Source organism: Pseudomonas coleopterorum (assembly GCF_900105555.1).
GTDB classification, from domain to species: Bacteria; Pseudomonadota; Gammaproteobacteria; order Pseudomonadales; family Pseudomonadaceae; genus Aquipseudomonas; species Aquipseudomonas coleopterorum.
Genome location: NZ_FNTZ01000001.1, coordinates 1,882,650 through 2,344,022 on the forward strand (window position 1 = coordinate 1,882,650; position 461,373 = coordinate 2,344,022).

Consider the following 461,373-nt stretch of genomic DNA (forward strand, 5'->3'; position numbering starts at 1 on the left):
CGATGCCGAGTCACTTCGCGGGCAGAGACCCGCTCCCACAAATTCACTCCCACAAAACTCACTCCCACACTGTGGGAGCGGGCTCTGCCCGCGAAGGCTTCACCGCACACTACCTGAAACACTGCGGTGTTCTTGACGCAAGCAGCCCGCGACCATACGTGGACGCCGATCCAATGTGGCAGCATGGAACCCACCCCTGTGCAAGGCAGTCCAGATCTGCACCACGCACACAGGGAACCACGCCGTGAAAGTAGGCATCATTTCCGACACCCATGGCCTGCTGCGGCCCGAGGCCGTGGCAGCGCTGCAGGGTTGTGAACGGATCATTCATGCCGGCGACATCGGCAAGGGTGACATCGTCCAGCACCTGGCTGCCATCGCGCCGGTGCAGGTCGTTTCGGGCAACAACGATGTCGGCATGCCATGGGCCGATTCGGTGGCGGACGTGCTGCATTTCGACCTCGAAGGCTGGCCCACCTTGCTCATCCACGACATGGCCGACGTACCCGCCGCATTGCGCAGCGACACCCGCCTGGTCATTACTGGCCATTCGCACAAGCCGCTGATCCAATGGCGCGGCGAGTGCCTGTACATCAACCCCGGCAGCGCCGGCCGCCGCCGCTTCAAACTGCCGGTCACCCTGGTCGTGCTCGACGTGCAGCCCCACGCCCTGAAACCGCAACTGATCGACCTGCTGCCCTGAACCGAACGCTCAACGCACCAGCGAATCCGAGCCGATCTCGGCAATGGATTTGGCCCCGGTCAACACCATGGCCACGCGCATTTCCTTTTCGATCAGATTCAGCAGATTGCTCACGCCCGCACCGCCAGCTACCGCCAGGGCATAAATGAAGGCGCGGCCCAACAGCACCGTATCGGCACCCAGCGCGATCATGCGCACCACATCCAGCCCGCTGCGGATACCCGAGTCGGCCAGTATCGCCAGATCGCCCTTCACCGCATCGGCGATCGCCGGCAAGGCTCGGGCGCTGGACAGCACGCCGTCGAGCTGGCGTCCGCCGTGGTTGGAGACGACGATGCCATCGGCACCGAAACTCACGGCATCGCGGGCGTCCTCGGGGTCGAGAATGCCCTTGATGATCATCGGCCCATCCCAGAATTCGCGGATCCACTCCAGGTCCTTCCAGGAAATCGACGGATCGAAATTGCTGCCCAGCCAGCCGATGTAGTCGGCGAGCCCGGTGGGGTTGCCACGGTAGGTAGAGATGTTGCCCAAATCATGCGGACGGCCATGCAGGCCCACATCCCAGGCCCAGGCCGGGTGCGTCACCGCTTGCCACATGCGCCGCATCGGCCCGTTGGCGCCGCTCATGCCCGAATGCGCGTCCCGGTAGCGTGCCCCGGGCACCGGCATGTCGACGGTGAAAACCAGCGTCTTCACCCCGGCGGCGCGGGCGCGCTCCAGGGCGTTCTTCATGAAACCGCGATCCTTGAGCACGTACAGCTGAAACCACATCGGCCGGGAAATGGCTGGGGCGACTTCCTCGATCGGGCAGACCGACACCGTTGACAGCGTGAACGGAATACCCTTGGCATCCGCTGCCTTGGCCGCCTGCACTTCGCCACGACGGGCAAACATGCCACACAGACCGATCGGCGCGAGCGCCACCGGCATGGCCAGGGTTTCACCGAACAACTGCGTTTCCAGACTCAACTCGGACATGTTGCGCAGCACGCGCTGACGCAGGGCGATATCGGCCAGGTCGCTGACGTTGCGCCTGAGCGTGTGTTCAGCGTAAGCGCCCCCGTCGATGTAGTGGAACAGGAAGGGCGGCAGGCGACGTTGCGCGGCGGCGCGGTAGTCGGTGGAAGCGGAAATGATCATGGGCGCGTCATCTCCCGCACAAGAAGGGCAGGCTGGGCCAAAGGTGTCATTGGCATGGTTCGGGTTCCCCGATTGTTGTTGGAGGTCTGCCAGCAGTGAATTTGAATTGGTATGACCAATTTACAATCCGTTGGCTACAGATTAAGAGCGGCGCAGGGCGTCTGTCAATTTGGCCGCCTGCGGGGACGTTCGGCGAGAGGAATAGACACCGCAGTGGTCTATCGGCTACCTACCTGAACACCAGGCCTTCACACCCATGAACACCCCTCGCATCGGCTTCGCCTGCCAATACCGACATTCGATTCGCGCCCTGACCCTGGCCGAACTGAAGCTCATCGAAGGCGCCTACAACCCACGCACCACCACCCTGCGCTGGATGAACAGCGTCGCCACCCAAGTGGCCCACGAGAAACTTCAGGAAGTGATCACCCACAACCTGCAAGCGCAGTTGCAATTGCTCGATTACGTGGCGCAGCTGCCCGAAGCCCTGCGCATGCTGCGCCTGAGCAGCGACCTGCTGCCGTTCTACAGCCATCCGCAGGTGGCAGCGTTCTACCAAAAGCCCGAACGTCAGGCCTGGCTGGCAGAGCGTTTTGCGCAGATGGGCGATCGCGCGCGCAGTGCCGGCATCCGCCTGTCTTTCCACCCTGGTCAGTTCTGCGTGCTGGGCTCGGACAAACCCCCGGTGGTGGAAAACAGCCTGGCGGAATTCGAGTACCACGCCGACATGATCCGCATGATGGGCTACGGCCTGCAGTTCCAGGATTTCAAGTGCAACGTGCACATCGCCGGTCGCCTCGGTGCAGAAGGCATCCGCGCCATCTGGCCGCGTTTGTCGGAGGTGGCGCGCCGCTGCATCACCTTCGAGAACGAGGAGAAAACCTACGGCGTCGACGACTGCCTGCAACTGGCCGACCTGGCACCGGTGGTGCTGGATATCCACCACTGCTGGATCAACGAGAACGACTACATCGCCGTGGACGATCCCCGCGTGGATCGCATCATCGACAGCTGGCGCGGCGTGCGGCCGGTCATGCATTACTCCCAGCCCCAGGAGCGTCTTCAGGAGCTGGGCTTCACCGCCGAGCAGAAGCTGGAGATGGAGGCGCTGCTGCAGGTGGTCTCCAAGCGTGACCTCTATGGCCACAGCGAACTGATGTGGAACCACTGGACCAACCGCTACGCCCTGCAGTTTCACGAGCACTTCGACATCATGTTCGAAGCCAAGCACAAGAATCAGGCGACGCTGGCGTTCTACCAGAGTTACATGCTGTAACCACTGCGCACCCCCCAGGAGGCCGAACCCAGAGCGGTGGCATGGGTCTGCATTGATGACTATCGACGCCTGCACACTCGAGGAATCCTTGCATGACGCCCACGCCGGTTACCGCTGTTTCCCTGCTGCACGCCCGTGGACCACGCCGATGACGGATCGAGCGACCCACTCACTGGCCTTCGACCATTTCGAACTCGACGACGAGCAGCGCCGCGAAGCGCTGTTCACCTTGGCCAACGGAGTGATCTCGTGGCGCGCATGTTCGCCCGAAGCCTGCGCCGTGCCGCGTCCAGAGGGGCATTACCCCGGCCTCTACCGTGCAGGCTGGTACGACGATGCCGCGCGCCAGGTCAACGGCACCACCACCCATATTGCGGCCTTGGTCAATCTGCCCGACCCCTTTGGCCTGACCTTTTCGCTGAACGAGCAGCCATGGTTCGAGCTTGCCGAAGACACCTTGCGCAGCTATTACCAGCACGTCGACATGCAGCGCGGTGTACTGACCCGTCGGCTGTCGTTCCTGCTGGGCGGAACACCGGTCGAGCTGGTAGAGACCCGCTTCGTCAGCCTGGCCAATGCGCAACTGGCGGTGCTGCGCTGGGAGCTGCACGCGCAGAAACCGCTGACCGGCCTGCGCGTACGTGCGACGCTGGACAACAGCCGCGGCAACTACCTGATCGAGCGCGACCGCGACTACGAAGGCCGACGCCTGCGCAGCCATCGCTGGGAGCACCTGCCCGACGGCCGGGCAGGGGTGGTGGCGACCCTTGAGGACCCTTCGCGTAAGGTAGCGGTGGCCGTGCAGACCGTAGCACCGTGCCAGTGGCAGGGTCAGGTGGTGGACGATCGCCTGGTGCAGGAGGGTACGGTGGAGTGGCCCGAGCAAGGCCCGCTGGTGCTGGAAAAGCGCGTGATCGTGCAGGTCGATGACGAATTCCATGGCCTGTCCAGCAGCATGGCGGCATTGCCCGATGCCCCCTATGCAGCGTTACTGACCGCCCACGAACAGGCATGGCAAGACACCTGGGAATACGGACGCATCCGCGTGGCCGATCCGGCTGTGGATCATCCGCTGCAGTTCGCCGGATGGCATATCCAGCAAACGGTTTCGCCTTTGAGCATCGGCCGTGACCTGGGCTTTCCAGCGCGCGGCTGGCAGGAAGGCTATTTCGGCCAGGTGTTCTGGGACGAATTGTTCGCCTTTCCACTGTTCGCCACGCACCGTCCGGAACTGGCCAGTTCACTGCTCGACTACCGCCACACACGCCTGCCGGCCGCGCGGCGTCGGGCGGCCCGATTGGGCTACGGCGGTGCCATGTTTCCCTGGCGCAGCGCCCACGACGGCGAAGAGCAGACCCAGCCGTTCCAGTACTACCCGCTTTCCGGCCACTGGGTGCCCGACCCCACGCACTTGCAGCGCCACATCGGCTCAGCCGTGGCCTACGACGCCTGGACGCTCTACCTGGCGACCGGCGACGAGCAGCAACTGGCCGGCAAGATCGGCGATCTGATCATCGAAGTCGCGCGTTACTGGGCCAGCGTGGCTCGCTATGACGAGTCTCGGCAACGCTATGTCATCGAAGGTGTGATCGGTCCCGACGAGTACCACAACGCCTATCCCCATGCCGAACAACCGGGCCTGGACAACAACGCCTACACCAACCTGATGGCCGTCTGGACCCTGTGCCGCGCGCTGGACGTGCTACAGCGGTTGCCCACCATCCTGCGCGAGGACCTCGTCGAGCGCCTGGCGCTGCGCCCTGACGAGGCATCGCACTGGGAGCATGTCAGCCGCAACATGTTCCTGCCGTTCACCGCCGATGGCGTGCTCGACCAGTTCGAAGGCTTCGACAGGCTGCAGCCCGCGCCGGACGAGTGGAAGCGCGAAGACAATCCGCGCCTGGACTGGATGCTCGAAGCCCGGGGCGATCACTGCGACCACTATCAGGTGAGCAAGCAGGCCGACACCCTGATGCTGTTCTACCTGCTGTCACAGGATCAGTTGCAGGCGCTATTCGACCGTTTGCGTTACCCATTCGACAGCGACATCGCGCGGCGGACCATGGACTATCACCTGGGCCACGTCTTCCACGAATCCAGCCTGTCGAAAACCGTCTGCGCCGGTGCGCTGGCCCACACCGACAGCGACGCTTCGTGGACGTACTACCAGCATTGCCTGCGCACCGACCTGGACGCCAAGTCCGACAGCGGAGTCCGCGAGGGCGTGCACCTGGCGGCAATGTCCGGCGCGCTGGACGTGGTGCAGCGGCATTACCTGGGCGTGTGTCCGGCGGTGGAAGGGTTGCGGGTGTTTCCGGCGCCACCGCCTGGCTTGGGCGACGTCAGTCTCGCCGTGCAGTTTCATGGGCAATGGGTAGACGTGACGCGGGTCGATGAAGTGATCACCGTGCACCTGCGTGCGCTGTCGACCCAGGCGATCACCTTGATTCACGCGCTGGGCACGGAACAGCTCGAACCCGGTTCGTCGGTCAACGTCATCGGCTGAGTTCAGTGCGCGGCGAGTACGGCTTCAGGACGCCTCATCGATCGGCGCAATCAGCTCGGCACCCTGATTGCGCACATTGCCAACCGCCTTGCCCACCGCGTGCCATCGAAAGTCGGCCACCGGCCGGCCTTCGTGCTGGGCGATCTCGATACTGCGCTCGCCACTCAGGTCGGCTTCCAGCCACTCCTGTGCCTGCTCCGGCGCCAGCACCACCGGGCGGCGGTCGTGGATGTCGACCATGCCTTCATTGCTGGCATCGGTGATGATCACGAAACCATCGCCTTCACCGGGCTCAAGCCCCGGCGTGACCTGAGCGAGGGCGGCGAAGAACATCGGCTTGTCGTCCGCAAGATGAATGAACCAGGGTTGTTTCTTCTTCGGGTCACCGGCGTCCTTGACCCACTCATACCAACCATTGGCCGGTATCAGCACGCGCCCGTTGGGCCACAGCTGCTTGAAGAACTTTCCGGTCGCGACCGTCTCGACCCGCGCGTTGATTGGGGCAGGGCGCTTGCCCTGGGCCCAGAACGGCGCCCAGCCCCACTTCACCGAATCGATCGACAGGCCCTGCTCGGTGCCCTGCAACACCATGGCCCGCTGCGTTGGCGCGATGTTGTAGCGCGCCTGCGGCTGCGGGTCGACATAACTGATGACCTGCTGACGCGGAGCCAATTCGCGCAGATAGACGTCCATCGCTTCATACATCGAGTAGCGACCACACATGGTGTTCTCCGTCAGATTGTCGCTGTCTCTTGTTGACCTCCAAGGTCGTACAAAGTTAACTGTATATTCGTACAGTATCAATACCAGGCAATCCCATGATCACTATTCTTGGCCCGCTCGCTCCGGGCAGCACCGCGCATCCGCTGTATTCATTCAAGGTCCCGGCCGGTTTTCCTTCGCCCGCCGCCGACCATATGGAGCAGCGCATTTCGCTGGATGAACTGCTGGAGATCCGCGCACCGCACATCTACCTGGTGCGCATCCAGGGCGACAGTATGCAGGGTGCGGGGATCTTCTGCGGCGACCTGGTGATCGTGGACCGCTCGATCGAGGCCGAACATGGCCATGTCGTTATCGCCGCGGTGAACAGCGAACCCATGTGCAAGCGCCTGCACAAGCGCGGTCGCGAGGTGATCCTCAAGTCGGCCAATCGCGAGTACCCGCCGCGCTACATCATGGAAGGCGACGAGCTGTTGATCTGGGGCGTGGTGACCTTCAGCGTACGTGCCCATGAAAAGGAATGAACCGGTCTTCGCGCTAATCGACTGCAACAGCTTCTACGCCAGTTGCGAACGGGTGTTTCGCCCGGATCTGGCCAGGACGCCGATCGTGGTGCTGTCCAACAACGATGGCTGCGTGATTGCCCGATCGGCCGAGGCCAAGGCGCTGGTGAAGATGGCGTCGCCGTATTTCCAGATCAAGGACTTGCTGCGCCAGCACGGCATCGTGGCCTTTTCCTCCAACTACGCGCTGTACGGCGACATCAGCGAACGGGTGATGTGCATCATCGAGTCCATGGTGCCCGCGCTGGAGGTCTACAGCATCGACGAAGCGTTCGCCGACCTCACCGGCATGCACCAGGACCTGGATGCACTGGGCCGCGACATTCGCGAACAGGTCTACCGGCGCACCGGCATACCGGTAGGGGTTGGGATTGCCGGCACCAAGACCTTGGCCAAACTGGCCAACCATGCCGCGAAGAAATGGCACAAACAGCTGGGCGGGGTGCTGGACCTGCGCGAAGCCGGTCGCCGTGATCGCCTGTTGAAGGTCACCCCGGTGAGCGACGTCTGGGGCATCGGCCGCAAGATGAGCGCACACCTGCAGGGCATGAACATCGCCACCGCCTGGGACCTGAGCTGCGCTGATCCTGCGCTATTGCGCAGCCGATTCAGCGTGGTGATCGAAAAGACCGCCCGCGAACTGGGCGGCACACCGTGCTTGGCGCTCGAAGACCCCGATCCACCCAAGCAGGAAATCTGCTGCAGCCGAATGTTCGGCAAGCGCCTGACCGAGATCGCCCCGATCCGCGAGGCGGTGGCCAGCTATGTGATGCGGGCCTCGGAGAAGCTGCGCGCGCAACGTTCGTTGTGTCGGCAACTGCGTGTGAGCATCCGCACCGGCATGCTCAACCCATTGGAAGCCAAGTACGCCAATGGCGTGGTGGTGCAACTGCCGTACCCCACCGACGATGTACGCCTGTTGACCAAGGCAGCGGTGCAGGGCCTGGAATTCATCTTTCGCAGCGGCTTCACCTACAGCAAGGCCGAAATACTCCTGCTGGGCCTGTGCCAGCGCGGCGAGTTCACCGACGACTTGTTCGCCAGCGCCCAACCGGCCACCGCCGAACGCCTGATGCAGGTGCTCGACGCGGTCAACGGTCGCTGGGGCAGGGGGACTTTGCGTCCGGCGGCAGTGCCGACCAACCCGGACTGGGGCATGCCACGGGAGATGATGAGCCAGAGCTATACGACGCAGATCGAGCAGTTGTGGACGGTCAGGGGGTGAGTGTTCCGCCGTCGGGGCTGAGCATGGGCACATCCTCATCGGCACGATGAACAGCGAACCCATGTGCAGGCAACAACACCAACGTTGACCCACAACCAGGGACGAAAGGTGACGTGTCATGCCGGGATTAGACAACGACCGGTTGTGGCTATTTATTCCTGCGATCCACACAGCTCCAGATCAAGTGCTCTCGATGTGGAGTGCTGAATCATGTAAGGGCCTTGAGCTCCGAGCTATCGCCTTTGAGCGACATTCAAGCGAAATCATATCTGACGGTGGATGGCAATTTGACGGGTATTGCACGTTGAAGCCAGATGCATATGATGCAGACCATAGCAACCGAACGTACATGCAGGAAAAGCTCACCGATTTCCTTAGGTTTTGGGGCGATAGATTTGGGTGCAATAACTATCTGATCGTCATAGAAGGCAGTCAGAAAATCAGCTTCAGTGGTCGAAAATAAGGAGTCCTATGCGCCAAGGTATCTTCATCGGTGCTGCATTGCTAGCAGCATTAGCTGGCTGTGATGATAGCGGCGATATGTTTTGCCCTGACAAAGGTCAGGATTTTTTTGATCAGTCCGTCAAGGCTTACTTCACAAAACACCCACCTGTAGAAGGCATTGAGAACGTCAAAGTTCTGTCAGGTGCCACTTACGACACTGCGACCAATTGGTGGGTGGTCCCTGTAGACGTAGGCGAGGATAAGTGGAACGCGCTATTGAGCTGTGACGGGCATTTGGAGCTGTCTGGTCGATAGTCATTCTAAACCATGGTGTTTGATGGTACCCGCCTGAGAGTGCCTGTACTTGGATTTTAGTGCGGTATCTGCTGTGGCCAGCTTCTAGCCTTTATGGGTGGAGTCTCCTTGGAAACCCATGCAGGCCGCACTATATTCACGATCAACGCGCTGGCAAGAATGAGGGCAAAGCCAATGATTGTGCTGGCTGAAGGTTTTTCACCAAAATAGGTCATGGCCAACACGACAGAAATGACAGGTGAAAATAAAGTCACGTAGCTTGCGTATTCGGCGCCCTGAAGTTTTATCAGGTAGAACCAGATATAAAAAACGATCGCGCCCCCAACGATGCCCATAAACAAAATCGCCGCAGCAGCAGATAACGATAAGCTTCCAGGAAACGCCATGATTTCGGTGGGCCAATCTAGAAATAGCGGGGACACCAGGAAGGTGCAAAAGCAACCGAAGGCGACCTGCCAGAATACCTTCACCCGAAAATCTATATCAGTCTTCAATCGCTGGGCGATGAGGGAGCCGATCGACCAGGAGAGGGCGCTTGACAGGACGATCAAGTGGCTTGAAGAAAATTCAAGTTTTCCGATAATCAACCAGATGCCTATTGAGCAGAACGTCAGTGAAGCAATGGAAAAACCATCGAGTTTACGATTGAGTATCATCGCAAAAAAAGAGGTAAAGCAAGGCATTGTATAGATTAGGGAAGTGGAGTCGAAAATGCTTAGGTGCTCCAATGCTATGTTGTTTAAAACCGGAACGAGAAAAACGTTTGGAATTGCGATAATGAAAAGCTTTAGATAAAGCATGGCGTCTAAGGTGGTGCTGAGGGCATTCACAGGTTTCCAAAATACGGCGTAGAGGAAAAGAACACTGATAAAAGCGCATGCCAATCGGAATGGCCAAGCGCCCAAGGCCTGAACACCAATCTTTGAAACCGGCAAGCCAGCGCCCCAGATCAGCGCCATGACAGCTATAAGGAACACGCTTTTTTGAAAGGGCGACATTATCTGATTAACCACAACGAGCAATGAGGGCGATCCGGTTTTGAGCCGGGGGCGCCGTTACCATTGAAGAAAGCTGCTGAATTTTCTGCTGCGTTGGTGTTTATAGGGTACGGGCCAGCGGTTCGTTTTTTTGTTTTGCATCGAGTTGTTTCTCCAGGCTCCAGAGTCGGTTCTCGATTTTTACTAAATCTTTGATTTGACGAGGAAGTCCTGTCAAGTTCAGTCATTGCACAGCAGTAGCATGAGTTCGCGATAGCTCGCTCGATGCTCAGCAATGAGCATGGGTTGAAGCTTGTGCTACACACGCTGAACGCTGACACCCAGCCGTGCCGCAAGCCTTGCCAGATTGGCTCGGTCCAGGCCAAGGCTTCTGGCGGCCGCAGTGACATTGCCTCGATGCTGGATCAATGCGCCTTCCAGAAGCTCTCTCTTGTAATCATCCACGGCGGCCTTGTAGTCGACAGGCGCAGACCGAGTGGGGTCAGGCGACTCAGGGAGTTCTGCTTTGAGTGTTGTCGTCGCAGCCGGCAGGTCGAAGTCGTCTGCCATCAGGACGAGCATGTCTTTACGGGCTGAACCTGAAACTCGCTTTTTCGCCTTCAGCACGGCCCTGGCGATCTGGTGTTCCAACTCGCGAACATTGCCGGGCCACACGTAGTGACCGAGCGCCTGTTTGGCGGGGGCAGCGAACCTGACCGGAGGCAGTGCCATGCGGTACCGGTTTTCCTCGGCGAACGCGCCGGCCAATAGAAGAATATCCTCCTTGCGCTCTCGCAGCGGCGGCACGCGCAGCGGATACACCGTCAGGCGATGATAGAGGTCGGCGCGAAAGCGGCCGGTTCGAACCTCTTCAGCCAGGTCTCGGTTGCTCGCGGCCAGCAGCCGGATATCGACCACATGGGAGCGGTCGGACCCTACGCGCTGTATATCACCGCCTTGCAGCACCCGAAGCAGCTTGGCCTGCACCGACAGCGGCAGTTCGCCGATCTCGTCGAGGAACAGCGTGCCCCCACTGGCCATCTCGAATTTGCCCAGGCGATTCTCGACGGCGCCTGAGAACGCGCCTTTGACATGCCCGAACAGTTCGCTTTCGACAAGGTGTTCCGGCAAGGCGGCGCAGTTGACGCTGATCATCGGCTTGTCGGCGCGGTGAGAGTGGCTGTGGAGCCGACGCGCCACCAGTTCTTTGCCGACGCCTGTTTCACCGGTGATGAGAACGGTCAGTTCACTGGGCGCCACCAGGTCGATTTCCCCCAGCAACTGTTTGAATGCCTCGCTGGTGCCGATCATCCGCTGAGGCCCGCCCTGGTGGGCCAGTCGGTAGGCATCGGCGCGCTTGCGTTCACCCTCGAGAGCGCGCATCAGTTGGTCGAAATGCCCGGCGGCGACCACTGTCGCGGCGGCCAAACGCGCGAACGTTTCCACCGTCTGCAGATCGTCTGCGGAGAATTGACCCACCTTCAACGCGTCCAGGGTCAGGACACCCCAAATCTTTTCGTTGATGCGCAGGGCGCAACCCATGCAGTCGTGCACCGGCAACGTGCTGGCGCCGATAAGGCCGTCGTAGGGGTCTGGATAAGGGCAGTCGGGCGGAAAAAGTATCGCGCCCGGTGCCTCGATGATGGCTTTCAAGCGCGGGTGGCTGTCCACCGGGTACCGTCGGGCCATGGCATCGACCGCAAGTCCATGGGCGGCCTCGGGGATCAGCACGTGATCTTCAAGACGCAGGATAGCGACGGCATCGGTCGGCACCAGCTCCCGTAGCGCATCGAGTACACGCTGGTAACGATGTTCTGCGCTGATCTCGGCCGTGAGGTCACCCAGCAGGGGTAGAAGCGCCCGGAGCGCGCGTGATGACTGAGTCGAAATGACCTTATCTTTCATGGTTGAGTCTTTTTAACCGAGTCGAAACGACTCTTGAAAACCAGTGGTAGCCTGATTTCATTGGGTTTTTTTGATGGCATGACGGTTGCTTTGACGATATCACTAATCGGCATCCGGAGTTCACATGCTCACTCAAGCTCAGCGCGACATCATCAAGGCAACCATCCCGCTCCTGGAAACGGGGGGTGAGGCATTGGCGACCCATTTCTACACCATCATGCTGGACGGTCATCCAGAGGTTAGACCGTTGTTCAACCAGGCGCATCAGGCGAGCGGATCGCAACCTCGGGCGCTGGCCAACGGCGTGCTGATGTATGCCCGCAATATCGACCGCCTGGAAAACCTGGGACCGTTGGCAAGCCAGATCGTCAACAAGCACGTCGCGCTGCAAATCCTTCCGGAGCACTACCCGATCGTGGGTGCCTGCCTGTTGCGCGCGATTCGTGAAGTGCTGGGTGAAGACATCGCCACCGATGAAGTGATAGCCGCGTGGGGGGCAGCCTATCAACAGCTCGCCGACCTGCTGATCGGTGCCGAAGAACAGGTGTACGAAAGCGTTGCCGCAGCACCGGGCGGGTGGCGCGGTGGGCGCTTGTTCCGGGTCGCCTGCAAAGTGCCTGAAAGCAGTGAGATCACGTCGTTCTACCTGGAGCCGGTCGATGGCAAACCGGTCATCGCGCACAAACCGGGGCAATACATCAGCCTGCGTCTGAACATCGAGGGGACCGAGTACCGTCGCAGTTACTCGCTGTCGGCGCCATCCTCAGGGGTGGGACTGCGCATCAGTGTGAAGCGCGAGCCCACTGGCGTGGCCTCCAATTATCTGCACGATCAGGTCATCGCCGGATCGGTGCTCGAGCTGTTTCCACCCTCGGGCAACTTCACGCTGGCTGAAGGTACCAAGCCATTGGTGCTGATCAGCGGCGGGGTGGGTATCACGCCGACGATCGCCATGGCCGAGACCGCGCTGCAGGCAGGTGAGCGTCCAGTCGTCTTCATCCACTACGCAAGAAATGCCCAGGCTCAAGCGTTCAAGGACTTGCTTTGCGAGTGGTCGCAACGCTTTCCGCAATTCAAGGCCTACATCGTATATAACCAAGCCAGTGCCGACTCAGGAGCACAGCCCGATGCTGTCGGCATGCCTTCGATAGAGCAGCTGCAACAATGGATGCCCGCAGACCGAGACGTCGAAGCCTATTTTCTGGGCCCCAAGCCGTTCATGGCGTTCATGAAGCGCAGCCTGCATGAAATGGGCGTGCCGGACGGCCAGGCGCATTATGAGTTTTTCGGACCAGCAGAAAAGCTGGCCTAGTACTGGTCAGGTCAGGTTGGATCGCGAACCCGCACGACCAATCGAGAGGAGGGATAAGAAATGCCAAAACCCGACAGGCTGTCCGAGTGGGGAATAACGCACCCTATCATTCAAGCGCCCATGGTAGGTGTCTCGACGCCGCAATTGGCAGCGGCCGTTTCCAACGCTGGCGCGTTGGGCTCCATCGGTCTGGGCGCCAGTACGCCAGAGCAGGGGCGGGAGCTCATTCGGCAGACCAGGGCGCTGACCGGCAACCCCTTTAACGTCAATATGTTTTGCCATCGCCCTGCGGTGTTCGATCACGCCAGAAACGAGGCGTGGCTGAAGCATCTTGTGAGTTTTTTTGCCGAGTTCGAGAGTGTGCCGCCAACGGTCCTGAAGGAAATCTACAAAAGCTTTGTCGACGACCGCGCGATGCTTGAAATGCTCGTCGAAGAGAAGCCCGCTGTCGTCAGCTTTCATTTTGGCGCGCCGCCTGCGCAGTGGATCGAAGAACTCAAGTCGGCGGGCATCTACACCATGGGTTGTGCAACCACGTTGTCCGAAGCCCGGCAGCTTGAGCAGGCCGGGGCTCAGGTGATCGTTGCGCAGGGCTATGAAGCCGGCGGGCATCGCGGCGTGTTCGATGATGCGTTCGGTAAAGACCAGCAGATGGGGCTGTTTGCGTTGTTGCGCATTATCGTCGCAGCGGTGGATCTGCCAGTCATCGCTGCAGGCGGGATCATGGAAGGGGCTGGAATCAATGCAGCGATGATGCTTGGCGCCAGCGCCTGTCAGTTGGGAACGGCGTTCATCCTGTGCCCGGAGTCCTGTGCAACGCCAGCGCATCGAGAAGCGTTGAAAGGTCCTAAGGCCCATCAGACCCGGGTGACCAGCTACCTGTCCGGCCGCCCGGCCCGGGGCATTGAGAATCGCCTGTACCTGGAGTCCGGGGCCGACAGGATTCCTCTGCCAGCCGAGTATCCGCTGGCCTACGACGCTGCCAAAGCCTTGCATGGGGCGGCCAGCGCCAAGGGCTGCCACGACTTTGCTGCACAGTGGGCGGGGCAGGGTGCACCGCTGGCCAGGGAGCTACCTGCACAGAGGCTTGTGCAGGTGCTTGTCGAAGAAATGCAGGCCGCCTCTCGCTTTAGTCACTCATGAAAAAACCGGGCAAGTGCCCGGTGCTTTCATTGACGCTTCAAGGCTATCGGAACGCCGGCACCACCTCATTGATGAACAGCTCCAGCGATTTCTTCTTTTCGGCATGGGGCAGGCTGTTGTCGCACCAGAAGCTGAACTCGTCGACGCCCAACTCCTGGTAATGCTTGATGCGCGCGATAACCTGCTCGGGTGTGCCGATCATGGTGTTCTTGCGGATGTTCTCCAGTTCGAACTCCGGGCGCTCGGCGAACTTGGATTCCGGGCTGGGTTCCAGGAAACCGTTGACCGGAGTGGTCTTGTTGCCGAACCAGGCATCGAAGGTGCGGTAGAACCGCGAGATCGCCGTAGCGCCGACCTTCCAGCCTTCGGGGTCGTCGTTACCGTGAACATGGGTGTGACGCAGCACCATCAATTGCGGGCGCGGTACGGTCGGGTTGTTGGCCAGGGCCGCTTCGAACTTGTTCTTCAGATCGACCACTTCCTCGTCGCCCTTCATCAGCGGCGTGACCATGACGTTGCAACCATTGGCGACCGCGAAGTTGTGCGAGTCGGGGTCGCGCGCAGCGATCCACATCGGTGGCGTCCTGACCGGCTTCGGCACGCTGGTGGAGGTGGGAAATTTCCAGATATCGCCGTCATGGGCGTAGTCGCCTTCCCACAACTTGCGCACCACCGGCACCATCTCGCGCAGTGCGTTACCGCCGCTGCTGGCGGGCATGCCACCGGCCATGCGATCGAACTCTACCTGGTAGGCGCCGCGAGCCAGACCGACTTCCATGCGTCCGTTGCTGATCACGTCCAGCAGGGCGCATTCACCAGCAACTCGCAGCGGGTGCCAGAACGGCGCGATGATGGTGCCGGCGCCCAGGTGAATGGTCGTGGTCTTGCCGGCCAGGTAGGCCAGCAGCGGCATGGGGCTGGGGGAAATGGTGTACTCCATGGCGTGGTGTTCGCCGATCCACACCGTGCTGAACCCGCCTTCTTCGGCCATCAGGGTCAGCTCGGTCAGGTCTTCGAAAAGCTGGCGGTGGCTGGTCTTCTCGTCCCAGCGCTCCATGTGCACGAACAGCGAAAATTTCATCTTGCCTACCTCGGATCTGTTGGCGGTGGTTCGTCCCGGCCAGGGGCGTGCCGTGGCCCGGACAGTCAATGGCGTGGGATATGTCAGGCGAACGTGGGCAGGGCACCCATTTTTCCGCGGCAATAGACCAACGGGGTTTGCGGGGCGCTGGGCACCAGCAGATTCTTGACCGCGCCGACCATGATCGCGTGATCGCCGCCTTCGTATTCCCGCCACAGTTCGCACTCGATGACCGCGATGGCGTTGTCGAGGACCGGATTGCCCAGCGCGCTCAGGCTCCATGCGATGCCATCGGCCTTGTTCTTGCCCTTGCTGGCGAAGGCGTAGGCTTCGGCTTGCTGGTCGCTGGAGAGCAGATGGATGGCGAAGCGCTTGCTGCGAATCAGATGAGGATAGGAGTCGGCCTTGTAGTTGGGGCAGAACAACACGAGGGCCGGATCGATGGACAGCGAACTGAAGGCGCTGGCGGTCATGCCCACGAGCTGGCCTTGATCGTCCAGCGTGGTGATCACGGTCACGCCAGAGGGGAACGAGCCCATGACTTGTTTGTAGATTTCGGCATCGATCATCAAAGGTACCTCGGGTTTGTTCGAATATTTATTGGTCTGATGGTATACCAAAGAATTGTTTGTGCAACCCTCAATTTCAGAGCTTCGCCGCGGTCCGGGTGGTCTTTTGAAACAGGTTAGGGTCAGACGCTCGCTTGCGTTTTCTTGGTATACCGTAATATGGTTTGTCTATCAGAAACGGGTTGCGCCTGATGACCCGGATTCCTACAAGAACAACAACAGACTCGAGTGAAAACCTATGTCCGAGCGTTCATCGCAAGACCCATTGATCGAGAGCCATACCGTCGAGCAGGTCCCCCACGCCGAGCGCCATGGGCGGGCTCGGGACCTCTTCACGCTGTGGTTCAGCACCAACATCGCGCCGTTGCCGATCGTCACCGGCGCCATGGTGGTCCAGGTCTTCCACCTCAATCTCGTCTGGGGGTTGCTGGCCATCGTGTTGGGGCATTGCCTGGGGGGTGTGGTCATTGCCCTGTCCTCGGCGCAGGGGCCAAGGCTGGGTATACCGCAGATGGTCCAGAGTCGAGGGCAATTCGGTCGGTTCGGCGCGCTGTTGATCGTGTTCTTCGCTGCGTTGATCTACGTTGGTTTCTTCATCTCCAACATCGTGCTGGCCGGGAAATCGATCCACGCCATGGTCGAGCCGATTTCATTGCCTCTGGGCAGCCTCATCGGCGCCCTGGCCGCGACCGCCATCGGCGTGCTCGGCTACCGCTTCATTCACACCTTGAACCGGATCGGCACCTGGGTCATGGGCGGCGCGCTGCTCGCCGGCTTCGCCTTCGTGTTCAGTCAGCCGCTGCCGGTCGATTTCCTGACCCGAGGCGGATTCACCCTGGCAGGATTCATCGCCACGGTGTCGCTGGGGGTGATCTGGCAGGTCAGTTTTTCGCCTTATGTATCGGACTACTCCCGCTACCTGCCCAGCGATATCGGCATCGCCAAGCCGTTCTGGGCCACCTACGCCGGTGCCACGCTGGGCACCATCCTGTCGTTCAGCTTCGGCGCCGTAGTGGTGCTGGCAACCCCGCCAGGCACCGAAGCGATGACTGCGGTTGAGCAGGCGACCGGCGTGCTGGGCCCCGTGCTGATGTTGCTGTTCCTGCTCAACATCATCAGCCACAACGCGCTGAACCTGTACGGTGCGGTACTGGCCATCGTCACCGCCGTGCAGACGTTCATCGCCCACTGGACGCCGAGTGTGAAGGTGCGCATCGTGCTGTCGGCGCTGGTGTTGAGCGGGTGCTGTGTGGTGGCGGTGGGCGCGTCGGGCGACTTCATCCAAGACTTCATCGGCTTGATCCTGGCGCTGCTGCTGGTACTGGTGCCGTGGGCCTGCATCAACCTGATCGACTTCTACCTGATCAAGTACGGCGACTACGACATCGAGTCGATCTTTGCAGCCGATGGCGGCCAGTACGGCCGCTTCAATTGGCACGCGATCATCGCCTACGCCTGTGGCATCGCTGTGCAGTTGCCATTCGCCAACACCGCGTTGTATGTCGGTCCCTATGCCCATCTGGTCGAAGGCGCGGACCTGTCCTGGCTGGTGGGCATCGTGGTCACCGGTCCGCTGTTCTACTGCCTGGCGACCCGTAAGCAGCAACGTGCCGAACGACTGCGGGCCGGATACGCCAAGTAGCGCTGGCTACCCGGCGATCAGTTGCAAAAAGGCCCCGATCGTTCGGGGCCTTTTGCGTTGCGGCGATTGCTGGGTGTGTCGACAGATCAGTGTGCGCCGGCCGCCTTGTTCAGATCGCCTTCTTCCCAGTGCGTGTACACGCAAGCGTCTGCCGCTGCCCAGCGCACCTGGACCTGCTCACCGGCCTGCAGGGGCATACCGGCCGCTGACAAGGCTTTGACCGTCATCGCCGTACCGCCGCGGGTGACAACGCTGCAGGTCTGGCTTTCACCCAGGAACAGGGTCTCGGTGACGGTGGCCGGAATCTGGTTCCAGCCTGGCAATAGCGGTTGCTCTGCCGCCTGGGCAACGCTCAAGGCCTGGGCCTTCTCCGGACGTACCATCAGCAGCACCTGCTGCCCGACATTGGCGCCGGGGGTCAGGCGCATGCCCAGGCTGGCGCCTTCGAAGGTGGCGGAACCGTTGCTGGTGGTGGTCAGCTTGAGAAAGTTGGAATTGCCCAGGAACGACGCGACGAAGGCATTGGGCGGGTTCTGGTAGAGGTCGTAGCCGCTGCCCAGTCCGACGATCTTGCCGTGGCTGAAGATGGCGATGCGTTGCGACAGGCGCATAGCTTCTTCCTGGTCATGGGTCACGTAGACGATGGTGATGCCCAGGCGTCGGTGCAACTGCCGCAGTTCGTCCTGCAGGTCTTCGCGCAGCTTCTTGTCCAAGGCGCCCAGCGGCTCATCCATCAGGAGGATGCGCGGCTCGTAGACCAGCGCACGGGCGATGGCCACCCGTTGCTGCTGGCCACCGGACAGCTGCGCCGGGCGGCGGTGGGCGAAGGCCTCCAGTTGCACCAGCTTGAGCATCGCATCGACCTTGCGGTCGCGTTCGGCGCGGCTCAGTTTGCGGATGTCCAATGGGAAAGCAATATTGTCGCGCACCGACAGGTGCGGAAACAGCGAGTAGCGCTGGAACACCATGCCGATCCCGCGCTTGTGCGGCGGCACGTTCACCAGTGACTGGCCGCCGACCAGAATTTCTCCGGAGCTGGGCGTCTCGAACCCGGCCAGCATCGACAGCGTGGTGCTCTTGCCCGAGCCGCTGGAGCCGAGGAAGGTCAGAAACTCACCGTCCTTGATGTCCAGGTCGATATTGTCGACGGCGGCGAAGTCGCCATAGTGACGGTTCAAGCCGCGCAGGCTGACCAGGGTGTCGCCGGCCTGCACGGCCTGTTGTTGTTTGATCACTGCACTCATGTCCAGCTCCTAGGCGTTGACGGGGTTACGGCGACGAATGATTTCGGCGACCACCATGACCAGCACCGACAGGGCGATCAGCAGCGTCGAGGCGACGGCGATCACCGGCGTCAGGTCCTGGCGCAGGGTGGTCCACATTTTCACGGGCAGGGTCTGCAGGGTCGGGCTGGCCATCATCACGCTGAGCACCACCTCGTCCCACGAGACCAGGAACGCGAACAGGCCACCGGCCACCATGCCCGGCCGAATCGCCGGGAAGGTGACCTTGAAGATCGCCTGCAGGCGCGACGCGCCGCAGATCACCGCGGCATCCTCGATGGACTGGTCGAACAGTTTCAGCGAGTTGATGATCGAGATGATGGTGAAGGGCAGGGCGACGATCACGTGGCTGACCACGAAGGAGAACAGCGTGCCGGTGTAGCCCAGCTTGAGGAACAGCGCGTACACGGCCACGGCGATGATCACCAGCGGCACGATCATCGGCAGGGTGAACAACGCATACAGCAGCTCGCGCCCCGGAAATTTGCCGCGCACCAGTGCAAAGGCCGTGGGCAGGCCCAGCAGCACGGCGAAGACAGTGGTGAGCGCTGCGACTTTCAGACTCGACCAGGCCGCCGCCATCCACTCCGGGTTGGCGAAGAACTGCAGGTACCATTTGGTAGTCCAGCCCGGAGGTGGAAACACCAGCCATTGGGACGAGCCGAACGACAGCAGCACGATGAAGACGATCGGCAGCAGCAGGAACAGGCCGATCGCAGCTGTGGTGAGGTACAGGCCGACGCGCAGGCGCCGGCTCATGGCATTGGGGGTAAGAAGCATGATGACTTACCTCGAATTGCTGGCGCCAACCGGGGATTCCGGTTGCAGCTTCAGGTAGAAATAGAACAGCACCAGGGTGATCAGCACCAATAGCGCCGCAGCGGCACTGGCCAGGCCCCAATTGAGGAACGATTGCACCTGTTGCACGATGAACTCGGGCAGCATCATGTTCTGTGCCCCCCCAGCAGGGCCGGGGTGACGTAGTAACCCAGCGACATGACGAACACCATCAAGGCGCCGGAGAACAGCCCCGAGCGGCACAGCGGCAGGAACACCCGAAAGAAGTTAGTCCAGGGGCTGGCGCCGCAGATGGCACCGGCCTGCAGCACCATGGGGTCGATCGCTTGCATGGTCGCCTGCAGCGGCAGCACGATGAACGGGATCATGATGTAGCTCATGCCGATCACCACGCCGGTGAGGTTGTGCACCATCTCCAGCGGCTGGTCGATGATGCCCAGCGCCATGAGCAGCTTGTTGACCACCCCCGACGCCTGGAGCAATACCAGCCAGGAATAGGTGCGCGCCAGCAGGCTGGTCCACATCGACAGCAGCACGATGCTGAAGATCCAGCGGCCCCAGCCGCGCGGAACCAGGGTGATCACCCACGCAAGGGGAAAGCCCAGCAACACGCTGAACAGGGTCACCAGCCCGGCCACCGAGAAGGTGTTGAACAACACCCTGGCGTAGGCCGAGTTGGCGAACAGCTCACGGTAGTTGTCCAGCCCCGGCGTCGGTTCCAGCACGCCGCGCACCAGCAGGCCGATGAGTGGAGCGAAGAAGAACAGGCCAAGGAACAACAGCGCCGGCAGCAGGTTGCCCGAACCCCGCCAGCGCTGAATCAGGCTCGCTCGTGGCTGGACCGCATGCAGTGCACCGGGGCCGCCGGCGGCGCCCCCGGTGCTGCCCAGAGCGGAGGGCGAGGACAGCTTCACTTGACCAGCCATTCGTTCCACCGTGTCGCGATAGAGGGACCATTCTTGGCCCAGTAGGCGAAGTCCAGAGTGATCTGGTCGTCGACGTGCGCGGTCGACAGGTTGGGTGCCAGGACGGAGTCGAGGCGCTGCACGCTTTCGGTGTTGACCGGCGCGTAGGCCGTCAGGTTGGAAAAGTCGGCCTGGCCCTTGGCGCTGGTGGCGTTGGCCACGAAGCGCATGGCAGCCTCCTTGTTCTTCGAACCCTTGGGCACGACGAGGAAGTCGGCCATGGCCAGGTTCTGCTTCCAGCTCACACCCACGGGGGCGCCGTCTTGTTGCAGGGCGTAAACACGACCGTTCCAGAACTGACCCATGGCGACTTCACCGGACGCCAGCAATTGCTGGGACTGCGCGCCGCCGCCCCACCAGACGATGTCCTTCTTGATCGAGTCGAGCTTCTTGAAGGCCCGGTCCAGGTCCAGCGGATAGAGCTTGTCGGCAGCGACGCCGTCGGCCAGCAGGGCGATCTCCAGCACGCCTGGGCTGGGCCACTTGTACAGCGCGCGTTTGCCGGGGTAGGTCTTGGTGTCGAACAGCGCGGTCCAGTCCTGCGGCTTGCCGGCGGCGACCTTGCCTTCGTTGAAGCCCAGTACGAAGGAGAAGTAGAACGAGCCCACGCCGTAGTCCGAGACGAAGCGCGGGTCGAGCTTGCTGCGGTCGATGACCTTGAAGTCCATGGGTTCGAGCAGACCCTCGCTGGCCGCGCGCAGCGCGAAGTCGGCTTCCACGTCGACCACGTCCCACTGCACGTTGCCGCTCTCGACCATGGCCTTGAGTTTGCCGTAGTCGGTCGGGCCGTCCATGACCACCGCCGTGCCGCTGCTCTTGCTGAACGGATCGGCCCACGACGACTTCTGCGCGTCCTGGGTAGTGCCGCCCCAACTGACGAAACTCAGTGTCCCGGCCGCCACGGCAGTGCCTGCCGTGAATGCCAGGGTCGCCGCAGCCAACGCCGCTATCGCACGTTTCTTGAATACCATCGTGTACGCCCTCTTTTGTCATTGTTTGAGCGGGCTGTTTCCACACCCGCGTATCGGGAGCAGTCAGGTCGTGAAGACCTGGTGGATCGATTGCCTCAGGGGCCGTTGCCGTTCAAGGCTCAGCCCTCAGTGGTTGTCGCGTGAAACGGTATGCTTTCGACCACTTCCAGGTCGTAGCCGGTCAGGCCTGCGTACTTGAGCGGCGGGCCCAGGTGGCGCAGTTTGCCGACGCCCAGGTCCTGCAGGATCTGCGCGCCGGTGCCGACTTCCGAATAGATGCGGGTCTGGGTGCGTGAATAGGGGCGCACCGGCTGGGTCAGGTGCGGGACGCGCTCCAGCAGGGCCTGGGACGATTCATGATTGGCCAGCACTACCACCACACCCGCGCCATGCTCGGCGACTTTTTCCAGCGCGGCCCACAGCGTCCAGTTGGCCGGGCCGGTGTACTCGGCGCCGACCAGGTCGCGCAGCGGATCGATGACGTGCACGCGCACCAGCGTCGGTTCATCGCGGCGGATGTCGCCCATGACCATGGCCATGTGCACGCCGCCCTGAATGCGGTCTTCGTAGCTGACCAGGCGGAACGTACCGTGCACCGTAGGCAGTTCGCGTTCGCCCATGCGGGTGACCGTGTGTTCGTTGCTCAGGCGGTAGTGGATGAGGTCGGCGATGGTGCCGATCTTGATGCCATGGCGAGCGGCGAACAGTTCCAGGTCCGGACGGCGGGCCATGGTGCCGTCATCCTTCATGACTTCGACGATCACCGAGGCGGGCGTGAAACCGGCCAGGCGGGCCAGGTCGCAGCCGGCCTCGGTATGCCCCGCGCGGGTCAGCACACCGCCTTCACGGGCGCGCAGGGGGAAGATGTGGCCTGGCTGCACCAGGTCGGCGGCGCCGGCCCGTGGCGCTACCGCAGCGGCGACCGTACGGGCGCGATCGGCGGCGGAAATGCCGGTGGTGACGCCACTGGCCGCTTCGATGGACACCGTGAACGCCGTGCCGAAACCGCTGCCGTTGCTGGGGACCATCTGCTCCAGGCCCAGCCGCTGGCAGCGTTCGTCGGTGAGGGTGAGGCAGATCAGGCCCCGGGCTTCGCGGGCCATGAAGCTGATCGCTTCGGCCGTGCAGCAGTCGGCGGCAAGCAGCAGGTCGCCTTCGTTTTCGCGGTCCTCGTCGTCCACCAGCAACACCATCTTGCCTTGGCGAAAGTCCTCGATGATTTCTTCGATGCTGTTGAACGCCATGCCTGCACTCTCTTTTACGGGCTCTTTCTTTACGGGCTCTTTGATACGCACTTGGATACGGATCCGGGCTGACCGATCGTGGCTGACTGGTTGGGATAATCAGCTGAATCGTGGTATACCATAATACGCAAACAATCCCCCTGTCGAGGTGAAAATGAAGGCTTATTGGATTGCTCATGTGGACGTCACCGATCCGGCGCAATACGGGCTCTACACCCAGCGCGCACCCGCGGTTTTCGCCCAGTACGGCGGCCGCCTGCTGGCTAGAGGCGGCCGTTCGCAGGCCATGGAAGGCCGGGCCACGCCGCAGCGCAGCGTGGTCATCGAGTTCGATTCGTACGCCCAGGCGCAGGCCTGCTACCAGTCCAGCGAATACCAGGCCGCAGCCAGCCTGCGCGCAGGTGCTGCCAGGGCCGAGGTGATCATCGTGGAGGGGTGCGAGGCGATCGTCGGCTAGCGCATGAAGTGAATGCGACCGGTGTCGTCATTGCCCATGTAGATGCCGTAGGTACCGGTCGCGCGTTCCTGAATGTAGCGTTCCAGGATCTGCCGGATGGCGGGGTAGTAGATGCTGTCCCAGGGAATGTCCGCCGGCGCGAAGAACTGCCGCGCGGCGGTTTCCGGACCGAAGTCGTCCGTCACCTCCAGGGCCATGGCGCGGAAGATGATGTACACCTCGCTGATGCGCGGCACGCTGAAGATCGAATACGGGGAGATGATCTCGGCGCGCACGCCGGCTTCTTCCCACAGCTCGCGCAGGGCACCTTCCTCGGTGGTCTCGCCGCTTTCCATGAAGCCGGCGGGCAGGGTCCAGGTGCCGGGTCGCGGCGGAATGGCACGCTGACACAACAGGTACTTGCCATCGGCTTCGACGATGCAGCCGGTGATGACTTTCGGGTTGACGTAATGCACGTGCCCGCAACCGGCGCAGAAGGTCCGCTCATGGGTATCGCCCGCCGGAATGCCCAGGCTCAGGCCGCCGGCACCGCAATGTGGGCAGAACCGGGGAGTGGCCATGTCAGCGTCCGATACGGGGTTCGTCGAGGGCGATGGGCGCAGCGATGTCGCGGACCTTGTGGTCGTCGTTGCGTTGCTGGCGCAACGACTCCAAAGCCACCTTGGCCGCAGCGCGCACGTGATCGACCGAGGCCTGGTGCGCCGCCATCGGGTCGCCACTCTTGATCGCGGCAACGATGCGCTCCATCTCGTCGCTGCTGACGCCGCGGCGGTTTTCCTGCGACACCGAGGTGGCCCGCAGGTAGCTGATGCGCGCCTGCAACTGACGCAGCTGGGTCGCGGCGACCTGATTGCCGGAGCCTTCGAGCAGCACGTCGTAGAAGCCCTGGACGGAGTTGAGCACGTCCGACAGCGCGCGTTCCTCAAGGGCCTTGCGGTTGACCGCCAGCGCCTTTTCCAGGGCGCGGATGTCCTTGGCCTTGGCATTGAGGGTGAACAGCTGGACGATCAGGCCCTCGAGCACGCAGCGCAGTTCATAGATGTCGCGGGCGTCTTCCAGGGTGATGATCGCCACGCGCGGGCCCTTGGCGTCGGCGAACTCCACCAGGCCTTCGGATTCGAGATGGCGCAGGGCTTCACGCACCGAGGTGCGGCTCACGCCCAGGCGCTCGCACAGGTCGCGTTCCACCAGGCGGTCGCCGGGCAGAAGCTGGAAATTCATGATGGCGCTGCGCAACTTGTCGAGCACGATTTCGCGCAGGGTGACGGGGTTGCGATTGACCTTGAAGCTGTCGTCGAGGGGCAGGCGTTTCATCGGGTCCGCTCTGTTGAAAAGGCAAAAAAACAGCGGCGAGTCTAACACGCCACCCGGCGCTGCCGACCCGCGACCGGTGATTTGCCCAGGTCCGGTCGACAGGAGCGCTCAGCGCAGGGTCGGTCAGCCCAGGCTCGGCATCGCACCCAGTTTGCCGCGATGGTAGAGCATGGGGGCCAACGGCTCGCTGGGCAGGATCAGGTTCTTCACCGCGCCGACGATGATGGCGTGGTCGCCACCGTCGTATTCACGCCACAGTTCGCACTCGATGATCGCCGTGGCGTTTTCCAGCAGCGGGTTGCCCAGTTCGCTGAGATGCCAGGCGATGGCGCGGGCCTTTTCCTTGCCCTTGCTGGCGAACGCGTAGGCCTCCGCCTGCTGGTCGGCAGACAGCAGGTGAATGGCGAAGCGCTTGCTGTCGCGCAGGATCGGGTAGGTGTCCGACTGGTAGTTGGGGCAGAACAATACCAGCGCCGGGTCGATCGACAGCGCGCTGAAGGCGCTGGCGGTGATGCCGGCGATGCCACCTTCCGGGTCCAGCGTGGTGACCACCGTCACCCCGGAGGGGAAGGAGGCCATCACTTCTTTGTAGATGCCGGGCTCTATCATTTCAAATTACCTCAACGCATCACGAATGGGTCGGGCATGGGGGCCTGGGACAGGTTGATCCATACCGTTTTGAGTTCTGTGTAGGCCAGCACCGAATCGATCCCGCTTTCACGGCCATAGCCGCTGTTCTTGAAGCCACCGATCGGTGCCATGGCCGATACCGCGCGGTAGGTGTTGACCCAGATGATGCCGGAGCGCACGTCGCGGGCCAGGCGATGGGCACGGCCCAGGTCACGGGTCCAGATGCCGGCCGCGAGGCCGAATTGCGAGTCGTTGGCCATGGCCAGCGCCTGGGCTTCAGTGGAGAATCGAATCACCGACGCCACCGGACCGAACACTTCTTCCTGCATGATTTTCATCGAATGGCTGTCGCACTCGAACAGCGTCGGTTGGTAGTACCAGCCGTCGCTGTCGGTCTGCGCACGCTGGCCGCCCATGCGCAGGGTAGCGCCTTCTTGCACGGCTTGCGCGACCAGATTTTCCACCACGGCCAATTGCTGAGCGGTGGCCATCGGGCCCATCTCGCTCGCTTCGTCTTGCGGGTTGCCGATCTTGATGCGTCGGGCGCGTTCTACCAGGCGCTCGACGAACTCGTCGTAGATCTCGTCCTGCACCAGCAGGCGCGAGCCGGCCACGCAGCTTTGCCCGGAGGCAGCGTAGATGCCGGCCACCACGCCATTGATGGCACTGTCCAGGTCGGCATCGGCGAAAATGATGTTCGGCGACTTGCCGCCCAGTTCCAGCGACAGCTTGGCGAAGTTCTCGGCGCTGCTGCGCACCACATGCCGCGCGGTGGCGGCACCGCCGGTGAAGGCGATCTTGCGCACCAGTGGGTGGCGGGTGAGGGCGGCGCCGGTGCTCGGCCCATAGCCGGTGACGACGTTGACCACGCCCGGCGGAATGCCGGCTTCGAGGGCCAGGCGGGCCAGTTCGAGCAAGGTCGCGCTGGCGTGTTCGGATGGCTTGAGGACGATGGTATTGCCGGCGGCCAGCGCCGGCGCTAGCTTGATCGCCGTCAGGTACAGCGGGCTGTTCCAGGGAATGATCCCGGCGACCACGCCGATGGGTTCGTGCACGGTGTAGGCGAACAGGTCGGGCTTGTCGAGCGGCAGCGTACCGCCTTCCAGCTTGTCGGCCAGGCCTGCGGTGTAGTGGAAAAATTCAGGCAGGTAGCCCACCTGACCGCGGGTTTCGCGAATCAGCTTGCCGTTGTCACGGCTCTCCAGCTGGGCCAGCGCCTCTTTGTTGTCGGCAATCAGGTCGCCCAGCCGGCGCAGCAGCTTGCCCCGCGCCGTGGCGGTCAGCCCGCGCCAGGCCGGCGATTCGAATGCCCGCTGTGCGGCCTGCACGGCGCGGTCGACGTCGGCCTCGTCGGCGTCGGGCAGCAGCGCCCAGGGTTGCGCGAGCGCCGGGTTGTGACTTTCGAAGGTCTTGCCGGACAGCGCATCGACCCACTGGCCGCCGATGCACATCTGAAAGCGTGAAAGGGTCATGCGACGATCCCCTGTGCCTGATTGTCCAGGCGCTGGGCCCGGGTAAGAAATTTCAACAACGTCTGGTTGACCAGCCGAGGCGATTCCACGGGCATCATGTGCCGTTGTTCGGAGAGTATCGCCACTTCGGCGTGGGGGATGCGCTCGGCCATTTCACGGGCCATCTGCGGCGTGGAGCCCGGATCGAGTTCGCCCGTTGCAATCAGCGCCGGCGCCTGGATGCGACCCAGTTCCTCGGCTCCGTACATGTCCTGGGTAGCGAAAAGCTCGTAGGTGGTCAGGTAGCCCTGGGGATCGTTGCCGGCCAGCGTCTCGCGCAGCGCCGCGATCTGCGCCGGGTTGGCCGCCTGATACTCGCGGCTGAACCAGCGCGACAGCGCGGCCTCGGCGTTGGCATCGGGGCCGTGCTCGGCGGCTTGCCCGGTGCGCGCTATCACACCGGCGCGTTGTTCGGCGCTGCGGTTGAACACGCTGTTGAGCACTACCAGGGCCTGTAGCCGCTCGGGATAGTGCAAGGCAAACGCCCGTGCCACCAGCCCACCCATCGAGAACCCGATGACCGTTGCCGCTGGCAACTGCAAGTGATCCAGCAATTCGAGCAACTGGTCGGCATAACCCAGCAGCGCCGTGCCAGGCGCGGGCTGCGCGCTGGCGCCATGCCCCAGCATGTCGTAGACGATGACCCGATAGTGCGGCATCAGCCCGACGAACTGGCCTCCCCACATTTCCTTGTTCAAGCCCACGCCATGGATGAACACCACGGGCGGGCCGTCACCGGCGGCAAGGTAACTGGTACCGGCCGCAGTGCGTTCAGCGGTAAGCCGAATCATGGAGCGCTCCTGAGTCAGGTGGATCACTGGGCCTTTTCGGCGGCCAGTTCTTCCAGGTCGATGTAGCGGTTGCCGATGCGCGGATGCAGGCGCCCGCCGTTGGCGCAGCCCAGGACCACGACGATTTCGTCGGCGCGCGGCGCGTCCTCGATCTGCATTTCCAACGTGACGTAATGGGAACGCAGGCCCTCGTCGTCCTTGTGCATCATCGGGATCTGGATCGAGGTGCCGGGCCCGCCACGCTTGTTGGTGAAGCTCAGGTAGCTCTTGGCTTGCACCGCCTCGCGGTAGTGGTTGCCGAAACGCAGGGTATGGATCACGGCCGAAGCGTGCTCGATCTCGCCATCGGCACCGACCACCGCAGCCTTGCCGTAAGCCTCGATCTTGTCGGCACCACCGATGCTGGCCACCAGACGCTCGACCATCAAAGCCCCGAGGTCCGAGCAGTTGGCCTTGATCTCCGGCTTCAAGTCATCCACGAAGCCGCGGCCCAACCAGGGGTTCTTGATGACGACCGCGAGGCCGACCATGGTCACCGGAGTGTCGGTGGCCTTGCCGCCTTCGATGCGGGTCTCTTCGGAGTAGGTGACGATTTTGCGGATCTCGAAGCTCATGCCTGTTTCCTTCTTGGAGAGTGTGTATCTGGTATTATGGTATACCAAGAACAGGCTTCGGCAAGTGTTTTTTATCGACGGGCGCTATCGCCCTGTAGCAGCGGCGCAAGCCGCGTCCAGCTTTACCGCGATCCTGCAAGTACACCGCATATACCGCCGACGCGGCTCGCGCCGCTGCTACAGGGGGCGAAATGTTGCCGATATGAATGCAGGGTTTGCATGGACCCAGGGGTATCATGGCCTCTCACTGACGAGGGTATCCATGTTCGATTGGGAAGATCTGAGGCACTTTGCGGCCTTCGTGCGAGCCGGCTCGCTGGCGTCGGCGGCCAAGGCGCTGGCGGTGGACCATGCCACTGTGGCCCGGCGCATTGCTTCACTGGAAACAGCGCTCAACCTCAAGCTGGTCGACCGTCGCTCTCGCGCCTACGTACTGACGCACCAGGGGCTGCGGATTGCCGAGTTCGCCGAGCAGATGAGCGCTTCTTCGTTCGCTCTGGAGCATTACGCCGGTGCCGACCAGCCGGACGTGCAGGGCGAAGTGGTGCTGTCGGCGCCGCCGGTGTTGCTGGGCAGCCTGATCGCGCCCCATGCCGGTGCCTTGCTGGCGCAGCACCCGGCGCTGTCACTGCGCCTGGTGGGCACCAAGTCGCGAACCTCGCTGGCGCGCCGGGAGGCGGACGTGGCGGTCAGCCTGGCGCGGCCGCTGGAGTCGACTCTGGTGGCCAGTCTGCTCGGGCACCTGGACTATGCGCTGTATGCCAGCCCTGCTTACCTGGCTCAGGCAGCGAAGCCGCGCTTCATCGGCTACGACGCTTCGCAAGCCAAATCCCTCCAGCATCGCTGGCTGGTGGAGCAGGCCAAGGGAGGCGAGTTCGTGTTGTGCAGCAATGACCTGCGCGTGCAGGCACTGGCGGCCGCCGGCGCAGCGGGTATCGTCTGCCTGCCGGCGTTCATCGCTGCCGAACATGCCCTGCAACGGGTCGATCCGGAGGCGAACACCTTGAACATCGAAGTCTGGATGGCGTTCCACGAAGACGTGCGCGCCACGCCACGCATCCAGGCGGTCGGCGAATTCGTGCGCACCTGCATGGCCGTGCTGCCGCGCTTGTGAATTTCTGCATAGCTCAGGTGCGACGCCTGGGGGTTATGTCGGTGGGCGGTGGGCGCTAAGGTAACGGGCATCGGATCGGCATGTCGCGCGGTCCACCGCAGGAGCCACTCCATGAAATACGTCAAGCTGGGCAACACCGGCCTGGATATCTCCCGCCTGTGCCTGGGCTGCATGACCTTCGGCGAACCCGATGCCGGTACCCACCCCTGGACCCTGGGCGAAGACGCCAGCCGCCCGATCATCAAGCATGCGGTGGAGCAGGGCATCAACTTCTTCGACACGGCCAACAGCTATTCGGCCGGCACGTCCGAAGTCATCGTCGGCAAGCTGCTCAAGGAATTCACCCGTCGCGAAGAAACCGTGATCGCCACCAAGGTGTTCTTCCCGGCCAACATGTGGGAGGGCTCGAACGAGCCCAACGAGCAGGGCCTGTCGCGCAAGGCGATCATGGCCAGCATCGATGCCAGCCTGCAGCGGCTGGGCACCGACTACGTCGACCTGTACCAGATCCACCGCTGGGACTACCACACGCCGATCGAAGAGACGATGGAAGCGCTGCATGACGTGGTCAAGGCCGGCAAGGCGCGCTACATAGGTGCTTCGTCGATGTACGCCTGGCAGTTCGGCAAGGCCCAGCAGGTCGCGGCCAGTCATGGCTGGAGCCGCTTCGTCTCGATGCAGAACTACCTCAACCTGATCTACCGCGAAGAAGAGCGCGAGATGATTCCGCTGTGCCTGGACCAGGGCGTAGGCCTCATGCCCTGGAGCCCGATGGCCCGTGGCAGGCTGACCCGCCCGCACGGCGTGCAGACCGAACGCACCCGTACCGATATTTCCGGGCAGTCGTTCTATGCCGCCACCGAGGCCGAGGATGGCAGGGTCATCGATGTGGTCGAGCAGATCGCCCAGGAACGTGGCGTGCCCATGGCCCAGGTAGCACTGGCCTGGGTGTTGAACAAGCCCGGTGTGTCGGCGCCGATCGTCGGTGCCTCCAAGGCTGCGCAGTTGGACGATGCCCTGGCCGCACTGCAGCTGTCGTTGACCGAAGAAGAAACGGCGCGCCTGGAAAAGCCCTATGTACCGCACGCGGTGACCGGTTTTTCCTGAGCCGCAGAGGCACAGGTGGGTCGCCGCAGACCCGTGCGGATGCTATGGTTGCTGCGCGATCCACTGCCTGAGTTGAACATGACCGAGCCATTTCCCTTTTCCCGAGAGGGCATGAGCGAGCAAGTACGCTGCCACGACTGGGCAGCGACCTCACTGGGACCGATCCACAGTTGGCCTGCAGCCCTGCGCATCGCCGTCGACATGTTGCTGGCGTCGCGCTTTCCCGGCTGTCTGGCCTGGGGTCCCGAACGCATCATGCTGTACAACGATGCGTTCGCGCCCTTGCTGACGGGCAAGCCGCCAGCGCTCGGGGTACCGATACATATCGTCTGGAGCGAGGTGTGGGACGAGATCAAGCCGATCATGGACCGCGCCTTTGAAGGCGAAGCGACCTTCATCGAAAACTTTCCCCTGGTCATCCATCGCAACGGTCGGGCCGAGCAGGCGTACTTCACGTTCTGCTACAGCCCGGTGCGCGACGAGCACGGCACCATCGTCGGCATGCTCGATACGGTCATCGAAACCACGGCGACCCTGCAGGCCAGGGAAAAGGCCGAGCAGGCCGCCGAGGATTTCGAACGCGAAGCCATGGCGCGCACGGCCGAGCGCAACCGATTCTGGGACCTGTCTTCCGACATCATGCTGGTGACCAGCCGCAAGCTGGAGGTCAGGGCCATCAACCCTGCCTGGTCGCGGGTACTGGGCTGGAAGGCTGAAGAGCTGCTGGGCCGGCATGCGGTCGACCTGATCCACCCCGACGATCACGATGCCGTGGCCGTTGCGATGGTGCCGCTGTACCGCGGCGAACGCCTGCATGACATGACCTGCCGAGTGCGGCACCGCGATGGCAGCTATCGCTGGATCGCCTGGGCCGCCGTGCCCACGGACAACGCGTTCCACTCCGTGGGCCGCGATGTGACCGAGGAGCGCGAGCGCGCCGTGATGCTGCAGCAGGTCGAAGAGCAACTGCGCCACAGCCTCAAGATGGAAGCGGTCGGCCAGTTGACCGGCGGCCTGGCCCACGATTTCAACAACCTGCTGACCGGCATCAGTGCCAGCCTGGAGCTGCTTCGCCAGCGTGTCGAACAAGGCCGCACCACCGAGCTCAAGCGGTACATCGACGCCGCGCTGGGTGCATCGGCTCGGGCCGCGACGTTGACCCACCGACTGCTGGCCTTCTCCCGGCGTCAGACCCTGGCACCGCGTGCGGTCGAGCCGCCGGTGCTGATCGCCGACCTCGAAGACCTGATCCGCCAGACCCTAGGCCCGAGCATCGAATTCAGCGCCCAGAGCGATGACGACGTGTGGTGGGTGCGCGTGGACGCCAACCAGTTGGAAAGCGCACTGCTCAACCTGTGCATCAACGCGCGCGATGCGATGCCCGAAGGCGGCAGTCTGTGGCTGCGCGCTCGCAATCACCATCAGTTCGCTCGGGCGCGCACCGAGAACGACCTGCAACCCGGGCAGTACGTGTGCCTGAGCGTGACCGACAGCGGCACTGGCATGGACCCGCAGACGGTTACGCGAGTGTTCGATCCGTTCTTCACCACCAAGCCGCTGGGGCAAGGCACGGGGCTGGGCCTGTCGATGGTCTACGGCTTCGTGCGCCAGTCCGGCGGGCAGATCCGCATCGATTCCACGCCCGGACAGGGCACGGCCATGCACCTGTTCCTGCCGCGGCATGAGGGCGAAGTGGTCGCGCCATTGCCGCTGCCCAGCGGCTCGCCGATGGACACCGATGCCACCGGTGAAACCATTGTGCTGATCGACGACGAGGGCACATTGCGGCAGATGGTTGGCGAAGCGTTGCGGGAAAAAGGTTATCGCGTACTGGAAGCGGCGAATGGCGTGGAAGGTTTGTCGCTGGTGCAGGGCGGGGTCAAGGCGGACCTGCTGATCACCGACATCGGCCTGCCCGGTGGGCTCGACGGCCGCCAGGTGGCGGACGCCGCCTGGTCGCTCGAACCCTATCTGAAAGTGCTGTTCATCACCGGTTACGCGGATCAGAAGGTGGATGCCGAAAGCTTGTCCACCGCCGCTTCCCAGGTGCTGACCAAGCCCTTCACCCTGGATCACCTGACCTCCACCGTGCGCTCGATGTTGGCCAGGCGCATCTAGACAGGACTAGCTGGCGCCGGTGCCTGCATCCGCTTCACGGTGCTTTTCGATGGTCCGCGTGCGCTTTTCCAGCACCAGGTACACCACGCAGGCAATCGCCAGGGGCAATAGGAAATACAGCGCGCGGTAGGCGATCAACGCCGCCAGCAGCGCACCCTTGGAGTACTGACCCTGCAACAAGGTGATGAAGATGGTTTCCAGCACACCCAAGCCCGCTGGAATGTGCGTGATGACCCCGGCGATGCTGCTGATCAGCAGGATCGCCAGAATGGTCGGGTAGCCCACTTTATCCGGCAGCAACGACCACACCAGCAGACCCATCAAGCTCCAGTTCAACGCACCCAGGCAGGCCTGGGTCAGCGCCATTTTGAACGAGGGCAGGAGGATCTCCTGCTTGCGAATGGTCCAGGTGCGCTTTTTCGAGAAGCGGCAGGCCGCCAGGTACGCGAGCCCCAGCAGGATGATCACCACACCAATGATCTGCAGCCCGGTGCTGCCGATCTTGAAGCCCTCGGGGAGTGCCGGCAGGCCCATGGCGAACAGCGTACCGGCGACGAACAGGTAGCCCAGCCAGTTGGTGATCAGGCACAGGCTCACGATCTTGGTAATGGCCGTGGCGTCCAGGCCCAGCTTGGAGTACAGCCGGTAACGCAAGGCGATCCCACCCACCCATGAGCCCAGGTTGAGGTTGAACGCGTAGCAGACGAATGCCAGTGGCAGTACCTGCCGATTGGGCACGTCGTGGCCGATGTATCGCTTGGCCAGCACGTCGTAGCTGGCAAACGTCAGGTAGCTTGCCGCGACGATACCGGCGCCGATCAGCAAGGTGCTCAACTTGTAGGAGCTCAGCGCATGCTTGACCTCCTGCCAGTCGAGGTTCTTGACCAGCATGAACACCAGTACCGGGACCAGGATGAAGCACAACACGGTCATGCCGCGCTTGGCCCACACCCACTTGCTGGATTTCGGCGAAGCCTTCGGCGCGCTCGGCGATGAGGTCGTCATACCGTCTCCTTGCGATCCAGCGCCGGGGCCTGGCAATGCTGCGGTTCGACATCGATCAGCGGCACCAGCTTGGGCGAGTGCGCCGGGATGAACCCGACCATCGCCGGGAAATGACGCAGGAAGTGGAAGGTGAGGAAGATGATCGGCGCCCGCCACCAGTAGCCGCGCAGTACGCGTTGCAGGCTGATCGACTTGCAGGTGCTGCGCGCCAGCTCCTCCAGGTGATCGTGCAAGCGCTCGTTGAAGCGGCGGTCCTTGATGATCAGGTTACCCTCAAGGTTCAGCGACAGGCTCAGCGGATCGAGGTTGCTGGAGCCCACGGTCGACCATTCACGGTCGATCACAGCGACCTTGCCATGCAATGGCCGCTGGCAGTATTCACGGATGACCACGCCATCACGCAGCAGGTAGTTGTAGAGCAGCCGCGAGCACAGGCGCACCAGCGGCATGTCCGGCATGCCCTGCAGAATCAGCGTCACGTCCACGCCGCGGCGGGCCGCGTTGCGCAGTTCGCGCAGGAAGCGGTAGCCGGGGAAGAAATAGGCGTTGGCGATGATGATCCGTTCGCGTGCGCCCCGAATGGCCTTGAGGTACTGCTCTTCGATATCGGTGGTGTGCTGGTCGTTGTCGCGGATACTCAGCATCAGCCGCGCACTGGCGCTGTCGGCGTCCGGCGAAGGGCTGCGCGAGCGCCACGGCGCGCGGCTGCGCACGACCTTGCTGGTTCGATCGAGCAGGGCGAGCGTGGCACGGTGCAGATCCGCCACGATGGGGCCACGCACGCGCACCGCGTAATCCTGCTTGGCCATCGGCTCGCCGGAGTCGGCCAGGTGGTCGGAGCTGTAGTTGATGCCGCCGACGAAGCCGATTTCGCCGTCGATCACGGCGATCTTGCGGTGCAGGCGACGGAACAGATTGGTCCGCACGCCCATCACCCGCGGCTGCGGATCGAAGGCCAGCAGCTGCACACCGGCGTCGGCCAGTTCGCGTAGGAACTGGGTGCTCAGCTCGGCCGTGCCATAGCCGTCCACCAGCACTTCCACGCGCACGCCGCGTTGCGCCGCTTCGATCAGCACCCGTTGCAGATTCTTGCCCACTTCGTCCTCGTAGAGAATGAAGGTTTCGATCAACACTTCTTCACGGGCCTGGCCAATCGCCTCGAAGACCGCCGGAAAGAACTCCTCGCCATTGATCAGCAGCTGGATTTCGTTGTTGTCACGCCATTGCTCGCTCATAGGCGAACCTCCACTGCGAGGGGCACATGATCGGAAAGATGGGACCAGGGTTTGCGCGACAGGACCTTGGGCATGTGGGCCGTCGCATTGCGAATGTAGATACGGTCGAGCCTGAGCAGCGGCAGCCGCGCCGGGAACGTCTTGGCCGCGCTGCCGAAGGCTTCGACGAACACTTCGGTCATGTGGCAGCCGGCCAGGGCTTCGTCGGCGCGCACGCGCCAGTCGTTGAAATCGCCGGCAACGATGACGGCCGCAGCGGGGTCGAGGCTGTCGAGCAACCGGCACAACAATGTCAGCTGCTGCTGGCGCTGGCTCTCACGCAGCCCCAGGTGCACGCAGATGGTGTGCACTTCGCCGTGCCCGGGCACGTCGAGCACCGAATGCAGCAGACCACGTTCCTCGGTTCCGGTGACGCTGACGTCGAGGTTCTCGTGGCGCACGATGGGGAATTTCGACAGCAGCGCATTGCCGTGGTCACCATCGGGGTACACCGCATTGCGGCCGTAGGCGTACACCGGCCACATGCTGTCGGCGAGGAACTCGTATTGGGGAACGTCCGACCAGTTGTCGTAGCGCTGGCCATGGGAGCGATGCATCCCGAGCACTTCCTGCAAGAACACGACATCGGCGCCCAGCGTCCGCACGGCCTCGCGCAACTCGGGCAGCACGAAGCGCCGGTTCAGCGGGCTGAAGCCCTTGTGGGTATTCACCGTCAGAATATGCAGGGAGGTTACCGCCACAGCGTCCTGGGGTAACGGCTGAGGATTGGGGGTGGTCATTCTGAAGCTCCTGAGGGGACGACAGGGGCACTTTGGCCCATATGGTCCGACTCGGAAGCGATTGTGAAGGTTCAACGGTGCCCTTATCGTCGCTGGCGATAAAGGCACACGAGATGTTTCCCGATAAATCGGTTATCTAAGAAGGTTACCCTTGGACGTTTCCCGCAAGGTCAGGATGGCCAGCAGCGCACACACCGCCGCGCCCGCCATGAAGTACCCCGGTACCAGCAGATTGCCGGTCCGGGTGATGATCGAGGTGACCACATAGGGTGTGATCCCGCCTCCCAGGATCGCACCCAGGTTGATGCTGATCGCCATCGCTGTGTAGCGCACGCGAGTTGGAAATTGCTCGGCGTAGGTCGGGTAGCCTACCGATTGCACGATCGGCATGGGCAGGGTGGCGACAAACATCGCCAGCGCCGCGATCCACAGGCTGCCACTGTCCATCAGCATCATCATCGGCACCACCAGCACGGCATAGCCGACGAAGCCGATGGCCAAGGCTTTGCGCCGACCGATACGGTCCGACAGTCCGCCCCAGAACGGCATCATCGCCGCCATGCACAGGCTGATCACCGCAATCACCCAGTAGACCTTGGACTTGTCGAAATGCAGGTAGGTGGTCAGGTAGATGTTCATGAACACCATGCCGATGAAATAGCCGGCATTCTGTGCAGAGGCGAACACGATGACCCGCAACAGCGCCGGCAAATTCTTGCCGAACACTTCCTTGACCGGCGCAACCGGTGGCTTGTCCTTGGCCAGGAACGCCTTGAACTCCGGGGTCTCCTCGACGTTGTGGCGCATGTGGAACGAAAAGATCACCAGCGGGATGGACAGAAAGAACGGAATCCGCCAGCCCCAGGCTTGCAACTGCTCGGCGCTGAGCAGCCCGGTGGTGATACCGCAGACGATCGCCCCCAACGCCCCACCGACGGCCACCCCCAGCGGGGTGAACGCGCCGAAGAAACCACGCCGGCCATTGGGCGAAGACTCCGCCACGAACGCCGCAGCGCCCACCACTTCGCCGCCAGCGAAGAAACCTTGGGACAAGCGCAACAGCACCAGCAACACAGGGGCGGCGAGGCCGATCTGCGCGGTGGTGGGCAGCACGCCAATCAGCGCCGTAGCGGTGCCCATGCCGATCACGGTACTGAGCAGCACCCGACGTCGTCCGATACGGTCGGCCAGACGGCCCAGCAGGACGCCACCGATCGGGCGTATGACGAAAGCGATGCCGAACACCGCCAGGGTGGCGAGCAGGGCCGCCGCCGGATTGTCACCAGGAAAGAACAAGGGCGCGATGATGGTCGCCATGTAGCCGTAGATGCTGAACTCGTAATATTCCACCGCAGTGCCAGTCGCCGAAGCCATGGCTGCACGCCTGGCAACCAGGGCTGAGTGCCCTGAGCCCTGGGTGACGCTTGCGTCGACGTCAGTGCGCTGCATTGGGGTACTTTCAGAAAGAACACCGGACATGAATACCTCCCGCTTTGGCTCGAGGCCAGGAAATTGGATGGCAGAAAGTGCTGCCTGAAAAGGCGTAACAAAAATCGGCAGTGCACCGTCCATCCGCGCACTGCATGCGGATGCCCTGATGCCTTTGTTCGAAGCGCAACGTCCGTACTGCGAAGCCACTGCGGCGGCTGCAAGGGGAGGTTGGCAATTGAATCGGGGAAGAGGAGGAGGCCTGAGTGCGCCGTCGCTCTGCTGGCGACGGTCGCTGCGTAACGGATTACTTGGCGAACAGCTGACTCATGTCCTTGAACGCCTTGAACTCCAGTGCGTTGCCGCACGGGTCGAAGAGGAACATGGTGGCCTGTTCACCCACCTGGCCCTGGAAACGAATATAGGGTTCGATGACGAACTGGGTACCGCGCGCCTTCAGCCGTTCGGCCAATGCCTCCCACTGCGCCCACTCCAGAATGATGCCGAAGTGCGGGACCGGTACATCGTGACCGTCCACGGGGTTGCTGTGCACGCTTTCCTGGGAAGCCGTCTTGGGGTGCTCGTGAATAACCAGTTGATGGCCGTAGAAATCGAAGTCGACCCACTGCGCACTCGAGCGGCCTTCGGAGAGCCCGAACACTTCACCGTAGAAATGACGTGTGGCCGCCAGGTCGTAGACAGGTATTGCGAGATGAAAAGGAGAAAGGCTCACGGTAATTTCCTATGGCTTTGTTTTGATCTGAAGCCATTCTTGTCCGCGAATGCGTGAGATAAAAGCGTAAATCCTGTGTTCTGAGCACGAAATATTTTGATTGATTCTGCATTCGGTCAGGGATTTGCACCTTGATTGTTCATGCTGCCCCACAACGGTTCAATTCTCGGCTGGAAACCCTGCATCGTCACCCCACATCGCCGGCCTCCAGAACGCAGCTTCTGAAGATGTTGAAAAGTGCCGAGTGCTTTTGCCGGTATTTCGACACCAATACGATCTCCCGGAAAAACGTCAGCTCGTGCAGCTCCAGCACCCTCACGTCCGCCGAATGCTCCAGCCATAGACCCGCCCTGGGAACCAACGCGACGCCAAGGCCACTGCCGACCATTTTGACAATGGCGTCCAGCTCGTCCAGCTCCAGTGCCTGCCGTACATGGAGCTTCTGCTCCTTGAGAAACTGGGTGACCAGGCGCCCCCCGAACGAGCCGCGGTCATACCGCACAAAAGGCTGTTGCGCCAGGATCGCCAGGGGGTCGTCGCCTGAGACGTTCTTCGCGGCGATCAGTACGAAGGCCTCGCGCGCGATGACTTCGGCATGCAGGTCCTTGGGCAGCGCAAACGGCGGCTTGATCATGATGGCCAGGTCCAACTCGCCCGCGTCCACCTGGCTGAGCAGGTTCAACGACACACCCGGCACCAGGTGGGTCTCGATGAAAGGCGCCTGCTTTCTCAACGCCACCAACGCCTGCGGCAGGATCCCGGTCTGCACCGTGCCGATGGCGCCAATGCGCAGCGAGCCGTGGAAATCATTGCCACTGTCCGCCGCGCCCATACGCTCGAAAAGCCGCAGAATTTCTTCAGCCAGCGGAATGGCCCGCTGCCCGGCAGCATTGATGGTCGCCGCGCGCCCGGTCCGATCGAACAGCCTGACACCCAGGGTCTGCTCAAGACTCTTGATCTGCGCGCTGACCGCCGACTGCGTCAGCCCCACCTGCTGTCCGGCGGCCGCGAAGGTGCCCCGTTGCGCAACGCAGATGAATGTCTTGAGTTCTCGGATCATGGGATGCCTTGGAGAGTTGTGGGTAGTGCAAAGCTTCTGTCACAGACTGAACAACCGAAGCATCATTCTCAAAACTCAAGCCTCATTAAATCTGTTATGTTGTGTCTAAAAGGTCAATATAGAAAATAAGCCACAAAATATTGGATTTAGCACTGGCTAGTCCTGATTGTTAACGTGGCGATTGCGTCTGTACAGCACAGGCTAGGTACAAACGATGTTGGAATTGAGCTTCAGCAAACCCGATGAGATCGTCAAGCGTCTCTGCGATCGATTGCGCACTGAGCGCTTGGCGTTGAACATGACCCAAGCCGAGTTGGCGGGGCGTGCCGGTATCGGCGCCAATACCGTGTCCAACCTTGAAGCAGGGCGCAATGTCGGCTTCGAGAACGTGGTAAGGGTAGCGATGGCCCTTGGCAGAACCCGAGAGCTCGAGGGCCTATTCCTTCCCAAACTGGACAGTATCGAAGACATTCGCCGCTATGAAAACAGCGCCAAACGTATTCGTTCAACGAGGAAGGCCGGCAATGCCTGAGCAGGTAGATGTGCTCTACGAAGGCTGGGGCGAGCGCTGGAAGTGGGGCACACTGGTGTCCACGACTGCCCTGACGGGGCGTCCGCTGATCGTATTCGAGTACAGCAACGAAGCCAGACAAAGAGGTTTGGAGCTGTCGTCCTACACACTGCCGTTACAGGGCGCTCTGTTGCGCCAGGACTTTCCGGAGCACCAGTTGCACCTGCCAGGTCCCGTCTATGACGCGTTGCCGGACGGGTGGGGCATGTTGCTGATGGACCGCATGTTCAGGCGTCGAGGGCTCAGCACGGCGCGTATTGGCCCGTTGCAGCGGCTTGCCTACATCGGCAATAACGCCATGGGCGCGATGACGTTCGAACCGAGGGTCCCGGAAGGACAAGCGTCTGACGTTCACATTCCATTGGAACAGCTCGCTGCAGGCGTCCAGGAAGTGCTTCAAGGAGACGGTGGCGAATTCCTGCAGACGTTGCTGCTGGTTGGTGGCTCGCCGCAAGGCGCCAGGCCAAAGGCGCTGGTGTATCGCAACCCTGCAACAGGCGGATTTACCACAGCGGCCACACCGGGTTTCGAAGCTTGGTTGATCAAGTTCCCTGCCAAGGAAGAGCATGCTGAAGTCTGCGCGGTCGAAATGATCTACGCCGAATGCTTGCGCATGTGTGGCATCCAGACCCCAGCTACACAATACTTCAGCCTGCCCAATGGCCTCGCAGCCTTCGCCAGCAAGCGATTTGACCGCCATGAGGGCTTGCGTATCCCCATGCAGAGCCTTGCGGCTTTCACCGGGGCCGATTATCGATCGCCGGGAGTGTTGGACTATGTCAATTTCTTGCGGGCCACCCGGATGTGTACCAACGACGTGCGAGCAATGGCAACGGCCTTCGAGCGTGCGGTCTTCAATGTCGCGTTCAACAACCGGGACGATCATCCCAAGAACTTTGCCTACATCATGACGCAAGAGGGTCAGTGGGAACTGTCGCCAGCCTATGACGTGACATTCTGCGAGGGACCAGGCGGTTATCACCAGATGGATGTGATGGGTGAAGCGCTGTCGATCTCTCGCGCGCAAATGCTGCGGCTCGCTCAAGAGGCTGAAATATCTCCCGACGATGCAGGCAGAATGATCGACCGTATCTGTGGTGTGGCCAGTAGGTTTGCAACCCTTGCCGAGGATTTGTATCCAGGCGTTATCACTCGAGACACTTTGCGGATGATTCAGCATCGCATCGATGAGAACGTTGGTCGGTTACAGGATGGTCCTACGCATCCCTGAAAGCGTGATGTCGCAGGGGCGCTCGCCTGCGTGATCGCCGGCGGCACCCCCATTATCGGCTGACACAGCCAACGGCTCAGGAGCTAAGTCCAATGGTCAACGTCTCGCAGGCACCGCTGATTCTCATCACAGGAGGCAGTCGTGGGGTGGGTGCGGCAACCGCCCGGCTGGCCGCGGCCAGAGGTTATGACGTGGCTATCAGCTACGTGGCCAACGAGTCCGCAGCGCTGGCCGTGGCGGCGGATGTGGAAGCATTGGGGCGCAAGGCGCTGGCAATGCGGGCCGACAGTGCGGACCCCCAAGAGGTGGCCGAGTTGTTCGCCGCCATCGATCGCACATTCGGACGCATCGACGTACTGGTCAATAACGCCGGCGTGCTGGCGCCTCAGTCGCGCCTGGAGGACCTGGGTTACGAGCGGATGCAGCGCATCTTTGCGGTCAATGCCATTGGGCCAATACTCTGTGCCCAGCAGGCAGTGAAGCGCATGTCCACCCGCCACAACGGTCCGGGTGGCGTGGTGATCAACGTCTCTTCGGCCTCGGCTCGCCTTGGCAGCCCGAACGAGTACGTCGACTACGCAGCGTCGAAGGGTGCCCTGGAGACCTTCACCATCGGCTTTGCAAAGGAGGTGGCTCGGGAAGGCATACGCGTCAACTGCATTCGCCCCGGACATATCTACACCGAAATGCACGCCAGTGGCGGTGAGCCGGGACGGGTCGATCGTGTCAAGGATTCGATCCCCATGGGGCGGGGCGGTCAACCGGAGGAAGTGGCACGCGCGATTCTGTGGCTGGCCAGCGAAGAGGCATCGTTCGTTACCGGTACATTCCTCGATGTAACGGGCGGCAAGTGAGTCAGGGTTATGGATTCTGGGGAACGGCAGGCTGTCTCGCCTTGCGGCTCAAACCCGGTGTCTTGCCCGTGATGCGCTTGAATGCACGGCTGAAGGCGGCCTGTGAGGTATAGCCCAGACGCTGCGCCACTTCTTCGATCGGCAGCCGTTCCAGTGTCAGCCACTGGGTCGCGAGCCGCATTCGCAGTTCGGTGACATAGCGCAGCGGGGACATGCCGATCGTCACTTGAAAGCGGTCTGCGAACACTGAACGTGAGGTATGGCAGTGCTCTGCCAGTTGCGCAACCGTCCAGTCGCGGCCCGGTTGTTGATGCAGCGCAAGCAGTGCGCCAGCCAGGCGTGGATCGCGCAAGGCGGCGACGAGGCCCGAAGCGTTCCCGCAGGCGCACTCCACCCAGCCGCGAACGATCATGGCCGCCACCACATCGGCCAGCCGCGCAAGAATACCGGCGAAGCCAACACGTGCAGCGCTGACCTCGCGCTCCATGGTCGTCAGGATAGGCACCAGCCCGGGATAGCGCTGGCCACCGGCATCGATCAGCATCAGACCCGGCATCAGCTGGCCGAGGCCATGGATACTGCCCAGCTCGAACTCCATACAACCACTGAACAGAAGGGTACTGGGCGTGGGGCTGGCATCGGCTCCGATATCCACGGCGCTGACGGTATCGCCGAGGGCGGCTCCATTTAAACGGTCAATGTCCTGAACCGGCACGTCGGGGTGGGAGAGCAGTTCATGGGCCGCGCCATGGGAGATGAACACAGCGTTGCCAGCTGACAGCTCATAGGTGGTGCCGTCCTCCATGTGCAACATCGCATTGCCAGCGGCCACGAAGTGAAACCAGGCGTGCCCCGGTTTTGCCGCGAAACCCAGCCCGAAGCGTGGACCTGCGTTGATACGCCGGTAGTCGACGCCCCGCAGACGCATGCCCTGCAACAACTCGTTGATGAGATCCGAGGACTGAGCGAACTGTTCTAACGACATGGTTCAGGTGCTTTGGTCAAAAATGAGGGTTTTTGGATCATAGATCATCCAGCTTTCGGCGCCTAGACTGCGGCTCGCAATGAAAATTGGGAGATCCGAGTAATGACCGACTGTGTATGCAATGCCCCATCCGACTCTCATGCTGGCGACAGCGCGAACGAGGCACCTGCGACCCCCGCGTGGATGGCCGTCTTCTCACTGGCGATGGGCGTCTTCGGATTACTGACCGCGGAGTACCTGCCGGCCAGTCTGCTCACGCTGATGGCGACCGACCTGGGCGTTTCCGAAGCCCTGGCTGGCCAAGCGGTGACCGTGACCGCCGTGGTGGCGCTGTTCGCCGGTTTACTGGTGCCTGGCCTGACCCGCAGCATCGACCGACGTTGGGTGTTGCTGGGTTTCTCCACGCTGATGGTCGCCTCCAATCTGCTGGTCGCCGTTTCCTCCAGCTTCGCCGTGCTGCTGCTGATGCGCATCCTGCTGGGTATCGCCCTTGGCGGATTCTGGAGCATGGCGGCGGCGGTCGCGATGCGCCTGGTGCCGAGCGCGTTGTTGCCCCGGGCGCTGTCGATCATTTTCAGCGGCATTGCCATCGGTACGGTCGTTGCCGTGCCGATGGGCAGCTATCTGGGTGGCTTGTATGGCTGGCGCAGCGCGTTCTTTGCCGCGGCAGCGGTTGGCATGGTGACCCTGGCGTTCCAGTCGTTCACTTTGCCCCGGCTTGCGCCACGCCGACCGGCACGCCTGCGTACCGTACTCGAGGTGCTGCTGCGTCCGGGCATCGCCATTGGAATGTTCGGTTGCGTGCTGGTGCACAGCGGCCATTTCGCCATGTTCACCTATGTCCGGCCCTTCCTTGAAGGGACCACCGGCATCGGCGCGCGAGGGTTGTCGCTGATGCTGCTGGGGTTCGGTGTAGCGAACTTCGCCGGCACGCTGTTGGCCGGGAAGCTGCTGGAGCGTCACCCTTTGGCCACGCTCGTACTGATGCCCGCGCTGGTTGGTGTTGCGGCACTAGGATTGGTGCTGTTGCCTGCCTCGGTGCCGGGGCAGGCACTACTGGTGGCGATCTGGGGCCTGGCCTTCGGCGGCGTACCGGTGGCATGGTCGAACTGGGTGGCCAACGCAGTGCCAGACCAGGCGGAAAGTGCTGGGGGTATGGTGGTGGCATCGGTGCAGTCCGCCATTGCCACCGGGGCGGCTGCTGGTGGTGCGATGTTCAGCCTTGGTGGCAGCGCGGGTGTGTTCGTCGCGGCGGCTGTGCTGATGCTGCTGGCGGCGTTGTTGATTGCGGCGAGGGTGCGGGTTTCTTCTGCCTTTCTTTCCTGACGATCCCGAGGAGTCCAGGAGTAATCTTGTTGGCGTGTAAGCATTCAGCAGAATTGTATAGGGTATGAGCAGAACTCATACCCTCATGACTTTTAATGGTTACAGCCCCGCCAACCGCCAGTGTTAAAAAATCGCAAACACAGCTCATCAATAACAAAAAGAGCGTTTGCAATCATGACCAAGCCCTTCTGTCGCGTCCTCTCCCGCCTCGTATTTCACTCTCCACACCCTGCAGCTGCCACGCAATCTTCAAGATCCGCGTGCGCCTCCCATCAACCAGAATAAATCCAAAAAGAGTAATGACTTGTGAAAGAACTCGACCTGTACATCGGTGAAGGTTTCGAAGGCCCGGGCGTGAACGCCGCCCACATCAATATTCTGATTGGCCCGCGTAACGGCCCGGCGGGGCAGGCGTTTGCCAACAGCCTTGCGTCACCGAGCCAAGGGCATTGCCCGTTCATGGTAATCGCGCAACCAAACATTCCGGTCAAGCCAATGACCCTCTACGTCAATAAGGCCGCGATCAGCAGCGACTTGCACGGCAACGCCACATGGGGCGCGTCACAAGCGGGGATCGCGAAGGCTGTTCTGGAAGCTTTGCTGGACGGCACCTTGCCGCCGGAAGCCGAAAACGAGTGGGCAATTGTGACCGCCAACTGGGTCAACCCAGCCTGTGACGACCTCGATGCGGTTTACCTGAACAACTACAACGCCTGCCGCACTGCGATCCGCGCCGCCCTGACCGGTAAGCCGGAAACCGCGCAACTGGCGGATGTGGTCGCTCACATCAGCAACCCTTTCTACACCCCAAAAGCCTGAGGTCTGCGCCATGCAATACATTCGTTTGGGCAACTCCGGCCTGCAAGTCTCCCGCCTGTGCCTGGGCACCATGAACATGGGCACCCCAGACTGGAAACCGTGGATCTTCGATGAAAAGCAGAGTGAGCCGATCGTCGCCCACGCCCTCGACAACGGGGTCAACTTCATTGACCTCGCGGACTTCTATTCCGCCGGCGTCGGCGAGGAAGTGGTGGGGCGCATCGTCAGGCGCCTGGCTCGCCGCGAAGACCTGGTGATCACTACCAAGGTCGGCTACGGCACCCGCAACGGCATCAATGCCAGCGGCCATTCACGCAAGCACATCATGGACAGCATCGACGCTTCGCTGAAGCGCCTGAACATGGATTACGTCGATGTGTTCATGCTGCATTACTTCGACCTGAATACCCCGGTTGAAGAAACCATGAGCGCGATGAACGATATCGTGCGCGCTGGCAAGGCCCGCTACATTGGGGTCTCCACCATGCTCGCCGGGCAGTTGGCGAAGATCCTCATGGTTTGCGAGCGCCATGGCTGGGTCAAGCCCATCAACATGCAGTTGCAGCTGAACTGCGCCTACCGCGAAGAAGAGCGCGAGATGATCCCGTTTTGCCGCGATCAGGGCCTGGGCGTTTCGGTGTTCAGCCCGCTGGCGCGCGGCTTGCTGACCGGCGACGTGCAGTCGACCCGCAACCAGACCGACTTTTTCACGCAGCAAATGTACAGCGACGAAGCCTCGTTCGAGATCGCCCATTCGGTACAACGTGTGGCTCGCGCCCGTGGCTTATCAAACGCACAGATCGCCCAAGCTTGGGTGGCGAACCATCCGGGCGTTGATTGCATGCTGGTAGGCGCCGACACCACTGCGCAGTTTGACAGTGCGTTGGCAGCGTTGGAAACCAGGCTCGACGCCGAAGAACTGCACGAACTGGAACGTAACTACACCCCGTGCGACGTGATCAACGATTACACCGCCGGCAAACGCATCCTGCGCTCGGCCCGCTTGGGCCTGGAACGCTTTACTCTGACCGAGGCTGTGGCATGAGCTCGCTGATTCGTAACGGCAATTTCATCGACGGCCAATGGTCGAGCGGTGCTGCGACCTATCCGGTGTCGAATCCGGCCAATGGCGAAGTGATCGCCAACGTGCACAAGGCCGGCGCCGAGGATACCGAACGCGCCGTTGCGGCCGCCCATCGGGCCCTGCCGGCCTGGCGAAAGTTGACCGCCAAGGATCGCAGCCAGCGCCTCAAGCGTTGGAGCGAACTCATGCTGGGTAACCAGAAGGATCTGGCTACATTGCTCAGCCGCGAGCAGGGCAAACCGCTCGCTGAGGCAATGGGCGAAGTGGTCTACGCCGCAAGTTTTCTGGAGTGGTTCGCTGAAGAGGCCAAGCGTGCCTACGGCGATGTGATACCGAGCCACAAGGCAGATGCGCGGATCATCGTAGTCAAGGAAGCTATAGGCGTGGTCGCGGCGATCACGCCGTGGAATTTCCCGCTGGCGATGGTCACGCGCAAGGTCGGTCCAGCGCTGGCGGCGGGTTGCACCATGATCCTCAAACCCTCGGAAGAGACCCCGTTATCAGCTTTCGCCCTGGCAGTGCTGGCCGAGCAGGCGGGGATTCCAGCCGGGGTGTTCAACGTGGTTTCCGGTGACGCCGTGGCGATTGGCGGTGCGCTGCAAGCTTCCGGCATCGTGCGCAAACTGTCGTTCACCGGCTCGACACGCACCGGCAAACTGCTGATGCGCCAAGCGGCGGATACGCTAAAAAAAGTCTCGCTGGAACTGGGCGGCAACGCCCCGTTCATTGTGTTTGACGATGCTGATCTGGACGCCGCCGTCAAAGGTGCGATGGCCTCGAAATTCCGCAACACCGGCCAGACCTGCGTCTGCGTGAACCGCTTCTTCATCCAGGACGGCGTTTACGAAGCCTTCACCGGCAAACTCGCTGAAGCGGTGGCTGCGATGCGCGTCGGCAGTGCGCTGGAAGGCGAAACCGAGCAGGGTCCGCTGATCAACGCTGCGGCCCTGGCCAAAGTTGAATTGCACGTGAGTGACGCCTTAAAGAAGGGCGCCACACTGTTGTGCGGCGGTCGTCGTCATGCGCTGGGCGGCACCTTCTACGAACCGACCATCCTGTGCGACGCCAACAGCGACATGCTGATCGCTCAGGATGAAACCTTCGGCCCGGTAGCCGCGTGCTTCCGCTTCAAGGACGAAGCCGAAGTATTGCAACGGGCGAATGACACACCCTACGGATTGTCGGCGTACTTCTACAGCCGCGATATAGGCCGCGTATGGCGCATGGCCGAAGGCCTAGAGGCCGGCATGGTCGGGATCAACGAAGGCATCATTTCCACGGAAGTCGCGCCGTTTGGTGGCATCAAGGAATCGGGCCTGGGGCGCGAAGGCTCCAAATACGGTCTGGAAGACTATCTGGAAATCAAATACCTGCTGATGGGCGGCCTCTGACCCCCAACCGTAATCCCTATGGGAGCGAGCGAACTCACTCCCATAGGTTCAAGCGCTGTCGGTTTTATTTCTCCGTCAATAACAACAACTGGAGACGAACATGTCCGCTCAATCGATAAAGATCGACGACCTGCCCATCGGGCGTTTTCATATCAAAATTGCCGGTCTCACGTTCGGCGCGCATTTCACCGATGGCTACATCCTCGGCCTGATCGGTATTGCCTTCACATTGCTCAGCCCGCAGATGCAACTCGATGCTTTTTGGCAAGGCTTGATCGGTGCTTCGGCACTGATTGGCTTGTTTCTCGGCAGCCTGTTCTTCGGCTGGATTTCCGACAAGGTCGGTCGGCAGAAAATCTTCCTGGTCAGTTTTGTCCTGATCACCATTGCTTCGGTCATGCAGTTCTATGCCCAAACTGCGATGCAGCTATTCCTTTGTAGGGTAATAATCGGCATCGGCCTGGGCGGCGACTTCAGCGTGGGCCACGCTATACTTGCCGAGTTCTCACCGAAAAAACATCGCGGCGTATTGCTCGGTTCGTTTAGTGTCATCTGGACCTTCGGCTACGTCGCCGCGACCTTTGTCGGCACGGCGATGCTCAGTCTGGAGGATGACGCCTGGCGCTGGATGCTGGCTTCGTCGGCGATCCCGGCGGCGCTGATCCTGGTTGCTCGAATCGGCACACCCGAGTCACCACGCTGGCTGGTCAATCAGGGGCGGATCGCCGAAGCACGGGCGATTGTCAAAAAACACCTGGGCGACAATGTCGAACTCGATGAAACCCGCTCCACCGACACCCGTTCCGGGTATGCGGTGCTGGTCAGTCGTGAATACCGGAAGCGTACTGCGTTCAACTGCCTGTTCTTTGTCTGTATCGTCATGCCGTACTTTGCGATCTACACTTTCCTGCCATCGATATTGCAGAAGATGGGCCTAGCGGAGGGCTTCGGCACCGAATTGATGCTCAATATGCTGCTGATCCTCGGCGCATTGATCGGCATCTGGTGCACAGTGAAGTTCTCGCGCCGAGGCTTCCTGATCAATTCGTTCATCATCCTCGCGGTAGCCTTGTTCCTACTGGCGGCCTTGCCGGGCAGTGCGGCGTTCCTGATGGTGCTGGTGTTCGGCGTGTTCACGCTGGTGTTGTCGGCGGTGAGCAATTTGGTGGGCGTGTTCCCGGCCGAGAGCTTTCCGACCGAAGTGCGGGCCAGCGGGATTGGCTTGGCGACGGCGGTGAGTCGCTTGGGCTCGGCAGTCAGCACTTTCCTGTTGCCGGTGAGTGTGGCGGGTATCGGCTTGAGCCCAACGATGGGCATCCTGGCGTCGATTCTCGCACTGGGCGCGATCATTTCCTGGGCTTGGGCACCGGAAACCAAATCCCTGGCACTGAGCCAGGCGTGCAAGGCGCAGGGGCCAATGGAGAGCGCGGCACCCGCTGCCACAAAGGTCGCAGCCCCAATCTAAAACCCATCACACACCCAGCGTGGGAGCAAGCCCGCTCCCATGTTCGACTCTAGGTGTTTCAGGGATTGCTGACCAATCCCAACCAATCAGTAAACAACTGCACTTTTGACAGCCCCCGTTTCTCATTCGCCACATCCAGCCAGTAGCCGTAAGGCCCGATCACTTCCGCCGCAGTGATCGGCAACAGGCTGCCATTCGCCAGTTCCTTTTCGATCATCTGTCGATCAATAACCGCCAACCCGCCCCCCGCCAGCGCAGTGTGGATGACTTGATCCAGCGTGCTGAATTCGAGCCCTTGCGCAGGGTCGATATCCTCGCGACCCATCGCTGCCAACCAGTTCTCCCACACCTTCAAGCGTTTGCCGTCATGCAGTATGTGCAATAGCGGAAACTGCCGCAGATCCGGCGGCTGGCCATTGACGAACAACTCCGGGCTGGCGACTGCCATGTGCCGCTCCATCACCAGCAACTGACTGCTGCAATGGTTGACCCCTTCGAGGCCGAAGCGGATGTGGCAGTCGATTTCCGCAAGGCTGTCGTTGCCGTTCTGGTGGGTCACGCTGAGGCTGATGTCGGGGTAGCGCTGGCAGAACGCGCGCAAATGCGCTGATAACCAGCGCGTGGCCCAGGTAGGTGGCGCGGCGATGCGCAGGCGTTGGCGCAGGTTGGGCACACGTACCGCTTGCAGGGCACGTTCGACTTGGTCGAAGGCATCGCCTAATTGAGGGGAGAGGGCACGGCCGCTTTGGGTCAGCGACAGGCCTTGGGGCGTGCGTGTAAATAGAGCCACGCCCAGGTACTCTTCGAGCTGCTTGATCTGACGGCTGACAGCGCCTTGGGTAACGTTAAGATCCAAAGCCGCCTGGCTGAAGCTGCGATGCCGTGCGACTTCTTCAAAGACGCGCAGCATGTTGAGCGAGGGCAGTTGACGCATGAAAGGGTGGCTCCGTACCGGCCTTCGACGCAGCAGCGCGCGGGCAGGTTTATTGTTTTTGATGACGATTGTCTAGGGTGTAACTGAACCCTTTGGCAGGGGTTGATGCAAGTGCTGTTTGGGCCGCCGCCGCCACAGATGTACGATGAACCTGTGGCTGCGGGCTTGCTTGCGAAGTGCTTCAAAAACGCCGGATCGTCTGGATCAGAAGTAATACCCAATGTTCATGTACAGCTGATTCTCCCACTGGTTACTCCCCCCCGCCGCCAGACTTTGGGTGTAGCTGCTGCCACCAATGTAAGGATCATTTTTGCCATACAACCACTCCGTGGCGATCCACAGTTTGCTCAGGGAAAACGAGGTACCCAGGATCAGCCGTTGCGAGGTCTTGAACGCGTCGGCGGATTTGTCGAAGGCGCTGTAGTTGGCGTACAGCTTCACACCGTCTATCTGATCGAACAGGTATTTGCCAGCAACGTCGTAGCTCAGGTCGGCGACGTACAAATTGCCGCGACTGGCAACGTTGTAGGTACCGTCGTACCCGCCCAGTGTGACCACCTCATCGCTGTCAGGATTACGTGGCGACATCTGCTGCCGCGCCGCTTGCAGCTGCACGCCCCAGGGGCCGTTTTTGCCCAGATAGTGCACGGCCACGGCGTTGCGACGGCCATCGTTGTTGGTATCCTGGTTTTCCAAGGTCGAGGTCAGGCCTGAAACCCCGACTTCAGACGTCCAGCTCCCCAGGTCAAACGCCTTGGCCACCCGCAGTACGACGGTGTTGCGTTCCTGGTTGTTGCTGCCATCGCCCACGTAGCTGTCGGCCTCGGAAATCACGCTGGAGTAAGTCACCCCTTTGCTGGTGCCTTTACCTTGCCACGCCGGGCGCAGGTAATAACCAGCCTGGATGTTCCAGTCGCCGCTTTGCTGGACGTACTTGGCGCCGATTTGTTGCAGATCTTCCAGGCCGATGACGTTGCCCAGGGTTTCGTAAAAAGTACTGCCGAAGTACGGCTGCAACCCGAACGGTACGGTATTCAAGCCTACCTGTACTTGTTGATCGGGATTGAATTTGTAGCCGATCCAGGCGAACTTGGCGAACTGGATATCCCCGTAGTTCTTGGTGTACCGATAGGGATAGGAGCGTCCGTAGAAACGGTACTGCGCATCGCCGATCCAGGTGTCAGAGTTGTATTTGGCGCTGAGAAACACGGTGTCCAGACCGAACTTCTGGGTGTCGCGGTCCGGGTCATAGTCCCAACGCGCCCGTACCGCGCCGCCAAGGTCTAGGTTGTCAGTGACCTGCACCGCCATGGCCGGCGGCGCAAGGGCGCCGAGCAGCGCGATGAGAGCAATGTACCGTACTGCAATCCGGGTAGTTGTGTGCACAGCGATACTCCTGTTTTTTAGTTATGGTCGGCAACAGCAGCCCGCGCCGCAACAAACGCTGCAGCTTGGGAAAAGGGTTTTCGAGTCAGTGGGTATGAGGTCGGATCAGCCTCAGCGCGGGTTCGTCGACAGGCACCAGTAGGACTGCCGAAGCGCCTGGGGCAGCCGCCAGCAAAGTCTGTGTGTAGGTGTTTTGCGGACGCAGCAACACCTGTTCAGCCGTGCCGTGCTCTACCACTTCGCCTTGGCGCATCACCGCTATGTAGTCACTGATCTGCGCTGCCACGCGCAGGTCATGGGTGATGAACAAAATGCTCAGGTTGAGGCGCTGTTGCAGCTCGGCGAGCAGCTCCAAGACCTGCTGTTGGACTGAGACATCCAGGGCAGAGACGCTTTCATCGGCGATCAACACCTCCGGGCGCATCGCCAGGGCACGGGCGATGCCAATGCGCTGGCGCTGACCACCGGAGAACTGCCGGGGCTTGCGTTTGAGGGCGTCACGCTTGAGCCCGACCTGTTCCAACAAGTCCCCGGCTTCGGTCCACGCATCCTTGGCCGACAACCCGCGCAGTTGCGCCGCGCGGGCGATGATGTCGCCGACCCGGTGCCGTGGGTTGAGCGAGCCGTACGGGTCCTGAAAAATCATCTGAATCCGCCGGCGATTGGCCGCCAGCGCAGAACCGCGCAACGCCAGGAAGTCCGTGTCACCGACCCAGACATGGCCCCTGTCGCTTTCCACCAACCGAATCGCCGCTTTAACCAGAGTACTTTTGCCCGAGCCAGACTCGCCGACAATTGCCAGCGTCTTGCCCCGTGGCAGTTGCAGCGAGACATTCTTGAGCGCCGCGACTACACGGCCACCGACGTTGTACGTCTTGGTCAGGTGCTCGATGCGCAGCGCCAACTCACCGTCCGCACAGGGTACGTGTAGCTCTGGGTGCAGGGCCGGAACAGCGGCGATCAACTTGCGGGTGTACGGGTGTCTCGGCGAGTTGAGTACTTGATCGCGCTCACCGATTTCCACCAGCACGCCGCCCTCCATCACCGCGATGCGGTCAGCGATTTCCGCCACTACGCCGAAGTCGTGGGTGATGAACAGGATGCCGTGTTGACCACGACCGCGCAGGTCGCGAACCAATTTCAGTACTTGGGCCTGTGTGGTCACATCCAGCGCCGTCGTCGGTTCGTCGGCAATCAGCAAATCCGGGTTCATCGCCAGCGCCATGGCAATCACCACCCGTTGGCATTGGCCGCCCGAGAGTTGATGCGCAAAGCTGTTGGCAATCCGTGGCGGATCGGGCAATTGTGTTGAATCCAGGAGGGCGAGCATGCGTTCGCGTCGCTCCGTGGCGGGCATTTGCGGCGCGTGTATGTCGAAGATTTCCGCGACCTGCTGACCAATGCGAATCGCCGGGTTCAGCGCCGCCATGGGCTCCTGGAAAATCATCGCAATGCGGTTGCCTCGCAGCTTGCGCAGAGCGTTTTCGTCCATGCGGCAAATATCGTCGCCGAGGAAATCAATCACGCCTCCAGTGTGGCGCAGGCCTTTGGCGTAATCGCCCATGATTGCGGCGGAGAGCACCGATTTGCCGGAGCCGGATTCGCCGATCACGCAGAGAATTTCGCCCTTGCGTACATCCAGACTGATGTCCTTGACGGCGTGGCTACGATCGGCGCCGGCGGGCAGTTCGATGGAGAGGTTTTCCACTCTTAATACTTGTTGATGACTCATGCTCAACTCCTTGCGCCTTTTTGGGCGTGTTCGTCCAGACCGTCCGCCAACAGGCTCAGGCCCAGCATCAGGGTGGAGATGGCAATGCACGGGAAGATCACCAGATGCGGGAAAGCGATGGCCATGCTGCGCCCCTCGTTAATCATGCCGCCCCAGTCCGGGGTGGGCGGCGGCAGGCCAAGACCGAGGAAACCGAGGGCGCCGATCATGATCGCGGTGTAGCCGATGCGCAGGCAGAAATCGACGATCAACGGGCCGCCGCAATTGGGCAGGATTTCCACTAGCATGATCCGCAGCGATCCTTCGCCCTGGGTGATGGCGCTGAGCACGTAATCGCGCGAGCGTATGTCGATGGTCAGTGCGCGCATGATCCTGAAGATCGCCGGGGCGCTGGTGAAGGTCACCGCAATCAGAATGTTCAGTGCCGAAGCACCGAGGGCGATGATGATCACGATGTACAACACCAGCACTGGAAAGGACAGCACGGTGTCAGCGACATAGGACAGCAACCCATCGACCCAGCCATTGAAGTAACCGGCGCACAAGCCCATGGCGATGCCGACGGCGAATGCGGTCAGCGTCGCCAGGATCGACCAGAACAACACGGTGCGCGTGCCCCAGATCAGCCGCGAGAGAATGTCCCGGCCAATCATGTCGGTGCCCAGCAGAAAGCGCAGGCCGTCGCCATCCGGCGTCATAGGCGTCAGCAGCGGGGTAAAACTCTCCAGTGGATCGTGGGGCACCAGCCACGGTGCGAACAGCGCCATCAGCACCCAGCCGCCAACCAATAGCAGACCGAGTAACGCCAAAGGGTGTTTGAACGAATGGAAGACGTTCATTGGCCACCTCCACCAAGACTGCGCAACGTTATGCGTGGGTTGAGCCAGGTGTAGGCCAGGTCTGAGAATATCTTGGTCGCGCCAACCACGATGCCGCTGATCATCGCGCAGGCTTCGATCAGATAAACATCATGATTCAGCGACGCGGTATACAGCAGGGAACCGAAGCCCTTGTAGGCGAAGAACACCTCGACCACGATCACATTCGATAGCAACCAAGGGATGTACAGCATGATCACAGTGATGGGCGCGATCAGGACGTTACGCAGCGCATGGCGCAATACGATGCGTGAGGTCGACGCACCTTTGAGACGGGCGGTGCGAATGTACGGTGCTTGCATCACTTCGACCATCGAGGCCCGCGTGATCCGCGCCAGATACCCGATGCCGAACAGGCACAGCACCATCAGTGGCAGCGCCAGTTCCACTGGGTTGAAGCCGTCGCTCATGCTGCTCACGCCCGGCAGCCAGTTAAGCCAGAACACGAAGATCGCCGAGACAAACACCGCACTGGCGAAGTCTGGAATCGAGGTGGTGACAATCGACAGGAATGACACCAGGCGATCTACCGCCGAGCCCTGGCGAATCCCGGCAAGGATGCCGAGGGTCAACGCCACCGGCACCATTACTGCCAACGCCAACCCAGAGAGGATCAATGTTTGCCCCAGGTTTGGCAGCAGCAGGTCAATCACCGGCTCACGAAAATGCACCGAGGTGCCCCAGTCGCCGCTGAGAAAATCCTTTAACCACACCAGGTAGCGCCAGATGAAGGTTTGGTTGTAACCGTGTTCCGCCAGCCATGCCGCGCGCTGGTCGGCAGCGGAGTAGGGACCGAGGACGTTGATCGCAACGTCCTCAATGTTCAGTTCCAGCGCCAGGAACACAATCACCGACACCGACAACAAGGTTGCCGCAAGCGCTAATAACTTGCGCAATAGAAATTCAGCCATGCTCGCACGCTCCGGCTAGTCAATAGATGGCGGCCGACGCACGAAGCGGGCGACCGCGTTCGGGGCGCTTGAATCAGGCGCTCAGCCAGACTTGATCCATGGGGTAGAAGTCCGATGGGTGAACCTCAAAGCCTTGGACTTTCTTGCTGGCCGCGGTGAACTTGTCGCCCCAGAACGGCTGGACCATGACGCAGGCATCCTGCAGGATCTGCTCGGCGCTTTGCATGGCCACGGCTCGTTGTTTGGGATCGATGATGCCCATGGCGGTGTCCAGCGCGGCATCGAACGCCGGGTCGCTGTAGTGGCTTTCGTTCCAGGACGCGCCGCTGCGGTAGGCCAGTTCCAGCGACATCACGCCGAGCGGGCGGTGCGCCCAGTAGGTGAGGCTGAACGCGGCCTTGTCCCAGATCGGCCAGTATTGCGTGGCCGGGATCACTTTGAGGTTGATGCGAATGCCGGCCTCGGCGCAGTTTTGCTGCAGGATCTGCGCGCAATCCTGTTCGTAGCGACCCTGGGTGTTGCCGACGATCAAGTCGATGTCGATGCCGTTTGGGTGGCCGGCTTCGGTGAGCAGTTTCTTCGCAGCCGCCACGTCCCGCGCACGTTTGGGCAGTGGGAAGTATTCCGGGTGCGACGGCGCGACGTGGTGGTCTTCACCCAGTGTGCCCATGCCGCGATAGGCGATTTTCAGCATCTGCGCGTTGTCGGCGCAGAGCACCACGGCTTTGCGAATGCGCACGTCGTCGAACGGTTTCTGGTCGCAGGCCATACGCATCACCACGGTTTGCGCCGACTTGCAGGTGAGTAACTGCGCGCCGGGCAAACGTTTCGCCAGATCCAGTTCGGCCACTGTCACCCGGTACAGCACATCGACTTGCCCAGCCTGCAATGCCGCAAGCTGGGTGGAGATGTCGGTGCCCATGTCGACGTAGCGCAACTCGTCGAGGTTGGCCGGTTTGCGCCAGTAGTCGGCGCGCTTGGCGAAGGTCGCCTGTTTGTTCACGGCAAAGGAGACAAGTTTGAACGGCCCGGTGCCCAGCGGGTTTTTCGCCCAGTCGCTACCCGCCTTGAAGCGGCGGTGGACGATGGCACAGGTGAAGGCGTTGAGCATTTCCGGAATGGCCAGCATCGGTCGCTTGAGCACCAGGCGGAATTGGAAGTCGGTGACTTTCTCAAAGGCCTCAATGTCCTGGAACGCGGTGCGGTTGACCGACTTGGAATCGGCGGCAATCCAGCGCTCGATGTTGTGCTGCACGTCCTCGACGGTGAAGGTGTCGCCGTTGCTCCACTTCACGTCCTGGCGCAGGTTGAAGGTCCAGGTTTTCAGGTCATCGGAAGGGCTCCAGCTCTCGGCCAGGTAGGGGTGTGTGATGTTGTCCGCATCGACCCAGGTCAGGAATTCCAGGGAGTTGCGCAGCAGGTTCGAGGCTTCGATCCAGGTGATCAGCATCGGGTCCTGGATTTCTTGGATGGCACAGGCAAAGCGCAGGCTGCCGCCCTGGCGCGGCGTTACCGCGTCAGCGGCGTAGGTCGAATTACCGAACAGTGCGGAACCGAGGAAACTGCTGGCGCTGGCGGCGGTGATGCCCAGCAGCGCGGCAGTACGCAAGAATTGGCGACGATTGATCTCGCCATTTTTGACTTGGGTGCACAGGTTATTCACTGCTGGATGCGGCAGGCTGCCGTCCAGTGTCGTTAAGTCTTTCATATGCCTCTCCGATAGCGTGCAAAAGTGCGTTTTTCGACTAGCCGCAAGTGGGGCGAGCGGCAGACACGGTCGGTTCCATGAACCGAGACTGTCAGTGGCCGGAAGCGCGAAGGCGCAGGCGTGACAGGTGTGAAGCCGGCAGTAGAGCAAGGCACAACGAGATCAGAAGGACGGAGGCTGGGTATGACATAGGGCTGCTCTCATGTTGTTTTTATTAGAGATGCCCGCAGTTTTGTCATCTGCGCAACGATCGACAAACGATAAATTCAACGCTGAAACGTTCGCTAAATGCATGTTACTGACCGTAAGAAAGGCTGCCGCTTGAGCTAGACAGGCCGGACGGGGAAAGCGCGGGTAGGAAACACTGCGCGGTGATATCGAGCGCCCCTTGTTCCGGGTGGGAGTAAGGGGGAAAACGGACGGTGTCGAAGGCAGTGAAGACGCCGTCCGGGCAACTCAGAGCGGCATCAGGCGCGAGTCGAATGGGTAGTCCGAGAGCAGTTCGATGCCGTTTTCGTGGATGTAGATCTGCTCTTCGAGCTTGACCCCTTCACCGCCTGCATCGTGGCCGATATAGCTTTCCACGCAGATGGTCATGCCGGCTTCGAACACCCCGTCGTAACCCAGCGCGTCAATGTCTTCGCGGTGCACCACGTAGGGGTATTCACCGGTCATGCCAACGCCGTGGGCCAGTGCGAAATAACGGTTGGCCTTGTAGTTGTCGGGAATTCGCCAGGCCAGCTCGGCGTATTCCTTGAAGCTGCGACCAGCCTTGAGCATTTCCATGTTGGTCTGCACTTGTTCGTAGGCTAGTTTGTACAGCTCCTGTTGCTTGGCGGTGGCGGCCTGTTCGCCACAAAGGAACGTTCGCGAGAAGTCGGCGTAGTAGCCGAAACGCCCGACTACATCGGTGTCCAGCGCGACCAGGTCACCGGCTTCGATAGGCCGTGTGCTGCATTCCTGGAACCACGGATTGGTGCGCGGGCCGGAGGACAACAGGCGGGTTTCGACGTAGTCGCCGTCGGTGGCGATCACGTGCTGGTGCAGGTGCGACCACAGTTCGTTTTCGCTGATGCCAGGCACCAGCTTGCTTTCCATCAAGCGCACACCGGCCTCGGTGGCACGCAGACTGGCGCGGATCATCTTCAGCTCGTTAGGCACTTTGATGCAGCGTGCTCGCTCCAGCGGTTCCTGGGCGTCGAAGATCTGGTAGCCGAGTTTTTGCAGTTCGAACGCAGCGGCTGAAGTCGCGCTTTCGATGGCGACGCGGTTGTTGCCGCCGCCGTGCTGGCGCACCAGCTCACCGATTTCTGCTGCCCATTCGGCGGTGACGTTATTGAGGAAGCTGTCGCAGAAGTAATAGGAGATGGCTTTGGCCGGGCGCACTTCGTCGACGGTGTTGAGCTGTTCTGCCAGGTGCAGACAACCGCCGAATTCGAAGACCACGACCGGGCCTTCTGCCGGGATGAAGGCGTAACGTGCCGGATTTCGCGCTGAGTACACTTGCATGTTGCGCGAACCGGTGGCGTAGCGCATATGGGTCGGGTCGAACAGAACGCACGCGGCGTAGTCACGCTTTTTCAGTTCGTTGCGCACCCGTTGCAAACGGTCGAGCTGGATCTGCTGGATCTCGTCGTACGTCGGTTCGCAGTCGGTGGGGTTTCGGTTAGGGCCGGACAGACTCATGGGGTGTTCCTCGCAGGGCAAATACGGTTGGTGTTTTCCAAGTTTTTTTTGGCATGAATCAGTCGAGCAACTGGTCGCTGCGCACCAGGTTGCGTTCGGCTTGCAGGTGGGCTTCGGACAGGCGTCCGTAAAGCTGCTTGGTGCGCTGGGCACGACCGATGATTCCGGGCTTTTCGGAGTAGGCGAAGATGGCAGTATTGCGCTCGGTGGCGCCCTCGACCCGGGTTACCCGGTGCACTGAAAAGCGACCCTTGAAGATCTGCAAGTCGCCGGGGTTGAGTTCCAGTTCCTGCACGCGGCTGCGGTCGTCGCCGCGTACTACGTTGCCGACGGCGCCGAGGTTTTCCTGGGTGCGCGTGCGGATCATCGGCGCGTACTCGAACAGGCCGCCAGCCTCGGGCTTCTGGGTCATCATGCTGACGATGAATTCGTTGGTATCGAAGTGCCAGGGCTGCTCGGTGCCTTCGGGCATCACGTTGATCACCAGCCCAGCGAACGGGTCGGCGTATTCGAAAATCTCCGGCTCGTTGAGGCAGGCACCGATAAAGCGCTTCATCATCGGCGAAACGTACAGGCGATGAATGATTGCGTCCGGGGCAATCATGTCCCGCGTGACAAAACCGCTGGTGCGCTCCATGAATGTGCGGCGCGGGTCATCCTGGGGCAGGGCGGGGTCGTCTTCGGTGAAGTAGGCGTTGACCTTGCGCACCGAATAAAAGGTCTTGCCCGACAGCGCCTGACCCTCGGTACGCGCCTGTTCCAGCGCCTCGGGCCGCAGGAAATTCTTCAGCAGGCAGCAACCGTCCTCTGCCAGTTCGGCACGGGCGTGTTCGATCAGCGCCTGCAAGCGGACATGGCCCGAATCATGTATGGGGTACAACTCGGTATTAATAATGTCGCTGATATCGCCCACTTCGGCGTCGGCAAGTTGAAGGCTCATGCAAGTCTCCTGAAACTATCAATTAACAGTGTTTGGCGTTGAATCGATAGTTACTTAAAGAGGTGCGAAGTGGAAATTACAAGTTGTGATCGAATCCATCGGCAGGGGCGATAGTTATGTCAGGCGAACTGGATGGAAGCTTACTGAAGGTGTTTGTCGCGATTATCGAGTGCCACGGATTTTCTGCGGCGGCCGAGCGCCTGCACAAAACCCAATCGACCATCAGCCAGAATTTGCAGCGCCTGGAAGAGATCGTCGGCGCGCCGTTGGTTCAGCGCACTAGTCGCTCGGTGAGCCTGACACCCGGCGGCGAGACATTTCTCATCTATGCGCGGCAGATTCTCAAGCTGCACGCCGATGCGATCAATGCCGTGCAACTGACCGATGAGCAACCGCTCATTCGCGTCGGCATGCCCGAGGACTACGCTCAGTTTTGTCTGGCTGGACTGTTGCGCGACTTTCAGGCGCAGTTCCCGCAGATTCGGCCGGACATTTGTTGCGAGATGTCGACGGCGCTGGTCAGCCGATTGCAGCGCGGTGAACTGGACCTGGTACTGGGTGTGCAACACGCCAATCTGCAATCGGGTGAATATCTGTGCGACGAGCCCCTGGTGTGGGTGGCGGCTGAGGGCTGGCGCGCAGGTCCGGATGCATCAGTGCCATTGGCCGTTTATGCCGAGGGCTGCGCCTTTCGAGCCAACGTCGTGCGGGCGCTGGCCGAGGCCGGGCGGGCGTGGCATGTGGTTTACACCAGCCAGAGCCCACGTGGTATTGGGATTGCCATCGAACAGGGCCAGTCGGTCGGTGTCACGGCGCGGCGTCTGGTGCCGGCGGGTTGGCAGGTGCTGGACGCGGCTCAGGGCTTTCCGCCGATTGAGCCGGCGCGGTTGATGTTCTGGCGTTCGACTCAGTGTGAGACGCGGGCGGTGGAGGCTCTGGTGGACATTCTTTCGAGCCGGTTGGGCCGTTCAGAGTGGTTGGCCGAGCGTCGGCTCACAGCGTTGACGGCGGGCCATCAGCCGCAGCAATAACAGGCTGGCGGTGACCCAGCATACGATCCAGCCGTGCACCAGGCCAAACTGCCCGGTGGCCTGCAGCAGCCAGCCGCACAGCCAGTTCGCGGTGGCGCTGCCCAAGCCATAACCGACCATGCTCAGGCTCACCACTTGCAGGCTTTGTACGGGGCTCAAGCGTGCGCTAAGGTAGGCGGCCATCAGGCCCCAGACCGGGAAATAGAACAGCGCGAACAGCCCGGCCGCCAGCCAGGTCAAGTTCAGGCTCGGTTGCCAGAGTAGTGCGAGCATTGCCAGGCCGAAGGCGCTGATGCTCAATGCCATCACCCTCAATGCCCCCCAGCGATCCGCCAACGCGCCCAGCAACAAACCGCCAACGACCCCGCCGATTCCGATCAGTGTCCACAGTGACCCGGTGATCTGCGCGTTGGCGCCCAGCCGTTCGCTGGCAAACGCCGAGAGGAAATTAAGGAAGGGACCGCTGATCCCGCCTATGAAAGCGCTGAGCAATAGTATGTGCGACGCCACCGGGTATTCCAGGCACAGGTTCACCCATCGTGTGAGTACCCGGCGTAGCGACGGCGCGCTGCTTTGCTTGATGTGTTGGCCTGTTGCCAACGGCGCCAAGGCCCAAAAGGTCAGCAGCGTGACAGCCAAGGTCAGCCCGGCGCACATCAGCCAGAAGTACCGCAACGAGATGCCCTGCAACAGGGCGATCAGCAGACCGTTAAGACAGATCGCGAACGCCGCCCCAGACGACGCCAGGCCCAGCACGCGGCTGCGATGAGAAGCGGGGATCACTTCGCCGACCAGTGCGGCGATGGCGTTCCAGTTCGACACGGCGCAGGCCGAGACCAGTGCCAGGCATAGCGCGAACGGCAGCACCCACGGGGTGGCGACCGCCAAGGCAAGCAGCGCCGGGCTCAAGGCCATCGTCAGCTTTACCATGTTGCGCGGGCTGATCCACGCCGCGGCGATGCCGCTGACAATGGACGCCCCCATGTAGAACAGTTGCAGCAGCGCCGCGATGAACGCGGCCTGGCTGTAGCTCAGCCCGAACACCTGGCGGATCTGGGGTAATAAGGCCGAATAAAGGAAGATACTGAAGCCGTGGGTGGTGGCGTTACACGCGGTAAAGATAAGCGCCAATAAAACAATACTTCTTGTGGGTGAGTGTGTGTTGTTTGGCATGGGGTTGGCTCGGTCAGTTTAATTGCTATGAAATGGGGCGTAGGTGCAAGAGCTGCCCTATGTGAGTGCGTTAACTTAGGCGGGTATCTAATTGAGTAAGACTAGCGCCTATATAAATAAAACAGCCAGTGCTTAATAGTCGTGAGTGTGCTGTGGAATACTCATGCTATTTATACGTCAGCGACAGTGGCGGGGCTGAAAGCGACGTCATTGAGTATTGCCAATTACTTGTGGCGAGGGAGCTCTCTCCCGTTCGGCTGCGAAGCAGCCGCCATCCAGTCGATGGTGGTATGTCTGGTTCACTGAAGTCGCAGGTTTTGGGGCCGCTTCGCAGCCCAGCGGGAGCGAGCTCCCTCGCCACAGGCGATTGATGCCCGACCAGAGCGATTGTCCTGCACAAAACAAAAATGCATGTTACTCAGGAAATTTTCCGCAAGCCGTGGGATGCTTGTGGCTCGTTAGCCCCAGCGCGAGTACTGTTCATGAAACGCAAAATGCCCGCGCTCAATGCGCTCAAGGCCTTCGAAGTGGCCGGTAGTACCGGCAGTTTTACCCGGGCGGCAGAGCTGCTCAACGTCACGCAAAGTGCCGTCAGCCGCCAGGTGCGCCAGCTCGAAGAACAGCTCGGCGAGAATCTGCTGGAGCGCCGGCATCACCACCTTGAACTGACCAGCGCCGGCCGGGTGTTGCTGCGGGCGTTGCATCAATCCTTCGACAAAATCGAGCTGACGGTGCGTAGCATCCAGCAGAAATCCCACGCCAATCGCCTGCACATCAACGCACCGCCAACCTTCACCAGCCGCTGGTTGATGCCGCGCCTAGGACGGCTGCGTGAGAAGCACCCCGAATTGGAGCTGAGCATCACCACGCGTTTGCAGGACAGCCTGGCGGAAACCAGCACCCTGGACTGCGCGATCCGCTTTGGTGATGGCGAATGGGATGGGCTGGATAGCTCGCTGCTGCTCCAGGAACGGCACATTGCGGTGTGCGCGTCGTCCTTGTATACGCGGGAGGCGAGCGAGGGCGGAATCGACCTCAATCGCCTGACCTTGCTGCATGTGTTGGCCAGGGAAGATCAGCGTTACCTAACATGGAAACACTGGCTCGACGCAGCGAAAATCAGCGGCGTGGATACCCAGGGAGGCTATGAATTCGACCTGCTGGACCTGGCGATTCGTGCGGCCACTGACGGCTTGGGCATCACCATTGCCGACTGGCACATGGTTGCCCCGGAGCTGGCCAGCGGGCAGTTGACCCAGGTACTGAACGTGCATGTGGAAGGGCATCAATCCTACTGGTTGGTGACTCGGCCGGAGCAGACGTTGATGCCGCAATTGCAGGTGTTCAGCCAGTGGTTGCAGGAGGAAATCTGGTTGGCGCAGAGGCAGCTCGAACCCTCCACCGCCGCCAGCTGACCCCTAACCCTCACGGGAAATTTGATTCTTTCCCGCGTAACCTGCATTTTTTGAATGTTACGCCGCTCTATAAATCGTTTGTTCAACCCCCTCAGGATGCCAAGACTGCGGGGACTGGATAAAAACAACGATGGGCGATGCACATGCGACTTGAGCGAAACTTTGTAAACGGTCACTTCATTGAGCCTGCCAGCGATGCGCTGATTGCAGTCTATAACCCAGCGAGCGAAGCCTTGGTCGGTCAGGTTTCTGCCGCCACCGGTACCGAAGCTACGGCAGCTGTCGAGGCTGCCGCCGTGGCCCAGAAACGCTGGGGCAAGCTCACCAGCATCGAACGCGCCGAGCATCTGCGTTCATTCGCCGACGCCTTGGAAGCGTGCGCCGAGAGCATTGGTGCCGCACTGGCCGCCGAGTCCGGCAAAAGTGTCAGCGACGCCAGCAACGAAGCCCGTTATGCCGCCCAAATCACCCGTTACCATGCCGAGTGGGCGCGACGCATCGAAGGCGAAATCATTCCCAGCGACACACCGAACGAGAACCTTTTCCTGCACCGCGAGCCGATTGGTGTGGTCGCCTGCCTGATTCCGTTCAACTATCCGGTCTACACCTTGTTGCGCAAAATCGCCCCAGCACTGATTGCCGGCAACACCGTGGTGGTGCGCCCGAGCAATAACACCCCGATCTCGGCGTTTGAAATCGCCAAGGCGGCGCAGCAATCCGGTCTACCCGCCGGCGTGATCAATATCCTGACCATGGACCATGCCACCGCCGCAACCGTATGTACCCACAAGGTCGTCGGTTTGATCACCTTGACCGGCAGCGTCAACGCCGGGCGTATCGTGCTCGATTATTGCAAAGCCAATATCGCCAAGCCTTCCCTGGAGCTGGGTGGTAAAACACCAGCGATCATCGAAGCCGACGCCGACCTTGAAGCCGCCGCCAGCGCAATCGTCGCGTCCAAGACTACCCACTGTGGCCAGTTGTGCACGGCGGTGGAGCGCGTCTATGTGCAGGAACGTGTCTACGAACACTTCCTTGCGTTACTTAAAAGCAAAATCAGCATGGTGAAGTTTGGCGACCGTGCCATCGACGCCAGCCTGATGGGGCCGCTGGTCAACGCAAGCTCGCAGCAAAACATCCATGCCATGGTCGAGCGCGCTGTCGCCGATGGGGCCGTACTGGAAACCGGCGGTTTCATTCCAGAGGGCAACGGCCATTTTTACCCGCCGACGCTGTTGAGCAACTGTCGCCAGGACATGGAAATTATCCAGGAAGAAATCTTCGGCCCGGTTCTGCCCGTGCTCAAGTACCGCGACATCGACGAAGCGCTGGCCATGGCCAACGACCATCAGTTCGGCCTGTCGTCGGTACTGTACACCGAGAACTACCGGACCACCCTGAAAGTCGCCAATGCTATCGAAGCCGGCGAGTTGTACATCAACCGGACCCCGGCCGACCCCTACCAGGGTTTCCACGCCGGATGGAAACGTTCCGGCCTGGGCGGTGATGACGGCAAGCACGGCATGCTCGAATTTACCCAGACCCGACTTGTGGTGATGAAGTACTAATCCACCCAGACACGCCTCTCGCCATACCTATAAAAACAATTATTGGGGCGCCTGGACTACCGGGCTGCCCGAGGTCTCACAGATGTCCAAGTCTGCAACCACTGTTGCCGCTGTTCAGGGTCCGAGCACGGATGCAAAAAGCCATAGTGACACGGGAAGTCGCTACGTCCAGTTGATGCTGCTGGTACTGGCCGCCGGGGCTATCTACCCGATCCTGTACCTGCGCCAGGTCTACCAGACCACCATGCTCGAAGTGTTCCAGATCAACCATAGCCAGCTCGGTTATCTGTACTCGATGCTTGGCACGATTTTCTTGCTTAGCTACTTACCGAGTGGGTGGCTCGCGGACCGGATTGCGCCACGTTTCCTGATCTTCTTTTCACTGGTGGCCACCGGAGTATTGGGGCTTTGGTACTCCACGGCACCATCGATGAGCAGTTTGATGATCATCTTCGGTTGCTGGGGTTTGACCACCGGCCTGACGTTCTGGGCCTCGGTGCTCAAGCGGGTGAAGATGATTGCACATCACACTGAACAGGGGCGGTTTTTCGGCATTCTCGACGGCGGTCGCGGCCTGGTCGAAGCTTTGCTCGCGACTGTCGCCCTAGGGCTGTTCGCGTTCGCCACTGAAACGCGTGGCGAGTCCGCCGCAGAAGGTTTCAAACACGTGGTTTACCTGTACGCCTTCACCTGTATCGCGATCGGCTGTGTGCTGGTGCTGATCGAGGACCCGAAGTCGATGCAAGACACCGCGCCAGTGGAGAAGGGCAAGTACAACCTCCTTAGCGATCTGACCATGCTGGTGAAAATCCCGGAGCTGTGGTTGGTGACGACCATCGTGTTCTGCGGTTATCACATCTTCTGGGCCACCTACAGCTTTTCCGATTATTTGCAGGGCGGCGGCATGACGGCGGTCATGGCCGGCACCATCACCACCATCAAATTGTGGATGCGCCCGATTGGCGGTATCGGCGGTGGCTGGCTCGGTGACAGGTTCTCGAACATTTCGGTGCTGATCGTGGCGCTGTTTCTCGCGACGTTGGCGATGCTCGGCTTGATCGTGTTCCCGGCGCTCAACAGCATGGGTCTGCTGATAGGTACGGTGATTTTCATTGGTCTGATGACTTATGCGATTCGCGGTTTGTACTGGGCCATCCTCGACACCTGCAACATTCCGCTGCGCATCACTGGCCTGGCCATCGGCATTGTCTCGGTGGTGGGTTACCTGCCGGACGCCTTCATTCCCTTGATCAACGGCTACCTTACCGAGCACTTCCCCGGCGCCGTTGGTTACAAGCTGTATTTCGGCTACATCGCCTCCGTCGGCCTGATCGGGACCCTCGCGGCCCTGACCTTGCGCGCGCGTATCAATCGTCAATCTTTAGATGAAACAGGTGCCTGAGATGAAAATCGTCGCTCTTGAAACCCACATTGTTGCCGTCCCGCCACCGCACATCGGCGGCATGTACTGGCTGTTCGTCAAGCTCAAGACCGATTGCGGCATTGAAGGTGTCGGCGAAATCTACGCCGCCACCTTCGGCCCTAAAGCCATGCTGCCGATCATCGAAGACGTGTTTGAACGCTACTTGCTCAACCACGACCCGCACCACATCGAACGCTTTTTTCGCCAGGCCTATTCGAGCGGTTTCACCCAGCGCCCGGACCTGACCATGATGGGTGTGGTCAGCGGCCTGGAGATGGCCTGCTGGGACATCATCGGCAAAGCGGCGAACAAACCGGTCTACGAATTGCTCGGTGGCAAGGTCAACGAGCGCCTGCGTTCCTACACCTATTTGTACCCGGTCAACAGCCTGGGCGAGTACGACTATGACGATCCGGACCTGGCCGCCGAATGCGCTTTAGAGAACATGAGCAAAGGCTTCACTGCCGTGAAGTTCGATCCCGCCGGCCCCTATACCGCCTATTCCGGGCACCAGATTTCACTGGAGGTGCTGGAGCGCTGCGAAACCTTCTGCCGCAAGATCCGCGAAGCGGTGGGCGACAAGTGCGACCTGTTGTTCGGCACCCACGGGCAAATGGTCCCGTCCTCAGCGATTCGCCTTGCCAAGCGTTTGGAGAAGTACGACCCGTTGTGGTTTGAAGAACCGGTGCCGCCGGGGCAGGAGGAGGCGATGGCGCAAGTCGCGGCCAAGACCACCATTCCGATTGCTACGGGCGAGCGGCTGACCACCAAGTACGAATTCTTCAAGCTGTTGCAGGCCGGCGGAGCGTCGATTCTACAAATGAACGTCGCCCGCTGCGGCGGGCTATTGGAGGCAAAAAAGATCGCGAGCATGGCCGAGGCCTATTACGCGCAGATCGCACCGCATCTTTATAACGGGCCGATTGGCGCGGCAGCGAGTTTCCAGTTGGCAACCTGCACCCCGAATTTCCTCATCCAGGAAAGCATCATGACCTGGGGCGGTTTCCACGCCGAAGTCCTGACCAAGCCGCTGCAATGGGAGGACGGCTACATCGTACCTTCCACCGAGCCGGGCCTTGGGGTGGAGCTGAACATGGACGTGGTGCGCAGGCATTCGCCCTATACCGGTGAGCGTTTGCACCTGCAAATGGCGCCGGCCCCGGCAGACGTCAAAGACACATCGCCGGCCAGAGGCTGACGAAAGTGGTTCCGCGCCCTTGTGGGAGCGCCTGACGGTTTATTTGGACAACGACTTACATGACATACGACTACATCATCGCTGGCGCCGGCGCAGCCGGCTGCATCCTCGCCAACCGGCTATCGGCCTGCGGCAACTACACGGTGTTGCTGCTGGAAGCGGGCGGCAAGGACAGTTCCCTGTGGTTCAAGATACCGGTCGGCTTTGCCAAGATGTATTACAACCCGACCTTCAACTGGATGTACTATAGCCAGCCGCAAAAGCAGCTCGACAACCGCGAAATCTATGCCCCGCGCGGCAAGGTCCAGGGCGGTTCGGGCTCCATCAATGCAATGATTTACGTCCGTGGCCAGCCTCATGACTTCGACGACTGGGCGAGCAACGGCAATGATGGCTGGGGTTTCAAGGACGTCCTGCCGTATTTCCGCAAACTGGAAAACCACCCATTGGGCGACACCGAATACCACGGTGCAAGCGGCCCGATCAGCATCACCCCGATGAAAGGCCAGACCCATCCGATCTGCGATGTGTTCCTCCAGGGCTGCGATGAACTTGGCTATCCGCATAGTGACGATTTCAATGGCCCTAAATTCGAAGGCTCGGGCATCTATGACGTTAACACCAAGGATGGCCAGCGCAGCTCCAGCAGCTTTGCGCATTTGCACCCAGCACTCAGCCGACCGAACCTGACGGTTGAGCATTACGCGTTGGTGGATCGCGTGCTGTTTGATGGCAAGCGGGCGACCGGGATTTCAGTGACCCAGCACGGCGTAGTCCGCACCTTCACGGCCTGCAAGGAAGTGATCTTATGCGCCGGTGCCGTCGACACGCCGAAGATTCTGCAATTGTCCGGTGTCGCCGATCAGGCGCTTATGGCCAAATATCAGATTCCGCTGGTCAAACACCTGCCAGCGGTAGGGCAGAACCTGCAGGATCACCTGTGCGCCAGCTATTACTACAAGGCCAACATCCCGACGTTGAATGATCAGCTCGGCTCGCTGTTCGGTCAGTTCAAACTCGGTTTCAAATACCTGCTGACCCGCAAGGGCGCACTGGCGATGAGCGTCAATCAGGCGGGTGGTTTTTTCCGCGGCAACGCAGCGCAGGACCATCCGAACCTGCAACTGTATTTCAATCCTCTGTCTTATCAGATTCCAAAAAACAACAAGGCTAGTCTCAAGCCCGAGCCGTATTCAGGCTTTCTGCTGTGCTTCAATCCGTGCCGGCCGACCAGCCGTGGGCACATCGAAATCAAATCCAACAACCCACGCGATGCTGCGCTGATCGACCCGAATTATCTCAGTACGCAAAAGGACATTGATGAGGTTATCCAGGGCAGCCGGCTCATGCGCAAAATCATGCAGGCGCCGGCACTCAAAGGCATCACCATCGCAGAGGTGCTGCCAGGGCCTGCGGTCGAAAGCGACGAGCAGATGTTGCAGTACTTTCGCGAGAACAGCGGTTCGATCTACCATCTGTGCGGCTCGTGCGCGATGGGCCCGGATGAACAAAAAACCGTGGTGGACAAGCGGCTAAAAGTTCATGGTTTGGACGGTTTGCGTATCGTTGACGCGTCGATTTTTCCCAACGTGACCAGCGGCAATACGCATGCAGCAGTGCTGATGGTGGCGGAGAAGGGCGCCGACTTGATTCTTCAGGACGCCTGATTCACCTGCAATGATTTGCGCGACTCTAATCACTGTGACTAAAGACTATCCGGATCCCCAAAAAACATCTGAATCCGCGACCTCAACCACCGCTCCCCCGGATCATTATCCTGCGACCCCCGCCAAGCCAGATGCAGCTCGAACGAAGGCGTGTCCAGCGGCAGCGGCTCTGCGCGCACGCCGCCGGCGGCGGTGAGGGAGTCGGCGGTGTAGTCAGGCACGGTGGCGACGATGTCGGTGCCGGCGAGCAGGGTGCTCAGGCCATTGAATTGCGGGACGGCGAGCACCACGTGACGGGTGCGGCCGTGTTTCTTCAGTTCTTCGTCGATGAAGCCGCTCAGGTCGCCGGCGAACGACACCAGCGCGTGGGGGCGGGCGCAGAACTCGTCGAGGGTCAGGTTGCCCGGCTTGGTGTCGGCGCGCAGCAGCATGGGGCGGTTGCGTCGCAGCACCTTGCGTTTGGCGTTGGCCGGCAAGTCGTCGGTGTAGCTGACGCCGATGGAGATTTCCCCGGAGGCGAGCAGGGCCGGCATGAGGATGTAGTTGGCGCGGCGGATCACCAGCACGATGCCCGGCGCTTCGGCCCGGATGCGCTTGAGCAGCATGGGCAGCAGGGCGAACTCGACGTCGTCGGACAGGCCGATGCGGAACACCGCGGTGCTGGTGGCCGGGTCGAACTCGGCGGCGCGGCTGACGGCCGTGGAGATGGAGTCCAGCGCCGGCGAGAGCAGGGCAAAGATCTCCATGGCCCGCGCCGAGGGTTCCATGCTGCGTCCGGTGCGCACGAACAGGGGGTCGTCGAACAATCCGCGCAGGCGTGACAGCGCGGCGCTGATGGCCGGCTGGCCGAGAAAGAGCTTTTCGGCAGCGCGGGTGACACTGCGTTCATGCATCAGGGTTTCGAACACGATCAACAGGTTCAGGTCGACGCGACGCAGGTCGTTACGGTTCATCTATAGGCCCGCTGGAACATGAAGAAGAGGTGCAGGCGTGAATATTAAGGGCAAAGGCTGCTACCCTGCACCGGAAAATTTCGGTTTGGGCCATCCTCATGCCCGCGCCGCAGAGCGGTCGCTGGGTCGAATCGATGGCGAGCATGTCGACTATTAACAGGCGCTGATAGCTTATGCGCGAATGCCCAGATAAAGTTCAGGGCATTAGAGGTTTACAAGGCGAGGTTTGCGATGTCCCGCACGATCCGTTTTCATAAATTTGGCCCGGCGCAAGTCTTGACGTGCGAAGAGCACGCAGTGGCATCGCCCGCTCCGGGCGAAGTTCAGGTCCGTGTCGAGGCGATCGGTATCAGCTGGTATGACGTGCTCTGGCGGCAGAATTTGGCGCCGTCGCAAGCACGCTTGCCGGCGGGCCTCGGGCAGGAGATGGCGGGCGTGGTGACCGCGGTGGGCGAGGGTGTCGAAGGTTTCGCGGTCGGCGACAAGGTTGCCAGCTTTCCGGCGCAGAGCCCCAACGAATACCCGGTCTATGGCGAGGCGATCCTGCTGCCGGCCACGGCCCTGACGCGCTACCCGGACATCCTTTCGCCAATCGAGGCGGCGGTGCATTACACGCCGTTGCTGATCGCGTATTTCGCGTACGCCGAACTCGCCCGTGCCAAGCCAGGGCAGACCGCTTTGGTGACCGATGCCAGCCACTGTGCCGGACCTTCGTTCGTGCAGTTGGGCAAGGCGCTGGGCCTGAAGGTGGTGGCGGCCACGCGCAATCCCGCCGAGCGCGACTACCTGCTGTCGCTGGGCGCCGAGAAGGTGGTGGTGACCGAGGAGCAGGATCTGCTCATGCAGATCGATAAGTTCACCGGCAACCGCGGTGTGGACATGGTGCTCGATGGCCTGGGCGGGCCGCAGATGTCGGTCTTGGGAGACGTGTTGGCACCCCGTGGCAGCCTGATCCTGTATGGCCTGCAGGGGGGCAACCAGACACCGTTCCCGGCCTGTGCCGCGTTCCAGAAGAACATCCAGTTCCATGTGCATTGCCTGGGCAACTTCCTCGGCAAGCCGGAACTGGGCATCATCCAGGATGCCGAGGCGTTGCAGCGCGCGTTGCGTGATATCAACCAGATGACGGCTGATCGGGTACTGGTACCGCAGGTTGCCAAGGTGTATCCGTTCGATGAGTTCGTCGAGGCGCACAAGGCCATGGACGAATGCCCTTGCGGCGGGCGCATCGCGTTGCAGCTGTAACCTGTCGAAGCGGCGTCCTGCCTGGGGCGCCGTGTTTTCCTGGTGTTTTTCCTCTGATTCACGCTGGTTTGTAAGACCTTTCGCTTCCTTTTTTCAGATCCATCCGATTGCGCTCGACGCCGGTACAAGCGCCTCATGAGGCTTGTGCGGCCTTGCCGTGCCCTGCTGATCTGCACTGCCTTTTGCCGACTTTCTGTATCTTTTAATCGAAAGGCGGCTCTTCATAATGCGCGCTCTATGCCCGTCTCCGGGGCTTGGCAAGCGCGGTTCGAAGCGTGGCAGTCTTCCGGCGGGTTCCTGGCCAGAACTCGGAAACCACCCATGAGCGCAATGCACCAGCAAGCCATGAATCATGTTTACCAGCAGGTGCTGTCACGTTTGCTGGGGTCCTTTTCGCCCGCCCGGCGCATGGCGGTTCAGCCATTGATCCAGCGGCTGATGACGGCCGCCGGAGGGGCGCAGCGTCTGGGCAGCTATCGAATCGTCTACAGGCTCTGCGGCAGTACCGCTGGCAACTGCAACCTGGCGTTGTTGCGAGCCGCGCAACTGACCTTGGCTGCCCGCAACCAACCGACCTTTTTCATCCGCGCCGCGGTCGGCAGTCAGGCCCTGCTCGACGATGCCCGCAACAGCAATGTGCAGAGGGTCTGCAACGCGTTGTTTCTGCACGATGATCCGCGCTTCGAACTGCTGGCCTTCGATGACGAAACACTGCAGCCCTATGAATACCGTCATGCCAGCGTCAACCAACGGCGCCTGAACCTGCGCACGGAAATGCTGGGCGTTGCCCATGAACTCGACACCTTGGTGCCAGCAGCATTTCAGCAGCATGGGTATCGCGCGATGGCTAGGATGTACCAGCGCTTGCTGGGCTATCGGGCGTCGGCCGACGCCATCGTGCTCGATCAACCCCTGTTGCAACGCCAGCGCTTCGTCGCGTGGGCTCTGCGCGAAAGGCGCCGCGCGGGCGGGGCGCGAGTCTCGCGTCATCATTGGCAAGCGAGCGATTGCCTGCAGCTCGTCGATGCTGGCGTTGAGGCCATGACCCGCGGACAACGGATAGATCTGCCCGCCGGTGTGCATTTGCTGGGTGCACATGACCTGCTCGGCGACCTGGTGGCTGGAGACGAAGCGCTGTGTCACTTTCTGGGCTGCCAGCCAGTGCAGGCGCTGTTCGATCAACGGGAAACCCGCTACCCGCTAATGGTGTGGTTGGCTTACCTGGGGGGCCTGCGCAACCAACAGTTGCACGTTGGCAGCTTCGAGCAGGGGCTGGATGCGTTTCGCGATTCCATCGCACGTGTGGTGCCGGGTCCGGCAGAGTCGGTGCACCTTTCATCCCGAGCGCTGCCACGCGATGCTGCAGAACAGATGCAAGCTCGTCTGTGCACCTGGTATGGAATGGACTCGGCCCAGGTGAGCTGCGCCGTATACGCTCCGTTCAATGACCGCGGGGCACGTCTGGAGGCATTCCTGGCGGCATGCCATCCCGGCATGCAAGTGACTGCGCCTTACCTGCATCAGGGGTTGCGTGGGTCCAAGGTGCCTGCGCAGGTCGTGCAGTGGCTGGAGTCGGTCAGCGGCCTGCCACTGGCGACGCTGCAGCGCCTCTACCAGAGGCCCAGGTTGTCATGAACGGCGCTGCCAAGGACAAGGCCGGCGCGTTCGCTTACCAAGGTGTCTACCGCTATCTGTTGCGCCTGATCGACGGGATCGAGCCTGGGGCGCGCATCAAGTTGCCGTCCTTGCGGGTATTGGGGCGTACGCTGGATGTTTCCGTTTCTACAGTGCAGGCCGCCTATGGGCTGCTCGAGGCCGAAGGGCGCATCGAGCCGGTGGCCAAATCCGGCTATTACGCCCGTGGCTCAACGGCGTTCGGACCGGCGCTGGCCAGTCCCGATCTACTCCAGCGCGTCCTTGCCGGTGCCTGCCAGTCCAACATGGAGGTGTTCAGTCGAGCCGCACCTGCGCCCAGAGCCGACGCGTTGAAAACGGTGCTGCGCTTCGAGGTCGAGTTGGCCAGGCGTTATCCCGCTGGGCTGGGCAGTACCGTGCAGCCCTGTGGCGAGCTGGAGCTGCGCCACGCCCTGGCGGCCCGCTATACCCGTTGCCTTGAGCACCACTGGTGCGCCGACGATGTCTACATCGGCAGCGATCTGCTGAGCGTGTTGCACATGACCTGGACGGCGATGCAACTACAAGGTGCAGTCGTCGTTGTGCTGGTGCCGTGCGCCTGGCGCATTCTGCGGACCTTGCAGCAGGCGGGTGCGCGAGTGGTGGAGCTGGCGCTCGATGCGCAGGGCAGGGTGCCGATGCAGCGGTTGCAGGAGGTGCTTGTGGGCCGGCAAGTCCGCCTGATGGTGCTCGGCGCGTCTTTTCATGCGCCTCACGGTACCGCCATCGATGACCCCGACAAGCGCGCCATTGCCAGCTTGTTGGAACGGCATGGAGTATGGGTGGCCGAGGACGATACCGAGGGCGACCTGTGTTTCGAGGCAGCGTTGCGCTTTCGCGAACTGGTGGCACCGCAACGTCTGCTGATCTTCGGGTCGCTACAGCATCTTTTAGGCGCCGAGGCACCTTTCGCCTACCTGCTGTCGCGCCAATGGCAGGGCCGCTTGCAACAGTACTGCCTGCAACGCGCGACGGTAGCGCCGCCGCTGCGACAGAAAGTGCTGGCGCGATTCATCAGCGGCGGCGGCTACGATGACTGTCTGAGCCCGCAGCGCGAATCGCTACGCGACCAGGTCGTGGCCTTCACCGCAATCCTGCGCAAGCATCTGGACGAGCGGTTGCAGTTGGCAAAGACCGAAGGCGGGGCGTGCATATGGGCGCGCTCGCGCTACCCGGTCGATATGCGCAACGTCTTCGAAGACCTGCGCAGACAGCGGTTGCTGATCGCCCCCGGGGATGTTTTCAGCCTGCAGGGCCATTGCCATCAGCACTTGCGCCTCAATGGTTGCGGACACTCGATGGCTCAGTGGGAGCGCTGCGCCAAGGCGCTTGCACTGGCGCTGGAGGCTCACGCAGTGTAGGGCGCCATCGGTCCATTTCCGATTGCCTTGGCTTTTTTCTGTATGTATAACCAGTGGCTTTTACGACTCTGGTTTGGCGACAACGTGGCATTTGCACCGCTTGAAGACCCTTTCTACTACCTGGCCAATTTCCGTCGCGTGCTGGCGTGGCTCGAACAACGCTACCTGGACGTGCTGGACGCCGAGGAGCTGGGTTTCATCCAGTGTTTCGAGACGCTGCCGCAGCCGTCACAGGCGCTGTTGGTGCGCATGATCATGCGCAAGGGCGAAATGTTTCGCGCCAGTCGCCTCGACTACGCCGAGATCGGTTGCCCGAAGCAGGCCGCCGAGCCGTTGCTGGCCAGTGGTTATCTGATGGATCAGGCACCCTTGACCCTGGAGCAGGTGGGCGAGGTGCTGCTCAAGCCGGAAATCGTCGCCTGTTTTTCGGCCCATCTTGCCAAGCCGTCGTTGCCCAAGCCGCAACTGCTGCTGGCCCTCGCCGAGCAGGAGTGGCCGGCGCAGCCTTTCGCCGCCTGGTGCCCGACGTTGGCCGATACCTTGTACTGCCTGACCGTGCAGGCGCTCTGCGATCGCCTGCGGTTGCTGTTCTTCGGTAACCTGCATCAGGGCTGGACCGAGTTCGTGCTGGCGGACCTGGGCGTCTATCGTTACGAGTCGGTGCAACTGGCGCCCGCATCTCGGGGCCTGACCCATCGTGACGACGTGGCGGCGGGGTTGGCCCTGCATGCCTGCAGCGAAGCCATCGAAGCCGGTTTGCCGTGTGAAGAGATTCACCGGCAGTTGCTGGCGGTGACCACCGACAAATCATGGCTGCAGAGCCGTCGCCAGAAGCTGTTGTTCCGGCTGGGATATGCCTGCGAGCGCCAGCAGGACCTGCAGCAGGCCCTGGTGGTATACCGCAGCTGCGAGTTCGCCCAGGCCCGGGCGCGGATCATTCGCGTGCTCGAACTGTGCGGCGACTTCGCCGAAGCGCTGGCGCTGGCCGAGCAGGCCACCCTGGCGCCGCTGAATCCCGCCGAGGCGCAGCAATTGCCACGGATGTTGCCGCGCCTGCGTCGACACCTGGGGTTGCCTGCCGAACCCAAGCGTCAGGCCGCCAAGGTCGCGCGTCTGGACATGACGTTGGTGCTGTGCGAGCAGCGCCTGAGCGTCGAGCGCCGTGTGGCGGCCTCGCTGCACAGCGAAGACGCTCCCGTGCATTACGTCGAGAACACCCTGTTCAATGCCCTGTTCGGCCTGCTGTGCTGGAAGGCGATTTTCGCGCCGTTGCCCGGCGCGTTTTTCCACCCGTTCCAGAACGGCCCGGCCGACCTTCACCAGCCCGACTTCCGTCAGCGCCGCAGCGCGCTGTTCGACGCGTGCCTGGGTGAGCTGGACGACGGCCGCTACAAGCACACCATCCGCCAGACCTGGCAGGAGAAGCGGGGCCTGCAGTCACCCTTCGTACACTGGGGCATGCTCGACGAAACCTTGCTGGAGCTGGCGCTGGGCTGCATTCCGGCGCAGCACCTCAAGCATTGTTTCGACCGCGTCCTGGAAGACGTCAAGGCCAACCGCACCGGCATGCCGGATCTCATCCAGTTCTGGCCGGCCGAGGGTCGCTACCTGATGATCGAGGTCAAAGGGCCGGGCGATCGCTTGCAGGACAACCAGCTGCGCTGGCTGGAGTTCTGCGCTCGCCATGGATTGCCGGTGCAGGTCTGCTACGTGGAGTGGGCAGGACAGCCCGCGTGAGCTATACCGTGGCCGTCCGGGCCTTATGCGAGTTCACGGCCAAGGTCGGCGACCTGGACTTGCGCTTCACGCCGTCGCCGTCGGCTCAGGAAGGCATGCTTGGCCACCGCCGGGTTACCCAGGGCCGCGATGCCGGCTACCAGAGCGAAGTCACCCTCAGCGGTCAGTACCACGAATTGCTGGTGCGCGGCCGTGCCGACGGCTACGACCCGGCGCTCAACCGCCTGGAAGAGATCAAGACCCACCGCGGCGACCTCGATCTGCAGCCCGACAACCATCGCCAACTGCATTGGGCCCAAGCCAAGGTCTATGCCTGGCTGATGTGCCAGCAATTGCAGCTGACGCGCATGGATGTGGCCCTGGTGTATTTCGATGTCGACTACGACAAGCAGACGGTATTCAGCCAACATTGTCAGGCGCAGGACCTGGAAGCGCATTTCGAACGTCTGTGCTCGCGCTTCCTGAACTGGGCGCGTCAGGAACTGGCCCGCAGCGCCGAGCGGGACGCGGCCTTGCGCGCCTTGACCTTCCCCCATGCCGACTTTCGCGTCGGCCAGCGCGAGTTGGCGGAGACCGTGTACAAGGCGGTCAGCACCGGGCGCTGCCTCATGGCTCAGGCCACCACTGGTATCGGCAAGACGCTGGCGACCCTGTTTCCGTTACTCAAGGCGATGGTCCCGCAGCAACTGGACAAGATCTTCTTCCTCAGCGCCAAGAGCCCCGGCCGCGCCTTGGCCCTGGAGGCCGTGGCGCAGCTGCATCGCCAGCCGGGCCTGCCGCTGCGCACGCTGGAAATGGTCTCGCGGGACAAGGCCTGCGAGCACCCGGACAAAGCCTGTCACGGCGAATCCTGCCCGCTGGCCAAGGGTTTCTATGACCGTCTGCCCGCGGCACGCGAAGACGCGGTACGCCTGCAGATTCTCGATCAGGCCCAAGTGCGTCAGACGGCCCTGGCGCATCAGATCTGTCCGTATTACCTGAGCCAGGAACTGGCGCGCTGGGCCGACATCGTCATTGGCGACTACAACTATTACTTCGACCTCAATGCCTTGCTGTTCGGCCTGGCGCAGGAGCGTCAATGGCGCCTGGCGGTGCTGGTCGATGAATCCCACAATCTGGTCGACCGGGCGCGCGGCATGTACAGCGCCACCCTCGACCAGCGCACGCTGCAAGCCGTGCGCGTGTCGCCGCCCGCCAAACTCAAGAGTCCGCTGCAGCGCCTGAACCGCGAATGGAATGCGCTGCACGCTGATCAAGTCGCGCCGTATCAGGCGCACACGCGCTTGCCGGACAAACTGATCCTCACGCTGCTGCGCTGCATCAGCCTGATTGGCGACGAGATGAACGCCCAGCCCCAGGGCATCGATCCGCAGTTGCTGGACTTCTATTTTCAGGCGCTGCAGTTCACCCGTGTCGCCGAGCTTTTCGACGAGCACTATGTGTTCGACGTTAGTCGCCGCGATGCGCCCGGCAAGCGTGTGCAGTCGCAGTTGTGCCTGCGCAACATCGTTCCGGCGCCCTTGCTCGGACCGCGGATCGCTGCGGCCCGCAGCACCGTCCTGTTTTCGGCCACGCTCAGCCCGCGGCGCTATTACGCCGACCTGCTCGGCCTGCCCAAGGACCACGCCTGGATCGATGTGCAGTCACCGTTCAGTGCCGATCAGTTGGAGGTGCGCATCGTCGACGACATTTCCACGCGCTTCAACCATCGCCAGGCGTCGCTGGGCCCTATCGTGGAGTTGATCGCCAGGCAGTATCAGGCGCAACCGGGCAACTACCTGGCGTTTTTCAGCAGCTTCGACTATCTGCAACAGGTCGAGGCCTTGCTGGCCGAGCGTTATCCCGACATCGAGCAATGGGCTCAGGCACGCAAGATGGATGAAAGCGCACGGCGGGCGTTTCTCGCCCGTTTCACCGCCACCAGCCAGGGCGTGGGCTTTGCGGTGCTGGGTGGGGCGTTCGGAGAGGGCATCGATTTGCCGGGCGATCGCTTGATCGGGGCCTTTATCGCGACCTTGGGGTTGGCCCAGTTCAATCCGGTGAACGAGCAGATCAAAGGGCGCATGAACGCGCTGTTCGGTGCGGGGTATGACTACACCTATCTTTATCCTGGGCTGTGCAAGGTGGTGCAGGCGGCGGGCAGGGTGATTCGTGGTCAGGAAGATCGGGGGGTGGTGGTGCTGATCGATGACCGCTTTGCCGAGGCGCGGGTCAAGAGTCTGTTTCCGCGGTGGTGGGCGGTTTAGTGTTTGGCTTGGGGGCCTCTTCGCGGGCAGAGAGCTCGCCAAGAGGCCCCCACTGACACCCAGAAAAAAACCCGCCGAAGCGGGTTTTTTCATGCAGCCAGTTTTCAGCCTTTCACCACCACCGAACCCAACTGGAAACCGGCATGTTGCACCAGCTCCAGCAGCGGTTGCGGGTACACACCTAGGAGGAATGCCAGCACCGCGATCGCCAGCAGCATCACGCCACCGGTGCGCTGTTCCCACTTCAGCGGGGCATCGGTGCGGCGCAGGTTTTTCTCCATCAGGTACAGAGTCACCATCACCCGCAGGTAGTAGAAGACACCGATGGCGCTACCGATCACCAGCGCACCGGTGAGCCACCACAGCTGCGATTCGACGCCCGTGGCGATGATGTAGAACTTGCCGATGAAACCGGCCGTCAGCGGAATACCGGCCAGCGACAGCATCATCACGGTCAGCACGGCGGTGAGGTACGGACGGCGCCAAAACAGGCCGCGGTATTCGTACAGCGCGTCGGCGTCGCGCCCGTTGTAGGGCGACGACATCAGGGTGATCACGCCGAACGCACCCAGGCTGGTGATCACGTAGGTCACCAGATAGACGCCAATGGCTTCCAGGGCCAGGCCCTTGCTGGCAACCAGCGCGATCAACAGGTAACCGAAGTGGGCGATGGAGGAGTAACCCAGCAGGCGCTTGAGGTTGCTCTGGGTCACCGCCAGCAGGTTGCCGATCAGGATCGACGCCACTGCAATCACCGCCAGCACATCGCTGAGCACACCACTGCTGGCGGCTGGCGAGAGCTGGAACAGGCGCACCACCACGGCGAACACCGCGACCTTGCTGGCCGTGGCCAGAAAAGCGGCGACAGGCGCAGGGGCGCCTTCGTACACGTCCGGCGTCCACAGGTGGAAGGGCACCAGCGACAGTTTGAACGCCAGGCCAACCAGCATCATGGCCAGGCCCAACTGCGCCAGCGCACTCGGCACGCCGGTGGCGGCCAGCGCCAGGCCGATGCCCGAGAAGCTCAAGCTACCGGCATCGGCGTACAGCAGCGCCATGCCGAACAGCAGGAACGCCGAACCTGCGGCCGACAGCACCATGTACTTGATGCCGCCTTCCAGCGAGCGCTTGTTGAAGAAGGCGTAGGCGATCAACCCGTAGGTCGGCACCGACAGCAGCTCCAGGCCGATGAACAGACCGGCAAGGTGCTGCGCGCAGACCAGTACCAAGCCACCCAGGGCTGCCATCAGGATCAGCAGGTAAAGCTCTTCGCGGTTGCCCGGGTAGCCCGAGGAACCATCGCCCAGGTAGGCGTGGGCCAGGGTCACGCAGGCCAGCGTGGCCACCAGGATCAGCGCCATGTACAGCGCGGCGAAATTGTCCACCTGCAGCAGCGGCGTGACGGTGATGGGCGTGAGCTTGAGCACCGGCAGGATGGATAGCAGCGCCAGGTTCAGCCCCGCGCACGAGAGCAGGAAGGTTTGCGAATGGTTGCGCCGCCAAGCGATCGCCAGCATCACCGCAACGACGGTGACCGTGGTGATCAGCAGCGGCGCAAGCGCAATAAAGTGTTGAATCGTCAGGTCCATAGCGCTCTTACCGGGCCGAAGCGAGTTGAGTGAAGGCGGTGCCGAACCACTGCTGCACACCGGTCATGGTGGCGGCGGAAGTGTCGAGGAAGGGCTGCGGGTAGACGCCAAGCAGAATCAGCAGGCCCGCAAGGCCCAGCACCATGATCAGTTCGCGGTTGTCCATGCCGGCCAGTACCGCGTCCGACTTGGAAGGGCCGAAGTAGGCACGGTGGATCATGATCAGCGAGTACACCGAGCCGAACACCAGGCCGGAGGTGGCCACGGCGGTGATCCACGGTGCCACGGTGAAGCTGCCCAGCAGGATCAGGAACTCGCCGACGAAGTTGCCGGTGCCCGGCAGGCCCAGCGAAGCGGCCGCGAAGAACAGGCTGATCGCCGGCAGGTAGGCGATGCGCGACCACAGACCGCCCATCTCACGCATGTCACGGGTGTGCAGGCGCTCGTACAGTTGACCGCTGAGGATGAACAGCGCGGCCGCCGACAGACCGTGGGCCAGCATCTGCACCACGGCGCCCTGCAAGGCCTGCTGGGTACCGGAGTAGATACCGATCAGCACGAAGCCCATGTGCGAGACGCTGGAGAAGGCGATCAGGCGCTTGATGTCGGTCTGCGCGAACGCCAGGAAGGCGCCGTAGAAAATACCGATCAGGCCCAGGGTCATGGCGATGGGGGCGAATTCCGCCGAGGCATTGGGGAACAGCGGCAAGGCGAAGCGCAGGATGCCGTAGGCCGCGGTTTTCAGCAGAATACCGGCCAGGTCCACGGAACCGGCGGTCGGCGCCTGGGCGTGGGCGTCAGGCAGCCAGGAGTGGAACGGCACCACCGGCAGCTTCACTGCGAAGGCGATGAAGAAACCCAGCATCAGCAGGTATTCGACATGTTCCGGCAACTGAGCCTTGAGCAGGTCGCTGTAGTTGAAGGTCATCACGCCGGTGTTGCTGTAGTTGAACAGCACCAGGCCCAGGATCGCCACCAGCATGATAAGGCCGCTGGCCTGAGTGAAGATGAAGAACTTGGTCGCGGCGTAGATCCGGGTCTTCTTGCCGTCCGAGGAGCTGTGACCCCAGAGCGCGATGAGGAAATACATCGGCACCAGCATCATTTCCCAGAAGAAGAAGAACAGGAACAGGTCCAGTGCCAGGAACACACCGACCACGCCGCCCAGGATCCACATCAGGTTGAGGTGGAAGAAGCCGACGTGGCGCTGGATCTCTTTCCACGAACACAGCACCGACAGCATGCCCAGCAGGCCGGTGAGCAGAATCATCAGCAGCGACAGGCCGTCCAGTGCCAGGTGCACGCTGATGCCGAAGCGCTGGATCCAGTTGAGCTTGAACTCGTAGGCCCAGGCCGGTTCGCCACCGGGTGCAGGGGCCAGGGTGTAGTCGCCATGGGCCCACAGCCAGAGGCCGAGAGCGAGTTCCAGGGACATGGTCAGCAAGGCGATCCAGCGGGGCAGGGTAGCGCTGCTGCGCTCCGCTACCCAGCACAGAAGGCCGCCGATGAAGGGGATCAGGATCAGCCAGGGCAAAATCATGACGGGCTCGTTTCCTTTCGCAAAGTCACAGGATTCATATCAGACCGCCGCCAGCACGACAGCGCCGAGCACCAGTACGGCGCCCGCGGCGATCGAAGCGGCATACCAGCGCAACTGACCGGTCTCGGTACGGCTCATGGCGTTGTTGCCGCCCTTGGCCGTACGCGGGATCAAGCCAATCACCTGGTCGACCGGGTCCTTGCGCAACAGGTGGCTGATCAGCAGATAAGGTTTGACGAACAGCTTGTCGTAGATCCAATCGAAGCCCCAGGCGGCGAACCACCAGGCCGACAGCATGCGGCCGATACCGCTGTTGGCCACGGCCGTGGCGAAGCTGCGCTTGCCCAGGAACAGCATGGCTGCCAGCAGGATGCCGGCCAGGGCGATGGCGCCCGACGCGATCTCCAGGCTGTGCTTGGCTTCGCCACCGGCATGGCCGACGCTCTGCGGCAGCACACCGGCCAATGGCGGATGGATCCAGGCACCGATGAAGGTCGACAGCACGATCAGCACCCCCAGCGGCAGCCAGTGGGCAACCCCGTGGCCGGCATGGGCCTCGGTCTTGGCTTCGCCGTGGAAGGTGATGAAGATCAGGCGGAAGGTGTACAGCGAGGTCATGAACGCACCCACCAGACCGGCGTACAGCAAGCCGTTGTTGCCGCTGGCGAAGGCCTCCCAGAGGATCTCATCCTTGGAATAGAAGCCGGCCGTCAGCAACGGCAGGGCCGCCAACGCCGAACCGCCGACGATGAAACTGGCGTAGGCCAGCGGCAGCTTCTTCCACAGGCCGCCCATCTTGAAGATGTTCTGCTCGTGGTGGCAGGCGACGATTACGGCACCGGAGGCGAGGAACAGCAGCGCCTTGAAGAAGGCGTGGGTCATCAGGTGGAAGATCGCGCCGTCCCAGGCGCCAACGCCCAAGGCCAGGAACATGTAGCCGATCTGGCTCATGGTCGAATAGGCCAGGATGCGCTTGATGTCGGTCTGCACCAGCGCGGCGAAGCCGGCCAGTACCAGGGTGACACCACCGACCACGCCCACCAGATGCAGAATGTCCGGGGCCAGGGCGAACAGGCCGTGGGTCCGGGCGATCAGGTAGACGCCTGCGGTGACCATGGTCGCGGCGTGGATCAGTGCCGACACCGGAGTAGGACCGGCCATGGCGTCTGCCAGCCAGGTCTGCAGGGGCAGTTGTGCGGATTTACCCACGGCGCCACCGAGCAGCATCAGCGTGGCCAGGACGATCCAGAAATCGCCGACCTTGAAGTGCTCGGGCGCACGCACCAGCAGTTCCTGAATGTTCAGCGTGCCCAGTTGCTGGAACAGGATGAACAGGCCGATGGCCATGAACACGTCGCCGATGCGGGTGACGATGAACGCCTTGAGCGCTGCATTGCCGTTGTTGCGGTTGCCATAGTAGAAACCGATCAACAGGTACGAGCACAGGCCCACGCCTTCCCAACCGAAGTAGATGAACAGCAGGTTGTCGCCCAGGATCAGGAACAGCATGCTGGCAATGAACAGGTTGGTGTAGGCGAAGAAGCGCGAGTAGCCCTCTTCACCGCGCATGTACCAGGAGGCGAACAGGTGGATCAGGAAACCCACGCCCACCACCACGCCGAGCATGGTGATCGACAGGCCGTCCAGGTACAGGGTGAAGTTGGGCTCGAACCCGTCCACCGACATCCAGCGCCACAGCAGTTGGGTGTATACGCCACCTTCCGGCGGAGCAACGTTGAACTGCCAGATGACGTAGGCGGCGACGATCGCCGACAGGCCGATGGAGCCGACGCCGATCAGCGCCGAGAGGTTTTCCGAGAAGCGCCCGCGGGAGAACGACAGCAGCAAGAAGCCGATCAGCGGGAATACGAAGGTCAGAAAGATCAGGTTCATCCGCGCATCTCACTGGCAGCGTCGATGTCGAGCGTGTGGAAGCGGCGATACAGCTGCATCAGGATCGCCAGGCCAATCGAGGCCTCGGCCGCTGCCAGAGTGATCACCAGGATGAACATGATCTGTCCATCGGGCTGACCCCAGCGCGCACCGGCCACGATGAACGCCAGGGCAGAGGCGTTCATCATGATTTCCAGACTCATCAACACGAAAAGAATGTTACGGCGGACCATCAGGCCGACCAGACCGAGGGTGAACAGGATGCCGGCGACTGCCAGGCCATGCTCTAGAGGGATAGCGGGCATCTGTTTACTCCTTTTCCGTGCGGCCGAGGTGGAACGCCGTCACGGCTGCGGCAAGCAGCAGCATCGACGCCAGTTCAACCACCAGCAGGTAAGGCCCGAACAGGCTGATGCCGACGGCCTTGGCGTCGACCGTGGTCTGACCGATACCGGCAGCGCTGGGATTGGCGAACAGCACGTACAGCAGTTCGAGCAGCAGCAGTGCACCGAGGAAGACCGGACCTGCCCAGATACCGGGCTTGAGCCACACCCGTTCCTGCTGCACCGAGGCCGGGCCCAGGTTGAGCATCATCACCACGAAGACGAACAGCACCATGATGGCGCCGGCGTAGGCGATCACTTCGAGCACACCGGCGAACGGTGCACCCAGGGCGAAGAAGGTCATGGCCACGGCGATCAACGAGATGATCAGATAGAGCAGGGCGTGCACGGGGTTGGTATTGGTGATCACCCTGAGGGTGGACACCACCGCGATACCCGACGCGAAATAGAAAGCGAATTCCATCTTTCTTCCTTAAGGGAGCAAGCTCTTCACGTTGATCGGCTGGGCTTCGTTCTGCGCGGCGCCCTTAGGCTTGCCGGCGACGGCCATGCCGGCCACGCGATAGAAGTTGTAGTCGGGGTTCTTGCCGGGTCCGGAGATCAGCAGGTCTTCCTTCTCATACACCAGATCCTGGCGCTTGAACTCGGCCATCTCGAAGTCCGGCGTGAGCTGGATCGCGGTGGTCGGGCAGGCTTCTTCGCACAGGCCGCAGAAGATGCAGCGCGAGAAGTTGATCCGGAAGAAGTCCGGGTACCAGCGACCGTCCTCGGTTTCTGCTTTCTGCAGCGAGATGCAGCCTACCGGACAGGCCACCGCGCACAGGTTGCAGGCCACGCAGCGCTCTTCGCCGTCAGGGTCGCGGGTCAGGACGATGCGGCCGCGGTAGCGCGGCGGCAGGTACACGGCTTGCTCGGGGTATTGCAGGGTGTCGCGCTTACGGAAGCCATGGCCGAAGACCATGATCAGGCTGCGCAGCTGCGTGCCCGTTCCTTTTACGATGTCACCGATATATTTGAACATGGGTCAATTCCTCACTGAACCGTGCCGGCGGGCGTGTTCAACAACACGATCGCGGCGGTCACCAGCATGTTGATCAGGGTCAGTGGCAGGCAGAACTTCCAGCTGAAATCCATTACCTGGTCGTACCGGGGGCGCGGGATGGAAGCGCGCAGCAGGACGAACAGCATGATGAAGAACGCGGTTTTCAGTGCGAACCAGACGAACGACAGTTGCGGCAGGATCCCGAACGGACCGTGCCAGCCGCCGAAGAACAGCGTCACCAGCAGGGCCGAGATGAGAATGATGCCGATGTATTCACCCACGAAGAACATGCCCCATTTCATGCCGGCGTATTCGATGTGATAACCGTCGGCCAATTCCTGCTCGGCCTCGGGCTGGTCGAACGGGTGACGGTGCGTCACGGCCACGCCTGCGACGAAGAAGGTACAGAAGCCGAAGAACTGCGGAATGATGAACCACAGGTTCTGCGCCTGGTACTCGACGATGTCGCGCATGTTGAAGGAACCGGCCTGGATCACGATGCCCATCAGCGACAGGCCCATGAACACTTCGTACGACACGGTCTGCGCGGAAGCCCGCAAGCTGCCCAGCAGGGCGTACTTGTTGTTGCTCGCCCAACCGGCGAACAAGACGGCATACACCGACAGGCCGGCCATGGCGAAGAAGAACAGCAGCCCGATGTTCAGGTCGGCCACGCCCCAGGTGGGGGTGATCGGGATGATCGCGAAGGCGATCAGCAGGGCGCTCATGGCCACCACCGGCGCCAGGGTGAAGATCACCTTGTCGACGAAGGGTGGGTTCCAGTCTTCCTTGAAGAACATCTTCAGCATGTCGGCCGCGATCTGGAACATGCCGAACGGACCGACCCGGTTCGGGCCGTAGCGATCCTGCCACCAGCCCAGCAGGCGACGCTCGACGAAGCTGAGCAGTGCGCCGCAGATAACTACCGCCAGCATGATGACCAGGGCCTTGACCACACCGATGATGATGTCGATCACTTCAGGGGTGAACCAGGTCATTGTGCTGCCTCCTGCAGGCCGTCGACGGACGCGCCGGCGAACGCCGGTGGGATCCCGGCCAGGCCGGCGGGCAAGCCCACCAGGCCGGCGCCCAGTTCCTCGCTGATGCGCAGCGGCAGGCGCAGGGCCTGGCCAGCCACGGTCAGGCTGAGCAGGGCACCGTCGTTGACGCCCAGGCGGTCGGCTTCGGACTTGGCCAGGGCCACGTAGGCCTGGGGAATGCGCTCCTGTACCGGCGCGGCCCGCGAGGAATTCTCCTCGCTGCCGAACAGGTGGTAGAACGGCACGGCTTGCCAAGTGCCGCGCGCCGGGGAAAACGCGCCGGGAACGCTGGCGAACCAGCCGAGGCCGTCGCCCTGGCTTTCGATCAGGCGCGTACCGGGGTCACCGGCACGCAGGTGACCACCCACTTCGTCCTGGAACTTGTTCCAGGCCTGCGGCGAGTTCCAGCCCGGCGACCAGGCGAACGGCACCTGCTGACGCGGTTCGACGGAGCCCGAGTAGCCTTCCATGGAGAACGAGAACGCCGTGTCGGTATCTTGCGGTGTCCTTGGCTCGTGCACGCTGATGTTGGCGCGCATGGCGGTACGGCCGCTGTAGCGCAGCGGTTCGCGCGCCAGCTTCAGGCCCTTGATGCGGAACGAGGCCGACGGCGCGGCGTCGACGATGCGCGCCAGTTGCGGTGCGCTGTTGGCCACCGCGGCGGTCACGTGATCGAGCTGAGTCCAGTCCACCGGCTTGTTCAGCAAGGTGCTGCGCAGCGCGTGCAACCAGCGCCAGCCTTCGTGGATCAGGATGCTGGAATCCAGGTAGACCGGGTCGAACACCTGGAAGAATCGCTGAGCGCGGCCTTCCTGGCTGACCAGGGTGCCATCGCCTTCGGCGAAGCTGGCGGCCGGCAGGACCAGATGGGCGCGCTCGACGGTGCGGGTGTGCTGGTGGTCGGCAACGATGACCACCTTGGCGGCGTTCAGCGCAGCGTCGACCTTGGCAGCGTCGACACGGGTGTAGAGGTCGTTTTCCAGGATCACCAGCGCGTCGGCATGGCCATCGATCACGGCCTGCAGTGCGTCGTCGACCGAGTCGCCGCCGAGCATCGCCAGGCCCATGCTGTTGGCTTCCGGGACGATCAGGCTCAGCGAACCGGCCTTGTCACGGCCTTTCAAGGCCTTGGCGATGTTGCCTGCGGCTTCGATCAGGGCGTTGCAACCCAGGGACGTACCACTGACGATCAGCGGACGCTTGGCCGCCACCAGGGCATCGGCAATGCGCTGGGCCAGTTCCAGGGCTTCGCTGTCCAGCCCGGCCACCGCCGGTGCGCTCGGGTCGATCGCGTGGGCAACGGCAAACCCGATGCGCGCCAGATCTTCCGGCGCGGCGTGGACGCACTCTTCGGCGACGTCGTCGAGTTTGGTGTCGGTCAGGCTGGCGATGAACAGCGGGTTCAGCTCGTGCTGACCGATGTTCTTCACCGCAGCGTCGAGCCATGGCTGCACGCGCATGGCTTCGGCCATCGCCTCGGCCTTGCCTTTCACCGATTGCCGCAACGCCAGTGCCATGCGCGCCGCAGTCTGGGTCAGGTCTTCACCGAGCACGAACACCGCGTCGTGGTCTTCCACCTCGCGCAGGCTCGGGATCGGCAGCGGGCTGCTGCGCAGCACCTGCAAGGCCAGGCGGATGCGCGAAAGCTCGCCGGCTTCGATGCCGCTGTAGAAGTGCTGGGCACCGACCAGTTCGAGCAGGGCGTAGTTGCTTTCCAGGCTGGCACGCGGCGAGCCGATGCCGACGATGTTGCGGCCACGCAGCAGGTCGGCGGCCTTGTCCAGCGCCTCGTCCAGACTCAGCTTGCGGTTGCCTTCGGCCAGCAGCGGCTGGCGTGGGCGATCCTTGCGGTTGACGTAGCCATAACCGAAGCGGCCGCGGTCGCACAGGAAATAGTGGTTCACCGAACCGTTGTAGCGGTTCTCGATACGGCGCAGCTCACCGTAGCGCTCGCCCGGGCTGATGTTGCAGCCACTGGAGCAGCCGTGGCAGATGCTTGGGGCGAACTGCATGTCCCACTTGCGGTTGTAGCGCTCGGAGTGGGTCTTGTCGGTGAACACACCGGTCGGGCAGACCTCGGTCAGGTTGCCGGAAAACTCGCTTTCCAGGGTGCCGTCTTCGACCCGTCCGAAATAGACGTTGTCGTGGGCGCCGAACACGCCCAGGTCGGTGCCGCCGGCGTAGTCCTTGTAGAAACGCACGCAGCGATAGCAGGCGATGCAGCGGTTCATCTCGTGCGCGATGAACGGGCCCAGCTCCTGGTTCTGGTGGGTACGCTTGCTGAAGCGATAGCGGCGTTCGTTGTGACCGGTCATCACGGTCATGTCCTGCAGGTGGCAGTGACCGCCTTCCTCGCACACCGGGCAGTCGTGCGGGTGGTTGGTCATCAGCCATTCGACGACACTGGCGCGGAACGCCTTGGATTCTTCGTCTTCGATGGAGATCCAGGTGTTGTCGGTGGCAGGGGTCATGCACGACATGACGATGCGACCACGGGTGTCGTTCTTGTCGGTGTACTGCTTGACTGCGCACTGGCGGCAGGCGCCGACGCTGCCCAGCGCCGGGTGCCAGCAGAAATACGGGATGTCGAGGCCCAGCGACAGACAGGCCTGTAACAGGTTGTCTGCGCCATCGACCTCGAGCGCTTTGCCGTCTACGTGGATAGTGGCCATGGTTCAAGTTCTTCGTTGGCCCGTTGTCAGCGGGCGTGGCTAATGGAAATCTTGTTATTCGCCCGGCGCAGCCAGCGATGGCGCGTCAACGGGCGATACCGGCGGCACGGGCCGCCGGGCGTGCATCGAGTCAGGCGCCGGCCATGGTGGGGGTGGCCACCTGGGTCAGGCTGCCCGGCGTGACGGGCTTGATGCCCGCCTCGAACTCGGCACGGAAATATTTGATCGCGCTGCCCAAGGGCTCCACGGCACCGGGCGCGTGGGCACAGAAAGTCTTGCCGGGGCCGAGGAAACCGACCAGGCCCAGCAGGGTTTCGATGTCCCCCGGCTGGCCGTTGCCGGTCTCGATGGCGCGCAGCAGCTTGACGCTCCACGGCAAGCCGTCGCGGCAAGGGGTGCAGAAGCCACAGGACTCGCGGGCGAAGAACTCTTCCATGTTGCGCAGCAGCGAGACCATGTTGACGCTGTCGTCCACGGCCATGGCCAGGCCCGTACCCATCCGAGTGCCAACCTTGCCGATGCCGCCGGCGTACATCTGCGCATCCAGGTGTTCGGGCAACAGGAAACCGGTACCGGCGCCGCCGGGCTGCCAGCACTTGAGGGTGAAGCCGTCGCGCATGCCACCGGCGTAGTCTTCGAACAACTCGCGCGCGGTGATGCCGAACGGCAGCTCCCACAGGCCAGGGTTCTTGACCTTGCCGGAGAAGCCCATCAGCTTGGTGCCGTGGTCTTCACTGCCTTCACGGGCCAGCGACTTGTACCAGTCGATGCCGTTGCCGACGATGGCCGGCACGTTGCACAGGGTTTCGACGTTGTTGACACAGGTCGGCTTGCCCCACACGCCGACGGCGGCAGGGAAGGGCGGCTTGGAGCGCGGGTTGGCGCGACGGCCTTCCAGGGAGTTGATCAGGGCGGTTTCTTCACCGCAGATGTAACGCCCGGCGCCGGTGTGCACGAACAGCTCGAAGTCGAAACCCGACCCCAGGATGTTCTTGCCCAGCAGGCCGGCGGCCTTGGCTTCCTGCACCGCGCGGTTCAGGTGCTTGGCGGCGGTCGTGTACTCGCCCCGCAGGAAGATGTAGCCGCGATAGGCTTTCAGCGCACGGGCGGAGATCAGCATGCCTTCAATCAGCAGATGAGGCTGCTGCTCCATGAGCATGCGGTCTTTCCAGGTGTTGGGTTCCATCTCATCCGCGTTGCACAGCAGGTAGCGGATGTTCATGGATTCGTCTTTGGGCATCAGGCCCCATTTGACGCCGGTGGGGAAGCCCGCACCGCCGCGGCCCTTGAGGCCCGAATCCTTCACCGTCTGCACGATGTCGTCCTGCGACATGTCGGCGAACGCCTTGCGCGCGGCGGCGTAGCCGTCCTTGGCCTGGTACTCGTCGAGCCAGATCGGCTCGCCGTCGTCGCGCAGGCGCCAGGTCAGCGGATGGGTTTCAGCGGCGCGGGCAATGGTATTGGCCGGGCCGAACGAGGTGAGCTTCATACGTAGCCCTCCAGCAGTTGGGCCACGCCAGCGGGCTGGACATCGCCAAAGGTATCGTCGTCGATCATCAGCGCCGGGGCCTTGTCGCAGTTGCCCAGGCAGCACACCGGCAGCAGGGTGAAGCGGCCGTCGGCGGTGGTCTGGCCCAGGCCGATGCCCAGCTTGCTCTGGATTTCGCTGACCACCGACTCGTGGCCACCGATGTAGCAGACCATCGAGTCGCACACGCGAATGATGTGGCGGCCCACAGGCTGGCGGAAAATCTGGCTATAGAAGGTGGCCACGCCTTCGACGTCACTGGCCGGAATGCCCAGGATCTCGCCGATGGCGTACAACGCGCCGTCGGGGACCCAGCCACGTTCCTTCTGGACGATCTTGAGGGCTTCGATGGACGCCGCGCGCGGGTCTTCGTAGTGGTGCAGCTCGTGCTCGATGGCCGAGCGCTCGGTTTCGCTCAAGGCGAAACGGTCTGTCTGGATGAGCGTGCTGTTCATGCTTAGCGGTCCACGTCGGCCATAACGAAGTCGATACTACCCAGGTACGCGATCAAGTCCGCGACCATGCTGCCTTTGATCACCGAAGGGATCTGCTGCAGGTGCGGGTAGCTTGGGGTGCGTATGCGGGTACGGTAGCTCATGGTGCCGCCGTCGCTCGTCAGGTAATAGCTGTTGATGCCCTTGGTCGCTTCGATCATCTGGAAGGATTCGTTGGCCGGCATCACCGGGCCCCACGAAACCTGCAGGAAGTGCGTGATCAAGGTTTCGATGTGCTGCAGCGTGCGCTCCTTGGGCGGCGGCGTGGTCAGCGGGTGATCCGCCTTGTACGGGCCTTCGGGCATGTTGCGCATGCACTGTTCGATGATGCGGATGCTCTGGCGCATTTCTTCCACGCGCACCATGCAGCGGTCATAGGCGTCGCCGTTGTGGGCCAGCGGCACTTCGAACTCGAAGTTCTCGTAGCCCGAATACGGACGCGCCTTGCGCAGGTCGAAATCGCACCCGGTGGAACGCAGGCCGGCACCGGTGACGCCCCATTCCAGGGCTTCCTTGGTGTTGTAGGCGGCGACGCCGATGGTGCGGCCCTTGAGGATGCTGTTCTGCAGCGCGGCCTTGGTGTATTCGTCGAGGCGCTTGGGCATCCACTCGATGAAGTCCTTGACCAGCTTTTCCCAACCGCGTGGCAGGTCGTGGGCGACGCCGCCGATGCGGTACCAGGCCGGGTGCAGGCGGAAACCGGTGATGGCTTCGATCACCGTGTAGGCCTTCTGCCGGTCGGTGAAGGTGAAGAACACCGGGGTCATGGCGCCGACGTCCTGGATGTAGGTGCCCAGGAACAGCAGGTGGCTGGTGATGCGGAAGAATTCGGCCATCATGATGCGGATGGTGTCGACCTTCTGCGGCACCTTGATGCCGGCCAGCTTCTCGACGGCCAGCACGTAGGGCAGGTTGTTCATCACCCCGCCCAGGTAGTCGATGCGGTCGGTGTAGGGGATGAAGCTGTGCCACGACTGGCGCTCGGCCATTTTCTCGGCACCACGGTGGTGGTAGCCGATGTCGGGCACACAGTCGACGATCTCTTCACCGTCCAGCTGCAGGATGATGCGGAAGGCACCGTGCGCCGAAGGGTGGTTCGGGCCCAGGTTGAGGAACATGTAGTCCTCGTTGGTGCCCGAACGCTTCATGCCCCAGTCTTCGGGCTTGAAGCGCGCGGCTTCCTCTTCGAGCTGCTGCTTGGCCAGGGTCAGGCTGTAGGGGTCGAATTCGGTCGCGCGCGCCGGGTAGTCCTTGCGCAGCGGATGGCCTTCCCAGGTCGGCGGCATCATGATGCGCGACAGGTGCGGGTGGCCGGCGAAGTCGATGCCGAACATGTCCCAGACTTCACGCTCGTACCAGTTGGCGTTGGGCCAGATACCGGTGATCGTCGGCAGGTTCAGATCGCCTTCGTTCAAGGCCACCTTGAGCATGACGTCGCTGTTACGCTCGACCGACAGCAGGTGGTAGAACACGGTGAAATCGCCGGCGCTGGGGATCGCGCGGCGATGGGTGCGCAGGCGCTCGTCCACACCGTGCAGGTCGTACAGCATGCTGTAGGGCTTGGGCACGTTGCGCAGGAACGTGAGGATCTCGACCAGCTTGGCGCGGGCCACCCACAGTACCGGCATGCCGGTGCGGGTTTCCTGGGCGAGGAAGGCCTCGGGGCCAAAGCGCTGGTTCAGTTCGACGACCACGTCTTGGTCGTCAGCCTTGTAAGGCGGGATATACAGAGCGGTGTCCGCTGTTGTCATGGTCTCGGTCGCTATCGGTCAACTACGGTGTGAAGCCAGGGTTCTCGCCTGCCGCTGCAGGCGTGGAAGGCGCTGGATCAGACTTCGTCGGGGCTGCGCAGGTTTGTTACCGCGATGCGCTGTTCGCGGCGCTGTTCCTTCTGCGACGGCATCTCGGCGCGGTACACGCCTTGATCACCGACGACCCAAGACAGCGGGCGACGCTCTTGGCCAATCGACTCCTGCAACAGCATCAGGCCTTGCAGGAAAGCTTCAGGGCGCGGCGGGCAGCCAGGCACGTAGACGTCCACGGGGAGGAACTTGTCGACCCCCTGAACCACCGAGTAGATGTCGTACATGCCACCGGAGTTGGCGCACGAACCCATGGAAATGACCCACTTGGGTTCGAGCATCTGCTCGTAGAGACGCTGGATGATCGGCGCCATCTTGATGAAGCAGGTGCCGGCGATGACCATGAAGTCGGCCTGACGCGGCGAGGCCCGGATGACTTCGGCGCCGAAGCGGGCGATGTCGTGGGGCGCCGTGAAGGCCGTGGTCATTTCCACGTAGCAGCACGAGAGACCGAAGTTGTACGGCCACAGGGAGTTCTTGCGACCCCAGTTGACCGCGCCGCTGAGGACGTCTTCGAGTTTGCCCATGAAGATGTTCTTGTGAACCTGATCTTCTAGGGGGTCGGAAACAGTTTCCCTGGTGCCGATGGGATACTGCTCGTTGGGAGCATCGGGGTCGATCCGGGTGAGATTGTATTGCATTGCCAAAGCCTCATTGTTTCAGCTTCGCCTGCCGCTTGCGACGAGCTTCCGGAGCCCAGTCAAGGGCGCCCACTCGGAACAGGTAGACAAGACCTGCCAACAGAATTGCTATGAAAACGAGAGCTTCGACGAATCCGGTCCAGCCGCTTTCGCGGACGGACACAGACCAGGCAAAGAGAAAGAGGGCTTCGATATCGAAGATCACGAACAGCATCGCGACCAGATAGAATTTGGCGGAAAGGCGCAGACGGGCGCTACCGACCGGCAGCATGCCGGATTCGAAAGGTTCGTTCTTGCTGCGTCCGAAGGCTTTGCTGCCCAGCAGGCTGGAGAGCCCGAGCATGAACGCGCACAGACCGGCAACACCGAGAAGGAAGATGGCAAAGCCCCAGTTGTGGGCGATGAGTCCTGTCGAATCGGGCATGCTGGTTTCCTTGGCAGGGGCCTGGGCCGCTGAATTGAATGAAGTGTCGCAGTGACGATATGTCGCAGCAGAATCGATCGCGGTGATTTTATGGGTAAAAGCCAGGCAAGTAAATTTCGGATCGCAAATTAATTCGTATCATTACGCACATAGGCTTATTCAATGTAGCTCATGCTGGGGTTTAGGCTGGGTTTATGAAGAATATTCAACACTGACAGGCTTTTACTATCACTGAGCTTATATCTTAATGATAATTAATATCATTTTCAGGCTGGTGCTGTTGTTCAAGCTCGGATAATTAACTGCGCCGAGTGTTTTACTGGGATATTCGATTGTGGGCATTGCGCCAGATCAATCGAACATGCAAAAAAAACCGCCAGGCATTCGCCACGGCGGCTGCAAACCCTACTCCCTCCCTTGTGGGAGCGGGTTCTACCCGCGAAAGCCGCGCTGCGGTCTGCCAGATACACCGCGCCGAACCCTTCGCAGGCAGAGCCGGCTCCCACAGTGATCGATGGCAGCGCCTTGTGGGAGCGGGTTCTTCCCGTGAAGGCTACACCGCGGTCCACCAGATACAACGCGCCAAACCCTTCGCGGGCAGAGCCCGCTCCCACAAGGATCGGTGGCAGCCCCTGTGGGAGTGGGTTCTACCCGCGAAGGCCACACCGCGGTCTACCAGCTACACCGCGACGAATTCTTCGAGGGCAGAGCCCGCTCCCACAAGAATCGATGGCAGCCCCTTGTGGGAGCGGGTTCTACCCGCGAAAGCCACACCGCGGTCCAGCAGATACACCGCACCAATCCTTTCGCGGGCAGAGCCCACTCCCACAGAGATCGATGGCAGCCCCTTGTGGGAGCGGGTTCTACCCGCGAAAGCCACACCGCGGTCCAGCAGATACACCGCGCCAAACCCTTCGCAGGCAGAGCCCACTCCCACAAGGATCGATGGCAGCCCCTTGTGGGAGCGGGTTCTACCCGCGAAAGCCGCGCTGCGGTCTGCCAGATACACCGCGCCGAACCCTTCGCAGGCAGAGCCCGCTCCCACAGGGATCGATGGCAGCCCCTTGTGGGAGCGGGTTCTACCCGCGAAAGCCACACCGCGGTTCTGCAGGTACACCGCGCCAAACCCTTCGCGGGCAGAGCCCGCTCCCACAGGAATCGATGGCAGCCCCTTGTGGGAGCGGGTTCTACCCGCGAAGATCACACCGCGGTCCAGCAGATGCAACGCGCCAAATCCTTCGCGGGCAGAGCCCGCTCCCACAGGGATCGATGGCAGCCCCTGTGGGAGCGGGTTCTACCCGCGAAGGCCGCGCTGCGGTTTGGCAGGTACAGCGCGGTGAATCCTTCGCGGGCAGAGCCCGCTCCCACAGGGATATCTGCTACCCAGGGAGGCAGCTGCTCCGCCGAGGGAGCAGCTTGACTGGGAGATCAGTGGAACTGGTCTTCCTCGGTGGAGCCGGTGAGTGCGGTGACCGACGAGGCGCCGCCCTGGATCACGGTGGTCATGTCGTCGAAGTAGCCGGTGCCCACTTCCTGCTGGTGCGCCACGAAGGTGTAGCCCTTTTCGGCATCGGCGAACTCCTGCTCCTGCAGCTTCACGTAGGCCGTCATGTCGTTGCGCGCGTAGTCGTGGGCCAAGCTGAACATGCCGTGCCACATGTTGTGGATCCCGGCCAGGGTGATGAACTGGTGCTTGTAGCCCATCGCCGACAGCTCGCGCTGGAATTTGGCGATGGTTGCGTCATCCAGGTTCTTCTTCCAGTTGAAGGATGGCGAGCAGTTGTACGAGAGCAACTGGTCCGGGTACTCGCGCTTGATGGCCTCGGCGAAGCGACGTGCCTCGTCCAGATCCGGCTTGGCGGTTTCGCACCAAATGAGATCGGCATAGGGCGCGTAGGCCAAACCGCGGGCGATCGCCTGATCCAGACCGGCACGCACTTTGTAGAAGCCCTCGGGCGTACGGGTGCCCGTCACGAACGGCTGGTCGTAAGGGTCGCAGTCCGAGGTCAGCAGGTCGGCCGCGTTGGCATCGGTCCGCGCCAGGATAATAGTGGGCACGCCGGCAACGTCGGCAGCCAGGCGAGCGGCGGTGAGCTTCTGTACGGCCTCCTGGGTCGGCACCAGCACCTTGCCGCCCATGTGCCCGCATTTTTTCACCGAAGCCAGCTGATCTTCGAAGTGCACGCCGGCGGCGCCTGCTTCGATCATGCTCTTCATCAGTTCATAGGCATTGAGCACGCCACCGAACCCGGCTTCGGCATCGGCCACGATCGGTGCGAAGTAGTCGATGTAGCCCTGGTCGCCTGGGTTCTTGCCGGCTTTCCACTGAATCTGGTCGGCCCGTCGAAACGAGTTGTTGATGCGCTTGACCACGGTCGGCACCGAGTCGACCGGGTACAGCGACTGGTCGGGGTACATGGATTCGGCGGAGTTATTGTCGGCCGCCACCTGCCAGCCCGACAGGTAGATGGCCTGAATGCCGGCCTTGACCTGCTGCACCGCCTGGCCGCCGGTGAGCGCGCCCATGCAGTTGACGAAGTCCTTGTCGGGGCGGAATGACGGCTTGGCGCCCTGGGTCACCAGGTTCCAGAGCTTCTCCGCGCCAAGGCGGGCCAACGTGTGCTCGGGTTGAACCGAGCCGCGCAGGCGGACCACGTCGGCGGGCGAGTAGTTGCGCGTTACACCTTTCCAGCGCGGGTTTTCAGCCCAGTCTTTTGCAAGGGCCGCTTCTTGTTGTTCGCGTGTCAGTGCCATGGAGATAAACCTCGTGCATAGGTTCGATGATGGGGTGCTGCGCCAGGCGCTGCGTGTGCCGAACACTTGATCGGCGCTCGCCGAACCTGCGCCTGCCGGTGGGCAGGGGCACGGTTCGGTGAGGGCGAGGCCATCATGCCCCACGGATTTTCTGCACGTCAAACGTTTTGTAGTGAAAAATACAAAGCACTACATTTCTTTCGATTCAGCGACTGGGCGGTCAGTTTTCGGGGCCTTGGTCGTCCGCATGTCTTTGGAGCAGGCGGCGGGCCATCGGCTCAATCCAGCGCGTCGACTTTCACGCGCACGGTGGTGTCGTTTCGGCCTTGAGTGCTGTACTGGCGGGCGATGCCTTGCTGATTGATGCTCGAATGTTCGTTCATCCCAGCCACGGTGATCCATTCGCCGAGCCGACCGCTGAGAGTGGATTGAGTGCTTTGCACGTTGACCACGTCGGCCCGTTCCTGGCTCATGCGGTCGTTGTTTGTAGCGATGTTGAGATGCACTACATCGCCGGTCAGGCTGGCCGTGACGTAGAAGCCTTGAGTCACCTCGCGGTATTCGGTCTGCGCTTGCAGGCGACCATAGGCGTCGGTGCCGGCTGTGGTGAGCGGGACGCTTTGGCCGATCTGGATCAGGGCGGGGCTGCCTTCGCTGGCCTGTACCTGCTGCACGCCACCGCTGCGGTTGTCGGTGCCGTACTGGATGATGCGCGTGGTGCCGCCGCCGTTGACCCGATAGCCGCGCTGGTTGGCAGTATTGCTGTCGCTGGTGTCGACGCTGATCAGCAGCCTTCGCGCCGGCTTGTCCAGCTGTTCGAGCAGAGCGGTAAGTTCGTCCAGCTTGTCTGGCTCGGCGTTGACCACCAACTGGTTGCCATAGGCCGCGACGGTGCCGTCACGTCCCACCAGCTGTTGGGCAATGGGGAGGATGTCGGCACTGGTGCGATAGTGGAGGGGCATGACCTGTGTGGCGGCATTGGCCCCGGTGGCGAGGCACAACAGCAGGCTGGCGAACAGAAGGTGCAGCGGCATGTCCATGATCTCCGCATTGAGTGTGCGGACCAGTATGGCATGCTGGAGCGGCCGGTCGTGGTGCATCAGACAGCCCGCAGCGTAGGTTCGCGGCCAATGACCGCTCCTACAAGTCCCACGCATTCTTGCTTGTAGGAGCGGTCCGTGGCCGCGAACCGTGCTCTGGGGTCTGTCGAGCAGACCCCAGCGCGATCAATCCGGCGTGCGGACCATGTCCACATGGGGCAGGCCGGCTTCGAGGAACTCGCCGCTGACGACGCGGAAGCCATGGTGTTCGTAGAACGCCGTGGCGTGCACCTGAGCGCTGAGTTTCTGTTCGTGCAGACCCAGCGTATTGGCATGGGCGATGACCGCTTGCAGCAGTTTGTCGCCCACCCGAAGCCCACGCCAATCCTTGAGCACCGAGACTCGGCCGATTTCACCGTCGGCGAGCAAGCGGGCGGTACCTACCGCGTAGTCGCCTTCGACGGCCAGGAAATGCACCGCGCTCAGATCGTCTTCATCCCACTCGAGTTCGGCCGGAATCGACTGCTCGGCGATGAACACCGCCTCGCGAATGCGCCGGATGTCTCGGTTGTCCTTGTGCCAGTCGGCCACGCGTACTTCGACGCTATTCATCGATGGCGAACCCCAGGCTCCCTTGCTTCACCAGTTCACACAGCAACGCGCGACCCTGCTCGTCATTCATCCAGGGCCCCAGGTTGTCGATATGCAAGGCATCGGCCGCGCAGATCAATTTCAACAGATCGCGCAGTTCACCTGGCAACAGACGGCTCTGGCCGCTGGCGAACAACAGCAGGTCCTCGTCGACTTCCGACCAGGCCAGGCGCGCGCTCGGGTTGCGCACCAGCAAGGCGCCCTGTTCCAGCTCCGCCAGCAGATCGGCTTCGGCCACTTCTTCACCTGCCACCAGTTCCGGGTAGCGCGGTTCGGTCATGAACTGGCCGAACCAGGTCAGCAGCAGGCGCTCGTCGCTCATGTGCTCGGCCAGCAGGCGCTTGAGGCGGTCCAGCGCGTCGTGCTGAATCTGGTGTGGGTCGACCGCAGGCACGGCATCGGCGTCGCTGTAGCGTTCTTCGTCCGGCAGGAACTGGCTGAGGAAGTCGGTAAAGTGGGTCAGCACTTCGGCTGCGCTCGGGGCGCGGAAACCTACCGAATAAGTCATGCAGTCGTCCACGGCCACACCGCAGTGGGCCAGGCGCGGCGGCAGGTACAGCATGTCGCCCGGCTCCAGGGTCCACTCTTCGCTCTGCTGGAAGTCAGCCAGGATGCGCAGATCCGGATGATCGAGCAGCGGGCTCTGGGAGTCGCACATCTGCCCGACTTTCCAGTTGCGCTTGCCCAGGCCTTGCAGCAAGAACACGTCGTAGTTGTCGAAGTGCGGGCCTACACCACCGCCAGGCGCTGCGAAGCTAATCATTACATCGTCGATGCGCCAGCTCGGCAGAAAGCGGAAGTGCTCGAGCAGTTCGGCCACTTCCGGCACGAACTGGTCGACGGCCTGAACGAGCAGGGTCCATTCGGTTTCCGGCAGCTTGCTGAACTCGTCTTCGGCGAAGGGACCACGACGCATTTCCCATGGCTGGGCGCCGTGCTCGATGACGATCCGCGACTCGACTTCTTCTTCCAGCGCGAGGCCGGCCAGTTCGTCGGCGCTCAACGGGTTTTCGAAATCGGTGAAGGCCTGGCGCACCAGCAGGGGTTTTTTCTGCCAGTAGTCGCGGAGGAATTCAGCGGCAGTCAGACCGCCCAGTATTTGAAGTGGAGTGTTAGATTTCATGTGTAACCTGCTGAATAATATTGCTTTTATAGCCGGAATAAAAACGCCCGGCGAAGCCGGGCGTCGAAGCGTCGGTGGCGAGTGTCAGACGCGTTTGGCCTGAGCGGCCGCATTGCCGATGTAATTGGCTGGCGTCAACTGCTTGAGCTCGGCCTTGGCCTGGTCGGGCATGTCCAAGCCGTCGATGAAGGTCTGCAGGGCTTCAGGGCTGATGCCCTTGCCGCGAGTCAGCTCCTTGAGCTTCTCGTAGGGGTTCTCGATGTCGTAGCGGCGCATGACCGTCTGAATCGGCTCGGCCAACACTTCCCAGCACGCGTCCAGATCTTCAGCAATGCGTTGAGTATTGATCTCCAACTTGCTGATTCCCTTGAGACTTGCCTCGTACGCGATGACGCTGTGGGCGAAGCCTACACCCAGGTTGCGCAGTACGGTGGAGTCAGTCAGGTCGCGCTGCCAGCGCGAGATCGGCAGCTTGCTCGCCAGGTGCTGGAACAACGCGTTGGCGATGCCCAGGTTGCCTTCCGAGTTCTCGAAGTCGATCGGGTTGACCTTGTGCGGCATGGTCGAGGAACCGATTTCGCCAGCGATGGTGCGCTGCTTGAAATAGCCCAGGGAGATGTAGCCCCAGATGTCCCGATCGAAGTCGATGAGGATGGTGTTGAAACGGGCGATCGCATCGAACAGCTCGGCGATGTAGTCGTGCGGCTCGATCTGCGTGGTGTAGGGGTTGAAGCCCAGGCCCAGCTCGTCTTCGATGAAGGCGCGGGCGTTGGCTTCCCAATCGATCTGTGGGTAGGCCGAAAGGTGTGCGTTGTAGTTGCCTACCGCACCGTTGATCTTGCCCAGCAGCGGCACCGCTGCCACCTGGGCGATCTGGCGCTCGAGGCGGTACACCACGTTCGCCAGCTCCTTGCCCAGGGTCGTTGGCGAAGCGGGCTGGCCGTGGGTGCGCGACAGCATCGGCACATCGGCGAAGCGGTGGGCCAGTTCCCGGATCGACTCGGCGATCTGGCGCATCAGCGGCAGCATGACGTCGTCGCGGCCTTCGCGCAGCATCAGGGCGTGGGACAGGTTGTTGATGTCCTCGCTGGTGCAGGCGAAGTGGATGAACTCGCTGACCTTGGCCAGCTCCGGCAGCTTGGCGGCCTGCTCCTTGAGCAGGTACTCGATGGCTTTGACGTCGTGGTTGGTGGTGCGCTCGATTTCCTTGACGCGCTCGGCGTGCTCCAGGGCGAAATCACTGGCCAGCACGTCCAGCACGGCGTTGGCCTCTGCCGAGAAAGCCGGTACTTCGGCGATTTGCGGATGCGCGGCGAGGCGCTGCAACCAGCGCACCTCGACCAGGGCGCGGAAGCGAATCAGGCCGTACTCGCTGAAGATGGTACGAAGGGCCTGGGTTTTGCCGGCGTAGCGGCCGTCTACAGGGGAAACCGCAGTGAGCGAAGAAAGCTGCATGGGTATTCTCGGACAGTCGGGCTTTGAAAAGGGCGCGAATTATACATGAAAAAAGCCGGTTGGGCGGCGCGGGCCGACCGTTCGGCCGTTCATCCGCGCATCAGGGGGTACAGCTCTCGCAGCAGTTTGCGGCGGCTGATCACCAGCTGCCAGCGATGTCCGCCCAGTTGCCGCCACAGCCGCGCCGAGCGAATGCCGGCCAGCAGCAGCGCGCGAATCTTCGAGGCGTTGTTGGGTTGCTGCAGGTGGCGCGTATCGCCATGCACCTGAATGCGTTGGCGCAGTGTGCTCAGGGTGTCCTGGTAGAGCGCACCGGTGGCCGCGATGACGTTCTCATGGCCCTGGCCGAAATGCTCCACCTGATTCTGGATCTGCGGGATGCGCTTGCCGATGATGTCCAGCATCTCGCCGCGTTTGGCCAGCTGCCGCTCCAGACCCAGCATCGACAGGGCATAGCGCAGCGGCTCGCGCTGCAGGCTGCCAGGGTCACGCTCCAGTGCACTGGACAGCGCGCCGTAGCCTTCGCGCAGGTGGCTGTCGTCACCACCGTAGACCTGCAGCGTATTCTGCGGATCGACCACCAGCAGGCTGCCCAGCAGACAGGCAACCTCGGCCTCGGCGGCGGAACCGGTCTTGGCGATCCGGTCGACCAGTACGGCCGCCTGGAACACCGCACCCAGCGCTACCAGTTGTTCCTGCAGATTGTTCATGACTGGCTCCAGGGCTCGGCGACTTCGATGACGCCGCCGCCCAGGCAGATTTCGCCGTCGTAGAACACCACCGACTGACCCGGAGTGACCGCCCGTTGCGGCTCGTCGAACACGGCGCGATAGCCTTCGGCGGTCTGTTCCAGGGTGCAGGTCTGGTCGCTCTGCCGGTAGCGGACCTTGGCGGTCAGGCGCCGCGGCTCGGTCAGGTCCACCGGGTTCACCCAATAGATTTCCGAGGCGAGCAGGGCGCGGGAGAACAGCAGCGGGTGTTCGTTGCCCTGGCCGACGATCAGTTCGTTGTTGGCCAGGTCCTTGATCAGCACATACCAGGGATCGTCGCCAGCGTCCTTCAGACCGCCGATGCCCAGGCCCTGGCGCTGGCCGATGGTGTGGTACATCAAGCCATGGTGGCGGCCGATGACGTCGCCGTCGGTGGTCTTGATCTCGCCTGGCTGGGCTGGCAGGTACTGCTTGAGGAAATCGCTGAAGCGTCGTTCGCCGATGAAGCAGATGCCGGTGGAATCCTTTTTCTTGGCGGTCGCCAGGCCGTGCATCTCGGCAATCGCGCGCACTTCCGGCTTTTCCAGCTCGCCCACGGGGAACAGCGTACGGGCGATCTGCTCGCCACCCACGGCATGCAGGAAATAGCTCTGGTCCTTGTTCGGATCCAGGCCTTTGAGCAGTTGGGTCTGCCCGTCGATGTCGCGGCGACGCACGTAGTGACCAGTGGCGATCAGGTCGGCACCCAGCATCAGTGCGTAGTCCAGGAACGCCTTGAACTTGATCTCGCGGTTGCACAGGATGTCCGGGTTCGGCGTGCGGCCGGCCTTGTATTCTTCCAGGAAATGCTCGAAGACGTTGTCCCAGTATTCGGCGGCGAAGTTGGCCGTGTGCAGCTTGATGCCCAGCTTGTCGCAGACGGCCTGGGCGTCCGCCAGGTCCTCGCGCGCCGTACAGTATTCGGTTCCGTCGTCTTCTTCCCAGTTCTTCATGAACAGGCCTTCCACGTGGTAGCCCTGCTCCATCAGCAGAAGGGCGGACACGGACGAGTCGACGCCGCCGGACATGCCGACGATGACGCGCTGCTTTGCACAGTGGCGGGGAGCTGGCTCACGCATAGGGATTCGATGGGGTCTCTGAAAAGGACGCGATTCTAACAGGGTAAGCTGCAAAACGCTCAGGTGCGAATCAGCTCCAGGCTGTGCAGCGGTCCGTTCAGGTAGTCGTCCAGGCATTGCATGACCAGCTCGCTGCGCAGTCGATGGCCCTGTGCGGCCAGCTCGTCGCGGGTCAGCCAGGTGGTGCCGCTGATGTCCGGATCCAGTTCGAGCTCGGGGTTCAGGTGCAAGGGGCGTGCACTGAAGCAGATGCGCTGGTAGGTCACGCCGTTGCTGGGCGCGGTGTACAGGTACACGCCTACCACACCGGTCAGTTCGACGTCCCAGGCGGTTTCTTCCAGCGTCTCGCGCAGCGCTGCCTGCAGCAGATTTTCGTTGGGTTCCAGATGGCCGGCAGGCTGGTTGAGCACCAGGCGTCCGCCTTTCATTTCCTCGACGAACAGAAAACGCCCGTCGTCCTCGATGATGGTGGCGACGGTGATGTGGGGTTGCCAGGTCATGGTGATATCTCCCTGTGACGCAGCCGCTCCCCACGAGGGTCGCGGGAGCCAGAAAAAGTCAGCCCCGGCACAAGGCCGGGGCTGAGGGTGTTACCGAGGCAAACCTTACACCAGCGAAGCGATCGCGGCGTTCAGGGTTTCACTCGGGCGCATGGCCTTGCGGGTCAGCTCGGCATCGGCGTAGTAGTAGCCACCGATGTCCACTGGCTTGCCCTGAACGGCGTTGAGCTCGGCGACGATCTTCGCCTCGTTCTCGGCCAGGGTCTTGGCCAGCGGGGCGAACTGCGCCTTGAGGGCAGCGTCGTCGTTCTGCTCGGCCAGGGCCTGGGCCCAGTACAGCGCCAGGTAGAAGTGGCTGCCGCGGTTGTCGATGTTGCCGACCTTGCGCGATGGCGACTTGTTGTTGTCGAGGAACTGGCCGGTGGCCTTGTCCAGCGTTGCGGCCAGTACCAGCGCCTTGGGGTTGTCGTAGGTGCTGCCCAGGTGCTCCAGCGAAGCGGCCAGGGCCAGGAACTCACCCAGCGAATCCCAGCGCAGGAAGTTTTCTTCCACCAACTGCTGGACATGCTTGGGGGCCGAGCCGCCAGCGCCGGTTTCGAACAGGCCACCGCCGTTCATCAGCGGCACGATCGACAGCATCTTGGCGCTGGTGCCCAGTTCCATGATCGGGAACAGGTCGGTCAGGTAGTCGCGCAGCACGTTGCCGGTGACGGAGATGGTGTCCTGCCCTGCGCGAATGCGCTTGAGCGAGAACGCCATGGCATCGACCGGCGACATGATCTGGATGTCCAGGCCATTGGTGTCGTGGTCCTTGAGGTACTTCTGCACCTTTTCGATCATCACGGCGTCGTGGGCGCGCGCCGGGTCGAGCCAGAACACGGCGGGGGTGCTGCTGGCGCGGGCACGGTTGACGGCAAGCTTGACCCAGTCCTGGATCGGCGCGTCCTTGGTCTGGCACATGCGGAACACGTCACCAGCCTCGACCTTCTGCTCCATGAGCACGCGGCCATTGCTGTCGCTGACGCGAACCACGCCATCGGCGGCGATCTGGAAGGTCTTGTCGTGGGAGCCGTACTCTTCGGCTTTCTGCGCCATCAGGCCAACGTTGGGCACGCTGCCCATGGTGGTCGGATCGAAGGCGCCGTGCTTCTTGCAGTCTTCGATGGCGGCCTGGTAGATGCTGGCGTAGCAGCGATCCGGGATCACGGCCTTGGTGTCCTGCAGCACGCCTTCGGCGTTCCACATCTTGCCCGAGTCACGGATCATGGCCGGCATCGAGGCGTCGACGATCACGTCGCTGGGTACGTGCAGGTTGGTAATGCCTTTGTCGGAGTTGACCATGGCCAGGGCGGGACGGGTGGCATAGACGGCCTGGACGTCGGCTTCGATCTGCGCCTGCTGTTCCGCCGGCAGCGATTTGATGCGTGCGTACAGATCGCCAATGCCGTTGTTCAGGTTGAAACCGACCTGCTCCAGCGCGTCGGCGTGCTTGTCCAGCGCCTGCTGGTAGAACTCGGCGACGATCTGGCCGAACATGATCGGGTCGGAGACCTTCATCATGGTGGCCTTGAGGTGCACGGAGAACAACACGCCTTGCTTCTTGGCGTCTTCGATCTCGGCGGCGACGAAGGCGCGCAGGGCCTTCTTGCTCAGTGCGGCGCAGTCGATGATCTCGCCGGCCAGGACCTTGGTCTTTTCTTTCAGTACGGTGGTGCTGCCGTCATTGCCGACCAGCTCGATCTTGACGCTGCCGTCGGCTTCGATCAGGGCGCTTTTTTCGCTGCCGTAGAAGTCGCCGCTGCTCATGTGGGCCACATGGGACTTGGAGTCGGCCGCCCAGGCACCCATCTTGTGTGGGTGCTTGCGTGCGTAGTTCTTGACCGACAGCGGGGCGCGGCGGTCGGAGTTGCCTTCGCGCAGGACCGGGTTCACGGCGCTGCCCTTGACCTTGTCGTAGCGGGCGCGGGTGTCCTTGTCGGCCTCGGATTCGGCGCTGTCCGGGTAGTCGGGCAGGTCGAAGCCCTGATCCTGCAGCTCCTTGATGGCGGCCTTGAGCTGCGGTACCGAAGCGCTAATGTTCGGCAGCTTGATGATGTTCGCTTCAGGCGTGGTGGCCAGGGTGCCCAGCTCGGCGAGATCGTCCGGGACGGGTTTGCCGGCCTGCAGACGCTCGGGGAAGCTTGAAAGGATGCGCGCTGCCAGGGAGATGTCGCGCGTCTCGACGGCGATGTCCGAGGAAGCGGTGAAGGCTTCGATGATCGGCAGCAGCGAATAGGTGGCCAAGGCTGGCGCTTCGTCGGTGAAGGTGTAGATGATCTTTGAGCGGGTGGGCATAATCGAATTAACTCTCTTCTTTGCTGAGCGTGCACAGAATCTCGAGATGCGCAGGATAGGCGCTTTCGCTCGTTGTCATCAATGAGGCGAAAAGTCGAGCATTCGTCGCGGTGATGTGGGATGCATCAGTAGAGCGTCAAGCGGTCGACCGGCAACAAACGGCCCCAAGAATGGCCCCAAGACAACTCGCACGAGCGGACCGGTCCGACCAGGGTGACCCTGTGGTCACTGCGGCAGTATACCACTGGTCGTGGCGATGAATACTGTGTAGGGGCACAAAGCTGCGGCGCCGGGTTCACTGGAAACGCATGCGCCTGAAACGAGACAGGCCATCCGTCTGGATGGCCTGTCCGTGTGTGCATCGAACCAGAAGGTGGTGCAATGACGGCGAGTAAACGCTCCGGTTGCAGGGCATGGGCCCACGGAACGCTTGCTCGCGATCACTGTGCCAGCTTGAGCATCACGCGTCCGCGGACTCCTTGGTCTGGTTGTCGGACGTGACAGTGGCGGCTTCGGACGTCGCTGTCTGCGCCGCCTGGATTTTCACCGCGTGCAGACCCTTGGGGCCCTGGATAATGTCGAAGACCACGGCCTGACCTGCCTTCAGCGTCTTGTAGCCTTCCATACCGATGGCGGAGAAATGAGCGAAAAGATCCTCGTCCTTGCCGTCCTCGATGATGAAGCCGTAGCCCTTGGCATTGTTGAACCACTTGACTTTACCACTGTGCATACCCATATCCCTCTGCAAAGGACTCCAGCTCTGGAGTATCATCCACTTCATGCGCAACCAATCGATTGAAAAAATTTGGTTGACTGCGCGGACCTTTCTTCCCCAATGTGGGTTCTACTGTTTGTAACACCGTTTTGCCGATAGTCAAGGTCATGCGGCGGCCGAGTCAAAATTCGGTCACAAGGTCCAACCCACTACTTCTATTCGCTCAACGATGAATCTTCTTTCCATGCATGCATTCAGTCAGATTCGACTAACCTTCAATCAAGACCGCCCGCAGTCGCACGAGGACGATTCGGCAGGCATTGCCGTTCAGGAATCCAAGCCGGCATTACAGGCCCCACCGATGTACAAGGTGGTTCTATTCAACGACGACTACACCCCGATGGATTTCGTCGTCGAAATCCTCGAGGTTTTTTTCAATCTGAATCGTGAGCTGGCGACCAAGGTCATGCTGGCCGTCCATACCGAAGGACGGGCAGTATGCGGATTGTTTACCCGAGACATCGCCGAAACAAAGGCCATGCAGGTCAACCAGTACGCCAGGGAAAGCCAGCATCCGCTACTCTGTGAAATCGAGAAGGACGGTTAACGCCGACCACTTGGGTATGAGGTGAAGCTATGTTAAACCGCGAGCTCGAAGTCACGCTCAATCTTGCCTTCAAGGAAGCGCGCTCCAAGCGTCATGAATTCATGACCGTGGAACACCTTCTGCTGGCGCTATTGGACAACGAGGCAGCCGCCACCGTTTTGCGGGCGTGCGGCGCCAATCTCGACAAACTCAAACACGACCTGCAGGAGTTCATCGACTCCACCACGCCGTTGATCCCTGTGCATGACGAGGATCGCGAGACCCAGCCGACCCTGGGCTTCCAGCGTGTGCTGCAGCGTGCCGTGTTCCACGTACAAAGTTCGGGCAAGCGAGAAGTCACCGGCGCCAACGTGCTGGTGGCGATCTTCAGCGAACAGGAAAGCCAGGCCGTGTTCCTGCTCAAGCAGCAGAGTGTGGCGCGGATCGATGTGGTCAACTACATCGCCCACGGCATTTCCAAGGTCCCCGGCCACGGCGACAGCTCCGAAGGCGAGCAGGAGATGCAGGACGAGGAAGGTGGCGACACCTCCACGTCGAGCAACCCGCTGGACGCCTATGCCAGCAACCTCAACGAGCTGGCGCGCCAGGGTCGCATCGATCCGCTGGTGGGGCGCGAGAGCGAAGTCGAGCGCGTTGCGCAGATCCTCGCCCGTCGCCGCAAGAACAACCCGTTGCTGGTGGGCGAGGCAGGCGTGGGCAAGACGGCCATCGCCGAGGGCCTGGCCAAGCGCATCGTCGACAGTCAGGTGCCCGACCTGCTCGCCAACAGCGTCGTGTATTCCCTCGACCTGGGTGCGCTGCTGGCCGGCACCAAGTACCGCGGTGATTTCGAGAAGCGCTTCAAGGCGTTGCTCGGTGAGCTGAAGAAGCGTCCGCAAGCCATCCTGTTCATCGACGAGATCCACACCATCATCGGTGCGGGCGCGGCGTCGGGCGGGGTGATGGACGCCTCCAACCTGCTTAAGCCACTGCTGTCCTCCGGGGATATCCGTTGCATCGGTTCGACCACGTTCCAGGAATTCCGCGGCATCTTCGAGAAGGACCGTGCCCTGGCACGACGCTTCCAGAAAGTCGATGTGTCCGAGCCGTCGGTGGAAGACACCATCGGTATCCTGCGCGGCCTCAAGGGGCGTTTCGAGCAGCACCACAACATCGAGTACAGTGACGAAGCACTGCGTGCCGCCGCGGAGTTGGCCTCGCGCTACATCAATGACCGGCACATGCCCGACAAGGCCATCGACGTCATCGACGAAGCCGGTGCCTATCAGCGTCTGCAACCAGAGGCCAATCGGGTCAAGCGCATCGAAGTGCCTCAGGTCGAGGACATCGTGGCCAAGATCGCGCGGATTCCGCCAAAGCACGTGACCAGCTCCGACAAGGAACTGCTGCGTAATCTGGAGCGTGACCTCAAGCTCACCGTATTCGGCCAGGACGCTGCCATCGATTCGCTGGCCACCGCCATCAAGCTTTCGCGTGCGGGCCTCAAGGCGCCGGACAAGCCGGTCGGCTCGTTCCTGTTCGCAGGTCCCACCGGTGTGGGCAAGACCGAGGCTGCGCGGCAGTTGGCCAAGGCGCTGGGCGTGGAGTTGGTGCGCTTCGACATGTCCGAGTACATGGAGCGTCATACCGTTTCGCGTCTGATCGGTGCGCCGCCCGGCTACGTTGGTTTCGACCAGGGCGGGTTGCTGACCGAGGCCATCACCAAGCAGCCGCATTGCGTGCTGTTGCTCGATGAAATCGAGAAGGCTCACCCTGAAGTCTTCAACTTGCTGCTGCAGGTGATGGACCACGGGACCCTGACCGACAACAACGGTCGCAAGGCGGACTTCCGTAACGTGATTCTCATCATGACCACCAACGCCGGTGCCGAAACCGCTGCACGTGCCTCGATCGGGTTTACCCATCAGGACCATTCTTCGGACGCCATGGAAGTGATCAAGAAGAGCTTCACGCCCGAGTTCCGCAACCGTCTGGACACCATCATCCAGTTCGGTCGCCTGAGCCACGAAGTCATCAAGAGCGTGGTCGACAAGTTCCTCACCGAGCTTCAGGCGCAGCTGGAAGACAAGCGTGTGCAACTGGAGGTCACCGACGCCGCTCGCGGGTGGTTGGCGGCCGGTGGCTACGACGTGCAGATGGGTGCGCGGCCGATGGCGCGCTTGATCCAGGACAAGATCAAGCGGCCGTTGGCGGAAGAAATCCTATTCGGCGAGTTGGCCGAGCATGGCGGCGTGGTGCACATCGACATCAAGGACGGCGAGCTGACCTTTGATTTCGAGACCACGGCGGAGATGGCATGACGGCCTGACGCGGCTCGCGCCGCTGCTACAGGGGTGTGTGCAATCCCTGTAGCAGCGGCGCAAGCCGCTTAGCTTTCAATGTCCAAACCCTGCGCACACAAAAACGCCCGGCAATGCCGGGCGTTTTCATGTGTCTCGGTTCAGCGAGCGCGGTAGGTGATGCGCCCTTTGCTCAAATCATAGGGCGTCAGTTCAACACGCACCTTGTCACCGGTCAGAATACGAATGTAGTTCTTGCGCATCTTGCCGGAGATATGCGCGGTTACGACGTGCCCGTTTTCCAACTCCACGCGAAACATGGTGTTGGGCAGGGTGTCGACGACAGTGCCTTCCATTTCGAAGCTGTCTTCTTTCGACATGCAGTAAAACCCTCGGTATCCAGTTGATGGCCCGGTGCAACTGCGCCAGGCAAAAGCGGCGTGCATTGTGCCCGAAAAAGGGGGCTCAAGCCAAGGGGTTCAGTTAAGAGTCACCCATCTCTGGTTGATAAGCAGCTCGATCGGGCGATATTGGGTCTTGTAATTCATCTTCTGACAGTTCTTGATCCAGTACCCCAGATAGACCGCATCCAGATTCAAGCGACGGGCTTCCTCGATCTGCCAGAGAATCGCCAGGCGGCCCAGGCTACGGCGTTCCTCGGTCGGTTCGTAGAAGGTGTACACGGCGGACAGGCCGTTGGGCAGTACGTCGGTCACAGCGACTGCCACCAGCTTCCCCTGCAGGCGAAATTCGTAAAAGCGGGAAAAGGGCAGGTCGCGCACCAGGAAGGTCGAGAATTGATCCCGGCTGGGCGGAAACATGTCGCCATCGGCGTGACGCTGCTCGATGTAACGCTGGTACAGATCGAAGTACTCTTCGGTGAAGCGCGGGGTGGCGCAGGTCACCTGCACGTCGGGGTTGCGCTTGAGGATGCGTTTCTGCTGGCGTGAAGGGGTGAAACCCGCTGTCGGGATGCGCGCCGGCACGCAGGCGCTGCAGCGCTGGCAGTGCGGCCGGTAGAGATGGTCGCCGCTGCGGCGGAAACCCATTTCCGAGAGGTCGGCATAGACATTGACGTCCATCGGCTGGCTCGGATCGAGAAACAAGGTCGTGGCTTGCTCGTCGGGCAGGTAGCTGCACGAATGGGGTTGAGTGGCATAGAACTTCAAACGCGCCAACTCAGTCATGATGAACCCTCGGAATGAAACCAGTACGTTCAGTGTATGCCAGTGCTGGATAACTCGCCTAGCGCCGCCACGTCGCGCTGTTGGGCTGGTCCAGGTATTGGCTCAGGTAGCCGGCAAATACGTCGCGGGGAATGCTTCGCGCACCCAGGCTGTGCAGATGGTCGGTCGGCATCTGGCAATCGATCAGCACGAACCCGGCTTGCTGCAGGTGTTCGATCAGGGTCACGAAACCAACCTTCGAGGCATTGTCGGCACGGCTGAACATCGACTCGCCGAAGAACAGCCGGCCCATGGCCAGGCCGTAGAGTCCGCCCACCAGCGCATCGTCGTCCCACACTTCGACCGAGTGGGCGTGACCCTGCTCGTGCAGGGCAAGGTAGGCACGTTGCATGTCGTCGGTGATCCAGGTCCCGTCCGTGTAGTTCCGTGGCCCGGCGCACTCGGCAATCACTGCTGCGAAGTCACGGTCGAACGTGACCCTGAAACGGCCTTGGCGCAGGACTTTGCGCAGGCTGCGGGAAACGTGCACTTCGGCGGGCAGCAGCACGGTGCGCGGATCGGGTGACCACCACAGAATCGGTTGGCCTTCCTCGAACCAGGGGAAGCAGCCGTGTCGGTAGGCCTGGATCAGGCGCTCGGGACTGAGGTCGCCGCCAGCGGCGAGCAGGCCGTTGGGCTCGCGCATGGCTTTGCTCAGGGGTGGAAAGACCAATTCGTTTCGTTTGAGCCAAGTCAGCATGGTTGTTCGCTACGGCAGGGGAGGGTGGTACGGGTGGGCGATGGGTTCATCCTGCCATGATCCGGCTGGTCCGCCAACGTGCACCGCCGATGCAGCGTGGTCTGCCTGCACGGTACCGGGCACGATTGGGGTGGCAGCTTTCATGTAACTTTTCTGTGCTTTTGCAGTCCCACGTGACTGTTCTTCAAGATCCGCGCGTAAGGTCTTGTCGGTAAAGGTAATGTGTCGTTGAATCCATCTGTGATTCGGCGCAATGGCGGTGTATGAGAGCGCACCGCGGCAGATGCTCATATTGCGGATGCGCGAATTGCCGACAAACCCGTACAATGCGATCTTTGCAGGGCCCGTTCCCAACCGATACTGGCCATTTGCTGTGTTTTTAGTCATTCATCAGTTGCGCGCTCCAACAGGCGCAGGAAATCAAGCGTTTTGAAGAAATCCACTGCCTCATCCGCTCCCGCATCGGTGCCTGTCTGGCGTCAGCAGATGCACTACCGCCTCAAGGAAGGCGCCCTGATCGCCATGGGCGCGCTGTGCCTGTATCTGTGGATGGCATTGTTGACCTACGACCAGACCGATCCGGGCTGGAGCCATACCAGCAGCAACATGGACCAGGTGCAGAACGCTGCAGGCCGCGCCGGTGCGTTCGCCGCCGATATCCTGTTCATGGTGCTGGGCTATTTCGCCTACATCTTCCCGCTGTTGCTGGCGGTGAAGACCTGGCAGATCTTCCGTCAGCGCCATGAGCCCTGGCAGTGGAGCGGCTGGCTGTTCTCGTGGCGCCTGATCGGCCTGGTGTTCCTGATTCTTTCCGGCGCGGCGCTGGCGCATATTCATTTCCATTCCGCCGGCAGCCTGCCGGCGTCAGCTGGGGGTGCGCTGGGCGAAAGCCTGGGCAACCTGGCGCTCAATGCCCTGAACATCCAGGGCAGTACCTTGCTGTTCATCGCGTTGTTCCTGTTCGGTCTGACGGTGTTCACCGACCTGTCCTGGTTCAAGGTCATGGACATGACCGGCAAGATCACCCTCGATCTGCTCGAACTCATGCAGGGCTCCGTCACCCGCTGGTGGGCGGCGCGCGCCGAACGCAAGCAGCTGGTGGCCCAGCTGCGCGAAGTGGACGAGCCAGCCTACGTTGCGCCGCGGATGAGTGAACCGCGGGATCTGGCCAAGCCCAAGCCCGCTCGGCCTTTGCCGGTGGAACCGACGCTGTCGAGCCAACCGAGTCCGCCGCCTCGCCCCGTGGCGCCGATCATGCCGGCCGCCTCGGTCGCAACCAATCCTGCACCGGCTCAGATCGCGCCGAGCCAGCCTGCGCGAGCTGCGGTGCCGATCAAGCCGTTGAGCGAAGAAAGCAGCCTCGGCGCATCCAGTGCCAAGCCTGCCGAGCAGAGCGCGCGGGTGCAGAAGGAGAAACAGGCGTCGTTGTTCGTCGACAGCGCCGTGCAGGGTACGCTGCCGCCGATTTCCATCCTCGACCCGGCCGAACAGAAGAAGGTCAACTACTCCCCTGAGTCGCTGGCGGCCGTCGGGCAGTTGCTGGAGGTCAAGCTCAAGGAATTCGGCGTGGAAGTGACCGTCGATTCCATCCACCCCGGCCCAGTCATCACCCGCTACGAGATTCAGCCTGCGGCCGGCGTCAAGGTCAGCCGGATTTCCAATCTGGCCAAGGACCTGGCGCGATCGCTGGCCGTGTTGAGCGTGCGGGTGGTCGAAGTCATTCCCGGCAAGACCACCGTGGGTATCGAAATCCCCAATGAAGACCGGCAGATCGTGCGCTTCTCCGAAGTGCTGTCCTCGCCCCAGTACGATCAGGCCACATCGCCCGTCACCATGGCGCTGGGTCACGACATCGGCGGCAAGCCGGTCATCACCGACCTGGCGAAGATGCCGCACCTGCTGGTGGCCGGTACCACCGGTTCCGGTAAGTCGGTGGGCGTGAACGCGATGATCCTGTCGATTCTGTTCAAGTCGGGTCCTGAAGACGCCAAGCTGATCATGATCGACCCCAAGATGCTCGAGCTGTCGATCTACGAAGGCATTCCGCATTTGCTGTGCCCGGTGGTCACCGACATGAAGGACGCGGCCAACGCGCTGCGCTGGAGCGTGGCCGAGATGGAGCGGCGCTACAAGCTCATGGCCGCCATGGGCGTGCGCAACCTGGCGGGCTTCAACCGCAAGATCAAGGATGCCGAAGAGGCTGGCGAACCGCTGAGTGACCCGTTGTACAAGCGTGAAAGCATTCACGACGAGGCGCCGCTGCTCAAGACCCTGCCGACCATCGTGGTGGTGGTGGACGAATTCGCCGACATGATGATGATCGTCGGCAAGAAGGTCGAAGAGTTGATCGCCCGTATCGCCCAGAAGGCCCGTGCTGCCGGTATCCACCTGATCCTGGCCACCCAGCGACCGTCGGTGGATGTCATCACCGGCCTGATCAAGGCCAACATTCCGACCCGTATGGCGTTCCAGGTGTCGAGCAAGATCGACTCGCGGACCATCATCGACCAGGGGGGCGCCGAACAACTGCTGGGTCACGGTGACATGCTCTACATGCCGCCAGGCACCAGTCTGCCGATTCGCGTCCACGGCGCCTTCGTTTCCGACGAAGAAGTGCACCGCGTGGTCGAAGCCTGGAAGCAGCGTGGCGTGCCGGATTACAACGAAGACATCCTGGCTGGCGTCGAGGAGGCCGGCAGTGGCTTCGAAAACAGCGGCGGCGGTGACGGTGACGACAGCGAGAGCGATGCGCTCTATGACGAAGCGGTGAACTTCGTCCTCGAGAGCCGTCGCGCGTCCATTTCGGCGGTGCAGCGCAAGCTCAAGATCGGCTACAACCGCGCGGCGCGGATGATCGAGTCCATGGAAATGGCCGGTGTGGTTACGCCGATGAATACCAATGGCTCGCGCGAAGTGATCGCGCCGGGCCCGATGCGCGACTGATGCAACGCTCGCGCCTTACCCTAGAACGAGGATTCCCATGCGCCTGATTCGCATGCTGTTGGTTTCTGCTTTGGCTCTGTCCAGCCTGTCGGTGCATGCCGACCAGAAGGACGTCGCGCGCTTGACGCAACTGCTGGAAAAGTCCCAGACGTTGACCGCCCGCTTTTCCCAGCTGACCCTGGATGGCAGCGGTACCCAATTGCAGGAAACCGCTGGTGAGATGGCCCTGCAGCGCCCTGGCCTGTTCAACTGGCACACCGATGCGCCCCAGGAACAGTTGATGGTTTCCGACGGCAAGAAAGTCTCGCTGTGGGACCCGGACCTGGAGCAGGTCACCATCAAGAATCTCGACCAGCGCCTGACCCAGACCCCGGCACTGCTGTTGTCTGGTGACGTGTCCAAGATCAGCCAGAGCTTCGACATCAGCGCGAAGGAAGCCGGTGACGTGATCGATTTCGTGCTCAAGCCCAAGACGCGTGACACCTTGTTCGACTCGCTGCGTCTGTCGTTCCGCAAGGGCATGATCAACGACATGCAGCTGATCGACAGCGTTGGCCAACGCACCAATATCCTGTTCATGAACGTCAAGGCCAACGAGCCGATCGCTGCCAGCAAGTTCAAGTTCGACATCCCCAAAGGGGCGGACGTGATCCAGGAATAATTCGAGGTCGATTGCCAGCCCATGGACCTGTTTCGCAGCGATCCCATCGCCCAGCCGCTGGCTGCCCGCCTGCGCGCAAGCAACCTGGACGAATATGTCGGCCAGGAGCATTTGCTCGCCCGTGGCAAGCCGTTGCGCGAAGCGTTGGAGCAGGGCGCCCTGCACTCGATGATCTTCTGGGGGCCGCCGGGCGTGGGCAAGACCACCCTGGCGCGGCTCCTGGCGAAAGTCTCGGACGCGCACTTCGAAACCGTCTCGGCGGTGCTCGCCGGGGTCAAGGAGATTCGTCAGGCGGTCGAGTTGGCCAAGCAGCAGGCCGGCCAGTACGGCCGTCGCACGATTCTGTTCGTCGACGAAGTGCATCGCTTCAACAAGTCCCAGCAGGATGCCTTTTTGCCCTATGTGGAAGACGGCACGCTGATCTTCATCGGTGCCACCACCGAGAACCCTTCCTTCGAGCTCAATAACGCCTTGCTCTCGCGGGCTCGTGTCTACGTGCTCAAGAGCCTGGACGAGGCGGCCCTGCGGCGTCTGGTCGATCGCGCGCTGAATGAGGAGCGGGGTTTGGGCAAGCGTCGACTGCGCTTGGGTGACGAAGCCTTCGCCATGCTCATGGCGGCCGCCGACGGCGATGGGCGCCGCGTGCTCAACCTGTTGGAGAATGCGTCGGACCTTGCCGAAGACGGCGAGGAAATCGGCACCGACCTGTTGCAGAGCCTGCTGGGCGACACCCGTCGCCGTTTCGACAAGGGCGGCGAGGCGTTCTACGACCAGATTTCGGCCCTGCACAAGTCAGTGCGCGGTTCCAATCCGGATGCGTCGCTGTACTGGTTCGCGCGCATGCTCGACGGTGGGTGCGATCCGCTGTATCTGGCGCGCCGTGTGGTGCGTATGGCCAGCGAGGACATCGGCAATGCCGATCCGCGCGCGTTGCCCCTGTGCCTGTCGGCGTGGGACGTGCAGGAGCGCCTGGGCAGTCCGGAAGGCGAGTTGGCCGTGGCCCAGGCGATCGTCTACCTGGCGTGCGCGCCCAAGAGCAATGCTGTGTACATGGGCTTCAAGGCGGCCATGCGCGAAGCCGCCGAGCACGGTTCCCTGGAAGTGCCGCTGCACCTGCGCAACGCTCCGACCAAGCTGATGAAGCAGTTGGGCTATGGCGACGAGTACCGCTACGCCCACGACGAGCCCGACGCCTACGCGGCCGGCGAAGACTATTTCCCCGAACAACTGAGCCCGCGCCACTACTACCGACCCGTGCCTCGCGGCCTGGAATTGAAGATCGGCGAGAAGCTCAAACATCTGTCCAGCCTGGACGACAACAGCCCCCGACGGCGGAGAACCGAGTGATCCCGACCATCATCGCGGTCTCCCTCGGTGGGGTGGTCGGCACCTTGCTGCGGCTGTTTACCGCCACCTACATCAATGCGAACTGGCCACGCCTGTTCTATACCGGTACGCTGGCCGTCAATATCGTCGGCTGCCTGATCATCGGCTACCTGTACGGCCTGTTCATGATTCGCCCGGACATTCCGGTCGAAATCCGTTCGGGACTGATGGTGGGGTTCGTGGGCGGCCTGACCACCTTTTCCTCATTTTCGCTGGACACCGTGCGCTTGCTCGAAAGCGGCCAGGGACTGGTTGCCATGGGCTACTGCGCAGTGAGCGTATTCGGCGGCCTGCTGGCCACCTGGGCCGGCCTGGCACTGACTAAAATCTGACCAATACTGATAAACGAGAGACCGACATGCTCGATTCCAAACTGTTACGTAGCCAGCTTCAGGACGTAGCGGATCGCCTTGCCAGCCGTGGCTATGTCCTGGATGTGGCACGCATCGAGGCGCTGGAAGCCCAGCGCAAGACCGTGCAGACCCGTACCGAGCAACTGCAGGCCGAACGCAATGCGCTGTCCAAGTCCATTGGCCAGGTCATGAAGAGCGGCGGTGACGTCGACGCGTTGAAGGCGCAGGTCGAGTCCATCGCCGAGGAATTGGGCCGCGGCAAGGTCGAGCTGGAGCAATTGCAGGGTGAGCTGGACGGTATCGCCCTGGGCATTCCCAACCTGCCCCACGAATCGGTCCCGGTCGGCGAAGGCGAAGACGGCAACGTCGAAGTCCGTCGCTGGGGTACGCCTGCCACGTTCGACTTCCCGGTTCAGGACCACGTCGCGCTGGGTGGCAAGACCGGCGGCCTGGATTTCGAAACGGCGGCCAAGCTGTCCGGTGCGCGCTTTGCCATCATGCGTGGCCCTATCGCTCGCCTGCACCGTGCCCTGGCGCAGTTCATGATCAACCTGCACGTCAGCGAGCATGGCTACGAAGAAGCGTACACCCCGTACCTGGTCCAGGCACCGGCCTTGCAGGGCACCGGCCAGTTGCCCAAGTTCGAGGAAGACCTGTTCAAGATCAGCCGTGACGGCGAGGCCGATCTGTATCTGATTCCAACGGCCGAAGTGTCGCTGACAAACATCGTGGCCGGCGAGATCCTCGACGTCAAACAGCTGCCCCTCAAGTTCGTTGCCCATACACCGTGCTTCCGCAGCGAAGCCGGTGCGTCGGGGCGCGACACCCGTGGCATGATCCGCCAGCACCAGTTCGACAAGGTCGAGATGGTCCAGGTGGTCGAGCCGTCCAAGTCCATGGAAGCGCTGGAAAGCCTGACTGCCAACGCCGAGCGGGTGTTGCAGGCCCTGGAGCTGCCGTACCGCGTCCTGGCGCTGTGCACCGGCGACATGGGTTTCAGCGCCGTGAAGACCTACGATCTGGAAGTCTGGGTGCCGAGCCAGGACAAGTACCGCGAGATTTCCTCGTGTTCCAACACCGGTGATTTCCAGGCGCGCCGCATGCAGGCCCGCTTCCGTAACCCGGAAACCGGCAAGCCTGAACTGGTGCACACCTTGAACGGCTCGGGCCTGGCGGTCGGTCGTACCCTGGTGGCGGTGCTGGAAAACTATCAGCAGGCCGACGGCAGCATCCGCGTACCCGAGGTTCTCAAGCCTTACATGGGCGGCCTCGAGGTCATCGGCTAAATGGAGTTCCTACCGCTTTTCCACAAGCTGCGCGACAGCCAGGTCCTGGTGGTGGGCGGGGGCGAGATCGCCCTGCGCAAGTCGCGCCTGCTGGCCGAAGCGGGCGCGGTGCTGCGCGTGGTTGCGCCGAGCATCGATCCGCAACTGGCCGAGCTGGTGCGCGGCAGTGGCGGACAGATGCTCGACCGAGGCTACCTGAGCCACGACCTGGACGGCTGTCAGCTGGTAATTGCCGCCACCGACGACGAACCACTCAACGCCCAGGTGTCGGCCGACGCCCGCGCGCGCTGCGTGCCGGTCAACGTGGTCGATGCCCCGGCGTTGTGCACGGTGATCTTTCCAGCCATCGTCGATCGCTCGCCGTTGGTGGTGGCGGTCTCCAGTGGGGGTGACGCGCCCGTGCTGGCCCGTCTGATCCGCGCCAAGCTGGAAACCTGGATTCCCTCGACCTATGGCGAGCTGGCCGGCCTGGCGGCGCGCTTTCGGCAGAAGGTCAAGGCGTTGTACCCGGACGTCACCCAGCGCCGTGCGTTCTGGGAGGAGGTGTTCCAGGGCCCGATCGCCGACCGCCAACTGGCCGGGCAGGGCGCCGAGGCCGAGCGCATGCTGCAGGCCAAGGTCGACGGCGCGCCACCCCATGCACCCGGTGAGGTCTACCTGGTGGGCGCGGGACCGGGCGATCCGGACCTGCTGACCTTTCGCGCCCTGCGCTTGATGCAGCAGGCCGATGTGGTGCTGTACGACCGCCTGGTCGCGCCGGCGATTCTCGATTTGTGCCGCCGCGACGCCGAGCGTGTGTACGTCGGCAAGCGTCGCGCCGAGCACGCCCTGCCGCAGGAACAGATCAACCAGCAGTTGGTGGCGCTGGCCCAGCAGGGCAAGCGTGTGCTGCGCCTCAAAGGCGGCGACCCGTTCATCTTCGGTCGTGGCGGTGAAGAGATCGAAGAGCTCGCCGCTCACGGTATTCCCTTCCAGGTGGTGCCCGGCATCACTGCGGCCAGTGGCTGTGCGGCCTATGCCGGGATTCCGCTGACCCACCGCGACTACGCGCAATCGGTGCGCTTCGTCACCGGGCACCTCAAGAACAACACCAGCGACCTGCCCTGGCACGATCTGGTGTCACCGGGGCAGACGCTGGTGTTCTACATGGGCCTGATCGGTTTGCCGATCATCTGTGAAGAGTTGATTCGCCACGGGCGTGGCGCGGATACACCGGCGGCGTTGATCCAGCAGGGCACCACGGTGAACCAGCGGGTGTTCACCGGTACTCTGGCGGATCTGCCGCGCATGGTTGCCGAGCACGAGGTGCACGCTCCGACCTTGGTGATCGTGGGTGAGGTGGTGGTTCTGCGGGAAAAACTCGCCTGGTTCGACGGCGCGCAATACCGCTGAGCAGGGGCTGCCGATCAACGCCTGCGCACGGCGGCGATGATCGGTGTGCCGCTGTGCGGATCACGCAACAGCTCGCACTTCACGCCGTATAGCCGTTCGATCAATGCCGAGGTCACCACCTCTGCCGGTGGGCCTTCGGCAACGATCCGCCCATCGTGCATGGCCACCAGATGATCGGCGTAGCGGCAGGCGCTGGAAATGTCGTGCACCACCATGACCACGGTCTTGCCGGCGGCGGCGAGGTCGTGGATCAGTTCGAATACTTCAATCTGATGGCCCAGGTCCAGGGCAGACGTCGGCTCGTCCAGCAGGAGCAGGGGTGTGGCCTGGGCGATCGCCATGGCGATCCAGGCGCGTTGCCGCTGGCCGCCGGACATCGACTCCAAAGGGCGGTCGGCCAGCGCTTGGAGGTCGGCGGCCGCCAGCGCGGCCTCGACGATACGCTGGTCGTGCTCGGACCACTGGCGCAGCGGGCCCTGATGGGGTTGGCGACCGAAGCGAATCAGCTCCCGGACCGTCAAACCATCGGGCGCCGAAGCGTCCTGAGGCAACAGGGCCAGGCGCTGAGCGACCTGCCGCGTCGGCAGGCGGGCGATGTCCCGGCCGTCGAGCACCACCGCGCCGTGGCTGGCCTTGTGCAGCCGACAGAGCCCGGCGAGCAGGGTCGACTTGCCGCACCCGTTGGGGCCGACGATGGCGGTGACCCGTCGCATGGGCACGTCCAGGGACAGGCGCTCGATCACGGATGTGCGGCCATAGCCCAGGCTCAGGTCCTGCGCGTTCAGGCGGGCAGGTTCAGCGTTGGCATCCAGCAGGGCCGGGTCCAGACTCATGGGGTGCTCCGTACGGGTTGGCGGATCAGGATCCACAGCAGATAGGGGCCGCCGACGACGGCGGTGACGATGCCCACTGGAATTTCCACCGGCGCCAGGACGGTACGGCCACTCCAGTCGGCGCAGACCATGAGCAGGGCGCCGGCCAGCCCGGCATTGACGACGGCGACGCCGCGGTGTCCGGACAGGTAGCGCGCCATCTCCGGCGCAGCCAGTGCGATCAGTCCGACCGGCCCGACCACGGCCACGGCCAGCCCGGTCAGCAGGACTGTCAGGGCCAGGGTCAGCAGGCGCACCCGTGCTACGTCGATGCCCAGGCCGCGGGCCACGCTGTCGTTGAAGCGCAGGGTGGCCAGTGCCCGGTTCAGTCCTTTCGCGCAGGGAATTGCCAACAGCAACGCAATGCCCAGCACCTGCACCGCCAGCCATGGCCGGGCACTGAGGCTGCCGACGGTCCAGGGGTAGGCCTGGTTGGCGCTGTCGAGGTCGGTGCGCGCGAGCATCAGGTTGGTCAGCGCGCCAAACACCGCCCCGACGCCAATGCCCACCACGATGAACCGATACCCCCGTGCGCCGCTGCCACCGGCCAGACCGAAGGCCAGCGCGGCGGCGGTCATGGCGCCGATCAGTGCCAGGGCGGGCGGTGCGAGGCTGGTGGGCACGGCCACGATCGAGGCGACGGCGAACGCCGTGGCACCGTCGTCGATGCCAATCACGCCGGGGGTGGCCAGGCGATTGCGCGCCAGCGTCTGCAACAGGCAGCCGGCGATGCCCAGCGCGGCGCCGGTAAACAGCCCGGCCAGCAGTCGCTCCAGCCGCAGTTCGCGGACCAGGAAAACCTGCATCGGCTCACCGACCCCGAACAGGGCACGCACTGCGGTGATGGCGTTGATGTCGGCTGAACCGCTGGCCAGACTCAGCGCGCCGGTCAGCACCAAGGCCAGGCTCAGGGTCAGGCCTGCCAGACAGGCACGCCGGTCTACCAGCACCGACCAGTTGCCGCTGCTCAGCAGCCAGTGGCCTGGAGGGATCGAGCGCTTCACAGGCGCGGCATCCGCTGTCCGCGAACCACGGCGATCAGAATCGGCGCGCCGATGAACGCGGTGATGACCCCGATGGGCAGTTCATAGGGGCGCACGGTCAGGCGCGAAATGATGTCGGCGCTGATCAGTACGCAGGGGCCGAGCAACAAGGCCGGTAACAAGGTGCGGCGGATGTCCGGTCCGACCAGGCGGCGTGCCATGAACGGCACGATCAGGCCGACGAAGCCGATTGGCCCCGCCGCCGCAGTGGCCGTACCCACCAGTATCGCCACGGCAACCAGGGCCCACATACGGGTCAGTTGCGGATGGTGGCCTAGCCCGGCGGCCACGCGCTCGCCCAAGGCCAGGCTGGCCAGTGGCCGAATAGCCGGAAGCAACAGCAGCAATCCGCCGATCACACCGGGCAGGCTCCAGAGCAGGGTATCGCCGGAGCGACCGGCGAGGGCGCCGATCACCCAGAAGCGGATCTCGTCGGCACTGCGCTGATCGTGCAGCAGGATGAGCGAAGTCAAGGCCGCCAGTAGGCTGCTGAACGCTGCACCCGCCAGCACCAGCCGCACCGGGTCGTCGCCGAGGGTGCCGACGCGGCTGACCAGCAGCACCAGCGCACAGCCCACCAGCGCGCCGGCGACGGCAACGCCGAGGTTGACCGTCGCCGAGCTCGCGCCCAGGGCGACGGCGATCACCACGGCCAGCGAAGCACCGGCACTGACGCCGAGCATGCCGGGCTCAGCCAGGGGGTTGCGCGTGGTCGCCTGCAGCACGAGGCCCGCCGCACCCAGCGCGGCACCGACCAGCAGGCCGAGCAGGGTTCGCGGCCAACGCAGCTGGAACAGCACGAAGCGCTCCTCGCTGCTGCCCTGGCCCGACAAGGTGGACAGCGCACGCCAGGGTCCGGTGTCGCCCGCCCCCAACAGCAGGCTCGCCAGCATGACGAGCGCCAGCAGGCCGGCACACCGATACACCCTCCAGCGGTAGCGGTTGACCAGGGTTGGCGCGGGCAGGGTGTGGGTCATGAACAGAACCGGGCCTAGGGGGCGAGGATGCGCTGCAGGTCGTCCAGCACCTGGTGCGCGGCCAATGGCCCCGAGCCGCTGGCCCAGACCTGACCGTCGACGGTCGCCACATGGTTCTGCCGCACGGCGTGCAGACGCGTGAACGCCGGTTGCTGGCGTGCCGCTTCCAGGGCGCTGGCACCGTCGGCGTTCAGGCTGGCGACGAACAGCCAGTCGGCGTCGATCCGGCTCAGGTTTTCCAGGCTGAGGACATCGCTGTGCGGCCCTTTCAGGCCGTCGGCCAGTTCGGTGGTCCGCAATCCGACCTTGTGCAGCATCTGCCCGACGAAGATCCTGCCGGACATGGCGATCGGGCCTTGCGGGTTCCAGCGCACCACGGAGATTCGCTGTTCGGCGGGTAGACGCGCCTTGAGCTCGGCGGCGCGCTGGTCGATGGCGGCGAGCACTTGCTCCCCTTGCGCCTGACGATCCAGGGCCAGCGCATAGAACGCGGTGGTGGCCTGCCAGTCGTTCATGCTCGAGTTCTTCGACGCCACGGTCGGTGCGATGCGGCTATAGGTGGCGAACAATTCCTGACTGACGCCGGCGGGCGCCAGGATCAGGTCGGGCGCCAGTTTGAGGATCGCCTCCAGATTCGGCGCTCGCGCCGTACCGACGATCTGTGGCTGGCCGGCGCGTTCCTGCAGGTAGGCCGAGACCTGATCGCTGCCGCGGGTCGAAACGGTACCCACCGGTTGCACGCCAACCGCCAGCGCGGCGTCCAGGCTGCTCTCGTCGAGGGTGATCACCCGAGTGGGCGAGCCTTGCAGGGTGACGGGCCCATAGGGCGTGTCGAGGGTGCGTGGTGCGGCCAGCGCCCAGGTGCTGGCGAGCAGAGTGCAGAGCGCGAGGCAAAGGGGCTTGAGCATGGTTCAGACTCCTCTTAGAACGAGGTGGTGACGGACGCGAAGTAGGCGCGTCCGGGTTCGTTGTAGGTCTGGGCGCCGGCCGAACTGGCGCCGCCTTCACGGTACTGGCGCTTGTCGAACAGGTTGTTCACACCGACCCGCACACTCAGATGTTCGTTGAACGCATAGCCGCTGCTCAGCCCGGCAATCGCGTAGGGAGCGACGTCTTTCTGGGCCAGGTCGTCGTAAACCGCGCCGGTACGGGTATTGAGCGAAGGCGCTTCCTGCTTGCCGAACCAGGTGGCGTTGGCCTGGAACGACAGTTTTTCGCTGGCCTGCCAGTCCAGGGTGGTGTTGAGGGTGTACTTGGGGATCACGCTGAGCGGTTCCCCGGTATCACGGTTCTCGGACTCGATCATGTAGGTCAGGTTGGTGTTCCAGTCCAGCTCGGGGGTGAGGGTGATGAACAGGTTGCCTTCCACGCCCTCGACCACCGCCTTGCCCGAGTTCTCCCATTGCAGCACGCGGGCGCCACTGTTCAGGCGGTAGAGCGGGTCGATCCCGCCGACGATCTTGTTCTTGTAGTCATTGCGGAAGTACGTCGCGCTGGTGCGCCAGGTCCCCTTGTCGTAAGCCAGCCCCAGCTCCTTGTTGACGCTGATTTCGGGCACCAGGTTTTCATTGCCTACCAGGTAGCAGCCGCCGTTGTTGGTCTGGGCGATGCTGCAACCCTGGCCACGGCTGTACAGCAGGTAGTTGGGGTTGGACTGGTAGAGGTTGGGCGCCTTGTAGGCACGCGCGATGCCGCCCTTGAGGGTCAGATCGTCGGTCAGCTTGTGCGAGGCGTTCAGGCTGGGGCTGAAGTTGTCGCCGAAGGTCTCGTGGTGGTCGTAGCGCAGGCCCGGGGTGACGATGGTATCGGGCGTCGCCTCGATGTTGTCTTCCACGAACACGGCGAAACTGCGCGCGGTGATCTTGTCGGTGCTGCGGTCCACGCCCAGGGCGCCTGCGGCACCGCCATTGCCGTCGAACGATTGCGAACTGAGGGCGCCAGGGTCGCTCATCGACTCGTACAGGTACTCACCGCCCAGGGTGAGGACCTGCTCTGCGCCCCAGCTCAGGGGCAGGTTGACCTCGCTCGCCGCGCGGGTGTTGCGCAACCGTGATTCGAAGCGTCCGGAGCCGTTGGGCGCGCCCTCCGGGCCACCGGCGAGGCCTTCGCGCAGGCGGTTGTTGCGCGTGAAGTCATAGGTCAGGGAGGACTGGCTGCTGCCCCACTCATAGTCGCCGTGGTGAGTGATGCCGAAGCTCGAGCGATGCAGTACGTTGCTCTCCTTGCCCAGCTGGCTGTTGACGAAGTCGCTGCCGACGTTGTTCATCGTGTCACCGGTGTAGATGTTGCCCTGGCGGCTGTAGCTGGCTTCCAGGTCCACGGTGTTCTCGGGGTCGAGCTTCCAGCTCAGCAGGCCGTTGACGTCCTTGTTGCGGACGCCTTCGCGACCGGCGACCAGGGAGCCGGGATCGGCCTGGTAGCTGCTGTTGATGTCGGCGTCGTCGGCATCGGTCTTGTTCGCGCTGCCATACACACGGAAGATCAGATCATCGGTCAGCGGTCCGCTGAGGTTGAAGTTGGCCCGCTTGCCGGCGCCCTCGGCGCTGTCTTCGGGTTGCAGGGCGTAGACGGTCATCGACCCGTGCAATTCGTCGGTCGGCCGTTTGGTAATGATGTTGACCACACCGCCCATGGCCCCGGAGCCATAGCGCGCTGCGGCCGGACCCCGGAGGATCTCGACGCGTTCGACTTCCTCGGCCGGTACCCAGTTGGTTTCGCCACGGGTGTCGCGGTCGCCGTTCCAGCCGTAGCGCACGGCGTTGCGCGACGAGGACGGCTTGCCGTCGATGAGGATCAGGGTGTTCTCAGGGCCCATGCCGCGCAGGTCGATCTGGCGGTTGTTGCCGCGGTTGCCGCTGGCGCTGTTGCCGGTCAGGTTGACACCCGGCTCGCGACGAATGATTTCCGACAGGTCGTTGGTGGGCGGGCGCTTCTTGATGTCCTCAGCGGTGATGATCGACACCCCGGGTGCCTGCTTGAGCTCCTGCGCGGCGGTTCCCAGAATCCGGGTTTCCTCGAGCTGCAAGGTCTGCTCACTGCCATCCACGGGCATGTCGGTGGGTTGAACCGGGATACGCTGGGAATTCGTGGATGCCGATTCGGCAAAGGTCGGGGGTGCAAGCGCGGCCAGCAAGGCGACGGACAGGTGGCTCAGGTTCAAGCGCATCGGGGCTCTCCAGCAATTCAGTGGCGTGACGAGAGCGACCGGGAAGGGAAAGAGCTATGGAACAGCCATGGTCCGGAGCGCTCGACACGGGGTGAGAGCGCAGATGATAGTTTTTCGCATTTGAGAGTAAAGCGCATTTACAATCTATACAGTTTGTCTGTAACTAGATGTAAATGACGCTGCAAAGCGCTTGATCGAGGCTTCGACGATGTGGTTGCCGACACACCGATTGCACCGATAATCGCTGCCGCGTCTATTTTGGAATGGGTTGAACGTCCTGAATAACGGCATTGCCACGCCTGACCAGCACGAAGCTGTCACCCATCTGCACCCATTGGCTGTCGATGTCCGGTTGCTTGAGGCCGGCAGCCTTCCAGCCCGTGAAGGCCGATTCTGGGAGGGCATAGTTGGGCGGAACACGGTCGCCTTTGCCCAGCGAAACCATCTGCGCACCGGTGCCGGGCGTCTGCAGGACTTCGATGGCAAAGGCGGCCGTCGACGCAGCCGACAACAATACGCCCGTGATGCACAGCGAAGCGAATAGGGTGCGGCCCATCGGCAGAACTCCTGAATAAGTGGGGGTGAACCATTGTCGCCCCATTCGCCACGCACGGCCAGTGCGCGGCGAGGGAGCACGGATCAGTTTCGGGCCAGGGCCAGGGCAACGCCCTGGCCACCACCGATGCACAGGGTTGCCAGACCCTTGCTGGCGTCGCGGCGCAGCATCTCGTGCAGCAAGGTCACCAGGACCCGGCAACCCGAAGCCCCGATCGGGTGACCCAGGGCTATGGCACCGCCATTGACGTTGACCTTGCTCGCGTCCCACCCCAGGACCTGGCCTACCGACAGTGCCTGGGCGGCAAAGGCTTCGTTGGCCTCGATCAGGTCCAGTTGATCCAGGCTCCAGCCGGCCTTTTCCAGGCAGCGGCGTGTCGCCGACACCGGGGCGATGCCCATCACCGCCGGATCCACGCCGGCATTGGCGTAGGCGGCGATGCGTGCCAGTACCGGGAGGCCCAGCGCTTGCGCCTTGGCCGCACTCATCAACAGGACCGCGGCAGCGCCGTCGTTGAGCGACGACGCATTGCCAGCCGTCACGCTGCCATCGGGCTTGAAGGCGGGCTTGAGCTTGCCCAAGGTTTGCGCGGTGGTACCGGCGCGGGGCTGCTCGTCGATCGCGAAGGGCAGGGGGTCGCCCTTGCGCTGCGGGACGTCGATGGGCGTGATCTCGGCGGTAAAGCGACCTGCCTCGATGGCCGCCACGGCCTTTTGCTGGGACTGCGCCGCGAAGGCATCCTGCGCTTCTCGGCTGATGCCGTATTGTTCGGCGAGGTTTTCCGCAGTGATGCCCATGTGGTAGTCGTTGAAGGCGTCCCACAGGCCGTCCTTGATCATGCTGTCGACCAGGGGCGCGTTGCCCATGCGCAGCCCGGTGCGGGCGGTTGGCAATACGTAGGGCGCCAGGCTCATGTTTTCCATGCCACCGGCAATCACCACCTCGGCATCGCCGCAACGGATGGCCTGGGTCGCCAGGTGCACGGCCTTGAGCCCCGAACCGCAGACCTTGTTCAGGGTCATGGCCGGTACCGCGCTGGGCAGCCCGGCAAACAGGGCCGCCTGACGCGCCGGGTTCTGCCCGGCACCGGCCGTGAGCACCTGCCCCAGAATCACTTCGTCGACCTGCGCCGGGTCCAGGCCGGTCTGTGCAAGCAGCCGGCGGATCACCGCGGCGCCCAGCTCGACGGCGGGCACGCTTGCTAGTGAACCCTGAAAACTGCCTACGGCCGTGCGTGTGGCGGCTACGATAACGACGTCTTGCATGGAGGAGTCCTCGGTAGGTGGGCCGGTGGCCTTGTTCTTGTGGGGCGCGGACAGCGCAGGACGTACCGGAAATACAGCGACGGCACAGGGCGATTGTCGGCCCTGTGCACTGATTTGATAAGTTGCATTTTCAAACGGGTTGATAAGCAAAGCAGAACAATGGCGAAGACAGCCGCCGCGATCAACCGCCGGTCATGTTCATGAAACGCACCACCTGCACATCGTCGTCCAGGCGGAAGTTGTGGCTCCATGGCTTGAGCTGCATGGCCTTGATGATTGCCTGTTCGAGCACTTCCGGCTGGCCGGGATGCTCGCGCAGCACCTGCTTGAGGTCTGCCGAGTGCTCGTTCCCCAGGCACAGCAGCAGCCGGCCTTCGACGGTCAGGCGCACTCGGTTGCAGGTCGCGCAGAAATTGTGGCTGTGCGGGGAGATGAAGCCGATGCGAGTGCCCGGCGCCTGGGGAACGCGCCAGTAACGTGACGGGCCCTGGGTGGAATCCGTGGACGGCAGTAATTCGTAGCGTTCGGCGAGCCGTGCGCGAACCTGCTCGCTGGAGTAGAAGGCCTCGGCGCGGCTGTGCTCGCTGATCGCACCCAGGGGCATTTCCTCGATGAAGGAAATGTCCAGGCCGCGCTCGATGGCAAAGGCCACCAGATCGACGACTTCGTCATCGTTGCGGCCCTGCATGACCACGCAGTTGAGCTTGGTATGGCGGAAACCGGCAGCATTGGCCGCGTCGATGCCAGCGATCACCTTGTTCAGGTCGCCGGTACGGGTGAGTTCGCGGAAACGTGCCGGATCGAGGCTGTCCAGGCTAATGTTCAAGCGCTTGAGGCCGGCGTCGAACAACGGCTGGGCCAAGGTCGCCAGCTGCGAGCCGTTGGTGGTCATGCACAGTTCCTGAAGGCCGGGCAGGGCGGCGATGCGTCGGCACAGATCGACGATGCCCGAACGCACCAGGGGTTCGCCCCCGGTCAGGCGGATCTTGCGCGTGCCCAGGGCGACGAAGCTGGCTGCCACCTGTTCGAGCTCTTCGAGGCTGAGAATCTGTTTGCGCGGCAGAAACGTCATGTCTTCAGCCATGCAATACACGCAGCGGAAATCACAGCGGTCAGTAACCGACAGTCTCAGGTAATCGACTTTGCGGGCGAAGCCATCGTGCAGGGTGCGCTCAGGGGTGTGCATCAGGGGTACCAGTAAAGGGCATGACCATTTCGACTGCCAACGCCGTACAGGCGTTGCAAAAAAATGCAGACCTTGAAGGTACGCGCCACACCGGGGTCAAGCCAATCGCTTTTTTCAATGCGCCCATCGACAAGGTCGATGAGCGCCCCCGGTGCGGATACCGATCAGGGCATCTGCGGCAGCTCGTTCGGGCGCAAGTCGAACACCAGCACCTCGGCATTGACCCCATTGGCCAAGTGCAGCACGGTTTCCTGCCGCAGGCGCACGCCATCCCCTTCGTTCAGGCGCTGGCCGTTGAGTTCGACACTGCCGGTGGCCACGTGCACATAAGCGTAGCGGTTGGCCGCAAGTGTCAGCGTGGCCTGTTCCTCGCCATCGAACAACCCGGCATACACCCGCGCATCCTGGCGGACATGCAACGAGCCTTCGGCGCCATCGGGCGAGATGATCAGCTGCAGGCGACCGCGTTTCTGCTCGGCGGAAAAGTGCTCCTGCTGATAGCGCGGCTTGGCGCCTGCCACTTCGGGCACGATCCAGATCTGCAGGAAATGCACGGGATCGACGTCGCTATGGTTGAACTCGCTGTGGGCGACGCCGTGGCCGGCGCTCATCAGCTGCACATCGCCGGGGCGAATCACCGAGCCGGTGCCCAGGGTGTCCTTGTGCGCCAGGGCGCCTTCCAGCACGTAGGAGAAGATCTCCATGTCGCGGTGCGGGTGCTGACCGAAGCCCTTGCCGGCGCTGACGCGGTCGTCGTTGATCACCAGCAGGTCGGAGAAGCCCTGTTCCTGAGGGTTGCGGTAATGGCCGAAGGAAAAGGTATGGAAGGATTGCAGCCAGCCATGGTTGGCGATACCGCGATCCGAGGCTTTGCGAAGTGCGAGCATGACGTTCTCCCGAGTGAAGGTGCCCAGCGGTGGAAATGCTGTGCGATGGATCAAGAGTATGCGTTCTTCGCAGAAGGATAAATCCGTCGAAGCGGCCAGGACTGTCGCGCTGAAGTTGACAGTGAACGGTGGTGCACTTCCTGACGACTGTGGGAGGCCGGTTATAAGCTAATGCTGCATAGTTATAAATGGCTATAACAGAAGTTGTTATCCTGCCGCCCGGCTACCGCTCCCGCGATGCTGAATCTGATGTGTAGGACGTAAGAATGGAAGTAGGTACCTGGGGTTTCACCATTGCCGGATTGGTCGTGGGCTTCATCGTCGGCATGACCGGCGTCGGCGGCGGCTCATTGATGACGCCGATTTTGCTCTGGTTTGGCATCAATCCAGCCACGGCGGTCGGTACCGATCTGTTGTACGCGGCCATCACCAAAGCCAGTGGCGTGTGGGTTCATGGACGCAACAAGAACATCGACTGGAAGATCACCGGCTGGCTGGCGCTGGGCAGCGTGCCAGCGGCAGCGTTCGTGCTCTGGTACCTGAAAAGCCTGAATGCCGAACCGCAGGCCATGGGCGTGGTGATCAAGCAGGCGCTGGCGGTCGTGCTGTTCCTGACGGCGTTGGCGATCCTGTTCAAGAAACGCCTGCAAGCCTTGGCCAGCCGCCATGCCGGAGATCGCTACAACCTCAGCCCGAACACCCTCAACGCGCTCACCGTAGTGACTGGCGTGGTGCTAGGGGTGATGGTTTCGCTGACCTCGATCGGCGCCGGTGCCTTGGGGACGGTGGCGTTGTTCATGCTGTATCCGTTCCTGGCGACCCGGCGCCTGGTGGGCACCGAAATCGCCCATGCTGTGCCATTGACTCTGGTCGCGGGCATGGGGCATGCCAGCATGGGTAACATGGACTGGTCATTGCTCGGGCATTTGCTGCTCGGCTCGCTGCCGGGGATCTACCTGGGCAGCCATCTGTCCGGGCGGGTTTCGGACGATATCCTGCGGCCCTGCCTGGCGGTGATGCTGCTGTTGATCGGTTACAAGCTTGCGTTCTGAGCCCACTGACAGGAGGACAGACACAGTGAACGCCATCGACATCCGTCCGGCAGCGCCGGACCAGATACCCGCGATCCTTGACTACGTCATGGCCGCCCGGGCCTCGATCTTCCCGCAGCTGGACGCCACCCAGGTGCCGGACGATCTGGCCCGCTTCGACGAGGTGTACCTGGCTTCGAACCAGGGCTGTTTCCTGCTCGCCTGGCAGGCGGGTCGCATCGTCGGCGCCATCGGCTACCTGCCCTATGACCAGCGCTTCAGCCAGCTGCAACTGACGGCCAGGGACACGGTCGAGGTGGTCAGGCTGTTCGTCTCGCCGAGCTGCCGGGGCGCCGGGGTTGCCAGGGCGCTGTACGCAGCGCTGCTGGCGCAGGCGCGCCAGGCTGGTGTGGCCACGTTGTACCTGCATACCCATCCGTTCCTGCCCGGAGCGATCGCGTTCTGGCAGAAACAGGGCTTCGAGGTAATCGACGTCGAGTCCGATCCCGTCTGGCAGACGACGCACATGCGCCTCGACCTCGGGGCAGCGTCGAGCAGGTCCACGCGCGCTTCAAGCTGAACCAACGGCCATGGGCGCCGGTCGGTGATAGACACACCGACAGCCAAGGAGCTCCCATGAAGCCCTATGTAATCTGCCACATGATGTCCTCCGTCGACGGTCATGCACTAACCGACGGCTGGGCCCGGCCGTTCAAGAATGCCGCCGGCGATCTGTACGAACGCTTGGCCAAACAGTTCGACTTCGACGCCTGGGCCTGCGGGCGCGTAACGATGCAGGAAATCGCTCACGACGAGGGGTATCCGTCCGGCCTGGCCAAGGGGCCGATCGAGCGGACGCATCATTTTGCCGATCGCTCGGCCAGTGCCTACGCCATTTCCATCGACCCCCAGGGCAAGGTCGGCTGGAAGTCCAACACGGCGTTGGATTCACACATCGTCGAAGTGCTCACCGAAGCAGTCAGCGACGACTATCTGGCCTATCTGCAATCGATCCAGGTGTCTTACATCTTCGCCGGCAAGGAGTCCCTCGACCTGCATCAGGTGGTGGATATCCTTGGCCGGGAATTGGGCATCAAGCGCTTGGTCGTCGAAGGCGGCCCCCACGTCAGTGGCTCGTTCGTCAATGCCGGGCTGGTCGACGAAATCAGCGTCCTGCTGTTGCCATTGGTGGATGGCCGAGGCGAGCACCCGGCGTCGTTCGAGATCGATGCCAAGCAATGGCAGCAGCCGACCTACCTGACACTCGACAGTGCCGAGGTGCAAGAGGGCGGCGCGGTGTGGCTGCGTTACCGGCAGCAGGAGCAGCCCACCGCCTGAGTTCCTGACCCAGGTTCAAGCGAGGGGCTGCGCGGGCACCCTGACCCAGCCTTCCATCAGGACCCGCGCGCTGCGGCTCATGATCGCCTTGGTGACTTGCCATTGGTCACCCAGCTGGGCGGCTTCGGCGCCTACGCGCAGGGTGCCGGAGGGATGACCGAAGCACACCGTACTGCGCACGCCGCCACCGGCTGCGCGGTTGACCACGGTCCCGGGAATCGCGGCAGCCGTGCCGATGGCGACCGCGGCGGTGCCCATCATGGCGTGGTGCAGCTTGCCCATCGACAGGGCCCGCACCGTCAGGTCGATATCGGCCGCAGCCACCGGCTTGCCGCTGGAAGCGACGTAATCGGCTGGGGGTGCGACGAAGGCGACCTTGGGCGTGTGCTGGCGGGTTTGCGCCTCTTCCAGATGCTGGATCAACCCCATGCGCAATGCCCCGTGGGCGCGGATCGTCTCGAAGCGCGCGAGCGCCTGAGGGTCGCCGTTGATCGCGTCCTGCAATTCGCAGCCGCTGTACCCCAATGCGGCAGCATCGATGAAGATCGTCGGGATGCCGGCATTGATCATCGTCGCCTCGAACCGACCCACGCCGGGTACGTCCAGCTCGTCGATGAGCTGCCCGGTGGGAAACATGGCTCCGGCCGCGCCGTCGGCCTCGGCCGCCGGATCGAGAAACTCCAGTTGCACTTCAGCGGCCGGGAAGGTCACGCCGTCCAGTTCGAAATCTCCGGTCTCCTGAACCTCGCCGCCGCTCATGGGCACATGGGCAATGATGGTCTTGCCGATGTTGGCCTGCCATACGCGCACCGTGGCGATGCCGTCGTGGGGCACGCGGGTGGGATCGATCAGGCCCTGAGCGATGGCGAACGGGCCAACCGCTGCCGACAGGTTGCCGCAGTTACCGCTCCAGTCGACGAAGGCGCTGTCGATGGAGACCTGACCGAACAGGTAGTCGATGTCGTGCCCCGGCTGGCTGCTGGGGCTGACGATCACCGTCTTGCTGGTGCTCGACGTGGCGCCGCCCATGCCGTCGATCTGCTTGCCGTAGGGGTCGGGGCTGCCGATCACCCGCAACAGCAGGGCGTCGCGCGCGGGACCGGGCAGACGCGCCGCTTCGGGCAGGTCGGCGAGCTTGAAGAACACGCCTTTGCTGGTGCCACCGCGCAGGTAGGTGGCGGGAATGCGAAGCTGAGTCATGGGGCAGTCCTCAATGGGCGTCGGCGGCAGCGTGAGTGGGTGCGGTCGCCTGCAGGAAATCCTGGGCGAAGCGTTGCAGCACGCCACCGGCTTCGTAGATCGAGACTTCTTCGGCGGTGTCCAGGCGGCAGGTGACCGGCACCTGCACGCGCTCGCCGTTGCGCCGTTCGATGATCAGGGTCAGCCGCGCCTGGGGCGTCAACCGGCCGACCACGTCGAACACCTCGGTGCCATCGATGCCCAGGGTCTTGCGGTCCGTGCCCGCGTCGAACTGCAGCGGCAGCACGCCCATGCCCACCAGGTTGGTGCGGTGGATACGCTCGAAGCCCTCGGCGGCGATCGCTTCCACCCCGGCCAGACGAACACCCTTGGCCGCCCAGTCCCGTGAGGAACCCTGGCCATAGTCTGCCCCGGCGATGATGATCAGCGGCTGCTTGCGCTGCATGTAGGTCTCGATGGCTTCCCACATGCGCATGACCTGGCCTTCGGGTTCCAGGCGAGCGAGCGAGCCCTGGCGGACCTTGCCGTTCTCCACCACCATTTCGTTGAACAGCTTGGGATTGGCGAACGTCGCCCGTTGCGCGGTCAGGTGATCGCCGCGGTGGGTGGCGTAGGAGTTGAAGTCTTCTTCGGGCAGGCCCATTTTCGCCAGGTATTCACCGGCGGCGCTGTCGAGCATGATCGCGTTGGATGGCGACAGGTGATCGGTGGTGATGTTGTCCGGCAGCACTGCCAGCGGGCGCATGCCCTTGAGCGTGCGCTCGCCGGCCAGTGCGCCTTCCCAGTACGGCGGCCGACGGATGTAGGTGCTCGCCGGGCGCCAGTCATACAGTGGCGCGACCTTCGGCCCGTGGTCCTCGTGCACGGCGAACATGGGGATGTACACCTGACGGAACTGCTCGGGTTTCACCGACGATTTGACCACTGCGTTGACTTCCTCGTCGCTGGGCCAGATGTCCTTGAGGCGGATGGGCTGACCTTGCGGATCGAGGCCGAGCACGTCTTTTTCGATGTCGAAACGAATGGTGCCGGCAATCGCATAGGCCACCACCAGCGGCGGCGAGGCCAGGAAGGCCTGACGGGCATAGGGGTGGATACGTCCGTCGAAATTGCGATTGCCCGAGAGCACCGCAGTGGCATACAGGTCGCGCTCGATGATCTCCTGCTGGATCACCGGGTCGAGCGCGCCGGACATGCCGTTGCAGGTGGTGCAGGCGAAGGCGACGATGCCGAAGCCCAGGGTTTCCAGTTCCTCGGTCAGGCCAGCTTCGTCCAGGTACAGGGCCACGGTTTTCGAGCCCGGTGCCAGGGACGATTTGACCCAGGGCTTGCGGGTCAGGCCCAGGCGGTTGGCATTGCGCGCCAGCAAACCGGCAGCGATGACGTTGCGGGGGTTGCTGGTGTTGGTGCAACTGGTGATGGCGGCGATGATCACTGCGCCGTCCGGCATCTGCCCGGGCACTTCGCTCCAGGGGCCGGCGATGCCCTGGGCCGTCAGGTCGCTGGTCGCGATGCGCGCGTGCGGGTTGCTCGGCCCGGCCATGTTGCGTACGACGCCGGACAGATCGAAGCTCAGGTCACGCTCATAGACAGCGTCGTCCAGGCTGTCGGCCCACAGGCCGGTCAGGCGCGCATAGTCTTCGACCAGTTGCACCTGCTGCTCTTCGCGGCCAGTGAGGCGCAGGTAGTCGATGGTCTGCTGGTCGATCGCGAACATCGCCGCAGTCGCGCCGTATTCCGGGGCCATGTTGGAGAGCGTGGCGCGGTCGCCCAGGGTCAGGGCGCGTGCGCCTTCACCGAAGAACTCCAGGTACGCACCCACCACTTTCTGCTGACGCAGGTACTGGGTCAGGGACAGCACCATGTCGGTGGCGGTGATGCCCGGCTGCAATTGGCCAGTCAGCTTGACCCCGACAATTTCGGGCAGGCGCATCCACGACGCGCGACCGAGCATGACGCTTTCGGCTTCGAGGCCGCCCACGCCGATGGCCACCACGCCGAGCGCGTCGACATGGGGGGTATGGCTGTCGGTGCCGACGCAGGTGTCGGGGAAGGCCACGCCTTCGCGGACCTGGATCACCGGCGACATTTTCTCCAGGTTGATCTGGTGCATGATGCCGTTGCCCGGCGGAATGACGTCGACGTTCTTGAACGCCTTGCGCGTCCAGTCGATGAAGTGGAAGCGGTCTTCGTTGCGACGGTCTTCGATGGCGCGGTTTTTCTCGAACGCCTGCGGATCGAAGCCGGCGCTTTCCACCGCCAGGGAGTGGTCGACGATCAGTTGCGTCGGGACCACCGGATTGACCAGCGCCGGGTCACCGCCCTGTGAGGCGATGGCGTCACGTAGGCCGGCCAGGTCGACCAGAGCGGTCTGGCCGAGGATGTCGTGGCACACCACTCGCGCCGGGTACCAGGGGAAGTCCAGGTCACGCTTGCGCTCGATCAGCTGGCGCAGGGAGGCGTCCAGGGTGGCGGGGTCGCAACGGCGCACCAGGTTTTCCGCCAATACGCGGGAGGTGTACGGCAGGGTGGCGTAGGCGCCGGGCTGGAGGGCTTCGACGGCTTCTCGGGCGTCGTAATAGTCCAGCGGCGAGTTGGGTAATGACTTGCGGTGTTGTGTGTTCATCAGGTCGGCTCACGGTGCACGGCATGGCAGAAGTTCGGCGGGGCGGCCTTCGCGGGCAGAGCCCGCTCCCACATGGACCCGTACGTCTTGAGCACTATGGGAATGTGGGAGCGGGGCGGGCGGCGAGCCATCTGCCCGCGAAGGCGGCCGCTAGGTCAGCGGCGATCCAGAGGCACGAATGCGCGCTGCTCTACGCCCACGTATTCGGCGCTGGGGCGAATGATCCGATTATTGGCCCGCTGTTCGAACACATGGGCTGCCCAGCCGGTCACCCGTGAGCAGACGAAGATCGGCGTAAACAGCTCGGTCGCGATGCCCATGAAGTGGTACGCCGAGGCGTGGTAGAAGTCGGCGTTGGGAAACAGCTTCTTTTGCTCCCACATGGTCTTGTCGATGGCTTCGGAGACGGGGTAGAGGACCTTGTCACCGGCTTCGTCGGCCAGCTTCTTCGCCCAGCCCTTGATCACTTCGTTGCGTGGGTCGTTGTCTTTGTACACGGCATGGCCGAAGCCCATGATCTTGTCCTTGCGCTCGAGCATGGCCAAGGTGCCGCGTACCGCTTCTTCGGGCGACGCGAACTTCTGGATCATGGCCATGGCCGCTTCGTTGGCTCCGCCGTGCAGGGGGCCGCGCAACGAGCCGATGGCTGCGGTCACGCACGAATACATGTCCGACAGGGTCGAGGCGCACACGCGGGCGGTGAAAGTCGAAGCGTTGAATTCGTGCTCGGCGTAGAGGATCAGCGAGACGTCCATCACCTTGCTGTGCAGTTCACTCGGTGACTTGCCATGCAGCAGGTACAGGAAGTGCCCGGCGAAGGTGTCTTCATCGCTGGTGCAACTGATGCGCACGCCGTGGTGGCTGTAGCGATACCAGTAGCACATGATCGCCGGAAAGGCTGCCAGCAGGCGGTCGGTGACGTGTTCCTGCTGACTGAAGTTACGCTCCGGCTCGAGCGTGCCGAGAAACGAACAGCCAGTGCGCATCACGTCCATCGGATGGGTGCTGGACGGGATGCGTTCGAGCACTTCCTTGAGCGGCTGCGGCAAGTCGCGCAGGCTGCGCAGTTTGCCCTGGTAGGCAGCCAGCTCGTCGTGGGTGGGCAGCTCGCCGTGCAGCAGCAGGTAGGCGACTTCTTCGAACAGCGCGTGCTCGGCCAGTTCGCGCACGTCATAGCCGCGATAGGTCAGCCCTGCGCCGGGCATGCCGACGGTCGACAGCGCGGTTTGTCCGGCCACCTGGCCACGCAGGCCAGCGCCACTGAGTACTTTTGCTTCGGCCATGGTTTTCTCCGATCTTGGATTTGTTATTGGAATACAGCGATCATTTTTTCTGCGCGAACAGCGCGTCGAGTTTGCGCTCGAAGTCGTGGTACTCGATGGCGTCGTACAGTTCCATGCGCGTCTGCATGGTGTCGACCACGTTCTGCTGGGTGCCATCGCGGCGAATCGCGGTGTAGACGTTCTCGGCGGCCTTGTTCATGGCGCGGAACGCGGACAGCGGGTAGAGCACCAGGCCGACGCCCACACCGCCGAGCTGCTCGGTGGTGAACAGCGGCGTGGCGCCGAACTCGGTGATGTTGGCCAGAATCGGCGCTTTCACCCGGCTGGCGAACAGCTGGTACATCTGCAGTTCGGTGATGGCTTCGGGGAAGATCATGTCCGCACCCGCTTCGATGCAGGCTGCCGCGCGGTCCAGGGCTGACTCCAGACCTTCCACCGCCAACGCATCGGTGCGCGCCATGATCACGAAGCTGTCGTCGGTGCGCGCATCCACTGCCGCCTTGATGCGGTCGACCATTTCCTGCTGGGAAACGATTTCCTTGTTCGGCCTGTGGCCACAGCGCTTGGCGCCCACCTGGTCTTCGATGTGCATGGCCGCGGCGCCGAACTTGATCATCGACTTCACGGTGCGGGCGACATTGAAGGCCGACGAGCCGAAACCGGTGTCGACGTCGACCAGCAGCGGCAGATCGCACACATCGGTGATGCGGCGCACGTCGGTCAGCACATCGTCCAGGCCGGTGATGCCCAGATCGGGAAGGCCCAGGGAGCCGGCCGCGACGCCGCCACCGGACAGGTAGATGGCCTTGAAACCGGCGCGCTGGGCGAGCAGGGCGTGGTTGGCGTTGATGGCGCCGACCACCTGCAAGGGCGACTCTTCGGCGAGGGCCTGACGGAAGCGTTGGCCGGGGCGGGAGGGCTGACTCATGATGGGGCTCCTGGGGTGTTGTTCTGGTTGGGTTCCAGGTAATGGCGTTCGACATTGCGCTTGGACGCGGCGATGTGCCGACGCATGAGCAACTCGGCCAGTTCGCCGTCGCGCTCGGCGATGGCGTCGAGGATACGGTGATGCTCGGCGAAAGCCTGGTGCGGACGGTTGGGCGTGGCAGAGAACTGGATGCGGTACATGCGCACCAGTTGGTACAGGTCATCGCAGAGCATCTGCACCAGCGTGCTGTTGCCGCTACCCTGAATGATGCGGTAGTGGAAGTCGAAATCGCCTTCCTGCTGGTAGTAGCCGACGCCGGCCTGGAACGCGGCGTCGCGTTCATGGGTGGCGAGCACCTCGCGCAACTCGTCGATCTGAGCCTGGCTCATGCGCTCGGCAGCCAGTCGACAGGCCATGCCTTCGAGGGACTCGCGGATTTCGTAGAGTTCGATGAGTTCGGCGTGGTTGAGCGACACCACCCGGGCACCGACGTGGGGAATGCGCACCAGCAGGCGCTGGCCTTCCAGACGGTGGATGGCTTCACGCAGCGGTCCGCGGCTGATGCCGTAGGTGCGTGCCAGTTCGGGTTCGGAGATCTTGCTGCCTGGGGCTATTTCGCCATTGATGATGGCCGCCTGGATGCGGCGGAACACGTTCTCCGACAGCGTCTCGGCTTCCAGTGGAGCGGCGCTGGGCGGGGTCGTGAATTCCGGATCGGGAACGGGCAAGGGCGAAACAGAGGTAACGGACATATTGTCGACACCTGGGCAGGTAGTGACGAAAAAATAGTCCTGTTAAAGCTTGCAGTCAAGGCGCTCGAAGGTAAGTGTCGACAATGTCCAAAAAACACCGGGGGCCGAAGCCCCCGTGTCCGCTTTACTGCTCGTCGGCCGTGGGGTAATCCACATAGCCTTCCGGACCCTGGCTGTACCAGGTTTCCATGACGTCCTTGTTCAGCGGCAGCCCCTTGGCGAACCGATGGGGCAAGTCCGGGTTGGCCAGGAACGGCCGACCGAAGGCGATCGCATCGGCTTCACCGGCGTCCAGCGCAGCCTGCGCTTTTTCGTGGGTGTAGTCGGAATTGAGCACCAGGGTACGGCTGAAGGCCTTGCGGATCACCGGGTGCACCGGCGGGCGATCGGCTTTGCCGAAGGTGCCATCGAATGGCGGTTCGCGCAGCTCCAGATAGGCGATGCCGATCTTGTCCAGCGCAGCGGCAGCGGCGGAGAACAGGGTTTCCGGATCGCTGTCGTTGACGCCTTGCGAATCGCCGTTGGGCGACAGGCGCACGCCGGTGCGTTCGGCACCGATGGTGTCGACAACCCGCTGGGTGACTTCGGTCAACAGGCGAATCCGGTTTTCTACCGAACCACCATAGGCGTCGTCGCGGAAGTTGCTGTTGTCGCGCAGGAACTGGTCGATCAGGTAGCCGTTGGCGGCATGGATCTGTACACCATCGAAGCCGGCGCGCATGGCGTTCTTCGCGGCGTGCTCGTAGTCGTCCAGCAACCGCGGGATCTCATGGATGCCCAACGGCCGGGCTTCCACGTAGGGTTGCTTGCCGTCATAGGTATGGGTGTGTCCTGGCGCAGTCGTCGCCGAAGACGAAACCGGCTGTGCACCGCCAAGGAAGCTGGGGTGGACGATGCGGCCCATGTGCCACAGCTGCAGGTCGATACGCCCGTCGGCTTCATGCACGGCGGCGGTGATCTTCTTCCAGCCTTCGACCTGCTCGTCGCTCCAGATGCCTGGCGCGTAGGGCCAGCCCAGGCCTTCCTGGGTGATGCCGGTCGCTTCGGTGATGATCAACCCGGCGCTGGCGCGCTGGGTGTAGTACTCGATCATCAGGTCGGTGGGTACGTGATTGCGGGTGGCGCGGCCGCGTGTCAGCGGGGCCATGAGGATCCGATTGGGCAACTGCTGCTCGCCAACCTGGATCGAATCGAATAGAGAAGGCATCTAGGCTCCCTGATCTGTGAGTGGAAGGGCGGCTCAGGCTGCGCCGAGGGCCTTGATGATGGCGTCATTGAACGCAGGGATATCGTCAGGAGTGCGCGAGGTGATCAGGGTCCAGCCGTTGGCACCACACTGCATGACTTCCTGGTCGACCCAGCCTGCGGCCTTGGCGTTGGTCAGGTCGAGGCTGACGCTGGGGTAGGAGGTCAGGGTCTTGCCGGGAATCACGCCGGCGTTGATCAGCAGCCATGGGCCGTGGCAGATGGCAGCGACCACTTTGCCTGCATCGGCGAAAGCCTTGACCAGGTGCTGGGCATCGGTGTCCTGACGCAGGGTGTCGGCGTTGACGGTGCCGCCTGGAATGACCAGGGCGTCGAAGTCGCTGGCGCTCAGGCCCTGGATCTTGCTGTCGGACTCAACAGTGCGATCTTTCTCGGTGTCCTGCTGGAAGGTCTGTACGGTGCCGCCTTCGCTGGAAGCGTGGGTCACGGTGGCGCCGGCTGCACGCAGCGCTTCGACGGGCTTGAGCAGTTCGTCACGCTCGATGCCGGTGTTGGCGGTGATGAACAGGACTTTCTTGCCTTGCAGTTGGGTAGCCATGTGGATCTTCCTCGGGTCAGTTAAGGCCTGGCGTACCAGGCGATCAAAAAATCTGAGCGCGGAGGAAAATGGAAAGTTCAGGTGGATCGTTAACCGGTGGTGCACGCAGTCAGGCCCATGCACGGGCCCGACCGCGTGTTCATTGGCTCAATAGCCTTCGGCGAGGCCGGTGTTGCGGCGCGGGTCGTTGGCACCGTAGAAGCGGTTGTTGGCGACGGGCTTGCCACCCAGTGAAGGCGCCCCGACCAGGATCGCTGCCAGGTGGTTGGCGTCCTGTGGCTCGCCGAACTTGTGCCCCCAGCTCTCGAGGATCTTGCGCGTGTCCGGGCTGATGGCGAAGTGTTCCAGGTTGGTCACGTCGGGCATCCACTGTTGGTGGAAGCGTGGCGCATTGACCGCCTGCTGGATGTCCATGCCGTAGTCGATGACGTTGAGCATGGTCAGCAAGGTCGCGGTGATGATTCGACTGCCGCCGGGCGTACCGACCACCATCACCGGCTTGCCGTCCTTGGTGACGATGGTCGGGCTCATGGACGACAGCGGCGTCTTGTAGGGCGCGATCGCGTTGGCTTCGCCCTGCACCAGGCCGTACATGTTGGCGACGCCGACCTTGGAGGTGAAGTCGTCCATCTCGTCGTTGAGCAGGATGCCGGTGCCGCTGGCCATGACCCGTGCGCCGAACCAGCCATTGAGGGTGTAGGTGACCGAAACCGCATTGCCCCACTGATCGACGATGGAGTAGTGGGTGGTATTGCTCCCTTCATGGGGCGCAACGCCCGGTTTGATCTCGGCCGAGACACCCGCCTTGTTCGGCAAGATGCTGTTGCGGATCTTCGTCGCGTAGTTGGCGTCGAGCAAGTGAGCGATGGGGTTCTTGACGAAGTCCGGGTCGCCCAGGTAGCTGTTACGGTCCACATAGGCGTGGCGCATGGCCTCGATCTGGTAGTGCATGCCCTGCGCCGAGCCATAGCCCAGTTCGGCCATGGGGTAGCCCTGCAGAATGTTCATGATCTGGCAGATGACCACGCCGCCCGAGCTGGGCGGTGGCGCGGAGATCACGTGGTAGCCGCGGTAGTCGCACTCGATGGGGTCCAGCTCGCGGGTCTTGTACTTGTCGAGGTCGGCCTGGGTAATGATGCCCTTGCCGGCCTGGCTCGAATCCACGATGGCCTTGGCCACCCAGCCTTGATAGAAACCGGCGTTGCCCTTGTCGGCAATCTCCCGCAGGGTGCGTGCCAGATCCTTCTGCACCAGCTTGTCACCGGCCTTGAACGGCTGACCCTGATTGAGGAAGATCTTCGCCGAATCCTGGCTGTCCTTGCGGAAATCCTCGGTGGCGGTTTCCAGCAGGTCGACGTCGCCCTGACCGAGAGTGAAGCCCTCGTCGGCCAGCTTGATGGCTGGCGCGAGCAGGTCGGCGCGCTTGAAGGTGCCGTATTTCTGCAGGGCCAGTTCCATCCCCGAAACGGTGCCAGGAATGCCCACCGACAGGTGGCCGTCGGTGCTCAGGCCTTCGATGACGTTGCCGGCCTTGTCCAGGTACATGTCCGGGGTGGCGGCCAGTGGGGCCTTCTCGCGAAAGTCCAGAAAGGTCTTGCGCCCATCGGCCATCTGCAGGGTCATGAAGCCACCGCCGCCGATGTTGCCGGCGGCCGGGTAGACCACAGCCAGGGCGTAGGCCACGGCGACGGCAGCGTCGACGGCATTGCCGCCGTCCTTGAGCACGTCCACGCCAACGTGGGTGGCCAGCTGCTGCGCGGTGACGACCATGCCGTTCTGCGCGGCGGCGGGGGCGGGGGAGGCGGCGAACAAACAGGTGGGGGCCAGCGCGAACGCAACGGCGATCAGCGACTTTGGCAAGGGTTCGAGTTTCAAGCGTCGGCTCTCTTTTTTGTGAATGAGGAGCTGCAGGTGGTGAGCAACAAGGCGATTCATTTCGCCAGTCGCAAGGATAGCCGGGTTTCTCAATCCTGCTGGCGACAGGCGGTCAATGCGGTCAATTGTTGGCCCGACCCGTCGAAGTTCTCCGTCGCCAGCCAGCGTTCGAATGCCGCGCGCCGCGCTGGCCATTCGCTGTCGATGATCGAGAACCACGCGGTGTCGCGGTTGCGGCCCTTGTACACCAGTGCCTGGCGAAAGATGCCTTCGAAGCTGAAGCCCAAGCGTTCGGCGGCCTTTCGCGAGGGCGCGTTCAAGGCATCGCATTTCCATTCGTAGCGCCGGTAGCCCAACTCATCGAACACCAGGCGCATCAGCAAGTACTGCGCTTCGGTCGACACCGGGGTGCGTTTCATCAACGGCGAGAAGGTCACATGGCCCACTTCGATGACGCCATTGGCCGGGTCCATGCGCATCAAGGCCAGCGTGCCCACGGCCCGTTGGCTGCGCAGATCGATCACCGCCCAGTGTTGCGGATCCTGGCTGGCTGCCGCGGTTTGCAGGTGAGTGCAATAGCTGTCGAGGTCGGCGAACGGTCCGACGGGCAGGTAAGTCCAGTCGCTGCCGTCGCTCTGTTGGCAATAGCCCTGGAACAGATCCTCGGCGTGGGCCGCGACGTTCAAGGGCTCAAGGCGGCAATAGCGGCCTTCGATCACCGCATGGGCCGGGCGGGGGCGCGCGGTCCAGTCGGGCAGCGGGTGGCCGATGGGCTGCTGATGTGCGTTATGGTGCAGAGGCTGGTTGGGCATGGCGACTCCTGATCAGATCAGCGGGGGAGAAGGTGTGTCGACGCAATCAGCGCGGGTCCGGAACGATACCGAATCCGCTCTTGGCTTCGCTGACGATACGCAGGTGCTGGCGCTCGCCTGGGTTGGCCTGCAGGCGCAGTTCGCGGTTCAGACGGCCCTTGCTGCAGAGCATGCCACCTTGCTTGTCAGTGGTGATGCCGACGATGTGTTCGCCAGGCGGCAGGTGAAAGGTGGCCACCTCGCCGACGGCCATCAACGCCGCCGGCTCGCGGTCGATCAGCAGCGCGACGTAGCAGCCGCCGCCCATGATGCCGATGTCGCGGTCCACCACCAGTTCGCTCGACGGCGTCAAGGGCTGTTGCCAGGCTGACAAACGATCTGCCGGGACAGCCTTGAGATGCTCCGAATCGGCGCGGAACGAGGTACAACCCGACAAGCCCACTGCAATCAGCATTACCCAGAACACGCGCATCGACGGACCCCCTGAAATGGCATTGTGATTGCACTCTAGCTCAAGCTGGGGCTCGCACGGAACGCTACCCAGGCCGAGCCTATTCAGAAAAGTTTTGAAACAGGTTCCCGTCAGGGGCTGCGATGGGCAAGAATGATCCGGCTGACCCGTGCAGTCGCCACCCCGTGGGGGATCGGCTGCCCCGAGCGGACTGACCTGAACCTGTGGAGGTACCGTGGCACCTAGAGACCTGATGTTGGCCTTGATCGTGATCGTCGTCTGGGGCTTGAATTTCGTGGTGATCCGTTACGGCCTCGACGGCCTGCCACCCATGCTGCTGGGCGGCCTGCGCTTCACCCTGGTGGCGATTCCCGCGGTGTTCTTCATTCGCCGTCCGAACCTGCCGCTGCGCTGGCTGATCGCCTACGGCGCGACCATTTCACTGGGGCAGTTCGCCTTTCTGTTCGAGGCCATGGCCAACGGCATGCCTGCGGGCCTGGCCTCGCTGGTGTTGCAATCCCAAGCGTTCTTCACGCTGTTCTTCGCCGCGCTGTTCATCGGCGAACGCCTGCGTGCAGCCAGCGTGGTGGGGCTATTGGTCGCGGCAGGCGGGCTGGCGATGATCGGCCTGGAAAGCGATCAGGCCACGCCACTGGTGGCCGTACTGCTGACCCTGTGCGCAGCCTCGATGTGGGCCATGGGCAACATCATTACCCGCCGTTTCGGCAATATCGACCTGGTCGCGCTGGTGATCTGGGGCGCGCTGATTCCGCCGCTGCCCTTCTTCGCGCTGTCGCTGTGGCTGGAAGGGCCGGCGCTGATCGAACGGTCGCTGCTGGGCATCGGCTGGAAGTCCATCGGCAGCCTCGTGTACCTGGCCGCGATCGCTACGGTGCTGGGTTATGGCCTGTGGAGCAAGCTGCTGTCGCGTTATCCGGCGGGCAAGGTGGCACCGTTTTCGTTGCTGGTACCGGTGGTGGGCTTGAGCTCCTCGGCCTGGATTCTCGGCGAGCGGCTGAGCGCCTTGCAGTGGTGGGGTGGTGCGCTGGTGATGGTGGGGCTGGTGATCAACGTGTTCGGCGGCAGCCTGATCGCGCGCCTGGCCCCGGCTCGCACGGGGGCGAAATCTCTGTAATGATGGGCCATCGATACGTCAAGGAGATGGAGCATGATGATCCGGTCGCTGACCCTCGCCTCACTGTTCGCCTTCGCCGCGCCGCTGCTGGCCGCCGACGGTGATAGCCCCCTGGCCCAGGACCGTGGACGGGCCCGGCCGTTGGTGGTGATCGCCCCGAGTTCGGTGGATCCCAACCTGCTGAAACTGCGCAAGGCGCTGGAAGAGCCCGCCAACCGCGACGGCTTCAAGCAGCGCGGGATGGTGCTCTACACCGTGATCAATACCATCGGCCAGCGTGACGGCAAGGACCTCGACCCGCAGGCGACCATGTCCTTGATCCGTGATTTGAAGCTGGGCGCCGGTTCCAGTCAGAAGTTCGTGCTGCTGGGCAAGGATGGCGAGAAAAAGCTCGAACAATCCGGCTACGTCGAGCCTGCGCAGTTGTTCAGTACCATCGATCAATTGCCCGCAGCCGAGAAGGAGGCCAATGCGCCAGCCCCGGTCGCAGCCGCCGCGCAGGAACCGACGAACAAGCCCGCCAAGGCCGCGAAACCGAGCAAGGCGCCGCAACCGCTGGACGATTGACGGCGCCTCGGTCGGCGGCACGCGGCGGCTTCAGACCATGTTGAGCCGCTGCTTGCGTTGCGGTGCCGGGTAGGCTCGATCCAGCGCGGCGAAGTCTTCGGCATCGAGTTTGACGTGCAGGGCGGCGGCGTTCAGGCGCACATGTTCGGCTGTGGAGGCTTTGGGGATGGCGATCACCCCTTTACGGCGAATGACCCAGGCCAGGCAGGCTTGCGCCGGCGTCACCCCGTGGCGCTGCGCAACCTGGCGCAATGCCGGTTGGTCGAGCAAGCGGCCGCCCTGGGCAATCGGACAGTAAGCCATCACCGGCATTGCCCGCTCGGCACACCAGGGCAGCAGGTCGAACTCGATGCCGCGCTCTTCCAGGTTGTACAGCACCTGGTTGGTCGCACAGCGTTCATCGTTCAGCTCGATCATGTCATCGACATCGAAGTTCGACACGCCCCAGGCGCCGATCTTGCCCTGCTCACGCAGACGCTCGAAGGCGTCCACCGTTTCGCTCAGCGGGTACTGACCACGCCAGTGCAGCAGGTACAGGTCGATGTGCTCCACCTGCATGCGCTGCAGGCTGCGCTCGCAGGCTTGCGCCATGCCCTTGAGGCTGGCGTTGTGCGGGTAGACCTTGCTAACCAGCATGACCTGGTCCCGGCGACCCTGGATGGCCTGGCCGACGATTTTTTCAGAGCCGCCTTCACCGTACATTTCGGCGGTGTCGAGCAAGGTCAGGCCCAGGTCGATGCCTTCCTGCAACGCGGCAATTTCCTGCCGGGCACGGGCCGGGTCTTCGCCCATGCGCCAGGTGCCCTGGCCAATGCGTGGAACCGGCCTGCCGGCCAGATCGATGCTGTTCATCACAATGCTCCTCGATGGAAAAGGAATTGAGCGCCCTGTAGCAGCGGCGCAAGCCGCGTCCGGCCTCGACGCGGTGGGTCACAATACCGCGGAGACCGCCGACGCGGCTCGCGCCGCTGCTACACAGAGCCTGTGGGTTGGGCAGTGTCATCGGGCTGCGGTTCAAACCGTCGGGTGACAGGGTCATTGGCGACGGTGGACCGTGTGCTCCAGCAGCACCTCCATGAGCGCGTGTGCGGCGGCCGAAAGCTTATGGTCCGGCAAGCGCATCAGACCGATTCGGCGCTCGACGCTGGGCGACTCCAGCGGCACACAGCGCGCCCCCAGCTCGTGCATCTGCTCGATGCACAGGGCCGGTACCGCGCTGACGCCCAGGCCATGGGCGACCATGCGCCCGATGGTGCTCAACTGGTGACTTTCGAACGCCACCGCCAACTTGCCGTGCTCCTCGCTGACGGCGCTTTCCAGCAGCAGGCGGACCGCGGAAGGTCGCTGCAGCGCGATGAAATCATGGGCCAGCAGGGTTGCCCACGTCAGTACCGGTTGCTCGGCTAGCGACGAATCGGCCGGCACCACGGCCACGAAGCGGTCGGTGTAGAAGGGCGTGAACACCAGGGACGAGGTGCTTTCCGGCTCGAAGCCGATGCCCAGCTCCACGCGGCGGTGACGAACCATCTCCACCACCTGTTCGTTGATCACGTCATGTACGGCGACATTGACCCGTGGATGGCGGTCGCGAAAGATCCGCAGGGCCCCAGGCAACAGGTTGCCGGCGAACGACGGCATGGCCGCGATGGACACCTTGCCCAATTGCAGGGTGAAGTGCTGGCGCAGCAACTCCTCGGTGTTGTCCCAATCCGCCAGCAGGCGTCGGGCCAGCGGCAGCAGGGCTTCGCCTTCGGGCGTCAGGCTGACGCTGCGCGTGGTACGGATCAGCAGCGCGCCGCCCAGGTCTTCTTCCAGACCCTTTATGGTCAGGCTCAGCGCAGGCTGGGACAGGTGCAACTTTTCGCCCGCCTGGGCAAAGCTCAGGGCCTGGGCCACGGCGAGAAAGGCGCGGAGCTGTTTGACGTTCATCTATTTGGAAAACCAATCAATACCGAAGAAAAACAAAATTAACAAATTAGCCGTGTGGGGAGAAGATACCTGCACCCACGCCGTCGCGGCACGGACGGCGCCATGACAAACAATAAAAGGCGAACGATCATGGCTGGACTCGATAAGCGAGTGGCAACCTACGCACAGGCGCTCGATGGCCTGCGCGATGGCATGACGGTATTGGCCGGCGGCTTCGGCCTGTGCGGCATTCCAGAGAACCTGATCGCCGAGATCAAGCGGCTGGGCGTGCGCGATCTCACGGTCGTGTCCAACAACTGCGGCGTCGACGGTTTCGGTCTGGGCGTACTGCTCGAAGACCGGCAGATCCGCAAGATGATCGCCTCCTACGTGGGCGAAAACGCGCTGTTCGAGCGGCAGTTGCTCGATGGCGAACTGGAAGTCGAGTTGACCCCTCAAGGCACCCTGGCCGAGAAGATGCGCGCTGGAGGCGCTGGCATCCCCGCATTTTTCACTGCTACCGGCTACGGCACACCGATTGCCGAAGGCAAGGAAGTGCGCGAATTCAATGGCCGCCAGTACATTCTGGAACAAGCCATCACCGGCGACTTCGCCATCGTCAAAGGCTGGAAGGCCGACCACTTCGGCAACGTGGTCTATCGTCATACCGCACAGAACTTCAATCCGCTGGCCGCGAGTGCCGGGCGCATCACCGTGGTCGAGGTCGAAGAGATCGTCGAGCCGGGCGTGCTGTTGCCCGAGCATATCCACACGCCAGGCATCTATGTCGACCGGGTGATTCAAGGCACCTTCGAGAAGCGCATCGAGAAGCGCACGCTCAAGGCCTGATCGTTTCCTTTCTGCGCTGTTTCCCACGAGGTTTTTTCCATGGCACTTACCCGCGAACAGATGGCCCAGCGCGTGGCGCGCGAACTGCAGGACGGTTACTACGTGAACCTGGGCATCGGCATCCCGACCCTGGTGGCCAACTACGTGCCACCTGGCATCGACGTGATGCTGCAATCGGAAAATGGCCTGCTCGGCATGGGCGAATTCCCTACCGAGGCTACCGTCGACGCCGACATGATCAATGCCGGCAAACAGACCGTGACCGCGCGCCTGGGCGCCTCCATCTTCGACTCGGCGCAGTCGTTCGCGATGATTCGCGGCGGCCATGTCGACCTCACCGTGCTCGGCGCCTTCGAGGTGGACGTGCAGGGCAACATCGCCTCCTGGATGATCCCCGGCAAGCTGGTCAAGGGCATGGGTGGGGCCATGGACCTGGTGGCCGGTGCGGAGAACATCATCGTCACCATGACCCACGCGTCCAAGGACGGCGAGTCGAAACTGCTGCCCGTCTGCACGCTGCCGCTGACCGGCGCTGGTTGCATTCGCAAGGTGCTGACCGACTTGGCTTATCTCGAGATCGAAGACGGTGCGTTCATCCTCAAGGAGCGCGCGCCTGGCGTCAGCATCGATGAAATCAAGGCGAAAACGGCCGGCAAGCTGATCATTGTCGACGATGTAATCGAAATGAGTTTCTGAAAACTTCCTGCCAACACCTGCAGCTCTCCAACTATAAAAACAAGGAAACACCACCATGTCCGCACACCTGGAAGAGAGCCGCTACGCTCGCTTCGCCCTGCGCTGTTCGAGCTGGGCCGAGCGCTGGTTCCCCGACTCCTACGTATTCGCCGCCGTGGCGGTGCTGCTGGTCGCATTGGGCGCGCTGGCCATCGGCGGCACGCCGACGGCCACGGCCACTGCGTTCGGCGACGGGTTCTGGAGCCTGATTCCTTTTACCATGCAGATGGCTTTCGTGGTGATCGGCGGTTACGTCGTCGCCAGCTCGCCGCCCGCCGTGAAACTCATCGACCGGCTGGCGCGCATCCCGCGCAATGGACGCTCGGCAGTGGCCTGGGTGGCGTTGATCTCCATGGTGGCGTCGCTGCTCAACTGGGGGCTGTCCCTGGTGTTCGGCGGCCTGTTGGTGCGCGCGCTGGCGCGCCGCACCGATCTGCGCATGGACTATCGCGCCGCCGGCGCTGCAGCGTACCTGGGTCTGGGCGCGGTCTGGGCCCTGGGCCTGTCATCGTCGGCGGCGCAGTTGCAGGCCAATCCGGCCAGCCTGCCGCCATCCATCTTGTCCATCACCGGTGTCATCCCGTTCACCCAAACCATTTTCCTCTGGCAATCAGGCGTACTGCTGCTGGCGCTGGTAGTGGTCTCGCTGGTGGTCGCCTATGCCACCGCGCCCGGCCCGAACTCGGCCCGTGATGCCCAGGCCTGCGGCGTCGACCCGGCTTTCAGCCTCCCGCCGCTGAGCAAGCGCAGCCGACCGGGCGAATGGCTGGAATACAGTCCGCTGATCACTATCTTCCTGGTGTTGCTCGCCGCAGGATGGCTGTTCCACGAGTTCTCCACCAAGCCGGCGATTACGGCCATCTCGGGGCTCAATACCTATAACTTCCTGTTCATCATGCTCGGCCTGCTGCTGCACTGGCGCCCGCGCAGCTTTCTCGATGCCGTGGCGCGTGCCGTGCCGACGACCACCGGTGTGCTGATTCAATTTCCCCTGTACGGCTCCATCGCCGCGATCATGACCACGGTCAAGGGCGGCGACGCGCAGACCCTGGCTCACCACATCTCGACCTTCTTCGTGCAGATCGCCTCCCACGATACCTATGCGATGCTCATGGGCGTGTATTCGGCGGTGTTGGGATTCTTCATCCCGTCGGGTGGGGGCAAATGGATCATCGAGGCGCCCTACGTCATGCAGGTGGCCAACGAGTTGCAGTACCACCTGGGCTGGGCGGTGCAGATCTACAACGCCGCCGAAGCCTTGCCGAACCTGATCAACCCGTTCTACATGCTGCCGTTGCTGGGTGTGTTGGGCCTGAAGGCACGCGACCTGATCGGCTTCTCGTTCGTGCAACTGCTGGTACACGCGCCGCTGGTGCTGTTCCTGCTCTGGGCGCTGGGGACAACGTTGACCTACATCCCACCCATGGCACCTTGACGCACCTCTGATCGGCCCTACGTTGATCGGGAATATCCTTCCGCCGGGCAATTGATTCCATGGCGGCCCTTGCACACCCAAGGCTGCTCGGGGTACACATCTAGGTTGAATGGGGGACAGGCTGGACGCCCCCCCATCGTGAACCGATGCAGGGAGATGTGGAAATGCTTGATAACGGCGCGGGCGGGGATACCGAGCAGAATGAACCCGTGGATCAGATCATCTTTCGAGAGATTCGCAATCTGCACACCGCCGCTTCCAGAGACCTGGATCAGGCTGCAGTGCAGATCATAGGCAAGGTCGAGAGGTTCAGGGAGCAGGGTTTGATCAGCTCGGAGGCCGCACGGCAGCTGATTTTCGACGTACGCAACGAGCGCAGCCGCATCAGCCGCTGAGCGGCCTTCGAAGGGGAGCGGCGATCAGCCGCCGGTGGTGTCGATATCGGCGTCCGTTTCCTTATCGTCCGCACTGGTCGAAGGATCGACTTCCGGCTCGGACTTGAAGCCCGGGCTGAAGCGATTGCCTTCGGCTGTGGTTGGATCGTTGGAATCAGTACGGATAGCGGGGTCAAGCGCCGGGTCGTTGGGCGTGGCGTTGGCCGCACTGCCGGTGTCACGGTCGACATCGTTTGGCGCAGGTGTCTTGTGTTCGCTCATATCATTCTCCCTAGGCTCAAGCGTGCAGGGTCAATCAGAGCTTGCCGCCTTCAGAGCCAGTCCCGTCACCCATGTCATGACTGCCGGATTCTGGCTTGGTCACCGCGCCGCCCATGGAGCTGCCTTCCGGGTTGCCGGTGTTCTGTGGCTTGATCTGAGTGCTGGTGCCGTCACGCGGCGCGCTGGAACCATCGGTGTTGCCATTGGGCATGTTGGTGCCAGTGCCGGACGGTACGCCTACGGCCGAGGGCACGGTGCCTTTGGCGGCGGGGTTGGTCGGACCGGTGCTGTTGTCGGCCATGGCCGGTACGGCAGCGGCGGCCAGCAGACCTGCCAACAGGGCTGCGTTGATGCGTTTCAGGCTTTTCATGGAGCTCTCCTTGTTCGTGTGAATGCGTCATGTATTGGGCTGCGGGCACACGTCAGTGGTGCCCGCGTGCCGACGAACGGCATGCCCGATAAATAAGCGTCGGCCGGGAAAGGCGCACTGCGGACACAGTCCGCAGTGGCAGGGTCAGGCGAGCAGTTGCGAGCCCAGCTGGAAGGCGACCCATACGGCGAGGATGGTGGCGAAGCCCAGGGCGATGTTCTCGAACCAGTTGTTGCGGTAGTTGCCAAGCAACTTCTTCTGGTTGGACATGATCAGCAGGCCGAGGGAGATCACCGGCAGGCCGATGATGTTCAGCGCATTCACGCCGATGGTCAGGGTGACGAAGTCAGGCATGCCCGGCAGCGACCACACCAGCGGCGTGACGAGGATGAACAGCAGGAACCACTTGTGCATCGGGTCGTGATGGAACTCCTTGCCATACTTCTCGCGACGCTCGGGACGGATGTGCTGGAAGGCATCGGTGATCAGCATGGGGAAGGCGGTCGTCTTGCCGGCGATGCTGGCGAACAGGGTGGCGAACACGCCGACGAAAAAGATCAACCAGCCGCCGGTGCCAAAGAACATCTGCAGCGCCGCGCCCAGGTCGTCCAGGGTTTTCACTTCGATCCCGTTGGGACGCAGGATTTCCGCGCCGACCACCCAGATGGCCAGGTTGATGATGATCCCGACGAACACCGCGAACAGCAGGTCGTTGCGCTGGATGCGCTTGTGTTCCGGGCCGACCCAGCCTTTCTGGCGCATCACGTAGGGGTGCACGAAGTTGGCGATCGAACCGGCCACCGCACCGATCACCGAAACGGCTACCAGTAGGGCACCGTGCACGCCTTCATCCGGCGGAATGCTGAAACCGATGGTTCCGGCCAGGATGCCGCCCACATCGGGTTTGGACATGATCGCCAGCGCCATGAACGCCAGGGTCATCAGGGCCAGCAAGCCTTTCATGACGCCTTCGATCAGCGAGTAGATGTTGCGACCCACCAGCAGCCACACGCCCAGTACCACGGCCAAGGAAGCGAGCAACGGCTGATTGATGTGCAGAAGGGTAGCCAGTGCTTCACCAGCGCCCTTGATCATGTACGCATTGGTCAGGTGACCCATGATCAGGGCGTACCCCAGCATGAACCAGGCGAAGAAGGGGTGCAGTTGCGCGTAGCCCTGCAGGATGGTCATGCCCTGGTTGTTGCACAGCTGGAAGCGGGCAATGATGTTGACGATGAGAAATCTGAGCAGCAGCGACACCGCCAGCACCCACATCATCGCGTAGCCATAGTTGGCGCCGGCCACGGAGGAGGTGATCAGGTCGCCTGCGCCGAGCCAGGACAGGACGGCAATGATGCCCGGTCCGACGATCTTGGCGAGCCTGCCCAGGCGAGTCGTGGGGGCGGCCGCCTTCTTTTCGAGCGAGTGGGTACTCGTCATGGGTGAATTCCCTTTGTTGTTTTTGTGGATGGAACAGTGGGTTATTCAAGCATGAGTTAGGATGTCATATGACCTGACGAGTTGCAAAAGGTGTAAGTGGATGTTTCCCTGCGTTCGCAGATGTTTCTGCGTGTGCCGGTGGCCCTCGCGAACTCCTGTAGCAGCGGCGCAAGCCGCGTCGGCGGTGCATGCGGTGTGCCTGAAGGAACGCGGTGATGCCGGACGCGGCTCGCGCCGCTGCTACAGGGGTTCGCGATCTGGACGGGGTCAACGGTGTTCTCGAGCCGCGTCGGGGGCGCATGCGGTGGACCTGAAGGACCGCGGTCCTATCGGAAGCGGCTGAACCAACAGGACGAATGGCCTTCTTATGAGCCTTAGCGCAAGAGGAATGCACCCATGTCGAAGATCATCGTCGATGACGCAACGCCCCCGGCCGATGCCAAGGCCGATGTGTTGATGTTCGGTACCCCCAAGGACCGTCTGGACTTTTACCGCAAGGAAATCCAGTACGAAACCTCCATCCTTTCCAACCGCACCGACGCCTACCTCTCCGCGCAGTCGTTCCTGGTCATCGCCTACGCGTCGTCCATGGCCAACCTGAACCCGGAGTGGGGCAAGCTTTTTACCCTGGTCGTGCCGCCATTGTTGGCGCTGTTCGGTCTGGTCAGTTCGCTGCATGCCTGGCCAGGCATTCGTTCGGCCTACGACATCATCGATCACTGGCACTTCAAGCAGAGCCAACTGCTCGACAGCGAGCCGGCCATGGGCGCGGCCTATGACGAATCACCGCTGTTCAGCGAGCGCGAGTCGAACGAGAAACGCTGGCGCGGGGCATTGATGTTCTCGATGAGGTCGCCGTTTCTGTTCAGCGTGCTGTGGGCGATACTCGGGGTTTTCGCCGTATATGCCCAGTACACCAATCCAGGTGGCTGAATGCAGAAGGCCCCTGCGATTGCAGGGGCCTTCGGGTGTAGCGGGTCAGCGGATCAACGCACCGAGCTTATCGCCTGCTGACGACTGCGCTCGTATTCCTGGGAATCCACCGCCGCAGCATCGGGTTTGCCCAGATCAGCCATGGGGATGCGGTAGGTCTCCTTGGCGGTGAACGCTGCCAGCGCTGCGATGCAGCACACACCCAGGGCCAGCGAGCCGACCACCATGGGAATGTTGGTGGAGCCGGGCGGTGCCATCGCCGCGAACAGGGCGGGCAACAGGGCGGTAATCAGGGTGCCGACGTTCTGCGAGATGGCCATGGCCGACACGCGATAGCGGGTCTGGAACAGCTCGGGGTAGAAGCTTGGGAACACCGCGTTGTAGCCCTGATAAAACACGCCCCACATCAGGATCGACATGCCGAACGCCAAGGGCACGTTGTGGATGCTGATCGCATACAGGTAGAAGAACGACAGAATGCCCGAGCTCAGCGCGCCACCGATGATCATCGGACGACGGCCGATGCGGTCGGAGAGGTTGCCCACGAAGGGAATCACGCACACCGCGACGATGTTGCCGACCACCGGAATCCACAGGTACACACTCTTGGCGAAACCGATGCCGTAGGCCGGTTGCACGGCGTAAGCCGCGCCGAAGATGGTGGCCACTACCGGAATGACGTTCATCAGCGCCATGCACATCACCAGGCCCATGTTGCGCCAGCTGTGCTTGAACGCCTCGACGACCGGGGATTTGGGGATGGCAGCGCGCGCTTCCACAGTTTCGAAAGCCGGGGTTTCATTGACTTCGCGACGGATGATATAGCCGGCGATCAGCACCACGGCACTGAGCAGGAACGGAATCCGCCAGCCCCACGAGTTGAACGCTTCATCCGGCATGAAGTAGGCCAGGGGGAGGAAGATCGCCGCAGCGAAGATCTGCCCGGCCTGTACGCCCTGCAAGGTGAAACTGGCGTAGTAGCCTCGTCTGCCGAAGGGCGCATGTTCGAGAATCATCGAACTGGCCCCGGAGATTTCCCCCGCCACTGCGAAGCCTTGGATCAAACGCAGCACCACCAGCATGGCCGGTGCCCAGAGGCCGACCTGGCTGTAGGTCGGCAGCAGGCCCACGGCCATGGTGGCGAACCCCATCAGGAACATGCACAGCAGCAAGACGTTCTTGCGGCCGCGCGTATCGCCCCAGTGGCCCAGGAAGAACGCACCGATGGGGCGGGCAACATAGCCCACGCCGTAGGTGGCCAGCGAGGCAACGATGGCGACCTTGGGGTCGGTGTTGGGGAAAAAGATCTGCGGGAAGATCAGCGCCGCGGCTTGGGCATAGATGAAGAAGTCGTAGTATTCCAGGGCGGAACCGACCCATCCGCTGGCGGTGGCCTTCTTGGTTTGCTGCGAGCCGTGCGATTCTGACTGAGCATGCGCCATGCTGTGTCTCCGTTGTTTTTATTATGAAGCATTGGAACCGTTGGCTTCGTTTCTACCCCTGGCAGGCAAGCTTGCGAGCGCGGGGAAGAGGCAAAACTAACTGGGTAGTTAATGTTTAGCAGTGGCGTCGAATGAGTGTCAATACGGCGGCACACGCGGGTTGCAGAGAGGATCCGTTCATTCTGCGAGCAAGACTGCCCCAAGTGACTCCGTGTTTCAATCGAAAGTGCCGGTCTAGAGCGGTTCGCCCATGGCTGAGCGGCGCCCCGGCGGTCGCTCTCATTGCCTAGCTTGCTTGGTATTGTAGCCGCTGATCGCACACATTTGTCGGCGGTCCACAAGCGGTGCAAGCCGCGTCGGCGGACGCCGCCGTGGGTCAGGCCAACTCCCGGACCAGGTTGCCCAGGGTCTGCATGGCCGCCAATTGCACCTTGTCCATCGGCGTGCCGTAATTCAGCCGAATGCAGTTGCCGAAACGGCCACTGGCCGAAAAGATCGGCCCCGGTGCGATGCTGATGCCTTGCGCCAGTGCGAGCCGGAACAACTGCAAAGAGTCGACCCGCGGCGGCAGCTCGAGCCAGAGAAAATAACCGCCGTCGGGGCGGCTCACTCGCGTCTCTTCGGGAAAATACCGCGCGATCGCCGCCATCATCGCGTGTTGCTGGCTTTGCAGCGCATCGCGCAACCGATGCAGATGGCGGTCGTAACCACCGTGCTGCAGATAATCGGCGATCGCCGCCTGACCCGGTACCGATGCGCAGATCGAGGTCATGATCTTCAACCGCTCGACCTTCTGCGCAAAGCGTCCGGCGGCCACCCAACCGATGCGATAGCCCGGTGCCAGGCTCTTGGCGAACGAACCGCAATGCAGCACCCAGCCGTCGCGGTCGTACGCCTTGGCCGGGCGTGGCGCGTGCTGGCCGAAGTAAAGCTCGGCGTACACGTCGTCCTCGATCAACGGCACCTGGTGCTGGTGCAACAGCTCCACCAATTGACGCTTGCGTGCGTCGGGCATGCTCGCGCCGACCGGGTTCTGGAAGGTCGGCATGCACCAGCAGGCCTTGATCGGCAGGCGTTGCAGGGCATTGGCCAGGGCATCCACATCGAGCCCCTCGCGCGGATGAGTGGGGATCTCCACGGCCTTGAGCTTGAGGCGCTCCAGCACTTGCAGGCAGGCATAGAAGGCCGGTGCTTCGATGGCTACCATGTCACCCGGCTCGGTCACCGCCTGCAGGCACAGGTTCAATGCTTCCAGCGCGCCGTTGGTGATCAGCAACTCTTCGACCGGCAGGGTCATCCCGGCGATGTTGTAGCGCAAGGCGATCTGCCGCCGCAGCTCCGGACTGCCGGGCGACAGATCCGTCACCGTTTCGCGCGGATGCATGGCGCGGCTGGTGCTGGCCAGAGAGCGGGCCAGACGCGGCAGGGGAAACAGCTCGGGGCTGGGGAATGCCGAACCCAGGGCGACCGTGTCCGGGTCTTTGATCGAATCGAGAATGGAGAACACCAGTTCGCTGACGTCGACATCGGTCGACTCCGCCAGTGTCTGCGTTTCCACCTGGGGTTCTTGCAGAGCACGCTCGGCCAGCGCATTGACGAAGTAACCCGAGCGGGGCCGGGCGCGAATCAGGCCTCGGCGCTCGAGCAGGTAGTACGCCTGGAACACCGTCGAAGGACTTATGCCCTGGGTCTGGCTGGCATGACGCACTGAAGGTACGCGCTCATCGGGCTTGAGCACGCCGGTGCGGATCAGCTCGGCAATGTGGGCGGCAAATGTCTCGTAGCGTTTCATTACCGGCCTGGCGGTCTTGGGCAGGTCTGTACTATGCCACCTGGACGGCCCCGCGCACAGCCGACAGACGTGACGGGCACCGTCTGCCTGCTGTCGGCGATGTTTCAGCCTTGCAGAGGCACAGGGTCGGTCGGTGGGTCGCCAACCGGTGTGGGTGGTACCGTGGGTAGCACGGGCACGCCCTCGGGTTCATCACTGGGCGATGACGGTGGCAGGTTGGGCTGGTCGATGTTGGGATCGGGGGTTCCGGGGGGAAGTGGAAGGCTCATGGCGCTACCTCTGCAAAGTGAAGGACAAGGAGGAAGAGTAGTGCCTGCGGTGGACACCACGGCGCATCATTTGGCTCCCTGGCGAGGACGCTGAAGCTGCAAAAGCATATGAACTTTCCCACCCGGCCCGGCTCCGAACCTAAGCGATTGAAAAACCCGATTCACTTCACCGCTTGCACAAGCACAACAGCGTCCAGGCGACGCACAGGAGCAAGGCTCGATGACGGCTGATCAGACTATCCCGACGGACCAGAACGCGACCGATGTACAGACGCCAGACCACGTGCTGAGCCTGTCCCAGGCGCTGCTGCTGCCACGGATCGTGATCGAAGACACTCAGCCTGCCATCGACGGTGGACAGTTCGCCGTCAAGGCCATCGTTGGCCAGACCGTCACGGTCAGCACCAAGGTCTATGCCGATGGCCACGACAAGTTGGCCGTGGTACTGCGTTGGCACGAGGCCGGCTCCGATACCTGGCACAGCACGACCATGCGCGAGCTGGGCAACGACAGCTGGGAAGCGGAGTTGCTCATCGACAGCGTCGGCACCTATGCCTACTGCATCGATGCCTGGATCGACCAGTTCGCCAGCTACCGTTACGAGCTGGAAAAGAAATTCGCCGCCGGCGTCACCATCGAGCTCGAACTGGAAGAAGGTCGCCTGCACCTCGAACAGGCCGCTGCGCGCAGCCAGGACACCCTGGCGCGCCAGCTGCGTCAGCTTCACGATGAACTGCAGGGGCTGGATCTGGACGCCAAGGTTGCGCTGCTGTTGCAGCGTGATACCCAGGCGCTGATGTCCCTGGCCGACCATCGAGCCTTCCTGTGCACCAGCATCGAATTCCCTCTGGACGTGGAACGGGAACTGGCGCAGTTTGCCAGCTGGTACGAGCTGTTCCCGCGTTCGATCACCGACGACAAGGCGCGCCATGGCACCTTCAATGACGTGCACAGCCGTCTGCCGATGATTCGCGACATGAACTTCGACGTGCTGTATTTCCCGCCGATCCATCCGATCGGCCGTGCGCACCGCAAGGGCCCGAACAACTCCCTGACTGCAGGCCCGGACGATCCCGGCAGCCCGTATGCCATCGGCAGCGCCGAAGGCGGACACGAGGCCATTCACCCGCAATTGGGTACCCGCGAAGACTTCCGCGCACTGGTGGCCGCTGCTGCCGAGCACGGTCTGGAAATCGCCCTGGATTTCGCCATCCAGTGTTCGCAGGATCACCTGTGGCTCAAGGAACATCCGGGCTGGTTCAGCTGGCGCCCGGACGGCACCATCCGCTACGCGGAAAACCCGCCGAAGAAATACCAAGACATCGTCAACGTTGATTTTTACGCAGCCGATGCCGTGCCGGGTCTGTGGACCGAGCTGCGCGATGTGGTCTGGGGTTGGGTCGAGGAGGGCGTGAAGATCTTCCGCGTCGACAATCCGCACACCAAGCCGCTGCCGTTCTGGCAATGGCTGATTGCCGACATCCGCAGCAAGGACCCCAGCGTGATGTTCCTGGCCGAGGCGTTCACCAAGCCTGCGATGATGGCGCGCCTGGGCAAGGTCGGGTATTCCCAGAGCTACACCTACTTCACCTGGCGCAACAGCAAGCCTGAGCTGACCACCTATTTCACTCAGTTGAACCAGGCACCCTGGGCCCACTGCTACCGGCCGAACTTCTTCGTCAATACGCCGGACATCAACCCGTTTTTCCTGCATGACAGCGGCCGCGCCGGGTTCCTCATCCGCGCCGCGCTGGCGACCATGGGCTCGGGCCTGTGGGGCATGTACTCGGGTTTCGAACTGTGTGAATCGGCGCCGATCCCCGGCAAGGAAGAGTACCTGGACTCGGAGAAATACGAGATCCGACCACGGGATTACACCGCGCCGGGCAACATCATTGCCGAGATTGCCCAGCTCAACCGTATCCGTCGTCAGAACCCGGCGCTGCAAACACATCTGGGCGTCGAGTTCTTTCAATGCTACAACGACAACATCCTGTATTTCGGCAAGCGCACGGCTGACCGCAGCAACTATGTACTGGTCGCGGTCAGCCTCGATCCGCACAACGTTCAGGAAGCCCATTTCGAGCTGCCATTGTGGGAGCTGGGGCTGGACGACAATGCATCCACCAATGGCGAAGACCTGATGACCGGGCACCGTTGGACGTGGCATGGCAAGACCCAGTTCATGCGGATCGACCCCGGCTACCAGCCGTTCGGTATCTGGAGGCTCACGCGCGTCGAGGTGTGAATACTCGTCTCGCGCTGCACCCTCGCTGTACGTTGCACTCCCGGCCACACGTTGCACTCAATGTGGCCTAGCCGCTCAAGACAGGGAAACACCAATGGCGAAAAAGCCTCGGTCGCAAGCGTTCATCGATGACCCGCTCTGGTACAAGGATGCGGTTATCTATCAGGTCCACGTCAAGTCGTTCTTCGACTCCGACAACGATGGCATCGGTGACTTTCCGGGGTTGATCGCCAAACTCGATTACATTGCCGATCTGGGCGTCAACACCATCTGGCTGTTGCCATTCTACCCCTCGCCGCGTCGCGACGATGGCTATGACATTGCCGAGTACAAGGCCGTGCACCCGGACTACGGCACCCTGGCCGACGCCCGTCGCTTCATCAACGAGGCGCACAAGCGTGGCTTGCGAGTAATCACCGAACTGGTGATCAACCACACTTCCGACCAGCACCCGTGGTTCCAGCGTGCGCGCAAGGCCAAGAAAGGCTCCAAGGCCCGCGATTTCTATGTGTGGTCCGACAGCGACGAGAAATACGACGGCACGCGGATCATCTTTCTGGACACCGAAAAGTCCAACTGGACCTGGGATCCTGTAGCCGGTCAGTATTTCTGGCACCGGTTCTATTCCCATCAGCCCGACCTGAATTTCGACAATCCGCAGGTGATGAAAGCGGTCATCGATGTGATGCGCTACTGGTTGGACATGGGCATCGACGGCCTGCGCCTGGATGCCATTCCGTACCTGATCGAGCGTGACGGCACCAACAACGAGAACCTGGTCGAGACCCATCAGGTGCTCAAGCAGATCCGTGCCGAGATCGATGCCAACTACCCCGATCGCATGCTGTTGGCCGAAGCCAATCAGTGGCCGGAAGATACCCAGCTGTATTTCGGCGAGGCGAAGGGCGACGACGGCGACGAATGCCACATGGCCTTCCACTTTCCGCTGATGCCGCGCATGTACATGGCGCTGGCCCAGGAAGACCGGTTTCCGGTCACCGACATCCTGCGTCAGACTCCGGCGATCCCGGCCAACTGCCAATGGGCGATCTTTCTGCGCAACCACGATGAACTGACCCTGGAAATGGTCACCGATCGTGAACGCGACTACCTGTGGAACTACTACGCCGCCGACAGCCGCGCGCGGATCAATCTCGGCATTCGTCGTCGCCTGGCGCCGCTGCTGGAACGGGACCGCCGCCGCGTCGAGCTGCTCAACAGCCTGCTGTTGTCCATGCCCGGTACACCGACCCTGTATTACGGTGACGAAATCGGCATGGGCGACAACATCTACCTGGGCGATCGGGACGGCGTGCGCACGCCGATGCAGTGGTCGATCGACCGTAACGGCGGCTTCTCCCGCGCCGACCCGGCCAGCCTGGTATTGCCGCCGATCATGGATCCGCTGTATGGCTACCAGTCGGTCAACGTCGAGACCCAGGCCAACGATCCGCACTCGCTGCTCAACTGGACCCGGCGCATGCTCGCCGTGCGCCGCCAGCAGAAAGCGTTCGGCCGGGGCAGTCTGACCATGCTCACGCCGACCAACCGACGCATTCTTGCCTACGTGCGCGAATACACCGGTAGCGATGGCAAGACCGAGATCGTGTTGTGTGTCGCCAACGTCTCGCGTGCCGCCCAAGCGGCTGAATTGGATCTGTCCCAGTACGCCGGCATGGTGCCGGTGGAAATGCTCGGTGGCAGCGCCTTCCCACCCATCGGTCAGCTGAATTTTCTGCTGACCTTGCCACCCTACGGCTTCTATTGGTTCCTGCTGGCCAGCGAAACCCAGATGCCGAGTTGGCACGTCGAACCGGCCCAAAGCATGCCTGACTTCCAGACCCTGGTGTTGAAACAACGGATGGAGGAGTTGCTCGACGAGCCGTCGCGCAGCACTCTGGAACACACGTCATTGATGCAGTACCTGCCCAAGCGCCGCTGGTTCGGTGGCAAGGACGTTGCCATCGACAACCTGCGCATCGCCTATGGCGTGCGCTTCGGCACCGCGCAGAATCCGGTGCTGTTCAGCGAGCTGGAAGTCACAGCCGGTGGGCAGACCAGCCGCTACCAGTTCCCTTTCGGCTTCATCCCCGAAGACCACAGCGGTTCGCCGCTGCCGTTGCAACTGGCGCTGTCGCGGGTTCGACGCGGCCGTGAAGTCGGCTTGATCACCGATGCCTTTGTGCTGGAAAGCTTCATCCATTCGGTGATCGAAGGGCTGCAGGTGCAGAAGACGTTGTCCAGCGCCGAAGGCGAGATCCGCTTTCAGGCCACCGATCACCTGGCAGCGTTGAAGCTGGACCAGAGCTCGGTCATCCGCTACCTGTCGGCCGAGCAGTCCAACAGTTCGGTGGTGGTCGGCGGTAGCCTGGTGTTGAAGATGATCCGTCGCGTGAGTGGCGGCATTCACCCCGAGCTTGAGATGGGCGCCTACCTGACCGCTGCCGGCTACGCCAATATTTCGCCTCTGATGGGCTCGGTCAGCCGTGTAGATGCCAGCGGCACCCCGCACCTGTTGATGATTGCCCAGGGCTACCTGAACAATCAGGGAGATGCTTGGGAGTGGACCCAGAACAACCTCGAACGCGCCATTCGCGATGAAATGGCCTTCGCCCATGCCGAGCAGGGCCAGCGCTACGACGCCTTGGGCGAACTGGCCGACTTTGCCGCCATGTTGGGCCAACGCCTGGGCGAGATGCATGTGGCCCTGGCCGCACCCGGTGCGCAGGCTGATTTCCTGGCCCGCGTGAGCACCGAGAAAGACGCTCAGAGCTGGACCGCGAGTATCTCCAGCCAGGTCGAACGGGCGCTGAACCTGCTCGAACAGCGTCGCGCCGATTTCGCCGAGCAGGATCAGGCTCTGGTGGCCGAACTGTTGAGCGAGCGCGAGACGCTGCTGGCCCATGTGCAGCAACTCAGCCAGCAGGCCATCGGTGGCTTGATCATGCGTGTGCACGGCGACCTGCACCTGGGTCAGATGCTGGTGGTGCAGGGCGATGCCTACCTGATCGACTTCGAAGGCGAGCCGGCTCGGCCCCTCGAAGAGCGTCGAGCCAAATACAGCCCTTACAAAGACGTCGGCGGCGTGCTGCGCTCCTTTGACTACGCGGCGGCCATGGCCGTGCGCAATGTCCAGAGCACGGACGCCTCCGATGAAGCGGCGCTGGCGCGTCAGCGCGTGGCCAAGCGTTACCTGGCAGAAGCCCGTCAAGCCTTCATCGGCGCCTATGACCTGGCGACCCAGGCCGTGCCCCATCAGTGGCAGAACCCTGAGGGTGCCCGCGCTGCACTGGATTTGTTCAGCCTTGAAAAGGCTGCCTACGAGATCGCTTATGAAGCGGAGAATCGCCCGAGCTGGTTGGCCGTGCCCTTGCACGGACTGTTCGGGCTCTTGAGTACGAGGGAGAATAAGCAATGAGTGCGCACAGCGAACAGGGCAAGCGTGATGTTGGCGCGTTGCCGGCAAAAGCCGATATCGAGGCGCTGATCCGTGCCGATCATTCCGATCCGTTCTCGGTTCTGGGTGCCCACAGCGACGGTGGCACGGGCAGCTACATCCGTGCCTATTTGCCGACCGCATTGAGCGTACAGGTACTGGCCAAGGACGGTGGTCATCCGTTGACCACGCTCGACCAGGGCGATGTCCCTGGCCTGTTCACCGGCCACATCGAGCAAAGCCAGCCGTACCTGCTGCGCGTGCAGTGGGCCGGTGGTGTGCAGGTCAGTGAAGATCCGTACAGCTACGGCAACTTGCTGGGCGACATGGACATCTATCTGTTTGCCGAGGGCAAGCACCGCAACCTGGGCAGCGTATTCGGTGCGCAGTTCATCGAGATCGACGGTGTCCAGGGCACCCGCTTTGCCGTTTGGGCACCCAACGCCAAGCGCGTTTCGGTGGTTGGCGACTTCAACGTCTGGGACGGCCGTCGCCATCCGATGCGTCAGCGCTTTCCATCTGGGGTCTGGGAACTGTTCATCCCGGCGCTGCAACCGGGGGAGCCGTACAAGTACGAAATTCTCGGGCAGCACGGCATCTTGCCGTTGAAGGCCGACCCCATCGCGCTGTGCACCGAGCTGCCGCCGTCGACCGCGTCGCGAGTGGCCAAGCCGATGCAGTTTGCCTGGGACGATGACGCCTGGCTCGACGTTCGTGCCGAACGTCACGCCATCGGTGCGCCGCAGTCTATCTATGAGCTGCATGCCGGTTCGTGGATGTGCGAACTCGATGAAGCGGGTGAAGTGGTTCGTCCGTACAACTGGCACGAATTGGCGGAGCGCCTGATCCCCTACGTGCAGAAGATGGGGTTCACCCACATCGAACTGCTGCCGATCATGGAGCATCCGTTCGGTGGGTCGTGGGGCTACCAGCCGCTGTCCCAATTCGCACCGTCGGCTCGCTATGGCACACCGGAAGACTTCGCGGCATTCGTCAATGCCTGCCACAAAGCCGAAATCGGCGTGATACTCGACTGGGTACCTGCGCATTTCCCGACCGACGAACACGGTCTGGCGCGCTTCGATGGCACGGCGCTGTACGAGTACGACAACCCGCTGGAAGGCTTTCACCAGGATTGGAATACGCTGATCTATAACCTGGGCCGCACTGAAGTCCACGGTTTCATGATCGCGTCCGCTGTGCATTGGCTCAAGCACTTCCATATCGACGGGCTGCGTGTGGATGCCGTGGCGTCGATGCTGTACCGCGACTATTCGCGCAAGGCCGGCGAATGGATTCCCAATCAATACGGCGGTCGAGAAAACCTGGAAACCATCGCGTTCCTGCGTCACCTCAACGATGTGGTGAAACAGGAGGCACCGGGTGCCATGGTGATTGCCGAAGAATCCACGGCATGGCCGGGTGTCACCCAGCCGACCCAAGAGGGTGGCCTGGGCTTCGACTACAAGTGGAACATGGGCTGGATGCACGATACGCTCAACTACATCCAGAACGACCCGATCCACCGGCCGCATCACCACAGCCAACTGAGCTTTGGTCTGGTGTATGCCTACTCCGAGCACTTCGTGTTGCCGATCTCCCATGACGAAGTGGTGCACGGCAAGCATTCGCTGATCGACAAGATGCCGGGCGACCGTTGGCAGCAATTCGCCAATCTGCGGGCCTACCTGACGTTCATGTGGACCCACCCGGGCAAGAAGCTGCTGTTCATGGGCTGCGAATTCGGCCAGTGGCGCGAGTGGAACCACGACCATCAGTTGGACTGGTACCTCACGCAGTATTCGGAGCACTCGGGTGTGCAGCAGCTGGTCGCCGACTTGAATCGGTTGTACCGCGACGTCCCGGCCCTGCACCAGCAGGACTGCCAGCCTGAAGGCTTCCAGTGGATCATCGGTGATGACGCCACCAACAGCGTCTTTGCCTGGCTGCGCTGGAGCGCTAGCGGCGAGCCGGTACTGGTGGTCGCCAACTTCACCCCGGTGCCACGCGAGAGCTACACCGTGGGCATACCGTTTGGCGGTGAGTGGGAAGAGCTCCTCAACAGCGATGCGGAGCAATACGCCGGTTCCAACTACGGCAATGGCGGCAAGGTGTTTGCCAGCGAGGAGGGCAGCCATGGTCAGCCGCACTCGATCACCCTCAATCTGCCACCGCTGGGCGTGCTGATCCTGCGTCCTACTCGAGCCGATATCCAGGGCTGATGCCAACGAAAAGGGGCTTCTTCAAGAAGCCCCTTTTTTATCGGCCGTTCACACTGCCTGCTGCGCTACCAATCCTGCACTTTCAAGTCTGCGCTTCTTAGCGCAACCCCTCGTGCTGTGCCACGGTGGTCGGTTCAAGACCCCACAGCTCCAGCAGAAAGTCGCCTTCCTTGTGCTCTATCAGCCGATGCATACCGAGTTCGGCCTGCAGCTGGGTATGTACCTGCTCGGCCGTCTGCGGCGCGCCTTCGATGGTTGCCAGCCAGTGGCAGGCCACCAGTTGGCCGCCGGGCTTGAGAGAGTGCCGAACCTGTTCGATGACTCGGCTGAAGTCGGTGCGATTCAGGTAGTAACCCAATTCGTTGAGCACGATCAGGTCGAAGCGTTCGCTTGGCCAGTCGGCGGGCAGGGCTGCTTGCCTGGCGTGGGCATGATCCAGCTCGTGCAAGCGCGCCTGGGTCAGGCCGACCGCACGGGCGTTCATGTCGCAGCTAAGCAGGTAGTCGCAGCGGGTCGACAGGGCTAGGCTGGTTTCTCCATTGGCGCAGCCTGGCTCGAAGATCGCGCCATAGTGCTCCTGCGGCAGGCAGGCCAGCAGCAGGGCACGCTTGCGTCGTTCGTACCAGCGATGACGCATCGCCCAGGGGTCGTCATTGCCATCGTAGAGCTTGTCGAAATACTGGTTGTCGACGCTGTCTGCGCTCATAGAAAGACGACCTCGAACGGCTGCAGCAGCCGCTCCAATACATAGGGTGGAAGAACCGGTGCCAGACCGATCTGCGGGTCGCCTTCCAGTTGGCTGGCAAAGGCGTGGGCGGCGTGGCTCTTGCGCGCCACCATGTTATTGTCCAGCGGCAGCTTGCGCGCGCGTTCCCAAGGAATTCGATCGTCTTCGGGCGCGGCCCAATGCCAGGTCCAGATCGGCAGTTCATGGTGAACCGCTCCTACCGCTGCAGCGGCCGTCGCGCCCGCGCGGCCACTGGCCTCGTGGTCGGTGTGGCCATCGTTGCACCAGGTGCTGAACACGACATCGTTGGGCTTGAGGTAGCGCTGGATGAAGTCCGTGAGCCGTTGTTCGTCACGGGCCACACCGCTGTCGGCAAAACCGCCGCGGATCCACTGCAGGCTGTACAGGGGCAAGCCCAGTCTGCGCAGCGCCTCGTTGCTCTCCTGCGGGCGTACGGCGCTCAGGCGTTCGGCCGTCCAGGTCTGCGATCCGGGGTGACTAGCACTGCCGTCGGTAACGGAGATGATCAGGATCGGCCGTTCCAGCTGCGCCAGCAATTGCAGGAGCCCGCCGCAGCCGAGCACTTCGTCGTCGGGGTGCGGGGCGATGATCACCGCTCGTGAACCGGCAGGGACCAGGGTCTGGGCATCGATCAGCGGCAGTTCGGCCAGATGCCTGGAGCTGCGCCAGGCCTGCAGGGGCGTACCCTGGCCTACGATAGGGTTCTCTTTCATAGACTCCAGGTCCGCGTCGTGGGGGCGCCGAGCAATTGCCCAAGCGCGGCCAGGTCGCGTTCGGCATGGCTCTGTCGCAGGTACACCGGCAGATCGGCGATCAACCGGGCGAAATGAGGATCCTTGCAGTACGGACCGGCACCCATGGCACGGCCGACGTGACTGATGACGGTTTCTGCGGTCTCTTCGGCCACCGCACGGCACAGCCGCGCCGAATGCTCGAAAGGGCCGTCGGGCTGTTGATCAGCTGCATTGGCCGCTTGGCGCAACACGGCGATGCAAGCGCTCAGCGCCCGATCCACCGCGCCCAGGTGAGCCAAGGCGTGGGGCTCGGGACGGGCGTGACAATGCTGGGCCAGGTGGCGTGCCAGTTCGCGGGCAGCGCCGAACCAGCACGCGGCGATACCGATCCCGCCCAGCCAGAACCCCGGTCGGCTCAAGTAGCCCCCAGCCAGTCCGACATACCAGCCCTCGGCATTTTCCAGCAGGATTTCGACGCTACCGGTGTTGGCCATGCCCACCGCGTGCCAGCCGTCGTCGGTGACGCACAGGTTGGGCTGATCCATCGGCACGGCGACCAACTGCTGCTGGCCATCGTCATCCCAGGCGGTCAGCAGGCCATGAGTGACGACGCCGGCGCCCGAGCACCAGGCCTTGCGGCCGCTGAGCACCGCACGATCGCCCTCGCGCCTGACCATCACCCGGGCCTGAGGCGGCTCCGATGCCCAGGTGCCCCAGATCGAGCCTTCCGGCACAGGCTGTGCGCGCAGCTCCTGCATGATTGCCAAAGCGTCGGTATGCCCCTCATACAGCTTGCACAAGCCCAGGTCATGCCCAGCCACGGCGGCCAGGCACTGCCAGCGTTGCAGCGTGTCGCCGCCGGCCGGCAGCGGCAGGCTGTCCAGGCCCAGACTGCACAAGCGCCGCATTTCCTTGCCCAGGGCTGCGGTGTCGGCGTAGCCCTGTGGTGGGCGGGTCAGCGCTTCGATCAGGGTTGGCTTCATTCTTCGAGGTCCCGGTGCAGTTCGAACATCAGCATCGAGCGACCGGTTACCAGGAATTCGCTGCCGAACTCCAGACGCTCATGCTCGCCCAGCTCCGGGCGGTTGGTGTCGATGCGACAGTTCCAGTACTCGCCTTCCGGCACTTGAGGCAGGATGAAATTGACCACGTCGTGGTGAGCGTTGACGATCAGCAGCAAGGTGGCATCGGCCCCCGGCTTGCGAATGCCGCTGGGCTGCGCACGGCCATCGAGCATCATGCCCAGGCAGCGGCCGTTGGGGTCTTCCCATTGCTCGGCGGTCATTTCGTTGCCCAATGGATCCAGCCAGGTGACGTCCTTGACGCCGATCGCTTCGTTGTATTCACCCACCAGGAAACGGTTGCGACGCAGGATCGGATAGCTGTTGCGCAGCTTCACCAGGCGCTTGACGAAGCGCAGCAGGCCTTTGCCTTCCTCGTCCAGTTCCCAGTTGATCCAGCCGATCTCGCTGTCCTGGCAATAAGCATTGTTGTTGCCGCCCTGGGTCCGCGAGAACTCGTCGCCGGCGACGATCATCGGTGTGCCCTGGGAGAACAGCAGAGTGGTGAAGAAGTTGCGCATCTGCCGCAGGCGCAGCTCGACGATTTCCGGGTCATCGCTGGGGCCTTCGACACCGTGGTTCCAAGAGACGTTGTTGCTGGTGCCGTCCTGGTTGTCTTCCTCGTTCTCTTCGTTGTGCTTGTCGTTGTACGACACCAGATCGCGCAGGGTGAAGCCGTCGTGGGCGGTGATGAAATTCACCGAGGAATACGGGCGGCGGCCACGCTGGTTGAACATGTCGCCGGAGCCGGTCATTCGTGCGGCGAAGTCGGCGAGCTGACCGTCGTCGCCTTTCCAGAACGCCCGCACGGTGTCGCGGAACCGATCGTTCCATTCGGCCCAGCCGGGGGCGAAACCGCCCACATGGTAGCCGCCGGGGCCGCAGTCCCACGGTTCGGCGATGAGCTTGACCGTGCGCAGCACCGGGTCCTGACGACAGGCAACGAGGAAGCTGTGGCGTTCGGAGAAACCGTCGTGGTAGCGCCCCAGAATGGTCGCCAGGTCGAAGCGGAAGCCGTCGACGTGCATCTCCGACGCCCAGTAGCGCAGCGAGTCGGTGACCATCTGCAGCACGCAGGGGTGGCTCAGGTCCAGGGTGTTGCCGGTGCCCGAGTCATTGATGTAATAGCGCTTGTTCTCCGGCATCAGGCGGTAGTAGGAGGCGTTGTCGATACCGCGCATCGACAGGGTCGGGCCTTGCTCGTTGCCTTCGGCGGTGTGGTTGTAGACCACGTCGAGAATCACTTCCAGGCCGGCGTCGTGCAGGTGCGCGATCATCTCCTTGAACTCGGCGATCTTGCCGCTGGCGATATAGCGCGAATGCGGAGCAAAAAAGGCAATGCTGTTGTAGCCCCAATAGTTGTTGAGGCCTTTCTGCAACAGATGCTGGTCGTTGACGAAGCCGTGGATCGGCAGCAGCTCGATAGAGGTGACGCCCAGCTTTTTAAGGTGGTCGACCACTTCCGGCACGGCCAGGCCGGCGAAGGTACCGCGCAACGCTTCCGGCACGGCCGGGTGCTGCATGGTCAGGCCTCGCACATGGGCCTCGTAGAAGATCGTCTTGTCCCACGGGACGCTGACGCGGTGGTCGCGGCCCCAGGTGTAGGCCGGGTCGATGACCTTGCTTTTGGGCACGAAGGGCGCACTGTCGCGCTCGTCGAAACTGAGGTCACCATCGGGATGCCCGATGGTGTAGCCGAACAGGGCTTCGGACCACTTCAACTCACCGACCAGTTGCTTCGCATACGGGTCGATCAGCAGTTTATTGGGGTTGAAGCGGTGGCCGTTTTCCGGATCGTAGGGACCATGCACACGGTAGCCGTAGATCAGCCCCGGGTGGGCGTCGGGCAGGTAGCCGTGGTAGATCTCGTCGGTGTACTCGGGCAACTCGATGCGCTCGATCTCTTCTTCGCCGCTGGCGTCGAAGATGCACAGCTCGACCTTGGTGGCATTGGCCGAAAACAGCGCGAAGTTGACGCCCAGGCCATCCCAGGTCGCGCCGAGCGGGAAGGGCAGGCCTTCACGGATACGCGAGGGTTCGGCGGGTTCTGGCGCTGGTGCAGCTTTTTTTTGCGGACTCATGGTCGATCCTTGCTCTTGGTTTGCACGCGTACGGCGCAGGCAGATGTCACGGCATCTTCGGTGTCTTCAGAGTCGGGTGTACGAGGGTGTGCAACGGGTTGGAAGACGCGCCGTGCGAATGACGGACGGTTGAGGTCGTGAAACCGCGACCATCCAGCCCTGAGGCTGGATCGGCGAAAAATGGGCCCGCGTGCCCGGGGAAGGTGGTACGCGGGCGGGTATCACTTTGCAGCAGGCTTCTTCGGCGCCCGCGGCTTTTTCGGGGCGGCTGGCTTGGTGTCGTCCTCGGCTTTTGCAGTCGAGTCGGCGGTCGCCTGCTCGGCGGCCTTGGCCGGTGGCTTGGGCTTGGCGGCAGGGGCTTCACCGGCAGCTTTCGGCTTTGGCTTGGGCTTTGGCTGAGCCGCTGCCTTGGGCTTGGCCGGTGCCTTGCCCTTGCTTGGCTTGGACGGTGCCAGCGCTTCGGCTTCGGCCAGTTTTCGCGCCATTTCCCAATGACGCTCTTCCTGACCTTCGGGCTGGCCTTCGGATTCCCAGATCTGATAGGCGAATTCGCGGACTCGTTTGTCGTCGGCACTCATTTCAACGCTCCTTAATTACAGCTCACTTTGTAGGAAGAGATTGACAGGAAACTCTTTCAGCGCAGTGCCTACCAACAATTCCTTCTCTGCTGTGACTGCCTGCTCGGAAAAAAGTCCCTTCAATGTAGCCCCGGATTTTGCCGATGGCAAAACGACACGGGTGTCGCCCCAAGCGCTGGCATCGATCAGAGGCGTCTTGCTATCAGCAAGAAGGCCACTGGCCAGGCGAGGCACGATCACCACTGCAGCGGTGCCGTCAAGTACCCGCGCAAAAGCGTGGATACGATCGGCATGAGCGCCCAATACGTCCAGCTTCTGGTAGCTGCCCTCGCGGAACAACGCTGGATGCGCGGCGCGGACCTCGAGGGTACGCTGAATCATGGCCTGTTTGATGCGACCATCGTGCCAGCTTTCCAACAGCTCGCCGACGGCAGGACGGGCATCGAGCGAACGTTCCCGCGCGGCGTAGTCGACCGGGCGACGGTTGTCCGGATCGACCAAGCTGAAATCCCAGTACTCGGCGCCCTGATACAGATCGGGAATACCCGGTACGGTCATGCGCAGCAGCGTCTGCACCAGACTGTCCAGCGCGCCGCTGGGCGCGATGGTGCGGCTGGCCGCAGCGATGGCGTCGCGCAGAGGGCGACCCTTGTCGCTGAGCAGCAACTGTTCGAGGAACTCGCGGCAAGCCTTTTCGTAGGCTTCGTTCGGTGCGCTCCAGCTGCTGATCAGCTTGGCCTCGCGCAACGCTTTCTGCTGCCACTGGTAGAGGCGTTCGGCGTAGGCGGTCAGGCCATCTACGTCGTCGCTGCGCAGGTCCAGCGGCCAGCTGCCCAGCAATGCCTGATACAGCATCAGTTCGTCGCCACCGGTCGGTGCATGGCCATCGCCGAAGGCACTGCGCAGGGGCGCGGCCAGTTCGAGCCATTGTTCGACTTGCTCGACGTACCAGGGAGCACGCTCGCTGAGCACGGCCAGACGGGTGCGAGTGTCTTCGCCGCGCTTGTGGTCGTGGGTCGCAGTGGCCAGGAGGTTGTCGGGGAAGTGCTGCAGACGCTGCTGACAGGCCTCGTCGAACGCTTCGGGAGTACCGGCGAACAGTTCGGTCTCGAACCCTACGTCGTTGCGCGAAAGCAGTACGGCAGAGCGATAGAACGCAGTGTCTTCAACGGCCTTCGCCGCCGACGGCGAAGTCAGCTGCTGGAAGCGCACGCAGGCATGACGGATCAGCTTGCGCGGGCGGCCCAGAGGCAGGACACGCCACGATTGGCCGCCCAACCAGCGCTCCAGGTAGTCGAGCACCGGCCAATCGGCTTCACCCAAGGTACTGCGAGCACCTTCCATGGCTTTCTGGAAGAAGGCCTCATCTTCGGCAGGACGCCCACACGGGTTGATGTAGGTGCGGTATACCGGGAAATGCACGATCAGCTCCTGCAGTGCCCGGCGAATGGCGCCCAGGGTCAGGTCGCGGCTCATCAGATCGCCTCGGGCCACCTGCAACAGGGCCTGGGCCACGGACTCGAAGTCACCGGCCAGCGAGCCATTGAGCACCAGATTGCGCGCTATGTGCGCTTCTTCGATGAACTCGCTGGGGCGTCCGCTGATGCGGTTCCAGAGTTCGCCCAGCGGCTGTTCCCCGGCTGGATCGTGCTGAAGCAGGGACACCTGATTCATGAATTCATAACCGGTGGTGCCGTCGACCTGCCAGTCACGGTGCAGCGTTTCGCCTGCGCCGAGGATCTTCTCGACATAGATCGGCACATGATCGATGCGCGCCGATTCGGGACGTTGCTGCAACAGGCCTTCGACCCGACGCCGCAGTTTGCGCGAGTAACCGCGCGGATCGGCCAGGCCGTCGATGTGGTCGATACGCAGACCATCCACCAGGCCCGCTGCGATCAACTCGAAGATCTTCGCATGGGTGGCTTCGAACACGGCAGGGCGTTCGACACGCAGCCCGCCGAGCTCGTTGACGTCGAAGAAACGCCGCCAGTTGATGTCGTCGCCCGCCGTGCGCCAGCTGGCGAGGCGATAGGATTGGCGTTCCAGCAGTTCGTGCAGACGCTTGAAGCCTTCTTCGCTGGTCGAGTCGAAGCGGGCCAGCGAAGCCTCGATGGCTTCGCTCAAACCCGCACCAGCGGCCTGTTTGGCCAGCTCGGCCTGCAACGCACGGGCCTGAGCATAGGCGTCGTCGCTGCCATGCAGATTGGCGAAGCGCGCACCCAGCTCGCTGACCGGCGCGTTGCCGGACGCAGCCAGAATGTGCGGGTAGTCGATGGGGCAGATGGGGAAGCGATGTTCATAGTGCTCGACGAAGAAACTGCCCTGTTCGGCATCGAACTTGAGCACCAGCTCGCCCTTCTGCAGGGCCACACCGTAATCACTGCCCAGAAACGGCAACAGCAACTGGCCTTCGAGCAGCGGATCGGGCGAATGCCACTGGATGTCGAAGAATTCCGAATACGGGCTGCGACGGCCCCATTCGAGCAGATCAAGCCACCACGGATTATGTGAGCCACCGACCGCCATGTGGTTGGATACGATGTCGAGGATGAAGCCCATATCGTGCTCGCGCAGCGCCGCAATCAACCGCTCCAGCGCACGCTGACCGCCCAGCTCGGGATTGACCTGGGTCGGGTCGACCACGTCATAACCGTGCATGGAGCCGGGGCGTGCCTTGAGAATGGGTGACGCGTACACGTGGCTGATGCCGAGCCGGGAAAAATAAGGTATGAGGCGAGCGGCATCATCCAGGGTGAAGTCTTTGTGCAATTGCAGCCGAACGCTGGCCGTCATTTTTTTCATCGGTAACGCTCACTGGCTTGTTGGCGGGCGCAGGCCAGCAGCTCTAGGCGTCTGGCAGCGTCTTCATCGTCGAGAAGATTCTGGGCATGGGCGCTGTAGCGGCGGCGCCAATTGGGGTGACTGTCTATGGTGCCCGGCAGGTTGGCCTGTTCTTCGATACCCAAGGCATCGTCGATCGGCAGCAGCACCAGCGGGGCAGGGGTCAGGCCGAGAAAGCGCGTGCTTGCGTCGATGATGGCGTCGATGTCCTCGATGCCTTCACTTTCGCTGTGCTGCAGCTCAGGGGCGAGCACCTGGTGCAGGGCGCGACGCTCGTGATCACGGGTCACGCGCCATTGCTTCTCGGTCGGCTCGTCGATCAGTTCCAGATCGCGGTTCCAATCGATGTCGCGGCCGTGCCACCAGCCGTTGAGAGTGGGCAAGTCATGGGTGGTCGACGTCGCCAAAGCGTTGTCTGGCCACGCTTGATGTTCGGTGAACTCCCCATCGTTTTGCTCGAAGAGCAGCACGCGCATGCCGAGCATCTGCCTGGCCGCCAGTTTCTCGCGCAGCCCATCCGGCACGGTGCCGAGGTCTTCGCCGAGCACTACCGCCTGGTGACGATGAGATTCGAGGGCAAGCAGCCGCAGCATGTCGTCGATGGGGAACTGCAGGTACGCACCCTCTCCGGGCTTGGCGTCGGCCGGGATCAGCCACAGGCGTTGCAGGCCCATGATATGGTCGATGCGCAGGCCGCCCGCATGGGCAAAATTGGCCCGCAGCATTTCGATGAAAGCCCGGAAGCCATTGCGCTTGAGGCCTTCGGGAGAAAAGGCGGAAATGCCCCAGCTCTGTCCAGAGCGATTGAGAATGTCCGGTGGGGCGCCGACGGTGAGGTCGGCGAGCAATTCGTCCTGGCGACTCCAGGCCTGGCTCCCGGCACCATCGGCACCAACGGCGAGGTCGGCGATCAGGCCGATCTTCATGCCGCTGTCGCGGGCGGCTTTCTGCACCTTGGCCAGGCAGCGATCGATCAGCCACTGGCAGAAGGCGTGAAAGGCGATCTCGTCGGCATGGGCGGCAGCGAACTCGGCCACCGCGGTGCCGCGCGGGTCGTGCCACTCTTGTGGCCATTGGCGCCAATCCAGGCTTTCGCCACGGGCCTTGAAATCGGCCTGCAGCGCTTCATAGCGGCAGTGGTTCTCCAACGCCTCGCCACCGGCGTGGCGAAAAGCGCTGAAATCCGCGTTCAACGCGTGTTCGGTGTCGCCAAAGCCCTTGTACAGGGCCCTGAACAGGCGCTGCTTGGCGCCGGCGGCGGCTGGCCAATCGACCAGCGGCAGTGCTTCGAGCGATTGCAGGGTGTCGCACAGCCCGGCAGCCTCGATGGCCGTGCGCACCGCGTCTTCACCCAGCACCGCGGCAGGGGCCGCGTACAGGCTGTTGAGGAACAGTCGGCTGGACGGCGAGTAGGGGCTGTAGCGCGTGTTGTCGCTGCTGCTCATGGCGTGCATGGGGCTGATGGCCAAGGTGTCGGCACCGCGCTCGCCGGCGCTGCGCACCAGGGCTTCCAGCGCCTGAGTATCGCCAAAGCCGCCATCGCCGGTGCGGCGCACGGCGTAGAGTTGCACGCCCAGCCCCCAAGCGTGGGCGGTGTCCTGCCCGTAGGCGTCAGCGACGCTGTAGCAGCGTGCCGGTGCCACAGCCAAGGTGAAGCGCTGCTGCTCGATCTGTACATCCTGATAGCCAACGGGCAGCAGACCGGGCAGGGCGGCATGCTTGTCCAGGCTGATCGACAGCGTGCTGCCGTTTTCCAGATGCACCTCACACGCCGTACCGGGCGCGAAGAACTTCGCCAGATCCAGCGGCTGACCATGCTCGACGGTCAGCAGCGGTGGCAGACGATGCGACTGCGCCGCCTTGCTCGACGCCGCCAGACTTTCTTTGAGTTCATCGTCGCTGTCGGCCGGATGGCCGAGGCCTCGCAGCACCTTGCGCAGGACACTGTCAGGAACGGTTTGCGGCTTGCCGTTGGCATCGGTCCAGTCGACGGCGATACCCGCCTGTTCGGCGAGGTCATGCAGTTGCTGTTGCTCGCTCATGCGGCGGTCTCCGCAGCGCCCGCCGGAACCAGGCTGACCAGCGCCGTGTGGGCAGGCAAGCCTTGAGTGTTCCCCGTATCGTCCGATTGCAGGCGGCTGTCGAACAGCCGGTGTTCGGTGGGCAGTTGAACGGGCACTGCACTCTCGCTCAGATTGACGTCGATGCGCAGCACGCTGCCGTCACCCATGCGCCATTTGGCGCTCACCGCCTTGTCGGCCAGCACCTGGGCTCCCAGCGACTGGGCACCGTCAAGCCGCGGTACGATCTCGTCGCGGCGCAGGGCCAACAGCTGACGGTACAGCTGCACCCAGGGACCGTTCTGGCGGAACTGGAGCTCGGCAAAGTCCGGGCGCGAAGCTTCGAAGGTGCTTGCCGCGTTCGGGTCGGGGATCTTGGCGCGGGTTTCTTCGTTGGCGAACGAGTCGAACGCAGCGAACTCGGCACGGCGACCTTCGCGCACGGCTTCCGCCAGTTCGCCGTGGTGATCGGTGAAAAACAGGAAGGGTTCGTCTGCGGCCCATTCATCGCCCATGAACAGCATGGGGATCATCGGCGAGAGCAGCAGCAGTGCAGTGGCTGCCCGAAGCGCAGGCTCGGTGCACAGCAGGCTCAGCCGCTCGCCCATGGCACGGTTGCCGATCTGGTCATGGTTCTGCAGGAACAGCACGAATGCGCTCGGTGGCAGATGACCGCTCGGCTCGCCACGCGCTTCACCTTTCTGATTGGTTTCACCTTGGTAGATGAAGCCCTGGCTCAGGCAGCGAGCCAGCTTCTCGGTGGAGTCTTCGCTGAAGTCGGCGTAGTACGCCTCGCTTTCGCCGGTCAACATCGCGTGCAGCACGTTATGGCCGTCGTCGTTCCACTGGGCGTCATAGCCCTGTTCGAGCAGGTGGGCCTGGTTGTGCTCGTTTTCCAGCATCAGCCAGACATGCCGGTCCGGCCCGACCTGCTCACGCAGGGTGCCGGCCATTTCCTGCAGGAACGTAGGATCCTGAATCGCGTGCACAGCGTCGAAACGCAGACCGTCGAAGCGGTATTCGAGCAGCCACATCGCGGCGTTGTCGATGAAGAAGCTGCGCACCTCATCGCGACGGAAGTCGATGGCGTCGCCCCATGGGGTTTTCTTGTCGTGACGGAAGAAACCCTTGGCATAGCGGCCCAGGTAATTGCCGTCCGGCCCGAAGTGATTGTAGACCACATCGAGGATCACCATCAGACCATGGCCGTGGGCGCAGTCGATCAGGTGCTTGAGTTGTTCAGGAGTGCCGTAGGAGGCTTCGGGTGCATAGGGCAGCACGCCGTCGTAGCCCCAGTTGCGCGTGCCGGGGAATTCGGCAATCGGCATCAGTTCGATGGCAGTGACACCCAGCGCGGCGAGGCGGGCCAGATGAGCCTCGACACCGGCGTAGCCACCCAAGGCACCGACGTGCAGCTCGTAAATGACTGCCTGAGACCAGGGACGACCCAGCCAGTTGGTGTTCTGCCACTCATAGGCCAATGGGTCGACCACAACACTGGGGGAGTGCACATCGACCTGCTGGGCGCGGGACGCGGGATCCGGAACTGCAACCTCGCCATCGATATCGAAGCGGTAGGCCGTACCCGCCGGGCACTTGTGCTCCAGGGTGAACCACCCGTCGCTGCGCGCGACCATGGGCAAGGATTCATCATCAGCGATCTGCAATCCAACCGAGAAAGCATCCGGAGCCCACAGTGCAAAGTGAGTGAGTCCGGAGTCCTGCATTACCGCACCGTGGGACCAGGCTTCAGTTTTCCGTGAAGGCATCGATGAAACCTCTTCCGTCATTGATCAGTTGCCGTTATTGATGAGTTGCCGTGATTGAGTGACTGCCTTTACCGATGAGCAGCGGAACGCTTGCTGCCTTGCACCAGGGTCTTGTACAGGTCGGCGTAGGGTTCGACCGCTTCGCTCCAGTTGAACGGCTGGGTCATGGCGCGGCAGCGCATGGCATTCAGCAGTTCAGGCTTGTCGAACACATAGAAGGCGCGGGCCAATGCGGCCTGGTAGCTTTCGATGGTCGATTCGCCGAACAGGAAGCCCGTCACGCCGTCTTCGATGGTGTCGGCCAGACCGCCCGTGTTGCGCGCCACCGGCAGGGAACCGAAGCGCTGGGCATACATCTGGCTCAGCCCGCAGGGTTCATAGCGCGAAGGCATCAGCAGGAAATCGCTGCCGGCGAACATGCGGCGAGCATCGGTTTCGTTGAAGCCGATGCGTACACCGACGCGACCCGGGAAACGCAGGGCCAGTTCACGCATGGCTTGCTCTTCTTCAGGCTCGCCGCGGCCGATGATGACCACCTGGCCGCCGTTCTCGACGATGAACTGAGTAACGCCTTCAGTCAGGTCCAGGCCCTTCTGGTAAACCAGGCGGGACACCACGGCGAACAATGGGCCGTCCGAATCGTCGATCTCGAACAGCTCGCGCACGTGGGCGGCATTGACGGCTTTGCCTTCCCAGTCGTTCAAGCTGAACGGGCACACCAGGTGCGGGTCGGTCGCCGACTCCCAACTGGCGTCGATGCCATTGGGAATGCCACTGAGCTTGCCCTGCTGAGCCTTGCTGCTGAGGAAACCTTCAAGGCCACAGCCGAATTCAGGGGTGGTGATCTCTTCGGCGTAGGTCGCACTCACCGTGGTGATGTGGTTCGAATAGGCCATGCCGGCCTTGAGAAACGACAGCTTGCCGAAGAACTCCATGCCGTCCTGCTGCATCGCATGGCTGGGCACACCCAGTTCAGGGCAGCAGGCACGACTGAACACGCCTTGGTAGGCCAGGTTGTGGATGGTGAACAACGTCGGTGTGCTCAGTCCACGCCAATGCATGTAGGCAGGCGCCAGGCCGGCCGGCCAGTCATGGGCATGAACCAGGTCGGGCTTCCAGTGGACCATGCCCTGACCGGCTGCGATGTCGGCAGCAGCCAGGCCCAGGCGGGCGAAGCGAATATGGTTGTCCGGCCAGTCGCGACCGTTGTTGGCGCCATAAGGCGTGCCGTCACGCTCGTACAACTCGGGGCAGAGCAGCACGTAGATGACGAGCCCGTCGGGCATGTCCATACGACCGATCTTGCAGGGCGGCAGGGCGGCGTGGCCGCTCAATTCGCCAACCACATGAATCGGATTGTCACTGTTGAGCACTTGCGGGTAGCCGGGAATCAGCACACGAACGTCGTGAACCTGGCTCATGGCACGTGGCAGCGCAGCCGACACGTCACCCAGGCCGCCGGTCTTGACCAGGTCGGCGATCTCCGATGTCACGAAAAGAACTTTTTGCTTGTGGACGCTGGACGGCGTCTGCAGTGCTTTGCTGATAGGCGTGGGAACCTGCAAGTGGGCGGGTTCCGCCGCTTGCCTGTTGAAACGCTCTCCGTGGTTTTCGACAGCGGCACTGATCATTGTTCTCTCCCGTGCATTACGTACTTGTATGGCAGATCCTGACTCTGAAAAAGCGCTGATCGATTAGCGCTTCCCGCTGACACACGCACAGGCGCTGCAGACAACGGCGTTCCTGCCGCAGGCTGCAATGATTCACGGGATAGCAGGTTTGGCGGACAAGAAACATCGAATAACCTGCTTCCTATCCTGACCTGTCTGATTTGCAAAAAGTTTCGAGTTTTTTGCATCGGATTTCCAAGCGATAGATCGCCTGTGACCTGAGTGTAGGAGATCCGCCATTTTTTTGGGCCGGGCGCGCGACTGACGGGCGATTATTATTGGCACACTCGTACTACAGGCCTTGTCCGGTGGGCGTTTTGGCGGCTTCGCGGCCCTTGCTCAAGCCTGTTGGCGAACCCTCATGGCTCCTGGAACAAAACCATTGCGATTTGTGTACCGCTCCAGAAGCGCGTCTTGATGAAATCGACAAAAATTCAAGTTTTTTGGCCAGCCCCGCAACCGACCAAAGGTATACTCGGAAACTTCCCGGTATCGTCCGGGACTAACTTGGAGGCTCGTTCGGGTAATACCCTGACCCGCTTCCAGGACATCACCGTTCAAGAAATATCTTTTTCAAGCAACATAGAGTGGAGCTCTCGCATGCAACTGGGAATCATTGGGCTGGGCCGCATGGGCGGAAACATCGCCAGAAGGCTGATGCGCGCTGGTCATCAAACGGTGGTCTTCGATCGCAATCAGGATTCGGTGCATGGCCTGGCCGGTGAGGGCGCTACCGGTGCCGCCGATCTCGCCGATCTGGTGAGCAAGATGGACACGCCGCGCGCGGTCTGGGTCATGCTGCCCGCCGGGGCTCCGACCGAGGCCACCATCGCCCAGCTCGCTGACCTGCTGGAGCCAAATGACGTGATCATCGACGGGGGCAACACCTTCTACAAGGACGACATCCGCCGTGCACGCGACCTCAAGGCGCGCCAGTTGCACTACGTCGACGTCGGCACCTCCGGCGGCGTCTGGGGCCTGGACCGCGGCTACTGCATGATGATCGGTGGCGAGTCGGAAATCTTCGAACGCCTCGACCCGTTGTTCGACTGCCTGGCACCCGGCATGGGCGACATTCCCCGCACCCGCGACCGCAACAGCCCGGATGACCGTGCCGAGCGTGGTTACATCCATGCAGGCCCCGCCGGTTCGGGTCACTTCGTCAAGATGATCCACAACGGCATCGAGTACGGCATGATGCAGGCCTTCGCCGAAGGCTTCGACATCCTCAAGACCAAATCCAGCAGCGAGCTGCCCGAAGACCAGCGCTTCGACCTGAACCTGGCCGACATTGCCGAAGTCTGGCGTCGTGGCAGCGTGGTTTCGTCCTGGCTGCTGGACCTGACTGCCGATGCTCTGGCCAGCGACCAGCAGCTGACCCAGTACTCCGGCGTGGTATCCGACAGTGGCGAAGGTCGCTGGACCATCGACGCTGCGGTCGAGCAGGCGGTACCGGTACCGGTGCTCTCCAGCGCCTTGTTCGCCCGTTTCCGCTCGCGTCAGGACGCCACCTACGGTGACAAGATCCTCTCGGCGATGCGTTTCGGCTTCGGCGGCCATGTCGAGGTTCCCAAATGAGTAGAGCGACCTCGAAAGTAGATGCCGCTCCACCGTCAACCCTGTTTCTGTTCGGCGCCCATGGCGACCTTGTCAAACGCTTGCTGATGCCGGCCTTGTACAATTTGAGCCGGGATGGACTGCTGGACAACGGCCTGCACATCGTCGGGGTCGACCATAACGAGGTGAGCGACGCGGATTTCGCCGCGAAGCTCGAAGCTTTCATCATCGAACAGGCGCGGGCCAAGGGCGTCGACGAGCCGGACAAGGTGCTCGATCCGGCGCTCTGGGCCAAGCTGCGCAAGCGCATCAGCTACATTTCCGGCGACTTCCTCGACGAGGCCACCTATCAGGCCATTGCCGAGCGTATCGAAGTCAATGGCACCGGCAATGCCATGTTCTACCTGGCCACCTCGCCGCGCTTTTTCAGTGAAGTGGCGCAGCGACTGGGCAGCAGCGGGTTGCTCAAGGAGCAGCCCGACGCCTTTCGCCGGGTGGTGATCGAAAAACCCTTCGGTCACGACCTGGCTTCCGCCGAAGCGCTCAACGCGTGTCTGTTGAGCGTCATGAGCGAGAAGCAGATCTACCGCATCGATCATTACCTGGGTAAGGAAACCGTCCAGAACATTCTGGTCAGTCGCTTTTCCAACGGTATCTTCGAAGCGTTCTGGAACAACCACTACATCGACCACGTGCAGATCACCGCAGCCGAAACGGTCGGGGTCGAGACCCGTGGCAACTTCTACGACCAGACCGGTGCCCTGCGTGACATGGTGCCCAACCATCTGTTCCAGCTACTGGCCATGATCGCCATGGAACCGCCAGCGGCCTTCGGCGCCGATGCGGTTCGCGGCGAGAAGGCCAAGGTCATCGGTGCCATCCGGCCCTGGTCCAAGGCTGATGCCCTGAAGAACTCGGTGCGCGGCCAGTACACGGCGGGACAGGGCGACAAACCCGGTTACCGCGAAGAACCCAAGGTCGATCCCCAGAGCACCACTGAAACCTACGTGGCGCTTAAGGTCATGGTCGACAACTGGCGCTGGGTGGGTGTGCCGTTCTACCTGCGCACCGGCAAACGCATGAGCGTGCGCGATACCGAGATCGCCATCTGTTTCAAACCAGCGCCCTACGCGCAGTTCCGTGACACCGAAGTGGACCGGCTCAAGTCCAACTACCTGAAGATCCAGATCCAGCCCGACGAGGGCATGTGGTTCGACCTGCAGGCCAAGCGTCCGGGACCGGCCATGGAACTGGAGAACGTCAAGCTGGGCTTCGCCTACAAGGACTTCTTCCAGATGCAGCCGTCCACCGGCTATGAAACCTTGATCTACGACTGCCTGATCGGCGACCAGACCCTGTTCCAGCGGGCCGACAATATCGAGAACGGTTGGCGCGCAGTGCAGCCGTTCCTCGATGCCTGGCGCGAGGGTGGCAGCATTGCCACCTACGCAGCGGGCGAGGACGGTCCGGAGGCGGCCGACGAGCTGCTGGCCCGCGACGGCCACCACTGGCATCGTCTGGGATGAGTGCTCCGTCGAATCACCTCATCCAGTTGGTCCTCAGCGACATGGACGGCACCCTGCTGATGCCCGATCACAGCCTCAGCCACGCAGTGATCGAGGCCGTGGCGCAATTGCGCGCGGCCGGGGTGAAGTTCACCTTGGCCAGCAGCCGTCCACCGCGGGCCATGCGCCAGCAGATCGAGGCCTTGGGCATCGACTTGCCGACCGCTGCATTCAACGGCGGCGTGCTGATCAATGCCGATGGCAGCGAACTGCAGTCCCACTGGGTCGACCGCGAGGCTGTCGACATCTGCCTGGCTTTGTTCGCCGAACACGACCTTGATGTCTGGGTGTTCGCTGACGACCAGTGGCTGGCGCGGGATCGCAAGGCCGAGTATTTCCCCAAGGAGCTGCACGCGCTGGGCTACGAGCCGCTGATCGTCGAAGACTTCACGCCGTATCTGGACCGCGTGCACAAGATGGTCGCCACCTCCGGCAACTTCCAGCTGTTGATCGACCTTGAACAGCAGTTGCAGGCGCCGTTGCACGGCAAGGCCATCGCGGCGCGCTCGCAGCGCTACTACCTGGACATTACGGCGGTGCTGGCCAACAAGGGCGAAGCCTTGGCCACATTGGCCGAGCGTCTGGGCATCGAACTGGCCAACACGGCCGTGCTGGGCGACGGCGGCAACGACGTGGCCATGTTCAAACGTGCTGGATTTTCCGTGGCAATGGGCCAGGGCGAGGAGGTCGTGCGCGAGCAGGCCGATGCGGTCACTGCCAGCAATGCCGAGGATGGCGTGGCGCAGGCCATTCACCAACTGATCCTGCCGCGCGCGCAACGTTGATATAGATTCCAGGCGCGGCACCGTTCCTGGTCCGCGCCATTGGTCATGAGGGTCCCATGCCGGCGCTGATCGAAGACTACGCCCTGTTGGGCAATTGCCGTACCGCTGCCTTGGTCGACCACTGCGGGTCGCTTGACTGGCTGTGCTTTCCCCGATTCGATTCCCCCGCCTGTTTCTCCGCCTTGCTGGGCAGCAGCGACAACGGCCGCTGGCGTATCTGTCCCAGTCAGCCGTTGACCGGCACCGAGCGACGCTACCGTGACAGCACGATGATTCTGGAGACGGTGTTTCATACCGAGCAGGGCAGCGCCATGCTCGTCGACTGGATGCCGGTCGGCGAGCAGGACTGCGTGGTGCGCACGGTGGTCGGTCTGAGCGGACAGGTCGAGTTCGACATGGAGCTGGTCATGCGTTTCGACTATGGCAGCAGTGTGCCGTGGGTCGAACAGGCTCAGCCCCGGACGCTCACGGCAGTGGCCGGCCCCGACATGCTGGTGTTGCGCAGCGCCTCCGATCTGCACGCCGTGGACCACCGCACCGGTAGCCGCTTCAAGGTCGAAGCCGGCGAGCAATTGTGCTATCGCTTGAGTTTTCAACCCTCGCATCTGCCCGTGCAACCGGCGGTGGAGGCTGAACTGTCTCTGGTTGAAACGGAACGCTATTGGCGCGAGTTCGCCCAGCGTTGCCCGGACGTCGGCGGCTGGACGCCCTTGGTGAAACGCTCGCTGCTGACCCTCAAGGCCATGACCTATGCCCCCACCGGCGGCATCGTTGCTGCCGTGACCACGTCGCTGCCCGAACAACTGGGCGGGGAGCGCAACTGGGACTACCGCTACTGCTGGCTGCGCGATGCGACCATGACCCTGCTGGCATTCATGAACCTGGGCTACTACGAAGAGGCGGCCGCGTGGCGCAAGTGGCTGATGCGCTCGGTCGCCGGCAACCCCGAGCAGATGCAGATCATGTACGGCCTGGCCGGTGAGCGCCGATTGCCCGAGCAGACCTTGCCGTGGCTGACCGGCTATGAGGGTTCGGCGCCGGTTCGCATCGGCAACGGCGCGGCGACCCAGCGCCAGCTGGATGTGTACGGCGAAGTCGCCGACGCCATGAGCCAGGCCATTCGCGCCGGGCTGCCCCGTCATCCCCGCGGTGCCGCGATCTTTCGGGTCATCCTGCCGTACCTGGAAAGCATCTGGGATCAGCCCGACGAAGGCATCTGGGAGATCCGCGGCGAACCCCAGCACTTCACCCATTCCAAGGTCATGGCCTGGGTGGCGTTCGACCGCGCAGCGACCCTTGCCGAGCCGACCGAAGAGGGCCGCGCGCAAGCCCAGCACTACCGCGCCGTCGCCGACCGGATCCATGCTCAGGTGTGCAGTCGGGGCATCGATACCGAACACGGCCATTTCGTCCAGGCCTATGGCTCGACCCATACCGACGCCAGCCTGCTGCAGATCGCCTTGACCGGGTTCCTGCCGCCGGACGACCCACGTGTCGTGGCGACCGTGGCGCGCATCGAGAGCACGTTGATGCGCGACGGTCTGCTGCTGCGTTACGACACCGCCCATGGCGTCGATGGGCTGGACCCTGGCGAGGGGACTTTTCTGGTGTGCTCTTTCTGGCTCGCCGATGTCTATGTGCTGCAAGGCCGTATGACCGACGCCCAACGTCTGTTCGAGCGTCTGGCCGGCCTGTGCAATGACGTCGGCCTGTTGGCCGAGCAGTACGACCCCAAGGCGGGGCGCATGCTGGGCAATTTTCCGCAGGCGTTCAGCCAGCTGGGCATCATTAACACCGCGCTCAACCTGTACCGCGCGCAGAACCCGGCCCAGGCTCGCGCAGCGGCGACAGCCGGCGTGTGTGTGGAATGATCGGGCGACAGTGGCAAACGAGGATTGGATTCGATGAGTGAACGCTGGACCACGGCGGTACTCGATACCGCGCTACCTGGCGGCCTGGCGGTCGCCCGCAGCAGCCAGGGGTTTCTCTGCGCTGCCCAAGGCGTGCTGTTCGAGCGCCAATGGCTGAAGCAGCAACCCCTGGAAATACTGGCCGAACATGGGATCGGCCATTTCGATGGCCAGCCGGTCTACCTGCTCGAACTGCGCAGCCCGGACACGCCGGATGACTGCCATTGGCAAGGCTTGCGTCAGTTCATGCTCGAAGGTGATTTTCAGGTTTATCGCATGCTCGGCTACGCCGCGCAGATCGGCACCTGGGCGCGTGAGCATCGGTTCTGTGGCAGTTGCGGCGGGCCCATGCAGCAGGTCCAGGGCGAGCGGGCGATGCATTGTGCACGTTGCGAGCTGCGCAGCTACCCACGGATCTCGCCGAGCATGATCGTGCTGGTCACCCGTGGCGACGAGGTGCTGCTGGCGCGTTCGCCGCGATTCGTCCCTGGTGTCTATAGCACACTGGCAGGCTTTGCCGAGCCGGGCGAATCTGCCGAGGACTGCCTGCGCCGCGAGGTGATGGAGGAAGTGCAAGTCACGGTTCGCAACATTCAGTACATCGGCAGCCAGTGCTGGCCGTTTCCCCATTCGATGATGCTGGGCTTTCACGCCGAATATGCGGCCGGCGAGATCGTTCCGCAGTTGGACGAGATCGAGGACGCGCAGTGGTTTCACATCGACGCGTTGCCGGCCCTGCCGGCCGGGCGATCGATTGCCCGGCACCTCATCGACCTCTATGTGGCGCGCCGCTCAGGCCTGCCCGAACCAGTGCTGCCAAGCTAGGCGTACGGTCAGCGCCAGGACGATGGTGATGAACACCGGGCGAATGAATTTGGCCCCGCCGCCAATCGCGGTGCGCGCGCCGAAGAAGGCGCCCACCATGACCGCCAGGCCCATGCTCAAACCGATCAGCCAGTCGACCTGGCCACTGGCGATGAACACCGTGAGTGCCGCGATGTTGCTGACGAAGTTCATGCTGCGCGCCACGCCGCTGGCGCGAACCAGATCCAGCGGGTAGAGCAGCAGCGTGCTGACGGTCCAGAAAGCTCCGGTCCCGGGGCCTGCCACACCATCATAGAAGCCCAGGGTCAGGCCTTGGGGCAGTTGCCATTTGCGCTTGATCGGCGCGTCGCTGTCCAGTGGGGCTTTGGGTGTACCCCCGAACAGCAGGTACAGGCCGCAGGCGAAGACGATCACCGGCAGCATCTTGTTCAGCCATTCGGCGGGCATGTAGTGCGCGGCCCCCGCGCCCAGGAAGGCACCCAGCAAGGTGCCCAGCAGGGCGTTCTTCCATTGACCGGGATGAAACAACTTGCGGCGATAGAACGTATAGCCGGCCGTGGCCGAGCCGAAGGTCGAGCTCAGTTTGTTGGTGCCCAGCACCAGATGAGGCGGCAGGCCGGCGGTGAGCAGGGCAGGGGTGGTGAGCAGGCCACCGCCGCCGGCGATGGCGTCGATGAAACCGGCGATGAACGCCACCAACACGAGAATGAGCAGAACGCTCGGCGTAACGCTGAGGCTGGAAAGAAGGTCGAAGGGCATGTCATCGGCTTCACGGCAGGGTGCATGCGAAAGGCGCATGCGAAAGCCGCCATTTTAGCCATCGCCTGCGCCATCGCAAACCGTATTCGTGTGTAACGCCTGCGACGTCGCCATGTTCATCCAGACACACCGCATCCACCGCCGACGCGGCTCGCGCCGCTGCTACAGACACCGCGCACTCCTGTAGCAGCGGCGCAAGCCGCGTCCGGCCACACCGCGTTCATCCAGACACACCGCGCACCCCTGTAACGGCGGCACAAGCCGCGTCCGGCCTCACCGCATACCCCTATGACATCCGCGCAATCAACCAATCTGCTCTTTGGCCAACTTCACCACGTTGTCTACGGTAAACCCGAACTTGGCCTGCAACTTGTCGATCGGTGCAGAGGCGCCGAAGCTGTTCATGACCACTTTCCCGCCTGTCGCGCCGACATACCGATCCCAGCCCAGCGGCCCAGCCTGTTCGATGGCCACGCGTGCTGTGACTGCCGCTGGCAGCACCTGCTCGCGATAACCCGCGTCCTGCTCCTCGAACAACTCCCAGGACGGCAGGCTCACGACTCGCGCCGCAATGCCCTGTGCCTGCAACTGTTCATAAGCTTCAACCGCCAAGCCCACCTCGCTGCCGGTGGCAATCAGGATCACCTGCGGGTTGTCGCTGTCGGCCAGGACATAGCCGCCCCGAGCAACGCCTTCGGCACTGGCGAAGCGCTCACGATCCAACGTCGCCATGGGCTGGCGTGACAGCACGATGCACGAAGGCCGGTCGGTCTGTGCCAAGGCAATCTTCCAGGCCTGGGTCGTTTCGTTGGCATCACCCGGACGCAACGTCAACAGTCCCGGCGTGGCCCGCAGTTGGGTCAGATGCTCGATAGGCTGGTGGGTCGGACCATCCTCGCCCACGCCGATCGAGTCGTGGGTAAACACGAACACCACCGGCAACTCCATGATCGCCGCCAGGCGAATCGGCGGTTTCATGTAATCGCTGAATACCAGGAAGGTCGAGGTGTAGGGTCGGATGTAGCAAAGCGCCAGGCCGTTGGCGATGGCGCCCATGGCGTGCTCACGGATGCCGAAGTGCAGATTGCGACCACCGGGCTCCGTGGCCGAGAAACTGCCGGCTCCGTCAAAGGTCAGGTTGGTCTTGGTCGAAGGCGACAGGTCGGCCGATCCACCCAGCAACCAGGGGATCTTCTTGGCAAACGCGTTCAGCACTTTCCCCCCGGCAGCGCGTGTCGCGAGGCCTTTGGCGTCGGTGTCGAAGGCTTCCAATTCCGCTTCCCAGCCTTCTGGCATTTCGCCGGCCCGCATGCGTCGCAGTTGCTCGGCCAGCTCCGGTTCCCGCTCGCTCAGGGTCTGCAGCTGCTGCTCCCATTGCTCATAGCGTTCGCCATGATTGTTCAGCAGCGTGTCGCGCAGGTGGTGAGCAGCCTGCTCAGGCACCGAGAAACTGCTGTTCTCATCCCAACCGTAGGCTTTCTTGGCCAGCTTGATCTCATCGTCGTCCAAGGCTTCACCGTGGGCGGCCGCCGTGTTCTGTTTGTTCGGCGCGCCGTAGCCAATGACGCTGTCGACCATGATCAGGGTCGGTGCATCGTGCGTCTGGCTGAACTGCTCGAATGCCTTGGCCAGCGCCTCTGTATCGTTGGCATCGGTCACGTGCAGCATGTTCCAGCCGTAGCCCTTGAAACGGGTCATCACATCTTCGCTGAAGGCCAGCTCGGTATGGCCTTCGATGCTGATCGTGTTGTTGTCGTAGATCCAGCACAGGTTCGACAGCTTCAGGTGGCCGGCCATCGACGCGGCTTCGCTGCTGACGCCTTCCATCATGTCGCCGTCGCCGCAGATCACGTAGACGTTGTAATCGAAGAGCTTCAGATCGTCCCGATTGAAGCGCGAGCCGAGCCAGCGCTGAGCCATGGCCATGCCCACGCTGTTGGCGCACCCTTGCCCGAGCGGACCCGTTGTGGTCTCCACGCCGGTGGTGTAACGGTATTCCGGGTGACCTGGGGTTTTCGAGTCCATCTGGCGGAATTGCTGGATATCGTCGAGGCTGATGGCCGGTTGGCCGGTTTTGGTGCCGTCTGCGTCGATTTCCTCGACACCGGCCAGATGCAGCAGGCCATACAGCAGCATGGAGGCATGGCCGGCGGAGAGCACGAAGCGGTCGCGGTTGGGCCAGTCGGGATGCTCGGGGTGGTAGCGCAGGAAGCGGCTCCACAGGGTATAGCCCACAGGGGCCAATGCCATGGGGGTGCCGGGGTGACCGGAATTGGCTTTCTGTACCGCGTCCATCGCCAGGGTGCGCAGGGTGTTGATGCACAGTTGATCGTTGGCGGCGGAGGAGGCTGAAGTTGGAGCTTGATTAGGCATGTCGATTCGATCCCACATTGAGTTCGCGAGGAAATCGCGGTGAAGATGTCGTCAGGGTTGACCCTCTGGCGGCCGGGTAAGTTGCGTTGCAAGCACCCGGTGCCGTCTCGGCGTCCTCGAGCCAGCCGTTTCACGCAAATTGTTACGGGGCATGCAACGCAGCTTTATCGAAATCCGGTTTGCCCCATGCCTGCGTCCCGGCCTAAGCTTGGTCGTTCGATGCCGTATGCCCTTACCAGTGGAATCCATGATGCCCAGCCAGTTTCCTTCCGCCAGGCCCCGTCGCCTGCGCCGCAACGCTTCTTTTCGCGATCTGTTCCAGGAAGCCGAATTCAACCTAGGCGACCTGGTGCTGCCGATTTTCGTCGAAGAAGAAATCGATGACTTCGTCCCTATCAGCAGCATGCCGGGAGTCATGCGCATTCCCGAATCCAAGCTTGCCGGCGAGATCGAGCGCTACGCGCGTGCCGGTATCAAGTCGGTGATGACCTTTGGCGTGTCCCACCATCTGGACGCCGACGGCAGTGACACCTGGAACGAAAACGGCCTGGTGTCGCGTATCGCGCGCATCTGCAAGGACACCGTTCCGGAAATGGTGGTGATGGCCGACACCTGTTTCTGCGAGTACACCTCCCATGGGCACTGCGGTGTCCTGCACGGTGATCAGGTCGACAACGATGCCACCTTGATCAATCTCGGCAAGCAGGCCGTGGTCGCCGCACGGGCAGGTGCCGACTTCATCTCGCCATCGGCGGCCATGGACGGTCAGGTGCAGGCGATTCGCAGTGCGCTGGACGAAGCCGGCTTCTTCGATACGTCGATCATGGCCTACTCGACCAAGTTCGCGTCGTCGTTCTACGGGCCGTTCCGCGAAGCCGGTGGTACTGCGCTGAAGGGTGACCGCAAGACCTACCAGATGAACCCGATGAATCGCCGCGAAGCGGTGCGTGAGTCGTTGCTTGATGAGCAGGAAGGCGCCGATGCGCTGATGGTCAAGCCGGCCGGGGCCTACCTGGACATCATTCGCGACATCCGCGAAGCCTCGCGACTCCCCTTGGCGGCCTACCAGGTCAGCGGCGAATACGCCATGATCAAGTTCGCCGGCCAGGCCGGGGCAGTGGACGAGCAGCGTATCGTGCGCGAGAGCCTGGGCGCCATCAAGCGCGCGGGCGCGGACCTGATCTTCACCTACTTCGCCATGGACATCGCCCGCGAAGGCATCTGAGGCTCGGTTCACTGCCCTTGGCGCATCGGCATGCGATCGATGGTAGTGAACAGCGACTCGGGATCGACCGGCCCTGGCCGGTCGACCTTGATGCCACCGTCCTTGCCCACCAATATCACCCGTGCCCCGGCATCGCCTCGATGCCCGACCGCCTGTAGCAGTGCTGCACTGGCTGAACCGCTCAGCGGCTGGCCATTGCGGCTGGCGGCACCCGCGACGATCTCGTACAGCACCATCTCCCGTTCGACGAACCCTTCACGGGCGTCTGGCCTGCCCAAGGCTTCCCGCAGCTCCAACAGGGTCGCGTCCTGGGCGTTGGGGACGATCACGATCAAAGGGCGGCTCTGCCAACGTTCGGCTACCAGCGGATTGGCGTCGCTGGCTTCGGCCGAAGCCAGTGCAAAGCCCAGTCCAACGCCCAGTGCAAGCGCTGCAATCGTCGCTTTCATGTTCGATCTCCCGATGGGTTCAAGCCTGTACACAATAGTGTCACTCCCGGTAGAACTTGGCGATGCGCCCGGGGTTCAAAGCCCTACCGCTCCTTCGCAATGGGTCTTCACAATGACACTCCGAATTCAGCAACAAGACATCGAACGAGCCAATCTGCGCACCGTCAGCGAAATCTGGCTGGCAGGGCCGAAGTGCACCTATGACGTGGAAAGCGAGGTCGATAGCAAATGCTTCTGGCGCGGGCAACCTACCGTCAGCCACGACATGCTCAGTGAAGGGACTCACGAACAGAATCTGCAGCGTCTATGGCTGGTGGTCGCCAACGTTGACGATGATGCCGAGGTGGGTGCAGCCGAAGCCTTGCTCCGTGCGTCTCTGGAAAAACAGAACATGGAAGGGGAGTTCTATCCGGCGGAGCAGAAGAACACCACTGCGCCGTGAGCTTTGCAGTCTAACAGTCAATCTATTTTACGTTTCTAAATAATGCAAAAAGCCCGGTCGATCCGCCTCGATTCGGGCATTCTGCCTGAACTTACTTCTAGCTTTGTCTTATAACCAGTTGATTTACATACGTATCTATTAATAGTCGGCTGGCATGGTGTGTGCACCGGTATCCCTGGCAAACCGTACGTGAGCGATCACACAGGTTCAACCTGCTAGGAGCACGACAGTAATGATGAGCCCTGCCGAACACCTTCCTTCTGCCGCGCTATCCGCCTCCGCGGACAGCTCCAATCACTCGGGAGTCTCCTGGGCCGCGATCTTCGCCGGCGCCGCTGCTGCCTCCGCACTTTCCATGATTCTCGTCGTACTGGGCTTCGGCCTGGGGTTCTCGGCTGTATCGCCGTGGGCTGACAAAGGCGTGAGTGCCACGACCCTCGGTGTCTCGACCGTCCTGTGGCTGACCTTCACGCAAATCGCCGCATCGGGCATGGGCGGCTATCTGGCCGGCCGGTTGCGGGTCAAGTGGGCAAATATGCATGGCGATGAAGTGTACTTCCGCGACACCGCCCATGGCTTCTTGGCCTGGGCCGTTGCTTCGCTGGTCACCGCCATGCTGGTGTTGGGTTCGGTGGGCGGTGCGATCGGCAGCGGTATGCAGGCCACTGCCAGCGTCGCCGGTGGGGCATCCGTCGCAGCTGCGAGCTCCAACAGTGATAGCGCGAGTGACCCCTATGGTTATTTCGTCGACATGCTGTTTCGCGACAACCGTCCCGTCGCGGTCAGCGATGACGCGGCACACGCCGTGATGACCCGCATCTTCGCCCGTACCGTGAGCAACGATGGACAACTCGTTGTCGAAGACCGTGCTTACCTGGCGCAGCTGGTCAGCCAGCGCACCAACCTGACTCAAGCCCAAGCCGAACAGCGTGTCGATCAGGTCTATGGTCAGGCGCTGAAATCGGTGCAAGTCGCTGAACTGGCTGCCCGCCAGGCCGCCGACACCGCCAAGAAAGTCGCTGCCGCCACTGCACTGTGGACTTTCGTTGCCTTGCTCTGCGGTGCGTTTTTCGCCAGTTTCGCAGCAACCTTCGGTGGCCGCAGCCGCGATGCCGTGGTCTGGCATGAACGCGACCGCACCCGCACTCACACACCCACTTCGATTCGCTGATCAAGGAGTATTACCATGCGCTCGATTCTCTTGTTCTTCCTCGGTGTGCCTATCCCGATCATTATTCTGATCGCGCTGTTCATGCATTGAGTCCCGCCGTATCGGCTGCTTGAACGGGTCGATTTTTCGCACGACGCCCCTGGCGCAATTTCATTGCCTGGGGGCTTTGTGTTTGTGCCAGGCGAAATGCGGTGAGTGGCTAATTTTTATCTTCATGTTTCATCAGCAGACATCGGCGCCCCTTGTGATCGGTACTTCGCCATACTCAGTTCCACCCCTTTGTAGGAAGTCTCCCCACATTTCGCGTGATAGAGCTCAAGGAGCAGCACCATGCCGACTCGCCGCCAGTTCGTTCAATACACCGCCGCGCTCGGCGCCCTGGCCGGTTGTGGCCCACTGATGTCGCGCCTGGCGTTTGCAGCGCAGCCGCTGCTGCAGCGCAAGATCCCGGCGACCGGTGAGTCACTCCCGGTAATCGGACTGGGTACGTCCCAGACGTTCAATGTGGAGCCGGAGTCGGCGGACATGGTCCCTCTGCGCGAGGTGCTGGCGGCGTTCGTCGCGGGTGGCGCCAAGGTCATCGATACGGCGCCCAGCTACGGTCGGGCGGAAGGAGTCAGCGGCGAGCTGGTGGCTCAAGCCGCCGCACGCGACAAGGTGTTTCTGGCGACCAAGGTCTCGTCCACTGGCCGCGAGGCCGGTATGCGCCAGATCGAGGCCAGCTTCAAGGCGCTGCGCACCGACACGATCGATCTGATTCAGGTTCACAACCTGCAGGACACCCACACGCAATTAGCGCTGCTGCGCGAACTCAAGGCTCAGGGCCGCATCCGCTACATTGGCGTTACGCACTACGTGGAGTCGGCCCACGATGAGCTGTTGGCCGTGCTGAAGCAGGAGCCCGTCGACTTCGTGCAGATCAACTACTCGATCGGCGCGCGCAATGCCGAGCGCAAGCTGCTGCCGTATTGCGCCGACAAGGGTATCGCCACCCTGATCAATCGGACGTTCGAAGCCGGCCGCCTGTTCGCCAAGGTCAAGGGTCGTGCCGTACCTGAATGGGCCAGCGCCGAGCTGGATGCCAGTTCCTGGGCGCAGTTGATGCTCAAGTTCGTCCTGGCCAATCCGGCGGTGACCGCCGTCATTCCCGCCACGTCGCAGCCGCGTTATGTGCTTGACAACCTGCTCGCCGGCCAGGGTCGTTTGCCCAATGCCGAGCAACTCAAGCGCATTGCCGCCGAGTTTGCCTGAGGTGCGTCTTCCATGACCCCCGTCGCTGCGCGCTTCACGCAGGTGATCAATGCCCGTCCTGGCGAGGGGCAGGCCGCGTTGGCCGGGTTCGCGTTGTTCTTCTGCCTGTTCTGCGGCTATTTCATGCTGCGACCGATCCGCGAGTCGATGGGCATTCAGGGCGGTGTGGAAAACCTGCAATGGCTGTTCACGGCCACCTTCATCGCCATGTTGGTCGCCGTGCCGCTGTTTGGCTGGCTCAACTCCAAGGTGGCCAGGCTTCACTATATCGATTGGGTCTACGGCTTTTTCTGCGGCAATCTGTTGCTCTTCGCCGTTGCGTTCTGCGCTGCCGAACAGGGCATCTGGCTGGCGCGGGTGTTCTATGTGTGGATCTCGGTCTATAACCTGTTCGTCATCTCGGTGGCCTGGAGCCTGATGGCCGACGTCTTCGATGGCGCACAGGCCAAGCGCCTGTTCGCGTTCATTGCCGCGGGCGCGAGCGTCGGCGGTCTCGTCGGCCCGGCCCTGAGTGCCTTGCTGGTGGGTGTCATGGGGCCCAGTGGGCTGTCGGTACTGGCCGCAGTGTTGCTTGCCATCGCCGTCGCCCTCAAGCACCTGTTGATGAGCTGGCGCGCCGTGCACGGGGCAGGACGGCCCGGCGCCGCCCAGGCCGAAAACCCACGCCGCCCGGTGGCTGGCAATCCGTTCAGCGGGCTGACCCGTGTGCTGCAATCGCGCTATCTGCTAGGCGTCTGCGCCTTCGTGGTGCTGTTGGCCACGGTCAGCACTTTTCTGTATTTCGAGCAGGCGCGCCTGGTGGCCGAGTTGTTCCCCAGCCGCGAGGAGCAGGTCCGGGTATTCGGCATCATCGATTTCGTCGTTCAGGCCGGCGCACTCACCGCGCAGCTGTTCATCACCGGCCGGCTGGCGCAGCGACTGGGGGTCAGGACCTTGCTGGCCTTGGTGCCGGCGCTGGTGTGCCTGGGTTTCATCGGCCTGGCGCTGGCGCCGAGCTTCGCCATGCTGGCGGGGCTGATGATTGCCCGGCGCATCGGTGAATACGCGTTCGTGCGACCCGGGCGCGAGATGCTGTTTGCGCCGCTGGACGCAGAAACCAAGTACAAGGCGAAGAACTTCATCGACACCGTGGTTTACCGCGGTGGCGACGCCTTCAGCGGCTGGGTCAAGAGCCTGCTCGACCTGCTCGGTCAGGGCGTGGTGCTGATCGCGCTGGTGGGCGCCGCCTGCGCCGCGCTGTGGGGCGTGGTGGGCTGGTACCTGGGCGGTAAAGCCGACGCCGCCAGCGCCCAGCCTGTCGGGCCACACAAATAAACCGCCTCGATCGCGTCCGGTTGGCTACAGTAAAGCTGAGTTCGGCCGACACCCTCTGATTACAGCCATACATTCGGACATGATGTCTACGACCAGACGCTTTTCCTGCACCGGCCTGTTCGCTCTGATCAAACGGCTGTGCAGCGTACCTCAAGGCAACTCGCGTCTGCTCGCGGCCCAGTACAAGGCCCTGGCCAGGCAGATTCCTCTGATGTACTTCATCCTGCTGATCAACAGCTGGGCACTGGCCTTTACCCACATGCCCAGTTCGCCGGTGTGGATGACCGTGCACATCCCTCTGGTGTTGACCATCATCAGCCTGGTGCGGGCGGTCGCTTGGCGTCGAGGCTGGCAGCAGCAACCCGACGACCTCGAGGTCGCCCAGGCGCTCGCGCGGACCAACCGTATCTGCTGCGTGGTGGCCGTCGGTTTCACGGTATGGGCGCTGGCGCTATTTCCCTATGGCGACAGTTACGCCAAGGCGCACGTGGCCTTCTACATGGCCATTACGGTGATCGGCTGCATTTTCTGCCTGATGCACCTGCGTTCCGCCGCGCTGATGACGGCGGTGGTGGTCAACGTCGCCTTCGTCGCATTCTTTGCCTCTACCGACAACCCCACCTTCATCGCCACCAGCGTCAACGTGTTGCTGGTCACCGGCATCATGCTGGTGGTGCTGCAGAACAACTATCGCAACTTCACCGGACTGGTGAACGCCCAGGCGCACAGCGAAGCCCTGAGCGACGAGAACTTTTTGCTGGCCAACAAGGACAGCCTGACCGGATTGCCCAACCGGCGCTGGTTCTTCAACTGCCTGGACGGCTGCCTGGCCAAAGCGGGCGAGGAGAGGCAACGCCTGGGCGTGGGCATCCTCGACCTCGATGGCTTCAAGCCGGTCAACGACCTGTACGGTCACAGCGTCGGCGACCGCCTGCTGGCCGAGGTCGGTACACGCCTGGCTGCGCTGCTGCCCGATAACGTCCAGGTCGCGCGCCTGGGAGGCGACGAATTCGCGCTGATCCTGCCCGACTGTGGCGACAACCTGGAGATTTCCCTGTTTGCCGAACGCATCTGTGTGGAACTGAGCAAACCGTACCTGCTGGTCGATGTGCCGATCCAGGTGGGCGCATCCATGGGCCTGGCGACCTTTCCCGATCTGGCCGGCAATGCCCATGAATTGTTCGAGTACGCCGATTACGCGCTGTACCAGAGCAAGCACCATTTCGTCGGCCATATGTCGCTGTTCTCGGCTGCACACCGCAAGCAGCTGCAAAGCGCGATCATCACCGAACAGGCCTTGCGACGTGCGGATCTCGAGCGTGAGTTCCATGTCGCCTTCCAGCCCATCGTCGACCTGCAGAACGGTGCTACCGTCGCCTTCGAGGCCTTGGCGCGCTGGCAGAGCGTAGAGCTGGGGCCGGTTCCGCCCGGCCAGTTCATTCCGGTCGCCGAACGCAGCGGCATGATCAATCGCCTGACCCTGCCGCTGCTGGCCAAGGCCTTGCGGGGTGCCGCCGCCTGGCCGGCGCCGATTCGTCTTTCTTTCAACCTGTCGGCCCATGACTGCGGTTCGCCCGACGCGGTCCAGGCCATCGTCCAACTGCTCACCAGTGGGCTGTTCGATCCGAGTCGGGTCGACCTGGAGATCACCGAGACGGCGACCCTCAAGGATCTGGATCTGGTCCAGGAAGCGATCGCCACCCTGCGCTCGTTGGGGTGCGGCATTTCCCTGGACGATTTCGGCACCGGCTATTCCAGCCTCAGTCACCTGCATGCGCTGGCGTTGACCAAACTCAAGGTCGATCGCAGTTTCGTCGCCCGCCTGCATGAGAAGCCGGCCAGTTACAAAATCGTCAAATCCTTGCTCGCACTGACCCAGGACATGGACCTGGATTGCATTTTCGAGGGCGTGGAAACCCGAGAGGAGGTTCAGGCGCTGGTCGCATTGGGCTGCCGCTATGTGCAGGGCTATTACTTCGCCCGGCCCATGTCCGCGCTGGATACCGCGGGCTGGATTGCCCTGGACCATGCTCCGGTTCAGCGCTGACGACGCTTGGCCTTTGCCGTGATCAGGATTTCGAGCCGGGCCGGCCGGGTATGTGGTTGAGGATGGACTTGGAGAAGCCACCGTCGACGCAGATATCTTGCCCCGTCACGTATCCTGACAATGGGCTGACCAGAAACTCGATCACGTTTGCGATATCGATCGGTCGGCCAATCCTGCCCAACGGGATGATTGCCTCTCTGGCTTTCTTGAGTTGTGGGTCAGCGTAGATCTTTTCGGACATCGGTGTGTGTGTCATGCCCGGAGAGACCACGTTGACGCGGATACCTTCGGGCGCCCATTCCAGGGCCAGTGTCTGGGCAAGCATCGTCAATGCCGCTTTGGTCGGGCTGTAGGCGCCCGAGCCGGCATGTGGAATCTGGCCAGACATCGACGAGGTAAAACAGGCCGCACCACCGCTCTCGCGCAAATGCGGGTAACTGGCTTTGGCGAGGAGCCAGGCGCCGCGTAGATTGACCGAAAACATATCGTCCCAATCTGCAAGCGTGAGGTCGCAAATCTTGCCAGGACTGGCGATGCCGGCATTGGCCACCAGGGCGTCTAGCCCGCCGAACTCCGCGACCGCTGTCGCCACTAGTTGACTCGGTACTTCATCCTTGCCGAGATCGCCGCACAGTGAAATGGCGACGCCTCCCATGGCCTTGATGGACCTGACGACTTCTTTCTGTGTGTCATTCGGGGCATGTCCACAGACTGCAATTCTAGGCTGGACTCCCCGCGCCAGCGCCGCCTCCGCGATTCTCATGCAGGCCGACGCGCCGATACCACTGCTACCACCACTGACCAGAGCTCTCATTGATGCAGTCCTTCTTATTAGATTTATTGGATGTCGTTGTTTGAACCGGGACATTCGAAACAATGCCAACATACGAAAACAGCGTGTGCTTTGCAATCGAATTGACAACGTAACTCGATTCCACTATGTTTATTCTGGTGTTTTTTTATCCTGTCCTGACGGCTACTGCGGCGAACTACCGGCCAAGTAAGATCGAGGCGTTATATGGCCTTGGCCAATCACCGGACCCACAGTCCGTGGCGCTTTCCATTTCGTCGAAACAATAACAAGAAGGGAGTTTGAGTATGATCATCAGCACGTTTTCCTACCTGTGGGCGTCCACGGCCATCGATGCCATCGCCGAACTTTCCGAGCACGGGCATCGCGTGTTCGAAGTGCCTGTCAGTTCGCCCCATTGCTGGCCCGTGGAACTCTCGACTGCCCAGCAGTCCGAAGCCTACGTGCGGCTGCTGGATTACGGTGCGAAAGTCAGGTCCCTCAATGCTGGCGGCTATGACATCAATCTGGCCAGCCCCGCCGCGAACATGCGTCGGAAAAGTATCGATCACATCAAGGCAGTGATCGATCTGGCCGCCGCCTGGGGTACGCAAGAGGTGGTGATATCCCCTGGCACTCGTCGACCGATGATTTCCCCGCCACTGGAAAAGACCTATGAATGGATGTACGAAAGCCTTGCGGTGCTGACACCGATGGCGAAGCAGGCCGGTGTCCGGCTGCTTCTCGAAAACACGCCGTACTGCTTCACCCCCACGATGCCGCAACTGGCAGAAGTGGTCGAAACCCTAAACGATGATACGGTCAGGGTTGTCTACGACATCGCCAATGCCGCGTACATCGCTGAAGATCCGGTCGCGAGCTTGCTGGCGTACCATGCTGCTATCGAGTTTGTGCACGTGTCAGACACCGGTATGGATGTCTGGGGGCATGATCCGGTTGGGACCGGTGTAGTCGACTTCGTAGGGCTGGGTGAGGCCGTTCAGGCCACCTGCGGTATCGAAAACTGCGTGCTGGAAATTATCCGCGAGGAAAACGCGTTGCACGAACTGAACAAGGGTGTGGCGGACCTGCGCGCCAAGGGATGGATAATCCCATAGGCAGCCCACGGGTTTGCAGGCCCTCAGGGCCTGCAATGCGATCCGATGCAGGCGCCGGGATCAGAAGGGGCCAGGCACATGGGACGTTACTTGGCATATCGCAGCGCATGCGCGCGCGATGGGGCAACGAATCACTCTTCGCTTACCGAATTCCACAGCGCCCAGTGTTCGCCTACCTTGATGGCTGAACGCTTGAGGCTTGCCAGGTGTGCATCAAGCGTTTCTTCGCGCATGCGTGCTATGGGGCCGGCAATGCTCAGAGTCCCCACAGGCGCAGTGTTGGCTGGGCGCGAGGCGTCGAAGACGGCCACTGCCACTACGCAGACGCCCACTTCGCCTTCCTCGCGCACGACCGCATGTCCTTCGCCACGAATCAAGGCTATGTCATCGAAAATGTCGCGAATCGAAACACGCGCGTTGGGGCCTGCGTAGTCTCGGGTGTTTTCTATGTCCCAGGCTGACAGGATCCGCATGGCGCGCTCGTCGCGCATGGTCGACAGCCACACTTTTCCTGCCGCGGTCGTGTGCGGGATGATCTTTTCATCCAAGGCCCGGCGGTATTGCAGGCCCCGAGTGTTCTTGGTGGCCTGAAGTACCCAGGTCAGATGATCTTCCGCGACCTCTGCCAGCCGGACGTGCTCGCCGGTTTCAATGGCCAGGTCATCCAGCAATGGCTGCATGATTCTGGCGAATCCCGTTTCATTGATGAAACTCATGCCCATGCTGGGAATCTTCAGCGTCAGGCGGTAGTGATCTTGTTCGTCCTGACAAACATATCCCCTTTCTCGAAGCGCGCTCAATATGCGGTGAGCCGTTGCCATCGCAACTTGGGTCTGCTCGCTGATCTCAGACAGAGAAAGACCACCCGGATGAGCAAGCAGCAGTTCCAGGGTGTTGAAGTAACGTCCAATATGCGACAAGTTTCCAATCCTCTACGCTGCCGGCCGACGCCAGGCAACTTTGTTTCACGATGCTAGAGCCGAACGGGAAGGCCACCCAGGCGATCCGATTCATAAGCAGCCTCGATGATACTCAGGACCGTATGCATTGTCGCAAGTCTTGCACCCTCATAGGCAGTGTCACGATCGGCAGCGAGAACATCGGTCACGAAGTTGTCGTAGTACACGTCCGAGTTCAGGCTCATCTGCAGGTCGCTGGCCTGGCCGTTGGAATCAATCAGACGCATGCCTTCTGCGGTCGAACGGGCGTAGAACCGATCGCTCGACAATGAAAATGAATACTCACGCTGTTCCGGGGTGTTGGCCGGATAGTTGTATCCCGTTTCGATGGTGCAGATGCAGCCGCTCTCGGTTACCAAGGTCATCATGGAGCCAATTTCCACGGCCGCCAGTTGCGGGTCACGATACATCACCGCAGAAACGCTGCGTATGCGTTCGGCGCAAATCTGCTCGACCAGATCAACGAAGTGAACGGCCAGGTTGATCGTGCAGCCGCCTCCCGAGCGTCTTGGGTCGAGCATCCAGGCGCAGCTGTTGGTCAGGTAGCGATCGGGTGGGCCGGCATTGAATCGAAATGACTGGGTCCTCCATTTGGCGCCGGTGTGCAGCGCCGCACTTTTGAGCCGGCTCAACAGTTCGCTGTGCCGCCAGATCAGAGGTACGGCCACGAACAGGTCAGCCGCGTCGGCCAGTCGTTGCAACTCCAGCACTTCCTGGCGAGTGAGCCCGCAGGGCTTTTCCATGGCGAACGGGATGCGCCGCTCGATCAGTGTCTTGCCCATGGCATGGAGTTCATCGTGCGGGCCGAAGGCGAAGGCGAAGTCAGCTGGCTGGTCCTGCAACAGGGTCTGCCAATCATCAAAGAGCCTTGCGCCGAAGCGTTCGGCCAGGGCGGCGCCGCGCGTTCCTGTGGCGTCGGATACTGCCGTGACGGTGACATCGGCCAGCCGCTCCAGGGCATCCAGGTATAGCGGCGTGTGCCAATGGCTTACTTCCAGAAGAACAACGTTCACACATTCATTCCTTATTGATAGTGATGGCTTGTCAGGCCCGGCGGTTGCCACAGGGCCGTCCGGCGCAAGCAGAGGGCGTCGTCACCTTCTGCCTGCATCGTGCAGGTGCGTGTGGCGCTGCGCAGAGCACTGAGCAGTACGTCTACAGTCCGCCTGCTGCGCGTCAGGAACGTGTTACCGACACCGATTGCGGTACGTTCATTGCCGGCTTGCGGCTGGACAGTTCCTGCACCCGTTCATATTCCTCCTTCGACATCGGGACGGCATTGGGGTCGCCCAGGTCCTTGAGGCGTATGCGGTAGGTTTCACGGGTAGTGAACGCGGCGATTGCAGAGATGGCGCAGATGCCGAACGTCAATGCGCCGATTTTCAGGGGGATGTTTTCGGTTCCGGGAGGCGCAATGGTGACGAACAGGGCAGGGAGGAACGCCGTGCAGGCCACGCCGATGTTCTGACCGATTGCCATACCCGTGACACGAACCCGGGTACGGAACAGTTCGGGGAACAAGCTTGGAAACACACCGTTGAACCCTTGGTACGCCACGCCCCACATGAGCAGCGACAGAATCAGCGACAGCCACAGGTTGTGAATGCTGATCGCGTAGAGATAGGCGAATGACAGCAGCCCGCCGCACAGGACTCCCACGATGACTGGAGGTCGGCGGCCGATCCTGTCAGACAGCTTTCCAACGAAGGGGATGAGAATGACTGCACACAAATTCCCCAGGACAGGGATCCACATGAATACACCGGATGGGAAGCCAATACCGTAGGCAGGCTGGACTGCATAGGTTGCGCCGAAGACCGAGGCGACGATGGCAAGCACCGCGGAGAGCGCCATGCAGATCACCCGCAGTACATCTCGCCAGCTTTGCGTGATCACTTCGACCACAGGCAATTTCTCGGGTTGAGCGTGAGTCTTCGCTTCGGTGAACACCGGAGCTTCATGAACTTCACGGCGGATGATCCAACCGGCCACCAGTACCACGGCGCTCAGCAGGAACGGAATCCGCCAGCCCCAGGCAGCGAACTGATCGGCAGGCATGAATTGGGCGAGCGGGAGGAATACTGCAGCGGCCAGGAGTTGCCCGGCCTGTACGCCTTGCAGCGTGAAGCTGGCGAAGTATCCGCGACGCCCGTCGGGTGCATGCTCCAGGGTCATTGAACTGGCGCAGGATACTTCGCCTGCGACGGCGAAGCCTTGCACCAGGCGCAGGAAAATCAATATCGCCGGCGCCCATATACCGATCTGCTGGTAGGTGGGAAGCAGCCCGATGCTCAGCGTGGAGAAACCCATCAGGAACATGCAATAGACCAGCACGGTCTTGCGTCCATGTCGGTCGCCCAGATGTCCCAGCACCACGGCACCGATCGGTCGGGCGACGTAGCCGACACCGAAACTGGCCAGCGAGACGATGATGCCGACAGTGGGGTTGTCTGTCGGAAAGAACAGTTGCGGGAAAAGCAGCGCCGCAGCAGTGGCGTAGATGAAAAAGTCGTAGTACTCCAGCGCCGATCCTATCCACCCGCTGGCGGCGGCTTTCCTCGACTGGCGCTTGGAATTCGGGTCGGGTTGCAAGGTATCGCTCATGGGATTGCTCCAGGATTTTATTATTGTAACGGCGTTCCACTTGTAATGTTGTTCTTGAAAGGTTGTTTCGTCAAGCGGTCTGCACGCCGGTACGCGCGCTGTGGTCGCAATCCAGCGCCTGGGCGAGGGGTCGCAATGGCTTTGGCGCACCGTTGCTCGAGTAACCCTTTGCTTTCCTTGCACAATCTTGGACAATCACGCCCCTTTTCAAGGCCGGGGCGCTGCCAGCTGCACGTTTTTCCGCTTCCGGCCATCGATTGAACACCGGCAAGCGGAGATTCGAACGGATGAACGAGCAAGCCAACAGCCTTGACCCCCGATACGCGCAGGCGCCCGCCGCGCTGACGCCCTGGAACCGCCACGACACCACATGGATGCTGGGCCTGTTCGGCACCGCGATCGGCGCCGGCACGCTGTTTCTGCCGATCAACGCCGGCCTCGGCGGCTTCTGGCCACTGATGATTCTGGCAGTGCTCGCCTTTCCGATGACCTACTATGCGCACCAGGGCCTGACTCGCTTCGTGCTGTCCGGACGTGCCGGGACCGACATCACCGACGTCGTGGAAGAGCATTTCGGCATCAAGGCCGGGGCGTTGATCACGCTGCTCTATTTCTTCGCCATCTTTCCGATCCTGCTGATCTACAGCGTCGGCCTGACCAATACCGTCGGCAGCTTCATGGAGCACCAGCTGGGCATGCAGACCCCGCCGCGGGCGGTGTTGGCGCTGGTATTGATCCTGGGCCTGTTGATCGTGGTGCGTTGTGGCGAGCAATTCATCGTCAAGGCGATGAGCCTCATGGTCTATCCGTTCATCGTTGCACTGTTGCTGCTGGCCTCGTACCTGATCCCCCATTGGAACGGCGGCATTCTCGCCACCGCAGGTGAGATGCCCGCGCCGGGCGCGTTCATTCATACCCTGTGGCTGGCGATTCCAGTCATGGTGTTCTCGTTCAACCACTCGCCGATCATCTCGGCCTTCGCGGTGGACCAGAAACGCCGCTACGGGGAGTACGCCGACCAACGCAGCAGCCAGATCCTGGCCCGCGCCCATGGCTTGATGGTGGTGCTGGTGCTGTTCTTCGTGTTCAGCTGCGTGCTGACCCTGTCGCCTGCGCAGTTGGCCGAGGCCAAGGCGCAGAACCTGTCGATCCTGTCCTACCTGGCCAATCACTTCAGCAACCCGGTGATTGCCTTCGCCGCGCCATTGATCGCGATCGTGGCGATCGCCAAGTCGTTCCTGGGCCACTACATCGGCGCCAGCGAAGGCATCAAGGGCCTGGTGCTGAAGTCCGGCCGCCGTCCCAACCCCAAGGCCCTTGATCGTTTCACTGCATTGTTCATGTTGCTGGTCTGCTGGCTGGTCGCCACGCTCAACCCGAACATCGTGCGCATGATCGAGAGCTTCGGCGGACCGGTCATTGCCGCCTTGTTGTTTCTCATGCCGATGTACGCGATCCGTCGCGTGCCGGCCATGCGCAAGTACGCTGGGCACATGTCCAACGTATTCGTGACGCTGGTCGGCCTGGTGGCTATCTCGGCGCTGGTCTATTCCCTGAGCGTGTGACCAAGCCTGTTACACTGACCACCGATGCCCGACCTGCGGCGGCCGATTTGCGGTCAGTCCAGGGCGGGCGCGCACCGAGGTGGTAGCGATGGACGAAGTACAGCAACTGGCTGACATGCTCCAGCAACATGCCGCAACCCAGCAACGCCAGCAACAGGCGTTCAAGGACCAATGCCAGCACTGGCGGGACAGTATCCAAGCCCTGTTCGCTCAGATCGAAACCTGGCTGGCGCCACTCACCGAGCGGCAGCTGCTGGTGATCGAGCGCACGCCCTGGGTGGCCACCAGCAGCACCTACCCCAGCGATCATTCGCCCTTCATCAGCGAGTCCCTGGCGATCATTCTGGCGCAGCGTCGGGTCGAGCTGGTGCCGCAGGTCATGGGGCAGGGCGGGGCGATGGTCATTGCCGTGGCAGGCCTGACCTCGGATCGTCACGGAAGTATTTCCATCGTCAAGGACTCGGCCGACGGCGCCTGGTTCTGGCGCAAGGATCGCGGTACCAAGGAGGCAGAATCCAGTCAGCTGGATGCGCATTTTTTCGCTCAGCAGTTGCAGGGGCTGATTCCCAAGTCTCGCGACTGATCAGGGCTGCGCTGTCGACGACGGGTGTACAGGTCTTGAAGTGCTGAAACGCTTCTTCGAATGATCAGTACGATAATTTTATATCCTTATGTTTCAGCAGCTTATCGGAATCTTCGAGTAGGCCGAAAACTCCCGTTGCGCCTGCGTGAAAGCAGGTATATACCTTGAGAAACACGAAACGTTCTGCAGTCCCGAGACCGAATGCGTCACGGGTGGGACGCCAATCACCGGCTCCAAAGGAGATTGACCATGCTGCCCCCCGGACTCAGCGCGCTGGAACTGCGCAGGCTCGTCGAACTGGCGTTTCTGCCCCAGAAATGCGTGTGTACAGTCACTGGCGACCAGTCAGTGTGCGTGAAGTTGATGAATCCGCAGACCGATGAACTCGAGATGGTCAGGACGGACATTCCTCTTGACCGCGTCACCAATGCTCGAGAGCGCGCAAGGCTGGTGCACGAACTGCGGGCGCGGCCTCGGCCAGCAGTCGCGGAAGCCCATGCCAGAGCCGGTTGATGTGTTTCCCCGAGCAGCCTGGGTGCAGCGGTGTGCAGAACTTTTATTTTCACTTTGCGCATAGGCCGTACGGCTGTTTTCATGCTTAACTTTGCCCTTTCTCAATCCGAAAAGGACAAGGCTCATGGCTCAAGTGACGCACAAAGGCAACGCCATCAAAGTGGACGGCGAGCTTCCTCAGATCGGCGCTCAGGGCCCGGCGTTCACCCTGGTCGGCGGCGGGCTGGCTGACGTTTCGCTGCAAAGCCTGGCCGGCAAGCGCAAGGTGCTGAACATTTTCCCAAGCATCGATACCCCGACCTGCGCTACCTCGGTACGCAAGTTCAATGCTCAGGCCAACGACGTGGCCAATACCGCCATCCTGTGCATCTCGGCTGACCTGCCGTTCGCCCAGGCCCGTTTCTGCGGTGCCGAAGGCCTGGAGAACGTGCAGAACCTGTCGACCTTCCGCGCCCATGACTTTCACCGCGCCTATGGCGTCGACATCGCCGAAGGCGCCCTCAAGGGCCTGACCGCCCGCGCCGTCGTCGTTCTCGATGAGAACGACAAGGTGCTGTACAGCGAACTGGTCCCGGAAATCGGCCAGGAACCCGACTACGCGGCGGCCCTCGCTGTCTTGAAGTAACGTATTCCCTGTAGCAGAAGCGCAAGCCGCGTCCGGTGGCACCGCGTGGGGTCAGATGCTCCGCGTAGCCCGTGACGCGGCTCGCGCCGCTGCTACAGGGGTGCGATGTCGCTGTAGCAGCGGCGCAAGCCGCGTCCGGTGGCACCGCGCAGGGTCAGATGCTCCGCGTAGCCCGTGACGCGGCTTGCGCCGCTGCTGCAGGTTGATCGCCTGTAACCCCCGCTGCATTTCCGGCCAAGGTAAATTGCCCGTAAAGGCGCTTTGCTTATGCCCGCCGACTCCTTATCGTTCAGCCTCCTCAAAGTAGAAGTCCTCCCGCACAATGGTCGATCATTCAAAGCAGTCCCCAGGTCCCCGTAAATCGCGTCGCTGGCTGTTCGGCCTGTTGATGGTGCTGGTTGTCGCCGTATTGTGCTGGTGGTTCTGGCCGGCCAAGAAAAGCCCGGAGAGCGGCGCCGCCGCGCCCGCCAGCGCAGGGCGCAATGCAGGTTCCGCGCGCCCCGGTTTCGGCGGTTCGGCCGAGCCCACCCCGGTGCGGGTAGCCGATGTGGTCACCGGTGACTTCCCGGTGTACTACAAGGCGCTGGGCACGGTGACCGCGATCAATACTGTCAATGTGCGCAGCCGTGTGGCCGGGGAGCTGGTCAAGGTCAACTTCCAGGAGGGGCAGCGAGTCAAGGCTGGCGACCTGCTGGCGGAAATCGACCCGCGCAGCTATGAAATCGCCTTGCAGCAAGCCCAGGGGACGCTGGCGCAGAACCAGGCACAACTCAAAAACGCGCAGATCGACCTGCAGCGTTACAAAGGCCTGTTCGCCGAAGACAGCATCGCTCGCCAGACCCTGGATACCCAGCAGGCGCTGGTGGGGCAGTACCAGGGCACCATCCAGACCAACCAGGCAGCGGTCAACGACGCCAAACTCAACCTGGACTTCACCCGCATTCGCGCACCCATCGCCGGTCGGCTGGGACTGCGCCAACTCGACATCGGCAACCTGGTGGCTGCCAACGACACCAGCGTGCTGGTGGTGATCACCCAGGTACAACCGATCACCGTGGCTTTCACCCTGCCTGAAAGCGAACTCACACCAGTGCTGGCGCGTTACCGCAGCGGCGCCAAACTTACCGTGGAAGCCTGGGACCGGGGCGATACGCGCAAGCAGGCCACCGGCGTGTTGGGCAGTCTGGACAACCAGATCGACACCACCACCGGTACCCTGAAGTTCAAGGCTCTCTTCGATAACCAGGACGAAGCCCTGTTCCCCAACCAGTTCGTCAACGTGCGTCTGCTCTCCGACATCCTCAAAGGGGTGGTGCTGGTGCCTTCGGCAGCCGTTCAGTACGGCGTCGACGGCACTTTCGTCTACGCCATGGACGGTAACGACAAGGTCAAGATCCGTCAGCTCAAGGTGGGCCCCACCGACGGCGCCAATACTGTGGTCGAACAAGGTCTGGCCCAAGGTGATCGGGTCGTGCTCGAAGGCACCGATCGGTTGCGCGATGGCAGCCGGGTCGAAGTGGTCGATGACAGCGCCAAGGTGCCTACCACGCCGGGGCAGCATCTGCAGGGCCAGGATGGCGCCGGTGTGCCGGGCGAGAAGGGCAAGACCGGGGCATGAATATCTCGCGGCTGTTCATCCTGCGCCCTGTCGCCACGACCTTGACCATGCTCGCCATCGTACTGGCGGGCGTGCTCGCCTATCGATTGCTGCCGGTGTCGGCGCTGCCGCAGGTCGACTACCCGACGATTCGCGTCATGACGCTGTACCCCGGCGCCAGCCCGCAGGTGATGACCAGCGCGGTCACCGCGCCGCTTGAACGCCAGTTCGGGCAGATGCCCGGCCTGACCCAGATGGCCTCGACCAGCTCGGGCGGCGCGTCGGTGCTGACCTTGCGCTTCAGCCTCGAGATCAACATGGACGTCGCCGAGCAGCAGGTGCAGGCCGCGATCAACGCCGCCAGCAACCTGCTGCCCTCGGACCTGCCCGCGCCGCCGGTGTACAACAAGGTCAACCCGGCCGACACCCCGGTGCTGACCATCGCCATCAGTTCCAAGACCATGCCGCTGCCCAAGCTCAACGACCTGGTCGACACCCGCATGGCGCAGAAGATCGCGCAGATCAGCGGCGTGGGCATGGTCAGCATCGCCGGTGGTCAGCGTCAGGCGGTCCGTATCAAGGTCAATCCTGAAGCGCTCGCGGCCAATGGTTTGAACCTGTCCGACGTGCGCACCTTGATCGGCGCGTCCAACGTCAACCAGCCCAAGGGCAACTTCGATGGCCCCACGCGGGTGTCGATGCTCGACGCCAACGACCAACTGCGTTCGCCCGAGGAATACGCCAACCTGATCCTGGCGTACAACAACGGCGGCCCGCTGCGGCTGCGTGACGTTGCGCAGATCGTCGACGGCGCCGAAAACGAACGGCTGGCTGCCTGGGCCAACCAGAATCAGGCGGTGTTGCTCAACATCCAGCGTCAACCGGGCGCCAACGTCATCGACGTGGTCGATCGGATCAAGGCGCTGCTGCCCACGATCACCGACACCATGCCGGCCGGGCTCGACGTTACGGTGCTGACCGACCGCACCCAGACCATCCGCGCGTCGGTGACCGACGTCCAGCACGAATTGCTGATCGCCATTGCCCTCGTGGTCATGGTCACGTTCCTGTTCCTGCGCCGCTTCAGCGCGACCCTGATTCCTTCCATCGCCGTACCGCTGTCGCTGGTAGGCACCTTCGGGGTGATGTACCTGGCCGGGTTTTCGATCAACAACCTGACCCTCATGGCCCTGACCGTGGCCACGGGCTTCGTGGTCGACGATGCCATCGTGATGCTGGAAAACATCTCGCGCCACATCGAGGAAGGCGAGACACCGATGCAGGCTGCGCTCAAGGGGGCGCGGCAGATCAGCTTCACCCTGCTGTCGCTGACGTTTTCGCTGATTGCGGTGCTGATCCCGCTGCTGTTCATGGCTGATGTGGTTGGCCGCCTGTTCCGTGAATTCGCCATCACCCTGGCCGTGGCCATCCTCATTTCCCTGGTGGTCTCACTGACGCTGACCCCGATGATGTGCGCGCGCCTGCTCAAGCGCGAGCCCAAGGAAGAGGAACAGAGCCGCTTCTACAAGGCCAGTGGCGCCTGGATCGACTGGCTGATCGCCCGTTACGGTGGCGGCCTGCGCTGGGTGTTGCGGCACCAGCCGCTGACCCTGCTGGTCGCCGTCGCCACCCTGGGCCTGACCGTGCTCCTGTACCTGGTGGTGCCCAAGGGCTTCTTCCCCGTGCAGGACACCGGCGTCATCCAGGGTATCTCCGAGGCGCCGCAGTCGATTTCCTTCAAGGCCATGGGCGAGCGACAGCAGGACCTGGCCAGGATCATCCTGCAGGACCCGGCCGTCTCCAGCCTGTCTTCGTACATCGGCGTGGACGGTGACAACGCCACGCTCAACAGTGGACGCTTGCTGATCAACCTCAAGCCCCACAGCGAACGCGACCTCACGGCCAGCCAGGTCATCGCGCGCCTGCAGCCCGAGGTCGACAAGCTGCTCGGCGTGCGCCTGTTCATGCAGCCGGTGCAGGACCTGACCATCGAGGATCGGGTCAGCCGCACTCAGTACCAGTTCAGCCTGTCCTCCCCGGACGCCGACCTGCTCGCCACCTGGAGCGCCCGTCTGGTGGACGCGCTGAAGCAGCGCCCTGAACTCACCGATGTGGCCAGCGACCTGCAGGACAAGGGCCTGCAGGTGTACCTGGTGATCGACCGCGATGCGGCCAAGCGGGTCGGGGTGGATGTCGCCGATATCACCGACGCGCTGTACGACGCCTTCGGTCAGCGACAGATTTCGACCATCTACACCCAGTCCAGCCAGTACCGAGTGGTGCTGCAGGCTACCGACGCCAGCACCCTCGGGCCGCAGGCGCTGGAGCGGATCTACGTCAAGGCCAGCGTCAACGGCACGGGCACGACCAATCAGACGGCCGACAGCGACACCACTGCCACCAGCGGCACCCAGGTGCGCCTGTCGAGCCTGGCCCACATCGAACAGCGCCAGGCCCAGTTGGCCATCGCGCACATCGGTCAGTTCCCGGCGGTGATGATGTCGTTCAACCTCGCCGATGGTGTGGCGCTGGGCAAGGCGGTCGACGTCATCGAACAGGTGCAGCGCGACATTGGCATGCCGCTGGGCGTGCAGACCCAGTTCCAGGGCGCTGCCGAAGCCTTCCAGGCGTCGTTGCAGAGCACCCTGCTGCTGGTGCTGGCGGCCATCGTCACCATGTACATCGTGCTGGGCGTGCTCTACGAGAGCTACATCCATCCGATCACCATTCTCTCGACCTTGCCCTCGGCGGCGGTGGGCGCCTTGCTCGCGCTGCTGATCAGCGGCAACGACCTGGGCATGATCGCGATCATCGGCATCATCCTGTTGATCGGTATCGTCAAGAAGAACGCGATCATGATGATCGACTTCGCCCTGGAGGCCGAACGCAATCAGGGGCTGGATCCCGAGACCGCGATTTACCAGGCTGCGCTCCTGCGTTTCCGGCCGATCCTCATGACCACCATGGCCGCGCTGTTCGGCGCGGTGCCGCTGATGCTCGCCAGCGGCTCGGGTGCCGAGTTGCGCCAGCCACTGGGCCTGGTGATGGTCGGCGGGCTGCTGGTGAGCCAGGTGCTGACGCTGTTCACCACGCCTGTCATCTACCTGTACTTCGACCGCCTGGGTCGACGCTGGGGGCGCCGACCAGCCGCCGTGGAACAGGCTGAATCATGAACCTGTCCGGACCTTTCATCCGTCGCCCGGTGGCGACCTTCCTGATGAGCGTGGCGATCATGCTGCTGGGCGGGGTCAGTTTCAGCCTGTTGCCGGTCTCGCCGCTGCCCAGCATGGATTTCCCGGTGATCGTGGTGTCGGCCAACCTGTCCGGCGCCAGCCCCGAGGTCATGGCCTCGACCGTGGCCACGCCGCTGGAGCGATCGTTCGGCGCCATTCCGGGCGTGACCACCATGAGCAGCCGTTCCAGCCAGGGCTCGACCCGGGTCATTCTGCAGTTCGACCTGGACCGCGACATCAATGGCGCGGCGCGGGAAGTGCAGGCGGCGATCAACGCGTCGCGCAACCTGCTGCCCAGTGGCATGCGCAGCATGCCGACCTACAAGAAGATCAACCCCTCCCAGGCACCGGTCATGGTCCTGTCGCTGACCTCCGACGTGCTGGCTAAGGGTCAGCTTTACGACCTGGCGTCGACCATCCTGTCCCAGAGCCTGTCCCAGGTGCCGGGAGTGGGCGAGGTGCAGATCGGCGGCAGCTCGCTGCCGGCGGTGCGTATCGAGCTCGAGCCGCAACTGCTCAACCAGTACAACGTCTCGCTCGATGACGTGCGCACCACCATCGACGGTACCAACGTGAGGCGCCCCATCGGCTTCGTCGAGGACGGTGAACGCCAGTGGCAGGTGCAGGCCAACGACCAGTTGGACAAGGCCGACGACTACAAGCCGCTGATCATCCGCTATCAGGACGGGTCGGTACTGCGCCTGAGCGACGTCGCCAAGGTCACCGACGGTGTCGAGGACCGCTACAACAGCGGGTTCTACAATGACAATTCGGCCGTGCTGCTGGTGATCAACCGCCAGGCCGGGGCCAACATCATCCAGACCGTCAGCCAGATCAAGGAACAGCTACCGGCCCTGGAAGCGTTGTTGCCGGCCAGTGTCGAGCTGAACATCGCCATGGATCGCTCGCCGGTGATCACCGCCACCCTGCACGAGGCCGAGATGACCCTGCTCATCGCCGTGGTCCTGGTGGTGCTGGTGGTGTTCCTGTTTCTCGGCAATTTCCGCGCCTCGCTGATTCCCACCCTGGCCGTGCCGGTGTCGCTGGTGGGGACGTTCGCGATCATGTACCTGTGGGGGTTCTCCCTCAATAACCTGTCGTTGATGGCGCTTATCCTGGCAACCGGGCTGGTGGTGGACGACGCCATCGTGGTGCTGGAGAACATTTCCCGGCACATCGATAACGGTGTGCCGCCATTGCGCGCGGCCTACCTGGGCACCCAGGAAGTCGGTTTCACCCTGCTGTCGATGAACGTCTCGCTGGTGGCGGTGTTCCTGTCGATCCTGTTCATCGGCGGGATCATCGAGAGCCTGTTCCGCGAATTCTCGATCACCCTCGCGGTAGCCATCGTCGTTTCCCTGTTCGTCTCGCTGACCCTGACGCCGATGCTCTGTGCGCGCTGGCTGACGCCGCATGAGCCCGAGAAGGACAACCGCCTGCAGCGCTTCAGTCACCGCGTCAACCAGCGCATGGTCGCTGCCTACGACCGCAGCCTGGGCTGGGTTCTGCGTCACCGCAGGCTGACCCTGCTCAGCTTGCTGCTGACCATCATCGGCAACGTGGCTCTCTACGTGGTGGTGCCCAAGACCTTCATGCCGCAGCAGGACACTGGCCAGTTGATCGGCTTCGTGCGCGGCGACGACGGTCTGTCGTTCTCGGTCATGCAGCCGAAGATGGAAACCTATCGCCGCGCATTGCTCGCCGACCCGGCGGTCGACAGCGTGGCCGGCTTCATCGGTGGCAACAACGGCAGCAACAACGCGACCATTCTGGTTCGCCTCAAACCCATCGAAGAACGCAAGATCAACGCGCAGCAGGTGATCGAGCGACTGCGCAAGGAAATGCCCAAGGTGCCCGGCGGCCGCCTGATGCTGATGGCCGACCAGGACCTGCAGTTCGGCGGTGCCCGTGAGCAGAGCACCTCGCAGTATTCGTACATCATCCAGAGCGGCGATCTGTCCGCGCTGCGCACCTGGTACCCGAAAATCGTCGCGGCCTTCCGCGCGCTGCCGGAACTGACCGCCATCGATGCCCGCGAAGGCCGCGGGGCCGCCCAGGTGACGCTGATCGTCGACCGCGACAAGGCCAAGCGCCTGGGCATCGACATGAGCACCGTGACCTCGGTGCTCAACAACGCCTACAGCCAACGGCAGATTTCCACCATCTACGACAGCCTCAACCAGTACAAGGTGGTGATGGAGATCAACCCCAGGTATGCGCAGGATCCGATCACCCTGGAGCAGGTCCAGGTGATCACCACGGACAACAAGCGCGTACCGCTGTCGAGCATCGCTCACTACGAAAACAGCCTGGCCGACGACAGCGTCAGCCATGAAGGGCAGTTCGCCTCGGAGAGCATCTCCTTCGACCTGGTCAGCGGGGTGACCCTGGACGTTGCCACGCCACTGATCGAGCGCGCGCTGGTGCGTGTCGGCCTGCCCGAGGACATCATCGTCAAGGTCGCCGGCACCGGCGATGCCTTCGCGGCCGCGCAGAAAAGCCAGCCTTTCATGATCCTCGGCGCGCTGGTGGCGGTGTATCTGGTGCTGGGCATTCTCTATGAAAGCTACATTCACCCGCTGACCATTCTCTCGACCTTGCCATCGGCGGGGGTAGGGGCCTTGCTGAGCATCTACCTGACCGGTGGCCAGTTCAGCCTGATCTCGCTGCTGGGCCTGTTTCTCTTGATTGGCGTGGTGAAAAAGAACGCGATCATGATGATCGACCTGGCGCTGCAGCTCGAACGCAATGAAGGGCTGGGCCCGGCCGAATCCATTCGTCAGGCCTGCCTGTTGCGCCTGCGGCCGATCCTGATGACCACCATGGCGGCCATTCTCGGCGCGCTGCCGTTGATGTTCAGCACCGCCGCAGGTGCCGAGATGCGCCGTCCGCTGGGCCTGACCATCATCGGTGGCCTGGTGTTCAGCCAGATCCTCACGCTCTATACCACTCCGGTGGTCTACCTCTATCTTGACCGCCTGCGCCACCGCTTCAACAAGTGGCGCGGCGTGCGTACCGATGCCGCTCTGGACACTTCGCTATGACCGATTCCATTTTTCCGCGCGTCTCGCGCCTGGCCAGTGTGGCACTGTGCAGCCTGATGCTGGGCGCCTGCACCCTGGGTCCGGACTACCAGCGCCCGACGATCGCCACGCCGGTGCAATTCAAGCAGGCCGATGGCTGGCGTCAGGCCAACCCCAGCGATGCCATGGCACGCGGCGCCTGGTGGGAGCTGTACGGCGACCGCCAGCTCGATGCCCTGGTGCTCAGGCTCAACCGCTCCAACCAGACGGTCGCCCAATACGAGGCGCAATATCGGCAGGCCCAGGCGCTGGTCCGCAGTACTCGTGGCGCGCTGTTTCCGACCGTCGACCTGAGCGCGGGCAAGACCCGCTCCAGCCAGGGGACCGGCAGCAGCGGTTCGAGCCTGAGCCAATCGAGCAGCGGCATCCGCGATACCTACAACACGCAGCTGGGTGTGAGCTGGGAAGCCGACATCTGGGGCAAACTGCGCCGCGGGCTGGAGGCTGATCGGGCCAGTGCCCAGGCCAGCCTTGCGGATCTGGCCGCGATGCGCCTGAGCCTGCAGTCGGAGCTGGTGCAGAACTACCTGCAATTGCGGGTCATCGACGAGCAGAAGCGCCTGCTCGAAGCCACGGTACAAGCCTATCAGCGTTCGCTCGACCTGACTCAGAACCAGTACCGGGCGGGGATTTCCGGCAAGGATGCGGTGTTCCTGGCGCAGACTCAGCTCAAGAGTACCCAGGCCGACCTGATCGATCTGGCCTGGCAGCGAGCCCAGCTGGAAAATGCCATCGCCGTGCTCATCGGCATGGCACCGGCCGAGTTCAGTCTGGCCGCGAGCACTGAGATCCCGGCGTTGCCGGCGATCCCTCTGGCCGTCCCGTCGCAGCTGCTCGAGCGACGTCCCGACATTGCCGCCGCCGAGCGCTCGGTGATGGCGGCCAATGCCGAAATCGGCGTGGCCAAGACCGCCTACTTTCCCGACCTGACCTTGAGCCTCTCCGGCGGTTACAGCAGCAGCAGCTTCAGCAACTGGATCTCGCTGCCCAACCGTTTCTGGTCGGTCGGCCCGCAACTGGCGATGACCCTGTTCGACGGCGGCCAGCGTGCGGCGGAAGTGGACCGCAGCGAAGCGGCCTACGACCAGACCGTCGCGCAGTATCGTCAGACCGTGCTCGACGGGTTCCGTGAAGTCGAAGACTACATGAGCCAGTTGAAGGTGTTCGACGAAGAAGCGTCGGTGCGCAACGAAGCCTTGCAGGCGGCCCGCGAGTCGTTGCGCCTCACATCAAACCAATACAAGGCCGGGCTCATTGGCTATCTTGACGTGGTCAACGTGCAGGCAACGGCGTTGAGCAACGAGCGCAGCGTGTTGACCCTGATGCAGAGTCGGCTGGTCGCCAGCGTGCAGTTGATCGCGGCGCTGGGCGGCGGCTGGCAGGAACCGGCACAATAGGCCAGCCGCGTCGGCAACCGCGTTTCGTACCACCTCTGAAACCCCGCACGCCCTGGTCAAGATATTGATGCTGATTGGTACCTATTCCTCCGCCCTCGTGGCCGTATCGCTGTGTGTCGCCATCCTGGCGTCCTATACCGCACTCGATCTGGTCGGGCGCATCGCCACGGCGCAGGGTCGGGCGATCTATCTGTGGATGAGCGGCGGTGCGCTGGCCTTGGGTATCGGCGTGTGGTCGATGCACTTCATCGGCATGCTCGCCTTCGAATTACCTATCCAACTGGGCTACGACCTCGGCCTGACCGCCGCGTCGCTGCTCATCGCTGTCCTGAGCTCAGGGTTTGCCCTGTGGCTTGTCAGCCAGCCGCTGCTGCCCTGGCCACAATTGGCCGGCGGCGCGCTGATCATGGGCGCAGGCATCGGCAGCATGCACTACACCGGCATGGCGGCGTTGGAGATGCAGCCAGGCATCGTCTACGACCCGGTGCTGTTCGTTGCCTCCCTGGCCATTGCCGCGGGCGCTTCCGGCGCAGCGCTGTGGATCGCCTTCCGCCTGCGGCGCAACCGGCCGAACGTGCGACTGGCCCGGGCTGGCGCGTCGGTGGTAATGGGTATCGCCATCGTCGGCATGCACTACACCGGCATGGCCGCGGCCAAATTTCCCGAGGGCAGCGTGTGCGGTGGCGCCCTCGATGGCCTTACCGGGGATGGCCTCGATTACCTGGTGCTGGTCACGACCCTGGCGGTGCTGGGCATGACCTTGCTGACGTCGGTGCTCGATGCGCGCCTGGAGTCGCGCACTGCGGCGCTGGCCAACTCCTTGACCCTGGCCAACCAGGAACTGACCCAATTGGCCCTGCACGACAACCTGACCGGCTTGCCCAACCGTATTCTCCTGGCCGACCGCATCGGCCAGGCGATCAGCCAGATCGATGCGGTGGGCGGTTGTCTGGCGGTGATGTTCATCGATCTGGATGGTTTCAAGCCGGTCAACGACGCCTTTGGCCATCACATGGGCGACCAGCTGCTGCGCGCCGTCGCCTCGCGCCTGCGCACCAGCCTGCACGGCCAGGACACCCTGGCCCGAATCGGTGGCGACGAGTTCGTTCTGCTGGTAAGCCTTGAAGCAGCGGCCTACGCCAAGGGTATCGCCGCGCGCCAGGTTCACCTGATCGGCCAGACGTTCGAAGTCGCCGGACACAGCCTGCATATTTCCGCCAGCATCGGTATCGCCCTGTACCCTGGCAACGGCATCGATCAGAACGAGCTGCTGATGAATGCCGATGCGGCCATGTACCATGCCAAGAGCATTGGCAAGAACGGCTACAGCTTCTTCGAAAGCTCGATGAACACCAATGCCCGCAAGCGCTTGCAGCTTCTGCAGGAATTGCGTCTGGCGGTGGCCGAGCGCCAGTTGCGTCTGTTCTACCAGCCCAAGTTCGATGCCCGCAGCGGTAAACCGGTCGGCGCCGAGGCGCTGTTGCGCTGGGAGCACCCACGCATGGGCCTGCTGGCGCCTGCGGCGTTCATCGACCTGGCGGAGACGACCGGGTTGATCATCGACATCGGCCACTGGGTGCTTGACGAGGCCTGTCGGCAGATGCGCGAGTGGGTCGAGCTGGGCTTCCATGACTGGCGTGTCGCGGTCAACCTGTCGGCCCTGCAGTTCGGCCACGCCGCACTGGTGCGCAGCGTTGCACTCACCCTGGCGAGGCACGGGCTGGCGGCTGCCAATCTGACCCTGGAAATCACCGAGACCACCGCCATGAGCGACGCCGATGCCAGCATGACGGTGCTGCAGCAGCTGTCGGACATGGGCGTCGATCTGTCCATCGACGATTTCGGTACAGGCTATTCCAGCCTCATGTACCTCAAGCGCCTGCCTGCCAACGAGCTGAAGATCGATCGCGGCTTCGTTCGCGACCTGGAGCAGGACGGTGACGACGCGGCGATCGTCTCGGCAATCGTGGCGCTGGGCCAGGCGCTGGGCCTGCGTATCGTCGCCGAGGGCGTGGAGACCAGTAACCAGCAATCGTTCCTGACCCAGCTGGGGTGTGATTCCCTTCAAGGCTACCTGCTCGGACACCCGCTGCCGGCGGAGCGATTCATGCATGACATCCAGGCCGCCAGGCACATCGAAAGCGTCACTCGGGCCTAGGGCCGCTCGCGGGGCTTGCCATTAGATAGCCATAGGCTCGAAGATGTAGACCGTTGGTTTTCAGGCATGGAGCGTCTATGAGTTCCGATCCCCCGACCTTTGCCAAGTTCGGCAAAGGCTCCACGTCCATGCTCGATGCCGCTTCGCTTGAAGCGATTCTGCAGCAGGCCCGTGACTGGTCCCACAGCACCGCGTGGGCCTGGTACCGGGCCGGTGAACAGTTGCACCTGGAAGGTCAGGGTGACCTGCAGCGCCATTGGCCGCTGGTCCTGGCCAACCACGAGCTGCAGCGTTTCTGCGACAGCTGCGGGCTACAGCTATGGCCAACCGGGCAGGGCGAGGCGGTGCTCGGCTGGCTGATGGCGCCGTTGCATATTCCTCATGACGGCGCGTTGGCTGACTTGGCCGCCGCCATTGGCCGGCAGGTCCAGACCGATGCCTTGGCCAGGGCGCAGATCACCCAGCGCGTGTTGTACGAAATCACCTACCTGGCTAGCTCCACCCGTGACCGTGGGATCTTCCTGGTGGGCGTGCACAAGCTGCTGGCCACCCTGATCGATGCGGAAAACTTCTACCTGGCGCTCTACGATGAGCAAAGCGGCAAGATCACCTACCCTTATTACGTCGACGTGATCGATGTCGAGGCACTCGAAGCAGAGAATTACGAGTACCTCATTCCCGACCACCTGTCGTTGACCGGCCAGGTGTTGACCAGCGGCCAGCCACTGTTGATCGACGCCAAGGGCATTGCCCTGGCCGGGCGTCAGGGACGGTTCCACTGTGTCGGGCATATTCCCGAATTCTGGATGGGATCGCCGCTCAAGAATGCCCGTGACGAAGTGTTCGGCATGATCGCCATGCAGGTCTACGACGTCGAGCGTGCATACAGTGCCGAAGACCGCGCCTTGTTTCTGGTCGTGGCCCGGCATGTGGCCATGGCGCTTGACCGTATCCTGCACCGCGCCGACCTGGAAGAAACGGTGTCGCGCCGTACCCAGGAGCTGTCCCAACTCAACGCGGCGCTGCGCCTGGAAGTCTCCGAGCGCAAACGTGCCGAGCATTTGCAGGTAGCGCTGTTCCAGATCGCCGAGTTGTCGAGCAAGCCCGGCGAACTCGATGGCCTCTATCACAGCCTCCACGTAATCGTCGGCGACCTGCTGTATGCACGTAATTTCTACATCGCCATCTTCGATGGCGATAGTGGCGAAGTCAGCTTTCCCTACTACGTCGACGAGCACCTGACGGGTCGTCCGCAGCCGCGTCGTGGCCGGCGTGGCCTGACCGAGTATGTGATTCGACAGCGCTGCGCTTGCCTGATCGACTTCGACGCGGCTACCCGCTTGATGATCCAGGGCGAAGTCGATGACACCCGCGAGCCGATCCGCTCGCAATCCTGGCTGGGCGTTCCGCTGTTCGACGACGACCGTGTGCGCGGCGTGCTGGTGGTGCAGAGCTACGCCAGCGACGTGCACTACACCTTGCGCGATCAAGACCTGCTGACGTTCGTCTCGCGCCACATCGATACCGCGCTGTCCCGGCGCAGCGCGGCCGAAGCCATCTATGAGGCCAACCTGCGCCTGGAAGCTCGCGTCCAGAGTCGAACCCGCGAGCTCGACCACGCCAACGCCAAGTTGCAGTACGAAAACGCCCACGACGCCCTGACTGCGCTGCCCAACCGCATCCATCTGCAACAACGTCTGGCACAGGCCTGGCATGAGTACTGCGCCAATGACCGTGAGCTGGTGGTGATGTTCATCGATCTTGACCGTTTCAAAATGGTCAATGACAGCTTTGGCCATCATTTCGGCGACCAGTTGCTCTTGGAGGCAGGGGCCCGCCTGCGCAGTTGCCTGCGCGAGGATGACCTGCTGGCCCGCTTGGGCGGCGATGAGTTCGCCGTGCTGGCACCGGACTCGAGCCTGGAGGAGGCCGTGGAGATCGCCGAACGCATCCTGGTGGCCTTCGATCGCCCGTTCTTCATCAATGGCCATGAAGTGTTTTCCTCGTGCAGCATCGGCATCGTCGGCGCAGACCGTCAATTCCACAGCGAACCCGCCGACCTGCTGCGCGATGCCGACAAGGCCATGTACCGGGTCAAGAGTGCCGGTCGTGACAGCTACGCGGTGTTCAACCAGGCCCTGCGCCGTGAAGTGTCCGATCAGGTCGAACAGGAGGGCGCGCTGCGCAATGCGCTCAAGCGCAGCGACGAGCTGCTGCCGTATTTTCAGCCGATCGTCGATGTCCAGACCGGTGAGGTGCAGGCGCTGGAGGCATTGATCCGCTGGCATCAGCCGGACGGACGCATCATCGCGCCAGGACACTTTCTGCCGGCGCTCGAGGGTCTGCGGCTTATCGGTCGTCTCGACCTGTACATGGTCACCCGTGTGGCGCAGATTCTTGCCGAGCCCGCTCACGCGCACTGGCCGCCGGTGCATGTGAACTGTTCCAGCTACAGCATCACCCGCAGCGGTTTTGCCGATGAAGTGCTCGCGGTACTGGCGCGCCATCAGGTGGACGCCTCACGGATCTGCCTGGAATTGACCGAAGGTGCGCTGGTGGCCGAGCCGGCCATGGCCCAGCGCACCATGCAGCAGTTGGCTGAGCACGGCATGAGCGTCGTGCTGGACGACTTCGGTGCCGGTTTCTCTTCGCTCAGCTACGTGCATCAGTACCAGTTCAATGGCTTGAAGATCGACAAGTCGTTCATTCTCGAGTTGACCGGCAGTCCGCGCAGTCGGGCCATCGTCCGTGCCATCGTGCGCATGGCCGAGTCGCTGGGTTTGACCGTGGTGGCCGAAGGGGTAGAGGACCTGGCCACCTTGCAACTGCTGCGCGAGATGGGTGCATCCCAGGCACAGGGTTATTACTTCGCCAAACCCGCTGCCATACAGGACCTCGATCTGACAGGATGGAAGGCTGTCGTGACGGCGGCGCCACGGCCCGGCGCACTGCATGACGTATGATCGGCGAAATCGTTTTCGAGAAGTCAGACATGACCAACGTTGTATCCCGGTTCGCCGACGTAGTGATCATCGGAGGCGGCTTGAGCGGCACCCTGCTGGCCGTGCAGTTGCTCAGGCAGCCGCGCGGGCAGCGCATTGTCATCATCGAACCACGTCCCGAGTTGGGACGTGGCGAGGCCTACAGCGCTACCGAGCTGGGTCACACCTTGAACGGCAACGCCGCGCGCATGAGTGTCGACCCGGACAATGCCGACGACCTGACCCAGTGGCTCACCCAGTTCATCGACAACGGCGGTTGGCCCGAATCGGCCGAGCAGGCGCTGCCGGTCGCCGAATTGTTTCCACCGCGCGGCATCTTCGGCCTCTATGCCCAGCAACGCCTGGCCGAGGCTCGCGCCCTGGGCCTTCGCTTCGGCTCCACGGCGGAGCACGTGCGCGCGGAGGTGGTCGACGTCCAGACCCACAACGAGCAGGTCCGGGTGACGCTGGATGAGGCGCAAGTGTGGTGCGCACCCCGCGCGGTGCTCGCCACCGGCATGTTTCCCGCCGCACGCACCGCCGTGAAGGCGCCCGGCGGACTGAACGCCGCCGCGGTCGATCCGTGGGACGTGCAAACCATGCGAACGCTGGATCCGCAGGCGCGGGTGCTGATCATCGGTTCGGGGCTGACCATGGTCGATGCGGTGGTCTCCCTCGACCGCGCCGGTCACCGCGGACCGATCACGGTGATCTCGCGGCACGGCTTGTGGCCTCATGTGCGTCGTCAGCCGCCGGCCTGGCCAGACTTTCTGACGGCAGCCAGCGACCTGAGAAGCCCGCGCCAGCTCATGGCCGAGGTGCGCAGCCAATGCCGCCAGGCCTTGCAGCAGGGGGTTGATTGGCAAGCGCCGCTGGACACCGTGAGGGTGCACATCGCACGGCTCTGGAGCCAGGCCAGCGAGCGGCAGAAACGGCAGTTCGTACGTCATGTACGGCCCTGGTGGGAAAGCCATCACCATCGCTCGCCACCGCCGAGCGATGCGCTGCTGCAGAAGGCCATCGCCGAAGGGCGACTTACCCTGCAGGCAGCCTGCTACCTGAGCGCCGAAGGCACGACCTTGACCATCCGCCGCAGGGGTGAGTCGGCGCCTGTGCAGCTGCACGGTGACGTACTGATCAATTCCAGTGGTATCGAATACGACTGGCGTCGCGTCGATAAACCGTTGCCGCGCCAGCTGTTGGCGCGTGGTCTGGTCAAGCCCGGGCCGCTCGCATTGGGCCTGCTGGCTGACGATGAGGGGGCCTTGCTGGACAGCGACGGGATTGCCAGCCGGCGTCTGTTCGCCATGGGGCCGCCGCTGCGTGGGATGTGGTGGGAGAGTACTGCGGTGACGGATGTGGCGGCTCAAGCCAAACGGCTGGCCGCCACCTTGCTGAAGCCCGACTGAAGCAGGGGCGGTGGACGCCGCTGCTTCACCGATCGATCAGTCGTTGGGTTCCGTCGTGTTGACGTAGGGCGGGATCTTGGCCAGCGGCAGCTGGCGGGCCTGATCGGCTTGTATCCCCTTGCGCGACGGCAGCGGTTCCAGCTTCTGCACCTCGCCGGTCTGCAGCGAGCGCTCGATGGCTGCCAGCACCCGCACGTCGCGCCAGCCTTCGTCGCCGTCCGCTTCAGGTTGGCGATCGTCCAGGATGCACTGGGAGAAATACTCGGTTTCGCCACCGAACTGGTCGACGACCGGGAAGGTATGCTCCTGCTTTTCGCCGTCGATGATCGAGCGATAGGCGATGGCCACGCCCTCGCCGAAACCGAAGCACGGCGAGGCCTCGAATTCACCTTGAGTACCGATCAACTGAAAGCGCTCGCTCGCTGGCAGGCTGAAGCTGACGGTGAAGGTCGCTTGCCGCTGTTCGGCAAAGCGCAGCGTGACGCTGACGGTGTCGGGCGTATTGATGGGACGCCCGGGTGTTTGTGCGCCCACGGCGTGCACTTCCAGCGGCTCGCCGCCGAACAGGTTGCGCACGGCATTGAGCGGGTAGGGCCCCATGTCGGCCGCCGGGCCGGCCCAGAAGCCGCTTTTCATTCGATGATTTTCCGCCTTGGTGTGCTGGGTGAAGGTGGCGGTGAACAACCGGGGCTCGCCAATATCACCGTTGCGCACCCGCTGCACCATCTCCACGGTGCCGGGCTCGCAGTGCAGGCGGTAGGCGATCATCAGCTTGGCGTTGCCTCGTTCGGCGGCGGCATTGATCGCCAGGCAATCTTCCTCGCTGGCCGCCATGGGCTTCTCCAGCAGGACATGGATACCGGCTTCCAGAGCCGGGACGGCGAACTCGCGATGGCGAAAATTGGGCGTGGCCAGGTAGATCGCGTCGATTTCGCCGGACGCCAGCAGTTCGGGAAACTGCTCGTAGCTGTAGCTCTTGAGGTCATACAGCGCGGCCAGTTGATCGGCCTTGATGGGGTCGCCGGTTACCAGCGCGGTCATCACGGAGTTGCGGGTCTGGTCCACACCGGGCATGAATGCACCCTGCGAAATCCAGCCGCCGGCAACCACGGCGTAACGAATCTTACCCTGAGCATCAGGCATGGGTCGGGCCTCCTTGTATCACCCGCGAAATGCGTGGTGTCTAGGAAGTCGGCAAGCGTTGCGGGCAGGAGTTCCCGAAGATTGGGAAGAGGAGGGGCAATCGAGGTGGTGCGAGGTGCGGGAATCGAACCCGCACAACCAAAGGTCGTCAGATTTTAAGTCTGATGCGTCTACCAATTTCGCCAACCTCGCATGCTCGCGCATCATACTGATATGGCTCGGAAATGTCATGCGCTAATGGCAGATGGCGGATACCCTGACAGGCCGCTGTCGAGCGGGCGAAAATCAATTTGCCATTAGTGATGACGACGCTCCCGGAGTGCGCGGTTCTTTGCTAAAGTAGTCGCCGATTGAAAGTCGTTTTCACATGCCACGGTTGGCGACCATGCAATGGCCTGCAGCGCGCTGATGGGCCGCCAGGAGATACACTGTGACATCCAGCCAGACTTCGGTGCTGCTCGCCGCTGCCCTCGAGCAATGCGCGCGCGAACCCATCCGCACCCCCGGCAGCATTCAGCCGCAGGGCTTCATGATGGTGCTCGATGCCGCCGCCGAGCGCGTGCTGCAGGTCAGCGACAACGTGCGTCACTGGCTGCAGCTCGAGCCTGCGCACGTGCTCGAATGCGCCGTGGCAACCCTCTTCGAGCAGGGCAGTAATCTTTCGGCGCGTCTGGCCGCCTGGCCCGGGGAGGAGCGGCAGCCGTTCCATTTCGCCGATGTGCGCTTCGCGCAAGGCGGCCACCCGCGCGCCATGGCGATGATGGTGCACCGTGCCGACGGCGTCATCATCGCCGAGTTCGAGCCCGCCGTCGATGAGGCCCATGCCTACGGCGCCCTGTATCCGCTGGTGCGGACCTTCATCAGCCAGTTGCACAATGCGGCAGACATCATCGAGCTGTGCCAGCGCTCGGTGGTCGAGGTCAAGCGCGTAACCGGCTTCGGCCGTGTCAAGGCCTACAGCTTCGATGCGGCCGGTAACGGCACGGTGCTGGCCGAAGTGCGCGATGACAACTATCCCAGCTACTTGGGTCTGTGCTTCCCGGCCTCCGACATTCCCGCACAGGCTCGGGAGTTGTATTGCAGCAACCGCATCCGGGTGATCGAAGATGCGAACTACCAGGCCTCGCCACTGGTGCCGGCCCACAACCCCGTCACCGGCGCGCCGCTGGACCTGAGCCTTGCGGCCTTGCGCAGTGTGTCGCCGGTACACCTGCAATACATGCGCAACATGCAGACCATGGCGTCGATGTCGATCTCGATCGTGGTCGACGGTCAACTCTGGGGTCTGATCTCCTGTCACCACGACCAGCCCCATGCGGTGGGCTTCCAGACCCGCACGGCCTGTGAGCTGTTGGGCAGCGTACTGTCGCTGCAGATCGAGACCAAGACCGCCCACGCGCAGAACGAGCGCATGCTCGAACTGCGCCGACACATCGTCCAGCTGCTCTCGGCCATGGCCGATAGCGACAGCGTGCGTGCCGGCCTCATGGCATTGCCTGACACCTTTCTGGGCTTTACCCACGCCAGTGGCGCGGCGATCATCGCCGAGGCGCGCTGCGAGTTACTGGGCGATACGCCACCCCAAGCGATGGTCGATGCCTTGGCCTTGTGGTTGGCCGAGCGCGGCGGACAGGAAATCTTCCATAGCGACAACGTCGGCCGCGACGTGCCCGAGTTGCCCGAATTGGCGCGGTACTGCGGCGGTGTCCTGGCCGTAGCCATTTCCGAAATCCATTCGCACTACCTGATCTGGTTCAAACCCGAGCAAGCCCGTACCGTCACTTGGGCGGGCCGTGCGGAAAAGAGTCTGGACAGTTCCGGGGTGCTCAACCCGCGTGCCAGTTTCGAGAGCTGGCGCCAGGAAGTCAGTGGCTTCTCCAGCCCCTGGGATGCGCTTGAAATCGAAGGCGTGCACGAGCTGCGCACTGCCGTGCTGGGCATTGTGCTGCGCAAGGCCGAGGAACTGGCGCAACTGGCGGGGGAACTGAAGAAGTCCAACAAGGAGCTCGAAGCGTTCTCCTACAGCGTTTCCCACGACCTGCGTGCACCGCTGCGGCACATCGCCGGCTATGCCGAACTGCTCACCGACTTCGAAGGGCCCAAGCTGTCCGAACGGGGCTTGCGCTTCCTGGAGCACATCGGCGAATCGGCACGGTTCGCTGGGACCTTGGTCGACAACTTGCTCAGCTTTTCCCAGATGGGACGTTCGGCCCTGCGCTTCACCGACGTCGACCTGAATGCGCTGGTCGAATCGATCCGCCAGGAGATGCGACCCGACTACGAAGGTCGCGATCTGCAATGGCACGTCGGACCATTGCCGCGCCTGGTGGCCGATGCCGCCTTCGTGCACCTGGCCTTGCGCAACCTGTTGTCCAATGCCATCAAGTACAGCCGCACCCGCGAACACGCCGTGATCGAAGTGGCTGCCTACCAGCAGGACGCCGAGACGATCATTTTCGTACGCGACAACGGTGTCGGCTTCGACATGGCCTACAGCGGCAAGCTGTTCGGGGTGTTCCAGCGCCTGCACCGCATGGAGGAGTTCGAAGGCACCGGCATCGGCCTGGCGAGCGTGCGCCGCATCATCGAACGACACGACGGCCGAGTCTGGGCCGAAGGCGCCCTGGATCAGGGTGCAACTTTCTACATGGCGTTGCCGAGACGCGCACATTCCGCCAGCACGAATCAACCGAGGTAAGCGATGCTCAAACCCATTCTTCTGGTCGAGGACAATCCCAAAGACCTGGAGCTGACCCTTGTGGCGCTGGAGCGCAGCCAGTTGGCCAATGAAGTGATCGTCATGCGCGACGGCGCCGAAGCGTTGGATTATCTGCTGCGTCGCGGCACCCATTCGACCCGTGACGAGGGTAATCCGGCGGTCTTGCTGTTGGACTTGAAGCTGCCGAAGATCGATGGTCTGGAGGTGCTCAAGGTCATCCGCGAGACCAACGAGTTGCGCAGTATTCCTACGGTCATGTTGACCTCGTCCAAGGAAGAGCCGGATCTGGAGCGCGCTTATTCACTGGGAGTGAACGCCTATGTGGTCAAACCGGTCGAATTCAAGGAGTTCGTCTCGGCCATATCCGATCTGGGCATTTTCTGGGCGGTCTTGAACGAGCCTCCGCCTGGTTCGTCGAGAATCATTCGTCGCCCTGGCTCCTGAGCTCAGATCGCGCCGCCAGTGAGCTGCATTGCGCTGGCACGCAGCGTTCCCATGGCGCTCGGATGGCGCACAGAGCGCCATACTCCAGTCACGTTTTCGGAAATCTATGTCGCCCAAGCCCTTGCAATTGCTGTTTGTGGAAGACAGCACTCACGACGCCGAGCTGGCGCTGCTGAACCTTGAGCGCGCCGGTCTGTCCGTCGAGCCTACCCTGGTGTTCAATCATCAGGCCGTCGAGCAGGCGCTGGCCAATGGCACGTTCGACCTGATCCTGTGCGATTACATGTTGCCGGGCTCTTCCGGACCACAGGTATTGCAGGCAGCGCAGCGGCTGGCGCCGATGACACCCTTCATCTTTTTGTCCGGCGTCTATGGCGAAGAGCATGCGGTCGAGATGATGCGCCAGGGCGCCATCGACTACGTGCTCAAGCAGAACCTGAGTCTGTTGCCTCGGGCTATCCAGCGGGCGATGGACGAAGTCCACGAGCGTCGTCGTCGACGCAGTGCGGAGCGCTCGCTGCAGCACGCTGAAGTCCGCGCACACATTGCCACCAACGCCGCGCGCATGGGCATTTGGGATTACGCGCCGCTCACCGACACGCTGCTGTGGGACGAGCGCTGCCGGGAGCTGTACGAACTGCGTCCCGATACCGAAGTGAACATCCAGCTGTTCCTCGACCACTGCCACCCCGATGATCTGCCAGTGGTACAGGAGCGCATGGCGGCAGCGCTGACTGTGGATGACCAGCATCGGTTTCACATCGAATACCGCGTACTGCTGGACAGCGGCACCCTGCGCTGGATCTCCAGCCATGGCCAGGCTTTCTTCGAAGACGGCGTGTGCGCACGTTTCACCGGCGTCATCCAGGACGTCACCGAGCAGAAGCAGGCGACACAGGCCCTGCAACAGCTCAACGAGATGCTCGGTGAGCGCGTGGTCAAGCGCACTCGCGAACGCGACCGTACATGGGAGCTGTCCCGCGAGCTGCTGGGTGTGATGCGTTTCGACATGTCACCCGTTTCGCTCAACCCCGCCTGGGAATCGACCTTGGGCTGGACTCGCGAACAGCTGGGCAACATGCAGCTGTGGGAAATCATTCATCCCGACGATCTCGCCGCCACGCGTCGCGAAACCGAGAACATCGCCAATGGCAATGTCTCGACACGTTTCGTCAATCGCATGCGCCATGCCGACGGCGACTACCGCTGGTTGTCCTGGACCATCGTTCCCGATGAGGGCCTCATGTATGCGGCCGTTCGCGACATCACCGGCGAACGGGAAGTACTGGATGAGTTGGCCGGGGCCAACCATCAATTGCGCGAGCAGATCGATGAACGTCAGCGCATCGAGGCCACTTTGCATCAGTTGCAGCGCCTGGAAGCGGTCGGCCAATTGACGGCAGGCGTAGCGCACGACTTCAACAACCTGTTGACGGTCATCCTGGCCAGCACCACCTTCATTGCTCGAGATTTCGAAAAGGGCAAGACCGAACGCATCCAGGGCCGTTTGCAGAACATCAAGGAAGCCGGTAAGCGTGGCGCCAAGCTGACCGGGCAGCTGTTGGCGTTCTCCCGTCGTCAGCGCCTGGAGCCGGTTGCGGTGAACCTCAATGGTACCGTGGAAGGCATGATCGAGCTGTTGCAGCGCACCTTGGGTGGCAGTATCTGGATCGAGACCGACACCGCGCCCGACCTCTGGAATGCTTTGGTCGACCCGACCCAGACCGAGATGATCATTCTCAACCTGGCGATCAACTCGCGCGATGCGATGCCTGGCGGCGGCACGCTGCGCCTGTCCACGGCCAATGAAACCGTCAGCATGCCCGCCCAGCGTCCGGAAGATCCTGAACCTGGCAACTATGTCGTGCTGTCGATCCAGGACTCGGGAACCGGCATGAGCCAACAGGTACTGGCCAAGGCCTTCGAACCGTTCTTCACCACCAAGGAAGTGGGCAAGGGTTCCGGCCTGGGCCTGGCCCAGGTGTTCGGGTTCGCCAAGCAGTCGGGCGGGGGCGTGGCGATCATGACATCGCCGGGCTATGGCACCACGGTCAAGGTGTACCTGCCAGGGGTTCCGGATCAGCTGCTGACCCACGAAGACGAGGCGGTCGACGTCGCCGCGGCTCAGGAGGGCGGCGAACGCCAGACCATCCTTCTGGTAGACGACGACCATGACGTGCGCGAAGTGACCGCCACCATGCTGCACGGTCTGGGTTACAGCGTGGTCGAGGCGGACAGTGCCGAGCAGGCGTTGAACAAGCTTGACCCTAATGTTGATCTGGTGCTGACCGATTTCGCGATGCCCGGAACCAACGGCGGAGAACTGGCACACATGATCCGTCGACGGCATCCCCGGTTACCGATCGTTTTCATTACCGGATACGCCGAGTTGGAGGGGCTGGATTCCGAGCACTATCCACTCGTGCAGAAGCCGTTCCGCGAGCAGGATCTGGCCAGCAAATTGCGTGCTGCGTTCGGCGGCTAGCGACCTGCGGTCTTGGGTTCGGTCTTGGGTACCATGGGCACGCCAGCTTGAATCCGCTCGTGGATTTCCTGACGATGCACGGCAACATGGCGAGGTGCATCGATGCCCAGACGGACCTGTCCGCCCTTGATGTCGATGATGGTAATGAAGATATCGTCGCCGATCACAAGGCTTTCGTCGGTGTTGCGCGTCAATATCAGCATGGTGGGCTCCCTGCGCTTGAAAAGGGTGTTTTAGCGCTGTCTGATAAGTGACGCGTCGGCAGTATGAATAATTCCTTTTCTTGATCTATCTCCATTTCCAGCGTGTCTTTGGTCAGGGTTTTCTGAACCTCGCGGCGTCTAACCGGTCCCTTACTTACATAAGGCATCGCCTTTATTACCCACATGAGGTAGGCATATGACAGACGTAGAGTTGCAAACCACTCCGCAGTTCGAGGAATGGGACAAATCGTCTCAGAACTATCTGGACGAACAAGTTCGCCATGAAGAAACGCTCAAGAACGGGTGCCATATCGTGGTACGTGCACGCAAGATCGCTGAAGACAAGGTATCCGTGTTCTTTGGAACCTACGGGCCGGATGGCCGCGTGATCAAGGAGCAGACCGAAATACGCGATGGATTGACTTGCGCTAAGGACGCGCTGGATTTCGCGACCGACAAAGCAAAACGCCATGCAGGCGGTGGGGCAGGGGCGCCAGACGACAATCATCATCAAGCAACGCCCATCTGAAGGTCACTTGGCGCCGCGGTGCAGCCTGGCCTGAGCCAGGTGCATGGCGGCGTTCGAAGGACTGCGGCAGTCGCCGATCAGGCGTTGCCATCTCCCTTTTCCGGCGCAGGACTACCTGCCTGGATACGTTTGAAGATCTCTTCTCGATGTACCTGTACATCTTTGGGTGCGTCGATGCCGATTCGCACCTGCATTCCCTTTACACCCAGGATAGTAATCTTGATGTCGTCATGAATGACGATGCTTTCGCCTACCTTACGGGTCAGTATCAGCATGAACGGCTCCTTGATTCCCTTGCTTAGAATTTATCCGGTGTATGACGTGTGTCCATTGCTACCTGAATAGGAGCGCAGCATGACTAATTTAATTCCCTCGCGGCGCCGAGTTCACGTACGGTCGGCAGTCACGGCGCAACGAGTGGTAACGGGCGTTAGTATGGCGCGCTTCGTGACAGGCGCCTAGCAGATTGGCATTACGTTTGGTTTATAGGTGTGATAGTGGCACTCTTGCCACTATCCTGGCTTTAAACGGTCACGGCTGCCATTGTGTACGTTGGCCACTCAACTTCCGGTCTAGAAAACTGGCTGCGCTGATCAATGCCAGATGGCTCAATCCCTGAGGCGTATTGCCCAGATGATGACCGTGGCGGTCGAACTCTTCGGCGAACAGCCCCAATGGGTTGGCGTAGCGAAGCAACTGTTCGAACTCCAGATGCGCCTTTTCCACCTGTCCCGCTCTTGCCAGACACTCCACATACCAGAATGAACAGGCAGTGAAGGCGCCTTCATCGCCCGGCAGACCGTCGTCCTGGCGGTAGCGATAGACTATGCCGTCGCGCACCAGCGTACGTTCGATGGCCGCCAACGTACTGAGCCATTGGGGGTCGCTGGCACCCACGAAGCGCACCAACGGCATCAACAGCATCGAGCCGTCGAGTTCGACACCGCCCAGTTTCTGCACGAAGTGCCCGGCGTCGGCGTTCCAGAAATGAGTCCAGATATCATCGTGAATCGCCTGCCGTTCCTTGTCCCAGCGCTCGAACGGTGCTGGCAAGGAGCGTTTCTCGGCCAAGCGTAACGCTCGATCAATGGCCACCCAGCACATCAGCCGGGAATGCAGGTAATGCTCGGGTGGGTTGCGCATCTCCCAGATCCCGACGTCCTTTTGATGCCAGCTGCTGCAGACCTTGTCGACGATGTGGGTGACGTGTTTCCACCCCTCATGGGAAATGGCTTCGCCGTATTTGTTGGCCAGGTACACCGCGTCCAGCAACTCACCGTAGATATCGAGCTGGACCTGATCATGGGCACCGTTGCCCACCAGCACTGGACGGGCACCACCGTGTCCGCTCAGGTGATCGAGTTCCGATTCGGGCAGCTCCTCGCGGCCATCCAGGCCGTACACCACACCCAGGCGGGCTGGTTCGTCGGTGCATTCGCCGACCCGATCGCGCACCCAGCGCATATAGTCGTTGGCCTCGGTGGTGAAACCCAGGCGCATGAATGCGTACACGGTGAACGACGCGTCTCGGATCCAGGTATAGCGGTAATCCCAGTTGCGTACGCCACCCGGCGCCTCCGGCAGACCAAACGTGGCCGCCGCAATGATTCCGCCGTGCCGGCGTGACGTCAGCAGCTTGAGCGCCAAGGCAGAGCGGTCGACCATTTCCCGCCAGCGGCCCTTGTAGTTCGAATGGCCGATCCAGTTGCGCCAGAACGCCAGGGTTTCTTCCAGGCAAGTCTGCCCCGTGCCGGCGCTCACCATGGGGTCTTCCTCGCCACCCAGGATGAATTCGGCGCATTCGCCTTCCTTGAGTTCGAACACGGCAACGGCGCTGTGCTCGTCGATGCTCAGGGCCTGAGTCGCCGACAGACGCAAAGTGGGCTGACCTTCGGCGCGGAAGCAAACGTCCTCGCCGCTGGCGTAGGCCTGGGTATCGGCGCGGCTGTAGTCGTGGCGAACCCGACAACGCAAGCGAATGGTGGCCGTGCCATTGCGCGCCTCAACCCGGCGGATCAGCCGGGGCAGGGCGTCGGCAACGGCGGCGACCGGCATCAGGTCGGTGATCTCGATCACCGCGTCGTGGTCGATCCAGCGCGTTTGCAGGACATTGCTGTCGGGCAGGTAGATCTGTTGCCGGCGTGCACCGGGCAGGTCTGGGGCCAGTTCGAACACCCCGGCACGATCGCAATCGAGCAAGGCGGTGAATATCGAGGGACTGTCGAATTCGGGCCAGCAGCAGAAGTCGATGCTGCCGTTGTCGGCGACCAGTGCGGCGCTGCGCATGTCGCCTATGATGCCGTGGGCCTCGATGGGGCTTTGCGTAGTGCTGCAGACGTCTTTAGCCATTGTTTCGGAACCCCGGATACAGGCTCATGCCGCCGTCGATGAACAACGTGGTGCCATGTATGTAGTCACTCAGATCGGACGCCAGCCAGACCACTGCGTTGGCAACGTCGTCCACTTCGCCGACGCGGCCGTAGGGAATCAACTCCAGCAGTTTCTTTTCGGCATCGCCCTGGGTGTTCTCCTCGTTGATCGCCGTGCGGATGGCACCGGGTGCGATGGCATTCACGCGAATGCGCTGTTCGCCCACTTCCTGGGCAATGCTGCGCATCAGCAGGTCGATACCGCCTTTGGACGCGGCATAGTTGACGTGGCCTGCCCACGGAATGAGCTGGTGTACCGAACTCATGTGGATGATCTTGCCAGCCGCGCGCGACAGCCAGGAGCGTGGCCCTTGCTGCTGGAATTGACGCAAGGCGGCGCGGGCACAGAGGAACTGGCCGGTCAGGTTGACTTCGATCACCTTGTTCCAGTCGGCCAGGGTCATGTCGACCGTGGCGGCATCGCGTTGCAGCCCGGAGTTGGCAACCAGGATGTCCAGAGCGCCATAGGTGTCGATCGTCGTGGCGAACAGGCGTTCGACGTCGTCTTCCTTCGACACGTCCGCACCTACCGCAATGGCCTTGCCACCCGCTTCGCGGATCTGCGCAACGAGTTTTTCGGCAGGCTCTGCGTGGGAGTTGTAGTTCACGACCACGCTGGCACCGGCGGCGGCCAATGCCTTCGCGGCGGCGGCACCCAGACCAGAGCTGGCGCCGGTGACCAAGGCGACCTGTTTATCCAATGAAATCTGCATCCGGGATGATCCTCCGATAATGGCGTTTCAATGCTGACTGACAACGCGGTGCTGGAGTTCAGCCTGGAAACGTTTGGGCACGAATGCCATGCGCAGATGCCTAAACTGAATGACGGCCCGATGTGCCGTCCGCGCACTGCCAGGAGAAGTACCGTGACTACCAAGAATAAAGAATCCGATCGCGAAGACCTCGACCACAAGCCGGAAAATGCCGGCAAGATCGGTGAGGAGCACAAGCGCGAGAACCAGCAGGGGGAAAAGGAACGTACCCCCTCCGATGAAGGCCAGAGCAAGCCCGTCGGTTGAACCTCCGGCAGCCCCGACCCTTCGGGGCTGCCAGCTCGCTATACCGGTTCTGCCAAGGCGCTGCGCAGGTACGGCGCAGTCTGGCTTTGGCCAACCTCGGCCACCGCTTCGGGCCTTCCAGACGCCACGACCTTGCCGCCCTGATCACCGGCCTTCGGCCCGATGTCGATCACCCAGTCCGCCTGAGCCACCACGCGCATGTCGTGCTCGACCACGATCACGCTGTTACCGGCATCCACCAGATGATTGAGCTGCTGCATCAGCCGGTCCACATCGCTGGGGTGCAGGCCCGTGGTCGGCTCATCGAGCACATACAAGGTGGCGCCACGCTGATTGCGTTGCAGTTCGGTGGCCAGCTTGATCCGTTGCGCCTCGCCGCCCGACAGTTCGGTGGCGGGTTGACCGAGGCGCAGATAGCCCAGACCGATATCGCGCAGCACGCTCAAGGGGCGCAGCACCGCTGGCTGTTCGGCAAACACTTCACAGGCCTGATGGACCGTCAATTGCAACACGTCGGCAATGGTACGGCCCTGCCATTTCACCGCCAGGGTCTTGGGACTGTAGCGGGCGCCGTGACAGGTCGGGCAGGGGCTGAACACGCTGGGCATGAACAGCAGCTCGACGCTGACGAAACCTTCGCCTTCGCACTCCGGGCAGCGCCCCTTGGCCACGTTGAACGAGAACTGTCCGGCATCGAAACCGCGACGACGAGCCTCGTCGGTGGCGGCGAACAGCTTGCGCACGTGATCGAACAGTCCGGTGTAGGTGGCCAGGTTCGAGCGCGGTGTGCGGCCGATGGGCTTCTGATCGACCTGCACCAGTCGCTTGATGTGATCCATGCCCTCGACGATGTGCCCCGATTCTGTTTGCGGTGCGGCGTCTTCCAGCACGTCTTCGACTTCTTCCTGAGTCTGGCCCAGGTGTTCACCGACCAGCTCCAGCAATACCTGGCTGACCAGGCTCGACTTCCCCGAGCCGGAGATGCCGGTGACGGCGGTAAAGCATTGCAACGGAAATTGGGCGGCCACCTTGTGCAGATTGTTGCGGCTGACGTCGGCGAGTTTCAGCCAGTTGACGGTTTCGCGACGCGGGCACGGCAGCGGCACCGCGCCGCCGTACAGATAGGCACGGGTCTGTGAAGCGTCGATCCGGGCCAGGCCCTTGGGCGGACCGCTGTACAGCACTTGGCCACCCTGTTCGCCGGCCAGCGGCCCGACGTCGACCACCCAGTCGGCGCGCGCCATGGTGTCCAGATCGTGTTCGACGACGAACAGGGAATTGCCCGCCGCCTTGAGCCCCTGCAACGCCGTGTGCAATGACTCGCCGTCGGCCGGATGCAGGCCGGCGGTGGGTTCGTCCAGCACATAGACCACGCCGAACAGTTGCGAGCCGAGCTGGGTAGCCAGGCGCAGGCGCTGCAGCTCGCCGGACGACAGCGTCGGCGTGCTGCGTTCCAGCGACAGATAGCCCAGGCCCAGATCGATCAGAGTGTGCAGGCGACCGAGCAGGTTTTGCGCGAGCTGCTGAGCAGCCAGGCGCTTCTCCTCGCTGAGTTTCTTGCCCACCTGTTTGCCCTCGGCCACCGGCTTGAGCTTCTGCGCCAGCTGGCTGAGCGGCAGTTGCGAGAACTCGCCGATGTCCAGGCCGGCGAAGGTCACGCTCAGTGCTTCGGGTTTGAGCCGCTTGCCGGCGCAGACTTCGCACGCCGCGCCGATCATGAACTGGCTGACGCGCTTCTTCATCAGTGCGCTTTGCGAATGAGTGAAGGTGTGCAGCACATAGCGCCTCGCCCCGGTGAAGGTGCCTTGATAGCTGGGTTCCATCTTGCGCTTGAGCGCTTCGCGGGTCTGTTCCGGCGTCAGCCCGCCGTACACCGGCACGGTGGGGGTTTCTTCGGTAAACAGGATCCAGTCGCGCTGTTTCTTCGGCAGGTCGCGCCATGGTATGTCCACGTCATACCCCAGGGTCACGAGGATGTCGCGCTGGTTCTGGCCTTGCCATGCCGGCGGCCAGGAGGCCACCGCGCGCTCGCGAATGGTCAGGCTGTCGTCGGGCACCATGGTCTTTTCAGTGACTTCGTACACGCGGCCAAGCCCGTGGCAGTTCGGGCATGCACCCTGGGGCGTGTTGGGCGAGAAATCTTCGGCATAGAGCATGTCCTGGCCGGCAGGGTAGGCGCCGGCGCGGGAATAGAGCATGCGCACCAGGCTACCCAGTGTGGTGACGCTGCCCACCGAAGAGCGGGTACTGGGCGTACCGCGCTGTTGCTGCAGGGCGACCGCGGGCGGCAACCCTTCGATACTGTCGACATCTGGCACCCCGACCTGATCGATCAGGCGTCGAGCGTAGGGAGCGACCGATTCGAAGTAGCGCCGTTGCGCTTCGGCATAGAGGGTGCCGAATGCCAACGATGACTTGCCCGAACCTGATACCCCGGTGAAGACCACCAGGGCATCGCGCGGGATATCCACATCGACGTTCTTGAGGTTGTGTTCGCGGGCGCCGCGGACCTGGACGAAGCCGTTGGGAGCGGTAGGTTTCATGAAAAGCCTTGGAATGGATGAGCAGTGCAATAACCGACCGCAGTCTGCACCCACAATTCCGGAAGCCTTCCATAGGCGACGTTACGCAGCCGCCACCAGTCGTTCGAGAAACGTCGCCAGGGCGACCTCTTCCAGACGTAGCCCCTTGCGCTGGCGCGGCTTGGGCAATTTGGCCAGTTCACCCATGACGAAGTGCTCCAGCACCTTGGGATGGATGTAGCACTTGCGACAGACCGTCGGCGTGTTGCCCAACTGTTTGGCCACCGCCTTGACCATGTCGACGATGTGCTTCTTCGCATCAGGTTCTGGCTGCCAGTGCAGCTCACGCAGCATGGCCAGGGCCAGCGCGCTACCGGCCCAGGTACGGTAGTCCTTGGCGGTGAAGTGCGCGCCGGTGATCTGGTGCAGGTAGGCATTCACGTCGTGGGAACTGACGCTGTGCCGTTGACCTTCCTCGTCCAGGTACTGGAACAGATTCTGACCGGGTAGCTCCATGCAGCGCTTGACGATGGTAGCCAGGCGCCGGTCCTTTACCGTGACCGAATGCTCGACGCCACTCTTGCCACGGAACTGGAACGCAATGGTGTGGCCTTTGACCTCGACATGCTTGTTGCGCATCGTCGTCAGCCCATAGGATTTGTTGTCTCGGGCGTACTGGGTATTGCCCACGCGAATCAACGTGTTGTCGAGCAACGACACCACTGCTGCCATGACCTTGTTGCGATCCAGCCCCGGCGCGGCCAGGTGAGCCTCCAGTTGCCGCCGTACCTTGGGCAGCATCTTGCCGAACTCGATCATGCGCGAGTACTTGTCTTCATCACGCACCTCGCGCCAGCGCGGGTGATAGCGGTACTGCTTGCGCCCGCGGGCGTCACGTCCGGTCGCCTGCAGATGGCCCTGCGGATCGGAGCAGATCCACACATCGGTGTAGGCGGGCGGGATCACCAGCGCATTGATGCGCTTGATTTCGGCTTCGTCGCGAATGCGCTCGCCATCGGCCTTGAAGTAGGCGAAATGGCCACGCACCGTCTTGCGGCTCAGGCCTGGCTGGGTGTCGTCAACGTAATGCAGATCGGCAGGGAGTTCGATTTCGAGAAGGTCGGACATTTGTGCGCAAAACCATGGCCTGTGTCTGCAATGGACCGCGGCCGCTCGCGGAAGTCCCGTCGGCGATGTTCGAAGAGTGCTTGCTGGAAGCAAGTGTAGGAGATTTCCCCAAAAGCTTGGGAATTGTCCGGCTTTCGTGTCAGCACAGCACAGCAATACTGACGCCGCTGCACAAGGGGGCATTGGGGGGGGGGACGTGGCCATCCTACGAAGCTAGGGAAGATTTCACTCAAGCGTTTCGGAATCTTCCCATAGCCACCTCGGAATAAGCCGACCGACTTTGTCCGCGATTTACGGAACACTCCTACAGCAGGTGGCCCCGTCCTGCGCTTGACCACTGTCCCCTGATCCAGAACCAGAAGAGGCGCTGCAGAACGCTGCATAGGAAGCACGCGCCGGGCTCGCAAGCGCCGTCCGGCGCTATCGCAATCAGGAGAAAAACATGCGTACAGCACTGATAATCGACGATCACCCGTTCATCCGGTCAAGCGTCAAACTGTTGCTCAAGCAGGAGAGGTTCAGCGTGGTTGCAGAGGCGAAGGACGGTGTCGATGGCGTCCTCATGGTCAAGACTCATCAACCCGACCTGGTCGTGCTCGACATCTCCCTACCCGGACTCGACGGCATGGACGTCATTGCCAGGATCAAGGAAATGGGGACCAGCAGCCGGATCGTCATTCTCACCTCTCAACCCGCCGAACATTTTTCCCTGCGCTGCATGAAGCTGGGCGCCATGGGTTATGTGTCCAAGTGCGACGACCTCAACGAGCTGCGCAAGGCGGTAACGGCCATCGGTACCGGATTCACCTACTTCCCGGTGGTTGCCTTCAGCTCGGTGCGCAACAGCGATGCGCTGGTCAGCGAGGCGGACAGCATCGCGCGCCTGACCAACCGCGAGCTGACCATCCTCCAGCACCTGGCCCGTGGCCTGAGCAACAAGGCCATCGGCGAGCTGATGCTGCTCAGCAACAAGACCGTGAGCACGTACAAGTTTCGGCTGATGGACAAGCTGCAGATGGGCTCGCTGGTCGAGCTGGCCGAGCTCGCCAAACGTAACTTTCTGGTTTGACGGGTGAGCTGATGAGCCTGATGGCGAGGACTGGTCGTGGCGTTCGCTGCATGCTCGTGTGGCTGGCCGGTACGGCACTGGTCCATGCCGAGATGCTGCCGTTGCACGGCCGGTCACAGCCCGAGATTGCCTGGTTCGACCGCCTGCAGGTCCAGTTGGCCGACCGCGATCGGCAGTGGCTGCGGGCGCGACGTACCTTGCGGGTGGGCGTCAGCCGCCCCGATTACGCGCCGTTCGACCTGTCCGCCAATGGCGCCAGCTATGAAGGGGGGAGTGCCGACTATCTGGGCCTGCTGGCGCGGCTGCTCGAGTTGCAGGTGGAAGTGCAGGCCTATCCGTCCCGTGAACTGGCGATGGCCGCGCTCAAGGCGGGCGAGGTCCAGGTGCTGGGCACAGCCAGTCGTCGTGAAGCACTGCGTTACGGCCTGCTGCTCTCGAGCCCCTACATCGAAGACCGGCCGGTGCTGGCCACGCGCCGGGAGTCCGCGCTGAACGCCGATCCTGCCTTGCCGGTGCGCGTCGCCCTGGTACGAGACCATGTTTCGCCCAGTGAGGTGCGCGAACGTTTCCCGACGGCCCAGCTGCAATTTCACCCAACCCCCCTGAACGCCATGGCGGCAGTGGCGTACCAGCAGGCAGACCTGTTCGTCGGCGGGGCCCTCGCGGTGTTCCATCAGGCCGATGGCAGCCAGTTGCCCGCCTTGCGCCTGCAATCGGCGGTGGGCATCGAGGGGCACGCCTTCGGCTTTGCCGTCGGCCCGCACGATGCGCGCCTGCTGCGGGTATTGGACAAGGCCTTGGCGGTGATACCGGATGAGGCACGGGCCAGCATTCTGCGACGCTGGAGCGTCGAGCGTCCGGACGTGGCGGAGCCTGCGGCATTGCCCTTGAATGCAGTGCAGCGCCAGTGGCTGGCCGGACGTCGAGAGCTGCGTGTGCTGATGGATCCGCGTTTCGTGCCCGTCAGCTACCGTGACGATCAAGGCCGCTTCGCCGGCGTGGCTGCCGATGTGCTGCAACAGATCGCCCGGCGCACCGGGCTGGCCATCGACGTGATCGAGGGCACTTCCCTGACGCGCATGAGCGAAATGATCGAACGCGGTGAGGCCGACCTGATCGCAGCGATGATCCCCAGCCCCGAGCGGCAGACCCGCCTGGCGTTCAGCCGAGGGTTCCTGAGCAGCTCACCGGTGCTGGTCACCCGTGAAGGCCAGCGAGGTCTGACCTCCCTGGAGCAGGCCAGCGGCAAGCGAGTAGTGCTGGTGGAGGGCAGTCGTGTGCATGAATGGCTTCAGGAACACTACCCCTCGATCACCCGACTGGACGCGGTCAGTACGGCCGAGGCACTGGCCATGCTCGACCGCGGCCAGGCCGACGCCGCAGTGCTGCCATTGATCGCCGCGCGCTACATGATCGCGCGACAATACCGCGAGCGGCTGCGCATCAGCGTGGCGCTGCCGCTGGCCCCGGTCCATTTCGCCTTCGCCGTATCACCGCAGGCTCACGTGCTGCAATCGATTCTCGACAGTGCCCTGCAGGACATTCCTCCGCCGCACATGAGCGAGCTGACACGCCACTGGCGCACTGAAATGATCGTCGCCGACGGCCTTTGGCAGCGCTACCGCTGGGCGATCATGCAGGGATTTGCCGCGGCTTTGCTCCTGCTGTTGCTGGCGTTGGGCTGGGTCAGCTACCTCAAGCGCCTGATCCGCCAGCGCGTGGATGCCGAGCGTGCGTTGACCACGCAACTGGAGGTCATGCGGGTGATGATCGACGGCACGCCCCATCCGATCTACATCCGCGATCGCCAGGCGCGTCTGATCAACTGCAACACTGGCTACCTGCAGGCCCTGGGCGTCACCCGCGAGGCCATACTGAACAAGCCGCTGGCCGGCTATGGGTTGCTTCAGGAGGCCCATGCACAGGTTGCGCAGGACGTATACATGCAGGTCATGGAGCGCGGAGAACCGGTGGTCGAGGACCGCACACTGACGCTGCCATCAGGTGAGGTGCTGATCATCCACCACTGGATGTTGCCTTACCGCGGTGTCGACGGCTGCATACAGGGCCTGATCGCCGGGTGGGTCGATATCACCGAACGTCAGCGCCTGTGCGAAGCCTATCGCGAAGCCCAGGCTCAGGCCGAAGCAGCCAACCAGGCCAAGACCACTTTTCTGGCAACCATGAGTCACGAGATCCGGACGCCGATGAATGCCGTGCTGGGCATGCTCGAACTGGCCCTGAAGAAAGCCGAGCAGGGCATGCTCGACAAGCCGGCCCTGGAGGTCGCCTCGCAATCGGCCAACGGTCTGCTCGCGCTGATCGGCGACATTCTCGACGTCACCCGCATCGAAGCCGGGCGGCTGGAACTGCTGGCCGCGCCCTGCCAGTTGGGACAACTGGCAGGGGACACCGTCGGCCTGTTCCAGGCCCAGGCCCGGGAGAAACACTTGCGGCTCAAGCTCGACATGCTGGGTGCACCCGATACCTGGCTCAGCGTCGATCCGGTGCGCTTCAAGCAGATCATCGCCAATCTGCTCAGCAATGCGATCAAGTTCACCCGCGAGGGGCAGGTCACGGTGAGCCTCGGCGTCTGGCCGCAGACCCACGGCGCGCGGGTCGAATTGAGCGTGGAAGATAGCGGTCAAGGCATCGCTCAGGCCGATCTGGCTCGCTTGGGCGCTCCTTATCGGCAGGCTGCCGGCGGCCGCGGCAGCCGTGTCGGCGCCGGGCTGGGCCTGAGCATCTGCCGTAGCCTGGCGGCGCTGATGAAAGGCCGATTGGAACTGTACAGCGTGCTCGGCTGCGGCACTCGGGTCCAAGTACAGTTCGACGCGGTACCCCGCGCCATTGCCCCGCAGCAGATCGCGCGCGAGACGTCGCGCAGCAACTTGCCGGCGCTGCAGGTGCTGGTGGTCGATGATTACCCGGCCAACCGATTGCTGCTGGAGCGTCAGCTGACTTTTCTCGGTCATCGCGTAACGGTCGCCGAACACGGCGCCGCCGGCCTGCGCGCCTGGTTGCGGGGTGCCTACGACGTGGTGATCAGCGATTGCAACATGCCGGGTATCAATGGCTATCAGCTGGTCAAGGCCGTACGCGAGCACGAGCGCCGAAAGAAACTTGAGCCGTGTCTGTTCCTCGGCTGCACGGCGAACGCGCAGATACGCGAGCGTCTGCGCTGCCTCCAGCAAGGCATGGACGACTGCCTGTTCAAGCCATTGAGTCTGGAAAGTCTGGCACTGCACCTGGATCCACATCGCGCCCGCCGCAGGGTCGAGACAGAAGATGATGAGGTGGACCTCGGCAGCCTCGATCAACTGACCGGCGGCGATGCAAGTTCCCTGCGGCGCCTGCTCGATGATCTGGCCGAGAGCAACCTGCAGGACCTCAAGCGCCTGCATTCGTTGGCGCAACCCTACGCCATCGGCGAGGTGGCGGAACTGGTGCACCGAATCAAGGGCGGCGCCCGCATCGTCCGCGCTCGACGGCTGCTGGCGGCCTGCGAAGCACTGGAACAGGCCTGCACCGCTCACCCTTCGGCCGAACGGATGCGTCGCGGGGTCGAGGATCTGGCGGCTGCCATGGTCAGCCTGGACGACTATCTGAAACGGCACGAAAGATCCGGCAAGGCGTAGGAATTTTCCAGTGCGTATTGGGAATTTGCCTGCATCCCGCGGATAGCACGGAGTTGAACATAGGCATGAAGAAACAGGGGCATGAGGTAACAGGGGAAGTGATCGTGTCAGATATCAAGCCAACGGTGTTACTGGTCGAAAGTCATGGTTTTCAGCGTGCGATCGCCGTGCGGATGCTCAATCAGCTGGGTTGCAGTTGCGTGTATCAGGCGCAGACCAGCGAGCAGGCGGTGCAGTTGCTGCGCGAGCACCAGCCCATCGACGTGCTGGTGTGCAACGTCGATGTACTGGGGGTGGGTGCCTTGCGCATCATCCAGGAGGCGGTCACCCGCAAGCGCGTGCGCGCGGTGCTGATCGGTGGCGGACTCGATCCGGAGGTGCGCACCGGGCTGTACCAGTGGGTGTCGATGCTGGGTGTCGAGTACCTGGTGGATGCCGGCAGCCCGTTGGACTTTGATCGGTTGCAACGTTTCTTCGCAGCCTTGGGCACGCCACAGCAGGCGGTGAGGGCAACCCCGTCGACGTTTCGCATCGGCCGTGCCGAGGTACAGGCGGGGATCGCAGACGGCCAGTTCGACATCTGCTTTCTGCCGCGTTGCACGGTTGCCGACGGGCGTATTCGCAGTGTCGATGCGCAGTTGAGCTGGCGGCACCCGCGACATGGCCCGCTGGCCATGCCGCAGTTCTGCCCGGCGGTGGAGCGGGCAGGGCTGGGCAATGCGCTGCTGTTGTACATGGCCGAGCAGGCGGTAGAGGTTCAGCATCAGCTTGCCGATGTCGGTCTGCAGGTGGGCTTGAGCCTGGGCATGCGACTCGAGCAGCTGGGTCATCCACCGCTGATGAACGAGTTGCTCGGCATACTGCGCGGACATTTGACGGGCAAGCATCGCGTGGCGCTGGAGCTCAGCCATGTCGGCCTGGCGCGGCCCAAGGCCGAATACCTGGAAACTCTGCTGCGAGTTCGGCTCATGGGTTGCGACCTGGGCATGCAGGGCTTCGGCTTCGGTGGGGCGTCGCTGCAGCGCCTGTGTCAGTGGCCGATCAATCAGTTGCGTCTGGCGGCTCCATTTTTACTCGAAGCGCCGCATCAGTCGCGCCACTTGGCCGTGGTCCAGCACATGTCGGTCGCCGCGCGTACCTTGGGCATCGAACTGACGGTGACCGGCGTGCAGAGCGCGGTGCACCATCTGCTGCTATACGACCTCGGCTGCCTGCGCGGTCAGGGCGATTATTTCGCCGCACCCCTGACCGCCGCCACCCTGCAGCAGCGGCTCCAGCAACCCAAGACGCTGCAACCCATACGCCGCGAGTAGCCCCGCCCGGACGCATCACGCGCCCCGCCGGCCCTGTAGCCGCGGCGCGAGCCGCGTCCGGGTTTATCGTGTTCCTTCAGGCATACCGCATCCACCGCCGACGCGGCTTGCGCCGCTGCTACAGGGGATCGCGGTTTCTGTAGCAGCGGCGCAAGCCGCGTCCGGGTTCATCGCGTTCTTTCAGGGCGTACCGCATCCACCGCCGACGCGGCTTGCGCCGCTGCTACAGGGGATCGCGGTCTCTGTAGCAGCGGCGCGAGCCGCGTCCGGGTTCATCGTGTTCCTTCAGGCATACCGCATCCACCGCCGACGCGGCTTGCGCCGCTGCTACAGGGGATCGCGGTCTCTGTAGCAGCGGCGCGAGCCGCGTCCGGGTTCATCACGTTCTTTCAGGCGTACCGCATCCACCGCCGACGCGGCTTGCGCCGCTGCTACAGGGGATCGCGGTCTCTGTAGCCGCGGCGCGAGCCGCGTGCGGGTTTATCGTGTTCCTTCAGGCGTACCGCATCCACCGCCGACGCGGCTTGCGCCGCTGCTACAGGGGATCGCGGTCTCTGTAGCCGCGGCGCGAGCCGCGTGCGGGTTTATCGTGTTCCTTCAGGCATACCGCATCCACCGCCGACGCGGCTTGCGCCGCTGCTACAGGGGATCGCGGCTTGTGTAGCAGCGGCGCGAGCCGCGTCCGGGTTCATCGCGTTCTTTCAGGCGTACCGCATCCACCGCCGACGCGGCTTGCGCCGCTGCTACAGGGGATCGCGGCTTGTGTAGCAGCGGCGCGAGCCGCGTTCGGGTTTATCGTGTTCCTTCAGGCATACCGCGTTCACCGCCGACGCGCCTTGCGCCGCTGCTACAGGGGATCGCGGTCTCTGTAGCAGCGGCGCGAGCCGCGTCCGGGTTTGTGGCGTGCTTTCAGGCGTACCGCATCCACCGCCGACGCGGCTTGCGCCGCTGCTACAGGGGATCGCGGTCTCTGTAGCAGCGGTGCTGCGGAGTGTCAGATCCGCCGCGTGCGGCAATCACGCGGTTTGATGCGATCCTCAGGCCAACACGGCAACGGCCTTGATCTGGGCCCAGGCCTGCAAACCTGCCACAACGCCCAGCTGGTCCGCCGAAAAGCGGGTGATCCGCGCCAGTATCAAGGTCTCACCCGCGCGCAGGCTGAGTTGCACATGCGCTGGATTATGTGCCGCCGACACCTGCTCGACGGTAACGGCAAAGCGATTGAGAATGCTGCTGGCGTCGTCCTGGCTCAGGCTGAGGCTGACGTCCCGGGCCTGGATCTTGATCCGCACAGTCTCGCCAGCGGTCCTGAGTTCGTGAGCGACACGCAGGGGTTCGACAGCGCCGGGCAATTGCAGTGAGAGCAGTTGGTAAGTGGGATCGTAGCCCTGCACCCTGGCCTGGACCACCACCCCGGCATCGGCTTCCTGCGCCATGGGCAGGTCGAGGCGCGCCAGGGTCGGGCCCAGTGGCCCGCTGGCCAGCACCCGGCCCTGTTCCAGCACCACCAGGTGGTCGGCCAGACGCGCGACTTCGTCCTGCGCGTGGCTGACGTACACCACCGGAATCTCCAGCTCGTCGTGCAGCCGTTCCAGGTAGGGCAGAATTTCACCCTTGCGTCGGCTGTCCAGCGCGGCCAAGGGTTCGTCCATCAGCAACAACCTGGGGCTGGTCAACAGCGCCCGAGCGATCCCCACACGTTGCCGCTCGCCACCGGACAGATTCGCCGGCTGACGTTCCAGCAGGTGTTCGATGCCCAGCAGACTGCACGCCTGATCGAGCGCGACCTTGCGCTGCTCAGGCTGGATTCGGCGCCAACCGTATTCCAGATTGCCGCGCACCGAGAGATGCTCGAACAAGCTGGCCTCCTGAAAGACATAGCCCAGCGCCCGCTTGTGCGGCGCCACGAAAATGCCCCGGGCGCTGTCCTGCCAGACCTCGCCGTTGACCTCTATGTAAGCGTTCGCAGCCTGCGACAAGCCGGCCAGGCAGCGCAGGCAGGTGGTCTTGCCTGAGCCTGAATCACCGAACAGCGCACTGACCCCGCGTCCCGGCAGTTGCAGGTCGACGTTCAGCGAGAACGCGCCATAGGTCATGTCGATACGGGCATGGATCATTTCATCGACTCCAGGCCGAGTGCGGCTGGCGACTGCGGTGCAACAGCAGCAGCACCACGAAGGAAAACACCAGCATGGCCCCGGCCAGCCAATGGGCCTGGGCATATTCCATGGCTTCGACATGGTCGAAGATCTGCACCGAGACCACCCGGGTCTTGTCCGGTATATTGCCGCCGATCATCAGCACCACGCCGAATTCACCCACCGTGTGGGCGAAACCCAGGATGCTGGCGGTAATGAAGCCAGGTTTGGCCTGCGGCAGCACGACGCTGAAAAAACTGTCCCAGGGACTGGCGCGCAGCGTCGCAGCGACCTCCAGCGGTCGCTCGCCGATGGCACTGAATGCGTTCTGCAATGGCTGAACCACGAACGGCATGGAGTAGATCACCGAACCGATCACCAGTCCGGTGAAGCTGAACACCACCGTACCCAGGCCGAGGGCCTGGGTGGCCTGGCCAATGAATCCATGGGGACCGAGCGCCAACAGCAGATAGAAGCCGATGACCGTCGGCGGCAACACCAGGGGCAGGGCGACCACCGCGCCGACCGGACCCCTCCAGCGCGAGGAGGTCCGGGCCAGCCACCAGGCGATCGGCGTGCCGACCAGCAGGAGGATCACGGTGGTCAAGGCCGCCAGCTTGATCGTCAGCCAGATAGCGCCCAGGTCGCTGGCATCCAGCGGCATCAGATCTGGTAGCCGTACGATTTGATGATCGCGGCGGCAGCCGGGCCTTTGAGGTACTGCATCAGCGCCTTGGCGGCTTCACTGTCGCGGCCTTTGTTGAGAATCACCGCGTCCTGCTTGATGGGATCATGCAGTTGCGCCGGTACGATCCAGGCAGACCCACTGGACACCTTGCCATCCTTGTAGATCTGCGACAGTGCCACGAAACCCAGTTCGGCATTGCCGGTGGACACGAATTGGAACGCCTGGGTGATGTTCTGCCCCTCGACCAGCTTGGCCTGAGTGGCTTGGGTCAGGCCCAACTTGTCCAGCACCTGGGTTGCCGCCAGGCCATAGGGTGCCGCCTTGGGATTGGCGATCGACAGATGTTGGTACTCGTTTTTCTTGAGCACCGCGCCGTTGGCGTCGACGTAGCCGGGCTTGGCCGACCACAGCGCCAGGGTGCCGGTGGCGTAGGTGAAACGCGAGCCGGGAACGGTCTCCTGCTCGCTTTCCAGCTTCGCAGGCGTGGTGTCGTCGGCGGCGAGGAATACCTCGAACGGCGCGCCATTCTTGATCTGCGTATAGAACTGACCGGTCGACCCATAGGCCGCCACCAGCTTGTGCCCGGTGTCGGTTTCGAAAGCCTTGGCGATGGCCTGGATCGGCGCAGTGAAGTTGGCGGCGACGGCCACTTGAACTTCGTCGGCATGGGCGGCATTGAATGCCAAAGCGGTACCGATGGCGAGCAGCGTGGTGGTGAACTTCATGTAGGCAGACTCTGCGGGAAGGAAGACCGTCGTATAGCAAAATATATAGCGTAATGCCAGCCTGATGCGCGGTGCCTCAGGCAGTGCGCAGACACTACCAGCTTCAGTCGTTGTCCGGATGACGCTCGCGGGCGAGCAGTTCGCGCTTGCGCTCGACCCCCCAACGGTAACCCGAAAGTCCGCCATCGGTACGTACCACCCGATGGCAAGGCACCGCTACGGCCAGGGCGTTCGCTGCACAGGCCCCGGCCACGGCGCGCACCGCGTTCGGCGCGCCGATGTTCGCCGCGACTTCGGCGTAACTGGCCGTGGTCCCCGGCTCGATCCTGGCCAGCGCCTGCCATACCCGTTGCTGGAACGCGGTGCCGCGGATGTCCAGGGGCAAGTCCAGGCCTGCCCTTGGCGCCTCGATAAAGCCCAGCACCTTGGCCACGATCGCTTCGAAGTCCGCGTCGCCTCCGACCAATGTGGCGTTGGGAAAGCGTCGCTGCAGATCGTCGAGCAAGGCTTGCGGCTCGTCTCCCAGCAGGATCGCGCACACGCCGCGTTCGCTGCAGGCCACCAGCACCGCGCCGAGGCTGCATTGGGCAAGCGCGAAGTGGATCGAAGCCTTGCTGCCACCCGCGCGAAAGGCCCCCGGGCTCATGCCGAGCATGCCATTGGCCGCCTCGTAGAAACGCCCGGATGAATTGAAGCCGCTGGCGTACAGGGTTTCGGTGACGGATTTGCCTTGAAGGAGCTGTTCGCGGACTTTCTCTGCTCGCCGGGCGTTGGCATAGCTGCGCGGCGTGAGGCCGGTCGCGGCCTTGAACACTCGGTGAAAGTGCCATGGACTCAAGCCAGCCTGCGCCGCAAGCTCGCCCAGTTCGGGCACGCCGTCGCTGGCCTCGATCTGGCGGCAGGCGGCGGCGATCAATTGGTTGTGAGGAGCAGAAGGGCTGGGCATGGCGCGATTCCATCGATCGTCGAGGCAGGCATGGTAGCGCCTGGTACCGGGGCTGACACTCCGTTGCTTGCGCTCAACCCGCCTTGCGCAGGGTGAAGTTGATGCGCTGCGGACCCATCACCGGGTGCACCCCCTCCTTGAGCGGCAGCACGCCATGGAAGCGCAGGCGATCGATTCCACCCCAGACCATCACGTCGCCGTGCAGCAGGGGCACCCGCAGCGGGCGATCGCTGCGCTGCAGGCCGCCGAGCTGGAACATCGCCGCAAGCCCTAAGGAAACCGAAACGATCGGCGCACCGTAGTCGCGCTCGTCGCGGTCCTGATGCAGCGACATCTTGGCGCCGGGCACATAGCGGTTGAGCAGGCAGGCATCGGGGCTGAAATCATCGAAACCGGCCGCTGCCGCCGCCTCCCGCGCCAGCGTATGCAACACGTCGGGCAGCGCTGGCCATGGTCGGCCGGTGAGAGGGTCGTCCCTGACATAGCGATAGCCTCTCGCATCCGTGCTCCAGCCGAACTGACCGCAATTGCTCAAGGCTACCGACATGGTGTGCCCGCCGGGCGTTTCCATGCGCCGAAAGGGGGCTGCCCTGAGTACCTCGCGCAAGGCCGGCAGGATCTCCTCAAGCCAGGGCAGGGCAAAGCCGCGCAGGACGAAGGTCTGCTCGCCCAAGGCCTCGCGGCGAGTGGGTTGCTGTGGATCGTCGAACAACGAGGACTGCATCGCTTTCAACCTTCGCCGCGCTGCCAGATCCCCCGGCCTTGCAGGCGCTGACGATCATGGGCCGCAGTGAAATCCTGCAGCGGCCCCTTGGGCACGATGCCCGTCGGATTGATGGTCGGATGGCTGGTGTAGTAATGGCCTTTGATGTGTTCGAAGTCGACCGTCTGGGCAATGCCGGGCCATTGGTACAGCTCGCGCAACCAGTTGGACAGGTTCGGGTAGTCGACGATGCGCCGCAGGTTGCATTTGAAATGCCCGTGGTACACCGCGTCGAAGCGGATCAGGCTGGTGAACAGCCGCCAATCGGCCTCGGTCAGGTACTCGCCGGTCAGGTAGCGTTGGGTGTCGAGGGTCGTTTCGAGGCGGTCGAGCTCGGCGAATACGTCATCGAAGGCGCTGGCATAGGCTTGCTGCGAGGTAGCAAAGCCGGCACGGTAGACCCCGTTGTTGACGTTGGGGTACACCGCTTCGTTGATGCGCTCGATGGCCGACTGCAGCGGTTCTGGATAGAGGTCCTGGCGGTTGCCGGTGATACCATCGAACGCACTGTTGAACATGCGAATGATCTCGGCCGACTCGTTGCTGACGATGCGATTCTGTTGCTTGTCCCACAGTACCGGCACCGTCACCCGGCCGGTGTACTGCGGATCGTCGCGGGTGTAGCGTTCATGCAGATACTGCACCGGCCCCAGGTGATCACCACTCGAACCGGTGTCGCTGTCGAACGTCCAGCCATGCTCGCCCATGTGCCAGCTCACCACCGATACGTCGATCAGCGTTTCCAAGGCCTTGAGCTTGCGTACGATCAAGGTTCGGTGGGCCCACGGGCACGCCAGCGAGACGTACAGATGGTAGCGGCCGGCCTCGGCCTTGAAGCCGCCTTCACCATCAGGCCCCGGCGCGCCGTCGTCCGTGACCCAATGGCGGCGCTTCGAAGTTTCACGCTCGAAGGCGCCGTCCTTGCTGCTTTCGTACCACTGGTCATGCCAGCGCCCTTCGATCAGCAAACCCATGTTCGTCTCCCCGATGCGTGTCCCCGAACTGTAGCACGGTGCCAACGTGTGCATTCAGGCGCACGGTCAGTACCGCTGCTACGGGATCGATCTACGCGGCCACGGCTTGGCAACCCCTGTAGCAGCGGCGCGAGCCGCGTCGGCGGTGCATGCGGTCTATCTGGCATGACCCAGCGCCCCTACAAGCGCTTCCTGCAAGCTTCCAGATCCCGCGCCGCCCACAGGGCGCGGGCTTCTTCGAACGCCTCTTCGTGGGAACTGCCCAATCCGCGCAGGGCCAGGGCCATGGTCGAGATCAATGCCAGTTCGCCGTAACTGTCCTGACGCTCGCCCTGCCAGAACTCGACCAGATGATGGCTTTCCAGGCTGGGCGGCTTGACGTGGCGCTGGGCGGCGAGGGCAGGCCATTCCTCGTCCCAGGGCAGGTGATCGCGGGTGCCATAGAGGTGGCTGGCGCTGTCCGGGTTGATCTCGATCTCGCCACCGTCGCCCTTGACCACGATCGCGGTGTCACCGAGCAAACCGCTGGCATCGCGGTGCACCGCCTGGTAGCCGGGGTGGAAGATGCTCTGCAGGCCACACTGCGCGCTCAACGGATTGAGAATCCGCGCCAGTGAATGAATGGGCGAACGCAGGCCCAGGCTGTTGCGCAGGTCGATCATGCGCTGCAGGGGCGCGGCCCAGTCCACCAGTGGCGCGAACGCCAGACCCTGTTGGTCCAGCGCCTGGCCTACCGCATCCCAGCCCCGGCACAAGGGAATGTTCAAGGTGCCGAGCAACTGCTCACTGTACAGTCGCCCGGCCGTGTGGGCGCCGCCGCCGTGCATGAAAATGCGCCGCCCGCTGGCGCCCAGGCACTTGGCGGCGAGCAGGTACCAGGGCAGGTGGCGCTTCTTGCCGGCGTAGGTTGGCCAGTCCAGATCGACGGCCAGGGCAGGCGCCTGCAAGCGCTCGCGCAGGGCAAGGGTAAATCCGGCCAGCTCCTCGGCACTTTCTTCCTTGTGCCGCAGCAGCATCAGGAACGCGCCCAGCTGCGCGTCTTCCACCTGGCCGTCGAGCAGCATGCCCATGGCTTCGCGGGCTTCTTCACCCGTGAGATTGCGCGCGCCGCGCTTGCCTTTGCCCAACGCCCGCACGAACTGGGAGAACGGATGTTCTTCGGGGGTTTCCAGGGTCAGTGCAGGGTAGTCGGTCATATGCAATTGGTCGGTTTGGGCAGGCCCGCCAGTTTCGCAGCGAGTTTGGCAGGAGTGCCGTTGAACAGGCGATTGAGGTGCAGGCTGTTGCCTTTTTCAGCGCCCAGTTGCTGCGCGACGTACTTGATCAGCGGTCGGGTAGCGGGCGAAAGCTGGTACTGCGCATAGAAGCTACGCAACAGTTCGATGATCTGCCAGTGCTCGGGGGTCAATTCAAGGCCTTCGGCACTGGCGAGGGCGGACGCAACCTCCGGGTTCCAGTCGTCGAGCGACGCCAGGTAGCCGTCCTGATCCAGCGCAATGTTCCGATTGGCGACGGTAAGCGTATTCATAGCCAGCTGTTGACCTTGTCATAGGCCAGGGTCAATTCGACGAACCCGGGGTAGTCGAGCAGTTCCACGGCGGGGTTGCCTGGCAGCGCTCGTGCTCGTGCGTCTTCGGCCAGGGCGAACACCACGACCTCGGCGCCGGATAGCGATGCCCAGGGCTCGCTGCCTGGTGTGAGGGCGTAGACCGCATCGCCAGTGAGCAGGATGGCGTCGTCGTGGCCCAGCAGGCGTAGGCAGCTGGGCAGGCGCTGGTCGCTGAACGGCGAATGCGACAGTACGTGAAGGGTACTCATTACAGGGTCACCACCAGGTCGAAGCGCGGCAGCAGCTCGCGCAGTTGCTCATCCGTTTGCGTCTGCGCGGCGACGGCCAGCGCAGCATGTGACAGGCCACGGCGGGCCAGGCTGGGGGCGCAGACGAACAACTCGTCGACACCGAACAACGGCAGCGCCTGCAGGTTGGCGGCGAGGTTCTTCTGTTGCACGGTATCGGGTGCCTGGGCGTCCGCCACTTGGTAGACCCCGTCGTCGAGAAACAGCATCGAAACCGGCAGGTCGTAGGCGCCGCCGGCCAGGGCGATGTCCAGGGCCTCGCGAGCGGCAGGGCCGGCCCATGGCGCCTGACGGCTGATGATCAACATGGATTTGGCCATTTCAATGACCTCCGAAGCTGACGAGCCGGTCTGCTTGCTGGGCGGCTTCGTGCAACTGTCCCAGCCCGGACAGCTGCCAGGGTTCGGTCAGGTTGGCGGCCGGACGTTGATAGCGGCGTGCTTCTTCTTCATTCAGGACGCCGCGTCGCAGGGCGGCGGCGATGCAGACCACCGCATCGACCTGGTGCTCGATGATGAAGGCGCGCCATTGCGCGGCCGTGTCGAATTCGTCTTGCGGGGTCACGACATTGCCGGACGCCGCGTGCACGCCGTCCTGATAGAAAAACACCCGCAGCAGTTGATGGCCCTGGGCCAAGACCGCCTGGGCGAACAGCAGCGCCCGCCGCGAGGCCGGCGAATGGGCGGGCGAGTAGACAGCGATGGCAAACTTCATGGGCGGCTCTGATGTGGAACTGTGGCCATGATAAAGGCTGCCTCTGCAAAAAGCCTAGCGACAAGCGCTGCACGGAGAATCCGCAAATACACGCAGCCCCCGGACGCGGCTCGCGCCGCTGCTACAGGGGTACGCGGTCGCTGTAGCAGCGGCGCAAGCCGCGTCGGCGGCGTATGCGGTGTGCCTGGATGAACGCGGTGAGGCCGGAACAGAGGTACGCGGTCGTCGTAGCAGCGGCGCAAGCCGCGTCGGCGGCGTATGCGGTGTGCCTGGATGAACGCGGTGAGGCCGTAACAGAGGTACGCGATCGGTGTAGCAGCGGCGCAAGCCGCGTCGGCGGTGTATGCGGTGTGCCTGGATAAACGCCGTGAGGCCGGAACAGAGGTACGCGATCGCTGTAGCAGCGGCGCAAGCCGCGTCGGCGGTGTGACAGCGTGCCGCAGTGTCGCCGCGCAGCGCTCTGGCCCGCAGGATGGCGGGCGTTTGCTGTCAAAGTCGTCATACCTCTTCATGTCGGCACGGTTTACAGCGCCCGCCAAGCTGCCTAAAATTCGTCCAAAGTGTTGGGATCTATTCGGTTCACAGCACGCTACCTATAAAAAAAGCCCGTCAAAGACGGGCTTTTTGCGTTTCTGATGCGCACTCATCGCTATCCGCCACCCACCGAGGCCTTTTTTCCATGCTCCGCCTGTTGCTGCTGTTGCTGTCCTATTGCTACAAACGCGTCACCACCAGCCTTGCTTCCATGCGTGATCAACGCATCGACAACGGCTACTCCACGTTCGAAGAAGTCGACGAAAGCGGACGCTGGTCCTGGCTGACGCTGCTGACCATCGCCGTGTTGAGCTTCTATATCCTCGGCAGCCTCGGCTTCTACGCCAAGGTACACATCTGGGACGCGCTGTCCGAAGACCAGAAGAGCATGGTCATCGAGTCGATGGCCGCCAACCAGCAGATGCTCTGAGTTGCGATCAGCGCTGCACCAACGGCTGCAGCGGATAGACACGATTGCGGCCCGAGGTCTTGGCCCGGTACAGCGCCTGGTCCGCGGCTTCGACCAGGTTCTGGGCACGCGCGTCCGGATCGTTGTTGCGCCACACGTGCACGCCGGCACTGATGGTCACGATGCCCAGATCGCTCCCAGCATGGGCAATGGCCAGTGCGCGCACGGCCAACAGCACCTTTTCAGCGACCTGCCAGGCCCCGGTTTCATCGCTCTCGGGCAGCAGCACCAGTATCTCCTCGCCGCCGTAGCGCACCACCAGGTCGCCTGACCGCCCCACGCAGCTCAGCACTGCCTGACCCACCGCCTTGATGCATTCGTCACCGGCGGGATGGCCATACAGGTCGTTGAAACGTTTGAAGTGATCGATGTCGAGCATGATGACCCCGAGCGGGCGAGCGTTGCGTCGAGCCCGGCCAATCTCGTCAGGCAGCGCCGCATCCAGTTGCCGGCGGTTCGCCAGGCCGGTCAAGCCGTCCTGCATCGCCAGCTTCTGCAGCGCGGCATGGGCATTGCGCAGTTCCGCCTCGGTACGCAGTCCATGGCGGATCTGCCGGATCAGGGTCATGGCGCAGAGCGCCAGGGCCATGCCAACCACCAGCACGAACGCAGCCGAGCGCAGCAAGTTCTCATACCAGCTGGCCAACAGGGCAGCCTTGGATTCAGCGGTCTCCAGCACCAGCGGGTAGGTGCGCAAGGCATGGTAGCTGTACATGCGCTCCACATCGTCCACCAGCGAGCGCTGCAGCAATGTGCCGTGATCGGCCTGAGGCAACATCTCGCTGAAGATCCTGCCCTTGGCCACGCTGCTGCCGATGACGTTCTCGTCGAACGGTCGGCGCAGCAGCAGGGTGCCATCCCTGAGCAGCAGGGCGATGACGCCGCGCTCGTCCAGATCGAAGCCTGCATAGAATTGATTGAAATAGTCCACTTTCAAGGTCGCCAGCACGACACCGGCGAACCTGCCGTCGGCGCCGGTCAAGCGCCGCGACACGGGAATCACCAAGGCGTTGGTGGAACGGCTGCGAATCACCGGGCCCACATGCACGCCAGGGTCTGGACTGCCCTGGTGGTAGCGAAAGTAGTCGCGATCAGCATTGTTCATTCCTGGCGGATCGACCGCGTTGGAGCTGGCGACCCAACGGCCATCGCTGTCGTAGATGAACAATCCCTGCAATTGAGGCAGCGAGCGTGTCCACCCCTGCATCAGGTGGCGCAGCCGCTGCACTTGAAGGGGTGCGGTGCCGTCCACCTGAATCCGCTCGATCAGCCCCAGCAGTACGGTATCCGATTGCTTGATGGTGTCTTCGGCATGCTGAGCCAGGGAGCGGGCCAGGTTCGAGGTGGTGATCTCGCTGACCCGTAAGGCCTGTGCTCGCGCAGTCAAGGTCTGCCAGGCGTCCAGGACGATGAGCGAGACCACCACCAGCCCCACGAACAGGATCGCCATGCGCTGCGCCGAACTGTTGGACTTCGAGGCGATTCGATACTGCGCTTCATCTGCCATCAGCGGCTTCTTTCTGGGCGTGTACCTGCAGTCTAGTGGGTTACGCTCGGCACACAACCATTGGCTGCGCTGCACGCCTGGCCGGTGCCTGCGGTTGTCATTACCTCAGGGCAGGTTGTACGATGACTTTGGTCATCATTGCTGCTGACTGCGTGGCGTCGTTGCGCCCCGTGGCGGTACGATAACAATACCAACGATGCAAACAGGAGGTTTCATGACACAGCCATCGACCCGCGACGTTCCCGTCTTGATCATCGGGGCACTGCTGCCCAGCCTGCAGGAGGCGGTGGAAACCCACTTCGATGCGACCCGTTTCTGGGAACTGCCGGATCAGAACGCCTGGCTTGCCCAGCACGGCGACCGAATCAGGGCCATCGTCACTTCGGGTGCCTTGGGCGCCAGCAGCGAAGTGATCGGCAAGCTGCCCAACCTCGAAGCCATTTTCAGCTTCGGTGTCGGCTACGATTCGATCGCCGTGGATGCCGCCCGCGACCGCGGCATCGTCGTGACCAACACGCCGGCCGTGCTGGATGACTGCGTGGCCGATACTGCCATGGCGTTGACCCTGGATGTCATGCGTCGTTACAGCGAAGCCGATCGTTTCGTGCGGGCAGGCAAATGGACCCAAGGCAAGTTTCCGCTGGCCAGCAAGATCGGCGGCAAGAAGATCGGCATCGTCGGCCTGGGCAACATCGGCGAGTCCATCGCCAAACGCGCAGCCGCCTTCGACATGGAAGTGCTTTACCACAACCGCAAGCCCAAGGCCGGCGTCAGTTACCACTACTACGCCGATCTGGACGCGATGATCAGCGATTGCGACGTGTTGGTTCTGGCGGTACCTGGCGGCAAATCGACGGAGGGACTGATCGATGCCAAACGTATCGGCTTGTTGGGCAGCAAGGGGTTTCTGGTCAATATCGCCCGAGGCAGCGTTGTCGATCAGTCGGCCTTGATCCAGGCGTTGCAGGAGAAACGTATCGCCGGTGCGGGTCTGGATGTCTACGAGGACGAGCCCAACGTGCCGCAGGCGCTCATCGACTTGCCCAACGTCGTACTGCTGCCACACCTGGCCAGCGGTACCCACGAGACGCGCCAGGCCATGGGTGATCTGGTGTGGAGCAACATCCAGGGTTATTTCCACGACGAGCGCAAGGTACTGACGCCCGTGGGTTGACCTCGGCGAACCCTGCGGCAGGCATGCAATGTGACCTGCCGTGATTCTTCCCTGCATGCGTCGAGCGCCTGATCGCGCTGCTCGACGCGAGCCGGGTCGCAGATCAGGCAGCGCCCGCCGTTTCACTGGGCTTGCTCGCCGCACGGCGCAGCGCGATGGGCGCACTGGGCAGGTGGATGTCCGGATTTGCCACGCCACTGGGCGACAACTCATGGGTCATCTCGAATTCCGCCCGCACCGACCAACCACAGATTTCGTTCGTGCATTGCAGGTAAGCCACGCGCAGGAACACATGCGTACCTTCGCTGGTGCGGATGCGCATCCTGTTCTTGCAGTGGGGGCATACCATCTTGTAAGTGCTCATTTTTCAAACCTTATGATCCGCGCGTGCTCTTGAAACCGAGACGTGCGAGTCAACTACAAAATTTAAGTAAGTCTTCCCTGAATGAATTGCTGGTGCTGCCTGCGTCTTGCCATTGCACAATGAGCGGATAAAAGGCTTTAAGTCCAAGTCGCCGCGTCATGTAGGAAATTTCGTTATGATGGATGTAAGTTGTAGGACTGCATCTTGAATATCCTTGATTTGAGAACTAGGGTTAATATTTATATGCAATTCGAATAAATTAATATACTCAAATTGAGTGGGTCAAGCGGAACTTATCAACGTGTGTACCTCTGAAGCAACCCAAGTGCTGGACCGGCTCAAGCACTTAATGGCAGCCCCCAACGATGCAGCACTGGCCAAGGCATTGAGCATCAGCCCGCAAACCCTGGGAAGTTGGCGCGCACGCGCCAGCATTCCCTATGCCTTGTGCATGGATCTTGCGCGCACCGATGGCATTTCTCTGGACTGGCTGTTATTGGGCCGTGGCGCCATGCTCTGCGAACCGCAAACCGTGTTGGAAGACGATGCGCTGATTGCGATTCTGACAACATTGCAGGGACTCGACGCCCAGGACCAACAGCACGTTCACAAGGTTGCACTGGATCGGAAATTGCTGCGCCAACTTCAGCGCGAAGTGGCAAGACTGCGTAATCACAGCTGAATCACGGACCTCTGAAACGACGCAGAATCTGTTCGATGTCCAGTTGCCGAATCCAGTTTCGCACCTTCAGGCTCAGTGGGATCACCAGCAGCGCGCAGCCAAACGCGGCAATGCCACACGTGAGCTGGGGTATGTGGTTTTCCGCCATTGGCGCGAAAAGCAGGCCGACGCCAATCGCCAGCAACAGATTGCACAGCCTGCGTTTTCCATTCCTTGCCGACTGTTGGCTGACCACCAGACACGCACCCAGTACCGCGCCTGCCAGGTGATCGAACGAGATCCAGAAAACGGACAGGTCCAAAGCCAGGTCTGATAGTGCCGCGGCGCGGGCGGCCAGCCCCTCATGATTCATGATCCGACCGTTTGCGTTTCGATTCCCCGGGCCGATGACCCATGGCAATGGAACGCTCCTTATTCTTCAAGCACATGGCACTGCTCCTCAGGTCTCAAGCCGCGACCGGCGGCCTCGAAACCATCCTCACTCGATGCTTCTCAAGGCTCAAGCGCGCGGCCTTGTAGGAAAGCCGCGCAGAGGTGCGGTGCTGGACAGGAGCGTTGTGCCTGACGCAGATGCAGCGGGCTCAGGCGATAGTGATGGCCGCGTGAGCCCGTTCCAGCAGGCGCTGGTTGCGCGCAGACAGCTGGCGAAGTTGCAGCTGCTTGCCGAACTTGCCGTAGCGCGCTGCCAGGTTTTCCAGGGCGGCGATAGCCGAATGATCGACCATGTGCAGGTGACGACAGTCGATATAGACCTGGTCCGGGTCGTTCTGCGGATCGAACAGCGCCTGGAAATGCGTGGTCGAGGCGAAGAACAGAGTGCCATGGGGCGTGTAGACGCGGGCGTCGTCGCTGTCATGGACATCGCTGCGCATGTCGCGCGAATGCTGCCAGGCGAAAGCCAGCGCGGCGATGAGGATGCCGCACAGCACGGCGGTGGCCAGGTCAGTGAAGACGGTGATGATGGTCACCGCCACGATGACCACGGCATCGTTGGCGGGCACTTTGCCCAGCACTCTCACCGAACCCCAGGCGAAGGTCTGCTGGGCAACCACGAACATCACCCCGGCCAGCGCGGCCAGCGGAATGCGCTCGATCAGCGGCGACAGGAACAGGATGAACAGCAGAATCATCACGCCACTGACCACGCCGGACAGGCGCCCGCGCCCGCCGGAGCTGAGGTTGATCACGGTTTGCCCGATCATCGCGCAACCGCCCATGCCGCCGAACAGGCCGGAGGTGATGTTGGCAACGCCCAGGGCCACGCACTCCCGATTGGGCTGACCGCGGGTCTCGGTGATCTCATCGGTGAGGTTGAAGGTCAGCAGGGTTTCCAGCAGCCCGACCATGGCCATCAGGGCGGCATAGGGTGCGATGATCTTCAGCGTTGCCAGGTCCAACGGCACGCTCGGCCACGTGAAGCTGGGCAGGCCGCCGGCGATGGTCGCCATGTCGGCCAGGGTTCGCGTAGGCAGGTGCAGCCACTGCACCAGTAGGCTGACGCCGATGATCGCCACGAGGGCGCCAGGCACCGCTTTGGTCAGGCGCGGCAGCAGGTACACCACGGCCATGGTCAGCAGCACCAGGCCGGCCATCACGCTGAGTTCATTGAGCGGCAGCCATTGACCGTCGTGGGTCTTGAAGTGTTCGAGCTGCGACAGGGCGATGACGATCGCCAGGCCGTTGACGAACCCCAGCATGACCGGGTGCGGCACCATGCGCACCAGCTTGCCAAGCCGCAGCAGGCCGAAGAGCGCCATGATCAGGCCGCTGAGCACCACTGTGGCCAGCAGGTATTGCACGCCGTGCTGCACCACCAGCGCGACGATGACCACGGCCATCGACCCGGCAGCACCGGAAATCATCGCGGGTCGCCCGCCGAGCAAGGCGGTGAGGGTACAGATGATGAATGCGCCATAAAGGCCCATCAACGGATTGACCTGGGCCACCAGGGCAAAGGCGATACATTCGGGCACCAGCGCGAAAGAGGAGGTGAGACCTGCAAGAACGTTGCGACGTATATCGGTTAAGGACATGCAATACCTTTCAGCACAAAAACACCCCGCGGCAGGAAGCCGTGGGGTGTGTCTATCGATTTTTTGGAAGGCAATCAGTTTAACAGCTGTTGCGAAGTGTGTCTGTCATGCACCCATGTCGAAGGTGTCGGGGTTGGGGCCCAGACGACCGGTTTGCGGAATATGAGCGATGGCTTGCAGGTCCTGATCGTCCAAAGTGAAATCGAATACGTCCAGATTCTGCGCGATGCGTTCCGGGTTGCTCGAGCGTGGGATCACGATGTACTGGCTCTGCGTGTGCCAGCGCAGGATCACCTGAGCCGGGGTCTTGCCGTGCTTCTCGGCGATCTGCGACAGCACCGGCTGCGAGAGCAGGGCGCCGCCCTGGCCCAGAGGACTCCACGATTCGGTGACGATGTTCAGGCCCTTGCAGAACTTGACCAGGTCGACCTGAGAGAAATCCGGGTGCAGCTCGATCTGGTTCACCGACGGTGTGACACCGGTGTCGTCGATGATGTGCTGCAGGTGGTCGGGATGGAAGTTGGACACGCCGATGGAGCGTACGCGGCCTTCTTCCTGCAGACGCACAAAGGCCTTCCAGGTCTCGCGATAGGCGTTCTTCTTGGGCAGCGCCCAGTGGATCAGGTAGAGGTCGAGCTGCTCCAGGCCCAGTTTGGCCATGCTCGCATCGAATGCGCGCAGGGTGCTGTCGTAGCCCTGGTCGGTGTTCCACAGCTTGGTGGTGATGAAGATCTCGTCGCGCGCCAGTTCGCTTTCAGCCACGGCGCGGCCCACGCCGGCTTCGTTGCCGTAGATCATGGCGGTGTCGATGTGGCGGTAGCCCGCTTTCAGGGCGGCGACACTGGAGGCATAGGCCTGGTCGTCGTCGAGCTGCCAGACGCCCAGACCCAGTTGTGGGATCTGGATACCGTCGTTGAGGGTGATCAATGGCGCATGTGGCATGGGGTAGCTCCTGGTAGCGGTGAGTCGATGGGATGTCGACCCGCCGCTACCGGGCATAGTTCATGTCAACGGATCAGACGAAGAGCATGGCCGGCTGCTCCAGCAAACGCTTCACCGCCTGGATAAACCGCGCCGCATCCATGCCGTCGACCACGCGGTGGTCGAAGGAGCTGGAGAGGTTCATCATCTGCCGGATCGCGATCTGCCCATTGACCACCATGGGCCGCTCGACCACCCGGTTCACGCCGACGATGGCCACCTCGGGGCGGTTGATAACCGGTGTCGAGGCGATGCCGCCCAGTGCGCCCAGGCTGGTCAGGGTGATGGTCGAGCCGGACAGCTCGTTGCGCGCCGCCTTGCCGCTGCGCGCGGCGTGCGCCAAACGGTTGATCTCGCCTGCGGTGAACCACAGGTCGGCAGCCTCGGCGTGCCGCAACACCGGCACCATCAAGCCATTGTCGCTCTGGGTGGCGATGCCCATGTGCACCGCACCGTAGCGCGTGATGACCTGCTGCTGATCGTCGTAGTGAGCGTTGATCTGAGGGAAATCACGCAACGCCACCACCAGGGCACGAATCAACAGGGGCAGCAGCGTCAGCTTGCCGCGGGTGTCGCCGAACTGGGCATTGAGGTCGGCGCGCAAAGACAGCAGGGCGGTGACGTCGATTTCTTCGACATAACTGAAGTGTGCCACCTGCCGGGTGGCTTCCTGCATGCGCTGAGCGATCTTGCGGCGCAGGCCGATGACGGCGACGCGCTCCTCGTCGGTGCGAGGTGCGCCTGTCGCTGCGGCCTGTGGCGTGCGGCTGCCGCTGAGGAAGGCGTCCAGGTCGGCGTGACGGATGCGCCCGGCCGGACCGGTGCCGCGCAGCAGGGCGAGGTCGATGCCTTCGTCGCGTGCCCGCTGACGCACGGCGGGTGAGGCGAGCGGTCGGGCACTGGCCTCGCAGGCGGGTTTGCCCGGCGCGGCGGTGGCCTTCACTTCGGCTCGGGCCGGCGCTGCGGCTGACGGTGTCGGATGGACGTCTGCTATCGCGTCGGCTTCATCGGGTTCGGCCGCCACCACGGACATATCGGCCTGGTGATGATTGCCGCTGCCTTGCACCTCGATGCGGATCAGCTCCGCCCCGACTGCCATCACCTCGCCCGGCACGCCACCCAGAGCGACCACGGTGCCCGCTACCGAGCTGGGAATCTCTACCGTCGCCTTGTCGGTCATGACGTCGGCCAAGACCTGGTCTTCACTGACGGCATCGCCGACCTTGACGAACCACTCCACCAGCTCGACCTGCGCGATGCCTTCGCCGATGTCCGGCATACGAATCACATGCGTGCCCATTCAGACCTCCATCACACGTTGCAAGGCAGCGCCGACACGCGTCGGGCCAGGGAAATAGGCCCATTCCTGGGCATGCGGATAGGGTGTATCCCAACCGGTGACGCGCTCGATGGGCGCCTCCAGGTGATGGAAGCAGTGCTCCTGCACCAGGGCCACCAGTTCGGCACCGAAGCCGCAGGTGCGGGTCGCTTCGTGGACCACCACGCAGCGCCCGGTTTTCTTCACCGAAGCGACGATGGTGTCCAGGTCCAGCGGCCACAGGCTGCGCAGGTCGATCACCTCGGCGTCGATGCCGGTTTCCTCGGCGGCAGTGACTGCCACGTAGACCGTGGTGCCATAGGTCAGCACCGTGACATCGCTGCCCGGCCGGACGATGGCGGCGCTGTCCAGCGGCACGGTGTAGTAGCCCTCGGGCACGGCGCTGGCAGCGTGCTTGGACCACGGCGTCACCGGCCGGTCGTGATGACCGTCGAAGGGGCCGTTGTACAGGCGCTTGGGCTCCAGGAAAATCACCGGGTCGTCGTTCTCGATGGCCGCGATCAGCAGGCCCTTGGCGTCGTAGGGGTTGGACGGCATCACGGTGCGCAGGCCGCAGACCTGAGTGAAGATCGCCTCCGGGCTCTGGCTGTGGGTCTGTCCGCCGTAGATACCGCCGCCGCAGGGCATGCGCACGGTCATCGGCGCACTGAACTGTCCGGCCGAGCGAAAGCGCAAGCGTGCGGCTTCCGACGCTAGTTGGTCATAGGCCGGGTAGACGTAGTCGGCGAACTGGATCTCCGCCACCGGGCGCAAGCCGTAGGCGCCCATGCCCACGGCGATGCCGACGATGCCGCTTTCCGAAATCGGCGTATCGAACACCCGGGAGCGCCCGTATTTGGCCTGCAGCCCTTCGGTGCAGCGGAAGACCCCGCCGAAGTAGCCGATGTCCTGACCGAAGGCGACGACCTTGGGGTCTCGTTCGAGCATGACGTCCATGGCCGATCGGATAGCCTGCACCATGCTCATGATGGCCGTACTGTTGTGCTGCTCGATGCGTGTTTCTGTAGGCATGTTCATGGTCAGACTCCCATCTGCTGACGTTGCCGACGCAGGTGCTCGGGCATGTCCTTGTAGACGTCTTCGAAAATCGTCGCGGCGCTGGCCACCCGACCGCTGACCAGGGTGCCGAACTGCTCGGCCGCCTTCAGCGCGGCGCTCACCTGGGCTTCTATCTCTCCATGCAGCGCGATGTGCTGATCCTCGCTCCACACACCTCTGACGATCAGATGCTGCTTGAGCCGCGCGATCGGATCGCCCAGCGGAAAGTGCTGGCCATCGTCGGCAGGGCGGTATTTGGAAGGATCGTCGGAGGTCGAGTGCGGGCCAGCACGGTAGGTGACCCATTCGATCAGGGTCGGGCCATGATTGCGTCGGGCGCGTTCGGCGGCCCAGCGCGAGGCGGCGAACACGGCGAGGAAATCGTTGCCGTCCACCCGCAGCGAGGCAATCCCGCAGCCCACGCCGCGGCCGGCGAAGGTGGTCGCTTCACCGCCGGCGATGCCTTGGAACGAGGAGATCGCCCACTGATTGTTGACCACGTTGAGAATCACCGGCGCGCGGTACACGTGGGCGAAGGTCAAGGCGGTATGGAAGTCGGCCTCGGCGGTGGAGCCGTCCCCGATCCACGCCGAGGCGATGCGCGTGTCGCCCTGGATGGCCGAGGCCATGGCCCAGCCTACGGCCTGCACGAACTGGGTCGCCAGGTTGCCGGAGATGCTGAAGAAACCTTCGTCCTTGTAGGAATACATGACCGGCAGCTGGCGGCCCTTGAGCGGGTCTTTCTCGTTGGAGAACAGCTGACAGATCATGTCGACCAGCGGCAGCTTGCGCGCCATCAGGATGCTCTGCTGGCGATAGGTGGGAAAACACATGTCGTCGTTGCGCAGCGCCAGCGCATGGGCGCTGCCGATGGCTTCCTCGCCCAGGCTCTGTATATAGAAGGACATTTTCTTCTGGCGCTGGGCGGTGACCATCCGAGTGTCGTAGATACGGGTGGTCAGCATCGCCCGCAGGCCGTCATGCAGCACCTGCTCGGGAATGTCTTCGGCCCACGGACCCTGAGCCTGGCCGTGTTCGTCGAGGACCCGCACCAGGCTCGCGGCCAGGTCGGCCGTGGCCTGCGGCTCTATGTCGACGGAGGGTTTGCGCACGGTGCCCGCAGCGCTGAGTTGCAGGTAGGAGAAATCGGTCTTGCAGCCGGGGCGGCCGCTGGGTTCAGGCACATGCAGCCTGAGGGGAAGATAGTCGTTCACGTCGTCACTACCCTTGATCTTGTTGTTGTGGGTGCAGCGCTAGGGTTGAGTCTAGTCGGCCTTGGCAGGCCGCTCGGAACTTATGCTACGGCGCGGCGACGGCGAAATCATGTCCAAAACAAGGCTTGGCAGCGCGTGTCTTGCATGAATCATGCGTCGTTGCATGACATTCAACAGAGTTCATGCGCGTTCCAGGCAAGCGCTTTGCGCAGCCCGGAAACGCAAAAACCCGCCGAAGCGGGTTTTTGTGGTGAAGCGGGCAGGGTGTCAGCCCAGAACGGCTTCCGCGCCTGCGAACAGCGGCTGCGCGGCGGAGCGACCGGTCACCAGGGACAGGTCGTCGACCAGAATGCGCGGCCCCTTACGCTGCTGCATGACGATGTCCAGCGCACGGCTAGGCTGCAACTCGACGTCGTCGAAGGTGATCATCTGACCCGGCTCCACGGCGCGCTTCATGATGGCATGGCTCATCAGGCCGATCGGAACATGGTCTTCGTGACGGTCGATGATCACGCTTTCACCGCGCAGTTGGAAACCGCCGATGCCACGGCTGATCAGCTCACCTGCCGGCATGGCATGCTTGGCGATGGCCGCGACGCCCACGGTGGGGTTGGTCGAGTTGTTCAGCAGGATGCCGCCGCCGTTGAGTACCCGACGCAGAGTCTTGCCCACTTCCAGCGAGCACAGGTGGAACGGGCGCAGCAGGGCGTAGTAGGGACCGGCGCCCAGTTTCAGATACTGCAGGGCCTGGCTCTGGATACGGTCGTGACGACCGACCAGGAACACACCGCCGGCAGCGTAGCCGCTGGGAATGACGTAGTCGACGATCGACTGACCCAGGCCATCGGCCAGGGCGCCGAGCACGGCGGCACTTTCATCGAGGTTGGTCGATGGCAGGCCTTCCATGCCCTGGCGGGTGATGGTCGCGCCGAAACCGTTGGCGACCAGCGCCTGCTCGATCTGTACTTTGGTGCCGTCGGTGAAGGAAGTGGTCTGCTCGATGCTGATGCCCTGGCGCGAGGACCAGTAGGCCATGTCCGCGTGGGTCGGGTTGTGGTTCAGGTAACCCTTCATGTTGCCGTACACCAGCGGTTCGAAGCCCATCATGATGGCTTCTTCACGCAGCGCGGCCAAAGAGCCGGGCTGATCGCCCTCGGCTTCGGTGATGAAACCCTGGCCGGCAAGGTAGGAACCCGTCGTCACCTGCAACTCGGCGTTCACCGTGATGACCCTCAGGCCGGCACTGAACGCGCGCTCGATCACCACCGTCCCGTGGCACACATCGCCGCTGCACTCGATCACCAGGTCGCTGTGGTCGATCAAATCGTCGAGCGAATTGGTGAGGACGCCGTCCAACGGAAAATTCGCCAACTCCCGTACCGGGCGACGGGTCAGGACCCGCGTCACCTGCACGTCCTTGTAATGCTTGGCCAGAAGCAGGACCAGGGCGCGTGCAATCATGCCGGTTCCGCTCACACCAATTCTGGTAACAGTCGTTTTGTCCATGGGGCGTACTCTCGAATAGTTGAACAGCAGGAAACGGCTAGGCACAACAGGCCGTCCGCGATCCCTGGTCGGGGACGGCGCCTGGGGTGTGCAGGTCCATCAGGGCACAGCAAAATCAGGTACAGGCAGCATCAGCGCAGCGGGAACGTCGAACTCATGCCCAGCTTCGAGTTCTCGCCGTCATGAATGGCCCGCTGCAGCAGTGCCAGGCGATCCTGAGCATTGCGACGACGGGCGAAATAAGTCAGTAGCGAATTGAAGATCTTGCGGTTCAGGCGGTACATCCAAGGCGATGCCAGCCACACGTGTTTATCGAACCAGGCCTGGTTGCGCGCCGAGTAGTAGGCGCGGAAATCCGAATTGCCGAGCAGGAACGACTCATAGATGTTGCGAGTGTTGGCCTTGTTGTTCCAGGAGTCCTCCAACTCGTCGATGACGGCATCGGTAAGCAGGTACAGGTGTCCGCCGTTGGCGGTGATGCGCCGGGTGTACTCGGTGTCGTCGACATACAGGACCAGCTCGCGACGTGGCACGCCGATGCTTTCGTACAGGCTGCGGTGGCCGAGCATGCCGCCGTAGGGCGCGAAAGGCAGGCTGAGCATGGCCGCCGGTTTGCTGCCGCGCTTGCCCCAGGGGCGACGACGCCACAGCTTGTAGGGAATCTGCGCAACGTGGAAACCGAAGTAGCTCGACGGCCGCTGGGTGGCGAAACGCTGTGGCACGCCTTGGGCGATGTCTTCCTGCTGGCCGGGGCGAAAACCCAGCACCGCGACCTGGGCGCTGCCGTGTACGCCTTCCAGGCGCTTGAGCTCGGCGTGCAGCAACTCGACAGCGGCCGGTGTAGGGGTATTGTCGTCGTCCATCATCCAGATGTACTCGGCGCCATTGGCCAGTGCAGCTTCTATACCCACCGCGTAGCCATTGGCCGAGCCGCTGTTTTCCGCCAGCTGGATCACCCGCACCCGGCCCGGCCAGCGCTCGGCCAGCTCGTCCACACGGGCGGTCGCGGCATTGCTGACGATCAGCACTTCGTCGATTTGAGCGAAGCTCAAGGCGTCGGCAACCAATTGTTCGAGGTAACCCAGGCGATCGCCATAGGTCACCGTGACGATGGTCGTGCCCTCTCTTGGGCAGGGCTGCTCTCCGGAAAACACTTCGAGGTAAGAGTAGCCATCGATGAGGATCGTCGAGTGTTGTTGATGTGTATCGACCATGTGGATGCCTTCGCTTGAAAAGAGGAGGGGGTTTGCACCGCCTAGGGGTTAACGCTATTTTCCGCGTGTTGCAGCGGAACGCATTGAAACGAATTCCAAGCGAGGCAATAACACTGCATGTTCTGTACTTGCACTCAACGACACGTTTGACACTTTTTGGATACACCGCACCCCACGCGATACCGGACTTAACTTCTCGTTATCGAAAGTTAAAGCTACCGCCGGTCCTTGCCTAAGCAGTGGGTCAACTCATTCATGTGCCTAAACGGCGTTTTCGCCAGAACGGCTAAACGCTCTTCTTGCCTTCGAAACGTCTCTGGAGCGAGGTTTTACGGGCGTTGAAGTGAATTTAAGGTGGCGTTGCCATGTAAGTCAATGCGCGGTGTCACGATTTTTGACAAAAATTTTACATCTGATCCTGAATTCTCCTAAGTTGTTGATTTGTAAGGTAGTCAATGTTTTGTCGTGGCGATCTGTCAATAATCCGCGCGCCAAAACGGCCGCGTCAAAAAACTAATTGCCGGTATTTAACTAGTTTTTCGGCAGTGCCGTAAGTAAATAATCAGGCACTTTCACGAAGACTTGCACGGCGCCAAAGTTTGAGGGATCCTTATTTCCGTTCGTCAGAGGCAGTGAACTTTCTTCGCGCCTTGCACATGACTGCGTTTGTACGTGATCCACTTCTTGGCGTGACCATTGGCACTCCGAGAGCGTGGGACGCCTGGCTGTGTGCGCCGTGCACGAGCACCGAACTTCAAAAGACTTATCAATCGTCGCGCCAGGCCGCGGGGTCATACCGATGTTGTTCAACTCGATGGTATTCATTGCCGGTTTTCTGCCCATGGTCTTGCTGGGGTTCGTCATGCTGGCGGGGACCGGGCGCAGGCGCCTGGCGGCGGTATGGCTGACCCTTGCCTCGCTGGTGTTCTACGGCTGGTGGAATCCGGCCAATGTCCCCCTGCTGTTGGGGAGCATCGTGTTCAACTACGTACTGGCGGGGCAATTATTGCGCACCCGTTCCAAGGCACTGCTTATCCTGGGGGTAAGCGCCAACCTGTCGCTGTTGCTGTACTTCAAGTACACCGGTTTTCTGTTCGGCAGCCTCAACGAAGCGTTCGGCTTGGGCTGGACATTGCAGAACATCACGCTGCCGCTGGCGATCTCGTTCTTCACCTTTCAGCAGATTGCCTATCTGGTGGACACCCATGACGGCGAGGTGGTCGAGCACGACTTCGTCAATTACTGCCTGTTCATCACCTTTTTTCCGCACCTCATCGCTGGGCCCATTACCCATCACAAGGAAATGCTCGAGCAATTCCGCGACGGCGACAACTTCCGGCCGCGACTGGTCAATCTGTCCATCGGCGCAACTGTTTTCTTCGTGGGCTTGTTCAAGAAAGTGATCATGGCCGACCCCATGGGCGAGAAGGCTGCCCCGGTATTTGCCATGGCCGCCGACGGTACGGTGCCTGCTGCGCATGATGCCTGGATCGGGGCGCTGAGCTACACCCTGCAGATCTACTTCGATTTTTCCGGCTATACCGACATGGCCATCGGGCTGGGGCTGCTGTTCGGCATCAGCCTGCCAGCCAACTTCAACAGCCCGTTCAAGGCGCGCAACGTGATCGACTATTGGTCGCGCTGGCACATGACGCTGACCCGCTTCCTCACCAGCTACATCTACAACCCGATCGTGCTGCGCATCACCCGTCGGCGCATGGCCGCCGGCTTGCCGATGCCCAAGCGCGGCAAGATGAGCCTGGGTACGTTCTGCATGGTGGTGGCTTATCCGACCGTGCTGACCATGTTCATCTCCGGTGTGTGGCACGGCGCGGGTTGGCAGTTCGTGGCCTTCGGTCTGGTGCACGGTTTCTACCTGGTGGTGGCCCATGGCTGGCGTGCCTGGAAAGCGCGTCGTGGCTGGGCGGTGGACAGCGATCGCTGGGTCCATCGGGTACCGGCGGTGCTGTTGACGTTCGTCTGCGTGGTGGTGGCGATGGTGTTCTTCCGCGCGCCCAGCCTGACCGGCGCCTTGGCGGTGCTGGGCGGCATGCTGGGTATGAGCGAACTGCCCACCCCGTTGGCACCCCAGCACCTGCGCAGCTCGATCATGATCGCGGCCCTGCTGGCGTTCGTCTGGTCGCTGCCCAACCTCCAGCAGTGGATGGGGCATTTCCGCACGGCGCTCAATGCCAAGCCGGATCTGCACTGGCTGCAGCGCCGAGTGCCTGCCAGCGCCTGGCAGCCCAGCGCGGCGATCGGCCTGAGCATCGGCGTACTGGCCTTTTTCGCGCTGGCCACTGCGTTTTCGGTGGCGCCCAGCGAGTTTCTCTACTTTCAGTTCTGACAGAACAAGGTGCCGACGATGGAACAGTTAGCCTGGCTTGCACAACACCCCGACCTGGGCGCGGCGATCACTTGCGCCAAATCATTGAGCGATCCTGTGGCACGCCTGCGCGAAGCCGCCCGGCTGGCCGGCTATCGTCGCGATTTCACCCTGACCCTGCGCCTGGATCGCCTGGCCAGGGAGGGCATCGATCTGCTTGCTCGTGAAGGGCAGTCGGCTGTGTCCGGTTTCACCCCATTGAGAATGGCCGTGCTGGCCTCGCACACCGTTGACCACTTGCTGCCGGGCATCCGCGTCGCCGCGCTGCAACGTCAGGTCGGTGTGTCGCTGTACCTGGCGCCTTATGGTCAGTATCGCCAGGCGTTGCTCGGCGACGATCCGGCGGTGAAGGCATTCGCTCCGCAAATCATCCTGCTGGCCCTGGATGCCCTCGACTCGCCTCCCGATTGCCCTCTGCATGCCAGTGCGCAAGAGGCCGAAAGCGCCGTGCAGGCGCGCGTCGCCGAATTGCGCGGGCTTTGGCGCAAGGCGCGCGAGCGCTACGCCGCTCAGGTCATCCAGCAGACTGGGGTGCCTGCCGGCCCGGCGCTGTTCGGACACTTCGACGCGCAGGTGCCGGGCTCGCCGCGGGCTTTGCTCGAGCGCCTGAACAGCGAGATTCGCCGCGCCGCAGCCGAGGACGGCGTGTTGCTCATGGACCTGGCCTGGAGCGCTGCCTGCGGCCAGTACGGTGACGGCCTGGCCAACCCGGTGCGCTGGCATCAGGCCAAGCAGCTGGTCAGTCCGGTCTGGGCACCGCTGTATGGCGACCAGTTGGCGCGCATTGCCGCCGCCGTGGTCGGTCGGTCGCGCAAGTGCCTGGTGCTGGACCTGGACAACACCCTGTGGGGCGGCGTGGTCGGCGACGATGGCGTGGACGGTCTGTACCTGGGGCAGGGCAGCGCCACCGGCGAAGCCTTTCTGGCCTTCCAGCACTACGCGGTGCAGCTGGCACGTCGCGGCGTGATTCTGGCGGTGTGCAGCAAGAACGACCAGCAGGTTGCCGAAGCGGCCTTCGGTCATCCGGAAATGGCCCTCAAGCGCAGCGATATCGCGGTGTTCGTAGCCAATTGGGAAGACAAGGCGAGCAACCTGCGGCGCATTGCCGAGCAGTTGAACATTGGCCTGGACAGCCTGGTCTTCGTCGACGACAACCCGGCCGAACGTGACATCGTGCGCCGCGAGTTGCCTCAGGTGGCTGTTCCGGAACTGCCCGATGACGTCGCCGACTACCCGGCGCGGGTCGCGGCGGCGGGTTACTTCGAGGCTATCGCCTTCACCGCCGACGATGGTGCGCGGGTGCAGACCTACCGGGCCAACAGCGAGCGTCAGGCAGCCATGGCCGAGGCCACCGACATGGTCGGCTACCTCAAGGGCCTGCAGATGGTCATGCAGGTGCGGCCCATAGGCGCTGCCGAGCGGGCGCGGGCCACGCAACTGATCAACAAGACCAACCAGTTCAATCTGACCACCCGGCGCTACAGCGAGGCAGAGGTGCAGCAATTGGCGGACAGCCCCGGCGCACTGGCGTTGAGCCTGCGCTTGACCGACAAGTTCGGTGACAACGGCCTGATCAGTGTGGTGCTGGCGCGTGCCGATGCGGCCTGCGCCAGCGACGAATTGTTCATCGACACTTGGCTGATGAGTTGCCGCGTGCTGGGGCGCCAGGCTGAACAGGCGGCCTTGCAAGTGCTTGCCCAATACGCCACGACCGCTGGCTACAGCGCCTTGATCGGCGAGTATCGCCCGAGCGAGCGCAATGCGATGGTCGCCGAGCATTACCCGCAACTGGGTTTCGTTCACCAGCCGAACCCCGATCCTGCCTCGACTGCCACGTTCTGGCGTTACCCGCTGGCGACCCCACCTCACTTCAACCACCACATCGAGATCCGTCATGACTGAAACCACTACCGTATTGCAGGAACTGACCGAGCTGTTCCGTGACCTGTTCGACGACGAAAGCCTGGAGCTGAACGACGACACCACGGCCGATCAGGTCGAGGGTTGGGACAGCCAGATGCACGTGATGCTGATCGTCGCCGCAGAGCAACGCTTCGGCATCAAGTTCCGCACCGCTGAGCTTGAGTCGTTGCGCAACGTCGGACAATTCGTCCAGTTGATCGAAAGCAAACGTTCCGGGAGTTGACTCATGCAGCCGACCGTACAGCCACAAGCGTCGCCCGCCGATCGGGCGGCCATGGGTCCTGCCTACTTGATCTGGATAGCGGTCGGGCTGTTCGGCAGTCTGGCGCTGTTCGCCAGCCTGATCCTGGGTCTGCGCGTCACCGGCAACCTGCCGCCGCCGGCGTTCTCCAACAGCCTGTGCGCAGACGAAAAACTGGGGTTCATGCGTGAGCACCCGGTGCCGGCGCCCACCGTGCTGGTGATCGGCTCCTCGGTGGCCTGGCGTCACTTCGACGGGCAGACCGTGGCTGAACGAGCGCCCGGCGTGCGGCCACTCAATGGCGCGTTCTGTGGGCTGCACGCCAACCAGTCGGTGTACGTCGCCAACTGGCTGCTGGACCGCGAAACCACGGTCGAGCAGGTCCTGATGATCGTCGATCCGCTGGATTTCGCCGGATGCAGCACGGTTGCGACTGCGGTTTTCGATCGCCGCGACGCTGATGCCTATGTGTATGGACAAGGCTCGGCGTGGCTGCCCTACATGCGTTATTTCAGCCCCGGCTCGTTGCTGCGCAACGCCCGCACGGTCAAGGCCCAGCGGACCGGGCAGGTCGAGTTCGATCCACTGGTGTTCAACCGCTATGGCGACGGCCCGCTCGACACGCAGAATTCCCGGGATTTGCTCTACGGTCAGCCCGAACCGCTGGACCCGGCCTGCTTTGCGGCGCTGGACAGCCTGGCCCAGCGCTTGAAGCGTGAAGGGCGCCAGTTGACCGTGGTGGCGACGCCGTTGCATCCGCAGTGGAAAGCCGAACACGAAAGCCGCGGTCAGTTGCTGGCCGAGTTCGACAGCCGATTGCGCCAGACCCTGGCGCACAGCGGCGCGCAGTTCTGGAACGCCGACACTGACCATCGGATCAGCGAGGCGGCCTTCGTCGATGCCATCCACCTGCGCTGGAGTGCGGCCCAGGCACTGTCCGTGGATATTGCGGCGCGCTTGGCGCCGGCCTCGCAGATGGCTGTGGTACAGCGCCAGTAGCCTTCGCTGCCGGCGCTTCGAGCGGCATGCAGGTCGCTGAAAAAATCCTTGCACAACCCGCCGAAACGTTAAAAACCTGTCACGCTTCGGCGCTGCTAGTCTGCCCGTACGCACCCTACGGGCAATTGCATCATGAAGGCTTGGGTCATTTCCCTGATCGCGCTGGGCTGCAGCGCTGCGCTCGATGTCCAGGCGCTGGCGTTGACTGACCCCGAGCGCGCCTGGATACGCGACAACCCGGTGGTGGAGTACGCGGTCGATCCGTATTGGCCCATCGAGTATGTAGAAAATGGCCAGCACCGCGGCTTGACCCGCGATTACATCGATCACATTCAGCGCACCACTGGCCTGCGCCTGGTTCGAGTGCCCAGCGCCAACTGGCAGGCGACCCAGCAGGCCTTGGCCACGGGACGATTGATGCTGGCCTCGGTCGTGTCCGAGCGGTTGCTGGGCGCGCAGCCTCGCAGCCAGATGCTGTTGACCCAGCCGTATTTCTTTGGCGCAACGGTGGCCATCACCCGCGCCAGCACGCCGATGCTGTTCACTGCCAGCCGCCTGGCCGGGCAGACTGTGGCGGTCAAGGGCGGGGGTGGCTATGAAAACTACCTTCGCCAGCACCATCCCGATGTTCACCTGCTGTTGATTGCCGATGCCGAGCAGGCCCTGGCCGCCGTGGCCGAGCAGCGCGCCGATGTGGCGATCGGCCTGGATGCGGTGCTGCAACCCATGCTGCGCCGCAAATATGCCGGTCGCCTGCACTTGGCCGGGGTGGTGACGGACATGCCTGTGGTGCTGGCCATGGGCGTGTCACCCAGCGAGCCGCTGTTGCTGAGCATTGTCGACAAGGCGCTGCAGAGCCTGACGTCCAAGGCTACCGACGACATCTACGAGCGCTGGTTGGTGCAGACCGATTTCGGCGCACCGACCTGGCAGACCCTGGCCCAATACTACTGGCCGGAAATCGTCGCCGGTGTCCTGCTACTGCTGCTGCTCGGGACCCTGGCTCGCCGTGCCCGTTTGGCGCAACGCCGAGCGCAGCGCAGCGCGCGACGCATGGCGCGCTTTCTGGCCATGATCAGCCACGAGATCCGCACGCCGATGAACGCGGTGCTGTCAGCCATCGAATTGCTGTCGCGCAGTCGACTGGGTGCCCGCGAGCAGCAGTGGGTCGGCCTGGCCAACGATTCTGCCGTGAACCTGCTCGAGCTGCTCGACGATGTGCTGGAGATCACCCGCCTGGATGCGGGCGCCGTGCGACTGGACCCGCAGCCCACCGATCTCGTCGAATTGGGCCGCAGCGTCGCCGAACTGTATCGCCTGCAAGCACACCGCAAAGGACTGACCCTGGAGTACCGCGCACGAGGGCTGGATCATGGGTCAGTCAGGATCGACCGGCTGCGACTGCGCCAGATCCTGTCCAATCTGCTGTCCAACGCAGTGAAGTTCACCCACCAGGGTAGAGTCGGCCTGGCCCTGGATTGCAGAATGCTCGACAACGGCCCGGCCGCACAGCTCACCATCGAGGTCAGCGACAGCGGGGTCGGTATCGCACTAGAACGCCAGAACGAGATGTTCGATGCCTTCACCCAGGCCCACGACAGTACGGCCGAGCGCTACGGTGGCAGCGGACTGGGCCTGGCCATCTGCAAAGAGCTGGTGCAGCTCATGGGTGGCAGCATCGCGCTGCACAGCATCGTGGGCCGAGGTACCGAAATCACCTGCCGTCTGCCCGTGGTGCTGGAAGCGCTTGCACCGGTAGTGTCGCCAGCAGCGGCGCTGGCTTTGCAGGACGAGCCACTGGCGTTGCGCCAGACGGTGCTGGTTGTGGAAGACCACGTACTCAACCAACACGTCATCGCCCAGCAACTGGAGACGCTGGGCTACCCGAGCACCATGGCCGGGACCGGTGCACAGGCCCTGGCCGCCATCACCGAGCAGGACGACCTGGGCCTGGTATTACTGGATTGCCAACTGCCGGACATCGATGGCTACACCTTGGCTCGGCGGATCCGGCAACTGTCCGGAGCCAGTGCGCACCTGCCCATCGTCGCCATCTCCGGCGCCAGCGACCCCGAGCATCTACAGCGCTGCTACGCCAACGGTATGAACGACGTGCTGCTCAAGCCCTTGCAACTGGCAGCGCTGGCGCAGGTCTGTAACCAATTCCTCACCTTGCACGCGCAGCAGGCGGCGCTCACTGCGTCGACCCTCGATGCCGCGACGCAGCAGGCTCTCGATCAACTTCTACTTGCCTCCTGTCGGGACGATCTGCGCGACCTGACTCAGGCCCTGGAGAACCAGCAGCTACCAGCCGCCTTCGCTTTGGCGCACCGCATGCAGGGCGCTGCGCGCATGACTGGCGCCCTGAACCTGGCCGATGCGCTGCATCGGCTCCAGCAGCGCCTGGGATCAGGCCCGCTGCCGCCCGCAGGCTGGCAATCTTGGCTAGAGGAGGTGTACCAGGCGCTGGACGACCATGAGCGGTCGGCGCTGCGCTGAACGACTGGGCAACGAACGTGCAGTCAAGTTGAACCCGTATGGAACCACAGGGCTCAGAACAGACACTGTTTCCCAAGATACGCTTTCCAATCCCACGGGTGATGCATGATCGAAATCAACAGCTATACCACTGTCAAACGTCGACCACGGGTACCGCACGATGTCTTCGCTCATTACTGGCGCGATGTGCACGGCCCTCTGTGCGCGCGCCTTCCAGGGCTGGGCTTGTACATTCAGCACCATCTTTCCCGTGAGCAGGATGCCCACTTGTGGCCCCTGGCCGAGGGTATCCAGGAAATCAGCGACTACGAACTCGACGGCGGCGTGGAAATCGGCTTTCTGTCTGCAGCGGATCAAAAGCAGTTTCAGGACGCCAGCTCGCTGCTGTTCAGCGACGAGCAGAACATGTTCGAGGAAACCCTGGCCTATGATCTGCCCGAAGGTTCGATCAATCTGGTCAACCGCACCGGCGATGAAGTGATGAATGGCCTGGACCAGGCGGATCGCATTCATCTGCACCTGAGCCCGCGCGGCACCCTGGAAAGCCTTCACCAGTACCTGCGCGACGAGCTGGGCCCATTGCTGGCAGCCAGCGACGCGGTGCGCAAGGTGCGTCTGCACCTGTGCGCGCCGTTCAACAACGATGGCATGCATCCGCCGGCGCCGGATGTCGCCCACACCGCGACGCCGGTACGTGAGCAACTGGCCGTGCTGGAGATCGCATTCGTCAGTCCGCTGGCGCGTCGGAAGTTTTTCCAGAGCGACGAATTCCAGCAGTCGCAGGCAGCACAGGCACGGCATATCGCCCAACTCAAGGCTTTTGCGGTGTCCGGTGTGTATACCTATGTGTATGACGGCGAGATCACCACGGCTGGCCTGCGTGGCAGTCGCGCTGCCGAGCTGATCGACTACCTGGGCGCCAACAACCAGATCACCGCCGACATCAACGCCTTGTTCTCACCCGAGCGCAGCTGACCACTCGATTGGACTGGCGCGAGGGCGTGCGCCTGCACGCCCTTGGCCGATCCTTCAGCTCTGCTTGGGCGGCGTCCCGCGGAAATGATCCAGGCCCTGCACCGGTTCCAGCTTCACTGCCTGGCGAGTGCGTGCGCTTTCGTAGATCGCTTCCATCAGCTTGTGGTCCTGCACGCCTTCCTCCCCCGGCGTCCAGGGCTGCTGGTCGTGCAGCACGCATTGGGCCATGTGGTCCAGCTCCTGAGTGAACTGGTTCTTGGGCTGCAGGGTCAGGCGACCGTTGCGGGTGGCGTCACCGTCGCGCTCGATGATGGACAACTGCTGGCCTTGATAGAGAAACGCATTGGGCATGTCGACGCTGGCGCTTTCCAGATTCAGGCGCTGATACTTGTCGTCGCGCGCACCGTAGCTGGTGAGGCAGTTGGCGAAGGTGCCCGAGGGAAAGCGCAGGGTGAATTGAACGGTTTCCTCGACCTCTGCGTAACGTGGGTCGCCGGTCGGTGAGTACAGTTGGGCGAACACTTCGACCGGCTCTTCGCCGGTGATGAAGCGCGCGGTGTTCAGGCAATACAGACCGATGTCCGGCAGCGAACCGCCGCCGGCCATGTCCTTCTTGTGCCGCCACTGTCGCTCGCCGTCCTCGGCCACCGTCTGCGTGTTGGTCGCGGTGTAGGCGACCAGGCGACCGTGCTGCTTGTCCTGCACCAGCTTGCGCGCGCGCAGGTTGTAGGGTTCGTACTGAATTCGGTAGGCGACCATCAGCTTGACCTTGGCCTGACGGCAGGCTTCGACCATCGCCTGACCGTCCCTGGAAGACACCGACATCGGCTTTTCGGTCAGCACATGCTTGCCTGCGGCCGCTGCCCGCTCGCAGAACTGGCGGTGCATGGCATTGGGCAAGACGATGTACACCACCTTGATGTCCGGATTGTCGGCGATCCGCTCGAAATCCTCGTAGCTGTAGCAGGCCTCGGGCTTGATGCCGTACTGGGTCGCGACCGCCTTGAGCTTGTCCGGGGTACCGGACACCAGCGCCACCGGCTTGGCGTACAGCGATTCACCGAAGGCGGGAAGAATTTCCTCGAGGGACAGTCGACCCAGGCCGACGATGGCGAAGCCGACGCGCTGCTCAGGTGGCAATGGGCTAGCCGGTTGCGAGGAGGGCGTGTCGGCGGGACCGCGCCAAGGTGGAAAGGTCACGCTGCCGTTTTCGACCTTGCCCACGTCCACCACCGTAGGGGGCGTGAACCCCTCGGCCATGGCTTGAGGCGCGAGGGCCGCGGTGCCTGCCGCTGCAGCAAGCAGCTTGCACAGTGAGCGACGGTTGAGTTCGGGGGGGTTGAGTCCGGTGGGACGGTCGGGCGGGACGGAAGTCATGCAGCTTCTCCTTGAAGGCGACGGAACCGAGCGGTCGCTTGCGCACACGACCGCTACAGAACCGACCTTCGCGCCGCGGCTACGGTTTCCTCGCCTTGGGCGGGGACAGACCAACGGCGCCGGGCCTCAAGCCACGGGCTTTGGCTCCTGCACAGGCGCAGCGTCGTCCTTGTCGTTGATCAGCAACATGCTCTGCGGCGCCGACAGCGCCACGCCCATGGTGCGCAGGCGATCCAGAATGGTGAACAGCAGGTCGCTGCGCGTGCCGCCGACCGAACGCGGGCTGTTGACGAAACCGCTGACGCTGATCAGCAAGCCAGCGCTGGTCAGGTCCTTGAAGGTCACCGAAGGTGCCGGGTCGGCGAGTACCGCTTCATGCTCGGTGTAGGCGGTCATCAGCAGTTCGCGGATCTTCAGCACGTCGGTGTCCAGCGGCAGGGTGAGGGTGATGCCCACCACACCCAAGGCGTTGCCCATGGTCACGTTGCGCACGTTCTGGGTGATGAACTGCGAGTTGGGCACGATCACCGTGGAACGGTCGCCCATCTGGATCTCCGTGGCGCGGACATTGATGCGGCGAATGTCGCCTTCCACACCGGCCAGGCTGACCCAGTCGCCGACCTTGACGGGCCGCTCGGTCAGCAGGATCAGGCCGGAGATGAAGTTCTGCACGATCGCCTGCAGGCCGAAGCCGATACCCACCGACAGCGCACTGACCACCCAGGTCAGGTTGGTCAGGCTGATGCGCAGCGTCGACAGTACGCCGATCCCCAGCAGTACGAAGCCGATGTAGCCCACCAGCGTCACCAGCGAGGCGCGCATGCCGGCGTCCATGTTGGTTTCCGGCAGCAGGCGATCACCCAGCCAGTTCTTCAGGATGCGGATGCTCAGCAGTCCCCCGACCAGCAGCACCACGGCCAGGAGGATGTCGCCGGGAACGATATTCAGATCGCCAAGGGATTTGCTGCCCACGTCCAGGCGGGCGAAGCTGGCCAGCAGTTCGCTGGGGTTCGAGCCGGATGGCATGAAGGCCAGGATCAGCGCAATGCACAGCAGCAAGGTCCGGCCGATACCGGCGAGCAGGGTGCTGGCCTGGGCCTGATGGCGTGGCGACAGCCCGAGCATGGCGCCCAGGGCCTGACCGCCCGCTTGCTTGGGCGACAGCAGGGTTTCGCAGATGTCGACGAAGAACACGGTCAGCAGGTACGCGGTGGACGTTACCAGGCCGATCCACAGCAGCTTCACGGTCAGCACGTAGGCCAGGGTCAGATAGCCGCTGAGCAACCCCAGCAGGATGATGCCGACCCAGACTGCGAGAATGAACGGGATCAGTCCGACGAAGCCTGCGGTGCGCTCCAGCGCCAGGCGGCGCCGGGTCCGGCGCACGCGCACCAGGCCGTAGACGAAGATCAGCGCGACCAGCAGCGCGGTCAGGCCGTTCACCGCGACCGACAGCGCAAGGCTGCTGGCGATCACGCTGTTGATGCGCTCGAACGTGCCGGTCACCATCAAAGACAGCGCCAGCACGGCCGGCAGACCACCGATGGCGGTAGCCACCGGGTCAGGAATGTTGGGCAGACGCCACGACGGGTTGGGCAGCATCAGCAGGGCGCGGCCCATGCCCACCAGAAACGCGCAGAACAGGATCAGCGTCTGCACCTGATCGATCAGGTTGAGCACATTGGCGCTGGGCTGGGAGTGGCTGACGATGCCCCACTGCAGCAGCGAGGTCGCGGCGCTGATGGTCAGCACCGTGGTCAATCCGGTGGCCAGGGCCAGGGTACTGCGGCGCAACCGACCTTCGGGAAACCAGCGGATCATGGCCCGCACGAGCAACCGTTCGATCAGGCGTCGGGCCACCACCCACACCAGCAGGGCTGAAAGCACGATCATCACGAAGGTCCCGCGCGAGCCGGGCGCCATGGCGGTGTCGAAGACTTGCCTGACGTCCTGCCACAAGCCGCCGAGCTTCCGCACGTCCTCTTCGGTGGGCCGAATCAGGCTGGACCAGAAGGCTGAACTCAATGGGCTGGCCGAGCGCGTGCTGATCTGGGTGTCGAGCAGGTTGCGGCGCAGGTTGAGGATCTGCGCAGCCAGGTCGCTGGCCGAGGTGCTCAAGGCAGTGGTGTCGGTCTGGTCGGTGGTCAGCGCTTTTTTCTGGTTGACCAGGGTCCGACGCTGCGCGGTCAGGGTCTGCGGCTCGTCGGGCTGGGCGGCGCCGAGCACGTTGAGCTGGTCGTCCAGATGGCCCATGTCCACGCTCTGGCGGGCGAGCAGGGCTTCGGCCTGACGCTGCACCTGCAGGGCGGCCTGGCGCAGACTGGCGAGCAGGTCGTCATTGGCGGCGGTGGACACTTTCTGCCGGATCTGGTCGAGCTGGTCACTGAGCTGCGCCGGCGTGGCCAGGACTTCGACTGGCGCGCTGTCGGTGCTGGCCGCGGGGGCCGGCGCGGGTTCGGCAAGGGCGGGCACGCTGGCCCATAGGCACAAGGCCAGCAAGCCCATACACCAACGATTGATCATGGATTGCCGCATCTTTCGATTCTCTTTGAGCGGAGGTCCGCACGCGCGGAGCTCGGAAACGTGAAAACACCGATTGCCCTTGCCTGACCACCGAGGATGGACACGCAAGGGCCGGGGGAGGTTACAACATGTGAATGAGATTGAGGCCCCCGTTTTGCGCGAATTCGACTGCACCGGTCGTCGGATTCATCAAACCGTCACAAAAGCTGTGCACAGTTCCGTTGCCCTTTATCTCAGTGAGTTTCTTAGATGAAAAGTTTGATGAAGTCTGCCGCGCTCGCCGTTGCCGTTTCGCTCAGCGCCAGCTCCATGGCCTTCGCTGCTGAAAGCGTCCGGCTGACCGGCTCCGGCGCCAGCTTTCCCGCCCCGATCTACCTCACCTGGTTCAAGGACTTCAGCAAGAAATCCGATGGCGTGACCGTCGACTACCAGTCCAAGGGGAGCGGTGCGGGCGTACAGGACTTTTTGAACAAGACCGTCGATTTCGCCGCCAGCGACTCGGCCATGAAAGATGAAGACATCGCCAAGGTCGCCGAAGGCGCGCAGCTGCTGCCGATGACTGCAGGCGAGATCGTTCTGGCCTACAACCTGCCGGGCAGCCCCAAGGGCCTGAAACTGCCGCGCGACGTCTACTCCAACATCTTCCTGGGCAAGATCACCAAGTGGAACGATCCGCAGATCGTGGCCGCCAACCCGGACCTGAAACTCACCGACATGCCGATCACCGTGGTCGTGCGTGCCGACTCCAGCGGCACCACCGCGGTGTTCACCAAGCACCTGGCGACCATCAACCCGGCATTCAAGGCTGACCTGGGCGAGGGCAACACTGTCAACTGGCCTGCCAGCGACAAGTTCATCAAATCGCCCAAGAACGATGGCGTGACCGCCACCGTGCGCCAGACTCCGGGTGCGATCGGCTACATCGAATACGGCTTCGCCAAGCTGGCCAAGGTCGACTTCGCCGTGCTGCAGAACAAGGCCGGCAAGTACGTGGTACCGAACGCCGAGAGCGGCGCCGAGGCCTTGGCCGCGGTGAAGATGCCGGAAAACCTGGTGGCCTGGCTGCCGGACCCCGAGGGCGAGAAGTCCTACCCGATCACCACCTACACCTGGATGATCTTCCGCAAGGACAACGGTAACCCGGCAAAAGCCAAGGCCATGCGCGACATGATCGAGTACAGCCTGACCGAAGGTCAGAAGATCGCCGACTCGATGGGCTACATCCCGCTGCCGCCGTCGGTTGTCGAGCAGGTTCGCAAAGCCAGCGCCAACATTCAGTGACAGACGCGGGACCTCGCTCGGCAACGGCTTGACGGCCCTGCCGGCGAGGTCTTCTTCCACACCCCGGAACTTATCGATGAACAGCCCTTTCGTTGTACCGGATAATCCGAACTCAGCCTGCCAGCCGCCTTCGACGAAGGACTTTCTGGTCGACCGCACGTTTCGTGCGCTTGCGCGCGTCGGTGTGGTACTGATTCTGGCCGTGGTATTTGCCCTGATTTTCGAAGTAGGGCGCAAGGCACTGCCCGGCATGGAAAAACATGGCTTCGACGTGCTGTTCGGCAGCGTGTGGGACGTCAACCAGGGCAAGTACGGCATTCTGCCGGCCATCTGGGGTACGCTCTACAGCGCCTTCATCGCACTGGTCATCGCCGGTATCTTCGGCATCAGCATGGCGATCTTCCTGACCCAGGATTTCCTTCCAACCAAGCTGGCTTCCGTGTTCCGTACCATCGTCGAGCTCCTCGCTGCCATTCCCAGCGTGGTCTACGGCCTGTGGGGCATCTATGTGGTGATCCCGGCCATTCGTCCGCTGACCACCTGGCTGCACACCGAACTGAGCTGGATCCCCTTTTTCGGCACATCGCTGAGCGGACCGGGCCTGCTGCCTGCCGCGCTGGTGCTGGCCATCATGATTCTACCGACCATCGCTGCCGTGTCTCAGGACGCCCTGACCGCCGTGCCGATGAAAACCAAGCAAGCGGCCTATGGCATGGGCACCACCCACTGGGAAGCGATCCTCAAGGTCATGGTGCCGTCTGCCGCGACGGGCATTTTCGGCTCGCTGGTGCTGGGCCTGGGCCGGGCCCTGGGTGAAACCATGGCCTTGGCGATGCTCGTGGGTAACGCCAACAACATCTCGCTGTCGCTGTTCGCTCCGGCCAACACGCTGGCGGCGCTGCTGGCGCTGAACTTCCCGGAAGCCGGACCGGGCGAGATCGAAGTGCTGATGTACGCAGCCCTGGTGCTGATGCTGATCACCCTGATCGTCAACGTCATCGGCTCCATGCTCATGGTCTACGCACAACGGGGGACTAAATGATGAACAGCCTGAGCACGCCCACCGCCGCCTTGCCCAGTCTGCAACGCAAGTTCGAAGGCCGCGCCCTGCGCAGCCTGGTGCTGACGACCCTGGTCTGGGCGGGCGCGCTGATTGCCAGCGTGCCGCTGCTGTCGGTGCTGTACATGCTGATCACCCGCGGTGGGGCGCGTTTGAGCCTCGAGGTGTTCACCGAACTGCCACCCACCGGTTTCGAGACCGGCGGCGGCTTCGGCAACGCCATGGCCGGTACCTTCGTGATGGTCGGCATCGCTGCGGCGATCGCCGTGCCGGTCGGCATCATGGCGGCGGTGTTTCTGGCCGAACTGGGTCCGGACAGCAAGCTGGCCAACGCCGCGCGCTTCGCGGCGAAAATGCTCACCGGGCTGCCGTCGATCCTGGCCGGGGTATTCGCCTATGCGCTGGTGGTGATGACCACCGGTACCTATTCGGCCCCTGCGGGCGGTGTGGCCCTGGCGGTGCTGATGCTGCCGATCGTGGTGCTGACCGCCGAAGAGTCGATGAAGATGGTGCCCAAGGTGATGAAAGACGCCGCCTATGGCATGGGCTGCACGCGCTCCCAGGTGATCTGGAAGATCATTCTGCCCACCGGCATGCCAGCGATTCTTACCGGGGTCATGCTCGCCGTGGCACGCGCCGCCGGGGAAACCGCGCCGCTGTTGTTCACCGCGCTGTTCAGCAACTACTGGATCTACCACGACGGCAGCCTGGCGGTCATGAACCCCACCGCGTCGCTGGCCGTACTGATCTACAACTTTTCCGGCATGCCCTTCGACAACCAGTTGGAGCTCGCCTGGGCGGCCTCCCTCGTGTTGGTGATGATCGTGCTGTTTGTGAACATTGTCAGTCGTGTTTTCGGCAAGCCCAAGTTCTGAGAATGGGAGCACCTATATTGTGAGTGTACTATCCGTGCAAAAAGCCGTCCCGTTCGCGACCCAGGCACCTGTGGTCATGGACTGCAAGCTCGACAAGATTTTCTACGGCAACTTCATGGCCGTGCGTGACAGCCACGTGCCCATCGAGAAGAACAAGATCACCGGCTTCATCGGCCCCTCGGGCTGTGGCAAGAGCACCGTGCTGCGCAGTTTGAACCGCATGAACGACCTGGTGAAAGGCTTTCGCTTCGAAGGCCACGTGCACTTCCTGGGTCAGGACGTGTACGGCAAGGGCGTGGACCCGGTGGTGGTGCGCCGTTACATCGGCATGGTGTTCCAGCAGCCCAACCCGTTTTCCATGAGCATCTTCGACAACGTCGCCTTCGGCCTGCGGCTGAACCGCTACAAGGGCGACCTGGGCGATCGGGTCAAGCACGCGCTGCAGGGTGCCGCGCTGTGGGACGAGGTCAAGGACAAGCTCAAGGTCAGCGGCCTGTCGCTGTCCGGTGGCCAGCAACAGCGTTTGTGCATCGCCCGCGCCATTGCCACCGAGCCCGAAGTGCTGCTGCTCGACGAGCCGTGTTCGGCGCTCGATCCGATCGCCACGCGCCGGGTCGAGGAACTGATGGTGGAGCTCAAGAAGGATTACACCATCGCCCTGGTCACCCACAACATGCAGCAGGCTATCCGCGTCGCCGACACGACCGCGTTTTTCTCGGTGGACATCTCCCAGGGCACGCGCACCGGATACCTGGTTGAAATGGGCCCGACCGCGCAGATATTCGAGAACCCGCGCGAACAGATGACCGGTGATTACATCAGCGGCAAGTTCAGCTGACCGATGGCAGGAAGCCCTCGTTTTGCCTCACTCCTCAAGGATTCAGGATCATTCATGTCGGTAACCCGTCGTCTTGATTTGGCCGCGATCGAACGAGCCCTGCGTGAAGTGCAGGGCCGCTTCGCCGAGCTCAGCAAGCACTTCACCGAGCAGCGTGATCCGTTGACCGACGAGGTGGTGGAGAACGTCCTGGCCGGCTACGCCCTGGTCGACGACTACGTGGCGCAGGGGGTGGACCTGTTCGATCTGCAACAGGTCAACCTCATGCTGGAGATCAACGCCACCGTGCTCTGCGGGCGTGATCCGGCACGCCGCGTCGAGTTCGCCCAGCACCTGGCCGCCACGGAAGAGCATTTCTTCAACAACACCGAAGGCGGCATCAAGGACCTCTACAACTGGTACTGCACCTACCGCAGCGAGTCGGTCTGGAAACGTGCGGCAGGCGTGTACGTGCGCATTCTGAGCAAGCCGCAGCTGTTCATCGAAGGCAACAACCGTACCGGCTCGCTGATCGTCAGCTACCTGCTGATCCGCGCAGGGCTACCACCTTTCGTGCTCTCGGTGGATAATGCGCCGGGCTATTTCAACCCCTCGTCGGTGATCCGCAATTCCGCCAAGCATGGCGTCAAGGCGCTTTACGAATTGCCCAAGATCAAGAAGAAGTACGCCGCCTTTCTCGAAGAGCAGGCGCCGGACCCGAAAAAGTTCTTCCTCACTCACAAGCAGCTGGCGCTGCATGAGGGCAGGGGACGATGAATCCGACACTCGACAAACGTGGCTCAAACCGATGTGGCAAGCGATCACAGGTCTTATTCCGATGAATCCGTTCAACCGTCCGCGCGTGCGTATTTCATTCGACATCGACGACACCCTGGCATGCCTGCCCCATCACAGTGAAGCCGAGCGCAGCTGGCTGCCGGGCTTCGTTCACCGCTGGCTGGGTGAGCCACTGCGCATCGGCACCCGCTCGTTGACCCGTGAACTGCGCCGTCAGGGCTGCAGCATCTGGGTGTACACCTCGTCGGGCCGCACGCCGGCCTACATCAAGCGCTGGCTGCTGCTGCACGGCATTCGGGTGGATGGCGTGGTCAACAGCGAGGTCCACAGCCGGGCCCTGGCCAGCCATGGCATGAGCCTGTCGCCCTCGAAGTTTCCACCGGCCTTCGATATCGACCTGCACGTCGACGACTCCGAAGGCGTGGAAAGCGAGGGCCACGAGCACGGTTTTCGCGTGGTCGTGGTCCGTCCCGATGACGAACGCTGGACGCACCGCGTGCTGGATGCGGTGGCTGTGGTGCAGGCGCAACTGACGCGTCAGCAGCAGCCTGTACGCCAAGCCCAGCCGGTCCGCCAGCGCGTCCAGGTCTATACCTGAAGCCCTAGGCTAGCCCTTCACCGATGATTCCTGCGGCCCGTATAGACGGGTCGCGGCGAAGGCCTGCGGGTCCGCCGCCTGATACTTCCTCATGCGCCGCCACAGGGTCGTGGTGCTGATCTGCAACAGCCGCGCCGCCTGTTCGCGGTTGCCTCGCACGCTCTGCAACGTGTCGAGCAGCACCTGCTGCTCGCTGCGGGCGATTCCAGGGGTGGCCGGGGCGATCGGGGGCAAGTCTTCCAGTGCTTCTTCCACCCAGGCGCCGCTCATGTCGCGGCCCTGGCTCATGACCGCCAGACGTTCGACGATATTGCCCAGCTGTCGAATGTTGCCCGGCCATTCGTGGGCGCTCAGCCGCGCCAGCAGCTGCGGCCCAGGGGGCGCAGCGGGGATGCCTGAGCTGGCCAGCAGGTGGGTGACCAGTTCCGGAATGTCCTGACGGCGTTCGCGCAGGGCAGGCAATTGCAGTTTGAGCACGCAGATGCGGTAGAAGAAGTCCTCGCGAAACAACCCCTGGGCGACCAACTGCGGTAGGCGTTTGTTGCTGGCGGTGATGATGCGAATGTCCACCGGCGTGACCTTGTCGTCGCCGATTCGCACCACCTTGCGCTCCTGCAGCGTGCGCAGCAGTTTGAGCTGGATTTCCGCCGATGTTTCGCTGATCTCGTCGAGAAAGATCGTGCCGGTGTGAGCCAGCTCGAACACACCGGCCTTGCCCTCGGCCAGGGCACCGGTGAAAGCGCCTTTTACATAGCCGAACAGCTCGCTCTCCAGCACGCCAGGCGCGAAGGCTGCGCAGTTGATCGCCACGAACGGACCGTGGCGGCGTTTCGAGGCGTTGTGAATGCTCTGGGCGAACAGCTCTTTGCCGGTTCCGGTTTCGCCTTCGATCATCACCGTGCTGTCCACCGCAGCGAAGGTCTGCGCCAGCCGCTTGGCCTTGGCCAGTGCCGGACTGCTACCGATGATCGAAGCGAAGGTGTTCTCGGCCACATGCTGGCGCGCAAGTTGCCGGCGCATTTTCTGCTCGATGGCTTTGATTTCAGTCTGCTTCTGCAGGGTTGCGACGGCGCCGATCACCTGTTGGCCCAAAGTGATCGGCGCGATGCTCAGGGTCAGCGACAGGCGCCCCAGATTGATGAGGGCGCCACGCACCGCCTCGCCCTTGTCCAGCACCCGGGCGAAGTAATCCTGGGGCAGCAGACCGGCCACCTTGTCGCCACAGCCTACGGCTCCCAGGTACTGGGTGGCGACATTGTTCATGTTGGTAATGACCCCATCGCTGTCGATGCTGAAAATGCCTTCGGACACGCAATCGAGGATGGAGCGGATCATTTCGTAGCGGCCCTGCAGTTCCAGCCGCTTGTGCAGACGCTCCTGCTCGATGCGCAGCAGGTGCAGGGCTTCGTCGATGGCATCGACGGCGGCGTCGGCATCGGCCTCGGACATCACGTAGCGCAGGCCGCGCGCCCTGACGGCCGGCTCCAGCGACAGACCGCCGATGGCCACTTCGATGCCTTCGGCCTGCAGACGGTCGAGTTGCAGGTCGGTGCTCTGGGCGCTGCCGAACGGGTCGATCGAGCAGATGGTCACCGCCGGCATGAAGGGCCGGGCCTTTTCCAGGATGGCGGCGTAACCGTCCGAGGTGGCCAGGAAGGCGATCCGCTGCGACACCTTCAGCGCCTGGTGGTAGGCATTGATGCAATCGAAAAAGGTATGACGCACCTCCACGATCGGCACCTGGAAGCGCTCGCGCAGCACGCTGGCGGTCTTGCCGCGGCTGATCAGCACACTGGCGCCCGCATCGAGCGCCTGTTGCGCCATCAGTACCGCCTGGTGCTGCGCGGCCTCCACCACGGCCACGGTCAGGCCGCGTCGTTCCAATACCTGGTTCATCACGGCAGTAAGGGTGGTGGAGGGGGAGATGACGGCCAGTTTGCCCTGCATGGGAGGCGCCCTTCTTGTTGGAGTTGTCATGGATCGATGGCACGCATTGCACGTTAGGGGCTGATGAAAGCTTTTGCAATCAACTGAAATGACTCAGCAGGTGAATGGACTGCAGTCCTGTATTTTTGCCGAACTCAACTCTCTGATTTTGTTCGATAAAAACTCAATCAGCGAACTTTGGCACATGCCTTGCTCCCACTCCTTCAATAACAATACAAAGAAGGAATGCACGGATGAAACTGGTCTTCATCGGGTTTGGCGAGGCCGCCTACCACCTGGCCACCGGTCTGCACACCCAAGCCGATCTGCAAGTCGGCGCCTACGATGCCCACGCAGACGATCCCCAACGCGGCGCGGCGATCCGCCAGCGCGCCGAGCACACCCGAGTCACGCTCTTCGACTCTCTGGAAAACGCCTGTCAAGGCGCCCGCTTCATCTTCTGTCTGACCAGTGCCAGCAGCGCCCTGGCAGTGGCCGAGCGCATCCTGCCGCTGCTCGTTGCCGGGCAAACCTACGTCGACATGAACTCGGCCGCGCCCACCGTCAAGCAGGCCATCGACGCATTGCCCAGGGCCGAAGGCGTGGCGTTCTGCGACGCCGCGGTCATGGGCACGGTGCCTGGCAACAATCACCGCGTGCCCATGTTGCTGGCAGGTGAGGGCGCATCGGTTTTTGCCGAAGCGTTCACGCCCTACGGCATGCGCCTGACCGTGCTCGACGCCGAGGCGGGCGCTGCGTCGGCGATCAAGATGCTCAAAAGCGTGGTGATGAAAGGCCTGCCGCAACTGCTGATCGAAGCCTTTCAGGCGGGGGAAAAGTTCGGCGTGCTCGACACCCTGGTCGAGTCGCTGGGCGAATCCCTCGATGGCAAGACCGTCGAGCAACTGGCCAACACCTTTACCGCCCGCACCCTGATCCACGCCAAGCGCCGTAGCGCCGAAATGGACGACGTGGTCGCCACCCTCGAAGACGCCGGGGTCGACGCCACCATGTCCCGGGCCAGCCATCGCCAGCTGGAAAAGCTCGCCGCCACCGACTGGCACACGCAACTGGGCGAGAACGGCAGCGAGCTGGACTACCGCGCCGCCATTCGCCACCTGGTCAACCATCGCTGAGGACAACCCCATGAATACCGAACACTATCTGCCCCTGCCTGAACGGATCCCCCAAGACCTGCTCGACCGATTTCGCAAGCTCAGTCCCGCCCAGTTGTGCGATGGCATGGCCAAGCTGGGCATCGCCCGCAACGGCGCCATGGACGCCGACCTGATGCCGCTCGACGAGCGCAAGGTCATGCTCGGCACCGCGTACACCGTCGACACCGAAGACGGCGACAACTTTCCGATTCACGTGGCCGTGTATCAGGGACAACCGGGCTATGTGCTGGTGGTCGCCGGCAAGGGCTATCCGGGGCGGGCCTACATCGGCGACCTGATGGCCGGCGCTGCGCAGGCCGTCGGGCTCACCGGGCTGGTCATCGATGGCTGCGTGCGCGACAAGGTGCCGCTCGCCGAGCTGGACATCCCCGTCTACGCCAAAGGCTTCATGCAGCGCAGTCCGGGCAAGCAGGGGCCCGGCAAGATCAACACCACCGTGACCTGCGCCGGTGTCGAGGTGGCAGCGGGCGATCTGGTGTTCGGCGACTACGACGGCGTCACCGTAGTGCCGCGGGCACGCCTGCTGGAAGTGCTCGAAGCATCGGAAAAGAAGAGCGCTTACGAAGAGCAGCGCCGTGAAGTGATCGACCACTACGTGCGCTGCCGCGATGGCGGCGAGCCGCTGCCCGAGCTGGCACCCGACTGGGTCACCCAATTGCTGCAGGGCCGCTGAAGGCCGACAGGCTCGGCGGCCGAGGCCGGGCCTGCGTAATAGACGCTGCTTCTCACGATAAAAATAATAGGTGGAGACGTTCGGATGCTGACCATTCTGGGCTATACGTTGATCACGTCGTTCCTGCTGCTGGTGATCAGGCAGAAACTTTCGCCCTTCACTGGCTTGATCGTCGTCTCACTGGCGGTCGGGGTGCTGGTGTGCCTGCTCAGCGGTGTGCCGCTGGAGATGATCATCAAGTGGATCAGGGAGGGCCTGTTCTATTCCCAGGGCGCAGACGGCAAGGTCTCTCTGGGCACCGTGAACCCGACGGTGATGATTCTGTTCGCCGTACTGTATTTCAGCCTGATGATGAACGTGGGGCTGTTCGACCCGCTGTGCACGTACCTGATCCGCAAGGCCAACGGCGACCCGCTGAAGATCATCCTGGTGACGGCATTCACCTCCTCGGTGGTGACCCTGGACGGTGACGGCACCACCACCATCCTGATCATTACCACCGCGTTCCTACCGCTGTACAAGCAGATGGGCATGAAGCTGTCCAACCTGGCCATGCTGATCATCCTGCCGTGCGGGCTGGGCAACTGCCTGCCCTGGGGCGGTCCGCTGGCACGGGCGGCGGCGGTGCTGAACCTTGAGGTCAACACGCTGTTCGTGGCGATCCTGCCGATTCTGGGGGTGTCGTTCATCTACGTGTTCGGCATGGCATACCTGATGGGCATCAAGGAGCGCAAGCGCCTGGGCTTCGTTGCCGGTGAAAAGGTCATTGTCACCGCCGAGCAGATCGCCGACATGGTCACGGTCATCGAAGACCACGACAAGGAACTGAAGCGGCCCAAGCTGTTTCTGTTCAACCTGGCACTGACGGTGGTCATGCTGGTGATCCTCATCGCCGGCTGGGCCAGTGGCGCGGTGGTGTTCATGCTGGGCACGGCACTGGCACTGACCGTCAACTACACCGCAGTGGAGCAGCGCGAGCGCATCACCGCCAACGGCGGCGATGCAGTGGCGGTGGCATCGATCATTCTGGCGGCGGGCTGCTTCCTCGGCATCTTCAACGGCAGCGGCATGGCCGGCGCGGTGGCCGAGCACATGGCCAGCCTGATTCCCGAATCGATGGGCAGCCACACGGCGCTGATCTTCGCCTTCCTCGGCGCGCTGGCCTGCTACGCATTGCCGGTGGATGCGTACTATTTCGGCATCCTGCCAGTGGTCGCGCCGATCGCGTACAGCTTTGGCATCACCCCCACCGAAATCGGCGTTGCTTCGTTCATGGGCCAGGCGCTGCGCTACGCCAGCCCCACCGTGGCCTGGCTGTTCCTGCTGATGAACCGCACCGAGATGACCTTCGGTGAATACCAGAAGGAGTTCTTCAAGTGGTCGCTGCCGATGTTCGGGATCTTTCTGGTCACGGCAATCGTGACCGGCGAACTGCCGATCGGTTGAGGGCGGTGCTTGGCGCTCATCGTGCCTGCGGTGAATTCCGATCAAACGGCCGAGGGGCACGCCGGTCTATCCCTGTACAGCGAGTGCGGGGATACCCCCTGCGCCATCGTCGAGGGCAACACATGAACCCTGTGTTCGATCAGGTCGCTTTCCTGGGTTTCGACGTATTCGGTACCGTCGTCGACTGGCGTACCAGCGTGGCACGGGAGGTGGAACCCTTTCTGGCGCGTCATGCCATTTCAGTCGATCCGTTGCAGTTCGCCAGCGATTGGCGCGGGCTGTATCAGCCCTCGATGGAGGAGGTGAGGTCGGGGCGGCGGCAATACGTGACATTGGATGTGCTCAACCGCGAGAACCTGGACACGGTGCTAACGCGACATGGCGTGGACCTGGCCGCTATCCCGGGCCAGCAGCGCGACGAGCTGACCAGGGCATGGGAACGCCTCGACCCGTGGCCCGACTCCGTGGCCGGGCTCACCCGACTCAAGCGCAGGTTCGCCATCGGCGCGCTGTCCAACGGGCACATTGCCGGGATGCTCAACCTGGCCCGATATGCCGGTCTGCCTTGGGACGTGATTGGCGGTGCAGAACTGAGCCGCTCCTACAAGCCGCAGGCGGTGACCTATCAACGGACCATCGCCGCCGTGGGGCGTTTGCCTGAGGAAACCGCGATGGTCGCCGCGCACAACGACGATCTGGTCGCGGCCCGGGAAAACGGCATGCGCACGGTATTCGTCTGCCGGCCCACCGAGTACGGAGCCCAGCAGACCAAGGATCTGGCTCCGACCCAGGCGTGGGACATCGTCGTCAGCTCATTGACTGAAGCGGCCGACGCGCTGGGGTGCTGAATTCATGGATTACCAAGCGAGGACTTGTCGATGATCGATCATCTGGACCACATCGTACTTACCACCACCGATCTGCCCGCCTGCCAGCACTTCTATGTCGAAGTGCTGGGCATGCAACTGGAAACCTTCGGCGAAAGTCGCCAAGCGTTTCGGTTCGGCCATCAGAAGATCAACGTGCACGTGCGCGGCCATGAATTCGAACCCAAGGCACATCTGCCGGTTCCGGGTGCACTGGACCTGTGTTTCATTGTCAGTTGCACCCTGGAGCAGGTGATGGATCGTCTGGGAGCGCATGCGTGGCCCATCCTCGAAGGCCCAATCAACCGTACCGGGGCCACGGGCCCTATCCGTTCGGTGTACGTGCGCGACCCTGATCTGAACCTCATCGAACTATCCGAATATGTAGCGGACTGAGATTCGATAGTTTCAAATACCGACCGTAGTAGTCATCGGCCGTGTAGGGTTTGGCGCGATCAACGTCAACGCGCCAAGAGCTGTTCGACTTCTTCACGATTGGGTGCATAAGCGCCGGCATTGGCGCAGGACACCGAAGCACATGCCGCAGAGAAGGCCAGGCGCGCCTGCGCCGCTTCGATGCCCAACAGGCCCGAAGCCAGCCAGCCTGCCATGCTCGCGTCGCCGGCACCCACGGTGTCGGCCACCTCGACGGCGATGGCGGCCTGCTCGACCTTGCTGCCCAGGGTGAATAACACCATGCCATCGGCGCCACGGGTGAACAGTACCTGAGCGTTCGCGTTCATCTCGCGCAGCTGCTGCAGGGCCTGTTCTTCGCTCAAACCGGGATAGATCTGACGCAAGTCTTCATCCGACAGCTTGATGATGTCCGCCAGTTCCACCATGGCCGGAAAGGTTACCTCGCGGTAACGGCTGTCCATCAGGTTGCGCCAGTTGGGGTCGTAGCTGATCAGCTTGCCGTGTCGCTTCACCTGCCGAGCCACTTCCACCAGCCTGTCACCCAGTGGCTGGCGCGCCAGGCTGATGCAGCTGAAATGGCAGAGTTGCGCAGCTTCCAGCCAGCCCGCTGGCAAAAGCTGAACGTCAAAATGCAGATCGGCCTCGCCGGCGAAAAAATAACGGGGAGGGTGGCTGGAGGGCACGATCGCCACCAACGGATCGGCGTCGATACGCTGCAGGAAACGCATGTCCAGGCCTGCGGCTTCGGACTGCCTGAACAGCTCATCCCCCAGCGAATCGGTACTGATCGAACCGGCGAACGCCGTCGAGACCCCAAGGCGACTCATGGCCCGCGCCACGTTCCACGGCGCGCCACCCGGATAGCCCTGCCAGCGCCCGGGTGCATGTTGGACCAGGTCGGTGAGTGCTTCACCAAACACCACGACTGCGGGCAGTTGCCTGTTCATCCAGCTTCCTCTTGTTATGTGGGGCACCGCTCGAATGGATCGAACGTGGAGCCGGGCAACACCGCCGCAGGCATCCGCAAAGTTTCGGCAACATACTCTGAAAGGCCGGGGCGCTGGTAGCCTGGTTCTTGCACCGTGCTGATACTTTTTTGCCAATCACCGCATTGCCTGCATGCTCATGCCAAAGGGCGACTGCGTTTACCGCTTTCTGCACCCACGGCAAAGAATCTACAAAAACCTATACAGTTTTCCAGTTCTGTGACGATACAGATGGCGAGATGCCATGGATCAGGCCCGCCACCTGTATAGAGCTCTATTCATGCCTGTCCTGTTTCCTTTGCGCCGCGATCGGCGCGCCTTGCAACAATTGCTGTCCGCCCTCACTCAGGGTACCGAACCTCAGCTGCAAGGGTGTGCCGCCGCCCCGGCAGTCAATCGCGCCCTGGACGCTGTCAATCAATCCCGCAGCCACGCCGAAACACGGATTGCCGCCCTCGAAGCGGAACTCGAAACCGCCCGCGAACTGTTGCGCGAAACCGAACAGGCGGCCCGTGCCCACGAGGTCAGATTCGACCTGGTCAACTGCGCCTCCAGCGAAGGCTTGTGGGACATGGAGGTCGTGGCCGGCGACCCGGTCAATCCCAACAATCGCTTCTGGTGGTCGCAGCAGTTGCGCAACCTGCTGGGTTTCAACGACGAGCGTGATTTCCCGAACGTGCTGGCCAGTTGGGCAGATCGCCTGCATCCGCAGGACAAGCAAGCGACGCTGGATGCCTTCGCACGTCACCTCAACGACAAATCAGGCCACACGCCATACAAGGTCAAGAATCGCCTGGCGATGAAAGACGGCAGCTACCGCTGGTTCTACGCTCAGGGCGAGACCCTGCGCGATGTCCAGGGCCAACCTGTGCGGGTCGCCGGCTCGTTGCGCGACATTCACGATGAGCTGCAACGGGACCACGAGCACGAAGTCATCATCACGCGGTTCGAACTGGCTCGCGAGATGCTGTCCGATGGCCTCTGGGACATGGAAGTGATCGCTGGGGATCCGGTCAACCCGAAGAATCCCTTCTGGTGGTCGACGCAATTTCGCAGGCTGCTGGGCTTCGAAACCGTCGAAGAGTTCCCCGATGTACTCGATAGCTGGGCCTCCAGACTGCACCCGGAGGACAAGGAACGCAGCCTGGCCGCTTTCGGCAGCCACCTGAACGATCGCTCGGGCAAGACGCCGTTCGACATCGAGTACCGACTGAAAATGAAAACTGGCGAGTATCGCTGGTTCCGCGCTCGCGGCCAGACCCGTCGAGACGCGCAGGGCGCACCCCTGCGCGTGGTCGGCGCGCTGGTGGACGTCAATTTGCTGCACGAGCAGCAGGCGTTGCGCGAAGCGGAGGTGGAGCACCAGCGCACCCTGGAAGATAACATCGCGCAGCTGTCGCAGATCGTGTCCACCATCCAGAGCATCGCCAACCAGACCAACCTGCTGGCGCTGAACGCGGCCATCGAAGCAGCGCGCGCGGGCGAAGCCGGGCGCGGGTTCGCCGTGGTCGCGGACGAGGTGCGCAAGCTGGCGACGCGGACGACCGAGGCGACCGAGCAGGCGGCCGGGATGATTTCGCGGTAAAACCTCGTGGCCGGGCGCCTATGCAAGGCGCCCGAGACGAATTCAGATTGATAACATCATGACAGGTGGGCGGTTTGGCTGTCTGACCTTCCTGATTTTCTTAGTGATCACTGCGCCGAATACACCTTGATCTGCGATCTACCCGCGCGCTTGGCCTGGTACAGCGCCTCATCCGCATGGCGCAGCAGCGTGTGCACGTCCTCGCCCGCTTCGGGGAAGAACGCGATGCCTATCGATGAGGTGGTGTGGATTTCCTGGCCCTTCACGTTCCACCGATGGCTCAGGGATTCGCACAGGCGGCTGGCAACCTGAAGCGCCTGTTCCTGATCGGTGTGCGGTAGAAACGCAACGAACTCGTCGCCACCAATGCGCCCGAACAGATCGCCTCCGCGCAGGCAGAGGCGAGTGCGTCGGGCGAAAGCGATCAGTAACTCGTCGCCGAGTTCGTGACCCCGCTGGTCGTTGATCAGCTTGAAGCGATCCAGGTCCATGTAGATGAGTGCCGAAGGCAGTGGGGCGCTGGCAGGCGTCGTGGGTTGAGCCAATGCATGGGCGATCAGGTCGAGAATCCCCCTGCGGTTGGATATACCGGTCAAGGCATCCAGGTGGGCGAGGTTCTTGAAGCGTTCCTCGCTGGCTTGCAGGGCCTTCTCGGCAAGCTTGCGTTCGGTGATGTTGCGGCTGACGATCAGCAGCCGATAGCGCGTGCCGTCGGCATTGAAGGAGGGCGTCTTGATGACCTCCCAGGTATTGATGCGGTTATCCTGACCCATGAAGGATTTTTCGACGATCGTTGCGCGGCGGTTGCGCCAAGCCAACTCGTCCGTCTCGACGTTGCGCGCGAAACCCTCGGCAAACTTCGGCTGCAAGGTGAGCAGTTCGGCATCGGTGATACCGACGTAGTCGAAGCTGCTCATTTCGTAGGCGGCCAGGGCCGTCTTGTTGCAGAACAGCCATCGTCCGGCGCCGTCCTTGACGACGATGAACTCCTGAATGGCATTGAGGAGGGACAGAAAATCTACGTGATCGGCATTCGGAGGCATGGTGGGGTGTTACCAGCGGGGCAGGGTAGCTTGATGAAAGGGTATCGGCTGCGGCTATGGGGTCTGAAGACCGGTTGTCGAGGGATAGCCTCAGACTTCGGCCAGCAATTGCGCCAGTCGAGCATGCTCCCAGGTGCTCAACAGTTCGATAGGATCGGTGCCGTAACGCTGGGCCGAGTCGAAAGCGTACAGTCGGCCTTCAGGACTCTGGCAACGCTCGCAGTGGAAGCGAGCATCGTCATGCTGATGGAAGGTAATGAGCCACCCATCGGCGCCGACCGTCAGCGTTGGGTCGTGGGTATTGGCCCAGCACGCTTCGCCCAGACGGTATAACGTGCGATTCCCCAAGGCGATGTCTCGAAGCAACTGGCAGGTTTCGCGGGCGGTGAGAGGAGTTACGGACACCAGAAGGCTGCCACTGGAAAAAAGAAGGGCATATTACAGGACTTTGGCGTATTGAACGGCTCATCACATCGAGAAAGACAGCATGCCGATTCACTATTCAAGAAAGCTGACCGGCAGAGACCGCAGCAAGGCTGGCAACACGCAATTGGGATGTATCCTCGCGTTCGTTGCCGGAGCCATCAACGCAGGTGGCTTTCTGGCCGTGCAGCAATACACGTCGCATATGACCGGTATCGTGTCGGCGATGGCCGATCATCTCGCTCTGGGTGCTTACGAGGTGGCCCTGGCAGGCATCGGAGCATTGTTTTCGTTTCTCGTTGGGGCGGCATGCTCAGCCATCATGGTGAACTTCGCTCGTCGCCATGACCTGCACAGCGAATATGCGTTGCCGCTTCTGGTAGAAGCCGTATTGCTGCTGTGCTTTGGCCTGCTGGGTGCTCGGCTCGCGGGGGTCGACGGCCTGTTCGTTTCCCTGACGGTGATGCTGCTGTGTTTCATCATGGGGCTGCAAAACGCGCTCATCACCAAACTCTCTGGAGCGGAGATACGCACGACTCATATCACTGGCATCGTGACCGATATCGGTATCGAGATAGGGAAGTTGCTGTATTGGAACGGCCCCAGTCCAATCAATCCGTTGAAGGTGTCGGCAAACCTGCCGCGCCTGATGACCTTGACTTCGCTCCTGGGTTTTTTCTTTCTGGGGGGGCTGATCGGGGCGCTGGGGTTCAAGACTATTGGCTATGTTGCAACGGTTCCGCTGGCGTTGACGCTGATGTTGCTGGTTCTGGTGCCTGTTGCCGACGACCTGAATCGGTTTGCGAGAAACCGACACAAATAAAGCACGCCATTAAGGGATGAGCGCGGCACATGACACGTCAATCGGTTAGCAGTAATAACATCATGGCAGGCGGCCCCAGCGACTTCAATCTACTCTCCGCGTGTCGTGAACGTAGAAGGGGCCGTCATCGCGCTTGACTGAAGATCCCGCGCTGCAATGATTACCTTAGTCCAATAACAGTAACATCATGACATTGCAACCGTTTTGGATGACCCACGCACCGCGTTCACAACCCAGTTAACAACAAAAAGCGCGCTCAAGTTCTGTTCCCAGTCCAAACCTTTTTCAATTCTCTTCCGACTTCTTGGGCATCGGTCCATACACACGATGCTCTTCCTTGTAGCGGAACAGGTTCATCGCTTCCACATATGGATCATCCTCCAGCAATGCCAAGCGGGTATTTTTCTTCACCAGGATCTTCGGCTCGTAACTTTGAAGCGGTTTGACCTTCGGCGCTGGCTGGCCTAGTTCGTAGACGAAGGGGACCGGGGCAATGATCGGCTTCACTTTCGCGTCTGCATTGCGAACTCGCGCGCGAATATGTGGCTGCACCAATCGACGAATCGCGACCTGTTCGCTCGGGTCGAGCTTGGCCAGCATGTCAATGCCGTAGAGTAGGGCGTTCTCCGCCGCAGCTTCCGAGGAGTGGTGCACGGCCGCTTGTTTGTCGCGGTATTGATCGAGCAACTCTTTCCATTCTTCAATCAAGTCGCCGGCCATCTTGCGTGCGCCGGAAGAGCCGGTGTCATCCCAGTAGAAGTTGATGACCTGGGGATCGGTAAGCACATGGGTCAAGCGCAAAGCCTGCTTGGGAACGATACCGTTTCCGCTGCCCTTGAAGCGGCCCCAGACATTGCGGCGATCGTTGGTCTTTTCGATGGCCCCGATCAACTTGCCCAGCTCGCTACGGGTGACGTTCGTCTGCAGGATCTTGTCGATGGCCGCGCGGGGCAGGGCGATCACACCGGGTACACGCAGCGTTTCCCGTGGGTGCTGGCCAACTTTGACCCAGATACTGGTGAGTGCTTCGAACGCCGCTTGTACGGCCTCATCGCCGTAGAGCGTGCGAACTTCTATCGGTTCGTTGCGCACCGCATCCTCAGGCCGGAAATCCAGGCCGAACATGGCATCGACATGGGCTCGATCCCTGACGGCCCGCAGCACTTCGCCCAACTCCATCAACTCGGACTGGAGCCGGTTGACCATGGCGATGGCCGCGCTCGTTTGGCTAAGATGCAGGTCCATACGTTTGTCCAGGTGATGGGCGGATGGCGCATTCTAGCGAGGTACTGTGGTTTTATACAGCCTCTGATGATTTTCGTATCGGAATGATTTAGGTGCTGGTCGATGGAGACAGTGTTTGAAGAAGAGTGAACTACCGGTAAAGCACTGCGCCACATGCGGTCTGCCCTTCACCTGGCGGAAGAAATGGGAAAGATGCTGGGATGAAGTTCGTTATTGCTCGGAGCGGTGTCGACGGCAGAAAAAATCCGCGCCTGCATCGAATCAATAACGGGCATCATCAGCCTGCTACCCGAGCGGTGCTCTGCCGGATCGTCAGCTGATAGGGCAATGTCACATGCCGTGCCGCCAGCGGGCGTTTCTCGATCAGGCTGATCAACATTTCTATCGCCTGCTGGCCGAACTGTTCGGCCGGCTGGGCGATGGTCGTCAGCGGCGGATCGCAGTAGGCGGCCAGTTCGATGTCGTCGAAGCCGGCCAGTGAAACGTCTTGAGGTACGCGCAAGCCCATTTCCCTGATCCGCTTCAAGGCGCCGATGGCCATTTCATCGCTTTCACAGAACAGTGCGGTGGGGCGCTCGGGCCCAGCCAGCAACTGCAGCACACCGTCATAGCCGGCTTTTAGACTGAAATCCCCTGGGCAGATCATTGCCGGGTCGGGTGCGATGTCGGCTTCGCGCAGCGCCGCTTCGTAGCCCGCGCGGCGGTCGTGAGTCAGCGGGCTGTCGGCCGGTCCGTTGATCAAGCCGATGCGTCGGTGGCCCAGGTCGAGCAGGTGCTGGGTGACGGCTTTGGCAGCCGCTCGGTTATCCAGGCTGACGGTTGGATGACGACCGCTCTGCAGCACTTCGCAGGCGTTGACGATGGGCGGCACGTCCGAGAGGTCGCTGGTTGAGGCGAACGGATCGTAGGCGCGCAACTGCAGAACCCCGTCGGCCTGATGGGCGTGTACCAGCTCGGCAAATTCGCGCTCGGTGGCTTCGCAACCCAGGGTGTCGCACAGCAACACGCGATAGCCGGCGGCCTGGGCGGCTTTCTGGGCGCCGCTGATGACGCGGGCAAAAAAGCCGTTGGCAATGTTCGGCACCAGAACGACCAGGTTGAACGTGCGCCGCGAGCGAAACTGCACGGCCATCAGGTTGGGTCGGTAGCCGGCCTGTTCCACAGCGACGTTGACCCGGTCACGGGTCTCGGGCAGCACTCGCTCCGGGGACTTCAAGGTGCGCGATACCGTCGCTACCGAAACCCCGGCCAGGCGCGCCACTTCACGAATGTTCGACAAGTCCACCTCGTTTCTCGGGAATACCAAAGCGAAGCTTACCGCAGTTCGCGGCAGGGTCCGGGACCGATTTTCAGTGGCTGTCCGTTTGACAGAGCCCGGTTTGGCGCCTAGATTCGTGGGATGGATGTAACCGGTTACATCAACTGGTTGCGTATCGTACGTCAGACAGGTACCTGCTTTGAGGCTGGGTTTCATGCACAAGACAGGAATGGGGTTCGTCGGTGGTGGAGAGGGGTCTTTCATCGCCAAGGCACACCGTCAGGCCGCCGCGCTGGACGGACGTTTCGAACTGGTGTGCGGCGCCTTCAGCCGTGATCCCTCGAATAACCGGCGGACGGGCAATGCCTTGGGGCTTCAGCCGGCGCGTACCTACGCGGACTGGCAACAGATGATCGAGGCCGAATCACGCCTGCCCAGTGACCAGCGCATGCAACTGGTGGTGAACGTCACACCCAATCATCTTCATGCCCCGGTCGCTCGGCAGGCCATTCAGGCAGGCTTTCACGTGTTCAGCGAAAAACCCGCCGCCTTGAACCTGGCCGAGTTGCAGGGCCTCGATCGCGTGTTGCTCGGCAGCGATCGCCTGTACGGTCTGGCCCACGTTTACCTGGGTTACCCCATGGTGTGGGAAGCCCGCGAGTTGGTGCGCAACGGCGTGATTGGCAAGGTGCGCAAAGTCATCGTCGAATACCCCCAAGGTTGGCTGAGCCAAGACATCGCCCGCGATGGCAACAAACAGGCCGACTGGCGTGACAACCCGGAACAGTCCGGTATCGGCGGCTGCATCGGCGACATCGGCACCCATGCGTTCAGTCTTGCCGAGTTCGTCGCCGATCAGCAGGTGCACGCCCTCAGCGCCATGCTCGGCTCCCACATCGAGGGCCGCCGGCTGGACGACGATGCCAGCATGCTGTTCAAGATGAGCGGCGGCGCGAGCGGCGTGCTCATTGCCAGCCAGGTCTGCGCTGGGGAAGAAAATCCGCTGAAGATCCGCGTCTACGGTGAGCGCGGCGCACTGGAATGGCGTCAGGAAGAGCCGTCCAGCCTGATTCACCGTTCGCTGGATCAGCCCATGCGTGTCCTGCGCTCGGGCCTCGGGCAGCCGTGGCTCAGCGCGGCTGCCACACGACGGATGCGTCTGCCCGCCGGTCATCCCGAGGGTTACCTGGAGGCGATGGCCAATCTCTACGTGGATTTCGCCGATGCCATCCAGGCTGGTGGCGGCGGCAACCAGGCACCGGGTGTGCCGGGCATGGAGGTGGGTCTGCGTGGAATGGCCTTCATCGAAACCGCCATCGCCAGCCACCGCAGCGATGCCAAGTGGACCGAGTTGGTCTGTCCTCTGCACTCACGGAGCCTTTCATGATGAGCGTTGCAACCGAACACGGCCTGCGTGGGCCGGGCATATTTCTGGCCCAGTTCATGTCCGACCAAGCGCCTTTCGACAGCCTGGCCAACATCGCCAGCTGGGCCGCATCCCAGGGGTACAAGGCCATTCAATTGCCCACGCTGGGCACTCGCTACATCGATCTGGAACGAGCCGCGCACAGTCAGACGTACTGCGACGAACTCAACGCCATTTGCGCAAACGCCGGCGTCCAGATCAGCGAGCTGTCCACCCATCTGCAAGGTCAACTGGTGGCGGTGCATCCGGCTTTCGATGCGGTGTTCGACGAGTTTGCGCCGGTCCACGTGCGCGGTCGGCCCCAGGCCCGAACGCAATGGGCCAGCGACCAGCTCAAGCTTGCTGCCCGTGCCAGCCAGCGGCTGGGTCTGAAAGCCCACGCGCCCTTTTCCGGTGCGCTGCTGTGGCCCTATGTCTACCCGTGGCCGCAGCGGCCAAAGGGTCTGGTCGAACAAGGGTTCGCCGAACTCGCCAGGCGCTGGCTGCCCATCCTCGATTGCTTCGAAGACGCTGGCGTCGACCTGTGCTACGAGATCCACCCCGGCGAAGATCTGCACGATGGTGCTTCGTTCGAGCGTTTTCTGCAGGCGGTCGACCACCATCGGCGGGCCGCAATTCTCTACGACCCCAGCCACCTGCTGCTGCAGCAGATGGACTATCTGGGCTTCATCGACCGCTATCACGCGCGCATCCGCATGTTCCATGTCAAGGATGCCGAGTTTCGTCCCGATGCGCGCGCGGGTGTCTACGGGGGTTATCAGGATTGGGTCGATCGGCCTGGACGCTTCCGCTCCCTGGGCGACGGTCAGGTGGATTTCAAATCGATCTTCAGCAAGTTGACCCAATACGGATTCGATGGCTGGGCCGTGCTGGAGTGGGAATGCTGCCTGAAGGATTCGGCGCAAGGCGCAGGTGAGGGGGCCGCGTTCATCGAGCGCCATATGATCACACGCACCCAACGGGCCTTCGACGATTTCGCCGGGGTGTCTGCCGATGTTCATTCCAACCGGCGATTACTGGGCCTGCCTGAAGACTGAAACCTGCGAGCCTTCGACCGACATCTGCCATAACAATAAAACGGTGAGCGCAATGAAAACCATGAACGCGCGATTGAGCGTGATGATGTTCCTGCAGTTCTTCATCTGGGGTGGCTGGTTCGTCACCCTGGGCACCTTTCTGGCGACGGGACTGGGGGCGAGCGGCGGCCAGATCGGCCTGGCGTTCTCCACGCAATCGTGGGGAGCGATCATTGCCCCGTTCGTCATTGGTCTGATCGCCGACCGCTGGTTCAACGCCGAGCGCATCCTGGCCGTGCTTCACCTGCTGGGCGCGGTGCTGTTGTATCAGCTGTATCGAGCAGCGGATTTCGCCACGTTCTATCCCTATGTCCTGGCCTACATGATTGCCTACATGCCCACCCTGGCCCTGGTGAACTCGGTCGCCTTCCGGCAGATGCAGGATCCGGCGCGGGAATTTTCCCGTATCCGAGTATGGGGCACGATCGGCTGGATCGTGGCCGGTCTGGTCATCAGCATGGTGTTCGCGTGGGATTCGGCGCCAGGCATTGCGGGCGGAGCACTGCGCAATACCTTCCTGATGTCGGCCATCGCCTCTCTGCTGCTCGGTTTCTACAGCTTCACGTTGCCCGCCACCGTGCCCCTGCAAACCAGCGGCGAGCGCCGGGGACTGCGCCAGGTGTTGGGCCTGGATGCACTCGGGTTGCTGAAGGATCGCAGCTATCTGATCTTCTTCCTGGCCTCGATCCTGATCTGCATACCGTTGGCGTTCTATTACCAGAACGCCAACCCGTTCCTGGCCGAGATCGGTGTCGCCAATCCCACGGCAAAAATGGCGATCGGGCAGGTGTCCGAAGTGCTGTTCATGCTACTGCTGCCGTTGTTCATTGCCCGTTTCGGGATCAAGATCGCGCTGCTGGTGGGCATGCTCGCCTGGGTGCTGCGCTACGTGTTGTTCGCCTACGGCAGCGGCGGTGAAGCGGTCGCGCTGCTGCTGATCGGTATCGCGCTGCATGGCGTGTGCTACGACTTTTTCTTCGTCTGCGGGCAGATCTACACCGACGCCAAAACCCCCGAGCGCTTTCGCAGCTCGGCACAGGGGTTGATCACGCTGGCCACCTATGGGCTGGGCATGCTGATCGGGTTCTGGGTAGCAGGGAAGGTGACCGACCACTACGCATCGGGAATGCTGCATGACTGGCGGAGTATCTGGCTGTTTCCGGCCGGGTTCGCAGCCGTGGTGCTTGTAGGGTTTTGCCTGATGTTCCGGCCCGAGCGGCGCGTGCAGGGGTTATGAACGTCAGGGAACAGTCACCCGGCCATTTGCATCAACCAGTCCTGCCGCATCTGCGGCACGGCTTCGACCAGGCGCCGGGTGTAGTCGTCCAGCGGTGCGCTGAGCGCCTCGGCCGTACGGCCGTGCTGAACAATGCGTCCGTCGTGCAGCACGGCGACCTCGTGGGCAATTTCCCTGGCGACGTGCAGGTCATGGGTGATGAACAGATAGGACACGCCTGTTTCACTTTGCAGCCGTCGCAGCAATGCCAACACGTCCAGGGCAACCAGTGGGTCGAGGGCCGAGGTCGGTTCATCGCAGATGATCAGGGCGGGTTCTGCAGCCAGGGCACGGGCGATGCAGACGCGTTGTTTCTGCCCACCGGAAAGGGTGTGCGGAAGTCGCTTCGCAGTGTCCGCAGGCAGGCCGACCTGTTCGAGCAATTCGGCCACGCGCCGTTGCCGTAGCGGTCGGCTCAGCCTGGTGAATGTCTGCACGGCGCGCTCCAGTTGATCGCCGATGCAGAGTCTGGGGTTGAGTGCGTTGTCCGGAATCTGATGGACCATCTGGATCTGTTGCAGATGCTCACGGGTCCGCCGACTCAGGCTTGGGGGCAACGGCTGGCCGTTGAGCGTCATCGACCCGCCCACGTCGCCGAGCAGGCCGCAGATGGCTCTGCCCAAGGTCGACTTGCCTGATCCGGATTCACCGATCAGCGCCAGCGTGCGTCCTTGGCAAAGGCTCAATGAGAGGTCGTCGAGCACCGGTCGCTGCCGGTAACTTGCGGTCAGCGAGCGGATGACCAGCAGCTCAGCTGCTGCGGCATCTGTGCTACCCAAGGTGCGACCCGCGCGCCCGGCGCTGAGCAGATCCTGGGTGTAGCCCTGCGCCGGACGCTGGAGGATCTGCTCGGTGGTGCCATGCTCCACACATCGCCCATGACGCAGCACCATGATCTGGTCAGCCAGTTGTGCGACCACTGCCAGATCGTGGCTGATATAGATCGCCGCAACACCTGCCTGGCGAATCACCTGAGCGATCGCTTGCAGAATCCCCAGTTGGGTGACGACGTCCAGTGCCGTGGTCGGTTCGTCGAAAACGATCAACTGCGGCGAACTGCACAGGGCCATGGCGATCATCGCCCGCTGCAGTTGCCCGCCCGAGACCTGATGAGGGTAGCGTGAAAAGAACGCTTCAGGCTGTGGCAGCGAGAACTGGGCGAACAGCTCCAGTGCCCGCGCCTTGGCGGTTTGTGCGTCCATCAGCCCGTGCAGTTGCGCGGCCTCGATCACCTGGGCTCCGATGGTAAGGGCTGGATTGAACGCCGATCCGGCGGATTGAGCGACGTAGGCAATGCGCTTGCCGCGAATCCGGCGCAACTCGGGCTCCGACAGGTGCAGAAGGTCGCGCCCTTCGAACAGGATACGTCCGCCGGCAACCGCCATGCCTTCGCGCAGATGACCGAGCAGGGCCTGCCCGATGGTCGACTTGCCTGCCCCCGATTCGCCAATCAAGCCCAGTACTTCGCCTGCCTCGAGGCTGAAGCAGACGTCGTCGACCAACAGCCGTCCAGGCTCGCCCTTGGCAGCGATTCGCAGCTGCTCGACACGCAACAGCGGCGCCGTTGCAACCGGAGTGAAATCAACCATGGTTGCGCGCTCCCCATTGGCGGGTGTTGGTCCCCAGCAGCCAGTCGGCCAGGCTATTGATGCACAGCGCCAACGCGGCGATCGCCGCGCCGGGTACCAGCGCTGCCCAGACCCCGAACAGGACACCGTCCTTGTTGTCCCTGGCCAGTCCGCCCCAGTCGGCGGTGGGTGGCTGGATACCGAGACCCAGGAACGACAGCGCGGAAAGAAACAGCAGAATGAACACGAACCGCAGAGCGAACTCGGCAATCAGGATCGGCAACGCATTGGGCAGGATCTCCCGCAACAGAATCCAGCCCAGGCGCTCGCCGCGCATGCGCGCCACATCGATGAACTCCATGGCGGCGATGTCCACGGCCACGGCGCGGGCCACGCGCAGGATACGGGTGGCCTCCAGCACCCCGAGCACCAGAATGATCACACCCAGGGTCTTGGGCAGCGTTGCCAGAATGACCAACGCCAGAATCAGCGTCGGTATGGCCATGAGCACATCGTTGACCCGCGAGATCAGTTGGTCGATCCACCCCCCTGCAGCACCGGCGATGAAACCCAGCGTCGTGCCACACACGAAGGCCACCACCGCCGCAGCGGCGGTCACCGACAATGACGTGCGCGTACCCCAGATCAACCGTGACAGCAGGTCGCGACCCAGGTTGTCGGTGCCCAGGGGGGCCAGCGCCGACGGCAGGTCCCATGCGGAGCCGATCACCTGATCGGGGGAGTGAGGCGCCAGCCAGGGCGCGAGGAGGGCGACGACCACGAACAGGATCAGGCCGACGATGCCGGGCAGGTGAACGATTCTTGGAGCGGGCATGGACTAGTTTCCGTGGCGTAGACGGGGATTGGTCAACAGCGCAATCACATCGGCGAACAGATTGAGCAGGATGTAGATGGCTGCCAGGACCAACGCACAGCCCTGCACGACAGGCACGTCGCGCTTGGCGATGCTGTCGACCAGGTATTGGCCCAGGCCGGGATACACGAAAACGTTCTCCACGATCACCACACCCACCATCAAATAGGCCAGGTTCAACACGATGACATTGATGATCGGTCCCCAGGCGTTGGGCAGCACATGGCGCCACAACACCCGCATCGGCGAGAGGCCCTTGAGCACGGCGGTGTCGACATAGCTGCTGCGCTGGGCGCTGAGCAATGCTGCGCGGGTCATGTTGCTCATGTGACCGAGCACGGCCAGCACCAGCGTGGCACCGGGAAGCACGATCGCCAGCAACCGCTCCGACAACGGCATGCCCAGTTGCACGCTGCTGTTGCTGGGCAGCCAGGCAAGGGTCATGGAGAAGACGAAGATCAGCAGATAACCCGAGAAAAACTCCGGCAAGGCCACGGTCATACGACTGAACAGGTTCAGCAGTCCGTCGATCCAGCCACCGTGAAAACGGACTGAAACCAGACCCATGAGCAGCGCCAGGGGCACCGCCACCAGCGCCGTGCTGCCGGCCAGGAACACGGTGTTCTGCAGCCGTTCCGAGAGCGCGACGGAAATGTTTTCCCGTGAAGTCAGGCTGATGCCGAAATCGCCCTGCAGGATTCCGCCCAGCCAGTGCAGATACCGCCAGCCCGCCGGCTGATCCAGCCCCAGTTGCAGCTTCAGCGTCTGAATGGCCGCAGGGGTCGCGGATTGACCGAGGATCGCGGTGGCGGTATCGCCGGGCAGCAGGTTCAGGCCGATGAAGATCAACAGCGAAGTGGCCAGCAGCATCGCCAGGCCGACCGCCAACCGTCGCACGATCAGGCTTGTTAAGAGGCTTTGCCCTTCTGCGCCTACGCTAACCGGCAATGTCGCAGGCATGATGGCTATCCTTCCAGCCAGACTTTTTCGGCGGCGCGGTTGCCGCTCAGCGGCACCCCAGGCACCGACTTGAAGCCCTTCACATTGCTGCGCGTGGCCGCCAGCGCGTCGGCGTACAGCGGGATGACTTCACTGCTCTGATCCACCAGCATCAGCTGGATGTCATGGTAGATCTGGCGGCGCTTGTCTTCATCGGTTTCGCCGCGCGCAGCCTTGACCAGTTGATCGAACGCCGGGACCCGCCAGGCCGATTCGTTCCACGGCGCATTGCTGGTGAACACCATGGACAGCAGGGCATCGGCAGTGGGCCGCGCGCCCCAGTTGGAGGTGCAGAATGGCTTCTTCAGCCAGGTATCGGTCCAGAAGGCGTCGTTCGGTACGCGCTCGATGGCCAGGGGAATGCCGGCTTTTTGCGCCGACTGCTGATACAACTGAGCGGCATCCACCGCCCCCGGAAAGCCGGCGTCTGCCGCGTGCAGCGTGAGCGGTCCGGCGAAGCCCGCCTTTTGCCAGTGGAAGCGCGCGCGATCGGGATCGTAGGGACGCTGCGGAATGTCCTTGGCGAAATACCGGTTCGAGGGGAAGACCGGGTTGTCGTTGCCCACCGAGCCATAGCCGCCCAGCACCGTGTCGATCAGCTGTTGCCGATCCACGGCGTACTTGAGCGCCAGTCGCCCATCAAGGGAATCGAACGGCGCGACATTGGCCAGGCCCGGCAGCGTGAAGATCTGGCTGTCCTTGTCGCGGATCAGCTGGATCGACGGCATCTTTTCGATGCGACCGACAATGCGTGGGTTGACCCGATTGATGATCTGCACCGAACCGCTGACCAGCGCCGCCACCCTTGCGGTCGAATCATTCATGGCCAGGGTTTCGACCGAATCGACGTGGCCGCGGGAAGGGTTCCAGTGATTGGGATTGCGCCTGACCAACATGCGCACCCCCGGCTGGAAGTTTTCCAGGATGAAGGCCCCGGTACCGATGGCTTTTTCGAAAGGTTCGTTTTCGGCAGTGATCACGAAATGGACCGCCGAAAGCAATGCGATGAACTCGACGTTCGGATCTGCCAGCGTGATGGTGACTTCGTGCTCGGCGCTGGCCCGCAGGTCCGTGACCGGCTCCAGATACACCTTGACGGGCGACGACGATTTCTCGTCGCGGTGGTGATTGAGCGACCACACGACGTCCTTTGCGCTCAACGACCGGCCGTCATGGAATTGCACGCCTTTACGGATGTTCAACACCCATTTGCGGCCACCGTCGGCGCTGGACCAGGATTCGGCGAGTGAGGGAACTATGGCTCCGGTGTCATCGACTTCCACCAGCGCGTTGAACAGCTGGCTGCCGGTGACGTACATCCAGCTTTCGAACCAGAAGGCAGGGTCGAGGCGGTCGGTGGTGGAGGCGTTGTCCAACCCGACCACCAGATGCCCGCCTTTTTTCGGTTCCAGGCTGTCCTGTGCGAAGCCTCGCAAAGGCCAGGCAGAGGCCATCGCCGCCGTCATGGCCGCCGCACCGGTGCCCTTGATGAAAGAACGACGATCAAACATGCAAGGCATCCTGTGCAGCGGGGGCAAGGTCAGCGTCGACCAGGGCGCTCGACAGCGCGTGAATGTGTTCCGGGCCGATGCCACAGCAACCGCCGACGATACTTGCCCCTTGGGCGACCCACTCCTGAGCCCAACGCAGATAGTTGCCTGGCTCGGTGTCCCGCCGCATCGCACTGAGGCCGACGTTGGCCCCACGTTTCTGATCCGAAGGTTCGAAGGCGTTGGCATAGATGCCCAGCGCGGAATTGCTCTGGGTGCCCGCTTCGAGCAGGGCCGCACTCATGACTTCAGGCGGGCTGCAGTTGAACAGAATGGCCGCCGCGTTCAGCTGCGTCGCAGCCGCGACGGCTGCAGTGATGCTTTCCCCGGAGCGCAGTTGAGCTTTGCCCTGAGTATTGAGTGCATCATCCAGGGTGAAGGAAAACCAGCGCGGACGTGGGTCGTCCTTGAGCAGATCGGCGACCAGCCGCACCTCGGCAATGGAACTCTGGGTCTCGGCCAGCCACAGATCGACCTGATCACTCAAGGCATCGATCAGCACCTGAAGAATCCTGGCCGCCTGCACCGGCTCGAACAGATCCGGACGATACGAGCCCAGCGCAGGAGGTAACGACCCCGCAACCCGAACGCTCTGCGCGCTGGCATCGGCCGCATCGCGAGCGATGGCACCCGCCAGGCGCGCCAGGGCCGCCCCATCGCGTTCGAAGCGCGCATCGCCGATGTGAAAAGGCACCACGGCGTAGCTGTTGGTCGTGATGATCTGCGCACCGGCCTCGATGAAAGCGTCGTGGGCCTGCCGCACATATTCAGGTGCCTCGATCAACGCCAGTGCCGACCATTCCGGCTGCCGAAACGGTGCGCCATTGCGCGACAACTCACGGCCCATGCCGCCGTCAAGAATTTGAAGCTGTTTGGCCATTGTTGGTATCCGAGATCCAGATAAGAAGTAGGTCGGTCCTGCAGCACTGGAAGATAAGTGCTGTATTAACGCGTAGGGCTCCGACACAAAGAGCAGCGATAGTGTGTTGAAGCCGCCGGCATTCAAGGCGTGCTTAGATTGAATAGAAATATAAATGCTGCTGCAACTTCCGTGGTGGAATAGCGAGCTGGGTTTTAGCTATATATTGAAGTACTGTTTGCTGAGCAACAGTGATTCAACACGTTGTGATTTAGCGGATCATATTTTCGCTATTAAGGATTGGGGTCCGACCACTGCGCTATCCCACGCAGGCTCTTCCGGAAACCGTACGACCAGAAAGTCCAGCATCGCGCGCAATACCGCCGATACATGCCGACGAGACGCATAAACGGCATGGATGCTCAACGTCATGGGCTGGTAGTCGGGCAGCAGGGCGACCAACTCTCCTGTGCGAACAAGGGGCGCTGCCAGGTAGGTCGGCAACAGCGCGACGCCTGACCCACACAAGGCGGCCTGCAAGGTCGTGACGGAGTCGTTGGTGCTGACATTGCCACTGACCGCAACACTGCTGGGCTCCCCGTCGCGAGTGAAGTGCCACAGGCTGCTACCGTGATAGGAATGCGTCAGGCAGTTATGCAGTGAAAGGTCTTCGATCGTTTTAGGCTCCATGTGGGTTTTCAGATAGCTGGGCGCGGCACAGACCACCGAGCGGCAGGTGGTCAGCCGCCGGGCGATGAGGTTGGGGTCGAGCTCGTTGGTGATGCGAATCGCCAGATCCACGCGCTCGTCGACCAGATTGACCGTGCGATCGAGCAGTTGCATGTCGATCCGTACCTTGGGGTAGCGTGCGACGAATTCGGTGATGGCCTGGGTAAGCTGGGCCTGTCCGAACGAGGTGCTGGCCGTGATGCGCAGCAGTCCTTCGGGCTCGTCTTCGGGATGAGTCGCGATCGCCTGCATGTCCTCGGCCAGGTCAAGCATTCGTCGGCACAGTGGCAGCATTTGCGCCCCCACCGCGGTCAGGGTCAGGCGCCGCGTCGTGCGGTGCATGAGCCTGGCCCCTGTCCAGTCCTCGAGCTCGGCCAGAAACCTGGAAATCACCGGCCGGGAGAGCCCGAGCTTATCGGCGGCAGCCGTCTGACTGCCGCAGTCCACGACCGTGACGAAGGCTTGCATCGCCAACAACTTATCCATGATTAGGTCTATTTCCCGAAACAAATATGCAGCAAATCTACTGTTTTTCGAGCGATGAATCTCATCTAACCTCCATCCCCCCTTAACCTTCGAGATGGAATGTCCATGATCCACTTCATCGCACGACGTGTGTTTGCCAGCCTGATCCTGCTGGGAGGCGCAGGCGCAGGCGCAGGCGCGGTCCTGGCCGCAGAACCTCTGCGCGTAGAGGTCTACAATCCGGGCCCGGAGGCGATTTTTCCAGTGTCCTCGGTAATCGTCACCGGCGAGAAAGAAGCCGTTTTGGTTGACGCACAATTTGCCCGGCCGCAGGCCGAAGAACTGGTCAAACGCATCCGCCAGAGCGGGAAAACACTGACTGCCATCTACATCAGTCACGGCGATCCCGATTACTACTTTGGCCTGCAAACCATCACCGAGGCCTTTCCCAAGGCAAAAGTGCTAGCGACTGCGCAGACCGTCGCGCACATCAAGCAAACCAAGGACAGCAAGCTGGCCTATTGGGGGCCTCAAATGGGGGACGGCGCTCCAGGCAAAGTCATCGTGCCGCACGTGCTGGAAGGCAACCGTCTCGAACTGGAAGGTCGACAGCTGCAAGTCATCGGCCTGGACGGCCCGCAACCCGAGCGTACCTTCGTCTGGATACCGTCAACCAGAACGGTACTCGGCGGTGTCGTGCTTTCCAACAACATCCACGTCTGGATGGCCGACACACAAAGTGCGAAATCCCACGCCGACTGGCTGGCCACGCTAACCCATATCGAGAAACTCCAGCCTGTGACCGTCATCCCTGGCCACTTTCTGCCCGGTGAACGCAAGGCAATCGACGCGGCACGCTTCACGGCGGGCTACATAAAAACCTTCGATGCCGAGACAGTCAAAGCCAAGGACTCCAGCGCATTGGTCGCCGCGATGAAGGCGCATTACCCGGCGTTGGGCGATGAGTCGTCACTGGAACTCGGCGCCAAGGTCGCCAAGGGGGAGATGAAGTGGTAGTTGGCCTGCAGGCAGTATGCGGTTGAAATGGATGTCACCGACCAGGCATCCATCGACGCCGCCATGGCAGCGGTGGTCACGCAGGTCGGCAAGCTGGACATCAAAGACAAGATCAACGTCAATGCCATCGCCCCCGGAGTCGTGGACGGCGAGCACTGGGATGGTGTCGATGCCTTGTTCGCCAAGCACGAGAACCGTCCTCTGGGCGAAAAGAAACGCCTGGTTGGCCTCGAAGTTCCCTTCGGCCGAATGGGCACGGCCGAAGACCTGGTCGGGATGGCGGTATTCCTGGCCGGCCCGGAGAGCGATTACATCGTTGCGCAAACTTACAACGTCGACGGTGGCAACTGGATGAGTTGACCGTCCCGCGGACGGCAGCGTCTGCCTGGGGCTGAGCCTGCCCGCCGAACATCCGGTGCGCATGATCTTCGGGTTATTCGCGGCTGTCCGTATCCACCCTTATCTCCACCGACATACCCGGCCGCAGGCGCTCGAACAGCGGCTGATCACGATCGATGGCGATGCGTACACCCAGGCGCTGGGGCACCTTGACGAAATTACCGGTGCCGTTGTCGGCGGTCATTGCCGAGAATTCCAGGCCGGTGGCCGGTGCCATCCGCTCAACGATGCCGCTGAACGTCGTGCCGGGAAGGGCATCGACCTCGAAATGCGCGGTCTGACCGGGGGTGATGCCATGAGTCTGCGCTTCCTTGTAGTCGGCAATCACCCAGCGGTCCGTCTCCACCAGACTGAACAATGCAGTGCCGGCGCCGACGTAGCGGCCGACATGGGATTCGACACGGCCGAGCTGACCGTCGGCCGGCGCCACGATTCGTGTCCTGGAGAGCTGTATCCGGGCCGAGTCCAGCGCCGCTTTGGCCTGCTGCACTTTGGCACTCAACCCCTGTGCCGCCACCTCTTGGGTACGCACGTCGGCGCGCGCCACCTTGATATTGGCCTGCGCTTCGGCAAGCGCGCCTTTGGCACTGCGCAACGCCGCCAGCGCGGTGTCCCTCTCCTGGATGGACACCCCACCTTCCTTGACCAGCGCTTCGCTACGGGCGTAATCCCCCTGGGCGCGAAGCAATTCTGCATTGGCGGTGCCGAGTGCCGCCTGCCGTGCGCTCAAGGTCGCCACGGCAGACGCTTGAGACTGGGCGTTGTTGGCTAGGTCGCTCTTGGCGGCGTCGAGGTCGGCGACCGCCTGCTCGACACTGGCGGCGTAACTGGCAGGGTCGATCTGCGCCAGCAACTGGCCTTCGTGGACAGTTTCATAGTCCTTGACCAGCACGTTGGTGAGGTGCCCGGAGACCTCCGGTGCCAGAGTCGTGACATAGCCACGCACGTAAGCGTTATCGGTGTAGGGACCGTCATCGCTGAAGGGAAAGAAACGCCATATGTAGAGCACCAACGTCACCGCCAGCAACGCAACCAGGGCAATTGCACCGAGCTGGATCAGGCTGGGCTTGGCAGGCTTCCAGGTACCGTCGGACGACTCGGACGGTGACGATTCGGAAGGAGAGTCCTTGCTCACGTGGGTTTCCTCTTTTGATGGCGATCGGAGTAGCTGGAATAAGCGGCGGCGGCTAGCACCACCAGTGTGGCGGCCAGTGCAATCACCAATACCAGGCGAAAGCTGTTCAGGTAGCCGATCACACTGGCCTGTCGGCTCACCTCGCTGGTCAGTGTGGAAAGCGCTGACGGATCGACGCGCGGATCGGTTGCGCTCAGGCGATTGGCATAACCGGAGATCGCATAACGTTGCGTTGCGTACTGGACGCTGTTCAGCAGGGCCGAGCCAATCACACTGCCCAGGTTCTGCGTCGCGGCGAAAATCAACACGGTCGGCACCAGTACCTGCGGACCCTGTTTCAGCACCTGCGAGACGCTGTAGAGCAGCGCCGGGCCGACGAACAGCGTGGCACCGAAGCCGATCAGGCACTGGGACACGATCAGATCCTGCGGGCGAACCGAACCGTTGCTGAAGCACGCCAGCAGCGCGCCCATGGCAATGCAGCCCAGCGCGGCGACCATCTGATACAGCAACGAACGCGGATTCAACGTCGCCAGCATGATCACGATGCCTGCCAGCATCGCCACGGACACCCAGCCAAACAGGGCATGGTACTGATCGTTGTTGAGGCTGCGCAGGGCGAACAGGCCAGGCACGCTAGTGGTCTGCACGGCCAGCGAAACACGTTCCAGCAGCGCGATACCCATGAACGTGCAGATATGGCGATTGCTCAACCAGCCGATGTCGATCTCGGGACGCTTGCGGCACGCCTCGACCAGCAAGGCTGTACCGATAGTCAACACAGCGCCCAGCATCAGCTCGCCAACGAACGGAGCATCGTTCCACCAATAGGTGGACGCGGTAGCCAGCGCGCATCCCAACATGACGGCGCCACACGCCACGAACACGCCCGTGATCAGGTCTACCCACTCGAAGGTCCTGATGCGGTAGGTAGGTGGTAACGGATTCAGGGCCAGGATCACGATCTGCAGGACAGGTATCAGCAGCACCAACAGACGCAGAGTGGTGTTGCCGTCGGCAATGAGAAAGTCGACCGGCACCAAGCGCGCCAGTGGCTGAGCCAACTGGACACAGGCGATGGGCGTCGCCACCGCCAGAATCCGTTTGCTCTGGGGCAGCGCCGACATCAGGTAATAGACACTTGAAGCCACCGCCGTCGAGGTGGCCAGCCCGTTCGCAGCGCGGGACAGTATGGCGGTGGTCAGATTGGCGAACAGCACATCCGCCGCCGCGGCCAGCGCGTAGAGCCCCAGGGCGCCGAACAGCATGAGCGGCAAACCGAACTGCTGCCGCCCCTTGATCACGAACAGGTTGCTGCAGGCACCCACACCGACGAACACCCCGGTGAGCCAGACCATCTCGGCCGAATACGCCGAATAGCCGCCGGCCAGCTGCGCCAGGTTTTCGGTGATCAAGCTGTTGCCGAACGTGCCTGACAGGCTCATCAGCAGCGCAACGATCACATAGGCCACCCGACGGCCAAGGGTGTGCGGCGGAAGATAGGGCGCACCGGCAACGTTCGGGCGCTGGTCCTCGGTGAAATGATAAGCGTGGTCAGTGGACATGCAGGTGGGCTTCGGGAACTTGAACGATCTGAACTTTGGTTCAGCTGAAGCGATTTAGTTCGGGGCGGTGTGGCTGCCGGTGCGCGGCGGAACGTCGCGTGCCTTGAAATAGCTGAAACGGTTCTTCCTGGCAGGGGTCACTTTGATACACGGCAATTCGGAATCCGACTCATGAACAGTACACCGCAGAACAGTTTGCACCCTGCCATCTTTGTCGATGCTCAAACCCTGCGTGCGCAGGCTCAGCTTCTGGTCGCCGAAATGAGCGAAGACGAGAAGTTTTCCTGGTTGTCCGGCCCGATGGCCATTCCCGTGGGCGATACGCAGAAGCCTGCGGGTGCGATTGGCTCCGCCGCTTATTACCCAGCCATCCCTCGCTTGGGCATTCCGGCCATGCAGCAGGCTGACGCGAGCCTTGGCATCAGTAACATCGGTAACGTGCGTCCAGGCGATCACGCCACCGGCCTGCCCAGTTCACTGGCCCTGGGTGCGTCTTTCAACACCCAGTTGGCCTATGAAAGCGGCGCTCTGGTCGGCCGCGAAGCGCGCGCGAAAGGATTCAACGTGCAATTGGCGGGCGGCATCAATCTGATCCGTGAGCCACGCTGCGGCCGAAACTTCGAATACGTTTCCGAGGATCCACTGCTCTCCGGTGTAATCGGGGGCCATTCGGTCGCCGGCATCCAGGCGCAGGGTGTGGTGTCCACGGTGAAGCATTTCATCGCCAACGGGCAGGAGACTGGGCGAGTGATGGTCAGCTCCAATCTGTCGGAGCCTGCCATGCGCGAATCGGACCTCCTTGCGTTCCAGATCGCCATCGAGTTGGGTAGCCCTGGCGCGGTGATGCCGGGATATAACCTGATCAACGGCGACTACGCGTCGGAGAACGAGTTTCTTCTGAACCATGTACTCAAGGGGCAGTGGCATTACCCAGGTTGGGTGATGTCTGACTGGGGCGCGACCCATTCCACCGTCAAGGCCGCGCTGGCCGGGCTCGATGTGCAGTCGGGTGCCAACCTGGACGACCAGGAGTATTTCGGCCAGGCTCTGCGCGACGCAGTCACAGACGGCCGGGTGCCGCAGTCGCGTATCGACGACATGGTCACCCGGATCCTCACCAGCCTGCTGGCAGTGGGAATCCTCGATCAGGACGAGACCAAGCCGAAACCTCAGCCGATCGATTTCAGCGCTCACAAGCTGATCGCACAACGTCAGGCCGAAGAAGGCATCGTACTACTGAAGAACGATGCCGGGTGGTTGCCGATCCCGCTGAAGCGCAAACGGATACTGGTCATCGGTGAGCACGCTGACCACGGTGTGCTCTGTGGCGGCGGATCTTCGGCCGTCACGCCGCTGGGCAGCCTGAAGAAGGAAGGCACTACGATCATGGGTGTGGGTGTGGACAAGGTCTATCAACCTGCTCCTTTGGTCGCCGCTATTGCCGAGGAGAGTTCAGCCGAGGAGGTGACCTTCCTCGACGGCAGCGACATTGATCTGGCGGTGTTCGAGGCCGGCCGCAGCGACGTGGTGATCGTATTCGCTCAGGAGTGGCGTTCCGAAGGCCTGGATGCCGTAGGGCTCGGTCTGCCGGGTCACCAGGACGCACTGATTGGCGCGGTCGCAGCGGCAAACAGAGCTACCGTCGTGGTCATTCAGTCCGGCGGGCCGGTGCTCATGCCCTGGAAAGATGAGGTGGGTGCGATTCTGGCGGCGTGGTACCCAGGTTCAGGCGCCGCGGCTGCCATTGCCAGGGTGCTGTTCGGCAGGGTCAATCCCTCTGGCCGTCTGCCGCTGACCTTCCCAGCCAGCGAAGCCCAATTGCCCAGACCCGAGCAGATAGACCCCGAAACCACCACCTCCAACCCAGGTATGCCGCGCAAGGGCGGCATCATTCCGATCGATTACGACATTGAAGGTTCGGATGTCGGCTATCGCTGGTTCGCGCGCGAGGGGCTCAAGCCATTGTTCCCATTCGGGTTCGGGTTGTCCTATACCCAGTATGAGATTTCCGGCCTGAACGTGGCGTACGGGGAGCACATCAAGGCGTCTGTGCAGGTCATGAACAGCGGCAAGCGGGCGGGCAAGTTGGTCGTCCAGTGCTACGTGGCCAAGCTGGGCGAAGAAGGCTTCGTCCACAGGCTGGCGGGGTTCGCCAAAGTCGACCTGGCTGCCGGGCAGCACAGTATTGTCGAGCTGGAACTGGAGCCTCGGGTGTTCGCCAGGTACGAGGAAGGACCTGATGGAGGTTGCTTCAAGATAGGCAAAGGCACTTATCGGGTATGGGCTGCACAGCATGCCGAGGCAGAGGATGCCTATCAGGATATTGTAGTGGACGAGGACCGTTTCATCGCGCCTTGAGGCGCGGCAGGACTGAGAAGAACCGCCTTGAACAGGCGGTTCTTATTGCCGGCTCGACCTGATTGTCAAAGTGCTACGTCGGTATGTTTCCCATCGATCAACCGTTGAATGCCCAACGGGTTGGCGTTTTGCAGCGCCGGTGGCAGCAGGGCGTCCGGGTAATTCTGAAAGCAGATCGGGCGCAGGAACCGATCAATGGCCAATGTCCCCACCGACGTCCCGCGCGCGTCCGACGTCGCTGGGTAGGGTCCGCCATGCACCATGGTGTCAGTCACTTCAACCCCGGTGGGGTAGCCATTCAATAGAATCCGGCCAACTTTCTCCTGCAAAAGCTCGGTCAGCCATCGGTATCTCAACAGTTCATCGGCCTCACCGATAACGGTGGCGGTCAATTGCCCACGCAGACCATCGAGCGCAGCACCGAGTTGCGCATCATCGGCGGCTTCGATGACGATCGTGGCGGGCCCGAATACTTCTTCTTGAAGCAGTTCATCACGCTCCAGCAGCAGGCTAACGTCCGCTTTGAACAAGTGTGGCTGGGCCTGTCTACCCTGTTGCGGACTGCCCGCCAGCTGTTTTACGCCTGAGTGGGCCAGCAAGTGTTGCAGTCCCTTGCCGTAGCTTGCCAAAGCACCGACATTGAGCATGGTCTGAGCCGGTTGCCTCTTCATTTGCGCCGTGAAGCACTCAAGGAAGGCGGTGAAACCGGCTGATTGCACACCGATGATCAATCCCGGATTCGTGCAAAATTGCCCGCACCCCAAGGTGACCGAACCCGCAAGTTCGCTGGCGATGGTCTCGCCACGGGCATTTAGCGCCTCGGGAAGAATGATCACCGGGTTGATGCTCGACATTTCCGCAAAGACCGGAATCGGCTGGGAACGCTCCGCAGCCATCTTGCACAAGGCATTGCCACCTTTGAGAGAGCCGGTAAACCCCACAGCTTTGATGGACGGGTGCTTGACCAGCCATTCACCAACGCCTCCGCCATAGATCATATTGAACACTCCGGCAGGCATATCGGTGCGCTGCGCGGCACGCATGATCGCGTCCGCGACCCATTCGGCGGTGGCCATGTGGCCGCTGTGGGCCTTGACCACCACCGGGCAGCCCGCCGCCAGCGCAGAAGCGGTGTCCCCGCCAGCCGTGGAGAAGGCCAACGGAAAGTTGCTCGCGCCGAACACGGCAACCGGCCCCACAGCGATTCGGAACTGGCGCAGTTCTGGACGGGGCAATGGTTTTCGATCCGGGAGGGCGCGGTCTATGCGCGCCCCGTAAAAGTCCCCTCGTCGCAGCACGTTGGCGAACAGCCGCATTTGCCCGCTGGTGCGGCCACGCTCACCTTGTATACGCCCGGTGGGTAACGCCGTCTCCCGGCACACGGTGGCGATGAAATCCTCACCCAAGGCGTCCAGTTCGTCGGCGATTGCATCCAGGAAGTCGGCGCGCCGGGAGGCGGGCAGATTACGATAGCGCAGGTAGGCATCGGCGGCGGCTTTGGCAGCCGCGTCGACTTCCCCTTGCGTGGCCTGTGTGAAATGGCCTGGCAGCGCCTCGTCCGTGGTCGCATCGAAACTTTGCAGCTGCACGCCGCCGGCGCCCAGTCGCTGTCCGCCGATGTAGTTCAGACCGATAATCCGGGTCATGTCAGGGCTCCTGATTTGATGATTGGGGACGTGTCGAAAACCGCTTCGGAACGCGGCACCGTGCCCTGCCGAGCGGTGGTGGCCGGATTGTCGAAGCGCACTCGAAGTCTCAAGTGATCGCACCGATCTGCCATGGCACAAACTCGTTCTGGCCGTAGCCATGCTGTTCGCTTTTGCTTTTGTCACCCGAGGCGATCCGCAGCATCATCCGGAAGATGTACTCGCCACGTTCTTCGATGGTCATGGAACCGTCGGCAATCCCGCCGCAGTTGACGTCCATGTCTTCTTCCTGGGTTTCCCAAAGACGACTGTTGGTGGCCAGCTTGATCGAGGGCGAGGGGGCACAGCCATACGCCGAACCGCGCCCGGTGGTAAAGGCAATCAGGTTGGCCCCGCCTGCGACCTGGCCGGTGGCCGAGATAGGGTCATAGCCGGGCGTGTCCATGAACACCAAGCCGTGTGCCTTGACCGTTTCCGCGTATTCGTAGACATCCACCAGGTCGGTGGAGCCTGCCTTGGCCACCGCTCCCAGGGACTTTTCCAGAATCGTGGTCAAACCACCGGCCTTGTTGCCTGCTGAAGGATTGTTGTTCAGCTCGGCATCCATACGCTTGCAATAGGCTTCCCACCACTGAATCCGTGCGATGAGCTTTTCTCCGACGCTTCGACTTACGGCACGGCGGGTCAGCAGGTGCTCGGCGCCATACACCTCTGGTGTCTCCGACAGAATGGCGGTGCCTCCTGCGGCCACCAGACGATCGACTGCATTGCCCAATGCGGGGTTGGCCGTGATACCGGAGTATCCATCCGATCCACCGCACTGCAGGCCGACGACCAAGTGCTTGGCGCTGACTGGCTCGCGGTTGACCTGGTTGGCTTCGGCCAACAGCGACTTGACCTGGGCGATGCCGCTGGCAATGGTTTTGGACGTGCCGCCTGTGCCCTGAATGGTGAATGTACGCAGCGAATCGCTGCTGGTCAGGCCCTGGGCCGCCAGCAGATCCGGAATCTGGTTGGTCTCGCAACCCAGGCCTATCATCAGCACCGAGGCGAAGTTGGGGTGAACGGCATACCCGCCCAGCGTCCTGCGCAACATGGCCAAGGCCTCGCCACCGGGGTCCACCGCGCAGCCCACACCGTGGGTCAGTGCGACGACGCCGTCGACATTGGGGTACTCGATCAATGCTTCCGGGTGGATGTCGCGGCGGAAATAGTCGGCAATGGCCCGTGCCACGGTCGCCGAGCAGTTGACGGATGTCAGGATGCCGATGTAGTTGCGTGTCGCCACGCGGCCATCGGCGCGTACGATTCCCATGAACGTTGCTTCTGTAGGCAAGGGTCTGCCTTTGGCGTCGACACCGAAGGCATAATCCCGAGAGAAATCGCCCATGACCACGTTGTGGACGTGCACGTGTTGTCCGGCGGAGATTGGCTGACTCGCGAAACCGATGATCTGCCCGTAACGGCGCACTGGCTGACCCACGGCTATAGGCCGAGCCGCCACTTTGTGTCCAGAAGGCACAGGCTCCAACACCTCGATACCTTCGTTGAGCACCAGACCTTTGACCAGCGGTTGCCGCGCAATCAACACATCGTCCAGCGTGTTAAGTCTTATCACGGCATTGGCAGCAGTTTCGCTGCCTGTTGTAGTTATGAGTTGCATCACGGTTGCCTCGCTTTTGCAATGGGCGCAATGGGAATGGAGCCTGCAGGGCAGCTCACGCCAATCCACGCTCGCGATAATCGATAAGGCTGGAGAAAAGCATTAATCCCGACGCCATGACCACGAAGAAAATCAGTGCCAGGAAGTACGAGCCGGTGTATTGCACGATCAAGCCGATCAAAATGGGTACGATCACGCCGACCATGTTCCCGCAGAAGTTCATGCTTCCGCCAAGCACGCCGGCTTTGGACTGGCCGCCGAGGATGGCTGGCAGGCACCAGTACATGCCGCACCAGCGAATGAAGAACAGCGCCACGCACAGCAGCGAAATCACGGTCAGCGCGTCGCTGCTGTAAGCCACGGCGAGAATGCAGATGGCGGCAATCGCTGCAGAACCTGCGAACATGCTGCGCATGACGGTATTAGGTTGGCCGCCGGCCGCTTTCCATTTGTCGGAGATCCAGCCGCCGAACAATTCGCCGATGAAACCGCACATGAAGATCAGAAAGGTCGCACCGCCCATGGCCTTGATGTCTAGGTTATGAGCTTTGTGCAAGTAGCTCGGCATCCAGGTGAGCAGCCCGTAGAACACGCTGTTGTAGCAGGCATACCCGGCAAACATGGCCAGCACCGAACGGCTTTTGAGCAGTTCCTTGAGGACCGCTTTGCGCCCACCCGTGGCTTCTCGGGCCGCTTCATTGGCCTCGGTAATGTAAGCCAGCTCTGCGGCGTTTACCTTGGGGTGTTCACTTGGATGGTTTCTGATGTACCACCAGGCCCATATCCCGGCGACCATGGTGCCAACGCCGGCAATGACGAACGCGATGCGCCACGAGTCGAGCCAGGTGATCAATCCTGCGATCAGAATGGCGCCGAACGCAGTACCCAGTGGTGCGCCGCCATCGACCAGGGTTGCGCCGCGCCCACGCTCGTTGGGCGTAAGCCAGGCACCGTTGAGCTTGGCTCCGGCGGGCATGATCGGCGACTCGGCGACGCCCAGCCCGATACGCGTGATCAGCAAGGTGACCCAATTGTGTGCGGCGCCTGCAAGGGCCTGGAAAAGTCCCCAGCCAACGGTTGCGATGCCGACGATGTTGCGGGTCTGAAAGCGGTCGAGCAGCATACCGCCAGGAATCTGCATCAATGCATACGACCAGAAAAACGCACTGAGCATCAATCCCTCAAGCGCCGGCGTCATGTTGAAATCAGCGGAGATCAGCGGCAGCGCCACCGACAGCGAGGCGCGGTCGATGTAGTTGATCGCCGAGAGGAGTAGTAGCAGCAGGAATATCCGCCAGCGCACCGTGGTTGGACGTGCACTCGCCGCATTCGTCGATGCAGCAGCCGTAGCGACCTGTACATTGCCAGTGGTCATATTCATCTCACTCTTATGTTTATTATGAAATGCGTTATTTGCAGGTGGCCCCCTCAGGGACTTCTACCCGTCACAGTGATTTCACGTCGCCAACGCTGAACGCCGAGGCGGCAACGTCGATGGTATTAACCAGAGGTTTGCCGAACTCGTTCATGCTGACTTCGAAGCGATCGCCCGGCTGGGTTTTCACATTGTCCGCTACGGACAGGGTAGCCGTGCCGAAGAAGTGCACATGCACATCCCCCGGACGCAGGAACTGGTTGTACTTGAAATGGTGATACTCAAGGTTCGTCAGGCTGTGGCACATGTTGTCCTCGCCACTGAGGAATTCTTTTTCCCATAACACCTTGCCATCGCGCCAGATCCGGCTGGTACCGACCAAGTCGCGGGGTAATTCACCTACACGCAGCTCGGGCCCATAGGCGCAGTTACGCAACTTCGAATGCGCCAGATACAGGTAGTTGCGACGCTCCATGACGTGGTCCGAGAACTCGTTGCCCAATGCGAAACCCAACCGGTATGGCTTGCCGTCTTCACCGATCACGTAGAGGCCGGTCAGCTCAGGTTCCTCGCCCGCATCCTCGGCGAAGGGAGGTGACTGGAAGGCCTGGCCTGGACGTACCACGATCGAGCCGTCGCCCTTGTAGAACCATTCAGGCTGAGCGCCGACGGTACCGGCTGCCGGGCGGCCACCGTCGATACCCCATTGGAACATCCGTGCCGTGTCAGTCAGTGCGGCCTGATCGTCAAGCTTGTTCTGGTGCATCTTGTCGCGAGTCGAAGCGCTACCCAAATGCGTGAGGCCAGTGCCACTGATCAGGCAGTGAGCCGGGTCTTCATGGTCCAGTGGCGGCAGCACACGGCAGGCCTCCAGCAGCTGGGTATAACTTTCTGCACCCAGCGCGGTGCCCACGCTCTGTATTTCCTGCTGCAGGCTACGGCCGTTGGCGATCGCGGCCAGAGCCAGGGTGCGAGTACTGGCAGTACCTTTGATGACTTGGATCGAGTCACCTTCGACCGCGCCCACGCGGCGTTCGCCGGAGGCATCTTCAAACTGGATCAAGCGCATGGTGAGTCCTTGATTTGTTGTTATCGTTGGGCCCACTTTAAATTTCCATGACCTTGTTGCCTAATGAGAGTTACGACCCTAGCGATAACTTTTAGGTATACCCATGCTCCCGTCCGTTTCAACGATCGTCTCTCGCCTGCGGCTCAAACAACTGAGACTGTTGATTGCTCTCGACGAGCATGGCTCTGTGCGCAAAGCTTCCGAAATCATGGCGTTGTCGCAACCGGGCGCCACCAAAGCATTGCAGGAAATCGAGGCCGTCTTCGGCTCTAGCCTCTTCGAACGCACCAGCAAAGGTCTGGAGGCCAACGATCTGGGGCGCTGCGTCATTCGCTATGCGCGTTTGATCCACACCGATCTGGAGCATCTTCGCGAAGAAATGGTCGGGATCCTAAAAGGGCAAGGCGGCCGCCTGGCCATCGGCACGATCATGGGGGCTGTGCCGGCGCTGGTAGATAGCCTGGGACGATTGCGTGAAAAACAACCGGAGCTGTCGATCAGCATCGTCGAGGACACCAGTTCGCGACTATTGAGCTTGCTGGATCAGGGGAGGTTAGACGTCGCGATCTGCCGAACCAGCGTGAGCCCACGCCCTGGTGCCTATACGACGCGCTTCCGCGCCCAGGAATCTCTGGTAGTAGTCACCAGCCCTGCCCATCGCCTGGCGCATGCGCAGGATCTGCAATTGGCCGACCTGATGGACAGCCGCTGGGTCGTCTTCCCGGTGAACATGCCCATGCGCTTGACACTGGAGCGAGAGTTTCGTCAGGTAGGCCTGAGTTTCCCGCTCTACGCGATCGAAACCTCTTCGACGTTCACGACGTTATCTTTGTTGCTCAAAGACCCCAACCTGGTGGCCGTGATGCCAAACGACGTCGCCCAAACAGCGCTGGACCACGGCATGTTGGTCAAGCTGGCGCTGACCATCGAATCAACTAGCGAGCCTTATGAGATCGTCACCCGGGCCAACGTTGAATACACGGCCTCGATGGTCTTGCTGATTGAGGAGATGACCGGGGCGGGTTTGCGCTGACCCTTCAGGAAGGTTCGCCGGGCGTGATCCAGAACATTGCTAGAAATGATCTTGCCGGTGACTTGCGACTGCCTCATATACGGAGCATGATGCCTCCAATATAGGGTAGGGGGGTAGGGTATGGCACACACCAAAGCGGCGAAAGAACAGTTGCTCAAACGGGTCAAACGTATCGCCGGCCAGGTCCAGGCCATCGAACGGGCACTCGAGGACGACGCCGACTGTGCAAAGACCCTTCATTTGGTGGCAGCCACCCGCGGCGCCATGAACGGTTTACTTGACGAGATCCTCGAGGACCATGCCTGGGAGCACGTTGCCAAGCCTGGCTTGAGCGATGAAGAACGAGCCAAAGGCACAGAGGAACTGCTCGAAGCCGTTCGCCGCTATGGAAAATGACATCGCCATGACCAATGCCTCGCTCCAGCACAGCCACAGTCATGACTTCCTCGGCGTTGACCATGATCACAACGCTCGGCGTACGCTGTGGGTTGTAGCCCTCACCGTGGTGATGATGATCGGCGAAATCGCGGCCGGTTACTTCACCGGTTCGATGGCATTGCTTGCCGACGGTTTCCATATGGCCACCCATGCAGCTGCATTGGGAATATCCGCGGCAGCCTACGAATTTGCACGCAAACACGCGGCCAACGATGCCTTCAGTTTCGGCACGGGCAAGGTAGGGGATCTGGGTGGGTTCGCCTCAGCGCTCGTTCTGGGTCTGGTTTCAGCGGGTATCGGCGTCGAGTCGGTCATGCGCTTGTTCCAACCGACGTCGGTTCAGTTTGGCACCGCGACGCTTATTGCGGTTGTCGGCTTGATCGTCAATATCATCAGTGCGCTACTGCTATCGGCCAGCGGTCACAGCCATGGTCATGGTCACGATGATCATCATCACCACGAACCGGCCCATGGTACGGACAACAACCTGCGCTCGGCTTACGTGCACGTCATGGCTGATGCAGTCACGTCGGTGCTGGCCATCGCTGCATTGCTGGCCGGCAAGTTCCTGGGTTGGGTGTGGCTCGACCCATTGATCGGCCTGGTAGGCGCCGTGGTCATCGCCCGCTGGGCGTATTCATTGATGAGGGACACCGCGGCTGTCCTGCTCGACAGAACAGACGAGCATGTGGCGCAGGAAATTCGCGAACTGCTGCAGGGCGAAGGTATTGAAATCACCGACCTGCACGTCTGGCGGGTCGGTCCGCAAGCGCGAGCGGCGATTGTCAGCGTGCATGGCGATTCTGGACGCTCTGCAGATGACGTTCGGGCCGCACTGAAATCTGTGCATGAGATCAGTCACCTGACAGTTGAATATCGACTGGCATGACACCTGCGCGGCGCAGATTTCATCTACTTGAATTCATAGCCCGCATGGCGGGCTACTGAATCCGGTCCTGAACTGAAACCAGCGATCCATCCTCGATCAGTTCTGCAGCGCCTGCACCGAACCGCCGTCGACGCGGAGGTTGCTGCCGTTGATGAAGGACGCGCGTTCAGACACCAGCAGCGCGATGGCGGCAGCCACTTCTTCTGGCTTGCCCCGACGTTTCTGGACGATGCCAGGACGCTCTTCTTCAAGGAAGCTTTCAATGGCTTCTTCGAAGGACACACCCAGCTCTTCGGCGCGCTTCTTCATCATCCCGTCGGTCATGGGTGTCTCGATGAACGCTGGAGCCACGGTATTGCACAGCACGCCGTGAGCAGCTTCCTTGTACGACAGGTTCTTGATGAACGCACCCAGCGAGGCCTTGGCGGTGTTGTAGACCGCTTCTTCCCAGTACGGCTGCACGGCGTTTTCGGAGGTGATGCAGACGAAGCGGCCCCAGTTGCGGGTGCGCATATCAGGGATGGTTGCCCGAGCGACGCGGACGGCAGAGAAGAAGTCCGTGTTCCAGGCTTCCAGGTAGTCCTCGTCCGAGAGCTCCAGCGGATCGCCCTTGGCACCCGTGACGCCCGCAGTGTGAACGACGATGTCGATCTTGCCGAACTTGTCCCGACCGGCCTCGACGACGCGCGCGACCTGGTCCTGCTGGGTCATGTCGGCGGCCACGAACACGCTGTCGGCTTTCAACCAGGTGTAAGCCTCTTCCAGCTTCTTCTGGTCCATGTCACTCAACACCAGTTGCACGCCTTCTTCGTGCAGCTGTCTGGCAGTCGCCAAGCCAACGCCGCCGCTGGCACCGGTAATGAGTGCAACGCGGCCTTTGATTCCCAGATCCATATTCACCTCGCTCAACGATTATGCCGACATGGCGGCGTTCAAATGCATGTTTCAAACCGGGTGTAGCTAGAAGATGGTCATTTGCTGCACTGTTCCCTCGCGAACGTCAGCATCAACTTCGCCAGCGCCTGAGGCGTCTGCATCGGCATCAGATGACCTGCGTTCGGAATGACTTCCAACGTACTGTGCGTAAAGGCCGCTAGCGTGGTCCGGCGCTGCTCTTCGGGCCCCGGTACCTGCTCATCGAGCTCGCCACAGACCAGTAGCACCGGGTAATCGATCGTGCCCAATCGGGCAGTCCAGTCTTCACGACTGCCGTGATCGACCCAAGCGCGCCAGGCATCGAGGTTCAGCCGTTGGGCATCGGCAATGGCGACTTCGCGAACGTCGTCAGGCAGGCGCAATGTGCTGGATTCATCGACGAAGGCTTCAGCCTCGGGACGCGTCTTGGCATAAGCGCGTTGCTGGTCTCGGTCGGCATCGCTCATCGGCTGTGGGCCGGGGGGCGAGGGCGCGACCAGTACAAGCCCAGTCAGGTAGTCGGGCCGGCGTGACGCCAGCACCACGGCGACCTTGCCTGTCATCGAATGACCCACCAACACGCAGTTCGTCAGGCCCAGTTCCCGGATGCAGTGATCCACGTGCTCGACCATCGCTTCGACGGTATAGCCCTCGACCTGCGCCGCATCGCCGAATCCCGGCGTGTTGATCGCTATGCACTCATGTTCGCCGTCGAGATAGGGAAGGGTAGGAAACCAGGTGCGGTGGGACCCGCCCAGGTAATGCATCAGCACGAAGGTGGGTGCCCCGTGGCCTTGTCTGCTGTGTGGAAGCATGGATATGACTCGTGAGGGTTTGCCAATTGAGCGGGGCGACGAAAGCAAAGTTCAGTCGGATTGCGACGGGCAAGCGGGGCGTAGCGGGCACGCGATGGAGGTAAGGAAGTGGCGTCGAAGCGGTAGATGTTCGACACCGCCCGAATGCATGGGCGTTACTGGCGGCATGGCTGATATGTCCAGCCTCGCCGCCGGCTACTTCAGCGAATTCGCGTGAGCTTGCGAATGTCCGTTGTTCCCTCGATCAGGGCGCCCGATATCGCGACAAACGACTGAAAGTGAGTCGACGCCATATGCTCGTCCAAAGCGGCTTGGTTCTGCCAGGCTTCATAGAAAACGAAAACACCTGGCCGCTCTGGTTCGACATGCAATGCATACTGCAGACACCCTGCTTCTGCTATCGACGCATCGACCAGTTCTGCCAGTGCGTCAAGCAACTCGGTTTCCTTGCCCGGTTTGGCCTGGACGGTGGCGATGAGGTGAACGGAGGTGTCGCGAGGGTTGACGGGTTTCATGACTGGGCTCTCGTGAAGGATGTAATGAATGGAGCTGAAGGTAGTTAAGCGCGCAGCGTGCGGCAGCGTGGTTGAAGCCGCACGGTCCTTCCCCATTCGGGCCGACCAGTTCTGCAACCAGAATGCATAGGGCGTGGGCAGTACCGCGTCGGGTTTCTCTATCCCCAGCTCCCGAGCAGCATGGAAGGGCCAATGTGGGTTGGCCAGTAGCGTACGAGCGAAGAACACCAGGTCCAGCTTGTGCTCACGGACGAAAGCGTCAGCCTCTTTCGGGTCCGTGATCATCCAGCTCGTCGCAACCAGCAGGCCTGTCTCCAGCCGCACGCGTTCAGCGTAGGGAACCATGAAGTTGGGGCCCCAAGGTACCGGATCATTGGCGCTGGTGAGCGCCAGCCCTACGTCGACCAGGTCCAACCCCGCTTCCTTGGCCCACTTCAGAAGCTGCAGGGATTCGGAGAACGACTGATGTGTGTCTTCGCCGAATTCGGTCACGCCCAGGCGCATGGTCAACGGCAGATGTTCCGGCCACACCTCCCGCACCGCCTTCAGGGTTTCGAGCAGAAATCGGGCACGGTTTTCCAGAGGACCGCCGTACTGATCCTCACGGACGTTCGATTGCGGTGACAGGAACGTTTGCCCGAGAAAGCCGTGTGCGAAGTGCAGTTCAAGCCACTCGAAACCGGCTTGTCGTGCACGAACGGCCGCGTCGACGAAGTCTTGTTGAGTCACCAGGATCTGTTCCTGAGTCAGTTCCGCCGGTACGTAATCCGAGCCAGGCACATAGGGCTGGGGGCTGGGGGCTACCGGTGTCCACGCTTGCGGATCGGAGCGTTCCAGCGGCGCGCCCCCTTCCCAGGGGGGTGTGCAGCCTGCCTTGCGGCCTGCATGCCCGATCTGAATCCCGGGAACGCTACCAGCCGCCTTGATCGACGCGGCGACGGCTGCGAAACCCGGTACGTGCTCGTTGCTCCACAAGCCCGCATCGCCCAGCGTGATTCGACCTTCGGGGGCTACGGCGGTGGCTTCGACGATCACCAGCCCCGCACCGCCACGTGCCAGCATGGTGTAGTGGGCTTGGTGCCATTGGTTGAGCAGTCCATCCCGTGCCTGGTACTGGCACATGGGCGAGGCGACGATACGGTTACGCAGCGTGACGCCTTTTACGGCGAGCGGATCGAAAAGTGCGGCCATGACAGGGGCTCCGATAAAGGGGTGGCCCACGTTAAAAGGAAACACGAAATCGGGCTTGCCCTATTCAGGGTCATGATTGCCTAAAACGATTTTTATTGGTTCTGCAGGGCTGGTGTGGCGCGTTCCTCATGGCGTCTCGGCAAACGTCGTCAGTATGGGCAATCATCAGCTTCGATCCGACAACCCAACGCGTTGCTGCAAGAGGACACTGGCAATGGGGTCTGCACTGCAGGTCACCCTCCAAACCAAGTCCCGCGTCTTCAGGAATCACGAAGGCGGCGGCCTCAAAGGAGCAGGATCACATGAACTATCGAAAGTTGGGTCATTCCGGATTGTCCGTATCGAGCCTCATTCTGGGCACCATGGGGTTGGGTACTGAAACGAATGAAAAAGAGGCGTTTGCCATACTCGATGCGTACCTCGAAGCCGGTGGCAACACCCTTGATACAGCCGACGTCTATGGCCAGGGTGCCTCCGAAGAGCTGATCGGTCGGTGGCGAAAGAGCCGGTCCGGCGAAATTGTCGACCGCACCGTCATTGCTACCAAGGTTCGCTTCGGCACCGGGCCGGACGTCAACGATGTAGGGCTGTCACGCCGCCACCTGCAGCGTTCACTCGACACCTCACTTGCCCGGCTCAGCGCACAAAGCATCGATCTGTACCAACTGCATGGTTGGGATCCGCTGACCCCCGTCGAGGAAACGCTGTCCTTCCTGGATGCGGCATTGCGTGCAGGCAAGATTCAGTACGTGGGCGTCTCCAACTTCACCGGCTGGCAAATGCAACTTTTCATCTCTACCGCCAAAGCCATGGGCGTGCCTTTGCCTGTAACGATGCAGCAGCAGTACAGCCTCGCTTATCGCGAACTCGAATACGAAGTCATCCCGGCCGCCCTTCATAACAACGTCGGTTTGCTACCCTGGTCGCCACTGGCTGCGGGATTCCTGACCGGCAAATACATCCGCGATAGTGAATCCGGGCGCGGCGGCCGGCTGACTTCCGACAACCCCATGAATCAACACATCGCCAGGCAACTCCATATGAGCGATCGGAACTGGGCGACTCTCGACGTGGTGAAAGACATTGCTCAACAACTCGGCGCTACGCCCAGTCAGGTGGCACTTAGTTGGCTGACTTCGCAACCTTCGGTCACCGCTCCCATCATCGGCGCCCGCACCATGGAGCAGTTGCAGGACAACCTCGGCGCAGTGGATGTCGTGCTCGATGAGTCAGCGCTGCAGCGCCTGACCGAAGTCAGCGCGCCAACGCCTGATGATTACCCCTATGGGCGTTTCGGCGCACTGCAGCGCAAGCGCTATATCGACTCCAGCGAACAAGCGTTGCGCGAGCTGTAGAGTAGCAGGAGCCCTGGAAGTCCGCGCCGGCATGATCGGAGTGGACTTCCAGGGTTCATTGAACCCGCATGCGCTTAATATCGCGCTGCGGTGGATGGCCGAACAGGCGGCTGTATTCGCGACTGAATTGGGAAGAACTTTCATAGCCCACGAGACCGCCTGCGCTACTGGCATCGATGTTTTCGCTGTACATCAACTGGCGTGCGGCCTGCAGGCGCAGTTGTTTCTGATACTGCAAGGGGCTCATTCCCGTGACGGTACGAAAGTGCTGTCGGAAAGTGGAAGGGCTCATATGGGCAATGGTCGCCAGATCATCCATGCGCAGCGCCTCGCTGTAATGAAGTTTGAGCCAGGCGACGGCTTTGGCGATGTTCTGGCTGGGCGACCCTGCGCTGACGACATGAAGCAAATGAGGCCCATGAGCGCCATTCATCAGCCTGATAATGATCTCTTCCTTGATCAATGGCCCCAGTGATTCAAGCAGTTCGGGCTGATCGAACAGTGCAATCAGGCGTTCGAGCGCATCCAGCACCCCGCTGTCCAGGTCATTCACGGACAAGGGTTTGAAGGCTTCGTCCTTGAGCCTCTGCGACAACTGCAGCCGCTCGGCGATTTCGACGACCAGCGCATTCTCGAAGGTCAGCATCATGCCCAGAAAGGGCTGTGCAACGCTCGCCTGGATGACATTGGAAATCACCGGCATATCGATGCTGGTGACCATCGATTGCCCCGGCCCATAGGTCATCAGCTCTTCGCCCACGATCACCTGTTTGCGCCCTTGCACGGTCAGGCCCAGGCCCAGACCGTAGATACAGTGCAGGGGCATGGTGAGTTTATGGCGGCGGTGCAGCGTGAGGCCAGGTACGGGCGTTTCGTGATCACCGTCGCTGCGTGCCCACCGGCTCAGGGCCTGGGCCAGCCTGCGGGTATCGTTGGCCACGAGTGGCTCGGCATTGCCGGAGGAGCTGCTTTGCAGCTCGATAGAATCGGTGGGGTGTTCACGGTGAGCCACAAGCTCTTCCTCCATGCTTGGTCTGGAAAGAGGCTGAAGAAAGCGCCAGAACGCCCTGATTAACGCAGCGGGTTCAAGAGCATCTAAACGTATCAGGCCCACGCTGCACGACTGGGTTTCATCGACGCCAGTATTGCAGGGCAATCGAGGAGCAAATTGCCTGAACAAACGTCTTTATTGCCTATTCCGAGCATAGACCGCAATAGTAAAGCCCGACCCAAAGAGGTGTCCGCTCAGACCCCAGGTCCCAAGGAATAGGCAAGAACCCGCGCAGATCAGGCAATTCTGCGAGGCGACTCGCCTGCATACTAAACCGGGTAATTACGCCCCATTCGCCAGGGAATTTTGCCAACACAGCGGACCGTAACCCCCATGAACAGTCTCGACCTCCAAGTCGTCCAGCAAGCACAGCAATGGCTTGAGCAGGGACAATCCGTGTGCCTGTGTACCGTTCTGTCGACCTATGGCTCCGCGCCGCGCGGGCCGGGTGCGATGCTGGTTGCCTTGGCAGATGGGCGTTTCTGCGGATCGCTGTCGGGCGGGTGCGTAGAAGATGATTTCCTGGAACGTCTCGGCCGTAACGAATTCGGGCCTGAAAACCAGGTCGTGCGCTACGGGGAGGGGGGCTTGGCGCCATCTTTGAAGCTACCTTGCGGTGGCGTCCTGGACGTCCTGGTTGAGCAGTTCGTCCCCGGCTGCGAGGCGCTCGAACATTTTTCCCTGATGTTGCAGGCGCTCCAAGGTCAGCAGCGGATCATCCGCGCGGTTTCTCTGGACACCCTTAACCGGACGCTCGACATCTGCTTTGCACAGGGTTCAACGGTCGAAGTGTCCAAGCGGCAAATCACGATTCGCATCGGCGCGGCGCGGCGGCTATTGATCGCGGGGCTCTCGCCCGTCGCAGAGTTCTGCGCAAGCTTTGCCGTGTCTCTGGGTTATGAAGTGATCGTCTGTGACCCTCGTACCGAGCTGCTTGCTGGCTTTGCCCTTGAAGGGGTCAAGGTTATCGAGCAACTTCCGGCGACTTTCATCGCCAATGGTGGCTGCCACGCCAGTACCGCCGTCGTCGCGCTGACCCACGATCCCCGCCTGGACGACCTGACTCTACTTGAGGCGGTGAGAACGCCGGCGTTCTACATCGGCGCCATGGGCTCGCAGCGCACCAGCGAGAAACGCCTGGAACGCGTGCGCCGCATCGGCGGCCTGGATGATGAGGCGATCGAGCGGATCAGCGCGCCGGTGGGCTTGCGGCTGGGCAGCAAAACCCCGGCGGAGATTGCCTTGGCCGTCATGGCTGACATTATTCGGGTGGGTAATAGGGTGGGTCGAGGCGCGCTGTGAGTGTGGAGTGCGGCGCGTGGTCACGGAGTGAACGCGCCTGGGGCCCCAGCGCCAGCTCAAGTCGCGCCAGGGAATATTTTCCTGGGCTATCCTGTTTGTAGAAGCATGGATATCAGTGGTCAGGATTTGACGATTGGGATGGGGCTGCAACTAATATTCCGGCGATGGCTGCAATTGGCCAAATTCTGCGGTTTGTTGAATGCTCGGCTTGCGTACTTTGATGAACGGTTTCTCTACCCCATTGAATGTGACGTAGGACACCAGCGCTACGGCGAGCAATATCGCAGGCAAGCAGACGACGAAGTCCGTCAGCTGGGTGTTTTCGAACGAAAACAGATGCAGTGTTGAAAACGCGATGTACAGCACTGCGCCATGGGTCAGGTACAGGCTGTAGCTCACTTCGCCCAGGGATTTCAAGCCCCGGCTGGCCAGTAGGCCGAACACATCGTTGCCTAGCGCCAGGATCAGGAAAGGCGCGGCCAACGTGGCGATTTGAAGTACCGAATAGGCTTCCAGCGTCATCGCATAGGCCAACAACAAGAGAGCGGCGACTGAGACCAACGGGTGAGCCAGGTAGGCGATGCCCTGGGGGAAATGACGCTTGATGAGTACTGGGATAAAACCAGCCACGAAAAGCAGCAACAAGGCAGGTTTGACGACGCCAAACATCATGCCGACAGCGATCACGACGCATACCAACAGCGAGGCCAACGAATACTGGCCGTACCAGACCTTGTTCACCAGCGCGGCGATAATCGGTAGCGTCAGATAGAACAGCCACTCGTAGCGCAATGTCCAGTGGACCCCTGCGGTCATGATGTTGCTATGAATGAAACCATTGAACGAACCGCCAGAAAACACCAGCCACTTGAACACTTCCTTACCCAGTTCTTTCAGCGTAATGAAGGCAAAACCCGTTTCGAACAGGCTCAATAGAACCACGAATATCAGCACGAACACGTAAAGCGGCATGATCCGCAGCACTCGCGATATGAAGATGTCCAGAAAGTCTGGATGGCGCTGATATATTTTTCCGAAAAACAGAAAACCGGTAATCATGAAGAACAGCGATACCGGCACAGCCCCGAGATTGTTGAGCACGGCACTCTCAGGAGGAATCCAGCTACCCGTTGTTTTCCAGAAGTAAGTGACTACGAAGTGATGGCAGATAACCGCCGTCGCCAGGATGCCACGCAAGGCATCAAGCGGCGAAGAACGGGCCGCAGTTACCGCAGTGAGTACCGGCAAGCGAGAGAACAGCAGGCTTAGAATAAATAGAGAAGCGCAGTAGACAAGCAAGATGACCGTAGTGGCATCCATTCGATAATCCTTTCGTCGATGATCGTAGCATCCATGCGTCAGCAGCTGAACTCAAAGCAGGAGAGTGGGGGGCATGCAGCCGGATAATTGAGAATGCAGGTGTAGTGCAATACAGACAGACTTGTAACGGATGCAGGTCCATACGTCAACATAATGGCGATTACTGGTAGATATCTTTACAACTCAATCGATTGGACGTATTTCTGACGCGTGTGAATGCGGCTGCTCTAACCTGCGGATATAGACGAATAGGCAACGCCGTCGAAGTGAGGCAATCTTCGAATGCATCAGGCGCGAAGCGGATGAAACTTGAAACAGCGCTTAATGCGCAAAACGCATCTTTGGTAATAGGATTATGCGCATTGGGTATTTCACCTCTCGCCCGTGCGTCTCTATCTTGTCGCGGCGTCCATAGGAATTATCCTCTCGAAGCACTGGCGGCCTCGCTGCTGACCACACCCTAAATTCCCCGAGACCGTACCCGCGGATCGATCCTCACCGTCCTGAATGGGCTTTGGAGACAACCGTGCGTTACCTGAAGAAACTGGCGATCGGAGTGGCCACGTCCTTGCTCTGCCTCTCGGCGAGCGCGCAGACGCTGGTAGTGGGGGACCAGAGCTATAACGCACAAGCTGTCATGGAAGCGGCAGGCGTGTTGAATGACCTGCCTTACACCCTTGAGTGGAAACAATTCACTGCAGGGTCGCCCGTTGCAGAGGCCCTGAACGTCGGCAGTCTGGATATCGGCTTGCTCGGTGACGCGCCTGCTCTGTTTCTGGGCGCCCTGGGTGCGCCGATCAAGGTGATTGCGGTAGGTCGGCAGAGCCTTGATGGCGTTGCCATCCTGGTAAGCAAGGACTCACCGATACGCAGTATCGAAGATCTCAAAGGCAAGCGCGCCGCGATCTGGAAAGGCTCCTGGAGCCAGCAGTTGTTATTCACTGCGCTGGATAAAGCGGGCGTTCCGAGAGACTCGCTTGACCTTCGCTATCTGAGCGCCCTGGACGCCTCTCATGCCTTGGAAGGTCGTTCAGTGGACGTGATCGCCACCTGGGAACCTTACGTCACCCAGCAGGAAAGGCAGGGCGCGCGCATCCTGGCGACGGCAGACGGGCTGATTCCTGCGCAAAGTTTCATTGCCGCCAACGCCAAGGCCATTGATCCCAAGCGTGCGCTGATCAGCGATTTCCTGCAGCGATTGAAGAAAGCTCGCGACTGGACACTGCAAAATCCCGCCAACACGGACGCCTATGCCGACGCCTGGTCAAAGCGCACCCGCGCGGACGCCGACATCTCACGAGCCTGGTTTGCCCGTGCGCGAACCACCGTCGAGCCGCTGAGCCCACAAGCCCCCATCCAGGCCCAGAAGACCGTGGACTTCTTCGCCAGCCTGGGCCTGGTCAAGGCCTACCCGGCGGCGAGTCTGTTCGACGACTCCTTCGCAGCGTCGCTCCAGCCCGCTGTGGCAAAAGCTCAGCCCTGAATCGGCTGGCAGCACTCAAGGCTTTTACCTACTTGCAAGGAACACGATCAATATGACGTCACGAAAGCTCAAACTCGGTGCTCTGACAATGGGCTGCGGCGGCCCGGGTCGGCACAACCTCTGGCTCGACCCTGAGTTGCCGGCTGACGCCAGTGTGAACGTCGATTGGTACATCGACATCGCGCAACAGGCAGAGGCCGCGCTGTTTGACCTGATGTTCATCGTCGACAGCCAGTTCATCACGCCAGGCTCTCCCTCACACTATCTCAATCGGCTGGAACCCCTGACGCTGCTATCCGCGCTCGCGGTCACCACCCGACATCTGGGGTTGGTGGGCACGCTCACCACTTCCTACAACTCGCCTTACAACGTCGCGCGTCGACTCGCGTCGCTCGATCTGATCAGCAAAGGGCGGGCGGGGTGGAACGTGGTCACCAGTGGCGACGCAGGCACCGCAGGAAATTACAGCCGGGACGAACATTTTGACTACGACACCCGGTACAGCCGGGCTGCAGAACATGTGCAGGTCGTCCAGGGCCTGTGGAATTCCTACGAGGAAGATGCCTTCGTACGGGATCGGGAGACTGGGCAGTTTCTCGACGCAAGCAAACTGCATGCGCTCAACCATACGGGTGAACATTTTTCCGTGGTCGGCCCGTTGAACATCCAGCGCTCCCCGCAGGGGCAGCCCGTCATATTCCAGGCGGGTGATTCCGAACAGGGCCGTGACCTCGGTGCCGCCACCGCCGATGTCGTGTTCACCCACGCAGCCAGCATCGAGCAGGGCCAGGCGTTCTACCGCGATATCAAGGGGAGGGCAGAGCGCCTGGGGCGAGATCCCGAGCAGCTGTTGGTCATGCCGGGCGCTGAAATCCATGTCGGCGACACCGACGACCACGCGCGTGAAATCGAGCGGCACTACCATGAGGTCGACCACAGCTTCGAGCTTGCACTCAAGGAGTTCGGTCGCAACTTCGGTTGGCACGACTTCAGCCAATACCATCTTGACGCGCCTTTCCCACAGCAAAGCCTCGAAGCCGCGCGCAGCAGCTTTTTCACGGCCGCCAAGCGAATCGCCGATCAAGCCCGGGAAAAAGGATTCACGCTGCGCCAGGCCGTGGAATTCGGCCGGCAGTTGCGGCCGGGTGCATTCGTGGGATCAGCGGAAACGGTCGCTCGAAAGATGGCGGACTGGTTCGAGGCGCGGGCGGTGGATGGGTTCAATATCTACATTGGGCACCCGTCGCAGTTCAAGCGATTCACTCAGGAGGTTGTTCCGTTGCTGCAAGAGCGCGGGGTGTACCGCACGGCTTACGAGGGGACGACGTTGCGGGAGAGTTTGGGGTTGGGGATTCCGGGGTTTGTGCGTGCCCGTTCGGCTAAGTCATCTGCCTGAGTATCCGTCTTTCTCGGCAGATTACCCTGGTGCCATTCCCACCAGTATCCGTTGAGCATCGGCATCACTTAGCGGGTAATCGAAGAACTCCCGGTAAAAATCCTGGGTCGTGCGCGCCATATCGACATCGCTGAACTGCGTCGGGTGCAGTTGCTGCGCAGCCCATTTGATCTGCAGGGCGACTTCGGTGCCATAGCGATCCCAGGGAAACACCCCGGCCGGGTTGCGCAAGACACGCTGATGCTTCACGGCTGTGAGCTGTTGCAGTAAAGACGCCTGTGCCGCCTGATCCAGGCTGCCGGCGCCTGCGGCCAGTATCAGCACATCGGGTTGCCAGGCCAGTACCTGTTCCGCCGACACGATCTGCATGTTCCCCTTAAGGCCCGTCGCAGCATTGCGCCCACCGGCGATGCGTATCCAGTCATCGATCAACGTGTCACTGCCATCGACCTTCAACGGGTTGACCGAGGCGATGTGCAGCACCTTTGGGCGCTGCGCTACCGGGATCGCCGAGACCTTGTCGCTGACAAGCTTCAATTGCCGATCCAGGTACGCGTTGTAAGCCTGCGCGCGACGCTTGGGTTCTTCACCGCCCAGCGCCTGGGCGGTGGCAACCATGGAACGCTGCAAGCCGGGCAGGTCGGTGTACCCCATGCGCATCACGGGCAGGCCGACCTGCTCGTAGGCTGCGGATTGGCGGTCACCGATTGAGGTGAAAACCAGATCGACCCGCTGCCCCAGCAGGCCTTCGACATTGAATGTTGTGCCCTCGATGCTCGTGGCGTCGTTCAGGCTGGGCAAGACTTTGAACATCCATGGCTGGCTACGTGGGTGGTTGACCGTCGAGACGATCCGCGAGCCTGCTCCCAGGGTCATCAGCAGCACATGATGGGCGTACCAGGCGTCGGCGATACGCCGCGGCTCGGGAGGAATGCTGACGGCTTTGCCGCTGTCATCGATCACTTGGATGGCCGCAGCCTCGCTCACGTAGGCGCTGAGGCTGCCGAGCAACAAGCAACTCGCAACAGTGCTCCCCCAACGTCCGGCCAATCTGCGACCCATTAGAGATCCACCTGAATCGAGGCCTGCAACATGCGCGGTGCACCCGCGCTCGCGCTGGCCTGACCGGCGCCAGTGTACCCGTTCAGGCCGCCGGGGACGATATTCGTCCAGTAATGCTCGTTGCCGACGTTGGTCATCTCCAGGCGATACACCGTGTCGCGGTTCATCAGCCGGGTGGTGTAGCTGGCGCCGATGTCGACGGTCTGGTAGCTGCCGACCCAGTGATCGTTGCTGTCATCCACCGGACGCGGACCGACGTACCGGGCATTGAGATTGACGGCAAGGCCTGGCACCTGATCGATGCGGTACTCGGTGAGCAGGCTGGCAGTGACGCGCGAAAGGCCGACGATGCGGGTGTCCTCGGTGCTGGCATTGCCGGTTGAGAGCAGCTTGGGATCAAGCCAGGTGATGCCGCCATACATCCTCAGATTCTGCGTGACGTTGCCGTCGGCGAGCAATTCAAGGCCACGGTTACGTTGCTCGCCCGCGATGGCGTAGACGTTGTCGGCTTGGGTGTAGGCGAACGGACGCTTGATCTGAAAGGCGGCCAGTGACAGGTTGACGCCACCAACCACCCACTTGCTGCCCAGCTCCCACATGCGGCTGCGGTAGGGCGAGAGAATACTCCCGGCGTTGCTGCTGCCAGCCGTGGCGCTGTCGCCTTGCTGCAGGCTGTCGGCGTAGGTGAAGTAGAGCGTCAGGTCATCGAGCGGCTTGTAGATCAGACTGCTGGCAGTGCTGATGCCCGAGTCTTCAGAGGAGGTATGGACGCCTGCCAGCGTGTAGTTATCGGCGGTCAGGCGGCTCTGGCTGCCGCTGAGCATCAGGCTCCATTGCGGGGTGAAGGTGAGGGTATCGCCGACGATGAACGAGCTCTGTTTGGCGTTGGCCGAGTGATACCGGTCGGTGAAATCGGGGTAGTTCGGCTCGGCGAAATTGGCAGGGTTGCTCAGGCTGGCAGTGCCCAGCGTCTGGGTGCTGCCAGCTGCGGGGTTGTAGTTGTCCCAGTCGAAGCCGGTGAGGCCGAAGGTCAAATCATGGCGTACCGGCCCGGTGTAGAGGGCACCGTTGAGGTTGGCGAGGTAGCTGTTGATGGTGAAACGGCTGGCCGTCGCGCTCGAAACCGACGTGCGGTAGGTGCCGGCGTTGTTGATCAGGGTGTTGGTCACGCCGGTGGATTCCCGGTCGGCGATCTGCCGCAAGGCGCCGACGTCGAGCTTCCAGTTGCCGTCGAAATCATGTTTGAAGTGCGCGCTGGCGGTGTCGGTGGTGTTGTTGTCGCCCGCGTAGTTCTGGCCCAGATTGCTTTTGGTTGGATCCGGCGCGTGGGGCAGGGTGACGCCGGAGGCGACCGCGAACTTGCCGGGCAGCCCTTTGGCCAGGTAGTTGTAGTGGCTGAAGTTGGTCTCGATGACGCTGTCGTCGCTGATCTGAAAGTCTGTCGCCAGGCTCACCAATTGACGGCGCAACGTGCTGCCCGGCGCGTAGCTGTGCCCCTGTTCGTCGACCAGATTGAGACGGTATCTGATCTTGCCTTCAGCATCGAACGGGCCACTGAGGTCGGCGGTCTTGAGCCAGCTCAGGCCAGTGCCGACGCCCAGGGTCACGCGGTTGCGGGTGAAGTCAGTCGGCCGCTTGGACAGCAGGTTGAAGGTGCCTGCGGGGTTGGCCGGACCGTAGAGGGATCCCGACAACCCGCTGAGCACTTCAACGCCCTCCAGTTGTTCGGCGGGGTAATCGGTTGTCGAGACCACATTGAGCCCGTCCAGACGACTGTTCTGCACCACGCTGCCTTGCAGACCACGGGTCTGCGGTCGGGCACCGTCGGCCTGCACCGAGGGGAGGTAACGGATGATGTCCTTGAAGCTCTTGAGTTGTTGGCTGTCGATCAGATCGCGGGACATGACGCTGATGGAGTAGGGCGTGTCCTGCAGGCGCCGCTGGCCCATCGGCCCGAGGGTCGCGGACTTTTCCCGTGCCTGCTGGGCGATGGATTCATTGGCATCGACATCGATAGGCGCCAGCGTGATGTCCTCGGCGTGGGCCAGGTGGATCGCGCTGCCCAGCAACAGCGGCGCAAACGCAAAGCGGGACGAGCGGGACTGTCTCATTGATGAGGGACTCGGCAAGGGATAAAAAAGCGATGACCGTCAGCGTCGATCTGTCTGACGCTGGCGTTGTAGAGGCGCTGCATGAGCGCGCTGTCGACCACTTGCGCAGGCGCACCATCGGCAATCAAACGGCCTTCGTGCAGCACCCAGACGCGATTGGCCGAAGCCTGCGCCTGTTCGGGGCGATGGGTGCTGGAAACAATGGCAAGGCCTTGTTCGGCGAGGCGTTCGAGCAGCGCAAGCAGGCGCAGTTGATGGCCGTAATCCAGGCCCGTGATCGGCTCATCCAGTACGATCAGCCGGGCGCGCTGCACCAGCGCCCGAGCGATCAGCACCAACTGTCGTTCGCCGCCGGACAGTTCGGTGTAGGTGCGCGCTGATAAATGGGCGATGCCCAGATCGGCCAGGGCCTGCTCGACGTACTCCTCATCGGTGCGGCTCGGGGCGCTCATCAGACCGGTACTGGGCAGCCGGCCTTGGGCGACGATGTGGGAAACGCTGAAGGGAAAACCCGGTGTATGGCTTTGCGGCACGTAGGCCAGCTGCCGGGCGATGGTCCGCCGGCTCAGCGCCTTCAACGGTTGCCCTTGTAAACAGACCTGCCCGGATGCAGGCGCCAAGAGACCCAGCAGGATACGCAGCAAGGTGCTTTTGCCCGCTCCATTGGCGCCCAGCAACGCGATGTTATCGCCGGAGTTCACGTTGACCGAGATGTCTTCGAGAATCAGCCGCTCACCAATGCGATAACCCAGCCCTTCAGCCCGCAACAACGTCATAGCCAGCCCCTGCGCACGCGATGCAGCACCAGCGCGAAGGCAATGGCACCGAACAGTTCGGTGATGATTCCCAGCGGAATTTCACCCGCCGACAGGCTGCGCGCGACGCCATCCGCCACCAGCAGAAAGGCACCTCCCAGACAGGCGCTGACCGGTAGCAGTCGTGCGTTGCCCGGACCCACCAGCAGGCGCGCAAGATGCGGCACCAGCAGGCCGATCCAGCCGACCATGCCGGCCAGGCTCACCGTCAGAGCACAAATCAACGTGGCCAGCACGATCACGCCGTAGCGAATGCGCTGCACCGGCACGCCGAGGCTCAGGGCCTCGTCATCACTCAGGGACAGAGCATCGATCGCGCGCCCCGCCAGACACAGCAGGACAATCGCTACCGTCAGCATGGGCCCGATGATCAGCAGTGTGCTGCGGTCCACTGCGCTGAGACTGCCAAGCAGCCAGTAGACGATGCTTGGCAGTTGATCGACTGGGTCAGCCAGGTATTGGGTGATCGACAGCAATGACGTGAACAGCGCATTGGCGACGATCCCGCCCAGCACCAACAGCAGGATCGACGTCGTCTGAAACTGGTGGGCAATGCCGACCCCGACCGCGACGGCAATCAAGCCGGTGACACACGACAGCACGGCGATCGGCAGCGCCTGCCAATGACAGATGATCCCCAGCGCCGCGCCGAACGCACAGCCGCTGAGCACCCCCAGCAACCCCGGCGATACCAGTGGATTGCGGAACACCGCCTGGTAGGCCGCGCCGGAAACCGAAAGCCCGGCTCCTACCAGCATCCCGGCAAACATGCGCGGTGCGCGAGCATCGATTAGCAGGCTGTGGATCAACTGATAACGATCGGCTGGCATGTCGCCCACGCCGCATAGCGTCGTCAGAAAATGGAGCAGTTCAAGGGGTGAAATCGCATAACGGCCGAGCAGCAAAGACAGCAGGGCGGTGACTATCAGCAAAAGGAAACTGAGCAGGGGAAGCGGAAGGCGCGCTGGAACGGGCATCGGGGGCTCGGATTTGGGTATATAGGTAACTATACAGCGGTATGGTGAGCTGCTCTACGCGGCGGGTTGCCACGTGGAGATCTTGATGGTTGACCTCGAATGAAGGGCGACACCGACTTGCCGGTTGTTCATTGAGGCGAAGAAAGCTATGTCCGCTCGTGGGGGGCCAAGCAGGGATTCTGTGCTGAACTGCGGGAGTCCGAAGCGAGATCATAGGTAGGCGAGGGCGCGCCTCAAACGCAGCTGCGCCCGCTCGCAAAAGCGCGGCCTCTCAACTTTAATAATGCATCAACCCGTCTGGTTAACTGATAAACAAATTCCCAACCGTCGATTACTAATGGACTATAGGCGCCATTTGCGGCCTTTTCAGGAGGCCAGCGCTTGCAGCAGCAGGAGCCCGTGAATGAACATCAAGATTGAGGCGCTGATTGCCCGTAAAATCGGCTTCGCCTCACACCAGAATGCGGTACCGCTCGTACGCGAGTTAAGCATCTGGAACCAAGAAGAGACGACCCTAGAAAACCTCACCCTGACTTTGAGTACCGACCCGGACTTCGTCGAAAGCCGAACTTGGAATATTGACCGTATCCATGCGGGTGACCGCCTCAGCATTTCCGAACGCGACATCAAGCTCAATGCAGGCTACCTATCTGGGCTTAGCGAAAGCCTGACCGCTGATGTCGTAATGCGTCTGGTTCAAGGTGAGAGCCTACCCCTCGAACAGCGCTTCCCAACAGAATTGCTGGCTCGAACAGAGTGGGGCGGTTTGAGCGCCATGCCTGAGCTGCTGGCTGCTTTCTGCATGCCCAATGACCCAGCGGTAGACCGTGTGCTCAAAGCCGCTTCGCAAGTGTTGCGCCGGGCAGGCAAGAAAGATGGCATTGACGGCTATGAAAGCAAATCACGCACCCGTACTTGGGAACTGGCCTCTGCCATCTGGTCAGGGGTTTGCAGCTTTCAATTGAGCTACGCATTGCCTCCGGCCAGCTTCGAGCATCAGGGCCAGAAGATCAGGCCCCCGAGTGTCGTGCTGGAAAACGGTGTTGCAACGTGTCTCGACACCGCCTTGTTGTTCGCAGCGGCGCTAGAGCAGGCCGGACTAAACGCTTTGCTTCTGATGACAAAAGGGCATGCATTCGCTGGCGTCTGGTTACAGCCTCAAGAGTTTTCGCAACTGCTGACCGACGAGGCCTCGGCAGTGCGCAAGCGTCTTGATTTGAAGGAGATGGTGGTTTTCGAGACCACCTTGGCGACACAAGCGCATCCGCCTGGCTTCAGCCAGGCAGTCGCAGCGGCCGAACGGCAGCTCGATGATGAGCAGTTCATTATGGCCATCGACGTGCATCGTGCCCGCATGCAGAAGATACGCCCAATGGCGCTAGTGTCTGCGGTCGAGGTGGTCGACTCGACCTCCGACGCGTTGCCCGCTGCTCAAGGGCTAGAAGATGCTCCGCAGCTCCCAGGGTTCGATATCGAAATCAACGAGGGAAGCGACGGTCCAGCCGGCAAGCTTACGCTTTGGCAGCGCAAACTACTTGATCTCACCACTCGCAACCGCCTGCTGCACCTACCAGATAGCGCCAAGGGTGTACGTCTTCTTTGCCCGGACCCAGCCGCTCTTGAGGATCTTCTCTCCAGTGGCGGGCGCATTCGCGTGGTGCCAGTACCTGACCTGAAAAGCAGTGGCCGTGATGTCGCTCTCTATGAGCAGCGAAACAACGAAAGCCTGGTTGATGAAGTCGCTCGTCAGGCACTTGCGCGTGGCGAAGTCCTAGCGAATCTGGAAAAGGTCAAGCTTGAAGCGACGCTCATCGATCTGTTTCGCAAAGCGCGCAGCGATTTGGAGGAGGGCGGAGCAAACACCCTGTTCTTGGCCATCGGTTTCCTCAAGTGGAAGAAAAGCGCAGACGACGTAAAAGCGTACTCAGCCCCACTGATCTTGCTACCGGTAAAGCTTGAGCGCAAAAGCGCTTTGTCCGGGGTGACACTGAGCCTGCTCGATGAAGAGCCACGTTTTAACCTCACGCTGCTTGAACTGCTACGTCATGATTTTGAGCTGATGATCCCTGGGCTCGATGGCGAACTACCGAATGATGAAAGCGGCATCGATGTGACCGGCATCTGGAACATGGTGCGGCGAGCAGTACGCGATGTGCCCGGGTTTGAGGTGAGCACCGAGCTGGTACTAGGCACATTCTCCTTTGCCAAATACTTGATGTGGAAAGACCTAAACGCCAACGCGGCGCAGTTGCTGCAAAGCCCTCTGGTCAAGCACCTCTTGGAGCCAAATGAAGCAGGGCAGAGCTTTTCCTGTTCAGACGACTTCCCACGGCCCGAGCGACTGGATTCATCTGTTACTCCCGCACAACTGTTCGCACCACTGCCTGCCGACTCGTCGCAGCTATCAGCCGTAGTTGCTTCTGCCAGTACTCATAGCTTTGTAATGGATGGTCCACCTGGCACCGGGAAATCGCAGACCATTGCCAATATGATTGCGCACAACCTAGCCTTGGGTCGTCGCGTGCTCTTCGTTGCCGAAAAGCGTGCGGCCCTGGATGTGGTTTATCGCCGACTGGCTGAAAAAGAACTGGGCGAGTTCTGCTTGGAGCTGCATTCAAGCAAGGCGTCGAAGGTTGAGGTGCTCAAACAGCTGGATCGTGCGTGGGACGTGAGCGACGCATTGAGCCCCCAAGAGTGGGAGCATGAAGCTGCGCGGTTGCAAACCCTTCGTTCACGACTGAACCAGTTGGTTGACGTCCTGCACCGCCGTTGGGATAACGGCCTTTCCCTGCACCAAGCGATTGGTCGTGTAATCCGCGACCACAGCCTACAGACACCGAAACTGAGCTGGGCCCCGACCACACGGCACGATACTGCCGAGTATGGAAATTTACTCGATATCTCCCGGCGGCTTGGCTTAAACGGCAACGCCGCTCGTGATCTGTCAGGCAGATTTGGTGCTCTGTCGCAGACCCAATGGTCGAACGCCTGGCAGTCAGAGATCGCCAAGGCCTCACGTGAATTGCCGCAGGCGCTTGATGCGTTGAACGCCGCAAGCGAGAAGCTCCTTGGGCTGACGCACCTGTCGTTGCCTGTAGCCGAGGTGGTTCAGATCCAGCAGTTATGTGATTTGGTCACTCTGGTCGTGGAGTCCCATGGGCAGAACCTTTCCTTCGCATTTGCGCCCGATGCTGTGACGCGTATCAAATCCGCGAGACGGGCGTGTCAGTTGATCGAGAGCTACAGGGAGCTTGAGGAACGGCTCTCACTGGATTACGCCGATGAAGCGTGCCGCCGTGTTCCGTTCGAACAATTGCGCAGTGACTGGCAATCGGCTGAGGGTAAGTTCTGGTTCCTGGCAACGTTCGCCCAGAAAAAGGTTGCGAAGAAGTTAGCCACATTGGGTGGTGCAGCGGGTCTTCCAGATACCCTGGCCGATCTCGCTACTTTCGAGCGCCTTCATGCTCAGCTAACCGAGTTGGATGGGTTGGCAGGCGATATGCAGTCGATTCCAGGCTGGCAAGGTCTGACGAGCGACAGCGCCCGCACACTGCGCGCTGTCATATTAGCTGAAAATCTGCGCGGGCTGCTGAGTGCTCACGCCGAATCACCCGACCACCTGGTTTCCTTGCGCGGCTCAGTCGCGCGTCTTGTCATCGATGCGAATGAAATGCTGGCGCCAACTGGGCAAATCGCTGCTGCGCTGACGGTCTTGCAACAAGCCTTATCGCGATATGACGATGCAGCACGACTATTTGCGGGACTGGCTGGAAACAGCACCGGTACGCATCCGTCCGTTGCTGCACTGCGGGCTACCACGCTCTCCATTCAGCAACAGGAAGAACAGCTAAAAGCATGGTGCGATTGGTGCCGAGTCCGCGAGCAGGCTACCGAGGCTGGACTCATCAGTCTGGCTCACGCTCTGGAAGCAGGACGTCTGTTGCCAACCGCAACTGAAGACACATTCGTCACTGCCTACGCCCATTGGTTTGCGACCCATGGCATCGACAGTGAACCGCTTCTCAGAAACTTCGTCGCTGCCGAACACATGAGTGATATCGGGGCATTCGTTCGTCTGGACGATGAACTGGCGAAATTAACCGTGCGATACATCCGGGCGAAGCTCTGCGGGCTTATCCCATCCAAGAACGACATCCCCAAGAGCAGCGGCTTCGCGATTCTCAAACACGAATTGCAAAAGTCTCGTCGGCACAAACCGGTCCGGCAGTTGGCGATTGAGATGGGCGATGCGTTGAACCGGCTGGCTCCGTGCATGCTCATGAGCCCGCTGTCCATTGCGCAGTTCCTACCTGCCGATCAGCCTCCATTTGACTTGGTCATCTTCGACGAGGCTTCGCAGATCGCTCCATGGGACGCCATTGGCTCCATTGCTCGAGGCAAGCAAGTGGTAATCGCAGGTGACCCGCGTCAGATGCCACCGACCAACTTCTTCAGCCGTGGTCCAAACGCGGGGGACGATGATACCGCCGAAGACATGGAAAGCATCCTGGATGAATGCTTGGGGGCAGGGGTGCCAAGCCACAGCCTGAGCTGGCACTACCGAAGCCGTCATGAAAGCCTGATCGCGTTCTCCAACCATCGTTACTACGATAGCAACCTGATTACCTTCCCTGCGGCGGAGACCCGTGCAAGCGCTGTCGAGTGGCGCAAGGTTGAAGGTGTCTATGCGAAAGGGAAAGGCCGCTACAACCAAGCTGAGGCTGAAGCCATCGTCATGGAGACGGTAAAGCGTCTGACCGATCCTGCGTTCGTCGCTGCCGGCCACTCAATCGGGATCATCACGCTTAACTCTGACCAGCAAAAGCTGGTCAACGATTTGCTGGATACCGCACGCAAGCAGTACCCAGAAATCGAGCCGTTTTTCCAAGATACACAGACCGAACCTGTAGTCGTGAAGAACCTGGAAACGGTCCAGGGCGATGAGCGCGATTTGATCATGCTCGGGATAGGTTATGGACCTACGGAGCCGGGCGCGCCGGTCATGTCCATGAACTTCGGCCCGCTCAACAAGGACGGTGGATGGCGCAGGTTGAACGTCGCCATCACCCGGTCTCGGCGAGAGATGCTCGTTTTCACATCCTTCGATCCGTCGATGATCGATCTGAACCGGACCAACGCTCGCGCCGTCCGCGACTTGAAGCACTTCATCGAATTCGCTCAGCGCGGCCCGAGGGTACTGGCCGAGGCGATACAAGGCTCGGTAGGCGGCTACGACTCGCCGTTCGAGGAGGCTGTCGCCCAGGGTCTCCGACGTCTTGGCTGGCAGGTAGTGCCACAAATTGGCGTATCGCGTTTCCGCATCGATCTGGGAATTGTTCACCCTGATAGGCCGGGTGATTACTTGGCAGGCGTTGAATGCGATGGCGCCACATATCACAGCGCTGCCACTGCTCGGGACCGAGACAAAGTTCGCGCGGCGATTCTCAAAGGCTTGGGATGGAATCTACTGCGCTTGTGGTCGACGGAATGGTGGGTGAACAAGGAAGGCGCTCTACAGAAGCTGCACGCAGCCCTCAATGACCTACTGGATCAATCCCGGCTGGCAGTTGCGCCAATTCAGGCGGATGACGTGGTAGCTCCAACGGTCGTGATCGACTTCGCCGTGGAGCCCGAGATGGACGAGGTTGTAGAAGTCTCCATTGAATCCCCGGTCGCTCTCAGTAATGAGCAATCATTAGAGGTCGGAGAGGCTCGAATCGCTCGCGTCTGTAGCGCCCAAGCTGCTGCCGGACGACAGGGTGAATATCGAGTGGCTGATCTTTCGGCACTCGCCTCATTGATCGAAGCCGAGCGGTTTCACGTACCTGAATACACCCCCGTGCTACAACAGATCATCGAAGAGGTGCTTCGCCAGGAGGCGCCAATCCTCGACACGCTATTGGTTCAACGTGTCGCACGTGCACATGGCTTCCAACGATCGGGTCGACTGATTAGAGATCGCGTGTTGGAGCTGGCTGATCAGCATTATCACGTCCAGCAGGCGGGCTTTGGAGAGGTATTTATCTGGCAAGCTTACGGCGATGTGATGGCGTGGTCGACATACCGTGTTCCCGTATCGGCCAACGATGCACGTTCGATTGAAGAAATTGCCGCAGAGGAGCTGCGCATCGCTGCGAGCATCATTGATGCGGCAGACCCTGCATTAGAAGTTGCGCGGCTGCTTGGGGTCAAACGGCTCACTGGGGCTGCGCGTCAGCGTATAGAGCGAATTCTGAATGCGTGACCAGAGGCGCTCCATGAGCAACACCACAGTGCCGGGCGAAAATCAGAGGCGCGATCAACCTAGACCATGACGCTCATGTCCTCGGGAGTGATGTAACTGAACCAACCGAGGGCGCCGAGCGGACTAACGAAGATAGCCATCGTGGTTCTTGTGGAGGGGGTGTGGCCTGAGCTGGGCAAGGATGGTTAATACCTGATTTAACATAATATACATTATGCGTAACGCCATGTCGTGCGTTCCGGACAAGCAGGGTTGCCTTGGTTTCCAAGCCTGTCTGCTTAATCATGCTGTTACCGTTCACAAATAAATGGAAAGACAGCCTCCACGGTGACCCGTTGTTCTGATTGGTTTTTCCATGTGCTGCGGAAGATCTTTAGCTTCGTTCGGTCGTAATTTGCCGGAGCTCACCACTTCGTGCCACTCGGTACCGTCAGGATCTCGCTAGGATCTCGTTTCCGCTAAGGAATGATTGTTTACAGACCGTCATTCTGATTCCCGGGCGACTACTCAACACACCAGACATTGAGCAACAAATATGGAGCCATGCGGCGCGTTGCCGAGCTCCGGCCACAACTCTGCTAGCAAGATCATGAGGCAGCTGTGAGCGTCAGGCTACTGTGTCAGTGAAGAAAGACAGCCAGTGGCCGCGGCGCTCCAGGCTCATCAATAGCATTGGGTTGGCTTCTCAGGAATCTGAACAGAGGCGGTACAGGCACGCTGCACAATCGTGATCCGAAGGGTCAAGCTTAGGTAACATCCGAGCAAATGGCGTGCTCGACCAAATGCCTCAGGGCTCGATCCACGTCAACATGGCGACCGTCTCCGTTGCCATGGCTAAAAAACTGACACAGCTGCATGCCGATCGCGGCGTGGGATATGTCGCAGCCCCCGTGCTGGCGCGCATTGACGTTGCCGCTGCCGGCAACCTCAACATTCTCGCCGCGGGCAAAGGGCAGGATCTGGACCGCATTCAGCACCTGCTGGACCTTATGGGCCAGAAAACCTGGCGCTATGGCGAAGATCCCGCGCAAGCCAACGTGGTCAAGATCGCCGCTAATTTCTCAATTGCCTGCGCGATCGAAACCATGGCCGAAACTTCGGCACTGGTGCGCGCCTACGGCATTGAATCCCAAGCATTCATCGACCTGCTCACTCAGACGCTCTATCCGTCTCCCGTCTACAAAGGCTACGGCACGATGATCGCCCAGGAGCGCTACTCGCCGGCCGGGTTCAAGCTATCGCTGGGCCTCAAGGATGTCGGGCTCGCGTTGGAAGCCGGGGAAGCGCAACACCTGTCACTCCCCCTCGGAAGCACACTGCGTGACTGCCATCTTGAAGCTATTGCACAAGGCGATGGGCCGCGCTCGGGAAAGCGGCAGCGTGTCGCGGCAACATCGACTAAACACGACCTTTTTTACGGATCCATGTTTTCAGCGTCTGATTCGCTCATTGAACATCCCACAGTCGAATACTTCTACAGCCACTAAACAGCACAGGAGAGCCCTCTTCGCACGCTAAATTCGTCGAAAACACGATAACTCTACTAAATAGGCATTTAGTAGAGTTACTAATGAGGCCCATCCACGAACACCACCCGTCTGCCCCAAATCACATGCACGGCACGCTTTCCTTCAACGCCTTGATCACCGAATCTCGTTCACATACATGAAGTGCTCCGTACTTGCGCGCTGGTGCGTGATCATCACCGGCGTTGCCGTCTGGTCGAACGATATGGCGTCGATGATCATCACGGCATGGGGCGCCTCCAGCTGCAGCAGCTTGCAGTCCTCTGCCGTGGCCAGGCCAGCGGTCAGCTGTTCGCGCACCGCCGCTACGCGTATGCCGTAGTGTTCGAGCAAGTGGCGATACAAGAGTTCGGGAAAGGCTTCCGGCCCGGGGAAGTCCGGGACTTTGCTTGCCACTACCGTGAAATGTTCGTGCATGGCGGCAACGCCGGCGATGGTGCGCAGTCGATGCAGACGGTAAACGGGGCTGGCGGGTTCGATAAGCAGTTTGTCGGCCTCCTCCGCCGTGGCCTTGCCCATCTGGTAGTCGAGCAAGGAGGTGCTGGATTTCAGCAGTGCGCCTTCCTTGTTGTGCAGCCGGAAGTACTGGAAGAAATAGCGCAGGTTGTGCAACGGCGCCCAGCCTGTGACGACGGTGCCGGTCTTGCGGCGGCGCATCAGCATGCCTTCTGTCACCAATTCGGCCAGTGCGCGACGCACGGTGCCTACGGATACGCCGAAGTCTGCGGCCAACGCGTTTTCGCTGGGGATCACCGTGCCACTGGCCCACTCCCCTAGCAGGATCGCCTCTGAGACGCGCCGCTTCACCACTTCATAAAGCGGTGCGCTGTCCTGTTCGCTCAGTCGGGCAAAGCTGGCGTCGGCAGCCGGTGCGTTGCTGTTGGTCATCGTTTTTCCTTGACGTGCCATGCGGTGGTGTTTAACTATAAACTATATAGAAATACGGCGAGACTCAAAATGACGATGAATGCGGCACTTGAGCAGGCACTCGAATCGATCGATACGGATCATGATGGGCTGATCGACGATCTGCAACGCATGATCGCGGTCGATACCTGCTTCCCGCCGGGCGCGGGCTACGGCGCCTTCGCCGACTTGATGGAAACTCTGACCGCGCCGCTTGGCTTGCAGGCGACCCGGGTTTCGGTGCCCGAAGCACTGTGGCAGACCCGCAGCGGCGAAGCCCATGGCGAACGCATTAATCTGGTTGCCCGACATCCTGGAGACCAAGAGGTCTGCAGCCTGTATTTCCATGTCGACACAGTGCCGGCCGGTGACGGCTGGAACCACCCTCCTCTGCAGCTGACCGAAGCTGACGGCAAGCTGATCGGGCGCGGCACGGCCGATATGAAAGGCAGCATTGCCGCCACCTTGAGTGCCTTGCGTGCGGCGGCACGTTTCGACCTGCCGCTGCGCTACTGCCCTTCCCTGCTGCTGTGCACCGATGAGGAAGGCGGTCTTTATCCGGGTATCCGCTATTTGGCCGAACAACGCCTGGTCGAGGGCCATATCCTGAGTTTTAACGGCGGTGCCGCGCCGAGGATCTGGGCTGGGTGCTTTGGCAGTATCGACCTGAAGATCACGGTCAAGGGCCGCTCTTCGCACTCCGGTGAACCGGTCGATGCCATCAATGCCATCGAGGAAAGCCTGCCGCTGCTAAACGCTTTGTACGCACTCAAGCAGCAGGTAGAACAGCGTGCATGGCCGATGCCGGCGCCGCCCCACTACAACGGTGCACCTCTGATCTCGCGCATGACCTTGGCCGCGGCCCATGGCGGTAGCAAAGGCTCTACCGTTCCAGCGCAGTTCGAGGTGCTGATCAACCGTCGCTACGCACCGCAAGAACCCTTCGATCAGGTGCTGGCAGAACTGCACCATTGCATCGACACCGCCATGGCCGCAAGCGCGGCACGTGCGGTGCAAGCTGAAGTGATCGGCCATCTTGCCCCGGTTGCGGACCCGACCGGTCCCCATTGGCCGCGCTGGCAAGCCGCACTGGGCGTGGGTTTCGGTTTCACCGCCGAGCAGTTTCAGTGCTATGGCTCCAGCAGCAGCTCGGATATGGGCTGGGTGCAACAGGCCGGTATCCAGGAGATTTTGTTGGGTGGCCTGATTCGCCCGCACAGTCGCATTCATGCCAGCGACGAGTACACGACCCGCGAAGATCTGGTCGCCCTGGCCAAGTCGATCCTGGTCTACCTGGCTGCAGACTTCACCCTTGGGACCGCCGCAACAGGCTAACCCCAAGCGACCACCGAAGACTGGCATCAAGATCGGTCATCGGCACTTTTTACCTAGCTGCCCCACAATCTCTTTGCTAAGTGAAGTATCGCCATGACTACCGTTTTCCGGCTCAACCGTCGCCGCTTTCTTGCAACCACGGCCATCGTCACCGGCGCTGCCATGCTGCCGTTCTCCAGCACATTGTGGGCCGCTGGCGCCGCGCGCAAAGGCGGCACGCTGCGCATCAGCGTCGACCAGGCGGTGGGCATGCTCAATCCGCTGCTGGCTCGGGTCAATCCCGAGTACCTGCTCAGCGAACTTCTGTACAACGGGCTTACACGCCTGAGTCACGACATGCAGGCCGAGCCCGATCTGGCCACGTCCTGGAGCCATAACGAAGCGCTGACCGAGTGGACCTTCAGCCTGCGCGACAACCTGCTTTTCCACGACGGCAGCCGCTGCACATCCAGGGATGTCGTGGCCAGCCTGCTGGCGATCCTCGATCCCAAGACCGCGTCGCCCGGCCTGCGCAACATCGGCCCGATCAAGTCCGTGGAAGCGATCGACGAGCTGCACGTCAAGCTGACCACCACCATGCCCTACGCAGACCTGCCCATCAGCTTGGCCTACCCGGACGCCAAGATCGTGCCCGCGGCGATCGTCCAGGGGGATATGGCCCGCCTGACGCGCGAAGCCGTGGGCACAGGGCCGTTCAAGCTGACCTCGTTCGAGCCCGAGCGTCTGGTCGTGGTCACTCGCAACGAACGGTTTCATGACCCCGAGCGGCCGTTTCTGGATAGCGTCGAAATCCGTGTCTATCCCGATCCGACTGCGGAGAGTTCTGCGCTGATGTCCGGCGACATCGATCTCATGCTGTCAGCCCAGGCCACCGAGTTCAGCCGCCTTGGCCAAGCCAGCGGCGTGACCGGACTGCGTGCACCTTCCGGGCAGTTCCTCAACATCAACATGGCCTGCGACCAGAAGCCGTTCAACGACGTGCGGGTGCGCCAGGCACTGTCGCTCTGTGTCGATCGAGCGGCACTGGTAGACTTCGTGGCGGAAGGCTTCGGCACGCCGGGCAACGATACACCGCTCAATGCCGCTTACCGTTACCACGCCGATATCGAACTGCGTCAGGCCGATATCGCCAAGGCCAGGCAGCTGTTGGCCGACGCCGGCTATCCCGATGGCCTGGACATCACCTTGGTTGCCTCCGACAAGCCCTCCACGCGCACCCAGTTGGGCATTGCCGTACGGGAAATGGCCAAGCCCGCCGGGTTCAATATCAAGGTCGAGACCATGGCCAACAGTACCTACCTGGACCAGGTCTGGAAGAAAGGCAATTTCTACGTCGGTTTCTACAACATGCAACCTTCGGCCGACGCGGTGTTTTCCCTGCTCTACACCTCGGACGCCGCCTGGAACGAAACGCGCTGGAACAACAGCGAATTCGATGCCGCCGTGGCCGCTGCGCGGGGCACGGACGATCCGGTCAAGCGTGCGGCGTTGTACGGCACGGCCCAGCGCCTGATGCACGAGCAGGTCCCATCGCTGATCCCGACCTTCTTCGATGTGCTGGCGGCCCAGCGTAACTATGTTCAAGGCTATCGATTGCACCCTCGCGGCGCGGTGTTTCGCCTGGATCAGGCCTGGTTGGATGAAGGCGCCCCGAAGCGCGGATGAATCGAGGGTAATCCTGTGACTGCTGCCTACCTGACCAAGCGTTTGCTTCTGGTCGTCTATACCCTGCTGATCGTTTCGTTGCTGGTGTTCGCCATCACCCAATTGCTGCCGGCCGATGCCGCCGTGACGCTGCTGGGCCAGAACGCCACGCCCGAAGCGCTCGCCGCCCTGCGCGCCAAGCTCGGGCTGGACCAACCGGCGTGGCTGCAATTCGGCCACTGGCTGATGGCCGTGCTGCAAGGCGATCTCGGCCTGTCGATGCGCAACGGCCAACCGGTGCTGGGTTCATTGCTGGACGCGCTGGGCCGCTCCCTGTTGCTCGCAGGCTGTTCCCTGCTGCTGATGCTGGCCGTGGCCATTCCGCTGGGCATTCTCGCCGCGGTACGGCGCGGGCGACCGGTGGACCTGATCATTGCCCTGTTCTCCTACATCGGCGTGTCGCTGCCCGAGTTCGTCACGGCAACCCTGTTGGTGCTGCTGTTCGCCGATATCTGGCAGCTGCTGCCGGCCACCGGTTACGTGCCGCTTTCGGAAAACTTCGGCGAAGGCCTGCGGCACCTGATCCTGCCGACGCTCACGGTGTCGATGATCATGGTCGCTCACGTGTCGCGGATGGTGCGCTCCGAGATGATCGACGTGCTCGAGACCGACTACATCCGTGCGGCGCGGCTCAAGGGACTGTCGCGGCGCCGTGTGCTGTTGCGTCATGCGCTGCGCAACGGCCTGCTGCCGACCATCACCATCGTCGCGCTGGACGTGGGCTATCTGCTGGGCGGCATCGTCGTGGTGGAAGAAATCTTCAACATTCCAGGCATCGGCCGGGAGCTGCTGGTGGCAGTCGCGGCCCGCGATCTGCCGGCCATTCAGGGCGGTGTGCTGATCCTCGCCGCGACCTATTGCGTGGTCAACTTCATCGCTGACCTGACCTATGCCTACCTTGATCGGCGGATTCAATATGCGTGACATCATCTACCGACTGCTGAGCTCGCCGCAGGGTCTGGTGGGCAGCATCATTCTGCTGCTGGCGATCGTGCTGGTCTGCGCCGGGCCGGCGCTGGCCCCTTACGACCCGGAGGCGATTTCCATCCTGGCCCGGTACAAGGCACCCAGCCTGGTGCATTGGCTGGGCACCGACCAACTGGGACGCGACATTTTCAGCCGCCTGCTCATCGGAGCCCGCGCGACCATTTCGCTGTCGGTGCTGGCCACCGCGATGGCGATGCTGCTGGGCGCATTGCTCGGCACGGCAAGCGGCTATCTGGGCGGGCGTATCGATGAAGCGCTGATGCGCACGCTGGACGCCGTAATGTCGATCCCCAGCCTGCTGTTCGCGCTGTTGATCGTCAGCACGTTGGGCAAAAGCGACCTCAACGCCGTGCTGGCGATCACCATCGCCTTTGTTCCCGGCATGGCGCGGATCGCGCGCAGCGTTGCCCTCGCCGCTCGCCGTCAGGACTACGTCAGCGCTGCCATTGCCCGCGGCGAATCCACTGCCTACATCGTGGTGCGGGAAATGCTGCCCAACATCGTTGCGCCGATCATTGTCGAGGCCACCATCCGCGTCGCGTTCGCCATCATGCTGTTCGCCACCCTCAGCTTCCTCGGCCTGGGTGCGCAACCGCCGCAGCCGGAATGGGGCCTGATGGTGGCCGAGGCCAGACGTTATTTCTTTCAGGCACCGTGGATGATGCTCATGCCCGGCCTGGCCATCGCCATCATCGCGATCGGTTTCAATCTGCTGGGCGATGGCTTGCGCGATGCCCTCAATCCCAAGGGGCACCGCCAATGACTGCCGTGTTGCAAGTGACTGACTACAGCCTGGACTATCAGCTGCCGGGCGGCCCGCTCCACGTCTTGCAGAACATCGACTTCCAGGTCGGTGCCGGTGAAGTCGTGGGGCTGGTCGGCGAATCCGGTTCGGGCAAGACCACCCTGGGCTTTGCCATCATGCGCTACCTGGCGAGCAACGCTCGCGACGTGGGTGGCAGCATCATTCTGCAAGGTGAAGACCTGCTGCAGATGCCGCAACGCCAGGTCGAGCAGCTACGCGGCGGACGCCTGGGAATGATCTTCCAGGACCCGAGCGCTTCGCTCAACCCGACCCTGAGCCTGGGCGAACAAGTGGTGGAAGTGCTGACCCGCCATCGCGACCTCAGCTATCGCGACGCTTGGGCCCTGGGTGAGCAACTGCTCGCCGATGTCGATCTCAAAGACCCGGCGGCAGTGATGAAGCGCTTTCCCCACGAAGCCTCCGGCGGTGAAAAACAACGCGTGCTCATCGCCACGGCGTTCGCCTGTCGCCCGCAATGCCTGATCTTCGACGAGCCAACCACCGCGCTGGACGTGATCAGCTCTGCGCAGATCCTGCAACTGTTCCGGCGTCTGCGCGAGGAAACCGGCGTGGCCTCGCTGTACATTTCCCACGACCTGGCCCTGGTCTCGCGGGTGGCGGATCGGGTCTGCGTCCTGAATCAGGGGCGCATCGTTGAACAGGCGGCCGGTGCGCGGATCTTCAGCGCGCCCAGCGATGCGTACACGCAACGACTGGTAGCCGCCGTGCCGGCTGCGGATAAGCGTCTGCTAAGCGAAACCGTTGCGCCGAGTCAGCCGCTGCTGCACGTCAACGGACTCAGCGTGCGTTACGGTCGTCCCGGTTTGCTCGACGGTCTGCTGCGAGGTCCCGCCAAGCCTTCCCTGGCGGCGCGAGACATGACCCTGAGCATGGCGCGTGGCGAGATCCTCGGCATCATCGGCGAATCCGGGTCGGGCAAGTCGACCCTGGCCAAGGCGTTGACCGGCCTCACCCCGTTCACCGGGCAGGTGCAGTTCGAGGGCGTCGACATTCGTGGCGCCGCCGACATGAGCCGTGACTACCGGCGCAAGGTGCAGATCATCTTTCAGCACCCGGATGCCTCGCTCAATCCGCGTCAGACCATCGGCCAGATTCTCGCTCGCCCGCTTCGGCTCTATGGCCTGCCCGAGGGAGAAACCGAGCGCCAGGCCGTCGCCCGACTGCTGCGCGAGGTGCGCCTGCCCGAGGATTTCGCCGATCGCTTTCCACACGCCCTGTCCGGCGGCCAGAAACAGCGGGTGGCGATCGCTCGCGCCTTCGCGGCGCGACCGGAGCTGGTGATCTGCGACGAGATCACCGCCGCGCTGGACGTGTCGGTGCAGGCCACGGTGATCGAGCTGTTGCTGGAGCTGCGCCGCAAGCATGGCACCGCCTACCTGTTCATCACCCATGACCTGAACCTGATCCGCCAGATCGCTCACCGCATCGCCGTGATGTACCGCGGCGATCTGTTGGAAATCCTGCCCGCGCAAGACATGGCCGAACAGTCCCGTCACCCCTATACCCGTGCCCTGCTCCAGGCAGTGCCGCAGCCCCTCACCGAAATGGAGCAACTCGATGACGCCTGATGCGCTGATCCACAGCATCGATGAGGCCTACTGCCTCGACTTTCTTGCGCGCATGGTGCAGCACAAGAGCTACAGCGCCACGGCCGGGGAGCGTCGGCTGGCCGAATACATGACTGGGCAGATGAGCGAGCTGGGGCTGCACAGCGAGCTAATGCCGGTGCCCGGCGAACGCCTCAATGCCATTGGCACACTCAAGGGCCAGGGCGGTGGTGGTCACAGCCTGTTGTTCAACGGCCATCTGGACACCAACCCGGTCACCGAAGGCTGGACCGTGGACCCATGGGCCGGCAAGGTCGATGACGAGTTCATCTATGGCATCGGTGTCTCCAACATGAAGGCCGGTGATGCCGCCTACTTCTGCGCGCTGAAAACCTTGATAGACGCCGGGATCAAGCTCAAGGGCGACGTGATCCTGACCTATGTGGTCGGCGAGCTGCAAGGCGGGATCGGCACCATCGCGGCGATCGAACAAGGCGTGAAAGCCGACTACTTCATCAACTGCGAGCCGACCGACCTGCAGGCGGTGACCCTGCACGTGGGCTCGCTGATGTTCGTCATCGAGCTGACCGGTGACACCCGCCATCTGTCCAAGCGCGAAGAAGCGGTGGACGTCATCACTGCGGCGGTGCAACTCATTCCGCAGATCAACGGCATCACCTTCAGCGGCGCCCGCACGCCCGAGCATGAACAGGTCAACCGTGGTCACATCGGCGTGGTGCACGGAGCCCTCGGCCGCGACCTCGAAGAATGGCGTCCGCCGCAGGTCGCCGATTTCCTGCGCTTGCGCGGCTCGGCCCGCTACACCCCTGGGCAGACCGTCGAGTCGGTGCTCGCCGACCTGCAAGGACTGCTCGATCGCCTGTGCGAACAGTTTCCGGGCCTGCAAGCCAAGCTGATCAACGACAGCGACAACCAGCCGCTGATGCCGCCCTTCGAAGTATCCCTCGACTCGCCCATCGTCAAGGCCGTGAACGCCGCCTATCAGCAGGTGCGCGGTGAACCGCAGCCCACCGGAATCATCACCCCGCCGGCGTACTTCGGCACCGATGCCGCGCATTTTTACCAGCGCCTGGGTATGCAGGGCGTGGTGTGCGGGCCCGGTGGCAAGTTCAACACCATGCCCGACGAGCGTGTTCACAAGCGCGATTACCTGGACATGGTCCGCGTCTACATCCTGGCCATTCTGAGCATCTGCGAAGTGGCCGAGAGCAACTGATTCACCGCTGCAGGGCATGGACGCCCCATAACAATAATATTGCTTCAAGCCTTCGCCATCTGCTGATTATTCTCGATAAGGGTCAACACCATGCGGTCAGCTTTAATGCTTGGCAGTGCGACACTGTGCGCGGCCATTTCCCCTACGGCTTTTGCCGACGACGTGCTCGACAACCCGTTTTTCAAAGACAGCAGCACGCAGGTCATGGCGCGCAACTTCTACTTGAACCGGGATTTTCACAACACTGGCCCGAACGCGCAGAGCTATCGCGAAGAATGGGCCCAAGGCTTCATCGGCACCTTCACCTCGGGCTTCACTCCAGGAACTCTGGGCCTGGGTATAGACGCAATAGGCCTCTACGGCATGAAACTCGACAGCAGCTCGGACCGCATCGGTACCGGCCTGCTGCCCAGCAATGGCCGGCACACGCCGGGGGTCGATCGGGCCGAGGATGACTACTCACGCGCCGCGGCTGCGGTGAAGCTCAAGGTCTCGAACACGGTGCTCAAGTACGGCGAAATGACCCTCAATCTGCCGGTCTACTCGACCGGTGACAGTCGCCTCTTGCCCGAGACGACCGAAGGGTTCTACCTGAGCAGCAAGGAAATCGACAACCTGCGCATCGATGTCGCCCACCTCACCTCGCTCAGCACCTACGCGCAAAGTGGCCACAATGCCGGTGGCATGACCCGTGCAGACGTCTATGGCGCCACCTACAACTTCACCCCGGCCTTGACCGGCGCGCTGTATGCCTCGGATGTGCAGGATCTGTGGAAGAAGAAATACGCGGGGCTGAGCTGGGTCAAACCCATCGATGACCAGCAGGCATTTTCCGCCGACTTCCGCTTCTACAATCAGAAGAGCACCGGCGCCGAGCGCGGCGGGGATATCGACAGTAACTCGTTCAGCCTCAAGACCGCCTACAGCTACGGCACGCACAAGCTGACCCTGGCCTATCAGGCCATCACCGGCAAAGGCGGTTACGTCTTCTACACCGACGGCGGCAATACCAACTACATGGCCAACTACGTGCAGTACGCCGAATTCACCCGCGAGGACGAACGTTCGTGGCAGGCACGCTACGACTTCAACTTCGCCGGCCTTGGGGTGCCGGGGCTGGATGTGTTCGCCCGCTACCTGCGTGGCGACAACATCACCCTGGCCAACGGCGCGAGCGGCCAGACCGAATGGGAACGTGACCTGGAGGCAGCCTACACGGTGCAGAGCGGTCCTCTGAAAAACCTGACCTTCCGCCTGCGTCAGGCCACCTACCGCAACTCGTTCAGCGGCGATCTGGATGACGTTCGGTTCGTCACGCAATACCCGATCAATCTGTAGCTTACGTCTCTACTTTATCGATCGCTGTATCTTCGAACCGGGCCTGACAATGTCAGGCCCGCCTGCATCGAGAATCAGACTGCGGTAATGCCCGGGACTGGCCCCGGTCCACTTGCGAAACGCCTTGTAGAAGGAGCTGGCATCGGCGAAGCCCAGGCGCTCGGCGATGTCTTCGAACGTTGCCTGGGGTTCGGCCAGCCACAGCACCGCACGCTCGCGGCGCACGCTGTCCTTGAGGGCCTGATAGCCGGCGCCCTCCTCGGTCAGGTGCCGGCGCAGCGTGGCCACCGAAACACCGCAGTGGGCCGCCATCGCTTCGATGGCTGGAAAATCGGCAGCCGGCAGGTTGCGCAGGTGCTGGCGGATGCGCCAGCCGAGGCTGTCGGGATCGCGGTAGCGCACCAGAATGTTGGCCGGGGCGCGGGCCAGGAAACGACGCAGCTCCGTTGCGCTGCGCCGTACGGGAATGTCGAGGTGTTCGGCGGCGAAGATCAACCGCGTGCGTGGCCGCTCGAAGCGCAGGTTGGGCGAGAACATCACCTGGTAATCACCAACGTATCGAGGCGCAGGGCCGCGCAGTTCCATCGCCAGGATCGGGATACGCCGGCCAGCCAGCCAGCAGGCGATACCGTGCACGATCATCCAGTAGGTGAAACAGGAAAATGCGCGTTTGGGGTCGGCGCTGCGCTCGCGCAGGACGATTTCCGCAAGCGACCGCTGGGTCGCCAGACGGCCGTCGTAGTCGCTGAGCATCAGTGCAAGGAACTCCAGCGCCAGCTTGAGCGCGGCGCCCACGGTCGGCTGTTGCCGGCAGGCCTGGCACAGGAAGGCGAAGCTGCCGCGGCGCAATGGCCGCGCATCCATGGCAAAGAACTCGTCATCCAGCGCCCTGGCCAGTTGCCGCCAGAGCCGGGCGTAACGCTGAACCGGGACCCGGGCCTGATCATCCAGCAGCAGCTGTCCATCGATGCCCGCCGCCTGAAGGATTCGCTCCAGGTCGACATGGCTGTCGCGTACGGCTTCACGTACCAGGTGGATCGAGATCGTGTCGCGCATCGACGGGCTGTCGAGCGGTGTTCGGGTCAGGCTCACTCATCCTCGCTCACCGCTTCTGCGCGAAACGGACCGAATAGGCTGCGGAGCAATCGTTGCCCCGCCCTTGCGGTCTTCATTTCTAATCCATCCATTCGCGCCGAGCAAGCACCCTGACCACAGGCCTCCTCAATAGAGGCATTCGACCGCGATGGCCGTGGCTTCACCGCCGCCGATACAGATGGCAGCGATGCCGCGGCGCAGGTTGCGTTGCCGCAATGCCGCCAGCAACGTCACCACGATGCGCGCCCCGGACGCGCCGATGGGGTGGCCCAGTGCGCAGGCGCCGCCATTGACGTTGACCTTGCTTGCCGGCAGGTCGAGGGCCTGCATGGCGGCCAGGGTGACCACGGCGAACGCCTCGTTGATCTCGAACAGGTCGACGTCTTGTAGCGCCCAGCCGGTGTTTTCCACCAGCTTGCGAATGGCACCAATGGGCGCCACCGGGAACAGGTGCGGTGCATCGGCGAAGGCGGCATGCCCGTGAATGACCGCCAGCGGCGCAAGTCCGCGAGCCTGGGCTTCGCTTTGGCGCATCAGCAGCAAGGCTGCGGCGCCATCGGAAATCGAGCTGGAATTCGCCGCCGTCACGCTGCCGCCCTCACGAAAGGCCGGTTTCAGCGTGGGGATCTTGTCCGGGTTGGCCTTGGGCGGCTGCTCGTCATCGCTGATCATCTGCGGCTGCTTGTTGCGAATGACCTGCACCGGCACGATCTGCGAGGTGAAACTGCCGTCGCTGATGGCCTGGCGTGCGCGGGTCAGCGAAGCCAAGGCGAATTCGTCCTGGGTCTGACGGCTGAAACCGTGCGCCTGGGCGCAGTCCTCGGCAAAGGTGCCCATCAGGCGACCGGGTTCGTAGGCGTCTTCCAGGCCATCGAGGAACATGTGATCGAGTACCCGGCCGTGGCCCATGCGATAACCATCGCGGGCGCGATCCAGCAGGTAGGGCGCATTGGACATGCTCTCCATGCCCCCGGCCACCACCACCCGAGCACTGCCTGCGAGCAAGGCGTCGTGACCCATGAGCATGGCTTGCATGCCCGACCCGCACATCTTGTTCAGGGTCGTGCAAGTCGTGGCATGGGACAGCCCGGCGCCCAGTGCCGCCTGGCGCGCCGGTGCCTGGCCCAGCCCCGCCGGCAGCACGCAACCGAACAGGACCTGGTCGACGCTGCCGGCATCGATACCGGCGCGCTCGACGGCAGCCGCAATGGCCGCGGCGCCCAGCTGCGGCGCGGTCAGGCTGCGCAGGTCGCCTTGAAAGCCGCCCATGGGTGTGCGCACGGCACTGACGATAACGATCGGATCTTCATTCATCTGTAGTTTCCCTTATTACCTGGCCGCCATGCGCAGGGCGCCGTCGAGACGGATCACTTCACCATTGAGCATGCTGTTTTCGATGATATGGCGCACCAGAGCGGCATATTCCTCCGGCTTGCCCAGGCGCGGCGGAAAGGGTACGTCGGCGCTCAGCGCAGCGCGCACCTCATCGCTCATCCCGGCCATCATCGGCGTTTCGAAGATGCCCGGCGCGATGGTCATCACCCGAATGCCGTAGCGCGCCAGTTCCCGTGCCGCCGGCAAGGTCAAGCTCGCCACCGCGCCTTTGGATGCGGCATAAGCGGCCTGGCCGACCTGACCGTCGAAGGCGGCCACCGAGGCGGTGTTGATGATCACGCCGCGTTCGCCTTCGGCGTTCGCGGTGCTCTTGGCAATGGCCTCGGCGGCCAGGCGCAGCAGGTTGAAAGTGCCGATCAGATTGATATTGATGATGCGGCTGAAACTGTCCAGCCCGTGGGCGCCCTGCTTGCCGAGGATCTTCTCGCCCGCCACCACGCCGGCGCAGTTGACCAGCCCGTGCAGTTCGCCAAAGCTGCTTATGGCCATGTCTACGGCGGCCTGGGCGGCATCGGCCTGAGTGATGTCGGCTACGGCGTAGCCGGCTTCCAGTTCACTCGCCTGCGCCTTGAGCGCCTCGGCGTTGAGGTCCACCAGCATCAGGCGTGCGCCTGCACGGGCCAGCATCCGCGCGGTGGCGGCACCGAGCCCGGATGCAGCGCCACTGACCATGAAAACCTTGTCTTGGATGTGCATGAAACGGTCTCCTCGTCAGGCGCTGGACGCCTGCTGCTTGGCAATTTCCTGATTGCGCAGGATGAAGCGCTGCAATTTGCCGCTGGGGGTCTTGGGTAGCTGCTCGACGAATTCGATCTCGCGCGGGTAGGCATGGGCGGCGAGCCGCTGACGCACGTGCAGGCGAAGGGTTTCGGCCAGCTCGGGGCCTGCCTCGAAACCCGCCTGCAGCACCACGAAAGCCTTGATGACTTCGGTGCGTTCCGGGTCGGGCTTGCCCACCACGGCGGCCTCGACCACCGCCGGATGCTCGATCAAGGCGCTTTCCACATCGAAGGGCCCTACCCGGTAGCCTGAGGTGGTGATGACATCGTCGTTGCGCCCCACGAAACTGATGCTGCCGTCGGCATTGAGCTCGACGGTGTCGCCGCTCAGGTAATACTTGCCTTTGAACGCCTTGGTCGGCATCCCCAGGTAGCCGCCGAACCAGCACAACGGCGACCGCTCGCGGTCTACCGCCAGCACCCCGGGTTGACCGGCCTCCAGTTCATGCAGATCGGCGTCGAGCACCACGATGCGATGGCCAGGCACGGCAAAACCGGCCGAGCCTTCGTGCACGGGATGATCGAGGTCGTGGTGGTTGCACAGCACCATGCCCAGCTCGGTCTGGCCGTAGTGATCGTGGACCACGACGCCCAGCTGTTCGGCGAACCAGCGGATTACCTGCGGATTGAGAGGCTCCCCGGCGCTGCTGGCAATCCGCAGTCGCCCGCGCACCCCGGCCGCGAAGCGATCGCCAGCAGCGATCAGCATGCGATAGGCCGTTGGCGACCCGGCGAGGTTGGTGATCGCGTACTTGTCGATCACTCGGCAGGTGCTATCGACCGTGAAGCCGCCGTCGTAGAACAAGGTAGCATGCCCCAGGGCCAGCGGGCCGGCCACGGCATAGTAGAGCCCATAGGCCCAACCCGGATCGGCCAGGTTCCAGAACCGATCGTCGCGGCGCAGTTGGACGGCATCGCGCAGATAGCCTTTGAACGCCAGCAACGCGCGCAGCGGCACTTCCAGCGGTTTTGCCGGCCCGGTGGTGCCGGACGTGCACATCAGCATGAAAGGCGCATTGCCTTCGAGCATCACGCGCTCGCATTCGCGGCTCTGCCCTTGCAGTGCCGTCCAGAAGTCGTGTTCGCCGACGCCTGGTGTGCTACAGCCCACGGTCATCACGTGGGGACGGTGATCGAGTTCGTCGAGCTTGGGGCGATTGTGCAGGTCGGTCACCACCCAATTGGCCCCCGAGCAATGCAGGCGCTGCTCGATGGCCTTGGGGCCGAACGCGGTAAACAGCGGCTGATAGACCGCGCCGATGCGCCACGTACCCAGTATCGCGATCAGCAGTTCGACCGTGCGTGGCATCAGCCCGGCGACGCGATCGCCCGGTTTGACGCCCTGACTGCGCAGGAAATTGCCGAACTGTGCCGCATGGGTCTGCAGCTGCTCGAAGGTGTACTGCGTGGCCACGCCCTGCTGCGACTCGCAATACAGGGCCACGGCCTGTTCGCCGAGGTGGCGGTCGCAGCATTCGACACAGGCATTGAGCTGATCGAGGGTGCCGTGCAGATCCTGCGCGGCAGTTTGCGGGTAATCGAACGCCTGGGCGGTAGTGAAATAATCGCGCATCACATGACCCTGCTTGTTGTTATGGGATCTGGGTGTTGTGAGATCGTTGTGACCCTGAAGGCACTGGCCGATAGTGATCCGCCCGTGCTTTCGCGACAATGTTTTCAGCGCTCAGGTCATTTGAGCGGTTTAGCCAGTGCGAGTGTTTTCAATCCCGCATTCGCCGAGCACTGCGGCTGTTGCTGGCGTGCTGGAAGCCTCGTTCATTCCGTCTTTCGACTCCGTGTCTTGCGCGGCGGCAGGCGCAGCAGGGCCAACTGGGCGTCCAGAGTCTCGGCGCGTGCCTGCTGGGCAGCGGCGGTTTGCAATGCTGACGCCTGCCCTGCTTGCGCGGCCTGAAGCTGGGCTTCGAGCTGCTGTCGCGCATGTTCCCCCTGCTCCACCGCCAATGCCGAACGTGCTTCACGGGCCGCCGCCTGTAGCTGTGTTTCGCCAAGCGCGATTTGCGCGTGCTCCAGACGCTTCTGCAACGCTTCGAGTTGCTTGTGTTGCTCACGGGCCTCGACGCTGCGTGCCTTAAGGTCTTCGCGGGCGCGATCGACTTCTCGGTGCGAGCGCTCTTCGACACCCCGCACGTAGGCCTCCTGAGCCAGGCGATTGTGCTCGGCCTGCTGCTGTTGCTCACGTAGCGCTTGCTGAAGGGCCGCTAGATCGGCCTGCAACTCGTTGCGCGCCCCCTGTAGCTCGACGCGCTGCTGTTGCAAGTCGTCGATCTGCTCCTGGCGCTGGGCCAGGAGTTTTTCCAGATCGGCCAGGCGAGTTTCGGCGTTTCCACGGGCCGTTTCCGCCTCGGCCACCTGGCGGCGAGCCTGGGCAGCGTCGCGGCGGGCTTGTTCCTCGACCTCCGCGACCCGCTCGTATTCTGCCGTCAACTGCTCACGCTGGGCCGCCAACGAGTGTTCGACAACACCTTGGGCCAGCGTCGTTGCCTGCTGCCAGATCGCAACGAACGCCTGGGCCACTTCAGCCGGCAGCCCCGGCAGCCGGGTCTCCCCGCGCAGCCGCTCGGCCAGGCGCTCCCACCACTGATCCAGCAAGGCGCCGACCCTGGCCGGGCTGCCACGACCCAGCTCCAGGCGCACGCGCTCAACCGTTGGCCGCTCTCCCCGGGCCAATACGGCGTCTGCCGCGGCAAATACATCATTTTCCGGTACGCCTACTGCCATGGCCTGCTCTCCGTTGGATTAGGTATGATAATGAAAGATTATCCGACCTTATAAATCTTAAACTAAGAATATAATACGTTGAACGTAATGAATAATACAAATGACATTTTAGTGGTCGATGCAAAGCCTCTGGACCTGTATTCACCGGCGGAAAGCACCGCTCGTGCGGCCCAGGCTTTTGTTGCTGCGGGCACCGCCGCGAATACGGTACGCAGCTATCGCAGTGCCCTGGCGTACTGGTCTGCGTGGCTGAAGCTGCGTTACGACCAAGTGCTGGGGGATGCTGCACTGCCCGCGGCGGTGGCGGTTCAATTCGTTCTGGACCATCTGGCCCGGCCGCTGGAAGACGGCACCTGGAATCACCTGCTGCCCAACGCCATCGACGCCGCACTGGTCGAGGCCGGTGCCAAGTCACGGCTGGGTGCCTTGGCCTACAGCACCGTGCAGCATCGTCTGGCGGTGCTGGGCAAGTGGCATCGGGTGAAGGGCTGGGACAATCCGACCGAGTCGCCATCGCTCAAGACCCTGTTGCGCAATGCGCAGAAAGCCCAAGCACGCCAGGGCGTGACCGTGCGCAAGAAAACGGCCATGGCCCTGGAGCCGCTGCAGGCCATGCTGGCAACCTGCACCGACGGCCTGCGCGGCACCCGCGATCGCGCCCTGCTGCTGTTGGCCTGGAGTGGCGGTGGTCGACGCCGCTCCGAAGTGATCGGCCTACAGGTAGGTGATGTGCGGCGCTTGGATGCCGACACCTGGGTCTACAGCCTCGGTGCCACCAAGACCGACACCGCCGGCACGCGACGAGAGAAGCCCCTGCGCGGGCCAGCGGCTCATGCGTTGGCGGCGTGGCTGGCTGCCGCGCCGGCGACCACGGGCCCGCTGTTCCGTCGTCTGTACCGCGGCGACAAGGTGGCGAGCCAAGGCCTGGGCGGCGACCAGGTGGCGCGTATCGTCAAGCGCCGGGCTCAGCTTGCAGGTCTGGAGGGGGACTGGGCCGCCCACAGCCTGCGCTCGGGTTTCGTGACCGAAGCGGGCCGGCAGGGTGTGCCGCTGGGTGAGGTGATGGCGATGACCGAGCACCGCAGCGTGGCGACGGTCATGGGCTACTTCCAGGCCGGATCGTTGCTCAACAGCACCGCCACGCAACTGTTGAAAAGCAAAGGTGAGGAATGAGTTCTTGGCAGGTTGTTGAAAGATGGACGGAAACAAAGTCACCAGCGCCGGTCAATAGTCTGTCGACGTTGACGCTTGCGCGTATCACGTCGCCCTATTCGAACATCCAGGATAATCATTATGACCACTTCCAAGCTGTTGCCTCGCCTTGCTCTCGCTGCCCTTTGCGCCTTGAGCGTACCTGCCTTCGCAGCCGAAACCGGCGCCAAGGAAGAAAGCGTCACCTTGGACCGTCCAGGCAACGGTGATCATGAAATCAAAGAGGGCGACAAAGTGCCCGACTCCTACAAGCGCAAGGAACTGGCGATCGATCCTGCCAAGCATGGCTTGAAGCAGCCCGACGAGAACGAGCAGTGGGTCGAGATCAAGGACAAGTACGTGCGCGTGAACATTCCCAACGGCACCATCGTCGAGATGATCGACAAGTCTTCGGTCAAGAAGTGAGTTTTTGGCCCCGGCTTGGGTAACTCCAGGCTGGGGCCGTTTGCTTGGGCACCTGGTTCGCGGCCGATGACCGCACCTACGGGCGCTTGGCGTATTGCAGCGGCAACACCGTTGTCGACTTGATGCGCTCCATGGCGAAGGTCGAGCTGATGTCGGAAATGCCCTCCACCTGAATCAACCGTTTGTACACCGCGTCGTAGCCGGCGATGTCCGGTACCACGATGCGCAGCATGTAGTCGGTATCCCCCGCCATTCGATAGCACTCCACCACTTCGGGCAGTGCCTCGATGACCCTGTGAAAATCCTCCAGCCATTGCGCGTTGTGCCGTTGCGTACGTAGCTCGGCAAATACCGTTACGGCGACATTCAACTCGCGTGGATCGAGCAGCGCGACGCGCTGGGTGATGACCCCCTGCTGTTCGAGCTTCTGGATGCGACGCCAGCAGGCGGTGCCGCCCAGGCCGATCTGCTCGGCGATGTCAGCCAGCGGACGGGTGCAGTCTGCTTGCAGGATGTCGAGGATGGCCATGTCGAACTTGTCCATGAAAATGCGAGCCTGAGTGGGTCTGTACGGGTGACTACAAGTATGCCGGAAAATCTTTCTCTTATATCGCCCATCCGCGCAATATTTTTGCGTATTAATCCGGATGATCCGTACAGATATCAAATTTTTTCACCGCGTCCATCGCTAGCATAAGCAGTACGAAATCAGCACTGGTCGAGACGCTATGCCTACCCTCCCCGTATACCTGGATTACGCCGCCACCACGCCCATCGACGATCATGTCATCAGCGCCATGCTGGCCTGCATGGGGCGCGACGCCGTCTATGGCAACCCCGCCTCCAGCGCCCACGCCTACGGCCAACAAGCGCGCCAGGCCGTTGAACTGGCACGGCGGCAAGTGGGCGAACTGATCAATGCTCCGGGCGAGGACATCGTCTGGACTTCGGGCGCTACCGAGTCCAACAACCTGGCGATCAAGGGCTGTACCCGTCCCGGCGATCACATCATCACCAGCGTGCTGGAACACAAGGCGGTCATCGACACCGTGCGCGAGCAGCAGGCGGCCGGCTGCGAGGTCACCTGGCTCAGCCCCGACGAACGCGGGCTGATTCAACCACAGGCCGTGGCCTCGGCACTGCGACCCAATACGCGTCTGGTGTCGCTGATGTGGGTGAATAACGAGCTGGGCACACTGACTGACGTTCTGGAGATCGCACGCCGGGTACAGGCGCATGGCGCGCTGCTGCATGTGGATGCCGCCCAGGCGGCTGGCAAGGTCGAGATCGACTTGGCTCAGGCCGGCATAGATCTGCTGTCCCTGTCCGCACACAAGTTGTATGGACCCAAAGGGATCGGCGCCCTCTATGTCGGGCCGCGCGCTCGCCCGGTACTGCGCGCACAAATGCATGGGGGTGGCCATGAACAGGGCCTGCGTTCAGGCACGCTGCCGACGCATCAGATTGTGGGCATGGGCGCAGCATTTGCCCAGGCCAGCGCGCAAATGCAGAGCGATAACCGGCAAATCCAGGCACTGGCCCAACGATTACGCGAAGGATTGCTGGCGCTGCCAGGCGTATCGCTCAACGGCTGCGCCGAGCAGCGGATTCCCCACACGCTCAACGTCTGCTTCGACAACCCGACCTTTTCCATGCAGGCGGTGACCGGACGTATCGCGGTGTCTTCGACCTCGGCCTGTAATTCGGCAAGTGCCGCCGCGTCTCACGTGTTGTTGGCACTGGGTTTGAGCCCGGCTCAGGCGCTGAGCAGCCTGCGGGTGAGTCTGGGTCGCTATAGCACGCAGGGCGATGTCGACCGAGCCATTGCCGTCATCAACGACGCCCTCCAAGCCCCCGCGCCTTTCTGGTGATCCCCCGGATCGCATGCATTCATCAAGGCCCCGCAATCCCCGTAGCAGCGGCGCAAGCCGCGTCCGGCCGCACCGCGTTCATTCAGGCACACCGCACACACCGCCGACGCGGCTCGCGCCGCTGCTACTACGACGGCGTACGCCTGCTTCGGCTTCAACGCGTTCATGCAGGGGGGGCAAGAAGGATCCTGGGTGCTACCGTTCGTCGGAATTGCGGCACCGATCATGGCCATTCGCTGCCCAAATCTGCGTACCGATTCCTATAACGGAGAAATACCATGGTCACTCGCACGATTACTCGCTTTGCCCTCGTCGGCCTGCTGTCTGCCACCAGTATGTACGCGTTGGCCGGTTCGGTGCCTCCAGGCAAGGAAATCAGCCCTTCGTCGCCAACCACCAGCACTGACACCCGCACGGGCAACCAGATGGGCAGCGGTCGTACCAACGACGCCAACAGCAGCAGCGGCACCACCACCTCCGGCACCCCGAATGGCTCGGGCACCTTCAGCAATGGCACCGGCAACAGCAGCGGTAGCGGTGCTGTAGGCAGTGGCACTGGCAACGGCGCCAGCTCCGGCAAGGGCGCAGGCAGCGGCGCGGGTGGCAGCAGCGGTAACTGATTCTGCGGCGGCTCGAGCGCATCGTGTTCGAGCCTTCTGCGTTGCCGTGATCGAAGCGGGTGGCTGGGCCAAGATGCGTATCACCGCATCCGCCCAGGCCACCCGTTTTCACATCCATCCCTTTTACCGTTTTTTTGGGTATTCTTCCGGTCTCGATGCCACGCTGCAGCCGCCCTGCCCCATGGCCCCATCACCTCCGACCAGGAATCCCCATGTCCCAGATCATCCTCGTACTCAATGGCCCCAACCTGAACATGCTGGGCTTGCGTGAGCCTGCCGTGTACGGCCACGAAACCCTGGCCGATGTAGAAGCCATGGCGGTGCAGAGCGGCCAGGAATTGGGTCTGAGCATCGAATGTCGACAGACCAACCACGAAGGGCAAATGATCGACTGGATCCATCAGGCCCGCCAGCGCGTGGCCGGCATCGTCATCAACCCAGGTGCGTGGACCCATACCTCGATCGCCATTCACGATGCGTTGATCGCGTGCGAAGTACCGGTGCTGGAAGTGCACATCTCCAACGTCCACCGCCGGGAAGAATTCCGTCACCACTCCTTCGTCTCGAAAGTCGCGGTCGGCGTCATTGCCGGTTTCGGCACCCACGGCTACAAACTGGCGATCAGTCACTTCGCCAAATTGCTGAACGCAAAGCGCGCCATCTGATCCGGTTTTTTCAGCGCCTTCTGGATCTGTTTTACCTTGTTCGAAACGTCCATAGTCACCTGAACGAAATTTCATGTTCTGGAGGTGTGTTATGGACGGTGTGATCATGTTGACCATCATCACCGCTACGCTCGGCTCGTTCGGCTATGTGATGTACCTGATCCATAAGGAGAGCAAGGAAAACAAATAGCCTGAGAACAAAAAGGCCGCTGCGCTCGCCGCAACGACCTGGTCTGCACTGCTTGCCACCGCGCTTACTTGATGAAGTTGTCCACCAGCATGTGCGCCACGTCATCGGCGCGCCCGCTGAGCATGGCCTTGGCTGAATACAGGGCCATGTTCGAGACTTGCGAAAGCTCGATCTTGGGCGGCATCACCAGTTCTTCCGGGTTGACCTTGACGTCCAGCAGCGCCGGGCCAGGGTGGCTCAGGAATCGCTGCACGGCCTGCTCCAGGCTTGCTCCGTCCGACACCTGTTCGCCGTAGAAGCCCATCACCTCGGCCAACCTGGCGAAATCGGGATTGTGCAGGTCGGTGAAGTTGTCCAGCAAGCCTTCGACCTTTTGCTCGATCTGGACGAAGTTCAGCGAACTGTTGTTGAACACCACCACCTTGATCGGCAACTTCTCCTGCACTGCCGTGAGCAGGTCGCCCAGCAGCATCGCCAGGCCTCCGTCGCCGGACAGTGATATGACCTGGCGCTGCGGGTAGGCCTTCTGCAGGCCCAGCGCCTGTGGCATGGCATTGGCCATGGTGCCGTGGCGCAGACTGGTGAGCGTGCGACGTTGGCCGTTGGTGTTGATATGGCGCAGCACCCAGACCATGGGCGAACCGCCGTCCGCGGTGAACAGCGCATCTTCGCTGGCATGCTTGTCCAGCAGATGGGTCAGGTACTGCGGATGGATCAGATGCCCGTCGGTATGACGCTGATCGTGGGCCAGGGTCTTGAGGGTCTTCTGACGCACTTTCAGGCAGTCTTCCAGAAAGCTGTGCTCGGTGCGCTCAGCCAGCAAGGGCAGCAGTGCCTTCAGGGTGGGCAATACGTCACCGACCACGCCCAGATCGATGGGATGACGACGTCCCAGATGGGCGCCCTTGCGATCCACCTGAATGATCTTGGCATTCTGCGGATAGAACTGGCCCCAGGCGAAGTCCGCACCCAGCAACAGCAAGGTGTCGCACTCCATCATGGCGTGGTAGCCGGACTCGACCCCGAACACGCCCGTCATGCCCATGTTGTAGGGATTGTCGTACTCGACGAAGTCCTTGGCACGCGAGGTATGCGCGATGGGCGCTTTCAAGCGCTGGGCCAGCTCGATCAGTTCGTCGTGGGCACCTTCGCAGCCAAAGCCGGCATAGATGGCGATCTTCTTGCCCTTGCCCAGCATGTCGACGATGTCGTTCAGCTCATCCAGGCTGGGTTGCAACACCGGACGCGGCTGATGGACGCTGAACGGACGATCGTTCTTCACCTCGGCCGAGCTGATGTCCGACGGCAGGATGATCACCGCCACACCGCCTTCATTGAGCGCGGTCTGCGCAGCCAGGGTGGTCACGCGGCGTGCCTGCTCCGGGGTGTACACCTGCTCGCAGAACACCGTGCAACTGCCGTAGATGGCCTTGAAGTCAACTTCCTGGGGAAAATCCATGCCCAGTTCGCTGGTCACGATCTGGCTGGCGATCAGCACCATCGGCGCGTGGTTGCGCTGGGCTTCGAAGATGCCGTTGATAAAGTGCAAACCGCCTGGTCCGCACGATCCGGCGCAGGCCGTCAGGCGACCGCTGATGAACGACTCGGCGCCAGCGGCAAATGCGGCGGCTTCTTCATGGCGGACGTGCACCCATTCGATCTCGCTGCGCGAAATCGCATCGGTCACGTGATTCAGCGTGTCGCCGACGATGCCGTAGCAGTTGCGCACACCTGCTTCCTGCAAGGTCTGGATCACGATGTCGGCTACTTTCTTGCTGGCCATGAAGGCCTCCTGGTCAGTGAGTCATGCAGCTTAGGCTGGAGCCGGCCTGGGGAGTTCAGCCCGACTGGCGCCTCGCCATGCCTTGGCACGTCGAAACCGGGCGGCGTTGCCCAACGGTGCGGATCATGCTTTATTGGCGGCCTTTTCACTGTTCAAGGCCCTCGCCATGTCTGCCCGCAAGTTGCTCAGCGCCGCCCTCCTCGTGCTTGTTTCCCCCCTGGCCATGGCCCATGCCCATCTGACCCATCCGGTGCCCGCCGCCGATGCCTCCGTCGCTGCGCCGGCGCAAGTGAGCCTGGGTTTTTCCGAAGCCATCGAAGTGGGCTTCAGTAAGGTCACGCTGACGGCCGCGGGCGGTGAACCGGTCGCCTTGCAACCCTTGGCCAGCGCCGTCGACGATCGCAAGACCCTGGTGGTCAAGCCTGCCGCGCCTTTGGCGGCGGGGCAGTACACGGTGCACTGGCAGGTGGTGTCGGTGGACACGCACAAAAGCGCCGGCGAGTACCGCTTCACCGTGAGTCCTTGAGCATGAGTGTGTTGATCGTTCTGCGCTTTCTGCATTTCACCAGCCTGATGCTGGTGTTCGGCGCCTGCATGTTCCGCCCGCTGCTGCTCGATCAGCCCGGCCAAAAGGGTCGGCTGCGCAACCTGATCGATCCCTTGGTGTGCCTGCTGGCAGCACTCGCGCTGATCAGCGGTGTCGCCTGGCTGTTCGCCGTGGCCTTCGAGATGGGCGGTTCGCTGGACATGGCGCTGATGCGCCGGGTCCTGGGTGAAACCTTTTTCGGCAAGGTCTGGACCCTGCACCTGTTCGCCTGTGTGGCTGTCCTGGTGTGCCTGCGCCTTCCTCATCCAAAACTTCAGGTGGTGGCCCGCCCCCTGAGCGCGTTGGCTTTGGCAACGCTGGCACCGGTCGGTCATGCCGCGATGTTCGAAGGCTCGGCGGGCACCTGGCTGGTGATCAACCAGTTGATCCACCTGCTATGTGTCGGCGCGTGGCTGGGCGGCCTGATGCTGTTGATGTTCGTGCTTGCACGCCCCGGCGATCAGGATCTGCGCGTGGTGCTGGGTCGCTTCAGTGGCGTGGGGTGTGTGCTGGTGGCGGGGTTGCTGGTGACCGGGCTGATCAACACCCGGGCGTTGACCGGCTCCTTCCTGCCGGTGCCAGGTGCGTCCGGGTTCGCCACGGTCCTGGCCGTCAAGCTGGCGTTGGTGCTGGCCATGCTCGGCCTGGCTGTGTGGCACCGCCGGCAACTGGCTCGTGGTCCGCTGGACGTGCAATCGTTAAAGCGCACGGTCACCCTTGAATGGGCCTGCGGCCTGGGCGCGGTGGCGGCTGTCGCCCTGCTCGGCACTCTGGCGCCGACGCCGCTGGGGTGAGTCACCTGCGGCGCTTGAAACCTGCGGCGAATAAAAAAAGGGCCGTGCTCCCCTGCAAGAGCACGACCCTCAAGATTCTTTCGGCTTCAAACGTGACAAGACACCACGTGGTCAAACGTGGGGACCGGATCAGTATGCGGGGGAATTGTTACAGTTTGGCGATGGACACTTCGGTGGATTTCACGAAGGCGATGACTTCGCTGCCGATCTGCAATTCCAGCTCGTGCACCGAGCGGGTGGTAATGACCGACGTCACGATACCGGCTGGCGTCTGCACGTCGATTTCCGAGACCACCGGACCTTCGATGATTTCCTTCACGGTGCCTTTGAACTGGTTGCGTACGTTGATCGCTTTGATGGTCATGCAGTCATCCTCGTTAGAAATTCGGTCGCACCGCAGTGCGTGAGCTAGAGATTGCACCTTCGGCCGAATATTTAAAAAGAATAAATAATGCTTTTTATATGTCTTTTGGAGATATACCACCCCGGATGCCTGTGTGCGATACAGGCGTCAGCTCGTGCGCTTATTCGGACTTGGCGAAGCGTAGACCCTGACGAATCCCCATCACCTCGGCTTCCAGCTGCGGATAACCCACGGCCGAGCCGGCATAACTGAAGCCATAGGCCATGCCGGGCTGCACCGCCGCAACCAGGGTCTGCGTGATGGCCAGGGTGCCGTTGCGGGTGACCTTGCAGGTGGTCTGCGCTGCGGGCAGGTTGCCCAGCGTCGTCGATTTAACCTTGGTGCACACGCTCTGGTAGCCGGAGCGAGAAAAGTTGATCTGGATCGCCTTGCGCATCTCCAGCAATACCGCTTCCAGGTTCACGGCATGGTCCTGGGCCAGGGCGCCACGGGTCATTTCCACAATCATCAAGGGGTCGCCATTGGCGTCGGTCTTGGTCGCGCGCTGGCGGCTGCCGCTGGGCTGGCCCTGGGCGTCGGACGCATCAGGCAGGATCTGCACATCCCAGTCGGCCGGCCAGACGATCACGCTGTCGTCGGCCCAGGCCGGTGCGCCGATCAGCCAGCACAACAGCAGGCAGTGGGCGTGTCGCAGATAAGGCATCGCAGTTTACTCCACGGCAAAAGGGCCATCAGTCTCGCAGACCCGCGGGCGCAGCACTACGGTAATATCCGCAGCGATCGATGGCCATTCAGGGAGCAGGTGTCAATGACCCAACGGATCTTCAGCGGCGCCGGGCAAAGCAAGAACCTGCTGTACCTGGCTTCGGCCAACGAGCGCCTGCGCGACGGCACCCAGGCCAGCCTGCGTGTGGGGTTCGTGTTGCTGGAGCATTTCTCCCTGGCGGCCTTCACCGCCAGCCTCGACACCCTGGTCACGGCCAACCTGATCAGCTCGGGCGCCTATGCCATTCGCTCGTACGGCTTGGCGCCCGGGCAGGTCATCAGTGACCTGGGTATCCTGCTGCAGCCGGATGCGCCGTTGATGCCCGGCGTGCATGACGAACTGGACCTGTTGATCATCTGTGGGGGCTTCCGCACACCCCTGCGCGCCTCCGTGTTGCTCAATCGCGTGCTTGGCGACTGTGCTCGACGCGGCATCGCCCTGGGCGGTCTGTGGAACGGTGCCTGGTTCCTGGGTCAGGCGGGCCTGCTCGATGGCTATCGCTGCGCGGTGCACCCGGAGAACCGCGCCTCCCTGGCCGAAGTCAGCCCGCAGATCACCGTCACTCCGGCCAGCCAGGTCATCGACCGTGACCGCTTCACCGCCGCCAGCCCCAATGGCGGCTTCAGCATGATGATGGCGCTGATCCGTGCCCAGCGCGGCGACACGCTGGCCGACGGCGTCGAGCATATCCTCGCCTTCGAAGGGCTGCGCTTTCGCCGCAGCGGCGCGCAGGCCAATGGCAAGCTCAGCCAGCCGCTGCGCAATATCATCGACCTGATGGAGAGCAATCTGGAGGAACCGCTGTCGCTCGACCAGCTGGCCGAGTTCGTCGGCCGCTCGCGGCGCCAGATCGACCGATTGTTTCAGGACCAGCTCGGCACTTCCCCCCATCGCTACTACATGGAACTGCGGGTCACCGAAGCACGACGACTGCTGCAGCATTCACAGCTGTCGATCATGGAGGTGGCGATCGCCTGTGGGTTCGTTTCGGTCAGCCATTTCAGCAAGTGCTACAGCGGCTATTTCGGCCACTCGCCATCACGTGAAACCCGCTTGGCAGACTGATCGGCTGCGGGTGACGGGGAACCGTAGCGGCATCTGCCGGTCGACTCCAGTTCATGCCACACGCGAGCCTTCGACCCATGGAATACGCCCTTCCCGACTCCTTGCTCGCCCGCGTGCCGCTGCCCTGGCTGAGCACGCTGATTGCCGCGGTACTGGCGGTATGCGTCGTTCTGCTGATCCGCTGGGTCGGCCTGATCATCCTGCGCCGCGTATCGAAGTCGTTCGTCCTGGCCCGGCAGCTCATCCTGCGGGCCGAGCAGCCAACGTTGTGGCTGATGCCGCTGATGAGCCTGCAGGCGGTCTGGACCTCGGCGCCCGACGACCTGCTGATGATCAACACCGTGCGCCACCTCAACGGCATGCTGGTGACCGCCTGCCTGACCTGGTTGGGCCTGCGTTGCGTCAAGGCTGTGGCCACCACCATGACCATCAAGCATCCGCTGGACATCGAGGACAACCTGGCGGCGCGGCGGATCCAGACCCAGGTGCGGGTGCTGGTGCAGTGTCTGAACGTGCTGGTGCTGATCTTCGGCATTGCCTTGATCCTGATGACCTTCCCGGCCGTGCGGCAGATCGGCACCAGCCTCCTGGCGTCCGCAGGCCTCGCGGGCCTGGCCGCCGGTTTTGCCGCCAAGCCGGTGCTGGGCAACCTGATCGCCGGCTTGCAGATCGCCATTTCCCAGCCGATCCGCATCGATGACGTGGTCATCGTCGAGGGCGAATGGGGGCGCATCGAGGAAATTACCGGCACCTATGTGGTGGTGAAAATCTGGGACGAACGGCGCATGGTGGTGCCGCTGCAATACTTCATCGAAAAGCCCTTCCAGAACTGGACTCGCAGCACGTCGAGCATCATCGGCTCGGTGTTTCTCTGGGTGGACTACTCGGTGCCGCTGGAAGCGCTGCGCGCCGAAACCCGGCGCCTGTGCGAGGAAATCCCGCACCTGTGGGACGGTCGCGTCGAGGTGTTGCAGGTCACCGACACCAGCGACAAGGCGATGCAGCTGCGTATTCTGTTGAGCTCGGTGGATTCGTCGCGCAACTGGGATGCACGCTGCTATGTGCGCGAGCGCCTGATCACCTTCGTCAACAACCGCTACCCCGAATGCCTGCCGCAGCTGCGCGCCGAGATGTCGACGCGCACCCTGCACCCGGCCAACGAAGAAGGCCCGAGCGACGTGGTTCGCCAGCCGCCGGTCTGAGGTTCACCGGCGGCTTTTCAACGCTGAGCGTCAGCGGCGCGGAACATCCTTCGCTGCCGCTTTTTCTTCCTGGCGATCGGACTCGAACAACCGCGCCAGCTCGGCGCGCGCTTCCTGGGCGGTCTGCATGACCTTGGCCTCATCGTCGTAGATCGCGTGCTGGGCCTGCAGCACCTGTTCATCGTGACGTTTGAAGCGGTTGATCCGCGCATCGGCCTGGGATTGGCTCAGCCCCAGCCCCACCAACGTTCGCCGGGTGATCTCCAGGCTCGAGTAATAGGTTTCGCGAACCGCCTGCGCGCCGTGGTCGACCAGCCGGTGCACATGCTGGCGGTTACGCGCGCGGGCGATGATCTGCACGTGCGGGTACAGGCGGTGGACCAGTTCGGCGGTCTTGATGTTGATTTCCGGATCGTCGGTGGCGATGACGAAATACTCGGCCTGCTCCACCTTGGCCGCGCGCAGGATCTCGGGGCGCAGCGGGTCGCCGTAGAATACCGGCAGGTGGCCAAAGCTGCGCGAGAACTCGATGGATTCCACCGAGGTGTCCAGGGCCACGAAACTGATCTTCTGTGCACGCAGGATACGCGCCACGATTTGCCCCATCCGACCCATGCCGGCGATCACCACGCGGGGCGCGTCACTGTCGATCTCGCGGTATTCCTCGGGTACTTCCACTGGCGGCGTCTTGGTCCGCAGCAGCCGTGCGCACAGCAGCAACAGCAAGGGCGTGAGCGCCATGGACAGGGTGATGGTCAGCAGCAGCGTGTCGTACAGGCGCGCATCGAACAGCCCCTGCTCGCGGCCGATCTTGAACACCACGAAGGCGAATTCGCCACCAGCGGCCAGCACGATGCCCAGGCGCACCGCGCTGAGCCGACCCAGACCACCGGCCAGACGCCCGATCAGCATCAGCAGCGGCAGCTTGATCCCGATCAGCAGGACTGTGAGGCCCAGCACCAGGGCCGGGCTTTCGAGCAGCAACCCCAAATTGGCGCCCATGCCAACGCTGATGAAGAACAGGCCCAGCAGCAGCCCCTTGAAGGGCTCGATCTGCGATTCCAGTTCGTGCCGGTATTCCGAGTCGGCCAGCAGCAAGCCGGCGAGAAACGCTCCCAGGGCCATGGAAACACCGGCCAGTTCCATCAGCCAGGCGGTACCGATCACCACCAGCAAGGCCGTGGCGGTGGACACCTCCTGCAGACCGGTGCGGGCGACGATGCGAAACACCGGCCGCAACAGATAGCGTCCGCCGATCACCACCACGGCGATGCTGCCGAGCACCCGCAGGCTGTGATCCAGGGTACTGCCCTCGCCGGCATCGCCGCCTCCTCCGGCCAGCAATGGCACCATGGCGATCAGTGGGATCGCGGCAATGTCCTGGAACAGCAGAATGGCGAACGCCAGGCGGCCATGGGGACTGTTCAGTTCCTTGCGTTCGGCCAGGCTCTGCAACCCGAACGCCGTGGATGACAGCGCCAGCCCCAGGCCCAGGACCACGGCGCTGTTCAACGGCTGCCCGAAGGCCAGCAATGCCACGGCGCCAATGACCACCGCGGTCAACAGCACCTGGGCCAGACCGACGCCGAACACCGCCTTGCGCATGACCCACAGGCGTTTGGGCGACAGTTCCAGGCCAATGATGAACAGCAGCAGCACCACGCCCAGTTCGGAGATGTGGCTGACGCTTTGGGGATCGCCCACCCAGCCCAGCACCTGCGGGCCTATGACCACACCGGCGAACAGGTAGCCGAGCACCGCGCCCAGTTGCAGGCGCTTGGCCAGTGGCACGGCGATCACCGCAGCCAGCAGGAACACCACGGCAGCTTGTAGCATGTTGCCTTCTTCGGGCATGGGGAACTCCATTTCGTAGGGAGAAAGCGCGGACCGCGGGCGCATTCTACAGCGCGCGGCGCATTGACGATGCTGCGGCGACATGATTTGCTAGGCGCCATCGTTTGGGTGCCCTTCACAGGGTGAAACGGGAAACCGGTGCGTGCCAGCCTCCAGGAGGGATTGGCACAAGTCCGGTGCTGCCCCCGCAACGGTAAGCGAGAGAAGTGTCAGATCCACTGTGCCCCTGCGGGCATGGGAAGGCGATGCTTTCAAGGTGGGCTTCATGCCGCCCCTCGCAAGCCCGGAGACCGGCCCAGACAATCGTTGATCGACAACCCTGCGGTGGGCGGGCGCTGTTGCGAGCATGGCGCGCCCGCGCCAGGCTTTCTTCGTGCGCGTACCCGATCGATGGTGCCACTTACCGTGGACCACCGCCGTGGGGACCACATGAGGGAACGCCATGTCTACCACCGCCTCCACCCCCGAACACGCCCTGCCGTCCGCCGGCACCCTGGCCCAGCGCATCGCCCTGGCGGTCGGCACCTTCCTGCTGGGCTGCTGCCTGGTGGGCTTCGCCGGCTTCTCGCACATCGAGGCGGTGCACAACGCCGCTCACGATACCCGGCACAGCGCCGCCTTTCCGTGCCATTGAGGAGCGTCGAGATGATCAGGCACATCGCCCGTACCGCTGGTTTCAGCGGATTGTTGGCCGCCCTGCTGCTGACCTTGCTGCAGAGCGTGTGGGTTTCGCCGCTGATTCTTCAGGGCGAAACCTATGAAACCACCTCAGCCCAGCACTCGCATGACGAGGTTTCCACCGCCGGGCACGAACACGCCGAGGCCTGGGAGCCGGAAGACGGCTGGCAGCGCGCGCTGTCGACCGCCGGAGGCAATCTGGTGGTGGCCGTGGGGTTCGCGCTGATGCTGGTGGCATTGTATACGCTGCGCGCCCCTGGCCGCACTGCTCAGGGTCTGTTGTGGGGACTGGGCGGATTCGCCGTGTTCTGTCTGGCGCCGAACCTGGGGCTACCGCCAGAGCTTCCCGGCACCCAGGCAGCGGACTTGGTGCTGCGCCAAACCTGGTGGATCGGCACCGCGGCCTCCACTGCGGCAGGTCTGGCATTGCTGGTGTTCGGCCGTGGCACGTTGCTCAAAGCCCTGGGACTGGCCATCGTGTTGGTACCGCACCTGATTGGCGCGCCCCAGCCAGAGCATCATTCGAGCCTGGCACCGCAGGCTCTGGAGCAGCAGTTCATTATCGCTTCGCTGGTGACCAACGCCGTGTTCTGGCTGGCCTTGGGGCTGATCAGCGCCTGGTTGTTCCGCCGAGCCGGTCGCTGAAGCCGATGACAGCGCTGTGGGTAGGGTTCGGCTGTCGTGCAGGGTGCAGCGCGCAAGCGTTGCACGATCTGCTGGAGCAAACCCTGCTCGAACACGAACTGCCCTGGGCTGACGTGCGTGGCATCGCCAGCGTCGATGTGAAGGCGCATGAACCGGGGCTGGTGGCGCTGGCCGAAAGGCTCGGCTTGCCGTTCGCCACCTATGGCGCCGAGACCCTGGCGCCTTATCAAGATCGCCTCAGCCATCATTCCGCGCGCTCGTTCGCCGCCACCGGCTGCCTGGGCGTGGCGGAAAGTGCCGCGCTGGCCATGGCCGAGCGCTGCACACAGTGCACCTCGATACTGCGCGTCAGCCGACGGCATTCGGCGGTGGCAACCCTGGCCATCGCCTGCACGGAACGTCACTGCGGCTGCGCGCAGCGCCCAACTTGAATATCATTCACCCCTCCGCCCGTCAGGAATACCCATGACCGTTTACTTCATCGGCGCCGGACCGGGTGATCCGGAACTGATCACCGTCAAGGGTCAGCGTCTGATCCGCCAATGCCCGGTGATCATCTTCGCCGGTTCGCTGGTGCCCGAAGCCGTGCTCGAAGGGCACACTGCGCATCAGGTGCACAACAGCGCCGAGCTGCACCTGCAACAGATCGTCGAGATCATGCGCCAGGCCCACGCCCGTGGCGAGGATGTGGCGCGAGTGCACAGTGGCGATCCCGGACTGTACGGCGCCATCGGCGAGCAGATCCGTTGCCTGCGCGAGCATGGCATCGACTACCAGATCATTCCGGGCGTTACCGCGACCGCGGCCTGTGCAGCGTTGCTGGGGGTGGAACTGACACTGCCCGACGTTTCGCAAACGGTGATCCTGACTCGTTACGGCGACAAGTCGCCCATGCCGCCAGGAGAAAGCCTGGCCAGCCTGGCCCACCATGGCGCTACACTGGCCATTCATCTGGGGGTAAAGAATCTGGGCAGGATTGTCGCAGAGCTGTTGCCCAGCTATGGCGCTGGGTGCCCGGTCGCGGTGATCCACAAGGCCAGCTGGCCGGATCAGGATTTCGTGCTGGGCACCCTGGCCGATATCCAGGACAAGGTCGCGACCAAGGACTTTCGTCGCAGCGCGCTCATACTCGTGGGCCATGTGCTGCAAACGGATAGCTTCGCCGACTCCGCGCTGTACCGCGCCGGTCATGCTCACCTGTACCGTTCGTGAATCACCACGCTGCGAGGTCGTTTCCATGAAAGTGATCGCTTGCCTGGTCTACCCCGGCGTGATGAGCCTGGATGTGACCGGCCCGATGCAGGTGTTCGCCTCGGCCAACGTCGAGCTGACGCGCCAGGGGCTGGCGCCCTTCTATGACCTGCAACTGCTGGGCGAAACCCCAGGACCCGTCGCGACCTCGGCCGGGCTCAAACTGCACGCCGATGCCAGCTGGCTGTCAGTGGACTGCTCCACCTTGGATACAGTATTGCTGCCCGGCGGCAGCAGCGATGCCGAGCAATGCGCCAATACCGCCCTGCTCGCCTGGCTGCGCGCGGCGGCGCCTCGGGTACGGCGTTTGGGCTCGGTGTGTTCGGGCGCATTGATGCTTGCCAGCGCCGGGCTGCTGGACGGTTTGATCGCCACCACCCACTGGGACGATGTCGAGGCGTTGCAGACCTTCGCCAACGTACAGGTTCGGGGCGATCGGCTACACACCTATGATCCGTCGGACAAGGATGGCCACAGCCACATCTTCACTTCGGCCGGCGTCACGGCCGGCATCGACTTGGCACTGGCCTTGATCGAAGCCGATCTGGGCCGGCCACTGGCGCTGGCTGTGGCGCGCCGCCTGGTGCTGTTCCTCAAGCGCTCGGGCGGACAGACGCAGTTCAGCCCGCACCTGGCACGCATCAACGGGCCGACGTCGAGGCTGACCGAGCTGCTGGAATGGATCGCGCACAACCTCAGCGCCGACCTGTCCCTTGAAGCGTTGGCGCAGAAGGCCAACATGACGCCACGCACGCTGTATCGCGTGTTCCTCGCAGAATTGAACATCACGCCGGCGCGACACATCGAGCGGGTGCGCCTGGAAGCGGCCAGGGCCATGATTCAGGGTGGGCAGTTGTCGGTGCAAAGTGTGGCGCGGTTGTGCGGCTACGGGCATGCAGAGAACCTGCGCCGCAGCTTTCAGAAAGTGCTCGGGGTCAGTCCCCAGGGGTATGCGCAGCGCTTCGGCCAGTGAGGCCCGGCACCGACGCTGCACGGAAGCAGCGAGTCGGTGCTGGAGCCACGCCGATCAGTAGTAGGCGTTTTCTTTCTGAGTGTGGTCGGTCACATCGCGCACGCCCTTGAGCTCAGGGATGCGTTCGAGCAAGGTGCGCTCGATACCGTCCTTCAGGGTCACGTCAGCCTGCCCGCAACCCTGGCAACCACCACCGAACTGCAGCACGGCGATGCCGTCCTCGACCACGTCGATCAGGCTGACCTGGCCGCCATGGCTGGCCAGGCCGGGATTGATCTCGGTTTGCAGGTAGTAGTTGATGCGCTCGTTGACGGGGCTGTCGGCGTTGACCATCGGCACCTTGGCGTTGGGTGCCTTGATGGTCAGCTGCCCACCCATGCGGTCGGTGGCGTAGTCGACCACGGCGTCGTCGAGAAAGGCTTCGCTCACCGCGTCGATCCAGGCGGTGAAGCTCTTCAGGCCCAGGGCGGTGTCTTCCGGCTTCTCTTCACCCGGCTTGCAGTAGGCAATGCACGTCTCTGCGTACTGGGTGCCTGGCTGGGTGATGAACACGCGTATGCCGATACCGGGGGTGTTCTGCTTGCTCAGCAGATCGGCCAGGTAATCGTGCGCAGCGTCGGTAATCGTTATAGCGCTCATAGTGGTTCCTCACAGACTTGCCAGGAGTTTACGCGAATCCGGCGACGCTGACAAAGCCTGACTGTTTTGGTCGGGAATCAGTTGATACGCGCCATCGCATTCGAATCCAGACGTGCGTCGGTCCAATGCTTGACCCGGCGATACAGGCGTTTTTCGATCCACACGTAACTGGCCCACGACACCAGAGCGATGGTCGGCACGCAGAACGCGAACACCCAATATGGGTTCAGGTGCCAGCGCACGCTGGCCAGCCAGCCGCCGTAGAGCACCAGCACGTGCACCAGATACACCGAGTAGGAGCAGTCGCCCAACGCCTTGAGGATGCGGCTGCCACGGAAGTGCGGCTCCATGGCCACGCAGGCCAGCACGATCAACGCGCTGGGCAGGCCCCAGTGCAGCAGACGGTCGCTGGAATCCAGGTGATAGATCAGCAGCGCGGACAGGATGATCACCGCCAGCGGCAGCCACAGGCCCTGGGCGATCCAACCGCGGCGATAGAGCATGCCGATACCGATGCCGAGCAGGAACTCATAGATGATGTTGTTCTGATAGAAGCGGCTGACAACCCCATAGCGCCCTAGCACTTCGCTGACCGCCACAAGGGCGGCTGCAACGATCAACGGCCGGTAGCGCTGCGGCACGGTGAACACCAGGGAGAACAACAGGTAGAAGAACATCTCGTAGTTGAGCGTCCAGCCTACGTTCAGCGTCGGATAGAGGCCGTAGCCGCCAGGGTTTTCCGAGGGGATGAACAGCAGCGACAGGATGAAGTGCGGCAGGTCGATGGCGGCGTGCGGCAGCCATTGCCCCAAACTGACCAGCATCAACCCCATCAGCGCGGTGTACAGCCAGTAGGCCGGGACGATGCGAATGATGCGGTTGAGCAGGAAGCGCCCTGCGGGCATCTGCTTGTCCTGGGTCGAGAGGTAGATCACCAGCCCACTGATGACGAAGAAGATGTCGACGCCCACCGCACCCCGGTCAGTGAAGAACTGACCGATGGGGCCTGAGGCGTGGAAGTCGAAAAAGATCTGCATGAAGTGATGACAGACCACGATCCAGGCGGCCAGGGCCCGTAGAGCTTGAAGCGAAATCAGCATGCGTACCGCCTTTTGAAACGAGAATTCGCGCCCCTTTTCGGGGCATTCCGGGGGGTGGGACTGCAAAAATCCGGAAAAGGTCGCGCATTTCGTCGATGCCTGGGGTGATGCACTGCTGTCTCACGGTCGATAAATAGCCGGTGCTTCAGATAAACAGCAGGTTATCAACATGAGCGAAATTCATGGACATGCCCTTCGTGATCAAATAGCGCACAGGTTTGCTATTATCCGCACCCTGTCACAGTGTCCGAATTTTCTGAAAGAGTGGTTCCCATGTCCGACCGCAGTGCTCGCCTTCAAGCTCTCCAGCAAGCCCTCAAAGAGCGCATCCTGATTCTCGACGGCGGCATGGGCACGATGATCCAGAGCTACAAGCTCGAGGAAGAGGATTACCGCGGTGAGCGCTTTGCCGATTGGCCTAGCGATGTGAAGGGCAACAACGATCTGCTGCTGCTCAGCCGTCCGGACGTGATCGCCGCCATCGAGAAGGCCTATCTGGACGCCGGCGCGGACATTCTGGAAACCAACACCTTCAACGCCACCCAGGTATCCCAGGCCGACTACGGCATGGAATCGCTGGTGTACGAGCTGAACGTCGAAGGTGCGCGGGTGGCGCGCCAGGTCGCCGATGCCAAGACCCTGGAAACACCGGACAAGCCACGCTTCGTGGCCGGCGTGCTGGGCCCGACCAGCCGCACCTGCTCGCTGTCCCCGGACGTCAATAACCCCGGCTACCGCAACGTCACCTTCGACGAGCTGGTGGAGAACTACACCGAAGCCACCAAGGGCCTGATCGAGGGCGGCGCCGACCTGATCCTGATCGAGACCATCTTCGACACGCTCAACGCCAAGGCAGCGATCTTCGCCGTGCAGGGCGTCTACGAAGAGCTGGGCTTCGAGCTGCCGATCATGATCTCTGGGACCATCACCGATGCCTCGGGCCGGACCTTGTCCGGGCAGACCACCGAAGCTTTCTGGAACTCGGTGAGCCATGCCAAGCCCATTTCGGTCGGCCTGAACTGCGCGCTGGGCGCCAGCGAGCTGCGTCCGTACCTGGAAGAGTTATCGAACAAGGCCGGCACGCATGTGTCCGCCCACCCCAACGCTGGCTTGCCCAATGCCTTCGGTGAATACGACGAACTGCCGTCGGAAACCGCGAAGATCATCGAAGAATTCGCCCAGAGCGGCTTCCTTAATATCGTCGGCGGCTGCTGCGGCACCACGCCCGGGCATATCGAAGCCATCGCCAACGCCGTGGCCGGCTACCCGCCGCGGGCCATTCCGGAGATCCCCAAGGCTTGCCGCCTGTCGGGCCTGGAGCCGTTCACCATTGATCGCCAGTCGTTGTTCGTCAACGTCGGCGAGCGCACCAACATCACCGGTTCGGCGCGCTTCGCCCGGTTGATCCGCGAGGAGAACTACACCGAGGCCCTTGAAGTCGCCCTGCAGCAGGTGGAAGCCGGCGCTCAGGTGATCGACATAAACATGGACGAGGGCATGCTCGACTCGCAGAAGGCTATGGTCACCTTCCTCAACCTGATCGCGGGCGAGCCGGACATCTCCCGGGTGCCGATCATGATCGACTCCTCCAAATGGGAAGTGATCGAAGCCGGGCTCAAGTGCATCCAGGGCAAGGGCATCGTCAACTCGATCAGCATGAAGGAAGGCGTCGACGCGTTCATTCATCACGCCAAGCTGTGCAAGCGCTACGGCGCTGCGGTGGTGGTGATGGCCTTCGACGAGGCCGGCCAGGCCGATACCGAAGCGCGCAAGAAAGAGATCTGCAAGCGCTCCTACGACATCCTGGTGGATCTGGTCGGCTTTCCGCCGGAAGACATCATCTTCGACCCGAACATCTTCGCCGTGGCCACCGGCATCGAGGAGCACAACAACTATGCCGTCGATTTCATCAATGCCTGCGCCTACATCCGCGATGAGCTGCCGTATGCGTTGACCAGCGGCGGCGTGTCCAACGTGTCGTTCTCGTTCCGTGGCAACAACCCGGTGCGTGAGGCGATTCACTCCGTGTTTCTGCTGCATGCCATCCGCAACGGTCTGACCATGGGTATCGTCAACGCCGGCCAATTGGAGATCTATGACCAGATCCCCACCGAGCTGCGCGAGCGTGTCGAGGATGTGGTCCTCAACCGTACGCCCGAAGGCACCGACGCCCTGCTCGCCATCGCCGACAAGTTCAAGGGCGACGGCAGCGTCAAGGAAGCCGAAACCGAGGAATGGCGCGGCTGGCCGGTCAACCAGCGCCTGGAGCATGCGCTGGTCAAGGGCATCACCACCCACATCGTCGAAGACACCGAGGAGTCGCGGCAGTCGTTCAAGCGCCCGATCGAGGTCATCGAAGGCCCGCTGATGTCGGGCATGAACATCGTTGGCGACCTGTTCGGCTCGGGCAAGATGTTCCTGCCCCAGGTGGTCAAGTCGGCGAGGGTGATGAAGCAGGCCGTGGCCCACCTGATTCCGTTCATCGAGCTGGAAAAAGGCGACAAGCCTGAAGCCAAGGGCAAGATCCTGATGGCGACGGTGAAAGGCGACGTGCACGACATCGGCAAGAACATCGTCGGCGTGGTGCTGGGCTGCAACGGCTACGACATCGTCGACCTGGGTGTGATGGTGCCGGCCGACAAGATTCTTCAGGTCGCCCGCGAGCAGAAGTGCGACATCATCGGCCTGTCCGGCCTGATCACCCCTTCCCTGGACGAGATGGTCCACGTCGCCCGGGAAATGCAGCGCCAGGATTTCCACCTGCCCTTGATGATCGGCGGCGCGACCACGTCCAAGGCGCACACTGCCGTCAAGATCGAACCCAAGTACAGCAACGACGCAGTGATCTACGTTACCGACGCCTCACGCGCGGTGGGGGTTGCCACCCAGTTGCTGTCCAAGGAGCTCAAGCCCGCATTCGTCGAGAAGACCCGCCTGGAGTACATCGACGTTCGCGAACGTACCGCCAACCGCAGCGCACGCACCGAACGTCTGAGCTACGCCCAGGCCGTGGCGGCCAAGGCCAGCTTCGACTGGAGCAGCTACAACCCGGTGCAGCCGACCTTCACCGGCGCCAAGGTGCTGGACGATATCGACCTCAATGTCTTGGCCGAGTACATCGACTGGACGCCGTTCTTCATCTCCTGGGACCTGGCCGGCAAGTACCCGCGCATTCTCACCGACGAGGTCGTGGGTGAAGCAGCCACGGCTTTGTTCGAGGATGCCAAGGCGATGCTGCGCAAGCTGATCGACGAGAAGCTGATCCGTGCCCGTGCGGTGTTCGGCTTCTGGCCGGCCAATCAGGTCGAGGATGACGACATCGAGGTGTACGGCGACGACGGCCAGCCATTGGCGCGTCTGCATCACCTGCGTCAGCAGATCATCAAGACCGATGGCAAGCCGAACTTCTCCCTGGCCGACTTCGTGGCACCCAAGGACAGCGGCGTGACGGACTACGTGGGCGGCTTCATCACCACGGCAGGCATCGGTGCCGAAGAGGTGGCCAAGGCCTATCAGGACAACGGCGACGACTACAACTCGATCATGGTCAAGGCACTGGCTGACCGGCTGGCCGAGGCCTGCGCCGAGTGGCTGCACCAGCAGGTGCGCAAGGAGCATTGGGGTTATGACCCCGAGGAGACCTTGGACAACGAGGCGCTGATCAAGGAACAGTACAAGGGCATCCGCCCTGCCCCCGGCTACCCGGCCTGCCCGGACCACACCGAGAAAGGCACGCTGTTCGACCTGCTCGATCACAACGGGCAGAGCGGCGTGACGCTCACCGAGCACTATGCGATGTTCCCGGCGGCGGCGGTCAGCGGCTGGTATTTCGCTCACCCTCAGGCGCAATACTTTGCCGTGGGCAAGATCGATCGCGACCAGGTGCAGAGCTACACGGCGCGCAAGCAGCAGGATCTGGCCGTCAGCGAGCGCTGGTTGGCGCCCAATCTGGGTTATGACAACTGAGGCAGACTCAGCTTGCCGTACTGGGTCAGCCTCGGCTGAACCAGTACACCGCTGTCGCCATGACCACCACGATCATGAAGCCTATGGCCCAGGCGTCGACATGGCTATCGTTTTTGCGGGTTTTCAGGGAGTTGCTCATCGGCATCGTCTCTTGTGATTTTGTTGGACGCTGGTACCAGTAAAGCCCAACAAAGGCCTTTCCACAAGTAAGGTCAATGACTCACCAAACGCAACCGAACACCGCCTTGAGTTCTTCGATGGCCGCGTCGCTCAAGGGTGCAGGTCGGGGCTGAGTCATAAGCCACAGCCGTGCGGTTTCCTCCAGTTCTTCCAGTGCATGACTGGCCTTGGACACAGAGCTTTCCCACATCACCGGGCCCAACCGTTCGAGCATGACCCCCCTCACCTGAGCGGCCAGTTCCGCGACTTGTGTGGCGACGTCGGGCGAGCCCGGACGCTGGTACTGGATCAACGGGATGTGCCCCACCTTCATCACCTGATAAGGCGTGAGCGGCGGCAGAATGTCTTGGGCGCTCCACACCCCAGCCAAAGTCAGGGCCACCAGATGCGTGGAATGGGTGTGGACCACGCCGTTCACTTCTGGGTTACGGTCGTACACCTGGCGATGCAGGGCCAGGGTCTTGGATGGCTTGTCGCCACTGACCCATTCCCCCGCCGTGGTGACCTTGGCGATTGCGTGTGGCTGCAACCGTCCCAGACAGGCATCGGTTGGGGTGATCAGCCAACCGTCGTCGAGGCGCGCACTGATGTTGCCGGCACTGCCGACGGTATAACCACGCTGGAACAGGCTCAGACCCACTTCGCAGATTTCTTCGCGCAAGGCGTGTTCGTTTCTCACGAAAAATCTCCCGCCAGGCAGGCCAAGGCCTTGGCAAAAAAGTCCACGCTGCCAAAGTTGCCCGACTTGAGCGTCAGCGCAAGCGCAGTGGTGCCGCCGAAGGCCACGGTGGCCGGCACGCCAGGATCGATCTGACGGCCGATACGCAAGCCTTTGACCTGCAGCGCCTGCACCACCGCGCCCGACGTTTCGCCACCTGCAATGACGAAGCGGCGCCAGCCTTTGTCCTGCAACTGTGCCGCGACCTGACCCAGCGCCTCCTCGATCATGGCGCCAGCCTGCTCCGCCCCCAGCTCTCGCTGCACGGCGGCCACCTGCTCGGGGCTACTGGTCGCGTAGATCAGCACCGCTTCGTCGCGATCGGCGAAGGCCACGGCCTGGGCCACGACCGGCTCGCCACGAGCGATTGCCAGCGGATCGATGCGAAAGGCCGGGCGATCTGCTTCCAGCCAGGCGGCGACCTGGCCATTGGTGGCCTTGGAGGTACTGCCTGCCAAGACCACGGCGCGGCCTTCGATAATGGGCATGGCAGCGGCGTCGCCCGTGCGCAGCAGACCCTGCCGGCGGAAGTTCTCCGGGAGGCCCTGGGCCACCCCCGAGCCGCCGGTGATCAAGGCAAGGTTCGCGCAGGCACGTCCCAGGGCCTGCAGATCCTCGTCACTTACGGCGTCGGCAATGGCCACACTCACGCCTTCGGCGCGCAGTTCGTCCATACGCTTGACGACCGCAGAGGCGCCCTGCCCGACCACGTCATAGCGCAACAGACCCACCGCACCGGTGGTTTGCTCGTCCAGCACGCGGACCAGGTTGGCATCTTTCATCGGTGTGAGCGGGTGATGCTGCATGCCGCATTCACTGAGCAGGCTGTCCTGAACGAACAGATGACCCCGGAACAAGGTGCGGCCGGTCTCCGGGAACGCCGGACAGGCGATCGTGAAATCGCTACCGAGGGCGTCCAGGAGTGCCTCGGTGACCGGGCCAATGTTGCCCTCTGCAGTCGAATCGAACGTCGAGCAGTATTTGAAGAAGAACTGCTGGCAGCCACGTTCGCGCAACCACGCCAGCGCCTGCAACGATTCGGCAACGGCGCTGGCCGTCGGCGTGGTACGGGATTTGAGGGCGATGACGATGGCATCCGCCTCCGCGAATTCCGCCAGATCACTATCTGGAACGCCAATCGATTGCACCGTGCGCATGCCGCCGCGCACCAGGATGTTGGCGAGATCGGTAGCGCCGGTGAAGTCGTCGGCGATGCAGCCGAGCAGTGGGCGATGGACAGCGGTCATGAGTGGCATCTCCTGCACAGGTCACCGTGGCGGGCACGGTGCATGTTAATTATTGGTTCATCTGAGCGATTCAATGTCCCAATACTACAATCGAAAGCGATATGGATGTTAATCCATGTTAAATAAATTGACCTGAATGTGAAATCCACACTATCGTGCTGTCACTCGGGAGCTACGAATCCATAACAAATATTGTTCATCCGGTGGTCGCTGCCGATTTTCCCTTCACCGAGGACGAACCATGAATTTCGAATTGCTGTTCGCTGCACAAGCCGATCAGGCCGTACGTTACGCACTTACCGGCGCCAAGGGAGGTTTCTCGCGCACCTTGCTGGCCCAGACCCGGCTGATGCCCAATCTGGTCCCCGCCGTTCTGTGCGACCTGGACGTGCCCGGCCTGCATGGGTTGTGCGTCGAACTGGGCTTTGCCGCAGAACAGCTACACATCTGCAACGACGCCGCTGCGGTTGCCAGTGCCCCGGCCGACGCCATTGTGCTGGTCGCCGACGTTGCCCTGCTGCAGGCAGCCCGCTACGACATTTTGGTGGAAGCCACCGGCAACCCGGCGATTGGCTACCAGGTCGCCCGGCGCGCCATCGAGGACGGTCGTCACGTCGCCATGGTCAGCAAGGAAGTGGACTCGGTTGCGGGTATCGCGCTGTCCCGCTTGGCCGCACAACACGATGTGGTCTACACCACCGCCGAGGGTGACCAGCCGGCCAACCTGATCGGCTGGGTCAGCTGGGCGCGTGTGCTCAAGCTGGACATCGTCGCAGCGGGCAAGTCCAGTGAATACGATCTGGTGTTCAACCCCCAGGACGGCAGCATCACCCAGCTTGATACCACCATTTCCGCGCCGGCCATGGGCGAATTGCTGCGCCTGGGCGACGACATTCCCGCTACCCTGGAGGCGCGTCGCGCCGCCCTGAACGGCCTGAAGACGTCCGCTACCGCCGACTATTGCGAAATGTCGGTGGTCGCTACCAATACCGGTCTGGTGCCGGATGTGGAGCTGCTGCACTACCCGATTGCCCGTACCAGCGAATTGGCCGACATCTATGCCCTGCGTGAAGACGGTGGTGTGCTGGGTCGCAGCGGTGTGATCGAGGTGTTCAACGTGCTGCGCCTGCCCGACGAGGCCAGCTTTGCCGGGGGGGTGTTCGTGATCATCCGCACCCACGACAAACCGACCTGGGAATTGCTCGCGCAGAAAGGCCACGTGGTGAGCCGCAACGGACGTTACGCCTGCCTGTACCTGCCCTACCACTTCATGGGCGTGGAAACGCCGATCACCCTGCTCAACGCCGTGCTGCACAAACGTGCTTCGGGCACCGATAAACCAAGCCAGTCGACCATTCTGGCCGGACGCGCCACGGTCGATATCGCTGCAGGCACCGTGCTGAAAATGGGTGGCCACCACCATGACGTGACCGGTGTGCAGGCCGTGCTGCTGGGGCGTTCGGATGCCCCCGACGATATCGCTCCGTTGTACCTGACAGCCCACGCCACCGCCGCGCGGAACATCAAGGCTGGCGAGCTGCTGCGGATGGGTGACATCGAACAGTACAACGATGAATTGCACCGTGCCTGGCAGATCGGCCTGCAATCGGCCTGATCGCACAGCGGCCTTGAGCCGATACCGGTGCCCGACACGGGCACCGACGTCCACTTCACAGGTTCCATAAAAACATGAATAGCGAACTGCTGATTTTCGCGATGGCCGCCGGCGCCATCGTGGTGTTGATCCTGCTCATCACCAAGCTCAAGCTCAACCCGTTCCTGGCCCTGACCCTCACTGCGATCGGCCTTGGCCTGCTCAGTGGTGCGGGCGCCGGCGAGACCATCGACAGCTTCGCCAAGGGCTTCGGCTCGGCGCTGGCCAAGACCGGGCCGGTCATTGGTCTGGGTACGCTGCTGGGCGGCATCCTGCTGGGGTCCGGCGGCGCCGACCGCATCGCCAATGCGTTCATCGGCCAGCGTCCGGTGCAGTACGCGCCTTGGGCGATCTGCGCCGCCGCCTTGCTGATCGGCATGCCACACCTGTTCGACGTCAGCTTCATCATGCTGGCGCCATTGGTGTATACGGTGGCCAAGCGCACCCATAGCCATCTGCTCTACATCGGTCTGCCGCTCGCCGCGGGCCTGTACGTGTCCCACGGCCTGCTGCCGCCCCACCCCGCGCCGACGCTGGCGGTCGCCGCGTTCCACGCCAACACCGGCCTGACCATCTTCTACGGCTTGTTGATCGCCGTGCCCACCGCGATCATCTGCGGGCCGATTTTCACCCGCCTGATCAGCCCCTGGTTCGGCCCGGCGCCTGACCTTACCGCCGGCCCGGTGGGTGCGCGTGAAGTCAGCCCCGATCAAAACCAGGTGTCACTGCTGTCGTCGATCATCGCCGTGCTGCTACCGCCCGGCCTGATGCTGGTCGGTACCCTGGGCCTGGCCTTCAGCGTCAAGGGCTCGATGGCCTATGCGGTATTCAACGCCTTGAACAACCCGATCCTGTCGTTGTTGATCGCGGTCATCTTTGCCTTCTTCGCCTTGGGCCTGCGCGCCGGGTTCAACCTGGGCCAGGTGCAGAAGATGGCCAGCCAGGGTCTGGCACCGCTGGGCGCGATCGTGATGATCCTGGGTGCCGGCGGCGGCTTCAAGGAAATGCTCACCACCATTCACCTGGATGCACTGATCACTCACCATGCCTCGGGCTGGGCGGTGAATCCACTGATTCTAAGCTGGGGCATCGCGGCACTGCTGCGCATCTGCGTCGGTTCGGCGACCGTTGCCACCGTCGCTGCCACCGGGATCGTCGCGCCTCTGGCACTGGCCTATCCGGGCCTGTCACCGGAGTTGCTGGTACTGGCTACCGCCTCGGGGGCCGTGATGCTGTCCCACGTCAACGATTCGGGCTTCTGGCTGTTCAAGGAATACTTTCAGCTCAGTGTGGCGCAGACCTTCCGCACATGGACCCTGATGCTGTGTCTGCAATCGGTGATCGGTTTGCTCGGTGTTCTATTGATCGAAGCGGTGATTCGCTAAGATGGCCGCCTGACTATCTGCCTGCACGCCACGGAGCCTGAATGCCCACCGACGAGGACCTCGCCATCACTGGCGCCGCACCGATGATTCCGGACCAGCGCCGGGAACAGATCCTGCGCCAGTTGCGCAAGCACCAGGTGCTCAGCGTGCACCAGCTGACAGAAATGTTCGACTGCTCGCACATGACCGTGCGCCGTGATATCAGTGTGCTGGAGCAGGAAGGCCGGGCGTATTCGGTGCCTGGCGGTGTGCGCATCGCCAGCCAGTTGCACAGCGAGCCCAGTCACCAGTCCAAGGCGGTCGCCGAACAGCCACAGAAACAGGCCATGGCGGTTCTGGCCGCAGCTTTGCTGCGCAATGACATGACAGTGTATCTGGATGCCGGCACCAGCACGCTGGAGATCGTCCCGCACATAGCTGCCCTGTCGGGCATGACCGTGGTGACCAACGACTTCGGCATCGTGCATGCCCTGGCTGAAGCGGTGCATGTGGATGTCATCCACACCGGCGGCCTGCTGGATCACCCCAATCGTTCCTGCGTCGGGGGCCTGGCGGTGGCGACGTTACGCCAGCTGGCCACCGACATTGCCTTCATGTCCACCAGTTCCTGGGACCTGCAACGGGGCATCACCACCCCTTCGGCGCTCAAGGTCGAGGTCAAGCAGGTGGCGATGCAGGCGGCGTCCCAGCGGGTGCTGATCACCAGCAGCTCCAAGTACGGCACGTTCGGGATGTACAAGATCGCCGGCCTCGAGCAGTTCGATGTGGTCATCAGCGACAACGAGCTCACCGAGGTGGCCGCCGAGGCCATTCGCAAGCTGGGTGTGGAAGTGCTATTGGCCGAAGGCTGACGGTCTGGTCTGGTCTGGTCTGGTTGATGGAACTCCGTTGCGCGACCGTGGCCAGAACTGCACACAATCCCTGCGGGATCTACTGGCCATGAACGATACCTTCGATCTCAACCGCTTCATCGACGCCCAGCGCGCCGTGTACCCCGATGTCCTCGAAGAACTGCGCAGTGGCCGCAAACGCAGCCATTGGATGTGGTTCATCTTTCCCCAATTGGCTGGCCTCGGTCATAGCGAGACGGCGCGCTTCTATGCGATCAGCGGTGCGGCCGAGGCGACGGCTTATCTGAACAATCCATTATTGGGTGCGCGCCTGCTGGAATGCACACGTACGGTGCTGGAGCATTCCGGTCAGAGCGCCAGGGCGATGTTCGGCACCCCCGATGACACGAAGTTGCGCTCGTGCATGACCTTGTTTGCCAGCGTGGCACCTGAGCAGGCGTGCTTCCAGCAGGTGTTGGATCGATTTTTCGACGGCGAGAGCGATGCGAAAACCATCGCATTGCTGGAACAACCCCTGTAGCAGCGGCGCGAGCCGCGTCATGGGTTCACGCGGTGTGCCTGATGCAATGCGGTGAGGCTGGACGCGGCTTGCGCCGTATTTGTAGCAGCGGCGCGAGCCGCGTCATGGGTTCACGCGGTGTGCCTGATGTAATGCGGTGAGGTCGGACGCGGCTTGCGCCGCTGCTACAAGGGCGCGTTGTGTTGAGGTTGCAAATAATCGATAGCCTGCTTTGCTTTAACCAACGTTCCCTGTGCAAGGGGACCTCAACCGCACGCTTGCGAACGAGCCCATGACTGAGTCTGCCCAACCTGCAACGCCCTCTTCGTCCTCGATCACCCTGCAAATCATCTCCATCGTGTTCTACACGTTCATTGCCTTCATCTCGATCGGACTGCCCATCGCGGTGCTGCCCGGCTACGTGCACGACCACTTAGGGTTCAGTGCGGTGGCCGCCGGCGTGGTGATCGGCGCGCAGTACCTGGCGACGCTGCTCAGCCGGCCCAGCGCCGGACGCATGGCCGACGCATTGGGCACCAAACGCACCATCGTCTACGGCCTGATCGGTATCGGCATCAGCGGAGCGCTGACGTTCGTCTCGGTGTTTCTGCACAGCGTGCCGCAGTGGAGCCTGGGCGTGCTGATCGCCGGGCGTGTGGTCCTCGGCCTGGCGCAAGGCGCGATCGGGGTAGGTACCAGCAGCTGGGGAATCAGCCGCGTCGGCGCCGAACACATGGCCAAGGTGATCTCATGGAACGGCATCGCCTCCTATGGCGCCATCGCCATCGGCGCCCCGCTGGGCGTATTGATGGTGGCCTTCGCCGGGTTCTGGAGCCTCGGCATTGCGCTCATGGCCCTGAGCGCTCTGGGCTTGTGGATGATCCGTGACACACCGGCGTCACCCGTCGTGCGGGGTGAGCGCATGCCGTTCTGGTCCGCCTTCGGCCGGGTCGCGCCCCATGGCATGAGCCTGATGCTGGCCTCGATCGGCTATGGCACCCTCACCACGTTCATCACCCTGTATTACGTGGAGCGCGGCTGGGAAGGCGCAGCGTGGTGCCTGACCGCCTTTGGCATCAGTTTCATCGCGGCGCGCCTGGTGTTCATCAACAGCATCAACCATTTGGGTGGCTCCACCGTGGCCATGGCCTGTATCGCCACCGAAGTGGTCGGCCTGGCCATGCTGTGGCTGGCTCCTTCACCGATCTTCACCCTGGCGGGCGCGGCTTTGGCTGGGTTGGGATTGTCGCTGGTCTATCCAGCCTTGGGCGTGCTGGCCATCCACAAGGTGCCCGGCACCAGCCGGGGCGCGGGCCTGAGTGCGTTCGCGGTCTTCTTCGATTTGGCCTTGGCGATCGCCGGCCCGGTGATGGGTGCGGTGGCGGCCGGGTTTGGCTATGGCTCGATCTTCGCTTTGGCGGCCGGCCTCTCCCTGATCGCCCTGGGGCTGACCGCGTGGCTGTCGCGACAGGATCAGTGATCGGCGGTCTGCAGGCCGGCGCGTGAAGGCCGACCCAGGGTGTGGGTGAAGAACTTGCCCGCCTCGTGAATAAGGTCGCGGTGGATACCTTCGCGGTCCACGCCATCAGCATCGGTGCACAGCACCGGCGAGGCGCTGCGCTGTTCGTCCGTGCACGGGGCCATGAACACGAAGTGACCGGCGCCGGGCAGCAGGCGATAGTCGGTGTTGCCCGGCAACTTGCGCGCCAGCGCTTCGGCATTCTTGTCGATGGCCACAAGTTGGTCATTGTCGCCGCTGTAGATCAGCGTAGGCAGATGGACTTCGGCCAGGGTCTGGCGACCGAACATCAGGCTCAACGGCGCCATCAGCAGCAGTGCACGCACACGTGGGTCGGCCTCTGGGGTCAGGTCATCCCGATCGGCTTCCAGTTCCCCGCGGGTCTGGCAGGCATCGGCGTCGTAGGGTCGCTCTTCGCAGTATTTGCGCAGGCGCTGCAGATCAGGCCGTGCACCGGACAGAATCAAGGCGGTTTCGCCGCCTGCCGAATAACCGATCACACCGACCGCATGGGTGTTCACGAAAGGCGACAGCATCGAATCACCCAGCGCTGCAGTAATGGCTTGCGAGATCTGTAGCGGCCGTCCGTAAAGATTGCTGAGTTTGCCCAACCGGCTGTGATCCTGGGCATTGTCGCCCGGGTGCACGACCGCCACCACGACGAAGCCCTTGCGCGTCAGCGCGGTGATCAAGTCGTGCAGCGCCAGCGGCGTGCCGGTATTGCCGTGGGACAGCATCAACAGCGGGAAGCGACCGATAGCGACTGCCGCGTCCTGCTGCGCGTCGATGCTGTAGCCGCCCAGACGTGCCGGATGGGTGCGGTCCTGGGTCGGATAGAAGGCATAGGCGTGCATCGGCTGGTCGTCGAGCGGGTCGTTGAAGGTCAGCAAGTGATAGCCCACGTTCCAGCGGGCGTGAGGATTCGCTTGAGCCTGCACCGAAAGCAGGCTCAACAGCAGCAGAGAAACGATTACTGCACAACGACGGACCATCGCGGCGCTCTTCCTTGGCAAAACCTCGGGGGTAGGTTCTGACACAGCATAGGATGGGCCAAGTCACACCCCGGTTCCGTGAAATATTGTACAGACGGGCGAGCGGCCCTCGCCGAGCTGAACCCTGACGGTGCCGGTCACTCTATGAAGTGCCCTGTGCGGCCTGATCGTTCGATCCAGCACCGCACTCTCCTCACTGAAAAGGACTCCAGCATGAGCACCCGCTCGCTCTTCTCGCCACGCCGTACCGCGCGCACTCCAGTGCTGTGCCTGGTCGCTCTGGCCATGGCCGGATGCGCCGGCAACAACAGCGCATCCAAAGTGGACGCGCCCGGCGCGCCGACCACGGCCCTGACCAAAACCCTCGACGCGGGCGCCAATGCGCTGCAGTCACGTCCGCCGATCAATGAATTGAACGCCTATCTGGATGGCTTTCATTTCTATAACGGACACCCCGGTGCGCAGATGGAAGCCCATCACTACTGCGCGATCCTCAACGAGGAAGTCATCCAGTGCGTCATTTATGACGGCAACGTCAAGGACGCCAAGCTGATGGGCGTTGAGTACATCATCAGTGCCCGGCTTTTCGCCCAACTGCCCAAGGCGGAAAAGGCGTTGTGGCACAGCCACGTTCACGAAGTGAAGTCTGGCCAGCTGATCGCTCCGGGCATTCCCGCGCCTGCCGAACACGCTCTGATGGACAAGCTGGTGAACACCTACGGCAAGACCTGGCACACCTGGCACACCGATCTGGACAAGCAGCTGCCGCTGGGGGTGCCGCAACTGATGATGGGCTTCACAGGCGATGGCCAGGTCGACCCGGCGCTGGTGCGCGAGCGGGACAAGCGCTTCGGCATCGACAGCGCGGAGAAGAAACGACAGCGCGCCGACATTCCAACACCCCAGATCGACCCTGGTGCAGACGCATGGAGCAAAGGCCAGATCATCCAGATACAGGACCCGACCGGCAGTCGACACGCCCATTGAGGCGAAAACGGAACCACCGACCGATCCGGTTGAACTTGCCGAGCACGCTGGCCCTCCCCTGTAGGACCTACCTTGATCAATGAGCCTACACATGGAAACGTCGATTTTCTGGACCGCCGCAGCGGTCATCGTGTTACTCCTCGATCTGTGGGCGCTGGCCAGCGTGTGGAAAAGCACCAAGAGTTCCGGCACGAAGATTGGCTGGACCGTACTGATTTTCATCTTCCCGCTGGTCGGGCTGGCCATCTGGGGCTTCGCCGGACCACGGGGCGTCGCCATCGCCCCAACGTCCGACGAGCACAGCAAGGGCTGAATCGCCCTACGCAGCTGCATCCCGCGATGGATGAACATCCGATGAAACTGCTGCGTTTCAGCGGCAGTCACACTTTCACGGCCTGCAACGCTCAGTCCGCTTCATACCCTACACAAGGAATTGACCATGAAATCCAAATTCTACGCCGCTGCCCTCGCCCTTTCCGTCTCGCTCGCCAGCCATGGCGCCTTCGCAGCCTCCGATGATTTCGTCGAGGACGCCTCCGCCAAAGGCGTGGCTGAAGTCGAAGCAGGCAAGCTGGCGCTGGAAAAAGGCACCGCCGCGGACGTCAAGACTTTCGCCGACATGATGGTCAAGGACCACACTGCCGCCAACCAGAAGCTCAAGGCACTGGCCGACAAGAAGAACATCGACGTCTCGGACGATGCCGAGCTGCTGGACAAGGCCAAAGCGATGATTCTGGAGCTGCGCTCGGCCAAGTCGTTCGACCAGGCCTATGCCAACAACCAGGTCAAGGCGCACGAAGCGACCATCGAGATCTTCGAAGACGAAATCAAGAACGGTGAAGACGCAGAGCTCAAGGCATTCGCCACCGAGACTCTGCCCAAGCTGAAAGCCCACCTGGTAGAGGCCAAGAAGCTGGCCGCTGCCCACGGTGGTGCGGCTGCGCACTAAGCACTCAGCCAACGCGCGCAACACCCGATGCCCCCGCACACTGTGCGGGGGCATTTTTCATGGGGAAAGGCTTGAGGCCAGGGTCAGAACGTAAGCCCCAGGTGCTGCCCGGCAAAGATGACCTGATCGAACCAGAACGCCTGGTGCAGTGCTACGATCAGCCAGAACACCAGCTGATAGGAAACCTTGCGCGTCTTGTGCCGGAACAGTTGCTGGGCGATGAGTGCGCCTGGCCAGCCGCCCAGCAGTTCGGCGCCGTGCAGCAGTTTTTCCGGGGTTCGCTGGCCCTGCCCTTGGGCCTGGCGCTTGTCGTGCCAGTACAAACCCACCGTCAGGAGGCTCATCAGTGCATAGACCACCAGCACCGACGGATGCCCGGCCATCGCCAGGCGCAACAGGCCAAGAAAGGGCAGCAGGCACAGCACGACGAATACCGTGATTTTCAGCGCCAGGAATTGCACCGGGCGCTGCTGACCACCGCGCGGCCGCGCAGACGCCCGACCGGGCGCCGGATCAGCCTTGCGCACTGGACCAATCGATCCAGCCGAACTGCCAGGTCGCCAGGATGATCAGGCCGAAGGCAATGCGGTACCAGGCGAACACGGCGTAGCTGTGGGTGGCGATGAACTTGAGCAGACCACGCACGGCGATCATGGCGAAGATGAACGACACCACGAAGCCCAGCGCGAACACCGGGAAGTCGGCCGGCTGAAACAGGTGATGGAACTTGTAGCCCGAATACACCGCGGCACCGACCATGGTCGGCATGGCCAGAAAGAACGAGAACTCGGTGGCGGTCTTGCGCGACAGACCGAACAGCAGGCCGCCGATGATCGTCGAGCCCGAGCGCGAGGTCCCCGGAATCATCGCCAGGCACTGCGCGAAACCGACCTTGAGGGCATCGCTCCAGCGCATGTCGTCGACGTGGTGCACACGCACGGCATGCTCGCGCTTCTCGGCCCAGAGCATGATGAAACCACCCAGTACCAGAGCGACCGCCACGGTGATGGGGTTGAACAGGTATTCGTGGATCTTGTCGGCGAAAATCACCCCCAGCACGACCGCCGGCAGGAAGCCGATGAACAGGTTCAGGGTAAAGCGCTGGGCGTTGCGTTGGGTCGGCAAGCCAGTGATCACTTCGAGGATCTTGCGACGGAATTCCCACACCACCGCCAATATCGCACCCAGCTGGATGATGATATTGAAGGCCATGGCCCGTTCGCCGCCGAAACCGATCAGGTCGGCCACGATGATCTGGTGACCGGTGCTGGAAATGGGCAGGAACTCGGTCAAGCCTTCCACGATGCCTAGAATCAGCGCCTGCATGGCGGTCCAAAAATCCATCATTCCCCCAATTGGACCCGCGCCTGGCGTGGTCCTGTCTGTTTAATAGAACTCATTGCCGTCGGGCCCCGCGATGCTAACAGAGCAGCTTGTGCAAATCCGCACGCGGGCGTCGGTGAGTGTTGATTGAACTGAAGTTTCATCTTTGCAGCGGGTGAACCGCGCAGGACGCGCGCAGTATCGGCGGCGCAGGTTACAATCCCGACTTTGCATGCAGTGCATGCACCTGCCTGAGATTGCCCATGTCGCCTTTGGAATTGTTCGCCGCCACGCTGGGCGTGATCGCGGTGTGGTTGACCGTGAAGCAGAATTGGCTGTGCTGGCCGATCGGCCTGGTCATGGTGCTGATCTATTCGTACGTGTTCTACGACTACAAGCTGTACTCCAACATGCTGTTGCAGGTGGTGTACGCCGGCGTCCAGGTCTACGGCTGGTGGCAGTGGACCCGTGGCGATGGGACAGCCGTGGGCCCAGCGGTGACCCGCTTGGCGCCCAGACCTCTGCTGGGTGGGCTGGCCATCGGCCTGGCGGCGGGCCTGGCCCTGGGCGCGGCGATGGCCACCTGGAGCGATGCCAGCCAGCCGTGGCTGGACGCGTTGCTCACCGGCTTCAGCCTGGTGGCGCAGTGGTGGATGGCCAACAAACGCGTGCAATGCTGGCCGCTGTGGATCGTGCTGGATGCCATTTTCGTCGGTCTGTTCATCCATCAGGGCCTGTACCTGACGGCTGCGCTGTATGGCCTGTTCCTGATGCTGGCCGTTCACGGCTGGCACCAGTGGCGCAACAGCGAAGCAATGTCGCGATGAAAGTGGTTGTACTGTGCGGGCCGGAGTCGTCGGGCAAGAGCTGGCTGGCCGAACGCATGCGCGAGCGTATGGGCGCCGTGGTCGTGGGCGAATACGTGCGCCATTTCATCGACCGAGAGCAGCGCGACACCTGCTATGCCGACATCGACACCATCGCCCGTGGTCAGCTGGCCTGGGAGGATGCCGCTCGCCGTAGTCACCCCGCACTGTTGCTGCTCGACACGCACCTGCTGAGCAACCTGCTGTGGAGCCGCACCCTGTTCGACGACTGCCCGGCGTGGCTTGAACCTGCGCTGCTGGAGCGCCACTACGATGCCCACCTGCTGCTCTCGCCCGAAGGCGTCGAATGGTCCGCGGACGGCCAGCGCTGCCAGCCTGACCTGGCTCAACGGCAAACCTTTTTTCAGCAAAGCCAGGCATGGCTGCAGGCGCACGCGCTGCCCTGCACCGTGATCAGCGGTGACTGGCTGGCGCGGGAGGCGCAGGTGCTGGCGAGCATTCGACATGTTCTGGATCAACCCTAGCGTGCAATCAGCGCATGTGATGTTTGTGCAGCAGTCGGTAGAGTGTCGGGCGTGAAACGCCGAGCACCCTGGCCGCCGTGCTCAGGTTGCCGCCGTGGCGCAGCAGCACGTCGCCAAGCGCCTGACGCTCGGCACGGTGCTTGTAGTCGTTCAGCGTGCCCATCGGCGCGGTGACCAGGGTTTCGATACCCAGTCCCAGGTCGATGGCTTCGATCTGATTGCCGGGGGCCAGTGCCTGCGCCTGGCGAATCCGGTTCGCCAGCTCGCGGACGTTGCCCGGCCAGTCGTGCTCACCCATGGCAATAAGCGCCTCTTGACTGAAAGGACGGTGACGTCGGCCGTTCTCGCGGCTGTAGCGTTGCGCGAAATGGTTGGCCAGCATGGCCAGGTCGCCATAGCGTTCGCGCAAGGGCACCGCGACGATCTCCAGCACGTTGAGTCGATAGTAGAGGTCTTCGCGCAGCTGTCCCCGGCTCATGGCCAGCGTCAGATCGGTGTCGCTGGTAGCCAGCACCCGAACGTCCACTTCACCTGCAGCCTTGCGCTGGAGAAAGCGCAGCAGTTGCTCCTGAACGTCCAGCGGCAAGTCCTGCACCTGTTGCAGCAGCAAGGTTCCGCGATCGGCAGCCTGCAGCACGCTGCCGGACAGCGGATGCACATTGCTCTGCCCGCAGCCAGGCGCGAACAACGGCGTCTGGCCCGGACGATGGGCGCGGACCTGGCAGTCGAACACGATGAATGGCTGCTGCCTGCGCGGGGACTGCTGGTGCAGCGCACGCGCAATCAACTGCTTGCCGGTGCCCGCCTCACCGTGGATCAAGACCGGTGAGTCAGTGGCGGCGAATTTGCTGATGAGCTTGTACAGGTCGCGCATGGGCTGACTATCGCCCAACAGTCCGCAAGGCTCGCAGGGGTAGGCATTCGAATTCACAGGCATGGCCTTTCCTTGCATGGACGTGCTCGGGAAAATACATCAAAAACAGCGGGTTGCAACTTACGTCAAAATGGTAACGGAAAATTGACGTTTAACCCCCGCCAAGGCTTCAGCACGGACCCTTGACGCCACATAGGGCGTCAGCGGTACGTCTCGCAGACAGCCAGCACCGCGGGGTGTACAATCGGCGCTTTTGGTCAGGCAAGGGATTGGAAATGCAGGCGTTCGATTGGCATCGTGTGCTGCTGGGTGAAGTCAACACGGGCTTTCTCGGTGAGGTGGTCGCCCGCACGCTGATGGCCTATGTGGTGGTCTTCTTGTTCCTCAAGATCGCCGGGCGACGCGGGGTGCGCCAGCTTTCGCTGTTCGAGCTGGTGGTGATCCTGACGCTGGGTTCGGCGGCTGGCGACGTGACCTTCTACGAGGACGTGCCCATCCTGCCGGTGCTGGTGGTGTTCGTGGCGATGATCATCTTCTATCGCCTGACCACCTTTCTGACCGAACGCAGCGGTCGCTTCGGCGAATGGCTGGAAGGCAAACCGTTTTTGATCATTCGCGACGGCGTGTTCGAACTCAAGGCGCTGCAGAGCGGCAACATCACCCACGCCGAGTTCCTGATGGAACTGCGCCTGCGCGGCGTCGAGCACCTGGGGCAGGTGCGCCTGGGCATCCTGGAGGTCAATGGCGATGTCAGCCTGTACTTCCACGAGCGCGAAGACGTCAAGCCGGGGCTTTCGATCCTGCCGCCCGAGCATCGCGTGTCATTGACCAAGGTCGACCGTGAAGACCTGTATGCCTGCGAATACTGCGGTCACCTGGAAACCCTGCGCGATCAGCAGGCACTGCCCTGCCCTCGCTGTGACAATCCTGTATGGAGCAAGGCCCTGAGCAACCCCCGGGCCAGCTGAGGCTAGGCCCGTGGCAGATCTTCCAGATGCCGGTACTCGGCGTTCAATGCCGATGCCAGGGTGCGGGCCCGACCCAACCGGATCGGCCCCCGCTCCATGTCTACCAGCAATGCCGGGCAGGCCAGTGGTGCCATGCCGTCCAGCGACTTGAGGCGCCCGTCGGTGAACACCAGGCAGCGCTGGGCCTCCTCGGGATAGCGGCGCCCGCGTTGCTTCAACCAGTCACGGGCCTGATCCAGCGCCGCAAGCAGCGGCGTGCCGCCACCAGCGCCCAGCTCGGCGAGCCAGGGTTGCAGGGCTGCCGAGGCTTTCAGGCCGTGGCATTGCCAGATTGGCCCGCTGCCACTGGCAGTCAACAACGCCAGCCGTGCGCGCTGCCAGTAGGCATCGTCGAAGACCTGCGCCAGAACGCCCTTGGCCTCGGCCAGGGCGCCGTGCCGGCGGGTCGAGGCAGAGGCGTCGACCACCACCAGCCACAGTTGCTGCGCCGCGCTGCGACGTTGCTGCCAGCGCAGGTCATCGCGCTGGCGCGGTCGGCCTTGCAGCAGCGTGGCCGGCCAGTCCACCGTACCGGCCGCCGCCGCGCGCGCCGCACCCTGTCGCCCTTGTTCGAGGTGGCCCTTGCCGGGCCGAGCATCCGCTGGGCGCGGACGGATGCTCAGGGCTTTTTTGGCCAGCTCGGTACGCTGCGGCGTTCACCTACCGGAACGGCCTGGGCGGGCATGTCGCCCCACTGGCCCTGACCCGGATCGGAAGGTTGCGCGGCGCTTGCAGCGGGCGGCGGCGGCGGCGCTGGCTTCGACTCGGGCTGGCGCGGGGCCTGGCGGCGATGGCGCAGGGCGAACTCGGCCACTGCTTCGACGTCCTCGTCGAGAATCTGCTCAGCCCCTCGCCAGGCGGCGTGGGCCCGTGCCGCGCGCAGCCAGACCAGGTCGGCACGCAGGCCATCCACGCCCTCGGCGAAACAACGGGTGGTGATGGCTTCCAGCGCCTGATCGCACAGCGGGATCGATTCGAGGCGTTCCCGCGCCTGCTGGCAGCGCAGCCGCAGCGCTGACTGCGCTGGAGCCCATTGCTCACAGAAGCCTTGGGGATCGCTGTCGAAGGCCAGGCGGCGGCGGATGATCTGGCCACGTTCGGCGGGCGCCGGCTGGCCGTCCATGGCGATGTTCAAACCGAATCGGTCGAGCAACTGCGGGCGCAACTCCCCTTCCTCCGGGTTCATGGTGCCGATGAGCACGAATCGCGCTGCATGAGTATGGGAAATACCGTCACGCTCGATGCGGTTGACGCCACTGGCGGCAACGTCCAGCAGCAGGTCGACCAGATGGTCGGCGAGCAGGTTGACCTCATCGACGTACAGCACGCCGCCGTCGGCCTTGGCCAGCACACCGGGCGAAAAGCGTGCGCGCCCCTCACCTAAAGCGGCCTCCAGATCCAGCGTACCCACGAGACGGTCCTCACTGGCACCCAGCGGCAATGTCACCAGCTGGCCATCGGCAAGCAGGTCGGCCAGACCGCGCGCCAGCGTGCTCTTGGCCATGCCCCGCGGCCCTTCGATCAGCACGCCGCCGATGCGCGGGTCGATGGCGGCCAGGCACAGCGCCAGCTTCAGCGAATCGGCGGCCACCACGGCGGCCAGCGGAAAGTGCACGGTGTCGGTCATTGCAGGGTTCTCTTCAGGCATCTTCTTCGGTATCCAGCAGCAGGTCTCCCACGGCCTGACGGTAGTCGCCGGGCTCGGCCCACAGCCCACGTTGCTGAGCTTCGAGCAGGCGTTCAGCCATGTCGCGCAGGGCCGCAGGGTTGTGCTCCTGCAGGAAGCCGCGGGTGTCCGGGTCGAGCAGGTAGGCGTCGGTGAGCAAGGCGTACTGATGGTCGTCGATCAGGTGGGTGGTGGCATCGAAGGCAAACAGGTTGTCGACCGTCGCGGCGAGTTCGAAGGCGCCTTTGTAGCCATGTCGCTTGACCCCTTCGATCCACTTGGGATTGGCCGCACGGGCGCGCACCACCCGATTCAGCTCTTCCTTCAGGGTGCGCACGCGTGGCACGTCGGGTTGGCTGTGGTCGCCGTGGTAGCTGGCCGTCGTCTGTCCGCTCAGGGTTTCCACGGCGGCGAGCATGCCGCCCTGGAACTGGTAGTAGTCGTTGGAATCGAGCAGGTCGTGCTCGTGGTTGTCCTGGTTCTGCAGCACCGCCTGGACCTGGCCCAGGCGCCGCGCGAACGGCGCGCGTGCGGCGGTGCCTTCGTCATCCGCGCCATAGGCATAGGCACCCCAGTTCAGGTAAGCCTCGGCGAGGTCTTCGCGGGTCTGCCACAGGCGGCCGTCGATGGCACCTTGCACACCGGCGCCATAGGCGCCCGGCTTGGCACCGAAGATGCGCCAGCCCGCCTCGCGAGCGGCCTGCTCGGCCGAGACACCCTCGGCCAGCAACTGAGCCTGTTCGCTGCGAACCTTGGCCGCCAGGGGGTTGAGGTCGTCGGGCTCGTCCAGCGCAGCCACGGCCTGCACCGCTGCATCGAACAGGCGCAGCAGATTGGCGAAGGCGTCGCGGAAGAAGCCGGACACCCGCAGGGTCACGTCCACCCGCGGGCGGTCGAGCAGGCTGAGCGGCAGAATCTCGAAATCGTCCACGCGCTGGCTGCCGGTGGCCCACACCGGCCGCACGCCCATCAGGGCCATGGCCTGGGCAATGTCGTCGCCACCGGTGCGCATGGTCGCCGTGCCCCATACCGACAGGCCCAGCTGACGCAGGTGGTCGCCATGGTCCTGCAGGTGACGCTCCAGGATCAGGTTGGCCGAGGCGAAGCCGATCCGCCAGGCAGTGGTGGTCGGCAGGTTGCGCACGTCCACGGAAAAGAAGTTGCGCCCCGTGGGCAACACGTCGAGACGGCCACGGCTGGGCGCCCCGCTCGGCCCGGCGGGCACGAAGCGGCCGGCCAGGGCGGCGAGCAGCCCGTGCATCTCGGCCGGCCCGCAGGCATCCAGGCGCGGCGCCACGGTGTCGCGCAGGTGACCGAGAATGAGTTGCACGTCATCGAAGCCATCACCCAGCTCCAGAGGGCCGTCCAGTGCGCGTTCGATCAACTGTGCGGCGTACAGCTCGAGTCGTTCGCGACCGTCACCGGCGCTGCGCCACGGTTCGGCGGTCAGCTCGGCCAAGGCTGCTGGCCGAGGCCCGCTCCAGGGGGCGCCGAGGTCGCAGTCGAGCGGGTCGAAGCCCAGCGCGAAGGCCTTGGCCAAGGCGCGCAGCAGGCTGGCCTGGGCGCCCTGGCCGTTGCCCCGTGGGATGCGCAGCAATGCCAGCAGGGTATCGGCGCGCAGACGACCCTGGGGCGACTCGCCGAACACGTGCAGACCGTCGCGAATCTGCGACTCCTTCAGATCGCACAGGAAGGTGTCCAGGCGTGGCAGCCAATCCGCCGGTTCGGCCCCTTCGGCCATCTGCAGTTCGTGGTCGATGCGGGTCTCGCGCACCAACGCCAGAATGTCCTTTTCCAGGGCCTGGGCGCGGCGCGGATCGAGCATCTGCGCGTCGTAGTATTCGTCGGCCAGCAGTTCCAGGTCGCGCAGCGGCCCGTAGGTTTCGGCGCGGGTCAGCGGTGGCATCAGGTGGTCGATGATCACCGCCTGGGTGCGGCGCTTGGCCTGGGCACCCTCGCCCGGATCGTTGACGATGAACGGATAGATGTTGGGCATCGGCCCCAGTATCGCGTCGGGCCAGCACTGTTCGGAGAGGCCCACACCCTTGCCCGGCAACCACTCCAGGTTGCCGTGCTTGCCGACATGGATCAGCGCATCGGCGCCATAGGTGTGGCGCAGCCAGAAATAGAACGCCAGATAACCATGGGGCGGCACCAGGTCGGGGTCGTGATAGACCGCGCTGACGTCCACCTGATAGCCACGGGCGGGTTGGATGCCGACGAAGGTCAGGCCCATGCGTAGGCCGGCGATCATCATCCGGCCGTTGCGGAACATCGGATCGGCTGCCGGCTCGCCCCAGCGTTCGCGGACGGCGGTCTGATTGGCTTCGGGCAGCAAGGCGAACGCGGCCAGGTAATCGTCCAGCGCCATGCTCTGGGCACAGGGGCGCAGGTCCAGCTGTTCCAGGTCGTTGGTCACGCCACCGAGCAAGGCGTGGATCAAGGCCGTGCCGCTGTCGGGCAGATCAGCGACCGGGTAATCCTGCTGCTGCATTGCGCGCAGAATGTTCAGCGCCGCCGCCGGGGTATCCAGGCCGACGCCGTTACCGATGCGCCCATCGCGGGTCGGGTAGTTCGCCAGCACCAGGGCGACACGCTTGTCGGCATTGGGCAGGCGCGCCAGGGCGGCCCACTTGCGCGCCAGTTCGGCGACGAAGTCCATTCGCTCGACATGAGCCCGGTAGCACACCACGTCGCTCTGGCTGCGCTCGTTGTGCCAGGCCAGGTCCTTGAAGCTGATGGCGCGACTGATGATGCGTCCGTCCAGCTCCGGCAAGGCAATGTGCATGGCCAAATCGCGCGCACCCAGGCCCTGCGCGTTGGCCTGCCACAGCGCCTGGTTGTCCTGGGCGCAGATGGCCTGGATCACTGGAATGTCGCGGCGAAACGGGCGCAGGTGCGGGGTTTCGGGGCTGGACTGGGCGAAGCCGGTGGTGTTGAGGATGATCGCCGCATCCACTTCGTCCATCCACGCCTGGACCTGCTCAAGGCACCCCGCTTCCTTGAGGCTGGCCACGGCAATCGGCAACGGGTTGAGCCCGGCCGCCTGCAGCCTGGCACAGAAGGTATCGACGAAACCGGTGTTGGCCGCCTGCAGGTGCGAGCGATAGAACAGCAACGGCACCACAGGCCAGTGCGCTTGCCACTGCGCCTGCCAGTGGGCCAGATCGGCGGTCGGTTGCGCCGGATGGTAGATGACCGTGCGTGGCAGGGCCTGAGGTGCTTCGCAGGGTTCGGCGCGACCGAACCAGGTATTGCCGAGGTAGCCGAACAGGTTGCGCGCGTTTCCCATGCCGCCCTGGCGCAGGTACTGCCACAAGCGGTCGGCCTGCTCGGCAGGCACCGTACAGCGCTCGGCCAGTTCGGGATCGGGGCGATCGCAGCCCGGTACCAGGATGACCTGCACGCCCTGCTCGGCCAGTTGCATCAACTGCTCGACGCCGTAGCGCCAGTAGCCGATGCCGCCGTGCAGGGAAATCAGGATGACCTTGGCGTGGCGCAGCACCTGGTCGACGTAGAGGTCGACCGAGGCATGATTCTGCACCTGCATGGGGTTGGCCAGGCGCAGGCTGGGGTAGTCCTTCGGCAGATGCCCGCTGGCCTCGGCGAGCAGCGCCAGGTGCGAATCACCGCTGCAGAGAATCACCAGTTCGGCAGGCGTCTGGCCAAGGTCGGCGATGCTGTCGTCCGGCACGAAGCCGCCCGGCTGGGTTCTCAGCAGGTGCATGGGTCAGGCTTCCAGGGCCGCGCGCAGTTGCGCTTGCAGCGATTGCGCGTCGAGGTCCTGGCCGATCAGCACCAGGCGCGTGCTGCGTGCTTCGTCAGCGGCCCAGGGGCGATCGAAGTGCTTGTCGAAACGCGTGCCCACGCCCTGGATCAGCAGACGCATCGGTTTGCCCGGAATCGCCGCGAAACCCTTCACCCGCAGGATGCCGTGTTGAACCACGGCGGCGTTGAGCGCCTGCAGCAGCTTGGCCTCCTCGGCCTGGGGCAGCTCGATGGAGATCGAGTCGAACGCATCGTGGTCGTGATCGTCGTGATCGTCACCCTCGTGATGGTCATGATGGCTCTTGCGTGCGTCGATGTGCTGCTCCGACTCGGCGCCCAGGCCCAGCAGCACCGCCAGGGGCAAACGACCGCTGCTGGCTTCGACCACCTTGACCGCGGCCGGCAATTCTTCGGCCACCTCGGCGCGCACGGCGGCCAGGGCCTGAGCATCGATCAGGTCGGCCTTGTTGAGGATCACCAGGTCGGCGCTGGCCAACTGGTCGGCGAACAGCTCGTGCAGCGGCGACTCGTGGTCCAGGTTGGGGTCGAGCTTGCGCTGGGCGTCGACCTGGTCGGGGAATGCGGCAAAGGTACCGGCCGCCACCGCCGGGCTGTCGACCACGGTGATGACCGCATCGACCGTGCAGGCACTGCGGATTTCCGGCCACTGGAAGGCCTGGACCAGCGGCTTGGGCAAGGCCAGCCCGCTGGTTTCGATGAGAATGTGGTCGAGGTCGGCGCGGCGGGCGACCAGCTCGCGCATGACCGGAAAGAATTCTTCCTGAACCGTGCAGCACAGGCAGCCGTTGGCCAGCTCGTAGACGCGGCCGTTGGCCTCCTCTTCGCTGCAGCCGATGGTGCACTGCTTGAGAATTTCGCCGTCGATGCCCAGCTCGCCGAATTCGTTGACGATCACGGCAATGCGCCGACCCTGGGCGTTGTCGAGCATGTGCCGCAGCAAGGTGGTCTTGCCCGAGCCGAGGAAGCCGGTGACGATGGTGACGGGTAGTTTGGACAGCGTTTTCATCGGGTCGCCCTGATTGCGCGGCAGGGCACGAGACGAGCGCCGCTACGGCAGGCGCCGGCATTCGTCACCGGATCACCCCGCCCGGTTGAATAGGAAAGAACGGCGAGGCAGGTCTCCTGGCTCGTGATGCCGGCCCTGCGGGCCGAGGCTGCAGCGCCTTCCCGCGAACGATCGCAGTGGCCTTGGCGCAGCCTTCATCACTTACAGTTGCGGGGGCAGCCGCGGCTTGGACCGCGTTCCCGTCTTAGCTCTGCCGGGCAGAGAACCTCGAACGCGCAAGGCTAACACAGGGCACGGGATGTGTCAGTGACGCGGCTCAGACCCGATAGCGCACGTGCGGTCGACCGTCGGCCAGACTGACTTCGGCGTGCACGCCGTAGACTTCGGCGATCAGGCCCTCGGTCAGGACCTGGGCTGGCGCGCCGCTGGCCACCAGGCGCCCGTCCTTGAGGACCACCAGCACGTCACAGAACATGGCTGCCAGGTTCAGGTCGTGAATCGCCATGACGCAGGTCAGGGGCAGGTCCTGGATCAGGTGCAGCAGTTCCAGTTGATGCTGGATATCGAGGTGATTGGTTGGCTCGTCGAGCAGCAGTTCGCTGGGCTGCTGGGCCAGGGCGCGGGCGATCTGCACCCGCTGACGCTCGCCACCGGACAGGGTGTGCCAGCGCCGCTGCGCGTGGCCGCCCAGGTTGACCTGGGCCAGTGCCTGGGCAATGGCCCGATCGTCTTCTCGCAGCCACGGCGCGAACGGCGAGCGATGGGGCGTACGACCCAGGCGCACGACCTCCTCCACGCGAATGTCCACCTCGGTGCTGGCGTGCTGCTCCACCATCGCCACTTGCCGGGCGATGGTGCGCCGCGCCAGGTCGGCCAAGGGTTGATCGTCGAGGCTGACCTGGCCCTGGCTGGGACGGTCCAGCCCGGCCAGCAGGCGCAGCAGCGACGACTTGCCCGAGCCGTTCGGGCCGATCAGCCCGACCAGACTGCCAGGCGTGATGGCCAGGCTGACGTCGTCGAGAATCAGCAGCCCACCGGCCTTCCAGCTGACGTGGTGCAGTTGCAGGCTCATGCTCGACGCCTCGCACGGTAAAGGATCAAGGCAAACGCCGGGGCGCCGACCAAGGCCGTGACCACGCCGATGGGCAATACCTGGCCCGGTACGATGATGCGCGCGACGATATCCGCCAACACCATGAAATTGGCGCCGATCAGTACCGAGGCGAGCAACAGCCGAACATGGCTCGGACCCACCAGAAAGCGGGCAATGTGCGGTACTACCAGACCGACGAAGCCTACCGCGCCGACGATGCTGACCAGGGTGGCGGTGATCAGCGCGGTGGTTGCAAACAACACCAGCCGCACCGCCACCACGGGCACGCCCAGGGTGGCGGCGGCGTCTTCACCGAACACGAAGGCATCCAGCGCTCGGGCGAAGTACAAGCACACCAGCAAACCTGCACCCACTACCGCCGCGGCCAGGCCAACATCGGGCCAGCGCACCCCGCCCAGGCTGCCGAGCAGCCAGAACATCACGCTGCGGGCCTGTTCGGCATTGGCCGAGGTCGAAACGATATAAGCGGTCAGTGCATTGAACAGCTGCGATCCGGCCACTCCGGCGAGAATCACCTGGGCCGGACCGCTGCGGGCACCCGCAGCCAGCAGCAGCACCAGGCCGAATGCCAGCGCGGCGCCGAGAAAAGCCCCCAGGGAAATGCCGATCACGCCGCCGCCCAGGCCCAGCAGCATGATCATCACTGCGCCGGTCGAAGCGCCGGCAGAGATGCCCAGCACATAGGGTTCGGCCAGCACGTTGCGCAACAGCGCCTGCAGCACCGCACCACAGATCGCCAGACCGGCGCCGCAACAGGCGGCCACCAAGGCGCGGCTCAGGCGGTACTCCCAGATGATTCCCTGGACGATACGCGGCACCGCGTAGTCGCCCAGGCCGAGGCCGTTGAGCAATGCCTTGCCGACCGTGCCCAGGTCGATGCCCATCTCCCCTACCGACACCGCGAGGGCGATCGATACGCTCAGCGTGGCCAGGGCCAGCACGGCCAGCAGGCAGCGCCAGATCCAGCCATCTTCACGGGCCAGGCGCTGGATCAAGGGGTGGCCCGTGTACGCTCGAGGCCCGCCGCGATGTCTTCCACCGCGCGCACCACATCCATGGACGGATTCAGCGACTGGGCATCGACGACGATGATGCGGTCGTTGCGCACCGCATCCAGTTCACGGGTGACCGGGTCGCTGCGCAGGAAGGCGAGCTTCTTCTCGACATCGTCGGCCGGATACAGTCGACGTTGCATGCGGGCAACGACGATCACGTCGGGGTTGCTGGCGGCGATGCTTTCCCAGCTCACGCCAGGCCACTCCTCGTCACTGTCGACGATGTTGCGCAAACCCAGCAGACGATTGATGTAGCCCGGCGCGCCGTTCTTGCCGGCCACCCAAGGGTCCCCCTCCAGGCGCGTGCTGGAGAACCAGTACACCACTGACAAGGGTTTCTGCCCGGTGCGCGAGGCGCGCTCGGTGGCGGCCTGAATGCGCGCCTGCAACTGGGCGGTCAAATGCTCCCCGGCTGGTTCGACATCGAAGATGGTGGCCAGCTCGCGAATTTCCTTGTTCACCAGGTCCATCGAGAACATCTGGCTGCGACTGCCGTCGGCATTGGAAGTGGCGGTGACCTGCTTGCCGTCGCAGTCGCTGGGCGATACGTAGGACGGGATGCCGAGACTGGCCAGCTGCTCGGGCTTGGCGACTTCACCGTTGGGGCCGACATGGTAGGTGTACTGCGCCACCACGATGTCGGGCGCGGTATTGGCCACGGCTTCGAAGCTGGGCGCATTGTCGGCCAGGCGCGGCACCTTGGCATTGTCGGCGCGCAGGTGCTCGGGCAGCGGCCCGAACCAGACCCCGGTGCCGACCATGCGTGGTGCCAGGCCCAGTGACAACAGAATCTCCGTGCTCGCCTGGCCCAGGCTGACCGCGCGCTGTGGCGCCGCCTGGACAGTCACCGGCGCTCCACAGTTGGGCAGGGTCAGGGGATAGTGGGTGGCGGCGAGGCTGGCACCGGCGGCGAACAGACCGACGACAGCGACGCTGGCGTGGGCAAAGACGGCAGAAAAACGCATGGCAACTCCTTGGATGGCGCGTCCAACAGGTTCAGGAAAATCCCAGGGGCAAGGTCTGGCTGACGACATGTAACATGCCGATCACAGTGGCGCGACCGCGCCGGATTCGAACCGGCTTCCTGCACTGGGCGAAGACAAACGGCGCTGACGGTAGGCGACCCGTGGGCAAAGATCAAATGGTTTAGCCCCGACCAGGGGGTGCAACCGTCTTGGCCGCCCTAGGGCGCGCCGTCACTCGGCGGATCCGTGCGGTCCTGCTCGACCACATAACCGGTGTCGATGCTGACCACGACCGACATGCCGGGCCGCAGCCGTTGCGCTGCGGCCTGATCCGGGTCCACGGTGATGCGCACCGGAATCCGCTGGGCGATCTTGACGAAGTTGCCGGTGGCGTTGTCGGCCTGCAGCAGGCTGAATTCCGAACCCGTCGCCGGTGAGATGCGCTGCACGTGCCCGCGCAGTCGCAGGTGATTGAGCGCGTCCACGGTGAAGGTCACCGGCTGACCGATGCGCACGTTGGCCATCTGGGTTTCCTTCATGTTGGCCACTACCCACAGCGTGTCGGGCACCAGCGCCATCAATTGCGCCCCGGAGTTGACGTAGGCGCCCAGACGCACGCCGATCTGCCCCAACTGGCCGTCGCGCGGCGCTACGATGCGGGTGTTGTCCAGATCGATGCGGGCCAGCTCCACGGCGGCTTCGGCGTTGGTCACGTTGGCTTCCAGCGAGTCGCGGTTGACGATCACCGTCTGCAGGTCTTCGCGCGCAATCGCCAGCGCAGCCTTGGCCTGCGCCACCGACGCCAGCGCCTGGGCATTGGCGGCTCGGGTCACATCCAGCTCGCGGCGCGACACCGAGCCATCGCTGATCAGGTCCTGGTTGCGGCGCAGGTCGGCGGCGCCCTTGCGGGCCTGCGCTTCACTGTCGACGACCGCCGCCTGGCGCTGGGCGATGGTGGCTTCGGCACTGCGGCGCTGTTGCAGGTTGTTGGCCAGTGCGGTTTTCTGCACCTGCACCTGGGCCAGCGCCTGGTTCAGGCGTTGCCTATAGATGCGGTCGTCCAGACGCACCAACAGGTCACCGGCATTGACGAACTGGAAGTCCTGCACGGGCACTTCGTACACATAGCCCGCCAGTTGCGGCCCGATGATCGTCACCTGGCCCCGCACCAGCGCGTTCTCGGTGCTTTCGATGTGGCTGCTGAACGGTGGCAGCTGCCAGGCATACAGCACGATCGCCACGCCAACCAGCGCCACGCTGGCGAAGATCAGGCTGGACAGTACCCGCACCCGTCGCGAGCGCGGTTCGGTGGCGGCCGGATTGGGCGGCGGAGTCTGGCCTTCGGGCGTGGCGGCGATGGCGTTGGTGGTCGTGGACGTCGGTTCGGTCATGAAGTGCTGGCGCCGCTGGTGGATACAGTAGGTGTCGCGGCGGTGGTGACCGCCCGGGTAGTGCTCATCAGCCACAGGCTGCGTACGAAGATCCATAGCATGGTCAGTACGGCAATGATGCAGATCAGCATGAAGACATCGTTATAGGCCATGACGTTCGCCTCGCGGGTGGCGGCGGTGGCCAGGGCGCGGGTGCCCAGAGTCGTGCGCAACGCGGGGTCGGCGATGCTCGCCAGGTAGCTCGCGGCGGAGCCGCTGATGCGCGCCTGCACCAGCGGATCCAGCAGCGTCAGGTGCTCGACGATCATGCTCGAGTGGTATTTCTCGCGCACGATCTGGAACGTACCCAGCAACGCCGCGCCGATCAATCCGCCGAGGTTGTTGCAGATACCGAAGAGGACCGAGAAGCTCACCAGGTTGCGTGGATTGGTCAGCACGTGGCGCATGCCCAGCACCATGGTCGGCCCCAGGAAAAACGTGCCGCCAAAACCCAGCAGGAACTGGCTCAGGTACATGTTGGCCGGACGCGTCAGGTTGCTGGAGAAACTGTCCATCGCCGAGCCCACGGCCATCAGGGCCAAGGCGATGATCAGCGGCATGAACAGATGCTCCGGGTTGATCGTCCAGGCGCTCACGGCCAGCCCGGCCACTGCGCCACAGAGCATTACCACATAAAGGGTGCGCATCTGCTCCTGGCCCATGTTCAGCACCTGCAGCAGCCCCACCGCCCCGGTGGACTGCTCCGACAGCACCATGCGCGTGAGAATCACCGCCAGGGCCAGGCGGATGGCGACGCCGCTGCCCAGCCAGCGGGTCATCAGCATCGGGTTGCTGCGATTGTGCTCCACAGCCAGCCCACCGAGGATCAGTACGATCGCCCCTGCCGACGCCCAGCCGATCCAGTCCGCCTCCAGCCACCAGTCGATCCGCCCCAGCGACAGCACGGCGCAGAGCAAGGCAATACCCGTCGCCAGGATGGCGAAAATCAGGAAATCCAGCGGTTCGAAGGTCTTGAAGCGGTCGCCCGGCGGCAGCTTGAGCAGGAACACGCAGCCCAGGGTCAGCAGCGCCATGCCCAGTTCGAACAGATACAGGCCGCGCCACTCGGCGATCTGCAGCAGGTCTTCGGAGAATACTCGAGCAAGGGGCAGCGCCAGTTGCGAGGTGCCCAAGCCCAGCACCAGGGCCTTGAGTCGCCACTTGGCGGGAAAGGCCTGGATCATGTAGTACAGGCCCAGCGAACTCAAGGCCGCGCCGACCATGCCGTGTGCGGCCCGCACAGCGATGGCCGACGCGAGATCGTTGACGAACAGGTGGCCGAAGGTCACCAGGGCATAGAGCACCAGAAACAGTTCGGTGAAGGTGCGCAACCCGAATTGCTGGCGAAACTTGACCAGCAGCAGGTTCATCGACACGTTGGTCATCACGTAGGCGGCCGGCAGCCAGGCCATCTCCGCCGCCGTGGCGCCGAGCGCGCCTTGCAGAAATTGCAGGTTCGCCACCACCAGTGAGTTGCCCAGGCCACCGGTCAGGGCCACCAGCAAGCCAACGATCCCGAACGCCAGCCGCTTGGGTGTCGAATGCAAGGGCGTCGATGGCGAGCCCGGCAGGTTCGGCTTTTCGTGGGGCAGCCAGTCGCGGCTCGTGTAGCGGGACATGCGGTGGCCTTGGCAGGTGGCGAGCGGAACGTTGGAAAGGGTGCGCTAGTAAACCTCACCCATGGGTGGCTTGCCAATGGTCGCCGCCCTCTCGATTTGACTGTGCCTCGGCAGTGACCCAAGCTGAATACCCCGGCCAAGCCTGCGCCTCTTCGGATACCTGCATGTCTAAACGCGTTCGCCTTTCGCTGATCTTGATTGTGTTTTCGCTGCTGCTGGCAGGCCTGTGGTATGCCTTGCGCCCCGCCGCCACGGCGCCGGTTGCACCGCAACAGGGCTATACCAAGGCCCTGAACCAGGCCCGCAACGGTCAACCAGGCGCGGCCCGCGTGCTCTATCAGCAGCTGGCGCGCAGCGATCTTGCCCCCGAGCGCCGCGCTGCGCTGTATGCCCAACTGCACAATTACCCCAGTCCGCAGGCGCTCAAACTGGCCAGCGCCGATCTGCACAGCGACGAGGCGCAGGTGCGACATGCCGCGATCGATGCGGTCATCGGGCTCGTCCCCGAAAGTCAGCGCAGCGTGCTGCTCGGCCCGTTGCTGGAAGACGAGGATCAGGCCATCCGCTTCCATGCCGCCCGTGGCCTGATCGGCCTGCCGATCGATGAGTTGGGGCTGTATTTCGCTCACTTGGACAAGGTGGTGAACGCCTACATCGCCGACCTGCAAGGTAACACCGACGACGCCACCGCTCAGCTCGAACTGGCGCGCCTGTACCTGCACGATGCGGCCTACCAGCAGGCAGAGCAGGCCCTGACTCGCTACCGCACCTTGGCGCCCGACGACCTTGAAGCCATTGCCGTGCAAGTGGAGCTCCTCGAACGCCAAGGCAAAAGCGACTCGGCCCGCGCCTTGCTGGCCGAGCAGTTGCTCGCCCATCCGCAATCGGCGCTGTTGCAGCAGCAACTGGGCCTCTGGCTGATGGCCCATGACGAGGACGAATACGCCCTGCTCGCCCTCGCCCGTGCGGTTGAACTGGCACCGGACAACAACGATTACCGCTACGTGCTGGCCACCAACCTGCACGACCTGCAGCAGATCGAGGCGGCGCAGAAACAGCTCGAAGAGATTCTGCGCCGTGATCCGGCCAACCGTCGCGCGCGGGTGCTATTGATCCAGTACTGGAAGGAAACCGGGCAGTTGCAGAACGTGCAGATACTGTTGGCCGAACTCGAGCAGCAGAACGCCGACGATCCAAGCCTGCAACAGGGCCTGTGAAATCGCCCGGTTCCGATGGCGAATTTCGGTCATGCCACCCAGGAACCCCGCTACCGGCGCGGTGTCCAGTATCATGCTGTAGCACATTGCGCAACGCAGCCCTTCCCGCTACCCGAGGACACCTTTTTGACGACGGCCAAAGCAGCCACCGGTATTGCCGGGCTGGACGACATCTTGGGCGGAGGTCTGACCCGCAGCCATATCTTCCTTCTGGAAGGCCAGCCGGGCGCAGGCAAGACGACGGTAGCGCTGCAATTTCTCCTCGAAGGCGTTGCGCAGAACGAGACCTGCCTCTATATCACCCTCTCCGAAACCGCCAGAGAGCTGCGCGAAGGCGCCCTTTCCCATGGCTGGGAGCTGGACGAACGGGTCACGGTGTTCGAACTGACCCCACCCGAACTGGTGCTGGACCTGCAACAGCAGCAAAGCCTGCTCTACAGCAGCGACCTGGAGCTGGGCGAAGCGACCCGGCAGATCTTCGATGAAGTGGAACGGGTAAAACCCTCCCGGGTGATTCTGGACAGCCTCTCGGAGGTGCGTCTGCTGGCTCAGGGTTCGCTGCGCTATCGTCGGCAGATCCTGGCCATCAAACATTATTTCGCCCGCTTCCATGCCACGGTGCTGCTGCTCGACGACATGACCAGCGAGCCGCTGGACAAGACGTTGCACAGCATCGCCCACGGCGTGATTCGCCTGGAAGAAACCGCACCCGACTACGGTGCCGAACGGCGCCGTCTGCGCATCATGAAATACCGTGGGCAGAAATACCGCGGTGGCTATCACGACTTCACCATCCAGCCCGACGGTATTCACGTTTACCCACGCCTGGTGGCGGCCGAGTTCCGTGCTCGCTACGAACGCAGCCAGCTGACCTCGGGCATTGCCGAACTGGACGCGCTGCTGGGCGGCGGTGTCGAGAACGGTTCGAGCACCTTGATCATCGGCCCTGCCGGCACCGGCAAATCTTTGCTCTCCATGGTCTTCGCCGCCGCAGCGGTGGAGCGTGGTGAAAAAGTCGCGCTGTTCATCTTCGACGAAGAACTCAGCCTGCTCTTCGAGCGCATGAAGAACCTGGGCATCGACCTCGAGGCTTACCAGCATCGCGGCCAGATGATCATTCAGCAGGTGGACGCCGCCGAGCAGTCGCCCGGCGAGTTTGCTCACATGGTGCGTACCAGCATCAACCTGCATGCCATCAAGACGGTCGTGATCGACAGCATCAACGGCTACCATGCCGCCATGATGGGCGAAAGCACGCCGGTGCTGCACATCCACGAACTGCTGCTCTACCTCAACCGCCTGGGCGCCTCCACCTTCATGACCGTGGCTCAGCAGGGGCTGGTTGGCGACATGAAGGCGCCGGTGGACATCACCTACCTGGCCGATACGGTCATCCTGCTGCGCTACTTCGAGGCGCTGGGCAACGTACGCCGTGCGGTGTCGGTGATCAAGAAGCGCTTCGGCAGCCATGAAAACACCATCCGCGAATACAAGATCAGCAGTCAGGGCATGACCGTTGGCGAACCACTGAGCGCGTTCCAAGGGGTGCTGCGCGGCGTACCGACCTACATCGGTGAAGCCCGCCCCCTGCTCGAAGCAGACGATCAGTGAAGATGTCCATCCCCACCTCGGAACGGGTGCTGGTCCTGGCGCCCCTGGGCCGCGATAGCCAGGTCGCCTTGCAGATCCTTGGCCAGGCGGGCATAGAGGGGGCTGCGGTGGCGGATGTCGACCAGCTTTGCACACACCTGCAACGTGAAGGCGCAGGCGTGTGCCTCATCGCCAACGAAGCGCTGTCCGAAGCCCGGATGCAGCCCCTGCTGGTGTATCTGAGTCAGCAACCGGCCTGGTCCGACCTGCCGATCGTGCTGATGACCCACCAGCGCGCCGCCGATCAGGCGCAGTCCATGCGCCTCGCGGCGCGCCTGGGCAACGTGACCTTCGTGGAGCGCCCGTTCCACCCCATGACGTTGGTCAGCCTGGCCAAGACCGCCATTCGTGGCCGCCGCCGTCAATACGAAGCCCGGGATCGTCTGCTCGACCTGAGCGAAAGCGAACAGCGCTTGCAACATGCCATGAGCGCCGGTCGCCTCGGCGCCTGGGAACTGACCTGCCACCCGCTGCAGCTGAATTGCTCTAATCGGACCCGCGCCCACTACGGCATCGAGGCCGGCGCCCGCTTCGATTACTCAGATTGGCTGTTGTGCGTCCATCCCAGTGATCAAGCGATGATGCAGGAGGCGCTGATCGACAGCCTGCAACTGGGTGCCGATTTCGCCGCGCAATTCCGCAATCGCTGGCCCGACGGTTCGCTGCACTGGGTCGACGTGCGCGCCCGGGCGATCCCTGACGAGAAAGGCCTGATCCAGGCGCTGGTCGGTGTGACCACCGATATCACCGAGCAGAAGGCCGCCGAACAGCAGTTGCGCGAGCTCAATGGCAACCTGGAACAGCAAGTCGAAGAACGTACCGCTCAGGTGCGCATCAACGAAGAAGCCCTGCGCCAGGCGCAGAAGATGGAAGCGGTCGGCCAGTTGACCGGGGGCATTGCCCACGACTTCAACAACATGCTCACCGGCATCATCGGCAGTCTGGAACTGATGCGTCGACGCATGAAGCGCGATCAGTTCGACGACCTGCCCAAACTCATCGATATGGGGATCAGTTCGGCCAACCGCGCGGCGTCGCTGACCCACCGGCTGTTGGCGTTTTCCCGCCGTCAGTCTCTGGATTCCAAGCCGGTCCAGGTCAACGAGCTGGTCCGCTCGATGGAAGAGCTGCTGCACCGCAGCCTCAACGAGAGCATCACCTTGCACCTGCGCCTCGACCCGCAGCTGTGGATTGCCGAGGCCGACCCGCATCAGCTGGAAAGCGCCCTGCTCAACCTGGTGATCAACGCCCGCGACGCCATGCCGGGGGCTGGCGAGGTGATCGTCGAAACAGCCAATCGTCATCTCGACGAACGCTTCACCTCCGCCCAGCAGAATCTGGAGCCGGGCGACTATATCCTGCTCAGTGTCAGCGATACCGGGCTGGGCATGGACCCCGCCGTAGTCGACCGTGCGTTCGACCCGTTTTTCACCACCAAACCCATCGGCCAAGGCACCGGCCTTGGGTTGTCGATGATCTACGGCTTCAGCAAGCAGTCCCGCGGGCACGTGGCCATCGACAGCACACCCGGCCAGGGCACCACGGTGCAGCTCTATCTACCGCGTTGCTACGCCTCGCAGCTGCCGCACGCGTTGGTGCCGGTGATCGAGTCACCCATGGCGCGCAACGGCGAGACGGTATTGATCGTGGAGGACGACAACGCGGTGCGCACCTTGGTCTGCGAAGTGCTGCGCGAGCTGGGTTACGGCTACCTGGAGGCAGCCGACGCCAGTGCCGCACAACCGATTCTGGCTTCCGGGCAGCGCATCGACCTGCTGATCAGCGACGTCGGTCTGCCCGGCATGAATGGTCGGCAACTGGCCGAAGTGGCGCGCACCCTGCGGCCTGGGCTCAAGGTGCTGTTCATCACCGGCTATGCCCAGGACGCGGAAGTGCGTGCCGGTTTCCTCGATGACGGCATGCAGATGATCACCAAGCCGTTCGCCTTCGACGTCCTCACCGCCAAGGTCCGGGAGATGTCCCAGGCGTGATTCAGCGCTGGGGCTTGACCCGCAGGTCGCTGAAGCATGGCAGGCTGGCGTCGACGCGCTCGGAAGCGCGGGCGCCGGGCTTGGTCGCCGTTTCCACGTACCAGTAGCAGCTGTGGATGGCCCGGGTGATCCCGACGTAGGCCAGGCGCAGCGCTTCTTCATGCTGAGCGCTGTCGTAGCCGTCCACCTGCCCCGGCGTCGCCAGACCGGCCAGGGCATACACCTGATTCTTGTAGGGCGAGCGACTGGCGTACTGGCAGTCACCCAGCAGAAACACCGCATCGGCCTGTAGCCCTTTGGCGCTGTGGAAGGTGAGCTGACGCAAGCGGCGCTGCTCTACGGGCAGCGCCTGCTCGAGCTGCAACAGGCCCTGGATATGTTCGGCCAGTGCCTGGCGATCACTGTTGCGGCGATACAGCACCAGAATCGAATCGCCCGCTGCATGATGCTCGGCAGCGCGTCGGGCAAGGTCTGCAAGGTCCCGAGTCAGCACGGTGACGGGCACCGGTTCGCGGGCGAACGTCGTACGCGCCTGGGCTTTCTTGCCCGGTATGGCCGGCGCCGATGCGACGACATGTTCGGCAGCGTCGATCACGACCTGGTGGCTGCGGTAGTTGTCGATCAGCAGGATGCGCGTGTGCTTGTGGGCACTGAAAGTGCGATTGAACTGCATGAAGTAGCTGGGCGTACTGCCTCGCCAGCCGTAGATCGATTGCCAGTCGTCACCGACGCACATCAGCGAACTGTGCTGCGCGGCTCGCTCACCGGCCAGAGAAGAACCTCGACGGAGGATTTCGGCAAGGCTCGCCTTCAGCCAGCCGACGATCTGCGCAGAGATGTCCTGGAATTCATCGACCAGCAGATGGGACATGGGGCGCAGGGCTTCATCGGGCAGCTCGCCGACCCTGGAGTCAGAGCCCTCTCCCAACAGCGCGAACATGCGGTTGAACAGCATGATCGGCGGAGTCTGCCGCTGCAGGTGCGCTTCGAGCGCTGGCCAGTAGGTACGTAGTGCGGCAAAGAAGGCCGCTTCGGGGTCATCGGCGTCCCAGGTCATTCGGTCGATGGCATCGACTACCTGCAACCCGAGATTCTCGATGAAGGTTGCGGCGCCCACGAAACAATCGAGCAGTGGCGCTGGAGAAAGCTCGCCGGGGAGCTGGTACTCGAAACCCGGACCGGACAGCGCCTTGCTATTCAATGCGCTCAAAACTTCTTTCGCATCGGCTGGGTTATCCAGCCAAATCAGTGGCTTATCGCAGAAAGCTTGAAACAAGGTGCGCTTGACGGCCCACTCACCCCAGACCGGTATCTTGGCGCCCGGCCGGGTCAACTGGGGGTCGGTATCGGCATCGAAACCCAATACAACCCATGTGTCGAGTTTGGCTATGTACCCATGGGTATGGAATGTAAATCCTTTTATATCAATGGTTTGTCGATCTATCTTGATCCCTTTTATAGGCCAAGCGTTTGTTTTGCGCCACTGATCTTCGATCAAGTCGCACAGCTCAACATCGCGGGCACTGGCCAGGCTCAGGGCCTTGAGGCGTTTCTGTACATCAGGGTCTTGCGGGTCGAGCTTGCGCAACTGGGCTGCGCCTTTGCGCAGGCGGGCGATATGACTGGCAAATGCAGGATCGCTGGTCATCAGATCGCGATAGCACTCGTTCATCAACTGGCGCTGGGTATCGTTGAGACGCAGCTGGAAGGGGTTGGCTTCTTCAGCGCCTGCGCCAGTGGCGCCCAGATTCTCGAAGGCGCGTACGTCGGACAGGCCAGGAAGTGCGTGGACCATGGGCAGAACCAGCGAATGGTAGGTTCTGACGACCTCACGCAGATTCTCGAATAGATATGAAATCTCCCATTTATCAAAGACTTGACACAACTTCTTGATAAAGTCTCGACGTGATTCCCGGGTGAAGGTGACGACGCTGAGGCTGTCGAGTTCGAATCCCAGGTAGTGGTGCAGGACCAGCACTCTGAGCACCAGCGACGTGGACTTGCCCGCACCGGCGCCAGCGACTACGCAGGTGGCGGGCGTGGTGCTGAAGATCATCTTCCACTGCGCGGCGCTGGGTTGAGCGTGTTCGGGAAGCCGTGCAGCGACGTCGGCCTTGATGGTCTTTTTCAGGGCTGGGGTGAGTTCCAGTTGCCAGGGGGCGAACAGCAAAGGCTGTGGCGCCGGTAGCGTGGCGGGCTTCTTTGGCGCACGGGCGGGCCGCTTCGACTTTGATGCGGGAGAGGGTTCGCGGGAGGGTTCGGGCGCAGGTGATTCGATCAGTGGCGTATGGAACCAGGCATCACGTTGCTGCGAACGCAGCCAACGCCAGCCCCGGGCAATCAGGCCCTGAGCCTGACGGTCTTTGTCGGTGGGTTGCGATGACACGAAAACTCCTGGGCATGTCGCGAGAGCCGCAATATACCAAAGATCCTTATCGCTGACGCTGGGCGGGTCGGGCGGTGTGCCTGATGCTCCGTGGTGCCTGCCGACGCGGCTTGCGCCGCTGCTACAGGGGCCATGATTGCCATCGGTCCGCGTGTCGGCGACGCACGCGATGCACCCGGAAGACCACGTCAAAGCCGGACACAGTGCTTCTGTAGCAGCGGCGCGAGCCGCGTCGGCGGTGCACGCGATGCACCTGGAAGATCGCATCAAGGCCGGACGCGGCTTGCGCCGCTGCTACAGGGGATCGCGGTGTTTCTGTAGCAGCGGCGCGAGCCGCGTCGGCGGTGCACACGGTGCTTCTGTAGCAGCGGCGCACGCGGTTGATCCAAGGGGGGGCATCAGCCGATGGCGGAATCCACCAACACCTGCGCTTCGGCCACCAGACGCTGCAGGTGGGCTTCGTCGATGAAGCTTTCGGCGTAGATCTTGTAGATGTCCTCGGTGCCCGATGGGCGCGCGGCGAACCAGCCGTTGGCGGTGATGACCTTCAGGCCGCCGATGGCCTGGCCGTTACCAGGCGCATGGCTGAGGATCTGCTCGATCGGCTCGCCGGCCAGTTCGGTCGACTTGACCTGCTCGGGCGACAACTTGCTCAAGGCCGCCTTCTGCTGCGGATTGGCCTTGGCTTCCACACGGGTGGAGAACGGCTCGCCCAGGGTTTGCGTCAATGCGTCATAGGCCTGGCTTGGATCACGACCGGTACGAGCGGTCATTTCAGCTGCCAGCAACGCAGGGATCAGACCGTCCTTGTCGGTGGTCCAGACACTGCCATCCATGCGCAGGAACGACGCGCCGGCGCTCTCCTCACCGCCAAAACCCAGCGAACCATCGAACAGCCCATCGGCGAAATACTTGAAGCCCACCGGCACTTCATGCAAACGGCGACCCAGACGTGCGGTGACACGGTCGATCAGGCCACTGCTGACCACGGTCTTGCCCACGGCCGCGTCGTTGCGCCATTGCGGACGGTTCTGGAACAGGTAGTCGATGGCCACGGCCAGGTAGTTGTTCGGCGCCAGCAAGCCACCGGTTGGCGTCACGATACCGTGGCGGTCGTGGTCAGGGTCGCAGGCGAACGCCACATCGAAGCGATCCTTGAGGCCGATCAGCCCCTGCATGGCATGGCTGGAGGACGGATCCATACGAATCTGTCCATCCCAATCCACGCACATGAAACGGAACGTGGAATCGACTTCGGTGTTCACCACCTCCAGGTCCAGCTGATAGTGCTCGGCAATCGCCGACCAGTAGCGCACGCCTGCCCCGCCCAGCGGGTCCACGCCCAGGCGCAGACCGGCTTTGCGGATCACATCGAAGTCGATCACGTTGACCAGGTCGGCCACGTAGTGATGGATGTAGTCGTGACGATGGGTGGTCGCCGCTTTCAGTGCTTGCTCATGGGGCATGCGCTTCACATCGCGCAGATCATCGGCGAGCAATTCATTGGCTTTGGCTTCGATCCACTTGGTCACGTCGCCGTCGGCAGGCCCGCCATTGGGTGGGTTGTACTTGAAGCCACCGCTCTGCGGCGGATTGTGCGACGGCGTGATCACTACCCCGTCGGCCAGACCGCTGCTGCGCCCGCGGTTGTAGCAGATGATCGCATGGGAGACGGCGGGCGTCGGCGTGTACTCGTCGTCCTTGGACAGCATGACCTGCACACCATTGGCCGCGAACACTTCCAGCGCGCTGGCGCCAGCAGGCGTCGACAGCGCGTGAGTGTCGATGCCGACGAACAGCGGGCCGTCGATGCCTTTGCTGCTGCGGTAGAGGCAGATCGCCTGGCTGATGGCCAGAACGTGATTTTCGTTGAAGCTCAAGTCGAATGAGCTGCCACGGTGGCCCGAAGTGCCGAACGCCACACGTTGGGTAGGCTCGCTCGCGTCCGGTTGGCCGGTGTAATAAGCCGTGACCAAGCGCGGGATGTCGATCAGCAGCTGGGCTGGGGCAGGTTTGCCCGCAAACGGACTGAGCTTCATGCAAAAACCTCTAATGTAGGTACCGAAACGGAGGATGACAGTTTAGTGGCACTTCGACACTGGAGGTAGGGATTTGATTCCCTTTTTTGACGCTTATTTATCGAGCTGACGGGCAACGGGTTGCCCGCTGCCCTTCGCAGCGCCCGATCAGGTGATCGGCGCAGGGTTGAACAAGGTGATGTCGTTGTGCAGGCGATAGCGTTCGGCCCAGGTCTGCTTTTCGCCGCTCGCCACGGCCAGGTAGTAGTGGAACAACTCCCAGCCCAACTCCTCGATGGTGGCGCGCCCGGTCGCGATGCGTCCGGCATCGATGTCGATCAGGTCCGGCCAGCGCTCTGCCAATTCGGTACGGGTAGAGACCTTGACCACGGGTGTCATCGCCAGGCCGTAAGGCGTGCCACGGCCGGTGGTGAATACATGCAGGTTCATGCCTGCGGCCAGTTGCAAAGTGCCGCAGACGAAATCGCTGGCGGGCGTTGCGCAGTAGATCAGCCCCTTGCGATTGACCCGTTCCCCCGGGCCGAGCACGCCATTGATGGCGCTGCTGCCGGACTTGACGATCGAGCCCAGGGATTTCTCGACGATGTTGGACAACCCGCCTTTCTTGTTGCCCGGCGTGGTGTTGGCACTGCGGTCCGCGGCGCCGCGCTCCAGGTAGTTGTCGTACCAGTCCATTTCGCGTACCAGCTCGGTCGCCACTTCGTGGGTTTCGGCCCGCGAGGTCAGCATGTAGATGGCGTCACGCACTTCGGTGACCTCGGAGAACATCACCGTGGCACCGGCCCGAATCAACAGGTCTGAGGCGAATCCCAACGCCGGATTGGCGGTGATGCCGGAGAAGGCGTCGCTGCCGCCGCACTGCATGCCCAGAATCAGCTCGCTGGCAGGCACGGTTTCGCGGCGACGCAGATCGAGCTTGGCCAGGCGGGTCTCGGCCAGGGCCATGATCTGCTCGACCATTTCCCCGAAGCCATGACCCGAATCCTGCAAGCGGTACAGCCACGGCTCGCTCAGGTCCACCGAGGGATCGTCCTCGTGCATCACCTGCCCGGCCTGCAATTTCTCGCAACCCAGACCGATCACCAATGCCTCGCCGCCCAGGTTTGGGTTGCGTGCCAGATTGCGTACGGTGCGAATCGGAATGTAGGCGTCGCGCGCATTGATCGCCACGCCACAGCCATAACTGTGGGTCAGGGCTACCACGTCGTCGACGTGGGGATACTTGGGCAACAGCTCTTCACGGATACGTTTCACGGCATGGTCCAGCACACCGGTCACGCACTGGACCGTGGTGGTGATCCCGAGAATGTTGCGGGTACCGACGGTACCGTCGGCGTTGCGATAACCCTGGAAGGTGAAGCCTTCGAGCGGCGGCAGCGCAGCCGGCACCGCGTCGGACATCGGCAGGCTGTCCAGCGGCGGTGCCGACGGCATCGCCAGTTGGCTTTCCTTGACCCAACTGCCTTGGCGAATGGGTTCCAGCGCGTAGCCGATGATCTGCCCGTAGCGCACCACCGTGCCGCCTTCGGCGATGTCGACGGTTGCGACCTTGTGGCTTTGTGGCACGCCTTCGACGACGGTCAGGCCATCGGGAAAGCGACTGCCTTCGGCCACGCCCTGATCGTTGACCACGACCACGACGTTGTCGTCTGCGTGCAGGCGCACGTAGCGGGGAGAATCGGAATGTTCGATCAATTGCATGGCTTGGCCCTTCCAATCAACTCAGGCTGAATCGAGAGCCGCGTGCCGGCACTGCCGGCCGCGGTCTTGTCGTTGGCTGCAGACGCTTCAGGGACGCGCGCCGGTCAGCTGCGGTGCATCGTCGACGATCGGATCGCCGTTCTCTTCGCGCAGGACCACACGCTTGATCGGACCGACGATCACCAGGTAGCTGAACACGGCGACCAGAGCGTTGGCGCCGACATACACCAGCGCGTACTTGAACGAGCCGGTGGCGCTGATGATGTAGCCGATCACGATCGGCGTGGTGATGGAGGCCACGTTGCCGAACATGTTGAACAGCCCGCCGCTGATCCCGGCGATCTGCTTGGGCGAGGTGTCGGACACCACGGCCCAGCCCAGCGCGCCCACGCCCTTGCCGAAGAACGCCAGGGCCATGAACGCCACCACCATCCATTCGGCCTGCACATAGTTGCAGATGACCATGGTGGTCGACAGCATCAAGCCGCATACGATCGGGGTCTTGCGAGCGAAGGTCAGCGAATGACCGCGACGCAGCAGACTGTCGGAGATCACCCCGCCCAGCACGCCGCCAATGAAGCCGCAGATGGCTGGCAGCGAGGCGATGAAGCCTGCCTTGAGAATGGTCATGCCGCGTTCCTGAACCAGGTACACCGGAAACCAGGTCAGGAAGAAGTAGGTGATACCGTTGATGCAGAACTGACCCAGGTACACGCCCAGCATCATGCGGGTGGTGAGCAGTTGGCGAATGTAGTTCCACTTGGGCTTGGACTTGCCGCCCTTGGCCTGGTCCATATCGACCAGCCCGCCGTTCTTCTCGATGAAGTCTAGCTCTTCGGCGCTGATGCTTGGGTGTTCCTTGGGGTTGTGGATGTACTTGAGCCATACCGCCGAGAACAGGATGCCCAGGCCGCCCATGACCACGAAGACGTGCTCCCAGCCCCAGGAATGAACGATCCAGCCCATCAGCGGAGCGAACAGCACGGTCGCGAAGTACTGCGCCGAGTTGAAGATCGCCGACGCCGTGCCGCGCTCGGCGGTCGGGAACCAGGCGGCAACGATGCGCGCGTTGCCGGGGAAGGACGGCGCCTCGGCCGCACCCACCAGAAAGCGCAGCATGAACAGCGCGATCACCGCGTTGGCCATCGGCAGGTAGCCGACGAAACCCTGCAGCACGGTGAACAGCGACCAGGTGAAAATGCTCCAGGCATAGACCTTCTTCGAGCCGAAGCGGTCGAGCAGCCAACCACCGGGGATCTGCAGCAGGACGTAAGCCCAACCGAACGCGGAAAAGATGTAGCCGAGGGTCACGGCGTCGATGCCCAGGTCTTTCTGCAGGCTGGCACCGGCGATGGAAATGGTGGCGCGATCCGCGTAGTTCAGGGTGGTCACCACGAACAACAGAAACAGGATCATGTAGCGCACGTGCGTCTTCTTCGTCGCTGGCATGCGAAGGTACTCCCACGAGTTATTTTTATGAGGGTAGAAGGTAGGTAGCCGGGTGGTTCAGATCTTGCGCCGTCAGCTAAAGACTGTACTGGGCGCCTGAGAAACGGAAGAAGTCGGACAACAGCGGAAGGACATCGCGCGGATAATCATGGTTGCAGCACCCTGGACGTTGGAATTATTAGGGGACACCGGTCTGTGCCGGTACTGCAGTTACGTTATCGTACAACGCTACGGATATCCATCCCTCGAAGATGAATTATTTCCAAAGGTGTGGCGATATCGCCGGGGAGTCATCGTACTACTGCGCGAAAACCTTCAGATCGACAGTTCTTCGTGAGCCTTGACCACCCGCGCCCGGCTGTTGGCCAGGTGAATGCGCATGGCCGCCCGGGCCGCGTCATAGTCGCCACGGGCCACAGCATCGAAGATATGCGCGTGCTCGCGCACCAGTCGCTCGTGCTTCTGCTGCCGGTCCAGCCGGGCGATGGCCACCGTGTCCAGGCGCGCCCGAGGAAACATGCTGGTGCCGAAGTGGGTGATGATGTCGACGAAGTAACGATTGTTGGACGCCTGCGCGATCTGCAAGTGGAACTGGAAGTCGGCGACGATGGAACCGCTGGTGTCGCAGGCGTGCTCAAAACGCTTGACTGCTTCTTCGATGCTCGCCAGCTGTGCATCGGTGCGACGCAACGCCGCCAGCCCCGCGGCTTCGATCTCGAAGCTGATGCGCACATCGAGAATGGCGATGACGTCCTGCAAGGTGACGATGGTGGCAGGGTCCAGCCGCGACACGGTCGAACCGGGCAGGTTGAGCACGAAGGTGCCGATCCCGCGGCGGGTTTCGACGATGCCCGACACCTGCAGCCGCGACAGCGCCTCACGCACCGTGGCCCGGCTGACCCCACCCACCGCCATCAATTCCAGCTCGGTGGGCAGCTTGTCACCGGGCTTGACCACGCCCTGGCTGATCATCCTGCAGACATCGTCCACCAGGCTCTGGGCCAGGTTGCCCGGCCTGCGGCGAGTGATGTCGGCGGTGACGGTGTCGTTGCTCATGGAGGGGCAATCGTGGCGGCAAATGGAAAGCCGATCATATATCAGGGTGTTGTGTGATGACAGCGCGAACACGTCGTCCTTCGGATACATTCACAGGCTCCGCAGCCCCCGTGAAATATACCTCGCAGACCCCCTTCACAACGGCCGCGGCAGCACTAGAATGGCGGCGTGGTCGCGGTCCCCAATAACGCTGTCGCCTCCCCTCCCGAGCCAACATGTCCAGAGTCAATCCCTGCCTTGAGTGCGGCGCCTGCTGCGCGCATTTCCGTGTGTCCTTCTATTGGGGCGAATGCCAGTCCGCGGGCGGCCCGGTGCCCGACGAGCGCGTCATTCAGGTCACCCATAACCGAGTAGCGATGCTCGGCACGGACGTCAGGCCTTCGCGTTGCACCGCTCTCGTCGGTGAAGTGGGCAAGCCCGGCGTCAGCTGTTCGATGTACGCCCAGCGCTCCAGCACCTGCCGCGAGTTCGAGGCTTCTTGGGAGCATGGCGAACACAACCCGGCCTGCGATACGGCGCGCGCGGCCTATGGTCTGCCACCACTGCCTGCGCCCGTGATCATCTCGCTGGCCAGCTAGGCGCCCCTCTTTCGTCGCGGGCCAGAGCGACACGCTTCAGTGCGTGGCGATGGTCATCGACGAGGTCTGGCGTTTAGCAGATAATCCGCCATCATTACGCTATCTTGCCCCATCTCTGTACAGGAGTTCCTGCATGGCCGCGCTGAACACGCAAACCGTTGACGCTTTCAAATCCCAACAAAACGCCATCGTCGAGCAATGGCTCGCAGGCCTCGAAGCCACCGGTGCGACGCGCAACATCAAGGAAGCCGACCTTCAACAACAGAGCAGCGAACTGCTGAGCCAGTTGATCATTGCCCTGGAAACCAGCCAGACCCACAACATTGCCGGCAGCCAATGGGCTGACGTGCGTCAGGTGCTGGAAAAGCTGTCCCACAGCCGGGCCTTGCTGGGCCACGATTCGCACCAGACCGCGCATTTCATCTTCGCCCTCAAACGTCCGCTGTTCGCCGTGCTGCAAACGACGTACGCCAACCAGCCGACTGAACTGGCCGAGCAGGTGCTGCTGGTTTCCGACCTGCTGGACGGCTTGGGCATGCACACCATCCGCACCTTTCAGAAGTCGCGTGAGATGGTCATCAAGCGCCAGCAGGAAGAACTGCTCGAGCTTTCCACTCCGGTGGTGAAGCTGTGGGAAGGTGTACTGGCGCTGCCGATGATCGGCACGCTCGATTCGCAACGTACCCAGGTGGTGATGGAGTCGCTGCTGCAGCGCATCGTCGACACCGGATCGGAAATCGCCATCATCGACATCACCGGTGTGCCGACCGTGGACACCCTGGTGGCCCAGCACCTGCTCAAGACAGTCACTGCCATTCGCCTGATGGGCGCCGATTGCATCATCAGCGGCGTGCGTCCGCAGATCGCACAGACCATCGTTCATCTGGGCCTGGACCTGCAAGGCGTGGTCACCAAGGCCAATCTCGCCGATGCCCTGGCGCTGGCCTTGCGTCGCCTGAACCTGACCGTCAGCAAGGCGGTCTGAGGCCATGGAACGCATCCCGATATTGCAGATGGGGCCCTACTTGCTGGTGACCATCCAGGTCGACATGCACGATCAACTGGCGATGACCTTGCAGGATGACCTTGCGGAGAAGATCAGCAAGACGTCCGCCCGTGGCGTGTTGATCGATATCTCGGCGCTGGACATGGTCGACTCGTTCATCGGCCGCATGATCGGCACCATCTCCGGGCTGTCGCGGATCATGGACGCCGAGACCGTCCTGGTCGGCATGCAGCCTGCCGTGGCCATCACCCTGGTCGAGCTGGGCATGAACCTGCCCGGCGTCAGCACCGCGCTCAACGTGGAGCGCGGCATGCGCCTGCTGCAGGCCCGAGTGAACGGCTCATGAACGTCGAAAGCAGCGGCAGCCAACCGGTGCGCCTGGAACAGGACGTGGTGCTGGCTCGCCAGACCGCGCGCAAGCTGGCCCAGGACTGCGGCATGCGTCTGATCGACCTGACCAAGCTGGTGACTGCGGTCAGCGAGCTGGCTCGCAACACCGTGGTCTATGGCGGTGGTGGCGACATGGACTGGCAGATTCTCGACGACGGCGTACGCAAAGGTCTGCGCCTGACCTTCCGCGACGAAGGCCCGGGCATTCCCGACCTCAAGCTGGCCCTGACCGACGGCTGGACCTCCGGCAATGGCCTGGGTCTGGGCCTGACCGGCGCACGGCGGCTGGTGGAAGAATTCGAACTGGACACCGCGCCCGGCCAAGGCACTCGCGTGACGATCACTCGATGGACCTGACCTTGCGCAGCGCCATCACTCAGGTGATCGCGCTGCAGGACTCCAGCCAGGTCGGCGAAGCCCGTCGTGCCGCGCAGCAGATGGCACAGGCCCAAGACCTGGATGAAACCGACTGCGGCCGCGTGGCGCTGGTCGCGACCGAGCTGGCCAGCAATGTCCTCAAGCACGCAGGTCATGGCGAGTTGCACCTGCGTGCCCTGCCCCATCCCACCTCGCCGGGTGTGGAACTGCTGGCGCTGGATCGCGGTACGGGCTTCGAGCTGCAGGAATGCCTGGCCGATGGCTACTCCACGCGCGGTACCCAAGGCATCGGCCTCGGCGCGCTGGCGCGGCAATCGGAAATCTTCGACGTCTACAGCGACGCGCGCGGCTCGGTGGTGCTGGCACGGCTGTACCGCAAGCGCGACGCGCAAGCCGACCTGCGCCTGGGCGTGACCCAACGCTCGCTGCACGATGATCCGGCCTGCGGCGACGCCTGGCAGGTGGCCTTCGCCGGCGAAGGCATCAGCGCACTGGTGGTGGATGGCCTGGGGCATGGCGAGGAAGCCGAAAAGGCTGCCCGTGCCGGATGCCAGGCATTCGCGCAGGCGCCGTTCGCGCGGCCCGAACAGGTGCTCGATGAGTTGCATCAGGCCATGAACGGCACTCGTGGTGGGGCGGCGGCCGTGGCCCAGTTCGACTACGACTCGGCTCAGTTGCGTTTCGCCGGTATCGGCAACATCGGCGCTACGCTGGTCGCACCCGGCAAGAGCCGCGGGCTGGCTTCCCATCCAGGGATCGTCGGCGCGCAGTTCCGGCGCGCGCAGACCTTCACCTTCGATGACGCCAGCCAGCAGGTGCTGATCCTGTACAGCGATGGCCTGCAGTCACGCTGGAACATGGCTGACTACCCCGGCCTGATCCACCTGCACCCCGCCATCATCGCGTCAGTGCTGTACCGCGACTTCTGTCGCGGTCGTGACGACATCACCGTATTGGTTATCGCCCTGGAGCCCGCCCATGTCTGAACCCCTCGAACTGGACGCCCAGGCCAGCGCGGCCCTGATCGCCCAGTTGCGTGCCGAAGCACAAGCCCTGCGTGAAGAACTGGATGAGACCAACCAGGGCGTGCTGGCGCTGTACGGCGAACTCGACGGCCAGGCCGAAGAACTGCGCCAGGCTTCGGACCTCAAGAGCCGCTTCCTGTCGTACATGAGCCACGAGTTCCGCACGCCGCTGGGTTCGATCCTGAGCATCACCGGTCTGCTCGCCGACGAGCTGGACGGCCCCTTGGCGCCGGAACAGCAGAAACAGGTGAGTTTCATCACCAACGCTGCGCAGGAGCTCAGCGACATGGTCGATGACCTGCTCGATCTGGCCAAGATCGAGGCCGGGCGGATCACCATCTCGCCCGCCTGGTTCGACATGTTCGATCTGTTCTCGGCGTTGCGCGGCATGTTCCGGCCGATCGTCAATGCCAGCGCTGTGGACCTGATTTTCGAAGAGCCTGCCGGGCTGCCAAGGCTGTACACCGATGACAAGAAGCTGGCGCAGATCCTGCGCAACTTCATTTCCAACTCGCTGAAGTTTACCCTCGCGGGCGAAGTGCGGGTGTCGGCCAAGCTGGAATCGCCGTCGCAGATCCGCTTCGCCGTGACCGATACCGGTATCGGCATTCCCGCAGAATTGCATGGCACCCTGTTCGAGGACTTCGCCCAGATCGATTCTCCGGTGCAGAAGCGCCTGCGCGGCACGGGGCTGGGCCTGTCGCTGTGCAAGCGCTTTGCCGAACTGCTGGGTGGTACGGTAGGCGTGGAGAGCAGTCCAGGCGTGGGTTCGACATTCTTTGTGATCATTCCGTTGGCCATCGCGCCGGAGCCTGGCCATGACACCTGAAGTGCGCGTCCTCATCGTCGACGACAACAGCGCCACGCGCTACGCCTTGCGGCGCCGATTGGAGCAGCACGACATCACCATCCTGGAAGCCGGCACCGGTGGCGATGGCCTTGCGCTCATCGCCAGCGAGCCGCTGGATGCGCTGATCCTGGACGTCAACCTGCCGGACATGAGCGGTTTCGACATCGTCCGCCTGCTGCGCGCCAAGCCGGCCACGGCCTTGCTGCCGATCATCCATGTCTCGGCGGCGTCGATCCAGACCGGCGACATCATCACCGGGCTGGAAGCCGGTGCCGACGCCTACCTGATACATCCGGTCGATGCCGATGTGCTGCTGGCGACGTTGCGCACGCTGTTGCGCGTGCGCGACACGGAAAACGCGCTGCGCGAGAGCGAGGCGCGTTTTCGCGAGATTTTCGCCAACATCGCCGCCCCCATCGCGGTGATCGACGAGCAGTTGCAGGTGATCGAGTGCAACCATGCCTTCTCCCAGCTCTTGCCCACGCCGGTCTCGCTGACCAGCCTGCAGGCGCAACTGGCTGCGGGCCAGGAATCGGTGCTGGACGATCTGCAGGTGCGCTTGAGCAAGGGCGAACGCTGGCGTGGCAACCTGACTCTCAAGGTCGACGAACAGCTGCGTGAAACCGAATGGCAGGTCTCGCCCTATCGCGCTCCTGGGCATAGCCTGGTGTTCATCGAGGACGTCACCGAGCATCGTCAGCGCGAGCGTCAACAGCAGATCCAGTTGGCTGACGCCCAGACCTTGCTGGCCCAGGAAGTGGCGGAGCGGGCACGCACCGAAACGCAGCTGCTGCAGGTGCAGAAGATGGACGCCCTGGGCAAGCTCACCGGGGGCATCGCCCACGACTTCAACAACCTGCTGACCGGTATCATCACGGCGCTGGAACTCATCAAGAAGCGTGTGGAACCAGCCGGTGCCACAGCCAGCGTCGACAAGACCGTGTCCCGCTACGCCGACGCGGCGCTGCAGTCGGCCACCAACGCTGCTGCCCTCACCCATCGCATGCTCGCCTTCGCCCGCCAGCAGCCGCTGGACACCCGGCCGATCGCGATCAATCAGCACGTGCATTCATTGGAAGACCTGCTGCGCCGCACCATCGGCGAGCGGATCACCTTGAGCCTGGACCTGACCGACAGCGCGGCGATTGCCATGGTCGATCCGATCCAGTTCGAAAACGCCGTGCTGAACCTGGTGATCAACGCCCGCGATGCGCTGCCCGAAGGCGGCAATATCCGCCTGTCGACCTTCGCTGCCTATTCGCGAGGCGACACGCGCCTGGCCGACGGCGACTACGTGGTGCTGTCGGTGCGCGACGACGGTACGGGGATCGATCACAGCATCATCGACAAGGTCTTCGATCCGTTTTTCACCACCAAGGCGGTCGGCAAGGGCACGGGGTTGGGCCTGTCGACGATCTACGGTTTTGCCCGGCAGTCTGGCGGTGATGTGAGAATTCGCAGCCTGCTCGGCCATGGCACCGAGGTCACCTTGATGCTCCCGGCCGGCCTGGCGCTGCTGCCGCTGCCCAGCGAACCGGTGCAGTTGGAGAATCGCGGCAAGGGTGAGCACCTGTTGATCGTGGAAGACATGGCGTCGGTACGGATGTTCGTGGTCGAGGCGCTGACCGATGCGGGCTACCGCTGCACCGAGGTGGACAGCGCGCTGGATGCCTTGGAAGCCCTGCGCACCGACCCGTCGATCCAGCTGCTGCTGACCGATGTGGGCTTGCCGCAAATGAACGGCCGCGTCCTCGCCGACGCCGCCCGCGACATGCGCCCCGAGCTGCCGGTACTGTTCATGACCGGCTACGCCGAAAACGCCCTGGACCTGCAGACCTTCCTCGCCGAGGGCATGGACCTGGTCATCAAACCCTTCCGCATGGGCGACCTGGTCAGCCGCATCGCCCACCTCCTCGAACGCGATCCCGTGTAGCGGTATACGCATTTCACCCAACCCACCACCCCCCCGACGCGGCTCGCGCCGCTGCTACACGCCGCGCCCCCTGTAGCAGCGGCGCAAGCCGCGTCGGCGATCTACGCATTTCTCCTGACCCACCGCACCACCCCCGGACGCGGCTCGCGCCGCTGCTACAGGTGGGCGTGCATGTCGGCGATGCACAGAGGTCCCGGCAAACGCGGACCCTGTAGCAGCGGCGCAAGCCGCGTCGGCGGTGCATGCGATATCTCTGACACAACGCGTCTGCAGTCGATGCGCTTGCCAATCACAGCCAGATCGCATCCCACAGCGGATAATCACCGACCTTCTCGACCAGGCCAGCGCGAACGGGGTTCATGATGATGTAGCGGGCTGCCACTCGCAGGTCGTCTTCGCGGCGCATCGCTCGGTCGCAGTAGCCTTTCTGCCAAAGGCGGCCGCAAGTCGCGTTGCGGCGATTGATGGCCAGGCTGCTGCGCGCTTTCATGCGGCAGATGACCGTGGCAAGGTCGCCCTTGCGCAGTTGAAACAACCAATGCACGTGATCCGGCATCACCACCCATGCCAGTGACTCGACATCCCCCGACTCATGCATGGCCCGCAACTGAGCCACCAACAACCGAGCACTTCGCCAACAGGCAAACACCGATTCCCGATCTGCCGTCACACAGGTGATCGAATACACCTGACCCACTTCGCTCGCGCGCCCCTTGCGCAACCCACAGGCCCTCCTGCACGCCGACATTCCCTGGCCTCCGCAAATCCGTCAAGGTAGGAAACCGGTGAGCCGTGAGCAAGCCAGCAATCGTTGCCGAATCGGACGAACGCTTCAGAACCCCGAGCCCGCACGATCCAGGCAGGCGTCGACTTCCGCATCGGTTGGATGGCGCAGAATCTGCAACGATTGCGCGGACCAGCTCACCAGACCCAGCTCGACGAACTCGCCAAGCCAGCCCTCCATGGGCCACTCCTGCCAGCGTTGATGGAAGCGCTGCGCATTGGCCACGATCGCGGAGAAATGGTTGAGCGGCGGACGCCAGGTGGGATGGTATTGGTGGAAAGCCTGGGCCGCCGCCGTTCTCAACTCGACACCCTGCCGACGCGCACTGAAAGCGAAATCGGTGTCTTCAGCGCCGTAGCCCAGATACCCCTCGTCGAACCCACCAATGCGTTCGAAAACCGCTCGCGTACAGGCAAAATTCAGCGACCAGAACAGATGATGGGGCAGCAGCGATCCCGGTGCGCCCCGGTATTGGCTCAACGGGTGGGCCACCCCATCGCGGGCCAGCGTGGCATGGGTCCAGCCCTCCATCTGCGCGGTGCTGGGCAGATAGCGCACCTCGCCCAGATGCAAGGATCCAGGCATCTCGCGCAACGCGGCCTCATAATCACGAAGCAGGCTTTCACCAGGAATGCAGTCCACGTCGAGAAACACCCACTGCTCGCCTTCACACTGGCGCACTGCATTGCGCGCCCTGGCCAGTGGCAGACCGTGGGAAGCATCGTCGACCATCAGGCAGTGAATCGGAAAACACTCGCTGTGCAGATGACGCGCAGGCTGGTTCATGAACACCACCCAGAGCGCCTCCGGCATCAGACTACCCCGCTCCAGTCCGCGGATGACATTGTCCAGCTGCCGCTCGCGGCCATGCACCAGCGTAATCACATTCAACATTTCAGAACCCACTGACCTTGCTCAATGCCGGAAGCCGCACCGGCTCGCCATAACCACTGCCAACCGGTGTACCACGCCTCACACGCACCGAACCACTCCAGGCGATACGCCGACCACTGGATTCAATCTGACGAATCAGCTGCACCTCATCCTGCCCCGCCTTGAGCCCGCCCGCCTCCGCATAGGCTGCGGCACTGATGCCCAGGTTCGCACCATGAACACTGGGCCGCGGCTCGTCAAAGGCAATGGACCGTCGGCGACGCTGGCCGGCAACTGCCTTCAACATGCCCGGTTCGAGGTCCACGCGACCACAGACCGCATCCACCCGGTACGCCAACTGAGCCGCCAGCCAGTCATCGGGAACGCGAGCGTCGGCCTCGGTCCAGGCCAGCCAACGCGCTCCAGCCTGGACCAGATGAGCAGCGCCCGCCGCCCGGGCAGTGACTTTGCTGCCAGCGCCAATATCGATCAACCGCACCGGGTAGCGCTGGGCAATGTCCCGCGACCGATCGCTGCAGTTATCCAACACCACGACGATACGGACCAGCTCGGTGCACAAGGTGCCATGCTCGGCGGCCAGCATGACCGATTGCAGGCATCGGTCCAGGCTGGCCTGCTTGTTGTGCACGGGTATGATGACGCCGATCATGCTGAACCTCTTGAGACCATGAAATCGCCAGGACCCTGCAAGTCGTTGACCAGCAATCGACTCGAAGATGGCCCAGAGGTTTCACGGCGTCGATCAAATGAGCCGATTCATTCCAGGCCGATCTTCAGCAATTCCCCTTCGTCGTCATCGGTCAGCACGTAGAGATAGCCGTCGGGACCCTGACGCACGTCGCGGATACGCTCGCCGCGCTCGCCCAGCAGACGCTCTTCGTGCACCACCTTGTCGTCTTCGAACTGCAGGCGGATCAGGTCTTCGGACGCTAGCCCACCGATGAACAGGTTGTGATTCCAGCGCTTGAACTTGTCATTGTCATAGAACGCCATGCCGCTGATGGCCGGCGACTTCTCCCAGACATGGTAGGGATCGGTGATGCCCGGACCGGTTTTCCCTTTCGCTTCGGGAATCGGCTCGCCGGAATAGTTGATGCCGTGGGTGTAGAGCGGCCAGCCGTAATTGGCCCCCTTCTCGATGATGTTCAGCTCATCGCCACCCTTGGCGCCGTGCTCATGTGTCCACAGGGTGCCTGTCCACGGGTTCAAGGCCGCCCCCTGCTGGTTGCGGTGGCCGAACGACCAGATTTCCGGGCGCACGTTTTTCTGCCCTACGAAAGGGTTGTCCTTGGGCACCTTGCCGTCGGGGAAGATACGCACAACCTTGCCCTGCAGCTTGTCCAGATCCTGGGAAGTCGAGCGCTCGTTGTTTTCACCCAAGGCGATGAACAGATAGCCGTCGCGGTCGAACACCAGCCGCGAACCGAAATGGTTGCCAACCGACAGCTTGGGCTCCTGACGGAAGATCGTGGTGAAGTTTTCCAGGTGAGTCAGGTCCTCGGACAACCGGCCGCGCCCCACTGCCGTACCCCCCTTGCCGTCCTCACCCTGCTCGGCATACGACAGATAAACCATGCGGTCAGCCTTGAAGTCGGGCGACAGCACCACGTCGAGCAGCCCGCCCTGGTTCTTCGCCCATACCTGCGGCACGCCGCTGATGGGCGACGAAATCTTGCCTTCGGCGCTGACCACGCGCAGATCACCTGGTTTTTCGGTCACCAGCATGCCTTTGTTGTCCGGCAAGAACGCCAGAGCCCAGGGGTATTTGAGGCCTTCGGCAACGGTAGTGACCGTCACCTGGCCCAGTTCGCTCTGATAGGTTTTCACCGTGGCGGCCGAAGCGGCCATTCCATACAGGGCAAGGCCGGCGAAGGCTGAGGCGAACAGGGTTTTCTGCAACATAGGGCTTATCCTTCAGCGGAAAAAAAGAGGAATCACCGCGTGCCAGGCGCAGTGCGGGGTTGCTGGGTGCCGTTGGCTGGCCGGCGCAGGTTGTCGCCGTTGCCGATGCCGCGATTTTCCAGCGTCGGCGGCCGCGGGTTATCGGTGCGCGGTGTCGGCTGGCGCGGCTGCGGATTGGGCGCAGTGGTGCCTTGCCGACTGTTGGGGTTGATCCGTCGGATCGGGCTGTTATAGGGGTTGGAGGCGTCGTTTGCAGCCAGGCTGATAGGCTGGCGTAGCGGCGCGTGTGCAGCTGCCACGTCGGCCAAGGCCGAATGGGACAGCATCGCGCCAAGAAGAATGGTCGCCAATAGGGACAACTTCATGAATGGCGTGTCCTCGATCACGGTGGGTTCAGGCCTTTGAGGCCGAATCGTCCTCGGCGTTCGCCGCGCCATGGCCTGACGACACCCCCGAGGTGATTCACCATGTTTCCGAACGGCCCGCGGGCTCAGTCCTGAGTCAAGCCGAGCCGCTCGTGCCATTGAGCCAACGATTCGTCAGGATACTGCTGGAATTGCCGGTCATTCCTGCCGGCTTCCACCTCAACCCACCCTGCCTTGGAGTCCAGCAGCAAGTGAGTGTGCTCCGGCGGCACGGGCAACTCGCTGTCGATGGCGCTGGCAAAGGGATGCACCAGCTCCGGCCAGGCCGGATCGAACAGCCACAAGGCACTGCCGCACAGATGACAGAAATGCCGTTCGGCGGTGCTGGCGTGAGTGCCAGTGCCGTCTTCGTCGGGCATCCGGGCGTGGTAGACGGTGATGTGGCTGCGGCCCTGCACATTGAGGCTCGCGGCCTCGCCCCCCAGGTTGATTGCGTAGCCACCGCCGCCCTGGGTCTTGCGGCAGACCGAACAGTAGCAACGCTGATAAGGATAAGGGTGGGCGCTGTGCAGGCTGAAGGTGACGGCACCGCAGTGACAGGATCCGTGCAATTGCATGGCTGAACTCCGTATCGAATGACCATGAAGGGTCGACTGGACCCCGTTCAGCGTAGACCCTGCACGGTCGCTTCAGTTTCGCAGGTAGCGCCCGCTGGCGGCGACGAACAGCAGCAGCACGATCAGCACGCCCAGCGCGATCGACAGGCTGCTGCCGTGGGCGACGAAGCCGATGAACGCCGGCCCTACCAGAATCCCCGCATACCCCAGCGAGGTCATGGCCGGGATGGCCGCGCTCTGCGGCATGGTGGTCTGCCGGCCGACAGCGGTGAACAGCACCGGGACAATGTTCGAGCAGCCGGCGCCGATCAGCGCATAACCCAGCAACGCCGCAGGCCAGGCCGGGATGGCGAGCGACAGGGCCAGTCCGGCAGCGGCGCAGAGCCCGCCGAACAAGGTGACCCGCGCTCCACCGAAGCGAGCGACGATCCTGTCGCCGGTCAGACGGCCGATGGTCATGGCAGTGGCGAACGCCGCATAGCCAAGTCCGGCATAGGCCGGTTGCATGTCCCGCTCGGAGACCAGGAATACTGCGCTCCAGTCGAGCATCGCGCCCTCGGTGAGAAAGACGATGAAGCACAGCGCACCGAGAAACAGCACGATGCCGCGCGGCATGGCGAACAACGGGCCGTCGCTTTCGTTGCCGTAGGGCAGCAGGTGGGGTGCGGCCTTGAATACCGCCAGCAGGGTCACTGCCACCACACAGGCCACTGCCAGCAGCGGCGTCAGGCCCAGCGCGAGCAGTGCGGTCATGCCGCCGGCCCCGAGTATGCCACCGACGCTGAACAGGCCATGGAAGCCCGACATCATCGGTCGGCCGCTGGCCTTCTCGACCAGCACTGCCTGGATATTCATGGCGCAGTCGATGGCCCCCATCCCTGCGCCGAACAGCAACACCGCACCGATCAACAGCGGCAGGGTCCCGGCAGTGGCCAGCAGGGGCAACATCAGGCAGATCAGCACGCCGGCACCGACGATGACACGTCGGCAACCCCAGCGGGCGCACAGATAACCGGACAACGGCATGGCCAGAATCGAACCGGCCCCCAGGCCCAGCAACAGCAACCCCAGGCTGCCATCGCTGAGTTCGGCCCGCGCCTTGGCCAAGGGCACCAGCGGGGCCCAGGCAGCCATGGCGAAGCCGGCAATGAAGAAAGCGATACGGGTGGAAAACTGCTCTCGCCGCCCAGGTGCGGCGGTGGCATAGGTGCTGCTCGACGACATGATCAAAGCCTTGGATGAGAAACGTATGAACGGTAGCAGACCCGACCTGAACACATGGCGGATGCTCCAAATGCAAGATGAACAATCCCGACAAATGCCGCCAATCGGCGAACTTGCCCGGCAAAATTCAATCAGTGACTGGTGTACCGACCAATAGAGCGACCCGCATTGTGTTCAGTTCCCGCGCCAGATTCACCCTCTTCCTGCTGTCAGTGCTGCTGAGTTTCAGCCTGCAGGCCTCCGAAGCACCCGCAGCCGATGCACCCAACGAAGACCCCGCGCCACTGGTGCAGGGAGGTCTACTGGGCGCCCTGAGCAACGGCATCGATGATGTGCAGAAAAAGCTAGATCTGGACGAGCACGTGCTCGACACCTGGCGCTTGCGCACCGACCGCGCCGCCAGCGAGGTCGACACGCTGATCAATCGGCATTCACGCTCGGCGCTGGACCTGGCGACCGATTTCATCCTGCTGTCGGTGTGCTGGATGGCCACGTTTCTGGCCGTGCATTTCCTCGGACGCTTCATCGTCGCGCGCAGCGCACGCCGCCGATTCGTCCGGGAACGTCCCCGCCTGCACAACTTGCTGGGCTATATCCTGCCCTTCACCCTTGCGGCCATCGTCGCACTGCCGGTGACGCTGTACGCCAGTCATTCCCTGGACATGTCCATCGCCCGCGCCATCGGCATGTCGCTGGCCTACGCCACCAGCAGCGGCATTTTCTCGACGTCGGTGATCATGTGCGTGATCACCCTGTTCGACAGCGGACACAAGCGCGCTGCCGTCGGCGCCTTGCGACGCTATGCGCCACGGCCGCTGTTCATGATCGGCTTTCTTGCCGCCCTCAGCGATGCACTGACCAGCCCGCAGATCGCTCGGCAACTGGGGACCAATTTCACTGCCAGCCTGGCGGTGGTCGCCGGCCTGTTCGCCACCCTCTCGTTCGCCGTATTGGTGGTACGCATGCGCCGGCCGGTGGCTCACCTGATCCGCAACCGGCCACTGCCGCAGCGTCTTCAGCATCGTGCGGTGCAGGAATCGCTGCGGCTGTTCTCATCCCTGTGGTACCTGCCTATCCTGCTGATGATCCTGGTGTCGGCGGTGCATTTGATCGGTGCGGGCGAGGAAAGCCAGAAAGCCTTGCAGAATGCGTTGCTGACCACGGTCCTGCTGATCGCCACGGTGTTTCTCAGCACGGTCATGCAGCACCTGTTCAAGCCCCCCGCCACGGCCACGCCGCGCCTGCGTCCCTATAAAGAGCTGCTGCGCAGCCTGGGGCACGCGGTGGCACGCATCGCCATGGCCATCGCCTTCATCGAGCTGCTGGGGCGGATCTGGGGCGTGTCGATGCTGGAGTTCGCCGCGCGCAACAGCATGGGCCGCGCCATCAGTGATTCGCTGAGCAGCATCGGCTTGATCCTGCTGGTCACCTGGCTGCTGTGGGTGGTGCTGGACACCGCCATTCAAGAGGCGCTGAAGCCCTCGGTGGGCAAGCGTGCCACGCGTCAGCCGAGCACGCGGGTGTTGACCATCCTGCCGATGCTGCGCAACGCGATCAAAATCATCCTGCTGGTGATCTGCACCATCACCACCATGGCCAACCTGGGCATCAACGTCGCGCCGCTGCTGGCCGGTGCCGGGGTGGTCGGCCTGGCCATCGGCTTCGGCTCGCAACAGTTGGTGCAGGATGTCATCACCGGGTTGTTCATTCTCATCGAAGACACCATCGCCATCGGCGACTGGGTGGTGCTCGATTCCGGGCATGCGGGCACCGTGGAGAGCCTGACCATCCGCACCCTGCGCCTGCGCGACGGCAAAGGCTTCGTGCATTCGGTGCCGTTCGGCCAGATCAAGGCAGTGACCAACCAGTCCCGGCAGTTCGCCTATGCATTCTTTTCGGTGCAGTTCACCTACGACAGCGACATCGATACGGCCTTGGACCTGATCAAGCAGGCGGGCCAATCGATCGTCGACGACGTGATGCTCAAGCACAACCTGCAGGGGCCGCTGCAGGTGTTCGGGGTGGACAAGATGGACCTCAACGGCATCGTGCTCACTGCGCAGTTCCGCACGGTGTCCGGCGGGCAGTACGGTGTCGGGCGGGCATTCAACGAGCGGCTGAAGAAGCTCGTCGACCAGCACGACAACGTGCGTTTCGCCCAGTACTACCCTGCCCTCGGCCTGCCCGCACCCGCCGCCGTCTGAAACGCAAGACGCCGACGCTCACAGGGCATGTGAGCGTCGGCGTCGATGCTTTCTAAGCAATGATCAGCTGCCGTCGCCGCCGTGCGCTTCTTCGAAGAAGTAGTCCTTCCAGCTCTGCGCCTTGTTCTTCAGCACGCCCAGCTCATGCAGGCGCTCGGCGTAGATGAAGGTGCGTTGCGGCGCCACGGTGAAGTTGATCTCCGGGTCCTCCACGATCTTCTCGACGAACGCCTCGCTCAGGGTGGATTTCTCGACACGGATGTAGGTCTTGGCGGCGGCGACCTTGTCCGCCGTGACGATCTGCGCCGCTTCCACCAGTGCGTCATAGAACGCCTTGTAGGTCTTGGGGTTTTCGTCGTGGAATTTCTGCGTGGTGTACAACACGTTGAAGGTCACCGGGCCACCGAGAATGTCGTAGCTGCTGAGCACCTTGTGCACCTTGGGGTTTTCCAGGGCCTGGTACTGGAACGGCGGGCTGGAGAAATGCGCGCTGATTTCCGAACCGCCAGCGATCAGTGCCGAGGTCGCATCCGGATGGGGAATGCTCACCGAAATGTTGTCGAATTTCTTGAATTCCTTGTCGCCGTACAGCTTGGCCGTTTCCAGCTGCAGGGTCCGTGACTGGAAGCCTACGCCAGCGGCGGGCACCGCGATGCGATCCTTGTCGGTGAAGTCTTTCAAGGTCTTCACGTCTGGGTTGTTGCTGAGCAGGTAGTTGGGCATGGAGCCCAGCGAGGCAATGGCCTTGACGTTCTGCCGGCCCTTGGTCCGATCCCACACGGTGAGCATCGGCGGCACACCGGCCGAGACCACGTCCAACGCACCGGCGAGCAACGCCTCGTTCATTGCGGTGGCGCCGGAAATGCTGTTCCAGTCCACCTCGATATCGATGCCCTGCTGCTTGCCGTGCTTCTCGATCAGGTGCTGGTCACGCACCACATCGAGAATGAGGTAGCCGATGCCGAACTGCTGGGCGATGCTGATCTTGCCTTCGGCGCTGGCCCCACCGGCCAGCAGCGCAGCGGCGAGGCCGCAGGCCAGGGAAAGCTTGTTTGCAAATACCATGTTGAATGCTCTGGACAGGGATTGAGGGATCAGCGCTGCATGCCCCAGCGCTTGATGGTCAGACGTTCGAAGGTGTTGAACAGCAGGTTTTCCACCAGCAGGCCGATCAGGATCACTGCGGCCAGTCCGGCGAACACCTTGTCGGTGTACAGCTCGTTGCGGTTCTGGAAGATGTACCAACCCAGGCCGCCCTTGCCGGACGACGCACCGAACACCAGTTCGGCGGCGATCAAGGTGCGCCAGGCGAACGCCCAGCCGATCTTGAGGCCCGCCAGGATCGACGGCAGCGCCGCCGGTATCAGGATGTACCAGACGAAGCGCAAGCCACGCAGTCCATAGTTGCGCCCGGCCATGCGCTGGGTTTCAGAAACGCCGAGGAAACCGGCGTAGGTGTTCAGGGCCAGGGCCCACAACACCGAATGCACCAGCACGAAGATCAGGCTGTTCTCGCCCAGGCCGAACCACAGCAACGACAGTGGCAACAGGGCAATGGCCGGCAGCGGGTTGAACATGGCGGTCAGCGTGCTGAGCAGGTCGCGCCCCAGCTGGGTCGACACCGCCAGGGTGGTCAAACCGAACGCCAGGACGATGCCGATCAGGTAGCCCTTGATCAGCACGGTCAAGGAAATCCACACCTTGCTCAGCAGTTCGCCACTGGCGATGCCATCGATGAAGGCGTTGGCGGTCTGCAGGAAACTGGGCAGCAGCAGGTCGTTGTTCTGCCAGCGTGCCGCCAGCTCCCAGAGCACGGCCAGGGCGAGCAGGATCACACCCTTGCGCACCCACGCCTGTTGCCAGATGCGCCGAGGCAGGGAAATATCCCGAACGAGTTCGGATTGAGTGAACGGCTCAAGAGCAACTTCGTACTCCTGACGCACGGGTGGGGAAAGGCTCATGGATGTGCTCCGAATGCGGCGAGGTCAGTGCAGCGATATCAATAGGCGATGCGCAAATGCTGGAAATCCACCGGACGATCCATCAGCGGCTCTTCACCTTCGTCGAACAGCAGCCGGTGAATGCGCTGGGCACTGGCCTGGAAATCCACGCCACCCAGGCTGCCCAGGTCGAACTGGTGGCTGTTGATCTCGGCCCGCACCCGGCCCGGATGAGGTGAGAGCAGCAGAATGCGATTGCCCACCACCAAGGCTTCCTCGATGGAGTGGGTGACGAACAGCAAGGTGAAGCGCACTTCCTGCCACAGCTCCAGCAGCTCTTCCTGCATCTTGCGTCGCGTCAGCGCATCGAGTGCGGCGAAGGGCTCGTCCATGAGCAGGATCTTCGGCTGCATGGCCAACGCCCGGGCGATCGCCACCCGCGCTTTCATGCCGCCGGAAAGGGTGTGCGGGTAGGCATCGGCAAAGGCACTCAAGCCGACTTTCTCCAGGTAGTAACGGGCCCGCTCGTTGGCCTCGGCACGCTTGAGCGTGCGCGACGCCAATAGCGGAAACATCACGTTTTCGATCACGGTTTTCCAAGCCGGCAGCTGGTCGAACTCCTGAAACACCACGATCCGGTCGGGGCCCGGCTCTTCGATCCGCTCACCCGCGAGGCGGATCTGACCTTCACTGGGCTTGATGAAACCGGCCACGGCCTTGAGCAAGGTGGATTTGCCGCACCCGGACGGGCCCAGCAAGACGAAGCGATCGGCCCGATCGACTTCGAAGCTGACCTGGTGAGTCGCACGCACCACTCGTTCGGAGGTGCGGTATTCGAGGCTGACGTTCTCTACCTGCAACAGGGTTTCGGGAGTCGCCCGTTGTCCGGTTGCCGAATCGGTCCCAGCGCTGGCCGTGTGGCCTGGCAGTGCAGCGTTCATGCAAGACTCCCTATCAAAACGGCGCATCGCCCTGGATGGTGGTGCGGTACAGCTTGCGCCGCAGGTGGTCCGGGCAGCCGGCCGCGAGGTGAATCAACGAGCGGTTGTCCCAGAAGACCATGTCGTGGGCTTGCCATTGATGCCGATAGACGTTGTCTTCGCGCACGCTGTGGGCATAGAGCTGCTGCCGCAGATCACGGCTTTCGTCTTCCGGAAGGCCGACGATGTGAGTGGTGAACCCTTCACTGACGAACAGGGCCTTGCGGCCGTTTTCCGGATGGGTACGGACCACCGGGTGGGTCACGGTCACAACTTGGGCCAGTTGCTCCGCCGTCAAGGTCGGCCGCCAGTTGGCCGCATTCTTGCCCTCGCTGTAGCGCGCGGTGTACGAGTGCACGGCCTGCCTGCCTTCGACTGCCTCGCGCAAGGCTGATGGAAGAGTGTCCCAGGCTCGATGCATGTCGGCGAACAGGGTGTCGCCGCCCTCGCTGGGCAACTCCTGCGCATGCAACATCGAGCCCAGGCTCGGCAGCTCTTTGTACGACAGGTCCGAGTGCCAATACTTGCCCGCGTCACCCAGCCCGACCGGCTGGCCGTTCTCGACGATGTTGGAAACGATGAGAATCTCCGGGTGCCCGGCCAGCAGAAACTGCTTGAGCACATGGATCTGCAGCACACCGAAACGGCGGCTGAAGTCGATCTGCTGCTGGGGGGTGATGCGCTGGTCGCGAAAGACCACGACGTGATGGTCGAGATGGGCCCGGTGGATGCTGGCGAAATCCTGGTCGTTGAGCGGCAGGCGCAAGTCCAGGCCGATGATTTCGGCCCCGACATGGCCGGCCAACGGACGGATCTCGAAGGACTGACGAGGAATTTCTGAAAGGGCGACGGCCATGTTGTGCTCCGACTCTGGCTATTGAGTACGAGGGAATGGCCGAACTGTAGAGGTATAAGAACGGAATTTTAAATATCGTTATCGAATAACGATATCACTGCCGGGACTTTCGATTCGACGCGACTTGTCGGATGTCTCTGATCGGGCTCAGGTTTTTTCCTGAACACGGAAGAAAAATCGCGAATCCGCTGTCAGAAACCCGCTATTTACCCAGGGCTATTGCGAAACGTCTTACAGTCAAATACTGTACGCACGTACAGCCCATCAAGGAAACGCGTCGTGACCACTGCCACCCCCGCCGCGCCGAGCGCCTATGAACGTCTAGGCGTGCGCATCCAGAAGATCATCAACTCACCCACCGCGCAGAAGTCCCGTGCGGCCCTCATCTTTCGGCTCGAACACGAGAGCGAAGATGACTGGGCGCAAATGCTCGAGGAAATCGCCGAGAACGATAACGTCACCCTTGCCCACCGCGACGACGGTGGCGTGCAGATTTTCTGGGTTGTACCGAAGGAAGATTGATTCAATGATGGTTCGCAGTCTGTTCGTCAGTTTGATGCTGTTCAGTTTCACCGCCCACGCCGATGCCCCGCGTACCTTCAGCGAAGCCAAGAAGATCGCCTGGAAGCTGTACGCGCCACAATCCACGGAGTTCTATTGCGGCTGCAAGTACAGCGGCAACCGCGTGGACCTCGCCGCCTGTGGTTATGTCCCGCGCAAGAATGCCAACCGCGCCGCGCGTATCGAATGGGAACACATCGTGCCCGCCTGGCAGATTGGCCACCAGCGCCAATGCTGGCAGAACGGTGGGCGCAAGAACTGCACCCGCAACGACAAGGTCTATCAGACCGCCGAAGCCGACTTGCACAACCTGGTGCCGAGCATCGGCGAAGTGAACGGCGACCGGAACAATTTCAGCTTCGGCTGGCTGCCCGAACAGCGCGGGCAATACGGTTCGTGCCTGACCCAGGTCGACTTCAAGGCGAAAAAGGTCATGCCACGACCGTCGATCCGCGGCATGATCGCGCGCACCTATCTGTACATGAGCAAGCAGTATGGGCTGCGTCTTTCACGCCAGGACACCCAGCTGTACCAGGCGTGGGACAAGACCTATCCGGTGCAGGTCTGGGAGCGCCAGCGCAACCAGCAGGTGGCCTGTGTGATGGGCCACGGCAACGCGTTCGTCGGGCCGGTGGACCTCAAGGCCTGCAGCTGACGCCGCGGCCCTGAAGTGCACCCTCGCTTCAGGGCGTGTCCGCCTTGCTGAACGGCATCACCACGGACTCGATTCCGCGCGAACCCATCAGACGTGCCCGCTCCTTTTCAGCTTCGGCTTTGCTGTCGAATGGCCCCAGATAGACGATGGTTTCGCCGTCATGCTGGACGAAGCTGGCGACGAAGCCATTTTCCACCAGCCGGGCGGCCATGTCGGTCACCGAGCCCATGTTGCGGCCCGAAACGATACGCACCTCCCATTGCTGCCCCTGCTGCTCGGCGACATCCACTGGCGGCAGCAGCTCCTCGGCACTGCCGCACACCTCGCGCACGCGCGGATCGTTGCCGTCATTGTCGATGACGACCTCGAACTGGTCGCCATGGGGAATCGCCGCGTAGCTGCGGTAAGGTCCGTAGACGCCTTGGGCGTCCTTGCCCTTCACCTGGCCACAGTAGTTGCCCTGGTCGGTGGTGCGCACATTGGTGAAACGCGCCGTCTTGGGGTTCTCCAGCAACTGCGAGACCGCTTCGTGGGCTTTTTCGAACGCCGTGCCGCACCCGGCCAACGTCAGCACTGCCATCACCATCATCAACTTGCGCACGCGTCTACCTCCAGAATTCGAGGCGCAGATTTTATCACCATCCGCCCTCCCCGCGCCCGTCCACCCGTTGACCGTCGCTGACGGGCCGGCGGCGCCATGGCATCATGTCGCTTTATTTCCAACAGTCAGCAGGGCCTAGACATGATCGCCAAAGAAGACCGCAACCAAGCCGCATTGGCGATATTTCTCGATGCACATCCCCAATTGCGCGAAGAGATTCAGGTGCTGAACGCCCGCGAGCAGGCAGAACAGGTGCAGTGGGCGTTCGAGGACGAAGCTCAGGCGCAGGGGCTGGAACCCTGGGAGCTGGCGCTGCAGTTGATTGCTGAAAGTCCGGAAGAACTCAAGGCCATGCGTCTGGAGGTGCATCGGGAAGTGGCCGATGCACTCGGCCTGAGCTGGGAGGATTACTGCGAATTCAACGAAGTCGAACCCTGACATGACCGACGGTCACGGATCGAACAGAACCTGCCCCTCCGGCATGCCTCCAATGCATGACCCCAACGTCAACTTGCGAGGCATGCCATGAATACCGATATCGACCCAATCCCGCTGATCGGCCAGGCCGAGGCCGATCCGCTGGCAGATGACCTGACCAGCGATGGCGCCGCCCTCAACGATGCCGATGACGGCGAGCCCGAGGTGCTTCCGGACGATCCGGACATCGATGGCGCCGATGCCTCGACCGAGCCCAGCTGAAAGCTTACCGACGATCCGGTAATTCGCCATGGCGGCTGTAGGTCAACCCTTCCAGGTCGATCACCATGGCGAACCAGCCGGCAGTGGCCAACAGGACTGCCAGCGCCATGCACGCGATCCATCTGTTCATCATTCTCAAGCATCCTTGCCCAGCTCGAACCGCACTGCGTTCGACGTCCTGTCCATCGTCTCCATCGCCTTCCCGATAACCCGGTCTGATCGATAGTAGTTTTTTGCCATCATGACGGAACTGGCCAATGGCCTGCATGTCTGATGCCCGGTAAAGCGGGAGCATTATATGACAAGCCGGTTCACGGATTACGAGATTCGCTATGTACTCAACGGTGAGTCCCGGCGCTTTCAACAGCGAGACACGCACATGAGCGACGCCGATGCGTGGTACTACGCGGCCTTGCACTCGGGAATCGGACTGGTCTACGGCGGCACCAATGCGGGGGAACATGCCGAGCAGTTGCGCCGCCACGTCGAACGCCGAGGGCTGCGCGATGTGCAATGGCGGCCGTTGAATTGAATCCGCGACATGCAAGGCCGCGCATTGGTAGGCTGCCGTAACACTGCAAGAAGGTGGCCGCGATGTTCCAGCATGATCTATTGGCGTTGCACCTGATCCGCCTGCACCAGCATCAGCAGGCGTACACCGGCGCCCTGGCCGATGTCCGGCGCTGCCTGGATCGACCGGAAACAAACGCGGAGCTTGGCGACTTACTCGCCGAGATTGAAATGCGCGGCGCTCAACTCGAAGCCCTGGTGGAACGCCTCCGGCAACTTTCCGATCGTTGAGCACAAAAAAGGGCGACCCTTTCGGATCGCCCTTTCGTACCGCCCAGCAGAGCGGATTTTGTTTGGTAGGCGCGATTGGACTCGAACCAACGACCCCCACCATGTCAAGGTGGTGCTCTAACCAACTGAGCTACGTGCCTGCTGTGAGGCGGCATTCTACGTAATCGACGCTGCCTGTCAACTCCTTTCTCACGCTAAGCCTATGAAATGCGGAATTATTTTCAGCGCCGGCCGATCCAGTGCGCTGGTGAGCGGCTGGCAACTGCGCTAGCATCCAGACACAGGCGAATTCCACCGAGCCGAGGTTGCCGGATGTCCAGCATGCAGTATCCACCGTCCTTCTATGCCGCTTCCGCCAACGCGGCGCCGCCCCGCCCTGCCCTTCAAGGCGAAGTCGAAGCGGATGTGTGCATCATCGGCGCGGGCTACACCGGATTGTCCAGTGCGCTGTTTCTGCTCGAGCGGGGTTTCAGCGTTTGCGTGCTGGAAGCGGCCAAGGTCGGTTTCGGCGCTTCGGGACGCAACGGCGGCCAGATCGTCAACAGTTACAGCCGGGATCTGGATGTGATCGAGCGCAGCGTCGGCGCTGATCAGGCGCGGCTGCTGGGCGACATGGCCTTCGAGGGTGCGCGGATCATCCGTGAACGGGTGACCCGCTACGGCATCAACTGCGATCTGAAGAATGGCGGTGTGTTCGCGGCGCTTACCGCCAAGCAGCTCAAGCACCTGGAGGCCCAGCAGCGTTTGTGGGAGCGCTACGGCCACACCCAACTGGAACTGCTGGACGAGAAGCGCATCCGCCAAGTTGTGGATTGCGAACAGTACGTAGGCGGTTTGCTCGATGTCAGTGGCGGTCATATCCATCCGCTGAACCTGGCCTTGGGCGAAGCGGCGGCAGTCGAGTCGCTGGGCGGCCGCATTCATGAGCAATCGCCCGCCACACGCATCGAGCGCGGCCCAAGCCCGGTGGTCCATACCGCTCAAGGCAAGGTGCGGGCCAAGTTCGTCATCGTCGCCGGCAACGCCTATCTGGGCGACCTGGTGCCGGAGCTGGCGGCCAAGTCGATGCCGTGTGGCACCCAGGTGATTGCCACGCAGCCCTTGGGCGAGGAGCTGGCGCGCAGTCTGCTGCCGCAGGACTACTGCGTGGAGGACTGCAACTACCTGCTCGACTACTATCGCCTGACGGCCGACAAGCGCCTGATCTTCGGCGGTGGCGTGGTGTATGGCGCGCGAGATCCGGCCAACATCGAGGCGATCATTCGGCCGAAGATGCTCAAGGCGTTCCCGCAGCTGGCGCAGGTGAAGATCGACTACGCCTGGACAGGCAACTTCCTGCTGACCTTGTCGCGCCTGCCCCAGATGGGTCGCCTGGGCGACAACATCTATTACTCTCAAGGCTGTAGCGGGCATGGTGTGACGTACACCCACTTGGCAGGCAAGGTGCTCGCCGAGGCCCTGAGCGGACAGGCCGAGCGCTTCGACGCGTTTGCCGACCTGCCCCATTACCCCTTCCCCGGCGGCCGCGCCCTGGGCGCACCCTTGACCCAACTGGGCGCCTGGTATTACAGCCTGCGCGACCGTCTGGGATTCTGACCCGGACGCGTTCATCCAGGCGCATCGCGAGTGCCGCCGACGCAGCTTGCGCAGCTGCTACGGGATTGCAGCTGATTCCCCTGTAGCAGCGGCGCGAGCCGCGTCCGGGCTAGACGCGTTCATCCAGGCACATCGCGAGTGCCGCCGACGCAGCTTGCGCAGCTGCTACGGGATTGCAGCTGATTCCCCTGTAGCAGCGGCGCGAGCCGCGTCCGGGTTCGACGCGGTCATTCAGGCACACCGCGAGTGCCGCCGATGCAGCTTGCGCAGCTGCTACAGGATTGCAGCTGATTCCCCTGTAGCAGCGGCGCGAGCCGCGTCGGGGTGCATGCGGTCCTTCGGCATGACTGCCGCGGCCTCAAGCGTGGTATGCGGTCACGGGCCAATGGCCTTGCGCGCGCGAGCGGCGGCGGGTTCCTGGCCGGCTGCGGCGGTTTCGCGGGCGGCGTCGAGCCAGCGCTGGCGGTCGACCTGTGCCGGCAACTGGTTGGGCTGCTGAATCAAGATGGCCCAAGACCCTGCACTCTTCCACGCGGACGCAAAGCTGTCGAAATCCATCGGCAGACGCCGGTTCATCCCCGAGCGCAGCAGCACGTGCCGTTTGAACCGGTCGTAGCCCACCAGCAAGGCATAGCGAGGTTGCGACCACAGGAACGAGCCTTCGCTGTAGCGCAACAACACCGGATTGCCCGCCGCCACTTGAGCCAGCAATGCGTTCAGGTGTGGATCGAGTGGATACACCAACAAGCCATATTCACGGGCCACCTGGGTGATGTTCTGTTGCAGGCGATCCGTCTCGCCGGGCAGCTTCAAGGCCGGATCGAGCAGCCCGGGTGTAATGGTAATGCCTTGTTGCGAGAGCATGCTGGCCAGCACCATCGAACCGCTCTGGTTGGCGTTGCCACGATAGAACGGTACGCCATTGAGCTCCACCCGGTCCGCCAGACCCGGTAACGCCGGGCCATTGTTGCTGGCACAGCCGGCCATGCCTGCCATCAGGCTGCAGGCCAACAGCAGCCTGGTCATGACGTTCGATTTACGCAGCATCGTGTTCCTCGGGACTGGGGCGGCGCACAACGTGCCGCGCGAAAGGCCATCATAGATTTCCCACGGTCCATGGTATAGCCGCCCGGTGACCCATTGCCGAAAAGCAGGATCGACTCACGCAAATGACCTTTCGTCAATAGGTTGAAACGCTCGCAAACCCTCAGGGTCATCTATTACGTGACCGAGAAGACGCGAAAGCAATGGAGGTAGTGATGAGCCTTGCAATGATAATCTTCAGCCTGATTGCCGGCTGGATGGCCGTGGCAGCCGCCATGCTCTGGGGTGTACTGCGCATCGCGCGTCGCCATCAGCACCATGAGCCGCAGGTCCGGCAACAAGTCAAACCAAAAGCCGCTGTAACGCTGCGCCGCACCAGCACCCCGCAACACATCTGAATCAACTCGCAAAAATTACCAGGCGAAAAAAAAGGGGGCATACATGCCCCCTCGCTTTGTCCCCCTCGCTTACACCTCGCGATTAGCCGCCAGCTTGCGCTGCTTGGCCCTGCGCGACAGCATGTTCAAGCCTTCGATGGTGGCCGAGAACGCCATGGCTGCGTAGATGTAGCCCTTGGGTACATGGGCACCGAAGCCTTCTGCAATCAGCGTCATGCCGATCATGATCAGGAAGCCCAGAGCCAGCATGACGACCGTGGGGTTGTCATTGATGAACTTGGCCAAAGGTTCGGCAGCCAGCAACATCACCACGACGGCGCTGACCACGGCGATGATCATGATCGGCAAGTGCTCGGTCATGCCCACGGCGGTGATGATGCTGTCGATGGAGAACACCAGGTCCAGAACCAGGATCTGACCGATCGCCGAAGCGAAGCTCAGGCTGACCTTGTCGCCAATCTTCGCCTCTTCCTGCTCGACAGGGTCCACGGTGTGGTGGATTTCCTTGGTCGCTTTCCACAGCAGGAACAGACCACCGGCGATCAGGATCACGTCTTTCCATGAGAACCAGTGATCGAACACCGAAAACACCGGCTCGGTCAGCTGGACGATATAGGCCACGGTGCTCAACAGACCCAGGCGCAGGATCAGCGCCATGCTGATACCGATACGACGGGCCTTGGCCTGTATTTCCTTGGGCAGCTTGTTGGTCAGGATGGAGATGAAGATCAGGTTGTCGATACCGAGCACGACTTCCATGATCACCAGGGTTATCAACGCCACCCAGGCGGTGGGGCTTGAAGCCAGTTCCAGTAGGTATTCCATGTATCGTTCCTGCCCTTATCACGGTTTGCTGAATGTCTGGAGAGGCTCGGCCGGTGCCGCGCACAGTAGCGAGCCCTAACTACTGGCTCTTTGCTAGCGAGGCATTCTAGAGACGCAAACACTTCTGGAAAATTCGTATTTTTACCAGATACACTTCGGTTTTTACGAAGTGTAGGTGCCCGTGCTCAACTATCGTCAGCTTCACTATTTCTGGGTTGTCGCGCGCACCGGAAGCATCGTGCGCGCCAGTGAGCAACTCAACCTCACCGCACAAACCATTAGCGGTCAGATCAGCCTGCTCGAAGAAACGTTCTGCGTGAAATTGTTTCGGCGTGTTGGCAGACATCTTGAGCTGACCGAGGCCGGTCGTCAGGCCCTGCCCTATGCCGAACGCATGTTCCAGATGGCCGGCGAACTCGAAGCGGTACTGCGCACTCAGCCCGATGAAGAGCAGATCCCCTTCCGTGTGGGCGTGGCCGACGTGGTGCCCAAGTCGATCGTCTACCGGCTGATCGCACCGACCATGGAACTGAGCGACCCCCTGCGCATCACCTGCCGCGAAGACAAGCTGGAACGCTTGCTGGCCGACCTGGCCATCCAGCGCCTGGACATGGTCATCTCCGACAGCCCCATGCCTTCGCATCTGGACATCAAGGGCTACAGCCAGAAGCTGGGCGAGTGCGGCATCAGTTTCTTCGCCACCGAGCAGTTGGCCGCTCGCCATGGCGGCGATTTCCCCCAATGCCTGCATGGAGCGCCACTGCTCATTCCCGGTCAGGAAAGCGTGTTGCGCAGCCGCCTGATGCGCTGGTTCGGCGACCAGGGCCTACTGCCGCGAGTGGTCGGGGAATTCGACGACAGCGCCTTGATGCAGGCCTTCGGCCAATCCGGCAGCGGGATCTTCATTGCGCCCAGCGTCATCGCCGAGGAAATCATGACGCAGTATCGCGTCCGCTTGATCGGGCAGACCGAAGCGGTCACCGAGTCGTTCTACGTGATTTCGGTCGAGCGCAAGGTCAAGCATCCCGGCATCGTGGCGATCACCGAGGGCGCGCGCCGGGACTTGTTCACCCCGCCCGCCTGAAGCTTTTCAAAGCCTCACAGACAAATATGGCAACATGGCCCCTGGCACCCAGAAAGAAGGAGTCCCCATGAAGATCATCAACGCCCGGTTGCGCAAGACCGATGGATTGCACACTGTCACCTGCGAGGGCGCCGTCATTGCCTCGATCCAGGCGCAAGGGGACACGGTGACAGCCCAAGGGGATGACATCGATGCGCAAGGAAACCTGCTGATCGCTCCACTGGTCGAGCCGCACATTCATCTGGACGCCACCCTCACCGCCGGTGATCCGCAGTGGAACATGAGCGGCACGCTGTTCGAAGGCATCGAGCGCTGGGGCCAGCGCAAAGCCAGCATCACCCACGAAGACACCAAGCAGCGCGCCTTGACCACCATCGGCATGCTCGCCGAGCACGGCATCCAGCATGTGCGCACGCACATCGACGTCACCGACCCTACCTTGGGCGCGCTCAAGGCCATGCTCGAAGTGCGCGAGGAAGCGCGCCACCTGATCGATCTGCAGATCGTGGCCTTTCCTCAGGAAGGCATCGAATCCTACCCCGACGGCCGCGAGCTGATGGAACGTGCGGTGGCCATGGGCGCCGATGTGGTCGGCGGCATTCCGCACTTCGAAAACACCCGAGAGCAAGGCGTGAGCTCCATCGGTTTTCTCATGGATCTGGCCGAGCGCACCGGCTGCCTGGTCGACGTGCATTGCGACGAGACCGATGATCCGCATTCGCGGTTTCTCGAAGTGCTCGCCGAGCAGGCCCGGGTGCGCGGCATGGGTAGCCGCGTCACTGCCAGCCACACCACCGCGATGGGCTCCTATGACAACGCCTATTGCTCGAAACTGTTCCGCCTGCTCAAGCAGTCGGGCATCAGCTTCGTGTCGTGCCCGACCGAGAGCATTCACTTGCAGGGTCGCTTCGATACATTTCCCAAGCGCCGCGGCGTGACCCGCGTGGCCGAGCTGGACCGGGCCGGCATGAACGTGTGCTTCGGTCAGGACTCCATCAAGGATCCCTGGTACCCGCTGGGCAACGGCAACATCCTGCGGGTGCTGGATGCCGGCCTGCACATCTGCCACATGATGGGTTTCGAAGACCTGCAACGTTCACTCGACCTGGTCACCGACAATAGCGCCCGCGCGTTGAACCTGGGCGAGCGCTACGGCATTGCCGTCGGACGTCCGGCGAATCTGGTGATTCTGGGTGCGGAGAATGACTACGAAGCGGTACGCCAGCAAGCCACGGCGCGGGTCTCAATTCGCGGTGGCCGGGTATTGATGAAGCGGATTCCCGAGCGTATAGAATTTGACTTCAGTTGACCCTTGGCCAATGGGCGCCATTCCTTGGGTACTGGGATCGAGGCTAAAAACCTGAGCGTCTGACAGACACATCCCACAGCACGAGGATCATTCCTACACTCATCGCCATGCCTGGCACCTCTCTAAAGTGGTCGGCGGCGGATTTATCCAGCCGCTTGCCAACGTCCCATAGCCCCCAGAGAGGAGCATCATTGTGCTACAGACCAACTCCCGTAAACCTTCCTTCACCCGACATACGCTCGGCCTTGCCATCTCGACCGTGCTGTTGGCCACGCTCCAACCTGCCTTGGCGGTGGAGCTGGCAGCGGTCGATGGCCCGATGGGCACGGCCATCGTCGACACCCAGGGGCTTGCTCCCGTCATCAATATCGTCGCACCCAATGCCCAAGGTCTTTCCCACAACCAATGGCAGGACTACAACGTCGGCACGGCAGGCGTCGTGCTGAACAACAGTCTGACTTCGGGGCACGCCCAGATCGCTGGACAAACGCTGGCGATCGGCGCCAATGCCCAGTTCGCGGACACGGCCGCCAGCACCATCCTGAACGAGGTGGTAGGCACGCAAGGTTCCACCATCGACGGCGAGCAGGTGATCTTTGGCCAGGCTGCCGACTATGTATTGAGCAACCCCAATGGCATCTCACTCAACGGTGCCCGTCTGACCTTGAATGAGGCAAACACCGCCACGTACGTGGTAGGTGCAGCCGTACTGGAAGATGGCCGTATCCAGCGCTACGACACGCGCTCGGCAGAGCAGCATCTGGTGGTCGACAAAGGCGGTGTGGAGGTCGGCGCCGGTGCCATGCGGTTGATCGCACCCAGCATAAGAATCGACGGCAACCTGACCGCCGGAGGCGATCTGAGCGTGCTGCTGGGTCGACAGCAGGTCGATGCGCAGACCCTGGCGATCAGCGACATCACCCAGGCCCCTGCCGCAATCGATGCCACCCTGGTGGGCGCGATGCAGGCCCAGCGCATCAAGATCATCAGCACTCAAGACGGCGCGGGCGTGAAAATGGCCGTCGACCGATTGCAGGGCAAACAAGGCATCGAAATCGCATCCGCCGGAGCGCTGGGGATGAATGCCTTACTCAAGAAAGACGAGCCCTACGTGCAGGCTTCGGTGGACGCTGGAACGGCGGATCTCAAGCTGTCGTCTGCAGGCGACATGCAGCTGACCTCCCTCGCACTCACGGGTGGGCTTATCGACGCGCGCTCGCGTGGTCGTTTGAAATTCGATGCCTTCAGCAATTCAAAGACGACCCGACGAGACGGCACGGCTGAAGACACCTGGTATTCCCTGGCGCCTGGCGAGTCGAATGCGCACGTTACGGAAAATGAGGTGACCCATGTAGGCAACAGCGTCGTTTCTACCGCAAGAGTCAGGCTGGACGGCTCCAAAGGCATCGAGATTGCAGCGACCTATATCGAAGGTCCTGAATCCGTTGACCTGTACACAGGGGGAGGTGGTGCTGGACTGCACGCAGGGGCAGTAGTGGACCAAGGCAGTCGCACGGTATGGCTGGACGGCTCCGGTGCCGGTGAAGAGCGCGCCTCCGTTTACGTCGAGCGCGCGCAGTCCACTCATATCAAAGGCGGCTCGATCTCCCTCCCAAATGGCACGCTGAACGGCGCTAAGATTGATGCGACAGGGTCGATCGATATTGGCGGAAAAAGTTTTGGAGCAACGCTCATCCGCGGGCTGGATCTCAAACGCACAGCGACTCAGGGTAACGGCACACGGCGGGTCAGCCTGACCGGCAGCCGGGCGCATGAAGCTCATCGTGAGAATGCGTTCCAGCAGCAGACCGAAATCAAGGCACAGCGTGACTTGTCGATCGGCGGTCATGACATTCTGATCAATGGGGCCAGGCTGGCAGGGGCCAATGTGAATGTTCACAGCAGCGGAGATCTCATCATTCAGGGGGCCACCGAGACTGCTCGTCTCGATGGTGCGCGTCCTGGCGCCGATCAAGCACTGCGCAGTTTTGATCGTACATTCCAAAGCAATCGATCGAGCGTGGTGACCGCCAGCAAAGCACTCTCTCTGAAAGCGAAGGGGGAAAGGTTTCGCCCAGGCAGTATTTTTGTCGAAGGTTCTCATCTCTCCGCCAAAGGAGCCATGAGTATCAACGCTCGCACCAATCTCCGGATTCATGGCATGGCCCAAACGCAATACTTCAGCCTGAGCGGCCTAGCGTGGGGGCCTGTGGAGGGCGAACTGCAGCAAGGCGGCTGGAACGGTAAAGGCTTGCGCAATTCCCAGGCGCGCAGCACCCTCGCCGGAGGCTCGATGCAGCTGGCAGCAGGCAATCTGCTCGATATGACGGGTTCGGCACTCAACAGCAAAGGTGACATCAAGCTGCAGGCCAACGATATCCAACTGACCGGCAGTTCGAAATCCAAGGATATACGCCAAGAAGTATGGGTTCACTTGGACCCCGATGCCGCCTCAAGTCGAATTGCCCGACGATGACAGCCACACGCAGATAACGGATCGTATCCACAACGGATCTTCGATCAAGGCAGGCGGAAACATCGACATCTCTGCAGAGAAGCTGGCGACTCATGCTACTTCGGTAAACGCGGCGGGTGGATTCACCGTCTCGGACAGCCTTGCTTCGTTCGAGGACACGCCCGTAACGGATGCCGACGCAATACGCCGCCACTACCATGGCTACGTAGCGCCGCAGCAGTCCAGTTGGCAGGTATTGGCAAGCTTGCCGCTGGGGGTGTCGGAGCCCGCGGTGCCGACGAATAACGGCACGACGCGTGACTCATTGTTCGTGGCCGGCGAAGTCAGTGCCGAGACGGCTCAGCGTCTAAAGGATCTGAACGTCCCCCTGACCCTGCGCTAATCGCCCGGCCGGACCATCCCTAGCACCATGCGGCTTGCGCCGCTGCTCCAGCGCTCTGCAGCAGCGGCGCAAGCCCACCGCCCGAACGCGTCATGGGTAATGGACGTTATCCGACCACCACTGGTGCGCAGGTAGGCGTAGGATGCCAGTATGCGCGCGATGACACGCCCAGACGGTCACCGCGTTCCCTGACAGATGGAGCCTGCCATGCCACGTTTATGTGCCAACCTTTCCATGCTGTTCACCGAACATGCCTTTCTCGACCGTTTCGCCCTCGCTGCACGGGCGGGCTTTCGCGGGGTGGAGTTCCTGTTTCCCTACGCATTCGACAGCACCGAGATCAAGGCACGGTTGCAACACCATGGCCTGACCCAGGTGCTGTTCAACCTGCCACCTGGCGACTGGGACAACGGCGAGCGCGGCATTGCCTGTTTGCCCGATCGTGGTGAGGAATTTCGCGCTGGCGTGGCCACGGCCATCGAGTACGCCAAAGTGCTGGGCAATACCCGAATCAATTGCCTGGCCGGTATCGCGCCGTCAGGCAGCGATCCGCAGCAGGTGCAGCAGACCCTTATCGACAATCTGCGCTATGCCAGCGAGGCACTGGCGGCTCACGGTATTCGCTTGGTCATGGAGATGATCAATACCCGCGACATGCCGGGTTTCTACCTGAACGGCACACGGCAAGCGCTGGCGATTCGGGAACAGGTGGGCCACGAGAATCTGTTTCTGCAATACGACATCTATCACATGCAGGTGATGGAGGGTGACCTGGCGCGCACGCTGCAGGCGCACCTGCCTGCCATCGGCCACGTGCAACTGGCGGACAACCCCGGCCGGCACGAACCGGGCACCGGGGAAATCAACTTTCGATTCCTGTTCCAGCACCTGGACCGGATCGGCTACCAGGGCTGGGTCGGTTGCGAGTACAAACCGTTGAGCGGCACCGAGGCCGGGTTGGGCTGGATGAAGAGCCACAACCTGGCCTGAGTCTGGCGGTTACAACGGCTGGCGTTCGTAGGCGCGATATTCCGGCTTCCAGAAATGCACCTCGATCGCTTCGCGCAGTGCGGCTTCATCCATCGGCGCTGCGACACCGTCCTTCTGTGCCGCCAGGCCGACGGCCAAGGCGATGCGCTTGCTGACCGACTGCACGTCGCGAAGCGGTGGCAGCATCTGCCCTGGCGCTGCGCTGTCGGCCAGCGCCTGGGCCGAAGCCATGAGCATGCCATCGGTGATGCGCGTGGCTCGACTGGCAATCGCACCCAACCCTACACCGGGGAAGATGTAGGAGTTGTTGCACTGGGCGATGGGGAAGGTACGGCCCAGCACCTCGATCGGCAGGAACGGACTGCCAGTGGCCACCAGTGCATTGCCCTCGGTCCACTGCAGGATGTCCTTGGGGTGGGCTTCGATCTGCGAGGTCGGGTTGGACAACGGCATGACGATCGGCTTGGAGCAATGCTGGTAGAGCGTCTTCACCACTTCTTCGGTGAACAAGCCGGCCTTGCCGGAGACGCCGATCAGCACGCTCGGCTTGGCGTTGCTCACCACTTCCAGCAGGGTTGGCCACTGTCCGGCGAACGACCAGGACGTCAGGCTCTCGCTGCCGTGGGCCAGACGCTGCTGGAAGTCGTAGAGGTCGGGCTGGCGATCGGTCAGCAGACCCTTGCTGTTGAGCAGATAGACCCGGCTGCGTGCTTCACTGTCGCTCAAGCCTTCCAGCTGCATGGCGGTGATGATCTGCTCGGCGATGCCACAGCCAGCAGAGCCGGCGCCGACGAAGGCCACGGTCTGCTCGGAGAGTTTCTGGCCTTTGACCTTGCACGCGGCCAGCAACGTGCCCACAGTCACCGCGGCGGTGCCTTGGATGTCATCGTTGAAGCAGCACAGCTGATCGCGAAAACGCTCCAGCAGCGGCATGGCATTGCTCAGGGCAAAATCCTCGAATTGCAGGATCGCTTCCGGCCAGCGGCGCTGCACGCCTTCGACAAAGGCCTGCACGAACGCTTCGTAGCGCTCGCCGCGCACCCGTTCCTCGCGACGTCCGAAATACAGCGGATCGGCCAGCCGCTCGGGGTTGTTGGTGCCCACGTCCAGCACCACCGGCAAGGTATAGGCCGGGCTGATACCACCGCACGCGGTGTACAGCGACAGCTTGCCGATGGGGATGCCCATCCCGCCCACGCCCTGATCGCCCAGGCCGAGGATGCGCTCGCAGTCGCTGACGACGATGACCTTGACGTTGTCCTTGGTCACGTTGTTGAGAATCTCGTCCATGCGTTCGACGTCGTCGATGCTGATGAACAGACCGCGATGGCTGCGGTAGATGCGCGAAAATTCCTGGCAGGCCTTGCCGACGGTGGGGGTGTAGATGATCGGCAGCATCTCGTCGATGTGATCATCGACCAGGCGGTAGAACAGGGTTTCGTTGGAATCCTGGATGGAGCGCAGCAGCACGTGGCGTTCCAGATCGGTCGAGCAGGCCTGGAACTGGTGATAGGCGCGCTCGCATTGCTGGTCGATGGTTTCGATCTGTTGCGGCAGCAGGCCTTGCAGATGCAGGACATCGCGTTCCTGAGCAGTGAAGGCAGTGCCCTTGTTGAGCAACGGCGTGGCAAGCAGTGCCGGGCCGGTGAACGGGACCTTTACAGGGCGTTTGGCGGAGCTGGTCATGCTGTTTCTCCCTTGCTTATTGTAATTTGCATTCAAAGTGGACGCCTTTGCCAAAGGGTGACTTCGGTTTTAGCGCAATCGGTGCCAGGAAGCCAGCGATGCCCTGTGTTCTGTTTCCAACCTTGGGTTCATGGACGGTTTGCCTACAACAGTCCAGTGAACCGCTTCGAACCTTTGCCGCCCCTGCACCGTCGTAAAAGCAGGCCTCATGCATCGAGGCTCCCATAGCCCAGGACCACGACCATGCAGATCATTCATCCCCAAGCCCGTTATCAACCCTACACCTCTTCCGCTGGGGGCTGGGGGTCGGCGTTTTCGGTGATGAATATTCTTTGGCGGCAACAGGCACTGGGCAAGGGTCCCTTGGCATTGCTCAAGCAGAACAAGCCCGACGGCTTCGCCTGTGTCAGTTGCGCCTGGGCCAAGCCCGGCAACCCGCACGCCCTGGAATTCTGCGAGAACGGCGCCAAGGCAACGGCCTGGGAATTGACTGCACTGCGCACCGGCCCCGAGCTGTTTGCCAGGCACAGCCTGACCGAGCTGCGGACCTGGAGCGACTACGAACTCGAACGCCACGGACGCCTGACCCACCCGATGCGCTATGACGCGACCAGCGACCGCTACGTGACCACCACCTGGGAAGAAGCGTACCGCGGGATCGGTGAGCAACTGCGTGGGCTGGAGCCCGACAGCGTGATCTTCTACGCTTCGGGACGTGCCTCACTTGAAACCTCGTTCATGTACCAATTGCTGGCGCGCGCCTACGGCACCAACAACCTGCCCGACAGTTCGAACATGTGCCACGAAAGCACCTCGGTCGGCTTGCAGGAAAGCATCGGCGTGCCGGTCGGCACGGTGTCGTTGAACGATTTCGAGCGCACTGATTGCATCTTCTTCTTTGGTCAGAACGTCGGCAGCAACAGCCCGCGCATGCTTCACCCGTTGCAGGAAGCGCGCAATCGTCAGGTGCCGATCATCAGTTTCAACCCGCTGCGCGAGCGTGGCCTGGAGCGCTTCGTCAATCCGCAATCGCCCGTGGAAATGCTCGGTCCCGATTCCACGGTGATCAGCACGCAATATCACCAGGTCGCCATCGGCGGCGACACCGCGGCGGTGATGGGCATCGCCAAGGCACTGTTGGCCATGGATCGCGCGGCACAGGCCGAGGGTCGGCCGGCAGTGATCGATCACGCGTTCATCGCCGAACACACTGAAGGCGTGGACGCTTTCCTGGCTCAGGTCGACCAGCATGAGTGGATCACCCTGGAGGAACGCAGCGGCCTCAAACGCGCGGCACTGGAAGCTGCCGCCACCGTCTATGCCCGCAGCGAGCGGGTGATGATCATCTACGGCATGGGCCTGACCCAGCATCGGCATGGCGTGCAGAACGTGCAGATGCTGGTCAACCTGCTGCTGTTGCGCGGCAACATCGGCAAGCCCGGTGCTGGCATCTGCCCCGTGCGCGGGCATTCCAATGTGCAGGGCCAACGGACCGTAGGCATCACCGAGGACCCGGCGAAAGTCCCCGCAGACAAGATCGAATCGCTGTTCGGCATCCAGGTGCCGAAGAAGAAAGGCATGGCCACGGTGGACGCCTGCGAGGGCATCGTCGCCGGGACGGTGAAGGGCTTCATCGGCCTGGGCGGCAACTTCCTGCGCGCCGTACCCGACACCGATCGCATCGAGCCCGCGTGGGCCGACCTGACGCTGAACGTGCAGATTGCCACCAAACTCAACCGCACCCATCTGTTCCCGGGCCAGCATGGCTGGCTGTTGCCGTGCCTGGGTCGCATCGAAAGCGACGTGCAGGACGGTCGCCGTCAGGTCTACACCACCGAGGACAGCACCGGTTGCATCCGCGCCTGGGAAGGCCGTGCGGAACCGGCCAGCGAGCACCTGCGCGCGGAGCTGGCGATCATCGCCGGCCTGGCCCAGGCGACCCTCAGTGGTCGCGAGCAGATTCCGTGGGAGCTGTGGCGTCAGGACTATGCCCGCGTGCGCGAGGCAATCGCCCAGACCTACCCGGAGATTTTCCATGACATGGAGAAACGGATGTGGGAACCCGGTGGCTTCCACCGCCCTTTGGGCGCCTGCGAGCGCAAATGGACCACGCCCTCGGGCAAGGCTCAGTTCGTCACGGCCAAGACCCTGGACGAAGACGACGACATCTCGCAGAACAGCGATCAGCGCGATGTCTTGCAGCTGATGACCCTGCGCAGCAACGATCAATTCAACACCACCGTGTATGGCTACGAAGACCGCTTCCGCGGCGTCAAGGGCACGCGCAGCGTGATCTTCCTGAATCGCAATGACATCGTTAGGCTTGGCTTCCACCCCGGTGACTGGATCACCATCCGCACCGCCATCGAGCCTGGAGTGCAGCGCGAAGTGGGGCCGATGCAGATCATCGCCTACGACATCCCGATCAATTGTGCGGGCGCCTACTACCCCGAATGCAACGCGTTGATTCCCTTGTGGCATTACGCGAGCAAGAGCAAGGTACCGGCCGCCAAATCGATCCCGGTCACCCTGCACAAGGCCCAGGCCCGCGCCGAAGACATGGCCCACGCCGTTCCGTTGGCGGACCAAGTGATGTAAATCCGGACGCGGCTTTCGCTTTCCGTGGCTGGTGGAAATCACCGTGATCGCAGCCGGCTGAACCGCGTCGCCTGATTCGCGGGCATAGGGCTCGCTGCGGTAGGTCAGACAGACCACATGCACCGCCGACGCGGCTCGCGCCGCTGCTACAAGGCACCGCCCCCCTTGTGGGAGCGGGGTGGGCGGCGAGCCCTCTGCCCGCGAAGGGCGCGCTGCAGTCCCAGACTTGAAACGCACAGCCCGCACGCCCCAATCGCCTGCGCAAATATCCCTCTTCCCCAGTTGACGGCCACGTTGATTTGGTGTCTCCTGAAACCGGTTTCAAACCATCGATAGCCTGCCCATAACATCCATAAAAGGACCCAGGCCTGTGACACGTCTCTCCCTCACTGCGCGCCCCCGCGTGACCATGCTCGACGTTGCCGAGCGCGCCGGTGTGTCCAAAGCCAGCGTCTCGCGCTTCATCGGCGAAGACCGTGGCCTGCTGTCCGATGCCATCGCCGGACGCATCGCTCACGCCATCGATGAGCTGGGCTACCGTCCCAACCAGATGGCCCGCGGCCTCAAGCGTGGTCGCACGCGTCTGATCGGCATGCTCATGGCCGACATCCGCAATCCCTACTCGGTGGCGGTCATGCACGGTGTGCAAACCGCCTGCCGCCGCCACGGCTACAGCCTGGTGGTGTGCAATACCGATCGCGATCCGGAACAGGAACATCAGCAGCTGCAGGCGCTGCGAGCCTACAACATCGAAGGCTTGATCGTGAACACCCTGGGCCACCATCAGGACGAGTTGCGCGAACTGCAACAGGAACTGCCGATGGTGCTGGTCGACCGCAAGGTCGCGCACCTGCCCAGCGATTTGGTAGGTCTGGACAACCAGCTGGCCGTCGACATGGCCCTGGACCACCTCCTTGAGCGCGGTTATCGCCACATCGCGCTGGTCAGCGAACCGGCGGACGGCACCAGTTCCCGGATCGAGCGCATCGACGCGTTCAAGCGGCGCGCCGATGGTCCGGTGTTCTTCACCGAACCCGACCTCGGCAAGGGCCTGCGGGACTTTCTCGCCGACGCCCATTCCGGACCCAAGGCGCTGTTCTGCGCCAACGGTGTCGCGGCACTGGCCTGCACCTTGGCGCTGCGCGCGTTGGACACATACCGCTGCGAAGACGTCGGGCTGATCGCCCTCGACGACCTCGACTGGTACCCCCTGGTCGGTGATGGCATCACCGCCCTCGCCCAACCTACTCACGCCATTGGCGTGCAAGCCCTGGAGTGTCTGCTGGAGCGACTGGACGGCTCGCAGGCCCCGGCCCAGACGTTTCATTTCACCCCAGAGCTGATCATCCGAGGTTCGACACCGCCGCGCTGAGCCGATTCGGCTGCGTACTGTTTACGTATACCTAAAATTGAAACCGGTTTCAGAGGACAATAACAATGCATCTCT

The 461,373-nt window shown here is 62.5% G+C and carries 389 protein-coding genes, 2 tRNA genes, 6 pseudogenes and 2 riboswitches (1 of these 399 cut by a window edge); of the genes and pseudogenes, 184 read left to right on the forward strand and 213 right to left on the reverse strand.

From position 1 onward, the window contains the following. Positions 1 to 244: 244 nt before the first annotated feature. Positions 245 to 703, forward strand: coding sequence for a metallophosphoesterase family protein (locus BLV18_RS08565; RefSeq protein ID WP_090357753.1), 459 nt, complete (start codon positions 245 to 247; stop codon positions 701 to 703). 9 nt (positions 704 to 712) lie between these two features. Here the strand turns inward: BLV18_RS08565 and lldD are convergent, their stop codons facing one another. Then, on the reverse strand, positions 713 to 1,846 hold the full coding sequence (gene lldD / locus BLV18_RS08570) for an FMN-dependent L-lactate dehydrogenase LldD (protein WP_090357754.1): 1,134 nt from the start codon (positions 1,844 to 1,846) through the stop codon (positions 713 to 715). 256 nt (positions 1,847 to 2,102) lie between these two features. On the opposite strand from lldD, the gene uvsE reads away from it, so the two are divergent. Beyond that, positions 2,103 to 3,122, forward strand: coding sequence for a UV DNA damage repair endonuclease UvsE (uvsE, locus tag BLV18_RS08575; protein ID WP_090357755.1), 1,020 nt, complete (start codon positions 2,103 to 2,105; stop codon positions 3,120 to 3,122). A 55-nt stretch (positions 3,123 to 3,177) separates the two neighbouring features. Then, a complete protein-coding gene (locus BLV18_RS08580) occupies positions 3,178 to 5,628 on the forward strand; it encodes a glycoside hydrolase family 65 protein (RefSeq protein WP_244156824.1) in 2,451 nt (816 codons plus the stop codon). Between the two features lie 24 nt (positions 5,629 to 5,652). Here the strand turns inward: BLV18_RS08580 and BLV18_RS08585 are convergent, their stop codons facing one another. Then, positions 5,653 to 6,351 carry an SOS response-associated peptidase gene (locus BLV18_RS08585; RefSeq protein ID WP_090357757.1) on the reverse strand — a complete coding sequence of 233 codons (699 nt, stop codon included), beginning with the start codon at positions 6,349 to 6,351 and terminating at the stop codon, positions 5,653 to 5,655. A 95-nt stretch (positions 6,352 to 6,446) separates the two neighbouring features. Between BLV18_RS08585 and BLV18_RS08590 the strand changes: the two genes are divergently transcribed. The 4 genes and pseudogenes from BLV18_RS08590 (at position 6,447) to BLV18_RS08605 (ending at position 8,898) form a co-directional block, all read left to right on the forward strand. After that, positions 6,447 to 6,875: a LexA family protein gene (locus tag BLV18_RS08590; protein ID WP_056842449.1), complete on the forward strand. Its 429-nt coding sequence runs from the start codon at positions 6,447 to 6,449 to the stop codon at positions 6,873 to 6,875. After that, entirely contained in the window at positions 6,862 to 8,139 is a 1,278-nt protein-coding gene (gene umuC, locus BLV18_RS08595; RefSeq protein WP_090357758.1) for a translesion error-prone DNA polymerase V subunit UmuC, read from the forward strand. Before BLV18_RS08590 ends, umuC begins: the two co-directional genes overlap by 14 nt. Before the next feature lie 167 nt (positions 8,140 to 8,306). Further along, a pseudogene (locus BLV18_RS08600) lies at positions 8,307 to 8,447 on the forward strand (Com family DNA-binding transcriptional regulator); the annotation flags it as partial. A 163-nt stretch (positions 8,448 to 8,610) separates the two neighbouring features. Next, on the forward strand, positions 8,611 to 8,898 hold the full coding sequence (locus BLV18_RS08605; protein ID WP_049860045.1) for a hypothetical protein: 288 nt from the start codon (positions 8,611 to 8,613) through the stop codon (positions 8,896 to 8,898). A 56-nt stretch (positions 8,899 to 8,954) separates the two neighbouring features. Here BLV18_RS08605 and BLV18_RS08610 read toward each other — a convergent pair whose 3' ends face one another. Together BLV18_RS08610 and norR are read right to left on the reverse strand one after the other, a co-directional pair. Next, positions 8,955 to 9,896 carry a DMT family transporter gene (locus BLV18_RS08610; protein ID WP_139211013.1) on the reverse strand — a complete coding sequence of 314 codons (942 nt, stop codon included), beginning with the start codon at positions 9,894 to 9,896 and terminating at the stop codon, positions 8,955 to 8,957. A 297-nt stretch (positions 9,897 to 10,193) separates the two neighbouring features. Continuing rightward, positions 10,194 to 11,780, reverse strand: a complete 1,587-nt coding sequence (gene norR, locus BLV18_RS08615) for a nitric oxide reductase transcriptional regulator NorR (RefSeq protein WP_090357761.1) — start codon at positions 11,778 to 11,780, stop codon at positions 10,194 to 10,196. A gap of 124 nt (positions 11,781 to 11,904) precedes the next feature. Between norR and hmpA the strand changes: the two genes are divergently transcribed. After that, positions 11,905 to 13,092 carry an NO-inducible flavohemoprotein gene (gene hmpA / locus BLV18_RS08620; RefSeq protein ID WP_090357762.1) on the forward strand — a complete coding sequence of 396 codons (1,188 nt, stop codon included), beginning with the start codon at positions 11,905 to 11,907 and terminating at the stop codon, positions 13,090 to 13,092. Positions 13,093 to 13,152: 60 nt separating this feature from the next. Then, on the forward strand, positions 13,153 to 14,235 hold the full coding sequence (locus BLV18_RS08625) for an NAD(P)H-dependent flavin oxidoreductase (protein ID WP_090357763.1): 1,083 nt from the start codon (positions 13,153 to 13,155) through the stop codon (positions 14,233 to 14,235). A 43-nt stretch (positions 14,236 to 14,278) separates the two neighbouring features. Here the strand turns inward: BLV18_RS08625 and BLV18_RS08630 are convergent, their stop codons facing one another. Beyond that, on the reverse strand, positions 14,279 to 15,316 hold the full coding sequence (locus tag BLV18_RS08630) for an LLM class flavin-dependent oxidoreductase (RefSeq protein ID WP_090357764.1): 1,038 nt from the start codon (positions 15,314 to 15,316) through the stop codon (positions 14,279 to 14,281). A gap of 83 nt (positions 15,317 to 15,399) precedes the next feature. After that, on the reverse strand, positions 15,400 to 15,885 hold the full coding sequence (locus tag BLV18_RS08635; protein ID WP_049860051.1) for a flavin reductase family protein: 486 nt from the start codon (positions 15,883 to 15,885) through the stop codon (positions 15,400 to 15,402). Between the two features lie 238 nt (positions 15,886 to 16,123). Between BLV18_RS08635 and BLV18_RS08640 the strand changes: the two genes are divergently transcribed. After that, a complete protein-coding gene (locus tag BLV18_RS08640) occupies positions 16,124 to 17,527 on the forward strand; it encodes a purine-cytosine permease family protein (protein WP_090357765.1) in 1,404 nt (467 codons plus the stop codon). Positions 17,528 to 17,613: 86 nt separating this feature from the next. Here the strand turns inward: BLV18_RS08640 and BLV18_RS08645 are convergent, their stop codons facing one another. From BLV18_RS08645 to ribBA, 5 genes and pseudogenes are all read right to left on the reverse strand, one after another. Next, positions 17,614 to 18,771 carry an ABC transporter ATP-binding protein gene (locus tag BLV18_RS08645; protein WP_090357766.1) on the reverse strand — a complete coding sequence of 386 codons (1,158 nt, stop codon included), beginning with the start codon at positions 18,769 to 18,771 and terminating at the stop codon, positions 17,614 to 17,616. Between the two features lie 9 nt (positions 18,772 to 18,780). Further along, positions 18,781 to 19,590 (reverse strand): ABC transporter permease, encoded by an 810-nt coding sequence (locus BLV18_RS08650; protein ID WP_049860054.1) that lies wholly within the window; start codon positions 19,588 to 19,590, stop codon positions 18,781 to 18,783. A 6-nt stretch (positions 19,591 to 19,596) separates the two neighbouring features. Continuing rightward, a pseudogene (locus BLV18_RS08655) lies at positions 19,597 to 20,534 on the reverse strand (ABC transporter permease). After that, the gene (locus BLV18_RS08660) at positions 20,519 to 21,544 is read right to left on the reverse strand and encodes an ABC transporter substrate-binding protein (RefSeq protein ID WP_090357767.1); all 1,026 of its coding nucleotides are present in this window, start codon (positions 21,542 to 21,544) and stop codon (positions 20,519 to 20,521) included. Before BLV18_RS08660 ends, BLV18_RS08655 begins: the two are co-directional and overlap by 16 nt. Before the next feature lie 119 nt (positions 21,545 to 21,663). After that, positions 21,664 to 22,788: a bifunctional 3,4-dihydroxy-2-butanone-4-phosphate synthase/GTP cyclohydrolase II gene (gene ribBA, locus BLV18_RS08665; RefSeq protein WP_090357768.1), complete on the reverse strand. Its 1,125-nt coding sequence runs from the start codon at positions 22,786 to 22,788 to the stop codon at positions 21,664 to 21,666. A gap of 154 nt (positions 22,789 to 22,942) precedes the next feature. On the opposite strand from ribBA, the gene BLV18_RS08670 reads away from it, so the two are divergent. Further along, on the forward strand, positions 22,943 to 23,245 hold the full coding sequence (locus BLV18_RS08670) for a DUF1330 domain-containing protein (RefSeq protein ID WP_090357769.1): 303 nt from the start codon (positions 22,943 to 22,945) through the stop codon (positions 23,243 to 23,245). On the opposite strand, the gene BLV18_RS08675 is transcribed toward BLV18_RS08670, so the two are convergent. From BLV18_RS08675 to BLV18_RS08700, 6 genes are all read right to left on the reverse strand, one after another. Continuing rightward, positions 23,242 to 23,805: an NUDIX hydrolase gene (locus BLV18_RS08675; RefSeq protein WP_049860059.1), complete on the reverse strand. Its 564-nt coding sequence runs from the start codon at positions 23,803 to 23,805 to the stop codon at positions 23,242 to 23,244. The two genes, BLV18_RS08670 and BLV18_RS08675, sit on opposite strands and share 4 nt — an antisense overlap. Position 23,806: 1 nt before the next feature. Next, a complete protein-coding gene (locus BLV18_RS08680) occupies positions 23,807 to 24,559 on the reverse strand; it encodes a GntR family transcriptional regulator (RefSeq protein ID WP_049860060.1) in 753 nt (250 codons plus the stop codon). Between the two features lie 123 nt (positions 24,560 to 24,682). Then, entirely contained in the window at positions 24,683 to 25,168 is a 486-nt protein-coding gene (locus tag BLV18_RS08685) for a flavin reductase family protein (protein ID WP_049860061.1), read from the reverse strand. 11 nt (positions 25,169 to 25,179) lie between these two features. Further along, the gene (locus tag BLV18_RS08690; RefSeq protein WP_090357770.1) at positions 25,180 to 26,661 is read right to left on the reverse strand and encodes an aldehyde dehydrogenase; all 1,482 of its coding nucleotides are present in this window, start codon (positions 26,659 to 26,661) and stop codon (positions 25,180 to 25,182) included. After that, positions 26,658 to 27,491, reverse strand: coding sequence for an alpha/beta fold hydrolase (locus BLV18_RS08695; RefSeq protein ID WP_090357771.1), 834 nt, complete (start codon positions 27,489 to 27,491; stop codon positions 26,658 to 26,660). The genes BLV18_RS08690 and BLV18_RS08695 overlap by 4 nt, the downstream gene beginning before the upstream one ends. Before the next feature lie 23 nt (positions 27,492 to 27,514). Next, positions 27,515 to 28,105: an amino acid synthesis family protein gene (locus BLV18_RS08700; RefSeq protein ID WP_043190191.1), complete on the reverse strand. Its 591-nt coding sequence runs from the start codon at positions 28,103 to 28,105 to the stop codon at positions 27,515 to 27,517. A 262-nt stretch (positions 28,106 to 28,367) separates the two neighbouring features. Between BLV18_RS08700 and BLV18_RS08705 the strand changes: the two genes are divergently transcribed. The 3 genes from BLV18_RS08705 to BLV18_RS08715 all read left to right on the forward strand — a co-directional run bounded on the left by BLV18_RS08705 (position 28,368) and on the right by BLV18_RS08715 (position 32,444). Beyond that, positions 28,368 to 29,219: a LysR family transcriptional regulator gene (locus BLV18_RS08705; protein ID WP_090357772.1), complete on the forward strand. Its 852-nt coding sequence runs from the start codon at positions 28,368 to 28,370 to the stop codon at positions 29,217 to 29,219. Positions 29,220 to 29,330: 111 nt separating this feature from the next. Beyond that, on the forward strand, positions 29,331 to 30,326 hold the full coding sequence (locus BLV18_RS08710) for an aldo/keto reductase (RefSeq protein WP_090357774.1): 996 nt from the start codon (positions 29,331 to 29,333) through the stop codon (positions 30,324 to 30,326). A 78-nt stretch (positions 30,327 to 30,404) separates the two neighbouring features. Continuing rightward, the gene (locus BLV18_RS08715; RefSeq protein ID WP_244156826.1) at positions 30,405 to 32,444 is read left to right on the forward strand and encodes a hybrid sensor histidine kinase/response regulator; all 2,040 of its coding nucleotides are present in this window, start codon (positions 30,405 to 30,407) and stop codon (positions 32,442 to 32,444) included. A gap of 6 nt (positions 32,445 to 32,450) precedes the next feature. Here BLV18_RS08715 and BLV18_RS08720 read toward each other — a convergent pair whose 3' ends face one another. The 6 genes from BLV18_RS08720 to BLV18_RS08745 all read right to left on the reverse strand — a co-directional run bounded on the left by BLV18_RS08720 (position 32,451) and on the right by BLV18_RS08745 (position 38,684). Beyond that, positions 32,451 to 33,449 carry a lysylphosphatidylglycerol synthase domain-containing protein gene (locus tag BLV18_RS08720; RefSeq protein ID WP_090357776.1) on the reverse strand — a complete coding sequence of 333 codons (999 nt, stop codon included), beginning with the start codon at positions 33,447 to 33,449 and terminating at the stop codon, positions 32,451 to 32,453. Then, positions 33,446 to 34,684 (reverse strand): cardiolipin synthase ClsB, encoded by a 1,239-nt coding sequence (gene clsB / locus BLV18_RS08725; protein ID WP_090357778.1) that lies wholly within the window; start codon positions 34,682 to 34,684, stop codon positions 33,446 to 33,448. Before clsB ends, BLV18_RS08720 begins: the two co-directional genes overlap by 4 nt. After that, on the reverse strand, positions 34,681 to 35,463 hold the full coding sequence (locus BLV18_RS08730; protein WP_043190162.1) for an endonuclease/exonuclease/phosphatase family protein: 783 nt from the start codon (positions 35,461 to 35,463) through the stop codon (positions 34,681 to 34,683). The genes clsB and BLV18_RS08730 overlap by 4 nt, the downstream gene beginning before the upstream one ends. A 132-nt stretch (positions 35,464 to 35,595) precedes the next feature. Next, complete coding sequence (locus BLV18_RS08735; protein WP_244156827.1) at positions 35,596 to 36,837, reverse strand: MFS transporter; 1,242 nt, start codon at positions 36,835 to 36,837, stop codon at positions 35,596 to 35,598. Between the two features lie 361 nt (positions 36,838 to 37,198). Further along, positions 37,199 to 37,624, reverse strand: a complete 426-nt coding sequence (locus BLV18_RS08740) for a VOC family protein (RefSeq protein WP_043190159.1) — start codon at positions 37,622 to 37,624, stop codon at positions 37,199 to 37,201. A gap of 187 nt (positions 37,625 to 37,811) precedes the next feature. After that, positions 37,812 to 38,684 (reverse strand): LysR family transcriptional regulator, encoded by an 873-nt coding sequence (locus BLV18_RS08745; RefSeq protein WP_090357783.1) that lies wholly within the window; start codon positions 38,682 to 38,684, stop codon positions 37,812 to 37,814. A 214-nt stretch (positions 38,685 to 38,898) separates the two neighbouring features. On the opposite strand from BLV18_RS08745, the gene BLV18_RS08750 reads away from it, so the two are divergent. The 3 genes from BLV18_RS08750 (at position 38,899) to BLV18_RS08760 (ending at position 41,340) form a co-directional block, all read left to right on the forward strand. Beyond that, complete coding sequence (locus BLV18_RS08750) at positions 38,899 to 39,216, forward strand: helix-turn-helix domain-containing protein (protein ID WP_090357786.1); 318 nt, start codon at positions 38,899 to 38,901, stop codon at positions 39,214 to 39,216. Then, the gene (locus BLV18_RS08755) at positions 39,209 to 40,486 is read left to right on the forward strand and encodes a type II toxin-antitoxin system HipA family toxin (RefSeq protein WP_090357789.1); all 1,278 of its coding nucleotides are present in this window, start codon (positions 39,209 to 39,211) and stop codon (positions 40,484 to 40,486) included. Before BLV18_RS08750 ends, BLV18_RS08755 begins: the two co-directional genes overlap by 8 nt. Before the next feature lie 92 nt (positions 40,487 to 40,578). Continuing rightward, positions 40,579 to 41,340 carry an SDR family oxidoreductase gene (locus BLV18_RS08760; protein ID WP_043190155.1) on the forward strand — a complete coding sequence of 254 codons (762 nt, stop codon included), beginning with the start codon at positions 40,579 to 40,581 and terminating at the stop codon, positions 41,338 to 41,340. A 7-nt stretch (positions 41,341 to 41,347) separates the two neighbouring features. Here the strand turns inward: BLV18_RS08760 and BLV18_RS08765 are convergent, their stop codons facing one another. Further along, a complete protein-coding gene (locus BLV18_RS08765; RefSeq protein WP_090357790.1) occupies positions 41,348 to 42,325 on the reverse strand; it encodes an AraC family transcriptional regulator in 978 nt (325 codons plus the stop codon). A gap of 102 nt (positions 42,326 to 42,427) precedes the next feature. Here BLV18_RS08765 and BLV18_RS08770 point away from each other — a divergent pair, with 102 nt between their 5' ends. The 5 genes from BLV18_RS08770 (at position 42,428) to BLV18_RS08790 (ending at position 48,410) form a co-directional block, all read left to right on the forward strand. After that, positions 42,428 to 43,651: an MFS transporter gene (locus tag BLV18_RS08770; protein WP_090357792.1), complete on the forward strand. Its 1,224-nt coding sequence runs from the start codon at positions 42,428 to 42,430 to the stop codon at positions 43,649 to 43,651. 306 nt (positions 43,652 to 43,957) lie between these two features. Next, positions 43,958 to 44,470, forward strand: a complete 513-nt coding sequence (gene fae, locus BLV18_RS08775) for a formaldehyde-activating enzyme (RefSeq protein ID WP_090357794.1) — start codon at positions 43,958 to 43,960, stop codon at positions 44,468 to 44,470. Positions 44,471 to 44,480: 10 nt separating this feature from the next. Further along, positions 44,481 to 45,515, forward strand: coding sequence for an aldo/keto reductase (locus tag BLV18_RS08780; RefSeq protein ID WP_090357797.1), 1,035 nt, complete (start codon positions 44,481 to 44,483; stop codon positions 45,513 to 45,515). Beyond that, entirely contained in the window at positions 45,512 to 46,945 is a 1,434-nt protein-coding gene (locus tag BLV18_RS08785; RefSeq protein WP_090357799.1) for an NAD-dependent succinate-semialdehyde dehydrogenase, read from the forward strand. The genes BLV18_RS08780 and BLV18_RS08785 overlap by 4 nt, the downstream gene beginning before the upstream one ends. 100 nt (positions 46,946 to 47,045) lie before the next feature. Beyond that, positions 47,046 to 48,410 (forward strand): MFS transporter, encoded by a 1,365-nt coding sequence (locus BLV18_RS08790; RefSeq protein WP_090357802.1) that lies wholly within the window; start codon positions 47,046 to 47,048, stop codon positions 48,408 to 48,410. A gap of 58 nt (positions 48,411 to 48,468) precedes the next feature. Here BLV18_RS08790 and BLV18_RS08795 read toward each other — a convergent pair whose 3' ends face one another. From BLV18_RS08795 to BLV18_RS08830, 8 genes are all read right to left on the reverse strand, one after another. Next, positions 48,469 to 49,344, reverse strand: a complete 876-nt coding sequence (locus tag BLV18_RS08795) for a LysR substrate-binding domain-containing protein (RefSeq protein WP_090357806.1) — start codon at positions 49,342 to 49,344, stop codon at positions 48,469 to 48,471. A 204-nt stretch (positions 49,345 to 49,548) separates the two neighbouring features. Continuing rightward, positions 49,549 to 50,655 carry a hypothetical protein gene (locus BLV18_RS08800; RefSeq protein ID WP_244156937.1) on the reverse strand — a complete coding sequence of 369 codons (1,107 nt, stop codon included), beginning with the start codon at positions 50,653 to 50,655 and terminating at the stop codon, positions 49,549 to 49,551. 160 nt (positions 50,656 to 50,815) lie between these two features. Then, a complete protein-coding gene (locus tag BLV18_RS08805) occupies positions 50,816 to 52,462 on the reverse strand; it encodes a dipeptide ABC transporter ATP-binding protein (protein ID WP_090357808.1) in 1,647 nt (548 codons plus the stop codon). 2 nt (positions 52,463 to 52,464) lie between these two features. Continuing rightward, positions 52,465 to 53,301 (reverse strand): ABC transporter permease, encoded by an 837-nt coding sequence (locus BLV18_RS08810; protein ID WP_090357810.1) that lies wholly within the window; start codon positions 53,299 to 53,301, stop codon positions 52,465 to 52,467. Then, positions 53,298 to 54,251, reverse strand: a complete 954-nt coding sequence (locus BLV18_RS08815) for an ABC transporter permease (protein WP_090357812.1) — start codon at positions 54,249 to 54,251, stop codon at positions 53,298 to 53,300. The genes BLV18_RS08810 and BLV18_RS08815 overlap by 4 nt, the downstream gene beginning before the upstream one ends. Before the next feature lie 73 nt (positions 54,252 to 54,324). Further along, complete coding sequence (locus tag BLV18_RS08820) at positions 54,325 to 55,959, reverse strand: ABC transporter substrate-binding protein (RefSeq protein ID WP_090357814.1); 1,635 nt, start codon at positions 55,957 to 55,959, stop codon at positions 54,325 to 54,327. 456 nt (positions 55,960 to 56,415) lie between these two features. Next, positions 56,416 to 57,645: a M24 family metallopeptidase gene (locus BLV18_RS08825; protein ID WP_090357817.1), complete on the reverse strand. Its 1,230-nt coding sequence runs from the start codon at positions 57,643 to 57,645 to the stop codon at positions 56,416 to 56,418. 58 nt (positions 57,646 to 57,703) lie between these two features. After that, positions 57,704 to 58,585, reverse strand: a complete 882-nt coding sequence (locus BLV18_RS08830; RefSeq protein ID WP_090357819.1) for a HalD/BesD family halogenase — start codon at positions 58,583 to 58,585, stop codon at positions 57,704 to 57,706. Between the two features lie 149 nt (positions 58,586 to 58,734). Between BLV18_RS08830 and BLV18_RS08835 the strand changes: the two genes are divergently transcribed. Beyond that, the gene (locus BLV18_RS08835; protein WP_244156828.1) at positions 58,735 to 59,616 is read left to right on the forward strand and encodes a LysR family transcriptional regulator; all 882 of its coding nucleotides are present in this window, start codon (positions 58,735 to 58,737) and stop codon (positions 59,614 to 59,616) included. Here BLV18_RS08835 and BLV18_RS08840 read toward each other — a convergent pair. Then, positions 59,554 to 60,789, reverse strand: a complete 1,236-nt coding sequence (locus BLV18_RS08840) for an MFS transporter (protein ID WP_090357823.1) — start codon at positions 60,787 to 60,789, stop codon at positions 59,554 to 59,556. The two genes, BLV18_RS08835 and BLV18_RS08840, sit on opposite strands and share 63 nt — an antisense overlap. 482 nt (positions 60,790 to 61,271) lie before the next feature. Here BLV18_RS08840 and BLV18_RS08845 point away from each other — a divergent pair, with 482 nt between their 5' ends. From BLV18_RS08845 to BLV18_RS08865, 5 genes are all read left to right on the forward strand, one after another. Further along, the gene (locus BLV18_RS08845; RefSeq protein ID WP_064054664.1) at positions 61,272 to 62,204 is read left to right on the forward strand and encodes a LysR substrate-binding domain-containing protein; all 933 of its coding nucleotides are present in this window, start codon (positions 61,272 to 61,274) and stop codon (positions 62,202 to 62,204) included. Positions 62,205 to 62,347: 143 nt separating this feature from the next. Continuing rightward, positions 62,348 to 63,772 carry an aldehyde dehydrogenase gene (gene aldA / locus BLV18_RS08850; protein ID WP_090362148.1) on the forward strand — a complete coding sequence of 475 codons (1,425 nt, stop codon included), beginning with the start codon at positions 62,348 to 62,350 and terminating at the stop codon, positions 63,770 to 63,772. Positions 63,773 to 63,854: 82 nt separating this feature from the next. After that, positions 63,855 to 65,174 (forward strand): MFS transporter, encoded by a 1,320-nt coding sequence (locus BLV18_RS08855; protein WP_090357825.1) that lies wholly within the window; start codon positions 63,855 to 63,857, stop codon positions 65,172 to 65,174. Between the two features lies 1 nt (position 65,175). Continuing rightward, positions 65,176 to 66,393, forward strand: coding sequence for a mandelate racemase/muconate lactonizing enzyme family protein (locus BLV18_RS08860; RefSeq protein WP_090357828.1), 1,218 nt, complete (start codon positions 65,176 to 65,178; stop codon positions 66,391 to 66,393). A 59-nt stretch (positions 66,394 to 66,452) separates the two neighbouring features. Further along, positions 66,453 to 68,060, forward strand: coding sequence for a GMC family oxidoreductase (locus BLV18_RS08865; RefSeq protein WP_090357830.1), 1,608 nt, complete (start codon positions 66,453 to 66,455; stop codon positions 68,058 to 68,060). A gap of 38 nt (positions 68,061 to 68,098) precedes the next feature. On the opposite strand, the gene BLV18_RS08870 is transcribed toward BLV18_RS08865, so the two are convergent. Continuing rightward, entirely contained in the window at positions 68,099 to 69,013 is a 915-nt protein-coding gene (locus BLV18_RS08870) for a LysR family transcriptional regulator (protein WP_049860081.1), read from the reverse strand. Between the two features lie 231 nt (positions 69,014 to 69,244). Here BLV18_RS08870 and BLV18_RS08875 point away from each other — a divergent pair, with 231 nt between their 5' ends. From BLV18_RS08875 to BLV18_RS08890, 5 genes are all read left to right on the forward strand, one after another. Continuing rightward, positions 69,245 to 70,258: a zinc-dependent alcohol dehydrogenase family protein gene (locus BLV18_RS08875; RefSeq protein WP_090357833.1), complete on the forward strand. Its 1,014-nt coding sequence runs from the start codon at positions 69,245 to 69,247 to the stop codon at positions 70,256 to 70,258. 321 nt (positions 70,259 to 70,579) lie between these two features. After that, entirely contained in the window at positions 70,580 to 71,893 is a 1,314-nt protein-coding gene (locus BLV18_RS22335) for a hypothetical protein (protein WP_167375920.1), read from the forward strand. After that, the gene (locus BLV18_RS08880; RefSeq protein WP_167375921.1) at positions 71,890 to 73,293 is read left to right on the forward strand and encodes an aminotransferase class I/II-fold pyridoxal phosphate-dependent enzyme; all 1,404 of its coding nucleotides are present in this window, start codon (positions 71,890 to 71,892) and stop codon (positions 73,291 to 73,293) included. Before BLV18_RS22335 ends, BLV18_RS08880 begins: the two co-directional genes overlap by 4 nt. A 42-nt stretch (positions 73,294 to 73,335) precedes the next feature. Beyond that, entirely contained in the window at positions 73,336 to 75,030 is a 1,695-nt protein-coding gene (locus BLV18_RS08885) for a VRR-NUC domain-containing protein (RefSeq protein ID WP_090357839.1), read from the forward strand. Continuing rightward, the gene (locus tag BLV18_RS08890) at positions 75,027 to 77,276 is read left to right on the forward strand and encodes an ATP-dependent DNA helicase (RefSeq protein WP_090357842.1); all 2,250 of its coding nucleotides are present in this window, start codon (positions 75,027 to 75,029) and stop codon (positions 77,274 to 77,276) included. The genes BLV18_RS08885 and BLV18_RS08890 overlap by 4 nt, the downstream gene beginning before the upstream one ends. Before the next feature lie 104 nt (positions 77,277 to 77,380). Here the strand turns inward: BLV18_RS08890 and nuoN are convergent, their stop codons facing one another. The 23 genes from nuoN to cspD form a co-directional block, all read right to left on the reverse strand. Further along, positions 77,381 to 78,865, reverse strand: a complete 1,485-nt coding sequence (nuoN, locus tag BLV18_RS08895) for an NADH-quinone oxidoreductase subunit NuoN (protein ID WP_056842486.1) — start codon at positions 78,863 to 78,865, stop codon at positions 77,381 to 77,383. Between the two features lie 7 nt (positions 78,866 to 78,872). Beyond that, on the reverse strand, positions 78,873 to 80,405 hold the full coding sequence (gene nuoM, locus BLV18_RS08900) for an NADH-quinone oxidoreductase subunit M (RefSeq protein ID WP_049860088.1): 1,533 nt from the start codon (positions 80,403 to 80,405) through the stop codon (positions 78,873 to 78,875). 39 nt (positions 80,406 to 80,444) lie between these two features. After that, complete coding sequence (nuoL, locus tag BLV18_RS08905) at positions 80,445 to 82,298, reverse strand: NADH-quinone oxidoreductase subunit L (protein ID WP_090357844.1); 1,854 nt, start codon at positions 82,296 to 82,298, stop codon at positions 80,445 to 80,447. Continuing rightward, positions 82,295 to 82,603 (reverse strand): NADH-quinone oxidoreductase subunit NuoK, encoded by a 309-nt coding sequence (gene nuoK / locus BLV18_RS08910; RefSeq protein WP_043190115.1) that lies wholly within the window; start codon positions 82,601 to 82,603, stop codon positions 82,295 to 82,297. The genes nuoL and nuoK overlap by 4 nt, the downstream gene beginning before the upstream one ends. A 4-nt stretch (positions 82,604 to 82,607) precedes the next feature. Next, positions 82,608 to 83,105 (reverse strand): NADH-quinone oxidoreductase subunit J, encoded by a 498-nt coding sequence (gene nuoJ / locus BLV18_RS08915; protein WP_049860090.1) that lies wholly within the window; start codon positions 83,103 to 83,105, stop codon positions 82,608 to 82,610. Between the two features lie 9 nt (positions 83,106 to 83,114). Beyond that, the gene (gene nuoI / locus BLV18_RS08920) at positions 83,115 to 83,663 is read right to left on the reverse strand and encodes an NADH-quinone oxidoreductase subunit NuoI (RefSeq protein ID WP_043190109.1); all 549 of its coding nucleotides are present in this window, start codon (positions 83,661 to 83,663) and stop codon (positions 83,115 to 83,117) included. Between the two features lie 11 nt (positions 83,664 to 83,674). Further along, the gene (gene nuoH / locus BLV18_RS08925; protein WP_043190106.1) at positions 83,675 to 84,682 is read right to left on the reverse strand and encodes an NADH-quinone oxidoreductase subunit NuoH; all 1,008 of its coding nucleotides are present in this window, start codon (positions 84,680 to 84,682) and stop codon (positions 83,675 to 83,677) included. Next, complete coding sequence (gene nuoG / locus BLV18_RS08930) at positions 84,679 to 87,396, reverse strand: NADH-quinone oxidoreductase subunit NuoG (RefSeq protein ID WP_090357846.1); 2,718 nt, start codon at positions 87,394 to 87,396, stop codon at positions 84,679 to 84,681. Before nuoG ends, nuoH begins: the two co-directional genes overlap by 4 nt. 130 nt (positions 87,397 to 87,526) lie before the next feature. Beyond that, entirely contained in the window at positions 87,527 to 88,885 is a 1,359-nt protein-coding gene (gene nuoF, locus BLV18_RS08935; protein ID WP_049860092.1) for an NADH-quinone oxidoreductase subunit NuoF, read from the reverse strand. Then, positions 88,882 to 89,379 carry an NADH-quinone oxidoreductase subunit NuoE gene (gene nuoE, locus BLV18_RS08940; RefSeq protein WP_049860093.1) on the reverse strand — a complete coding sequence of 166 codons (498 nt, stop codon included), beginning with the start codon at positions 89,377 to 89,379 and terminating at the stop codon, positions 88,882 to 88,884. The genes nuoF and nuoE overlap by 4 nt, the downstream gene beginning before the upstream one ends. A gap of 2 nt (positions 89,380 to 89,381) precedes the next feature. Beyond that, positions 89,382 to 91,169, reverse strand: a complete 1,788-nt coding sequence (gene nuoC, locus BLV18_RS08945) for an NADH-quinone oxidoreductase subunit C/D (RefSeq protein WP_049860094.1) — start codon at positions 91,167 to 91,169, stop codon at positions 89,382 to 89,384. 77 nt (positions 91,170 to 91,246) lie between these two features. Then, positions 91,247 to 91,921 carry a NuoB/complex I 20 kDa subunit family protein gene (locus BLV18_RS08950; RefSeq protein ID WP_043190091.1) on the reverse strand — a complete coding sequence of 225 codons (675 nt, stop codon included), beginning with the start codon at positions 91,919 to 91,921 and terminating at the stop codon, positions 91,247 to 91,249. 10 nt (positions 91,922 to 91,931) lie between these two features. Further along, positions 91,932 to 92,345, reverse strand: coding sequence for an NADH-quinone oxidoreductase subunit A (locus BLV18_RS08955; protein ID WP_043190089.1), 414 nt, complete (start codon positions 92,343 to 92,345; stop codon positions 91,932 to 91,934). A 1,428-nt stretch (positions 92,346 to 93,773) separates the two neighbouring features. Further along, positions 93,774 to 95,099, reverse strand: a complete 1,326-nt coding sequence (gene aceA, locus BLV18_RS08965) for an isocitrate lyase (RefSeq protein WP_090357851.1) — start codon at positions 95,097 to 95,099, stop codon at positions 93,774 to 93,776. 278 nt (positions 95,100 to 95,377) lie between these two features. After that, positions 95,378 to 96,133, reverse strand: a complete 756-nt coding sequence (locus tag BLV18_RS08970) for a secretin N-terminal domain-containing protein (RefSeq protein ID WP_090362150.1) — start codon at positions 96,131 to 96,133, stop codon at positions 95,378 to 95,380. 192 nt (positions 96,134 to 96,325) lie between these two features. Then, entirely contained in the window at positions 96,326 to 96,751 is a 426-nt protein-coding gene (locus BLV18_RS08975; RefSeq protein WP_090357852.1) for a GNAT family N-acetyltransferase, read from the reverse strand. Next, positions 96,744 to 97,913, reverse strand: coding sequence for a ribosomal protein uL16 3-hydroxylase (locus BLV18_RS08980; protein ID WP_049860098.1), 1,170 nt, complete (start codon positions 97,911 to 97,913; stop codon positions 96,744 to 96,746). The genes BLV18_RS08975 and BLV18_RS08980 overlap by 8 nt, the downstream gene beginning before the upstream one ends. A gap of 84 nt (positions 97,914 to 97,997) precedes the next feature. Beyond that, positions 97,998 to 99,368: an adenylosuccinate lyase gene (gene purB / locus BLV18_RS08985; protein WP_043190076.1), complete on the reverse strand. Its 1,371-nt coding sequence runs from the start codon at positions 99,366 to 99,368 to the stop codon at positions 97,998 to 98,000. Between the two features lie 89 nt (positions 99,369 to 99,457). Beyond that, the gene (hflD, locus tag BLV18_RS08990; RefSeq protein ID WP_056842492.1) at positions 99,458 to 100,078 is read right to left on the reverse strand and encodes a high frequency lysogenization protein HflD; all 621 of its coding nucleotides are present in this window, start codon (positions 100,076 to 100,078) and stop codon (positions 99,458 to 99,460) included. After that, complete coding sequence (mnmA, locus tag BLV18_RS08995; RefSeq protein WP_090357854.1) at positions 100,075 to 101,196, reverse strand: tRNA 2-thiouridine(34) synthase MnmA; 1,122 nt, start codon at positions 101,194 to 101,196, stop codon at positions 100,075 to 100,077. The genes hflD and mnmA overlap by 4 nt, the downstream gene beginning before the upstream one ends. Before the next feature lie 59 nt (positions 101,197 to 101,255). Beyond that, entirely contained in the window at positions 101,256 to 101,696 is a 441-nt protein-coding gene (locus BLV18_RS09000; RefSeq protein ID WP_090357856.1) for an NUDIX hydrolase, read from the reverse strand. A gap of 105 nt (positions 101,697 to 101,801) precedes the next feature. Then, positions 101,802 to 104,030, reverse strand: coding sequence for an NADP-dependent isocitrate dehydrogenase (locus BLV18_RS09005; RefSeq protein WP_090357858.1), 2,229 nt, complete (start codon positions 104,028 to 104,030; stop codon positions 101,802 to 101,804). 460 nt (positions 104,031 to 104,490) lie between these two features. Beyond that, a complete protein-coding gene (gene cspD, locus BLV18_RS22590; RefSeq protein ID WP_090357860.1) occupies positions 104,491 to 104,760 on the reverse strand; it encodes a cold shock domain-containing protein CspD in 270 nt (89 codons plus the stop codon). Between the two features lie 229 nt (positions 104,761 to 104,989). Between cspD and clpS the strand changes: the two genes are divergently transcribed. Together clpS and clpA are read left to right on the forward strand one after the other, a co-directional pair. Then, entirely contained in the window at positions 104,990 to 105,352 is a 363-nt protein-coding gene (gene clpS / locus BLV18_RS09015) for an ATP-dependent Clp protease adapter ClpS (RefSeq protein WP_043190060.1), read from the forward strand. A gap of 29 nt (positions 105,353 to 105,381) precedes the next feature. Continuing rightward, positions 105,382 to 107,652 carry an ATP-dependent Clp protease ATP-binding subunit ClpA gene (clpA, locus tag BLV18_RS09020; RefSeq protein WP_090357862.1) on the forward strand — a complete coding sequence of 757 codons (2,271 nt, stop codon included), beginning with the start codon at positions 105,382 to 105,384 and terminating at the stop codon, positions 107,650 to 107,652. Between the two features lie 140 nt (positions 107,653 to 107,792). On the opposite strand, the gene infA is transcribed toward clpA, so the two are convergent. From infA to BLV18_RS22435, 4 genes are all read right to left on the reverse strand, one after another. Next, a complete protein-coding gene (gene infA, locus BLV18_RS09025; RefSeq protein WP_002553999.1) occupies positions 107,793 to 108,011 on the reverse strand; it encodes a translation initiation factor IF-1 in 219 nt (72 codons plus the stop codon). Positions 108,012 to 108,110: 99 nt separating this feature from the next. Continuing rightward, on the reverse strand, positions 108,111 to 108,818 hold the full coding sequence (locus BLV18_RS09030) for an arginyltransferase (RefSeq protein WP_090357865.1): 708 nt from the start codon (positions 108,816 to 108,818) through the stop codon (positions 108,111 to 108,113). Positions 108,819 to 108,876: 58 nt separating this feature from the next. Next, complete coding sequence (aat, locus tag BLV18_RS09035) at positions 108,877 to 109,557, reverse strand: leucyl/phenylalanyl-tRNA--protein transferase (protein WP_090357868.1); 681 nt, start codon at positions 109,555 to 109,557, stop codon at positions 108,877 to 108,879. A 9-nt stretch (positions 109,558 to 109,566) separates the two neighbouring features. Further along, the gene (locus BLV18_RS22435) at positions 109,567 to 109,944 is read right to left on the reverse strand and encodes a hypothetical protein (RefSeq protein ID WP_208598850.1); all 378 of its coding nucleotides are present in this window, start codon (positions 109,942 to 109,944) and stop codon (positions 109,567 to 109,569) included. 42 nt (positions 109,945 to 109,986) lie between these two features. Here BLV18_RS22435 and BLV18_RS09040 point away from each other — a divergent pair, with 42 nt between their 5' ends. Genes BLV18_RS09040 through cysG form a run of 6 tightly spaced genes read left to right on the forward strand, consistent with a single transcriptional unit; the run spans position 109,987 to position 117,578 of the window. Continuing rightward, positions 109,987 to 112,500 (forward strand): DNA translocase FtsK, encoded by a 2,514-nt coding sequence (locus BLV18_RS09040; RefSeq protein ID WP_090357871.1) that lies wholly within the window; start codon positions 109,987 to 109,989, stop codon positions 112,498 to 112,500. A gap of 37 nt (positions 112,501 to 112,537) precedes the next feature. Then, positions 112,538 to 113,161, forward strand: a complete 624-nt coding sequence (gene lolA, locus BLV18_RS09045; RefSeq protein WP_049860108.1) for an outer membrane lipoprotein periplasmic chaperone LolA — start codon at positions 112,538 to 112,540, stop codon at positions 113,159 to 113,161. A gap of 21 nt (positions 113,162 to 113,182) precedes the next feature. After that, the gene (locus BLV18_RS09050; RefSeq protein WP_090357873.1) at positions 113,183 to 114,508 is read left to right on the forward strand and encodes a replication-associated recombination protein A; all 1,326 of its coding nucleotides are present in this window, start codon (positions 113,183 to 113,185) and stop codon (positions 114,506 to 114,508) included. Next, on the forward strand, positions 114,505 to 114,879 hold the full coding sequence (gene crcB, locus BLV18_RS09055; protein ID WP_049860110.1) for a fluoride efflux transporter CrcB: 375 nt from the start codon (positions 114,505 to 114,507) through the stop codon (positions 114,877 to 114,879). The genes BLV18_RS09050 and crcB overlap by 4 nt, the downstream gene beginning before the upstream one ends. Positions 114,880 to 114,905: 26 nt before the next feature. Next, positions 114,906 to 116,186 carry a serine--tRNA ligase gene (gene serS, locus BLV18_RS09060; RefSeq protein WP_090357875.1) on the forward strand — a complete coding sequence of 427 codons (1,281 nt, stop codon included), beginning with the start codon at positions 114,906 to 114,908 and terminating at the stop codon, positions 116,184 to 116,186. Further along, positions 116,187 to 117,578 (forward strand): siroheme synthase CysG, encoded by a 1,392-nt coding sequence (gene cysG, locus BLV18_RS09065; protein WP_056842498.1) that lies wholly within the window; start codon positions 116,187 to 116,189, stop codon positions 117,576 to 117,578. Positions 117,579 to 117,592: 14 nt separating this feature from the next. On the opposite strand, the gene BLV18_RS09070 is transcribed toward cysG, so the two are convergent. The 9 genes from BLV18_RS09070 to BLV18_RS09110 all read right to left on the reverse strand — a co-directional run bounded on the left by BLV18_RS09070 (position 117,593) and on the right by BLV18_RS09110 (position 127,530). After that, on the reverse strand, positions 117,593 to 118,411 hold the full coding sequence (locus BLV18_RS09070; protein WP_090357877.1) for an ABC transporter ATP-binding protein: 819 nt from the start codon (positions 118,409 to 118,411) through the stop codon (positions 117,593 to 117,595). Beyond that, positions 118,408 to 119,454: a FecCD family ABC transporter permease gene (locus BLV18_RS09075; RefSeq protein WP_090357879.1), complete on the reverse strand. Its 1,047-nt coding sequence runs from the start codon at positions 119,452 to 119,454 to the stop codon at positions 118,408 to 118,410. Before BLV18_RS09075 ends, BLV18_RS09070 begins: the two co-directional genes overlap by 4 nt. Continuing rightward, a complete protein-coding gene (locus tag BLV18_RS09080) occupies positions 119,451 to 120,470 on the reverse strand; it encodes a FecCD family ABC transporter permease (protein ID WP_090357881.1) in 1,020 nt (339 codons plus the stop codon). Before BLV18_RS09080 ends, BLV18_RS09075 begins: the two co-directional genes overlap by 4 nt. Before the next feature lie 14 nt (positions 120,471 to 120,484). After that, a complete protein-coding gene (locus BLV18_RS09085) occupies positions 120,485 to 121,378 on the reverse strand; it encodes an ABC transporter substrate-binding protein (RefSeq protein ID WP_090357883.1) in 894 nt (297 codons plus the stop codon). A 14-nt stretch (positions 121,379 to 121,392) separates the two neighbouring features. Then, a complete protein-coding gene (locus tag BLV18_RS09090) occupies positions 121,393 to 123,636 on the reverse strand; it encodes a FepA family TonB-dependent siderophore receptor (protein WP_090357885.1) in 2,244 nt (747 codons plus the stop codon). Positions 123,637 to 123,889: 253 nt separating this feature from the next. Then, positions 123,890 to 124,192: an RcnB family protein gene (locus BLV18_RS09095; RefSeq protein WP_167375922.1), complete on the reverse strand. Its 303-nt coding sequence runs from the start codon at positions 124,190 to 124,192 to the stop codon at positions 123,890 to 123,892. 83 nt (positions 124,193 to 124,275) lie between these two features. Continuing rightward, entirely contained in the window at positions 124,276 to 125,457 is a 1,182-nt protein-coding gene (locus BLV18_RS09100) for an acetyl-CoA C-acetyltransferase (protein ID WP_090357889.1), read from the reverse strand. A gap of 181 nt (positions 125,458 to 125,638) precedes the next feature. Continuing rightward, positions 125,639 to 126,643, reverse strand: coding sequence for a GTP 3',8-cyclase MoaA (moaA, locus tag BLV18_RS09105; protein WP_090357891.1), 1,005 nt, complete (start codon positions 126,641 to 126,643; stop codon positions 125,639 to 125,641). A gap of 164 nt (positions 126,644 to 126,807) precedes the next feature. Next, positions 126,808 to 127,530 carry a pirin family protein gene (locus BLV18_RS09110; RefSeq protein WP_090357893.1) on the reverse strand — a complete coding sequence of 241 codons (723 nt, stop codon included), beginning with the start codon at positions 127,528 to 127,530 and terminating at the stop codon, positions 126,808 to 126,810. Positions 127,531 to 127,796: 266 nt separating this feature from the next. On the opposite strand from BLV18_RS09110, the gene BLV18_RS09115 reads away from it, so the two are divergent. Genes BLV18_RS09115 through BLV18_RS09125 form a run of 3 tightly spaced genes read left to right on the forward strand, consistent with a single transcriptional unit; the run spans position 127,797 to position 129,899 of the window. Further along, on the forward strand, positions 127,797 to 128,582 hold the full coding sequence (locus tag BLV18_RS09115; RefSeq protein WP_090357895.1) for a sulfite exporter TauE/SafE family protein: 786 nt from the start codon (positions 127,797 to 127,799) through the stop codon (positions 128,580 to 128,582). A 25-nt stretch (positions 128,583 to 128,607) separates the two neighbouring features. Continuing rightward, a complete protein-coding gene (locus tag BLV18_RS09120) occupies positions 128,608 to 129,141 on the forward strand; it encodes a GNAT family N-acetyltransferase (RefSeq protein WP_425272623.1) in 534 nt (177 codons plus the stop codon). Positions 129,142 to 129,197: 56 nt separating this feature from the next. After that, entirely contained in the window at positions 129,198 to 129,899 is a 702-nt protein-coding gene (locus tag BLV18_RS09125; RefSeq protein WP_090357898.1) for a dihydrofolate reductase family protein, read from the forward strand. 15 nt (positions 129,900 to 129,914) lie between these two features. Here BLV18_RS09125 and prpF read toward each other — a convergent pair whose 3' ends face one another. From prpF to BLV18_RS09175, 10 genes are all read right to left on the reverse strand, one after another. Continuing rightward, positions 129,915 to 131,099 carry a 2-methylaconitate cis-trans isomerase PrpF gene (gene prpF, locus BLV18_RS09130; RefSeq protein WP_090357900.1) on the reverse strand — a complete coding sequence of 395 codons (1,185 nt, stop codon included), beginning with the start codon at positions 131,097 to 131,099 and terminating at the stop codon, positions 129,915 to 129,917. A 10-nt stretch (positions 131,100 to 131,109) separates the two neighbouring features. Continuing rightward, positions 131,110 to 133,725, reverse strand: a complete 2,616-nt coding sequence (gene acnD, locus BLV18_RS09135) for a Fe/S-dependent 2-methylisocitrate dehydratase AcnD (RefSeq protein ID WP_090357903.1) — start codon at positions 133,723 to 133,725, stop codon at positions 131,110 to 131,112. A gap of 155 nt (positions 133,726 to 133,880) precedes the next feature. Beyond that, a complete protein-coding gene (gene prpC / locus BLV18_RS09140) occupies positions 133,881 to 135,008 on the reverse strand; it encodes a bifunctional 2-methylcitrate synthase/citrate synthase (protein ID WP_049860126.1) in 1,128 nt (375 codons plus the stop codon). 40 nt (positions 135,009 to 135,048) lie between these two features. Continuing rightward, a complete protein-coding gene (gene prpB, locus BLV18_RS09145) occupies positions 135,049 to 135,936 on the reverse strand; it encodes a methylisocitrate lyase (protein WP_090357905.1) in 888 nt (295 codons plus the stop codon). Beyond that, positions 135,933 to 136,688 (reverse strand): GntR family transcriptional regulator, encoded by a 756-nt coding sequence (locus BLV18_RS09150; protein WP_244156831.1) that lies wholly within the window; start codon positions 136,686 to 136,688, stop codon positions 135,933 to 135,935. Before BLV18_RS09150 ends, prpB begins: the two co-directional genes overlap by 4 nt. Before the next feature lie 124 nt (positions 136,689 to 136,812). Next, the gene (locus BLV18_RS09155; RefSeq protein WP_090357907.1) at positions 136,813 to 137,895 is read right to left on the reverse strand and encodes an alkene reductase; all 1,083 of its coding nucleotides are present in this window, start codon (positions 137,893 to 137,895) and stop codon (positions 136,813 to 136,815) included. A gap of 33 nt (positions 137,896 to 137,928) precedes the next feature. Continuing rightward, positions 137,929 to 138,492, reverse strand: coding sequence for a type 1 glutamine amidotransferase domain-containing protein (locus BLV18_RS09160; RefSeq protein WP_049860130.1), 564 nt, complete (start codon positions 138,490 to 138,492; stop codon positions 137,929 to 137,931). A gap of 147 nt (positions 138,493 to 138,639) precedes the next feature. Beyond that, the gene (gene ggt, locus BLV18_RS09165; protein WP_090362158.1) at positions 138,640 to 140,367 is read right to left on the reverse strand and encodes a gamma-glutamyltransferase; all 1,728 of its coding nucleotides are present in this window, start codon (positions 140,365 to 140,367) and stop codon (positions 138,640 to 138,642) included. A gap of 89 nt (positions 140,368 to 140,456) precedes the next feature. Next, positions 140,457 to 141,179, reverse strand: coding sequence for a GNAT family N-acetyltransferase (locus BLV18_RS09170; protein ID WP_090357909.1), 723 nt, complete (start codon positions 141,177 to 141,179; stop codon positions 140,457 to 140,459). A 46-nt stretch (positions 141,180 to 141,225) separates the two neighbouring features. Further along, entirely contained in the window at positions 141,226 to 141,651 is a 426-nt protein-coding gene (locus BLV18_RS09175; protein WP_090357910.1) for a 3-isopropylmalate dehydratase, read from the reverse strand. Between the two features lie 214 nt (positions 141,652 to 141,865). Here BLV18_RS09175 and BLV18_RS09180 point away from each other — a divergent pair, with 214 nt between their 5' ends. After that, positions 141,866 to 142,765: an EamA family transporter gene (locus BLV18_RS09180; protein ID WP_090357912.1), complete on the forward strand. Its 900-nt coding sequence runs from the start codon at positions 141,866 to 141,868 to the stop codon at positions 142,763 to 142,765. A 33-nt stretch (positions 142,766 to 142,798) separates the two neighbouring features. Next, positions 142,799 to 143,332: a DUF4174 domain-containing protein gene (locus BLV18_RS09185; RefSeq protein ID WP_056842521.1), complete on the forward strand. Its 534-nt coding sequence runs from the start codon at positions 142,799 to 142,801 to the stop codon at positions 143,330 to 143,332. A gap of 30 nt (positions 143,333 to 143,362) precedes the next feature. Here BLV18_RS09185 and BLV18_RS09190 read toward each other — a convergent pair whose 3' ends face one another. Both BLV18_RS09190 and BLV18_RS09195 read right to left on the reverse strand, forming a co-directional pair. Then, positions 143,363 to 144,184: an aldo/keto reductase gene (locus tag BLV18_RS09190; protein ID WP_090357914.1), complete on the reverse strand. Its 822-nt coding sequence runs from the start codon at positions 144,182 to 144,184 to the stop codon at positions 143,363 to 143,365. Between the two features lie 183 nt (positions 144,185 to 144,367). Then, positions 144,368 to 145,261, reverse strand: coding sequence for a LysR family transcriptional regulator (locus tag BLV18_RS09195; RefSeq protein WP_090357917.1), 894 nt, complete (start codon positions 145,259 to 145,261; stop codon positions 144,368 to 144,370). A gap of 129 nt (positions 145,262 to 145,390) precedes the next feature. Here BLV18_RS09195 and BLV18_RS09200 point away from each other — a divergent pair, with 129 nt between their 5' ends. From BLV18_RS09200 to BLV18_RS09215, 4 genes are all read left to right on the forward strand, one after another. Further along, complete coding sequence (locus BLV18_RS09200; protein ID WP_049860137.1) at positions 145,391 to 146,089, forward strand: CoA transferase subunit A; 699 nt, start codon at positions 145,391 to 145,393, stop codon at positions 146,087 to 146,089. Positions 146,090 to 146,128: 39 nt separating this feature from the next. Beyond that, complete coding sequence (locus BLV18_RS09205) at positions 146,129 to 146,785, forward strand: CoA transferase subunit B (RefSeq protein ID WP_090357919.1); 657 nt, start codon at positions 146,129 to 146,131, stop codon at positions 146,783 to 146,785. Between the two features lie 55 nt (positions 146,786 to 146,840). Further along, positions 146,841 to 148,259: a short-chain fatty acid transporter gene (locus BLV18_RS09210; RefSeq protein WP_090357922.1), complete on the forward strand. Its 1,419-nt coding sequence runs from the start codon at positions 146,841 to 146,843 to the stop codon at positions 148,257 to 148,259. A 164-nt stretch (positions 148,260 to 148,423) separates the two neighbouring features. After that, on the forward strand, positions 148,424 to 148,654 hold the full coding sequence (locus BLV18_RS09215) for a hypothetical protein (protein WP_049860139.1): 231 nt from the start codon (positions 148,424 to 148,426) through the stop codon (positions 148,652 to 148,654). A gap of 24 nt (positions 148,655 to 148,678) precedes the next feature. On the opposite strand, the gene BLV18_RS09220 is transcribed toward BLV18_RS09215, so the two are convergent. The 3 genes from BLV18_RS09220 to BLV18_RS09230 form a co-directional block, all read right to left on the reverse strand. Further along, on the reverse strand, positions 148,679 to 148,915 hold the full coding sequence (locus BLV18_RS09220) for a hypothetical protein (protein ID WP_090357924.1): 237 nt from the start codon (positions 148,913 to 148,915) through the stop codon (positions 148,679 to 148,681). A 34-nt stretch (positions 148,916 to 148,949) separates the two neighbouring features. Next, positions 148,950 to 149,285 (reverse strand): hypothetical protein, encoded by a 336-nt coding sequence (locus BLV18_RS09225; protein WP_049860141.1) that lies wholly within the window; start codon positions 149,283 to 149,285, stop codon positions 148,950 to 148,952. Between the two features lie 144 nt (positions 149,286 to 149,429). Further along, the gene (locus BLV18_RS09230) at positions 149,430 to 150,725 is read right to left on the reverse strand and encodes an Nramp family divalent metal transporter (RefSeq protein ID WP_090357926.1); all 1,296 of its coding nucleotides are present in this window, start codon (positions 150,723 to 150,725) and stop codon (positions 149,430 to 149,432) included. 396 nt (positions 150,726 to 151,121) lie between these two features. On the opposite strand from BLV18_RS09230, the gene BLV18_RS09235 reads away from it, so the two are divergent. Then, positions 151,122 to 151,658, forward strand: a complete 537-nt coding sequence (locus tag BLV18_RS09235) for a hypothetical protein (RefSeq protein ID WP_090357928.1) — start codon at positions 151,122 to 151,124, stop codon at positions 151,656 to 151,658. A gap of 53 nt (positions 151,659 to 151,711) precedes the next feature. Here the strand turns inward: BLV18_RS09235 and BLV18_RS09240 are convergent, their stop codons facing one another. From BLV18_RS09240 to BLV18_RS22340, 3 genes are all read right to left on the reverse strand, one after another. Then, the gene (locus BLV18_RS09240; RefSeq protein ID WP_049860144.1) at positions 151,712 to 153,100 is read right to left on the reverse strand and encodes an MFS transporter; all 1,389 of its coding nucleotides are present in this window, start codon (positions 153,098 to 153,100) and stop codon (positions 151,712 to 151,714) included. 376 nt (positions 153,101 to 153,476) lie between these two features. Further along, complete coding sequence (mapR, locus tag BLV18_RS09245; RefSeq protein ID WP_090357930.1) at positions 153,477 to 154,892, reverse strand: GntR family transcriptional regulator MpaR; 1,416 nt, start codon at positions 154,890 to 154,892, stop codon at positions 153,477 to 153,479. A 104-nt stretch (positions 154,893 to 154,996) separates the two neighbouring features. After that, positions 154,997 to 155,161: a hypothetical protein gene (locus BLV18_RS22340; RefSeq protein ID WP_167375923.1), complete on the reverse strand. Its 165-nt coding sequence runs from the start codon at positions 155,159 to 155,161 to the stop codon at positions 154,997 to 154,999. A 220-nt stretch (positions 155,162 to 155,381) separates the two neighbouring features. Here BLV18_RS22340 and BLV18_RS09250 point away from each other — a divergent pair, with 220 nt between their 5' ends. From BLV18_RS09250 to glgB, 3 genes are all read left to right on the forward strand, one after another. Further along, the gene (locus BLV18_RS09250; protein ID WP_090357931.1) at positions 155,382 to 157,409 is read left to right on the forward strand and encodes an alpha-1,4-glucan--maltose-1-phosphate maltosyltransferase; all 2,028 of its coding nucleotides are present in this window, start codon (positions 155,382 to 155,384) and stop codon (positions 157,407 to 157,409) included. Between the two features lie 94 nt (positions 157,410 to 157,503). Then, the gene (gene treS, locus BLV18_RS09255; protein ID WP_090357933.1) at positions 157,504 to 160,827 is read left to right on the forward strand and encodes a maltose alpha-D-glucosyltransferase; all 3,324 of its coding nucleotides are present in this window, start codon (positions 157,504 to 157,506) and stop codon (positions 160,825 to 160,827) included. Further along, complete coding sequence (gene glgB, locus BLV18_RS09260) at positions 160,824 to 163,067, forward strand: 1,4-alpha-glucan branching protein GlgB (protein WP_090357935.1); 2,244 nt, start codon at positions 160,824 to 160,826, stop codon at positions 163,065 to 163,067. Before treS ends, glgB begins: the two co-directional genes overlap by 4 nt. 97 nt (positions 163,068 to 163,164) lie before the next feature. Here the strand turns inward: glgB and BLV18_RS09265 are convergent, their stop codons facing one another. From BLV18_RS09265 to glgA, 9 genes are all read right to left on the reverse strand, one after another. After that, positions 163,165 to 163,773: a class I SAM-dependent methyltransferase gene (locus BLV18_RS09265; protein WP_090357937.1), complete on the reverse strand. Its 609-nt coding sequence runs from the start codon at positions 163,771 to 163,773 to the stop codon at positions 163,165 to 163,167. Next, positions 163,770 to 164,528, reverse strand: a complete 759-nt coding sequence (locus BLV18_RS09270) for a PIG-L deacetylase family protein (protein ID WP_090357939.1) — start codon at positions 164,526 to 164,528, stop codon at positions 163,770 to 163,772. The genes BLV18_RS09265 and BLV18_RS09270 overlap by 4 nt, the downstream gene beginning before the upstream one ends. Next, the gene (locus BLV18_RS09275) at positions 164,525 to 165,532 is read right to left on the reverse strand and encodes an acyl-CoA dehydrogenase family protein (protein WP_090357941.1); all 1,008 of its coding nucleotides are present in this window, start codon (positions 165,530 to 165,532) and stop codon (positions 164,525 to 164,527) included. Before BLV18_RS09275 ends, BLV18_RS09270 begins: the two co-directional genes overlap by 4 nt. Beyond that, the gene (glgX, locus tag BLV18_RS09280) at positions 165,529 to 167,691 is read right to left on the reverse strand and encodes a glycogen debranching protein GlgX (RefSeq protein ID WP_090357943.1); all 2,163 of its coding nucleotides are present in this window, start codon (positions 167,689 to 167,691) and stop codon (positions 165,529 to 165,531) included. Before glgX ends, BLV18_RS09275 begins: the two co-directional genes overlap by 4 nt. A gap of 221 nt (positions 167,692 to 167,912) precedes the next feature. Beyond that, positions 167,913 to 168,269 (reverse strand): DUF2934 domain-containing protein, encoded by a 357-nt coding sequence (locus BLV18_RS09285; RefSeq protein ID WP_049860153.1) that lies wholly within the window; start codon positions 168,267 to 168,269, stop codon positions 167,913 to 167,915. A 15-nt stretch (positions 168,270 to 168,284) separates the two neighbouring features. After that, positions 168,285 to 171,074 (reverse strand): malto-oligosyltrehalose synthase, encoded by a 2,790-nt coding sequence (locus BLV18_RS09290; protein WP_090357945.1) that lies wholly within the window; start codon positions 171,072 to 171,074, stop codon positions 168,285 to 168,287. Then, entirely contained in the window at positions 171,071 to 173,155 is a 2,085-nt protein-coding gene (gene malQ, locus BLV18_RS09295) for a 4-alpha-glucanotransferase (RefSeq protein ID WP_090357947.1), read from the reverse strand. Before malQ ends, BLV18_RS09290 begins: the two co-directional genes overlap by 4 nt. Beyond that, positions 173,152 to 174,942 (reverse strand): malto-oligosyltrehalose trehalohydrolase, encoded by a 1,791-nt coding sequence (gene treZ / locus BLV18_RS09300; RefSeq protein ID WP_090357948.1) that lies wholly within the window; start codon positions 174,940 to 174,942, stop codon positions 173,152 to 173,154. The genes malQ and treZ overlap by 4 nt, the downstream gene beginning before the upstream one ends. 68 nt (positions 174,943 to 175,010) lie before the next feature. Beyond that, positions 175,011 to 176,573: a glycogen synthase GlgA gene (gene glgA / locus BLV18_RS09305; protein WP_090357950.1), complete on the reverse strand. Its 1,563-nt coding sequence runs from the start codon at positions 176,571 to 176,573 to the stop codon at positions 175,011 to 175,013. Between the two features lie 639 nt (positions 176,574 to 177,212). Here glgA and gnd point away from each other — a divergent pair. The 5 genes from gnd to nudC are packed head-to-tail and all read left to right on the forward strand — an operon-like array spanning position 177,213 to position 183,254. Then, on the forward strand, positions 177,213 to 178,190 hold the full coding sequence (gene gnd, locus BLV18_RS09310; protein WP_090357952.1) for a phosphogluconate dehydrogenase (NAD(+)-dependent, decarboxylating): 978 nt from the start codon (positions 177,213 to 177,215) through the stop codon (positions 178,188 to 178,190). After that, positions 178,187 to 179,695, forward strand: a complete 1,509-nt coding sequence (zwf, locus tag BLV18_RS09315; protein WP_049860159.1) for a glucose-6-phosphate dehydrogenase — start codon at positions 178,187 to 178,189, stop codon at positions 179,693 to 179,695. The genes gnd and zwf overlap by 4 nt, the downstream gene beginning before the upstream one ends. Continuing rightward, positions 179,692 to 180,519 (forward strand): Cof-type HAD-IIB family hydrolase, encoded by an 828-nt coding sequence (locus BLV18_RS09320; RefSeq protein WP_090357954.1) that lies wholly within the window; start codon positions 179,692 to 179,694, stop codon positions 180,517 to 180,519. Before zwf ends, BLV18_RS09320 begins: the two co-directional genes overlap by 4 nt. Before the next feature lie 56 nt (positions 180,520 to 180,575). Then, a complete protein-coding gene (locus BLV18_RS09325; RefSeq protein WP_090357956.1) occupies positions 180,576 to 182,390 on the forward strand; it encodes a glycoside hydrolase family 15 protein in 1,815 nt (604 codons plus the stop codon). Positions 182,391 to 182,423: 33 nt separating this feature from the next. Next, positions 182,424 to 183,254 (forward strand): NAD(+) diphosphatase, encoded by an 831-nt coding sequence (nudC, locus tag BLV18_RS09330; RefSeq protein WP_090357958.1) that lies wholly within the window; start codon positions 182,424 to 182,426, stop codon positions 183,252 to 183,254. Here the strand turns inward: nudC and BLV18_RS09335 are convergent. Both BLV18_RS09335 and tkt read right to left on the reverse strand, forming a co-directional pair. After that, positions 183,222 to 184,013, reverse strand: coding sequence for a TSUP family transporter (locus BLV18_RS09335; RefSeq protein ID WP_090362161.1), 792 nt, complete (start codon positions 184,011 to 184,013; stop codon positions 183,222 to 183,224). The two genes, nudC and BLV18_RS09335, sit on opposite strands and share 33 nt — an antisense overlap. A gap of 303 nt (positions 184,014 to 184,316) precedes the next feature. Then, positions 184,317 to 186,386 (reverse strand): transketolase, encoded by a 2,070-nt coding sequence (gene tkt, locus BLV18_RS09340; protein ID WP_090357960.1) that lies wholly within the window; start codon positions 186,384 to 186,386, stop codon positions 184,317 to 184,319. A gap of 250 nt (positions 186,387 to 186,636) precedes the next feature. Here tkt and hemB point away from each other — a divergent pair, with 250 nt between their 5' ends. Next, the gene (hemB, locus tag BLV18_RS09345) at positions 186,637 to 187,611 is read left to right on the forward strand and encodes a porphobilinogen synthase (protein ID WP_090357962.1); all 975 of its coding nucleotides are present in this window, start codon (positions 186,637 to 186,639) and stop codon (positions 187,609 to 187,611) included. 8 nt (positions 187,612 to 187,619) lie between these two features. Here the strand turns inward: hemB and BLV18_RS09350 are convergent, their stop codons facing one another. Beyond that, complete coding sequence (locus BLV18_RS09350; RefSeq protein ID WP_090357964.1) at positions 187,620 to 188,060, reverse strand: DUF4174 domain-containing protein; 441 nt, start codon at positions 188,058 to 188,060, stop codon at positions 187,620 to 187,622. Positions 188,061 to 188,172: 112 nt separating this feature from the next. Here BLV18_RS09350 and BLV18_RS09355 point away from each other — a divergent pair, with 112 nt between their 5' ends. From BLV18_RS09355 to BLV18_RS09375, 5 genes are all read left to right on the forward strand, one after another. Further along, positions 188,173 to 188,502, forward strand: a complete 330-nt coding sequence (locus tag BLV18_RS09355; protein WP_049860166.1) for a hypothetical protein — start codon at positions 188,173 to 188,175, stop codon at positions 188,500 to 188,502. Positions 188,503 to 188,737: 235 nt separating this feature from the next. After that, positions 188,738 to 189,673, forward strand: coding sequence for a hypothetical protein (locus tag BLV18_RS09360; protein ID WP_090362164.1), 936 nt, complete (start codon positions 188,738 to 188,740; stop codon positions 189,671 to 189,673). A gap of 330 nt (positions 189,674 to 190,003) precedes the next feature. Then, positions 190,004 to 190,924, forward strand: coding sequence for an aldo/keto reductase (locus BLV18_RS09365; RefSeq protein WP_090357966.1), 921 nt, complete (start codon positions 190,004 to 190,006; stop codon positions 190,922 to 190,924). Positions 190,925 to 190,936: 12 nt separating this feature from the next. Continuing rightward, positions 190,937 to 192,238, forward strand: a complete 1,302-nt coding sequence (locus BLV18_RS09370; protein WP_090357968.1) for an NTP/NDP exchange transporter — start codon at positions 190,937 to 190,939, stop codon at positions 192,236 to 192,238. Between the two features lie 82 nt (positions 192,239 to 192,320). After that, positions 192,321 to 194,285, forward strand: a complete 1,965-nt coding sequence (locus tag BLV18_RS09375) for a putative bifunctional diguanylate cyclase/phosphodiesterase (protein WP_090362167.1) — start codon at positions 192,321 to 192,323, stop codon at positions 194,283 to 194,285. A 22-nt stretch (positions 194,286 to 194,307) separates the two neighbouring features. Here BLV18_RS09375 and BLV18_RS09380 read toward each other — a convergent pair whose 3' ends face one another. Beyond that, positions 194,308 to 195,099 carry an SDR family NAD(P)-dependent oxidoreductase gene (locus BLV18_RS09380; protein ID WP_090357970.1) on the reverse strand — a complete coding sequence of 264 codons (792 nt, stop codon included), beginning with the start codon at positions 195,097 to 195,099 and terminating at the stop codon, positions 194,308 to 194,310. 284 nt (positions 195,100 to 195,383) lie between these two features. On the opposite strand from BLV18_RS09380, the gene BLV18_RS09385 reads away from it, so the two are divergent. Further along, positions 195,384 to 196,193 carry a sugar phosphate isomerase/epimerase family protein gene (locus BLV18_RS09385; protein ID WP_090357973.1) on the forward strand — a complete coding sequence of 270 codons (810 nt, stop codon included), beginning with the start codon at positions 195,384 to 195,386 and terminating at the stop codon, positions 196,191 to 196,193. A 131-nt stretch (positions 196,194 to 196,324) separates the two neighbouring features. Here the strand turns inward: BLV18_RS09385 and BLV18_RS09390 are convergent, their stop codons facing one another. The 3 genes from BLV18_RS09390 to BLV18_RS09400 form a co-directional block, all read right to left on the reverse strand. After that, positions 196,325 to 197,113 carry an IclR family transcriptional regulator gene (locus tag BLV18_RS09390; protein ID WP_090357975.1) on the reverse strand — a complete coding sequence of 263 codons (789 nt, stop codon included), beginning with the start codon at positions 197,111 to 197,113 and terminating at the stop codon, positions 196,325 to 196,327. Positions 197,114 to 197,166: 53 nt separating this feature from the next. Then, on the reverse strand, positions 197,167 to 198,165 hold the full coding sequence (locus tag BLV18_RS09395; RefSeq protein ID WP_090357977.1) for a Gfo/Idh/MocA family protein: 999 nt from the start codon (positions 198,163 to 198,165) through the stop codon (positions 197,167 to 197,169). Between the two features lie 163 nt (positions 198,166 to 198,328). Continuing rightward, a complete protein-coding gene (locus tag BLV18_RS09400; protein WP_090357978.1) occupies positions 198,329 to 199,756 on the reverse strand; it encodes an MFS transporter in 1,428 nt (475 codons plus the stop codon). Between the two features lie 287 nt (positions 199,757 to 200,043). On the opposite strand from BLV18_RS09400, the gene BLV18_RS09405 reads away from it, so the two are divergent. From BLV18_RS09405 to BLV18_RS09455, 11 genes are all read left to right on the forward strand, one after another. Continuing rightward, positions 200,044 to 201,321 (forward strand): serine/threonine transporter, encoded by a 1,278-nt coding sequence (locus tag BLV18_RS09405; protein WP_090357980.1) that lies wholly within the window; start codon positions 200,044 to 200,046, stop codon positions 201,319 to 201,321. Positions 201,322 to 201,409: 88 nt separating this feature from the next. After that, positions 201,410 to 201,904 (forward strand): hypothetical protein, encoded by a 495-nt coding sequence (locus tag BLV18_RS09410; protein ID WP_049860176.1) that lies wholly within the window; start codon positions 201,410 to 201,412, stop codon positions 201,902 to 201,904. A gap of 249 nt (positions 201,905 to 202,153) precedes the next feature. Further along, complete coding sequence (locus BLV18_RS09415) at positions 202,154 to 202,417, forward strand: DUF1652 domain-containing protein (RefSeq protein ID WP_167375925.1); 264 nt, start codon at positions 202,154 to 202,156, stop codon at positions 202,415 to 202,417. Between the two features lie 124 nt (positions 202,418 to 202,541). Then, positions 202,542 to 203,042, forward strand: a complete 501-nt coding sequence (gene tpx, locus BLV18_RS09420; RefSeq protein WP_090357984.1) for a thiol peroxidase — start codon at positions 202,542 to 202,544, stop codon at positions 203,040 to 203,042. A 322-nt stretch (positions 203,043 to 203,364) separates the two neighbouring features. Further along, complete coding sequence (locus BLV18_RS09425; RefSeq protein WP_090357986.1) at positions 203,365 to 204,660, forward strand: MdtA/MuxA family multidrug efflux RND transporter periplasmic adaptor subunit; 1,296 nt, start codon at positions 203,365 to 203,367, stop codon at positions 204,658 to 204,660. After that, complete coding sequence (locus tag BLV18_RS09430) at positions 204,657 to 207,812, forward strand: MdtB/MuxB family multidrug efflux RND transporter permease subunit (protein WP_090357988.1); 3,156 nt, start codon at positions 204,657 to 204,659, stop codon at positions 207,810 to 207,812. Before BLV18_RS09425 ends, BLV18_RS09430 begins: the two co-directional genes overlap by 4 nt. Next, positions 207,809 to 210,916 (forward strand): efflux RND transporter permease subunit, encoded by a 3,108-nt coding sequence (locus tag BLV18_RS09435; protein ID WP_090357991.1) that lies wholly within the window; start codon positions 207,809 to 207,811, stop codon positions 210,914 to 210,916. The genes BLV18_RS09430 and BLV18_RS09435 overlap by 4 nt, the downstream gene beginning before the upstream one ends. After that, positions 210,913 to 212,352, forward strand: coding sequence for an efflux transporter outer membrane subunit (locus BLV18_RS09440; protein ID WP_090357993.1), 1,440 nt, complete (start codon positions 210,913 to 210,915; stop codon positions 212,350 to 212,352). The genes BLV18_RS09435 and BLV18_RS09440 overlap by 4 nt, the downstream gene beginning before the upstream one ends. Before the next feature lie 67 nt (positions 212,353 to 212,419). After that, on the forward strand, positions 212,420 to 214,510 hold the full coding sequence (locus tag BLV18_RS09445; protein WP_090357995.1) for a putative bifunctional diguanylate cyclase/phosphodiesterase: 2,091 nt from the start codon (positions 212,420 to 212,422) through the stop codon (positions 214,508 to 214,510). A gap of 128 nt (positions 214,511 to 214,638) precedes the next feature. After that, entirely contained in the window at positions 214,639 to 217,473 is a 2,835-nt protein-coding gene (locus tag BLV18_RS09450) for a bifunctional diguanylate cyclase/phosphodiesterase (protein ID WP_244156940.1), read from the forward strand. A 29-nt stretch (positions 217,474 to 217,502) separates the two neighbouring features. Continuing rightward, positions 217,503 to 218,900 carry an FAD/NAD(P)-binding protein gene (locus BLV18_RS09455; protein WP_090362169.1) on the forward strand — a complete coding sequence of 466 codons (1,398 nt, stop codon included), beginning with the start codon at positions 217,503 to 217,505 and terminating at the stop codon, positions 218,898 to 218,900. Positions 218,901 to 218,936: 36 nt separating this feature from the next. Here the strand turns inward: BLV18_RS09455 and BLV18_RS09460 are convergent, their stop codons facing one another. Beyond that, entirely contained in the window at positions 218,937 to 220,043 is a 1,107-nt protein-coding gene (locus tag BLV18_RS09460) for a Gfo/Idh/MocA family protein (RefSeq protein WP_090357999.1), read from the reverse strand. A gap of 106 nt (positions 220,044 to 220,149) precedes the next feature. Then, a tRNA-Leu gene (locus BLV18_RS09465) sits at positions 220,150 to 220,235 on the reverse strand. 238 nt (positions 220,236 to 220,473) lie between these two features. Here BLV18_RS09465 and BLV18_RS09470 point away from each other — a divergent pair. The 3 genes from BLV18_RS09470 (at position 220,474) to BLV18_RS09480 (ending at position 225,691) form a co-directional block, all read left to right on the forward strand. Further along, entirely contained in the window at positions 220,474 to 222,741 is a 2,268-nt protein-coding gene (locus BLV18_RS09470) for an ATP-binding protein (protein ID WP_090358001.1), read from the forward strand. A 3-nt stretch (positions 222,742 to 222,744) separates the two neighbouring features. Then, entirely contained in the window at positions 222,745 to 223,206 is a 462-nt protein-coding gene (locus BLV18_RS09475) for a response regulator (RefSeq protein ID WP_049860186.1), read from the forward strand. Between the two features lie 106 nt (positions 223,207 to 223,312). Then, positions 223,313 to 225,691, forward strand: a complete 2,379-nt coding sequence (locus BLV18_RS09480) for a hybrid sensor histidine kinase/response regulator (RefSeq protein ID WP_090358003.1) — start codon at positions 223,313 to 223,315, stop codon at positions 225,689 to 225,691. Here BLV18_RS09480 and csrA (BLV18_RS09485) read toward each other — a convergent pair. Then, positions 225,688 to 225,894, reverse strand: a complete 207-nt coding sequence (gene csrA / locus BLV18_RS09485) for a carbon storage regulator CsrA (RefSeq protein ID WP_090358005.1) — start codon at positions 225,892 to 225,894, stop codon at positions 225,688 to 225,690. The genes BLV18_RS09480 and csrA (BLV18_RS09485) overlap by 4 nt on opposite strands. A gap of 196 nt (positions 225,895 to 226,090) precedes the next feature. Here csrA (BLV18_RS09485) and BLV18_RS09490 point away from each other — a divergent pair, with 196 nt between their 5' ends. Further along, positions 226,091 to 226,423, forward strand: a complete 333-nt coding sequence (locus BLV18_RS09490) for a hypothetical protein (protein WP_049860189.1) — start codon at positions 226,091 to 226,093, stop codon at positions 226,421 to 226,423. Positions 226,424 to 226,500: 77 nt separating this feature from the next. On the opposite strand, the gene csrA (BLV18_RS09495) is transcribed toward BLV18_RS09490, so the two are convergent. The 3 genes from csrA (BLV18_RS09495) to BLV18_RS09505 form a co-directional block, all read right to left on the reverse strand. Then, positions 226,501 to 226,698 carry a carbon storage regulator CsrA gene (csrA, locus tag BLV18_RS09495; protein ID WP_090358007.1) on the reverse strand — a complete coding sequence of 66 codons (198 nt, stop codon included), beginning with the start codon at positions 226,696 to 226,698 and terminating at the stop codon, positions 226,501 to 226,503. 256 nt (positions 226,699 to 226,954) lie between these two features. Beyond that, positions 226,955 to 228,772 (reverse strand): glycoside hydrolase family 15 protein, encoded by a 1,818-nt coding sequence (locus tag BLV18_RS09500; protein WP_090358009.1) that lies wholly within the window; start codon positions 228,770 to 228,772, stop codon positions 226,955 to 226,957. Then, a complete protein-coding gene (locus BLV18_RS09505; RefSeq protein ID WP_090358011.1) occupies positions 228,765 to 229,565 on the reverse strand; it encodes a glucose 1-dehydrogenase in 801 nt (266 codons plus the stop codon). The genes BLV18_RS09500 and BLV18_RS09505 overlap by 8 nt, the downstream gene beginning before the upstream one ends. A 30-nt stretch (positions 229,566 to 229,595) precedes the next feature. Here BLV18_RS09505 and BLV18_RS09510 point away from each other — a divergent pair, with 30 nt between their 5' ends. Continuing rightward, complete coding sequence (locus BLV18_RS09510; RefSeq protein WP_244156976.1) at positions 229,596 to 229,871, forward strand: hypothetical protein; 276 nt, start codon at positions 229,596 to 229,598, stop codon at positions 229,869 to 229,871. Between the two features lie 38 nt (positions 229,872 to 229,909). Here the strand turns inward: BLV18_RS09510 and uvrA are convergent, their stop codons facing one another. Both uvrA and BLV18_RS09520 read right to left on the reverse strand, forming a co-directional pair. Continuing rightward, positions 229,910 to 232,414 carry an excinuclease ABC subunit UvrA gene (gene uvrA, locus BLV18_RS09515; protein WP_090358013.1) on the reverse strand — a complete coding sequence of 835 codons (2,505 nt, stop codon included), beginning with the start codon at positions 232,412 to 232,414 and terminating at the stop codon, positions 229,910 to 229,912. 81 nt (positions 232,415 to 232,495) lie between these two features. Continuing rightward, complete coding sequence (locus tag BLV18_RS09520; protein WP_090358015.1) at positions 232,496 to 233,521, reverse strand: DNA topoisomerase IB; 1,026 nt, start codon at positions 233,519 to 233,521, stop codon at positions 232,496 to 232,498. Positions 233,522 to 233,963: 442 nt separating this feature from the next. On the opposite strand from BLV18_RS09520, the gene BLV18_RS09525 reads away from it, so the two are divergent. The 3 genes from BLV18_RS09525 to BLV18_RS09535 all read left to right on the forward strand — a co-directional run bounded on the left by BLV18_RS09525 (position 233,964) and on the right by BLV18_RS09535 (position 239,541). Further along, positions 233,964 to 234,590 carry a response regulator transcription factor gene (locus tag BLV18_RS09525; RefSeq protein ID WP_090358017.1) on the forward strand — a complete coding sequence of 209 codons (627 nt, stop codon included), beginning with the start codon at positions 233,964 to 233,966 and terminating at the stop codon, positions 234,588 to 234,590. Between the two features lie 50 nt (positions 234,591 to 234,640). Further along, positions 234,641 to 238,228: a transporter substrate-binding domain-containing protein gene (locus BLV18_RS09530; RefSeq protein WP_167375926.1), complete on the forward strand. Its 3,588-nt coding sequence runs from the start codon at positions 234,641 to 234,643 to the stop codon at positions 238,226 to 238,228. Positions 238,229 to 238,332: 104 nt separating this feature from the next. Further along, a complete protein-coding gene (locus BLV18_RS09535; RefSeq protein WP_167375927.1) occupies positions 238,333 to 239,541 on the forward strand; it encodes an EAL domain-containing response regulator in 1,209 nt (402 codons plus the stop codon). 1,037 nt (positions 239,542 to 240,578) lie between these two features. On the opposite strand, the gene modC is transcribed toward BLV18_RS09535, so the two are convergent. From modC to tusD, 11 genes are all read right to left on the reverse strand, one after another. Further along, positions 240,579 to 241,658, reverse strand: coding sequence for a molybdenum ABC transporter ATP-binding protein (modC, locus tag BLV18_RS09540; RefSeq protein ID WP_090358024.1), 1,080 nt, complete (start codon positions 241,656 to 241,658; stop codon positions 240,579 to 240,581). A gap of 1 nt (position 241,659) precedes the next feature. Then, a complete protein-coding gene (modB, locus tag BLV18_RS09545) occupies positions 241,660 to 242,343 on the reverse strand; it encodes a molybdate ABC transporter permease subunit (protein ID WP_090358026.1) in 684 nt (227 codons plus the stop codon). After that, positions 242,343 to 243,092, reverse strand: coding sequence for a molybdate ABC transporter substrate-binding protein (modA, locus tag BLV18_RS09550; RefSeq protein WP_090358029.1), 750 nt, complete (start codon positions 243,090 to 243,092; stop codon positions 242,343 to 242,345). Before modA ends, modB begins: the two co-directional genes overlap by 1 nt. A gap of 103 nt (positions 243,093 to 243,195) precedes the next feature. Further along, positions 243,196 to 244,038, reverse strand: a complete 843-nt coding sequence (gene ada, locus BLV18_RS09555) for a bifunctional DNA-binding transcriptional regulator/O6-methylguanine-DNA methyltransferase Ada (protein WP_090358031.1) — start codon at positions 244,036 to 244,038, stop codon at positions 243,196 to 243,198. 73 nt (positions 244,039 to 244,111) lie between these two features. Further along, positions 244,112 to 244,762 carry a DNA oxidative demethylase AlkB gene (alkB, locus tag BLV18_RS09560; RefSeq protein ID WP_090358033.1) on the reverse strand — a complete coding sequence of 217 codons (651 nt, stop codon included), beginning with the start codon at positions 244,760 to 244,762 and terminating at the stop codon, positions 244,112 to 244,114. Between the two features lie 5 nt (positions 244,763 to 244,767). After that, positions 244,768 to 245,775, reverse strand: coding sequence for a glutathione S-transferase family protein (locus BLV18_RS09565; protein WP_090358036.1), 1,008 nt, complete (start codon positions 245,773 to 245,775; stop codon positions 244,768 to 244,770). Between the two features lie 179 nt (positions 245,776 to 245,954). After that, positions 245,955 to 246,971, reverse strand: coding sequence for a glycosyl transferase family protein (locus BLV18_RS09570; RefSeq protein WP_090358038.1), 1,017 nt, complete (start codon positions 246,969 to 246,971; stop codon positions 245,955 to 245,957). Further along, positions 246,968 to 247,303 (reverse strand): TusE/DsrC/DsvC family sulfur relay protein, encoded by a 336-nt coding sequence (locus BLV18_RS09575; RefSeq protein WP_090358041.1) that lies wholly within the window; start codon positions 247,301 to 247,303, stop codon positions 246,968 to 246,970. Before BLV18_RS09575 ends, BLV18_RS09570 begins: the two co-directional genes overlap by 4 nt. Further along, complete coding sequence (gene tusB, locus BLV18_RS09580) at positions 247,300 to 247,593, reverse strand: sulfurtransferase complex subunit TusB (RefSeq protein ID WP_090358043.1); 294 nt, start codon at positions 247,591 to 247,593, stop codon at positions 247,300 to 247,302. Before tusB ends, BLV18_RS09575 begins: the two co-directional genes overlap by 4 nt. After that, on the reverse strand, positions 247,593 to 247,952 hold the full coding sequence (tusC, locus tag BLV18_RS09585; RefSeq protein WP_090358045.1) for a sulfurtransferase complex subunit TusC: 360 nt from the start codon (positions 247,950 to 247,952) through the stop codon (positions 247,593 to 247,595). Before tusC ends, tusB begins: the two co-directional genes overlap by 1 nt. Position 247,953: 1 nt before the next feature. Next, positions 247,954 to 248,346 (reverse strand): sulfurtransferase complex subunit TusD, encoded by a 393-nt coding sequence (gene tusD / locus BLV18_RS09590; protein ID WP_090358047.1) that lies wholly within the window; start codon positions 248,344 to 248,346, stop codon positions 247,954 to 247,956. A 679-nt stretch (positions 248,347 to 249,025) separates the two neighbouring features. On the opposite strand from tusD, the gene BLV18_RS09595 reads away from it, so the two are divergent. Next, positions 249,026 to 249,310: a hypothetical protein gene (locus tag BLV18_RS09595; RefSeq protein WP_090358049.1), complete on the forward strand. Its 285-nt coding sequence runs from the start codon at positions 249,026 to 249,028 to the stop codon at positions 249,308 to 249,310. Positions 249,311 to 249,317: 7 nt separating this feature from the next. Here the strand turns inward: BLV18_RS09595 and BLV18_RS09600 are convergent, their stop codons facing one another. Further along, positions 249,318 to 250,856 (reverse strand): sensor domain-containing diguanylate cyclase, encoded by a 1,539-nt coding sequence (locus BLV18_RS09600; RefSeq protein ID WP_090358051.1) that lies wholly within the window; start codon positions 250,854 to 250,856, stop codon positions 249,318 to 249,320. Between the two features lie 214 nt (positions 250,857 to 251,070). Here BLV18_RS09600 and BLV18_RS09605 point away from each other — a divergent pair, with 214 nt between their 5' ends. After that, positions 251,071 to 252,030: a 2-hydroxyacid dehydrogenase gene (locus BLV18_RS09605; RefSeq protein ID WP_090358053.1), complete on the forward strand. Its 960-nt coding sequence runs from the start codon at positions 251,071 to 251,073 to the stop codon at positions 252,028 to 252,030. A gap of 103 nt (positions 252,031 to 252,133) precedes the next feature. Here BLV18_RS09605 and BLV18_RS09610 read toward each other — a convergent pair whose 3' ends face one another. Then, positions 252,134 to 252,394, reverse strand: coding sequence for an Ogr/Delta-like zinc finger protein (locus tag BLV18_RS09610; RefSeq protein WP_049859757.1), 261 nt, complete (start codon positions 252,392 to 252,394; stop codon positions 252,134 to 252,136). A 301-nt stretch (positions 252,395 to 252,695) separates the two neighbouring features. Here BLV18_RS09610 and BLV18_RS09615 point away from each other — a divergent pair, with 301 nt between their 5' ends. Continuing rightward, entirely contained in the window at positions 252,696 to 253,076 is a 381-nt protein-coding gene (locus BLV18_RS09615) for a helix-turn-helix domain-containing protein (RefSeq protein WP_244156833.1), read from the forward strand. A gap of 1 nt (position 253,077) precedes the next feature. Here BLV18_RS09615 and BLV18_RS09620 read toward each other — a convergent pair whose 3' ends face one another. From BLV18_RS09620 to BLV18_RS09655, 8 genes are all read right to left on the reverse strand, one after another. Then, positions 253,078 to 253,476 carry a hypothetical protein gene (locus BLV18_RS09620; protein WP_090358059.1) on the reverse strand — a complete coding sequence of 133 codons (399 nt, stop codon included), beginning with the start codon at positions 253,474 to 253,476 and terminating at the stop codon, positions 253,078 to 253,080. Positions 253,477 to 253,657: 181 nt separating this feature from the next. Further along, entirely contained in the window at positions 253,658 to 255,109 is a 1,452-nt protein-coding gene (locus BLV18_RS09625; RefSeq protein ID WP_090358060.1) for a SulP family inorganic anion transporter, read from the reverse strand. Positions 255,110 to 255,214: 105 nt separating this feature from the next. Then, complete coding sequence (locus BLV18_RS09630; protein ID WP_090358062.1) at positions 255,215 to 256,051, reverse strand: aldo/keto reductase; 837 nt, start codon at positions 256,049 to 256,051, stop codon at positions 255,215 to 255,217. A 73-nt stretch (positions 256,052 to 256,124) separates the two neighbouring features. Beyond that, entirely contained in the window at positions 256,125 to 257,390 is a 1,266-nt protein-coding gene (locus BLV18_RS09635) for a dihydrolipoamide acetyltransferase family protein (RefSeq protein WP_090358064.1), read from the reverse strand. Further along, positions 257,391 to 258,440: an alpha-ketoacid dehydrogenase subunit beta gene (locus BLV18_RS09640; RefSeq protein ID WP_090362174.1), complete on the reverse strand. Its 1,050-nt coding sequence runs from the start codon at positions 258,438 to 258,440 to the stop codon at positions 257,391 to 257,393. 8 nt (positions 258,441 to 258,448) lie between these two features. Beyond that, a complete protein-coding gene (locus tag BLV18_RS09645) occupies positions 258,449 to 259,681 on the reverse strand; it encodes a 3-methyl-2-oxobutanoate dehydrogenase (2-methylpropanoyl-transferring) subunit alpha (protein ID WP_090358066.1) in 1,233 nt (410 codons plus the stop codon). 267 nt (positions 259,682 to 259,948) lie between these two features. Continuing rightward, complete coding sequence (locus tag BLV18_RS09650) at positions 259,949 to 261,142, reverse strand: NAD(P)-dependent oxidoreductase (RefSeq protein ID WP_049859749.1); 1,194 nt, start codon at positions 261,140 to 261,142, stop codon at positions 259,949 to 259,951. Between the two features lie 176 nt (positions 261,143 to 261,318). Beyond that, positions 261,319 to 262,401 (reverse strand): glycosyltransferase, encoded by a 1,083-nt coding sequence (locus BLV18_RS09655; protein ID WP_090358068.1) that lies wholly within the window; start codon positions 262,399 to 262,401, stop codon positions 261,319 to 261,321. Between the two features lie 799 nt (positions 262,402 to 263,200). On the opposite strand from BLV18_RS09655, the gene BLV18_RS09660 reads away from it, so the two are divergent. The 6 genes from BLV18_RS09660 to BLV18_RS09685 all read left to right on the forward strand — a co-directional run bounded on the left by BLV18_RS09660 (position 263,201) and on the right by BLV18_RS09685 (position 271,424). Further along, positions 263,201 to 264,748, forward strand: a complete 1,548-nt coding sequence (locus BLV18_RS09660) for an MBOAT family O-acyltransferase (RefSeq protein ID WP_090358070.1) — start codon at positions 263,201 to 263,203, stop codon at positions 264,746 to 264,748. Between the two features lie 18 nt (positions 264,749 to 264,766). After that, positions 264,767 to 266,689, forward strand: coding sequence for an HAD-IIIC family phosphatase (locus tag BLV18_RS09665; protein WP_090358071.1), 1,923 nt, complete (start codon positions 264,767 to 264,769; stop codon positions 266,687 to 266,689). Then, on the forward strand, positions 266,682 to 266,933 hold the full coding sequence (locus tag BLV18_RS09670) for an acyl carrier protein (protein WP_090358073.1): 252 nt from the start codon (positions 266,682 to 266,684) through the stop codon (positions 266,931 to 266,933). Before BLV18_RS09665 ends, BLV18_RS09670 begins: the two co-directional genes overlap by 8 nt. Before the next feature lie 3 nt (positions 266,934 to 266,936). Beyond that, positions 266,937 to 267,950: a hypothetical protein gene (locus BLV18_RS09675; protein WP_090358075.1), complete on the forward strand. Its 1,014-nt coding sequence runs from the start codon at positions 266,937 to 266,939 to the stop codon at positions 267,948 to 267,950. 132 nt (positions 267,951 to 268,082) lie between these two features. Then, positions 268,083 to 270,449, forward strand: a complete 2,367-nt coding sequence (locus tag BLV18_RS09680; protein WP_090358076.1) for an ATP-binding protein — start codon at positions 268,083 to 268,085, stop codon at positions 270,447 to 270,449. A gap of 105 nt (positions 270,450 to 270,554) precedes the next feature. Next, positions 270,555 to 271,424 carry an EthD domain-containing protein gene (locus BLV18_RS09685; RefSeq protein WP_090358078.1) on the forward strand — a complete coding sequence of 290 codons (870 nt, stop codon included), beginning with the start codon at positions 270,555 to 270,557 and terminating at the stop codon, positions 271,422 to 271,424. Between the two features lie 54 nt (positions 271,425 to 271,478). On the opposite strand, the gene BLV18_RS09690 is transcribed toward BLV18_RS09685, so the two are convergent. Together BLV18_RS09690 and BLV18_RS09695 are read right to left on the reverse strand one after the other, a co-directional pair. Further along, a complete protein-coding gene (locus BLV18_RS09690) occupies positions 271,479 to 272,801 on the reverse strand; it encodes a Gfo/Idh/MocA family protein (RefSeq protein ID WP_208598851.1) in 1,323 nt (440 codons plus the stop codon). Between the two features lie 126 nt (positions 272,802 to 272,927). Continuing rightward, positions 272,928 to 275,336: a DUF3772 domain-containing protein gene (locus BLV18_RS09695; RefSeq protein ID WP_090358080.1), complete on the reverse strand. Its 2,409-nt coding sequence runs from the start codon at positions 275,334 to 275,336 to the stop codon at positions 272,928 to 272,930. 237 nt (positions 275,337 to 275,573) lie between these two features. Between BLV18_RS09695 and pstS the strand changes: the two genes are divergently transcribed. The 6 genes from pstS (at position 275,574) to BLV18_RS09725 (ending at position 280,753) form a co-directional block, all read left to right on the forward strand. Further along, on the forward strand, positions 275,574 to 276,605 hold the full coding sequence (gene pstS, locus BLV18_RS09700) for a phosphate ABC transporter substrate-binding protein PstS (RefSeq protein WP_056842600.1): 1,032 nt from the start codon (positions 275,574 to 275,576) through the stop codon (positions 276,603 to 276,605). A gap of 76 nt (positions 276,606 to 276,681) precedes the next feature. After that, entirely contained in the window at positions 276,682 to 277,647 is a 966-nt protein-coding gene (gene pstC / locus BLV18_RS09705; protein ID WP_090358082.1) for a phosphate ABC transporter permease subunit PstC, read from the forward strand. Continuing rightward, complete coding sequence (gene pstA, locus BLV18_RS09710) at positions 277,647 to 278,540, forward strand: phosphate ABC transporter permease PstA (RefSeq protein ID WP_049859738.1); 894 nt, start codon at positions 277,647 to 277,649, stop codon at positions 278,538 to 278,540. The genes pstC and pstA overlap by 1 nt, the downstream gene beginning before the upstream one ends. Before the next feature lie 76 nt (positions 278,541 to 278,616). After that, complete coding sequence (gene pstB / locus BLV18_RS09715) at positions 278,617 to 279,378, forward strand: phosphate ABC transporter ATP-binding protein PstB (RefSeq protein ID WP_010210300.1); 762 nt, start codon at positions 278,617 to 278,619, stop codon at positions 279,376 to 279,378. 54 nt (positions 279,379 to 279,432) lie between these two features. Further along, a complete protein-coding gene (locus tag BLV18_RS09720) occupies positions 279,433 to 280,134 on the forward strand; it encodes a hypothetical protein (RefSeq protein WP_049859737.1) in 702 nt (233 codons plus the stop codon). Between the two features lie 61 nt (positions 280,135 to 280,195). Then, on the forward strand, positions 280,196 to 280,753 hold the full coding sequence (locus tag BLV18_RS09725) for an HAD family hydrolase (protein ID WP_244156834.1): 558 nt from the start codon (positions 280,196 to 280,198) through the stop codon (positions 280,751 to 280,753). Positions 280,754 to 280,762: 9 nt separating this feature from the next. On the opposite strand, the gene BLV18_RS09730 is transcribed toward BLV18_RS09725, so the two are convergent. Further along, entirely contained in the window at positions 280,763 to 282,700 is a 1,938-nt protein-coding gene (locus tag BLV18_RS09730) for a sigma 54-interacting transcriptional regulator (protein ID WP_090358086.1), read from the reverse strand. Between the two features lie 233 nt (positions 282,701 to 282,933). Between BLV18_RS09730 and BLV18_RS09735 the strand changes: the two genes are divergently transcribed. The 5 genes from BLV18_RS09735 (at position 282,934) to BLV18_RS09755 (ending at position 287,238) form a co-directional block, all read left to right on the forward strand. Next, positions 282,934 to 283,815, forward strand: a complete 882-nt coding sequence (locus BLV18_RS09735; protein ID WP_090358088.1) for a DUF1932 domain-containing protein — start codon at positions 282,934 to 282,936, stop codon at positions 283,813 to 283,815. A 10-nt stretch (positions 283,816 to 283,825) separates the two neighbouring features. Further along, positions 283,826 to 284,530 (forward strand): RraA family protein, encoded by a 705-nt coding sequence (locus BLV18_RS09740; protein WP_090358090.1) that lies wholly within the window; start codon positions 283,826 to 283,828, stop codon positions 284,528 to 284,530. Between the two features lie 84 nt (positions 284,531 to 284,614). Beyond that, entirely contained in the window at positions 284,615 to 285,976 is a 1,362-nt protein-coding gene (locus BLV18_RS09745) for a CitMHS family transporter (RefSeq protein ID WP_090358092.1), read from the forward strand. 122 nt (positions 285,977 to 286,098) lie between these two features. Continuing rightward, positions 286,099 to 286,824 (forward strand): haloacid dehalogenase type II, encoded by a 726-nt coding sequence (locus BLV18_RS09750; protein ID WP_090358094.1) that lies wholly within the window; start codon positions 286,099 to 286,101, stop codon positions 286,822 to 286,824. A 30-nt stretch (positions 286,825 to 286,854) separates the two neighbouring features. After that, on the forward strand, positions 286,855 to 287,238 hold the full coding sequence (locus tag BLV18_RS09755) for a VOC family protein (RefSeq protein WP_090358097.1): 384 nt from the start codon (positions 286,855 to 286,857) through the stop codon (positions 287,236 to 287,238). 65 nt (positions 287,239 to 287,303) lie between these two features. On the opposite strand, the gene BLV18_RS09760 is transcribed toward BLV18_RS09755, so the two are convergent. Then, entirely contained in the window at positions 287,304 to 288,206 is a 903-nt protein-coding gene (locus tag BLV18_RS09760; protein ID WP_090358099.1) for a carbohydrate kinase family protein, read from the reverse strand. Between the two features lie 610 nt (positions 288,207 to 288,816). On the opposite strand from BLV18_RS09760, the pseudogene BLV18_RS22775 reads away from it, so the two are divergent. Then, positions 288,817 to 289,536 (forward strand): annotated as a pseudogene (locus BLV18_RS22775) (PAS domain-containing protein); the annotation flags it as partial. A gap of 63 nt (positions 289,537 to 289,599) precedes the next feature. After that, positions 289,600 to 289,824, forward strand: a pseudogene (locus BLV18_RS22780) (methyl-accepting chemotaxis protein); the annotation flags it as partial. A 113-nt stretch (positions 289,825 to 289,937) separates the two neighbouring features. Here the strand turns inward: BLV18_RS22780 and BLV18_RS09770 are convergent. Continuing rightward, positions 289,938 to 290,873, reverse strand: coding sequence for a sensor domain-containing diguanylate cyclase (locus BLV18_RS09770; RefSeq protein WP_090358104.1), 936 nt, complete (start codon positions 290,871 to 290,873; stop codon positions 289,938 to 289,940). Between the two features lie 90 nt (positions 290,874 to 290,963). Next, positions 290,964 to 291,278 (reverse strand): DUF7693 family protein, encoded by a 315-nt coding sequence (locus BLV18_RS09775; RefSeq protein ID WP_090358106.1) that lies wholly within the window; start codon positions 291,276 to 291,278, stop codon positions 290,964 to 290,966. An 82-nt stretch (positions 291,279 to 291,360) separates the two neighbouring features. Here BLV18_RS09775 and BLV18_RS09780 point away from each other — a divergent pair, with 82 nt between their 5' ends. After that, positions 291,361 to 292,119 carry a YoaK family protein gene (locus BLV18_RS09780; protein WP_090358108.1) on the forward strand — a complete coding sequence of 253 codons (759 nt, stop codon included), beginning with the start codon at positions 291,361 to 291,363 and terminating at the stop codon, positions 292,117 to 292,119. 285 nt (positions 292,120 to 292,404) lie between these two features. On the opposite strand, the gene BLV18_RS09785 is transcribed toward BLV18_RS09780, so the two are convergent. Next, positions 292,405 to 293,364 carry a DNA replication terminus site-binding protein gene (locus tag BLV18_RS09785; protein WP_090358110.1) on the reverse strand — a complete coding sequence of 320 codons (960 nt, stop codon included), beginning with the start codon at positions 293,362 to 293,364 and terminating at the stop codon, positions 292,405 to 292,407. A gap of 115 nt (positions 293,365 to 293,479) precedes the next feature. On the opposite strand from BLV18_RS09785, the gene BLV18_RS09790 reads away from it, so the two are divergent. After that, positions 293,480 to 293,632: a DUF2256 domain-containing protein gene (locus BLV18_RS09790; protein ID WP_082484398.1), complete on the forward strand. Its 153-nt coding sequence runs from the start codon at positions 293,480 to 293,482 to the stop codon at positions 293,630 to 293,632. A gap of 9 nt (positions 293,633 to 293,641) precedes the next feature. Here the strand turns inward: BLV18_RS09790 and BLV18_RS09795 are convergent, their stop codons facing one another. Then, entirely contained in the window at positions 293,642 to 294,643 is a 1,002-nt protein-coding gene (locus tag BLV18_RS09795; protein ID WP_090358112.1) for a LacI family DNA-binding transcriptional regulator, read from the reverse strand. 193 nt (positions 294,644 to 294,836) lie between these two features. On the opposite strand from BLV18_RS09795, the gene BLV18_RS09800 reads away from it, so the two are divergent. The 3 genes from BLV18_RS09800 to BLV18_RS09810 are packed head-to-tail and all read left to right on the forward strand — an operon-like array spanning position 294,837 to position 298,361. Then, positions 294,837 to 296,009, forward strand: a complete 1,173-nt coding sequence (locus BLV18_RS09800) for a Gfo/Idh/MocA family protein (protein WP_090362179.1) — start codon at positions 294,837 to 294,839, stop codon at positions 296,007 to 296,009. Beyond that, complete coding sequence (locus BLV18_RS09805; RefSeq protein WP_090358114.1) at positions 296,006 to 297,085, forward strand: sugar phosphate isomerase/epimerase family protein; 1,080 nt, start codon at positions 296,006 to 296,008, stop codon at positions 297,083 to 297,085. Before BLV18_RS09800 ends, BLV18_RS09805 begins: the two co-directional genes overlap by 4 nt. A gap of 52 nt (positions 297,086 to 297,137) precedes the next feature. Further along, complete coding sequence (locus BLV18_RS09810) at positions 297,138 to 298,361, forward strand: nucleoside permease (RefSeq protein ID WP_090358116.1); 1,224 nt, start codon at positions 297,138 to 297,140, stop codon at positions 298,359 to 298,361. Positions 298,362 to 298,375: 14 nt separating this feature from the next. Here BLV18_RS09810 and BLV18_RS09815 read toward each other — a convergent pair whose 3' ends face one another. The 6 genes from BLV18_RS09815 to BLV18_RS09840 all read right to left on the reverse strand — a co-directional run bounded on the left by BLV18_RS09815 (position 298,376) and on the right by BLV18_RS09840 (position 305,465). Continuing rightward, positions 298,376 to 299,989: an ABC transporter ATP-binding protein gene (locus BLV18_RS09815; RefSeq protein ID WP_090358118.1), complete on the reverse strand. Its 1,614-nt coding sequence runs from the start codon at positions 299,987 to 299,989 to the stop codon at positions 298,376 to 298,378. Beyond that, positions 299,982 to 300,803, reverse strand: coding sequence for an ABC transporter permease (locus BLV18_RS09820; protein WP_090358120.1), 822 nt, complete (start codon positions 300,801 to 300,803; stop codon positions 299,982 to 299,984). The genes BLV18_RS09815 and BLV18_RS09820 overlap by 8 nt, the downstream gene beginning before the upstream one ends. A 3-nt stretch (positions 300,804 to 300,806) precedes the next feature. Further along, positions 300,807 to 301,802: an ABC transporter permease gene (locus tag BLV18_RS09825; protein ID WP_090358122.1), complete on the reverse strand. Its 996-nt coding sequence runs from the start codon at positions 301,800 to 301,802 to the stop codon at positions 300,807 to 300,809. A 5-nt stretch (positions 301,803 to 301,807) separates the two neighbouring features. Continuing rightward, the gene (locus tag BLV18_RS09830; RefSeq protein ID WP_090358125.1) at positions 301,808 to 303,352 is read right to left on the reverse strand and encodes an ABC transporter substrate-binding protein; all 1,545 of its coding nucleotides are present in this window, start codon (positions 303,350 to 303,352) and stop codon (positions 301,808 to 301,810) included. Beyond that, positions 303,345 to 304,271 carry a homocysteine S-methyltransferase family protein gene (locus BLV18_RS09835; protein WP_090358127.1) on the reverse strand — a complete coding sequence of 309 codons (927 nt, stop codon included), beginning with the start codon at positions 304,269 to 304,271 and terminating at the stop codon, positions 303,345 to 303,347. Before BLV18_RS09835 ends, BLV18_RS09830 begins: the two co-directional genes overlap by 8 nt. A gap of 258 nt (positions 304,272 to 304,529) precedes the next feature. Then, on the reverse strand, positions 304,530 to 305,465 hold the full coding sequence (locus BLV18_RS09840; protein ID WP_090358128.1) for a LysR family transcriptional regulator: 936 nt from the start codon (positions 305,463 to 305,465) through the stop codon (positions 304,530 to 304,532). 105 nt (positions 305,466 to 305,570) lie between these two features. On the opposite strand from BLV18_RS09840, the gene BLV18_RS09845 reads away from it, so the two are divergent. Next, positions 305,571 to 306,461, forward strand: a complete 891-nt coding sequence (locus BLV18_RS09845) for an MBL fold metallo-hydrolase (protein WP_090358130.1) — start codon at positions 305,571 to 305,573, stop codon at positions 306,459 to 306,461. A 57-nt stretch (positions 306,462 to 306,518) separates the two neighbouring features. Further along, positions 306,519 to 306,821, forward strand: a pseudogene (locus BLV18_RS09850) (SDR family oxidoreductase); the annotation flags it as partial. Between the two features lie 73 nt (positions 306,822 to 306,894). Here BLV18_RS09850 and BLV18_RS09855 read toward each other — a convergent pair. Both BLV18_RS09855 and BLV18_RS22345 read right to left on the reverse strand, forming a co-directional pair. Next, on the reverse strand, positions 306,895 to 307,995 hold the full coding sequence (locus BLV18_RS09855) for an HlyD family secretion protein (RefSeq protein ID WP_167375929.1): 1,101 nt from the start codon (positions 307,993 to 307,995) through the stop codon (positions 306,895 to 306,897). Continuing rightward, the gene (locus tag BLV18_RS22345; RefSeq protein WP_167375930.1) at positions 307,992 to 309,560 is read right to left on the reverse strand and encodes an MFS transporter; all 1,569 of its coding nucleotides are present in this window, start codon (positions 309,558 to 309,560) and stop codon (positions 307,992 to 307,994) included. The genes BLV18_RS09855 and BLV18_RS22345 overlap by 4 nt, the downstream gene beginning before the upstream one ends. Before the next feature lie 171 nt (positions 309,561 to 309,731). Between BLV18_RS22345 and BLV18_RS09860 the strand changes: the two genes are divergently transcribed. Beyond that, on the forward strand, positions 309,732 to 311,918 hold the full coding sequence (locus tag BLV18_RS09860; protein ID WP_090358135.1) for a beta-glucosidase: 2,187 nt from the start codon (positions 309,732 to 309,734) through the stop codon (positions 311,916 to 311,918). 65 nt (positions 311,919 to 311,983) lie between these two features. Here BLV18_RS09860 and BLV18_RS09865 read toward each other — a convergent pair whose 3' ends face one another. The 4 genes from BLV18_RS09865 to araD1 all read right to left on the reverse strand — a co-directional run bounded on the left by BLV18_RS09865 (position 311,984) and on the right by araD1 (position 317,671). Then, positions 311,984 to 313,564 (reverse strand): aldehyde dehydrogenase (NADP(+)), encoded by a 1,581-nt coding sequence (locus tag BLV18_RS09865; protein WP_090358137.1) that lies wholly within the window; start codon positions 313,562 to 313,564, stop codon positions 311,984 to 311,986. A gap of 109 nt (positions 313,565 to 313,673) precedes the next feature. Beyond that, positions 313,674 to 315,227 carry a UxaA family hydrolase gene (locus BLV18_RS09870; protein WP_090358140.1) on the reverse strand — a complete coding sequence of 518 codons (1,554 nt, stop codon included), beginning with the start codon at positions 315,225 to 315,227 and terminating at the stop codon, positions 313,674 to 313,676. A gap of 55 nt (positions 315,228 to 315,282) precedes the next feature. Further along, a complete protein-coding gene (locus BLV18_RS09875; protein ID WP_090358143.1) occupies positions 315,283 to 316,602 on the reverse strand; it encodes an MFS transporter in 1,320 nt (439 codons plus the stop codon). Between the two features lie 70 nt (positions 316,603 to 316,672). After that, positions 316,673 to 317,671: an AraD1 family protein gene (gene araD1, locus BLV18_RS09880; protein WP_090358145.1), complete on the reverse strand. Its 999-nt coding sequence runs from the start codon at positions 317,669 to 317,671 to the stop codon at positions 316,673 to 316,675. 103 nt (positions 317,672 to 317,774) lie between these two features. Between araD1 and BLV18_RS09885 the strand changes: the two genes are divergently transcribed. From BLV18_RS09885 to dmeF, 3 genes are all read left to right on the forward strand, one after another. After that, a complete protein-coding gene (locus BLV18_RS09885; RefSeq protein WP_090358148.1) occupies positions 317,775 to 318,704 on the forward strand; it encodes a LysR family transcriptional regulator in 930 nt (309 codons plus the stop codon). A 120-nt stretch (positions 318,705 to 318,824) separates the two neighbouring features. Continuing rightward, positions 318,825 to 319,100, forward strand: a complete 276-nt coding sequence (locus tag BLV18_RS09890; protein WP_090358149.1) for a metal/formaldehyde-sensitive transcriptional repressor — start codon at positions 318,825 to 318,827, stop codon at positions 319,098 to 319,100. Positions 319,101 to 319,107: 7 nt separating this feature from the next. Further along, on the forward strand, positions 319,108 to 320,031 hold the full coding sequence (gene dmeF, locus BLV18_RS09895) for a CDF family Co(II)/Ni(II) efflux transporter DmeF (RefSeq protein WP_090362184.1): 924 nt from the start codon (positions 319,108 to 319,110) through the stop codon (positions 320,029 to 320,031). 96 nt (positions 320,032 to 320,127) lie between these two features. Here dmeF and BLV18_RS09900 read toward each other — a convergent pair whose 3' ends face one another. The 4 genes and pseudogenes from BLV18_RS09900 to BLV18_RS09910 all read right to left on the reverse strand — a co-directional run. Continuing rightward, complete coding sequence (locus BLV18_RS09900) at positions 320,128 to 320,925, reverse strand: SDR family oxidoreductase (protein ID WP_090358151.1); 798 nt, start codon at positions 320,923 to 320,925, stop codon at positions 320,128 to 320,130. Between the two features lie 77 nt (positions 320,926 to 321,002). Continuing rightward, the gene (locus BLV18_RS09905) at positions 321,003 to 321,761 is read right to left on the reverse strand and encodes an alpha/beta fold hydrolase (RefSeq protein WP_090358153.1); all 759 of its coding nucleotides are present in this window, start codon (positions 321,759 to 321,761) and stop codon (positions 321,003 to 321,005) included. A gap of 200 nt (positions 321,762 to 321,961) precedes the next feature. Beyond that, positions 321,962 to 322,372 carry a putative quinol monooxygenase gene (locus BLV18_RS22510; protein ID WP_341864582.1) on the reverse strand — a complete coding sequence of 137 codons (411 nt, stop codon included), beginning with the start codon at positions 322,370 to 322,372 and terminating at the stop codon, positions 321,962 to 321,964. A 9-nt stretch (positions 322,373 to 322,381) separates the two neighbouring features. Beyond that, a pseudogene (locus BLV18_RS09910) lies at positions 322,382 to 323,467 on the reverse strand (NADH:flavin oxidoreductase/NADH oxidase); the annotation flags it as partial. Between the two features lie 302 nt (positions 323,468 to 323,769). Here BLV18_RS09910 and BLV18_RS09915 point away from each other — a divergent pair. After that, positions 323,770 to 324,822: an aldo/keto reductase gene (locus tag BLV18_RS09915; protein ID WP_090358157.1), complete on the forward strand. Its 1,053-nt coding sequence runs from the start codon at positions 323,770 to 323,772 to the stop codon at positions 324,820 to 324,822. 55 nt (positions 324,823 to 324,877) lie between these two features. Here the strand turns inward: BLV18_RS09915 and BLV18_RS09920 are convergent, their stop codons facing one another. After that, entirely contained in the window at positions 324,878 to 325,849 is a 972-nt protein-coding gene (locus tag BLV18_RS09920) for an AraC family transcriptional regulator (protein WP_090358159.1), read from the reverse strand. Positions 325,850 to 326,206: 357 nt separating this feature from the next. Here BLV18_RS09920 and BLV18_RS09925 point away from each other — a divergent pair, with 357 nt between their 5' ends. After that, positions 326,207 to 327,175 (forward strand): XdhC family protein, encoded by a 969-nt coding sequence (locus tag BLV18_RS09925; RefSeq protein ID WP_090358162.1) that lies wholly within the window; start codon positions 326,207 to 326,209, stop codon positions 327,173 to 327,175. A gap of 150 nt (positions 327,176 to 327,325) precedes the next feature. Here the strand turns inward: BLV18_RS09925 and BLV18_RS09930 are convergent, their stop codons facing one another. After that, positions 327,326 to 328,495, reverse strand: a complete 1,170-nt coding sequence (locus BLV18_RS09930; RefSeq protein ID WP_090358164.1) for an acyltransferase family protein — start codon at positions 328,493 to 328,495, stop codon at positions 327,326 to 327,328. A 526-nt stretch (positions 328,496 to 329,021) separates the two neighbouring features. Between BLV18_RS09930 and BLV18_RS09935 the strand changes: the two genes are divergently transcribed. Then, positions 329,022 to 329,978 carry an ABC transporter substrate-binding protein gene (locus BLV18_RS09935; protein ID WP_090358165.1) on the forward strand — a complete coding sequence of 319 codons (957 nt, stop codon included), beginning with the start codon at positions 329,022 to 329,024 and terminating at the stop codon, positions 329,976 to 329,978. 52 nt (positions 329,979 to 330,030) lie between these two features. Further along, the gene (locus BLV18_RS09940) at positions 330,031 to 331,374 is read left to right on the forward strand and encodes an LLM class flavin-dependent oxidoreductase (protein ID WP_090358167.1); all 1,344 of its coding nucleotides are present in this window, start codon (positions 330,031 to 330,033) and stop codon (positions 331,372 to 331,374) included. A 21-nt stretch (positions 331,375 to 331,395) separates the two neighbouring features. On the opposite strand, the gene BLV18_RS09945 is transcribed toward BLV18_RS09940, so the two are convergent. The 4 genes from BLV18_RS09945 to BLV18_RS09960 are packed head-to-tail and all read right to left on the reverse strand — an operon-like array spanning position 331,396 to position 336,339. Further along, entirely contained in the window at positions 331,396 to 332,385 is a 990-nt protein-coding gene (locus BLV18_RS09945) for an ABC transporter substrate-binding protein (protein WP_244156836.1), read from the reverse strand. A 50-nt stretch (positions 332,386 to 332,435) separates the two neighbouring features. Further along, positions 332,436 to 334,547 (reverse strand): TonB-dependent receptor, encoded by a 2,112-nt coding sequence (locus tag BLV18_RS09950; RefSeq protein WP_167375931.1) that lies wholly within the window; start codon positions 334,545 to 334,547, stop codon positions 332,436 to 332,438. After that, positions 334,544 to 335,323: an ABC transporter ATP-binding protein gene (locus BLV18_RS09955; protein WP_090358171.1), complete on the reverse strand. Its 780-nt coding sequence runs from the start codon at positions 335,321 to 335,323 to the stop codon at positions 334,544 to 334,546. The genes BLV18_RS09950 and BLV18_RS09955 overlap by 4 nt, the downstream gene beginning before the upstream one ends. Continuing rightward, positions 335,320 to 336,339, reverse strand: coding sequence for a FecCD family ABC transporter permease (locus BLV18_RS09960; RefSeq protein ID WP_090358174.1), 1,020 nt, complete (start codon positions 336,337 to 336,339; stop codon positions 335,320 to 335,322). The genes BLV18_RS09955 and BLV18_RS09960 overlap by 4 nt, the downstream gene beginning before the upstream one ends. Positions 336,340 to 336,742: 403 nt before the next feature. On the opposite strand from BLV18_RS09960, the gene BLV18_RS09965 reads away from it, so the two are divergent. Both BLV18_RS09965 and BLV18_RS09970 read left to right on the forward strand, forming a co-directional pair. Next, complete coding sequence (locus tag BLV18_RS09965; protein ID WP_090358176.1) at positions 336,743 to 342,583, forward strand: anti-phage protein ProA; 5,841 nt, start codon at positions 336,743 to 336,745, stop codon at positions 342,581 to 342,583. A 770-nt stretch (positions 342,584 to 343,353) separates the two neighbouring features. Then, on the forward strand, positions 343,354 to 344,070 hold the full coding sequence (locus BLV18_RS09970; protein WP_208598852.1) for an NAD(P)-dependent oxidoreductase: 717 nt from the start codon (positions 343,354 to 343,356) through the stop codon (positions 344,068 to 344,070). 156 nt (positions 344,071 to 344,226) lie between these two features. Here the strand turns inward: BLV18_RS09970 and BLV18_RS09975 are convergent, their stop codons facing one another. After that, a complete protein-coding gene (locus BLV18_RS09975) occupies positions 344,227 to 344,997 on the reverse strand; it encodes a GntR family transcriptional regulator (protein ID WP_090358180.1) in 771 nt (256 codons plus the stop codon). 69 nt (positions 344,998 to 345,066) lie between these two features. On the opposite strand from BLV18_RS09975, the gene BLV18_RS09980 reads away from it, so the two are divergent. The 7 genes from BLV18_RS09980 (at position 345,067) to BLV18_RS10010 (ending at position 353,989) form a co-directional block, all read left to right on the forward strand. Next, complete coding sequence (locus BLV18_RS09980; protein ID WP_090358181.1) at positions 345,067 to 346,350, forward strand: M20 family metallopeptidase; 1,284 nt, start codon at positions 345,067 to 345,069, stop codon at positions 346,348 to 346,350. 93 nt (positions 346,351 to 346,443) lie between these two features. Continuing rightward, positions 346,444 to 348,015 carry an ABC transporter substrate-binding protein gene (locus BLV18_RS09985; protein WP_090358183.1) on the forward strand — a complete coding sequence of 524 codons (1,572 nt, stop codon included), beginning with the start codon at positions 346,444 to 346,446 and terminating at the stop codon, positions 348,013 to 348,015. A 15-nt stretch (positions 348,016 to 348,030) separates the two neighbouring features. Beyond that, positions 348,031 to 348,978: an ABC transporter permease gene (locus tag BLV18_RS09990; RefSeq protein WP_090358185.1), complete on the forward strand. Its 948-nt coding sequence runs from the start codon at positions 348,031 to 348,033 to the stop codon at positions 348,976 to 348,978. After that, on the forward strand, positions 348,971 to 349,804 hold the full coding sequence (locus BLV18_RS09995; protein WP_049859653.1) for an ABC transporter permease: 834 nt from the start codon (positions 348,971 to 348,973) through the stop codon (positions 349,802 to 349,804). Before BLV18_RS09990 ends, BLV18_RS09995 begins: the two co-directional genes overlap by 8 nt. After that, positions 349,801 to 351,435, forward strand: a complete 1,635-nt coding sequence (locus tag BLV18_RS10000) for a dipeptide ABC transporter ATP-binding protein (protein ID WP_090358187.1) — start codon at positions 349,801 to 349,803, stop codon at positions 351,433 to 351,435. Before BLV18_RS09995 ends, BLV18_RS10000 begins: the two co-directional genes overlap by 4 nt. Then, positions 351,425 to 352,651, forward strand: a complete 1,227-nt coding sequence (locus BLV18_RS10005) for a M20 family metallopeptidase (RefSeq protein ID WP_090358189.1) — start codon at positions 351,425 to 351,427, stop codon at positions 352,649 to 352,651. Before BLV18_RS10000 ends, BLV18_RS10005 begins: the two co-directional genes overlap by 11 nt. 90 nt (positions 352,652 to 352,741) lie before the next feature. After that, positions 352,742 to 353,989, forward strand: coding sequence for an OprD family porin (locus BLV18_RS10010; protein ID WP_244156837.1), 1,248 nt, complete (start codon positions 352,742 to 352,744; stop codon positions 353,987 to 353,989). Between the two features lie 9 nt (positions 353,990 to 353,998). Here the strand turns inward: BLV18_RS10010 and BLV18_RS10015 are convergent, their stop codons facing one another. The 5 genes from BLV18_RS10015 to BLV18_RS10035 all read right to left on the reverse strand — a co-directional run bounded on the left by BLV18_RS10015 (position 353,999) and on the right by BLV18_RS10035 (position 359,997). Further along, a complete protein-coding gene (locus tag BLV18_RS10015; protein ID WP_090358194.1) occupies positions 353,999 to 355,045 on the reverse strand; it encodes an AraC family transcriptional regulator in 1,047 nt (348 codons plus the stop codon). 165 nt (positions 355,046 to 355,210) lie between these two features. Next, positions 355,211 to 356,398 (reverse strand): acetyl-CoA C-acyltransferase, encoded by a 1,188-nt coding sequence (locus tag BLV18_RS10020; protein ID WP_090358197.1) that lies wholly within the window; start codon positions 356,396 to 356,398, stop codon positions 355,211 to 355,213. A 15-nt stretch (positions 356,399 to 356,413) separates the two neighbouring features. Then, complete coding sequence (locus BLV18_RS10025; RefSeq protein WP_090358199.1) at positions 356,414 to 357,175, reverse strand: SDR family NAD(P)-dependent oxidoreductase; 762 nt, start codon at positions 357,173 to 357,175, stop codon at positions 356,414 to 356,416. Positions 357,176 to 357,190: 15 nt separating this feature from the next. Further along, on the reverse strand, positions 357,191 to 358,831 hold the full coding sequence (locus BLV18_RS10030) for an AMP-binding protein (protein WP_090358201.1): 1,641 nt from the start codon (positions 358,829 to 358,831) through the stop codon (positions 357,191 to 357,193). Positions 358,832 to 359,034: 203 nt separating this feature from the next. Continuing rightward, complete coding sequence (locus tag BLV18_RS10035; RefSeq protein WP_090358203.1) at positions 359,035 to 359,997, reverse strand: DNA-binding protein; 963 nt, start codon at positions 359,995 to 359,997, stop codon at positions 359,035 to 359,037. Positions 359,998 to 360,075: 78 nt separating this feature from the next. Between BLV18_RS10035 and BLV18_RS10040 the strand changes: the two genes are divergently transcribed. Next, complete coding sequence (locus BLV18_RS10040) at positions 360,076 to 361,170, forward strand: site-specific integrase (protein ID WP_090358205.1); 1,095 nt, start codon at positions 360,076 to 360,078, stop codon at positions 361,168 to 361,170. Positions 361,171 to 361,290: 120 nt separating this feature from the next. Beyond that, positions 361,291 to 361,614 carry an RcnB family protein gene (locus BLV18_RS10045; RefSeq protein ID WP_056842668.1) on the forward strand — a complete coding sequence of 108 codons (324 nt, stop codon included), beginning with the start codon at positions 361,291 to 361,293 and terminating at the stop codon, positions 361,612 to 361,614. Between the two features lie 76 nt (positions 361,615 to 361,690). On the opposite strand, the gene BLV18_RS10050 is transcribed toward BLV18_RS10045, so the two are convergent. Continuing rightward, positions 361,691 to 362,158, reverse strand: coding sequence for an Lrp/AsnC family transcriptional regulator (locus BLV18_RS10050; RefSeq protein WP_090358207.1), 468 nt, complete (start codon positions 362,156 to 362,158; stop codon positions 361,691 to 361,693). 184 nt (positions 362,159 to 362,342) lie between these two features. On the opposite strand from BLV18_RS10050, the gene BLV18_RS10055 reads away from it, so the two are divergent. The 3 genes from BLV18_RS10055 to aroQ all read left to right on the forward strand — a co-directional run bounded on the left by BLV18_RS10055 (position 362,343) and on the right by aroQ (position 364,770). Beyond that, the gene (locus BLV18_RS10055) at positions 362,343 to 363,485 is read left to right on the forward strand and encodes a cysteine desulfurase family protein (RefSeq protein WP_090358209.1); all 1,143 of its coding nucleotides are present in this window, start codon (positions 362,343 to 362,345) and stop codon (positions 363,483 to 363,485) included. A gap of 278 nt (positions 363,486 to 363,763) precedes the next feature. Continuing rightward, positions 363,764 to 364,105: a hypothetical protein gene (locus BLV18_RS10060; RefSeq protein WP_049859635.1), complete on the forward strand. Its 342-nt coding sequence runs from the start codon at positions 363,764 to 363,766 to the stop codon at positions 364,103 to 364,105. A 212-nt stretch (positions 364,106 to 364,317) separates the two neighbouring features. Next, positions 364,318 to 364,770 carry a type II 3-dehydroquinate dehydratase gene (gene aroQ / locus BLV18_RS10065; RefSeq protein WP_090358212.1) on the forward strand — a complete coding sequence of 151 codons (453 nt, stop codon included), beginning with the start codon at positions 364,318 to 364,320 and terminating at the stop codon, positions 364,768 to 364,770. Between the two features lie 254 nt (positions 364,771 to 365,024). Here the strand turns inward: aroQ and BLV18_RS10070 are convergent, their stop codons facing one another. After that, positions 365,025 to 366,743 carry a thiamine pyrophosphate-dependent enzyme gene (locus tag BLV18_RS10070; protein ID WP_090358214.1) on the reverse strand — a complete coding sequence of 573 codons (1,719 nt, stop codon included), beginning with the start codon at positions 366,741 to 366,743 and terminating at the stop codon, positions 365,025 to 365,027. Positions 366,744 to 366,909: 166 nt separating this feature from the next. On the opposite strand from BLV18_RS10070, the gene copC reads away from it, so the two are divergent. Then, the gene (copC, locus tag BLV18_RS10075) at positions 366,910 to 367,269 is read left to right on the forward strand and encodes a copper homeostasis periplasmic binding protein CopC (protein ID WP_090362192.1); all 360 of its coding nucleotides are present in this window, start codon (positions 366,910 to 366,912) and stop codon (positions 367,267 to 367,269) included. Between the two features lie 2 nt (positions 367,270 to 367,271). Then, a complete protein-coding gene (gene copD, locus BLV18_RS10080) occupies positions 367,272 to 368,123 on the forward strand; it encodes a copper homeostasis membrane protein CopD (protein WP_090358216.1) in 852 nt (283 codons plus the stop codon). Between the two features lie 148 nt (positions 368,124 to 368,271). Here the strand turns inward: copD and BLV18_RS10085 are convergent, their stop codons facing one another. Together BLV18_RS10085 and BLV18_RS10090 are read right to left on the reverse strand one after the other, a co-directional pair. Then, positions 368,272 to 368,487 (reverse strand): TOBE domain-containing protein, encoded by a 216-nt coding sequence (locus BLV18_RS10085; protein ID WP_043189662.1) that lies wholly within the window; start codon positions 368,485 to 368,487, stop codon positions 368,272 to 368,274. A gap of 160 nt (positions 368,488 to 368,647) precedes the next feature. Beyond that, entirely contained in the window at positions 368,648 to 369,190 is a 543-nt protein-coding gene (locus tag BLV18_RS10090) for a DUF4946 domain-containing protein (RefSeq protein ID WP_049859631.1), read from the reverse strand. Positions 369,191 to 369,295: 105 nt separating this feature from the next. Here BLV18_RS10090 and BLV18_RS10095 point away from each other — a divergent pair, with 105 nt between their 5' ends. After that, a complete protein-coding gene (locus BLV18_RS10095) occupies positions 369,296 to 370,318 on the forward strand; it encodes a GlxA family transcriptional regulator (RefSeq protein ID WP_090358218.1) in 1,023 nt (340 codons plus the stop codon). Positions 370,319 to 370,395: 77 nt separating this feature from the next. Beyond that, the gene (locus BLV18_RS10100; RefSeq protein WP_049859629.1) at positions 370,396 to 371,520 is read left to right on the forward strand and encodes a mechanosensitive ion channel family protein; all 1,125 of its coding nucleotides are present in this window, start codon (positions 370,396 to 370,398) and stop codon (positions 371,518 to 371,520) included. A gap of 30 nt (positions 371,521 to 371,550) precedes the next feature. Here BLV18_RS10100 and BLV18_RS10105 read toward each other — a convergent pair whose 3' ends face one another. After that, a complete protein-coding gene (locus tag BLV18_RS10105; protein ID WP_090358220.1) occupies positions 371,551 to 373,374 on the reverse strand; it encodes a monovalent cation:proton antiporter-2 (CPA2) family protein in 1,824 nt (607 codons plus the stop codon). Positions 373,375 to 373,463: 89 nt separating this feature from the next. Next, positions 373,464 to 373,687, forward strand: a riboswitch (cobalamin riboswitch). 129 nt (positions 373,688 to 373,816) lie between these two features. Between BLV18_RS10105 and BLV18_RS10110 the strand changes: the two genes are divergently transcribed. The 5 genes from BLV18_RS10110 to BLV18_RS10130 are packed head-to-tail and all read left to right on the forward strand — an operon-like array spanning position 373,817 to position 376,921. After that, the gene (locus tag BLV18_RS10110; RefSeq protein ID WP_090358222.1) at positions 373,817 to 374,008 is read left to right on the forward strand and encodes a CbtB domain-containing protein; all 192 of its coding nucleotides are present in this window, start codon (positions 373,817 to 373,819) and stop codon (positions 374,006 to 374,008) included. Positions 374,009 to 374,019: 11 nt separating this feature from the next. Continuing rightward, on the forward strand, positions 374,020 to 374,697 hold the full coding sequence (locus BLV18_RS10115) for a CbtA family protein (protein WP_090358224.1): 678 nt from the start codon (positions 374,020 to 374,022) through the stop codon (positions 374,695 to 374,697). A gap of 5 nt (positions 374,698 to 374,702) precedes the next feature. Then, positions 374,703 to 375,128, forward strand: a complete 426-nt coding sequence (locus BLV18_RS10120) for a cobalamin biosynthesis protein (protein ID WP_090358226.1) — start codon at positions 374,703 to 374,705, stop codon at positions 375,126 to 375,128. 34 nt (positions 375,129 to 375,162) lie between these two features. After that, on the forward strand, positions 375,163 to 375,909 hold the full coding sequence (gene cobM, locus BLV18_RS10125) for a precorrin-4 C(11)-methyltransferase (protein ID WP_090358228.1): 747 nt from the start codon (positions 375,163 to 375,165) through the stop codon (positions 375,907 to 375,909). Between the two features lie 25 nt (positions 375,910 to 375,934). Next, the gene (locus BLV18_RS10130) at positions 375,935 to 376,921 is read left to right on the forward strand and encodes a GlxA family transcriptional regulator (RefSeq protein ID WP_090358230.1); all 987 of its coding nucleotides are present in this window, start codon (positions 375,935 to 375,937) and stop codon (positions 376,919 to 376,921) included. Between the two features lie 54 nt (positions 376,922 to 376,975). Here BLV18_RS10130 and nfuA read toward each other — a convergent pair whose 3' ends face one another. Both nfuA and BLV18_RS10140 read right to left on the reverse strand, forming a co-directional pair. Beyond that, complete coding sequence (gene nfuA, locus BLV18_RS10135; protein WP_049859622.1) at positions 376,976 to 377,560, reverse strand: Fe-S biogenesis protein NfuA; 585 nt, start codon at positions 377,558 to 377,560, stop codon at positions 376,976 to 376,978. 77 nt (positions 377,561 to 377,637) lie between these two features. Further along, on the reverse strand, positions 377,638 to 378,660 hold the full coding sequence (locus BLV18_RS10140) for an acyltransferase family protein (protein ID WP_090358232.1): 1,023 nt from the start codon (positions 378,658 to 378,660) through the stop codon (positions 377,638 to 377,640). Between the two features lie 273 nt (positions 378,661 to 378,933). Here BLV18_RS10140 and metH point away from each other — a divergent pair, with 273 nt between their 5' ends. Then, a complete protein-coding gene (gene metH / locus BLV18_RS10145; RefSeq protein ID WP_090358234.1) occupies positions 378,934 to 382,626 on the forward strand; it encodes a methionine synthase in 3,693 nt (1,230 codons plus the stop codon). Positions 382,627 to 382,846: 220 nt separating this feature from the next. On the opposite strand, the gene otnC is transcribed toward metH, so the two are convergent. Together otnC and otnK are read right to left on the reverse strand one after the other, a co-directional pair. Beyond that, positions 382,847 to 383,485 carry a 3-oxo-tetronate 4-phosphate decarboxylase gene (gene otnC, locus BLV18_RS10150; RefSeq protein WP_090358236.1) on the reverse strand — a complete coding sequence of 213 codons (639 nt, stop codon included), beginning with the start codon at positions 383,483 to 383,485 and terminating at the stop codon, positions 382,847 to 382,849. Continuing rightward, positions 383,482 to 384,771: a 3-oxo-tetronate kinase gene (otnK, locus tag BLV18_RS10155; protein ID WP_090358239.1), complete on the reverse strand. Its 1,290-nt coding sequence runs from the start codon at positions 384,769 to 384,771 to the stop codon at positions 383,482 to 383,484. The genes otnC and otnK overlap by 4 nt, the downstream gene beginning before the upstream one ends. 241 nt (positions 384,772 to 385,012) lie before the next feature. Here otnK and BLV18_RS10160 point away from each other — a divergent pair, with 241 nt between their 5' ends. From BLV18_RS10160 to BLV18_RS10180, 5 genes are all read left to right on the forward strand, one after another. Continuing rightward, positions 385,013 to 386,386 (forward strand): hypothetical protein, encoded by a 1,374-nt coding sequence (locus BLV18_RS10160; protein WP_090358241.1) that lies wholly within the window; start codon positions 385,013 to 385,015, stop codon positions 386,384 to 386,386. Between the two features lie 74 nt (positions 386,387 to 386,460). Further along, entirely contained in the window at positions 386,461 to 387,810 is a 1,350-nt protein-coding gene (locus BLV18_RS10165) for a GntT/GntP/DsdX family permease (RefSeq protein ID WP_090358243.1), read from the forward strand. 41 nt (positions 387,811 to 387,851) lie between these two features. After that, on the forward strand, positions 387,852 to 388,661 hold the full coding sequence (locus tag BLV18_RS10170; RefSeq protein WP_090358245.1) for a DeoR/GlpR family DNA-binding transcription regulator: 810 nt from the start codon (positions 387,852 to 387,854) through the stop codon (positions 388,659 to 388,661). A gap of 88 nt (positions 388,662 to 388,749) precedes the next feature. Further along, the gene (locus BLV18_RS10175) at positions 388,750 to 389,181 is read left to right on the forward strand and encodes a DUF1810 domain-containing protein (protein ID WP_090362195.1); all 432 of its coding nucleotides are present in this window, start codon (positions 388,750 to 388,752) and stop codon (positions 389,179 to 389,181) included. Between the two features lie 271 nt (positions 389,182 to 389,452). After that, positions 389,453 to 390,640: an MFS transporter gene (locus tag BLV18_RS10180; RefSeq protein WP_090358247.1), complete on the forward strand. Its 1,188-nt coding sequence runs from the start codon at positions 389,453 to 389,455 to the stop codon at positions 390,638 to 390,640. On the opposite strand, the gene BLV18_RS10185 is transcribed toward BLV18_RS10180, so the two are convergent. Beyond that, positions 390,634 to 391,671: an alpha/beta hydrolase family protein gene (locus tag BLV18_RS10185; protein WP_090358250.1), complete on the reverse strand. Its 1,038-nt coding sequence runs from the start codon at positions 391,669 to 391,671 to the stop codon at positions 390,634 to 390,636. The two genes, BLV18_RS10180 and BLV18_RS10185, sit on opposite strands and share 7 nt — an antisense overlap. A 285-nt stretch (positions 391,672 to 391,956) precedes the next feature. Here BLV18_RS10185 and BLV18_RS10190 point away from each other — a divergent pair, with 285 nt between their 5' ends. The 3 genes from BLV18_RS10190 to BLV18_RS10200 all read left to right on the forward strand — a co-directional run bounded on the left by BLV18_RS10190 (position 391,957) and on the right by BLV18_RS10200 (position 393,607). Beyond that, complete coding sequence (locus BLV18_RS10190; RefSeq protein WP_286916182.1) at positions 391,957 to 392,658, forward strand: OBAP family protein; 702 nt, start codon at positions 391,957 to 391,959, stop codon at positions 392,656 to 392,658. Positions 392,659 to 392,749: 91 nt separating this feature from the next. Next, positions 392,750 to 392,971 (forward strand): PLD nuclease N-terminal domain-containing protein, encoded by a 222-nt coding sequence (locus BLV18_RS10195; RefSeq protein ID WP_049859611.1) that lies wholly within the window; start codon positions 392,750 to 392,752, stop codon positions 392,969 to 392,971. 126 nt (positions 392,972 to 393,097) lie between these two features. Beyond that, entirely contained in the window at positions 393,098 to 393,607 is a 510-nt protein-coding gene (locus BLV18_RS10200; RefSeq protein ID WP_049859610.1) for a DUF4142 domain-containing protein, read from the forward strand. An 83-nt stretch (positions 393,608 to 393,690) separates the two neighbouring features. Here the strand turns inward: BLV18_RS10200 and BLV18_RS10205 are convergent, their stop codons facing one another. Both BLV18_RS10205 and BLV18_RS10210 read right to left on the reverse strand, forming a co-directional pair. Further along, positions 393,691 to 394,134 (reverse strand): DUF1294 domain-containing protein, encoded by a 444-nt coding sequence (locus BLV18_RS10205; protein WP_375143151.1) that lies wholly within the window; start codon positions 394,132 to 394,134, stop codon positions 393,691 to 393,693. After that, positions 394,121 to 394,951, reverse strand: coding sequence for an undecaprenyl-diphosphate phosphatase (locus BLV18_RS10210; protein ID WP_056843411.1), 831 nt, complete (start codon positions 394,949 to 394,951; stop codon positions 394,121 to 394,123). The genes BLV18_RS10205 and BLV18_RS10210 overlap by 14 nt, the downstream gene beginning before the upstream one ends. A gap of 242 nt (positions 394,952 to 395,193) precedes the next feature. On the opposite strand from BLV18_RS10210, the gene pnuC reads away from it, so the two are divergent. Both pnuC and BLV18_RS10220 read left to right on the forward strand, forming a co-directional pair. Then, positions 395,194 to 395,757: a nicotinamide riboside transporter PnuC gene (gene pnuC / locus BLV18_RS10215; protein WP_090358254.1), complete on the forward strand. Its 564-nt coding sequence runs from the start codon at positions 395,194 to 395,196 to the stop codon at positions 395,755 to 395,757. After that, positions 395,754 to 396,281 (forward strand): AAA family ATPase, encoded by a 528-nt coding sequence (locus BLV18_RS10220; protein WP_090358256.1) that lies wholly within the window; start codon positions 395,754 to 395,756, stop codon positions 396,279 to 396,281. Before pnuC ends, BLV18_RS10220 begins: the two co-directional genes overlap by 4 nt. A gap of 7 nt (positions 396,282 to 396,288) precedes the next feature. Here the strand turns inward: BLV18_RS10220 and BLV18_RS10225 are convergent, their stop codons facing one another. Then, entirely contained in the window at positions 396,289 to 397,218 is a 930-nt protein-coding gene (locus BLV18_RS10225; protein ID WP_244156838.1) for a sigma 54-interacting transcriptional regulator, read from the reverse strand. Positions 397,219 to 397,430: 212 nt separating this feature from the next. Here BLV18_RS10225 and BLV18_RS10230 point away from each other — a divergent pair, with 212 nt between their 5' ends. Then, on the forward strand, positions 397,431 to 398,123 hold the full coding sequence (locus BLV18_RS10230; protein WP_090358260.1) for a DUF421 domain-containing protein: 693 nt from the start codon (positions 397,431 to 397,433) through the stop codon (positions 398,121 to 398,123). A gap of 2 nt (positions 398,124 to 398,125) precedes the next feature. On the opposite strand, the gene BLV18_RS10235 is transcribed toward BLV18_RS10230, so the two are convergent. The 9 genes from BLV18_RS10235 to BLV18_RS10275 form a co-directional block, all read right to left on the reverse strand. Further along, positions 398,126 to 398,800: a vWA domain-containing protein gene (locus tag BLV18_RS10235; RefSeq protein ID WP_090358262.1), complete on the reverse strand. Its 675-nt coding sequence runs from the start codon at positions 398,798 to 398,800 to the stop codon at positions 398,126 to 398,128. Next, the gene (locus BLV18_RS10240; protein WP_090362200.1) at positions 398,782 to 399,789 is read right to left on the reverse strand and encodes a magnesium chelatase ATPase subunit I; all 1,008 of its coding nucleotides are present in this window, start codon (positions 399,787 to 399,789) and stop codon (positions 398,782 to 398,784) included. Before BLV18_RS10240 ends, BLV18_RS10235 begins: the two co-directional genes overlap by 19 nt. Before the next feature lie 13 nt (positions 399,790 to 399,802). Beyond that, complete coding sequence (cobN, locus tag BLV18_RS10245) at positions 399,803 to 403,555, reverse strand: cobaltochelatase subunit CobN (RefSeq protein ID WP_090358264.1); 3,753 nt, start codon at positions 403,553 to 403,555, stop codon at positions 399,803 to 399,805. A 3-nt stretch (positions 403,556 to 403,558) separates the two neighbouring features. Beyond that, complete coding sequence (cobW, locus tag BLV18_RS10250) at positions 403,559 to 404,623, reverse strand: cobalamin biosynthesis protein CobW (RefSeq protein WP_090358266.1); 1,065 nt, start codon at positions 404,621 to 404,623, stop codon at positions 403,559 to 403,561. Positions 404,624 to 404,712: 89 nt separating this feature from the next. Then, positions 404,713 to 404,908: riboswitch (cobalamin riboswitch) on the reverse strand. 31 nt (positions 404,909 to 404,939) lie between these two features. Beyond that, the gene (locus tag BLV18_RS10255; RefSeq protein WP_090358267.1) at positions 404,940 to 405,695 is read right to left on the reverse strand and encodes an ABC transporter ATP-binding protein; all 756 of its coding nucleotides are present in this window, start codon (positions 405,693 to 405,695) and stop codon (positions 404,940 to 404,942) included. Continuing rightward, entirely contained in the window at positions 405,692 to 406,732 is a 1,041-nt protein-coding gene (locus tag BLV18_RS10260) for a FecCD family ABC transporter permease (RefSeq protein ID WP_082484410.1), read from the reverse strand. Before BLV18_RS10260 ends, BLV18_RS10255 begins: the two co-directional genes overlap by 4 nt. Next, positions 406,729 to 407,757 (reverse strand): ABC transporter substrate-binding protein, encoded by a 1,029-nt coding sequence (locus BLV18_RS10265; RefSeq protein WP_090358268.1) that lies wholly within the window; start codon positions 407,755 to 407,757, stop codon positions 406,729 to 406,731. Before BLV18_RS10265 ends, BLV18_RS10260 begins: the two co-directional genes overlap by 4 nt. Positions 407,758 to 407,975: 218 nt before the next feature. After that, a complete protein-coding gene (locus BLV18_RS10270; RefSeq protein WP_090358270.1) occupies positions 407,976 to 409,148 on the reverse strand; it encodes an HlyD family secretion protein in 1,173 nt (390 codons plus the stop codon). Then, positions 409,145 to 410,806 (reverse strand): MFS transporter, encoded by a 1,662-nt coding sequence (locus tag BLV18_RS10275; RefSeq protein WP_090358273.1) that lies wholly within the window; start codon positions 410,804 to 410,806, stop codon positions 409,145 to 409,147. The genes BLV18_RS10270 and BLV18_RS10275 overlap by 4 nt, the downstream gene beginning before the upstream one ends. A 164-nt stretch (positions 410,807 to 410,970) precedes the next feature. Between BLV18_RS10275 and BLV18_RS10280 the strand changes: the two genes are divergently transcribed. From BLV18_RS10280 to BLV18_RS10290, 3 genes are all read left to right on the forward strand, one after another. Continuing rightward, positions 410,971 to 412,023 carry a tetratricopeptide repeat protein gene (locus tag BLV18_RS10280; protein WP_090358275.1) on the forward strand — a complete coding sequence of 351 codons (1,053 nt, stop codon included), beginning with the start codon at positions 410,971 to 410,973 and terminating at the stop codon, positions 412,021 to 412,023. Between the two features lie 126 nt (positions 412,024 to 412,149). Further along, on the forward strand, positions 412,150 to 413,634 hold the full coding sequence (locus BLV18_RS10285) for an ATPase domain-containing protein (RefSeq protein WP_244156839.1): 1,485 nt from the start codon (positions 412,150 to 412,152) through the stop codon (positions 413,632 to 413,634). A gap of 2 nt (positions 413,635 to 413,636) precedes the next feature. Next, entirely contained in the window at positions 413,637 to 415,664 is a 2,028-nt protein-coding gene (locus tag BLV18_RS10290; protein ID WP_090358277.1) for a hybrid sensor histidine kinase/response regulator, read from the forward strand. A gap of 1 nt (position 415,665) precedes the next feature. On the opposite strand, the gene BLV18_RS10295 is transcribed toward BLV18_RS10290, so the two are convergent. The 5 genes from BLV18_RS10295 to BLV18_RS10315 all read right to left on the reverse strand — a co-directional run bounded on the left by BLV18_RS10295 (position 415,666) and on the right by BLV18_RS10315 (position 424,295). After that, a complete protein-coding gene (locus tag BLV18_RS10295) occupies positions 415,666 to 418,050 on the reverse strand; it encodes a UvrD-helicase domain-containing protein (protein ID WP_244156840.1) in 2,385 nt (794 codons plus the stop codon). A gap of 398 nt (positions 418,051 to 418,448) precedes the next feature. Continuing rightward, entirely contained in the window at positions 418,449 to 420,089 is a 1,641-nt protein-coding gene (gene pgm, locus BLV18_RS10300) for a phosphoglucomutase (alpha-D-glucose-1,6-bisphosphate-dependent) (protein ID WP_090358281.1), read from the reverse strand. Positions 420,090 to 420,236: 147 nt separating this feature from the next. After that, on the reverse strand, positions 420,237 to 421,790 hold the full coding sequence (gene garD / locus BLV18_RS10305; protein WP_056842710.1) for a galactarate dehydratase: 1,554 nt from the start codon (positions 421,788 to 421,790) through the stop codon (positions 420,237 to 420,239). Between the two features lie 87 nt (positions 421,791 to 421,877). Next, complete coding sequence (locus BLV18_RS10310; RefSeq protein ID WP_090358282.1) at positions 421,878 to 423,239, reverse strand: MFS transporter; 1,362 nt, start codon at positions 423,237 to 423,239, stop codon at positions 421,878 to 421,880. A gap of 315 nt (positions 423,240 to 423,554) precedes the next feature. Then, positions 423,555 to 424,295, reverse strand: a complete 741-nt coding sequence (locus tag BLV18_RS10315) for a FadR/GntR family transcriptional regulator (RefSeq protein WP_090358284.1) — start codon at positions 424,293 to 424,295, stop codon at positions 423,555 to 423,557. A gap of 215 nt (positions 424,296 to 424,510) precedes the next feature. Between BLV18_RS10315 and BLV18_RS10320 the strand changes: the two genes are divergently transcribed. From BLV18_RS10320 to BLV18_RS10350, 7 genes are all read left to right on the forward strand, one after another. Then, positions 424,511 to 424,873 carry a YkgJ family cysteine cluster protein gene (locus BLV18_RS10320; RefSeq protein ID WP_090358287.1) on the forward strand — a complete coding sequence of 121 codons (363 nt, stop codon included), beginning with the start codon at positions 424,511 to 424,513 and terminating at the stop codon, positions 424,871 to 424,873. Between the two features lie 133 nt (positions 424,874 to 425,006). After that, positions 425,007 to 425,858, forward strand: coding sequence for an STAS domain-containing protein (locus BLV18_RS10325; protein ID WP_090358289.1), 852 nt, complete (start codon positions 425,007 to 425,009; stop codon positions 425,856 to 425,858). Positions 425,859 to 425,862: 4 nt separating this feature from the next. After that, on the forward strand, positions 425,863 to 426,225 hold the full coding sequence (locus BLV18_RS10330; RefSeq protein WP_090358291.1) for an STAS domain-containing protein: 363 nt from the start codon (positions 425,863 to 425,865) through the stop codon (positions 426,223 to 426,225). Next, complete coding sequence (locus BLV18_RS10335) at positions 426,222 to 426,626, forward strand: anti-sigma regulatory factor (RefSeq protein ID WP_049859585.1); 405 nt, start codon at positions 426,222 to 426,224, stop codon at positions 426,624 to 426,626. Before BLV18_RS10330 ends, BLV18_RS10335 begins: the two co-directional genes overlap by 4 nt. After that, entirely contained in the window at positions 426,617 to 427,633 is a 1,017-nt protein-coding gene (locus tag BLV18_RS10340) for a SpoIIE family protein phosphatase (protein WP_208598853.1), read from the forward strand. Before BLV18_RS10335 ends, BLV18_RS10340 begins: the two co-directional genes overlap by 10 nt. Continuing rightward, on the forward strand, positions 427,626 to 428,501 hold the full coding sequence (locus tag BLV18_RS10345) for a sensor histidine kinase (protein ID WP_056842717.1): 876 nt from the start codon (positions 427,626 to 427,628) through the stop codon (positions 428,499 to 428,501). Before BLV18_RS10340 ends, BLV18_RS10345 begins: the two co-directional genes overlap by 8 nt. Then, positions 428,491 to 430,455 (forward strand): PAS domain-containing hybrid sensor histidine kinase/response regulator, encoded by a 1,965-nt coding sequence (locus tag BLV18_RS10350; protein ID WP_090358293.1) that lies wholly within the window; start codon positions 428,491 to 428,493, stop codon positions 430,453 to 430,455. Before BLV18_RS10345 ends, BLV18_RS10350 begins: the two co-directional genes overlap by 11 nt. 289 nt (positions 430,456 to 430,744) lie before the next feature. Here BLV18_RS10350 and BLV18_RS10355 read toward each other — a convergent pair whose 3' ends face one another. The 7 genes from BLV18_RS10355 to BLV18_RS10385 all read right to left on the reverse strand — a co-directional run bounded on the left by BLV18_RS10355 (position 430,745) and on the right by BLV18_RS10385 (position 436,241). After that, positions 430,745 to 431,203 carry an REP-associated tyrosine transposase gene (locus BLV18_RS10355; protein WP_090358295.1) on the reverse strand — a complete coding sequence of 153 codons (459 nt, stop codon included), beginning with the start codon at positions 431,201 to 431,203 and terminating at the stop codon, positions 430,745 to 430,747. 84 nt (positions 431,204 to 431,287) lie between these two features. Beyond that, positions 431,288 to 432,133 carry a glycosyltransferase family 2 protein gene (locus tag BLV18_RS10360; protein WP_244156841.1) on the reverse strand — a complete coding sequence of 282 codons (846 nt, stop codon included), beginning with the start codon at positions 432,131 to 432,133 and terminating at the stop codon, positions 431,288 to 431,290. A gap of 1 nt (position 432,134) precedes the next feature. After that, complete coding sequence (locus BLV18_RS10365; protein WP_090358297.1) at positions 432,135 to 432,782, reverse strand: glycosyltransferase family 2 protein; 648 nt, start codon at positions 432,780 to 432,782, stop codon at positions 432,135 to 432,137. 107 nt (positions 432,783 to 432,889) lie between these two features. After that, positions 432,890 to 434,035, reverse strand: a complete 1,146-nt coding sequence (locus BLV18_RS10370) for a PQQ-dependent sugar dehydrogenase (RefSeq protein WP_090358300.1) — start codon at positions 434,033 to 434,035, stop codon at positions 432,890 to 432,892. A gap of 32 nt (positions 434,036 to 434,067) precedes the next feature. After that, positions 434,068 to 434,400: a hypothetical protein gene (locus tag BLV18_RS10375; RefSeq protein ID WP_425272624.1), complete on the reverse strand. Its 333-nt coding sequence runs from the start codon at positions 434,398 to 434,400 to the stop codon at positions 434,068 to 434,070. Positions 434,401 to 434,525: 125 nt separating this feature from the next. Next, positions 434,526 to 435,017 (reverse strand): GFA family protein, encoded by a 492-nt coding sequence (locus tag BLV18_RS10380; RefSeq protein ID WP_090358302.1) that lies wholly within the window; start codon positions 435,015 to 435,017, stop codon positions 434,526 to 434,528. A 72-nt stretch (positions 435,018 to 435,089) separates the two neighbouring features. Then, positions 435,090 to 436,241: an MFS transporter gene (locus tag BLV18_RS10385; protein WP_056842722.1), complete on the reverse strand. Its 1,152-nt coding sequence runs from the start codon at positions 436,239 to 436,241 to the stop codon at positions 435,090 to 435,092. A gap of 170 nt (positions 436,242 to 436,411) precedes the next feature. Between BLV18_RS10385 and BLV18_RS10390 the strand changes: the two genes are divergently transcribed. Next, positions 436,412 to 438,445, forward strand: a complete 2,034-nt coding sequence (locus tag BLV18_RS10390; RefSeq protein WP_244156842.1) for a mechanosensitive ion channel family protein — start codon at positions 436,412 to 436,414, stop codon at positions 438,443 to 438,445. A gap of 63 nt (positions 438,446 to 438,508) precedes the next feature. Here BLV18_RS10390 and BLV18_RS10395 read toward each other — a convergent pair whose 3' ends face one another. The 4 genes from BLV18_RS10395 to BLV18_RS10410 are packed head-to-tail and all read right to left on the reverse strand — an operon-like array spanning position 438,509 to position 442,221. Continuing rightward, positions 438,509 to 439,510 carry an ABC transporter substrate-binding protein gene (locus BLV18_RS10395; protein WP_090358304.1) on the reverse strand — a complete coding sequence of 334 codons (1,002 nt, stop codon included), beginning with the start codon at positions 439,508 to 439,510 and terminating at the stop codon, positions 438,509 to 438,511. A gap of 29 nt (positions 439,511 to 439,539) precedes the next feature. Beyond that, positions 439,540 to 440,406 carry an ABC transporter permease gene (locus BLV18_RS10400; RefSeq protein ID WP_090358306.1) on the reverse strand — a complete coding sequence of 289 codons (867 nt, stop codon included), beginning with the start codon at positions 440,404 to 440,406 and terminating at the stop codon, positions 439,540 to 439,542. Between the two features lie 38 nt (positions 440,407 to 440,444). Then, complete coding sequence (locus BLV18_RS10405; RefSeq protein WP_090358309.1) at positions 440,445 to 441,326, reverse strand: ABC transporter ATP-binding protein; 882 nt, start codon at positions 441,324 to 441,326, stop codon at positions 440,445 to 440,447. Positions 441,327 to 441,339: 13 nt separating this feature from the next. Next, on the reverse strand, positions 441,340 to 442,221 hold the full coding sequence (locus BLV18_RS10410; protein ID WP_090358312.1) for a TauD/TfdA dioxygenase family protein: 882 nt from the start codon (positions 442,219 to 442,221) through the stop codon (positions 441,340 to 441,342). Between the two features lie 279 nt (positions 442,222 to 442,500). Here BLV18_RS10410 and BLV18_RS10415 point away from each other — a divergent pair, with 279 nt between their 5' ends. Next, positions 442,501 to 442,743: a DUF1654 domain-containing protein gene (locus BLV18_RS10415; RefSeq protein WP_049859571.1), complete on the forward strand. Its 243-nt coding sequence runs from the start codon at positions 442,501 to 442,503 to the stop codon at positions 442,741 to 442,743. A gap of 4 nt (positions 442,744 to 442,747) precedes the next feature. Continuing rightward, entirely contained in the window at positions 442,748 to 443,437 is a 690-nt protein-coding gene (locus BLV18_RS10420; protein WP_090358313.1) for an endonuclease, read from the forward strand. A gap of 28 nt (positions 443,438 to 443,465) precedes the next feature. Here BLV18_RS10420 and BLV18_RS10425 read toward each other — a convergent pair whose 3' ends face one another. After that, positions 443,466 to 444,038 carry an SPOR domain-containing protein gene (locus BLV18_RS10425; protein WP_056842726.1) on the reverse strand — a complete coding sequence of 191 codons (573 nt, stop codon included), beginning with the start codon at positions 444,036 to 444,038 and terminating at the stop codon, positions 443,466 to 443,468. 141 nt (positions 444,039 to 444,179) lie between these two features. Between BLV18_RS10425 and BLV18_RS10430 the strand changes: the two genes are divergently transcribed. Next, entirely contained in the window at positions 444,180 to 444,476 is a 297-nt protein-coding gene (locus tag BLV18_RS10430; protein ID WP_090358316.1) for a DUF6388 family protein, read from the forward strand. Positions 444,477 to 444,563: 87 nt separating this feature from the next. Then, a complete protein-coding gene (locus BLV18_RS22350; RefSeq protein ID WP_161804287.1) occupies positions 444,564 to 444,737 on the forward strand; it encodes a hypothetical protein in 174 nt (57 codons plus the stop codon). Between the two features lie 4 nt (positions 444,738 to 444,741). Here the strand turns inward: BLV18_RS22350 and BLV18_RS22600 are convergent, their stop codons facing one another. Next, positions 444,742 to 444,870: a hypothetical protein gene (locus tag BLV18_RS22600; RefSeq protein WP_274604603.1), complete on the reverse strand. Its 129-nt coding sequence runs from the start codon at positions 444,868 to 444,870 to the stop codon at positions 444,742 to 444,744. Positions 444,871 to 445,035: 165 nt separating this feature from the next. Here BLV18_RS22600 and BLV18_RS10435 point away from each other — a divergent pair, with 165 nt between their 5' ends. Further along, positions 445,036 to 445,269, forward strand: coding sequence for a DUF6555 family protein (locus BLV18_RS10435; protein ID WP_056842728.1), 234 nt, complete (start codon positions 445,036 to 445,038; stop codon positions 445,267 to 445,269). A 62-nt stretch (positions 445,270 to 445,331) separates the two neighbouring features. Then, positions 445,332 to 445,538 (forward strand): hypothetical protein, encoded by a 207-nt coding sequence (locus tag BLV18_RS10440; protein WP_090358320.1) that lies wholly within the window; start codon positions 445,332 to 445,334, stop codon positions 445,536 to 445,538. A gap of 63 nt (positions 445,539 to 445,601) precedes the next feature. Here the strand turns inward: BLV18_RS10440 and BLV18_RS10445 are convergent. Then, a tRNA-Val gene (locus tag BLV18_RS10445) sits at positions 445,602 to 445,678 on the reverse strand. Between the two features lie 172 nt (positions 445,679 to 445,850). On the opposite strand from BLV18_RS10445, the gene BLV18_RS10450 reads away from it, so the two are divergent. Further along, positions 445,851 to 447,134 carry an NAD(P)/FAD-dependent oxidoreductase gene (locus BLV18_RS10450; protein ID WP_090358322.1) on the forward strand — a complete coding sequence of 428 codons (1,284 nt, stop codon included), beginning with the start codon at positions 445,851 to 445,853 and terminating at the stop codon, positions 447,132 to 447,134. A gap of 375 nt (positions 447,135 to 447,509) precedes the next feature. Here BLV18_RS10450 and BLV18_RS10455 read toward each other — a convergent pair whose 3' ends face one another. After that, a complete protein-coding gene (locus BLV18_RS10455; protein ID WP_090358325.1) occupies positions 447,510 to 448,181 on the reverse strand; it encodes a peptidase C39 family protein in 672 nt (223 codons plus the stop codon). Positions 448,182 to 448,393: 212 nt separating this feature from the next. On the opposite strand from BLV18_RS10455, the gene BLV18_RS10460 reads away from it, so the two are divergent. Next, on the forward strand, positions 448,394 to 448,576 hold the full coding sequence (locus tag BLV18_RS10460; protein WP_090358327.1) for a hypothetical protein: 183 nt from the start codon (positions 448,394 to 448,396) through the stop codon (positions 448,574 to 448,576). A 69-nt stretch (positions 448,577 to 448,645) separates the two neighbouring features. Here BLV18_RS10460 and BLV18_RS10465 read toward each other — a convergent pair whose 3' ends face one another. After that, positions 448,646 to 449,401 (reverse strand): TerC family protein, encoded by a 756-nt coding sequence (locus tag BLV18_RS10465; RefSeq protein ID WP_049859564.1) that lies wholly within the window; start codon positions 449,399 to 449,401, stop codon positions 448,646 to 448,648. 181 nt (positions 449,402 to 449,582) lie between these two features. Here BLV18_RS10465 and nhaR point away from each other — a divergent pair, with 181 nt between their 5' ends. The 5 genes from nhaR (at position 449,583) to hyi (ending at position 455,642) form a co-directional block, all read left to right on the forward strand. Further along, complete coding sequence (gene nhaR / locus BLV18_RS10470; protein ID WP_090362213.1) at positions 449,583 to 450,485, forward strand: transcriptional activator NhaR; 903 nt, start codon at positions 449,583 to 449,585, stop codon at positions 450,483 to 450,485. A gap of 67 nt (positions 450,486 to 450,552) precedes the next feature. Beyond that, positions 450,553 to 451,794 carry a cytosine deaminase gene (codA, locus tag BLV18_RS10475; protein WP_090358330.1) on the forward strand — a complete coding sequence of 414 codons (1,242 nt, stop codon included), beginning with the start codon at positions 450,553 to 450,555 and terminating at the stop codon, positions 451,792 to 451,794. Between the two features lie 193 nt (positions 451,795 to 451,987). Beyond that, positions 451,988 to 454,270 carry a filamentous hemagglutinin N-terminal domain-containing protein gene (locus tag BLV18_RS10480; protein WP_090358332.1) on the forward strand — a complete coding sequence of 761 codons (2,283 nt, stop codon included), beginning with the start codon at positions 451,988 to 451,990 and terminating at the stop codon, positions 454,268 to 454,270. Next, positions 454,239 to 454,652 (forward strand): hypothetical protein, encoded by a 414-nt coding sequence (locus tag BLV18_RS10485; RefSeq protein WP_090358334.1) that lies wholly within the window; start codon positions 454,239 to 454,241, stop codon positions 454,650 to 454,652. Before BLV18_RS10480 ends, BLV18_RS10485 begins: the two co-directional genes overlap by 32 nt. A gap of 207 nt (positions 454,653 to 454,859) precedes the next feature. Further along, positions 454,860 to 455,642 carry a hydroxypyruvate isomerase gene (hyi, locus tag BLV18_RS10490; protein ID WP_090358337.1) on the forward strand — a complete coding sequence of 261 codons (783 nt, stop codon included), beginning with the start codon at positions 454,860 to 454,862 and terminating at the stop codon, positions 455,640 to 455,642. A gap of 9 nt (positions 455,643 to 455,651) precedes the next feature. Here the strand turns inward: hyi and BLV18_RS10495 are convergent, their stop codons facing one another. After that, entirely contained in the window at positions 455,652 to 457,328 is a 1,677-nt protein-coding gene (locus BLV18_RS10495; RefSeq protein ID WP_090358339.1) for an NAD-dependent malic enzyme, read from the reverse strand. Between the two features lie 243 nt (positions 457,329 to 457,571). Between BLV18_RS10495 and BLV18_RS10500 the strand changes: the two genes are divergently transcribed. The 3 genes from BLV18_RS10500 to BLV18_RS10510 all read left to right on the forward strand — a co-directional run. After that, positions 457,572 to 459,926, forward strand: coding sequence for an FdhF/YdeP family oxidoreductase (locus BLV18_RS10500; protein ID WP_090358341.1), 2,355 nt, complete (start codon positions 457,572 to 457,574; stop codon positions 459,924 to 459,926). Positions 459,927 to 460,335: 409 nt separating this feature from the next. Beyond that, positions 460,336 to 461,298: a LacI family DNA-binding transcriptional regulator gene (locus BLV18_RS10505; RefSeq protein ID WP_090362215.1), complete on the forward strand. Its 963-nt coding sequence runs from the start codon at positions 460,336 to 460,338 to the stop codon at positions 461,296 to 461,298. Between the two features lie 65 nt (positions 461,299 to 461,363). Beyond that, positions 461,364 to 461,373, forward strand: the start of a protein-coding gene (locus tag BLV18_RS10510; RefSeq protein WP_090358343.1) for a sugar phosphate isomerase/epimerase family protein. The gene runs 773 nt beyond the window's last position; 10 of the gene's 783 nt are visible here — the first part of the coding sequence; the start codon lies at positions 461,364 to 461,366; its stop codon lies beyond the right edge, outside the window.

Bases quoted from the DNA above. Each gene is read 5' to 3' on its own strand.
- modA (WP_090358029.1), bottom strand. From the start codon at position 243,092: ATGAAGTTCACCACCACGCTGCTCGCCATCGGTACCGCTTTGGCATTC.
- BLV18_RS08780 (WP_090357797.1), top strand. From the start codon at position 44,481: ATGCAATACATTCGTTTGGGCAACTCCGGCCTGCAAGTCTCCCGCCTG.
- BLV18_RS09875 (WP_090358143.1), bottom strand. From the start codon at position 316,602: ATGACCACTGGCAATGTACAGGTCGCTACGGCTGCTGCATCGACGAAT.
- BLV18_RS08715 (WP_244156826.1), top strand. From the start codon at position 30,405: ATGACCGAGCCATTTCCCTTTTCCCGAGAGGGCATGAGCGAGCAAGTA.
- BLV18_RS09480 (WP_090358003.1), top strand. From the start codon at position 223,313: ATGTCGCCCAAGCCCTTGCAATTGCTGTTTGTGGAAGACAGCACTCAC.
- BLV18_RS09285 (WP_049860153.1), bottom strand. From the start codon at position 168,269: ATGAGTGCCGACGACAAACGAGTCCGCGAATTCGCCTATCAGATCTGG.
- BLV18_RS09865 (WP_090358137.1), bottom strand. From the start codon at position 313,564: ATGACCCGGATTATCGGTCTGAACTACATCGGCGGACAGCGACTGGGC.
- BLV18_RS09250 (WP_090357931.1), top strand. From the start codon at position 155,382: ATGACGGCTGATCAGACTATCCCGACGGACCAGAACGCGACCGATGTA.
- BLV18_RS09445 (WP_090357995.1), top strand. From the start codon at position 212,420: ATGCTGATTGGTACCTATTCCTCCGCCCTCGTGGCCGTATCGCTGTGT.
- BLV18_RS08870 (WP_049860081.1), bottom strand. From the start codon at position 69,013: ATGAACCGTAACGACCTGCGTCGCGTCGACCTGAACCTGTTGATCGTG.
- BLV18_RS10165 (WP_090358243.1), top strand. From the start codon at position 386,461: ATGAATAGCGAACTGCTGATTTTCGCGATGGCCGCCGGCGCCATCGTG.
- BLV18_RS10365 (WP_090358297.1), bottom strand. From the start codon at position 432,782: ATGATCGGCGTCATCATACCCGTGCACAACAAGCAGGCCAGCCTGGAC.
- nudC (WP_090357958.1), top strand. From the start codon at position 182,424: ATGAGTGAACGCTGGACCACGGCGGTACTCGATACCGCGCTACCTGGC.
- treZ (WP_090357948.1), bottom strand. From the start codon at position 174,942: ATGCCTTCACGGAAAACTGAAGCCTGGTCCCACGGTGCGGTAATGCAG.
- BLV18_RS09375 (WP_090362167.1), top strand. From the start codon at position 192,321: ATGTCTACGACCAGACGCTTTTCCTGCACCGGCCTGTTCGCTCTGATC.
- BLV18_RS10225 (WP_244156838.1), bottom strand. From the start codon at position 397,218: ATGCCTGTGAATTCGAATGCCTACCCCTGCGAGCCTTGCGGACTGTTG.
- BLV18_RS09525 (WP_090358017.1), top strand. From the start codon at position 233,964: ATGCGTACAGCACTGATAATCGACGATCACCCGTTCATCCGGTCAAGC.
- BLV18_RS10330 (WP_090358291.1), top strand. From the start codon at position 425,863: ATGGAACGCATCCCGATATTGCAGATGGGGCCCTACTTGCTGGTGACC.
- BLV18_RS10440 (WP_090358320.1), top strand. From the start codon at position 445,332: ATGTTCCAGCATGATCTATTGGCGTTGCACCTGATCCGCCTGCACCAG.
- umuC (WP_090357758.1), top strand. From the start codon at position 6,862: ATGAAAAGGAATGAACCGGTCTTCGCGCTAATCGACTGCAACAGCTTC.
- BLV18_RS09760 (WP_090358099.1), bottom strand. From the start codon at position 288,206: ATGAACAGGCAACTGCCCGCAGTCGTGGTGTTTGGTGAAGCACTCACC.
- copC (WP_090362192.1), top strand. From the start codon at position 366,910: ATGTCTGCCCGCAAGTTGCTCAGCGCCGCCCTCCTCGTGCTTGTTTCC.
- BLV18_RS10280 (WP_090358275.1), top strand. From the start codon at position 410,971: ATGTCTAAACGCGTTCGCCTTTCGCTGATCTTGATTGTGTTTTCGCTG.
- BLV18_RS09170 (WP_090357909.1), bottom strand. From the start codon at position 141,179: ATGCCCAACCAGCCTCTGCACCATAACGCACATCAGCAGCCCATCGGC.
- BLV18_RS22435 (WP_208598850.1), bottom strand. From the start codon at position 109,944: ATGACTAAAAACACAGCAAATGGCCAGTATCGGTTGGGAACGGGCCCT.
- BLV18_RS08790 (WP_090357802.1), top strand. From the start codon at position 47,046: ATGTCCGCTCAATCGATAAAGATCGACGACCTGCCCATCGGGCGTTTT.
- BLV18_RS09960 (WP_090358174.1), bottom strand. From the start codon at position 336,339: ATGCCCGTTCCAGCGCGCCTTCCGCTTCCCCTGCTCAGTTTCCTTTTG.
- BLV18_RS09290 (WP_090357945.1), bottom strand. From the start codon at position 171,074: ATGAAAAAAATGACGGCCAGCGTTCGGCTGCAATTGCACAAAGACTTC.
- BLV18_RS10130 (WP_090358230.1), top strand. From the start codon at position 375,935: ATGAAAGTGATCGCTTGCCTGGTCTACCCCGGCGTGATGAGCCTGGAT.
- BLV18_RS09740 (WP_090358090.1), top strand. From the start codon at position 283,826: ATGAATACCGAACACTATCTGCCCCTGCCTGAACGGATCCCCCAAGAC.
- BLV18_RS09230 (WP_090357926.1), bottom strand. From the start codon at position 150,725: ATGACGAGTACCCACTCGCTCGAAAAGAAGGCGGCCGCCCCCACGACT.
- BLV18_RS09100 (WP_090357889.1), bottom strand. From the start codon at position 125,457: ATGCAAGACGTCGTTATCGTAGCCGCCACACGCACGGCCGTAGGCAGT.
- acnD (WP_090357903.1), bottom strand. From the start codon at position 133,725: ATGAACACACAACACCGCAAGTCATTACCCAACTCGCCGCTGGACTAT.
- BLV18_RS09685 (WP_090358078.1), top strand. From the start codon at position 270,555: ATGATCGAAATCAACAGCTATACCACTGTCAAACGTCGACCACGGGTA.
- BLV18_RS08585 (WP_090357757.1), bottom strand. From the start codon at position 6,351: ATGTGTGGTCGCTACTCGATGTATGAAGCGATGGACGTCTATCTGCGC.
- codA (WP_090358330.1), top strand. From the start codon at position 450,553: ATGAAGATCATCAACGCCCGGTTGCGCAAGACCGATGGATTGCACACT.
- BLV18_RS10290 (WP_090358277.1), top strand. From the start codon at position 413,637: ATGTCCATCCCCACCTCGGAACGGGTGCTGGTCCTGGCGCCCCTGGGC.
- cobM (WP_090358228.1), top strand. From the start codon at position 375,163: ATGACCGTTTACTTCATCGGCGCCGGACCGGGTGATCCGGAACTGATC.
- BLV18_RS10160 (WP_090358241.1), top strand. From the start codon at position 385,013: ATGAATTTCGAATTGCTGTTCGCTGCACAAGCCGATCAGGCCGTACGT.
- BLV18_RS09915 (WP_090358157.1), top strand. From the start codon at position 323,770: ATGAACTATCGAAAGTTGGGTCATTCCGGATTGTCCGTATCGAGCCTC.
- BLV18_RS09675 (WP_090358075.1), top strand. From the start codon at position 266,937: ATGCAGCCGACCGTACAGCCACAAGCGTCGCCCGCCGATCGGGCGGCC.
- nuoF (WP_049860092.1), bottom strand. From the start codon at position 88,885: ATGAAGCTCACCTCGTTCGGCCCGGCCAATACCATTGCCCGCGCCGCT.
- ada (WP_090358031.1), bottom strand. From the start codon at position 244,038: ATGCCCAGCCCTTCTGCTCCTCACAACCAATTGATCGCCGCCGCCTGC.
- BLV18_RS09955 (WP_090358171.1), bottom strand. From the start codon at position 335,323: ATGACGTTGTTGCGGGCTGAAGGGCTGGGTTATCGCATTGGTGAGCGG.
- nuoH (WP_043190106.1), bottom strand. From the start codon at position 84,682: ATGACCTGGTTCACCCCTGAAGTGATCGACATCATCATCGGTGTGGTC.
- BLV18_RS09370 (WP_090357968.1), top strand. From the start codon at position 190,937: ATGACCCCCGTCGCTGCGCGCTTCACGCAGGTGATCAATGCCCGTCCT.
- BLV18_RS08670 (WP_090357769.1), top strand. From the start codon at position 22,943: ATGAAGGCTTATTGGATTGCTCATGTGGACGTCACCGATCCGGCGCAA.
- aceA (WP_090357851.1), bottom strand. From the start codon at position 95,099: ATGGCACTGACACGCGAACAACAAGAAGCGGCCCTTGCAAAAGACTGG.
- BLV18_RS09660 (WP_090358070.1), top strand. From the start codon at position 263,201: ATGTTGTTCAACTCGATGGTATTCATTGCCGGTTTTCTGCCCATGGTC.
- BLV18_RS09030 (WP_090357865.1), bottom strand. From the start codon at position 108,818: ATGACTGAGTTGGCGCGTTTGAAGTTCTATGCCACTCAACCCCATTCG.
- BLV18_RS09275 (WP_090357941.1), bottom strand. From the start codon at position 165,532: ATGAAGCCAACCCTGATCGAAGCGCTGACCCGCCCACCACAGGGCTAC.
- BLV18_RS09160 (WP_049860130.1), bottom strand. From the start codon at position 138,492: ATGGCTACCCAACTGCAAGGCAAGAAAGTCCTGTTCATCACCGCCAAC.
- BLV18_RS10055 (WP_090358209.1), top strand. From the start codon at position 362,343: ATGCCTACCCTCCCCGTATACCTGGATTACGCCGCCACCACGCCCATC.
- BLV18_RS08980 (WP_049860098.1), bottom strand. From the start codon at position 97,913: ATGAAATCTAACACTCCACTTCAAATACTGGGCGGTCTGACTGCCGCT.
- gnd (WP_090357952.1), top strand. From the start codon at position 177,213: ATGCAACTGGGAATCATTGGGCTGGGCCGCATGGGCGGAAACATCGCC.
- BLV18_RS09440 (WP_090357993.1), top strand. From the start codon at position 210,913: ATGACCGATTCCATTTTTCCGCGCGTCTCGCGCCTGGCCAGTGTGGCA.
- BLV18_RS09080 (WP_090357881.1), bottom strand. From the start codon at position 120,470: ATGACCCACACCCTGCCCGCGCCAACCCTGGTCAACCGCTACCGCTGG.
- cobW (WP_090358266.1), bottom strand. From the start codon at position 404,623: ATGAAAACGCTGTCCAAACTACCCGTCACCATCGTCACCGGCTTCCTC.
- BLV18_RS09805 (WP_090358114.1), top strand. From the start codon at position 296,006: ATGATGAGCGTTGCAACCGAACACGGCCTGCGTGGGCCGGGCATATTT.
- BLV18_RS09215 (WP_049860139.1), top strand. From the start codon at position 148,424: ATGCTTGATAACGGCGCGGGCGGGGATACCGAGCAGAATGAACCCGTG.
- modB (WP_090358026.1), bottom strand. From the start codon at position 242,343: ATGCCGCTGGATGCCAGCGACCTGGGCGCTATCTGGCTGACGATCAAG.
- tusC (WP_090358045.1), bottom strand. From the start codon at position 247,952: ATGGCCAAATCCATGTTGATCATCAGCCGTCAGGCGCCATGGGCCGGC.
- BLV18_RS22510 (WP_341864582.1), bottom strand. From the start codon at position 322,372: ATGGGGAAGGACCGTGCGGCTTCAACCACGCTGCCGCACGCTGCGCGC.
- glgB (WP_090357935.1), top strand. From the start codon at position 160,824: ATGAGTGCGCACAGCGAACAGGGCAAGCGTGATGTTGGCGCGTTGCCG.
- BLV18_RS10070 (WP_090358214.1), bottom strand. From the start codon at position 366,743: ATGGCCAGCAAGAAAGTAGCCGACATCGTGATCCAGACCTTGCAGGAA.
- BLV18_RS08820 (WP_090357814.1), bottom strand. From the start codon at position 55,959: ATGAAAGACTTAACGACACTGGACGGCAGCCTGCCGCATCCAGCAGTG.
- BLV18_RS09985 (WP_090358183.1), top strand. From the start codon at position 346,444: ATGACTACCGTTTTCCGGCTCAACCGTCGCCGCTTTCTTGCAACCACG.
- BLV18_RS22345 (WP_167375930.1), bottom strand. From the start codon at position 309,560: ATGTCCACTGACCACGCTTATCATTTCACCGAGGACCAGCGCCCGAAC.
- BLV18_RS10095 (WP_090358218.1), top strand. From the start codon at position 369,296: ATGACCCAACGGATCTTCAGCGGCGCCGGGCAAAGCAAGAACCTGCTG.
- BLV18_RS09190 (WP_090357914.1), bottom strand. From the start codon at position 144,184: ATGAACAGCATCGATCTGGCCGGCAGGCCGGTTCCACGCATTGGCCAG.
- BLV18_RS09095 (WP_167375922.1), bottom strand. From the start codon at position 124,192: ATGGGCCGCACCCTATTCGCTTCGCTGTGCATCACGGGCGTATTGTTG.
- BLV18_RS08810 (WP_090357810.1), bottom strand. From the start codon at position 53,301: ATGAACGTCTTCCATTCGTTCAAACACCCTTTGGCGTTACTCGGTCTG.
- BLV18_RS09265 (WP_090357937.1), bottom strand. From the start codon at position 163,773: ATGAGCGCAGACAGCGTCGACAACCAGTATTTCGACAAGCTCTACGAT.
- BLV18_RS10195 (WP_049859611.1), top strand. From the start codon at position 392,750: ATGGAAACGTCGATTTTCTGGACCGCCGCAGCGGTCATCGTGTTACTC.
- BLV18_RS09810 (WP_090358116.1), top strand. From the start codon at position 297,138: ATGAAAACCATGAACGCGCGATTGAGCGTGATGATGTTCCTGCAGTTC.
- BLV18_RS08750 (WP_090357786.1), top strand. From the start codon at position 38,899: ATGTTGGAATTGAGCTTCAGCAAACCCGATGAGATCGTCAAGCGTCTC.
- BLV18_RS09220 (WP_090357924.1), bottom strand. From the start codon at position 148,915: ATGAGCGAACACAAGACACCTGCGCCAAACGATGTCGACCGTGACACC.
- BLV18_RS09085 (WP_090357883.1), bottom strand. From the start codon at position 121,378: ATGCTCAAGCCCCTTTGCCTCGCGCTCTGCACTCTGCTCGCCAGCACC.
- glgA (WP_090357950.1), bottom strand. From the start codon at position 176,573: ATGATCAGTGCCGCTGTCGAAAACCACGGAGAGCGTTTCAACAGGCAA.
- clpA (WP_090357862.1), top strand. From the start codon at position 105,382: ATGTTAAACCGCGAGCTCGAAGTCACGCTCAATCTTGCCTTCAAGGAA.
- BLV18_RS10200 (WP_049859610.1), top strand. From the start codon at position 393,098: ATGAAATCCAAATTCTACGCCGCTGCCCTCGCCCTTTCCGTCTCGCTC.
- treS (WP_090357933.1), top strand. From the start codon at position 157,504: ATGGCGAAAAAGCCTCGGTCGCAAGCGTTCATCGATGACCCGCTCTGG.
- BLV18_RS09920 (WP_090358159.1), bottom strand. From the start codon at position 325,849: ATGGAGGAAGAGCTTGTGGCTCACCGTGAACACCCCACCGATTCTATC.
- BLV18_RS09565 (WP_090358036.1), bottom strand. From the start codon at position 245,775: ATGGGTTTGCTGATCGAAGGGCGCTGGCATGACCAGTGGTACGAAAGC.
- BLV18_RS08605 (WP_049860045.1), top strand. From the start codon at position 8,611: ATGCGCCAAGGTATCTTCATCGGTGCTGCATTGCTAGCAGCATTAGCT.
- BLV18_RS10270 (WP_090358270.1), bottom strand. From the start codon at position 409,148: ATGACCGAACCGACGTCCACGACCACCAACGCCATCGCCGCCACGCCC.
- BLV18_RS09930 (WP_090358164.1), bottom strand. From the start codon at position 328,495: ATGGATGCCACTACGGTCATCTTGCTTGTCTACTGCGCTTCTCTATTT.
- BLV18_RS09455 (WP_090362169.1), top strand. From the start codon at position 217,503: ATGACCAACGTTGTATCCCGGTTCGCCGACGTAGTGATCATCGGAGGC.
- nfuA (WP_049859622.1), bottom strand. From the start codon at position 377,560: ATGAGCGCTATAACGATTACCGACGCTGCGCACGATTACCTGGCCGAT.
- BLV18_RS09885 (WP_090358148.1), top strand. From the start codon at position 317,775: ATGCTCCCGTCCGTTTCAACGATCGTCTCTCGCCTGCGGCTCAAACAA.
- BLV18_RS10035 (WP_090358203.1), bottom strand. From the start codon at position 359,997: ATGGCAGTAGGCGTACCGGAAAATGATGTATTTGCCGCGGCAGACGCC.
- tusD (WP_090358047.1), bottom strand. From the start codon at position 248,346: ATGAAGTTTGCCATCGCTGTCTACTCGCCCGCCCATTCGCCGGCCTCG.
- BLV18_RS09500 (WP_090358009.1), bottom strand. From the start codon at position 228,772: ATGGCTAAAGACGTCTGCAGCACTACGCAAAGCCCCATCGAGGCCCAC.
- BLV18_RS10385 (WP_056842722.1), bottom strand. From the start codon at position 436,241: ATGTCGTCGAGCAGCACCTATGCCACCGCCGCACCTGGGCGGCGAGAG.
- BLV18_RS09225 (WP_049860141.1), bottom strand. From the start codon at position 149,285: ATGAAAAGCCTGAAACGCATCAACGCAGCCCTGTTGGCAGGTCTGCTG.
- BLV18_RS10430 (WP_090358316.1), top strand. From the start codon at position 444,180: ATGATCGCCAAAGAAGACCGCAACCAAGCCGCATTGGCGATATTTCTC.
- BLV18_RS08755 (WP_090357789.1), top strand. From the start codon at position 39,209: ATGCCTGAGCAGGTAGATGTGCTCTACGAAGGCTGGGGCGAGCGCTGG.
- BLV18_RS10015 (WP_090358194.1), bottom strand. From the start codon at position 355,045: ATGCGCGACACGATCTCGATCCACCTGGTACGTGAAGCCGTACGCGAC.
- araD1 (WP_090358145.1), bottom strand. From the start codon at position 317,671: ATGCGCTTGATCCAGTTTGAAGATGCCTCCGGCGAACGCCGCGTGGGC.
- BLV18_RS08805 (WP_090357808.1), bottom strand. From the start codon at position 52,462: ATGAGTCATCAACAAGTATTAAGAGTGGAAAACCTCTCCATCGAACTG.
- BLV18_RS09870 (WP_090358140.1), bottom strand. From the start codon at position 315,227: ATGCAACTCATAACTACAACAGGCAGCGAAACTGCTGCCAATGCCGTG.
- BLV18_RS10175 (WP_090362195.1), top strand. From the start codon at position 388,750: ATGAACGATACCTTCGATCTCAACCGCTTCATCGACGCCCAGCGCGCC.
- BLV18_RS08845 (WP_064054664.1), top strand. From the start codon at position 61,272: ATGAAACGCAAAATGCCCGCGCTCAATGCGCTCAAGGCCTTCGAAGTG.
- BLV18_RS09755 (WP_090358097.1), top strand. From the start codon at position 286,855: ATGATCGATCATCTGGACCACATCGTACTTACCACCACCGATCTGCCC.
- BLV18_RS09090 (WP_090357885.1), bottom strand. From the start codon at position 123,636: ATGCGCTTGAACCTGAGCCACCTGTCCGTCGCCTTGCTGGCCGCGCTT.
- BLV18_RS10375 (WP_425272624.1), bottom strand. From the start codon at position 434,400: ATGAAGTTGTCCCTATTGGCGACCATTCTTCTTGGCGCGATGCTGTCC.
- BLV18_RS10025 (WP_090358199.1), bottom strand. From the start codon at position 357,175: ATGCACATCCAAGACAAGGTTTTCATGGTCAGTGGCGCTGCATCCGGG.
- BLV18_RS09185 (WP_056842521.1), top strand. From the start codon at position 142,799: ATGATGATCCGGTCGCTGACCCTCGCCTCACTGTTCGCCTTCGCCGCG.
- BLV18_RS09530 (WP_167375926.1), top strand. From the start codon at position 234,641: ATGCTCGTGTGGCTGGCCGGTACGGCACTGGTCCATGCCGAGATGCTG.
- garD (WP_056842710.1), bottom strand. From the start codon at position 421,790: ATGCAATTGATCGAACATTCCGATTCTCCCCGCTACGTGCGCCTGCAC.
- BLV18_RS09125 (WP_090357898.1), top strand. From the start codon at position 129,198: ATGAAGCCCTATGTAATCTGCCACATGATGTCCTCCGTCGACGGTCAT.
- glgX (WP_090357943.1), bottom strand. From the start codon at position 167,691: ATGAGTCCGCAAAAAAAAGCTGCACCAGCGCCAGAACCCGCCGAACCC.
- nuoJ (WP_049860090.1), bottom strand. From the start codon at position 83,105: ATGGAATTCGCTTTCTATTTCGCGTCGGGTATCGCGGTGGTGTCCACC.
- BLV18_RS09335 (WP_090362161.1), bottom strand. From the start codon at position 184,013: ATGCCCTTCGACCTTCTTTCCAGCCTCAGCGTTACGCCGAGCGTTCTG.
- BLV18_RS09430 (WP_090357988.1), top strand. From the start codon at position 204,657: ATGAATATCTCGCGGCTGTTCATCCTGCGCCCTGTCGCCACGACCTTG.
- BLV18_RS10045 (WP_056842668.1), top strand. From the start codon at position 361,291: ATGACCACTTCCAAGCTGTTGCCTCGCCTTGCTCTCGCTGCCCTTTGC.
- BLV18_RS08950 (WP_043190091.1), bottom strand. From the start codon at position 91,921: ATGCAATACAATCTCACCCGGATCGACCCCGATGCTCCCAACGAGCAG.
- hmpA (WP_090357762.1), top strand. From the start codon at position 11,905: ATGCTCACTCAAGCTCAGCGCGACATCATCAAGGCAACCATCCCGCTC.
- BLV18_RS09830 (WP_090358125.1), bottom strand. From the start codon at position 303,352: ATGTTTGATCGTCGTTCTTTCATCAAGGGCACCGGTGCGGCGGCCATG.
- BLV18_RS09750 (WP_090358094.1), top strand. From the start codon at position 286,099: ATGAACCCTGTGTTCGATCAGGTCGCTTTCCTGGGTTTCGACGTATTC.
- BLV18_RS08735 (WP_244156827.1), bottom strand. From the start codon at position 36,837: ATGGCTTCGGCGACTGGCACTGCGGTGGAATATTACGAGTTCAGCATC.
- BLV18_RS10110 (WP_090358222.1), top strand. From the start codon at position 373,817: ATGTCTACCACCGCCTCCACCCCCGAACACGCCCTGCCGTCCGCCGGC.
- BLV18_RS10090 (WP_049859631.1), bottom strand. From the start codon at position 369,190: ATGCCTTATCTGCGACACGCCCACTGCCTGCTGTTGTGCTGGCTGATC.
- csrA (WP_090358007.1), bottom strand. From the start codon at position 226,698: ATGCTGATACTGACCCGTAAGGTAGGCGAAAGCATCGTCATTCATGAC.
- BLV18_RS09820 (WP_090358120.1), bottom strand. From the start codon at position 300,803: ATGCCCGCTCCAAGAATCGTTCACCTGCCCGGCATCGTCGGCCTGATC.
- cobN (WP_090358264.1), bottom strand. From the start codon at position 403,555: ATGCACCTGCTGAGAACCCAGCCGGGCGGCTTCGTGCCGGACGACAGC.
- BLV18_RS22335 (WP_167375920.1), top strand. From the start codon at position 70,580: ATGAGCGCAATGCACCAGCAAGCCATGAATCATGTTTACCAGCAGGTG.
- BLV18_RS10495 (WP_090358339.1), bottom strand. From the start codon at position 457,328: ATGACCAGCTCCGCCAAACGCCCTGTAAAGGTCCCGTTCACCGGCCCG.
- BLV18_RS10020 (WP_090358197.1), bottom strand. From the start codon at position 356,398: ATGAATGAAGATCCGATCGTTATCGTCAGTGCCGTGCGCACACCCATG.
- BLV18_RS10340 (WP_208598853.1), top strand. From the start codon at position 426,617: ATGGACCTGACCTTGCGCAGCGCCATCACTCAGGTGATCGCGCTGCAG.
- BLV18_RS10275 (WP_090358273.1), bottom strand. From the start codon at position 410,806: ATGTCCCGCTACACGAGCCGCGACTGGCTGCCCCACGAAAAGCCGAAC.
- BLV18_RS09195 (WP_090357917.1), bottom strand. From the start codon at position 145,261: ATGAACGTCAAACAGCTCCGCGCCTTTCTCGCCGTGGCCCAGGCCCTG.
- BLV18_RS10370 (WP_090358300.1), bottom strand. From the start codon at position 434,035: ATGTTGCAGAAAACCCTGTTCGCCTCAGCCTTCGCCGGCCTTGCCCTG.
- nuoN (WP_056842486.1), bottom strand. From the start codon at position 78,865: ATGGACCTGACGATTCAACACTTTATTGCGCTTGCGCCGCTGCTGATC.
- BLV18_RS08815 (WP_090357812.1), bottom strand. From the start codon at position 54,251: ATGGCTGAATTTCTATTGCGCAAGTTATTAGCGCTTGCGGCAACCTTG.
- BLV18_RS10505 (WP_090362215.1), top strand. From the start codon at position 460,336: ATGCTCGACGTTGCCGAGCGCGCCGGTGTGTCCAAAGCCAGCGTCTCG.
- BLV18_RS10320 (WP_090358287.1), top strand. From the start codon at position 424,511: ATGTCCAGAGTCAATCCCTGCCTTGAGTGCGGCGCCTGCTGCGCGCAT.
- BLV18_RS08635 (WP_049860051.1), bottom strand. From the start codon at position 15,885: ATGATCGATGCCGAAATCTACAAACAAGTCATGGGCTCGTTCCCCTCT.
- BLV18_RS10210 (WP_056843411.1), bottom strand. From the start codon at position 394,951: ATGGATTTTTGGACCGCCATGCAGGCGCTGATTCTAGGCATCGTGGAA.
- BLV18_RS10105 (WP_090358220.1), bottom strand. From the start codon at position 373,374: ATGCCCGAAGAAGGCAACATGCTACAAGCTGCCGTGGTGTTCCTGCTG.
- ribBA (WP_090357768.1), bottom strand. From the start codon at position 22,788: ATGGCGTTCAACAGCATCGAAGAAATCATCGAGGACTTTCGCCAAGGC.
- BLV18_RS10265 (WP_090358268.1), bottom strand. From the start codon at position 407,757: ATGCGTTTTTCTGCCGTCTTTGCCCACGCCAGCGTCGCTGTCGTCGGT.
- BLV18_RS10085 (WP_043189662.1), bottom strand. From the start codon at position 368,487: ATGACCATCAAAGCGATCAACGTACGCAACCAGTTCAAAGGCACCGTG.
- BLV18_RS09380 (WP_090357970.1), bottom strand. From the start codon at position 195,099: ATGAGAGCTCTGGTCAGTGGTGGTAGCAGTGGTATCGGCGCGTCGGCC.
- BLV18_RS09665 (WP_090358071.1), top strand. From the start codon at position 264,767: ATGGAACAGTTAGCCTGGCTTGCACAACACCCCGACCTGGGCGCGGCG.
- BLV18_RS08745 (WP_090357783.1), bottom strand. From the start codon at position 38,684: ATGATCCGAGAACTCAAGACATTCATCTGCGTTGCGCAACGGGGCACC.
- BLV18_RS08580 (WP_244156824.1), top strand. From the start codon at position 3,178: ATGACTATCGACGCCTGCACACTCGAGGAATCCTTGCATGACGCCCAC.
- BLV18_RS09635 (WP_090358064.1), bottom strand. From the start codon at position 257,390: ATGGGCACGCATGTGATTCGTATGCCGGACATCGGCGAAGGCATCGCG.
- BLV18_RS10345 (WP_056842717.1), top strand. From the start codon at position 427,626: ATGTCTGAACCCCTCGAACTGGACGCCCAGGCCAGCGCGGCCCTGATC.
- BLV18_RS09350 (WP_090357964.1), bottom strand. From the start codon at position 188,060: ATGAAAGCGACGATTGCAGCGCTTGCACTGGGCGTTGGACTGGGCTTT.
- BLV18_RS09890 (WP_090358149.1), top strand. From the start codon at position 318,825: ATGGCACACACCAAAGCGGCGAAAGAACAGTTGCTCAAACGGGTCAAA.
- BLV18_RS08875 (WP_090357833.1), top strand. From the start codon at position 69,245: ATGTCCCGCACGATCCGTTTTCATAAATTTGGCCCGGCGCAAGTCTTG.
- mapR (WP_090357930.1), bottom strand. From the start codon at position 154,892: ATGAAACGCTACGAGACATTTGCCGCCCACATTGCCGAGCTGATCCGC.
- BLV18_RS09415 (WP_167375925.1), top strand. From the start codon at position 202,154: ATGCTGCCCCCCGGACTCAGCGCGCTGGAACTGCGCAGGCTCGTCGAA.
- nuoG (WP_090357846.1), bottom strand. From the start codon at position 87,396: ATGGCCACTATCCACGTAGACGGCAAAGCGCTCGAGGTCGATGGCGCA.
- BLV18_RS10450 (WP_090358322.1), top strand. From the start codon at position 445,851: ATGTCCAGCATGCAGTATCCACCGTCCTTCTATGCCGCTTCCGCCAAC.
- BLV18_RS09050 (WP_090357873.1), top strand. From the start codon at position 113,183: ATGGACCTGTTTCGCAGCGATCCCATCGCCCAGCCGCTGGCTGCCCGC.
- BLV18_RS08765 (WP_090357790.1), bottom strand. From the start codon at position 42,325: ATGTCGTTAGAACAGTTCGCTCAGTCCTCGGATCTCATCAACGAGTTG.
- BLV18_RS10350 (WP_090358293.1), top strand. From the start codon at position 428,491: ATGACACCTGAAGTGCGCGTCCTCATCGTCGACGACAACAGCGCCACG.
- BLV18_RS08880 (WP_167375921.1), top strand. From the start codon at position 71,890: ATGAACGGCGCTGCCAAGGACAAGGCCGGCGCGTTCGCTTACCAAGGT.
- BLV18_RS08885 (WP_090357839.1), top strand. From the start codon at position 73,336: ATGTATAACCAGTGGCTTTTACGACTCTGGTTTGGCGACAACGTGGCA.
- BLV18_RS10460 (WP_090358327.1), top strand. From the start codon at position 448,394: ATGAGCCTTGCAATGATAATCTTCAGCCTGATTGCCGGCTGGATGGCC.
- BLV18_RS09695 (WP_090358080.1), bottom strand. From the start codon at position 275,336: ATGCGGCAATCCATGATCAATCGTTGGTGTATGGGCTTGCTGGCCTTG.
- BLV18_RS10400 (WP_090358306.1), bottom strand. From the start codon at position 440,406: ATGAGCCTTTCCCCACCCGTGCGTCAGGAGTACGAAGTTGCTCTTGAG.
- BLV18_RS10360 (WP_244156841.1), bottom strand. From the start codon at position 432,133: ATGTTGAATGTGATTACGCTGGTGCATGGCCGCGAGCGGCAGCTGGAC.
- tusB (WP_090358043.1), bottom strand. From the start codon at position 247,593: ATGAGTACCCTTCACGTACTGTCGCATTCGCCGTTCAGCGACCAGCGC.
- BLV18_RS09110 (WP_090357893.1), bottom strand. From the start codon at position 127,530: ATGCTCGCACTTCGCAAAGCCTCGGATCGCGGTATCGCCAACCATGGC.
- nuoC (WP_049860094.1), bottom strand. From the start codon at position 91,169: ATGACAACAGCGGACACCGCTCTGTATATCCCGCCTTACAAGGCTGAC.
- BLV18_RS22340 (WP_167375923.1), bottom strand. From the start codon at position 155,161: ATGAGCCTTCCACTTCCCCCCGGAACCCCCGATCCCAACATCGACCAG.
- norR (WP_090357761.1), bottom strand. From the start codon at position 11,780: ATGAAAGATAAGGTCATTTCGACTCAGTCATCACGCGCGCTCCGGGCG.
- BLV18_RS08795 (WP_090357806.1), bottom strand. From the start codon at position 49,344: ATGCGTCAACTGCCCTCGCTCAACATGCTGCGCGTCTTTGAAGAAGTC.
- BLV18_RS09690 (WP_208598851.1), bottom strand. From the start codon at position 272,801: ATGACTTCCGTCCCGCCCGACCGTCCCACCGGACTCAACCCCCCCGAA.
- BLV18_RS09625 (WP_090358060.1), bottom strand. From the start codon at position 255,109: ATGTCCTTAACCGATATACGTCGCAACGTTCTTGCAGGTCTCACCTCC.
- BLV18_RS09520 (WP_090358015.1), bottom strand. From the start codon at position 233,521: ATGTCCGACCTTCTCGAAATCGAACTCCCTGCCGATCTGCATTACGTT.
- BLV18_RS09975 (WP_090358180.1), bottom strand. From the start codon at position 344,997: ATGACCAACAGCAACGCACCGGCTGCCGACGCCAGCTTTGCCCGACTG.
- BLV18_RS09845 (WP_090358130.1), top strand. From the start codon at position 305,571: ATGATCCACTTCATCGCACGACGTGTGTTTGCCAGCCTGATCCTGCTG.
- aldA (WP_090362148.1), top strand. From the start codon at position 62,348: ATGCGACTTGAGCGAAACTTTGTAAACGGTCACTTCATTGAGCCTGCC.
- BLV18_RS08610 (WP_139211013.1), bottom strand. From the start codon at position 9,896: ATGTCGCCCTTTCAAAAAAGCGTGTTCCTTATAGCTGTCATGGCGCTG.
- BLV18_RS08685 (WP_049860061.1), bottom strand. From the start codon at position 25,168: ATGATAGAGCCCGGCATCTACAAAGAAGTGATGGCCTCCTTCCCCTCC.
- malQ (WP_090357947.1), bottom strand. From the start codon at position 173,155: ATGAGCGAGCAACAGCAACTGCATGACCTCGCCGAACAGGCGGGTATC.
- prpF (WP_090357900.1), bottom strand. From the start codon at position 131,099: ATGACTCAGCTTCGCATTCCCGCCACCTACCTGCGCGGTGGCACCAGC.
- BLV18_RS10325 (WP_090358289.1), top strand. From the start codon at position 425,007: ATGGCCGCGCTGAACACGCAAACCGTTGACGCTTTCAAATCCCAACAA.
- BLV18_RS10120 (WP_090358226.1), top strand. From the start codon at position 374,703: ATGACAGCGCTGTGGGTAGGGTTCGGCTGTCGTGCAGGGTGCAGCGCG.
- BLV18_RS10435 (WP_056842728.1), top strand. From the start codon at position 445,036: ATGACAAGCCGGTTCACGGATTACGAGATTCGCTATGTACTCAACGGT.
- BLV18_RS10485 (WP_090358334.1), top strand. From the start codon at position 454,239: ATGCCGCCTCAAGTCGAATTGCCCGACGATGACAGCCACACGCAGATA.
- BLV18_RS10455 (WP_090358325.1), bottom strand. From the start codon at position 448,181: ATGCTGCGTAAATCGAACGTCATGACCAGGCTGCTGTTGGCCTGCAGC.
- zwf (WP_049860159.1), top strand. From the start codon at position 178,187: ATGAGTAGAGCGACCTCGAAAGTAGATGCCGCTCCACCGTCAACCCTG.
- BLV18_RS08695 (WP_090357771.1), bottom strand. From the start codon at position 27,491: ATGATTCGGCTTACCGCTGAACGCACTGCGGCCGGTACCAGTTACCTT.
- modC (WP_090358024.1), bottom strand. From the start codon at position 241,658: ATGATCCATGCCCGTATCGACATGACCTATGGCGCGTTCTCGCTGAAC.
- BLV18_RS08680 (WP_049860060.1), bottom strand. From the start codon at position 24,559: ATGAAACGCCTGCCCCTCGACGACAGCTTCAAGGTCAATCGCAACCCC.
- BLV18_RS10500 (WP_090358341.1), top strand. From the start codon at position 457,572: ATGCAGATCATTCATCCCCAAGCCCGTTATCAACCCTACACCTCTTCC.
- BLV18_RS10060 (WP_049859635.1), top strand. From the start codon at position 363,764: ATGGTCACTCGCACGATTACTCGCTTTGCCCTCGTCGGCCTGCTGTCT.
- BLV18_RS08630 (WP_090357764.1), bottom strand. From the start codon at position 15,316: ATGAAATTTTCGCTGTTCGTGCACATGGAGCGCTGGGACGAGAAGACC.
- BLV18_RS10220 (WP_090358256.1), top strand. From the start codon at position 395,754: ATGAAAGTGGTTGTACTGTGCGGGCCGGAGTCGTCGGGCAAGAGCTGG.
- aat (WP_090357868.1), bottom strand. From the start codon at position 109,557: ATGCTGACTTGGCTCAAACGAAACGAATTGGTCTTTCCACCCCTGAGC.
- BLV18_RS08855 (WP_090357825.1), top strand. From the start codon at position 63,855: ATGTCCAAGTCTGCAACCACTGTTGCCGCTGTTCAGGGTCCGAGCACG.
- BLV18_RS22350 (WP_161804287.1), top strand. From the start codon at position 444,564: ATGAATACCGATATCGACCCAATCCCGCTGATCGGCCAGGCCGAGGCC.
- prpB (WP_090357905.1), bottom strand. From the start codon at position 135,936: ATGAGTCAGCCCTCCCGCCCCGGCCAACGCTTCCGTCAGGCCCTCGCC.
- BLV18_RS09735 (WP_090358088.1), top strand. From the start codon at position 282,934: ATGAAACTGGTCTTCATCGGGTTTGGCGAGGCCGCCTACCACCTGGCC.
- copD (WP_090358216.1), top strand. From the start codon at position 367,272: ATGAGTGTGTTGATCGTTCTGCGCTTTCTGCATTTCACCAGCCTGATG.
- BLV18_RS09235 (WP_090357928.1), top strand. From the start codon at position 151,122: ATGTCGAAGATCATCGTCGATGACGCAACGCCCCCGGCCGATGCCAAG.
- cspD (WP_090357860.1), bottom strand. From the start codon at position 104,760: ATGCACAGTGGTAAAGTCAAGTGGTTCAACAATGCCAAGGGCTACGGC.
- BLV18_RS09210 (WP_090357922.1), top strand. From the start codon at position 146,841: ATGTCCGCACACCTGGAAGAGAGCCGCTACGCTCGCTTCGCCCTGCGC.
- purB (WP_043190076.1), bottom strand. From the start codon at position 99,368: ATGCAGCTTTCTTCGCTCACTGCGGTTTCCCCTGTAGACGGCCGCTAC.
- BLV18_RS09720 (WP_049859737.1), top strand. From the start codon at position 279,433: ATGTCGGTAACCCGTCGTCTTGATTTGGCCGCGATCGAACGAGCCCTG.
- BLV18_RS08840 (WP_090357823.1), bottom strand. From the start codon at position 60,789: ATGCCAAACAACACACACTCACCCACAAGAAGTATTGTTTTATTGGCG.
- BLV18_RS08865 (WP_090357830.1), top strand. From the start codon at position 66,453: ATGACATACGACTACATCATCGCTGGCGCCGGCGCAGCCGGCTGCATC.
- BLV18_RS09425 (WP_090357986.1), top strand. From the start codon at position 203,365: ATGGTCGATCATTCAAAGCAGTCCCCAGGTCCCCGTAAATCGCGTCGC.
- BLV18_RS09900 (WP_090358151.1), bottom strand. From the start codon at position 320,925: ATGGATCTGGGAATCAAAGGCCGCGTTGCACTCATTACCGGTGCCAGC.
- aroQ (WP_090358212.1), top strand. From the start codon at position 364,318: ATGTCCCAGATCATCCTCGTACTCAATGGCCCCAACCTGAACATGCTG.
- BLV18_RS08955 (WP_043190089.1), bottom strand. From the start codon at position 92,345: ATGCCCGATTCGACAGGACTCATCGCCCACAACTGGGGCTTTGCCATC.
- BLV18_RS09150 (WP_244156831.1), bottom strand. From the start codon at position 136,688: ATGTCCGTTACCTCTGTTTCGCCCTTGCCCGTTCCCGATCCGGAATTC.
- nuoK (WP_043190115.1), bottom strand. From the start codon at position 82,603: ATGCCCGCTATCCCTCTAGAGCATGGCCTGGCAGTCGCCGGCATCCTG.
- BLV18_RS08720 (WP_090357776.1), bottom strand. From the start codon at position 33,449: ATGACGACCTCATCGCCGAGCGCGCCGAAGGCTTCGCCGAAATCCAGC.
- BLV18_RS10335 (WP_049859585.1), top strand. From the start codon at position 426,222: ATGAACGTCGAAAGCAGCGGCAGCCAACCGGTGCGCCTGGAACAGGAC.
- BLV18_RS08830 (WP_090357819.1), bottom strand. From the start codon at position 58,585: ATGAGCCTTCAACTTGCCGACGCCGAAGTGGGCGATATCAGCGACATT.
- BLV18_RS10030 (WP_090358201.1), bottom strand. From the start codon at position 358,831: ATGCGCGATTATTTCACTACCGCCCAGGCGTTCGATTACCCGCAAACT.
- BLV18_RS09575 (WP_090358041.1), bottom strand. From the start codon at position 247,303: ATGAATACGCTTACCGTCGCCAATCGGAACATTGCGCTGGATCAGGAC.
- BLV18_RS08710 (WP_090357774.1), top strand. From the start codon at position 29,331: ATGAAATACGTCAAGCTGGGCAACACCGGCCTGGATATCTCCCGCCTG.
- BLV18_RS09475 (WP_049860186.1), top strand. From the start codon at position 222,745: ATGCTCAAACCCATTCTTCTGGTCGAGGACAATCCCAAAGACCTGGAG.
- infA (WP_002553999.1), bottom strand. From the start codon at position 108,011: ATGTCGAAAGAAGACAGCTTCGAAATGGAAGGCACTGTCGTCGACACC.
- BLV18_RS09240 (WP_049860144.1), bottom strand. From the start codon at position 153,100: ATGGCGCATGCTCAGTCAGAATCGCACGGCTCGCAGCAAACCAAGAAG.
- BLV18_RS10010 (WP_244156837.1), top strand. From the start codon at position 352,742: ATGCGGTCAGCTTTAATGCTTGGCAGTGCGACACTGTGCGCGGCCATT.
- pstS (WP_056842600.1), top strand. From the start codon at position 275,574: ATGAAAAGTTTGATGAAGTCTGCCGCGCTCGCCGTTGCCGTTTCGCTC.
- pgm (WP_090358281.1), bottom strand. From the start codon at position 420,089: ATGAAGCTCAGTCCGTTTGCGGGCAAACCTGCCCCAGCCCAGCTGCTG.
- BLV18_RS10420 (WP_090358313.1), top strand. From the start codon at position 442,748: ATGATGGTTCGCAGTCTGTTCGTCAGTTTGATGCTGTTCAGTTTCACC.
- BLV18_RS08625 (WP_090357763.1), top strand. From the start codon at position 13,153: ATGCCAAAACCCGACAGGCTGTCCGAGTGGGGAATAACGCACCCTATC.
- lolA (WP_049860108.1), top strand. From the start codon at position 112,538: ATGCGCCTGATTCGCATGCTGTTGGTTTCTGCTTTGGCTCTGTCCAGC.
- BLV18_RS09825 (WP_090358122.1), bottom strand. From the start codon at position 301,802: ATGCCTGCGACATTGCCGGTTAGCGTAGGCGCAGAAGGGCAAAGCCTC.
- pstA (WP_049859738.1), top strand. From the start codon at position 277,647: ATGAACAGCCTGAGCACGCCCACCGCCGCCTTGCCCAGTCTGCAACGC.
- BLV18_RS08590 (WP_056842449.1), top strand. From the start codon at position 6,447: ATGATCACTATTCTTGGCCCGCTCGCTCCGGGCAGCACCGCGCATCCG.
- BLV18_RS09605 (WP_090358053.1), top strand. From the start codon at position 251,071: ATGACACAGCCATCGACCCGCGACGTTCCCGTCTTGATCATCGGGGCA.
- otnK (WP_090358239.1), bottom strand. From the start codon at position 384,771: ATGACCGCTGTCCATCGCCCACTGCTCGGCTGCATCGCCGACGACTTC.
- BLV18_RS08690 (WP_090357770.1), bottom strand. From the start codon at position 26,661: ATGACCCTTTCACGCTTTCAGATGTGCATCGGCGGCCAGTGGGTCGAT.
- lldD (WP_090357754.1), bottom strand. From the start codon at position 1,846: ATGATCATTTCCGCTTCCACCGACTACCGCGCCGCCGCGCAACGTCGC.
- BLV18_RS09365 (WP_090357966.1), top strand. From the start codon at position 190,004: ATGCCGACTCGCCGCCAGTTCGTTCAATACACCGCCGCGCTCGGCGCC.
- BLV18_RS09655 (WP_090358068.1), bottom strand. From the start codon at position 262,401: ATGGTCGATACACATCAACAACACTCGACGATCCTCATCGATGGCTAC.
- BLV18_RS10255 (WP_090358267.1), bottom strand. From the start codon at position 405,695: ATGAGCCTGCAACTGCACCACGTCAGCTGGAAGGCCGGTGGGCTGCTG.
- moaA (WP_090357891.1), bottom strand. From the start codon at position 126,643: ATGCACACCCCTGAGCGCACCCTGCACGATGGCTTCGCCCGCAAAGTC.
- BLV18_RS09175 (WP_090357910.1), bottom strand. From the start codon at position 141,651: ATGCGCGTGTTCTGGGTAATGCTGATTGCAGTGGGCTTGTCGGGTTGT.
- BLV18_RS09070 (WP_090357877.1), bottom strand. From the start codon at position 118,411: ATGAGTCTGGACCCGGCCCTGCTGGATGCCAACGCTGAACCTGCCCGC.
- BLV18_RS09630 (WP_090358062.1), bottom strand. From the start codon at position 256,051: ATGCCACATGCGCCATTGATCACCCTCAACGACGGTATCCAGATCCCA.
- metH (WP_090358234.1), top strand. From the start codon at position 378,934: ATGTCCGACCGCAGTGCTCGCCTTCAAGCTCTCCAGCAAGCCCTCAAA.
- BLV18_RS09360 (WP_090362164.1), top strand. From the start codon at position 188,738: ATGAGCCCTGCCGAACACCTTCCTTCTGCCGCGCTATCCGCCTCCGCG.
- BLV18_RS09325 (WP_090357956.1), top strand. From the start codon at position 180,576: ATGCCGGCGCTGATCGAAGACTACGCCCTGTTGGGCAATTGCCGTACC.
- BLV18_RS09965 (WP_090358176.1), top strand. From the start codon at position 336,743: ATGAACATCAAGATTGAGGCGCTGATTGCCCGTAAAATCGGCTTCGCC.
- BLV18_RS08645 (WP_090357766.1), bottom strand. From the start codon at position 18,771: ATGAGTGCAGTGATCAAACAACAACAGGCCGTGCAGGCCGGCGACACC.
- BLV18_RS09505 (WP_090358011.1), bottom strand. From the start codon at position 229,565: ATGCAGATTTCATTGGATAAACAGGTCGCCTTGGTCACCGGCGCCAGC.
- BLV18_RS09780 (WP_090358108.1), top strand. From the start codon at position 291,361: ATGCCGATTCACTATTCAAGAAAGCTGACCGGCAGAGACCGCAGCAAG.
- alkB (WP_090358033.1), bottom strand. From the start codon at position 244,762: ATGCAGTCCTCGTTGTTCGACGATCCACAGCAACCCACTCGCCGCGAG.
- BLV18_RS10115 (WP_090358224.1), top strand. From the start codon at position 374,020: ATGATCAGGCACATCGCCCGTACCGCTGGTTTCAGCGGATTGTTGGCC.
- clsB (WP_090357778.1), bottom strand. From the start codon at position 34,684: ATGAGCGAGCAATGGCGTGACAACAACGAAATCCAGCTGCTGATCAAT.
- BLV18_RS10315 (WP_090358284.1), bottom strand. From the start codon at position 424,295: ATGAGCAACGACACCGTCACCGCCGACATCACTCGCCGCAGGCCGGGC.
- BLV18_RS10140 (WP_090358232.1), bottom strand. From the start codon at position 378,660: ATGCTGATTTCGCTTCAAGCTCTACGGGCCCTGGCCGCCTGGATCGTG.
- BLV18_RS08970 (WP_090362150.1), bottom strand. From the start codon at position 96,133: ATGCCGCTGCACCTTCTGTTCGCCAGCCTGCTGTTGTGCCTCGCCACC.
- BLV18_RS09640 (WP_090362174.1), bottom strand. From the start codon at position 258,440: ATGCCTACAGAAACACGCATCGAGCAGCACAACAGTACGGCCATCATG.
- BLV18_RS09905 (WP_090358153.1), bottom strand. From the start codon at position 321,761: ATGCTTCCACACAGCAGACAAGGCCACGGGGCACCCACCTTCGTGCTG.
- BLV18_RS09730 (WP_090358086.1), bottom strand. From the start codon at position 282,700: ATGCAGGGCAAACTGGCCGTCATCTCCCCCTCCACCACCCTTACTGCC.
- nuoM (WP_049860088.1), bottom strand. From the start codon at position 80,405: ATGATTTTGCCCTGGCTGATCCTGATCCCCTTCATCGGCGGCCTTCTG.
- BLV18_RS10000 (WP_090358187.1), top strand. From the start codon at position 349,801: ATGACTGCCGTGTTGCAAGTGACTGACTACAGCCTGGACTATCAGCTG.
- BLV18_RS08770 (WP_090357792.1), top strand. From the start codon at position 42,428: ATGACCGACTGTGTATGCAATGCCCCATCCGACTCTCATGCTGGCGAC.
- dmeF (WP_090362184.1), top strand. From the start codon at position 319,108: ATGACCAATGCCTCGCTCCAGCACAGCCACAGTCATGACTTCCTCGGC.
- BLV18_RS09940 (WP_090358167.1), top strand. From the start codon at position 330,031: ATGACGTCACGAAAGCTCAAACTCGGTGCTCTGACAATGGGCTGCGGC.
- BLV18_RS09745 (WP_090358092.1), top strand. From the start codon at position 284,615: ATGCTGACCATTCTGGGCTATACGTTGATCACGTCGTTCCTGCTGCTG.
- BLV18_RS09835 (WP_090358127.1), bottom strand. From the start codon at position 304,271: ATGGCCAAACAGCTTCAAATTCTTGACGGCGGCATGGGCCGTGAGTTG.
- BLV18_RS09610 (WP_049859757.1), bottom strand. From the start codon at position 252,394: ATGAGCACTTACAAGATGGTATGCCCCCACTGCAAGAACAGGATGCGC.
- BLV18_RS10395 (WP_090358304.1), bottom strand. From the start codon at position 439,510: ATGGTATTTGCAAACAAGCTTTCCCTGGCCTGCGGCCTCGCCGCTGCG.
- BLV18_RS08800 (WP_244156937.1), bottom strand. From the start codon at position 50,655: ATGGCGGTGCAGGTCACTGACAACCTAGACCTTGGCGGCGCGGTACGG.
- BLV18_RS10100 (WP_049859629.1), top strand. From the start codon at position 370,396: ATGGAATACGCCCTTCCCGACTCCTTGCTCGCCCGCGTGCCGCTGCCC.
- BLV18_RS09680 (WP_090358076.1), top strand. From the start codon at position 268,083: ATGAAGGCTTGGGTCATTTCCCTGATCGCGCTGGGCTGCAGCGCTGCG.
- BLV18_RS09650 (WP_049859749.1), bottom strand. From the start codon at position 261,142: ATGATTGCACGCGCCCTGGTCCTGCTTCTGGCCAAGCATTACAAGGAC.
- BLV18_RS10230 (WP_090358260.1), top strand. From the start codon at position 397,431: ATGCAGGCGTTCGATTGGCATCGTGTGCTGCTGGGTGAAGTCAACACG.
- serS (WP_090357875.1), top strand. From the start codon at position 114,906: ATGCTCGATTCCAAACTGTTACGTAGCCAGCTTCAGGACGTAGCGGAT.
- BLV18_RS08825 (WP_090357817.1), bottom strand. From the start codon at position 57,645: ATGAGTCTGTCCGGCCCTAACCGAAACCCCACCGACTGCGAACCGACG.
- BLV18_RS09270 (WP_090357939.1), bottom strand. From the start codon at position 164,528: ATGAAAGAGAACCCTATCGTAGGCCAGGGTACGCCCCTGCAGGCCTGG.
- BLV18_RS10180 (WP_090358247.1), top strand. From the start codon at position 389,453: ATGACTGAGTCTGCCCAACCTGCAACGCCCTCTTCGTCCTCGATCACC.
- pstB (WP_010210300.1), top strand. From the start codon at position 278,617: ATGGACTGCAAGCTCGACAAGATTTTCTACGGCAACTTCATGGCCGTG.
- BLV18_RS10190 (WP_286916182.1), top strand. From the start codon at position 391,957: ATGGCCGGATGCGCCGGCAACAACAGCGCATCCAAAGTGGACGCGCCC.
- BLV18_RS09595 (WP_090358049.1), top strand. From the start codon at position 249,026: ATGCTCCGCCTGTTGCTGCTGTTGCTGTCCTATTGCTACAAACGCGTC.
- BLV18_RS10405 (WP_090358309.1), bottom strand. From the start codon at position 441,326: ATGAACGCTGCACTGCCAGGCCACACGGCCAGCGCTGGGACCGATTCG.
- pstC (WP_090358082.1), top strand. From the start codon at position 276,682: ATGAACAGCCCTTTCGTTGTACCGGATAATCCGAACTCAGCCTGCCAG.
- hemB (WP_090357962.1), top strand. From the start codon at position 186,637: ATGCCCAGCCAGTTTCCTTCCGCCAGGCCCCGTCGCCTGCGCCGCAAC.
- uvrA (WP_090358013.1), bottom strand. From the start codon at position 232,414: ATGAAACCTACCGCTCCCAACGGCTTCGTCCAGGTCCGCGGCGCCCGC.
- BLV18_RS09840 (WP_090358128.1), bottom strand. From the start codon at position 305,465: ATGGATAAGTTGTTGGCGATGCAAGCCTTCGTCACGGTCGTGGACTGC.
- BLV18_RS10410 (WP_090358312.1), bottom strand. From the start codon at position 442,221: ATGGCCGTCGCCCTTTCAGAAATTCCTCGTCAGTCCTTCGAGATCCGT.
- nuoL (WP_090357844.1), bottom strand. From the start codon at position 82,298: ATGAACCTGATCTTTCTGACCTTCGTATTCCCGCTGATCGGCTTCTTG.
- hyi (WP_090358337.1), top strand. From the start codon at position 454,860: ATGCCACGTTTATGTGCCAACCTTTCCATGCTGTTCACCGAACATGCC.
- BLV18_RS09000 (WP_090357856.1), bottom strand. From the start codon at position 101,696: ATGACCTGGCAACCCCACATCACCGTCGCCACCATCATCGAGGACGAC.
- hflD (WP_056842492.1), bottom strand. From the start codon at position 100,078: ATGAACAATCTGCAGGAACAACTGGTAGCGCTGGGTGCGGTGTTCCAG.
- prpC (WP_049860126.1), bottom strand. From the start codon at position 135,008: ATGGCCGAAGCAAAAGTACTCAGTGGCGCTGGCCTGCGTGGCCAGGTG.
- uvsE (WP_090357755.1), top strand. From the start codon at position 2,103: ATGAACACCCCTCGCATCGGCTTCGCCTGCCAATACCGACATTCGATT.
- nuoE (WP_049860093.1), bottom strand. From the start codon at position 89,379: ATGAACAGCACGCTCATCCAGACAGACCGTTTCGCCTTGAGCGAAACC.
- BLV18_RS08760 (WP_043190155.1), top strand. From the start codon at position 40,579: ATGGTCAACGTCTCGCAGGCACCGCTGATTCTCATCACAGGAGGCAGT.
- BLV18_RS08785 (WP_090357799.1), top strand. From the start codon at position 45,512: ATGAGCTCGCTGATTCGTAACGGCAATTTCATCGACGGCCAATGGTCG.
- BLV18_RS09005 (WP_090357858.1), bottom strand. From the start codon at position 104,030: ATGCCCACCCGCTCAAAGATCATCTACACCTTCACCGACGAAGCGCCA.
- BLV18_RS09355 (WP_049860166.1), top strand. From the start codon at position 188,173: ATGACACTCCGAATTCAGCAACAAGACATCGAACGAGCCAATCTGCGC.
- BLV18_RS09490 (WP_049860189.1), top strand. From the start codon at position 226,091: ATGACAGACGTAGAGTTGCAAACCACTCCGCAGTTCGAGGAATGGGAC.
- BLV18_RS10240 (WP_090362200.1), bottom strand. From the start codon at position 399,789: ATGACCGACACCGTGCACTTTCCGCTGGCCGCCGTGGTGGCCGCCGAT.
- BLV18_RS10465 (WP_049859564.1), bottom strand. From the start codon at position 449,401: ATGGAATACCTACTGGAACTGGCTTCAAGCCCCACCGCCTGGGTGGCG.
- BLV18_RS08730 (WP_043190162.1), bottom strand. From the start codon at position 35,463: ATGACCACCCCCAATCCTCAGCCGTTACCCCAGGACGCTGTGGCGGTA.
- tkt (WP_090357960.1), bottom strand. From the start codon at position 186,386: ATGCCTAATCAAGCTCCAACTTCAGCCTCCTCCGCCGCCAACGATCAA.
- BLV18_RS09400 (WP_090357978.1), bottom strand. From the start codon at position 199,756: ATGAGCGATACCTTGCAACCCGACCCGAATTCCAAGCGCCAGTCGAGG.
- BLV18_RS09570 (WP_090358038.1), bottom strand. From the start codon at position 246,971: ATGACCGACTACCCTGCACTGACCCTGGAAACCCCCGAAGAACATCCG.
- csrA (WP_090358005.1), bottom strand. From the start codon at position 225,894: ATGCTGATATTGACGCGCAACACCGACGAAAGCCTTGTGATCGGCGAC.
- BLV18_RS09770 (WP_090358104.1), bottom strand. From the start codon at position 290,873: ATGCCTCCGAATGCCGATCACGTAGATTTTCTGTCCCTCCTCAATGCC.
- BLV18_RS09320 (WP_090357954.1), top strand. From the start codon at position 179,692: ATGAGTGCTCCGTCGAATCACCTCATCCAGTTGGTCCTCAGCGACATG.
- nuoI (WP_043190109.1), bottom strand. From the start codon at position 83,663: ATGTTCAAATATATCGGTGACATCGTAAAAGGAACGGGCACGCAGCTG.
- BLV18_RS09815 (WP_090358118.1), bottom strand. From the start codon at position 299,989: ATGGTTGATTTCACTCCGGTTGCAACGGCGCCGCTGTTGCGTGTCGAG.
- BLV18_RS08660 (WP_090357767.1), bottom strand. From the start codon at position 21,544: ATGGTATTCAAGAAACGTGCGATAGCGGCGTTGGCTGCGGCGACCCTG.
- BLV18_RS09950 (WP_167375931.1), bottom strand. From the start codon at position 334,547: ATGAGACAGTCCCGCTCGTCCCGCTTTGCGTTTGCGCCGCTGTTGCTG.
- BLV18_RS09510 (WP_244156976.1), top strand. From the start codon at position 229,596: ATGCTGACTGACAACGCGGTGCTGGAGTTCAGCCTGGAAACGTTTGGG.
- BLV18_RS09785 (WP_090358110.1), bottom strand. From the start codon at position 293,364: ATGGACCTGCATCTTAGCCAAACGAGCGCGGCCATCGCCATGGTCAAC.
- tpx (WP_090357984.1), top strand. From the start codon at position 202,542: ATGGCTCAAGTGACGCACAAAGGCAACGCCATCAAAGTGGACGGCGAG.
- BLV18_RS09155 (WP_090357907.1), bottom strand. From the start codon at position 137,895: ATGCCTTCTCTATTCGATTCGATCCAGGTTGGCGAGCAGCAGTTGCCC.
- BLV18_RS09405 (WP_090357980.1), top strand. From the start codon at position 200,044: ATGAACGAGCAAGCCAACAGCCTTGACCCCCGATACGCGCAGGCGCCC.
- BLV18_RS09600 (WP_090358051.1), bottom strand. From the start codon at position 250,856: ATGGCAGATGAAGCGCAGTATCGAATCGCCTCGAAGTCCAACAGTTCG.
- BLV18_RS09435 (WP_090357991.1), top strand. From the start codon at position 207,809: ATGAACCTGTCCGGACCTTTCATCCGTCGCCCGGTGGCGACCTTCCTG.
- BLV18_RS22600 (WP_274604603.1), bottom strand. From the start codon at position 444,870: ATGATGAACAGATGGATCGCGTGCATGGCGCTGGCAGTCCTGTTGGCC.
- BLV18_RS09860 (WP_090358135.1), top strand. From the start codon at position 309,732: ATGAACAGTACACCGCAGAACAGTTTGCACCCTGCCATCTTTGTCGAT.
- BLV18_RS09725 (WP_244156834.1), top strand. From the start codon at position 280,196: ATGAATCCGTTCAACCGTCCGCGCGTGCGTATTTCATTCGACATCGAC.
- BLV18_RS09200 (WP_049860137.1), top strand. From the start codon at position 145,391: ATGGCTGGACTCGATAAGCGAGTGGCAACCTACGCACAGGCGCTCGAT.
- BLV18_RS10050 (WP_090358207.1), bottom strand. From the start codon at position 362,158: ATGGACAAGTTCGACATGGCCATCCTCGACATCCTGCAAGCAGACTGC.
- BLV18_RS10380 (WP_090358302.1), bottom strand. From the start codon at position 435,017: ATGCAATTGCACGGATCCTGTCACTGCGGTGCCGTCACCTTCAGCCTG.
- BLV18_RS10310 (WP_090358282.1), bottom strand. From the start codon at position 423,239: ATGCCAGCGACGAAGAAGACGCACGTGCGCTACATGATCCTGTTTCTG.
- BLV18_RS10185 (WP_090358250.1), bottom strand. From the start codon at position 391,671: ATGGTCCGTCGTTGTGCAGTAATCGTTTCTCTGCTGCTGTTGAGCCTG.
- BLV18_RS08640 (WP_090357765.1), top strand. From the start codon at position 16,124: ATGTCCGAGCGTTCATCGCAAGACCCATTGATCGAGAGCCATACCGTC.
- cysG (WP_056842498.1), top strand. From the start codon at position 116,187: ATGGAGTTCCTACCGCTTTTCCACAAGCTGCGCGACAGCCAGGTCCTG.
- BLV18_RS09385 (WP_090357973.1), top strand. From the start codon at position 195,384: ATGATCATCAGCACGTTTTCCTACCTGTGGGCGTCCACGGCCATCGAT.
- pnuC (WP_090358254.1), top strand. From the start codon at position 395,194: ATGTCGCCTTTGGAATTGTTCGCCGCCACGCTGGGCGTGATCGCGGTG.
- BLV18_RS09205 (WP_090357919.1), top strand. From the start codon at position 146,129: ATGGCACTTACCCGCGAACAGATGGCCCAGCGCGTGGCGCGCGAACTG.
- mnmA (WP_090357854.1), bottom strand. From the start codon at position 101,196: ATGCGTGAGCCAGCTCCCCGCCACTGTGCAAAGCAGCGCGTCATCGTC.
- BLV18_RS08975 (WP_090357852.1), bottom strand. From the start codon at position 96,751: ATGAATAGCGTCGAAGTACGCGTGGCCGACTGGCACAAGGACAACCGA.
- BLV18_RS09980 (WP_090358181.1), top strand. From the start codon at position 345,067: ATGACGATGAATGCGGCACTTGAGCAGGCACTCGAATCGATCGATACG.
- BLV18_RS09450 (WP_244156940.1), top strand. From the start codon at position 214,639: ATGCTCGATGCCGCTTCGCTTGAAGCGATTCTGCAGCAGGCCCGTGAC.
- BLV18_RS09670 (WP_090358073.1), top strand. From the start codon at position 266,682: ATGACTGAAACCACTACCGTATTGCAGGAACTGACCGAGCTGTTCCGT.
- clpS (WP_043190060.1), top strand. From the start codon at position 104,990: ATGCATGCATTCAGTCAGATTCGACTAACCTTCAATCAAGACCGCCCG.
- BLV18_RS10005 (WP_090358189.1), top strand. From the start codon at position 351,425: ATGACGCCTGATGCGCTGATCCACAGCATCGATGAGGCCTACTGCCTC.
- BLV18_RS09925 (WP_090358162.1), top strand. From the start codon at position 326,207: ATGAACAGTCTCGACCTCCAAGTCGTCCAGCAAGCACAGCAATGGCTT.
- BLV18_RS10170 (WP_090358245.1), top strand. From the start codon at position 387,852: ATGCCCACCGACGAGGACCTCGCCATCACTGGCGCCGCACCGATGATT.
- BLV18_RS08700 (WP_043190191.1), bottom strand. From the start codon at position 28,105: ATGAGCTTCGAGATCCGCAAAATCGTCACCTACTCCGAAGAGACCCGC.
- BLV18_RS09800 (WP_090362179.1), top strand. From the start codon at position 294,837: ATGCACAAGACAGGAATGGGGTTCGTCGGTGGTGGAGAGGGGTCTTTC.
- BLV18_RS10355 (WP_090358295.1), bottom strand. From the start codon at position 431,203: ATGTCGGCGTGCAGGAGGGCCTGTGGGTTGCGCAAGGGGCGCGCGAGC.
- BLV18_RS09995 (WP_049859653.1), top strand. From the start codon at position 348,971: ATGCGTGACATCATCTACCGACTGCTGAGCTCGCCGCAGGGTCTGGTG.
- BLV18_RS08705 (WP_090357772.1), top strand. From the start codon at position 28,368: ATGTTCGATTGGGAAGATCTGAGGCACTTTGCGGCCTTCGTGCGAGCC.
- BLV18_RS08860 (WP_090357828.1), top strand. From the start codon at position 65,176: ATGAAAATCGTCGCTCTTGAAACCCACATTGTTGCCGTCCCGCCACCG.
- BLV18_RS08675 (WP_049860059.1), bottom strand. From the start codon at position 23,805: ATGGCCACTCCCCGGTTCTGCCCACATTGCGGTGCCGGCGGCCTGAGC.
- BLV18_RS09115 (WP_090357895.1), top strand. From the start codon at position 127,797: ATGGAAGTAGGTACCTGGGGTTTCACCATTGCCGGATTGGTCGTGGGC.
- BLV18_RS09410 (WP_049860176.1), top strand. From the start codon at position 201,410: ATGGACGAAGTACAGCAACTGGCTGACATGCTCCAGCAACATGCCGCA.
- BLV18_RS08650 (WP_049860054.1), bottom strand. From the start codon at position 19,590: ATGCTTCTTACCCCCAATGCCATGAGCCGGCGCCTGCGCGTCGGCCTG.
- BLV18_RS09460 (WP_090357999.1), bottom strand. From the start codon at position 220,043: ATGCCTGATGCTCAGGGTAAGATTCGTTACGCCGTGGTTGCCGGCGGC.